Here is a 461,373-nt window from a genome sequence, read left to right as displayed (position 1 = left end):
TGAGATAGTACTCAACGCCGTCCTCACCTGTTGGGAAAGTAAAGCCGTCGAGAAGGATTGAACCTGTTTCGCATGGAGCGATATCGCCGATTATTGCGCCTGTGTCAAAAACTTCGCCGTCCTTGAGGATTTCCCATGTAACGTCGTAGTCTGAAAGTGACTTGCTGGAGTTTTCACTCTTAACAGTTACAGTTCCGTTTAAGAGACTGTCTCTGTCTGCCTCAAACCAGAAGTCCTGATACTCGTACTTAACCTGAGCGATTTCAGGCTGTGGATCTCTGTCAGGAGATATAAGACCGTTTGCGCAGAAGCTGCCCTGGTGACCTGTCTCTCCCCAGTCACCGCCGTAACCGAAGAAGTATCCGTCCATTTCCTCATTATAGAGGGTCTGATGAGCATAGTCCTCTGCATAGTAATCCCATGCATCTATTGGCTTTAACTCGCCTATGCTCTGGCTGTAATCCAACCAAAGAATAACGCTTTCGTTGTCTGCTGTGATAGCAGGAGATGTGCTGTTCTGAGCCTTAATCTCGTCGAGAGTAAGAGCCTTGTTATAAATTCTTGCAACGCCGATTTCACCGTCAAGTGTTCTGCCGTTGTCTGCGCTTATACCAACGCCCAAAGCTGTGTTGGTTGATGCAATGTTGTTTGCAATAGTTGCGGATTTCAAAAGAACTCCGTCACAGTAAATGCTAACTGCACCCTTATTATAGGTTACTGCAAGCTGATGCCAGTTGCCAACCCAATCGCTTGGATAGTTTGCTGATACGCTTCTCCAACCGCCTGAGTACACAAAGAACTCGATAGCGTTTGTTGTTGTCTTAAATGCAGCCTGAGTGTCGCCCTTGGCGATAAATATCTGGTTAGTAGCTGTTGAATTTGGCTTAACAGTAACTTCCATTGTGAACTGCTTGTCAGTACCTGAGAGATACTGATTATAGAAAGCTGAATCATCCATTGTTGTGTAACCGTCAACAGACTTTGAAGAAAGAGCCTCGTCAGCGTTTACATCGTTTATTGCGTTTGCATTAAGTGTACCTGTCTTTTTGTTTGAGCTGAGGTCAGATACATTGTAAACTGCACCGAACTCATCCTCAAAGCTGATTCTTCTTGACTGGTCAACCCAGTCCCAAATGAAGCCGCCCATCATATTGTCTGAGCTTCTTATAATATCCCAATAATCGTTAAGGCTTCCCACTGCGTTGCCCATTGCGTGGTCGTATTCGCAGATTACATAAGGAAGTCCTGTTGGGTCGTCGGCTCTTGCCTGAACCTGGTCAACTGTTGGATACATATGGCTTGCTACGTCAACGCCCATCCATGCTTTGCCCTGCTCTACAAATTTACCTGTGGCACCTTCGGAGTGTACCGGACGAGTTGTATCTCTGTCCTTAAAGTACCAGATTGCCTCTGCAAACATGTAGTCACTCCAGCTTGCGTCCTTATTGTAGAAAGTTTCGTTACAGATTGACCACATAACAATAGATGTATAGTTTTTAAGTCTGTTGAATGTTGTTGCCTGTCTGTCAAGGAACATCTTCTTAAATATAGAAGCGTCTTTTCTTGCGTCAAGGAACTGATGGCACTCTGCGTTTGTTTCTGCCATTATGTAAAGACCATATTTATCGCAGAGCCAGTAAAGATACTCATCGTTGCTGTAGTGAGAGGTACGAACAGCATTGATGTTGTTGAGCTTCATAAGCTCGATATCCTTTTCATAAACCTCTTCGGAAACATATTTTCCGTAAACAGGGTCTGTGTCGTGTCTGTTAACACCCTTGAATACCAAAGGCTCACCGTTGATTGTAACCTGCTGATATTCTGTTGTGTTAATTGTATAGTCGTTGTTTGCTCTGTCAGCAACCTCTGTTCTTGTAAATCCGATTTCTCTGAAACCAATCTCCTGAGAAGCAGCTTCAACCATATTGCCATCTGCATCATAGAGAGTGAGAATCATTGTATAGAGGTTCGGGTTTTCCGCTGACCAAAGTTCCGGAGCAAGATTTTCAACGCTGCCTGTTACTGACTTTGTTTCGCCGCCGTTTACTGTAACTGTGGCAAGTGTTGTTTCCTCAAGGAAGTTTGTGCCGTCCTCGTTTTTGAGCTGAACTTTAACAGTATATTCTCCGGCCTGTGAACCGTTGTTTGTAACTTTGATATCTGTGAAATCAAGGTCAGCCTTTGTATAGTCCTCGTTGAGGTCTGTAACAACCTGATAATCGCTTACATATGTTTCAGGAGTTGCAACGATAAATACGTCACGGAAGATACCGCCGTCCTTAATCATATCCTGAAGCTCCATCCATGTAGCGTCGCTGAACTTGTGAACCTCAACTGCCAGAACGTTTTCACCGTCATAGTTCAAAGCGTCTGTAATGTCGAAATAGTGAGGAGAATAGGAGTCCTCGCTGTAGCCGATTTCCTTGCCGTTGAGGTATACATAATATGCAGACTCAACGCCCTGGAAAGAAATCATAACTCTGCCTGTTGCAGACTTCAAAGACTCGTCAACTGTAAATGTCTTTCTGTAAAGGCCTACAGGATTGTAAATTGTAGGAGCCTGAGGAGCCATGTTGTTGCCCCACTGCTCGCTGCCCTGGAAAGGAACTACAGTATTTGTGTAGATTGAGTAGTCAAAGCCCTGCATTGTCCAGCTGCAAGGAAGCTGAAGTCCTGTTTTCCAGCCGTCTACTGAGTTGATATCGTAACTCGGCTCATAGAAATTTGCATAGCCTTCGCTTTTAGCAACTGTATCGTTTTGAACAACCACTAACTCCCAGTCCTGGTTATTCTCTCCTGTAAGTTTCTGATAATAAGGTGATTTATCCTTATCATAGTTAAGTGAACCCAAAAATGCATTGTCCACTGTGTCGTAAGGCAAAAATGCAGATGTTGAGGGAGAAAGCACGTTTATACCAAAAACATCTACGTTATCTCCTGTGCCCTTCCACTCGTCGTGAGTAAAAATGGAGTCACCGTTGTCGGCAAGCGGTGCTGCCTCTTCTTCATTGCCGCTTTCAAGAACAAGTCTGGCTGAAGCCTCTCCGGAAGTGATTTCGTCTTCCACTTCCTCAGGCAGATATGTTCCGTCCGGCTGTTCCTCAGCAACCGCCGTTGTGGTTTCCTGAGTTGTTTCCTGTGCTTCTTCGGCAAAAACCGATGAAGTTTGTACCATTACACTTGAAAGCATCAAAACTGTAAGTGCAAGAGATACAATTTTCTTTAAATTCTTCATCTTTTTCCTCCTTTTTTCTAAAATAGATCAGAATTTATATTTATACTCGAACCTTTTGGGCCGAATCTAAATCAATTTTACAAGCTGCAGTTTTTGAAATTTATTTTTATATTTTCCGTAAAAACACAAAAATATACTTCAAAATGCCTTTGCAAAGCAAAGCTTATATAAAATAAGCTCTGCTTTGCGTTTAGGTCAAAAAATGAATATGGAATTATCTGATAAAATGAACCTTGATTAACTTATAATCATCTCATAAGGTGCGAGATACTCTACAATACCTACGATATACTTCTGGATTTCTGTAATATCGTTTATATCGATTTCACCGCTTCCGTCTGTATCGGATGCTATAACTGCAATATCAGTCTCACCAAGATTTTCTTCATTGAGATAAAGCTGAAGCACTGTTGCGTCAATAATTGTAATCTTTCCGTTCATATCAATATCGCCGCTCATGTATCTTACATCTGTAGCCTTATCGAGCTCGTCAATCATATTCATTAACTGCTCGTTGGTTGCCTCTGCATTTTCAAGGAGAGCATAGGCTTCTGCCACTTTCTCTTCCAATGCTGTTACGTCCGGTACATACCAGAAAGTTTCAGGATTTTCAGCGATGATTCTAAGCTTGTTCTCTCCCTTAAGAATAGCTGTTTCAAGCTCTTCTCTGTAGTCAGGCTCTGTTTCGTCACCAGGTACATAATACAATGCTATTTCTGTAGCTGAAGCATATGTATTTCCTGCTTCTGATGAAAGTGAATTAACTGCTACAAGCTTTACATATCTAGCCTTAACAGATTCAAATTCAGCCTTCTTCCATGAGTTGTCTCCTGCCCATGTGCCTGTAGCAACAGATGTAAACTCACTTCCGTCTGTGCTTACAAGTATATCATATTCTGTGATTATACCGTTTGACTGTGTCTGTCTTGGCATGTAACGGAGACCTGTTACATCCTTAACATCTCCAAGGTCAAGAGTAATCCAAAGGTCATCTCTGTTATTGCCGGCTGCCCACTCTGAATGCCACATTGTGCTTGTGTTCTTGTCGATAGCCTTGTCTGCGCCTTCTCCTGCATGGAAGGAACCTGCTTCAGCATCTGCAACTGCAAGGTCAAAGGAACCGTCGTCAGCTGATATACCATAGCTTGCAACAGCTATTGTTTCGCCGTTTCTCAGTGAGCTTACACCTCTGAGTGTGCTGCTTTCAAGATTTGCAATAGGCTCGATAACTGCGCTGATGTCGCCGTTGAACTTTTCTTCTATTGTGTAATTGAAGTAAATTTCATTTGTACCTGAACCGCCTGCATAGTCAGCATAAACTGTCTTTGTTTCGTCTCCAACATTGTACTGGAGCTTAACCTGTGCGTTTCCTGTTACAAATACAGGAACTCCCAATGTAACCTTTACTTTGATTGTGTCGCCAACCTCTGTAACGCCTTCGCTTCCGTTTGCACCGTTGATAACCTCAGCAGAAATATCTGTGATTTCCGGATACTCAGGAACATTGTTTACATTGCCGCCGTTGCCCTCAAGGAGATAATCGATGCTGAACTTCTGGAACAGCATGTCGAGAGCGTGCCATGTTGTATCTGTTTCGTAGAGAATACCGATTGTATTTTCATCTATAGATGTAAGGCAGGAATACTGGTCGTGTCCTACGTTGATTGTTGTATATTTCCAGTCGGCTGAATCCTTTGAAATTGTGCCGTCTGTAATATCTGTTACACGGATTGTCATGTTATTTCTTCCGCTTGCGTTAGGGTTAGAAATAATGAGATAAGTTTTTCCGTTATACTCGTGCTTCAATGCTGACATCTGGCAGTATGTGTCATAAACAGCAGGGTTTCTTTCGCAGGAATCCCAAGTTTCGCCGCCGTTTGTGCTTATTGACATATATGCAGCACCTGAATAGTTACGGCTGAACATTACAACCTTACCTTCTCCAAGATCGATAACCTGGTTTTCTGTAAGCTGTGTAAGGGATGCAGCTGTTGAAGGATCTTCACCGTTAGCTTCTATTGCAGCTTCGCCTCTTGTCCAAATTTCGCCGCCGTCGTCACTGTAGATTGTTGCGGAAGCCTGTGTAGAAAGTCCGCCTGTCTTGTTTGTATGATAGATTGAGAATATAAGTCTCTCTGTACCGTCAGGCATAATTGTAGTTGTACCACGTCCTGGACCTGTTCCGCAGAATACCATCCAGTCTTCTTTTACCATGCCTGTAACGTCCTTAGGCTCGCTCCATGTGAGACCGTTGTCAGTACTCTTGAAGAGCCACAGATAGCTTGTCTTCAAAACGCTGAGCTCGCCTGCGTTTGCTCCTGTATAAAGGAAGATAGAACCTGCGTCAACCTCTTCGCCCTCAACTGTCTTTACAAGCTTACCTGTTGAGAAGTCTGTAACCTTATAATTTGTAACATTGCCCTCTGCATCGTAAACAATGTTGTCCTCTCTCATTGTGTAGATGTTCTTTTCTGCATCGTAGAGAGTGAGATATTTTGTTCCGTCAACATCTGTATAACCTGAACCTGCGTCCAATGCGCCCATAAGAGCATATGACTCCGGGAACATGTCAACCAAGCAATAGATTGTACCGTCGCCGGCAACCAAAAGCTCGGAATCGATTATAAACGAATGAGCAGAACCGCCGGATGGAAGGTCTGTAAGCATAATAGGCTCGCTCCATGTTTCGCCCTTATCCTCACTGCGTCTTACCATAAGGTCGATATCGCCGTAGTCAGCAGCTGTTGTCTTTCTCTGGTCGATAGATGCAACCAATGTGCCGTCAGCGGCTGTTACCATTGCAGGGATACGGTAGTTGGCAGAATTACCATAGCCTGAATAGAAGAGAGCTGTTCTGTCGGAAACATCTTCCTCGGAAACGCCTACAGAACCTGTTCCGTTCTGGATAGAAGCCATCTGAGAAGCTGAAAGAACATTTGAATATACCTTAACGTTATTTACGTTAAAGTCGCCGAACCACTGGTTGCCGGCTCCTGTTTTTCCTGTTCTTACCATACCGCCGAGAGATACTGTGTTGAGATTATTTATCCATGTCAATGCGCTGAACATACCTGTGAAAGCCTTTGCTCCCTTTGATACGCCGTCAACATAAAGTGTAACGTTTGTACCGTCAAAAACAAATCCTAAGTTATGCCAGTTTCCGTCATTGAGGTTTACGCCGTCCCAGAATGTATGTGGATTCTGAGCAGCTGTTTTAAATTCAAAACCTACTCTTGTTCCGGCAGAATTCAAATAGAAAGTAGCGTATTCATCCTGAGCGTCTCCGTTGGAGAAAGCAAGATAGCTCTGGAGGCTTGCGCCTGCAACGCTTGAGTCTCTCTTGTATGTAATGTTGATTGAACCCTGGTCCATAGCCTTGATTGCATCAAGGTCAAAATCGTCTGTAACTACCAAAGGCTCTGTTCCTGTTGTATCCTTAACATTTGTTTCGGATATAACTTCTGCCGGGAAAATACCGTGGAACTTGAGAAGCTCTGTTTCATCCAAAGCAAAGTTTGACATATAAACATCTTTGATTGTTCCGTTAAAAGACCAGTCCTTTGAAGCATTAGATCTCTTTGAACCGCCGATAGTTGCTGCAACCAAATCTGAAACGCCAAAATTGCTTGTGAATTTTGTGCTTGTTGCGCTCTTGTTTACAACACACTCACCGTCAAAATAGAATTTATAATATTCGTTCTCTTTTACGGTGAAGCTCAGTGTATGAAACTCTCCGTCGTTATAAGTTTTTGAAAAACTGAATGATGTGTTTTCTGTACCTCTTATCTCAATACCGATTGTATTTCCGCTGTTGAGGTAAATATTTACGTAGCCGTTTTCGTTACTTTCAGAAAACAAACCAACAAGACTTTGGAAGCTATTGGCTGTTGTTTTAAAAGTAACTGTCCATGTTGCACTTGTGTTATCCTTGAAAAAGTCAATATCCTCTGATATATCCAGCCTGCTCGCTGTAGTGCCGTCAAAGGTCTTTTCTTCGTTCACAAGATAACTCTTTGTGTTTTCGTCTGTGACTGAGTCCGATATTTCATTGGCGCTTACAGGCAATACAAGGGCGGATGCCAGCAAAAGAACCGAAAGAATACAGGAAACAATCTTTTTAGTTGTTCTTAGTTTCAATCACAATCTCTCCTTTTTAATTTTTATATATTGATATAACAACCCTTCTGCCACACAAGTTGCCATAAAAATATCCTATTTTCTCACAGCAAGTAAACCTTTTTATACATTTCATTCATTATATGAATTCATAAATCAATGATTTCCGTTAATTCATCAATTCATATAATAATTTATAATTCCTTTTAAGAAATTTGTTATAAAAGCCATGCCACCGGCGTACAAAGAGAGTACGCCAGTGGAGGTTTATTCACTTATTTACTGACTTTTATTATTACTTATTCAGCAGGTCAATCTGAATATATGTAGCATCGTTAACTGTAACCTTGCCGTCATGATTATAATCAGCCAAAGCCAAATTAAATACAAGTCCGTTTCCAAGGTCGCCGCCGTCTTCGATAGCTTTTGTAATGTAAAGCTGAATAGCAGTTGCGTCGTCTATTGTAATGGCACCGTCGCCGTTAACATCTCCGAGAATATCCTCGCCCTCTTCAGGCATATATTTCTCGATTTCTTCGTAAGCTGCCAAAATCTTGCCTATATTACCTGTAACTGTATCTTCATAAACAGCCTTTGCATCTGCAACAGCCTTAGTCATAGCGTCCTTATCGTTGCCCTCAGGCATTGTTGCAAGAGCTGCTTCTGCCCTAGCAATGTAAACTCCGAATGCTTCTCTTTCGTCAGAATTTACCTTAGGAACAATAGCGTTGTAAGCATTTGTAAGCTTTTCTGTCATAGCGTCGATTTCGCTCTGACCTACGCCGGACTGTTCTCTGAGCTGCTTAGCCTCTGCAAGAGCAGCTGTGAAAGCAACCATATCCTGACCGTCGTTGAAGTTTGCAGTCTTAATTGCTTCTGCCTTTTCGATTATAGCGTCAAGCTCTGCCCATTCTGCAACTGTTGTAAGTGCGTCCTTAGCAGCATACAAAGCGTTAATCATTTCGTCAATAGCATTAACTGTTACTTTCTCCTCTTCAACGAGAGCTTCTGCCTCAGCAATCTTGTTCTGGAATGCTGTCCAGTTTTCATCCTTCACATAATCGCTTTCAACTACATTCTTCATTTCGTCGATAGCTGTCTGGAGTCTTGCCTTGTCATCTGCTGTTGCATAGCCAACAAGTGCACCCTTAGCCTCCAGGAGGTTGCTGTAAGCTGTGAAGATTTCATCGTCTGTAGCTGCGTCGCCCTTGTCAATAACTGCCTTTGCAGCTGTCATTGCCTCTGTAAGAGCCGCAAAGCTTTCTGCTGTGTAGTCATCAGCGTTGAGAGCATCGCACTCCTCATAGAGAGCTGTAAGGGAATCCATAGTAGCTGACATTTCCTTAACAATGAAGTTGTCAAGGATGTAGTTGTTCTGGTTGCCCTTTGTGATATCGATGTATGCTTCGTTGTCGCCTGTTGTGAACTCCAGTGTTGCTGTTGTCTTTACCCAGCCTGCAGGATTTCCGCAGGATACAGAAGCAAGTGTCTCACCTGTGATATCGTCCTTAGCTGCAAATGTAAATGCATTGTTGCCTGTTGCGAAGTAGTCGATTGTTGCAACATACTTTGTATTAGGCTCAAGTCTTACTGTGTAAGGCATTGTTCTGAGGTAGTCGCCTGCACGAACCTTCATTGAGTAGTTTCCGTCGATAACGTCGTTTGTAACGCCTGGGTTCAACTCAGAAAGGTGAGAGTTATCACTTTCTGTTGTTGTGAATACTCCGTAGCCCTCATCGCCGGACTCAAAGTCTTCGTGGCAAATCTCTGTGCCTGTAAGCTCTGTACGTGTTGTTTCGAGAATTCTTACATCGTCAAGGTTTGCTGTGCCTGTGCCTGTTGTCTTGAGTGTAAGAGTTATTGTATCTGACTCAGCTACAAATGTTACCCACATACGCTGTGTATATGTCTGATACTTACTTGTATGGTGAATACCATATCTTACATTACTGCGCTCCATATAGTTGGAAAGTGTTTCATCTCCGTTCTTAACCTCAATGGTTGCAGTTGAATTGTTTACTGTTGCCCAAACAGAAGCTGTATACTGCTGTCCAGGTGTAAGTCCTGTAATTGTCTGATAGAGAGTACCGTCGCCGTTTATAACAGCCTCTGTGTTACCTCTTGAATTGTTTACAAAGCTGATGTTATCCTGATCGCCTGCGTTCCAAGCGTAGTTCGGGTCATGGCTGTCAAAGCCAGGATCCTTAACGTATCCGCCTTCGCCCCACTTAACATCTTCCTGCTCAGCCTGAGCTTCTTTATAAACAACATAGCCTGTGCTTGCTTTTGCATTGATTGTTACCTGACCGTTCTCGTCAACCTTGAGAACTGTAGGCTCGCCTCTTCCTGTATCGGAAAGCTCATAGAGATAAACCTCTGTAAGGCCGTCCCATGAATCCGGGAGATACCATGTGGAGCTGCCGCCGTTTGAATTCCAGTGGTAAATCTTGTTTTCTGTTTCTGCATCCCATGGGATGAATATCTTATTGCCGTTGGCAATTTCCTTGCCGTCCTTTGTGATAACATTTACGCCGTTAACAACCTTTGTAACAACATTCATGTCCTCGCCAAGTACAGCCTCGCTGTTGGAATTGTACTTGTAAATTGGGAACTGAGCCAAGTATCTGTTTGGAAGAACATTGATAAAGAACTGCTGGATTGTGTGGTCGAGTCTATAAGATGTCTGCCATCCGTCGATACCTACAGTAGCTCTGTCTGTCATTCCTCTGAAGAGTGTTGAGTTGTTGAAAATATCCTGAGTTTCATTGCTTACAAAACGAACAAGGTTTCCGGCTGTGTTAAATCTGCCGTCAATGTGATGTCCGAATGCACTTGCCTTGTCCATCATGTTTACATACTCTGTGCTTACTGACATGCCCTTGCTGTTGATTTCATCCTGGAGCTTGTACATTGCCCATCTTGTGTCGAAGTAAACGTCAACATAGATGTTCTTGAGCAAGCCCTGAGTATCATCGTAAAGCTGCTGGAGTCTTTCGCCCATATTCTGATAGTCTTCGCCGTTGTACTCGGTCATAAGAATATCGTTTTCACGTTTAATCTGAACTGCGCTGTCATACCAGCTCCAGCCGCCTACAGTAGAACCGATAATGGAGTACTGAGGAGCCTCTGGATAAACCTCTGTGTGGTTGATATGAACACCGATGTTTGCATTGTAAGCGTCTGCATTCTGGAGAAGTGTCAGGAAGTCTTCAAGACCGCCGGCACGTGTGTTGTAGTTTGCAAAGTCTGGGTGAGAAGCGTCATGACCTTCTGACTGATAACCCTTGATGATGATGTTCTGATTGAATCCGTCTGTTGCAAGATAAATCTTCTTTACGTTGTCAAGAATTCTGAGGAACGGATACTGAGCAGCTGAACCAACGTTCATAGCTATCATTGTCATGCTGTCCTGATAGTTCTCATAGCCTACAACATAACCGTACTGACCCTCGGAAGCGCCTGCATCGTCACGTCTTGCGATAGCTGCATCCTGGAAGTCAACAACGTCGTCCTGGTTTCTGTCGCCTGTAATTGCAATCTTTGCCCAAGGCTCTTCGATAACCTCGTTATCGATGCCCTTGTAAAGGAATTCGTTTGTCCAAAGCTTTGTTACAAAGCTTCCGTCCTCCGCTGCCACTGTGCGGTAAGCAACGCTCTTTCTTGCTTTGATTGAGCCGTTGTTGATTGTAGCACCGATATTGCCGTCGCTGAGAACTGCAATTGAAGTTTCTTTGTAAGCCTTGTCAGCCTCTACAACTGTTGAAAGGTCAACTGTTGTTTCGCTGTTGTAGTTATTAACTCTAAGCTCTGCATCTCCCTGTGTGCTGCTCATGGAAACCATTGCCTGCTCAGGGAAGTTGATTGTATAAATTGTGTACTGACTGTCGTCAATATCTGTGATTGTGTAATTGATTGTGTTGCCGTCCAAAGCATAGTTTACATTCATTGTTACAGCTTTTTCATCTGTAATATTGATTGTAAGAGGATATGTAATGGATGTGCCGTTGTTTACAGCTTCACCTACAACAGGTGTAAACTGCTTATTGTTGATTTCAATAATGTTATTTGGTGTTTCCTCACCAGGAGTTGTTGCTCCTGTTTCCAAAAGCTCATAGCCGATAACTCTTGGGAAGTTCTTATCCAAAGTAACCTTAATTTTCTCATTCTGGATTGTTGTTTCCTCTACAGTTTCAGGAGCTGCTGCAGGAACAACATTTGTAACGCCAAGGTAAGAAGCAGTAATGCTTGATCCGCTCTGCATGAAGATACCCTGCTTACCTGCGCCTGTTGTGATTATGTCAACATAGCCGTTGTAGATTTCAGCGTTGTCAAGGTAAACTGTAAGAACCTTTCCTACAACTCTTACTCTCAGTGTGTAAGGCTTAATACGGTCTGAGTAAATTCTCTGACCGTCATCGCAGTAACCGCCGGATGTAAGAGAATAGGTCTGACCCTTTGAGTTCTTAACCTGCCAGGAAAGACCGTTGCCGCCACCGCTTGCAGGATAAATAGCTGTCCAGTTATCATCGTTTACATAACGAACAACAATACCCATGTTGCCGTTGTCCTTAGATGTATTGAACTTGTACTCAACGTCAACATTTGAAAGATCCTTAGAATTCTGGTCGATAAACAGTGTGTTGCCTGTTGCGTTTACAACCTCAAATTCTCCGTTCTCATTGATACCGCTGGAGTTAACATTTCCGGAAACCTTTTCAAAGCCTTCAATGCCGTCCTTGGAGAAGTCACGAACGTAATCATACTGTTCTGTGTCAACTTCGCCCTCAACCTCAACTACAAAGGTTGTCATGTAACCGTCTGCAAAGTGGAAGGTGAGAACCTTTGTCTGACCTGCCAATGTTGCGATGTAGTCCTTGCTGATTGTTACAACATCTTTTGTTTCGTTGATGCTGTAGTACTGTGGATCGAGATCAGCGTCGTCAACTGTAATCTTTGAGAATGCATTGTTTGTCTGTGAAAGACTTACCTTTACATCATACTTGCCAATGTCTGTTGAAGGAATATATGATGAATCAGGCTCCAAAACAACGCCGTTGAAGCTGCCTGTTACATAGTTGTCAATCTTTACGTTGCCTGCAGGTGCGCCTGCTGCGCCTGTACCCCATGTTCTCACGCCGGACTTACCTGCTGCAAGGTCAAGCTGAGAAACTTTGCCGTTGTAAACAACTGTGTAATCATCCTCTGTCTTTTCCTTTATAAGGAAGCGGATGTTTGCGCCTATGTACTCAACTCTTACGTCGTATGTAACACCCTGCTTGATTTGGTAATCAGCGCCGGAAAGCATTCCCCAAGAAGAACCCATCTGCCAAGACCAGTTGCCGTCATAGCAAATAGCTCCGTACTTAGAGTTGTCTGTATATCTAAAGATAAGACCCCATCTGCCAACACCGTCAAGGTCGGTAAGCTCTGCCTCAATAAAGCCGTCGGGAATTGCGTCTGACATATTGTCAACAGCCAAAGTGTTGTTCATGCCCTTAAATACAGCATAGCCCTCTGAGCCTTCGCCATATGTATAATCTACAGTTCCCTGACCTTCCTTAATCCGGAAGTCGCCCTTTCTGTTTTCGTCTGTAAAAGTAACGATGTAATTGCCGTTCTCATCTGTTTCTCTTACAGGAGGCTGAGGAACATCTTCACCCTCGCCTATTTCAGCTCCGATTATGCCGATTTCTGCTGCTGAGGTTGTGAGTGTCGGAGAATCATGCATTGACTCATCGCATTTAATTTTAATATATCTCACTCTGTAAGGACCAAAAGATGCAGTTTTCACATCTCTGGTTGCTTCCCATGAACCGGAAGCCACCTGTGACATGCCGTCCTCTGTAAGACCTGCATAAATTGTGTATTTTGTTATTGTACCGTTTGTACCTGAATCCTGTCTTGGAGTATATCTTATTCCGGACACCCTATACTCCTTGCCAAGGTCAATAACAATATAGTGGTTGTCGTAGCTTGATGTGTCTGAACCACCTGATGACCAGTTGGTCTCCCACATTGTGCTTGTATTGTCGTCAAAAGCATTGGTTGCCGGTGTGCCATATGCAGCCTCTTCGCTTCCGGCAGTAACCTTAATACCGGCTGTATCAAGCTCGTCCGCTTCTCTTGCAGAAGCAGTGCTGACAGCACCGGTTGCAAGGCAGGACAACGCCATAACAGCTGACAATACCAAAGCCACAAGCTTTTTAGGTGTTGATTTTGCCATAAAATCCATACTTTCTTTAAATTCACTTACAACATGCCTTCTCAATATTCCTAAAATTTTCAAGATGAACGGCAACTGTTCCTGAAAATCAGAAATTTGACTTACTATATTCTTTTTAATAACACAGATAATCACTCAAAAAACATATTATACGCATAATTATCATAACACAAGTGGGTTCCGAGTTCAAGAGCTGTAAAAAAATATTCTAATTTTTGTTATCTTTGACGAGAATCTATCTGTTATATTACACAAAATACCCTCATTATTTTTTATAGTCTATACAAAAATATACTATTAACTTTAAATTTACAGTGCATTTTTTGTCGTATTGTGTAACTTACACAAATTATAGCTTAAATCTGTTTATTTATACAAAAATATGCTATAATTTTATCAGCAATTATTATATTAAAGGAGCTGCAAAAAAATGGCAGAAAATAAAAAACCGGGAAACACTCTCAGCACAACCGAAAAAAAACTAACCTTTTGTATAAAAAGCAAGTCCTGCGGTGCATGTCATCTGGCAAATCTATCCTATGACCAACAGCTTTCTCTGAAAACCGGCACAACAATAAAACTAATATCTAAATTCTGCCATATTGAACCTATAATAGGCGCAAAAAATCCTACAGGTTATCGAAATAAGGCGCAGGCAGTCTTTATGAGGGACAAAAGAAATAATCTTGTATCCGGTATTTACCGTTCCTCCGACGGAAACGCCGTACCTGTTGACAACTGCAGGCTTCAAACAGCAAAAACAAACGAGATTTTCAAAACTCTGTGCCTGCTTTTTAAAAGCTTTAAGATAAAACCCTTTGACCCGAGAACAAAAAGCGGCTATCTGAGAAGCGTCACCATAAGGGAAGCTTTTGCAACCGGCGAAATAATGGTTATAATTTCCGCTGTAACTCCGGATTTTCCCGCAAAAAAGACATTCTGCACAGCTCTTGTGGGAAAGCATCCGGAAATAAAATCCGTAATATTTGCCCAAAACAAAAACACCGAAAGACTTTTTCAGGGAACAAACAGCAAGGTCCTTTACGGAAAGCCATATATCACGGATTATCTCTGCGGTTTGGAATTTCACATTTCGCCCCTTTCTTTCTATCAGATAAACCACGACCAGACAGAAATTCTTTACAACAAAGCCATCGAACTTGCACAGCTTTCCAATGAAGATACCGTCCTTGACGCATACTGCGGAATAGGAACAATAGGTCTTGTGGCGTCAAAACAGGCAAAATCTGTTATAGGCTTTGAAATAAACGGCGATGCGGTGAAAAGCGCAATAGAAAATGCAAAGCTGAATAAAATAAAAAATGTCCGTTTTTATAAGGCGTCAGACAGCGAATTTTTTGATTTTGCCGGCGATGAAAAGCTGAATTTCTCAACAGTTTTTCTCGACCCTCCAAGAGCCGGATGCAGTCAGTCATTTTTAAGTGCGCTTTGCAGTAAAATAAAGCCGAAAAAAATCATTTACATTTCCTGCAATCCTGAAACCCAAGCCCGTGACCTGAGATTTCTCACTAAGAACGGCTATAAATGCAAAACCTCCCAGCCTGTAGACATGTTCCCCTACACCAACCACATAGAAAACATCGTGCTGATTGAAAAAGTTTTTATATCCGACGTGCAATAACTTAGCAATTAAAATTAACATCATCACACGCCGGGCGAGACGTTAGCTTTAGAAATAACAATGGCTATGTTACAGTTAACTTTGTAGCATAGCCATTTTTTATTATGCCGTTTAATAAAAAAATCAAACCTTAGGGGCGGATTGTATATCCGCCCGGTTGCAGTAAGGTTTTTGTTAAAAATAAGTTAGTTTATAAAAGATAATTTTTATTGACAGATGAACCAAATCCGTATTTTAAAAATATTTTTTGGGACGGTTTGTTATTTAACATCTTCTCCGTAAACGTCATTATTTTTATTATACGGTGCTTGTTGCCGGACACACATGATGGTGCGCCCTACGATATATAGTTCTATATAAGAATAATAAAGAAATGACAAAGCCAACTGAGAGCGAACCATTCCAAACCGCTTAACAAAACGCTTCGTCCGCCTTGAAACTAAGTTTATTTTTATATAAAACCTTTGCAAGGCGGAAACAAAAAACTCGCCCGACGGAAAATGGAAGTTTATTTTTACATGAAAGCTTTGCCGTCGGAATCAAAAGACTCGCCCGCCTTGAAACGAACTCTACTTTAAAATTAAGCCTTTGCAAGACGGAAACAAAGGTCTCGCCCGACCTGAAACGGAAGCTAATTTTTTATATCCGCCCTTTGCAAGACGGAAACAAAGGTCTCGCCCGACCTGAAACGGAAGCTAATTTTTTATATCCGCCCTTTGCAAGACGGAAACAAAGGTCTCGCCCGACCTGAAACGAAAGCTAATTTTTTATATCCGCCCTTTGCAGGTCGGATATAAAAATAACCCCTCCGAAGTCTCGTCCGGAGGGGTTTGTCAAGAGTTAGACTCTTGTGATATTAAGTTTTATTGAGCGATAGGATTACTCCATGTCAAGCTCTGCAAGCTTTGTGAGATGCTCGTACTTCTTCTCTGCATACTCCTCTGCCTTCTCGAAGAGCTTCTCAGCTCTCTCTGGGAATGCACGGCTGAGTGCGTTGTAACGAACTTCGCCCATAATGAAGTCACGATAAGAAGCTGTTGGAGCCTTGCTGTCGAGCATGAATGGGTTCTTGCCTTCGTCTGCAAGTCTTGGGTCATATCTGAAGCAGTTCCAGTAACCTGCGTCTACTGCCTTCTTCTCTTCCTGCTGAGCAATGCTCATGCCGCCCTTAATACCGTGGTTGATACATGGAGCGTAGCAGATGAGGATTGAAGGACCGTCGTAGCTTTCAGCCTCTGTGAATGCCTTGATGCACTGGTTGTAGTCAGCGCCCATTGCTACCTGAGCAACGTATACATAGCCGTAGCTCATTGCGATTGCAGCCAGGTCTTTCTTCTTTGTAGCCTTACCGGCTGCTGCGAACTGTGCAACAGAACCGATTGGTGTAGCCTTAGAAGCCTGTCCGCCTGTATTTGAGTAAACCTCTGTATCGAATACGAGGATGTTTACGTTCTCACCGGATGCGATAACGTGGTCAAGTCCGCCGAAGCCGATATCGTATGCCCAGCCGTCGCCGCCGAGGATCCACATGGACTTCTTAGCAAGGCTGTCTTTGTCGATAAGTGTCTTCTTAGCAAGCTGGCCTGCTTCGCAGTCGCAGTCTTTGATTTCCTCGAGCTTCTCAATAAGAGCATCAGCAGCTACTCTGCTTGCGCCTGAGTTGCCGAGAGTTGAGAGGTAGTTGCTGCATGCTTCCTTAACGCTTGCATCCTCTACCAATTCTTCAATCTTAGAAACATACTCGCAGAGTCTGTTTCTGATAGCCTTCTGGCCGAGAGCCATACCGAGACCGAACTCAGCGTTATCCTCGAAGAGGCTGTTATGCCATGCAGGACCGTGACCCTTCTTGTTTACTGTGTAAGGAGTTGCAGGTGCAGAACCGCCCCAAATTGAAGAACATCCTGTTGCGTTAGCAATGAACATTCTGTCACCGAAGAGCTGTGTAGCAAGCTTTGCATATGGTGTTTCACCGCAGCCTGCGCAAGCGCCGGAGAACTCGAGGAGAGGCTGTTTGAACTGGCTGCCCTTAACTGTGGACTCAGCAAACTTGTCGAGAACCTCTGGTTTTGGATCGAGCTTAAAGCCATAGTCGAAGAGCTTCTGGCCTGCTCTCTGAGTATCAATTGGCTTCATTGTGAGAGCCTTGTTACCCTTCTTGCCTGGGCAAACCTGTGCGCAAGCGCCGCAGCCTGTGCAGTCGAGGGTAGATACTGTCATAACGAAGTTGAGGCCCTTCATACCGATCATAGCAGCTGACTTTGTATTCTCCGGAGCAGCTGCGAGTTCTTCGTCTGTCATAGGAACAGGACGGATAACAGCGTGTGGACATACAAATGAGCAGCGGTTACACTGAACGCAGTTTTCCGGATTCCACTCCGGAACGTCAACTGCAATACCTCTCTTCTCGTATGCAGCGGAGCCCTGTGGGAATGTACCGTCTACATAATCCATGAATGCAGATACAGGAAGCTTGTTGCCCTTGTAAGCATTAACTGGATGGAGAATTGTGTTAACATACTTAACAACATCTGCTCTGTCGCCTTCTGCGCAGTATGCAGCAGCATCGTCAACGCAGTTAGCCCAATCTGCCGGTACTTCAACCTTCTTAAGGTCTGACATACCTCTTTCGATAGCGGCGTGGTTCATGTCAACGATAGCCTGACCCTTCTTAGAGTAAGACTTTGTAGCAGCGTCCTTCATGTACTGCTTTGCTTCCTCAGCAGGAATGATATCTGCAATCTTAAAGAATGCGGACTGAAGGATTGTGTTGATACGGCCGCCAAGTCCGATTTCCTTACCGATAGCGATACCGTCGATTGTGTAAAGATTTATCTTCTTGTCAGCGATGAGCTTCTTCATCTTGCCTGGGAGTCTCTTTGAAAGCTCTTCAACGTCCCAACCGCAGTTGAGAAGGAAGCTGCCGCCCTCTTTGAGGTCCTCTACCATCTCATACTTATCAACGTATGATGGGTTGTGGCAAGCAACGAAGTCAGCCTTGCTGATGTAATATGTTGATTTAATTGGCTGATGACCGAATCTCAAGTGAGAAACTGTAAGACCGCCGGACTTCTTTGAGTCATATGCGAAGTAGCCCTGAGCATACATGTCTGTGTGGTCACCGATAATCTTGATGGAGTTCTTGTTAGCACCAACAGTACCGTCAGCGCCGAGACCCCAGAACTTACAGGAACGTGTGCCTGCCGGAGTTGTATCTGGATTTTCAACAACAGGAAGTGAGAGATTTGTAACGTCGTCTACGATACCGATTGTAAATCTCTTCTTAGGTGTTGCGCTCTGTGCATTTCTGTAAACAGCAACGATGTCGCCAGGAGTTGTGTCCTTGGAAGCAAGGCCGTATCTGCCTGTGAATACCTTTACGTTTGCAAAGTCAGAACCGTTGATAGCAGCCAAAACGTCAAGATAGAGAGGCTCGCCGATTGAACCAGGCTCTTTTGTTCTGTCGAGAACAGAGATTGTCTTAACTGTCTTTGGAAGCTCGCTGAGGAGGTAATCAGCAACGAATGGTCTGTAAAGTCTAACCTTCAAAAGACCAACCTTCTCGCCTGCTGCGTTGAGGTAATCAACAACTTCTTCTGTAGCGTCGCAAACAGAACCCATAGCAACGATAACGTGCTCTGCGTCCTCTGCACCGTAGTAGTTGAATGGCTTGTAATCTGTGCCAAGCTTTGCGTTGATCTTGTTCATGTACTCAACAACAACCTCTGGGATTGTATCGTAGTACTTGTTGCAAGCTTCACGAGCCTGGAAGAAGATATCGTCGTTCTGAGCTGTACCTCTGATTACAGGATGCTCAGGATTGAGGCTGCGACGACGGAATGCTTCTACTGCGTCCCAGTCGAGGAGCTCGCCGAGGTCTTCATAATCCCATACACCGATCTTCTGGATTTCGTGTGAAGTTCTGAAACCATCGAAGAAGTGAAGGAAAGGAACTCTGCCCTTGATTGCAGAAAGGTGAGCAACTGCTGCAAGGTCCATAATCTCCTGTGGGTTGTTGGAGCAGAGCATTGCATAACCTGTCTGACGGCAAGCATAGATATCTGAATGGTCGCCGAAAATAGAAAGAGCGTGGCTTGTGAGAGCACGAGCTGAAACGTGGATAACGCTTGGGAGCAGCTCACCGGCCATCTTGTACATATTTGGGATCATAAGAAGCAAGCCCTGAGAAGCTGTATAAGTAGTTGTCAGAGCACCTGCTGTCAAAGAACCGTGAACAGCACCTGCAGCGCCGCCTTCGGACTGCATCTCTGTTACCTGAACCTCTCTGCCGAAAAGATTCTTCTTTCCTGTTGCAGAGAACTTGTCTGTCTCGTCAGCCATAACTGATGACGGGGTGATAGGATAGATAGCAGCAACGTCTGTGAAGGCATATGATACATATGCGGCAGCATTGTTACCATCCATGGTCTTCATTTTTCTGGATATTGCCATTGGAAACTTCCTCCTTAAAAAATACCTTTTCCAACTGGGTTAAAGGTACATATCATGTAAACTCTGATGCCCAGTGTTTCATTAAGATAATAACACTTTTTTCGTCACTTGTAAAGTAAAAATAAAAATTATGGTTTGACATTTTATCAATTTTTCTGTAAAATCTATTTGTAAGAAGGTAAATATGTTATGTTTGGGTTTTCTTTTTGGAAAAAACCCTGTTTTTACCCTCTTTTCCGGAGTTTTTTTAAGCTTTCCGGACACTTATATATACCGAAAGGATGAAAGAAAATGCCTGACGAATCGGGAGGCAACAATTCACAAAGCAAAAAAGGCACCGGCTTCTTCGACAAATTTTTCAAAAATAAAAACCACGAGGAAATGCAGCAGGAAGCCGAGGACGAAATACTCTCTCTTGTTGAAGAGGGAAACGAAAAAGGCGTTATTAAAAGCTCCACAAAGGACATTATCGAGAATATTTTTGACTTTGACGACCTGTCTGTAGGAGAAATTATGACCCACCGCACCGACATGGTGGCAATATCCGACGACGCATCACTTTCAGATGTGGTAAATACGGCAATTTCCACCGGATATTCACGTATCCCTGTTTATCACGAGGATATGGATAAAATAACCGGCGTGCTTTACGTAAAGGATTTGCTGCGCTATGTGCTGGGCGACGTACCTAAGGATTTTAAATTATCAAATGTAACACGTGAGGTTCTTTACGTTCCTAAAACAAAGAAATGCTCTCTGCTTTTCGCCGAAATGACAAAAAAGAAAATGCAGTTTGCAATAGTTGTGGACGAATACGGCGGCACAGACGGACTTATCACCCTTGAAGACCTTATCGAAGAGATTTTAGGCAATATTCAGGACGAGTTCGACCACGAAAAAGAGGAAATAAAGGAACTTTCCGCCAATAAGTTTACCGCCGACGGCTCTCTTCCTTTGGACGAGGTTGAAGACCTTACCGGAACTTCCCTTAAAAACATAGAAACAGACAGCGAAACAATAGCCGGACTTATTCTTGACAAAATCGGCAGAATACCAAAAGAGGGCGAGCACCCGTCAATAATAGTAAACGACCTTATGATAACGGTAGATAAAATTGAGGACAGAAGAATTTCCTCCGTTATCATAGAAAAAAGAGATTAAAATTTCATATTAAAAATTTCAGCGGCTTCAGTTTTGAAGCCGCTGTTTTTTAATTATGGAAATATACTGTTTTCTCATTTACCTCGGAGAATATGTTCTGTAAAAATATATTGAACATATATCCCTTGTCCACATCCTCCTGGGTGGAATAAACGTAAAATTCTGTGTCGCCGTTTTCAGTGGTTCTCTCTCCCCACCTGAAATAAAGCTGGGGATTTTCAGTAATGCAGTTTTCCTTTATGTCGAAAACATAAGATGAAACACATACCTTTTGACCTGTAAAAACGGTAACCTCTTTGTTTTCGTTTATAATGTAGATGCTCTCGCCCTCATTTTTTCCTGAAAGGGCGTCTTTTATGAAGTTTTCAATTTCCTTAATCTGTGCGTCGTTTGACTTTGAATTGATTACAATAAAACCGTCCTTCTCCGCATTTTCAATGTTGTAGTCCGTTGGAAGAGAATCAAGCTTTTCCGGAGTCATTTTTTCCGAACAGCCGGAAGCAAAAAATCCCAGCGCAAAAACCGCCAAAAGAATAATCAAAACATTTTTAGTCTTTTTCATAAAACACCACCTCTTTCATAAATAATAAAATGTTTTTATATATATTATTTTCTTTATTATACCATATCAGTTTTTAAAATAAAATATTTTTATAAAAAATAAGTTTGTTTTATAATAAATCGTTGGTGTGGTGTAAATTTATAGTTCCGCAAAAGAAAAAAACAGCCACGGTCAAAACAACCGTGGCTGTAACAATTCAAATATAAATAAAACGCAACCGAGAGCGAACCATTCCCAAAATTAAGGAAAACGTCTCGCCCGACCTGTGCAGGTGTTTATTTTTTATATTTTTACCTTGCAGGTCGGAAATAAAAGACTCGCCCGACCTGTAACGGAAGTCAATTTTTATATCCGCCCTTTGCACGCCAGAAATAAAAATAATCAACCCTAACCGAGAGCGAACCACTCCAAAGATTTTGTGGAACGTCTCGCCCGCCTTGAAACGATGTTTATTCTAAGGACAAGGTTTTGCAAGGCGGAAATAAAAGTTAATTCCAGCCCATTACGAGCATGAAGATTCTGAGAGCGAAGAGTGCACCGGCAACGTACATAACCGGGTGAATTTCCTTGTACTTGCCCTGGAAAAGTCTGATGATAACCCATGCAAGGATACCGAACATGATGCCGTTTGCAATTGAGCTTGTGAAAGGCATCATGATGATTGCCAAAAATCCGCCAGCCATGTCAGCAGCGTCGCTTGTCAAATCCATGTCCTTTACAGAGGACATCATGAGAAGTCCTACGAAAACAAGTGCAGGAGCTGTAGCAAAGCTTGGGATTGCAAGGAATATCGGTGAGAAGAAGAGAGCAAGGATAAATCCGATTGCGGAAACAACTGCTGTAAGACCTGTTCTTCCGCCCTCTGCAACACCGGCAGTGGACTCAACATAGCTTGTAACTGTTGATGTACCCAAAACTGCACCGGCAACTGTACCGATAGCGTCGCTCATGAGTGCTCTACCTGCCTTTGGAAGATTGCCGTCCTTATCAAGAAGATTTCCCTTTGAGGCAACGCCAACCAAAGTTCCTACTGTGTCGAAAAGGTCAACAAAGAGGAAAGCAAAAACAATAATTGCAAACTGAAGAACATTCTGAGTCATAAATTCAAAATTAAATTTAAAGAATGTAGGTGCAAGGCTTGGAGGGAGAATATTCTCCACGCTGAAATTAGGAATAAGTGAAGGATTTACAGTTACATCGTACCATCCTGTAAGCTGTGCGCCTATTCCCAAAAGCCATGTAACTATAATTCCGATAAGGATTGCACCTTTAACCTTGTAGTGTGTGAGAATTGCGATAATAAGGAAACCTACCAAAGCCAAAACAACCTGAGGAGTTGACATTTTACCCATGCCAACCAAGTTGCTTGCATCGTCTGCAACAATTCCTGCACCTTTAAGTCCTACAATAGCTATGAAAAGACCGATACCTGTTGTAATACCAAGCTTGAGGTTTTTTGGAATTGAGTTAACCAGTGATTCACGGAACTTGAAAATTGAAAGGATAATAAATATAATACCCTCTACGAGAATAGCGGTGAGAGCAACCTGCCAAGGTTCTGTTATGCCCTGCTCTGCAAGCATTGGACATACTGAATATGCAAAGTAAGCGTTAAGACCCATACCGGAAGCAAGTGCAACCGGATAGTTTGCCAAAAATGCCATCAAAAGTGTGGCAAATGCAGCGGAAACCGCTGTGGCTGTGAAAACCGCACCCTGATCCATTCCTGCTGCTGCCAGCATACCAGGGTTTACTGCAAGAATATAAGCCATAGCAAGAAATGTGGTAATACCTGCAATGACTTCTGTTCTTACGTCGGTTCCGTGTTCTTTCAGTCTGAAAATTTTTTCCATCTTGAACATTCCTCCGAGTAATATTTTTCTAAAGGATGACGTTTTAAAGTAAAATATCAGCCCTATTAGTCACAGAGCTGATTGTTTTCACTTTATTTTTTAAATTACGTCACCAATCGTACACTTTAATATTAACAGCACACAAAAGGAATGTCAATTATTTTTTGATGTTTTAATCCGTTAAACTTCAAATTATATCAAGATTTTTCAAGATACAAAGAAGATTTCAAATGAGATTTTTACAAAATTTATCGGTTGCTAAAAGGTTATTTTTTCTTTGAATTAAATACGCTTTTAAAAATTTTCTGAGCCTGTATTCCGTTTTGGAAAATCTCAGCTTTCAAACGGTCAAGGTTTTCAAATTTTTTCTCCGGTCTTATGAAGTCCAGCAAAAGGGTTTCCGCCTTTTCCCCGTAAATATCTCCGCTGAAATTTATTATCCAGGTTTCATACAGGGGGATTTTTGAACCAACCGTTGGTTTTACTCCCACATTGGTAACTCCGCAGTAGGTTTTTCCCTTTACCGTAACCGCCGAAGCGTAAACTCCGAATTTCGGCAGAACTCCTCCCGGCGGAACCTGCTGATTTATTGTAGGGGTTCCCATTGTTCTTCCGATTTTATTTCCGGCAACAATGGTCTGTGACACTCCGAAATATCTGCCCAGCATTTTTGAGGCGGTCAAAACATCGCCCTTTCTTATACATTCCCTTATGCGTGTGGAGCTTACCGGCTGTCCCTCAAAATTTTCCGCAGGAACTACAACCGGTTCTATTCCGTATTTGGGGCAGTTCTCAAAAAGGAAATCCTTGTTTCCCTCTGCGTTTTTGCCGAAGCGGTAATTTTCACCGAAGAAAATCTTTTTTGCATTGAGCTTTTCAAAAAGTATTTTTTCCACAAAATCAGAGGCTGACATATCCCTTACGGAATTAAAGTCAACGGCATACAAAACCTTTACGCCCAGCTTTTCCATAATAACAGCCTTATCGGAATTTGTGGTCAAAAGTCCCGGGCTTCTTTCCTTGATTTTTGCCGAGGGCATATCCAAAAAGGTAAAAACCGTTGGCACAAGTCCCTGCTTTTTACAGTTTACCGCCTGTGAAATTACCTTTTGGTGTCCCAAATGAACCCCATCAAAAAATCCCAGAGCTACAGCAGTGGGATTTTTTTCTTTATTTTCAAAAGTTTTGATTATTTTCATTATACCAACCTTTTTAATAATCCTTAAATCAAATCTTTCCTGATTTTAAAAGGAGAGCCGTTTTCAAAACTCCAATCTGAGTTTTTGCGTCCGGAATTTCGTTATTGAGAACCATCTCAACAGCCTTATCAAGAGGTATTCTTTCAAAGTTCAAGAACTCGTCCTCGTCCAGGTGCTGGTTTCCGAAAGACTCAACACGGCAGCAGTAAAGATGAATAATCTCGGTGCAGTATCCCGGTGTTGGGTAAATTTTTCCCAAAGACATATAGTTATAACCGGTAGCGCCTGTTTCCTCCATAAGCTCACGCTTGCCGTTTTCAAGGGGATTTTGTCCCTTTTCAAGCTTTCCGGCAGGAAGCTCCAGTGTTATCTCCTTATAGGGATAACGGAACTGTCTTACGAACAGCAGCTCGTTTTCATCTGTCAGCGCAGCAATGCTTACGCCGCCGGGATGAGCCACAATTTCTCTTTTTGCCGGTCCTCCGTTTGGCAGTTCAATGTCGTCAACAAAAACATGAATAATTTTTCCGTCATAAATTTCCGTTGTACCGACTCTCTTTTCTTCCAAATTCATCTTTTATTACCTCCTTTTATTTTTATATCCGACCTGCAAAGGGAGGATATAAAAATTGACTTCCGTTACAGGTCGGGCGAGTTTTTTATTTCCGACCTGCAAGGTAAAAATATAAAAAATAAACACCTGCACAGGTCGGGCGAGACGTTCGCTTTATTACTTGCAATAGCTCGCTCTCATTTAACTTTATTTTTGTTCTATTTAATCCGTCCATACGGCGGTGTTTTATTTTTTATAACTATTTATGATTATAAAAATTATTTCTCATCCTCGCCGAAATAAATCTTATACCATACAAGGAAAATATAAATTGTCCAAACCTTACGGCTGTTATCCTCTTTGCCGCTGTAGTGCTCGTCAAGCCATGCAATAAGCTGTTCCGGCTTAAAGAATTTCTTTGAAATGTCGCTGTTGAACATATCCTTAACCACGTTGTAGTACTTCTCATCACGAAGCCATACTCTTGTTGGAACAGGAAAACCTAACTTCTCTTTTTCCGCTGTTTCCTCAGGCATATGACGCTGGGCAGCTTTTCTCATGGCATATTTTGTATTGTGCTTATTAACTCTCAGTCTTGTTGGAAGCTTTGAAGCAACCTTGAAAACTTCCTTATCAAGGAAAGGAACTCTAAGCTCCAAGGAGTTTGCCATACTCATTCTATCGGCTTTAAGGAGAATATCTCCCACCATCCAAAGATTTATGTCAAGGTACTGCATCTTTGTAACGTCGTCGTAGTCCTTAACTCTATCGTAAAATTTCTTTGTGATATCCTGAGGACGTGTAGCGATTGACGGGTCTTTCAAAATCTCCTGCTTTTCCTTCATATTGTACATGAAAGCGTTTCCGATAAATCTTTCCTCCAGCGGGTGGGTGGCTCTCATAAGATAGTCACGTCCCTTTATATCCGGAAGCTTTGAAACAAGCTTATAAATTCCTCTTCTCACGCAGTAAGGAACTATTGTCTGATAAACCTTAAACACACGTGGGTCGTTATAAACTGTATATCCGCCGAACAGCTCGTCTGCGCCCTCTCCGGAAAGTACAACCTTTACATACTCGGAAGCAAGCTTCGATACAAAGTACAAAGCGATACATGACGGGTCAGCAAGTGGCTGATCCATATGATACTGAACCTTTGGAACTGCGTCCCAGAACTCCTCGCTTCCGATAATCTTTGTATGGTGTTCAACGCCTATTTTCTCGCTGAGTCTCTGTGCCCAGCTTATCTCGTTGTATTTAAGACCGAAGTCAAAACCAACTGTAAAGGTTTTCTGGTCTGCAAAATATGTGGAAACATAGCTTGAGTCAACGCCGCTGGAAAGGAAGCATCCAACCTCAACGTCTGCAATCTTATGAGCATTAACGGAATTTTCAAAAACCTTTTCAATCTCGTCAACAGCCTGTTCCTCTGTAAGGCTTTCGTCCGGGTTAAATCTTGCTTCAAAATATCTTGTGGTTTCCACCTTGCCGTCCCTATACCACATATAGTGACCGGGAAGCAGGCAGTAAACGCCCTCAAAGAATGTTTCCGGCGGAACTGCATACTGGAAAGAAAGATATGTATCCAGCGCTCTTGTATTGAATTTCTTAACAAATTTCGGGTGGCAGAGAATACTCTTTATTTCAGAGCCGTAAACCAACTCGCCGTCAATAAGTGTATAGTGCATTGGCTTTATTCCGAAGAAGTCCCTTGCAATAAACACACTTCCATCCTTTTTATTATAGATAGCGAAACCGAACATACCTCTAAGCTTATTCAAAAGGTCTGTTCCCCACTCTTCAAAACCGTGGATAAGTGTTTCACTGTCTGTTTCTGTATAGAACTTATGGCCTGCTTCTATAAGCTCTTTTCTCAAATCACGGTAATTATAAATTTCTCCGTTAAATGTAAGTACAAGACTTTTATCTTCATTATAAATAGGCTGGCTTCCTGCCTCAAGGTCTATAATGCTCAGACGGCGGAAACCCATTGAAATTCTATCGTCCAGAAAAAATCCGTCAGAATCCGGACCTCTATGTGTGATAACTTCCGTCATCTTATGTATTGTTTCGTTACGGTCAATAACTTCTCCTGTAAATCCGCAAATTCCGCACATACACTATTCTTCTCCTTTTTTATTTTATAACCGCCTTGCAAAGGTTTAGCTTAGAAATGAACGTCAGCACAAGGCGGGCGAGTCTTTTAGTTCCGCCTTGCAAGACTTTAGCTTGGAAATGAACATCATTTCAAGGCGGGCGAGACCTTTTCCGCAGTCTTTGGAATGGCTCGCTCTCAATCAAGTTTTGTTTTTTATCTCAGACAAGGAAAGGTTAAGCTTAAAATTAGCTCACGTTTTCCGTCGGGCGAGTCTTTTAGTTCCGCCTTGCAAGACTTTAGCTTGGAAATGAACATCATTTCAAGGCGGGCGAGACCTTTTCCGCAGTCTTTGGAATGGCTCGCTCTCAATCAAGTTTTGTTTTTTATCTCAGACAAGGAAAGGTTAAGCTTAAAATTAGCTCACGTTTTCCGTCGGGCGAGTCTTTTAGTTCCGCCTTGCAAGACTTTAGCTTGGAAATAAACATCATCACAAGGCGGGCGAAGCCTTTTCCACAATTTTGGGAATGGTTTGCTCTCATTTAGCTTTATATTTTATATATTTATTTTAACTATATATACTTATTAGAAGTATATCACACCCCCACACCCTTTGCAATATTATTTTTTATTTTTCTTTTATGGAATAATTATTTATTAAATCAATTCATTCCGCCCCTGCGGTTTTGTTTTATTTTTATTAAACGTCATAATAAAAATGGCTATGCCGCAAACTTAAATACGACATAGCCATTGTAATTTCAAAAACCAAGGTCTCACCCGACCTGTGCAGACGTTAATTTAAAAGCTAAACCTTTGCAGGTCGGAACTAAAGAATGTTATTTTTATATTCCTCTACGGCTTCTATTTTCTCTCCGCCGTTTTCCAGATAGAGGTTATAAATCCCGTCAAAAAGCTTTCCCTCCGGGTCTTTCCAAAAGGTTCTGTTAGAAGGCAAATTACCAAACGTACTAACACGCACGTTTCCATCAACGGAAATAACAATATCATAGACAACATCATTTTCATATTCCGCATCTCCATACACCTTAAATATAAAGCACAAATCAGGCATGAATTGGGATTCCGGCGCCTTTTTCAGTTCAACATCTGATAAAAGCAAGCTTCTCAACTCCTCTTGAGGCAATTCAATTTCATGTCTACCGGACTCTGCTCCCGATGTAAGTTGGAAAAAATACATCTCCCCCATATCACCGTTTTCCAAAGCGGGACATTCCTTTTTAAGGGTGGAATTAGAGGTGACACTCCATACAACAAAAATCACTGCGGCAATCATAACAACGGCAACGCCGAAAATTACATATTTTTTCTTTGGTTTTTTCTCCATAAAGCTCAACCCCTTTTTTAATTTTTTATTACACCTAAATTATACCACATTTAATCATTATATACAATTTATTTTTATTTTTTTTGTTATAACTTTATCGTGTTATTTTGTGCATAATAACAAACACTCTGTAACAATATATAAAAATAACATAAATTATTATACAAAATAACAAAACAGAATAACTACACAACAAACAATCCGAAAGCGAGCCATTTCAAAGACGGAAAAACAAAAGTTCATTGAGAGCGAACCATTCCAAAAACTAAGAAAAACGTCTCGCCCGACCTGCGCAGGTGTCAATTTAAAAGCTAAACCCTGGCAGGTCGGATATAAAAAAATTGCATATCGGAAATAAAAAATAAGGGTTGTAAAATAAGGAGGGTTATAGTATAATGAGTTTTTGTCGGGTTAAATTGTTAAAATTTAAACCATTGAAGTGCTAAAGCGTGGGATTTCTTTAACATTGCAATATTTTTGTAAGAAAAAATCCCAAAAAAATCTAATGGGGGTGCTTTTGTGTCATCAAAAAATAACAAGGGTGCAGGTAACACTCTTGTGCACAAAAACGGCAGTTTCTCAAGCTCTATAGGATTTGTAATAGCCTGCGTTGGCTCGGCTGTAGGTTTGGGAAACATTTGGATGTTCCCGTACCGTCTGGGACAATACGGAGGAGCGGCGTTCTTAATTCCGTACATTCTTTTCGTAGCTCTTTTCGGCTATGTGGGACTTTCCGCAGAATTCGGAATCGGCAGACTTTCCGGAACAGGAACCTTAGGTTCTTACGAAAGATGCTGGTCTGAAAGAAAAGTAAACAAACACAATTTAGGCAAAGTGGGCAAGGTTCTGGGCTGGATACCGCTTTTTGGTTCCCTGGGAATCGCCATAGGTTATTCGGTAATTATCGGCTGGGTACTTCGCTTTTTGGCAGGTTCTGTAACAGGCAAGCTTTTTGAAAGCGGTCAAACCTCAGAGTATTTCTCACAGGCAACCGGTGAGTTCGGCAGTGTGCCGTGGCACGCAGCTGTAATTATCATAACAATGATAATCCTTATTTTCGGCGCAGTTAAGTACATAGAGCGTGTAAACAAAATAATGATGCCTGTATTCTTTGTTTTGTTTGCAATAATTGCTGTAAGAGTTGCTTTTCTTCCGGGCGCTGTAGACGGATATAAATTCCTGTTTATCCCTGACTGGTCAAAGCTTTTAGAGGTTGACACCTGGGTTATGGCTATGGGACAGGCATTCTTCTCACTTTCAATCACCGGTTCAGGTATGATAGTTTACGGTTCATACCTCAGCAAAAAAGAGGACATCACAAAGGCTTCAGTCCGCACTGCATTTTTCGACACTGTAGCGGCTATGCTTTCCGCTCTGGCAATTATGCCGGCAGTGTTCGCATTCGGAATTGAGCCAAAGTCAGGCCCGCCTCTCATGTTCATCACAATTCCGGGAATTTTCAACCAGATGCCTATGGGCAGACTGTTTGCGGTTTTGTTCTTCCTTTCAGTTGCATTCGCAGGAATCACTTCCCTTGTAAATATGTTTGAAGCAGTTGTTGAAAGCTGGCAGCACAAATTAAAGCTCAACAGAAAAGTAGCTGTTGCTCTCTGTGCAGCTATAGCATTTGCAGTTGGCATATTTATCGAGGAGGAAGGCAAGCTTGGCTCATGGATGGACTTCATCACAATCATTGTTGTTCCATTCGGCGCAGTTTTGGGAGCATTCTCAATTTACTACATTCTCGGACTTGACAAAATTCTCAAAGAGCTTAACATAGGCAGAAGCAAGCCGCTCAAAAAGATTTTCGGATGGCTGGGAAAATACTTCTATGTGCCTATAACAATTCTTGTTTTTGTTCTGGGAATTGTTTACGGCGGCATAGGCTGATAAATGCTTTCTTGGAAAACATATCCCAACGAATAAGTCAGATGTATCTGATAAAATTATCCCCACCCCTAATTCGCTATTTCAAGTATTGTAATTCGACATGATAGAAAAAATAAAAGAGGTGGGGATTTTTTAGTAATTTTTTTATTAAAAGATATTGCAAAGCGTACTTTAATGTGTTAGAATAGAATAAATTGTATTTGATTTTATATATTGTATGCTCTGCGTGATTTTGTTCCTGTTTTTTGGGGTAAACAGGAACAATTCTGCATAACACACGCATAAAATATATAATAGTTTTAATATTTTGCGGAGTATATAATACTGCAAAAAACATATTTACGTTTCTATCTTAGGTGTATGTGGTATTATATATTTTGAAAGCTGGGTGATAATTTTGTTTGGTCAGCTCATAATAATAGTAGTATGCCTTATTTTTGGGGGAGTCGGCGTACGTTATTACTTCCGTCATAAACGAGAAGAAGGAAAATATACAAAGTGCTTGTTCGCGGTTTCTGTTTCGTGTATTTGTTTCGGCATAGCGGTTATGTTCGCTTTGAATTTGATGTACTTCTTGAATTTATTCAGCTTTTCTTCGGACCTTGACGATAATGGTGGATTTTCAATAGTAGTCGCCTTTTTGACCTTTATGGCGGCTTTTTTAATTGCTGTAATCCAGATGCTTAAACAAACCAAAGAAAGTTTTGAAGCAAAGAAGCAGGCGTTTAATGAAAAAATCGGCGATGTGGTTCAAAAAACAAAGGATAAAATCAGTATATACAACTACTTAAACAATGACCTCGATTGCTTTACGAAAGACGTACACGATATTTTTAATCGCTGCGACAATGAAAAATATTTCGTAATAAGTATGGGTACGGAATACTTTCTTTCCTATCATAATTTGTCAATAACCAAGGTTCAGATAACAAATTCGGAAGAGAGCAATGATAAAAGACCATGTATTATTGGCAATGACTGCGTTAAAGTAAAGAACGGGAATATATATATACTGGTTAATACAGAAGAAGCGAAAAAATGTATATTTGAAGCAATAATGCAGTTTCTGAACTATTTTACCAGAAACAATGTGTGTTTTGGAATAGAGGTATTTTTTAGCGAAATTGCTGACCCGCCTGACACCTCCCAAAGCAATTTCATTCAGAAATATCACTTAAGCAAAAATAAAAACAGAGTTTTTTCTGCGTCGGTTCGGTTCGATGTACAGATGATTTCCCTCAGGGGAAAACCTGAAGACAGTTTGATTGTTATGGACGGTCTTTGCGAAGGCAAGATAATAAACAAGACCATACATAAAATCACATTTTCCGAGCTGCCGCAAACAAACGAAAATCAACAAAAATTTACGGGACAGGTGTTATAGATGCTCATAGATGCAGTAAAGGGGAACAGTGAGAGCAGCAAAAAAATCTTTTTGAGAAATTGTTACATTTCATATTTAAAATATCAAGATAAAAAGAGAGTTGCCGAAAACTTTGAAGCTCTGTATAATTTCTACAGGGCTGTTTACGTTTCAAAAAATTATCAGAGTAAAATCATGATCACAAGGCGTTCTTATGTGCTTTTTAAGATCATGGAAAAAGCACTGGAAGATGAAAATTATAAAAAAAGCGGAAATTTTTACACCAGCAATTTCATAAGCCAGATTTCAAACACAAATGGTACAGGTAGCAAAACGATTCTTATTATGGATGACATAGTGATAAACGGACGCACTATGCAAAAATACTATGATAAGCTTAAGAAGCTATTAGAGGTAAAGTACAATTGGAATTGCAAAAATATAAACATAAAACTTCACGCTTTTTTGATTAACGAGGACGCTAAATGCCTGAATAATATCAAAGATCACTTTATAAATTATGAAGATGAGGTAAAAGTAAGCGAAGCCTGCTGGAGATCTGTTTCAGATGAGCTGAATCTGTTTATTGCGGTCACAAATATCGGATATACATCTTATGTTGATACCGTAAATATTCAGTTTAAGGACATTGATAAAATATGTGAGCTTATTAACAGAGACTCAGACTATACCCGGCAGACAAATACCCTGTTTAATAGAATAGATTTAAAAAGTTATATAAAAGAGCTTACAGCCTCTGATTTTCAGGTATTTCCTGAATTTTACAAATTATTAAAAAGGCTGGGCATTGTTCCATTTCTCAGATTGTATTTCAGAACAGAAATGATCCCGGGCTCAAACGATAACGAAGATGCCTCTTTAAATAATAACGCGGCGGTAATACCTTTTGCCTATTTGCCGTCCATAAAAAAATCAGAGTTTGTTTCCTATTCTGATGTTATACTGTCTTTTTTGGAAAAATATACACAAATAAGTAAGAGTATACGTTTAAATATAAAGGATATTGTTGACAATATCAATGATAAGCCGGATGAAGAGTATATCTATTTGTACGAGTGGTTTACCTTTATAATCAGCAAGCTGATCGAAACGGTTTTGAAGCGCAGCTGCATTCTTTTTGATAAAGATGAAACAGATGAACCTGTTCCCGGTATTGAATGTATCGAAACTTTCAACGAAACATACGTTGAAAGTATTGATTTTAATGACGAAAGCTCAGCATTTGAACATGAGTATTACTATAAGGCGCTGAAGAAATCAGAATTAGAACAATCAAGTGAGAAGGAATGCGTTTCTAAACTCAAGGAAACAAGAGAGAATTGTAAGAATGACAAAGATAATATTTCGATTGAACAATGTCTGAGGAAAGCTCTGCCAGAATATTTAAGCGAGATAAGAAAAATCGACGAGTTGAGAGCGCAGAATATGGAAGAAAGGTTAAAAGGACTCAGAGCGGACGATGTTTATTATATTTATAATACTGAACTGCCGATGGAAACCATAATAAAGGTGTTTATAAACAGCTGGGACTGCGGAGACGGTTCGGGCGCTCCTAAAATTTTTGAATATAATAATAATGAGAAAATTATTTCCACATCCATTATTAACGGAGAACAGATATACAGATATATATTTGACAAATATCCACTGGAAAGCTATGACTTCCGGCTGTTTTACTTTAACAGCATAAGGCGCGGCTATACAGATTTGAAAAAGTTTGCTGAACATATGGATAAAGAATCGAAGGGAAGTCACCATACAAAATTTCTTAATTATTTTCAAGATTCTTTCAGCGAAGTTGCGCCTCAAGACTTGGTAGCAGGAATCAGTTCCGCATATGCGGTTAACAAAAACGATCCTCATCTGAAAAAAAATTTTGAAGAAATTATGAAATATATCGGTATCTATTGATAGCACAAGGAGGATTAAAGGGCATAGAGGAACAATAAAGGGGTATGTTAAAATGAACGATTCAGATAAAAGTAATGAAAATATTTATATTGATAATGAAATTGCTTATTCGCTTGTAATGATGTATACTTTTGTGAAATGTAATTTTTTAGGTTATCCCGAATGTGAAATATGCAGATTTTTAGGTCACGAATGTTATTTCGCTTCCCAAATTAAAAAAATCTGTGACTGCATGAATATCAAGGAATTGCATTTTTTGTTTTTGACATATGCCGGAGGAAAAAAATATGTGATTAAAATAACAAATGCTTTGATATTTAAGCTTTGCAAAAAAAACGGATTTTACGGTCAACCTCAGGCATTTATTTTTAAGCAATATTCAGAAATAAATGATAATAATATTGTTAACGTACAATACGGAGAAAATAAAGGCAGGTGTAACAAAACATACCAAAAGACTTTCAGATACTTAAGCGATAAATTGGAAGCCGTTTTCGGAAATATAAGTGCTTTTATGATTTGTATAATCTGCATTTTTTTGAATTTGCAAAAGCATGAAAAAGAAGGCATAGAAACAATACATGATGTTTTAGAAAGCAGTCGGATTTCCGATAATAATTTATTAATTGATATCGGAGAGTTGTTAACTAAGTATAAGAAAGAGTTATATAGATCAGCTAAAATCTTTTTCGATAATAAAAACAACGGATTGACAGATTCTTTGGAAACTGATACCTACTATATCATAAGCTTTATCGATGATATGATAAGTCTTATAAATGCAAAAAACGACTATCAAAATATTCATTTGCATTATACTCCAAATCACAATATTTGATAGGAGCATTCTTACATAAAACCGGATATTTAAATTTTACTGTATAATTTACTGTATAATAAAACTGACAGTAAATGGGGTGTAACCCGGTATGATTGGACATGGTTTGCTTTTCAAAGGGAAGCTTTGCGCTTTCCTTTAAAAAACGGCAGACTGTGTCTATTTTATTTCTAATAAATCATAAAAAGTACAGTCCGGTGTAACAAAGTTAAAAAACATAAAAAATATGGCGCAAAAGTCAGAAAATTGTTGACATTCTGCCAAAACTATTTTACTATATGAATATCTGTTATATGGAACGTGATAGATAAATGAAAAAAGTTAGGAGTTGGACAAATTGTTTATCGGAACATGGTGGTCTATAGTACCGCCTATCCTTGCGATTACCCTTGCCCTTATCACAAAAGAGGTTTATGTATCCCTTTTTGCGGGCGTTCTTTTGGGTGCGCTTTTTGTAGCAGGTTTCCATCCTTGGGAAACCTTTGACACACTTTTCACCACAATGGCTGACAGCATCGACCTTAACATTGTTATTTTCTTAGTTCTTCTGGGAATGGTTGTTGCTCTTATGACAAAGTCCGGAGGCTCTAAGGCTTACGGCGACTGGGCAAGCCAAAGAATAAAGACCAAAAAAGGCGCATTGCTTGCCACAACAGGTCTTGGCTGTCTTATTTTCGTTGACGACTATTTTAACTGTCTTACAGTTGGCTCAGTTATGCGCCCTGTTACAGACAAAAACAAAATTTCCCGTGCAAAGCTTGCATACATAATCGACTCAACAGCTGCTCCTGTATGTATTATCGCCCCTATTTCAAGCTGGGCTGCTGCGGTAAACTCATACGTACCTGAGGACAGCTCAATGTCAGGTTTTCAGCTTTTCATAAACACAATTCCATTTAATCTCTATGCTTTGCTTACAATTTTTGCAGTTGTATTCTTAGCTGTAACAGGAATTGACTTCGGCAAAATGAAGATACACGAGAGAAACGCCGCAAAAGGCGACCTTTTCACCAGCGGCAAGGACGACATTGAAAGCTCTGAATCTCAGCCTCAGAACCTCAGCGCAAAGGGCAAAGTTATCGACCTTGTTCTTCCTGTTATCGTTCTCATTATTTCAGCAGTTGGCGCAATGATTTACACAGGTTTCCTTTCCGGAGCTACAAACGTAGTTGACGCTTTTGCAAACTGCAATTCCAGCAAGAGCCTTATTTTCGGCGGAATTATAACAGTTATTTTCATGGGATTTTTGTATCTCCCAAGAAGAGTTCTCCGTTTCGGAAACTTTATGTCAAGCCTTGTAGAGGGCTTCAAGCTCATGGTTCCTGCAATCACAATCCTTGTTTTTGCATGGACTCTTAAAGGCATGGGCGACCAGCTTGCAATCAGTGATTTCGTTAAAACCACAGTTGGCAACAACGCAAGCGCAAGCATTTTCATCCCTGTAATCATGTTTGCAATAGCTATTTTCCTTGGTTTCTCAACAGGTACATCATGGGGAACATTTGCTATTCTTGTTCCTATAGTTATCGGCATGTTCGCTTCCACAGACCAAAACATGATGGTTATTTCCGTATCCGCAGTTTTGGCAGGAGCTGTATGCGGCGACCACATTTCACCTATTTCCGACACAACAATCATGTCGTCGGCAGGCGCACAGTGCAACCACATCAACCACGTTTCAACTCAGATGCAGTACGCACTGGTTGTTGCCGCAGTTTCCGCTATCGGTTATATTATCGCCGGTATCACAAAGAGCTGGATTATTTCACTTTTGATTTCCGCTGTTCTTTTGGTAGCAATATTCCTTGTTATAAATCATCTTTCCAAAAAGAACGACATAAAATGATTTTTGGTTCCGACCTGCAAAGGTTTAACATAGAAATTAACACCTGCACAGGTCGGGCGAAACCTTCGGTTTAATATTTGGAATGGTTCGCTCCCGGTTGAGTTTTATTTTAAATATTACAGTTACAGCCACGGTTGTTTTACCGTGGCTGTTTTCTTTTATAGAATAATAATTTTACTGTGTTTATTCTTTTCTATTTCCATATACAACAAAAAAACCACCGACATAATCGGTGGTTGAAATTCTGGAGCTGATAGGCAGGCTCGAACTGCCGACCTCATCCTTACCAAGGATGCGCTCTGCCGCCTGAGCTATACCAGCGAAAAAAAATGGCGACCCGGAACGGGTTCGAACCGTCGACCTCTAGCGTGACAGGCTAGCGTTCTAACCAACTGAACTACCGGGCCATTTTAACGGCAATAACTTCAGGTCATTGACCGTTTTTTATTATATCATATGTTAAATGAAATTGCAAACATTTTTTTCAAAAAATCCAAAATTTTTTTGAGATTTTAAATCAGTAATAATAAAGCTCTATTTCACAGTAAAGCTCTTCCCAATATACGGTGTCATTTTCCTCGTCCTGAACCGGGCGCATATATCCCACTTCCATAACATCTCCGTCGTTTCTATCGTAAAGTATTCTTTTGATATCCTCCACGCTGTCCACGGTTTCCCCGTCTATGGACACCACCACGTCGCCGGCTTGAAGCTCGCTGTTATAGGCAGGGCTTTCCTCTATCACTTCGGCTATCAAAACTCCGGCAGGCATTCCGCTTTCTTCGCTGTCCTCCTCGGTAATTCTATAACCGTAAATTCCCAGACTGAGCCTTTCCCTCGCTTCTCCGTATTTTATAATGTCGTTGGCAACCTCACGAACTGTATCGGAGGGTATGGCAAGACCTATGCCCTCAAAATTTTCCTTAGCAAGCTTTGAGGTGTTTATACCTATAATCTGCCCGTCCATATTGCACAGAGGGCCTCCGCTGTTTCCGGGATTTATGGCGGCGTCAACCTGTATATAGGTTATTTCCTTGTCAAGCTTTCTGTTTATGGCTGATACAATCCCCTTTGTAAGGCTGTTCCTGAAATATATGCCCTCGGGATTTCCCAGAGCCACAACCTCCTGACCCACTTTCAGATTCTCGGTTTCCGCAAACTCCGCAGGCTCAAGGTCTATACCGTCAACCTTTATAACCGCAATATCCGTTTCCGGGTCACAGCCCACAACTACCGCCTGTGAAATATTTCCCATATTATCTATAACCATAACCTGGCTGTCCCTTGAATTGTCTACAACGTGGCTGTTTGTAACTATATATCCGTCGCTGTGAATTACAACTCCTGTTCCCTGGTAAACCTCGGAAACATTTTCGCTCCACTCCTCTTTATTTGTCACAATAAGCACGGTGGAGGGCAGAATTTTTTCATATGCCTTTTCCGCCGAGGACTCGCCGTCCACTGTCTGGGGCACAAGCTCTATTGATACATCGTCACGGAGATAATCTATGTACTGGGTTGAACTTTCCGTGGGTTCTTCCTCATATGTCTGTTCCTCTGTGGTGGTTGTTTCAACGGAATTTCCCTCATAATCATTATTTCCGTCGGAATACATAAGAACAACAAAGCCCACAGCGACTGCGCAGAAAATAACTCCCACTGTCGCAAGAAAAATTATAAGTCCCGTGTTTTTCCTGCTTTTTTTATTTTGTTCAGTGCCTTCCGTTAAGTTCTGACTTGCAACAGGCGGCTGAACTGTGGGAATCTGAAAATCCGGAACATCCGGGCTAAAGCTCTGCCATTTAGCTTCTCCGTAAGGGTTTGGCAAGCTCTCACCCTGAGGGAAAAGCGGCTTTTCCGCCGGTTGTATGTTTTCAGCTTCCGAGAATTTTTCCTCTTCCTCAAAAGAAATATCCTGGGGAAAATTCTCATCCGGGTGTTTTTTAGGAGGTACAAAGGAAAATTCCTTCTGCCCCATCTTGGCTTTTTTATCGATAAAGCTCTGATAAGGTTTATCCATCATTTGAAATTTTTGAAACTGTGTTTCATCTTCCGTTTGATTTTGACTGCTCTGAAATTCTTCCTCCATTTTTCACCCTCCTTTTCTCAAAAAATTTACCATGTTGTTTTATTATATCACGGTCAAACCAAAAATAACAGTGATTTTTAGCCTTTTGGTTATTGAATATACAAAAAAGAACAGCGGCGTTTTTTACCTCGCCGCTGTAAAATTACATTTTATAAGCCCAACGTAGGAGCCGGGTCATATCTTACTCCGTTGTACCAACATTCAAAATGGAGGTGAGCTCCGAAAGAATTTCCCGTATTTCCGATATATCCGATAAGCTGGCCACGTTCAACGTAATCGCCTACATCTACAAGAACCTGGCTGCAATGGGCATACTGGGTGGCATATCCGCTGCCGTGGTCTATCATAATGTGATAACCCCAGCCTGAACCCCATTCGTCGGTTTTGTTTGCTCTGATAACCGTTCCTGATTCCGCTGCCACAATAGGTTTGCCGTATGCGCTTCCGTAACATGCAATATCAAGACCCTGGTGTGCTCTGCCATCGCCCCAATATGAGGTTATAACAGTACATCCCGGTGCCGGCCAAAGATAACTTCCGCCTGTTGGTTCTCCTGATGAAGAGCCGCCGTCAGATGAACCACCTGAGGATGAGCCGCCCTCTGAAGAGCCACCGGATGATGAACCTCCTGATGAAGAATCTCCGTCAGATGAACCGCCGGAGGATGAGTTTTCCTCTTCCTTCTTCTGTTCTTCCTGTTCCTTTACATATTCCTCATGCCACTTGGCTATTTCATCCATAAGCTGGTCTTTTTCTGCGGCAATGGCAGCTTCTCTTTCCTCATAGCCGTCAACCTGAGTTCTAAGCTCTTCTATAACAGCCTTTCCCTCTGTTTCAAGCTGTGCCAGCTCATCGAGTTTTGCTTCCTGTTCCTGCTTTGTCTTGGTAACCTCATCCTTTGCTTTCTGAGTTTCCTCTATAAGTGTATTTTTTTCATTTATAGAATTATTCAAGCCGTCGATAAGGTTTTTATCAAATCTTCCTACAGCCTCAACAATAACGCTCTTGTCAACAAAGTCGTTAAAATCCTTAGCTCCCAGAATTATTTCCAGGGATGAAGCGTTGCCGGACTTGTAAATAGCATTGAGTCGGCTTCTGAGAACCTCGTAATCGTCTTCAATTTCCTGTTCGTTTGAAGCAATTTCAGCGTTGAGGGTTTCTATCTCCTCTTCATAGAGCTGGATTTTCTCTCGCATTGTATCGATTTCCTGCTCTACGGAATCCATTTTAGCACGGATTGTTTCCAGATATGCTTCCTTATCCTCTATTTGTTTTTTTGCCTCTTCCATGGCTTTGTCAAGCTCTTCCTGCTCCTCTTCAAGCTCGGACTGTTTGTCTTCCAAAGCGTCAAGCTCGTCTTGGCTTACCGCCGCCGCATTAAACGCAATAAAGGACGTTATGCAGGCAGCAGCCAGTAAAAGGCAAAGTAGTTTTTTGAACTTCTTCATTTTTTCCTCCGTCAACCGCCGAATTTCGACGTAAAAACTTTTAAATCCTCTTAAAGTCGAAAATACTGACTAAATTGTAATTCATTATACAATAAAATTACAAATTTGTAAATATTTTTTCGCTGTTAAAAATTTGCTGACGGAGTATAGACTTTATATTAAGCTGTTTAGGTCAAATATCGCCTGATGATTTTTTTGACATGGATAATTTCAAATATTTATTTTTAGTGGCAAGACCGCCACGTATATGCCTTTGGGATTTGTTTATATCCAAAATTTTCTTTACTTCGCTGTACAAAGCCGGATTGAGCTTTTTAAGCCTTTGACTTACGTCCTTGTGGACTGTGCTTTTGCTTATGCCGAACTTTCTCGCCGCCGCTCTGACGGTCTCCTTGTTTTCCAGTATGTATTCCCCAAGCTCTACAGCACGTTCTTCAACAACGCCTTTCACAATGACTACCCTCCAATCCTTGAGTAATATGCGTTGTTAAATCATATGCCGGTTATATATTTTTTATTTCTTTTTTATTTTTTCCATAGTTAAAGATAATTCAATAAAAGAATAATAAAAACAGCCACGGTAAAATAACCGCAGCTGTAAAATTATAATATTCAAAATCAAACAAACCGAGAGCGAGGCATTCCAAAGAATAAGCAAAACGTCTCGCCCGCCTTGAAATGATGTTTATTTTTAAAGTAAAGTTTTGCAAGGCGGAAATAAAAAACTCGCCCGACCTGTAACAGAAGTTTATTTTTATATTTTCCCCTTGCAGGTCGGAAACAAAAAATAATCAAACCCAACCAGGAGCGAACCATTCCAAAGAATAAGCAAAACGTCTCGCCCGCCTTGAAATGATGTTTATTTTTAAAGTAAAGTTTTGCAAGGCGGAAATAAAAAACTCGGAAATAAAAATATTAGTTTACTTTGTTGGTTGGGGTTCCGTTTATGAAGGATTTTAGGTTGTGCTCTACTATTTCCATAAGCCTTATTCTTGTTTCGTAGTGTGCCCAGGCAATGTGCGGTGTTATGATGCAGTTTTTTACACCAAGCAGACAGCAGTCGTGCTTCATCGGCTCTGTTTCCAAAACGTCTATACCGGCTCCGGAAAGCTGACCGCTCTCCAAGGCTTCCTTTAAATCCTCTTCGCAGAGAACGCCGCCTCTTGAGGTGTTCACGAAAAATGCGCCCTTTTTCATTTTGTTAAAGGTTTCCTTTGTAAACATCTTTTCAGAGTCCTTGTTTAACGGACAGTGAACTGTTACGATGTCACTGTTTTGAAGAAGCTGGTCAAGGGAACAGAATTTTCCGTTTTCAACCTCTTTAAAATTTCTTGAATGGGCAAGAATATTCATTCCGAAAGCGTGGGCAATTCTTCCCACTGCCTTTCCTATGCTTCCGTAGCCAACTATGCCTATGGTTTTACCCCAAAGCTCGTTTATGTCAAATACAAAGGGTGAAAATGTGGGACTGTTTTTCCAGCCGCCCTGCTGTACAAAATCGTTGTACTTTCCAACCTGTGTGAAATGTTCAAGAATAAGGGCGAAGGTGTGCTGGGCAACAGCGTTGGTGGAATAGCTTCCGGCGTTGCAGACGGTTATTCCCTTTTCGTTGCAGTAGTCAATATCTATATTATTGTAGCCTGTGGCAAAAAGTCCTATGTATTTGAGCTTTTCCGCCCCTGCCAGAGTTTCTCTGTTCAGGGGTGTTTTGTTGCATATTACTGCGTCTGCGTCCTTGAGTCTTTCGGAGATTTCTTCTTTTGATGTCAGTGGATATATCACCACTTCCCCGTATTTTTTCAAAAAGTCCAGGGAGATATCCCCTTTTGTAATTGTCTGTGCGTCGGTTATAACTATTTTCATTTTTTAATTCCTTCTTTCATTGGGAAAGCAGTCCCAGTATATTTTTTAAATAGGTTTCACCCATGTGGGATTTTACGCATACAAGGTTGTTTACATCCTGAGGCTTTATGTTTCCCGGGTTTTCGCCGTACTCGCCGAGAACAAGCCTTGACAAAGGCTCAAGCTGTGTGTTCATTGAAAGCATAAACCTTGAAACCTCTCCAAGGGGATATTTTTTCGACATAAGTCCGGCAAGCACACGGAAATATTCATAAAGGGTAAAGGATTTCCCCTTTTCGGATGTTATTCTTAGTCTGTAATATTCGTTTCTGTCCTTTGCGATTTCCCATGCGCAGCGGGAAAAATCACGGCGCAGGTCGGTTTTCGGCTTTTCTCCCAAAGAAATTATTCTGCCGTATTTGCCAAAACCCCACTGACCGGGAGGACATACTGTTATTATATCGTTTTGGTTTTCAAAATTCACTATATTTTCGTAATCTTTTTTATTTTCTACGCAAAAAGCCACGTTTGGCGCACCGAAGGTTATACAGCAGACATTTTTCTTGCCGTATTTCTCGGAAAGATACACACCTAAAAGATTAGCCGCCGCTCCCCCACGGCTGTGGCCCGTTACGAAATACCTGACATTTTGTTCCGATATTTTTTCTTTTTCCAGATATTTCAAAAGGTTTTTCTTGACTTCAAAACAGCAGCTGTAAAAGCCACGGTGAAACTTCTTTTCACCAAGGTCGAAATTACTGTACCACTGCTTTTTCACCGTTCCGCTTACGGCAATCATCACAAGGGTAAAATTTGAAAGCTTTCTTTTTCCCAAAGCAAAGGCGCAGGGTTTTACTCCGTTTTTGTCACGGTAGTTGTAAAGCCTTATATCCGTAAAGCCGCAGGAGGAAAGGCAGTTTTTTATTTTCTCCCCGTTATAGGCACAAAGGGACACGGCGGAAAATGCAAAAGCCCTTTTAAAATCCACGGAATAAAGGTCTGTATCCTTTTCCAGCTCCTCTTTTGAAAAAGCCTGAAAAAATCTTTTTGAGGGAGAAATTTTTCTTTTAAAAACAAATCTCTTTTGTCCGAAAGCACATCGTTTTAATTTCATTAAAATCACCATGTGTATTTTGTCCCGAACAAAAGAGATAATTCTTTAATATTAAATTTTAAACCTGTATTCCCAGAAGATGTGTTGCAATCTGGAAATAAACAAAAAGTGAAATTGCGTCAACCAGGGTTGTGATGAACGGGCTTGCCATAACTGCCGGGTCGAAACCGATTTTCTTGGCAAGCAAAGGAAGTGTACATCCGATAATCTTGGCAACAAAAACGGTGACAACAAGTGTAAGACAAACAACCATTGCAACCGGAACAGTTACTGCCGGATTTGACATAAGCATGTTGTCGATGAGCATCATCTTTGCAAAGTTTGCAACAGCCAGCACAGCTCCGCAGAGGAGGGCAACTCTCGATTCTTTGAAGATGATTTTCGGAACGTCCTTAAATCCGATTTCGCCCAGTGAAAGGCTTCGGATAACAGTAACGGAAGCCTGGCTTCCCGAGTTACCGCCGGTGTCCATGAGCATTGGAATAAATGCGGAAAGCACAACGGAGGTTGCCAATGCGTCCTCGTAGAATGTGATTATCATTCCTGTAAAGGTTGCGGAAATCATCAAAACCAAAAGCCACGGAATACGGCTTTTCCAGGTTTCAATAACACCAACCTTTAAGTAAGGCTTGTCGGTAGGTGTGATAGCAGCCATCTTCTGCATATCTTCCGTGGTTTCCTCTTCCATAACGTCGATAGCGTCGTCAACTGTAACGATACCAACAAGACGGTTTTCAGTATCAACTACAGGCAAAGCCAGGAAGTTATATTTGTTAAACAGATGGGCAACGTCCTCCTGGTCGTCCAGGGTGTTTACGGAAATCACGTTTGTTTCCATAAGGTCTTCAACCACTTCGTCATCCTCGGCGATAAGCAAAGTTCTTATGGAGATAATTCCCGCAAGCTTGCCGGTTTTATCGTCGGCAACATAGCAGGTGTAAATTGTTTCCTTGTCGATACCTGTTCTTCTGATTCTTTTGATAGCCTCTTCGGCGGTCATCTTCGGGCGCAGTGTGACAAACTCAGTTGTCATAATTGAGCCTGCGCTGTCCTCCGGGTACTTCAAAAGCTCGTTAATTTCTTTTCTTGTCTGAGGGTCTGCCTGACGGATAATTCTCTTTACAACGTTTGCAGGCATTTCCTCGATAATATCAACGGCGTCGTCCACATAAAGCTCGTCAACGATTTCTTTAAGCTCGCTGTCGCTGAAGCTGTGGATGAGCATTTCCTGTGTGTCCTCGTCCATTTCGACGAAGGTTTCCGCCGCAAGCTCTTTTGGAAGCATTCTGAAAAGAAATGTAATCTTTTCGTCCTGAAGCTCTTCAAAAAGTGCCGCCAAGTCGGCGGAATTCATTGTTGTAAGTATGTCTCTCAAGGTTCGAAATTTCTTTTCTTCCAAGAGAACCTTGATTGTTTCAGTGATTGTAACCGATACTTTCTCCATTCTTTTTCCTCCCATTCTTTTTGATTAAGAAATAACTTGGGAAGTAAAGACACGTTCGGGTTATATTAGGCAAGAGAAAAAAACAGACGCAAAAAACACTTATCCGTCTGCTTTTTCCCGATGCTACTTCGCCCGGGAACAGCGCCTGCACTACTTCCAGCGTCCATTTTTTATCCCCCTTCAAAACTTTATTTATTTGCGCTTATAACTCTATAATGTTCCTAAAGCACCAAAATAATTTTATACTATCACGGCTTTATTGTCAATGTGTTTTCTTCTAAGAAACAATCCATTTTTGCCGGGTTTTTGGTCGATTTTTATATTTATACATCACATTAAGAATTTTGTAAAAACTCTGTTTTTCATTCGTTATTTTTAGGTAAATTTTATGTGTTTAAAGCTTTTACACATAAAAAAATATTGCTGAAAAAACTTACAAAAATTACTGAAAAAATCAGTGTATCAGTAATTTTTCAGTTAAATATTATCGGCAGTCACCGTCATCGTGGAATTTGTGAAAAAAAACTCATATGCAACAAAATAATAATGTTATCATGCAGTAAAAACAAACCGTAAGGGTCACAAATTTATGGGAAATGCTGAAAATTCACAAGAGATTTGACAACACAAAAAAATAAATATATAATTCATATTAACAGGTTAGGGATGGCCTGTATTTTCAAGGAAGAATTGTGGATTCAAAAGTAGAAAGTTTTTAATGAAAGAGGGTAAAACCAATGGCAACTACAAAGAAGACAGCTCCTGAGGCTGCAAAGACAGAAACAGCAAAGGTTGAAGCTGTAAAGGCAGAAGAGGCTGTTGAGACAGTTACCGCTGCTGATACAAAGGTAGAAGAGGTTGCTGCTCCTGCAAAGGCAACTGCTAAGAAAACAACAAAAAAGGCTGCAACAAAGAAAACTACAACTAAGAAAGCTGCTAAGAAAGAAGAGGCAGCTGAAGTTGCTGCTCCTGCTGCAACAACAGAAATTTTTGTTGAGTACAACGGAGTTCAGGTTTCCGGCGAAGAAATCGTAAGACTCGTTAAGGGCAGCTACGGCAAAGACGTAACAGACCTTAAGATTTATGTTAAGCCTGAGGACAACCGTGCATACTATGTTGCAGACGGCGAAGCCGGTTCTGTAAGAGTATTGTTCATTTAATCTTACATCTCGGAACTATAGGTTCTGAGGAAATCTTAACCTTTAATACTGCGGTTTTTTAATCACTGCGAATCAGGGACAGACCGAAAAGTCTGTCCCTTTTTTCATATTCTATAAATAAAAGGAGAGGAGAAACAAATGACCAAAAAAGAAAAGAAGCCAAAGTCCGAAAGGTTTTTTTACGGACTTTTAGAGCAAATCAAAACAAACAAAAGCACCTTTGCAGTTTTTATAACACTGAGATTTTTTGTAATACTTGCAATGGTGGTTTCCGTAATCAGAGGAAACTATGAAAACCTTTTTGTGTGCACCTTGGCTCTCGCCCTTTTTATGATTCCCGCCTTTGTGGAAAAAAACTTCGGCATACAGCTTCCGTCCACTTTGGAAATCATAATCCTGCTGTTTATATTCTCGGCAGAAATACTGGGAGAAATACAGAGCTACTACACAAAAATCCCCTTCTGGGACACAATGCTTCACACAATGAACGGTTTTCTCTGCGCCGCTGTGGGCTTTGCGCTGGTGGATATTTTCAACCGAAACGAAAGATTCACCTTTAAGCTTTCACCCTTTTTCCTTGCATTTACCGCTTTCTGTTTTTCAATGACCGTGGGAGTTGTGTGGGAATTTTTCGAGTGCGGCTGCGACCTTTTCTTCCACACTGATATGCAGAAGGATACAATCGTAACACAGTTTTCATCTGTGCTTTTAAACCCCGAGGGCATAAACGTGCCTATTGCCGTAAACAATATACACGATACGGCCATAAACGGAAACTCTCTGGGAATCAACGGCTATCTGGACATAGGACTTCTTGACACAATGAAAGACCTTTTTGTTAATTTCATAGGCGCAGTTGTGTTCAGTATTATCGGATTTTTCTATGTTAAAAAGAGAGGTCAGGGCAAGTTCGCCAGAAGATTTATTCCGGTGGTAAAACATCATTTTGAAAACTCCGACAGCAAAACAACACAGGCAAATCCCGAAACGGAAAACTCATCGGATTTATAATCCGGAAAGGCAAAACCATGAACAATTCTTCCCCCGATAAAATCTTTTATAACGGAAACATAATCACAATGGCAGAAAATGAAAATCCCGAAGCTGTGGCAGTGACCGACGGAAAAATTTCCTTTGTGGGAAAGCTTTCTGAGATATTAAATGATGAAAGCTTTAAAAACCACAAAAGGGTTGATTTAAAGGGCAGAACACTTATGACATCCTTTATAGACCCTCACAGCCATTTTACCTCGGTGGCAACCTCATTTTTAGAAATATCACTTGAGGATGCGCAGTGCTTTGAGGACATATGCGAAAAAATCAAAAACTACATCCAAACCCAAAAGCCGGAAAAAGGCAAATGGATAGTGGCAAAGGGCTACGACCAGAATTTTCTCAAGGAAAAAGACCACCCCAGAGCCGCTGTGCTGGATAAGGTTTCACAGGATTACCCTGTTATAATCCATCACCGCTCGGGACATATGGGCGTCTTTAACTCAAAGGCTATGGAGATTTTAAAAATCGACAAAAATACTCAATCTCCCAATGGCGGAAACATAGAGAAAAAAGAGGGCGTTCCCACCGGCTACATGGAGGAAAACGCCTTTATCGAGCTTAGCAAAAAGGTTCCCATGCCCTCCCTTGAGGACATGAAAAACGCCTATATCAAAGCTCAGGAAAAATACGCCTCCTACGGTATCACAACCATTCAGGAGGGCATGACTGTCACAGAGCTTCTGCCAATGTATGAAATGCTGAAAAGAGAAAAGGTATTGTTTTTAGACACAGTATGCTACTGCGGAATAGACTCGGGCAAAGGCTTTACGGAAAGGTTTTCAGAGCACAAAGGAAAATACAAAGACCGCATAAAAATCGGCGGATATAAAATCTTCCTTGACGGCTCGCCCCAAGGCAGAACCGCATGGATGAGAAAGCCATACGAAAACTCAAAGGATTACCGGGGATACAATACAATGAGCGACGAGGCTGTTTACTCATCCTTGAAAAAAGCCCTTGATGACAACATGCAGCTTTTGGCACACTGCAACGGCGACAGAGCGGTACAGCAGTATCTTGAAGCCGCAGAAAAGCTTAAATCACAGGGATGTGAGGTTTCAAAAATAAGACCGGTCATAGTCCACGGTCAGCTTATGGGAACAGACCAGCTTAAAGAAGCCGCAGACTTAGGATTTATCGCCTCTTTCTTTGTGGCTCACGTTTACCACTGGGGAGAAATCCACCTGGAAAACTTCGGAAAAGAACGTGGCTCTCACATAAGCCCTGCGGGAAGCGCATTGAAAAACAAAATGATTTTTACATTCCATCAGGATTCGCCGGTTATCGAACCTGATATGGCGGAAACAATCTGGAGCAGTGTGGTGAGGGAAACACAGCACGGCATTTGCATAGGTGAGGAAGAAAAAATACCAGTGTACGAGGCTTTAAAAGCCGTCACCGTAAACGCCGCCTATCAGTATTTCGAGGAAAAGGACAAGGGAACCATTGAAAAGGGCAAAAAAGCCGACCTTATTATCCTTGACAAAAACCCCTTAACCTGCAAAAAAGAGGAGCTGAAAAACCTGAAAGTCCTCTGCACCATAAAAGAGGGCAAGACCGTTTACTGCCGTGATATTGAAGATTTAAAAATATGATGTTATAATTAGGGAGATAAAGGAAGGAGAATGTGTGTGATAAAGCTTGTTGCCACAGATATGGACGGAACTCTTCTCAACGATAAAAAGGAGCTTCCGAAAGATTTTTGCAGTTTCGCCGCTTCCCACAAGGACATAAAAATGGTAATCGCCAGCGGCAGACAATATTTTAATCTGATAAAGACTTTCCCAAACAACGTGGAGGATTTTATATTCATCGCCGACAACGGAGCCGTGGTTTTTGAAAAGGGAAAACCTCTTTTTATAGACTCAATCGACATGGACGTTGTTGAAGAGCTGTTAAAGGAAATCCATAAAATAGAGGGCGTTGCCTGTGTATTGTGCGGAGCAAAATCCGCCTACATATCCACAGTTGATGATATAGCCCTGAAAAATATTCAGATGTATTACGCCAAGGTTAAATTTGAAATGAAAAGCCTTGACCGGATAGGCGACGATAACATTTTAAAGATTGCGGTATTTTTGAATAAAGAGGCGGAAACAAAGCTTTACCCCGCCATTGCCCACCTGAACAATCCGGGCGGCAAGCTTTCCGCAGTGCTTTCCGGCGACAGCTGGGTTGATATTATGAACCGAGAAACAAACAAGGGAACGGCACTTAAAAAGATTATGGATATATACGGCATAAAGCCGGAAGAGTCCATGGCTTTCGGAGATTATCACAACGACCTTGAGATGATTAAGGTCTGCAAGGAAAGCTACGCCATGGAAAACGCCCACGACGACATAAAAGCCGCCGCCAAATACATAGCTCCCTCCAACAACGACGAGGGCGTTATGAAAGTCCTTTTAGAACGCATTAAATAAAATTAACGCCTGAAGCATTTCCGCTTCAGGCGTATTTTTTTATCTTTGAGAGCCTAAGAAGAACAGAGCGACTGTTCCCGGGCCGGAGTGAGTTCCTATTGAAGTTCCTATAAAGTTAATGTAAAACTTTTTGCTTCCCAGCTTTTCCTTTATCTGCTTTTCCACGTACTTTGCGTCCTCAAGGCAGTCGCCGTGGGATATAAACACATAGCCGTTTTTGGCGTCTGTTACGGTTTCAGCCATCATTTTTACAAGTCCGTCCAAGGACTGCTTTCTTCCTCTCACCTTTGAAACAGGTATCAGGTGTCCCTCGTTGTCAACATGCAAAACAGGCTTTATTCCCAAGGCGCTTCCCAAAATTGCGGAGGTTGCGGAAACTCTTCCCCCTCTCTTTAAATGGAAAAGGTCGTTTACTGTAAACCAGTGGCAGAGGTGCAGTTTATTTTCCTCAACCCACTTTGCGTTTTCCTCAATGGAAAGTCCCTCGTCTCTTTTGTCGCAGGCAAGAACGGTCAAAAGTCCAAGACCCATGGAAGCGCAAAGAGAGTCAACAACCAAGAATTTTCTCTCGGGATATTTTTCCATAAGCTCTGCCGCCGCCATGTTGGCGTTTATGCAGGTACTGCTGAGTCCCGATGAAAAAGCTATGTACAAAATGTCCTTTCCCTCTTTGAAAAATGGCTCTGCCATTTCCACGAAATCCGCAGGGTTAGGAGCGGCGGTTTTTGACTCCTTTCCCTCTCTTAAAAGTCGGTAAAATTCCTCTATCTTCATTTCCCTGCCGTCAGGATATCCCAAATAGGGTTTTCCGTCCACTGTATAGGGCATGGGAAGCACTTCTATATTCCACTTTTTTATCATCTCCGGCGACAGGTCACAGTTTGACTCGGTAAGAATTATATAGCTCATAATTTTTCTCCTTTTTCTACAGTTTATGTTGTTTGCAACATTTTTCACTAAAAAATTCGTTTTTTATTTTGAACCTTTATGTAATTTTAACCGATAGCCGGGATTTTATTTTTCTTTATTAGAAATAAAGTTATTTTTTACAGGTCTATTTCATATATTTAAAAAGCTAAAGAAATATCGGGGGCAGTATTATGAAAAAAGAGATATTTGTAAAAAATGCTTTACTGCTCACAGCCATAACGCTTATTACAAGGTCGCTGGGAGTATTTTTCAGAATTTACATATCGGGAAAAATCGGCGCAGAGGGCATCGGTCTTATGGGACTTGCAATGACCGTTTATTCTTTCAGCGCAACCTTTGCCGCCTCGGGAATAACCCTTACGGTCACAAGACTTGTAACAGACACTTTGGCTAAGGATAACAAAGCCGGCGCACTTTTTGCCGTAAAAAGGTGTGTGGCTTTTTCCGTAATCATGTCCGCCGCCGTTGGCGTCTGCCTTTTTGTTTTTTCAAATGAAATAGGCACATATTTTTTAAAGGACAGCAGAAGCGTTCTGTCTTTAAAGGTTTTGTCCGCAAGTCTACCCTTTATGGCAGCTTCCTCCTGTTTAAGGGGATATTTTTTCGCAAGGCGGCAGGCTGTAAAAACCGCACTTGAACAGCTTTTGGAACAGGTCTGCGAAATCGGCGTTTTTATGACCGTAAGCCTTAGGTTTATTCCAATGGGTCTTGAATACGCCTGCTGCGGCGTTGTTTTGGGAACAGCCTTGGCTGAGTTCTTCTCTTTCTTTTTCTCCCTGGCTTTGTATCTCCACGATGTAAAAAGGCTGGGAAGAAAAAGCGAAAAAGTCCCAGGCTTTGCAAAAAAGGCTTTGGCAATAGGAACGCCTGTGACCCTTTCTTCCTGTCTGCGCTCGGGACTTTCAATGGCTGAAAATGTGCTGATACCCTATGGTCTTAAAAAATACGGTGCGAACAGCAGTACGGCTTTAAAGGAGTACGGAAAAATCACGGGAATGGCTATGCCGGTTTTGATTTTTCCCAACGTGTTTCTATACAGCTTCGCCATGCTTATGATTCCCGAAATGAGCGAAGCGAAAATCGCCGGCAACAACCGCACAATAAGCCGCATGGCTCAGCGTGTTATGCGGTTCTCCCTTGTTTTTTCCATATGCGTAGCCACAATGTTTTTATTTTTCGGGGACGATATAGCTATGCTTATTTACGGCGATAAAAGCCTTGGTTTTTTTATAAAAGTCCTGTCCCCCATAATTCCCCTTTTGTATCTTGACAATGTGGTGGACGGAATGTTAAAGGGATTAAACGAACAGCTCCACTACCTGATTTATAATATTATTGATTCGGTTACAAGGGTAATACTCACCTTTACCCTGCTTCCGCTTATGGGAACAAAAGGCGTTATTATCGTCTGCTATGTCAGTGCAATTTTAAATTCCGGACTCAGCACTTTAAGGCTTATAAAGGTCGCCCATATAGATATGAAAATTTTTTCGTGGATTATTTTTCCGATTATAACGGGGATTTCCTCAGGTTTAATAATAAATGCAATTCTCCCCCGGTACACCGAAAACAGCCTTTTTCTGGTAATAACAAAATGCGTTATTTTTATTTTTATCTTCACCGCCGCTGTGTACCTTTCAAATAGGGTTTCTGAAAATGGTTTTAATAATAAAATCACCCATGGGTAGGGATTCGTTTTCTATTTAAATTCATAATAAACAATAATATAATTTAAAATAAAATCAAACCCAACCGAGAGCGAGCCATTCCAAAGACTAAACAAAAGGTTTCGCCCGACCTGAAACGAAAGCTAATTTTTAAATCCGCCCTTTGCAGGTCGGATTTAAAATTAAGAGTGGATTAGTTTTATGGCTATGGCGGAGATGTCGTCGTCGTGGCCGTCGTTGCGGCGGCTTTCCGCTCCGCTTATTACCTCCTTTGCAAGCTTTGAGGCGTGTCCCTCGTTCCAGCCCGCAAGTAAATCCTCAATCCAGCTGTCATTTCCGAAAAGCGCACCGTCGGATACCATAAGCACCCAGTCACCCTCGGAAAGCTTGATTCTCTCCTTTGAAAATTTCACGTTGTTTAAAATTCCCACAGGCAGAGAGGGCATGTCAAGCCTTGTAACTCTGCCCTTTCTTTTGATGTATGTCAAAGGGGCGCCGGCTTTCATAATGTCCACCTCGCCGCTGAAAAGATTTACCGAGGTTACGTCAAGGGTCGCCAATGACTCCTCCTCGGACTTTATCATAACTGAAGAATTTACAATCTGCAATGCGCTTTCACAGGAAAGTCCCGAGCGGCAAAGCTTTGTCATAATGCTTACAGCCATGTTGGAATCCACGGCGGCTCTTCCCCCTGTGCCCATTCCGTCGCTTAAAACCGCTGTCATTTTTCCTGTTCCGTCGGTAAAGTAGTTCACACAGTCGCCACAGAGGGTTGAATTTCCGCATATGTGCTGGCTTGTTCCTATCTGCACGTCAAACTCCGGAAGCTCGTTGAAAACCGCCCTTATTCTGTCCTCGGCAACGCTGATACATGGGGAATCAAACCTGCGCATACAGCTTCTTGAAACCTCTCGCAAAAGTCTTGCCCTGCTCAGATCCTTTGGATTTATTCCGGTCATCTCGATTTCAACGGTCATTTTTGAATTCATGTCTATTCGGCAGCTGCACTGCATGGGAACAATACCCATACCCTCCACGGCGGCGCAGACACGTGATGCACTTTCGCAGTCGTAGTCGCAGATGTTGTCAAACTCTATGGACAGGTCGTTTAAAATATTTCCCAGTCCCGAGAACTGTCCCGCCACTACAGAGCGTATCTGGGTAATCCTCTTGTCGGCGGCAACGCTTGCAAGGTAGTCTTTGTAGTTTCTGTTTATACTTTCCGCAAGCTCCTTGTTTTTACAGCATTTTTTAACAAATAGTTTTTCTATGTCCTGGGCGGTCACTTCTCCTTTTTCCTTTAACAGGGGTGTCAGCCTGTTGAAATCGTCTTTTGTAACGTCACCCTCTTTCTCGGTACAGAATACCCTAAGCCCACAGCCCTGACAAGCTTCATTTGCGGCTTTTTGGTATACCCCTTCGATTGACGGCGTATATATTCTTTGTAAACGCTCGGACACACCGGTAACACAGCTGCTGACTCCCTCCAAGGCTTTTGAAGCAAAGGAAAGCCTTGACACAACATTTTCTCTCAATGCGTCAGCCATGTGGCTGTCCATGTCGTTGGAAAAGACAGAGGAAATAAAGCTTCCCGTGCTGTTGGGTATAACCATAAACAAAGCCGCCGAGCAGATAAATTCAAAAATCATCATAAGCTCAGGGAATCCCTCTCCTGCGCAGAGAGATATAACAGCCGCCGAAAGAGCAAAAGCAAGGGCTGAACAGATTTTTCCCACCGGCGCAAAAAGTCCGGCCATAAGACCACCGAAAGCATATGCTCCGCTTATGTAAAAATCTCCGGTCTGAGCAAGGCTGAACACCATTCCGAAAGCCGTTCCGCAGATACATCCCCCGGAAACCGAGCCGTAACGGGCAAACACAAGGATAATCAAAATTGACAGCACCCTTGCCGGATAAAATCCGTTAAGTGATATTGAGCTTACAGACAAAAGCAATATACATCCCGATATAACCAGCATGGCAAGCTCCGTACTGGACCAGGCAGTGACGGCTTTTTTTGACCTTACGCTGTTTAAGGTCTGTTTAAAAAAGTATGCGGCAGCAGATGCTATAATTGCTTCCGTCATACAGGCGGTAAAGCCCTCCAGTGTTTCCGAGCCTGCGGTGAGAAGCACCACTCCCGTGGCGGCAATTGGAATAAAGGAGGCAAGAGCCGGAAAAATTCTTGTGTTTGCGATTTTTAAATCGTTTAAAACCCACCTGATACCCACTATTCCCATAACCACCGCCATATATCGGAAGCTTTCCGCCGGAGAGGAAAAGGTATATCCCACCAGCGAGCCTATAAGAGAGGGCGGCAATGCGTTGTAAGGCACTGCGGCGCAGAAAGAGGCTCCGAAAGGAGAAAGTCCTCCCAGTATTGTTCCCCCTGACACAACGGCAGAGGTCACCAGATACGCCGCCTTGACCATAAGCCATTTTACCACCTTTGTGGTCTCTGCGTTAAATTTTGTTTTTCTGTTCAAAACAGCCTGCTTTGACATCTTCTTCACGTCCTTGATTTCATTTTATTCTGTCCCTTTACCTATAAGGGAATGTAAATATATTATATAAATCCGGACATAATTCTTTTGTCGCTGTCTGTATGGATTTTTTTCAAATCTTTTGTTTGATTTTGCGCAGTTTATTTTTTACAGGTCGCTGATGGTAATAATTTAAAATTTATCCCATATGCGACAGCTAAACCGATTTTTAATTCTTTTACAGATTTTTATTTTGTCTATTCCCCATATAAGACTTAAAACGCAGTGAAAAATCGGGAATAAAATAAAAAAATTTTAAAAAAGTGTTGACAATAGGCGGACATGATGATATAATAATAAAGCTGTAACGACAGCGAACAAAAAGTAAATAAGTTGGTGTTGATGACGCTGAGGGTCCACCCGTTCCCATACCGAACACGGAAGTTAAGCTCAGTGGTGCCGAAGATACTTGGCTGGAGACGGCCCGGGAAAATAGGGAGATGCCAACACAACAAAAACCGAATGCAAAAGCGTTCGGTTTTTCTTTTATCTCCGACCTGCATGGGTTTAGCATGGAAATCGGCATCTGCACAGGTCGGGCGAGTTTTTTATTTCCGACCTGCAAAGGTTATCAAAGAAAGTTAACGTCATTACAGGTCGGGCTAAACCTTTTTCTAAGTCCTTGGAATGGCTCGCTATCGGTTGGGTTTGATTTTTTAATCTATTGCAATTACATCCACGGTTCATTTTAAATTGACCATGGATGTTTTATTATTCTTTAAAAGAAAATCACCGTAGGGGCGCACTATCATGTGCGGACGGTAGCAGTAAGGTTTATGATAAAACCAAGCCTGTTTACAAAGATAAATCTAATTGACGGCTCAACCCTATCCTAATTATTTATCGGCTAAATTTATTACTGTTTTTCCTTTCTTTTCAGCAAGCTTTTTAAACTTATACGCACCGCCAAATGTTGTTTTAACATATGTAACCACATAATCTGATTTATTTAACATCCACCTGTTCCGTTTGTCTATTGCATATTTTGGTGGAGTAAATTCAAGCCCGTCAGGATAAATTGTATCTGAAAAATTATATGTATTTAATATATTATTTTCTTTAGGCATATAAGCAAGTACAACATAATAGTTAATATGTGGAAATGTCGATTTTAAAAGATTTAATTCTTTTCGCACCAATGCGTCAAAATCTCCATTGTTTCCTACATAAAATAAATTAACGTCTTTATTCTTAATCAGATCTATTAAAACTATCTGCAATTCATTTTCAATATTTTTCGGTATTGCTCTATGTCCAAAAAAAGTACAAATCACGATAAACAACCTTTCATATATGGGATATATCGTAATTATAACATATTTTCTTGAAATATGCGATATATCCCACACGATTTATCGCATATTTGTATACCATTTATTTCAGAATAAAAAACAAGAAAAGGTGAAATAAATGGACATAAAAGAAGCCGTTGAAAAAAGAATTTTAGAACTTTGCCGTCAAAACAATATTGCCGTAAATGCCCTCGCTAACATTTCCGGAGTTTCCCCCTCCACAATATACAGTATGCTCAACGATAAAAGCAAAAACCCCGGCGTTGTTTCCATAAAGAAAATCTGTGACGGTTTAGGAATAACCATAAGGGAATTTTTTAACAGCGACATATTCGACAACCTCGAACAAGAAATCAAATAGTTTTGGCTCCGACCTGCATGGGTTTAGCATGGAAATTGACATCTGCACAGGTCGGGCGAGTTTTTTATTTCCGACCTGCTGAGGTTAGCAAAGGAAATTAACATCATCACAGGTCGGGCGAAACCTTTTCCGCTATCTTTGGAATGGTTCGCTCTCAATTACCTTTTATTTTTAACTTATTGCAATTACATCCACGGTTTATTTCAAATTGACCGTGGATGTTTTATTATTCTTTTATGCAATTATAATTACTCTTCTTTATCCATATCTTTTCCGCAGTACGGACAATAATTATACCACGTAAATTTAAGGTCTAACCCTCTGCCGCAGTGAGGACAGCGTACAAATATTATCCCCACAATAAGTCCCAAAAATATAAACCCAAAGCCTACATAAATACAAATATAATTAAAATCCTGAATATGACCAGATGGATTTATAACAGCCATAATAAACAGCGGTAAAAAGGCTATTAAAAATCCAACCGCCATTAGTATCCACATAATTATTTTGCCCTTTTTATAATTTATCTTTTTCATTTTAATATCTCCCCCATTAAAATTATAATAATGCGCAATTAAAATATCAATTACAGAAAGATATTATAAATGTAAAAAAATCGTTAATATTTTGTTTTTATTTTATATAACTATATATTGTACATGGTCTTATTTTTATTTAATCTCATAATCAAAAAGCTCTGCTACAGACTTAACTGTAACAGAGCTATTTTTATTTCTTAAAATAACGTCTCGTCCGACGGTAAACGGGAGTTTATTTCCCAATTTACTTTTCCCCGTCGGTTATAAAAGAGCTTCCAAAGCGGCTTTCAGCTGGGCTATTTTTTCTCTTTCACGGGCTGCCTGCTGTTTAACGGTTTCTACAACCTTTTCAGGTGCCTTTGAGATAAAGCCCTGATTGTTAAGCTTACCCTCGGACTGAGCCAAAAGCTTTTCTGTGGCGGCAAGTTCCTTTTTAAGTCTTGCGGTCTCTGCTGCCTTGTCTACAAGCTCGTCCATAGGAATATAAATCTTTGCGTCGGTGGTAACAACTGTTACTGCGCCCTCGATTTCAAAGCTTTCGCCTATTTCAACTTCGCTTGCGGAAGCCAGCTTGCAGATAAACTTAGAGCCGTTTGCAAATACATCCTCAAGCTTTGTGGCAATGTATACCTTTGCTTTTCTTGACGGAGGAACGTTCATTTCCTGACGGCGGTTACGGATTGCCTTTATTGCGTCCATAACGCTTTCCATTTCCTTGGCTGCCTGTGGGAAGTCAAGGCTTTCGTCGTACTCCGGGTACTTTGAAAGCATTATTGTTTCGCCCTCGTGAGGCAATGTCTGCCAGATTTCCTCTGTGATGTAAGGCATAAACGGATGGAGAAGTCTCAGGGTCTTTTCAAGAACCCATACGAGAACCTGTCTTGCGTTCTGAGCTGTCTGCTCGTCGGACTGGAGTCTTGACTTTGCAAGCTCGATATACCAGTCGCAGTAGCAGTCCCAGATAAAGTCATAAAGCTTCTGAACTGCAACGCCCAATTCAAACTTTTCAAGGTTTTCGTTGATTTCCTTTGTAACCTTGTTGAACTCGTTTAAAATCCACTTGTCCTCTGTCTCAAGCTTTTCAGGGAGCTTGTTCTCAACATTGAAATCATCTATATTCATGTGAACAAAGCGGCTTGCGTTCCAAAGCTTGTTTGCAAAGTTACGGCTTGCCTCAACACGCTTTTCACTGAATCTCATGTCATTTCCCGGTGAGTTTCCTGTTGCAAGGAAGAATCTCAGAGCGTCTGCGCCGTACTGGTCGATAACCTTAAGCGGGTCGATACCGTTTCCGAGAGATTTTGACATCTTTATACCCTTTTCATCTCTTACGATACCGTGAATAAATACTGTATCATACGGAGGGCATCCCATCTGCTCGCAGGCTGAGAAAATCATTCTTGCAACCCAGAAGAAGATAATGTCGTATCCTGTAACAAGTGTATTTGTCGGGTAGAAATACTCAAGCTCAGGTGTCTTATCAGGCCAGCCCAATGTGCTGAAGGGCCACAATGCAGAGCTGAACCATGTATCCAATGTATCCTCGTCCTGTGAAAGCTTTGTACTTCCGCACTTAGGGCAGGTGTGAGGCTCTTCTCTTGAAACGATTACCTCGCCGCAGTCTGCGCAGTACCATGCAGGAATTCTATGACCCCACCAAAGCTGACGGGAGATACACCAGTCTTTAATATTTTCCATCCAGTGGAAATAAATCTTTTCAAATCTTTCAGGAATGAACTTTGTTCTTCCGTCCTTAACGCACTCTATTGCAGGCTCTGCCAAAGGCTTCATCTTTACAAACCACTGCTTTGAAACCTTAGGTTCAACAGTTGTCTTACAGCGGTAGCAGGTACCTACATTGTGAACGTGTGGCTCAATCTTTACAAGGAAGCCGCCCTCTTCAAGGTCGTGAACGATTGCTTTTCTGCACTCGTATCTGTCCATTCCCTGATATTTGCCTGCATTTTCGTTCATATGGGCAGTATCGTCCATAACATTTATAACAGGCAGATTATGTCTTAAACCAACCTCGAAGTCGTTAGGGTCGTGAGCAGGTGTAATCTTAACACAGCCTGTTCCGAAATCCATCTCAACATAATCGTCGGCAACAACAGGAATTTCTCTGCCAACAATTGGGAGGATAAGCATTTTTCCAACGATATTCTTATATCTTTCATCATTTGGGTTTACTGCAACTGCTGTATCGCCCAGAAGTGTTTCAGGTCTTGTGGTGGCTATCTCAACATATTCGTCGCTGTCCTTGATAGGATATCTGATATGCCAGAAATTGCCTTCCTGCTCGGAAAATTCAACCTCTGCGTCGGAAATTGAAGTACAGCAGTGCGGACACCAGTTGATTATTCTTTCGCCACGGTAAATAAGTCCCTTTTCATAGAGCTTTACAAAAACCTCTTTAACAGCCTTTGAACAGCCCTCGTCAAGGGTAAATCTTTCTCTTTCCCAGTCGCAGCTTGAGCCTAATTTTTTAAGCTGGTCGCAGATTCTGCCGCCATACTCTTTTTTCCAGTCCCAAGCTCTTTCAAGGAATTTTTCTCTGCCCAAGTCCTCTTTTGTGAGACCCTCTTTAGCCATAGCCTCAACGATTTTTGCCTCGGTAGCGATAGAAGCGTGGTCGGTACCCGGAAGCCACAAAGCGGAATACCCCTGCATTCTCTTATATCTAATCAAAATATCCTGCAAGGTTTCATCCAATGCGTGACCCATGTGAAGCTGACCTGTGATATTTGGAGGCGGCATCACAATAGTATATGGTTTTTTATCCTTATCAACTTCAGCGTGAAAGTAGTTGCCTTTCAGCCAGAAGTCGTATATTCTATCCTCAAATTCCTGAGGATTATAAGCCTTAGCAAGCTCCTTAGCCATTATACAATTTCTCCCCTTTTTTTCTTTTATATCCGACGGGGAAAGGAACATCTTTTCGTTAGCTCCCGTTTTCCGTCGGGCGAGACCTTTTCCGCAATCTTTGGAGTGGTTCGCTCTCATTTAACTTTTTTTATTTCCGACCTGCAAAAGTCTATCTTAAAAATAAACATCTGCACAGGTCGGGCGAGTTTTTTATCTCCGCCTTGCAAATGTTAGACTAAGAAATAGACATCGTTTCAAGGCGGGCGAAACCTTTTCCTTATTTTTTGGAATGGCTCACTCTTATTTAACTTTTCTTTTTATCTTTTCGCAATCGGGATTTTATATTCAATAAAAGTCCTTTTCACGAAACTGAAACACTTTTTATTATCTCATTTCAGCTATATTTTGTCAATGGGGTTGGTTTGCAAAATTCACACCATTTCCCACAAAAACTGCCCTTATCTACACTAAATACAGAAAATTATCAAAACACGTGCATTAGTCCTATTGTTATGATAAAATAAAATTACAATCTTTATAGGAGGTAAAAACATGAACAATCAAAAACTTAAATTACCGTTTGCGGCAATAACCGTATTGTGCTGGCTTTTGTTTTCGGTTTACTTAATCGGCAGCATGATTATCAAGATTAACGATATGGGAATACCTATGGATTTTCTTTTTGAAAACTATGGTATCAACTGGATACCCTCTATTGTATCCCTCTTACTGCTGACCCTTGTGCTTTTCTCACGCACAAGAAGCTTTATGCTTCCTTTGGCAATACTTATACAGCTTTCAACACTCTCAAGCTATGTTTACACCTTTTTTATAAAATCAAACTTTACAGAGCTTTTAAGGTATACCTCCGAGGATTTCGTTTACGGAAACACCTTATACGCTGTTGCCTTTGGAGTTATCACTATCTATGCTTTTCTTTTTTCAATCATTTGTTTAAGCGGCAAAAACAAGCCCTTATCTATTGTTTTCTTTATAATCTATTTAATTCTGTTTTTGCTTTATGTGGGCAGTAACATCATATGCTCCATAGCTTTGCAGTACACAGTTGAGAGCAACATAGAAATGTGTCTTAATCTTGTAAGCTACTTCTTCCTGGGCATTTGGATAGCTTTCCCTTACAAGTACAATAAAGCGGCTCAGGCAAGTTTCCCCCAATATACATACGGCGCAAATCAGCAGTTTAATCAGTCACAATATCAAAATTCACAGTATAACGACTCCTTTAACAATCAGCAGCAGAGCAGTCAGCCGTACAGTCAGTACCCACAGCAGTTTAATCAGACCGCACAATACAATTATCCTGCCGGTCAAAGCTCATTCACTCAGACAGAAAATTATAACAAACCAAAAACCTGTCGCTCCTGCGGCGCTCCCTTAAATGACGACGATATCTACTGCGGAATCTGCGGAACAAAATGCAATTAAATTTTCTATATAAATACCGAACCCCGTGATTTTTCACGGGGTTTTGTTTTTAAATATCAGCTGAACTGACTGTTATAAAGTGTTGAATAAAATCCGCCCTGTTTCAGCAGGTCGTCGTGTCTGCCCTGTTCTATTATATTTCCGTCTTTCATAACAAGAATAACGTCGGCTTCCTTGATTGTGGAAAGTCTATGAGCTACCACAAAGCTTGTTTTGCCCTCCATCATTTTGGCGAAAGCCTTTTGAACTCTCTGTTCCGTAAGTGTATCAATGGAGCTTGTGGCTTCGTCCAAAATAAGCAAAGGCGAATCGGTGAGCATCGCTCTGGCTATACACAAAAGCTGTTTTTCTCCCTGGGAAAGGTTGGAGCCTTCCTCGGTTATCACCGTGTCATAGCCCTTTGGAAGTCTTGAGATAAAGCCGTGTGCGTAAGCTGATTTTGCCGCCTTTATCATTTCTTCTTCCGTGGCGTCAGGATTTCCGTAACAGAGGTTTTCCCTCACTGTTCCGTTAAACAGCCAGCTGTCCTGCAAAACCATTGCAAAGTTTTGGCGCAGGCTGTTTCTTTTTATGTCCTTTATGGGAACGGAATCAAGACGAATTTCTCCGCTGTTCACGTCGTAAAATCTCATAATAAGGTTTATCATTGTGGTTTTGCCGCAGCCTGTAGGGCCTACAATGGCTATGCGCTGACCTTTTTTTACTTTAAGGTTAAAGTTTTCTATGAGCTTCTGATTTTCACGGTAAGAAAAGTTTACATTTTCAAAAACCATATTTCCGTCGGCTCTTTCTATTGTCACTGCGTTTTCCTTGTCGGCGGTTTCGTTTGGCTCGTCCAGCACCTCAAAAACACGTTTTGCAGAAGCTATTGCGGTTTGAAGCTGGGTCAAAACGCCTGTTATTTCGTTAAAGGGCTTTGTGTACTGGTTTGCATATGTTAAGAACACGGAAATCTGACCTACTGTAAGTCCACCGTTTACCGCAGACAGTGCTCCTAAAATTCCTGCGGCGGCGTATACAAGTCCGTTTACAAAGCGTGTTGAGGGGTTTGCAAGGCTTCCTGCAAACTGGGCTTTTTGTCCCACCTTGTACAGCTCCTGATTTTTTCTTTCAAATTCCTGTTCTGCCCTTTTTTCATAGGCAAAGGACTTTACAATCTGCTGGTTTCCCACCATTTCTTCTATATATGCGCTGACTTCGCCCTGTAAAAGCTGCTGCTTTCTGAACTTGCTTCCGGAAAATTTTCCGATAAAAGCCGCAACAAACAATGACACAGGAGTCAAAAGCATTACCGCCAAAGCTATGGTAACATTTATTGCGAACATAAACACAAGGGTGGCGACAATGGTTACAACTCCTGTGAAAAGCTTTGTAACCGACTGCAAAAGGCCGTCGCCCACTGCATCAACGTCGTTTATAACACGGTTTATAAGGTCGCCGTGGCTCGAGCCGTCGATATAGCTTAAAGGAACCGAATTAAACTTTGAATAGACCTGCTGTCTTAAATCCCTTGCGGCGCAGTAGCTCAGCTTATTTGTGCAAAGTCCCATAATCCACTGAAACAGCGCAGAACCCGCCGTTGTGAGCATAAAGCCCATTAAAATTTTTGAAATGCTTTCAAAGTCCACCTGTCCATTGTCGATAATGCAGTCGATAGCGTTACCGGTGAGCACCGGGCCCAAAAGTGTAAGTCCCACGCTTATAAATGCGCAGATAATGCCTATCACCGCATATTTTTTGTATTTGGCGGCGGCTAAAACTATTCTTTTAACTGTTGAATAGGATTTTTTCTTTTTCATCAAACCGCCTCCTCTGCGCTGAGCTGTGACAGACATATCTCCCTGTACTCTGAACAATTCTTGTAAAGCTCCTGATGAGTGCCGATACCGACGCACTCGCCCTCATCAAGAACCACTATTTTATCTGCATTTCTGATTGTGGAAGCTCTCTGGGAAACTATAACCACCGTCATGCCCTTTGTCTGCTCTTTAAGCTCTTTTCTAAGGTTTGCGTCGGTGGCAAAGTCCAGCGCTGAAAAGCTGTCGTCAAGTATAAGTATATCCGGCTGTTTAACCAATGCTCTCGCAATTGTAAGTCTTTGGCGTTGACCACCGGAGAAATTCTTTCCTCCCTGAGCCACGTCAAAGTCAAGCTTTCCGGGAAGCTTCTCCACAAAATCCCATGACTGGGCGATTTTTAAGGCTTTTATAATTTCCTGGTCAATTGCCTTTTCCTTGCCCCACTGCATATTTTTTCTCAGGCTTCCCTTAAACAAAACGGTTTTCTGAGCCACAACTCCGATTTTCTCTCTCAGTGTTTCTATTTCGTACTTTTTAACGTCAACACCGTTTACAAGCACCTGCCCCTTTGTTGCGTCGTAAAAACGTGGGATAAGATTTACAAATGTGGATTTACCGGAACCGGTTCCGCCGATAATTCCCAAAGTTTCGCCCTTTTTAATAGAAAAGGTCACATTTTTCAATGCTTCCCCCTCGCCGTAGGAAAAGCTTACGTTTCTAAACTCTATTGCGTTATCGTTTTCAGCAGCTGGATTTTTCTCTGCTTTCTCCTCTGTCACAGAGGTCTTTGTTTCAAAAATTTCGTTAATTCTCTGAGCAGATGCGGAGGCTCTTGTAAATATTACCACCAGGTCCGCAACCACAACCATTGCAAGCATTATCTGGGTCATATAGTTAACAAGGGCGATTATATCTCCCTGTGAAAGCTCGCCGATATTTACATTCATACCGCCGAACCAGATAATAAGGGCTATGGCGATATTTGTTATTATACAGGTCAAAGGGCTTAAAAGAACCGAAATTCTGCCCGCCGAAATACTGGCGTCTGTAAGCTCCTGAGCCGCCTTTGAAAACTTTTCTTCCTCTTCATCCTGTCTTGCAAATGCTCTTATAACCCTGTTGCCACGGAGATTTTCTCTTGAGATAAGGGAAATTCTGTCCAGTCTTTTCTGTATGGTTTTAAAAAACGGAACGCTTTTGCTCATTATAATATAGAGGGTAAGTCCGATAAGCACCGCCGCACCGAAGAATATTACAGACAGCTTCAAGCTCACAGTTGACGCCATTATCATTGCGCCAACAACCAAAAAGGGCGCACGTATAACAAGTCTTATAAGCATTGCAACGGCAAGCTGTATTTGATTTATGTCGCTGGTCATTCTTGTGATAAGTGAGGGCGTGCCGATTATATCTATTTCCTTATGGGAAAGGGTATTTATATGGTGAAACAAATCACGGCGCAGTATTGTTCCCACTCCCTGAGATGCAAAGGATGCGCTGTACTGGCAGATAAGTGCGCTTAAAAGTCCCGTAACTCCCAGTATTACCAGCAAAACGCCCTGTTTTGCAATATAGTTTGTATCGCCGTTTTTTACGCCTATATCTATTATATTAGCCATTATCAGCGGTACAATAAGCTCGAATATAGCTTCAAGGAGCTTAAACACGGGACCTATTGTCACCTGTAATTTATAATATTTTAAATATCGTGCAAGCTTCAGCAATATCTTTTCCCCCTTTATTTAACAAAACAGACGGCGAAAACGCCGTCTGCCTTTTTATTATTTACATAATTCTTTCAAATTATCTATGGCTTTACGGCTGTCCTCAGCCTTGAAAACCGCTGTTCCCGCAACGCAGACATCCGCTCCGCCATGATATGCGTGGGCAATAGTCTTATCGTTTATTCCTCCGTCAACCTGGCAGAGAATATCTTTTCCAAGCCTTTTTGCTTCTGCCTTGATTTTGGCGATTTTTTCAATATTTTCCGCCATATATGACTGGCCGCCGAATCCCGGTTCAACAGTCATAACCAAAGCAAGCTCTATCTTATGAAGATAAGGGAAAATTGCCTCGGCAGGTGTCTTTGGTTTTACCGCAAGTCCTGCCTTAATATTCTTTGAATGAATTTTATCTATGGTTTTTTCGATATCTGACTCACACTCAACGTGGAAAACTATATAATCGGCTCCTGCGTCCGCAAAGTCGTCCACATATTTAAGCGGGTCGCTTATCATAAGATGAACGTCAAAGGGAAGCTTTGTAAATGGTCTTATCCACTTAATAACCGGTGCGCCGAAGGTTATATTGGGAACAAAATGTCCGTCCATAACGTCAAGATGTATCCAATCGGCTCCCGCCTTATCCATTTTTTCTGTTTCAGCTCCCATTTTTGAAAAATCACATGAAAGCATTGAAGGTGCTATAAGCATTATTATTCTCCTTTTTTTAGTTCCGCCATGCCTAACTTCCATATGACGGTTAGGTTCTTCACATGGCGGGCGAATTTTTTGTTTCCGCCTTGCAAAGCTTTCCTTTGAAAATTAGCGTCGTTTCAAGGCGGGCGAGTCTTTTATTTCCGCCTTGCAAAGCTTCCATTTGGAAATTAACATTGTTTCAAGGCGGGCGAGTCTTTTATTTCCGCCTTGCAAAACTTTCCTTTGAAAATTAGCGTCGTTTCAAGGCGGGCGAGTCTTTTATTTCCGCCTTGCAAAACTTTCCTTTGAAAATTAGCGTCGTTTCAAGGCGGGCGAGACCTTCCGCTGTTTCCTTTGGAATGGTTCGCTCTCATTTAACTTTTTATTTCTTTATTTTCCTTAAACTACGGTTTTTGTATAAATGAGGGGACAACTACCGCTACAAGCCAGAACACAACGAAAAGTGACATTTCCAGTGTTTTTACGGAGTTTACTCCCGAATACAAAGCCAATGTAGAAACCAGAAGTATTCCCACGATAACGGCTATTGTCTGCAAAAGAACCGCCAATGAAATGTTTGATTTAAGTCTTACACATCCGGAAATAGCTCTCATAAGGGAAGTAATCTTTCCGTTTGTGGCAAGGTAAGCACGGGATTTGTCCTCTTTGCTCTCTGTAACCTCACGGCATACATTTGAAAGTCCTGTAGGCAGAACCTTTACTGAGCGGTAGAAAATACCGAAATCCTTGGCGATTTTATCCTCGGTAATATTGTAGTCTGTTGTGCTTACAATAATGCTCAAGCCGTTTTCCTCGGCTCTCTGAAGTTCTTCACACATTGTTGTATTTGTTGAGTATTTCAGTGAGAAAACTGCGCAGAGCTGTCCTGCGTGGGCGAAATAAACAACCGGGTCGCCGTCAGAGAATTTCTCCTCTTCTTCCTCTTCCAAAACGTCTATGCCGTATTTCTCAAGGAGAAGTCTTGTGCCGATTAAAATTCTTTCGCTGTTTACCCAGCCTACAAGGCCTGCGCCCTCTTCGTACAAAACACTTTCAACTGCCGGAAGTTTCTCCTCCTGCTTTTCCAAAAGCTTCTTAAACACAAACTGTATTGGGCTTTTTGCCTCTTTAAGCACTGAATATGCGGCGATTATTGCTTCTTCTATTCTGTGCTGTTCAAAATCTCTTGCTCTTACGATTTCCACACAGCCCTCTGGATACAGCTCGCAGGCGTCAACCATAATTGCTGATGTATCGCAGAACTGCTTGATTGACGGATATCCGGTAATCATTGCGCCCCTCTGACGAAGCTGCTTACAGAAGCTTGTAATCGGGAAGTTTGCAAGTATAAGATTTCCCACCGGAACGCTTACGGCTGTTGTTACTGCAAAGGTTGTTACGGCTCCCATAAATGAACCGTAGAATATGGCGTAAAGCAGAGATATTACAAAGGAACAAACCAATGTAAACGGTGCCAGTGCGCCTGAGCTGTCCTCTCCCGGGTCGGGAGCGTAGGAAAGCTTTAAATAGTTACTCAAAAATGAGGTTTTATGCTGGTAAGCTATAATCGGTCTGCCAACCGCTGTGCCGCTGAGCATCTTTGAGGCGATTTCCTCGTTGTCGTAAATCTTTGCGGCATAGCACTGCTGCTCCGATGACATAAATCTCAGGTTTTCCTTTGTGCGTTTCAGCATAAGGAGTTTTCCCAGGTAATTTCCTATTACACAGATTATAACTATAAGGGTGTAGAAGGAATATTTTCCGCTGAAGAAAATATCCGAGGCAAAGAGAGCTACAAGGCCCTGCAAGGCTGTTGCCATTATCGCCACAGACAATGCGGTGTCGGAATTTCCCTTAAATCTCGTCAGCGCCGCAAATCCGTTTAGGATTGTGGTCTTTGAAACCACCACAACGGCGATAACTATTATTGCGTTTATTATACAAACAGTAAGCGGAGCTGATGAATGGGTTATATCCGCAATTTCCGGAACCATAAGCTGCCAGATGCTTACGCCCAAGTCAAAGAGTCCCAAAACTCCCAAAATAACACAGCGGAAAAACAAGCTTTTAATATTTACGTTTATCTCGCTTTTTACATTTCTTACGTCTTCCAGTCTTTCGATGTCCTCAATAAGGTCTTCTGACTGAATTTGCTGGGTTTCGGTCTGACTTTTATATCTCTTTCCTGTGAAAATGCTCTTGAGAACCTGTCCGCCGTGGCGTTTGATAAAGTCAAAATTTATCTTCTCTTCTCCGTCCTCGTCAAGGGCAATTTGTCCCTTAACCTTTTTGCCTGCGCTTTTCGGAACTGCGTAACAGCTGTAGGCGTCCCTTACTATTGAAGAGAATTTTCCGGCTTTAACGTAAATCTTCTCAGAATTCTTGTCCTTTTCATATGAAGGAGGTCTTACTCTTGTAAAGTCCGGAGTTATCACATTTGATTTCTCTTCGGCTTTTTCCTCCATAGGCTGAGTATTTACAGTGGTTTCATTTTTAATTTTCTTCTGCTGGTCTTTCTGAGCCTGGTTTTTCTTTTTCTTCTTTTGATTTTTTCCGGTTACCGGCTTGTTCTCAGGCTCTTTTTCCTTTTGTGGAGTCTTCTTTTTCTCTTCCTGAGCCTTTGTGTTCTTCTGGGGAGTTTCTTTTTTCTCCTCCTGCTTAGGCTGTTCTGCTTTTTCCTGATTTTTATTCTTGGAATTTTTTCTGTTCTTTCTTCCTGAGGAGTATTTTTCTTTTTTCAGCTCTCTTTTTCTCTTTACGCTGTCCTGAGAAACAAGGTTTTCCATTTTCTTTTCCTGTTCCTCTTTTTTCTCCTGCTCCTCTTCAAAATCGCTTAAATCAACGTCGATAGTATCTATATCCTGTATTACCGGCTTGTTGTGGTTCTGAAGATATTCGTTTCCGTCGGCGTACATGTCGTCGTTTGTATCATCGGAAACATAGTCTGTAAAATGCTTTGGCAGATAGCTTTTTTCATCATCTCTGCCCACGGCTTTTTCCGCCGCACTGTCGAAAATTTCAAAATCTTTGAACTTTACGGACTCCTGGTCGTCCTCTCTCTTAAACTCCCTTATCTGGAAAATAACGGCGTTTGTGCCGTCGTCGCTGTGACTTTCTTTCTTTTCTTCTTCAGCTTTGCCCTTTTCACTGTTGAAAATTTCTTTTACAACTCGGCTTTTTTTCTTTCTCTTTTTCTGCTCAGGCTTTTTTTCCTCTTCGCTGAGCTCTCTGGTTTCTTTGAGAATAGATTCAATAAGTTTATCCTCTTCGGAATTATCTCTATTTGCAAAGTCCAGGATTTCTTTTGTCTGCTTATCCACAATCAACACTCCTGTTTTTCCCTTTACATTTGTCTTAATTATCTTCCCTTTGCCATTTCATACATCAATATACCTGCCGCAACCGAGGCGTTTAAGGAATTTATCTTTCCTTTCATAGGAAGAGAAACTATAACGTCGCATTTCTGCCTTACAAGCTTTCCTATTCCCTTTCCCTCGTTGCCTATAACCAGCGCAGCTGCGCCGTCAAAATTGCACTTGGAACACTCTGTTCCGTCCATGTCTGCGCCGTAAACCCACAGACCTCTTTCCTTTAGCTCATCTATTGCCGCAGGAATATTTGTAACCCTTGCTACAGGCACATACTCCACAGCTCCCGCCGAGGCTTTTCCCACGGCATAGCTCAAACCTGCGCTTCTTCTCTTTGGAATTATTATTCCGTGAACGCCTGCACACTCTGCGGTTCGGATAATAGCTCCCAGATTGTGAGGGTCTTCTATTTCATCCAGCACAACCACAAAGGGCTTTTCCCCACGCTCCTCAGCCAATGCAAAAATATCGTCTATTGTGGAGTATTCCTTTATGGCGGCAAGAGCGGCTATTCCCTGATGGTTTTCACCTGCGCAGAGAAAATCAAGCTTTTTGGCGTCAACCTCTTTTACGGTTATTCCCTTATCTCTCGCCTTAGCCAAAATTCCCACAACTGCTCCGGAGGCGGCATTTTTAGCCACAAGTATTGTATCAATGGCTCTTCCGCTTCTTATGGCTTCCGTAACAGGGTTTCTTCCGGCGATAACGTCTTCACGTTTTTCGGGAACTTCCCTATATGTATCCTCTTTTTTAAATTTTTCTCGTCTTTCTTTCATATTTCAACTTCCTGTATCTGTTCTTTTTTATATCTATTATGACCTATATTTATCATATTTTATAAAATCTGCATACACAATTAGTATAACATATATTACACCGAGATTGAATAGAAAAGAATGAAAAAAAGTCGAAAATTTTCTTTAAATCAAAATGATTTTTCCGTATAAATTGTCAAGAACATCGGTGAAAAACTTGAATATTTTAGGTCACTATCCCGTATGTATTAAAAAAATTATCCACAAACAGGAAATTGTGCGGTGGATAAAGTGAAAAACAGAACACAGCCCCCACCATTAAAGCCAATATAACTACACATACACCAAAGCCCCTTGTTTTTTCAATGTTCTTAACAGCTATATTTGAAATGAAATAAAAAATATAGGACAAAGCAACGCAGAAAGCCGTGGGAAGCCACCAGAAAAAATCCTCTGCACAGTAAAGCAGAATTGTATTTGATACACAGCAGAAAAAGCAAAGGAAAAACAGAGAAATCACCTTTGCTTTTACATATATCTTAAACTTTTTCACTCCCCACAAAAGCTCCAGCGACCACCAGAAAAGGCACGCCCAGAACACAGGCTTCATAAGCTCCCAGGGACTTTCATTGACGCATGAAAAAATAATCCCCAGCACGCCTTTATCAAAAAAATCATAGTACAAGCTTAAAAAAGGTATCACCACTATCGGAAAGAAAAACAAGCATATCTTTCTGAACCATTCTTTCAAAATCGCCTTCCCCCCTTTTTGTTATTTCTAATATAAATAACATATGATTTAAAAATATAATATATTACAAAAACCCCGTGATTTCCAAAAGAAACCACGGGTTAATGTGTTAATAATATAAAATCAAAATAAACCTAACCAAGAGCGAGCCATTCTAAAGATTAAGGAAAAGGTCTCGCCCGCCTTGAAACGACGTTTATTTCTTAAAATAAGTTTTGCAAGGCGGAAATAAAAGACTCGCCCGACCTGTGATGGTGTTAAATTCCAACATAAACCTTTGCAGGTCGGTAATAAAAAACTCGCCCGCCTTGAAACGATGTTTATTTCTTAAAAGAAGTTTTGCAAGGCGGAAATAAAAGACTCGCCCGACCTGCGATGAACTTAATTTTTATATCCTCCCTTTGCAGGTCGGATATAAAAAAATTATTTGAGCCAAACCAGGTCGGTGTCGGTGGCTAAGTTGTCGATGCCGTAGGCTATTAAAACCCGGTCGGCTTCCTCTGTCTTAATAAGCTCTGATACGGAGCCTTTGTAGTATCTCATGTCAACCATAACGATTTCGCTGTAGTTGTCCGCAAGGAAAGGCACAAGACAATGGGCGAAACTGTCCTTGATTACAATGAGCTTGCCCTCAGGGGCGTTTGTGTTTGTAATTCTGACAAAAGGCTGGTTTCCGTCCAGATATACAGGGTACTTGTCATCCTCGGAAAGATGCTCTTTGTAGAAAAGACTGTGGCTTTCCTTGGTTTCCTGACCTTCTGTTATTTGAACTGTGATGTTCTCTTCTGTGTTCTGTGGATTTACCCAAAGCTCTATGTTGTCCGGTTCGTTAAACCAATATGCGCTTCCGGAATAGGTTGTTCCGTAGAAATCCGAATATACTTCAATTTCGTACCGGTCCTCAGAAACAGGTGTAATTCCCAAAGACTGACAGATAAGCATATAGGCTCTGTATGCCCCGAGGCTTGTCCAGTGGTGGTCGGTTTTGTAGTAAAGCTGATCACCTGAGGCGGCGTACTGCCGGAAAGGTTCTAAAAGATTTACAAAGTTTACATTGCTGTCTTTAAGGGCTGATTCCATCTGTGCAAAATATTCGCCATCCTTATAGGTAAGGTGATTTGCAGGGAGCTTGTCGCTCATGATGTAACCGGTTGAGGGAACAAGTGTCATTGTTACAGGAACGTCAACGGAATCGGCAAAGCTTTTGATGATTTCCGTGTTCTCATCAAGACGGTTGTCAAAAGCATTTAAAGGCTGGTTGATTATATAGCCGTCACTGCAAAGATATTTTCCGGATACGCCGTTTAAGCCCTGGAAAAGATTTGCATAAGCGTTAAGTCCAACAAAGAAATTTCTTCCGGTCATGTGGTCGGAAAGATATTTTTCAAATTCGGTTCCAAACTGTCCGCTTAAAAAGCTTTCCGATGTAAGCTTCGGAAAGCTTGCAAGATATCTTTTTTCGGAGGTGCTGTAGGCCTTTTTGGGAAGAGCAAGAAAGGCAATTCCCATTGAAAAAATAAACAGCACAAAAACTATTGCAGGCACATATTTTTTTATTTTTTTCACAGCTTGTACCTCCTTTTAAAATCTGAAATACAAAAACGGATTGTAGCTCTGATTTACAAGTGACGCTGTGCATACAAACAAAACTACAGCACAGAGAACAGTTTCAACGAGCCACATAAGGCGTTTTTCCTTGAGCTTATTGTAAATATTTGTCATAAGCGGTGTGCTTGCAACGGCCGCCGCAATAAGCAATGGCAGATATGCCAGTGTGTAATAGAGAGCGGAGCTTCCTATAAGTCCATTGGAAAGGCTGAACATGTTTCCCAGATATGCAAAAAGTGCGCCCATATCCTCGAAATAGAAAAGAACCCAACCGAGAACAATTATGAAAAGGGAATAAACATGTGATACCCATGAGGGGAGCTTTGCAAGTATTTTTCCCAAGAATAATTTTTCAATAATGAGGATTGCGCCGAAATAAAGACCCCAGAGAATAAAGTTCATGGCGGCGCCGTGCCAAAGTCCGGTTAAGAACCATACTATAATAAGATTTACAATCTGACGGGGAACGCCTTTTCTGTTTCCGCCAAGGGGAATGTAAACGTACTCTCTGAACCATGTTCCCAGAGAGATATGCCATCTTCTCCAGAACTCGGTTATTGTCTTTGAAATGTATGGGTAATCGAAGTTCTTGAGAAATTCAAAGCCCAGCATATTTCCCAGACCGCACGCCATGTCGCTGTAGCCGGAAAAGTCAAAATAAATCTGGAATGAATAGGCGATAATTCCAACCCAGCTTCCCAAAATTCCGTTGGCTTCGCCGGAGTTTCTTATGCTGTCCCAAAGGAGGCCCATCTGGTTTGCAATCAAAACCTTTTTGGCAAGTCCCACAAGGAAAACCTTTACGCCGTGGGTAAACTGGTCGAGAGTTTCTCTTCTGTGGTCAAGCTGATAGGCTACGTCCTTGTATCGAACGATAGGGCCGGCAATAAGCTGCGGAAACAGTGCAACGTAGGTTCCGAAAGAAATAATATTTTTCTGAACAGGAGCGTCACCTCTGTAAACGTCGATGGAATAGGACATTGTCTGGAAAGTATAGAAGCTTATTCCTATAGGCAGAGGGATTGTAAGCTTTGGAATATTTAAAAACGGCAGAATATTCAATGTGTCTGCGATAAATCCTGCATATTTGAAAAATCCCAAAAGTGAAAGATTTATAACCGCTGAAGAAATCACAAGGCTTTTGGCAAGCTTTTTGTTAGAGCGGTATTTGTCAATAAAATAGCCGTGCACATAGTCCACAACCGTGGAAAACATCATCAGCAAAACAAAAACAGGTTCACCCCAACCATAGAAAATAAGGTTTACAACAAATAAAAACAGGTTTCTGAACTTCCTTGGGGTTACATAATATATAAGTAAAACAAAAGGAAGATACAAAAATAAAAATAACAGGCTTGAAAATACCAAAAAATAACCTCCTCACACAAAATTGTCATATGCTTATATAATCGGTTCATAGTACCGTTTGCACATAGAAAAAAATTAAGGTGCAGTTATAATTATATATATTTCTAATTTTTAGTCAATGAAAAAAGCCCTTTTCAATTGTAAAATTTTTTATATAAAGATTTGATTTTTTTGTCATAAAAAATTCAAGACCACGCAAAAACATGGTCTTGAAAGATTAAAAATTATTTATACCTTTTAATATGAGCTGCCCAGTATACACTGTATTTCCGTTGCGTCCTTGATTGTAATACTGCCGTCACCGTCAACATCAGCAAGAGCTTGGTCGAAAATTCCCTGGGACATATTTCCTAAAAACATTTGGATTGCCGTGACATCGTTTACATCCACTGTATTATCATGGTTTACATCCATTATTCCGTATTCCGTGCCGCAGTTTCCGGATGTAGTAAATGTAAATTCATAAACATCCTGATAGTTTTGATTGTTGTCTTTTTCCCTTGTGACAAGTATAGCTCTGTAGAAAGTATCTGGCTCAAGTCCGGTAACTGTAACCTGTGAGCTTCCGCTGTTTATATCAAAACGTGTTCCATTTCCTGCACCGTCGTAAACCACAACATATGCGCCCTCTATTCTGTTTTCAAAACTGCTTTCATCCCAGGTGATGAATACAGAATTTTCCTCGGGATTGACACAAATTTTAATTTTACAGGATTTCTCCACTGATTTTTTTGAATAATTACAGCAATATATTTATTATTTTTTAATATGATATATTTTAATTTCGAGCATCAAAAAATTCACTTTGAATTATTTTATCGCCACTGTAAATCTTACTGCTGAACACAAAAAACACCATGGTTTCTTTAAATTTTGAACCATGGTGTTTTGATAAATAATTTTTAAATTCAATTCACATGTAATCTTACATGTGAGCGAGCCATTCCAAAGGAAACAGCGGAAGGTTTCGCCCGACCTGTGATGATGCCAATTTTTTCGGTAAACCCATGCAGGTCGGATATAAAAAACTCGCCCGCCTTGTAACGATGTTTATTTTTAAATTAAACCTTTGCAAGGCGGATATAAAATCAATCTGTATCAAGCTTGAGGACTGCCATAAATGCGTCTTGCGGAACTTCAACTGTTCCAAGCTGGCGCATACGCTTTTTACCCTCTTTCTGCTTTTCAAGAAGCTTCTTCTTTCGGGTAATATCGCCGCCGTAGCACTTGGCAAGAACGTCTTTTCTAAGTGCCTTTACTGTTTCACGGGCAATAATCTTTCCGCCGATACATGCCTGAATCGGAATTTCAAAAAGCTGACGTGGGATTTTCTCCTTGAGCTTTTCCGCCATCTTTCTTGCTCTTGAATATGCTTTATCCGCATGGATAATAAAGGAAAGTGCGTCAACCACTTCTCCGTTGAGCATTATATCGAGCTTTACCAGCTTGCTTTCCATATAATCCTTCAATTCATAGTCGAAAGAAGCGTAACCCCTTGTGCGGGATTTAAGCGTATCAAAAAAGTCGTAAATAATCTCAGCCAAAGGAAGCTCGTAATGAATATCAACACGGTCTGAGTCGATATATGTCATATCCTTGAAAATTCCTCGTCTGTCCTGACAAAGCTCCATAATATTTCCAACATATTCCGTAGGTGAATAGATATGGGCGTTGGTCATAGGCTCTTCGGCTTTCATAACCAATGAGGGGTCGGGATAGTTTGTGGGGTTGTCTATCATTTCAACAGTTCCGTCGGTTTTTGTTATTCTGTAAATAACGCTCGGAGCTGTTGTGATAAGGTCAAGATTGTATTCTCTTTCCAGTCTTTCCTGGATTATCTCCATGTGGAGAAGTCCCAAAAATCCGCATCTGAAACCAAATCCCAAAGCAACGGAAGTTTCCGGCTCAAAGGTCAGGGATGCGTCGTTTAATTTCAATTTATCAAGAGCGTCTCTCAAATCCCCGTACTTTGCGCCGTCGGCAGGATAAATACCGCAGAACACCATTGACTGGGCTTCACGGTAACCGGGCAAAGGCTCCGGTGCAGGGTTTGAGGTCAATGTAACTGTATCGCCAACCTTTGCATCCTGCAAGGATTTAATTGAAGCGGCAATATAGCCTACCTCGCCGGCATAAAGTCCGTCTGTAGGGTCAAGGGTTGTGGCACGCATAAAGCCGCACTCCACCACATTGAACACTGAGCCTGTAGCCATAAGCTTAAACTCATCGCCCGGGTGAATCTGTCCCTCTTTAATTCTAACATATATAATAACGCCCTTATAGCTGTCGTAGTAGCTGTCGAAAATCAAAGCACGCAAAGGAGCGTTTATATCTCCTGTAGGAGCCGGAACGTCTGAAACGATTTTTTCCATAACGTCGTGAATGTTTATTCCTGCTTTTGCGGAAATTCTCGGTGCATCCTCAGCCGGAATACCGATAACATCCTCGATTTCCTTTATAACCTTATCCGGGTCGGCGCTTGGCAGGTCTATTTTATTTACAACGGGAACAATCTCAAGTCCGCTGTCAACTGCAAGATAAGTGTTAGCCAAAGTCTGCGCCTCAATTCCCTGAGAAGCGTCAACAACCAACACTGCGCCCTCGCAGGCTGCCAATGAACGGGAAACCTCGTAGTTAAAGTCAACGTGTCCCGGAGTGTCTATAAGGTTAAAAAGATAGTCGTTTCCGTCGTCTGCATTATAGACAAGTGTAACCGCATGGGCTTTTATGGTAATTCCTCTTTCCCTTTCCAGTTCCATATCATCAAGAATCTGGTCCTCCATTTCACGGAGAGAAACAGACTTTGTCTGCTCCAAAATTCTATCCGCAAGGGTTGATTTACCGTGGTCTATATGCGCTATAATACTGAAATTTCTAATTCTATCCTGCTGAAATCCCATACCATTCCTCCTATTTTTTATATCCGACGGGGAAAGGTTAAGCTTGAAATTAGCTCACGTTTTCCGTCGGGCGAATCTTTTATATCCGACCTGCATGGGTTTACCGAAAAAATTGGCATCATCACAGGTCGGGCGAAACCTTCCGCTGTTTCCTTTGGAATGGCTCGCTCTCATTATACTTTTAATTATTCATTCTTAATTATTCATTTTAATAATTTTAATTATACCTTTGTCTCGACGCATAGATAAATTTAATCATCAAAACAAAACTCTTCCACGTCGGACAGAAAAATGACGGGTCTATTATACCATAAACCCGTTCATTTTAAAATATTTTTTTATTTTATATTCAATTATACTTTTGATTTTTCCTTTGGCTTTGCCTTTAAAACAGGGCCCGGGGCTTTTTTGCCTGTGGATTTTTCAAGCTCTTCCTTTGCAACAGCCAGCATAAGCTTAATTCTGTTTTCCTGGTTTACTCTCGGTGCGCCCGGGTCATAGTCGATTGCAACGATGTTTGCCTTTTCGTTTATGCTCTTTATCTTTCTTATCATGCCCTTGCCGTTTATATGGTTAGGCAGACATCCGAAAGGCTGGGTACATACGATATTTTCATATCCGGTTTCAGCAAGCTCCAGCATTTCCGCTGTCAAAAGCCAGCCTTCGCCCATCTTGCTTCCGTAACCGATAACGTCCTTAACAAGCTCCTTTGTGTGCTTGTATCTTGACGGCGGTAAAAATCCGTATTTAGCGGTACTTTCAACCATGTAGCCTTCCATTTCCTCAAGGTAATCCATAAGCATTTTTACAACGCTGTATTTGATTTTGCTTCCGCCGTAAAGCTTTATATCCTCAAGACGGTTATCAACCTTAAAGAGCGCAAAGCCCATAATTCCCGGCAGACAAACCTCGCAGCCCATATCATAGAGGAATTTCTCAAGGTCGTTGTTTCCAAGTCTTGCGTACTTAACGTAAATTTCCCCTACAACGCCTACCTTGATTTTCGGAACCTTATTGATTTTTACCTTTGAAAAATCAGATGCAATCTCATCAAGGTTTTTAGAAATCTCTTTTCTTCTGTAGCCGTCGCCCTTAGCAAACTGCTTTGTCAAAATATCCGTCCATTTCTGAACCAAAGCTGCGCTGTCGCCCTTGTTTACCTCGTAGGGTTTTACCTGATTGTCAAGGAGCATAAGCACGTCGCCGTAAACAAGTCCCGCTACAATTCTTCTTATCATCGGAAGAGTTATTGAAAATCCCTCGTTTTTCTCAAGACCTGAAAGGTTAAGAGAAATTACAGGAACCTGCTCAAGACCTGCTTTTTTAAGAGCTTTTCTAAGAAGATGTATGTAGTTTGAAGCTCTGCATCCGCCGCCTGTCTGAGTAATCATAAGGGCGGTTTTATTAACATCGTATTTTCCGCTCTGCAAAGCGTGGATAAACTGTCCGATTACCAGCAAAGCCGGATAACATGTGTCGTTGTGAACATATTTAAGTCCTGTCTGAGCTATTTCAGGGCCGTCTGTGTCCAGAAGCACACATTTATATCCGTAATGGATAAACACGTTTTTGATTATATTAAAATGAATCGGCGCCATCATGGGAATGAGGATGGTGTATTCCGACTTCATTTCCTTTGTAAAAATAAGACGGCCGGTTTTATCATATTTAAGTTCTGCCATATATCCTTTCTCCTCCCACAACTTATTATTACTCTCTGCCTATAGCGGCAAGCAGACTTCTAAGTCTTATCTTAACTGCGCCAAGGTTTGTAATCTCGTCTATTTTAATCTGGGTATAAATCTTGCCTGCCTCCTCGAGGATTTCTCTTACCTCGTCGGTTGTGATAGCGTCAACACCGCATCCGAAGGATACAAGCTGTACCAAGTCCATATCCTTTCTTGTTCCCACATATTTTGCGGCGGCATACATTCTTGAATGATATGTCCACTGGTTCAAAACTGTGGTCGGGAATTTCTCAACACGGCAGGAAACCACGTCCTCACTTATAATTGCACAGCCAAAGCCTGCAATAAGCTTATCTATACCGTGGTTTATCTCAGGGTCAACGTGATAAGGTCTGCCTGCAAGGACAATAATATGTCTGTTTTCCTTTTCGGCAATCTCGATTATCTCTTCGCCCTTTGCTCTTACCTTTTTAAGGTAATTGTCGTACTCCTCGTAGGCGGCTTCAGCGGCTTTCTTTACTTCTTTCAAAGAAATTCCGTTGAAGTGCTTGCAGAGTGCCTCATAAGCCTTTTTATAGAAATCTTTCTTTCTGTGTATTCCCAGATAATCGTTGATAAAGGTTATCTTTTTAACATCCTTCATGTTGTTTTTGATAACCTCAGGGTAATAGGCAACAACAGGGCAGTTGTAATGGTTATCTCCCAGTCCCTCGTCCACATTGTAGGAAAGACATGGGTAGAAAATAGTGTCACAGCCGTTGTTGATAAGCCACTGAACATGACCGTGCATAAGCTTTGCCGGGAAACATACCGTATCTGATGGGATGGTCTGCTGTCCTAAGGCGTAAATCTCACGGGATGAATAAGGTGAATGAACAACCTCAAATCCCAAAGTTGTGAAGAATTTATGCCAGAATGGAAGAAGTTCGTATATGTTAAGTCCCATTGGCAAGCCTATTTTTCCTCTATAACCGCTTACAGGCTGATACTCACCTAAAAGCTTCAGTTTGTATTCATAAATATTCAGGCTCTGACTTGGTTTTTTCTTTGTAATAGGTCTTTCGCAGCGGTTGCCGCCGATAAACTTTCTGCCGTCTGCAAATTTATTGACAGTAAGGCGGCAGTTGTTCTGACAAAGACCGCAGTTTATAACTGAAATCTCATGGACGAAGTTTTTAAGTCCCTCCTGAGAAATTATAGAGCTTTTTTCAACGCCTTTCTTTTTGCTCTTCTCCATTGCGTAAAGAGCTGCGCCGTATGCACCCATAAGTCCTGAGATAGAGGGGCGCACAACGTCAACCTTCATTTCCTGCTCAAAAGCACGAAGCACTGCGTCGTTGAGGAAGGTTCCTCCCTGAACAACAACACGTCTGCCCAGCTCGTCAGGGCCTGAAGCTCTTATTACCTTATAAAGTGCGTTTTTAACAACGCTCAAAGAAAGTCCGGCTGAGATATCCTCAATAGTTGCGCCGTCCTTCTGCGCCTGCTTAACTGAGGAGTTCATAAACACGGTGCAGCGTGAACCCAGGTCAACAGGGTGTTTTGCAAAAAGTCCCAGCTTTGAAAATTCCTCAATGGAATATCCCAAAGCGTTGGCAAAGGTCTGCAAGAAGCTTCCGCAGCCTGAGGAACATGCCTCGTTAAGGAAAATATTGTCTATTGCGCCGTTGTGTACCTTAAAGCATTTGATATCCTGTCCGCCGATATCAATAACGAACTGAACGTCAGGCATAAAGGAGCGTGCGGCGGTAAAGTGGGCAACGGTTTCAACAATGCCGTAATCCACGTTAAATGCATTCTTTATAATCTCTTCGCCGTATCCTGTAACAGCTGCGCCTGCTATATTTATATCAGGGTTAATCTCGTAAAGGCTCTCCAAAAAGCTCTTTATAATAGGAACAGGGTTACCGCTGTTTCCAAGGTAACAGGAGTGGAGAAGCTCCATATCCTCGCCCAAAACAACAGCCTTAACTGTTGTTGAACCTGCGTCCATACCTATATATGTCTTTTTCTTATAGCCTTTAAGCTCGCCACGCTTTACATCAGCCTTGTTGTGACGGGCAATAAAGTCGTCATATTCCTTTTGGTTTGCAAACAAAGGAGGGTTAAAAGCAAAGTTTCCGCTTCCTCTGTAGACCTTAATCTGATTTATAAGTCCGTCAAAATCAATAGCCTTATCAGCACAGAGAGCCGCACCGCAGGCTACATAATAAAGTGAATTTTCAGGACATGTGCCCTTTGTATTCAAAACCATGTCAAATCTGGCTCTAAGTCTTGACATAAAGGTCAGCGGGCCGCCGAGATATACCACATTGCCGGTGATTTCACGTCCCTGAGCCAAGCCTGCAACAGTCTGGTTTACAACTGCGCAGAAAATACTCTCTGCAATATCGCTTTTTCTTGCGCCCTGATTGAGAAGTGGCTGTATATCTGTCTTTGCAAAAACGCCGCAGCGTGAGGCTATTGTATATGTTTTCTCATGCTGTGCTGCAAGTCCGTTTAATTCCTCCAGGGGCACGTTCAAAAGTGTTGCCATCTGGTCAATAAATGCGCCTGTACCGCCGGCACAGGTACCGTTCATGCGGACTTCCATTCCGCCCTCAAGGAACAAAATTTTTGCGTCCTCGCCGCCCAGCTCAATTATAACGTCTGTACCGGGCAAAAATGTATTTGCGGCAACTCGTGTTGCGTAAACTTCCTGGATAAAATCCACGTCACAGCTCTGGGCAATTCCCATACCTGCGCTTCCTGAAATAGCAAAAAGAGCGTTTTCAACTCCAGGTACTGCCGCTTTGACATTTTCCAAAATTTCAGAAATCTTTTGTGTTATTTTAGAAAGATGCCTCTCGTAAACACTGTAAATGATTTTATTATCGTCATCAAGCACTACACACTTAACGGTGGTGGAACCTACATCCAATCCTAATCTCACATTATCACTCCAAACATAACACAACAAAATAAAAACAATTACTTAATTCTCTCATTTGTACCATTTTAACACGAATTTTAAAATACTGCAATGCACAAAAACCTCAAAATGTGCCAAATTCCACACCTTAAAACATTTTCATAGACTTATACAAAACTGTAAAATACTATGTGGAAAAATACAATAATAATAGCAATAGGAATAATGAAAAAAGGGAATAATATGTAATCTATATGAAAACTTTTTTTAAATTAACAAAACATAAAGAAAAAACAATCCTCATGCCCAATTTATAGTTACATAAAAGAAAAATAAAAAGATAAAAATCAGCACAAATTAAAGATTTAATCTTTGTCGCAGGGCTTATATATAATTGTATACTATATAAAATAAAAACAACTGTAGTTAAGACAATAACCACAGCTGTAAAATTATAATTTAAAATCAAAGCCTATATCATTTCAAATCTAATTGTTTAAAATATAAAAATAAAAAACAAACCCAACCGAGAGCGAGCCATTCCAAAGACTAAACAGAAGGTCTCGCCCGCCTTGAAACGATGACTATTTCTAAGTCGAAGTCTTGCAAGGCGGATATAAAAAAAGCGGATATAAAATAAAGGTCTCGCCCGACGGAAAACGGGAGCTAATTTCAAAATAAGCCTTACCCCGTCGGACAAAAAAATAACACCATCTAAGAAGATGGTGTATGTAAAAGGGTTTAACACCCTGAAAACTGAATAAAGAGTACACAGACAAATCCAAAGGACTTATGGTCAAGCCCTCGACCTATTAGTACTGCCAAGCTGAATGCCTCACGGCACTTACACACGCAGCCTATCAACCTCGTAGTCTACAAGGGGTCTTACCCGATTTCTCGGTGGGATATCTAATCTTGGAGCCGGCTTCACGCTTAGATGCTTTCAGCGTTTATCCGTTCCGTACATAGCTGCCCAGCTGTGCCACTGGCGTGACAACTGGTGCACCAGAGGTACGTCCATCCCGGTCCTCTCGTACTAAGGACAGAGCTCCTCAAATATCCTGCGCCCACGACAGATAGGGACCGAACTGTCTCGCGACGTTCTGAACCCAGCTCGCGTACCACTTTAATCGGCGAACAGCCGAACCCTTGGGACCGAATTCAGCCCCAGGATGTGATGAGCCGACATCGAGGTGCCAAACCTCCCCGTCGATGTGGACTCTTGGGGGAGATCAGCCTGTTATCCCCAGGGTAGCTTTTATCCGTTGAGCGACGGCATTTCCATTCACATACCGCCGGATCACTAACTCCAACTTTCGTTACTGCTCGGACCGTCATCCTCGCAGTTAGGCTAGCTTACGCGTTTACACTCTAGGGCACGGTTTCCGTCCGTGCTGAGCTAACCTTTGAGCGCCTCCGTTACCTTTTCGGAGGCGACCGCCCCAGTCAAACTGCCCGCCTGACAATGTCCCCCGACCGGTTTCACGGCCGCAGGTTAGAATTCCAGCAATCTAAGAGTGGTATCCCAACGGCGACTCCGCAAAGGCTGGCGCCTCTGTTTCCTAGTCTCCCACCTATCCTGTACATAGATTACCGAAACCCAATATCAAGCTGCAGTAAAGCTCCATGGGGTCTTTCCGTCTTGTCGCAGGTAACCGGCATCTTCACCGGTACTACAATTTCGCCGGGCGGGTAGTTGAGACAGTGCCCAGATCGTTACACCATTCGTGCGGGTCGGAACTTACCCGACAAGGAATTTCGCTACCTTAGGACCGTTATAGTTACGGCCGCCGTTTACCGGGGCTTCAATTCAGAGCTTGCACTCCTCCTCTTAACCTTCCGGCACCGGGCAGGTGTCAGCCCCTATACTTCATCTTTCGATTTGGCAGAGACCTGTGTTTTTGCTAAACAGTCGCCTGGGCCTATTCACTGCGGCTCAGCTTTCACTGAGCACTCCTTTTCCCTAAGTTACGGAGTCAATTTGCCGAGTTCCTTAACTACCCTTCTCCCGTTGGCCTTAGAATTCTCTTCCTGTCTACCTGTGTCGGTTTGCGGTACGGGCACCGGCTCTATACACAAAGCTTTTCTCGCCCTCGTCCACATATACTTCGGACTATTGTCCTCCCTTACGCCTCGGAATACCAACTCCGGGGTTATACGCTTTCAAGGTGTCCCTTTGCTTAAATTGCAGGTGGTTACGGAATATCAACCGTATGTGCATCGACTACGCCTTTCGGCCTCGCCTTAGCTCCCGACTTACTTGGAGCGGACGAACCTTCCTCCAAAAACCTCAGACTTTCGGCCAATATGATTCTCACATATTTCTCGCTACTCATTCCGGCATTCTCACTTCTGTAAAGTCCACCGCCGCTTTCGCTGCGACTTCACCCCTTACAGAACGCTCTCCTACCAAGTCTTAACGACTTCCCAAGCTTCGGTGTGTAGTTTAGCCCCGTTAAATTTTCGGCGCAGAGTCACTCGACCAGTGAGCTATTACGCACTCTTTTAATGAGTGGCTGCTTCTAAGCCAACATCCTGGTTGTCTATGCAACTCCACATCCTTTTCCACTTAACTACTCTTTGGGACCTTAGCTGTGGGTCTGGGCTGTTTCCCTTTTGACAATGAAACTTATCTCCCACTGTCTGACTCCTGAAAAACGATTATTCGGCATTCTTAGTTTGTTAAGGTTCAGTAACCTCTCGGCCCCTAGCCAATACAGTGCTTTACCTCCGATAATCTATTTCAAGGCTAGCCCTAAAGCTATTTCGGAGAGAACCAGCTATCTCCGGGTTCGATTGGAATTTCTCCGCTACCCACACCTCATCCGCTACCATTTCAACGGGAGTCGGTTCGGTCCTCCATGGAGTTTTACCTCCACTTCAACCTGGACATGGGTAGGTCACCCGGTTTCGGGTCGTGTACAACTGACTTCATGCGCCCTTTTCAGACTCGCTCTCGCTACGGCTCCTCACCTTAAGTGATTAACCTCGCCAGTTACACACACTCGCCGGACCATTCTACAAAAGGTACCCGATCGCACGTTGATGTGCTTTCGGTGCTTGTAAACACAAGGTTTCAGGTTCTTTTTCACTCCCCTCCCGGGGTTCTTTTCACCTTTCCTTCACAGTACTATTCGCTATCGGTCACCAAGTAGTATTTAGGCTTGGAGGATGGTCCCCCCGTCTTCCCACCGGGTTTCACGTGTCCGGCGGTACTCTGGATTCAGCTAGCCTCCTCAACTTTTCGCATACAGGATTCTCACCTTCTCTGATTGGCCTTCCCATGCCATTCTGCTAAGTCTTAGAGTACACGTTGCTGTCCGAACCCCGATTGTATTTCTACATTCGGTTTGGCCTCTTCCGCGTTCGCTCGCCACTACTTACGGAATCTCTGTTGATTTCTCTTCCTCGCCCTACTTAGATGTTTCAGTTCAGGCGGTTCCCTTCGTATGCCTATTTTATTCAACATACGATGACCGAACTACTTCGGCCGGATTGCTCCATTCGGAAATCCACGGGTATAGCGCCTACTTACGGCTCACCGTGGCTTATCGCAGTTTGTCACGTCCTTCATCGGCTCTTGGTGCCAAGGCATTCCCCTTGTGCTCTTTGTAGCTTGACCATATGTGTTCTCTTTGGTTTGTTTTTTCTCGCTTGCAGTAAATAAGCTCTTTTGCTTACTTACCCTCTCGCTTCCAGCTTTATTGTAGTTTATATACCTTACGCTTAACTCTTGTTAAACCTGTTTGATATTTAAACTTTTCTCGCTTTATCTGCTTATCTTTATTCAGTTTTCAAGGTGCTTTTGGTGGGCTTAAGTGGACTCGAACCACCGACCTCACGCTTATCAGGCGTGCGCTCTAACCGGCTGAGCTATAAGCCCATGTCACGGCTTGTTCTTTTTCACTCAAGCCTTTGGTGGAGATAAGCGGGATCGAACCGCTGACCCCCTGCTTGCAAAGCAGGTGCTCTCCCAGCTGAGCTATACCCCCATATCTCTTTCAGGGTTATTCCTTTTTGAGACCCTGAAAATTAAACAACGAATAAGTCGAACTTTCGTAATGCCTGACCTTGGATGTTAGAACTTTATCTTTCAAAAGCTCATGTCTCCATAGAAAGGAGGTGATCCAGCCGCACCTTCCGATACGGCTACCTTGTTACGACTTCACCCCAGTCGCCAATCCTACCTTCGGCAGCGTCCTCCTTGCGGTTAGACTACTGACTTCGGGTATTACCGGCTCCCATGGTGTGACGGGCGGTGTGTACAAGGCCCGGGAACGTATTCACCGCGGCATGCTGATCCGCGATTACTAGCAATTCCGACTTCATACAGGCGAGTTGCAGCCTGCAATCTGAACTGGGACCATTTTTAGGGGTTTGCTCTGCATCGCTGCTTTGCTTCCCTCTGTTGATGGCCATTGTAGTACGTGTGTAGCCCAGGTCATAAGGGGCATGATGATTTGACGTCGTCCCCACCTTCCTCCGTTTTGTCAACGGCAGTCCTATTAGAGTGCTCTTGCGTAGCAACTAATAGCAAGGGTTGCGCTCGTTGCGGGACTTAACCCAACATCTCACGACACGAGCTGACGACAACCATGCACCACCTGTCTCAACTTTCCCCGAAGGGCACCTAATGTATCTCTACCTCGTTAGTTGGATGTCAAGACCTGGTAAGGTTCTTCGCGTTGCTTCGAATTAAACCACATACTCCACTGCTTGTGCGGGCCCCCGTCAATTCCTTTGAGTTTCAACCTTGCGGCCGTACTCCCCAGGTGGATTACTTATTGTGTTAACTGCGGCACGGAGGGGGTCAGACCCCCCACACCTAGTAATCATCGTTTACGGCGTGGACTACCAGGGTATCTAATCCTGTTTGCTACCCACGCTTTCGTGCCTCAGCGTCAGTTAAAGCCCAGCAGGCCGCCTTCGCCACTGGTGTTCCTCCCTATCTCTACGCATTTCACCGCTACACAGGGAATTCCGCCTGCCTCTACTTCACTCAAGCAAAACAGTTTCAAATGCAGTTCGTGGGTTAAGCCCACGGATTTCACATCTGACTTGCTCTGCCGCCTACGCACCCTTTACACCCAGTAAATCCGGACAACGCTTGCTCCCTACGTATTACCGCGGCTGCTGGCACGTAGTTAGCCGGAGCTTATTCATTAAGTACCGTCACTTCTTCGTCCTTAATAAAAGAACTTTACAATCCGAAGACCTTCATCGTTCACGCGGCGTTGCTGCGTCAGGGTTGCCCCCATTGCGCAATATCCCCCACTGCTGCCTCCCGTAGGAGTCTGGGCCGTGTCTCAGTCCCAATGTGGCCGTTCAACCTCTCAGTCCGGCTACCGATCGTCGCTTTGGTGGGCCGTTACCCCGCCAACTGGCTAATCGGACGCGAGTCCATCTTCAAGCGATAAAATCTTTGATACGGTTGCCATGCGACATCCGTATGTTATGCGGTATTAGCGTTCTTTTCAGAACGTTATTCCCCTCTTGAAGGCAGGTTACTCACGCGTTACTCACCCGTCCGCCACTAAACTTACCAAAATCCACCCGAAGGCTTCATTTAATAAGTTCCGTTCGACTTGCATGTGTTAGGCACGCCGCCAGCGTTCGTCCTGAGCCAGGATCAAACTCTCTAAAATTTGTATCTCAACATCTTTCGATGTTCAAATCAATTTCAGAGCTTGATGCTCATTTTCGATACACTAACGTATCCGTGATTTTTAGTGTTTTCTCACTTTGTAATTGTTTGAGTATTTACTCAAAGTCATTACGGGTTCTTACTATATTTCGTTGTTTAATTTTCAAGGTCCTGTTCGCTCGTTTTTCCCATTCCTATCAGCTTTTTTGCCTCTCAGCGTTTCGCTGTTTTCGTGTCGTCCCGAGCGGAACAGTTGCTATTATATAGCATTACACCCCTTTTGTCAACACTTTTTTTGAATTTTTTTTGATTTTTTTTCGGTTTGACACATTTAATATTAGATTTCAGCTTATCTCTATGTTTTTATACACTTTTCACCCAATTTTCACCTATTTTCACCTGTTTTTCCCTTTATTCTATGTTTTCAGCTTCTAAATAAATTTGAGATTTCAAAAAAATATTTTTTCTTTTCAAAAATTTTTTTAATTTTTTTTAAAAAACTCTTTTACATTTATCCGCTGTTTGCCATACATATAGTATAGAAGTATTTTATTTGTATTATACATCTAATATAGATATTATTTTAATACATCCTCTTTTTAATGTTTTTATAGGCTGAATTCACCTGTTTATTCTATTTTTCAACTATTATTTTCAAAATCTATTGAATTCCTGGAAATTTTCTTGTACAATATACTTAAATTACGTGCTTTATGGTAATTGAATTTTATTTATGGAGGTAAGTTTATGTACCAAAACATGTACAACAACCCGGCTCCTATGGGTAATTACAATCCTTACGAGCAAAATTCCGGTTTGCTGAAAACTTTTTTCTCTAAACCGGTTGTTATTATTTTAGCCGCTGTGGGCGGTGTATCTGCTTTAATAAGTATAATTTCTTTCTTTATGCAGATAGGAACATTGGATACAACTATCCGCTACTATAACTACATGATGGGCGGACAGTTTGCAAGCTTTTATTCCAATATAAAGCCTTTATTTATTATTTTCTCAATATGCAGTATTGCAATGACTATAATAAACGCTTTGGGTTACTTCCTGCTTTACTCAAAATCAAAGAACCCTGACCCACAGTCAAATCCAAAAGCAGGTTCAACTCTTCTTTGGGTTATAAGCATTATATCCTTTGTAGCAACCTGTATTCTCGCCGTATTTCTTATTATAGTAGCTTTTATTCTCTTTATCGCATCCGGCGAGGTTTCAAGATATGAAGCAAGCATTATGACTACTGTGGGAGTTGCTATGATCATCGTTGCTCTCGTATTTTTCTTTTACTTCTTATTTCAGTTCCGCTTCTTCTCTTCAATTCACACAAGCTTCAGCAGTGTGCAGATTGTAAGCAAGAGCTCAGTAGCTTTCGCAGTATTTTCTATTATCTTCTGCGTGTTCGCATTTATATCTTTATTCACAAGCCTGGACACAGCTACAGCTATGACTGTTATTTCAAGTCTTATCAGCATAGTAAACACTGTTCTCGTTATTGTATTAGCTTTGTCTTACAATTCTTTTGTAAAGTCAATTACCACAGGCGCAAATCCTATCGGCGGATTTATGCCTAACAACGGTCAGTTCAATCCTTACAATCAGAATACAAACGGTCAGGCTCCTAACATGAACATGGGATACTCCTATCGTCCTCAGCAGCCTCCTGTAAACGACAATAATCAGTTTAACGGTCAGCAGTACCAGAATCCTTATGGAAGCTCTCAGCAGTCTTCTGACGCTGATAAAGCCTATGCAAATCCTTATTTCAGCCAGGATTTTGAAGAGCAAACTGTAAATCCTCAGAACGACACATTTAATCAGACCCCTGTACAGCCTGAGGAACAAGCTGCACAGAACAAGTGTCCAATGTGCGGCGCTGTTCATTCCGGCGACGATTTATTCTGCGGCAACTGCGGCGCAAGACTTAAGTAAACGACATCCTCATATACATCTTAAGCAAAAAGAGGTAAGCCCCTGTGGCTTACCTCTTTTACTTTAAAAGGATTATTTTCCGAATGACTTGAAAGCTTCCATAACGTCGTTATATCTTATTGTATTCTGACTGTCAGGCTTTGATGCGTCATAGGCTGTATCTCTGTATACCATGAGATATTTTCCGTTGTCGGAAAGAACTGCTTCTGTTTCAGGAAGATTTCCTATTTTGAACTTTCCGTTTACCTTAACGTCTGCGATTGTCTTTTCTCCTGTTTCGTCAAGATTTTCAGTGTCGAAAACATAGAATTCAGCTGTCACAGTGCCGCCGCCGTAATTAAAGGAATATTTCTTTCCTTCCTTTGCTCCGATAAGCTCTGCGGTCATTTCTGTTGGTTCTCCGCTTACATATGTCATATCTGTCATATATCTGCAAAGGTCCTCAAAAGTGTCGCTGTAGTCGTTGATATCTACCTGTGGTTCTGTAACCTCTTCTGTTGTTGCTTCTGCTGTTGTAGGAGCTTCTGTTGTATTGAGAGGGTCGCTTACACCGCAAGCTGTTGCTACAGATGCAAACATCATTATTGCGGCGAGAACTGCAATTATTTTTTTCATCAGGATTCCTCCGAAATATTATTTTTCTTTGGTTTTATTATAGCCTATTTTATTTTTTAAATCAATAGCATAAGATAAATAACATTTACTCTGACTATTTATTTTATTTTCTTTCTATGATAAAATATCTTAAAAAAACTCAAGGAGATTTTATGAAACAAATATTAAGTCTTATGCGTGCCGCTGTGGACAAATACAATATGATAGATGAAAACGACGTTATTGCCGTGGGCGTTTCCGGCGGAAAGGACAGCCTTGTGCTTTTACAGGGTCTTGCTTTACTGTCGAATTTTTACCCCAAGAAATTCGTTGTAAAGGCCATAACTGCCGACCCTATGTTTTACAACCAGCCGGGCAAATACGACGAAATACAGGCTCTCTGTGACAAATTAGGGGTAGAATACCGCATAGAACCCACCGAGCTTTATCACATTATATTTGAAACAAGAAAAGAGAAAAATCCCTGTTCCCTCTGCGCCAAAATGCGCCGTGGTGTTCTCCACCGTGTAGCCAAGGAAATGGGATGCAGCAAGCTGGCTCTGGGACATCACCAGGACGACGCCGCCGAAACCTTTATGATGAACCTTTTAAACGGGGGAACTATCGAATGTTTCAGCCCTAAAAGCTATCTTTCCCGACGTGACCTTTATCTTATCCGTCCCATGATTTTCTGCACAGAAAGAATTGTGAGAAACACCGCCGCAAGGCTTTCACTTCCCGTATGCAAAAGCCTATGCCCCGCCGACGGTGTAACAAACCGTGAGGAAACAAAAAAGTTTTTAGAGGAGCTGGATGCAAAATACCCCTCACTCACCCAAAAAATAACCGGCGCCCTCCAAAAATCCCACATCTCCAACTGGTAGTTTTTAGCTCCGCCTTGGACAGGTTCATCTGGCATAAAACTTCTACTATGCGGCGGGGTGAGGTTTGTTTTCCTGACTGAGAATAGCAAGTTTTTTATTTCCGCCTTACATGGAAATTAACACCGTTTCAAGGCGAGCGAAACGTTTTGTTAAGAGACTTAGAATTGCTCGCTCACATTTAAGTTTGATTTTTAAATATTAAAACAACAACCGTGGTTCTTTAAATTTTTGAACCACGGTTGTTTTATAATATAGTCTTATAGAATAATCAAATCGTAAGAACATATAGTTCTTAAAAAGAATAATAATAAGTTAAATGAGATCGAATCATTCCAAAGACTAAACAGAAGGTTTCGCCCGACCTGTAATGATGTTTATTTTTTTAAATAACCTTTGCAGGTCGGTAATAAAATAAAAGTCTCGCCCGCCATGTGCTGAACCTTACCGTCATTTGGAAGTTAGGCATGGCGGATATAAAAAAAGCGGAAATAAATTATAAGTCAAATTCGGCGGCTCGGTAGAAGCTGTCTATGCGCTTTAAAAATCTGTAGTGGCCGGAGGGTAAATCCTCGTAATACATGTTTAAATCCACCTGTTCTTCTGAAGTGGTGTTGCTGATTATGACAATTCCTATTGATTCCCATGCGGCGTCATCTTTAATATTCATTTCGTACCACTGACCGTCAATCTGAATTTCCAGCCGTGGTTCTTTGCCGTACACCACATCTCTGTCTGTGTTGTTTTGATAAACAAGATTTAGATTTAGGCTGTCGCCGTCTTTTTCCAGGCTGTCAACCTTTACGGAAACGCCCACATTTGATATTCTTGCATCATCTATTCCGGGTTCAAGCTTTGACACATCTACACCGGCTCCGCATGCCGATAAAACAAAAGCAAATATTATCCCAAAAAAACATAGACTTAATCTCTTTATACCCATTTTGTACACCTCAGTTTTGTTTTTTAACAATCTCATATTCATTGTCAGACCTGTAATAAGGGCAGTTTGAAAAATTTCCTGTTATAAATTTCTCCATTTCATCCTCATCCAAGTTTACATCACAGACAAAATATCCGTAATCCTCTATATAGGTATAGTTATTACAGGTTTCACAGTTTGTAGGAGTCTTCTTTTTCATACAAATCTCACCCTTAAAATCTGTTTTTCGGCTTATTTCCTATTATTTTTATTATTATATCACCAAACAAAAAAGTTATCAACATAGATCCATCTCAATGTTGATAACTTTTTCGTTTATATGTGGCAGGCTCAATGTGACAGGCGGCGGCTATGTCTTTCTGCAAAGCTCCGTCGTTGTCCTTGAGATAATCAAGGATTTTAGGCTGACCTATTGTTAAACCTGTTTCTTTAAGACGTGAATACAGCTTTTTCTGTATCTTAGTATGACACGCCATCATCAGGTAATGAAACGTCATTTCTTCACCCCTTATTTTATTTAGATATCTAATTGTTAGAACACTAACTATTTTACACACATATAAAAAATATGTCAATGGTCAATGATAACCAAAATAGATTTCCCTTTTAAAGACTTTTCTTATTTATATGTTGATAAAAAACTTTGTTCTGAAACATACAAAATAATATCATAACAAAAATAAAAAACCGTGGCTTCAAATGAAATAAAGGTTGTGTTTTTATAATGTAAAAGACTTGCTGACACAAATCCCATTGAGAGCGAACCATTCCAAAGATTAAACGGAAGGTTTCGCCAACCGTGTACAGAACGTAATGCATAAACAGAAGCCTTGCACGGTGGAAATAAAAAACCCGTGGTCGAAAATAACCACGGGTGAAATTTATAGTTTGAAAGATTTGCTGACACAAATCCCATTGAGAGCGAACCATTCCAAAGATTAAACGGAAGGTTTCGCCCACCGTGTGCAGAACGTAATGTATAAACAGAAGCCTTGCACGGTGGAAATAAAAATCATCTCTTTGAGAACTGTGGAGCTCTACGAGCTGCTTTGAGGCCGTATTTCTTACGCTCTTTCATTCTTGGGTCACGAGTGAGGAAACCGGCCTTCTTGAGAGCTGATCTGAGGTTCTCACTGTCGTACTGGAGAAGAGCTCTTGAAATACCGTGACGGATAGCACCAGCCTGACCTGTAACGCCGCCGCCTGCAACTCTGCAAACTACGTCAAACTTCTCAGCTGTATCTGTGAGAGCCAAAGGCTGTCTAACGATGAGCTTCAAAGTCTCAAGACCGAAATAATCGTCGATATCTCTGTCGTTGATTGTGATTTTACCTGTTCCCTGATACAGTCTTACTCTTGCAACAGAGCTTTTTCTTCTGCCTGTACCGTAAAAATATGCTGCCTTATCGTACATTTAAGCGTCCTCCTTCCTTACATTTCCCAGTTTTCCGGCTTCTGAGCCTGATGATTGTGCTCAGAACCTGCAAAAAGTCTGAGACGAAGCATAGCTTCTCTGCCGATTGTATTTGAAGGAATCATGCCCTTAACAGCAAGCTCCATAGCCTTCTCAGGCTTTGTAGCCATAAGTGTATCATAACGTGTTTCCTTTAAGTGTCCGATGTAACCTGTGTGACGCTGCCACTTCTTCTGAACGAGCTTGTGACCTGTCAAAACTGCATCCTTGCAGTTGATGATGATTACGTGGTCGCCGCAGTCTACGTGTGGTGTATAAGTTGGCTTGTGCTTACCTCTGAGAAGCACTGCTGCCTGAGCTGCTACTCTACCGAGTGGCTTGCCGGCTGCATCAATAACATACCACTTGCGCTCAACCTCGCCTTTTTTAGCCATATATGTTGACATAGCGAATATCCTCCTGTTTTTATTTCTTTAATCTCGCAATGATGATTATATTACATTAAAATCTCCCTGTCAACACTTTTTTTGATTATTTTAATTTAACTTTACACAAACTCTCGTTTTCTCTCGTTTTCTCTTAAATACTCACTTATACTCACGTGCCATTTTTATTTTTTAACAAAAAAATTTTTTATCAACATAAAAAATTAAAATGCATAATATATCATCAGGAACCTTTTTCAATAATTATGTTAATATTTTTAATAATGTCAAAATAAATCTAAAAATTGTCTTTTTTGTTGCAATTTATTCATAGAAAAAACACAAATTACCCCTTTATTTTATCATAATTATATGGTATGATTGATACATATTAAGGAGGTGATATTTAGATGGATTCTCACAATAGGTCGTCGGTACTTGTTTGTGTTACAGGTCAGCATGACTGCGACCGCCTTATAAAGGTGGGAGAAAAAATAGCTTCATCAAAAGATATGCAGCTTCATGTGCTGTGTGTACATCCACCAGTTGAAGACCTCAGTCTTATGAGCAGCGAGATTGAGTATCTTTACAAAACATCCAAGGATTTGGGAGGTGATATGACTATAATCTTTAACGACGATGCTCCGCAGACCGCAGTTGACTTCGCAGAAAAAATTAACGCCAAACAGCTTGTAACAGGAATGCCCGACGGCAGACTTAACAGCTTTATTCTTGTATTCCACGAAACTGCGCCACATATTCCGATAGCTATGGTATCCAAAGAAAACATAACTTACAATATGCAGCCAAGCACAATTTACGCATAATGAAAACAACTAAAACAGGTTAAATCCTGAAATATATAGGAAAATACACTCCCGGTAAAGATTAACTCTTTGCCGGGTTTTTTGATTAAACAAAATTACTTATCCACATTCCTTTAATTCTATGTTAATAACTTTTTAAAATTAAAAGGTAAACACTATCGAGAGCTAATCTCTCTAATAAATAATATGCCACTTTATCAATACAGATATAAAAACAATGTCTAATAAGAGCAAGCCACTCCAAAAAATAAGTAAAACGTCTCACCCGCCTTGAAACGATGTTTATTTTTAATCTAAACCCTTGCAAGGCGGAAATAAATCGGCTATAAAAAACAAAAAAACCGAAGGTATTAACCTTCGGTTGAGTTATCATATATGTAAAGACTTCTGGTGCTGGTGACCGGACTTGAACCGGTACGGATTATTAGTCCGAGGGATTTTAAGTCCCTTGTGTCTGCCTATTCCACCACACCAGCAGATCTTGAAATCAAAATGGTGACCCGGACGAGAATCGAACTCGTGTTACCGCCGTGAAAGGGCGGTGTCTTGACCGCTTGACCACCGGGCCATTTGGTAGCGGAAATAGGACTTGAACCTACGACACTTCGGGTATGAACCGAATGCTCTAGCCAACTGAGCTATTCCGCCATTTAGTTTTCGGCTGCGCTATGGCAACGTCAACAGTTGAGATTATACACTATCCTCCCCCTTTTGTCAATACTTTTTTTAAAAATTTTTTTATATCCGCTTTTTTTATATCCGACCTACAAGACTTTGTTTTAAAAATTAACATCATTACAGGTCGGGCGAGACCTTTTACTGTTATCTTTGGAGTGGTTCGCCCTCATTTAACTTTATTTTTTATTATTCCAAAAACAACTTATTTTATACATTGACCCTCTCTCAATTCTTACTATATTTTCAAAAGAAAAAGATGGTGCAAACCATAATTGGTCTGCACCATCTTTTATTAAGATGAAATCATGTCCTGATTGTTGTATCATCAATACATATTCTCGAGGCATGCAGCTCCGATAATACCTGCGTCATTTCCGAGAGTTGCAACGCAAATCTTTGTCTGCAAGCAGCTGCTCTCGCCCTTGTAAATTTCGCCGGCAACTTTTTCTCTCAAAGGAAGAATAATGTTGTCGCCCTCTTTACTTACGCCGCCGCCGATGCAGAGAACGTCAGGCTGGAAAATGTGAATAATGCTTGCAACGCCGCATGCAAGGTAGTCGATATACTCGTTAACAACCTTCTTGCCGCCCTCGTCGCCCAAACGCATAGCGTCAAAAGCTGTTCTTCCGCTTACATTACCTTCTTTTTCAGCAAGCTTCTTCATAACTGAAGTTTCAGGGTCTTCCTTCTCGATTTCCTCTTTTGTGAGGTTTATAAGACCTGTAGCTGAAGCATATGCTTCCCAGCAGCCTTTTCTGCCGCAGCCGCATGGCTTTCCGTCTTTAACAATAACCATATGGCCAATCTCTGCGCCTGCAAAGTTTGAACCGCTGTAGATTTTACCGTTGATTATAATTCCGCCGCCAACGCCTGTGCCGAGAGTTACAGCAATAGCGTTTGTAGCACCCTTTGCAGAACCTGCAAGGAACTCACCGTATGCAGCTGCGTTTGCGTCGTTTTCTATGTAAACTTTCTTTCCAAGTCTTTCTTCCATCATCTTAACGATTTCCCAATCCTTGAAAAGAAGGTTTGCAGAATATGCGATAATTCCTGTTACAGGATTAACAGCACCAGGAACACCGATACCTACAGAAGAAATATCGTCCCAGTTTACTCCTGCTTTTTCTGCTGCCTGTTTAGCAACCTCTGCCATGCTGTCGCAGACTGACTCTGCCGGACGTGGAATATTTGTTTTGCACTCTGCTTTTGCAAGAATCTTATATTCATCATCCACAACACCGGCAACGATATTTGTGCCGCCCAGGTCAATACCTAACTTATACATTATAAACAACTCCTTGCCAATGAATTATTTGAAATAAATCCCCATAATCATTATATCACACCTCAAATTGCTTATAAAGTCAAAATATTTCAAAATTGAATTTTTGTGAACTTTTTACAATTCACGTGGTCTGAATATAGGCACTTTTCCGAACAGCTTATTTCTTAGGAATAATAACCTCTGCGCCGCCCATGTATGGTCTCAAAGCCTCCGGGATTCTTACAGAACCGTCCTCGTTGAGATTGTTCTCAAGGAAAGCGATGAGCATTCTTGGAGGAGCAACAACTGTGTTATTGAGTGTATGAGCAAAGTATTTGCCGTCCTTGCCGTTTACTCTTATCTTGAGTCTTCTTGCCTGAGCGTCGCCCAAGTTGGAGCAGCTTCCTACCTCGAAATACTTCTTCTGTCTTGGTGACCATGCTTCAACGTCAACGGACTTAACCTTAAGGTCTGCCAAGTCTCCTGAGCAGCACTCCAAGGTTCTTACAGGAATATCCATTGAACGGAACAAATCAACTGTGTTCTGCCAGAGCTTATCGAACCACATCATGCTGTCCTCAGGCTTGCAGACAACTATCATTTCCTGCTTTTCAAACTGATGTATTCTATAAACGCCTCTCTCCTCGATACCGTGTGCGCCCTTTTCCTTTCTGAAGCAAGGTGAGTAGCTTGTAAGTGTATAAGGGAGATCAGCCTCGTTATTTATTGTATCAATGAATTTACCTATCATTGAGTGTTCGCTTGTACCGATAAGATAAAGGTCCTCGCCCTCAATCTTATACATCATAGCGTCCATTTCTGCAAAGCTCATAACGCCTGTTACAACCTCGCTTCTAATCATGAAAGGAGGAACACAGTAGGTAAATCCACGGTTAATCATAAAATCTCTTGCATAGGAAATAACTGCTGAATGAAGTCTTGCAATATCTCCCATAAGATAGTAAAATCCGTTGCCTGCAACCTTTCTTGCGCTGTCAAGGTCAATACCGTTAAATCTCTCCATAATATCAGCGTGATAAGGAACCTCGAAATCAGGAACAAAAGGCTCGCCGTATCTCTGAACCTCTACGTTCTCGCTGTCGTCCTTACCTATCGGAACGCTTGGGTCTATGATATTAGGAATAGTCATCATATTCTTTTTAATCTTTTCAGCATACTCAGCCTCAAGCTTTTCAAGCTCTGCCAAACGCTGTGACTGGGAAGTAACCAGTTTCTTTGTTTCCTCTGCCTCTTCCTTTTTGCCCTGACCCATCAAAGCGCCGATCTGCTTTGAAAGTCTATTTCTATCAGCTCTCAAAGAGTCTGCTTCCTGCTTTACCTTTCTGCTTTCAACGTCCCACTGCAAAACCTCGTCAACCAATGGAAGCTTATTATCCTGAAATTTATTTCTAATATTCTGTTTAACAATCTCCGGATTTTCTCTGACAAATTTAATATCCAACATACCTAACTATCTCCTTTTTATTTTATAACCGACGGGGAAAGGTTAAGCTTGAAATTAGCTCTCGTTTTCCGTCGGGCGAGACCTTTTCTTGTTTACCTTAGAATGGCTCGCTTTCATTTAGGTTTATCTTTTTATTTTTTATGACCTGAAAAGATTTAATCTGAAAATTAACATCATTTCAGGTCTGGCGAAACCTTTTCCCTATTCTTTGGAATGGCTCGCTCTCGGTTAACTTAATTTATTATATTTAATATTGTATACTTGTGTATATATTTGTTTCACGTGAAACAATCATATAATCAAAGCTTAAATAGGAAAAAGCTATTTCAGTCAGGAAAACTAAGTTAAAACCGCCGAAACAGCGATTGTTTTCTGACAGATGAATCTTTCCAAGGCGGATACAAAAATTAGTGAAGTTTATTTGCAAGCTCTTTCAGTTCATCCTGAGAATAGAACTCTATCTGCAAAACTCCGCCTTCGTTATTTTTTGAACCGGTAACAGTTACCTTTTTGCCCAGATACTCTGTAAGTGCAAGCTCAACCTCGCTGAAATAGGATGGCTTTAAGGATATTCTTTCCTGCTTATCCTCTTTTTGAGCCTTGTCCTTTTCTGCGTTTATCGCTTTCACCAGCTTTTCTGTCTGCCTTACGGAAAGCTCTTTTTCATAAATCTGCTTTGCGGCATTTATCATCTCTTCCTCGCTTCCAAGGGCAAGCAAAGTTCTTCCGTGACCGGCGGAGATTTCTCCCCTTTCCACCATGTCGGAAACTTCCTTAGGAAGATTTAAAAGTCTTAAAGAGTTTGCCACTGCGGAACGTGAGCGTCCCACAACCTGGGAAACCTCTTCCTGTGACATTCCGTACTCGTCCACCAAAACGCCGAAGCCTTTCGCCTCTTCAATAGGCGTCAGGTTTTCTCTTTGCAGATTTTCAATAAGAGCAAGCTCCATTGTTTCGCTGTCGCTTAATTCCCTTATAACTACAGGAACCTCTGTAACCCCTGCCATTCTGCATGCACGGTATCTTCTCTCGCCTGCTACTATCTGGTATCCTCCGCCGATAAGGGGACGAACCAAAAGTGGCTGTAAAACTCCGTGCTGAGAAATGCTGTGGGCAAGCTCTGCCAATGCGCTCTCGTCAAAATCTTTCCGTGGCTGGTCTCTGTTGGGTTCTATCTCTGATATTTTAAGTGTGACCGTACTGTTTTTACTTTCACTTTCGTTTTCCATAAAAATAGCGTCCAGTCCTTTTCCAAGACCCCCCAGCTTCTTAGCCATAGTTGCGTTCCTTTCTTATTATTTCTTCTGCAAGTGACATATATGAAAGTGCGCCCTTGCTTGATTTATCATAATACATTACCGGCAAACCAAATCCCGGAGCTTCTGAAAGTCTTACGCCTCTGGGTATTACCGAGGAGAAAACCTTTCCCGGGAAAAACTTCTTTACCTCTGCCACAACCTGCTGAGTAAGGTTAAGTCTGCCGTCAAACATTGTAAGCAGAACTCCCTCTATCTCAAGGCTTGTGTTGTACTGTCTTTTAACTCTTCTAACCGAACTCATAAGCTGTGAAAGTCCCTCCAGCGCATAATATTCGCACTGAATAGGAACAAGAATTGTATCAGCCGCTGTAAGGGCGTTTGTGGTTATAAGTCCCAAAGAGGGAGGACAGTCTATAATTATGTAGTCGTAGTTTTCCTTTATGGGAGCAAAGGAAGTTTTAAGTCTTTGCTCTCTGTGAGGAATATCCGCCATTTCAAGCTCTGCCGCCGCCAAATCAATGCTCGCCGGCATTAAATGCAGATTCTGAAATTTTGTGTTCATAATAATGTCGTTGGCTTTTGCGCCGTCTACAAAAATATTGTAGGTTGACATCTTAACAGACCTTTTGTCTATTCCCACTCCGCTTGTTGAGTTTCCCTGAGGGTCGGTATCCACCAGCAAAACTCTTCTTGACAAACAACCCAGTCCGGCTGCCAAATTTACGGCAGTTGTAGTCTTTCCAACTCCGCCTTTTTGGTTAGCCACTGCAATAACCTTTGCCAAAATCTCACCTCAAATTTCATTCTTCCAATATTCTATCCGTAATTATACCACACATTATGCGGTATTTCCATACAACACACTAAATTTTTATTATTTAGTTATTCATATCGAAGAAAAAATGTTTCACGTGAAACTTTTCCTGACTAAAAACAGATTTTTATATATTTGTTTCACGTGAAACAAGTACATACACAAGTGTCTGATAAACCAACGCCCTATGAGTTTAATTAAATAAAATAAACTAAGTTAACCGAGAGCAAACCATTCCGAAGATTAAGAGGAAGGTCTCTCCCGGCCTGAAATTGAGTTTATTTATAAAAACAACCTTTGCAGGTCGGAAATAAAATAAAAAAGGTCTCGCCCGCCTTGAAAAAAAAGTTAATTTATAGTTTAACCTTTGCAAGGCGGATAAAAAAATAAAGGTTTCGCCCGCCATGTGCAGAACTTAACTGTTATCTTGAAGTCAGGCATGGCGGAAATAAAAAAATCACACATACGGTGTTAATTAGATAAAACTAAAATAAAGCCAAATGAGAGCGAGCCATTCTCAAAAATAAACAGAAGGTCTCGCCCGACGGAAAACGTGAGTTAATTTCAAGCTTAACCTTTCCCCGTCGGTTATAAAAAAGATTAAAGACCTGTGCTTTTGGGGAACACAGGCCTTTAACAAGGGGTTAGATAAGGAAATGGGTATGAGTGGCTATGACAGGGCAGATGCCCAATCAGATATATAAATTAGGTGTACGCATATTAGTTGAGGAATTTAAGCTTGTACAAAAATTCAGGCTGTTTTGTGGTCTGAAGTATCGTCCTTTTTGGAAGATATATTCTTTGGTATTCTCACCGTGTATTCAATGTAATCGTCGTTTTCCGCACGCTTGCTTACGGCGTTGATACCTGCCAGCCGCATTGTGTCAACGGCTTTGTTTATGGTGTTTATGAAAATTCTCACATCTTTTATGACAACACGTTTCTTTCTGTGCTTGTCATCAACGGCGATAAAACTGCTGCTGATGATGTTGTCCACAAGCTCTTCGGTTTGGTTTATGTTCAGACTTTCGCTTATAACCTTGCTTAGAGCTTCCTTTCTCAGATTTTCATCTGCTATTCTCAGAAGCGCCCTTGCGTGGCGTTCTGAAAGACCGGCTTGATTTATCCAGTCCTGCTCGTCCATGGTAAGCTTTAAAAGCCTGAGCTTGTTGGCAACGGTGCTTTGCTTTTTTCCAAGCTTTGCCGCCGCTTCCTCTTGTGTAAGGTTGTACTTCCTTATAAGCCGTGAAATTCCTCTTGCTTCTTCGAACATTCCCAAGTCAGACCTTTGCAGATTTTCAAGAAGTGCAAATATCGCCGATTCCCTGTCTGTGCATTTTATCACAATACATGGAACTCTTTTAAGACCTGCAATCACTGCCGCTCTGAGCCTGCGCTCTCCTGCAACCAGCTCGTATTCCTGAAGATTAAGTCTTCTCACTGTCAATGGCTGGAGTATGCCGTTTTCCTCTATGGAAGCGGCAAGGGAGTTCAGCTCTTCGTCCTTAAAGGTTTTTCGCGGCTGACTTTGATTTGGTCGGATCTGCCTTATAGGTATGTCCACTACCTTATTGCCGTCTTTTGAAATAAAGTTCAACCGCTTTCACCTCCGCAGGAATGTTACAGGTATATAATAAACCATCGGAAGCAAATTTTCTGTCGTTCTCTGTGCAAATAAAAAATTGTTTTTTGTTCTTTTATAATGAATAAACTCAAAAAACCTTATGCCGCTGAATATCAATGACATAAGGTTTTTCATTATCTTTTTTTCTTCTTTTTGTTTGAGCCTTTTTTGGCAACGGGTACGCTTCTTATTTTCTGAACCTCAACTATGGTTCTTTCCCCTGCGTCTTTAAGCTCGTATTCATGAACGGCAGAAACCTTTCCCCCGTGCTTTTCAATTTCTGCTTTTCCCTTTTCAAGCTCCTCGGATAATGCAGGGCCTTTTAAAGCAACCAGCCTTCCGCCTTTCTTTACAAAGGGCAGACAATAGCCGGAAAGCTTCTCCATTGCCGCAACCGCTCGGGAAACAGCCATATCAAACTTTTCGTGATAGGTTTCTGTTGCTCCCCCGTCCTCGGCTCTTGAATGTACTATCTCGCAGGTAATACCCAGCCTTTCGCAAAGCTCCGCTAAAAATTTAAGTCTTTTATTAAGACTATCAAGCAATGTAAGCTCTATATCCGGCCGCATGATTTTAAGTGGAACAGAGGGAAATCCAGCTCCTGTTCCAACATCAACCATTTTGCAGTTCTGAGGAACCTGAGCATATTTCAGCATTATAACGCTGTCTACAAAATGCTTTAAAGCCACTCCGTCCATATCGGTTATGGCGGTAAGGTTCATAAACTCGTTCCATTCCACCAAGGTTTTAAAATATATTTCAAACTGCTGAAGCTGGGTTTCGGAAAACTCAATTCCGTTTTCCTCTCCCCTTGCTTTTAAAATATCTGTAAATTCACTCATAGATTCACCTTTAGTTATCCGCTTTTCTGTTTTTTCTCTGGGCAAGCCAAATAAGCAGAACGCTTATATCAGCCGGAGAAACTCCGGAAATTCTGGAAGCCTGTCCTATATTCAATGGCTTTACCTTATTGAGCTTTTCCTGAGCCTCAAGTCTCAAGCCTATAATTGTTTTATAGTCCACGTCTGTAGGAAGCTTTTTGCTTTCAAGCTTTCTCATCTGCTCAACCTGGGCAATCTGCTTTTTAATATATCCCTCGTACTTAATCTCGGTTTCAACCTGACTGAATATGCTTTCGCTTATATTCGGTCTTCCTGTATCAAGAGATTCAAGGCATTTATAATCAATCTGCGGTCTTTTCAAAAGGTCTATCATTCTCACGCCTGATGTTACTGGAGATGTTTCACGTGAAACAAGTATATTGTTTAACTCCTCAGATGGTGAGAAAACAACCTTTTCTATTCTCTTCATTTCCTCAGCCTTGATTTTTTGTCTTTCCAAAAAGCTTTCCCAGCGGCTGTCGGTTACAAGTCCTATCTTTCTGCCGATTGGTGTAAGTCTTTCGTCGGCGTTGTCCTGACGGAGAATAAGTCTGTATTCGCTTCGGGATGTCATCATTCTGTATGGATCGTTTGCTCCCTTTGTTACAAGATCGTCGATTAGTGTTCCTATATATGAGGAAGCACGGTCAAGCACAAGGCTTTCTTTTCCCAAAACCTTCATTGCGGCGTTGATACCTGCAACAAGTCCCTGAGCCGCCGCTTCTTCATATCCGCTTGAACCGTTGAACTGTCCTGCTCCGTACAGTCCCGGGAAATCCTTAAATTCCAGTGTTGCGTTCATTGCCAGCGGGTCAACGCAGTCGTATTCAATAGCGTAAGCCGGACGCATTATAACTGCGTTTTCAAGTCCCTTTATAGAATGATAGAATTTAAGCTGAACCTCCTCCGGCAATGACGAGGACATTCCCTGCAAGTACATTTCCTCTGTATCAATTCCGCATGGTTCTATGAAAAGCTGGTGTCTTTCCTTTTCTGAAAATCTTACAATCTTATCTTCAAGGCTCGGGCAGTAACGTGGGCCTACACCCTCAATCTTTCCTCCGTAAAGTGGTGAACGGTGGATATTATCAAGAATAATCTTTTTTGTTTCAAGGTTTGTCCAGCTTACATGGCAGACAACCTTATTTTCAAGGCTTCCCTCTTCTGTTTCATAGGAAAAAGGAATAACAGGCTCGTCGCCCTCCTGAACCTCCAAATCGGAAAAATCTATGCTTCTTTTCAAAACACGGGCAGGAGTTCCTGTTTTAAATCTTCTAAGGGGAAGTCCCAAGTCTTTGAGGCTCTGACCCAAAAATGTTGCCGGGAAAATTCCGTCCGGTCCGCTCTCATAGGAAACCTCACCGATAAATATTTTGCCGCCCAAAAATGTTCCTGTTGCTATAATAACGGTTTTGGCATAAATTTCTGCGTTCATTCTTGTTTCAAGAACCCACATACCGTCATTTTCAAAATCATCGGATTTCTTAATTGAAACTATTTCCGCCTGCTTCAATTCAAGGTTCGGCTGAAGCTCCAGCTTGTGTTTCATTATCTGAGCATATTGGCGGCGGTCAATCTGTGCTCTCAAAGAGTGAACGGCAGGGCCTTTGCCTCTATTGAGCATACGCATCTGCAAAAGGCTTTCATCTGCGGTCTTTCCCATCTCACCGCCCAAAGCATCAACCTCACGTACAAGGTGACCCTTAGCTGTACCTCCGATAGAGGGATTGCAGGGGCAGTTGCCCACGGCGTCAAGATTTATTGTAAACACAACTGTATTACAGCCAAGCCTTGCAGCAGCAAGCGCCGCTTCAATTCCGGCGTGACCTGCACCAATTACAGCCAAATCATAACTTCCACCAAAATAATTCATCCTCTACTCTCCTTTTATTTTATATCCGACGGGGAAAGGTAAAGCTATAAATTAGCTTCCGTTTTCCGTCGGGCGAGACCTTTATTTTTTATATCCGCCTTGCAAAGGGTTAATTTAAAAATAAACGTCGTTTCAAGGCGGGCGAAACCTTTATTTTTTATTTCCGCCTTGCAGAGGTTTAATTTAGAAATAAGCATCGTTTTAAGGCGGACGAGACCTTTTCCGCAATCTTTGGAATGGTTCACTCTCAGTTAACTTTTTTACTTACACAATCATACAACAAAAATGTTTTTTAATCAATAATTTTATATCCGTATTTTTTATATCCGCCTTGCAGAGGTTAAAGTATAAATCAACTTTCGTTCCAAGGCAGGCGAAACTTTTTTATATCCGACCTGCAAAGGTTTATCTTAGAATTTAACATCTGCGCAGGTCGGGCGAGACCTTTTCTGCAATCTTTGGAATGGTTCGCTCTCGGTTAGGTTTCTTTTTTTGTTATTTAAAATTTTTTCCACATTGCTTCAATACAATGTGGAAACTTTTATTTACTATAATTCTTTTATAGAATAATATTTGTAGGGGCGGATTATATATCCGCCCGGTAATACAACGGTAAATGATAAAACTATGTCCATTTACAAAGATGATGTCATATAACAAAACCAAACCCACAAAATATTTTTTAATAAATGTGGATTTGGTTCATTTTTAAATTAAAATTATCTTAATAACCTGACTTATTTTTATCATAAACCCTACTGCGACCGGGCGGATATTTCAATCCGCCCCTACGGCTGAGGTTTATTTTTTACAAAGTAACATCGCTGATTTTAAATCGATTTTTTATCAACATTTCTTTAATACAATGTTAATAAAAAACTTAATTACGAGAATAGCCACTCCCAATAATAAAACAAACTCTTAACCGCCGCATAAACGAACGGTGACTGCCATAGAGAAGCCCTACAAGACAGCTTATAAAAATATAAAAAACTTAACTGTGAGAATAACCACTCTAAATAATGATACAAACCTCACCCCGCCGCATGGCGTAAGTTTTCTGACAGATGAACCTGTCCAAGGCGGATATAAATCATTTGCCGACGCAGAAGTTGTGGAATACTCGGTCTACTACGGTTTCGCTTACTCGCTCGCCTGTCAGCTCCAGTATGCAGGAAATTGCGTCCTCGAGGGAAACTGTAACTGCATCGTATGTCATTCCCATTTCTAAGGCTTCTTTCGCTTCTTTTAAGGATTTTAAAGAATTTAATACGGCGTCTCTCTGTCTTTCGTTGGAAAGTATTCCCTGGGATGGGTCAAAGTTTTCAGCTCCGCAGATTTCCGTTACTGCTTCTGTAAGACTTTCAAGTCCTGTGTTGTTGGCGGCTGAAATGTAGACTATCTTCTTTACATAGTCCTTTATAATGTTGTCGTCCAGCTCTTTTTCAAGGTCGGTCTTGTTTACAACGGCAATGCAGGGAGTTCCTTTCAGTTCTTCCAAAAGCTCCATGTCGTCATCGTTGAGCTTTGATGAGTTGTCAAAGACAGCTAAAACAAGTCCGCAGTTTTTTATTCTCTCCTTTGCCCTTGAAACACCTATCTGTTCAACCTTGTTGTCGGTATCTCTTATTCCGGCGGTGTCGCTGAGTCTTAAAATAACATCGCCCAAAACCACAGTTTCTTCTATGATATCTCTGGTTGTTCCCGGAATTTCTGTGACAATGCTCTTTTCACAGCCGGCAAGGAGATTCATTATTGTTGACTTTCCTACATTCGGTCTTCCAACAATTACTGTGTCAATACCCTCTTTTATCGCCTGTCCTACATCATAGGTTTTCAAAAGGTCGTTAAGTTCCTTTTCAGACTCCTTTATGCTGTTTTCCAAGGCTTCAAAGGAAACCTCGGGAATATCCTCCTCGGGATAATCTGCCCAAGCCTGCAAATGTGCTGTTCTGGTTAAGATATCCTCTTTTACCTTGTCTATTCTCTTTCTCAAAGCTCCTTCACGGACGGAAAGCGCAGCTCTTGCGGCAGCTCGGCTTTTTGCGCCGATTATATCCATTACTGATTCAGCTTCTGTCAAATCTGTTTTTCCGTTCAGGAAAGCTCTTTTTGTAAATTCTCCGGCTTCGGCAAGTCTTGCGCCGTTTTTCAAAACAGTTCTCAAAACCTCACGGGTTACAAAAATTCCGCCGTGGCAGGAAATCTCCACAACGTCCTCTCCGGTATAGCTATGAGGGGCTTTAAAAACGAGAGAAACAACCTCGTCGATACACTGTTCCCCGTCGTACACCTTTCCGTAAAGTGCGGTATAACCTTTAAGTTCTGAAAGCTTCTTTCCGCCTGCTGATTTAAAAACTTTATCTGCAATTTCAACGGCACTGTCGCCGGAAATTCTTATAACGCCTATACCGCCGGCACCCTGCGCCGTACTTATAGCCGCAACAGTATCAAACTCATTCATAATATTTTCCTTTCTCTTTTATTTGTTTCACGTGAAACATGGTTCATGTAAATATTTTCAAAATGTGAAATTAGTTCATCTATTGATTGAGTTTATCTATATAAATAAACTTATTTTTATCATAAAGCTTACTGCGACCGGGCGGATATTTAATCCGCCCCTACTGTGGGGTTTACTTTTTTTCGTTGAACGTCACAATAAAATACGAGTTCATCCCTTTGAAAAGATGATTTTTATTTCTTTTTATATTCCTTTATGTAATATCCTGCGTAGGGGTGGATTGCATATCCACCCGGTAACACAACACCGAATAATAAAATCATGCCTGTTTACGGAGATTATATTAAATAATAAACAAAACGCACAACAATATTTTAAATATAAAAATGTTTCACGTGAAACACTATTCAAATGGTATTCCCCATTCCTGTTCCCACTTTTTCGGATTATTTACTATATACCGATACTTTTCTAAATAATCGTATTCATTTCTTATTATGTGTTCATAATAGTTTCTTTGCCAAAAATACTTTTTAAATGGCAAGTATAATCCTTTTTTTACACCTCTAATATAATCATTAGTTGTAACAATTTTAAACCACTTTATTATATCACACAACTGATAATTACAGCTATTGATAATAATTAAAAATGAATGTGGTCTGGCATAATTACATACTTTGATATAAAGGCTCCGGAAAATTTAACGCTTACTTTATGCAAGTGATTTTCTACCATTTTATGAGGACTGTTTTCTTTTGGAAAAAGCTCACCTTTTATTATTTCTCCAAACAGATGAACTCTATTATGGATACACATGGTTATAAAATATGCTCCGCTCTTTGAATAATCAAAATTTTTTAATCGTATATTTTTTCTGCTTATATTTTCCATTTTAATATATTTATACAAAATATAATAGTATAATACTCCAACTCAGAGATAACCACTCCAAAGCCTATAACCAACCTTTTGACCGCCGTGCGCACAATCCAACCTTTAAAACAAACTCTTCCCACGGCGGAACTAAAAAAGACGGAAATAAAAAATGGACGGAAATGTTTTGTCATCTCCGTCCTTAATAATTATTTGTCTATTCTGCCGTAAAGTCCGGTTGCTCCGCCTTCGTTTAAAGGCTTGCGCTCTACTGCCGGCTTGTCTGTGTCGGTGCGCTTTTTGTCAAAGCTGCCCCTTTTAGAACCGGAGAACTTATTATAACGACCTTTCTGACCGTACTTTCCGCCTCTCTGATTTCTGCGCTGTGGCTTCGGCGCTTTTGGATCCGGACCGATTACCACGTGACGAGCGGCGTTTTCTCCCTCGCTCCAGGATATTGCGCCGTTTACTTTCTGAACCGCTGTATGAATTATTCTTCTCTCATAAGGGTTCATCGGCTCCAAAGAGGTTTTTGAACCGGTTTTAACAGCTTTAAAGGCAAGTTTTCTGCCCAAAATAGCGAGAGTTTCCTCTCTCTTTTCTCTGTAGTTTCCTGTATTCAGAGTAATTCTGTAATAGTTGTTGTCAACATGATTTGCAACAAGTCCGGTAAGATACTGCAATGCATCCAAAGTTTCCCCTCTTCTGCCGATAACGTACCCAACGTCTTCTCCCTCGATGGAGATTTCTACACCGTCTTCCTTGTCATGTTTTTCTACTGTAAGATTTTTAGCCCCCATAGCGTCGAGCACATTTTTGAGATACTCAACTGCTGTATCAACAGGGCTTATCTCTATGTAAACTCTAACCTTGGCAGGGCTGCCGCCAAATAATCCTAATTTCTTCTTTTCGGGCATTTTGAGGATTTCAAACTCGGTTTCAAAGGTTTCTACGCCGAGTTCTCTGCAAGCGTTTTCTCTTGCTTCATCCACAGTTGCTCCTACTCCGATAGCTTCCTTAATCAAAATTTCACCTTCTCGGAACAAATCATGAATTTATGAATTTCAGATTTAAATTTTCTTTCTGTATATAATCCGAATAATCGGATAAATTTCCTATTTAAAAAATATTTGTTTTGTTCGCTGTTTTACTGCAACTTTTGAGCATTTTTCTCCTGTAAACGGAGCAGTGCAACATGCTGAGCTTCCATCTTTCCGCCCATTTTTGTAGCGTTATAGAATTTTTGAAGCACAAGTGTCTGAACAAAACTGAGTACGGTTGATACAATCCAGTAAAAACCAACGGCTGAAGGCACATTGAGAGCAATCCATGCTGAGAAAAGAGGCAATACAAAAAGCATAACCTTCATGCATCCCTGCATCTGATTTCCCTGTATCTTTGTAAGTAAGAACTGTGAACCGATTGAAGTCAAAAGACACAAAACAGGAATTGCATAATAAATTCCGCCGGCAACGCTTGGAGTTGACAAAAGGTCAAAGCCCAGCAAATTAAAGCTCTGGTTAAACATGGAAATGTTTGCAATCTCTGAAGCAGAGAAAATTTCCTGAACAAAGCTTGAATTCTGGATTGCAGGGAAAATATTTACAAATTCAATCTGTCTGTAAAATGTGTTTGACGATTGCTGAAGTCCCGGAATGGAATTCATAAAGTCAATAGCCTGGTTTACTGAATCCGATGAAAGATGCAGTGTATTTGTAAGAGGATAGGCAACACTGTAGAAAACGCCCAAAAGTACAAGCATAGGCAAAATGGAAGTAATACATCCGCTCATAGGAGAGGTGTTCTCTTTCTCGTAAAGCTTCTGCATTTCCTGATTAAGCTTGTTTCTGTCGTTTCCGTACTTTTCTCTCAAAAGCTTCTGTTTTTCCTGAAGCTTCTGGTTAGCCGCCATAGATTTTTGCTGTTTAATAGAAAACGGGAATGTGATTATCTTAATAATCAATGTAAAGATAATAATCGCTATACCGAAGTTCTTAACGATAAGCAAAGGCCACCACAGCAAGTAGCCCAGTATAAAACCAATGTAGTTAAAAATTTGCATCATGGTTAAACTACCTCACATTTAGCTTTTCCTTTTTTCATTTTTCTTTTCCGGAACGGGGTCATACCCGCCCTTTGAAAAAGGATTACATCTTAAAATTCTCCAAACGGTGAGAAGGCTTCCTTTAAAAGCGCCGAAACGCTCTATAGCTTCCAGTCCGTACTGGGAACAAGTGGGATAATATTTGCACTTAGGAGAAGTCCTTGGAGAAATATTTTTCCTATAAAATTTTATAAGCTGTAATAGAATCTGTTTCATAACCAAAGTCTTAATAACCAAACAATCCGAAATTTTATAATCTTAAATAAGCGACCTTTAGTCTTCAATAATCAATCCCGCAGTTTTCAAATGACTTTGCATACAACTTAAAACTTCCGTGCTTTTTACATAGGGAGTTTTGCCTCTGGCAACAAAGACAATGTCGTACCCCTGTTTGAGATTTCCCTCAAGCATATAAAAAGCCGCCCTTATCACTCTTCTGGCTCTGTTTCTTTGGACAGCTTTTCCGATTTTTTTACCGGTAGTGATTCCGTAACGCAGGTTATTTGAATTATTTTTAATTACATATGTCACAAGCAAAGGGCTTACAAAAGATCTGCCTCTCTTATAAGCTCTGGAAAATTCTCTTTTTTCTTTTAAAGTGAGGGCATCACTCATTAAAATCACCTTAAACCGGAAACTTTTTTTAAGCACGTTTAAGCAGCAGAGAACTCTGCCGCTTATCTTCGCCTAAATAATAATTTTTAAAAATACAGACCACATTCAACGGTGGCCTGTATTTTAAGCTTTATTTTTTATTAGTAGGTCAGTCTCTTTCTGCCTTTTGCTCTTCTGCGAGCCAATACTTTACGTCCGTTTCTGTCAGACATTCTCTTTCTGAAGCCATGCTCTTTTTTTCTGTGAAGCTTTTTTGGCTGGTAAGTTCTCAGCATTTAAAAATCCTCCCTTCGGATACATAACCTTGCACCTTAGCATTATATATTACTTTTAAAAATACGTCAAGGGTTTTACCTCGATTTTTCCACTGTTTAAGGCAAAAAAAAGAATATTTTTTTGTGTATAAATGAGATTTTTTCCCTTTTTTTCAGGTTATTTGAAAAAATCAGCCTCTAAAGCCGGTGATTTTTTAAGCTTTCAATAAAAATTTCAAAATTTAACCCCGTTTTTCCTATATCTTAAAGCTTATACCCCCTTGAAAAAAATTGAAAAATAAGTTTACAAGGTAAATTTTTTTTGCTACAATATATTATGAGAAATAGTGGAGGGGTATCGCCTTTTTTCCGCTTTTTATATGCACAGAAAAAACCGAAAGAAAAAATACGCTTTTTTTCGGCTTAATAAGTGCGACTAAAAATAATATTGGAGGTATTATATGGAATCCTTTAACGAGGCATGGGAAATCATATGCGATTACTGTAAAACTAAGATTACAGATGTTGCCTACAAAACATGGATTAGCAGAATTGTTCCCAAAAATCTCGATTTCGAAAAAGGCGAAGCAATTTTGCTGGTTCCAAATGATTTTCATCGCCAAACCCTCATAAGATGTTATACGGTATTGCTCAATGAAGCATTCAACGCCGTTTTTGGAATCGGCTTTACCGTCAAATTCGTAATTCCAAGTGAAGTTGGAGAAGAAAACAACACAAAAAAAGAAGAACCGGAGGATACTTTCCTTGATACAAACTATGAGTATACCTTTGACACCTTTATTGTAGGTTCTTCAAACAAGTTCGCCCATGCGGCGTCTTTGGCAGTTGCCGCAAATCCGGCAGGGGCTTACAACCCTTTATTCCTTTACGGAAATTCAGGTCTTGGAAAAACCCACCTTTTGCTGGCTATCGGCAACGATATTAAAAAGACTCACCCTGAAAGCCATATACTTTATATAAAGGGCGACGACTTTACCAACGAACTCATCGAATCCATTCAGATGAACAGAACCGCTGAGTTCCGTCAGAAATACAGACAGACAGATGTTCTTTTAATCGACGACGTTCAGTTTATCGGCGGCAAGGAAAGAACCCAGGAAGAGTTCTTCCATACCTTCGATACTCTTTTCAACGACAAAAAACAGATAGTTTTGACATCTGACCGTCCGCCGAAAGAGATAAAAACTCTTTCCGAGCGTCTGCGTTCACGTTTTGAGTCAGGACTTTTGGCAGATATCCAGCCGCCGGACATCGAAACACGTATCGCTATTATAGAAAGAAAAGCACAGCTCCTCGATCTTAAAATTCCGGACGAGGTTTGCGAGTTTATCGCTTCAAAAATCAAGACAAATATCCGTCAGCTTGAAGGCACAGTTAAAAAGCTGAAAGCCAAGAGCCTTTTAAACGGAGAAAGACCAACAATCGCCACAGTTCAGGAGATTATTTCCGACATTCTCAACAACGATGTTCCGCCGGAGCTTACAGTTGAGAAGATAGTGGACGAGGTTGCAAGAACTTTCGGAGTTGCTCCCGAGGATATCCGTTCCAAAAAGAGCAGAAAGGCAAACATCAACCACGCACGTCAGATTGCAATCTATGTTGTAAGAGAGCTCACTCCTCTTTCAATGGTGGCAATCGGCGAAGAGTTCGGCAACAGACATTATTCTACAATTGTCTACACCGTTCAGCAGGTTGAGGACGAAATGAAAAACGATTCAAAAGTAAGAGAAACAGTAGAGGACATTATCAAGAATATTCGAGACAGATAATGACCGTTTTTGACTGAATTTGTGAAAAAACAAGGGGTTATTTTATCCACAAAAGTTTCAACATTCAACACACATAATTAAACGCTTTGTTTATATGTGGAAAACAAGTTGAAATGTTGATAAGTATTCAACATTCCTCAAAGTTCGAGGAAGTAAAATTTTTACTTGAATTTTTTCGATGAATACTTAATTTTTTTTAGTCTTAAACATTTCAACACCCCCTACTACTACTACTCTAATTTAATCATAATCATAACATATCATATGATATGAAAGAGGCCTGCAGCCTCTTAGGAATGTTGAAACAGAAGGAGAGATAAAAACAATGAAGTTTAACTGTTCAAGAACAGATCTTGCCAACGCTGTAACCAATGTTTCAAGAGCGGTTTCAAGCAAAACAACAATTCCTGCCCTTGAAGGAATACTTATAAGAGCAAAAGAAGGACATATTATCCTTTCAGCTTATGATTTGGAAATAGGAATAACCACTAAAATAGAAGCTTCCGTGCTTACACCGGGAGAAATAGTTGTTTCGGCAAGACTTTTTTCTGAAATTGTGAGAAAGCTTCCAGAAGAAGTTGTCACAATGGAAACAGACGAAAGACTTATAACATATATAACCAGCGGACAGGCTGATTACCAGATTGTAGGTATTAGCTCCGTTGAATTTCCTGACCTTCCTACCTTTGAAACAACAGATGAGATTGTAATAAAAGAAGGTCTTATCAAAAATATGATAAAGCAAACCATTTACGCTGTGTCTGAAAACAACGCTAAGGCCATTTATACAGGTTCTCTTTTTGAGATTTCAAACAAAAACCTGAGAATTGTAGCTGTTGACGGTTTCAGAATGGCTATCAGAACAGAAGCTATCGACTATGACCGTGACACAAGGTTTGTTATTCCGGGAAAAACCCAGTCAGAGTTTTTAAAGCTTTTGGGCAATGACGAAGAGGAAATGGTTTCAATAATTGTTGGCGAAAGACATGTAATGTTCAAGGTTAAGGAATATTCCATAATTTCAAGACTTATCGAGGGAACATTCCTTGATTACGAAACCACAATTCCTAAGGGCGAAGAAACTGTTGTAAATATAAACACAAGAGTTTTGATAAGCGCTGTTGAAAGAATGGCTCTTATCACCAGCGAAAAAATTCAAAGCCCTGTTAAATGCACCTTTACAGGTGATGAAATCAGACTTTCCTGCTCAACCGCAGTGGGAAAAGCAACTGATGTTTTGAGAACAACCATTGCCGGAAACGATGTAACCATTGGTTTTAATCATAAATATCTGCTTGACGCACTTAAAAATGCCGACACAGACGAGGTTAGACTTGTGATAAACGGCGGCCTTTCCCCTATGATTGTAAAACCTGTATCCGGAGATTCATTCCTGTTCTTGGTAGTTCCAATGAGATTGGCGTAATTTTTATATATTATCAAATCAAAATTTTGGGATTCAAAGGGGATATCGGTTCCTTTTGCAGGTGGTTTGGAGGACAGCGTCCTCCAAGGCCTTGTGCGGGTATAAAAGAAAGATGGTGTGTTAATTATTTATGAGATATGAAAGAATTGAGCTGAAGGACGGGGAGGAGTTTATCCGTCTGGATAATTTGCTGAAGTTTGCAGGAGCTGCGGAAACAGGCGGCCACGCCAAGGTTATGATTCAGGGCGGTCAGGTTACAGTAAACGGAGAGGTCTGCACAATGAGAGGCAAAAAAATGCGTGAGGGCGATACCGCCGTATGCAATGGAGTTACTGTTGAGGTGTGTAAAAGTTGAAGCTTTTAAAACTGAACTTTAAAGGATTTAGAAATCTTGAGGACGGATTTATCGAGCCGGGAGAAAAAGTAAATGTAATCTACGGCGAAAACGCTCAGGGTAAAACCAATCTTTTAGAGGCGGTTTGGGTTTTGTGCGGCGCCCACTCTTTCAGAGGCGCAAAGGACAGCGAGCTTGTGGGCTTTAACAGTGAAAAAGCCCGGCTTTATGCGGAATTTTACTCACAAAACCGTGTTCAGAATGTGCAGATAAACTTTTATCCAACACAGAATAAAAAAGACAAAAAAGAAATACTTATAAACGCAATACCTAAATCTGCCGCCGAGCTGGTGGAAAAAACCGGCGCTGTGGTGTTTTCTCCCGAGGATTTGACCCTTGTGAAAAGCGGCCCTGCCTTTAGGAGAAAATTTATAGACAGCGCAATTTGCAGACAAAAGGTAAAATATGCGTCCGTTTTGGGAAAATACAACAAAACATTAAACCAGCGAAACGCTTTGCTTAAAGATATACCAAAGCACCGTGAGCTTATGGAAACTCTGGAAATTTGGGATACCGCACTTTGCAGTCTCGGAGGACTGCTGATTAAAGAGAGAATTGACTATATTAAGAAATTGAATTTGTGTGCGGAAGAATATCACGATGGAATATCCTCAGGAAGAGAAGTCTTAAAGATAACCTATGACACGAATTTTGAAACAGAAAACCTGACTTCTCAACAGTTGGCGGAAGAAATGTTGAAAAAATTAAGAGCCGGAGTAAAAGAGGATTTGATGAGAGGATATACGGGAACCGGCCCCCACAGAGATGACGTAAATATGGAGATAAACGGAGTTTCCGCAAGGAATTTCGGCTCGCAGGGTCAGCAAAGAAGCACGGTTTTGTCTTTAAAGCTGGCGGAAGCAAGGCTTCACCGTGAAATAACCGGTGAAAATCCTATAGTTTTGCTTGACGATGTTTTGTCTGAGCTTGACAACAGCCGTCAGGATTATTTACTAAACAAAACGGAAAATTATCAGGTGTTTATAACCTGCTGTGAAGAGTCAAACAAAGAACAGCTTAAAAACGGCAGGATATTTAAAATAGACAGAGGTAAGGTGCGCCTTATGTCCTCGCTGTGACTAAATACGTGAAAGGCGGAGACTGAATGTATTTGCATCTCGGTGAAAATACGGTGGTCACAACAAAAAGCATTTTAGGAATTTTTGACCTTGATACCACCACCATATCGAAAAACACAAGGGATTATCTGACAAAAGCCGAAAAGGCGGGAAATGTTATAAATGTTTCCACGGAGCTCCCCAAGTCATTTATTGTTTGTTCAGAAAATAATAAAACCACTGTGTATATCAGTCAGATTTCAAGCCGAACCTTACTGAAAAGGAACAACGGGCTGAGAAAGGATATGTTAAAATGAAGCTGGCAACTTGTCCCTACTGCGGGAAAAAAGTACCCTATTTCAGAGCTTTTGTGATAAAATCAAAGTGCGACTATGTTTGCAGCAGCTGTAAAAGAGAGTCTAAAATAAGTGTAAGCCAAAAGCTTAAAAAGGTTTTTCTTGCGGCTCTGCTTATTTCAATTTTGATTATAATTATCAATATGATTTTTCAAAGCACAGACAATATAACACTGGTGGCTTTAAGCTTTCTGCCAATGGTGATATTCTATCTGTTGATTCCTTTTTATATAAAATTAAAGCCTTATATAAAATACAGGGACGTTGTCCGCGAAAGACTTAAAACCTTAGAGCAGACAAAAAAACAAGAAAGAGCTCAAAGAAGAGCCGCAAACAAAAGAAAATCAAGGTGATATAAAATGTTCAAATTGCCTGTTTGTCCCTATTGTCATACCATATACAGATACAATAAAGTAAGAAAATTAAACAAAAAAGAAAAAGTTCAAGTTTGCTATCACTGCAAAAAGGAATTTAAAGTAAAAAGATTAAGGGGAATGGTCGTTTTGGGGGCGATTGTTCTCATACTGGCTGTTGTGACAAATTTGATTATTCTCAACAACCTGAATTCTTTAAACCTTACCCCACTACTTATTTCCACGGTGGCGTATGTAATCTTAGGATTTATATTCGTTCCGTTTTTTATAGATTTTAAGAAAATAAAAAAGACAGAACAAAAGTTATCGAATGAGTCAAAGAAGAAAAAATGAAAGAAAAACAGCGTTTGTCGAATAATAGCAAGTCCTGTCAAAGGAGGGCAAAATTTTGGAATTAAACGAAACAAACAACATTAACAGCAACGAAATAACCAAAGTAGAAAACGAATACGGCGCTGACGAAATACAGGTTTTGGAAGGTCTTGAGGCGGTTAGAAAACGTCCCGGTATGTATATCGGTTCAACCGGCCCTAAGGGTCTTCACCACCTTGTATATGAGATTGTGGACAACGCAATCGACGAGGCTTTAGCCGGATACTGCACAAAAATAGATGTGTCAATTCTGCCGGGAAACGTAATAGAGGTTAAGGATAACGGACGTGGTATACCTGTAGGCATAAACAGAAAAACAGGTCTTTCAGCCGTTACGGTTGTTTTCACCGTGCTTCATGCCGGCGGTAAGTTCGGCGGAGGCGGCTATAAGGTTTCCGGAGGTCTCCATGGAGTTGGTGCGTCTGTTGTAAACGCCCTTTCAACTTGGCTTGAAGTAAAGGTCTGCGACGGAGAGGACTTGTATTTCCAGAGATTTGAAAGAGGAAAACAGACCGACGATATTAAGATAATCGGAAAATCCACCGACAGAGGTACAACTGTTACCTTTAAGGCGGACAATGAAATTTTCCAGGAAACCGACGTTTACGATTACGAAATTCTTGAAAAAAGACTGAGAGAACAGGCTTTCCTCAATGCCGGAGTTCATATCGAGCTTTCCGACAAGAGAGACCCTGAAAACATAATAACAAACAACTTTGTTTACGAGGGCGGTATCAAGAGCTTTGTTGAGTATATTCACAGAAAAAAATCTCTTGATGTTATTCATCCGTCTGTTATGTACTTTGCCGCAACTAACGAGGACGACACTGCTTCCGTTGAGGTTGCAATGCAGTACAATGACAGCTACAACGAGTTTATTTTGTCTTTCGCAAACAACATTCATACCACCGACGGAGGTACTCACGAGGAGGGCTTTAAGCGTGCCCTCACAAGGGTTATGAACGACTACGCAAGAAAGTTTAACAAGCTTAAAGACACCGACAAAAACCTTACCGGTGAGGACGTTCGTGAGGGACTTACAGCTATAATCAGCGTAAAGCTTAAGGAAGCTGAGTTTGAGGGACAGACAAAGGCAAAGCTTGGCAACACGGAAATCAGAACAATGGTGGATAAGCTTATAAGCGACAAGCTTTCAGCTTACCTTGAAGAAAATCCGGGCGTGGCCAAGGTTATTTTTGAAAAGGCTCTCGCCTCTTCAAGAGCAAGAGAAGCCGCAAGAAAAGCAAGGGAAAGTGTCAGAAGAAAAACTGCCCTTGAAAATACAAAGCTTCCCGGCAAGCTTGCAGACTGTCAGTCAAACGACAATCAAATTACAGAAATTTACATCGTCGAGGGAGATTCCGCAGGCGGTTCCGCAAAGGGCGGACGTGACAGACGTTTTCAGGCAATTCTCCCCCTTTGGGGAAAGATGCTCAACGTTGAAAAGGCACGTCTTGACAAGGTTTACGGAAACGACAAGCTGACTCCTGTTATCACAGCTCTCGGATGCGGTATCGGCGACGAATTTGACATAGAAAAACTGAGATACGGAAAAGTCATTATCATGGCTGATGCCGACGTTGACGGCTCACACATCAGAACCTTGCTTTTGACATTTTTCTTCAGATTTATGCGTCCACTTATCGAACAGGGACATATATACATTGCTCAGCCTCCCCTTTTCAGAATTACAAAGGGCACAGGCAAAAAGCAGGAGCATTTTTACGCCTACGACGACGTGGAGCGTGACAGACTTTTGGCATCAATCGAGGGTAAAACCGAGGTTCAGAGATACAAGGGTCTTGGTGAAATGGACGCCGAACAGCTTTGGGAAACAACAATGAACCCGGAAACACGTCTTATGCTGAAGGTAGAGCTTTCCGATGCAGAAGCCGCCGACGAAACCTTTACAATCCTTATGGGCGACAAGGTAGAACCACGCCGTGAATTCATAGAGAAAAACGCAAAATACGTTCAAAATCTCGACGTTTAAATTTTTTATATCCGACCTGCAAAGGGCGGATATAAGAATTAACTTCCATTACAGGTCGGGCGAGTTTTTTATTTCCGCCTTGCAAGACTTTAGTTTGAAGATTAACACCGTTTCAAGGCGGGCGAGGCGTTTTATTAAGCGACTTAAAATGGCTCGCCATCGATAAGGTTTGATATGGGATTATATCTAAACAGTCGGATAGTTTATAAGAGTAAAAAATTTACATTGATAAAAAACAGAGGCGAAAATAATGAAAATATCTAAAACTGAATTGACAGTGAGATATGCTGAAACAGACCAGATGGGAATAGTTCATCACAGCGTTTACCCAATATGGTACGAGGCAGGAAGAACCGATTATATAAAAATGTTCGGAATAAGCTATACGGAAATGGAAGAAGCCGGCGTTATGATGCCTCTTATCAATCTCACCTGCCATTACGGTATTCCGGCAAAGTATGAGGACGTTGTGGTGGTTGAAACCAGAGCTACAAAGCTTTCTGCGGCAAAAATGGTGCTGTATTACGAGGTAAAAAGAAAGAGCGACGGTGTTTTGCTTGGAAGCGGAACAACGGAGCACGGTTTTGTTGACTCAAAAACATTTAAGCCAATAAACGTAAAAAAGAAATTGCCGGAACTTTTCGCAATGATTTCCAATGATATTAAGGAAAATTAAGAATTAAGAATGAATAATTAAAAATTAAAATTATTTGTTCCATGAGATGAACCAATATCAAATTTAAAAACGAGAATTTGGTTCATCAATCAATAAAATACATCTTTATAAAATAAATAGTTTTTATTAAAAAACATACTGCGACCGGGCGGATATATAATCCGCCCCTACGATGATAATTCTATAAAGAAATAATAAAAAACAAAGTGAATTGAAAGCGAGCCACTCCAAAGACTGCGGAAAAGGTTTCGCCCGACCTGAAAGTGAAGTTTATTTTTTTAAAAGTACCTTTTACAGGTCGGATATAAAATAAAAGGTCTCGCCCGACGGAAAATGTGAGCTAATTTCAATCTTAGCCTTTCCCCGTCGGAAATAAAAATCTTCGTCAGGAAAAGGAAGTTAAAACCGCCGCATGGCGGAGGTTTTCCGACAGATGAACCTGTCCAAGGCGGAGATAAAAGAAAAAGAGGTGTTGGAAGTTGGATAATTTTCAAGAGATGATGGAAAAGTCAAGGGTTATTGACGTTGACATACAGAGAGAAATGAGAAAATCCTTTCTTGATTATTCAATGAGCGTTATTGTTTCAAGAGCGCTGCCCGATGTCAGGGACGGTCTGAAACCTGTGCATAGAAGAATTTTGTATACAATGTTTGAGAAAGGCCTTACTTACGATAAGCCTTATCATAAGTGCGCTGATACTGTCGGTGCGGTTTTGGGTAGCTATCACCCACACGGCGACTCTTCAGTTTACGACGCTTTGGTAAGACTTGCACAGGATTTCTCCATGAGATATATGCTGGTGGACGGTCACGGAAACTTCGGTTCTGTGGACGGCGACCCGCCTGCTGCTTACCGTTATACAGAAGCAAGAATGAGTAAAATCTCAATGGAGATGCTCACTGATATAGATAAAAAGACAGTTGACTTTATGCCAAACTACGACGACCGACTTCAGGAGCCGGTGGTTCTCCCCTGCCGTTTTCCTAACCTTTTGGTAAACGGAAGCAGCGGTATCGCAGTTGGTATGGCTACAAATATTCCGCCTCATAATTTGGGCGAGGTTGTAGACGCTATGGATTATCTTATTGATAACCCGGACGCATCTGTTGCCGATCTTATGGAGTATATCCCGGGCCCTGACTTCCCTACAGGTGCAACAATTATGGGAAGAAGCGGTATAAGAGCCGCATATGCTACCGGTAGAGGTAAGATTGTTGTCAGAGCTAAGGCGGAAATCGTTGAAGAGAAAAACGGAAGATTTAAAATTATTGTTACAGAGCTTCCGTATCAGGTAAATAAGGCAAGACTTATTGAAAGTATCGCCGATATGGTTAAGGATAAGAGAATTGAGGGAATTTCAAATATCGAGGACCATTCCGATAGAAACGGTATGCATATTGAAATCGACGTAAAGCGTGACGCTTCACCTCAGATTGTTTTAAATCAGCTTTTCTCATATTCACAGCTTCAGGTTACTTTCGGCGTTATAATGATTGCCATTGTAAACGGCGAACCTAAGCTTTTGACTTTAAAGGATATTTTAAATCATTATATAGATTTCCAGGTTGACGTTGTTACAAGAAGAACACAGTTTGATTTGAATAAAGCTAAAGAGAGAATGCATATTCTAGAGGGCTTGAAAATCGCTATAGATTTTATCGATGAGGTTATCGCTATAATCAGATCAAGTAAAGACCAGGGCGAAGCTAAGCTTAGACTTATGGAGAGATTCGGACTTGATGAAATTCAGGCGCAGTCAATAGTTCAGATGCGTTTGGGACAGCTTACGGGCTTGGAAAGACAGAAAATCGAGGATGAAATCGCTGCACTTCATGTTAAAATTGATGACTACGAGGATATTCTCTCCAATCATTCAAGAGTTTTGCAGATAATTAAGGAAGAAGTAAACGCTGTAAGAAATAAATATGCCGACCAGAGAAGAACAGAAATTCTTTCCGTAAGCGGCGAGGTTGATATTGAGGACCTTATTCCTCAGGAGGACTGCGTTCTCACACTCACCCAGTTCGGATATGTAAAGCGTCTTTCAATCGACACATATAAGACCCAGAAGCGTGGAGGCAGAGGCGTTGCAGGTATGACACGCCGTGAAGAGGACGTGGCAACCGAAATGTTTATTATAAACAGCCACGACTATGTTCTGTTCTTTACAGATAAGGGCAGGGTTTATAGACTTAAATGCTATGAAATTCCAGAGGGAAGCCGCCAGTCAAAGGGCATGAATATAGCAAACCTCTTGCCTATTGACGCTGACGAGCATGTTACATCCATGATTAAGGTTCATGAGTTTGACGAAAACAAGTACCTGATTATGGTAACAAGAAAGGGTATCGTCAAGAGAATAGAGCTTAACGCCTATAATACAGCAAGAAAGGGCGGACTTATTGCACTTGAGCTTAACGAGGGCGACGAGCTTGCTTGGGTAAGAATGACAGACGGCGAAAGCGAAGTTATTGTTGCCACTAAAAAGGGCATGGCTATACGCTTTAAGGAAACCGACGTGCGCCCGATGGGCAGACAGGCACGAGGTGTTAAGGCTATTACACTCCGTGAGGACGACGAGGTTATCGGCATGAGTACAGTCCGTGAGGACGCTTATGTTCTCACTGTTTCAGAAACAGGATACGGCAGACTTTCAAAGCTCAGCGACTATAGAATACAGTCCAGAGGCGGTAAGGGTCTTACCAACTATCATGTGGAGAAATACGGCGACGTTGCGGCGATTAAGGTCGTTGACATGGACGATGATATTATTATTATCTCATCAGACGGTGTAATTATAAGGATTCAGGCGTCATCAATCCGTGTATGCTCACGTCCAAGTAAGGGCGTTACCGTTATGAAGGTTTCCGAGGGCAGTAAGGTTGTGACCTTGGCAAGAGCACCTCACGACAGCGATGAAGAGGTTGTAAGCCTTGAAACCGACCCCGATGAAATTGCGGAAAACGAAGCGGAAGAAGCAATTTCAGAGGAAGAAAACACAGAATCAGCAGAATAATAATTTATTATAAAAATCGGTTTCCCGAAAAGGAAGCCGATTTTTTTATGAATTTTAATAAAAAGCCACGGTTATTTTTTTAAACCGTGGCTGTAGATTTATAATGGAAAAAAATAAACCCTATCGAGAGCGAACCATTCCAAATAATAAGAAAAAGGTTTCGCCCGACCTGTAAATTAAGTTTATTTATAAAAACAACCTTTGCAGGTCGGATATAAAAAACAAAGGTTTCGCCCGCCTTGAAATGACGTTTATTTATTAAAAAGAAGTCTTGCAAGGCGGAGATAAAATAACGTGGCTGTAGATTTATAATGGAAAAAATTAAACCCTATCGAGAGCGAACCATTCCAAATAATAAGAAAAAGGTTTCGCCCGACCTGTAAATTAAGTTTATTTATAAAAACAACCTTTGCAGGTCGGATATAAAAAAGTCGGAAATAAAAGTAACGAAAAATTATGGGGTTTTTTAGTTATTTATACAAAGTTATAAATTGTATTATAATTTAATTGATTTTTGTTTTAGGTATGATATAATGAGGGTAATAAAATATATATTTTGTTATGTAATTGTTTGAAATTTTGATGTTTGGATTTATAGATAAGGAGGCGGAAAATAATATGTATAACTGGGAATATAATTTTTTGGAAAAGCACTTGGGAAAAACCAAGTTTTGGAAGCTTTATGAAGGAAACAGAGTTTTTCGTTATATATTCAAGGTGCTGGCGGTAATTATATTATTTTTAATCTTTTATATAGATATGTATTCAAGGAAAATACTTGGAATATTGCAAATACCGATTTCTATTATTGTTTTTTTTATTTATATTTTTCTGCTGGCTATGGTGGTAAATATAAGAAGTGATACAACTCTTATGGTAGCATTGAGAATTTTTTTAGATGCGGTTCTTGTACTTGCGATTATAGGAATTATCTATTTGCTGGTGGTTAATAATATTTTGCCCTACCCGATGTAACAAATATTTACATAAAAGAAAAATAAAAAACAGCCACGGTTTACAAAATAACCGTGGCTGTAAGATTATAATTGAAAAATGAAACCCAATCGAGAGCGAACCATTTCAAAGACTTAGGAAAAGGTCTCGCCCGACCTGAAATGACGTTTATTTATAAAAGAAGCTTTTGCAGGTCGGATATAAAAAATAAGGCGGAGTTAGATTAAAATAAATGATGAAGAAAGGGGCGGGATGTAGAGCTTGCCGTTTTCCATGCGGGTGCCCATTAAAGGCGTGCCTGAGGCGTAACCCGGCGGGCAGTCTATCTCGATTTCAGTATCGCCTGTGTTGAAGCCGCAGAAAAGTCCTGTGTTTTCGTCGTGGCGAATGTAGGAAAGGAATTTTCCTTTGGAAAAGGCGTTGTGTATCTCCCCTTCCCAAAGGGCGGTACAGACTTTTCTCATTTTGCCCAAGGCCTTGTACCAGTCGATAAGCTCCTGGTTTTCATAGTCCCATGGGAAGCACTGGCGGTTAAATGGGTCTTTGTAACCCTGCATTCCCGTTTCGTCGCCGTAATAGACGCATGGGAAGCCGGGCAGTGTGTACTGAATACCGGAGGCTATCTTCATAAGCTTGATACCTCTGACATATTCCTCGTGGCTTAAAAGCTTGTGAGCCTGCCAGTTTCTGTCACGTCCGTTTAACGGCTCGCCGGCAAGAACTGTTATTGCTCGCTCTGTGTCGTGGGTTGAAAGGAGATTCATAAGCACGTTTAATACGGGCTTTGGATAGTTTTCTACAACTGTCATTATGGAATTCATAACCACAAGGGCGTCTGCTCCCTTGATGTAGTCTATAATTGCGTTGCGGAAAACATAGTTCATTACCGAGTCAAGCTCTTCGCCTAAAAGAAATCTGCGCCTTGCGCCGTAGCTTTCCTTGTTTGAGGCGTCTTCCCAAACCTCGCCTATCAAAAAGGCGTCCGGGTCGTAATCTTTTATATTGTCCCTGATGTTCTTTATGAACTCGTCGGGAAGCTCGTCGGCAACGTCAATTCTCCAGCCGCTGCTTCCCTTTTTCATCCATTTTCTGATTATACCGTCTTTTCCGTTTATATATTCGCTGAAATTGGGGTCGGTTTCGTTTACCTCCGGCAGGGTGTAAAATCCCCACCATGAGCTGTAATTGTGGGGCCAGTTTGAGAATTTGTACCAGCTGTAATAGGGTGAATTTTGGTCACGGAATGCTCCCCCGTCTCCGTATTTTCCGCTGCGGTTAAAATAAATGCTGTCGGAACCGGTGTGGGAGAATACTCCGTCGTTTATTATGTGTATTCCAAGCTTTTTGGCTTCGCTGCAAAGCTCTTCAAAGTCCTCTTCTGTGCCAAGCATGGGGTCGATTTTGCTGTAGTCGCCTGTGTCGTAACGGTGGTTTGAATAGGCTTCAAATATCGGGTTCAAATAAATGCAGGTGACGCCTAAATCTGCAAGGTAAGGAAGCTTCATTGTTATTCCCTTTAAGTCGCCCATGAAAAAGTCGTTGTTTGTTATTTCGCCCTGCTCGTTAGGCCACCATTTTGGCAGTGAATACCAGTTTTCATTTATGGTAAGGTCGGTTCGTGTTATGTTTTTTCTTTCTCCGCTGAAATAAAATCTGTCGGGGAAAATCTGGTACATAACTCCGCCTACAGGCCATTTCGGTGTTTTAAAGTTCTTTTTATAGCAGGTGAGCTGCCATGACCTCCATGGGGAACGGCTTAACTGGCTCTTTTCGTTGGGGTCGTCGGATGGTACTATAAATCTTTGACCCTCGGCTGTGTTTATTTTGAAGCTGTACCAGTACAGTCCCTCTTTTTCGGGGGTAAAGTCGCAGACCCACAGACCTGTTGTGTTGTCAAAGCCTATTTGCCAAAGCATATTTATAAAATTCCAGTCGGCGTCCTCATCGTATTTTATGGCAAGCTGCGCCCTGCTGCATCTCAGCTCAGACGGTACGAGAATCTGAAAATGCACCTTTGTTCCCTCTTCTACAGCTCCAAATGGACTTCTGTAGAAATAGCACTTAGAGTCAAATAACGGATACATAAAATCACCCCAGGTTTAATACTTTTAAGAGAAATATCCCGTCTGATGACGGGATATTTCATTTATTTTGAAAGATTAACTTTTATCAGTCTTCATCAACAGGCTTGAGGTTCCAAATGTTGTTTGCGTAATCTCTTATTGAACGGTCTGCAGCGAAGATGCCTGCGCCTGCAATGTTCATAAGTGACATCTGGTTCCACTTTCTCTGGTCGCCGTAAATCTGTGAAGCCTTCTGCTGTGCGAATGAATAATCGCCGAAGTCTGCAAGTACCATATATGGGTCAACGTTGAGAAGTGATGTTGCGATATCGGAGAACTTGGAAGCATTGATTTCGTCAACTGCTGCTCTGATAATCTGGTTGTTTCTGTAGTAGTTGGATGGAATATAGCTCTGCTTCTTAATTCTGTCAACCTCAGGTGTTGTCATACCGAAGAGAATAATGTTGTCATCGCCTACTGCCTGGTGAATTTCAACGTTTGCGCCGTCAAGTGTACCGATTGTAACAGCACCGTTTATCATGAACTTCATGTTACTTGTACCGGAAGCCTCTGTTCCTGCAAGTGAAATCTGTTCGCTGATTTCTGCGGCAGGGATAAGCTTTTCAGCAACTGTAACTCTGTAGTCCTCGAGATATACAACCTTGAGCTTCTGATTTACTCTTGGGTCGTTGTTGATTGTATTTGCAAGATGAATGATGAACTGGATAATCTTCTTTGCGAAGTAGTAGCCCGGTGCAGCCTTTGCTCCGAAAATGTAGGTCTTTGGCTTAAAGTCTGCATTTGGGTTGTTTCTCAGCCACTGATAGGTTGAGAGGATATGCAAAGCGTTCATAAGCTGTCTCTTGTACTCGTGAAGTCTCTTAACCTGTACGTCAAAGATTGAGTTAGGGTCAACGATGATACCGTTGTGCTTCTTGATGTAGTCAGCCATGTAAACTTTATTTTCGTATTTAATCTTAGCAAGCTTATCAAGAACAGCTGAATCATCCTTGTACTTCTTCAGCTCTTCAAGCTTGGAAGCGTCTGTGATGTAGCCATCGCCGATAAGGTCTGTAAGAAGTGAAGCAAGCTTCGGGTTAGACTGGTTGAGCCAGCGTCTGTGAGCGATACCGTTTGTAACGTTTGTAAATTTAGCAGGTGTTACTGTGTAATAATCGTGGAATACGGTATCCTTGAGGATTTCGCTGTGGAGAGCGGAAACGCCGTTTACCTTGTAGCTTGCCATAACAGCGAGGTTTGCCATCTTAACAACGCCCTCGTTGATGATTGCCATTCTGCCAACCTGATAGCCGTCGATGCCTCTTGCGTGAAGCTCTGCGCAGTAACGTCTGTTGAGCTCCTCTATAATCTGATAAATTCTTGGGAGAAGCTTCTGGAACATATCAATGCCCCAGCACTCTAAGGCTTCTTTCATAACTGTGTGGTTTGTATATGCAACAGAGTTTGTAACAATCTCCCATGCCTTATCCCAGCTGTAGCCGCACTCGTCAAGGAGTATTCTCATAAGCTCAGGAATTGCAAGAACCGGGTGTGTGTCGTTCAAGTGGAGTGTTACCTTCTCTGCGAAGTTTTCCATTGTCTTGTAAACTCTCAGGTGTCTGTTTACGATATCCTGAACAGTTGCGCTTACAAGGAAATACTGCTGAGTAAGACGGAGGCTCTTTCCTTCCGGATGATTGTCACCGGGATAGAGAACCTTTGTGATTGCCTCGGACATAGCTTTCTGCTCCATGGCTCTTACATAATCGCCGCCGTTGAAAGCGTCCATATCGAAAATTTTGGATTCTGCTGCCCAAAGTCTCAGGCGGCTGATACCCTTGCCGTTGTATCCGGAAACCAGCATATCATAAGGAATAGCGTTGATTTTTGTTGCTCCCTCAATTTCAACACTGTGGTTTCCGCCAATCCAGAATTCCTTTACTCTTCCGTTAAAGGAAACCTCTACAGCCTTTTCAGGATGAGCGTGAAGCCATACGCTGCCGCCGGGAAGCCAGAAATCAGGAAGCTCTGTCTGCCAGCCGTCGATAAGCTTCTGACTGAAAATACCGTATTCATATCTCAGGGAATAACCCATTGATGGATAAGCCTGTGATGCAAGACCGTCAAGGAAGCATGCTGCAAGACGTCCGAGACCGCCGTTTCCGAGACCTGCGTCAGGCTCCTGCTCGTAAACCTTGTCAAGGGAAATGCCGTATCCCTTCAAAGCCTCTTTGAGTGTGTCCTCAAGACCGAGGTTGAAGATGTTGTTTTTAAGTGATCTTCCCATGAGGAATTCCATGCAGAGGTAATAAACCTGCTTTTTGCCCTGCTCGTTTGCTTTGTTTGTGAACTCCTTGTAGCCCTCGCTCATAAGGTCACGGCAAACAAGAACAGCAGCCTTGTAAAAATGCTCGTAGGTTGCCTCTTCAGGTGCTACACCGAAATTGTGGGAAAGCTTAGCACCTATTTTATCTGAGATTTCTTTAACAGTAAGATTGTATTTCATACTCTTCCTCCTAAAAATGCGGCGTTTTTTATGTTATAAATTTCACGAACCCTACGCCGTTTTAATTGATTTGAAAAAACAAAATTTTAATAATAAAAAGAAATATATGTCAACGCTTAACACGGGAAAACAGTGTAAAGCGACATATTGTATTATACTATAGGTTTAATCCAAATTCAATACCCAAAACCGATTTTGTACGTAAAAAATACATTTTAACCTAAGAAATATTTGTAAAAAAACTGTGTAGTTTGCACAAATATAATCATTTTAGGACGATTGTAAGGTGAGTAAAAAAGGAAAATAAAGGTTATATTATAGGGTGAAATCACCGGTTTTCATGGAGATTTTTTTCTGTGAAAACTGTTTAATCAAAAACTTTGTAAAGGCTGTGATTTATATATTTTGGATGTTTAGAAAGATTTTTAAACATTTTTAAGAAACTCTTTTTTCCTTTCATCTGTTTGACGTAACAGAAAGAATGTATTATAATTGTTTTATTTCATAAAGGGTAAAATCTTTGATTTTTTGGCAGAAATTACAGTTACTTAACGCTTAAAAAATCTTTGTATAATCTATAATAAAAGGGGAAAAATCAAAGACTAAGGAAAGGATGTCAGCTATGGATAAAAAAATCACAGTCACCCTTGCGGGTCAGATATTTACAATAATCAATCAGGAGGATTTGAACTACGTTGAGGAAATCGCCCGCCAGACAGACAATAAAATAAAACTGGTTCAGAGAGAAAACGAGCATTTCTCAATAACTGCCGCCGCAGTCCTCTCCTGCATGGATTTCTGCGACGATATTAACAGAGCACAGAAAGAAATTATCGCAAGAAATAAAGAGCTTTTCGACGAAAAAGAGAAAAACTCTGTGCTTACAGAGCAGATTAAGGGTCTTATGAGCGAAATTCAGACACTTAAAATGCAGATTTCACTGCTTGAGTCCGGAAAAACCGAGGAAGTTTCAACATCAGAAAGCGACCATGTGGAAAACTCTTCAGAAAAATCAGAATCCGACGAGGAGTCACATGGGTCTGAGGTAAAGGAAAACAAGCGTCCCGGCAAAAAAGAGTACGTGCCCAGAAACAACAGAAAGAGAAATAAAAAGAAAGCGGAAGAAACAAATGAGCAGGCTTGAGGTACTTGCCCCCTGCGGGGGGATGGAAAGCGTTGAAGCGGCGGTAAAAAGCGGAGCGGACGCAGTTTATCTTGGTGCAAAGGAATTTTCCGCCAGAGCCTCCGCCCACAATTTTGACTTTGAGGAAATGGAAAAGGCGGTTAAATACTGCCACATGTGCGGTGTTAAAGCGTATCTTACCGCAAATACGGTTATTTTTGATAAGGAGTGCGAAAGGGCTTTGAACACTGTTATCAAAGCCTATAACGCAGGAATTGACGGAGTTATTGTACAGGACTTCGGTCTTGTTTCCCTTATTAAAAGGTATGTGCCGGAGCTTCCTCTCCACGGCTCAACCCAGATGAGCGTTCACTCTCCATCAGGCGCAAAGTTTTTGGAGGAACTGGGCTTTAAAAGGGTTGTGCTTTCCCGTGAGCTTTCCATGGAGGAAATAAAGGAGATAAGAAAAGCCACATCAATAGAGCTTGAGGTGTTTGTTCACGGCGCACTGTGCATGTGTGTTTCCGGTCAGTGCTATTTCAGCGCAATGCTGGGTTCACGAAGCGGAAACCGTGGAGCCTGCGCCCAGCCCTGCCGTCTGCCCTTCGGTGTAAACGGAAAAGGCGGCTATGCTTTAAGCCTTAAGGACAACAGTATTATAGATTATCTTTCGGAGCTTGAAAAAATCGGCGTAAACTCAGCAAAAATCGAGGGCAGAATGAAACGACCGGAGTATGTGGCAAGTGCTGTCCGTGCCTGCCGTGAAAGCCTTGATTTGGGCTTTGTAACAGAGCAGACAAGGGAATATTTAACGGGAGTTTTTTCACGTTCGGGATTTACCGACGGGTATTATAAGGACCGCCGTGGGAAAGATATGTTTGGAATAAGACGTCACGAGGACGTAACAGCCGTTTCTGAGAAAATGTTCTCACAGATTAGAAATCTCTTTAAAGACCAGCCTAAGAGGGTTGGACTTTCCGGGGATTTTTCGCTTTTTTCCGGAGAATATCCGGTTTTAAAGGTGACAGACGGGAAAAACACAGTTTCGGTAAAGGGTGAAGCCTTGGGAGAAATCCCTATAAAAGCCGCCGTCACAGAGGAAAAAGTGAAGCAGCAGCTTGAAAAAACAGGCGGAACACCTTACTTTTTTAAGGAAATAAATTTTCAGATAGCTGAAAACGTGACTATCCCCCTTTCCGTTATAAATAATATGAGAAGAAGCGCCCTTGATGAACTGTCAAAAATCCGCAGTGAAAATAAAAATGCTTTTGTTGAGGAGGTCACTCTTTCGGAGTTTGCCCCACACAGAAGAAAGGGCAAGGACAAAAATTATGCAGTCTGGAAATCAAACAAAAAGCCGCCGGAGTTTTTCTCGGAATTTGATATGGTTTTCATACCGCTTTTTTCTTCTGAAGAAAATTTCCTTAACCTTATTAAAAAGGGAGTAAATGTTGGCGCAGAAATCCCCAGAGGAATGTTCTCACTTGACCAGAGAATTGAGAAAACCTTGGAAAAGCTTAAAGGTATCGGGGTTAAAGATGTTTTGGCTTCAAATATCGGCGCAGTTTATCTTGGAAGAAAGCAGGGATTTACCCTTCACGGCGGTTTTGGTTTGAACATAACAAACACTTACGCTTTGAATTTCTTTAAGGAACAGGGTCTTGCTGACGCAGAACTGAGCATTGAAATGGCAAAGGAACAGATAAACGGCTTGGGCGGCGATATTGAAAGAGGCGTTATGGTTTACGGAAAAATCCCCCTTATGCTTACAAGGAACTGTCCCGGCAAAAGTGCAGGACTTGACTGCAAAACTTGCAAAAAGACGCTGAAAATCCGTGACAGAAAAAGCGAGGATTTTGCTGTTTTTTGCGACGGAACCACCTGTGAAATCCTAAATTGTAAAATATTAACGCTAATTGACAAGTTATCCACAATGTTTTCCACAGATGTTAAATACTATCTCTTCTATGTTGATAACTCTGTTGAAACAGTGGAAAACCTTGAGAAATTCAAGGATTTCGCCATGTTGACAGTGAGGAAAACCAATGGATTATATTCCCGAGGGGTAAAATAAGGAAAAGTTTTAACGGTTTCCACAATGGGTATGTGGAAAACTTTTCAACCTTTTCCTTGTTAAACAAAAAACAACAGATAATTTTTCTTTAGAGAATTAAAAAATTGCTAAAAACTGGTATTGAAAGTTTTTTAAAAAGAAATTTCAAAAAATGAATTTACACCCACAAGGAAAATTCATAAAAGGAAAAATAAAATAGGAGACAACTATGAAAATAAAGGTCAAAAAAATAAATGAAAAGGCGGTAGTTCCTCAGAGGGCTACTGAGGGGTCAGCCGGTGCTGACCTGTTTGCCTGCATTGATGAACCGGTTAAGATAAATCCGGGAGAAATAAAGGTAATAAAGACGGGAATTGCTATTGAAATTCCCGATAAGAATTATGCCGCTTTTGTTTATGCCAGAAGCGGACTGGGAATTAAACACGGAATTTGCCTAAGTAATGGTGTTGGGGTTATCGACAGCGACTACAGAGGTGAAATCTGCGTGGGACTTTGCAATATTTCTCAAACTTCCTATACTGTAGAGCCGGGAGAAAGAGTGGCTCAGATGGTTATAATGCCTGTAGACTGTGCAGTGTATGAAGAGGTTATTGATATAAATTCCACAGAAAGAGGAACAGGCGGTTTCGGTTCAACGGGGAAATTTTGAGCAAATATTGTTGAATGAGCAACAAAATTCTTTTTTATTTATTGAAATTTAACAAAATTTTTAATATATATTTTATTAAATAAACCGTGAAGCTCGTTGCAAATTTTGTATGAATGTGATAAAATGAATAAGAGGTATGATTATATGAGCCAAATAATTGTTATGGCATCGGGAAAAGGCGGAACAGGAAAGTCCACCGTTTCTGCCGGAATAGCCGTTTCCCTTACAAAACAGGGAAAAAATGTTTTGCTTATAGACTGCGACTGCGGCATGAGAGGTCTTGACCTTATGCTGGGAATCGAAAAAAATGTGGTTTTCGATGTTTCGGACGTGGTCTGCGGAAACTGCGACTACAGCAAGGCTATATATTCGGCGGAGGATATTCCGGGACTGTACCTTTTGCCTGCCCCAATAGATGCTGCGGATGAAGTAAGTCCGGCGGTTATGAAACAGATAACCGACGAACTTAAGGATAATTACGATTATATTTTAATTGATGCTCCTGCGGGTGTGGGAAGTTCTTTTGACACCGCTATTGAACCGGCGCAAAAGGCGCTTATTGTGGTGAACGCAGAACCCACCAGCGTTAGAGGCTGTCTTAATGTGCGCAAAAAGCTTACAGAGAAGGGTATTACTGATATAAGACTCATTATAAACAGATTTAATGAGAAGAATTTCAGAACAATGGGGATTTATAAAGATTTGGATGAGGTTATAGACATATGTAAGACACAGCTTATCGGGCTTGTTCCCGACGATATAAGAATTGCCGCTTTGATGCAGAGCGGATGCGGAAAAAATTGCTGGTCTTCAGCAGGCGTAGTTTTTGACAGCATTGTTTCAAGACTTATGGGAGTAAACGTGCCCTTGTCCTTTGGAATGTAAACATAATTCATACCGATTACATATTAGAGATTTATTTTGTCTTTCATAGATAAACAGAAACATTTTTCAAGATTTATGAAACTGGAGGTTATAGTTATGAATATCGCAATTATTGCGCATGATGAGAAAAAAGAGCTTATGGTACAGTTTTGCATTGCTTACTGCGGAGTTTTGAGCAGACATCATATATGCGCAACGGACACAACCGGTAAGATTGTATCCGAGGCAACAGGTTTGGAAATACAGAAATTCCTGTCCGGCAAGCAGGGCGGCGACCAGCAGATTGCTGCAAGAATTGCCTGCAACGAAATTGATATGCTTATTTTCCTTAGAGACCCATTGAATCCTAAGCCTCACGAACCTAACGACATGAATCTTTTAAGACTTTGCGATATGTACAATATACCGGTTGCCACAAATATAGCCACTGCGGAGCTTTTAATCCACGGACTTGAAAGAGGCGACCTGGACTGGAGAAATATTTTGAAATAAACTTATTATATAAAGGTAAAAAATATTAACAGGGGTTCTGCTGAGGTTTCAGCAGTCCCTTTGCTGTTTATATAGGTTAATAATATTCAATTTTAAATTATGCTTATTATTTGATTTTTTAATATTTGGAGGAAAAGTATGGCGCTTATAACGAAAAAAGTTAAGGGAACCGAGGATGTTCTCCCAAAAGACAGCTACAAATGGCAGTTTGTAGAGGAAATTATGAGAAAGGAAGCTCAAGCCTTCGGATTTAAGGAAATCCGCACACCTGTTTTTGAGCATACCGAGCTTTTTTCAAGAGGCGTCGGCGAAACCACTGACGTGGTTCAAAAAGAGATGTACACTTTCAGCACAAAAGGCGACGCTTCCATAACCTTGCGCCCGGAGGGAACTGCCGGCGCTGCAAGAGCCTTGCTGGAGCATGCAATATATAACGACGGACTTCCGGTAAAAGCAAGCTATTTTGTTTCCTGTTACCGCTATGAAAAACCACAGGCAGGCAGACTCAGAGAGTTCCACCAGTTCGGTCTGGAATGCTACGGAACCTCTTCCCCTGCGGCTGACGCCGAGATGATAAGTGCGGCGGCTTCCGTTTTCAAAAGACTGAATATAGAAAATTTAAGACTTGAGATAAACTCAATAGGATGTCCTGAGTGCCGCAAAAATTATCACAAGGCATTAAAGGAATATTTTGAGCAGTACAAAGACCAGCTCTGCGAAACCTGTCTTTCAAGACTTGAAAGAAATCCTATGAGAATTCTGGACTGCAAAAGCCCGGTATGCTCTGAGATTGCAAAGGACGCACCTAAGGTTCTTGACTACATCTGCGACGAATGCCGTGAGCATTTCGAGGGTGTTAAAAAATATCTTGACGCTGCAAATATTGAATACACAGTAAATCCGACAATCGTAAGAGGTCTTGACTACTATACAAAGACAGTTTTCGAGTTCGTAACCGATTGCATCGGCGCACAGGGAACAGTCTGCGGCGGCGGAAGATACGACGGACTTGTTGAGGAGCTTGGCGGTCAGCATCTCCCATCTTTGGGATTTGCAATGGGTATCGAAAGACTTTTGATACTTATGGATAAGCTGGGAATTGAAATTCCAAAGCCTGAAACCTGCGATATCTACATTGCAGGCCTTGGTGAAAAAGGCTCATTTAAGGCATTTGAGCTGGCAAGCAAGGTGAGAACCTCCGGACTTATCGCCGAAACAGACGTTGTAGGCAGAGGTCTTAGAGCTCAGATGAAGTACGCCGATAAGATTGGGGCAAAATTCTCCATGGTTTTGGGCGACGACGAAATAGAAAACAATGTGGGCAAGCTTAAAAACATGAAAACCGGCGAAATCACCGAGGTTTCTTTGGACGATAATTTCCTTATACAGTTCCAGAAAGCCCACGTTGATTATGCGTTTACAATTAACAACTGATTGTTTTTAATTTTATACAAGTCAAACAATAAAATTGTTGTTTGAATAAAGTGTTATGAGAGCGAGCCATTCCAAAGGAAACAGCGGAAGGTCTCGCCCGACCTGAAATTACGTTTATTTTTTAAACTGACCTTTGCAGGTCGGAAATAAAATAAAGGTCTCGCCCGACGGAAAACGGAAGCTAATTTCAAGCTTTACCTTTCCCCGTCGGTTATAAAAAAATAAAAATACTTCGTCAGGAAAGGGAAGTTTAAACCGCCGCATGGCGGAAGTGTTCCGACAGATGAACCTGTCCAAGGCGGAGCTAAAATAAAGGAGAATGGATAAAAATGGCAGAGTTTATGACGGGGTTGAAAAGAACTGACTATTGCGGCGACTTGAGAACATCCGACATCGGCAGAGAGGTTACCGTGTGCGGATGGGTTCAAAGACAGAGAGATTTGGGTCAGCTTATCTTCATAGACCTTAGAGATAGAACAGGTATTGTTCAGCTTGCTTTCGACAACGAAACAGACAGAACAATTTTTGAAAAGGCTTTTGCTGCAAGAAGCGAATATGTTTTGGCAGCTAAGGGCGTTGTAAGAGAGAGAAGCTCTAAAAATATGGAAATTCCAACAGGAGAAATCGAGGTTGAGGTAAAAGACCTTAGAGTTCTTTCCAAGGCTGAAACACCTCCTTTTGAAATTTTGGACGAAACAAATACAAACGAGGAATTAAGACTTAAATATAGATACCTTGACTTGAGAAGAGGCCCGCTTCAGAGAAATATAATGATGAGAAGCAAAATCGCCAAGGTTGCAAGGGATTATTTCTATGAGAACGGATTCATAGAGATTGAAACACCTATGATGATGAAATCAACTCCGGAGGGAGCAAGAGATTACCTGGTTCCCTCAAGAGTTCATAAGGGCAAGTTCTATGCTCTCCCCCAGTCACCTCAGATTTATAAGCAGCTTTTGATGGTTGCAGGATATGACAGATATATCCAGCTTGCAAGATGCTTCCGTGATGAGGACTTGAGAGCCGATAGACAGCCTGAGTTTACTCAGATTGATATGGAGCTTTCATTTGTCGATATGGATGAAATCATGGAGATAAACGAGGGTCTTTTCAAGAGATTGTTTAAGGATGTTTTGGGTCAGGAGCTCCCTACTCCGTTCCCAAGAATGACATATAAGGACGCAATGGAGAGATACGGCTCCGATAAGCCTGATATCCGCTTCGGCATGGAAATCTGCGATATTTCAGAGCTTGTTAAGGACTGCGACTTCGGAGTGTTCAAGGGCGCAATCGAAAACGGCGGTTCCGTAAGAGGTATTGTTGCAAAGAATGCAGCTTCTAAGCTTACCAGAAAAGAAATTGATAAGCTCACCGAATATGTAAAGGGTATCGGCGCTAAAGGTCTTGCTTTTGTAAGATGGGTTGAGGATAAGCCAACCTGCTCTTTTGCTAAGTTTATGGCAGAGGGTCAGCTTGAAAATATCCTTGCTGCAATGGGCGCAGAAAAGGGCGACGTTGTGCTTTTGGTTGCAGATAAAAATTCAGTTACATTGCCGGTTTTGGGCGCATTAAGACTTACTGTAGCCAAGAAGCTTGACATCATTCCAAAGGGATTTTCTTTCCTGTGGATTGTGGACTTCCCGTTCTTCGAGTACGATTCAGAAAGCGGCGAGTGGGTTGCAATGCATCACCCGTTTACAATGCCTCGTGAGGAGTGCTTGCAGTATCTTGATACCGACCCGGGCAAGGTTATTGCAAAGGCTTACGACCTTACATTGAACGGAACAGAGCTTTCCAGCGGTTCTATAAGAATTACAGACTATGAGCTTCAGCAGAAGATGTTCAGAGCTTTGAAGCTTACAGACGAAGAAATAGAAGCAAAATTCGGCTTCCTTGTAGAAGCTTATAAATACGGTGCTCCGCCACACGGCGGAATGGGAATAGGCCTCGACAGAATTGCAATGATTTTGTGCGAAGCCGACAGCCTCAGAGATGTTACAGCATTCCCGAAGGTTCAGAACGCCAGCGAAATTATGTCAGCCTGCCCATCTGTGGTTGATAAGGCTAACCTTGATATTTTGGGAATTAAGGTTGTTGAAGCCGAGGACGAGGAGTAATTAAAAAGACTCTGTGTCAATAGTTGGTCATAAGTGGTTCCTTTGGAATCCCTAAATTTCTTCCAGCATTTGGCATACAATTTAAAAAAATCAGAGGTGAGATTTATGCCTTGGTATGGGTGGCTTGTAATTTTGGCTGTAATAGCTTTGGCGGTGGTTTATGTTGTGGTTAAGGCTAAAAAAGCGGTCAGGAATTTTTCCGGACAGGCTTTCGGCACAAACACTATCGCCCAGGGTTTAAGACAGCAAAAGGAAATGCTTGCGGAAACCCCTAAGTCTTTAAAAGCCATGACCAGCATATTTCTCCCCCGGATTGAAAGAGATTTTCCCGAGTTCCACTATGAGCATTACAAAGAAAAATCCGAAAATATGCTGAGAAGCTATATTTCGGCGGTGGCTTTAAAGGACGCTTCAAAGCTTTTGCCCTGTGCCCGTGAGCTTGAAAATAAGACTAAGGCGGTTATCGAGGATTTAAAAAATTCTAAAAAGACCGTCCATAGTAAAAATATCGTAATTCACGACACACAGATAAGCAACTACATAAAGAAAAACGGCAACTGTTATGTGGAATTTCAGAGCGCCGTGGGCTATATACATTATGTGGAGGACGAAAAGGGCGAAATCCTTGAGGGCGATAAAAATTATAAAACCCAAACCGCTTTTACAGTGACTTTGGCGCATATTCAAAACGAGGATGAGCTATTAGAGCATACAAGCGGAACGGTGGGACTTACCTGTCCCAGCTGCGGCGCACCTATAAAGTCAATAGGCCAGAAGTTCTGCGACTACTGCGGAACAGGCGTCAGAGAAATAAATATCCATACGTGGAAGTTTATTGATATAGAAGAATGAAGTTAATTCATAATGAATAAATAAAAAGTTTACAGAGAGCGAGCCATTCTAAAAATTTCGGAAAAGGTCTCGCCCGACCTGTGATGACGTTTATTTTATAAAATAACCTTTGCAGGTCGGAAATAAAAAGGAGTGAGAACTATGGGTATTATAAAGGCTTTGGTTGATACTGTTTCCGGAGGTTTTGCCGACCAGTGGCTGGAGGTTATCGAACCTGCACCAATGAGCGATTCCACCTGTTTTGTTCCGGGCCAGCTTATGAGCAAAAGAAACGGCAGAGGTTCAAACACCAAGGGAACAGACAACACGGTTTCTAACGGTTCTATTATCCACGTTTACGATAAGCAGTTTATGATGCTTGTTGACGGAGGAAAGGTTGTTGACTATACAGCCGAGCCGGGATATTATAAGGTTGACAATAGCTCTATGCCGTCTATGTTTAACGGCCAGTTTAAAGATACGCTGAAAGAGGCTTTCTCAAGAATTAAGTACGGCGGTGTTACACCGCAGGCTCAAAAGGTTTTCTATATAAATCTTCAGGAGCTTAAAGGTATCAACTTCGGCACGCCTAATCCTTTAAACTATTTTGATAATTTCTATAACAGCGAACTGTTTATGCGTGCTCATGGTCAGTATTCCATAGAAATCACAAATCCTTTGCAGTTCTATGCTGAGGCAATCGGCAAGGACGCTGTTACGGAAAATCTTTCCGTTGATTTCAACGAGCTTAATAGAAAACAGTATTTAGGCGAGTTTTTGACTGCCCTTTCATCTGCATTTAACCAGATGTCTGCGGACGGTATAAGAATTTCTCACGTGACCTCAAAAACCAGAGAGCTTGCCAAATATATGGCGGATACTCTGGACGAGGACTGGGGCAATGCCCGTGGTATGGAGATAAGATCTGTAAGTATTCAGGTTTCCTACGACGAGGAATCACAGAAGCTTATCAACATGAGAAACAAGGGCGCAATGCTTTCCGACCAGGCAGTTCAGCAGGGTTACGTTGCCGCAAATATTTCCGAGGGTCTTAAGGATGCCGGAAGCAACGCAGGCGGCGCAATGGCAGGCTTTATGGGCATGGGTGTTGGAATGAACGCAGGTGCCGGAATTTTGGGCGGCTATCACCAGAATAATATGGCTCAGCAGCAAATGCAGCAACAGCAGCTGCAGCAACCACAACAGCCACAACAGTCCCAGCCGGTTCAGCAGCAGTCACAGCCACAGGCAGAGGGCGGCTGGCTTTGTTCCTGCGGAACCCAGTGTACAGGAAAATTCTGTCCAAACTGCGGAAGCAAAAAGCCGGAAAACACAAAGCGTTTCTGCACAGAATGCGGAACCGAAGTTCCCCCAACAGCAAAATTCTGCCCCAACTGCGGAAACAAACTTTAATTTCTTTTATATCCGACCTGCAAGGGTTGTGTTGGGAAATAAAGTTCATTTCAGGTCGGGCGAAACCTTTTGTCAAGCGTCTTAGAATGGTTTGCTTGCATTTAGGTTAGTTAATATTTTAAATAAGTCCGTGAATAACCGTGGTTATTGACTTTTTAACCACGGTTGTTGTTTATAATCACATGTTGTGTGTTATGAGGTTAAATAAAAAGTAACCCATACCACAATAATTGTTCTATAAAAGAATAATGTAAACCCAATAGAAAGCGAGCCATTCCAAAGAATAAGGAAAAGGTTTCGCCCGACCTGAAACGACGTTAATTTTTTAGAATAACCTTTGCAGGTCGGAATTAAAAAAAAGGGAGGGAACATAGAATGGCGGTTGTTAGTTATAAGTGCCCCAACTGCGGTGGACCTTTGACTTTTGATGCTGATAAACAGAAATTTGACTGCGACTATTGTTATTCCGAGTTTACCGAACAGGAGCTTATTGAAAAATATAAGGATATGGATGAGGCTCTTGGAGATAACGAAAACGATAGAGCAGAAAAAGCTCAGCAGGAAAATGCCCAGACAAAAAATCAAGAACAAAAAGAAGAAACAAAACAGGACGATTCCTTTGAAAAAGAGGCGGTTTACTATACCTGTCCGTCCTGCGGCGCAGAGATTGTCACAACGGACACAACAGCGGCGACAGAGTGCTTTTACTGTCATAATCCAGTTGTGCTTGCGGGAAGACTTTCCGGAGATTTTAAGCCGGACTGCGTTATCCCCTTTGAGATTTCAAAGGAAAAAGCTATTGAGGAATTTTCAAAGGTCTGCAAAAAGAAAAAGTTTCTTCCAACCGGATTTTGGAACAAAAAACAGATTGAGAAAATCACAGGCGTGTATTTCCCCTACTGGTACGCAGATGACGAAACCTATGTAAACGCAACTGCAAGGGGCGAAAAGGTCAGAAGCTGGACTGTGGGAGATTCAAGATATACGGAAACACAGATTTATCAGGTTTTCCGTGAGGGCGACGCTGATATTGACAATATGATAAGAGGAGCTTTAAGCAAGGAGGACGCATTCCTTTTAAAGCACGTACATCCCTATGATTTGTCAAAAATTAGAGATTTTTCCATGGCATATCTTTCAGGATATCAGGCAGAAAAGCGTGATATTGAAAAAGATAAAATTTCTGCCGACATAGACGCAGAGTCAAGAAGACGCTGTGAAAATCTGGTGCGCAGCACAATGAACGGCTATACTACCGTATATATGCAGAATTTTGTAGCTGACCTGAGAAAAAGAAAGTGGAAATATACTTTGCTTCCTGTTTGGATGGTGACATATAAATATTTAGGAAAAATCTATGTATACGGAATGAACGGTCAGACAGGTAAGGTTTACGGCGAACTGCCTTTGTCAAAAAGAAAAGTGGCGATAACCGCCCTTATAATCGGACTTATAATTCTTACATTGGGCGCAGTGGGAGGTATGATAATATGAAAATACTTTCAAAAATTTCAGCTTTGGCTATCTCCCTCACACTTATGTGTTCATGTATGATTTTTACCTCCGCTGAGTCACGCTGGGCGGAGCTTGGAATCGACGCTTCAAACACAGACAATCGTGTTTTTGACTTGGCGGATATTTACACCGACAGCCAAGAAAAAGAGTTAAATCAGCAGATTGAGAAAGTAAAATCCCTTACCGGATGGGATATCGGTATTGTCACCAACACCTTAGGAGTTGAACAATGGGATATGCAGGCTATAACCGATGATATTTACGATTACTGCGGTTTCGGCAAAGCGGAAGACAATTACAGCGGCGCTTTGCTTGTAGTGGATATGAATTCACGTCAGTTCTGCATTTCCACCTGCGGCAACGCCATACAGGGTGTAAACGACGATTACATGGATAAAATTTACGACAACATTGAGGACTGCCTCAGAGACAGCGACAACATAGGCGGCGCATACGAATATGTAAACGGTCTTGCGGACAGCTTCATCAACAGCAGTCTGCCGAAAAACACAGACGAAAAAGGCTTTGCAATCGACGGCGAGGGCAACCGCTGGATAGTGGATGGCCACGGCTTTGACAAAAACGGAAATGTAAAATACGAGAGCTTCTGGCACAAGTGGCTTGCCGGTCTTAAAGTCACATGGCTTCCCACCCTTATAGTTCTTGTAGTTGTTATCGCCATATTCTTGATTACAGTAAGACAGAAGTATAAAAAATTCGGTCAGGGCAACTCAACAGCACCGGAAGCGGTTGAAAGAATATCACTTAAAAACCGCAACGATGTATTTGTTGACAAGCGTGTTGTTGTTACAAAAATCCCCAGAAACACCGGCGGAAGTTCCGGCAGAAGCTCAGGCGGCGGTTCATCCACCCACACCAGCTCCAGCGGCAGAACCCACGGCGGTGGCGGCGGCAGAGGATTTTAGTTTTTTTATATCCGACCTGCAAATGTATCATCTAATCTTTAGGTTCTGCACAGGTCTGGCGAGATTTTTTAGTTCCGCCTTGCAAGGCTTTAGCTTGGAAATAAGGTTCGTTTCAAGGCGGACGAGACGTTTTTCTTAGTCTTTGGAATGGCTCGCCCTCGATAGGGTTTGATTTTGAATATTATAAATTTACAGCCATGGTTTTATTTTTGAACCATGGCTGTTTTTATTTTCTTTTATAGAATTATGTTTTTATTCAAATTCATAAGTGTTAACGGTTGTCTGTTCCCTTTTCTGTTTTCTAATCAAATGCATGATATAAATAAATGTATAAACCGCCATTATTCCGGAAACTGTCGGGGCTACTGTTCCGATAATTCCCAGTGTTCCGGGGAAATATTTGCACACAAGGTAAATTAAAGGCATTCTCAAAGCCAATGCTCCGAAACAGCAGCTCACCATTGTAAACAGGGTCTTTGTTCTGCCGTTTAAATAGCCGTTGAAACAGAATACAAACAGCACCGCTATATAATCATAACTGCATGTTCTGAAAAAGTCCACGCCTACACTTATGGTTTCTGCGTCCTTTGTGAAAAGTCCTATCATTGTTTCCGGTGATATCTGCGCCCACAGGAAAAAGCACATAGAAATAGGAAGCGCAAAGCACACGCCAACCAAAAGTGATTTATTCATTCTGTCGTATTTTCCTGCGCCGTAATTCTGTGCCACCACGGAAGCCAATGCGCTTGCCGCCGAGGTTGCCGGAAGCATGGCGAAAACGTCGTACTTTGAAGCAATTCCCACCGCTGAGGATGCGGCAACTCCCAGACTGTTTGTCACCGAGGTTAGATACAAAAAAGAAAGTCTAACCATACATTCCTGTAATGTTATTGGGATTCCCACCTTGGCAAGCTCTATGGCTCTCGACTTTACGATTTTAAAATTGGAAAGCTTAAAGGTGAAGATAAACTTCTTTTTATTGAGATATATAATTGAACAGAACATGCTGACGCCCTGGGAAATAATAGTCGCCAAAGCCGCACCGCTTACGTCCATATGAAAATATTTTACAAATATGTAGTCACCTATAATATTTAAAACCCCTGCAAAAGCCACGAATATAAGGGGAGTTTTAGAGTCACCGTAGCCTCTTAAAATTGCGCTTATGGCGTTGTATCCGCAGATAAAAACTATGCCGAAACCGCAGACCCACACGTATTCCTTTGCCTTTGCAAAAGCCGCCGCCGGTGTCTGCAAGGCGTAGAGTATCGGCTCTGCAAAGGTTAAAAGCAGAACCGTAAGAATAATTCCTACAAAGAAAAATAATGTCAGATTAGTTCCTATTGTTTCCTTGACCTCTTTTTCCCTTTTCATTCCCACATATTTACCCACCAGCACAGTTCCGCCCAGAGTAAGACCTGAAATAATGCTTGTGATTATCTGTGTCACCTGTGTTGCCGTGGAAACCGCCGCAACGCTTTCCGCCGGACAGTACTGACCTATAAAAAACAGGTCAGCCGCCCCGTAAAGAGCCTGTATAATATTGGCAAGCAAAAAGGGAATCGAGAAAAACACCACCCTTTTAACCAAACTGCCCTGAGTTAAATCGTTTTTCGCCGTGTTCAAAGGTTTCACATCCCGTTGTTTATTTTGACAGATAAATAATAAACCCTCCATTAACTGGAGGGTCAATAGGAATCAGTTTATTTTTTTGCAGGGAATTTGAATTTCCGTTACAAACTTTGATGTGTTGTTGGTAAGTCCGTAATCAATAAGGGTTATTTCTATGGAGTCCCCGGTAACTTCCATATTATTTTCCTTTAAATAGTCAAGGAGAACACAGTAAAACTCAGGCGCTTCCCTATGGGAGCCGTTAAACCTTATAACGCCGTACATTCCGCCCTGGATTTTTTGCGGAAGAGGCGGCAGGTTGTCCTCTTTATCTAAAATTACAAAAACAGATGAGTAATCACCGAAGCTTCTTTTATTTAGATTTTCAAGGCTGACTGTAAGTCCCACCTTACCCAAAAAAATAGAATCGTGTATATCATAGCTTTTGCTCAGTGTTCTTATGGGGTGTTCCAAATCGTCCTCAACACTTATATTATCCCTTAAATAAACAGCGGTTCTCTCCGGCAGTGTTACGATTTCCGGGGTATTTAGATTTGTAGACAGTGCCTTTTCAAGCTGTTCAATTCTATTGGAAATTTTACGGTCAATCATTTCCAGATTTCTTATTTTTTCCTCAACCTCTTTGCGCTGTTCCTTTAGAATATCCAGCATTGTGTCAACCTCTCTGTGGTCGAAAAAGTCCTTAATCTGTTTCAGAGGAACATCCAGCGCACGGAGATATTTTATTGTGTTCAGTCTTTCAAACTGTTTGGTGGAGTAGTACCTATACCCTGTTTCCGGGTCGATATATTCCGGCGGCAGAATCCCTGCCTCCTGGTAAAACCTAAGCGTCTTAACATTGACCCCAAACAGCTTTGCAACCTCTCCGATTTTTCTGTCCACAATTTTCCCATCTTTTCTATTTCAGATTTTTTATATCCGGCCTGCAAAGGTTATTCTGAGAAATAAAGTCCTGCAAGGCGGTAATAAAAATTAACCTACGAGGAAGCCTTCTATTATTTTTTCTTCGGCTTCTTCTTCTGTGAGGCCTAAGGTTCTCAGCTTCAAAATCTGCTCGCCGGCGATTTTACCGATTGCGGCTTCGTGGATAAGTGCTGCGTCGATATTTCCTGCGAAAAGCTCGGGAGCTGCGCTTACTGTACCGTTTCCAACAAGGATTGCGTCACATTCTGAGTGACCTGTGCAGCGTGTGTTGCCCTTGATTACTGAACGGAACTCCTGGTGGGAGTTGTCCTTGGCAACTGAACGGGAAATAAGGTCGCAGGCGGAATCCTCGCCGTCCATTGTTACGGAAAAGTCTGTGTAAGCTGTCTCGTTTCCGTCGGTCATAATTCTTTCGGTGATGAGAAGCTTTGCACGTGCGCCAACTGTTCCGGAGGTCTTTCTCACGGTGCTGTCAACGCCGCTTATCTGGGTTGTATCCATTTCAAGAACGGAATCCTCATCAAGAGCCACGTATGTTACAGGGTCAATTCTTCTCTGACCGTCGCCCTCGCCGACGCCTATGTGCTTTTCCTTGTAAACAACATGGGCGTTTTTGCCTACGAAAAATCTGTGAATACCGTTGTGGCTTGACTCGCTGTGGCCGTCGCTGTGAATACCGCAGCCGGCAACTATTACAACATCGGAATTTTCACCTACATAAAAATCGTTGTACACAAGGTCCTCAACGCCGCTGTGGGTTACACATGCCGGAATGTACACTGTTTCGCCGATTGTGTTTGGCTTTATGTGGATTTCAATTCCGGGATTGTCTGTTTTAGGTACTATTGAAATATTCTTTGAGGACTGTCTTCCGGCACAGCCTCCGTCCTCTCTTATATTATAGGCTGAATTTTCAAAATCTATTTCCCCGTCGGAGATAAGATTTAAAAGCTCCTTTGTAATGCTGTTCATGTTTGCAATTTCACTCATGCTGTGTACACCTTCTTTCCTTTAGGGCACTGCATTGCCTTTTCGTCTGCCAAAAGCTCGGGCAATACTTCTTCCTTAGTTCCTCTTGTTCTAACCTTGCCGTTTGCGATTACAACAATCTCGTCGGCAATTTCCAAAATTCTCTCCTGATGGGAAATAATCAAAAGGGAATTGTTTGTTTTCTCTTTAAGCTCCTTGAAAGCGTCGATAAGACCGGAGAAGCTCCAAAGGTCGATACCTGCTTCAGGCTCGTCAAAAACAGAAAGCTTTGTGTTTGTTCTTGCCAAAACAGTGGCGATTTCAATTCTCTTTATCTCGCCGCCGGAAAGGCTTGCGTTTACTTCTCTGTCAATGTAATCCTTTGTGCAAAGTCCAACTCTTCCAAGGATTGTGCAGTACTTATCTTCAGAAAGCTTTCCGCCGTGGGCAAGCTCCAAAAGATTTCTGACTGTAAGACCTTTAAAGCGGACAGGCTGCTGGAAAGCGTAACCGATACCCTTTAAGGCTCTTTCTGTTATATTTAATTCTGTAATATCCTCGCCGTCAAGATAAATTTTACCTGCTGAGGGAGTTTCAAGACCTGCGATAATTTTTGCAAGGGAGGTTTTACCGCCGCCGTTTGGGCCTGTAATAACAGTAAGCTTTCCCTCCGGTATTTCAAGATTTATTCCGTTTAAAATCTGCTCTCCGCCGGGGACAGACCATGTGATATTTTCAAGCTTTAACATTTGTATTTCCTTTCCGTATTCCCGGTTTAACTCCGGTGTACTTTATTTTATCTGCCAAATCCTTTTTACAAGCCGAATACAAATACAATCAAAGGAAGCTGACAAATTTCCGGCAAAAATGCCATATATATACAGTTTATATTTTATTGCAAAACGCAGATAATGTCAATTTAGTATTTACATTATCCATAAAAAATAATCGTAAAAACTCTATTTACTTTTTTCTGGAAATATATTATCATAACAGAAGAAATAAATCTGTTGCAAATGCAACAAAAGGAGATAAAAATGAATTTTTCCGACAATTTTCTTTTTGAAAATATCAAGGACGGCGACTTTCAAAAAATGATGTGCTGTTTTACTCCGAAAATAGAGAATTTTAAGAAAAATCAGATTGTCTGCGATTTCGGAAAAAATCCGGGAATTGTGGGCATTATCCGTGAGGGAACAGCCATAACCGTGCGAAACGGAATAAACGGAAACCGCACAATTTTGGAAAGCCTTGAGGAAGGGGACATTTTCGGCGAAGCATTCACAGTCTGTGATAAGCTCAGCGACGGAATTTTTGTAATCTGCGAAGAGGACTGTCAGGTTATGTTTATGGATTACAGAAATATTCTGCACCGCTGTTCCTCTGGATGTCAGGCACATAACAGGCTTTTGGAAAACTTTTTCTATATGCTTGCAAGACGTTCCGTAATGCTGAGCCGCCGTGTGGAGCTTTTAAGCCGCCGCACTATAAGGGATAAAATACTGTGCTATCTCAGCATGGAAAGCTGTTCCCAAAAGACAAGAAAAATCCGCCTGCCCATGAGTCTTTCAAATCTCTCTGATTATCTCTGCGTTGACCGAAGCGCAATGATGAGGGAGATTAAAAAACTCAACGATAAGGGCATAATAAAAAGCGAAAAGAAATTTATAACCATTTTAGACAACAGTATAGATGAGGATATATAAGGAGGACGAATATGTCAAATAACAATCTTGAAATAGAAAGAAAATATCTTATAAAAATGCCCGATATGGAGGAGCTTAGAAAAGCCGAAAATTACGACTGGTCGGAGATAGAACAGGTTTATGTAAACGACACAATGGACGGTATGTTTGGAAGAATAAGGAAAAAGGGAAAAAACGGTGTTTATAAATACTATAAAACCTTTAAAAAGGACGTTACCGCTGTAACCCGTGTGGAAATAGAAAGCGAAATTTCCGAAAAAGAATATACAGACCTGAAAAAGCACTGCCGTGAGGGCTTTGGAGTTATAGAGAAAACCCGCCATGTGTTTGATTATAAAGGCTTGACCTTTGAGCTGGATATTTTCCCATTTTGGAATGATAAAGCCTTCCTTGAAGCCGAGGTCTCCTCAGAAGATACAGAAATCCCGATACCTGACTTTATAGAGGTTATAAAAGAGGTAACTGAGGATATAAGCTATAGAAATTCCGCTTTGGCTGTATGGGTTTTTGAAAACACAGACCATTAAAAAATTCCCCTGCAATAACTGCGGGGGATTTTCTGTTAAAATGATATTAAACATTTATAATATCTTTCCAGTTATTAGGAAAGCCCATAGCATATAAAACATCGTCTATACTTATTGTTTTAAGCTCTTTTCTGAGATTTTCTATTTCATCAATGATTGTATAATAGAATTTCTTAAAAGATTTCTCTGTAAGCATTTTCTTAAAAATAATCACTACTGCAAATAAGTCGTTTTTACCGCAGACGTAATTATTTGAAGTATTTTTACGAATGTTTAGTTTTTTATGAATATCCGTATCTTTAATATTATTAGGCGTTGCGTTTTGCTTAATTGATTTCAAATTAAACAATCTTTCATCATGGGCGCAGGCATTTCTGAATATTGTCAGTACAAAAAGAATTTTACTCAATTCATCAGGTTTTATTTTAAAAAATTTACCTATATCGTTTTGGTCTTTTTGCTTTAAATAAGAATAAAAGGTGCTGACTGTTCCCAAAGAAAGTGTATTGATCAAAACCCAGAGGGGAACATACCCATATTGCAGCATGTAATGAGATATCATGGGACTGTTTTTCTTTAGCTGATGAGAAATTTCCTTTTGTAAATTAGCGATTAAATCCGCTATTTTTCCTATTTTTTGAGCCTTGGTTTCATTTGAATTGGGGTGAACTCTTGTTTCAAAATTTTTTATTTTCAAATAGTTATCATGTCCGTATTTTCCGGAAAAATCATGGGAAAGAATACTTTTGATATTATTCTCTATTTCAAGAATATACTTTATAAAAATATTTCTCAAGGCTCTGTCATAAAGATACAAAGCATAAATTTCGTTAAAATTTGTATTCGGCAAATATTTTTCATCACTGCCGGTATATGTATTGTCTAAAAACAATTCCTTATATCCGTTTATTAAATTATAATAGTTTTCTCTTTCAATAACTGACTTAGACACATTTATATCATCTATTATCATACCTCTGCTTTGAAGTTTTTTTATTTGATCCTCAGTAGATGAAAAAACCTTGCTCATATTCAATACTCCTATTGCTTATAAAAAAACCCCGGGCCCGTAGGTCACCGGAGTAAGATCGCTAATTATTATTATTTTTATTGCTAATATTATACCTAATTTTAATGTATTTGTCAATATTATTAACTTAATTTATTTTTTAACCGATTATGTTTTTACAATACTTGAAAGAGATTTCTTATTCTGATAAGATAAAAACAAAAACAAGCTAAATGATAGTGAGCCATTCTAAAGAATAAAGAAAAGGTCTCGCCCGCCTTGAAATGAACTTAATTTTTAAACCAAACCTTTGCAAGGCGGAAACAAAAAAAGCGGAAATAAAAAATAAGGAGTATAAATCATGATTAAGGGCGTTGTGTTTGATATGGACGGGCTGATGTTTGATACGGAGAAAATTGTTTTCCGCAACTGGTCCATTGTTATGAAAGAAAATAATTACGACTACAATATGGATATTTATAAGAAAACCGTTGGGCTTCGCCATGCTGAAACTGAAAAGCTTTACAGGTCAATTTACGGCGAGGATTTTGACTATCAGACACTGAGGATAAGGGTTTCCCGGATGTATGTTGAGTACACCGCCCAGTACGGAGTGCCGAAAAAAGAGGGACTTATGGAGCTTTTGGAGTTTTTAAAGGAAAATAAAATTCTGACAGCGGTTGCCACCTCCACAAGAGAGGAAAGTGCCTCAAGGACCTTGAAAATTGCAGGGGTAACGGAGTATTTCTCAGCTTTTATGTTTGGAGATACGGTGAAAAAAGGAAAGCCTGACCCGGAAATTTTTGAAAGGGCGAGGCTTTTGATTGGCACGGAAAAGGAAAATACACTTGCTTTGGAGGACAGCATAAACGGCGTTAAATCGGCGTATAACGCAGGTTTGAAAACAGTTATGGTTCCGGATATGCTGGAGCCTGACGAGGAAACTCAGAAGCTTCTGTACGGAAAATGCAGAAATCTTAAAGATGTTATCACCATTGTTAAAAATGAAAATAACATGTAAAATTCATAAATTCATCACCTGATAAGAGAGGGCTGTCCTTGAATTTTATTGAATATTTGATATAATTATTATGTGCAGTATATTAAAGTAATTCTGTTTGCAACGGAGTGATATTTTGAAAACTATTGATATTGTTGTACCATGCTACAACGAAGAAGAAGGACTTGAATATTTTATTCAGGAAACCAATAAGGTCATTGATACCATAGAAAATTACAAATTCAGATACATACTTGTAAACGACGGAAGCCGTGACAAAACATATCTTGTTATGAAAAAGCTGGCTGAAAAATATTTCTTTGTAAAATATCTTTCATTTTCCAGAAATTTCGGCAAAGAGGCGGCAATGTATGCAGGCCTTAAACATTCAACCGCCGACTATGTTATTGTTATGGACGCAGACTTGCAGCATCCTCCTGCAATGTTCCCTAAAATGCTTGAAGCCATTGAAGAGGGTTACGACTGCTGCGCCGCAATGCGCTCTACAAGAAAAGGCGAGTCGAAAATAAGAAGCTTTTTCTCAAGAACCTTTTACAGAATTTCAAATAAAATTACAGATGTCAAAATGCCATATGGAGCGGTTGACTTCAGAATTATGTCAAGACAAATGGTAAATTCCATTTTGGAGCTTTCCGAGGTTCAGAGATTCAGCAAGGGAATTTTCTGCTGGGTTGGATTTAACACAAAGTGGATTCCATACGAGAACGTGGAAAGGGTAATGGGAACAACAAAATGGAGCTTCTGGGGACTTTTCCGCTATGCTATCGACGGAATTACAGCATTTTCCGTTGCTCCTTTGAGATTTATCTCAGTTCTGGGATTTTTAATAAGCTTAGTTTCTTTTATTTATATAATAGCCACTCTCATTCAGACCTTGGCTTTCGGTATTGATGTGCCGGGTTATGTTACAAACCTCTGCGCTACTCTGTTTTTGGGCGGAATTACCGTGCTTTCAGTTGGCGTTTTGGGTGAGTATATCGGCAGAATTTATATGGAAACAAAGGACAGACCTATCTACATTTTGAAATATTCAAATTTTGAAAGCGATAAGGACATCTGTACGCCTTTCCCTGAAAAAGACGTGGTTGACCACGATACCGTTGAAGTTGAAGAGCTTCCCGAAAATGAAGAAGCTGAAAACCAAGAGTTTGCGGAGGATTCCGAAGAAGAATGAAAGAATTTTTAAAGAAGTTTTTTGACGAAAAGTTTTTTAAGTTTATAATTGTGGGCGTAATCAATACCCTTGTGGGTATGGGAATTATGTTCGGTCTTTATAATCTTGCTAACCTGAAAGCTCTGGACAGCGGCTATCTTTTCGATGATATGGGCTACTGGATTTCAAGTGCTGCCAACTACATAATCGCAAGTATTTTAAGCTACTTTTTGAATAAGCATTTTACTTTCAAAAACAAAGAAAAAGGGGGCAAACCTGTTTTGAGGTTCGCCCTGAATATAGCTGTTTGTTATCTGCTTGCCTATGGAATTGCAAAGCCACTTACAGTTTTGGTTTTGGGAGGAACTTCCCTTTCTGAGTCATTGCAGACAAATATAGCAATGCTTGCCGGCTCAGTTTTCTTTGTGGGATTTAATTATATAGGTCAAAGATTTTTCGCCTTTAAAGAAAAAGAGGATAGTTCTATAAAAGAAAAATAATCCCAAGCCGTAGAGGAAGATTGAATTGATTTAATGAAAAATTAAGAATAAATAATTACAGTCCGCCCCTACAAAATATAATTCTATAAAAGAAAAATGAACAACAAAGTCAAATGAGAGCGAGCCATTCCAAAGATTAAAGAAAAGGTCTCGCCCGACCTGTGCAGGTGTTTATTTCTTAGAGTGACCCTTGCAGGTCGGAATTAAAAAATACCGCCGTTGACTTTTAGGGTTACGCCGGTGATGAATGAGGAGCTGTCGTCGGCTAAAAATTCTACGGCTTTCGCAACGTCACGAGGAGTGCCGAGACGCTGAACGGGAGTTTCTTCACGGAGACTTTCCAGTGTTTCCTCGTCGAAACCGCTCATCATGTTGGTCATGATAACGCCTGGTGAAACACAGTTTACTGTAATTCCTGAGGGGGCAACTTCCTTTGCCAAAGCCTTTGTAAGTCCGATAAGTCCGGCTTTTGCGGCGCTGTAGTGGACTTCGCAGGAGCCGCCAACTTCGCCCCACATGGAAGCGATGTTTATTATTCTTCCGCTTTTTTCGTGTATCATATAAGGGAGAACGGCACGGCACATGTAAAAAGCTCCGGTAAGATGAGTGTTTATCATGTTGTACCAGTCCTCGTCGGTTATGTCGGTGAAAAGCTTCTGCTGGGCAATTCCGGCGTTGTTTACAAGAACCTGTATTTTTTCAAAGGATGTGGCGGCGGTTTTTACCACGTTGTTTACATCCTCGGGGGACTTGACGTCGCATTTCATAACAAGCACCTGTACGCCGTAATTTTCCCAGATAACCTGGGCGAGATTTTCACATTCCTCACGGTGGGTGTTGTAGGTGAGAACAAGGTGGTATTTCATTTTTGCCAAAGCTACGGCAATGGCTCTGCCTATTCCGCCGGAAGCTCCGGTTACAATGGCTGCGCTCATAATATCAATCCTTTCGCATATATTTTTTAAGGCAATTATAACCTATCGGTTTTATAAATTCAAGTTTTTAAGAGAAAAAATAAGAAATTCAGTATTTATTACTGTTTTATAAATTTAATTAACAAGTCAGACAGGAGAATTTTTAATGAATATTTGTATTTTTGGTTCAGCCAGCAATAGGATTGACCCATCATATATTGAAGCTGTTGAAAGCTTAGGCGAAAAACTTGCAAAGCAGGGTCATGCGCTGATATACGGAGCAGGCTCCGGCGGACTTATGGGAGCTTCCGCAAGGGGATTTTACAGAGGAAAAGGAAAAATAACCGGAATTGCCCCGGAATTTTTCACAGAAACAAAGGTTGACGGAGAGCTTTTCGAGCAGTGCGACGAGATGATTTACACAGACACCATGAGAATCCGCAAGCAGAAAATGGAACACGCCGCAGATATTTTCGTGGTTGTTCCGGGCGGTTTGGGAACCTTCGACGAGGTTTTTGAAATCCTCACATTAAGACAGCTTAGACAGCTCAATAAGGAAATTTATTTTTACAATATAAACGGATATTACGACGAGATGTTTGCTTTTCTGGAAACCTCAAAAGCTAAAGGTTTTATATCCCAGAATTTCGAGGACCTGTTTACGGTTTTCAACGATGAAAAAGCTCTTCTCGACGCTATTTCAGCTATAGATAAAGCTTAATTATTAAAAATTACACGGCTCTGTTGCAATGATTTTGCGGCAGAGCCGTTTTTGAATTGTATAATTTTTTATGTAACTCTCTCACATATTATGGGAAAAGCACTTTACAAAATAACTTTGCTGTGGTATTATCTCTATAGACCCCACGGGGGTGGTGTATTTTTAATAAATAATCAAGGGGTGATATAAATGAAAGAAAAATACGATATAACGGGAATGACCTGCAGTGCTTGCAGCGCTCATGTGGAAAAGGCTGTCAAAAAGCTTGAGGGCATGAAAAATGTCAGCGTCAATCTTTTGCAGAATTCCATGACCGTTGAATACGATGAGAGTATTTTAACTTCACAAAATATTATAGATTCGATTGTTGATGCAGGATACGGCGCTTCCCTTAAAGACAGCGGCAAAAACACCGGTTCACCGGTACAGACAAAAAAGGAAAACACAGCAGAAAAGAGCGCCAAGGACATGAAAAAACGCCTTATCAGCTCTTTGTGCTTTTTAGTTCCACTTATGTATGTTTCAATGGGGCATATGCTGGGCGCACCATTGCCGCAGATTTTAAGTCCGGAGTTTAATCCCTTAATCTTTGCGCTTGTTCAGCTTTTCCTGACACTTCCTGTAATGTATATAAACCGAAAATATTTTAGAAACGGCTTTAAGACACTTTTTAAAGGCTCGCCAAATATGGATTCACTTATCGCCATAGGCTCGGGAGCTTCGGCGGTTTACAGCATTTACGTTATCTTTAAAATGGCGTATTCAATGGGTTTTGGTGACATGATGACAGCTCATCACCTTGCAATGGATTTGTATTTTGAGTCCGCCGCAATGATTTTGACACTTATCACCTTGGGCAAATATTTTGAGGCACGTTCAAAAAAGAGAACCTCAGACGCACTTACAAAGCTTATGAACCTTGCCCCGAAAACCGCTGTGGTTGAACGAAACGGTGAAGAAACAGAAATCCCCTCGGAACAGGTTACAGCCGGCGACATAGTAATTATAAAGCCGGGACAGAGTATTCCTGTTGACGGAATTATTGTTGAGGGACGTGGCTCTGTTGACCAGTCCGCCATAACCGGCGAAAGCATACCAGAGGAAAAAACCGTGGGCAGTGCCGTTATCGGTGCAACGGTAAACAAAACCGGTTACTTTAAATTCAAAGCCACAAAGGTTGGCGAGGACACAACACTTGCCCAGATTATAAAGCTTGTTGAAGAAGCAGGCGGCTCCAAAGCTCCTATAGCAAAGCTTGCGGACAAAGTAAGCGGTGTTTTTGTGCCCATAGTAATAACCATTGCGGTAATCACTGCCGCTGTGTGGATGATTTTGGGATATCCTTTTAATTTCGCTTTGACAATGGGAATTTCCGTGCTGGTTATCTCCTGCCCCTGCGCTTTGGGGCTTGCCACACCAACAGCCATTATGGTGGGAACAGGAAAAGGAGCGGAAAGCGGAATACTTATTAAATCCGCCGAAGCCTTGGAAACCGCACACCTCATAAATACAGTTGTTCTTGACAAAACAGGAACAATAACCATGGGAACTCCCATAGTCACAGACGTTATTCCTGTAAATGGCGAAAGTCCGGAAAATCTTGTTTCCCTTGCTCTTTCCCTTGAAAAGCTGTCTGAACACCCATTGTCGGACGCAATAGTGAAATACGGAAAAGAAACAGGGGCAAAAATTCTCGAAGCCAAAAACTTCTTTACAAAAGAGGGCGAGGGCATAGGCGCAGAGATTGAAAGCAGAAAAATACTTGCAGGAAATCTCAAAATGATGCATAATAACGGTATAGCCACCGACAAAGCTGAAGAAGCCGCCTCAAATTTGGCGCAGGAGGGAAAAACTCCTTTGTATTTCGCCGCAGAGGGAAAGCTTCTTGGCATTATAGCCGTTGCGGACACAATAAAACCGTCAAGCCCACAGGCTGTTGCCGAATTTGAAAAAATGGGAATTGACGTTGTAATGCTCACCGGCGACAACGCAAAAACCGCAGAGGCAATAAGAAAGAAAGCCGGCGTAAAAAGAGTTGTGGCTCAGGTTATGCCACAGGACAAGGCGGCAGAGGTGCAAAGGCTTCAAAAAGAGGGCAAAAAGGTCGCCATGATAGGCGACGGCATAAACGACGCTCCGGCTTTGGCATCGGCTGACGTGGGAATAGCCATAGGCGCAGGCACTGACATAGCCATAGAATCGGCAGACGTTGTGCTTATGAAAAGCGATTTACTGGACGGTGTAAACGCAGTCAAGCTCAGCAAGGCTGTTATCAAAAATATTAAGGAAAACCTATTCTGGGCGTTTTTTTACAACGTAATAGGCATACCCATAGCCGCAGGTGTTTTTTACTGGGCAGGACTTACATTAAACCCAATGATAGGTGCGGCGGCAATGAGTTTCAGCTCCGTATTTGTGGTTTCCAACGCTTTAAGACTTAAATTTTTCAAGCCTTTTAAATCTTCGGAATACTGCTCAGGTGCTTGCCCCATAAACGAAAAAACAGACAGTTCGATAAATGTTTCATATATTGAAGCTTCAACAGAAAAACAAACCAAAAAAGAAAAGGAGAACAAACAAATGAAAAAGACAATTATCATTGAAGGCATGATGTGCATGCACTGCACCGCAAGAGTTCAGAAAGCTTTAGAGGACATAGACGGAGTAACAGCCCACATGGATTTAGACAAGAAAGCCGCATATCTCACACTTGAGAAGGAAGTTTCCGACGAGGTTTTGACAAAGGCAGTTACAGACGCAGGATATCAGGTAGTTACAATTCTTTAAAAGAATAATTTTACAGAGAAAGGCGGTAAGAAAGATGAAAGCGGACAAGAAAAAGGTTGAAATCCTTATAAAAACCGCAAAGGGACAGCTTGAGGGCGTTTTGAAGATGATAGAAGATAACAGATACTGCATCGACATTTCAAACCAGATAATGGCGGCAAACGCCGTTTTAAACAAAGCCAACCGTGAAATCCTCGCCGCCCACATGAAAAGCTGTGTTTTAGAAGCCGCAAAAAGCGACGACGGCGAAGAAAAAATCGACGAACTAATCAAAGTCATAAACAAACTTTTTTAGTTCCGACCTGCAAGGGCTGTTTTAGGAAATAAACGTCTGCACATGGCGGGCGAGTCTTTTATTTCCGCCTTGCAAGACTTCCTTTTGGAAATAAAGTTCATTTCAAGGCGGGCGAGACCTTTTCCGCAATCTTTGGAATGGCTCGCTCTCGGTAAGGTTTAGTTTTACTTTATAATTTTACAGCTATGGTTTAATGAATAACCATAGCTGTTTTTCTTTTATGGAAATATATTGTTTATTGTGTTATAAAGTTTAATAAAAAATAAAGCCCAAACCGTAGGGGCGGATATACAATCCGCCCCTACGGTGTATAATTCTATTAAAAAAACAGTCATGGCTATAAGTATAACCATGACTGTAAAATTTTAATATTAAAAATCAAACCCAATCATGAGCAAGCCATTCTAAAGACTTAGGAAAAGGTCTCGCCCGACCTGTGCAGAACCTAAAGATTAGATTAACCCATGCAGGTCGGAAGCAAAAGTCTCGCCCGCCGAGTGATGTCGTTATTCAAATCTAAACCCAGTCGTGAGCGAGCCATTCCAAAGATTAAATGGAACGTCTCGCCCGACCTGTAATGTCGTTATTTAAAATAAACCCCGTCGTGAGCAAGCCATTCCAAAGATTAAACGGAAGATCTCGCCCGCCGAGCGATGAGGTTAACTCGGCGTATAAACTTTGGCTCGGCGGAATCAGAAGAAATACTTGACGCCGGACTCGAAGATTTTCTGGTCTTTTTCGAATGGTACGTTTGCGTAAAGGTTTTCGCCCTTTCTTTCGCTGTGTCCCATCTTGCCTAAAACTCTTCCGTCAGGGCTTGTGATACCCTCTACTGCGCATACTGAACCGTTGAGGTTGTACTTGATGTCGGCAACAGGCTTTCCGTCAAGGTTGCAGTACTGGGTTGCAATCTGTCCGTTCTCTATAAGGCGCTTCATTGTTGCGTCGTCAGCCATGAAACGTCCCTCGCCGTGGGATACAGGAATTGCAAATACTTCGCCAGGATTTACCATGCTGAACCATGGTGACTTAACTGATGTAACCCTTGTGTATGCCATATGGGAAATATGTCTGCCTATGGTGTTGAAGGTAAGGGTTGGGTCTGTGTCCTTGATGTCAACGATTTCGCCGTATGGAACAAGTCCCAGCTTGATAAGAGCCTGGAAGCCGTTGCAGATACCAAGCATAAGTCCGTCACGGTTTTTGAGAAGCTCGTTTACGGCGTTTGCTATGCGTGGGTTTCTGAATGTTGTTGCGATAAACTTTCCGCTTCCGTCAGGCTCGTCACCGCCGGAGAATCCGCCCGGGAGCATGATAATCTGGGATTCGTTTATCATCTTTTCCATCTGAACGATTGTTTCTTCAATGTGTGCAGGTGTCAGGTTCTTAACAATGAGAAGCTGTGGTTCTGCGCCTGCTTTTTCAAAGGCACGGGCTGTGTCAACCTCGCAGTTTGTGCCCGGGAATACAGGGATAAATACCTTTGGCTTTGCTGTCTTGATAACAGGTGAGGAAGTGTTTCTCTCTTTGTAAAGAGGAATGTCAAACTTCATTTCAGGGCAGGCTGCCTGTGTTGCAAATACCTTTTCAAGAGGAGCTGTCCATGCGTCGATAAGTGTATCAACCGGGATGTCCTTGCCCTTTACACTGATTATGCCGTCGTCTGTTGTGATACCAAGATAGTAGTTGAGTACATCTGCCGGGAGGTTTGCGTCCTTTTCAAGCTCGAGAATAAGTGAACCGCTGAGAGGTGCGAAAAGCTCTTCAAAGCTCAAATCCTTTGCAAACTTAAAGCCAAGCTTGTTACCGAATGCGGCTTTGCATACGGAAGCAGCTGCGCCGCCCTCTTTAACTACAGATGCGGAAAGAACCTTTCCTTTTTCCATAAGGTGGAGAACCGCTCTGTACATTTCCTTGAGCTGTTCCCAAAGAGGCATAAATGTTTCTTTATTTTCAGGAACAGGAACATAGATAACTCTTGAACCTGCTTTCTTAAATTCTGCTGAAATTGTCTTGGAAGCCTTTGTCATGGAAACTGCAAAGCTTACAAGTGTCGGAGGAACGTCCAAATGCTCGAAGCTTCCGGACATACTGTCCTTACCGCCTATGGATGGGATTCCCATTTTGAGCTGTGCTTCAAATGCGCCAAGCAAAGCTGCTGCCGGCTTGCCCCATCTTTCAGGCTTGTCGTAAAGTCTTTCAAAATATTCCTGGAATGTCAGTCTTGCCTTGAGCGGGTCTGCACCGATTGCAAGAAGCTTTGAAAGTGACTCAACAACTGCATATGCTGAACCGTGGAATGGGCTCCAGCGTGATGTTCCCGGAATGTAACCGAAGCTCATTGCTGTAGCGTCGTCTGTTTCTCCGTGGATAAGAGGAATTTTAGCTGCCATTGCTTCCTGAGGTGTAAGCTGTTCCTTGCCGCCGAATGGCATAAGAACTGTAGCCGCACCGATGGAAGCGTCAAATCTCTCGGAAAGTCCAATCTGTGAGCATACCTCAAGTCTTGAAAGGTTCTTAACCATTGCTTCCTCGATTGAAAGTCCCTCAAGGCACTTAGGTGTGTGTGTTCTGTAGCAGTCCTCAGCCTTAGGAGCTGTGATGTAAGCCTGAGAAATCTGTGTAACACCGTTTGTGTTCAAAAATTCTCTGGACAAATCAACAATTCTGTCGCCTCTCCAGTCCATTGTAAGACGAGGGGATTCTGTAACAACTGCAACTGCTGTAGCTTCAAGGTTCTCCTTTTCAGCCTCTTCAATAAATCTTTCAACGTCGTTCTTATCGAGAACAACAGCCATTCTCTCCTGGCTTTCGGAAATTGCAAGCTCTGTACCGTCGAGACCCTCGTATTTCTTTGTAACCTTGTCAAGGTCAACGGAAAGTCCGTCGGCAAGCTCGCCGATAGCAACGCATACGCCGCCGGCGCCGAAGTCGTTGCATCTCTTTATCATTGTGGAAACTTCCGGATTGCGGAAAAGTCTCTGAATTTTTCTTTCTGTAGGAGGATTACCCTTCTGAACCTCTGCTCCGCAGGTTTCAATGGAGCTTTCTGTGTGAGCCTTTGAAGAACCTGTTGCGCCGCCGCAGCCGTCACGTCCTGTTCTTCCGCCCAAAAGCACGATAATATCGCCCGGTGCAGGAACTTCACGGATTACGTTTGATTTTGGTGAAGCACCGATAACTGCGCCTATCTCCATTCTCTTTGCTGTGTAACCGCTGTCGTAAAGCTCTGTTACCTGACCTGTTGCAAGTCCTATCTGGTTGCCGTATGAGCTGTAGCCTGCTGCCGCACCTGTGGTTATCTTTCTTGCAGGAAGCTTTCCGTGCATTGTGTCCTTAACTGCAACTGTTGGGTCGCCTGAGCCTGTAACTCTCATTGCCTGATAAACATAGGCTCTGCCTGAAAGCGGGTCTCTGATTGCGCCGCCAAGACAGGTTGCAGCGCCGCCGAAAGGCTCGATTTCTGTTGGGTGGTTGTGGGTTTCGTTCTTAAACTGAACAAGCCACTTTTCCTCTTTTCCGTCTATTGTAACGGGAACTTCTATTGAACAGGCGTTTATCTCGTCGCTTACGTCAAGGTCCGGGATAAGGCCCTGCTTTCTCAAAAGCTTCATGCCTGCCAAAGCCATATCCATAAGGGAAACATCCCTTGTGGTGTCCTTGCCGTAAAGCTCTTCTCTTGCCTTGTAGTATTCTGAAAGTGCGTTTTCTATAACTGAACCTAAAGCCGCTTTCTCTACCTCGATTTTCTCAAGTCTTGTTAAAAATGTTGTGTGGCGGCAGTGGTCTGACCAGTATGTGTCGATTACACGAAGCTCTGTAACGGACGGGTCACGGTTTTCTGTATCTCTGAAATAGTCACGGCAGAACTCAAGGTCGGAAAGAGTCATTGCAAAGCCCATTGAGCCGTAATACTCCTTCATTTTCTCTTTGTTCCATTTTATAAAGCCCTCTACTCTCTTTACGTTTTCAGGAGCTTCTACCGGAACATCCAGTGTCAAAGGCTTTTCAAGAGAAGCCAGGCGGCTTTCAACAGGGTTTACAAGGTAGTCCTCTACCTTTTTCATATCCTCGTCGGAGATGCTGCCCTTTAAAACAACAACTCTTGCAGTGAGAACCTGAGGACGCTCGCCCTGTGTCAGAAGCTGAACGCACTGAGCGGCAGAGTCTGCACGCTGGTCGTACTGTCCCGGAAGATATTCCATTGCAAAAATCTTCCAGCCATCTTCAACGGGAAGATTTTCTTCATAAATAACGTCTGCGTTTGGCTCGGAAAGAATAATTCCCTCTGCTTTTTTGAATTCTTCATCTGTAAGACCCGAAATATCGTATCTGTTTACATATCTGAGGTCCTCGATATTTTTCATGCCAAGATTGTGGCGCAAGTCCCACAGCATCTGTTTGGCTTCAACATTAAAGCCCTCTCTCTTTTCAACAAAAATTCTTTTAACGTCTGACATAGGCTTCTCCTCGCTTTTTCTGTCTTTTTGCTTCACCGAATTGGTTTCCTTTTACAGAACTACCCGATTACCAAAATTTTAACACAATACGACAGAGTTTTATTTCTTTATAAGAATTATATTAACCGATAATACATAAAGAAAATAAAGAATAAAAAAACAGACCTGTCAAAACCGAAAACTGTATACAATCATCCTTTACACTAAATGGAATTTAAAATCAAAAAGCACACAAAAGCTCCCAAAGCTGCCGCAGCTGCAAACTTTAACCACTGTCTGGTTTTTATACTTTTTCGCTGGAAAGATGACGGCGCCTGTATCGCCTTTATAAGCTGGGCGGCTTCCCTTTCAAGCAGTTCCTTTTGTGCCGAATCAAACTCCGGACGCACCACAAGCCAGGCTTTTTCATAGTATGTGTTACCTGTGTCGTTTATTTCTATAATCTGTCGGTTGATGCCTTTTATCATTTTTTATGTCCTCCTTTGAATTTCTCTTTTTTGATGATTGGTATTTTTCAGGGCTTGTATACATATTATTGAACATAAAAATTTTTTTGCAGGCAGAAAATCGGGAAAAAAGTCACTTGTTTCCACATAGTAATTAACATATGTTGAATATTTTTTCAAAAAAGAATATATACAAAATGTATTATGTTATATTATCAACATTTATGTGGATAACTCTGTGGAAACCGTTGAAAACTCCTGTTAAAACAGGTGGTAAAACTTGAATAACACTGACTTTTTCGTTAATTCAACATAGTTATCAACATAACAAGTTATCCACATCCACATTTTCATCAGAGTATTCCACGTCAAATATTTACATTGTGTAATATTTTAGTTGTCAATAGGTTAAATAATTTTATTTTCCCGTAATTTTTTTCAAGGATTTCTTATTATTTTTCTTATTTTTGGAATAAAAAACGAATTATTATCTTAAAAAGAATTTTACCGTGAGATTTTAGAAAAAATCCAAAAAAACGGTTTTTTGCATAAAAGAAAAAAATCCGGAAAAACTAATTTTTCACCATAAAAAAATCGCCTTTGTTAAAATAATGTAAAATCCTTAAAAACTTAAATTCCTCATTTTTTAACATTGAAAATTCAACTATTTCCACACCTAAAAAAGGAAAACTCACCTATTTTTCCACCCCTTAAACATCCCAATGTTAATAACTGTGAATTATGTTGATTTTTTTATTTCCGCCTTGCAAAGGTTAGACTAAGAGATTAAGTTCGTTTCAAGGCGGGCGAGACCTTCCTTTGTTTCCTTTGGAATGGCTCGCTCTCATTTAACTTTTTTACATCCGACCTGCAAGGGGAAGATATAAAAATTTACTTCTATTACAGGTCGGGCGAGTTTTTTAGTTCCGACGTGCAAAGGTTTTTCTATGAAAGCAACTTCTGCACACGTCGGGCGAAGCGTTAGTTTTAGAAATTACAGTGGCTATGTCACATTTAAGTTTGTGGCATAGCCATTTTTTATTTTGTTTTATGTCGTTTAATAAAAAATAAAACCCAAACCGTAGGGGCGGATATACAATCCGCCCCTACAATTGATAATTACTTAAAAGAAAAATAAAAACAGCCACGGTTAAAAAATAACCATGGCTGTGAAATTATAATTCAAAACTAAACCTTACCGAGAGCGAGCCATTCCAAAGATTGCGGAAAAGGTTTCGCCCGCCTTGAAATGAACTTTATTTCCAAAAGGAAGTCTTGCAAGGCGGAAATAAAAGACTCGCCCGCCATGTGCAGAACCTAACCGTCATATGAAAGTTAAGCATGGCGGAACTAAAAAAGACGGAGCTAAAAATCAATAAATGCCTTGGACGGTTACTTCGCCGGAATTTATTAGGAAAGACTGACGGGATTCTGTTTCCACAATAAGTTCCCCGTCGCCGGTTATGGCAACCGCTACGCCTGACATTTGATTTCCGTCACGGTAAAACTGCACCTGCCTGCCTATGGTGGCGCAAAGGGATGTGTATTCCTCTATTAAAGGGCGGTCAAAGGCGAAACCGGTGGTTAAAAGAATTTTTTCAGTTTCGTTTAATATCTCGGCGACAATAAGATTTTTGTCGGGATGCTCCCCTGTTTCAAGATAGATGGATGTTGCTTTGTGGGCGATTTCCTCTGGGAAGCTTTCCTGGTCACAGTTTATTCCTATTCCCGGGATTATGTAGTTCACCCTGTCCAGCTCTGCGGACATTTCGCAGAGTATACCGCATAGCTTTTTGTTTTTGCAGATAATGTCGTTGGGCCATTTTATTTCACAGCCAATGTTGTAAAGACGGTTCAGAGTTCTGCACACCGCAAGTCCTACAACCTGGGTTACGGCGGCTATATCCTTTGGTGAGATTTCCGGCATTAAGATATAGGACATAATGGCGGAGGAGTCTTTTTCTGTTTTCCACACTCTGCCCAGCCTGCCCTTTCCGGCGGTTTGCAGATGAGTTACCGCCAGTGCGCCGTCGGGACAGCCCTCCAGTGATGCCTGCTTTAAATATGTGTTTGTGGATGGTGTTTCCTCGGTTTCGTAAATGGTTCTGCCCAGGGTTTTTGTTTTCAGATTTCTTTCTATCAGAACGGCGTTTATGTTTTTGGTTTTCTGGGTTATTTTGTAGCCTTTGTTTGTGACTGACTCAACCTCAAAACCTGCTTTTCTGATTTCCTTTATGTTGTTGCATATGGTGGTGCGTGTGACGCCAAGCTTGTCGGAAAGCTCCTGACCGGACACGAAGTCATTAGCATCCAAAAGTGTATTTAAAATATCCTTGTTCATAAATTTTCACCGTTTATTTTTTGTCTTTTTCGGAGACTTCTTCCTTTACCTTGTTTCGGTTTTTGAATTTTAAAATCAAAGTGCTGATACCTGTTGTCAAAACCACAGAAGCCAAAAGCTCATAAAGCAAATTCATTCCGCCCAAAGCAAAATAAAAGCCTATTCCGGAAGCGTTCATTTGTGTCTGCATGTTTAAAAGATAAGGGGTCTGACCGAACAGCAGTGAAAGTCCCAGCATAAAAAGAATAAAATTAAAAATAGGACATACAACAGCGGCGGCAATCTGAGGAACAAAACCTGTCTTGTCGATTTTGCTTAAAAGGTCATAGAAAACGCCAGCCATCCATGCGCAGATAACTCTGGGGATTACGCAGAGCAAAAAAGTGTTTACTGCGCTTACTCCGAAAAGAGCCGAACCCATGTCGCTTGCTCCGAAGCACTGGGCAAAGGAAACAACACCCATAACAAGTCCCAGCACTGCACCATAAGTTGGTCCCAGTAAAATTGCGCCGATTGCCACAGGAACAACCAGGAAAGAGGCCTCAAGGTTTCCGGTTTTCAAAAATCCCACAGGCGTGAAAGCCATAACAACAATTATCAGGGCAAACACAGCCAAACCGATAACCGACTTTAAAGGTATTTGCTTTTCTTTTTTTGACATGTTAATCACCAATCCTTAATTTAATTTTTTGTTCTTCTCATATATAATTCTAAGACCCTGCATTATAAGGTCGTCCTTTACAATGATTTTTCGCTTGCAGTGGCTTACAATAACCGGAGAAAGGTCGCCGGACGCCACAATGGTGCAGTCGCTTTTGCTTTCCTCTTCGATTTTTTCAATCATTCCGTCAAGCATACACACGGCTCCCCACACAACACCGGATTTTATACAGTCGTTTGTGTTTTTGCCGATAACGCTTTTTGTAGCGTCAAGGGAAACGCTGGGCAAAAGTGCACTGGTTGTAGTTAAAGCGTTTAAAGAAAGTGACACGCCCGGCATTATAGCTCCGCCGCACATGGCTTTATTTTTGTCCATATAGCATATGGTGGTGGCTGTTCCCATGCAGATAACAATGCATGGGCAGGGATACAATTCCGCCGCCGCAACACAGCCCACAACTAAATCAGCGCCCAAGGTTTCCGGCGAATCTATCTTAATATTAAGTCCTGTTTTAATGCCTGCGCCCACAATCAAAGGAGTGCATCCGAAAAGATTTTTCAAAGCTTCTTTAAGCTGTGAAGTGACCTGAGGCACAACACTGCCTATAATACAGCCGTCAACATCGGAAAGCTCGATGCTGTACACCCTAAACATAGTGAAAATCTCGATGGCGTATTCGTCCGCCGTCTTTCCCTTATCGGTTGAAATCTTTGTTTTAAGCACAAGCTTTTTATCTTTAAATATTCCCATAGTTATATTGGTATTTCCCACATCAACACAAAGTATCATTTATTTTATCCCACCTTTATTTTTTATATCCGCCTTGCAGAACTTACTCTTGGAAATAAGGTTCGTTTCAAGGCGGGCGAGACCTTTATTTTTATCACCGCCTTGCAAGACTTTGTTTAGGAAATTAACATCATTACAAGGCGGGCGAGACCTTTTTCTCAATCTTTGGAATGGCTCGCTCTCGGTTAACTTTTATTTATTATTCTTTTATAGAACTATCATGCTTTTAATCCGGCACGCAATAAATATTTGTGTCCCAAAAGGGTACATATTTATGGTGGCGCATGTAGAATTTATAATGGGGATTTACGGAATGTATCAAAAGGGGAAGTCTGAAAAAATCCTCGGTTCTATGGTAAACGGCAATGTTCCACTTTGCTTTTCCTTTTTTCAAGGTTTCAAGGCTTCCCATAAGCATTTCTTTTTCTGCGCCCTCCACGTCGGCTTTTATATATGTGAAATCAAATTCCCTGTCCAAAGCGTCAACGGTGGTAACGTCAACCGGCAGAGCTTTTTTGCCCTGTACTTCTCCGGAAAGTGAAGAACCTCTGGCACAGCGGTTTTCAAAATAAAGAACCTCTTCCCTGTTCCATATGCCTTTGTTTAAAAGGCAGGCGTTTTCAAGGTTTTCGCCGTAGCCTAAAAGCTTTGTAAATGTCTTTTTGTCCGGCTCCAATGCGGTTATGTGACTGTAATTTCCATTGGAATATTTTAAAAATTCCTCTATTGTGTCGCCACGGTATGCACCTAAATCAAGATAGCTTTCATTATTTTTAAGCTTTAAAATATTTTCAAAAACCTCATCCTTTTCGCTTTCGCAGTCAAAAAGATAAAAAAGCTTTCCGAAAATATAGAAATTTAAACAGCAGTCAAAGGCTTTTAAAGAGGGCTCGTCTTTAAAAAGATTTCTGGCTTTTATAATATCATCAATATTCTCTAAAAGAAAAATTTCTGTCATTATGTTTTCGCCGAAAACAGGAACATACGCCACATAGGTTTTGTGCTTTCGGGCGATTGATTTGATGTTTTCTATTACCGAGTCGATTTGAGTTCCGAAGCATATAAGGACTATAAAATCACCAAGCTCCTCTTCCACCTGACTTAATTTTTTCACCTTATAACCGTGAAAAAGCTGACCACGGACAAAATCGTCGCTGGCGATTATTTCCGAGGGCTTTCTTCCGATTTTCTCAAGCTGTGAAATTACAATATCCGCCCCGTTGCCCATGCCGTAAAGCACAAGTGGTGTGGCGTCGTTTTTTAAAAAATCCCATATTGTTGTTTTTTCCCTTATGAAGTCAGGCAAAGCCAAAATATTGTCCCCCAATACTCAAATATAATGTAATTTTACCACATTCCATTAAGCTTTACAATCGGATTGACACTCCTGTTTCTATTGTATTTTTAAAATTGCTATGTTACAATAGTAAAAAACGAGAGGATGATTTTCTTGAAATATATTAAAATCGGCAATAATATTGAGAATGCTTCCGCTATAGCATTGGGATGCATGAGAATACATGCCCTTGATAATGCACAGGTTGAAGAACTTATTATGACCGCTCTTGACAACGGCATAAACTTTTTTGACCATGCTGATATCTACGGAAAAGGCAAGTCAGAAGAGCTTTTCGGTGAATTTATGAAAAACCACAAGGACTTGAGAGATAAAATGATAATCCAGACAAAGTGCGCTATCCGCCCCGGATATTACGATTTCTCAAAGGAACACATAATCGAGTCAGTGGAAACCAGCCTTAAAAGAATGAACCTTGATTATCTTGACGTGCTTTTGCTTCACCGTCCAGATACACTTATGGAGCCTGAAGAGGTTGGAGAAGCCTTTGAAGAGCTTTACAAAAGCGGAAAGGTTAAAAATTTCGGCGTAAGCAACCACAACATGATGCAGGTTGAACTGCTGAAAACCGGCGTAAATGTTCCACTTGTTATAAACCAGCTTCAGCTCAGCATTGTAAACGCCGGAATGATTACCTCCGGAATCAATGTAAATATGGAGAACAAGGAGTCCGTTATGCACGACGGATTTTTGCTGGAGTACAGCAGACTTAAAAATATGACAATTCAGGCATGGTCACCTTTCAGATACGGAAAAGCCGGAGTTTTCCTTGATAACCCGGATTATCCTGAGCTTAACGCAGAGATTGACCGCCTTGCAGAGAAATACGGCGTAAAAAATACAGCTATAGCCGCCGCATGGATACTCCGTCATCCGGCAAAAATTCAGGTTATAGCCGGAACAACAAACAAAGAAAGACTTTCCGACATCTGCAAAGCCGCCGATGTTGACCTTACCAGACAGGAATGGTACAGCATTTACAGAAGCGCCGGCCATCATCTGCCATGATAAAATGATTTTGCGAAAGGAGCGGTAAAATGAAAAAGAAAGACGAAAATAAAAAACGAACCAAAAAGGATTATATAAAATACATAGGAACAGCGGTTATTTTTATCCTGACATTTTATCTGCTCTTTTCCTATAAGGGTGTGAATCTTTTTATCTGGTCGTGATACCATTCTGTCAAAGAAAATAATGGGAGAGATTGGATTTGGAAAATGGGAAAAAGAGAATAAATCTGATTGACGCCATACGAGGGCTGGCGGTTGTGGATATGGTGCTTTTTCATTTTGTGTATGATATCTTCGTCATATTTTTAGAACAGCCCCGCTGGCCCTATACCTTTCCTGTGCCCTTATGGCAGAGGACTATATGTATAACCTTTATTTTTATTTCGGGATTTTCCTTTTGCCTGGCTAAAAGTCATATGAAACAGGCGGTAAAGCTTATAGGAACGGGAGTGCTGATTACACTTTTCACCTATTTTTTTATGCCCTCTCTGGTGATTTATTACGGAATAATTTTCTTTTTGGGAGTGGCGGCGCTGATAACCGCAGGACTTCATAAAATATTAAAGGGCAGATTTGCGGTTTGGGGACTGCTGATTTCTCTTGTTTTGTTTGTGGTGTTTTACAGCGTGTCATCGGGAACTTTAAACCTGTTTTTCACCCAATTTCAGCTTCCGGAAAGTCTGTACAGCACAAGCTGGCTGGTGTTTCTGGGATTTCCCAACGAGGGTTTTTATTCCTCGGATTATTTCGGGGTCTTGCCGTGGATATTTATGTATTTTGTAGGGTACTTTGCCTATAATATTTTGAAAGACAAAATAAGCAAAATAAGCATTTTTTATCTCAGAATACCTTTTTTGGAATTTTGCGGAAGACACAGCTATATTATTTACCTTGTCCATCAACCAACATGCTTTATTGTAGCAGGATTGGCTATGGGTAAATTATTTTAAGATTTTTGTCTGTGATTTCCTAAAAATATTCTTTTAAATGATAAATTAAATCAATTTTTGTATAAAAACATCAAATCCGGCTTGAATTTGATGTTTTTTCTTTTTTTTGTCATTTACAAAAAATATTTGCTGTTGTATAATCTCACAAAAACAAAGAACACAATAATTTTTATATATAATGTCTTTAAAACTTAAATTTTAACGCAATATTTATGTTAAATAGGTCGTAACAATGGACAGAGCAAAAAAATCCCCGATAGACATGACAACTGGAAATCCGGTTAAGAAAATACTTTTATTTATGGTTCCTCTTCTTGTGGGAAGTCTTTTCCGGCAGCTTTACAGCATGGTGGATATGATGATTGTGGGAAATACCTTGGGTTCCGACGCATTCGGAGCGGTGGGACTTACCGTGCCGGTAATGTATCTTGTTATAGGAATGGCGCAGGGATTTACCACGGGATTTTCGGTGATAACCGCCCAGTATGTGGGAGGCGGTAAAAAGGAATATCTCAAAAAATCAATAGCGGTTTCCATACTCCTTACGGCGGTTTTGTCCCTGTTATTTACGGTGATAAGTACGGTTTTTACCGAGCCTGTTTTAAGACTTATGAATACGCCTGACACAATGATGAAAGACGCATTTAATTATCTTTTTGCGATTTATCTGGGAATTGGCACGACGTTTTTCTTTAACTGCTTTTCTTCCCTGCTGAGAGCTTTCGGCGACAGCAGAACTCCTTTGTATTTTTTGGTGGTTTACTGTTTAATAAATATTATTTTGGATTATGTGCTGATGAGCTGGTACAGGGTTCAGCCTTGAGAATACATGTTGACGGCGGAAATCTTTCATGGGGCAAATATGTAATCGGCGAAATCGAAGTTGGTTACGAGTTTATGGACGTTGACCCGGACTCAGTTACAATCACCCTTAATGCGGAGGATATCACCATTGAAGAGGGCGAGAACTTCCAGCTTGAGGCAACAATTCTTCCGGTTTATGTTACAAACAAAAATGTTGTTTGGGTATCAGACAACGAGAATATCACAGTTGACAAGACAGGACTTGTACAAGCCGGATACCTTGCAGACGGCAAGACACAGACAGGCACAATAACAGCCACCACAGAATTCGGACAGAAAACAGCGGTGTGCAACGTGACTGTAAATCCTAAGGTTGTTGAAGAAGAGGACAAGGAAGAGGTTAACAGAAGAATTGAAATCCTTGAAAAGCTGTACACAGCCGCAAATCCTGAGGACTATTCCCAGGGAACTATAGACGAGGCAAAGGCTATTACAGAAAAAGCAAAAGAGGATATTGCAAAAGCAGATACACTTGGCGAAATTTCAGCGATAAATGAAAGCATGAAATCTGCACAGAAAAATTTTGAAAATGCAGATATAACAGCTTTAAGAACAGTAAAAGAGCTTATCGACAGAATTACAGGAGAAAATTCCTCCGAAAACTTCATCCTTGAGATGATACCTGCCGACCCTGAAACAGGAATGGATGTATATGAGGTTGACTGGAACGCAGAAGAAAATAAACCTGTTTTGAGAGGCAACAATGCAGTTGCAATGGCTACAGCCTATAACTACTATCTCAAATATTTTGCATATCTCGATTTCCCATACACCTTACCCAACAGAGCCTGTAGGAAATTCCGTTGAGGTAAGCCACGAACTTATTATTAAGTATGCCGACATATTCAAAGAGGTTTATGACTATGACGTTGACCCGTCATTGCTTGACAAAGAGATTGATAAGTCTGAGCTTTCCGCAAGATACGAAGAGCTTAAGGACACAGAGAATGTTTACAGTGTAAATTCCTACAAAGCATTTGTTGCTGCACTGGACAATGCAAAGAGTGTAATAGATAATACAGAGGCAACACAGGATGATGTAAACAACGCTTTGACACAGCTTAACTCCGCTTTTGAAAATCTTACCTACATCAAGGGCGATGTAACCCACGACGGAAAGCTTATAATCACAGATGCTACACTTGTTCAGATTTATCTGAAAGGTAACGGCGAAAACTTTGACACCGAAACCGCCGATGCAGACGGAAACGGAGAAATCAATGTTGAAGACGTTTCACTTATTCAAAAGGCTATTGTTGACCTTTGTCATGTAGATGACGACGGAAACATAATATAAATATGCCAAAAGTTTTTTAGTTTCATTTTCTTATAATCCTTTTCTATCAAAAGTGCGGATTTCTCTCCGCACTTTTGTTTTTTAGGAAAAATGATTTAACCTTAAAATCACTTTATTAGAATTGTTGTAAAAACCATTGATAATATGGCTGAATTTGACAGATGATTTCGGGTGGTATTATGTTATAAAGATATATTTTTTTAAAAATGTTTATTGAAATTATATTATTTTATGATATAATATGAACATAATCGGATGATTGATAAAAAATTCCTTCATTGAAACAGATTGTTTTTAAAAATAAATTATCACAAAATTGCTATAAAGTCATGGTTTTGAAAAATAATCCATGGACTTAACGCTATAAATTTAAAATTACGGAGGTGATAGTTTAATCAAAGAAGAAGGACTAAATCTTATAAGCTTTTAAACAAAAACAGGAGGTAAAGAAAAATGAAAGCTAAAAGGTTTTTATCCGCAGTACTTAGTTTGCTGATGGTGGCATCAATGTTTGCCGTTTCCTTTACAGCCGCATCTGCAGAGGAAAGCGCAAACCTTGCACTGAACAAAACCGCCACAGCCTCTTCATCCTATCCGGGAAAGGAATGGACTCCGGACAAGGCAGTTGACGGAATTATCGACAACACAAGCACAAAAAATTCAAGATGGTCATCAAAACGTGCCACAGACGGAACAGCCGCAGACGAGGGCACAAAGGAACAGTGGCTTATGGTTGACTTGGGCGCAGAATATACAGTTGCTCAGGTCAATGTGTTCTGGGAGGCGGCTTCTGCCACAGGTTACACAATTCAGGGTTCATTGGACGGCGCAGAGTTTTTCGACATTGAAACAGGAAGCGCCGACGCAGAGGGTATGAAAAAACACAGCTCTTTTGAACCGGTTACAGCTAAATATATCAGAGTGCTTTGCCAGGAGCCTAAAACCGCAAGGTACGGATATTCAATTTACGAGCTTGAAGTTTACAGCGAAAAACAGCTTGAATCCACAGACGATATTATCGCTTTGGTGGAGAACACCGCTCCTACTCTCAGCGAGGATGGAACTCACGTTGTTCTTCCTGAAATTCCAAATTCCGACAGATATTCAATCGAGATTTTCGGAACAGATAATCAGCAGGTTGTAAAGACAGACGGAACTGTTATAAAGCCTCTTGTTGATATGGAAGTAAGATTTACATATAAAATTACAGATAAAACCGATGACAGCGTTTACTCTGTATCTTCCGTTGACACACCGGTGCTGGTTGTTCCCGGAGAGTACACACAGGAGGAAACCGACAACCAAAAGCCAAATGTAGTGCCGGGTCTTAGAGAGTGGAAAGGACATGAAGGCAGCTATCAGCTTACAGAAAACTCAAGAATAGTTTACGCATCAGAGGCGGAAGCCGCAGCCGCAGAGATGATAAAGTCATATTTCAGAGATATGCTTGAAATGGAAATCCCATGTGTAATGGGCGAGCCTGCTGCCGGCGATGTTTATGTTAAGACAAATTACGACACTGACTATGTGGGCGAAGAGGGATACATTCTCACAATTGACGATTATGCTGCCATTGAAGCTCCCACCTACACCGGACTTATTTACGGCGGCGCATCAATAACACAAATTCTCTATCAGGACGAGGAACTGAAAGCTCCTAAGGGTATTGCAAGGGACTATCCTCAGTACGAGGTTCGTGCCGGAATGATAGACGTGGGCAGAATGTACATTCCTTTGGAATACCTTGAGGAAATGACAATCTATATGTCATGGTACAAGCTCAACGAGGTTCATGTTCATATCAACGACTACTGGGGTCAGTCCGGCTACAGCGCATTCAGACTTGAAAGCGAGGTTTATCCTGAGATAGTTGCCGAGGACGGTTACTACACAAAGGACGAGTACAGACAGTATCAGAAGGATATGAAGTCTTACAGTATCGATGTAATAACTGAAATCGACACACCTTATCATGCAGAGTGCTTTAGAGATGTTCCGGGTGTTGTTATGCTTGGCGCAGGTCAGCTTGATATAACCACAGAGGAAAATTTCAACGCCAACAGAGAGATTATTGAAAACCTTATCGACGAGTATCTTGACGGAGAAGACCCTGTTATCCAGAGTGATAAATTTCACATGGGTACAGACGAGTACGACAAGAGATACAGCGAGCAGATGAGAGCCTGGACAGACCACTTTATAAAGTATATAAATGCAAAGGGTTACAACACAAGACTTTGGGCTTCATTGGGTAAAAACGGATTTAACGGAACAACTCCTGTTACCAACGAGGCAACAGTAAACCTCTGGGCTCCTTACTGGGCAGACGTTCACGAAACCTATGACGCAGGCTATGACGTTATCAACACATACGGCGGATGGCTCTACATTGTTCCTGCCGCCAATGCTGGATATCCTGACAGATTTAATATGCCTCGCCTTTACAATGAATTTGAGGTCAACAACTTCAAGTCCGGAAGAAATCCATCCGGCGAAGCTATAATGCCTGTTGCTCATCCTCAGACAAAGGGCGCAGAATTCTGTATCTGGAACGACATGACATCCTTTAGAACAGGCTTCTCAATGTTTGATATTTACGACAGAATGAAAGACGCTGTTTCACTTGTTTCCGAGAAAACATGGTTCGGCGAGGACGAAGAGGGTCAGACCTACGAGCAGTTCCGTGAGAGAATCGACGCTGTACAGAACAAAGCTCCAAACACAAACCCGGGAAGATTTGTAGAGTCCGAAACAGATGTTATAGCCGACTACAGCTTCAACAACGGTTCAGCCACTTTGACAGACAAGAGCGGCAACAGTTATGACGGAGAAATTATCAACGGAACAGTTGAAAATCAGGAAATCAAATTCGACGGAACAGGATATATCTCACTGCCATTTGACAGCGTTGGTTATCCTTACACAGTTATGATGGACGTTAACTTTGATGAGATAAACGATCAGATGACTCTGTTCAGCGGCAAGGACGGAAAATTCTTCCTTACCCTTGACGGCAAGGTTGGCTACAGCCGTGAGGCATACAGCTATACATTCGATTATACACTTGAGCCAAACAAGGATTACAATATAGCCCTTGTCTGCGACAATAAAAACCTTACACTTTATGTAAACGGCGGCAAGGTTGGAAGCGGAAAGCTTACAAATGAAACAATCGCCGGAAAAGCTCAGCAGAGCTCAACCTTTGTTCTCCCTACGGAAAAAATTATGGAGAATGTAAAGGGAACAGTTTCCAGCCTTAAAATCTACAACAGAACCTTAAGCGACCAGGAAATTAACGACGCAGTACCGTTTAAGGGACGTGAAAACATAGCTTTGGGCAAAGACGTAACGGCTTCCTCTTTGGAGGTTTCCGACGGAAGATTTACAGCGGATATGGCTGTTGACGGAATTGTAAGCAAGGATTCCAGAGTTTCTTTCGGAAAGGCACAGGACGAGCAGTGGCTCTTGGTTGACTTGGGTGACCTTTACACAATAGAGGACGTTGTTATAAACTTCGAGTCAACTGTCGGAAAATACGAGGTTCAGATTTCCGCCGACGGCGAAAGCTACACAACAGTTTACACAAAGAACGAAGATACAGTAAACGTAGCAACACCTGCAATAGACGAAATCCACTTTGAGCCTCAGGAAGCCAGATATGTGAAGTATGTTCAGAAAGAAAGATGGAAGCATCCTTCCAACGGTCAGTGGTACAGCGGAAGTATTTACGAGTTTGAGGTTTACAAGTCAATGAGCGATGAGCTTCTTGACTATATCGACGAGATAAACCAGACTCTCGGTCAGTACGAGCCGGGCATGGGCGACGGTCAGATCAATTCCGATTACTATGAGTCATTCCAGAAGCTTATAGAGGACACAACAGAGCTTGCAAATTCCGGAAATCTCACTAGCGACACAACGGAAGAAGCTTTGACCGCCCTTTACAGAAAGTTCCTTGAGCTGGAAAACAATATAATTTCAGTTGACAGAACCAAGCTTTCCGCAAAGATTGAAGAGGTAAAGGATATTGACCTTACAGTTTATACTGCAAATTCCGCAAAGGCTACAAAGGATGCTTTGGATGAAGCAACAGCTTTGAACATTTCCGAGCATCCCACACAGGCAGAAATCGACGGCGCACTTGCAAAGCTCAATGAAGCCTTTGCTTCCCTAAAATATAACAAGGGCGACGTAAACCACGACGGAAAGCTCACAATCAGCGACGCTACAATGATTCAGATTTACATTATAAAAGGTATAGATGAAATTGACATTGACACAGCCGACGTTGACAACAGCGGAAAAGTGGACATCGACGACGCAACAAGCGTACAGAAAGTTGTAGTTGGAATTTACGAACTTGACGGCGACGGAAACCACGTAGCCGCTGCTATATTAAAGCGAGGAGGTTTAAACAGTTATGAATAAATCTGTAAGTATACCAAAAAGAAAAATAACGGCATTATTTATGTCGATTTGTATTGCTTTAACATGTTTTGCATCTTTTAAGGCTTCGGCGGTAACTCCTCAGATTTTTCCTGACCAGTTTGGTATAGACTTAAACGAACTCATTGACAACGGAACATTGCAGTATATGAGCTACAGCGATGAAACCACCGGTATAAATATGAATTACTGGATTCATGCTCCGGAAGATTACATGGAAAAATCATATCCAATGCTTGTTTATTTCCACGGCCACGGAGGCGGCGGAACTAAAATGGGAAACATTGAAAATAACACCGGAATTATATATCAGCTTTTAACAGAATATAATCTTGAAAATAATCCATGTATAATCGTTGCGCCACAGACTCCTCAGGCAGGCGGAGTAGGCGATGAAAGCAAGTGGGTAAATCTTGGAGATTCCTGGTATCACGATTACAGAGATATGGATACAAACCCGAGAACAAAAAATTTGACCACCGCTTACAATATTATAGAGTATGTAGAGGACAATTATAATGTTGACTCCGACAGACTTTATGTTACAGGCCTTTCTATGGGCGGAATGGCAACATGGGATTTGGGCACAAGAAACCCTGATAAATTTGCAGCCATTGTCCCTGTATGCGGTGTAGGCGATTACAAAAAAGCGGCGATTTTAAGCGATATGCCTATAAGAACCTTCCACGGAACCTTGGACGATATTGTTCCCGTAAACGCCACAAGAAGCATGTACAATTCTTTGGCAGAGTACGGAAATATCACCTATACAGAATATCCCGATGAATTGCATGAAAGCTGGAACGTGGCTTACGGAAAGGATAATGTTCAGGATTTAATAGACTGGATGTTTAATCAAAGCAAAAACGGAACTCTTGACGGAAAAACCGATACCGCCCCTCTTGAACAGATAATATCATCGGCAGAGGGCTTAAAGGAAGATGACTACACAGCCGAAACCTGGGAAAAGATAACAGCTTTGAAAAACGAAGCTGAAAACACCATAAACAGCGGCAGTCTTACAGACGAATTAAATTCCTATTACTGCAAAAATCTTACAGATCTCATGAAGCAGGAAAAAGTAAATGTCGCTTTGTCTGCACAGGTTACAGCCAACAAATACCCCACTTTTAATACCTCATTAAAGGGACTTAATGATGGAATTATAGTTGACAACGTAAATAACTTTACAACCTTTGCGGCTAACGACTTGGCGGAAATCACTTTCAGCTGGGATACTCCTCAGACTGTTTCAGCTATAGATTTTCATATATTCATGGGAACCGTATACGGCCCGAGAAAGTACGAGCTTAGATATAAAACCTTTGACAGCCGGGAGTATATATCCTTGGGCGAAAGAACAATGAACTGGAAAGGCTCCGCAAATTATGAGTTTGAAAATGACCTTTGGGTTTTGGATAATAAGCCGGAAAACGTTTCCGATATTCAGGTGGTTATTAAAGAAGGAGCAGGCAGCGACATCTATTACACAATTCAGGAAATAAAGATATTGGGCGAAGGCGAAACAGCCTATCCGGAAGTTACATCCTATGAGGAAATGGCGGAAATCAAGGCGAAAAGCGTTAAGGAAGCTGTTGAAATGCTTCCAAAGTACACAACAGTTTATCTCTCCAATTCAGATAAGGTCACATCACTTATTGATTGGAATACCGATGAGCTGGAGGATAATTTCACAGGAGAGATTGTTCTCAAGGGAGTTTTTGATTTGCCAAACGGATACGAAAACAGTAATGGCGTACAGCCGGAAATAAAAATAACTGTTAAACCGGATATCGTTATGGGAGATGTCAACGGAGATAATCAGATAAATATTGAAGATGTTACAATCCTTATGAAATACATAGTACGTGCTGAGGGAATTGATATAAATGAAGCTTCAGCGGATATGAATAATGACGGAATAATAAACATCCTCGATGCAACAGAGATACAGATATTATTGGCAAAATAAAATATACAGCTACCACATAAATATTTAAACAAAAGGCGCAGGCATTTTTGTCTGTGTCTTTTGTTTTATATAGTGCTTTTTTGATAAAAATTCCGTCTTTAATTTTACCTATTGCATATTGAATTAAGGAAAGATATTTTGATATAATTGAATTACAGGAAAATGTATTTTTTAGAAAGGACGATTATAATGAAAAAGACTATTTCTTTGGTTTTGGCTGTGCTCATGCTGGCTTCTGCTTTTTTTGCTTTGCCTGCTGTTTCGGCGGAGATGAAAAATCCCAACGTTAAAGGAAGCAATCAGGAGCTTTTGGACATGCTCAACAATCTTGAACCTCAGCAGTTTGTAAGCGATTATGAAAAGCTTGGAATGACAAAGGAGCAGTTTGCAGAGATTGAAGCGGAAACCCTGAAAACTATTGAGAGCAGCGGAGCTTTTACAGACTACGACAAGCTTAAAGCTATTTGCCATTGGGTATGCGACAATATCAAGTATGATTACGACCTGGTAAGCGGTTCTCAGGACGCTTACAACGTATTCTCAAAAAGACTTGGAATTTGTCAGGGATATTCCAACGTGACAAAAGCCATGTGCGCTGCGGTGGGAATTCCCTGCGTAATGGTAAACGGCGATTCCTCTGCCGGCGGTCATGCATGGAGTATGGCTTATGCCGACAACAGATGGATATTTATTGATAACACATGGGCAATGGATTGGTTTGATAAAGATGTTGAAAAGTTCTCCAACGACCACAGACCATATTACTGCGACGATATTAAGGTTCAGGAGGGCGACTTTATCTTTACATATTTTAACGGCGTTGCCCCATGCAAGTATGTAGGCCAGAGCGGAGACTGGGTTATCCCTTCAAGCGCTGTAAATATGCCTGTTACCGGAGTTTCCTTCTACCTGTTCGACGCCTATTCAACAGTTGAAACACTGTATATTCCTGAAACAGTGAAAAATCTTGAAACCACAGGTCTTAACTACTGCTCAAAGCTTAAAAAGATTGAGGTTGCAGAAAACAATACATCTTTTGCATCTGTAGACGGCGTTCTTTTTGACAAGTCTGTTTCCAATCTTTTGATATATCCAACAGGAAAAGAGGAAACAAGCTTTGCAATTCCTAATACAATTAAGCAGCTGGGAGAAAGCGTGTTTGAAAGAAATACAAATCTCACAGATGTGCTTATTCCTGCTTCTGTAACATCTATAGGCAAAGCACCTTTTAATGATAATTCAAAAATTACAATTTACGCTGACGAGGGAACATACGGTTATGAGTTTGCAAAGCAAAACGGAATTGCCTGCAAGCCCACATCTGAATTTGAAGGCGGAGAAACACAGGAGCCTGTGAATAAAGATCAGCTTACCGCTCTTGTTGATGAAATGAATCAGGTTAAGAATGTTTACACAGTAAATTCCTACCGTGAATTTGCCGCAGCTCTGGGAAATGCCGCAGACGTTTTAAAGGATGACAAAGCAGACCAGAAAACAGTGGATGAGGCTTTTGCGGCTTTGGAGTCAGCCTATGAAAACCTTAAATACAATATGGGAGATATTGACCACAGCGGAGCAATTTCTATAGATGACGTAACCGCTATACAGCAGCATGTTTCCGGTCAGAATATTGAAAATTTTGACAGCCTTTTAGCTGATGTAGACGGAAGCAGCGAGATAACAATAACAGACGCAACTATTTGCCAGATGGTTGTTGCAAATATGATGTCTGTTGATGAGGACGGAAATATAACATTATAATTGAATTATAAATAAGCTGGGAAATATTGTTTTTAAAAAGATTTCAAGTACTTTTTTCAAAACAATCACACAAAGCTGTTTGCTCTGTGTTATAATAACAACTGTAAGAAGGATGAGCCGCAAGCATCCTGATTACATGTTCTACCCCTCCTCATTGTAGATAATGCAATCTACTTTGTACCCCTCATTTTTGTAACAAGGTAAGACCGCCATGCGAAAGCGTGGCGGTCTTACTGTGTTTTTAGGATAAATTTTTTATAAAAAGTCTTAGTCGTTTTAAGTTTAAAACTATGATATTTTATTTTCCAAATACACCTGTTTAAGCAGTACATATTGAAGATAGGATTTTTTAACCTTACTCCCTCCCCTTTTTCTTATCTGAACCCTTTCCCCGTTGTCCATAAGAAAGTCGTCCCCGTGGATTTTTGAAACTCTGTCCATGTTCACCACACAGCCCTTGTAGCAGCCTATAAAACGCAGGTCACAAAGACTTTCACAAAACTTTTCAAAGGTTATGTAGGTTTTAAAAACCCCTGCGTCCGTGTGTATGTAAACGGCATTTTTAAAGGTTTCGGCGTAAAGAATTGTGCTTAGATAAACACGCAGAGGACACCGCTGGTGCATAATGGAGATGTAAGGTGCGTTATTTTCCTCAATAGATTTCATTTTTAATCACCTTTTTGTAATGTTATAAGGGAGATAATACCATAATCTATTTAAAAAAATTAAAAGAACCTGTCGCTGTTTCAATATTTAAAAATAGTGCAGTTAATGAGCGGTTTGGAGGACGGAATTAAAAAATAAAAAATCAGGCACACTATAGAGGAAAAGTCCAAAATAATGTGCCTGAATGTTTAATTAAATTGAAAAGCTAAAAACGAATTTTTGGCTTATTTATTAAGTCCCTCGTAAACAGCAACTGCGCATGCAACTGTTGCGCCAACCATTGGGTTGTTGCCCATACCGATAAGACCCATCATCTCAACGTGAGCAGGAACAGAAGAAGAACCTGCAAACTGAGCGTCACCGTGCATACGGCCCATAGAGTCTGTAAGACCATAGGAAGCAGGACCTGCGCCCATGTTATCCGGGTGGAGTGTACGTCCTGTGCCGCCGCCGCTGGCAACTGAGAAGTATGCTTTACCGTTTTCGATAGCCCACTTCTTGTATGTGCCTGCAACAAGGTGCTGGAATCTTGTTGGGTTAGTTGAGTTACCTGTGATGGAAACGCCAACGTTCTCGTGCTGCATGATAGCAACGCCTTCACGAACGTCGTCTGCGCCGTAGCAGCGAACAGCAGCTCTTTCACCGTTGGAGAAAGCTGTCTCGCTTACGATTTTGAGTTCGCTGGTGAAGTAGTCAAATTCTGTCTTTACATATGTAAAGCCGTTAATTCTGGCGATGATGTAAGCGGCATCCTTACCAAGACCGTTAAGAATAACTCTGAGAGGTTCTTTTCTTGCCTTGTTAGCATTTCTTGCGATACCGATAGCACCCTCAGCAGCTGCGAAGCTCTCGTGACCTGCGAGGAATGCGAAGCACTTTGTCTCATCTTTGAGGAGCATTGCGCCCAAGTTACCGTGGCCAAGACCAACAGCTCTCTGCTCTGCAACAGAACCAGGGATACAGAAAGCCTCAAGACCGATACCGATAGCCTCAGCAGCCTCAGCAGCAGTCTTAACACCCTTCTTGATTGCAACAGCGCAGCCAAGTGTGTAAGCCCAGGATGCGTTTTCAAATGCGATAGGCTGAACGCCCTTTACGATTGTGTCTGGATCAAAGCCGCAGTTCAAGCAAAGCTCTCTTGCCTCTTCAAGACTTGCAATACCATATTCGGCAAGGCACTTCTCAATTTTAGGCATTCTTCTTTCCTTACTTTCAAAAGTAACATTGTTAGCCATAATTAAGTCCTCCCTTACCAATTATTCTTCACGTGGGTCGATGTATTTAGCCGCACCGTCGAAGCGACCATACTGACCGATATTCTTTTCATATGCTTCTTTTGGATCTACACCGTGACGGATATCCTCCATCATCTTGCCGAGCTTAACGAACTGATAACCGATAACCTCGTTGTTCTCGTCGAGAGCTGTCTTAAGAACATAGCCCTCAGCCATTTCCATGTAACGAACGCCTTTTTCCTTAGTGCTGAACATGGTACCAACCTGTGAACGAAGTCCCTTACCCAAGTCCTCAAGGCCTGCGCCGATAGGAAGTCCGCCCTCGGAGAAAGCTGTCTGGCTTCTGCCGTATGCGAGCTGCTCGAAGATGTTCTTCATAGCAGTGTTGATAGCGTCGCAAACGAGGTCTGTGTTAAGGCACTCGAGCAATGTCTTGCCAGGGAGAATTTCAGCAGCCATAGCTGCGGAGTGTGTCATACCTGAGCAACCGAGTGTTTCAACAAGAGCTTCCTCAACAATACCGTCTTTTACGTTAAGGGTAAGCTTACATGCGCCCTGCTGAGGTGCGCACCAGCCCACACCGTGAGAAAGACCGGAGATATCTTTGATTTCATAGGACTTAACCCATTTGCCCTCTTCAGGAATTGGGGCGGGACCATGATGAGGTCCTTTTGTTACAGTACACATTTTTTCCACTTCATGGGAATAATTCATAGGTACTACTCCTTTCAATTTAATTGTTTGAGCTGAAATTACCCACTCATACAATCTAATTATAAAGCTTTTTTTCCTTTTTATCAATAGTTTTTTAATGTATTTTTACAAAATATCACTTTTATAAATGCCATTTTTGAATATGATGTCTTTATTTTCCAAAACGATGATTATTTTAGTAAATATCACCGGATATTTGACCGTTTTATGCAAAACATAGTAAAGACATAATCAAGGAAAGGTGATTTCATGAATATACTTAATCTTTTAAACGCCTTTTGGGTTGGCGGTCTTATCTGTGTTGTGGGTCAGATTTTGATAGATAAAACAAATCTCACCCCAGCCCGCATACTGGTGGGATTTTTGATAGCCGGAATGATTCTGTCCGCCGTGGGCATTTACCCTTACATTGTGGACTTTGCAGGGGCGGGAGCCACCGTTCCACTTTCGGGCTTTGGAAATGTAATAGCCCAAGGGGTAAAAAAAGCCGTGGAGGAACAGGGATTTTTCGGGATTTTCACAGGAGCCTTGACCGCAGGTTCAGCGGGAATTACCGCCGCAGTTTTCTTTTCTCTTTTGGCGTCAATATTTTTCCGTTCCCGTCCCAAATAAATTTTTTTAAATAAAAACTTGACAAAATAAAAATTCTGAGTATAATCGTGTGTGTAAAGCAAAGGCGCTTTGGAAATGTTTCCGAAGCGTCTTTTTTATTTTTACTTCCTTACATCCGAGCAGCGTGGCTCGGCTTATTTCCCTTTTTTCGCAAAGGTGCGGTTTTTGTCCATGGGCAATCCGCACCTTTTTTATTTTAGAAATAAAGAGTATTAAAGATACTTTTTGTTATAAAAAGTCCGCGTAGTTTCGGCGGATAAAGAGGAGGAATTATTATGGGTGAATTTTCAGCATTGAACACCATATGGGTGCTTGTGGGAGCGGCTTTGGTGTTCTTCATGCAGGCGGGTTTTGCTATGGTTGAAACCGGTTTTACCCGAGCCAAGAATGCGGGAAACATAATCATGAAAAACCTTATGGATTTCTGTATAGGTACTCCCGCTTTTTGGATTGTTGGTTTTGGGCTTATGTTCGGAGGAACAGGAGCTTTTATCGGAAGTATCGGAGGAATTGCCGAAGAGGCTAACTACGGAACCTCAATGCTTCCCGACGGCGTTCCCTTTTACGCTTTTCTCATATTCCAGACGGTTTTCTGCGCAACTGCCGCAACTATCGTTTCCGGAGCAATGGCAGAGAGAACAAAGTTTTCCGCATACTGCGTTTACAGCTTTGTTATTAGCCTTTTAATCTATCCTATTTCCGGCCACTGGATATGGGGCGGCGGCTGGCTTTCACAGCTGGGATTTCATGATTTCGCCGGCTCAACAGCTGTACATATGGTTGGCGGCGTTGCAGCATTTGTGGGCGCACTTATTCTCGGCCCACGTATCGGAAAGTACGACAAAAACGGAAAGGCAAAGGCTATTCCGGGACACAGCCTTACATTGGGTGCATTGGGCGTGTTTATTCTTTGGTTCTGCTGGTTCGGCTTTAACGGAGCTTCCACCGTTTCAATGGAGGGCGAAGCCGTTGTTACAGCCGGAAAAATCTTTGTAAACACAAACCTTGCGGCGGCTGTTTCTTCCTGCGCCGTGCTTCTCATCACATGGATACGCTACAAAAAGCCTGATATTTCCATGACACTCAACGGAACCTTGGCTGGTCTTGTGGCTATCACAGCAAGCTGTGACACAGTTTCACCTGTTTCCGCCGCAATAATCGGAATTATCGCAGGCTTTGTGGTTGTTTTTGGTATTGAATTTATCGACAAGGTTTTGAAAATAGATGACCCTGTAGGCGCTGTAGGTGTTCACGGACTTAACGGCGCATTGGGTACAATTTGCGTAGGTCTTTTCTCAGACGGAACAGGAACAGAGGGTCTCGGACTTTTCACAGGGGGCGGCTTCCATCTTTTAGGAGTTCAGCTTCTTGGAATGGCTGCGGTTATCGCTTGGGTTGCCGTTACAATGACAGTTGTTTTCCAGGTTATCAAGCACACAATGGGACTTAGAGTTTCCGAGGATGAGGAGATTGCCGGACTTGATATAAGAGAACACGGCATTGAAAGCAGTTACGCAGACTTTATCACCTTTGACAACACAGGCGATGTTCCTCAGACTCTTCCAAAGGTTACTGTTTCCTCTATGGGCGCAGAACAGGCTCCCGCTGAATTGGTGGATTCCGCCGACCCGGGAGCGGATTACAAGCTTACAAAGATAAGCATAATCACACGTCAGAACAAGCTAAACGAGCTTATGCATGCTTTAAACTCCATAGGAATTACCGGTATAACGGTGACAAACGTGCTGGGATGCGGAACGCAGAAGGGCGCATCACACTTCTACCGAGGTGTTGAAATGGATATGAGTTTGCTTCCGAAAATCAAGGTGGAGATTGTTGTAAGCAAGGTTCCGGTACAGCTTGTGCTGGATACAGCCAGAAAGGCTCTCTACACAGGAAAAATCGGCGACGGCAAAATGTTCGTTTACGATATTGAAAATGTAGTAAAGGTGAGAACCGGCGAGGAGGGCTTCGACGCCTTGCAGGATACACCGTTATAATATAGCTATCGGTTATTGATATACAAAACCGCAGATTAAGGGAAATCTCTTGTCTGCGGTTTTCTTTTGCTGTAATTTATCCCAAGCTTGACAACTTAAAATCACCATACTATAATATGAGAGTAATTCTCATATTCGTTGACCTTTGTTGACGCTGTAAAGGAGATGTGCTATTTGACTGATAAAAAAGTCTGTAGAAAGGAATACAATACGGAGCAAAGGAAAATGCTGCTTAATTATCTTAAAGAAAACAGCGAACGTGAATTTTCCATAGACGCCCTCTCCCTTGAGCTGGGAGAAATAAGCGGCGGAAAAATAGGAAAAAGCACAATCTACCGTCAGGTAAAGGAGCTTTGCCGTTCTGGGCTTTTAAGGCGTTTCCGAAAAGAGGGAAAAACCGTTGTGTACCAGTATATGGAGCACGGCGGCGACTGCTGCAACCATTTTCATCTTAAATGCACCGCCTGCGGACGGCTTGTCCACCTTGAGTGTGCGGACGCTGAAAACCTTGCCAAGCATATAAAGGAAAAGCACGACTTTGTTTTGGACCTTTCTAAAACAGTTCTTTACGGACTTTGTAAGGAATGCAGAGAAAAATCATAAGGAGAAAAAAATGAAGAAATCAGGATTTTTAAAATTTATTTCGGCGGTTCTGGTGATTGCCCTTGCCGCTTCGGTTTTTGCAGGTTGTTCAAATTCTCAGAAACAGGAAATAGAGGACAACGGAAAATTAAATGTTATAACCTCAAACTTTCCCCCATATGACTTTTTGAGGGAAATAGGCGGCGACAAAATCAACCTTAAAATGCTTATATCTCCCGGCGCTGAGAGCCATTCCTACGAGCCTACACCTCAGGACATTGCAAATGTAAACAGCTGTGACGTGTTTGTATACGTTGGCGGAAACTCCGACCAGTGGGTTGGAAGCCTTATAAGCTCAGGCGACAACCAGGACATGGAAGTTGTAAAGATGATGGACTGCGTTGAGCTTTTGGACGAGCCGGAGGAAGAGAGTCACGACCACGAACATGAGGGCGAAGAGCCAAAGGACGAGCATGTGTGGACAGACCCGGGCAACGCTGTTTTGATTGTTGAGAAGCTTGCTGAAACTCTCAGCGACGCTGACCCGGAAAACGCAGATTATTATAACAAAAACGCCGACGCATATATTGAAAAGCTTGAAGCTCTTGATAAAGAATATTCACAAACTATTGAAAATTCAAAGAGAAAGACACTTGTTTTCGGCGACAGATTTCCGTTCGGATATCTTGTTCATGCCTATGGACTTGACTATATTTCCGCATTTCCCGGATGCTCAACAGATACCGAGGCTTCCGCCGCAGATATCGCAGAGATTATAGACTATGTAAATGAAAACGATATTCCGGTTGTATTCTATATAGAGCTGAGCAGCGGCAAAACCGCCGACACAATCTGCGAAGCCACTGGAGCTAAAAAGCTTTTGCTTCACTCCTGCCACAATGTTTCCAAAGAGGACTTTGAAAACGGCGTAACATATCTCCGGCTTATGGAAAACAACCTTGCAAATATTAAGGAGGCTTTAAACTGATGGCACTTATTTCCTGTGAAAATATCTGCCTTGCCTATGACGACAAAGAGGTTATTTCAGACCTTTCCTTTCAGGTAAACCGTGGGGATATGCTGTGCATAGTGGGCGAAAACGGTTCCGGAAAAACCACCCTTATAAAGGGACTTTTGGGACTTATCTCCCCTGTTAAGGGAAAAATTGTTATGGGCGACGGATTAAGACAAAAAGAAATAGGCTATATGCCCCAGCAGACAATGGCGCAGAAGGATTTCCCCGCTTCGGTTTTTGAAATCGTACTTTCCGGCTGTCTTGCCTCAAGGGGATTAAAGCCCTTTTACGGCAAAAAGGAAAAGACCGCCGCACTGGAAAATATAAAAAAGCTTGGCATTGAAAATCTTAAAAACCGCTGTTATCACGAGCTTTCCGGAGGACAGCAGCAGAGAGTTTTGCTTGCCCGTGCATTGTGCGCCACAAAGACCATTTTGTTTTTGGACGAGCCTGTTGCCGCTCTTGACCCTGTGGCAACCGATGAGCTTTACCATGTTATAGAGGACTTGAACAAAAAGGAAAAGATAACAGTTATTATGGTTTCCCACGATATAAAGTGTTCCATAGGACATTCCACCCATGTACTGCACCTTCAGGACGAGGGAACATTCTTCGGAACTGTTGCCGAGTATAAGAAAAGCAGTCAGGCAAAAAGATTTTTAGGAGGTTGCTGTGACCATGATTGAGATGATTGGAGAGATGATGTCCTACCCCTTTATGGTGAGAGCCGTAGTGGTTGGAGTTCTTGTGTCCCTTTGTGCCGCATTGCTGGGCGTAAGCCTTGTGCTTAAAAGATATTCAATGATTGGTGATGGTCTTTCACATGTGGGCTTCGGCGCAATGGCAGTTGCCACCGCCTTTAACTTTGCGCCCCTTGTTTTTTCCATTCCTGTAGTAATAGCCGCCGCCTTTCTCCTCCTGAGAATAAGCGAAAGCAGTAAAATAAAGGGCGACTCAGCTATTGCCATAATCTCCACGGGAGCTTTGGCGGTTGGCGTAATAACAGTGTCCCTTACCACCGGCATGAACACGGATGTTTCCAGCTACATGTTCGGAAGCATACTTTCAATGACCGACGACGATGTGGTTTTAAGCGTGATACTCTGCGTCTGCGTTTTGTTTATGTTTGTATTTTTCTATACAAAAATATTTGCCGTAACCTTTGACGAGTCCTTTGCCAAGGCAACAGGAACAAGAACCGGGCTTTATAATTCCCTTATTGCACTTCTGACAGCGGTGACAGTTGTGCTGGGCATGAGAATGATGGGCGCATTGCTTATTTCAGCCCTTATAATTTTCCCTGCCCTCACCTCAATGAGCCTTTGCAAGTCATTCAGAAGCGTGACAATTTGTTCCGTAATCTTGTCTCTTGTGTGCTTTTTAGTAGGAATAACCGCCTCATACGGCTTAAACACCCCAACGGGTGCAACAGTTGTTGTGGTAAATATTATAGCTCTTATAATATTCAAAATTATCGCAGTTTTCCGCTGTCGTTTTTTAAAGGATAAGACGTAAAAATAAATAAATTTTTAAAGATAACAGCCACGGTAAAAAAATTGTGGCTGTTGTTATTTGATTGATAATTGCATAAAAGAAAAATAAAAACAACCGTGGTTATTTTTTAACCACGGTTGTCAAATTATAATATTAAAAATCAAACTTAACCAAGAGCGAGCCACTCTAAAGACTAAGAAAAACGTCTCGCCCGACCTGTAATGATGTTGATTTTTATATCCTCCCCTTACAGGTCGGATATAAAAAAATTAAAGAATAAATCCTATCTTCTTCATTGCTTTGGAAAGGGTTCTCCGGCTGAAGCGGAGTGCGGTTTCGTCGGCTTTTCTGTAGCACTCTTCAAGGTATGCCTTGTCCTTGATAAGCTGTTCGTAACGTGTTTTGATAGGTCTTAAAGCCTCAACAACAGCTTCGCCTACTGTTGTCTTAAAGTCGCCGTAGCCCTTGCCCTCAAATTCCTTTTCGATTTCCTCAAGGGTTTTGCCGGTAACAGCTGAGTAAATGGACATAAGGTTGTTAATTCCCTCTTTGCCCTCGCCGTATCTTACAACAGCTTCGCTGTCGGTAACGGCACGCTTGAATTTCTTCATTATAACCTCAGGTGTATCGAGAAGATGTACACAGCCGTTTACGTTCTCATCTGACTTGCTCATCTTTCTTGTTGGGTCCTGAAGGCTCATAACTCTTGCGCCGTTCTTTGGAATAAATCCCTCCGGAACTTTAAACACGTTGCCGTAAAGTCCGTTAAATCTTACGGCGATGTCACGGGAAAGCTCAAGATGCTGCTTCTGGTCAGCGCCAACCGGAACCATATCCGCCTGATAAAGGAGAATATCAGCAGCCATAAGGCATGGATAGGTGAAAAGTCCTGCGTTGATGTTGTCTGCGTGCTTTGCGGACTTGTCCTTAAACTGTGTCATTCTTGAAAGCTCGCCGAACTGTGTGTAGCAGTTTAAAATCCATGCAAGCTCTGCGTGTGTGTGAACATGGCTCTGAATAAAGAAAAGACTTTTTTCAGGGTCAATACCGCATGCCATTATGGAAGCGTAAGCGTCAAGAATATTCTTTCTCATAACCGCAGGCTCCTGTCTTACGGTTATTGTGTGCAGGTCAGCAAGAGCATAAATGCAGTTGAACTCATCCTGCATGTTTACCCAGTTTCTTACAGCGCCCAGATAGTTTCCCAGAGTGATTGTACCGCTGGGCTGAATGGCGCTGAAAACTATCTTTTTCTTTTCTGTTTCCATTATAATTTTCCTCCGAATTTGTATGTTGATAAAAACTCATATGTAAGCGAACCATTTTCCGATGACTGCGGAAATGGCGTTAATTTTAAAATTGAAGTCCCGCAATGCATAAATGAAAAATAAATTTTCTGAAAATATATTTCTGCAAAGTCACAAAAGGGCGAACCATTCCAATAACTGCGGAAAAGGTCTCGCCCGACCTGTGCAGGTGTATATTTCCAAAAATAACCCTTGCAGGTCGGAAATAAAAAAAGCGGAATTAAAAAAGCATGTTGGCAACTTCACCGAGAATTTTAATTCCCTTTTCAAGCTGTTCGTCTGTAGGTGTTGAGAAGTTTATTCTGAAAGCGTTTGTCTTTTCGTTTTCGTCGGTGAGGAACGCATTTCCCGGAACTACGCATACCTTGTTGAGAACCGCTGTTTTGCAGAACTCAGGCATGTCAACGTTTTCAGGAAGCTTGCACCAGATGAAAAGTCCGCCGTCGATTTTATCGTATGTAATCTTAGGAGCAAGGTATTTGTCCAGAAGGTCCATAGCAAACTGAGCTTTCTTTCTGTAGATGTTTCTCAGATTTTCAAGGTGAGCTTCATAGTCGTAATTAGCCATAAACTCACTGCAAACCATCTGTGACCAGATATTTGTGTGAACGTCCTCGCCCTGTTTGCACACAACGATTTTTGAAATAATCTCCTTTGGAGCGATGCACCAGCCAACTCTCATGCCCGGTGAAATAACCTTGCTGAATGTGCCGGCATAGATTACTCTGCCCTCTGTGTCGAGGCTCTTAATAGTTGGGATATGATCGCCGCTGTATCTCAAGTCGCCGTATGGGTTGTCCTCAAGGATAATTACATTGTACTTGCAGGCAAGCTCATACATTTTCTTTCTCTTTTCATAGCTCATTGTAACCCCTGATGGATTCTGGAAGTTTGGAATTGTGTAGATAAACTTTACGTTTTCGTTGTTTTTGAGAGCTTCCTCGAGAGCTTCCATATTCATACCGTCGGATTCAACGGTAACTCCCACAAGCTGTCCTAAATAGCTTCTGAAGCTGTTGAGAGAACCGATAAAGCTTGGAGCTTCACAGATAACCTTATCGCCCTCGTTTACAAGCACCTTTGTGGTCAAGTCCATAACCTGCTGTGCGCCGGAGGTGATGATGAGGTCGTCAAAATCCTTAAAGGAGTTGTGTTTTTCAGCCATATATTTTTTAAGCTGTTCTCTTAAAACAGGATAACCCTCTGTAAAGCTGTACTGGAAAGCGGCAACAGGGTTTTCTCTTAAAAGCTTTTCAGAAATTTCTGCAAGCTCCTTACATGGAAAAGCTTCCGGAGCAGGATTTCCGGCAGAAAGGGAAACCACTGTTGGGTCTGCGGCATATTTAAAAATTTCTCTTATTGCGCTTGGTTTGAGAGCCTGAACTCTCTGTGAAAATTCATAATTCATACTATATCTATCCTTCCTTTATTTTTTAGTTCCGCCTTGCAAAGGTTTAGCTTAGAAATAAACGTCATTTCAAGGCGGGCGAGACCTTATTTTTATTTCCGACCTGCAAGGGTTATTTTTGGAAATGTACGCCTGCACAGGTCGGGCGAGACCTTATTTTTATTTCCGACCTGCAAGGGTTATTTTTGGAAATACACGCCTGCACAGGCCGGGCGAGACCTTTGCCTTAATTTTTGGAATGGCTCGCTCGTGATAAGGTCTGTTTTTTATCTCCGTCTTGCAAAGGTTTCATTTAGAAATGAATATAGTTACAAGGCCGGGCGAGACCTTATTTTTATTTCCGACCTGTAAGGGTTATTTTTGGAAATGTACGCCTGCACAGGTCGGGCGAGACTTTTTCCTTATTCTTTAGAATGGTTCGTCTGTATTAAGGCTTTGCTCTCATAGTAATATTTACATATTTCTTTTGTACATTGTATCACAAAGAACACCGTCATGCAATACAGGTTTTTATAGATAAGTCACTTTAAATTTATGATAACAAGAAAAAATAACACAAACAGGGGATATAATTTTATGAATATATATTGTAAAGATGTTAGTTTTGTAATATAATTAAACATAAATATCGACAAGTTTTTAATCTATTGGTAACGGGGGTGAATGGGCGATGTTGGCAAGAAAGGTAACTGCAAATATATACGGAAAACTTGCAAATAATCTTTATTCGGGGTACGCTAATATTGAGGATAAAAGCAGGCGGGCGATTATATTTACCAAAAAACCGGTAAACGATGTTTTCTACGGAATTGTTATTGCCATTGTTACTCCGAAAAACGGCGATGCAAAGATAATTGTCAGTTCGGAAAACGAAGTGTATTACCAGCCAGACATCATGAAAGCTCTTTCCGCATTAAAGAGTTTTGTCCCTGCAAAAATTATCTGTTTGTATGAAAAATCCTGCGGAGCTGTAATTTTCAGAAAGAACAAAAATGACGTGAAGCTTCTCCTTGTGAAAAACCACAACGGCAGACACTGGAGTTTCCCAAAGGGTCATATTGAGGAAAACGAAACCGAAGAGGAAACCGCAATCAGAGAAATCAAAGAGGAAACAAATCTCGACGTAAAAATAATGGATAATTTCCGTGAGGTCAGCAGCTACTGTCCTTTCGGAAAAATAAGAAAGGAAGTTGTTTTCTTTCTTGCGAGAACCGTAAGCGACAATATCAAGCTTCAGGAAAGCGAAATCGACAGCTTTTTATGGGTTGATATTGATGGCGCAAAAAAGCTTTGCAGTTATGAAAATGATTTTAACCTTATTGACAAGGCTGACGGCTATATAAAACGCTTTGTAAAATAACAGAAAACTGCTTCCTGAGAAAGGATGAATGAATTTTGATTATTGTAATGAAAAAGAACGCCACTGAGCAGGAGATAAATAATGTTCAGCAAGTGCTTAAAGACCACGGTCTTGGAGTACATCTTTCAAAGGGAACAGACACCACAATTATCGGTATAATCGGCGACAAGTCAAAGCTCTGTGACACCTGCATAGAGTCAATGGACGGAGTTCAAAGCTGTGTTCCCATTATGCACAGCTACAAGCTTGCCAGCCGTGACATGTGTCCCGAGGGAAGAAAAGTAAACGTAAAGGGCTTTGAAATAGGCGGCGACGAGTTCACCATGATGGGCGGCCCCTGTGCTGTTGAAAGTGAAGACCAGATTATGGAGGCGGCTTATGCTGTAAAGGAAGCCGGCGCACAGTTTTTGAGGGGCGGCGCATACAAGCCAAGAACCTCACCTTATTCTTTCCAGGGACTTGAGGACGAGGGCTTCAAGCTTTTGAGAAAAGCCGCCGACGCCACCGGACTGCGTGTTGTAAGCGAGGTTATAAGCGAAAACCAACTTGACATTGCGGCAAAATACTGTGACATGTTCCAGATAGGCGCAAGAAACATGCAGAATTTCCGTCTTTTAAAGGCTGTTGGCAAAAGCGGTGTTCCTGTGCTTTTAAAGAGAGGAATAGCCTCATCAATCGAGGAATGGCTGGACGCCGCCGAGTACGTAATGAGCGAGGGCAACTATAACATAGTTCTTTGTGAAAGAGGAATAAGAACCTTTGAAACAGCCACAAGAAACACCTTGGATATTTCTGCGGTTGCTGTTGTAAAGGAGAGAAGCTCTCTGCCCATAATTGTTGACCCATCCCATGCGGCAGGCAAAAGAGCTTACATCGAGTCACTGAGTCTTGCCTCAGTTGCGGCAGGAGCGGACGGACTTATAATCGAGGTTCACCCGAACCCAAAGGTTGCCGTTTCCGACTCAGCCCAGCAGCTCACACCAAGCTCATACATCGACCTCGCCAAAAAAGTCCGTGCCATCCACTCCACCATGATGTCTTTTAATTCCGACCTGCAAAAGTAATTTTAGTAAATAAACGCTTACACAGGTCGGGCGAAACCTTTTTCTAAGTCTTTAAAATGGCTCGCTCTCGGTTAGGTTTATTTTGTTTCCGACCTGCGAGGGGAGGATATAAAAATTAACACCTGCACAGGTCGGTCGAGACCTTAACTTTAGAAATAACAATGGCTCTGTCACAATCAACTTTGTGGCAGAGTTTTTTGTTTCCGCCTTGCAAAGGTTTAGTTTGGAAATAAACATCGTTTCAAGGCGGGCTAGACTTTTGTTTCCGACCTGCAAAAGTAATTTTAGTAAATAAACGCTTACACAGGTCGGGCGAAACCTTTTTCTAAGTCTTTAAAATGGTTCGCTCTCGGTAAAGTTTGACTTTTAAAATTATAAATTTACAGCCATGGTTTTATTTTTGAACCATGGCTGTTTCTTTATTTTTCTTTTATGGAAAATACATCGTAGGGGGCGGATTGTGTTTTATTTTTATTGAACTATAAATCATTGCAAAAAATAACGGGCGGTCAATTCCGCCCGTATAACGTAAATTATTCTTTTGTAAAAGATTTTTCTTCTTTGTTTTCTTCCCTATCTGTTTCATCATCATCGGAATCCAAATTATCAAAGGAATCCTCTCCTGCGATAAGGTCGTCAAGAAGCTTGTTGCGTGTGGTAGTTTTTGTCATGTAGGCAAAAGGTGCGCCCACAAGTATTGAAAGATAGTATGTGATAATTCTCCAAATAAGTGTTGCGCTTTTGATTGTTGCAGGTGTAAAGAACAGTGCGAAAAGCGCAGTGAAGCTAAACTCGGCAGCGCCGGAAGCTCCCGGAAGTGGAATCATACCGGAAATCAGTGTTACAAAAGCCTGACTGCATACCATATCGAAAGGTGAAGCCTGATTTAAACCGAAGCTTCTGTAGATGCAGTAAGGAACCAAAAACATAGCTATAAGCTGAATCACTGTGAGTACAACAGCCATGATAACCAGTTTCGGCTTGGAAAAAATTATTCTGTTGCCGGAATGGAACTTGGCAAGCTGAGTTTCCAGGGATTTTTCCAATCTGTCCTTGTCTTTAATAAGCCTTATTTTACAAAGCAAAGAGGCAATTCCCCTTGTGGCTTTTGCGGTAAGGTTTTTTGAAAAGGCAAGAAAGACAAATACAAGGGTGATAAAGGTTTGAGATATAAAACCGATAGTCACAAGTGTGCTTAAAATCGGCGTGTCCATGTGTTCCTGAAAATAGCTGAACTTTAAAATTACCGCAATGACCGTCATAACAGTCATGGTTATCTGATAGACCAGAAATCTGTTCAGCAGTCGGGAGGAGGAATATCCCACGTCAACCTTGTGCTTAGACATATAGTAAACCTGCATTGGCTGGCCGCCTGTTGAGGAAGGTGTTATACCCGACCAAAACAGACCAAGCAAAACAGAGCGGGCGGAATGGCGGATTTTAAACTGCTTGTACTCGTCGTGAATATAGAGATAAATTACAAGCACGTCCGCAAAAACGCTGGTACAGTAGCTTAAAAGTGCGGCGGCTATCCACCAGAGATTTATCTGCTGTGAGGAGGTTATAAGGTCGTAAAGACCCTGCTCGCTGTACAGAAAATAAAATATCATCCACACGCACAAAGCCGCAACCAAGAGGTTTAGAATAAGTCTGCCAGAAATTTTAAATTTTTTATTTTTCATCTGTGTTTACCGGTGCCTCCGTGTTCTTATTTTTGGCTATAAGGTCAAGCATAAGACCGTAGATGTGCTCTGCGGAGCGGTCCTTGAAATGCTTTTTGCAGTTTGCTTTCATCTGCTCAAGCTTTTCCGGATGGGCAAGCAGGTCGTGTATCTGCCGGGCGCCGTTTTTCCTGTCAAGGTTAATTGCAAGGTTGTGGCGCACAAGAAATTCTGCATTGTCCTTTTCCTGTCCCGGGTATGCGCTGAAGATTGCCAAAGGAAGTCCGGAAGCGAGGCTTTCTGAAACCGTAAGTCCGCCGGGCTTTGTTATAATAAGGTCGGCAACAGACATGTAGTCCGCTACGTTGCTTATAAAGAAGAAAAGAGCGGTGGGCTTGGTTTTGTTTGTACTTCTTTTAAATTTGATTTTACTCAAAGACAAATCATCCTTGAGCTGGTTTGTAAATTCCTTCATTTTCCTGAGTTTGCTTTCAGGAGAATATTTATCTTCGTCCTCAATTTCAAAGCTGTCCTCATTTCTGTTGACAAGCTTGTCAAAGGCGTCGTAAAGCTTTCTGTTTCTTCCGGTGATTACAATAATCTGGAGCTCATCGTCTAACTGGATGAGGTTTTCGTAGATTTTAAGAATATCGGTAACTCCGAAGCTTCCCGCCATAATCAAAACTATGGGGACTCCGTCCTTAAATCCGAGGCTTTCAAGAATTTCGTGTCTGTCTTTCTTTTTATAGAAAACAGAGTTTATCGGAATACCAAGAGAATGAATTTTTTCTCTTTCAACCCCGTAAACATTCATAAGCTCGTCTATCATATCGTCGTTTGCCACAACGTAGGCGGAAATGCCCTTGTTTATGTAGGTTTTGTGAGCTGCAAAGTCGGTGATAATACTGATTACCGGAACCGTAACGCTGCCTTCAACAACCAGAGCGGAAACCATCTCGCTTATAAATGCATGACAGCAGACAATTATATCAGGCTTGAAATCTATAAACAAAGGCAAAAGCTTTTTGCTGAGCTGTTTGTTAAACTTGGTTACAAAAGCGTTTACCCAAGTGTCCTCGCCAGAGGATACGTACATTTTGCCATAGATAGTAGGCGCTTTGGTGGCCAGATATTGATATCCGTCGGATATTGTCTTGTTGTAAATATGGCCGCAGTACTCAATGGCGTCTACAATTTCCACTGTTGCATCCGGCTGTTTTTCCAGAATGATATTTTTAAGTGCTGCCGAAGCGGTTTTGTGTCCGCCGCCGGTGGAAGCACTGAGAATTAAAACTCTCATAATTCCCTCCGTAAAATTTCGCAGGCTAAAAAATAGCCGAAAGTGTTCACCTCATTACTCCAATTTCTGCAAACCCATAAAATCTTTTTAACACTATTTCCCCTATAGATTAAAAAGAAACTATACGCTGATTTATTTTTCTCTTAAGTTACCTATATTATAATAAATAAAGATAAGTTTTGCAATAGATATTATTTTTCCTTTTTATGCTTTCTAATACATTAAAGGGTAAAAAATACATTTTAACACAAAAAAATATGTTATTATTGTGCGGTAATGTAAAAGATATTTTTTACTTAATGGGAAAGATTTCCGAAATAAAAGTTAATAACAAAATATTTGTAAACAACATAGGTAAGTTTGTTAGTTATTACATCTGAATTTTTTGTGTTTCCACTTTATTTTTCCTTTTAAATATTGTATGATAGTAGCAATCGGTAAAAATCCTACCGAATAAGGTTTCATAAAACATCCAAGGGGGTAATGAGTTGAAGAAAAATAATCCAAACGAAAACGAACAAAACAAACCGGTGAATGAGAATGCTCCTGCTGATGAAATGATAGATATAAATTCATGTTTGACAGAAGAGCTTGTTTCTGAAACCACACAGAATGGCGGCGACGAGCCTCTTCCAAACGACTATGACGACTTTATCACAACAGACGAGCAGGCAGAGGACGAAGCTCAGTTTGCCTATGCAGACGAGGGAATACAGTTTGCAAACGAAGTTGAAATGCCTAAGAAAAGCACAAAGAAGAATGTAATTATTGCGGGAGTATCCGCAGTCTGCGTTGTACTTGTAGCTGTTTTCTGTTTCCTTATTTTCAGCGGCACAATGGATTCTTTATTTGTAACCGGCGGTAACGAGGAAATGATAAACGCAATTCCTGCCGAGGTAGAGAATTTGACCCTTGAGGGCGTAAGCGACAACTATGTTTTGGCTTCCGGTATTTTTGTAAACGGACAGAGCATCGGTAAAATGAAGGTTTCCGACGCAAGAAAGCTTTTGGAAAAATACGCAAAGGACAATCAGCCTGAGTTTACATATACAATTAAGCTTGGCGAAAATACTTACGATATCCAGTCCGAGGGTCTGGAGCTTAACGCAAATATCGACAGCGTTTTGGCAACTGCTGCAAAGTACACAAAGGAAAAGGGCGACGCTCTTCCAACAGATAAGAACGGCGAAATCCAGCAGATTGAATACACACTTCCTTTTGAGATTACAGAAAACGAAGTTTTGACAGAACAGCTTGACAAAGCATCTGAGGTTTTGAACACAGAGCCTGTAAATGCAGAGGTTGTAGGATTTAATCCGGGCGCAGATACAGAAGAAAAGTTCACAATCGAGGGCGGCACAGACGGCCAGAACCTCAACTATGACTCAGCTGTTGAGGAAATGAACAAGCTTCTCTGGACACAGGAAGAAACAGGCGAGGTAGAGCCAAAGACCGACGCTGTTGAACCTGAAATCACAGCTGAAATGGCTACAGAGAACATGGTTCCGATTGCTACATTTTCAACTAATTCTACAAATACATACAACGCAAACCACAACATGGCTACAGCTCTTGCAGCCTGCAACGGTTCAATAATCAAGCCGGGTGAAACATGGTCATTCAACGACTCAACAGGAAACAGTAACCTTGAGTCAAACGGATATGTTCCGGCAACAGTTATTGCAAACGGCGAGTACACCAGCGGCGTAGGCGGCGGACTTTGCCAGGCAAGCAGTACAATTTACAATGCAGCACTTTTTGCAAACCTTGAAATTGTTGAGAGATACAACCACTATTGGGCATCACCTTACGTTTACTCAGGCTTTGACGCTACAATCGACTGGGGCAACCTTGACCTTAAGCTCAAGAACAACACAGATTATTCAGTTTACCTTGAAGCATACATGGAGGGCACAACCCTTACAGTTACATTCTACGGCTGGAAAGACCCGTCATACGACGGAATAGCTACATATTCCTACAACTATGAGGGTCCAAGCGGTTACTACAACACAGCAGCTTTCAGAATTTATATTAAAGACGGCGAGGAAATCAGAAGAGAAGAGCTCCCAAGCTCAACATACAGACTTGACGGTTCACACAGCGTATGGGATGCAGACAGCGGTACACTGGGCGGAATTCCGGGAGAGCCTGTACGTCCTTACGAGGTAGAAAAGGACCCTAACGATACAGGTTACTGGGCATCAGGTACGGACTCGGTCTCGAGTGACACAACCGAAGCCACAGAGGCTCCTACATCTCCTCCAACTACAGAGAAGCCAACAGAGCCTCCTACAACTGAAAAGCCAACTGAGCCTCCGACAACAGAAGCTCCGACAGAGCCTCCTACAACTGAAGCACCAACCACAGAGGCTCCAACCACGGAAGCTCCAACAACACAGCCGCCGGCAAGCAGCGAAACGCCGTCAGAGGCTGCTGCCTAAGATTTCAGGCGTTACAAGTATATTAAATAGTTTTAAACAGCAGGCAAGCCTTTTGGTTTGCCTGTTTTTTTGTGTTTTTTCGGTAAAAAATATATTTGATATAATACATTCGAATATTTAACAAAAATCATTGATTTTTGTAAAACTTATGTTATAATCATCAATATAACACAAAAGGAGGTCAACCCATGAGGAAAAACAGAATTTTAGCCTTAATTTTAACATTGGTAATGGTTATATCCCTTACCGCATGTGGTTCATCAAAAACTTCCCGGATAGATCCGATTATGTGGATTGTAAAAGACGGAGAGGGCGGCTGTCTTTATCTTATGGGAACCATACACGTGGGCGACGAGAGGATGGAAAATCTTCCTTTAAAGGTAACAAAAACAATGGACGCCTGCGACTATTTGGCGGTTGAGTTTGATATTCTGGAAACAGAAAACAATACCGCCGGACTTCTTGAAACTATGAAGTCCTTAATGTACACAGACGGAACCACCATAAAAGACCATATAGACGGCGAGATTTACGAAGACGCTAAAAAGATTATGGAGGACAGCGGAATTTATAACTCCGCTTTGGATTACTATGTTCCCATAATGTGGCAGCAGTTTGTTTCGGAAGCCTTTATGCAGAAAACCGACCTTAAAACAGAATACGGCGCAGACCGTGCCCTTATCGAATACGCCAACGAGAAAAATATTGAGGTTTTGGATATTGAGAGCATGGAGCTTCAAATGGATATGTTAAAGTCACTTTCTCCGGAAACTCAGGAGTATCTGCTGGGTGCTTCGGTGCTTACAACCGAGGATATGTACAATAAAAGCTTAAACGCAATGTATGAAAGCTGGGTTGACGGAGACCGTGAAAAGCTGGAAACACTTGTTGCGGCGGATTCCGGACTTACAGAATCAGTGATGAATGACGAAGCCAAAGCCGCAATGGACGAGTACAACGAAAAAATGCTGACCATAAGAAATCAAAACATGGCGCTGGCGGCTGAAAGATATATAGACGGCGGAGCCACTGTACTGCTTGCAGTAGGAACCGCCCACATGTTCGGAGACGACGGAATTATAAGTCTTTTGGAAAGCAAAGGCTACACCGTGGAGGAATGGCAGTAAATTAAAAGTATAAAATAACCCCTTTTGCAGACAATATCTGTAAAAGGGGTGTTTTTTTGAAAAAGATAGGTAAATCAACATACAAGACAGAAAAAAATCCGGCAATCAGCTTTTTTGCCTCCACCGTGGGAGAAAAGGAAGGTCAAGGCCCTCTTGGTGAATTGTTCGACAGGGTTTTTACGGACATGTATGCAGGAGAAACCACCTGGGAAAAGGCGGAAAGCCGTCTGCAAAAGACAGTGGCACAGATGGTTTTAAACAAGAGCAAAAAGAAAAGCGAGGAAATAGATTTGATTTTTGCAGGGGATTTGCTTAACCAGTGTACCGCCTCGGCTTTCGGAATGAGAGATTTTGAAATTCCCTATCTGGGACAGTACGGAGCCTGTTCCACAATGGTTCAGTCCATAATCGGAGCTGTCACAGCCGTCGAATCCGGTGGAGCTTCCGCCTGCCTTTGCGTCACCTCCTCCCATTTCTGTTCTGCTGAAAGACAGTACCGCTATCCTCTGGAGTACGGAGGTTTCAGAACGCCAACCGCACAGTGGACAGTGACAGGAGCAGGCGGATGCCTTATTGAGCCTATGGCGTCAGGTACAGTGATAGCCCATGTGGTGCCGGGCAAAATAGTGGATTTAGGAATAAAGGACGCAAACAATATGGGAGCCGCCATGGCGCCTGCCGCCGCCGATACAATAGGGAATTTTTTAAGAGATACAAACACCACGCCCCAAGACTACGACATGATATTTACGGGGGATTTGGGCGTTGTGGGAAGCGAGATTTTAGCGGAGCTTCTGAGAAATGACGGCTTTGAAATGGAGGGTAAGCACAAGGACTGCGGAGCAATGATTTTTGACTGTCATGAACAGCAGGTCTGCGCAGGCGGTTCAGGCTGTGGCTGCTGCGCTTCCGTCCTTTGTTCCTATATCTTAAAATCCATGGAGAAAGGCGAGCTTAACAATGTTTTAGTTACCGCAACTGGAGCATTGCTGAGCCCCACCACCAGCGGTCAAAAACAAAGTATTCCGGGAATTGCTCACCTTATCAACATTAAAAATAAAAAAGAAATTTTTTAAATTGGAAAATTCGCCCTGTTGCGCTGTACATCACGAGGGTTTTGGTTTATAATCTGTTTGTTAAACAAAATTTGAGAATAATTGGTTGTGATAAAATGATTGTAAATCTCAAAAGCAGGGAAGAAAAAATAAGAGCCGCCGCAATCCTTTTAATGATAATCACAGTTGCGGTTATATGGTTTAATTCCTCCCTGCCGATACCTGTTTCCAGCGCACAGAGCGAAATAACAGAAAAGATTGTTGAAAAGGTTGTTCCGGCGGAAGTGCCCTTTTTTCAGTATCTTATAAACCACCTGAGAAAATCCGCCCATGTGATAGAGTACGGAGTTTTGGGAATAGAGGTTTTCATGATATTTGTGGTCGGTGGAAAAAAGCCTTTTCCCAAGGGCATTTTTAATAATTTTCAAAGAATATGGAACATGATTACTCTCCCTCTTTTCATAGCTGTCACCGATGAGAGTATACAGATATTATCAGGAAGAGGCCCGGCGATAAGAGACGTTCTTTTCGATATGTCCGGCGCATTAGGCGGCATTTTCATATGTACAATAGTTTATTTTTTCTTTAGAAGAATAAGAAGATAATATGTCAGAAAATATATAATTCAATAAAAGAAACAGCCATGGTTATTTTGAAGTGAACCATGGCTGTGAATTTATAATTTTAAAAGTAAAACCTTACCGAGAGCGAACCATTCCAAAGAATAAGGAAAAGGTTTTGCCCGACCTGAAACGGGAGCTAATTTTTATATCCTCCCTTTGCAGGTCGGATATAAAAAAGTCGGATATAAAAATTAGGCGAAGAATTTTGAGTAGTAGCCCATAACAAAGATTATGATTACAATGATTGGGAGTACATATTTGAGGTAACCCTTTGCCCATTTCGGGAACTTGATTCCCTTTCCTGCGTCAACCTCTTTGATAAAGTTTTCCCAGCCCCAGCCGTGCTTTGAAACACAGAAAAGGAGATAGGCAAGGCTTCCCAGAGGAAGCAGGTTGCTGGAAACGATAAAGTCTTCCAAATCCTGAATTGTGCTTGTGCCGCCGAATGGTGCAAAACCGCTCCATACATTGAAGCCGAGAACACATGGAATTGAAAGCACAGCAATCAAAATACCGTTGAAGATAACGGATTTCTTTCTTGACCAGCCTTTAAGGTCAATCATAAAGCTTACTGTGTTTTCAAATACGGCGATAATTGTTGAAAGTGCGGCGAAAGTCATAAATACAAAGAACAAGGTTCCCCAGATTTTTCCGCCTGACATCTGATTGAAGATGTTTGGAAGTGTTACAAAAACAAGTCCCGGGCCCTCGCCTGGGTTTACTCCGAAGCTGAAGCATGCAGGGAAAATTATAAGTCCTGCCATGAAAGCAACACAGGTGTCCAAAATGCAGATGTTGATTGATTCGCCCATAAGTGAACGGTCACGGCTTATGTAGCTTCCGAAAATAGCCATAGCGCCGATACCAAGGCTCAAGGTAAAGAATGCCTGGCTCATTGCGGCGTAAACTACGTTCCAGATTCCGTAATCGAGCATCTTGCCGAAATCGGGAACAAGGTAGAATTTAAGTCCCTCGGAGGAATTGTCAAGAAGAATACTGTTAATGCAAAGTACAATCATAATTCCCAAAAGGGCAAGCATCATTGCTTTTGTGATTTTCTCAACGCCCTTTTGCAGACCGATTGCGCATACTGCAAAGCCTATAATAACGATGATAAGCATCCATGTCATCATCTCGCCGGCGTTGCCAAGCATACTGTTGAACACGTTGCCCACGCCCTCGGCGTCAAGTCCTTCAAATTCTCCGGTTATTGTCTTATAGATGTACGCAAGCATCCAGCCGCCTACGGTTGTGTAGAACATCATAAGAATGTAGTTGCCTGCCATTGCCGACCATCCGGCTATGTGCCACTTAGTGCCCTTAGGCTCTAAAACGTGAAAGCTTCTTGCGGCAGATTTCTGGCTTGCTCTGCCCACGGCAAATTCCATAGCCATAATAGGCATACCGAGAATTACCAGAAACAGAATATATATAAGAACAAAAGCGGCGCCGCCGTATTGTCCTACAATATAGGGAAATCTCCACACATTTCCGAGGCCTATGGCACAACCCGCAGAGATAAGAATAAATCCCAGACGGGAAGAGAAATGTTCTCTCTTTTCCATAATCTACTTCCTCTCTATTTATTTTTCGATTTAAAGCGAAATGAAACTAAAAATAATGATAACAGAGCTTTAATTTATTGTCAATAACAATATGAAAATTATGTGAAAAGGAAGTGTTCTCTTTATGCTTTAAGTTTTTGTCCCTGAGCGCCTCTTTCCAAAATGCCGTTTATTTTAAGTTTAAACATGGTTGTTGTAACCGTTGCGGCGATAACGTCGCTTAGAGCCTCCGCAAGGAAAAATCCCCAAACGCCCAAACCCAAAGGCGGCAGAATAAGCGCCAAAGGAATAAGGAGAATGACTTTTCTGAGCAGTGCCAAAAATGTGCTGATTTTCGCCTGACCCAATGCAAGGAAGGTTTGCTGACAGGCTGACTGTGCGCCCATAAGCGCCATACCCGCAAGGAAAAGCCTTAAAGCGTTTTTACCGATTGAAATAACGTTTTCGTCCGGTGTAAAGCATCCCAGAAATACCTGAGGGAAAAGCTCCACCAAAAGTATAACGCCCACGGAGAAAGCCACGTTTGTTATAAACAATATTTTAAAGGTGGATTTTACTCTTTCCTTGTTTCCCGCTCCGAAGTTGTAGCCTATAATAGGCTGTGCGCCCTGGGATATGCCCTGGAGAGGCATCCATATCATCTGTGTAAGAGAAAACAGAATTGACATAAGAGCTATGTAGTTGTTGTCGCCGTAGGTTCTCATTCCTCGGTTAAACACAAGCTGAACAAGACATTCCGTTGCCTGCATAATAAAGGGAGAAATACCCAGAGATATAACGCCGCTTACCACCGCCCAAGGCAGTTTTAAATATTTAATTTTAATTTTTAAAATTGTGCGTTTTGAGGTGAGGAAAACTACAACCCAAACAGCGGAAACGCACTGACTGATTATTGTTGCCAGAGCCGCTCCTCTAACGCCCATGTTAAAGCCGAAAATAAAAATAGGGTCCAAAATTATATTTAAAACCGCACCAATGCAGACTGTAGCCATGCTGGTTTTGGTAAAGCCCTGATTTGTTATAAACATGTTAAGACCCAGAGCCGACAGCACAAATATTGTTCCGTAAAGGTAAATTTGTGTGTATTCCATTGCAAAGGGCAGATTTTCCGGAGTTGCACCGAAAATCAGAAGTATAGGTTCTCTGAACACAAGGAAAAACACGGTAAGCACTGCGGAAGCGATTATTGTCATAAGGGTACAGCTTCCCAGTATTCTTTCCGCCGTGTCGTTTTCTTTTCTTCCCATAAATATAGCGGCTCTTGAAGCTCCGCCTGCTCCTATCAAATAGGAAAAAGCCGAGATAAGTATAAGTATGGGGAAAGACACGCCCAAGCCGCCCAGAGCCAGAGTTCCTATGCCCTCAATTCTTCCCACATACATTCTGTCAACTATATTGTACAAAAGGTTTACAATCTGAGCCAAAACCGTGGGGACAGCCATTTTTAAAAGCAGTTTTCCCACCGGCTCGGTTTCCATCCTATTTTTTTCACCCATTTCATCATCCTCCTTTTTTTATATCCGACCTGCAAAGGGCGGATATAAAAATTAACTCCCGTTTCAGGTCGGGCGAGACCTCCTGTTTAGTCTTTGGAATGGTTCGCTCACAATTCACTTTATTTTCTTTTATATAAATATCCTCGTAGGGTTTATTTTTTTATTTAACGGTATAACAATCAAGGGTTTTATTTTTAATATAAAAAATCTGAATAAAAACAGGGAAACCGGCTTGCGATTTCCCTGTTTTATAATTATTTTAAAGGTAAAAAATTATCTGACTGAGTTGATAAATCTCATGAATGCTTCTCTGCCCTCTTCTGTATCCTTGTATACGCCTGCGTCTTTCAAAACCTCAAGGAATACCTTGCCAACCTCTTCGCAGAGCATTTCAGAAACAGCGGCTTTTGTCATTGGCATATCCTTGTGGTTTTTAAGGATTTCCTCTGTCCAGTCTGCGTGCTTCTCGATATCGGCGTCGGAACGGATGTCCTTACCCTCTACAATGAAGTCGCCCAGCTTATCAAGCTCGCCCTTAAGTCTTGATGGAAGAACAGCAAGACCCATAACCTCGATAAGTCCGATGTTTTCTTTCTTGATGTGGTGAAGCTCGTTTCTTGGGTGATAAAGACCCATTGGACGCTCCTCTGTTGTGATGTTGTTTCTCAAAACAAGGTCAAGCTCGTAGTTGTCGCCGTTCTTTCTTGCAATAGGTGTTATTGTGTTGTGGCGTTCGCCGTCTGTGTAAGCATAGATATATGCTGCCTCGTCGGTGTATTCACGCCAGTTAGCCAAAATCTTTGCGGCAAGCTCGATGATTGGAGCTTCGTCTGCGCAGGAAAGACGGATAACGGACATAGGCCACTTAACAATACCGGCGGTAACATTTTCAAAGCCCGGGAATGTAACAGGAATTTCGATAGGAGCTTTAGCCATTGCAAAGGTGTATCTTCCGCCCTGGAAATGCTCGTGGGAAAGGATAGAACCGCCCACGATTGGCAAATCAGCGTTTGAACCTACGAAATAGTGAGGGAACTGTCTTACAAAGTCAAAAAGCTTTCTGAAAACTGAGCTGTCGATTTTCATAGGAGTGTGTTCCTGGTTGAAAACGATGCAGTGCTCGTTATAGTAAACATATGGGGAATACTGGAAGCCCCAAGGTGAGTCATTGATAACAATGGGGATAATTCTGTGGTTCTGTCTTGCAGGCTTTGACATGTTTCCTGCATAACCCTCTGTCTGAGGACAGAGCAGGCACTTTGGATAAGAGCTCTGAACAGCGTTTTTAGCTGCTGCAATAGCCTTAGGGTCTTTTTCCGGCTTGGAAAGGTTGATTGTGATGTCGATATCGCCGTATTCTGTAGGAGTTTTCCACTTCATATCCTTAACGATACGATATCTTCTTATGTAGTCGGAATCCTGACTGAGCTTGTAGTAATAGTCTGTAGCCTTTTCAGGTGTTTTTGCGTACTCTTCAAAGAAACGGTCGATAACCGCTGATGGACGTGGAGTCAAAACACCCATAAGCTTTGTGTCGAAAAGGTCTTTGGAAACAGTGCCGTCCTCGATAATGCCATTTTCAACGGCATAGTCAAGAATTTCGCCCAAAGTCTTTTCAAGACAAACCGGCTCTGCAGGGATTTCTGCCTCAGAGTCGAAATCTTCAACCTTGAGAATACCCAAAAGGATATTTGTGATGTAAATTTCGTCCGCCTTTTTGATAAGCTCGTTATCAAGGGCGTATTTTACAAGCTTCTTTACTGATGTTGAAATCATTGTTACCACCTCTTAGTATATTTTTCCGTTGCTGAGGATGACTTAAGAAAATCAACCGTTATTATTTAATGGTATATCATTAAATACCGATTGTCAATACAAAGGCTCAATTTTTTTGTATTATTTGTAGAAAAAAAGTCCGTGACGGATAAAGCTTTCCGCCACGGATATAAAGATAATTAAAATGGCATTTCCATGTTGTGGAGGGTGTTTTTGCAGATAAGTGCAAGCACCAGAGAAACTATAAAATTCCACAAAGCGCAGACGCAGGCTGCAAGCCACAGGGGAGCGCCGGAAACTGCGCCGATTACAAAGGCGAGAATTACTCCCGGAGCAACGGCTATAAGGGAAATCATAATAAACAGGAACATTGAAAGAGCCTGATTGCTTAAAAATCCCAAAACCCTGTCGGTGAGAATGTTAACCATGCAGTAAATACAGCTAAAGCTTGTATAAACTATTATGGAGGAGATAACCACCAACGGAGACGCCGAGCAGATTATTCCTGCCACCACAAACAGCAGAACTCCGTCAAGAAACGGCTTTATTATGCTTGTAAGGGAAGCAAAAATAAGCTTTTTAAATGGCGAATCCGGTATCATATAGATATATGGCTTTGAAAGCTCTCTCGCCCAGTCGCCGGTTACGCTGAAGAAAAGCTGCATGTAGGAAGCCATGGCAAGCAAAATAAGCATTGTAGCTTCCGAAGTCAGTACCTCGCTGTCGTCACCTGAGTAAACAATGAAAAAGGAAACAAATCCGCAGACCGCAATCATTATTATGCTGTACATATCCCAGAAAAGAACATAGCCGCTTCTGCGTCTTTCCAAAAGGTGTTTGAAAAGGAAGGTTGAAGCTCCCTTTCCCCCGTTAAGACCCTTGGAGCCTATTCTGATTTTTCTGTTTTTCAGATATGCGTCTGTGTTGTTCATACCTCTTTTCTTTACCGCCTGGCGCATTTCGTGAGAGGTTTCCGTATTTTGGAGAACATCCTCGTAGTAGTCGCAGTCGGCTTTCATAAAGAATACAAGTGACAGTCCCACAACCAAAAGCATTAAAACGCCGTAAACCACAGAGGTGATAACATTGCCGCTTAAAATTCCGAATGTAAAGCCTTTCATCCAGCCGAACAGGGGGACAAACTCCGCCGCCGGTGACTTTAAAGCCCCATACAAAGAGGAAAGTGTAAATCCGTTTTGAATTACCGGTATCAAAATTAAAACCACCGGAAGAAGTATAAGGGCGTAGAGAATATATTTAGCGGTTGAAATTGCCTTTGGTTTTCCGTTTGTGGTGCTGTAAAGAAACAGAGCCACAATTTGGGATATAATCAGAAACAAAAAGAAGCTGATTATAAGTATTACCGCCTGAGCTGTTGTTAAATCGAAAATGCTTTTTGCCATTCCTCCGTACACAAGGAAGATAATAGCCATAAGCAGCATTGTGAGCATCTGTCTTACAAGTCCGAAAACCAGCAGTGATTTTGGACTTATGGGCGAACAGAACATCATGTTAACGTCGCCCATTGTAAAGAACGTGGTTCCAGATTTAAGGCCCTTTAAAATAACAGTTCCGCCTAAAAAGAACAAGAGCAGGAAATATATGCCGTGAAGTATTCCTATATCCACGCCGCTCTCGGTGAGAGTTCCCATACTTTCCGAGTAATCAGAGGAAAACAGCACATTTAAAACGGAAAAGCCTATAATAACCACAAGTAGAACAACGCCTATAAGCTTGGTGGGGTGTCTTAACAAATCCAGAAACCAGTTTTTTATGGATTTTCTGGTCATGTAAAGTATAGCTTTCATTTTCAGACCTCCCCGTTTGCTCACAAACGTGAACCCTGAGGCTCTGTGATTTTAAAGAACAAGTCCTCCAAGTCCTCGCCGTTTCTCTCAATGTCAGCCCTTGTTCTCTCTGCCACAACCCTTCCGTTCATAAGGATAAGGCATCTGTCCCAAAATTCCTCCACGCTGTCCAGCATGTGGGTGCTGACAAGTACGGAACAGCCCGCTTGTTTAAGCTCTATAAATATGTTTTTAAGCTCTTTAATGGCGTGAGGGTCAAGGCCAACAAAAGGCTCGTCGAAAAGCAGAACCTTTGGCTGAGGCAGAAGGGCGCAGCACACGGAAAGCTTTTGTTGCATACCTTTTGAAAGCTCTTTTCCCAGCTTGTCTTTTTTATCCCAAAGCTCCATTCTTTTTAAAAGTGCTTCTATTCTCTCTTTATAATTGGAAAGGCTGTAGGCTCGTGCCACAAATTCCATGTGCTCCTCAACGGTGAGAACATCGAAAGGTGCAGGTATTTCGGGAATGTAGCCGAATACTCTTTTTGCTTCAACGGTTTTGTTTGGGTGACCGTCTATAAAAATCTGTCCCTTAAAGCGCAGAAGACCTGATATACATTTTATAACAGTGGATTTTCCTGCGCCGTTTGGGCCGGCCAAAACAGCTATCTCTCCGTCGTTTACAGTAAATGAAATATTGTCATTTGCCAATACTTTTCCGTATTCTTTTGTAAGGTAGTTGATTTGTAACATATGTATGCCTCCTTTGTGGACAGTATACACCGAGTTGTTCATAAACACAAGTTAAATTTTGAACACAAACAGGAAAAAATTACGATAATATCAAGTTGAAATGACAAAAATAATTTATCAGATTGTAAACACCGTATAAAGTTGCTATAATGAATAAGAAAAAATAAAGAGAACCTCACAGCCTTTGTGGGGATAAACCATTATATGGGGGAATAGGTATGCTTGATTATTTTGTAATTGTTTCTCAACAGGTATTGATTTTGTTCATTCTTATAGCTGTGGGCTTTATCTGCGGAAAAATAAAGCTTATTGACGACTATGTAGCCAAAAAGCTCACTGATATTATTCTTATGATTGCAATGCCCTGCGTTATTGTAAACGCATTCCAGCGTGAATACAATCCTGAAATGCTTGTAAATCTGCTTATTACAGCTGTATGCGCAGTTGCAATTCATATAGTGACAATAGTTATCGCCTCTCTTGTGTTCAGAGATAAGGACGAGGGCAGAAAAAAGGTTCTGCGCTTCGGAACTATTTTCTCTAACTGCGCATTTATGTCAATTCCTTTGCAGGAAGCAGTTTTAGGCTCTGAGGGTGTTTTCTACTGTGCAATCTTTATCGGTGTGTTTAACCTCTTTAGCTGGACATACGGCCTTGTGCTTATGAGCGGTGACAAAAAACAGATGTCCGTTAAAAAGCTTGTTACAAACCCGGGAATTTTGGGCGTTGTTATAGGTGTTATCCTCTTTATCTGCTCAATAACTCTGCCTGCAATTATCGGCGAGCCTATCAGATATCTGGGAACACTCAACACTCCTGTGCCAATGCTTATTATAGGTTTCTACCTTTCACAGGTAAACTTTGTAGATGTTTTTGCAGAGAAGAAAAACTATGTGGCTTCAATTATAAGACTTTTGCTTATACCGATTATCGCTTTAGGCGTTATGTATCTCTGCGGAATCAGAGGAACTATGCTTGTTTCCATAGTTATTTCCGCTTCTGCCCCGGTTGCAGCTTCCTGCACAATGTTTGCCACAAAGTACGGCGGCGACACAATGCTTTCCGTAAGACTTGTGGCTTTGAGCACGGTTATTTCCGTAGTCACAATGCCTTTGGTTGTGGCTTTGGCAAATTCCCTTTCCGTATAATTAAGGGGTGATTTCATGGCAGGCGCAGGTACCCAAAAAAGACTGCTCTGTGTTTACCAAATATTAAGAGAATACACCGACGAGGAATACGGCATAACAATAAAGGATATCGCCCTTATTTTGGAGGCTGAATACCGGATTGTTTCGGCAAGAAGAAGCCTTTATGGTGATATAGCCGCATTAAGGGATTTCGGTGTGGATATATGTATGGTTAAAAGCCATGACACAAGGTACTATCTGGGAAGCAGAGAATTTGAGCTTGCAGAGCTTAAAATTTTAATTGACCTTGTGCAGAACTCAAAATTTATAACAAAAAAGAAAAGCGAAGAGCTTATCACAAAAATAAAGGGGCTTACAAGCCTGAGACAGGGAAGAATTCTGGAAAAGCAGGCGAACCTTAATTGCAGTCTTAAAACAACCAACGAACAGATTTATTACAATGTGGACAAGCTCCAGCACGCCATAGCCGCTAAAAAGCAGGTGGAATTTCTCTACAGCCAGTGGGTTTTGAATTTCGGTCATCTGGATATGGTGGCAAAAAGCTACAGGAAAAACGGCAAAAAATACGTGGTTTCACCATACGGACTTATCTGGAACGACGACAACTATTATCTTGTTGCCTACGATGGAAACAGCGAAAAGATAAAGCATTACCGTGTGGACAAAATGGAGCGAATAGAAATTCTTTACGGCGAGCGCACGGGGATTAAGGAATTTTTAAAGATGGATTTCCCCGACTACAAAAAGACCGTTTTCGGAATGTTCGGCGGCGAACCCCAAAAGGTAAAGATAAGGTTTGAAAACAGCCTTGTGGGAGCCGTTGCGGACAGGTTCGGAAAAGATGTTAAGATTGAAAAATATGACGCCTGCCATTTTGTAGCTGAGGTGGATGTGGTAATAAGCGGAAAGTTTTTCGGCTGGCTTTTTGCATTCGGCGACAAGGCTAAGATTATGGAGCCGGAAAAAACCGTAAAAGAGTTCAGAAAATTTGCAAAATCCGTATTAAAGCTTTATAATTAAAGTTAAATATATAATATAAGGGTGTAAAAAATGAGCTTATTCAGATTAAAAGACGGAGAAAATATTATACTTGCCTCCGCCTCTCCCAGAAGACGAGAGCTTTTAAAGCTTATCTGCGAAGATTTTAAATCCGTAAGCCCAGACGTGGATGAAACCGTTCCGGCTCAGGTGGAAATTTTGGAAAGACCCCAGTTTTTAGCTGTGAAAAAGGCGATGCATATATGCGGCTGTCTTTCCGAAAAAGCCGTTGTTATAGGCTGTGATACCGGAGTTTTTATAGATGATGAAATGCTGGGAAAACCAAAGGATGAAGAGGAAGCCTTTTCAATGCTTAAAAAGCTTCAGGGAAAAGACCATCTTGTGGTGACAGGCTGCTGTATCACCGACGGCACACATAAAAGGGAATTTTCTGTGACCTCCCGTGTGTTTTTCTATCCTTTATCAGATGAGGATATCAAGGACTACATAGCAACCGGCGAGCCTATGGACAAAGCCGGAGCCTATGGAATACAGGGAAAAGGAAGTCTGCTGATTGAAAAAATCCAAGGGGATTATTTTAACATTGTGGGACTTCCCCTTTCCGCTATTACAAGGGAGCTTAAAGCTTTCCTGAGAGAAATCAAAAATTCCTGAAACAGCGGAGGTGACTATGGAAACAATACATCTTTTTATAGTAAACCCCGTTGCCGGAAAAAAGGACATGAGCGGCGATATTTCCCGAAAAGCCCAAAATCTCGGTATTGAAAACTGCTTTATAGAGATTACAAAGGGAAAAAGCGACGCTTCAAGCCTTGCGGAAAAATGGGTCAAAGAAAATCCCGATAAATTTATAAGAATTTACGCCTGCGGAGGAGACGGAACCATAAACGAGGTTATCAACGGAGTATACAAATATAAAAACTGCGCCGTTGGCGGTATTCCAATAGGAACAGGCAACGACTTTTTGAGAACATTTGAGGAATTTCCTCTCAATGATTTTTTAAACCTTGAGAAAATGACAAAGGGAATTGAAAAATCAATCGACCTTATCTCCTGCGAAGGACATATAGGTATGAACGAGGTTTCCGTGGGCTATGACTGTGCCGTGGCTAAAAACGTGGTGAAGTTTAAGGACATACCCTTTGTGGGAGGCTCTCTCGCCTATAAAATTTCCCTTGTGTACTGTCTTTTTTCAAAGATGAAGCACAGGTTTAACCTTTTTGCCGACGGGAAACCAATGGGCAACAACGGAAACGACTACCTGCTGGCGGTTTTCGGAAACGGAAAATACTACGGCGGCGGAATAAAGGGTGCGCCCAGCGCAGACCCCTATGACGGCTTACTTGATTTGGTTTACATACAAAAGGTTTCCGTGCCGAGATTTTTAAGCCTTGTTTCACAGTTTATCAAGGGAAACCACCTTTCCGACAAACGCTGCGAGCCATATGTAAAAAACTGCCGCTGCAAAAGAATTGAAATAGAAACAAACGGTTTTGCGGATATCAGCGTTGACGGTGAAATCTACAGCATGTTAAACCCAACAGTTGAAATAATTGAAAATGCCATAAAGATAATTTTGCCTTGCGAAAAGGAAATGACAAACACTAACTTATTTTCGGAGTTGAAAGCATGATTTATATAGTTGAAGACGATAAAGACATAAGAGAAATGGAACGATACGCCCTGAAAAACAGCGGCTTTGATGTTAAAACATTTGAAAACGGAAAAGAGTTTTTTGCAGGACTTGCCTCGGAAGAGCCTGACATCGTACTCCTTGATATTATGCTTCCCGGGGAGGACGGACTGAAAATCCTCAAAAAAATCCGTGACAACGCCGACACAGCCGGTATTGCCGTCATAATGGTAACCGCCAAGGACAGCGAGCTGGACAAGGTAAAAGGCCTTGACATGGGCGCCGACGACTACATAACAAAGCCTTTCGGCATTATGGAGCTGGTTTCCCGAGTAAAGGCAATCCTCAGAAGAACATCTCAGGAAGCCGACGAGTTCTACACCTGCGGCGACATAGTTTTAAACAACAGAAAACGCACCGTCACCGTACACGGTGAAAAGTGCGTCCTCACCTTTAAGGAATTTGAGCTTTTAAAGTACCTTATCAAAAACAAAGGCATAGCCCTTACAAGAGAAAAGCTTCTTGAAAAGGTTTGGGGTTATGATTACGAGGGCGAAACAAGAACTGTTGATATGCACATAAAAACCATAAGAAAGAAGCTTGGCGACAGCGCCGACCTTATTAAAACCATAAGAAATATCGGTTACAAAATGGAAGAATAAGTTTTTCGGAGGAAAAATGAAGCTGAAATCAAAAATTCTCAAGGACTTTATTGTGGTGGCTGTTGCGTCCGTTTTGGTGACTATGATTTCCCTGAGCCTGTTTTTCAGTCTTGCCACCTACTCTGTCATGAAAGACGATGTAAAGGATTACGGCGAAGCGGTTGCGGCATTTCTCGAAAGCTCGGAAGAAAAGGGAATTGAGCACTTTTTCGAGGATTCCGACAATTACGGCATAATAGTTGCCGATGAAAACGGGGAAATTATTTACGACAACGGCATATATGATGTTTACGAACAGAGCATAAACGCCGTTAAAAACGGTCAGTTGGAGCTGAAGGTGGGCGACAAATACTGCTACTGCCAAAAGCTTGAAAGCGGAGAAATTCTGATAATATCTCAGGAAATGGATTCTTTCTTAGATCTTTTCAACGAGTTTATCCCGGTAACTGTTTCCGTAACCCTTATTATAATCGCCGTCTGTGTGATTATCTCATCAAAGCTCACCCGTGGCATAGTAAAGCCCATAGAGGAAATGGCAAAAGATGTGGAAAAAGCTCCATACGACGAGCTTGTACCCTTTACCGGAATGATAAAAGAACAAAGGCAGAAGCTGGACGACCAGATGCAGAGGGTTTTGGAAGCGGGAAAAATAAGGCGTGATTTTACCGCCAACGTGTCCCACGAGCTGAAAACTCCCCTTACCTCAATTTCCGGTTACGCCGAAATGATAGAAAACGGAATGGCAAAGCCCGAGGACATGCAGGTTTTCGGAAAAAGAATACACAGAGAGTCCATGCGACTTTTAAGACTTATAGAGGATATTTTAAAAATATCACAGCTTGAAAGCAACCAGGTTCCAAAGGATTTGGAGGACGTGGACATATACGAGCTTTGCAAGGAATGCAGGGAAAGCCTTGACATTCTCTGCGAAAAGTACGGCGTTTCCATAGAATTGAAAGGTCAGACCGCAGTAATAAAGGGCAACCGTGACATGCTTCACGAGCTTATATACAATCTCTGCGACAACGGCATACGCTACAATCATCCCGGCGGAAAGGTCTTTGTCACAATAAAAAGCCCCGTTGAACAGAACGGGGTAAACGGAGTTAATTTGATTGTAGAGGACAACGGAATAGGTATAGACGAGAAACACCTTTCAAGAATTTTTGAAAGATTTTACCGTGTTGACAAAAGCCGAAGCAAGCAGACCGGCGGCACAGGCTTAGGTCTTGCCATTGTTAAGCACATATGCGAACAGTACAAAGGCGCCGTATCCATACAAAGCACCTTAGGCAAAGGCACAACAATAACCGTCTTCCTTCCCTACGTCCAATGATATTTTTATATCCGACTTTTTTGTTTCCGCCTTGCAAGACTTTAGTTTGGAGATTAGCACCGTTTCAAGGCGGGCGAAACGTTAGTTTTGAAAATAACAATGGCTCTGTCACATTTAACTTTGTGGCAGAGCCATTTCTTATTATGGTGTTTTATGGTGTTTAATAAAAAATAAATATAATTGTAAAGAATAATAAAACAACCATGGTCAAAAAATATTAACCATGGTTGTAACTATAATATTCAAAATCAAACCTTACCGAGAGCGAGCCATTCCAAAGACTAAACAGAAGGTCTCGCCCGCCTTGAAATGATGTTTATTTCCAAGCTAAACCTTTGCAAGGCGGAAATAAAAATCATCTTTCGCTGAGGGGGATGTATTCTTTTTCGTCGCAAACGCTCTTGTATGCAGGACGGATGATTTTGCCGGCGTTGATAAGCTCTTCCAGTCTGTGTGCGCTCCAGCCGGAGATTCTGGCTATAGCGAAAATCGGAGTGAAAAGCTCCTTTGGAAGTCCCAGCATACTGTAAATAAATCCGCTGTAGAAGTCCACGTTTGCGGAAACGCCCTTGTAAATCTTCTTTTCTCTTCCGATAACAATAGGAGCAAGTCTTTCAACATTGCTGTAAAGGGTAAATTCTTTTTCAAGACCCTTTTCAACGGCAAGTTCTTTTACGAAGCTCTTCAGGGCAATAGCTCTCGGGTCGGAGATAGAATAAACAGCGTGACCCATACCATAGATAAGTCCGGAACGGTCGAAAGCCTCTTTGTGGAGAAGCTTCTGGAGATATACGTCGATTTCCTCTTCGTCTGTCCAGTCTTTAATCTCTCTCTTCATCTCTTCAAACATGCCCACAACCTTAAGGTTTGCACCGCCGTGCTTAGGTCCTTTAAGTGAGCTGAGTGCGGCAGCTATTGCGGAATATGTGTCTGTACCGGAGCTTGTAACAACGTGAGTTGTAAAGGTTGAGTTGTTACCGCCGCCGTGCTCTGCATGGAGAACAAGGGCAAGGTCGAGAACCTTTGCTTCAAGCTCTGTATATTTTTTATCTTCTCTCAAAAGCATGAGTATGTTCTCTGCTGTGGAAAGCTTTGGATCAGGCACATGAATTACAAGGCTCTGATTGCAGCAGTAGTGGTTGTATGCCTGATAACCGTAAACGGAAAGGAGAGGGAATACGGAAATAAGCTGCAAGCACTGTCTTAAAACATTTGATATGGATATATCGTTTGCGTTTTTGTCGTAGCAGTAAAGTGTGAGAACGCTTCTTGCAAGTGTGTTCATCATGTCGCTGGTAGGAGCTTTCATAACTACATCACGTACAAAGTTTGTAGGAAGTGTTCTGTAGGTAGCCAAAAGGTTTGTAAACTCCTCAAGCTCCTGAGCGTTTGGAAGCTTGCCGAATATGAGCAGGTAAGTAACCTCTTCAAAGCCAAATCTCTTATCTTTGAGAAAGCCACGGATTATGTCGTTTACATTTATTCCTCTGTAGAAGAGCTTGCCGTCGGTAGGAACTGTTTTGCCGTCTACAATTTTATTTTGTCTTATTTCGGAAATGTCGGTAAGACCTGCCAAAACGCCCTTGCCGTCCAAATCACGCAGACCTCTTTTTACATCGTACTTTGTATAAAGGCTCTGGTCAATGTTGTTGTTTGCAAGGCATATATCGGCTAAAGACATAATCTTAGGATTATTATCACTGTAATCAAAAATCATTTCATTGTTGTTTGGCATTGTTATCACTCCTATTGTAAAATCAGCGGTTAAATGCTGTTTGTCTTTGATAAATTGATTCTTTCTATTTCTTCGCACATAATGCGGTTAAATGACAGGGAAAGCCTTACAAGTTCACGTATTTCATCTTTGCCCATTTTTTCTTCCACTGCTTTGTAAAGCAAGGAGGCGGTTTCTCTGTCCCGCAAATAAATCTCCCGTCCGGTATCAGTAAGGGAGATATAGGTTTCTCGTCTGTTTTTGCTGTTGGTAATTCTTCTGATAAAGCCTTTTTCTTCAAGACTGCGCAGTATTCTCGATACGGCAGGTGTTGAAACACCCAGAACCTCCGAAAGACTTGTCACATTTACACCGTTGTTGCAATGACCGTCATATTCGCCGTGTTTTCTCACAAAATATATAACCAGGTATTCGGTTTGGGAAAGCTTTCCCAGCACGGTTCCGATGTTTATCTTAGAAAATATGTGCATTGCGTTTATCAGCTTTGCCGCCTGAACCTCTTCCGGCTCAAGGGGCGTTATGTCATTTATCTGTCTTTGGACAGGTTCCAAAAGTATCACCTCGCAGTAAGTCACTGTTAACTATGTTATTATTTAATTTCATTATATATCTACAATATCACCTTGTCAAGCATATAATGATGAACAATTAGTGATAATACCGTGAAATAATATTAAATATCCGCCGTTTTTCTGTAGAATTTATATATATTTACAAATAAACTACAATAAACATTGAAACTATTGCTGTTAAAGTTTATCTTTCTTATGGGAAAACAACCTCTCTTTTTTAAGTTAATTATGAAAGATTTTCAAAAAAGACTTCATAATTGCCCTTAATTTACCGCCTAAACAGGAAAAAATAGCGAAAAAATTCAAAATATACAAAATAAATTGCAAATATCCTATTTAATTCCTTTTGGATTTGTGATAAAATATTTTCGCTGAGTGTTTTTATCACCGTGAAAATCGGTAAATAAATCTGATAAACGAGGTGCATACGTATGGAAAAAATAAAAATCGGCATTGTAGGCTACGGCAACCTTGGCAGAGGTGTTGAGCTTGCAGTAAGACAAAACCCAGATACAGAGCTTTGCGCTGTTTTCACAAGACGTGACCCAAGCACTGTAAAAATCCTCACAGAGGGCTGTCCTGTATACAAAATGGACGATATTTTGAACTTTAAGGGCAAATTGGATGTTCTCATCCTCTGCGGCGGAAGCGCTACAGACCTCCCTGTTCAGACTCCAATGCTTGCAAAGCATTTCAATGTAGTTGACAGCTTCGACACACACGCAAATATTCCTGTTCACTTTGAAGATGTAGACAAGGCGGCAAAAGAGGGTAACACCGTTGGCGTTATCTCTGTTGGCTGGGATCCGGGAATGTTCTCAATTAACAGAATTTACTCTGAGGCAGTTCTCCCTCAGGGAAGCACATATACTTTCTGGGGCAAGGGCGTAAGCCAGGGCCACTCCGACGCAATCCGCCGTGTTGAGGGCGTTTTGGATGCAAAACAGTACACAATCCCTGTTGAAGCGGCTATGGACGCAGTTAGAAGCGGTTCAAATCCTGAGCTTTCCACAAGAGAAAAGCACACAAGAGAATGCTTCGTTGTTGCTAAAGAGGGCGCAGACAAGGCAAAGATTGAAAACGATATCAAGACTATGCCTAACTACTTCGCTGACTACGACACAACTGTTCACTTTATTTCAGAGGAAGAGCTTAAAAGAGATCACAGCGGTATTCCTCACGGCGGTTTCGTAATCAGAAGCGGCAAGACCGGTGAAAACGGCGAAACAAACCACATCATCGAGTATTCTTTGAAGCTTGGTTCAAACCCAGAGTTTACCTCAAGCATTTTGGTAGCTTATGCAAGAGCCGCTGTTAAGCTTGCAAAAGAAGGAAGCTTCGGCTGCAAAACAGCATTCGACATTGCTCCTGCATACCTCTCACCAAAATCACCAGCCGACCTTAGAAAAGAACTCCTTTGATTTTTTTATATCCGACCTGCAAAGAGAGGATATAAAAATAAACTTCCGTTTCAGGTCGGGCGAGTCTTTTGTTTCCGCCTTGTATAGGTTTAGTTTGGAAATAAACGTCATTTCAAGGCGGGCGAAACCTTTTTCTAAGTCTTTGGAATGGCTCGCTCTCGGTTGAGTTTGAATTTTAATATTTTATAATCTACAGCCATGGTTTTATTTTTGAATCATGGCTGTTTATTTATGTCGCCTTAATCTGCCTATACAACACATAGTTCTATAAAAGAAAAATAAAGAAATAAAAAACATAGTTGACAAAAGGGAAAATATTTGATACATTACATTATATAAAAGGGAGTAGCTGCACGATGTGTTTGCGGTGCGACATGCCCGATGTTTTCCTTTAAAAAGGTTAATGTCCGTATCGTAATTGAAAGCAAGACTTTTATTGTATAATTTCAGTTATGCAATAAAAGCCTTGCTTTTTATTGTGTGCAAAAAAGAAAGGTGAAGCAGAAATGATGTTAGTATGGAACATTTTGCTTTTGGTTGCAGGATTTGTTCTGCTTATCAAAGGCGCAGATTTCTTTGTTGTGGGCGCATCACGAATTGCCCAAAGATTCGGAATACCGGAAATTGTAATAGGACTTACAATCGTGGCATTCGGAACAAGTGCACCGGAGGCGGCAATAAGTATCAGCGCCGCAGTTCAGGGCAACACGGGAATAGCAATAGGAAATATTTTAGGCAGTAACATTTTAAATATATGGATTATTTTAGGAATTACCGCCTGTATAGCAAATTTGCCGGTAGCAAAAACCACGGCAAAATATGAAATGCCCTTTGTAATTTTTGTTTCCGTTGTGCTTTTGCTTTTGGCTGCAACCGCAGGAGAACTGAGCACATTTGCAGGAATTATTCTTTGGGTTTTATTTATAGCCTTCTTTGTTTACCTTATAGTTATTTCCAAAAAGGGAGGAAATAAGGAAATTTCCGACGCCGACGAAAGGGAGATAAAAGAGGTAAGAAAAAAAGGCGGAGCAAAGGATGTTTTAATTGCGATAGTTATGACTGTGGGAGGACTTGCCGCCGTTGTAATAGGAAGCAACCTGGCAATAGACGGGGCAACCTACATTGCAAAATTCTTCGGAATGAGCGACCGACTTATCGGACTTACAATAGTTGCCTTGGGTACATCACTGCCGGAGCTTGTAACCTCTATAACCGCCGCGAGAAAGGGCAACACCGATATTGCAATAGGAAATATTGTTGGAAGTAATATTTTCAATATTCTTTTTGTGCTGGGAACCACCGCACTTATCGCCCCTGTTCCATTTGAAAGTAAATTTATAGTGGACGGTGTTGTGTGCATAGCTTCCGCTGTTATGCTTTTCCTCTTTGTTCTCAACAAGGACAGAAAGCTGAAAAGAAGCGGAGGCATAGTGATGCTGTTGTCCTACGCCGCATATTTTGTATATCTCCTTGTTTCATAAAAAATTACGCCATGCGTTTTTGCATGGCGTTTTCTTTTAGTTTTATTCTGTCAAAAGGTCGGGATGCATACGGCTGTAGTGGAAAATGTACTGCTGGGCAATTCCGGCATATTCTCCGAAATCCTCAGGTGTCAATTCCGGGAACAAAACCTTCATTGCACGTTTCATCCACACATCAAGTGGAAAGCTTTCCACCCTGTGCATACCGAAAAGCAATGTGCAGTCTGCAACCTTTACCCCAACTCCCACGATTTTCATAAGCTCTTTTCTGGCTTCCTCATAGGGCAAGGTTCTGCATTTTTCCAAGTCAACCTCACCGGAAGCTACTTTTCTTGCTCCGTCTATAAGGTATCTGTTTCTAAAGCCTGCACGCAGCGGAGCTAAGTCCTCTTCGCAAAGACTTGAAAGCTTTTCAACAGTTGGAAAGGCGTAATCTGTGTCGTTTATCTTTTCGCCGAAGTTTTCGCAGAGCCTTTGAACTATTCCCTTTATTCTTTTTATGTTGTTGTTTTGTGAGATTATAAATGTGCAGAGTGCCTCAAAGGGTTCCTGTCTTAAAATTCTTATTCCCGGAGCATAGGAGGCTGCCTCTTTTAATATTGGGTGTATTTGGCTTATGTCATCTCTGATTTTTCCGTAGTCAAGTGTTAAATCAAAGTAGTTTTCCCAGATGTTTTTAAAATCTTCCTGTGTGCAGTTGTCGATTTTTAAAATATCGCCCTTTAAGCTTACGTCAACCGCCTTGTTAAAAGCCACGCCGTGAAAGCTTCCGTCCTCACGCTCAACCCAGCGAAAGCTCTGCCCGCAGTCCAGCGTTTCACGCAGGTCTAAATCCCTTACGCCGTTTATAAGAACACTGTTTCCCTGCTGTGCTATTTCCATTTTTTTCACCCTTTTTCGACTTTCTGTTTCTAATATTATATATAAGATTTATTGAATGATTGTTCTGTAAAAGAAAAATAAAGAAATGGAAATTATCCAATCCAGCGCCGTAGCGATGTTGTGTTACCTGATGCACATGATGGTGCGCCTCTACGGTGCATAGTTCTTTAAAAGAAAAACAAAAACAGCTATGGTCATTTCTGAACCATAGCTGTAAAAGTAATATTCAATTAAAATCAAACAAGCCGAGAGTGAGCCATTCCAAAGATTAAAGAAAACGTTTCGCCCGCATTGAAATGATGTTCATTTTCAAAGCAAAGTCCTGCAAGGCGGAAACAAAAGACTCGCCCGACCTGTGCAGGCGTTAAAGAACAATATAAACCCTTGCAGGTCGGAAATAAAAAAGACTCTGCCACAAAGTTAATTGTGACAGAGCCATTGTTATTTCTAAAACTAAGGTCTCGCCCGACCTGCGCAGTAGTTAATTTTTAAATCCTCCCCTTGCAGGTCGGATTTAAAAAAATCACATTTTGAGGTATTTTTGACGGTAGCTTTCGTATTTCTGACGGTAGTTGTCGCCGTTCTTTCTTACATCGTGAGAATAGATGTGAGTTTCAAGACGGTCGTCGGCAACTTCAATCATGTATGCAGCTACGTTTGCACAAAGGTCGCTTACACGCTCAATGCTTGAAAGCAGGTCTGAGAAGATGAAGCCAAGCTCTATTGTGCATTCGCCGTTTTGCAGACGCTTGATGTGATGCTTTTTCATCTTTGCCTTGATGTCGTCGATTGTCTGCTCCAAAGGCTCGATGTCCTGAGCAAGGATAAGGTCACGCTTGTTGAGAGCGATAACTGTTGTGGAAAGGATTTCCTTTGTTGCTGCGATGAGATGTTCAAGCTCTTCCTGTGCTTCAGGTGAGAAAGAAACCTTTTTGTCGTGAAGCTCCTTGGCAACCTTGAGAACGGAAACAGCGTGGTCGCTGATTCTTTCCAAGTCTCCGATACTGTGAAGCATACCGGCAACAATGTTGCTGTCATCGCCGGAAAGGCTCTTTGCGCTGAGCTTTACAAGATAAGTTCCCAGAATATCCTCGTACTGGTCAACCTTCTTTTCGCCGTTTAAAATATCGGTTTCTTTCTGGGGGTCAAAATTCTTTATGCAGGAAAAAGCCTTGAACATAATGTTCTTGGAGATTTCTGCCATTTCAGCTGTAAGTCTCATGCTGCGCTCTGTAGCGATAGCAGGTGTGTTGAGAAATCTTTCGTCGAGGAAAGGAGCGTCGCCTGTATGCTTGTCCTCTTTGATTGTAAGTGTTGCCAGCTTAACAAGAAACTTGTTAAACGGCAGGAGAATTGCGGTTGCAATAACGTTGAATGAGGTGTGAACAATAGCTATGCCGGTTCTTGTGATAGTGCCGTTTACGAAATCAAAACTAAACAGAGCGTTTAATCCATAGAACAGCAGGGAAATTGCCACAACGCCAACTATGTTGAAATAAAGATGGATAAATGCCGCACGCTTTGCATTTTTCTTTGCTCCGATACAGGAGATAAGAGCGGTGGCACAGGTACCTATGTTCTGTCCGAGGATAATCGGGAAAGCACCGCCGAAGGAGATAGCTCCTGTTGCGGACAAAGCCTGCAAAATACCCACAGATGCGGAAGAGCTCTGGATAATAGCTGTCAAAACAGCGCCGGCAAGGATACCGAGGATTGGGTTTCCTGCAAACATAAGGAACATCTGGCTGAACCAAGGAGCGTTTGCCAAAGGCTTAACAGCTGCGCTCATTGTTTCCATACCTGCCATAAGGATTGCAAATCCGATTACGATGCTGCAAATGTCCTTTGTCTTTTGTTTCTTTGAAAACATTGTGATTGCAATAGCGATAAATGCAAACAAAGGAGCAAAAGTACTTGGTTTAAGCATTTGCATCAAAAGACCGTCGCCTTCAATGCCGGTAAGGCTCAGAAGCCAAGCGGTTACGGTTGTACCGATGTTGGCGCCCATAATAACGCCCACAGCCTGACCGAGCTTCATAATACCTGAGTTAACGAAGCCAACGACCATTACCGTGGTGGCTGAGGAACTCTGAATAACAGCTGTAACTGCTGCACCAAGCAGAACTCCTCTGAAAACGCCGGCGGTAAGCTTTTCAAGTGTTTTTTCAAGCTTTCCGCCGCCGACCCTTTCAAGACCTTCGCCCATTATGTTCATTCCGAAAAGGAAGAAAGCAAGGCCTCCCAAAAGGGCAATGATTGATAAGATATCCATTTCTACCATCCTTTTATACTTTTTTGGTGTTGAAATCATTTTCTATTATGAGGTTAGCAAGTAAAAAGAATGTTATCTGTTTGTAAAAAATGTGTAAAGTTTGTGAAATAAAATACACATAAGGGTATTTTTGTTTGTTATTTTTCCGACATAGAATTTTGATAAATACAATATATATATAGCGTTTTTTGCCGAAAGCTGTAAAATACCGAATAATTCATAAAGGTTTGTTGACATTCTTTCATTTTGGTAATATCATATAAGGTGCAGAAGTGACTGAAAAATAAGTTTATTTCCGTATGTAAATAGTGCATTTAAAAGAAGAGATTTTTAAATTAAAAAAGCTTTGGCAGGAAAGGGTGATTTTTTGGATCTGCAAATAGTTATGGACGCTTCGGTGGTAGCGCTGAGAATTCTTTTGCCCATCTATGCTATGGTTATAGTGTACCAGTGTTACAAATCTATGCGTCACCACAGAAGAGCGGAAAAACCTCTGCTCACCTTGGAGGATGTATTTACAGGACAAAAATATCCGGTGGTATTCTGGGAAAACTCCATCGGCAGAAGCAAAAGAAGCGATATATGTATTCAAAACGAAACCGTTTCCCGAGATCACAGCGTTCTGCTTAGAAGAGAGGACGGCTGGTTTATTACCGATACCAAGTCAAAAGCCGGAACCTATGTAAACGGTAAAAAGACACGTGGCAGAGTAAAGGTTATGATTGACGATGAAATATCGGTGGGAAGCACTACTCTTGCAGTGAGAAGAGGCAGCGAATATTCCGAAGAGATAAAACCTTCATGGTATTTTTCAAAAGCTAAGACAAAACCGTCAATAAAACAGTATAAGCTTATGATACTTATAACGGTATTCCATCTGCTTATGGCTTTGGCGGCTTGCTTTTCTAATGAAATACAGGATTTCAGACCGCTTGTTGTGTGGGGATTTCTTACAGCTCTCGGCTGGACATTTTTCTTTGTTTCAACGGTAATCCTTAAAAGGGTTAACTTTGAGCTGGAGGCTCTGGGATTTTTCCTTACGGGTCTTGGTATAATGCTGCTTGTCCGGCAGGTTGAACGGCAGGCATACACGCAGATGATAACTGCGGCAATGGGTATGGTGCTGTTCATGTTCCTTATAAAGTTTATAGAGAATCCGGACAGAGTTAAAAAGTACAGAACTATCATTATGATAGGCGCAGTTGCATTTTTGGCAATAAACCTTGTGTTCGGTAAAATCCAGCACGGCGCAGCAAACTGGATTTCAATCGGCTCATTTACCATTCAGCCTTCTGAATTTGTAAAAATTGCATTTATATTTGTGGGCGCTGCAACACTTGACCAGCTGCAGACCAGTAAAAACCTTTTGGAGTACATCATATTTTCTGCGGTGTGCGTAGGTGCGCTGGCTATTATGGGCGACTTTGGTACGGGACTTATATTCTTCGTTACCTTCCTTTTCATAGCCTTCATGCGTTCCGGCGACTTTAAAACAATTATCCTTGCAGTTACTGCGGCGGTATTTGCCGGCGCTATGGTTTTGAAATTCAAGCCCTACATTGCGGACAGATTTGTTTCATGGGGTCATGTTTGGGAATATGCCCAGACAAACGCATATCAGCAGGCAAGAGTTCTTACATATACTGCCTCCGGCGGACTTTTCGGTGTTGGCGTGGGCAATGGATGTTTGAAATATGTATTTGCTTCTGAAAACGACCTTGTGTTCGGACTTGTGGCAGAGGAAATGGGAATAATTGTGGCGGTTATCTGCGCCATTGCAATAGGCGGTCTTGTTCTCTATTCAAGAGCAATAACCACCAGAAGCAGAAGTACATTCTATTCTATATCCGCATGCTGTGCGGCAGGACTTCTGCTTTTCCAGATGGCTTTGAATATTTTCGGAGCTACAGATATTCTTCCTCTTACCGGCGTTACATTGCCGTTTATAAGCTTGGGAGGTTCAAGTATGATTTCTTGTTGGGGTCTTTTGGCGTTTATAAAAGCGGCGGACGAACGAACTTACGCCATGCGCCGCAAATAAAGGAGGTATTCCATGAAAAGAACTTGGACAAGAAGTATTTTGGTGTATATAGTTGCCCTTGCGTTTTTTGCAGGACTTGCAACCTTCTGTGCAAGACTTGTTCTTAACAACGAAGCATGGGTTCAGCAGCCATATAACGGCCATACCGCAGGAAGCGGCGGACTTGCTATGGCCGGTAAAATTTACGACAGAAACGGAACTGTCCTTGCCTATACCGAGGACGGCGAGAGAAAATATCACGACGACTATTTGACAAGATGTTCTTTGCTTCATGTGGTGGGCGACAACAGCCTTAACATTTCAACGGCTATTCAGAGCCTTTACAGAACCCAGCTTACAGGCTTTAACTATATCTGGGGTCTTGGAATGCCTGAATCCTTGAAACAGGGAAACGACATAAACCTTACCATTGACGCAGACATCAACAGAGCGGCTCAGGAAGCTATGGGCGACCAGGAGGGCGCAGTGGTTGTTTACAACTACAAAACCGGCGAGCTTCTCTGCTCCGTAAGCAATAAAACCTATGACCCGGCTGACCCTCCTGAGATTACCGAGGAAAACGAGGAAGAATACGACGGCGTATATCTTGACCACGCAATCTCATCTCAGTATACTCCGGGTTCTGTATTTAAGCTTGTTACAACGGCTGCCGCTTTGGAGTATATAGACGATATCCAGGAGCAGACCTTCCATTGCTCAGGAAGCGTGGAAATTTTGGGCAACGATGTAAACTGTCACTCTGTTCACGGGGATATATCCTTTGAAGAGGCTCTTTCCCAGTCCTGTAACGTGGCATTTGCGGAAATCGCCCTTCAGGTTGGCGCAGAGCATATGCAGGAGGTTGCCGAGAAAATGGGATTTAACTCCAATTTCTTAATAAGCGACGTTCCTACAGCGGTTTCACACTATGACGTAACAGAAGCCGACGACAACCAGCTTGCATGGTCAGGTATCGGACAGTATACAGACCTTGCAAACCCAATGCAGATGGCTATTATCTGCGGAGCTATTGCAAACGGCGGACAGCCTGTAATCCCTTATCTTGTTGAGGAGTCCTCCTCAATATTCGACCAGCTGGGACTTTCCTCCGGCGGAGGCGAACTGGGCGACAGAATGATGCCCGAGGAAGTTGCAGAAGAGCTTGGCTCTATGATGAGATATACTGTAGAAACCCACTACGGCGACGATACCTTTGCGGGACTTCCAGCCTGTGCAAAGTCAGGTACTGCGGAAGTTGGCGAGGGCGAACCAAACGCATGGATTGTGGGATATATCGACAGCGAGGAGTATCCGCTGGCTTTTGCGGTTGTTGTTGAACACGGCGGCTGGGGACTCGGTACCACAAGCCCGATAATCGACGCAACACTTGAAGCGGCAATCCTTTCCCTTGACGCAGACGCTCAGTAATTTGATTTTTATAAACCTCACCGTAACAGCGGTGGGGTTTTTCTTTTATAGAACTATTTTATAAAAAATAAAATGCCGTAATGAATACGGCATTTTAAATGAAAATATTTATTCTTCGGTAATACGGTATTTCGGCGGTTCGGATTCGTAGAGGTTGTTGCCTTTTGAATCTATTACAACTATGCATGGGAAATCCTCTATAACATAGCGTCTAATGGCTTCCGTTCCCAAATCCTCATAGCAGAGAAGCTCCTCGCTTTTTATGCTTTTGGCAATAAGGGCGGCGGCGCCTCCTATGGCGGCAAAATAAACGCAGTGATTTCTCACAATGGCGTCGATTACCTCTTTGTTTCTTGCCCCCTTGCCTATCATGCCTTTCATTCCTCTGTCCAAAAGGGCAGGTGTGTACTTGTCCATTCTGTAGCTGGAGGTTGGGCCGGCAGGGCCTACCGCATATGGTGGTTTTGCAGGAGCAGGGCCTACATAGTAGATTATCTCGCCTTTTATGTCAACGGGAAGTTCTTTGCCCTGCTGTAAAAGCTCGAAAAGTCTTTTGTGAGCGGCGTCACGGCCTGTTATTATTGAACCGCTTAAAAGCACGCTGTCGCCGGCGTTAAGGTTTTCTATGTCATCTTCCGTAATTGGAAGTGTAATTTTTTTTGTCATCTAAGACCCTCCTTAAATTTCCGCTTCTTTATGTCGGGCGGCGTGACAGCAGATGTTAACTGCAACAGGCATACCGGCAATGTGTGTGGGGTAGGTTTCTATGTTTACTCCCAAAGCGGTGGTGTTTCCTCCGAGACCTGCTGGACCAAAGCCCATGCGGTTGATTTTTTCAAGAAGCTCATCTTCCATTTGGGCATAGCGTGGGTCCGGGTTCTTTGTGTCGATTGGTCTGAAAGTGGCTTTTTTTGCAAGCTGGGCGGCTTTTTCAAAGGTTCCGCCTATGCCAACGCCCACAACTATAGGAGGACATGGGTTGGGTCCTGCTTTTTTAACTGTTTCAAGTATAAAGTCCTTTACTCCCTCTGCCCCGTATGAGGGTGTAAGCATTTTGATTGCGGACATGTTCTCGCTTCCGAAGCCCTTTCCGCCCACCAAAAATTTGATTTTATCTCCGGGAACAATCTCTGTGTGGATAACCGCAGGTGTGTTGTCCTTTGTGTTTATTCTGTCGAATACCGGGTCTGTTACCACGCTTTTTCTAAGATAGCCCTCGTCGTAAGCCTCACGGACGCCCTGTTCTACAGCTTCCTTAAAGCTTCTGTCCTCGATTACCACCTTGTCCCCGTATTCAACAAAAAGCACAGCCATTCCTGTGTCCTGACAGATTGGAATTTGCTCCTTTGCGGCTATTTCGTTGTTCTCCAAAAGCTGGCTCAAAACATTTTTGCCAACGGGGGATTTTTCCTTTTCTCTGAAATCCTTCAAAGCCTTTGTTATGCTGTCGTCGATAAAATAGTTGCAGTCCATGAAAAGCTGCTTAACTGTTTTTGTGACAGTATCCGCCTTGATTTTTCTAATTTCCATATTCTCACCTGATTGCTTAGAAATTTTAAATCTTAATATATTATAAAATATTGTGAAATGTATTTCAATATGAAAAAAATTATGTTATCATATTTTTAAGTAACAATACAAAACAGACATATATTTTTCACATTGGTAAATTAAGATAATCTTATCATAGGAGGGATATTTATGAGTAAAATATTGGTAGTAGATGATGAATTTAGAATAAGAGAACTTATAAAGAAATATGCAGTTTTTGAGGGTCACACAGTTGAAGAGGCTGTAGACGGAATACAGGCTATTTCTATATGCAATCAACAGGATTTTGACCTGATTATAATGGACGTTATGATGCCTGAGCTGGACGGTTTTTCCGCCTGCCGTGAAATAAGAAAGAAAAAATCAACCCCGATTATTATGCTTTCTGCAAGGGGCGAGGAATACGATAAAATCCACGGCTTCGAGCTTGGCATTGACGACTATGTTGTAAAGCCTTTCTCACCGAGAGAGCTTATGCTCCGTGTAAACGCAGTTTTAAAGCGCACAGGCGGCGGTGAAAACGGCGAAAAGAGAGACGTTTTTGAATACAAGACACTGCATGTTGATTTCAGCGGCAGAATTGTAACCGTTGACGGAAAACGTGCCGAAATGACCCCGAAAGAGTACGAGCTGTTTTTCTATATGGTTAAAAACAAGGGACTTGCCCTTACCAGAGAAAAGCTTATCAGTGAAGTATGGGGATATGATTTCTTCGGTGACGACAGAACCCTTGACACACACATTAAACTCCTCAGAAAGAGCCTTGGCCCTTACGCAAGCTGTATTGTAACACTTCGAGGGGTGGGATATAGATTTGAAACAAATTAAACATAAATTTTCAAACATGCCCCTGCGCTACAGGGTTGTAATGTACTTTCTTCTGTTTTCCTTAATAATGCTTATTCTTCTTTGGCTTTTTCAAACTGTGTTTTTTAAAGGCTTTTACAGGTCTGTAAAAATCTCACAGGTTGAATCCTGCGCAAAGAATATAATTACCATGATGCAGGGAACTGAGGACGACGAGGGCGTTAACGTGGACAAGGTAAGCGCTATGGTGGAATATATCTACGAGCAGAACGATATGATGGTTGCTCTTTATGATTTGAACACCAACTTTGCAATGAGCATATGCTCCTCTGACGTTCCGGAAAACCTCGAGAAGATAAGCGGTTCTGATGTTATAAGATATAGAAATATGGCAATGCAGAACGGCGGAACATATCTTGAATACCAGCATAAAGCATTAAATGAGGACAGCGGAAGCCTTGAAAAGTATGCGGCTGAATCTGTTACATATTCCGAAGTGTTTATGGATTCGGGAAACGGCCGTTACATGATAACAATCCGCTCTATCATTACCCCTTTCAACAGCGTTGTGGACACACTGAGAAATCAGCTTATAATAATCTCTGCAATACTGATTGTTCTAAGCGTTGTGCTTTCAATAATAGTGTCAAATCTTATTACAAGACCTATTATTAAAACAAACAAAGCCGCAAAGGAGCTTGCAAAACAGCACTATGACGTTAAGTTTGAAAGCGACGGATATTTGGAAATCCGTGAGCTGAACGACACCTTAAACTTTGCCGCCCGAGAGCTTACAAAGGTTGAAAAGCTGCGGAAAGACCTTATCGCCAACATTTCCCACGACCTGAGAACCCCTCTTACAATGATTACAGGCTACGGCGAGGTAATAAGGGATTTGCCCGGCGAAAACACACCTGAAAATATTCAGATTATTATAGACGAAGCCACACGCCTTAACGAGCTGGTAACCGACCTGCTGGATATTTCAAAGCTCCAGTCCGGTGCCATGCAGCTTGTGCGCACCGACTTCTCACTTACAAAATGTATCGAGGAGATTTTCAACCGTTACACAAAGCTTATTGAGCAGAACCACTACAACATTGTTTTTAACTACAAAGAGGACGTTATAATCAACGCCGACGATGTAAAGATAAAACAGGTTATCTATAACCTTATAAACAACGCCATAAACTATGTGGGCGACGACAAGACCGTTATTGTAACTCAGATTGCCGACAAGAACTTTGTCCGTGTAGAGGTTACAGACCACGGTGTGGGCATTGACCCTGACAAGCTTGAATACATCTGGGACAGATATTACAAGGTTGACAAGGCTCACAAGTCAGCCGTTATCGGCACAGGCTTGGGACTTTCCATAGTTAAAAATATTTTGGAGCTTCACAATGCAAGGTTCGGAGTTAAGAGCAAGCTGGGCGCCGGAAGCACATTCTGGTTTGAACTGCCTGTTCAGTCCATAAAGAACAAGCACTACATGACCCAGAAAATAGACGCCCTTGAGATTTCCGAGGAAAGCACCATAAATGCAGAGGTGGTTGACCTTTCAAAGAAGCCGTCAAAGAAAAAGGATAATTCCAAGAAGCGCAAAAAGTCCGAGGAACAGCCGGAACAAAACACAGAAATAGACGATGCGGAAATCTATGAATATGAGGTTTCCGGGCATAAGAAAAGTTCCGAGCCATTGGAAAATCCTTATAAGGATTAAAATACTAAAGATAATTCCCCGAGGCAAAACTTCGGGGAATTTTTATATTGCCGGAAGAGGACAATTCTTAGTAAAATTTTAATTTTGTGTATATTTTACAATTTGAGATATATAATTTGTACGTAAAAATGCTCAGTGGTTTTGGATAACATATTGTATTTTTTTATTATTTTGTTATAATTAACTTAGGATGATTAGTTAAATAAGGAGGCGTTATTATGAGAATTACTTGTATAGGTTTTTTGATTTGCCTTGTGTGCATTTTCTGCGTGGCAAGCTATCCAAACACGGCTCTTTATGTTATAGCCAACATCGGTTTTTATCTTGGTGTTCTTGTAACCGCCTACGGCATAACAAAAATCCGTGAACCGGGAGATAAAAACGATTGACAAATAAATAATTATTGAATTTTTACTGAAATGAAAACCTGCGGTAATGCTGAAAGCCGCAGGTTTTCTCCTTTTTAAAAACAAAAGTAACAACAAAGTGTAAAAGGACATAGGATAAAAGGAAAAAACTTTCAGGTGTTGAACAATGGATTTCCTTTCAGGTTTTATCTTATGTCTGGGACTTTCTGCCGACTCCTTTTCAATGGGGTTAAACTACGGTTTAAGAGGAATAAAAGTCTCTTTTCTCTCAAGAATAATCGTAAGCCTTGTTTCTGTTCTAAATATGTTCCTGGCTCTTTTCTTGGGCAGGCTGATACTTTGTTTTGTGGATGAAAATTTTGCCAAAGTTGTGGGATGCATAATGCTTTTTGCTCTTGGGATTTTTGTCATCTGTCAGGGCTTTTTAAAGAAAAACATATCCGGCGATTTTGACAACAACAGAAAAATTACCTGGGCGGAGGCTCTCTATGTTGGCGTCGCCCTGTCCGTGGATTCTTTGGGGGCAGGTATATGCTTTGCCGTAAGCGGAAGCGGATTTTTCTTCCTTCCCCTATGCAGCGGCGTCTGCCAGTTTTTCCTAATGCAGCTTGGCAATTTCTTCGGAAAGAAAATAAAAGACCGTTCCCGTTTTTCAAAAAAGCTTTTGGTCACTGTTTCCGGCAGTCTTATCTGCTTTATGGCTGTTTTAAGATTTTTTTAATTTTCTCTTATTGGGTATTTTTTGCCGTCTTTGGTCAATACTTAAACAGAAAGCTTTCCTTGAACTATCTATATGCTGTAAAATCTTATGTTTTTTACTTATTTTTTTCGTCAAAAAAAATTGTGAAAAATTCCGTAAACTACTTGCTTTTTTCTTGAAAAAATGATATGATAACAGCACATGACGATATTTAAGGAGGTGGGACAATGCCAAACATTAAATCAGCAAAGAAGCGTGTAAAGGTTATCGCAACTAAGACAGCTCAGAATAAGGCTATCAAATCTGCTTTGAAAACAGCAGTTAAGAAGGCGTACATTGCTATTGATACAAACGCTGACAACAAGGCTGAGGCAGTTAGTCTTGCTGTTAAGAAGATTGATCAGGCTGCAGCAAAGGGTATCATGCACAAGAACACAGCTGCAAGAAGCAAGTCTGCTCTCGCTAAGAGACTCAATGCTTCCGCATAATAGCAAATACGAAATTAACGCTAAAAGCAGAGCCACACGCCCTGCTTTTTTTGTTTTTTTATTGACTTTTTATAAAAAAAGTTTTATTATTATAACAGAGAATTTTGTGTTCTTTTTTATTTAAAATTTAGAAAACGGAGGGTTTCAAATGAGCAAGAACGGAAAATTGGGATTGATTATCGGAGTTATCTCTGCAGTTGCCGCTGTTACAGCCGCAATTACAGCATTTCTGATTGTCAGAGAAAAGAAAAAGAGAGATGAGGAAGAGCTTGACCGTTATCTGGACTGCTCTATCCAATAATTTTGGTTCCGCCGAGCCAAGGTTTGTGCTGGGAGTTTATGACAGCACTCGGCGGGCGAGACGTTTTCTTTAAATATGTTAGAATGGCTCACTCTATCAAGGGTGAGCTTTTTTATTTTCGCTATGCCTAAGTTTTAATTGACGGTTAGGTTCAGCACATGGCGGGCGAGTTTTTTAGTTCCGACGTGCAAAGCTTTTTCTATGAAATCAGCTGCTGCACACGTCGGGCGAGACGTTTTCTTTAATATGTTAGAATGGCTCACTCTTAAATAAAGTGGGCTTTTTAATTTTAAAAATGAACCCATGCAATGATAGTTCTATAAAAGAATAATAGAATAGTAAACCGATGCTGTGTTATAACCTTCAATAAAAAATATATCCCCCTTAACCCAATTTGCATATCATGTATTGAGCCATAGTTTGTAAAGGAGGGTGTCTATGACGGTTGAACAGATAGACAGCTCAAAGGTGCTGATTTCTCTATGCAACGAGGATTTAACGGAATATTCTCTGCGGTTTGACACCATGAGTTTTAATGACCCACATTCAAGAAGAATACTCAACAAGCTTTTAACTATAGCCTGCGGAAAAACAGGCATAAAACAGGAAAAGGACAAATCTATGCTGGTGGAGGCTATGCCACACAGCAACGGCTGTCTTATCCTTTTGACCATGAACCACAAAAAGAAAAAAAGAACCGTATACCGCATAAAAAAGAACTCTTCCGGCTGGTGCTGCCGCTTTAAAAACGCCGAGGACTTTTTATGCTCATTGGAAAAGCTTTCCGAGAAAAAGGAAACATTATACCGTGTGTCGGCTTATCTTTTCGGTGAAAGCTATTATATGTTTATTGAACAGTCAAAACTTCCGGAAAAAGCCACGGAAATTTTAAGCGAGTTCGGAAGACTTAGAAAAAGAGAACTGCTTTTTTCCAAAAGACTTTCCGAGGGCGGCAAGCTCTTGTTTTTTAAACCGAAATTTACAGGAAGACTTTGGTAAAAATGATAATTGTTATTGTTTTATTCAACTATCCTGTTGACAACAGCAATCCAAGGTAGTATAATTTAATAAACGCAGAAGCTCAATGGTGTTTCGGAGAGCTTGTGCCTGAAAAATATTAAATCTGCTGACAATAAGGGTTAGCCCGAGTTAAAAGCCGAGGATTTGCACAGGGATAGTGTACCTGTATATATGCGTTTTGGCTCCCGTATACCCTTTTGGTGTACGGGACTTTTTATTTTATAATTGTTTTGCGGATAGGAAAAGCGGTGATTAAAATAGACAGATTGGCTCAGATAGGGATAATAATTCAGGATATCACAGCGGCGGACAGGGTAAACGATATACTCCACGACTATTCCTCATATATTGTGGGAAGAATGGGACTGCCCTACAAAAAATACGGCGTTATGGTGATAAGCATAATTATTGACGCTCCGGTGGAGATAATAAGTGCATTAACAGGCAAGCTGGGAATGATTAAAAACGTAACCGCAAAGTCTGTTATGTCTAAACTTGATATACCAACACTGTCGGAGGAAAAATGAAAGACATCAGATTGATTGAAAATTTAAAAAATACCATAATTTCACTAGATAAGGGTGAAATGCCGGAAGCGTCCGCCCTGGTGCTTCTCCTTGAAAATTACAGAGAGCCGGAAATATTCGGTTTTGCCAGAGATTTGGGCAGAGAAAAAGCCTTGGAAAATTACGGCAACAATGTGTTTATCAGAGGACTTATAGAGGTTTCAAACTACTGTACCAAAAACTGTTTTTACTGCGGAATACGCTGCGGCAATAAGGAAGCTCAAAGATACAGACTGGATTTTGAGGATATTATGAACTGCTGTGAAAGCGGCTACAATGCAGGCTTTCGTACCTTTGTAATGCAGGGCGGCGAGGACCCGGTTTTTAACGACGATTTTGTATGCCGAACCGTTGCCGCAATTAAAAATAAATATCCCGACTGCGCAGTGACCCTTTCCTTGGGAGAGAGAAGCTACAGCTCCTATAAGCTGCTGAAAGAAGCGGGCGCAGACAGATATCTTTTAAGGCACGAAACAGCCACAAAAGAGCATTACGAAAAGCTTCATCCCAAAAGCTCATCCTTTGAAAACAGAATGGAATGTCTTTATTATTTGAAAGAGCTGGGATATCAGACAGGCGCAGGATTTATGGTGGGTTCGCCTTGGCAGACTATGGAAAATCTTGCAAACGACCTGATATTTTTAAAGGGATTTCAGCCCCACATGGTTGGCATAGGGCCTTTTCTTCCCCACAGTCAGACACCTTTCAGAGATTTTCCAAAGGGAAGCGCAGAACTTACCCTGTTTATTTTAAGCCTTGTGAGAATTATGCTGCCTAAGGTTTTGCTTCCTGCCACTACAGCCCTGGGAACAAGAGAAGAGGGCGGCAGAGAAAGAGGAATTCTCCACGGTGCAAATGTTATTATGCCTAACCTTTCACCGGTTGAGGTGAGAAAAAAATATATGCTGTACGACAACAAGCTGTCAAGCGGAGCGGAAGCCTCTGAGGGCTTGGAAATTTTGAGAAAATCCCTTGAGAAAATAGGATATGAAATCCCTGTATCAAGGGGAGATTGTTTAAAATAAAGATAAAGGAGATAAAGTTATGTACGACGTAAAATCACCAAAGGCTGAAGAATTTATCAGCCACGAGGAAATACTTGATACACTTAAATATGCAGAGGAAAACAAGCACAACGCCCAGCTTATAGATGAGATTTTGGCAAAGGCTGCACTTAGAAAAGGCCTTTCCCACAGAGAAGCCGCAGTTTTGCTTGAGTGCGATATACCAGAGAAAAACGAGCTTATTTTTGCTTTGGCAAAGGAGATAAAGCAGGAATTTTACGGCAACAGAATCGTTATGTTCGCTCCCCTTTATCTTTCCAACTACTGTGTAAACGGCTGTCTTTACTGTCCTTACCACTACAAGAACAAGCACATTGCAAGAAAGAAGCTCACCCAGGAGGAAATCGTAAAAGAGGTTGTGGCTTTGCAGGATATGGGTCACAAAAGACTTGCCCTTGAAGCAGGCGAAGACCCTGTAAACAATCCTATCGAATACATTCTTGACTGTATCAAGACTATCTACAGCATCAAGCACAAAAACGGCGCAATCAGACGTGTTAACGTAAACATTGCCGCAACAACTGTTGAAAACTACAGAAAGCTTAAAGAAGCCGGCATCGGCACATATATTCTTTTCCAGGAAACATACCACAAGGAAAATTACGAAATGCTCCACCCAACAGGCCCTAAGCACAACTATGCATACCACACAGAGGCTATGGACAGAGCTATGGACGGCGGTATCGACGACGTAGGTCTCGGCGTTCTTTTCGGACTTAACCTTTACAGATACGACTTTGTAGGACTTTTGATGCACGCAGAACACTTGGAAGCTGCAAAAGGCGTAGGCCCTCACACAATCAGCGTTCCACGTGTATGTAAGGCTGACGACATCGACCCAGAAGCATTTGACAACGGTATCGACGATGATACATTTGCAAAGATTGTTGCATGTATCAGAATTTCCGTTCCTTACACAGGAATGATTATCTCCACAAGAGAAAGCCCGAAATGCAGAGAGAGAGTATTGGAGCTTGGTATTTCTCAGATCAGCGGTGGTTCAAGAACCAGCGTTGGCGGTTACGCAGAGGAAGAGCCTGAGGAGGAAAACTCCGCTCAGTTCGACGTTTCCGACAGAAGAACTCTCGACCAGGTTGTAAACTGGCTTATGAAGCTGGGTCATATTCCGAGCTTCTGCACAGCCTGCTACAGAGAGGGCAGAACCGGCGACAGATTTATGAGCCTTGTTAAGAGCGGTCAGATTGCAAACTGCTGTCAGCCAAATGCTTTGATGACATTGAAAGAATACCTTGAGGACTATGCTTCTGAGGAGACAAAGAAAAACGGCGAAGCTCTTATTGCCAAAGAGATAAACAACATTCCAAAGGAAAAGGTAAAAGACATAGTAAAACAGCACCTTATCGAAATCGAACAAGGTCAAAGAGATTTCCGCCTGTAATTTTTTGTCCGACCTGTCTGTGTTTAGCAAAGGAAATTGACACCTGCACAGGTCGGGCGAAACCTTTCTTTTATATATCCGCCTTGCAGGGCTTGGGTTTAGGAATAAACGTCATTACAAGGCGGACGAAACCTTATGTTGAGCGACTGGGAGTGGTTCGCTCTCATTTGGGTTGATATTTTTATTTATTCCCGACAAAACACTTGATAATTCTATAAAAGAAAATACTAACCGTAGGGGCGGATATGTTAATTCGCCTCTACGACGAATAATTCTATAAAAGAAAATTAAAAACAAAGTTAAATGAGAGCGAACCATTCCGAAGACTGCGGAAAAGGTCTCGCCCGACGGAAAACGTAAGTCTATCTTTATATGGGAGTTTTGCCGTCGGACAAAAAAGAAAAAGAGGTGAATAGAGATGGGATTGAATAATACACCTAATGCCGATAGAGTTCATATTGGTATATTCGGCAGAAGAAATGCGGGAAAATCAAGCGTTATAAATGCTGTTACTGGACAGAACCTAGCCATTGTTTCCGAAGTTTTGGGAACAACAACCGACCCGGTCTATAAGGCTATGGAAATTCTGCCTTTAGGCCCTGTTGTGCTTATAGATACCCCGGGACTTGACGACGTGGGAGAACTGGGCGAGCTGAGAGTTCAAAAGGCTTTTCAGGTGCTCAATAAAACAGATATCGCATTGCTTGTTTTAGATGTAAACAGCGGCTTTTCAAAGGAAGAAGAAAAGCTTTTAGAGCTTGTAAAGGCAAAAAATATCCCCTTTGTGGCAGTGCTCAATAAAACAGATATAGCCAAAGAGGATAAAATAAAGGAATTTGAAAAGCTTTTAAAGGATAAATATAATATTGAAAATGTGGTTTCAGTGAGCGCAGAGAAAAAAGACGGTATTTTTGAACTGAAAGAAAAAATAGCTTCACTGAATACAGAAAAGGAAAAGTCACCTATAATTTCAGATTTAGTCTGTCCGGGAGAGCTGGCGGTGCTGGTTGTGCCTATAGACGAGTCTGCACCTAAAGGCAGACTTATTCTGCCGCAGCAGCAGACTATAAGGGATTTGCTTGACCACAACGCAATGGCGGCGGTTACTCAGGTTACAACATTGGCAAAAACCCTTGAAAGCTTTAAAGAGCCTCCGAAGATTGTTGTAACAGACAGTCAGGCTTTTAAAGAGGTTGCAAAAATAGTTCCGGAGAGCGTTCCTCTCACATCATTTTCAATTCTTTTTGCACGCCATAAGGGAGAGCTTTCAACCCTTGTAAAGGGCGTAAAGGCTATGGATAATCTAAAGGACGGGGATACCGTGCTTATTTCCGAGGGATGCACACATCATAGACAGTGCAACGATATCGGAAGCGTTAAAATCCCCAATGCGGTGAGAAAATACACTGGAAAAAATCTCAATTTTGAGTTTACCTCAGGGGGAGAATTTCCACTTGATTTAAGCAAATACAGCCTTATTATCCACTGCGGCGGATGTATGCTCAACGAAAGAGAAATGAAATATAGAATAGCCTGCGCAAACGATGCAGGTATTCCTATGGTGAATTACGGAGTGCTTTTGGCTCATGTAAACGGAATTTTAAACAGAAGTCTTGAGCCGGTGGAAAAGGATATTTGATTAACAGAAAATTACCATACACGTTATCCTAAAAAATAAACCGTTACCGGAAGTTTAACTGCCGATAACGGTTTGTTTATTTTATTTGGAAATCCATGGGGCCGTTTAAAAAGACTGCGCTTCGTTCTATAGAGTCTTTGGAATTTTTAAAATCTCCTCCGGCGTTTCGGTAATCAAACATACTGCAAAAATGGGTGACGTCACCTTTCAGCTCTTTGAGATAGTTCAGGGTTATACCCTTTGTGACTTCAGCAAATTCCAGAAAATCTTTTTTGCCAAGAATATCTCCGGCGGTTGTTATCATGGCTGAATAGTGCTCAAGACAGAAAAAAGGCTGGGCGGAATAAAGCTTTTTAAAGCTTTCATCCTTTACGAAAAGCTTTGCGGTGGTTTCCATAGCTCTTTGTAAATCCTCGGAAATATTTTGGCAGATAAAACAGGAATGGAAAAGCTTTTCACACCGGGCGGCTTCCCCTTTGATTTTTTTCACGTTTTCCTCTTCTTTAAAGCAGTTGTCAATAATGTACTGCAAGTGACTCTCCAAAATAAGTGCGTTTGAAAGCCTTCCCCCTGTTTCAAACATAAGCTGCAAATGATGCTTGCAAAAGCCTGTTTTATTTGTTTCAATTCTCACAGTAGGCTCCATTTTGGCGTCGCCGGTTATGTAGCGGGCGTAGCTTTCCTCCAGCTTTTTCTCAAGACGGCAGAAAGGACAGCCATCCTTTTCAATAAATACGTCGGTTACAGGAATTGTGCATATTGTCTGTTTCATTTTTTCACCCTTTCCCCTATATTTTTCCTTGATTATATAAAAAAGGCACATGAGAAATCATGTGCCGCTTTTATAAAAAGTAATATTACTTGATTATTTCTTTTTTCATGAAATTGCCTGGGTTTGTCTGGATATCTCCCTTAGCACGGAATCTCTTTCTGTACTGTTCAGGCTGAAGTCCTGTGTTCTTCTTGAAGCACTGAGAGAAATAAGAAGGTGAAGAGAAGCCTGTGAAACCGGCAATCTGTGCGATTGAGTAGTTGCTGGAAACCAAAAGGTTCTTACATTCGTCAATTCTTTTGCTGATGAGGTAGTTTATAGGCGAAATCTTATAGTCTTCTGAGAATGCGTGTGAAAGATAATATTTGTTAACCTTAGCAACTTCTGCAAGCTCGTCCAAAGTGATGGACTCACGGAAGTTTTCGTCAATATATCTTTTTGCTGTGCGGCATGCACGGTTAACGCTCTTGGAATTATCAAGAGTAAGGCTGTAGTTTGCCTTTCTGATTATGTTGATAATAAGAAGTTCGAGTAAATCCTGGCATACAGTTGTCTTATATGGTGTATCTTTATCCATTTCGGACTGCAAAAGCTTGAGATATGTTTCAACAACCTCTCTGTCCTTTTTATAATGGATATGAGTATAGTCGTCGTTTGAGTTAGGATTGTCGAAGCAGAAAGCAATTCCGTCAACACCTACAAAAACATATTCAAAATCTTCACCGGAAAGAGTTTTTTCTGTATGTGAAACACCTGGATTTATAATAACGAGATCGCTTTCCTCAACTGTAAATTCTGTGTCCTCAACTTTAACAACACCTTTGCCGCTTGTCACATAGAAAAACTCGGCGAAATAATGTGAATGAAGTGTGCTGTGCCAGTCGTTGCCGTATTTGGATTTTCCTACATAAAGTAATCTTGCGTCCAAATGTTCAGTAGTAGTGTGGTCAATTGTGTAAAGTTCGTTGCTCAATAAGATAACCTCCTCTTAAATATAACTTAAATTAAGACAAAAAAGAAACATGCCTACTCATCATCACGATAATTTTAACATATTATATATCTCTTTGCAAGTAGGAAATATGTGTAAAAAAACAGAACTTTATGTGAACAAATTAACAACTGGATTGTGCCATGTATACAATAAAATTTCTTGATTTTGCATAAAAAACAAACTTTTGGACTTGTGGGTATAAAAAAAGGCGTTTAAATCAAAAATTATTATAAAAATTAACGAAAAAAGCAATAAAAAAATAGTAAACTGCAAGAAACTTATTGAAATTATTTCTGTATGAGGTATACTATGGAATGTAAAGGATAGGCGGCATACGTGCCTGTCTTTTGTCATTGCAGACTGCCCGGTTGGGCAAAATTTTTATTCATTTTCAGAAAGGATGAAATCAGTCATGAAAAAGGTATTGGCAATGATTCTGTCAGTTCTCATGGTTGCTTCTCTCGCAGCTGGCTGCGGCGGCAACACAGATACTACAGAAGGAACAACAGATCCAGCTGCTACAAGTGAAGGCGGCAACGCAGAAGTAAGCGGTACAATCGTTGTAAAGGCTATCGAAACAGCATACGGCGCAGATATGTGGAACGAAATCAAAGATGCTTTCGAAGCAGCATATCCTGGCACAACAGTTGAGCTCGAGGTTAGCAAGACTCTTGAGACAACTCTTGCAAACGAAATCCAGGCAGGTAACTATCCTGACGTTGTTCACCTTGCAACAAACCGTGACGCTAAGATTACAGAGAATATGATCAACAACATGCAGCTCCGTGACCTTACACCAGTTCTTGGCCTCACAAATCCAGGCGAAGAGAAAACAGTAGGCGACAAGATCATCGGCGGATTTACAGAGACAAACGCAACAAATCCATATGGCGATGGCAAGACATACCTCATGCCAATGTTCTACAGCCCATGCGGTCTCTTCTACAGCGCAAACCTCATGGAGGAAAAGGGCTGGACAGTTCCAACAACATGGGACGAGATGTGGGCACTTGGCGACAAGGCTAAGGAAGCAGGAATCTCCCTCTTCACATACCCAACAACAGGTTACTTCGATGCATTCATGTTTGCACTTCTCGCATCAACAGATAAGGGCATCGACCTCTACAACGACGTAACTTCCTTCAAAGAGGGCGTTTGGGATACAGAGGAAGCTAAGCAGGTTCTCGACGTAATCGCAAAGCTTGCTACATACACAGAACCATCAACAACAGAGAACGCTAACGACATCGACTTCTCTAAGAACCAGCAGCTCATCATCGATGGCAAAGCTATTTTCTGCCCTAACGGCACATGGCTCCCAGGTGAGATGGCTGACTCTACTCCAGAAGGTTTCGTATGGGGCATGACAGCTGTTCCAGCAGTTTCTGCTGACAAGAACCCAACATCCTTCACATTCCTCGAGCAGATCTGGAGCCCACAGGGTGCTAAGAACACAGCTGGCGCAGATGCTTTCATCGCATTCATGTATTCAGATGCAGCTATCGATATCTTTGCTAAGTACGGCGCAGTTCAGCCGGTAGCAGGTATCGCTGACAAGCTCGAAGGCGACAACAAGACATTCTACAGCATCTATGATAACGGTGCAACAGCAGTTATGGGTGGCTTCGTAGCTACAACAGACGCTGGTGTAACACCTGCAGATGCATACTTCACACCGGTTAACCAGCTCGTTGCAGGCAACATCACAGTTGACGAGTGGCTCGCAGGTATTAAGGATGCTAACACAGCTCTCGGCGCAGCAGTAATTTCTGCTAGCGAAGAGCCTACTGATGCAGCAGCTTAATCTTTTAATCTTAATTAGAATGAGAACAAAAGTCGCTCAAAGCGATTTATCCCCAATCTAACTGAATAGATTTAAAGTGGTATAAATAAACTTACCATGCGACTTTTAAAAAATCTATCAAGCGGTGGGCAGTTTGTCTGCCCGCCGCATTTTCATTAAATAACCGATAGGAGAAATGCAGCATGAAAAAAAGTGGCGGTAGAGGTCTGTTTGTCGGACTGTGCATTATCCCGACAACAGTGTTGTTTACATTATTCATGGTTGTACCTACATTGGAAGTTTTTTATTACTCCTTCTTCGGCGGATTCAGTAAATACAATATTACAAGCAAAAGTTTTGTAGGTTTCAAAAACTACATAGATTTGTTTACAAATTCAACAATTGCCCCGAAGTTTATAGGCACATTCCAGAACACAATTCTTCTTATAGTACTTGTTACTATTGTTACATTTGCATTTGCACTTGTATATGCAGGAATTCTCAGCAGAGAAAAAATTAAAGGTCAAAATTTCTTCAGAATTATATTCTACATCCCAAATATACTTTCTGTAGTTGTTATTTCATCAATCTTCTTTAACGTTGTATACGATTCAGATATCGGTATTCTCAACAGTATCACAAGCCTCTTTGGCGTTACAGTTCAGTGGAAATCAGGTAATGAGGTTGTTATCTTCAGCCTTGCAATTGCTATGATTTGGCAGGCAATCGGTTACTACATGGTTATGTACATGTCAAGTATGGCAGCCATTCCAGAGAGTATTTATGAAAGTGCAAACCTTGAAGGTGCAAGCCGTGTAAGAGTATTCTTCCAGATTACAATTCCACTTGTATGGACAAATATCCGTACAACACTTACATTCTTCATCATTTCTACAATCAACTTGAGCTATCTGTTTGTTCGTGCTATGTATGGCTCAAGAGCTCCTGAAAGTACATATGTTCTTCTCTACTACATGTATGAAAAGACACAAGACTATGGTCGTGCAATGGCAATAGGCGTTATCACGTTCTTGTTCTCATTCCTCCTTGCAGGTATTGTTAATGCGGTAACAAAGCGTGAGATTCTTGAATTCTAAGAAAGGAGCGGATTAAATTATGAAAAATACCATTCTCAAAGAGCGTATAGTAAAAGTTATAATTTATCTCGCTCTTATCATTTTCGCACTTATTATCATTGTTCCTGTGCTCTGGGTTTTCCTGGCAGCGTTCAGACCTAACAGTGATTTCCGTGGCGAAACAGCAATGACAAGCCCTTGGTCACTTCCAAGTGAATTTAGATTTGACAACTTTGTAGAAGCTTGGACAACAGCTAAAATGGGAGATTACTTCCTCAACTCTGTAATTGTTACAGCAGTTGCTCTTGCATTGCTTCTCGTTCTTGCAATCCCGGCATCTTATGTTCTTGCAAGATTTAAGTTCCCGGGTAAGAAAATACTTAACACAGCTCTCATGGGCGGATTGTTTGTTAACGTATCTTACATCGTTGTTCCGATTATGCTCCTTCTTTTGAGCTTCGACAGAGCAATCGGCATGACATTCTTTATGAACAACAAGTTCATACTTGCAGTAGTACTTGCATCAACAGCTTTGCCGTTTACAATTTATCTTCTCGAAAGCTATTTTGTTACTATCCCTACAGCTTTCGAAGAAGCAGCATATGTTGACGGTGCAGGTTACTTTAAGACAATGTTCAGCATTATGATTCCAATGGCAAAGCCAAGTGTTATCACAGTTATTCTGTTTAACTTCCTTGCTTTTTGGAACGAGTACATCGTATCAATTACATTGCTCTCCGGAGACAACGTAACATTGCCGGTTGGTATTATGAACCTTTCACAGGCTTCACAGTCAAAGGCAGAATACGGACGTATGTACGCTGGACTTGTATTGGTAATGCTTCCGGTTCTCATCCTCTACATGTTTGTTCAGAAGAAACTTACACAGGGTATGACCGCCGGCGGTGTTAAGGGTTAATAATAAACTGCAAAGGAGGTTTTGGTTATATCTCTCTTTGAGCAGATATAACATTGATTATGGAATCTAAGAAAATTATAAGCACAATAATCGGTATTGTAGCATTTATTGTTGGTATGGTTTTAATTTTCGTAGGACGTAACGTAGCAGATATCGGACACCTTATAATGCAGTTTGTAGGTTTGTTTATTCTGCTTGGTCTTCTCTTTGTGTACAACAAAAGATGGACAAAATACGATGTTAAACCTGTTAAAAAAAATAAAAAATAATATTGGGCAAAATATGCCGGTATAACTGTGCATATTTGCGATGATGTATGTCCGCCACTGCGTAGCAGCGACGGGCATACAGTTGTACCTAAAGGGTTGATTGCAGATTTTTTCTGTAAACATATATTTGTTTGAAAGGAAATTAAACTTATGAAAGAGCCAACAAGAGAATTTGGTCGTGTTACCATTCCTACTGACATTGACGTTGTTCCCGAAACACTGGAACTTCTGAAAAAATGGGGAGCTGATGCTATCCGTGACTGTGACGGCACAGACTATCCAGAGGAATTGAAGTCAGTAGATGCAAAAGTTTATTCAACTTATTACACAACAAGAAAAGACAACGAATGGGCAAAAGCAAACCCGGATGAAATACAGCAGATGTACATTATGACTGCTCCGAAAACAGCTATCGACGGTTCTCTGTCAATAGAGCTTATGAAAAATCTCTATCCTGACATGCTTTCCGTTAATACACGTGATGATATCACACGCTGGTGGGAAGTTATCGACCGTACAACAGGTGAAGTTGTTCCTGTTGACCAGTGGAAGTATGATGAAGCTACAGGCTGCGTAGTAATCGACAAGGCAGTTCCTTTCCATGATTACACAGTAAGCTTCTTGGCATACATCATGTGGGATCCGGTACACATGTACAACGCAGTTGTTAATGACTGGAAGGGCGTTGAGCATCAGATTACTTTCGACGTTCGTCAGCCAAAGACTCACGAGTTTACAATGAAGCGTTTGCGCAAGTTTATCGAAGAGCATCCATATGTTGATGTTATCAGATATACAACATTCTTCCATCAGTTCACACTTATTTTTGACGAGCTTGCCCGTGAAAAGTATGTTGACTGGTACGGATATTCTGCAAGCGTAAGCCCATATATCCTCGAGCAGTTTGAAAAAGAAGTTGGCTACAAGTTCAGACCTGAATACATCATTGATCAGGGCTACATGAACAACCCATACAGAATTCCAACTAAGGAATTCAGAGATTTCCAGGCATTCCAGCGCAGAGAAGTTGCAAAGCTTGCTAAGGAAATGGTAGACATCACACACGAGTACGGCAAAGAAGCTATGATGTTCTTGGGCGACCACTGGATCGGCACAGAGCCATTCATGGACGAGTTCAAGACAATCGGCCTTGACGCAGTTGTTGGTAGTGTTGGTAACGGTGCAACTCTCCGTCTTATCAGCGATATTCCTGGCGTTAAGTACACAGAAGGCAGATTTCTTCCATACTTCTTCCCGGATACATTCCACGAGGGCGGCGACCCTGTTAAGGAAGCAAAATACAACTGGGTAACAGCAAGACGTGCAATCCTCAGAAAGCCAATCGATCGTATCGGATACGGCGGATATCTGAAGCTTGCAGTTGAGTTCCCTGAGTTTATAGAATATGTTCAGAGCGTTTGCAACGAGTTCAGAGAGCTTTATGAAAACGCAAAGGGCACAACTCCATACTGCGTAAAGACAGTAGCAGTTCTCAACTGCTGGGGTAAGATGAGAGCATGGGGTAACCACATGGTTCACCATGGTCTTTATCAGAAGCAGAACTACTCATATTTCGGCGTTATTGAGGCACTCAGCGGCGCTCCATATGATGTTAAGTTCATCAGCTTTGACGATATTAAGGAAAATCCTGACATGCTCAAGGACATCGACGTTATCATCAACGACGGTGACGCTTACACAGCACACAGCGGCGGCGCATTCTGGGCAGACGAAGAAATCGTTACAGCTATCAAGAAGTTCGTATACAACGGCGGCGGCTTCATCGGTGTTGGTGAGCCTTCTGCATATCAGTACCAGGGCAAGTACTTCCAGCTTTCCGGCGTTCTCGGCGTAGAGGAAGAGGTTGGATTTACACTTAACGTGGACAAGTACAACTGGGACGAGCACGAGCACTTCATCACAGAGGATGTTAAGGGCGAAATCGACTTCGGTGAGGGCAAAAAGAACATCTATGCTCTTCCAGGCACAACAATTATCTGCCAGAGAGATAAGGAAGTTCAGCTTGCAGTTAACGAGTTCGGTAACGGACGTGCTGTTTATATCAGCGGTCTCCCATACACCTTCGAGAATGCAAGACTTCTCCACCGTGCAGTTATGTGGTCAACACACAGCGAGGCTGACCTCAACAAGTGGTACAGCACAAACTACAACGTTGACGTACACGCATATGTTGCAAACAACAAGTACTGCGTTGTTAACAACACATACGAGCCACAGAGCACAACTGTTTACAGAGGCGACGGTTCAAGCTTTGATTTGGATATGGACGCTAACGAGATTATCTGGTACGAAATCAACTGATTTTAAGACAGGTATATAAAGACGGAACAAAGGTGCAGCTGCTTTTGCGGCTGCACCATAAATAGACTGAAAATAAATCTAATTTTTAAGGAGGAATTCTCGTTGAAAAAGGCATTAGTTATTATGGCAGCCGGCATGGGAAGCAGATACGGCGGCTTGAAGCAGATTGATTCAGTTGGTCCTAACGGCGAAATCATCATTGATTATTCTATTTATGATGCTAAACTTGCAGGATTCAGTAAGGTTTATTTTATTATCAAGAGAGAGAACTACGATATATTCCGTGAAGTAATAGGTGACAGAATTGCTTCCCAGATCGAGACTGAGTATGTTTTCCAGGAGCTTACAAATATTCCTGAGGGATATAAGGTTCCTGAAGAGCGTGTAAAGCCTTGGGGTACAGCACATGCTATCATGAGCTGCCTCGGAAAGGTTAAAGAGCCTTTCCTTGTTATCAATGCTGACGACTTCTATGGCAGAGATGCTTTTGTTAAGGTTTCCGAGTGGATTGACAAGGCTGACCTTAACGCAGATCCAATGCAGTACTGCATGGCAGGTTATATTCTTAAGAACACTCTTACAGAGTATGGCCATGTTGCAAGAGGCGTTTGCACAATGGACGAGAACAACTATCTCACAAGCATTGTTGAAAGAACAAAGATTATGCGCAGAGACGGCCAGGTTCAGTATACAGAGGATGAAGAAACCTGGGTAGACTTGGACGAAAATTCAATCGTTTCTATGAACTGCTGGTGCCTCACACCAAAATTCATCGATGAAACAGCAAAGCGTTTCACAGAATTTTTGGATGAGAACCTTGAGAAGAATCCTCTCAAGTCCGAATATCTCCTTCCTACAGTTATCAGAGAGCTGATTGACGAGGGCAAGGCAACTGTTGAGGTTCTCAAGACAGACGCTACATGGTTCGGCGTAACATATAAGGACGACAAGCCATATGTTGTTAAGTCAATAAAGGATAAAGTAGACAGCGGAGAATATCCGTCAAAATTGTGGGAGTGATATTTAGTGGCAGAGAAGAATTATAACTTTGACCTTATCGTAAGCCAGTTTTTAAACGAAGGCGACAAAATGGTAAGCGTTGGCCCATTCGGTGAAGGTCATATTAACGATACATACGCTGCTGTTATCGAGAATAACGGCGAAAAGAGAAGAATTATTGTTCAGAGAATTAACCACAGCATCTTTACAGAGCCTGCAGCTCTCATGGACAATATTTACGGAGTTACAACTTTCCTTAAAAAGATTATCGAGGCTAACGGCGGAGACGTTCTCAGAGAGACTCTCACAGTTATCCCTGCAAAGGACGGAAAGCTCTATTTTGTAGATGAGGGCGGCAACTACTGGAGATCTTACATCTTCATTGAGGGTGCAACAACCTATCAGAGCATCCAGACTAAGGAAGATTTCTACAACTGCGGAGCAGCTTTCGGTAACTTCCAGAGACTTTTGGCAGATTATCCTGCTGACCAGCTTTCAGAGTCCATTCCTAATTTCCACAACACAGAGAAGCGTTTCGAAGCTTTTGTTGAGGCTGTAAATAAGGACATCTGCGGACGTGCAAAAGACGTTCAGGCAGAAATCGAATTTGCAATGGCTCGTAAAGAGGCTGCATGCGAAATCGTTAACATGCTCAAGGAGGGCAAAATTCCTCTCAGAGTTACACATAACGATACAAAGCTCAACAACATCATGATCGACGACGCTACAGGTAAGGCTATCTGCATTATCGACCTTGATACAATTATGCCGGGTGCCGCTGCTTATGACTTCGGCGACAGTATTCGTTTCGGCGCAAGCACAGGCGCAGAGGACGAAGTTGATTTGAGCAAGATTGAAATGAGCCTTGAACTCTTCGAGGTATTTGCAAGCGGTTACCTCAGCGTTGCTAAGGAATTCCTTACAGATGAAGAGCTTTACAGCCTTTCAATCGGTGCAAAGATTATGACATTCGAGTGCGGAATCAGATTCCTCACAGACTATCTCAGCGGAGATACATATTTCAAGATTCACAGACCAAACCACAATCTCGACCGTTGCCGCACACAGTTCAAGCTGGTTGCTGATATGGAAAAGAAGATGGATCAGATGCATGCAATTGTAAACAAGTACGCAAAATAATTCATTTTGCAGCTTGCAAATATTCTTAGTTTGTGTATAATTGTATTGTCAGAACGACAAAAATCGATAGTATTAAATACTTATCGATGATAAGTCTGCACGGGGCTGCGGTGCTTGTTATGATTTAATATGAGTCTTTTGATTTGCAAAAAAATCATCAAAAAGTTATTCTAAGCACCTGCGTTTCAAATCTTTCTATTATTTTAAACGAGCACTGCGGCTCTTTCGCAGAAGGGGAAGGTATCTTCGGATACTTTCCCTTTTTTTGTTTTGTGATTTTAATCATCTTGACATTAGTAAAAAAACCATATGAAACATAAGAAAACACTTTATAATATTGATATATTTATTGCGGTATGTTATAATAAGCTGAAAACAGGCTAAATGATAAGGTGTTCTATACAGAAAATGCCGATTGCAGCAAGGACGGAAAGATTACTGTCTATGACGCAACTCTTATTCAGCTTATGCTGGCATCATAATTGATTATTATCCGTTATTAAATAACCCAAAAAAGTGGCCGCTTCTTCGGAAGCGGTCATTTTGTATTTATATGGAATTATCTGCCTAAGTTTATAAGCTGCAAACCCTTTTCAACGGCATATTTTGCGGTGTAGGCTGTTCCCCCTGTGTTTTTGGTGAGATAGGCTATGCAAACACTGCTTTTGTCCACAAGAGCTCGGTTTCTTTTGAACATACAGCCCTTGGTATAGTTTAATGATGTGTATATAACCTCGTCGGATTTATTTTTTATATCTTCATAAACGGAAATATCATATTCCGACCAGCCCTTTGTCTGTTCTAAACATGGCAGTATTAAAATCAGTTTTATGTGGGGATATTTGGATTTTAAATTCAGCACGCACTGTGCCGCCATTGTATCAAATCCCAGTGCGCCCCCTGCGGCAAAAACACTGTAGCCTTTTGCAATCAGTTCTTCTACAGTGCGGTTTAAGAGGTTTGCTACATAGTTCAGCTGTCCCATGGGAATAGTTCTGTGTCCGGTAAAACAACATGTTATTTCTTTCACTTTTTTCAACTCCTTTTATTATATCATTATAAAACCTGCATTTTTACAATTATAACACTTAAAAACAAATAACACAATATAAATACAGCTTGTCAACCAATAATATTTATGCGTGTGTGGGGTAAAATCCTTATATGGATGGTGAGTATAAATGACTGAAAAGGATTTTTCTTTGCGTTTGGCAAGACTGAGAGAGGAAAAGGGAGTATCTGCAAGAGATATGAGCTTATCAATGGGTCAGAACCCCGGGTATATAAATAATATAGAAAGCGGAAAGTCCATGCCTTCACTTACGGGTATATTTTATATCTGTGAATATTTGGGAATTACGCCAAAGGACTTTTTCGATATAGATAATAACGACCCTGCAAAAATTCAGGAGCTTGTTTCTGCTGCCAAGGGATTGAACAGCTCGCAGCTTGACCATCTCATTGCAATTATAAAGGATATAAAAAGATAATTAGTGGTGATAATCGTGGAAAAGGAAGAGTTTATAAAGAGATTGACCGAGCTTAGAATGAATAAAGGCGTTTCAGCAAGAGATATGAGCCTGTCGCTGGGACAGAGTCCGGGATATATCAATAATATTGAAAACGGGGTTAATCTTCCGTCTATGTCTTTGTTCTTCTATATCTGCGATTATTTTGGTATAACACCCCTTGAATTTTTTGATATGGATAACAGCGACCCTGCAAAAATTCAGGAGCTTGTTTCTGCTGCCAAGGGATTGAACAGCTCACAGCTTGAACATGTTATTGCCATTATAAACGACATAAAAAAATAATTTGGTATCTATATTATATTGTGTTTAAAAGTTTCCGGGCAATATTTTGTTGTGCCGGAAATTTTTTTGTCTGTTTTAGTTACTATAAATATATAATTATCTTTAGTAATAATTATAGTATATCATCTCATGTATATAATATCAATAGTATATAGTAAAAATAAATAAATATTTATAGACTATATGCAGAGGTGATAGTTATGAGCGAAATCGCAAAAAGAATAGGCAGGCGTATCAGGAGTTACAGGGTGGAATTGGGTTTAAGTCAGGAAAAGCTTGCGGAAATGTCCGGCTGTCATCCAACTTATATAGGGCAGATTGAGAGAGGGGAGAAAAACGCCACACTTGAGAGTGTCGAAAAAATTTCATCAGCGTTAAAAGTCCCGTTGTCTAAGCTTTTTGATAAAATTGAAAATTTTGAAAGCGGAACAGAGTCTGAAAACATTCCTTTGGAATGTTACGATTTTCTTTTGTCAAAAAGCAAAGAGGAGCAGGAACAGCTGTTTAAAATCCTTTTGGAAGTGGATAGATATAAGAATTTGAATTGAATTTTTAAATTAAAGCTTTGTATGTCGGATGTAAAAGAAAAAGGTCTCGTCCGACATGTGATGAAGTGAATTTTTAAATGAAACCTCAGCATGTCGGATATAAAAGAAACGGAAATAAAAGAAAAATAATTGACAAAGGTAGAGTTGGGAGTATAATTGAGGAAGAAAAGTTATCAACATAGGATAGCTTCAATGTTGATAAGTTTTTAATTTTAAATAGGGGGTATTTTTAATGGCTGTTCCGCAGGATCCGGTTATTTTGCTTTCATTTATAAATACAAAACTCAGGGATTTTTATCCCTCACTTGAGGAGCTGGGCAAGGATTTGGATGTAGATACAAATGAGATTGTCGAAAAGCTCAAGATGATAAATTACGAATACGATGAAAAACAAAATCGTTTTGTGTGATAATTTTTGATTTTATTTATTATAAAAGGTCAAACTTTCAGAGAAGAGAGTTTGACCTTTTGTTTTTATAAGAAAAACTTAAATTAGTGAGAACCATTCTCAAAATTACGGAAAAGGTCTCGCCCGCCTTGGAATGAAGTTAATTTCTAAGATATACCTTTGCAAGGCGGAAATAAAAAATAAAAAATTTTTAAAAAAATTTGAATTCGTGAGGAAAACGGAGGAAATTGGAGATAACGGGAGATTAGGGGTAGCTAATTTGATTTGTTTGACTTTATTTGACTTTGACTTTCTTTGACCTTCACGCTATAATATTAACAAAGGTCAGGGAAAGTCAAACAAAGGACAGTGAAATGTCCGTATGATAGGTGGCATTAGTATGAGAATGAGCGATTTAGTCGCCAATTATATATTGGATATGCTGGACGAGCAAAACGGCAACGCCGAAATAAGAAGAAACGAGCTTGCCGGCACTTTGGGCTGCGTTCCCAGTCAGATAAACTATGTTATCACCTCAAGGTTTACGCCGGAACAGGGATACATTGTTGAAAGCCGACGGGGAGGCGGGGGCTATATCAGAATAACGAGAATAAAACTGGACAGAAGTTCCGCCATAATGCATATAATAAATTCAATTGGCAAAACTCTGGACAGAGCCACCGCAGAGGCTATGCTTACAAATATGGTTTCACAGGAAATAATAGATAAGCAGACAGCAAGACTGATGGCCTGCGGAATTTCCGAAAGGTCATATCAGGAAGTCCCGCAGAAATACCGTGACGGATTGAGGTCGGGCATATTTAAAAATATGCTTCTGACCTTGATTTAGCGGTCTTAAAAAGTAAAACAAGTTAATAAACATATATAATGTATGATTTAAGCAAGGGGGATTGCTTTATGAAATGTCAAAAATGCGGTGTTAACGAAGCTACTACACATATAAAAACAATGATAAACGGTCAGTACACAGAGTATTACCTCTGTCCGGACTGCGCAGAGAAGATGGGCTATACAAATATGTTCGGAGACTTTTCCTCTGAGTTTTCCAATTTGCTTGGAAGCTTTTTCGGAAACGCTCTTCCGGAGAGAACACAGGCCACAAGATGTCCTTTCTGCGGAAGCACATACAACGACATTGTTAAAAACGGAATTGTGGGATGCGCCCAGTGTTACGACACATTCAGAGATGAGCTTGTTCCCACAATCAGAAGAATACATGGAAATACAACACACTGCGGCAAGAAATCAACACAGTGGAGAAATAATTTGCAGAACAGAAAGATTGCAAAGGCTCAGAAAAATGAACTCACCACAACAAACAGCAAGCTGGACAATTTGAAAAAACAGCTTCAGGAGGCTATACAGGCTCAGGAATTTGAGCAGGCAGCAAAGCTTCGTGATGAGATTAAGGGAATGGAGGGATAATTATGGATAACTCAATAGTTGTTTCCACAAGAATCAGGCTGGCAAGAAATTTGAAAGGATATCCTTTCCCATCAAGACTTGACAGCAAGAGGAAAAACGAGATAGTTCAAAAGGTTTACAATGCTCTTAAAGAGGGCAACAGCGCAATATCCTCCGATTTCCAGCTTATCAAGGTGGGAGAGCTTACAAGAGCTCAGGGTTTGTCCTTTGTTGAAAAACACCTTATCAGTCCGGAATTTATAAACGGCGATAAAGAGGGCAGAGCCTTGGTTTTAAAGGATGACAAAAAGGTCAGCATTATGATAAACGAGGAAGACCATGTGAGAATACAGATTATCACAGACGGTCTTAACCTTGAGGGCGCATATGATTTGGCGGATAAGATTGATACGCTTCTTGACGAAAATCTTGATTTTGCCTTTGATGAAAAGCTTGGATATCTTACCCAGTGTCCTACAAACTTGGGTACAGGCATGAGGGCTTCTGTTATGCTTCATCTTCCTGCTTTGCAGAAAACAGGAGCTTTGAGCAGAATCGGCGGAAACCTTTCAAAGCTTGGCTTGACCATAAGGGGAATTTACGGCGAGGGTACAGAGCCTAAGGGCGCAATGTATCAGCTTTCCAACCAGGTAACCTTGGGAATTTCCGAAAGCGCCGCCATCGAAAACCTTAAAAATATTACCGACCAGCTTGCTTCTCAGGAAGTAAAGGCAAGAGAAACTATTATGAAATCTGTTTCCATGAGGGATACAGTTCACAGAAGCTTGGGTATTTTGAAATACGCCTTGGCAGTAAGCCACGACGAGGCTATGGAATTGCTTTCAAATGTGAGAATGGGCGTTGTTTCCGGAGAAATTACCGGAATTACCTGCGAAACAATCGACAAGCTCATACCGGAAATTCAGCCGGCAACAATGATTGTAACAGCAGGTGAAAATCTCGACCCTGAAAAGAGAGATATTTTGAGGGCAAAGACCATAAGAGAAAGACTTGGAGCTTAAACTTAAAATTAACATATTTGCGATAAATGAAAAAAATGAAAAAAAGAAAAGGGAGGCAGGTATATGTTTAATTTTAACGGATTTACACAGAAAGCAAATAACGCTTTGAATATGGCAGTTGATGCGGCTCAGGATATGGGTCACACCTATGTTGGCACTGAGCATATACTTTTGGGCCTTGTGTCAGAGGAGTCCGGCGTTGCAGCCTCAGTTTTGCAGCAAAACGGACTTTCCGCCGAGGATTTGAAAGACCTTATCGAAAGGACAATCGGCACAGGAAGCAGAACTGTTATAACTCCCGACGATTTTACACCGAGAACTAAGAGAGTTATGCAGACAGCTATGGTGCTTTCCGCAAGACTTGGCCACGGCTATGTCGGCACAGAGCATCTGCTCATGGCTCTTATTTCCGAAAGGGACGGCTATGCAATCAGATTCCTTGAGGAATTAAATGTAAATATAAATTCTGTTCTTTCCTCTCTTAAAGCCAGCATGGGAGCTGACTCCGAGGAAGAAAACCAGCAGTCAGGAATTGACGGAATGCTTAACAAAAACGGACAGTCAAAGGGCGGCAACAATGCCCTGGGCAAGTTCGGCAGAGATTTGACCGCCGCCGCAAAGAACGGCGAAATCGACCCGGTAATCGGCAGAGAAGAGGAAATCCAGAGGGTTATCCAGATTCTTTCAAGAAGAACAAAGAACAACCCTGTGCTTATCGGTGAACCCGGTGTTGGTAAAACAGCGGTTGCCGAGGGTCTTGCCCTTAGAATTGTAAAGGGAGAAATTCCGGAAATTCTGAAAAACAAGAAGATTGTAAGCCTTGACCTTACAGGCATGATTGCAGGTACTAAGTACCGTGGCGACTTTGAGGAGAGAATTAAGGCGGCAATCGACGAGGTTAAAAAGTCAAAGGATATTATACTTTTCATAGATGAGCTTCACACAATCGTCGGTGCAGGCTCAGCAGAGGGTTCAGCAGACGCCGCAAATATTTTGAAACCGTCACTTGCAAGGGGCGATTTCCAGGTAATCGGCGCAACAACAATGGAGGAGTACAGAAAGTACATCGAAAAGGACGCAGCTCTTGAAAGACGTTTCCAGCCTGTAACAGTGGGCGAACCTTCACAGGAAGAGGCTGTTGAAATTCTTAAAGGCCTCCGTGACAGATACGAAGCCCACCACAAGGTAAAAATCACAGATGAAGCCATTGAATCAGCGGTAACACTTTCATCAAGATATATTGCAGACAGATATCTGCCTGATAAAGCCATCGACCTTATCGATGAGGCGGCTTCCCGTGTAAGACTTTCAAGCCTTACCTATCCGCAGGAGATAAAAGAGCTTGAGGATAAGATAAAGAAGCTTGAAAACGAAAAGGCAAGCGCCGTAAACGAGCAGGATTTTGAGAATGCGGCAAAAATCAGAGATAAGCAGAAAGAAGCCAATGCAAAGCTTGAGGAAATGAAGAAGAGCTGGAAGGACAAAAACGCCAATGTCAGCGGCGAAGTAAAGGGCGAGGACATTGCGGAGATTGTTTCCCAGTGGACAGGTGTTCCTGTATTCCAGCTTACAGAAGAGGAAAGCCAGAGACTTTTGAAGATGGAGGATATTCTCCACAAGAGAGTTGTAGGCCAGAACGAAGCTGTAACAGCCGTTGCAAAGGCAATAAGACGTGGCAGAGTTGGTCTTAAAGACCCGAAACGTCCGGTAGGTTCATTTATCTTCTTAGGTCCGACAGGTGTAGGTAAAACAGAGCTGTGCAAGGCTTTGGCGGAAGCTATGTTCGGCGACGAAAACGCAATGCTCAGACTTGATATGTCCGAATACATGGAGAAACACACAGTGTCCAGACTTGTCGGTTCACCTCCGGGATATGTTGGCTATGACGAGGGCGGTCAGCTCACAGAAAAGGTAAGAAGAAAACCATACTCTGTAGTTCTTTTCGATGAAATTGAAAAGGCTCATCCGGATGTATTCAACATTCTTCTCCAGATTCTTGAGGACGGCAGACTTACAGACTCTCAGGGCAGAACAGTTGACTTTAAGAACACTGTAATTATCATGACCTCCAACGTTGGCGCAAGACTTATCACAGACCAGCAGAACGGTTTGGGATTTGCTTTCGACAATCCTGAAAACAAGAAGGAAAAGACCAACGAGGAAATCAGAGAGGCTGTTATAGGCGAGCTTAAAAAGCTCTTCCGTCCGGAATTCCTCAACAGAGTTGACGATATTATCGTGTTCAACAAGCTTACTCAGGAGGAAATCAAGGAAATCGCCGGAAAGCTTTTGGAAAACCTCAAGGCAAGACTTAAGGCTGTTGATATCGACGCAGAGTTTACAGACCAGGCGGTAACAGAGATATCAAACGAGGGCTACGACGATACCTACGGCGCAAGACCTTTGAGAAGAGCTATTACCTCAAAGATTGAGGACGCACTCTCCGAGAAGATGCTGGAAAACGAGATAAAGAAAGGCGACCGTATTGTCTGCGACTTCAAGGACGGAAAGTTCACCTTTACACCAAAAGAATGATCCACAAACAGCGGATTGAAACCTTAATATAAAGAAAAGGCTTGCTTCAAATAGGGAGCGAGCCTTTTTGCTGTTAATCATTTCGAGTGTAGAATGTTGCTTTGCCTGTACCGTGTCGTATAATAGTGCCTTCCTCTACAAGCTTTTTCAGTGAATTTTCTACCGAAGTTTTTCCTATAGACGGGACAAGCTCCATAATATCACTCTTAGTGAACTTTCCTAATTTTTCTAAAACAGCCCTTCGCACTAATTCCACAGCTGGAAGTTTTTCATCGAACAGGTCAATACGGCTTTCAAACTCACGATATGCTGAAAGAATAATCCTAAGTATATATTTTATAAAGGGAGAAGGGTCGTTTTCAGCTTCGTGCCATCCTATGCCGCTTTGTTCAAGAGCATCGTAATATTTATCCTTTGTTTTTTCGATTTTACTTTCTATGCTTATATATCGTCCCACAACGTAACCGCAGCGATACAAAAGCAACGTGGTAAGCAACCTTGACATACGTCCGTTGCCGTCATTGAATGGATGTATACAAAGAAAATCATTGATAAAACAGGGTATTAAAATCAGCGAATCAATTTCACATGAATCTATCGACTGATTAAAGCTTTCACAGATAGTATCTATAGCTTCGGGTGTTTCATATGGAGCAAGAGGCATAAATCTTATTGCCTGTGTTCCGTCACAACGTGTTTCTGAAATATAGTTTTGCGTGTTTTTAAATCTGCCGCCGATTGTTTTTTCTGAATACTTATATAAATCCCTGTGAAGCTGTAGAATATAGGAAGCTCTTAGAGGGATGTATTCAAAATTTTCGTGAATCGTATTAAGTACATCACGGTAACCCATAATTTCCTGTTCGTCCCTGTTTTTTGGAGTGGTTTTTTCCTGATAGAGCTGTTTTATGCGTGTACTTGTTGTAACTATGCCTTCTATTTTATTGGAAGCCTCCGTGCTTTGAATTTTCGCAGCTTCCACAAGCTTATCTAATACGGCAGGTTTTTGTTTCAGATATAATTCCTGCCTGCCTTTGTATTCGTGAATTTGCGCCACTAAGCCAAGCATTTCACTGTCCCATTTTTTATCTTTTAAAAATGAATAAATAAACCTTCTCATTCCCTCACCTCTATACATTTACGCCTAATTTTACCGTATAATTGGGCGATAGTCAATGGGCTGGGCGTATTTTACGGACTCTTAATTAGTATGTGGAAAAACATGTTTATTATTTATGTGATGAGCTTGCTTAATTAAAAATAAAGCAAGCCTTTTCTTTTGTGTTTCTGTTTTACGGTGGTGTTACAGCAAAGATTATAAAATAATCCGTTTATACTTTATTTATATTTGTGAACCTTACAATTTTGTAAGGTTCGTGATTTTTGTGTTTTTGTATGGTATAATATAACTAAAGATATATTGGACTGACCGTCAAATATATTAAAATTTACAATAAGGAGGTCAATACATGAAAAAGAAAATTTTATCAATGGCTATCGTTGTGTGTATGCTGATTTCAATGATGCCAACGATGGTTTTCGCAGCAGAGGAAATACCATACCTTGACGAAAACGGCACAGAGCAGACCTGCGCTTCTGCCACGGAGGTCACAGCAGAAGATACCGTGTGGACAGCGGGCTGGTACATAGCGCAGGGAGAGGTGACTCTTGCAAACCGTGTGGAGGTTCAGGGAGATGTACACCTGATACTTGCAGACGGAGCAAAGCTTACTGCGCCTTCGGGCATTAAGGTTCAGGACAACGATAAAGATATTTTAAACGGAAGTCCCAACAAGTTTACAATCTATGCTCAAAGCACAGGTGAAGCCACAATGGGAAGACTTGAGGCTGTGTCGTATGAAAAAAATGCGGCAATCGGCAGTAGTAGTATTTCTGATTGGCATGATGATGTATATCCCGGAGGAGAAATTACCATAACCGGAGGTATTGTCACAGCCAAAGGCGGCATAGGAGCCGGAATCGGCGGCGGCGGTGTATCAATACTAAGCAAAAAAGGGGGAGACGGCGGAACAATCACCATAACCGGAGGTATTGTCACAGCCACAAGTGAAAAGGGACAAGGAATCGGCGCCGGATTCTGCGACTACCCGCTGGCTGAAGGATTAGGCGAACCCGGAATATTTACCACCGGAGAAAAGGGAAATGCGGTAATTTTCGCTTCTTCAATAGGCGACCAGAGCCGCAAGGACAGCTGGGAAGGTGTTATCTTTGAGGGAACCGAAGGAAAGCTTTACGGCGATAATATAATTGTTGAAAGTGATTTTGAAATTCCCCAGGGGTATACTCTTACAGTAGAAGCAGATAAAAAACTGACAATAGGTAAAGATGCAACCCTTACAAATAACGGAACAATAGTAAACAACGGAACAATTAAGACTTACAATACTTTCGCAGGCGGCGGAACAGTACAGGGAAATTCCGTTATAAATTTGACAGACAGAAATGTAAAGTACCTTGACGAAAACGGAGAAGAGCAGATCTGTGTTTCTGCCACGAAACTCATGGAAGACGATACCATATGGAACGAGGGCTGGTACATAGCGCAGGGAGATGTGACCATTACAGACAGAGTACAGCTTAATGGTGACGTACACCTTATACTTGCAGACGGAGCAAAGCTTAATGTACCTAAGGGTATTTCGCTTTACAGAGATTCCGACAGATTTACAGTCTATGCTCAAAGTACAGATGAAGAAAAAATGGGCAAGCTTGAAGTAAGCGGTGATGAATACAATAATGCCATAGGTGATAGACCTGATGCTGGAGAAGTCACTTTCAACGGAGGAACAGTTACAGCTTCAGGAAGCTATTACGGTATTTCGGGAAATGTTACTATCAACGGAGGAAATGTTACAGCCTCAGGCGAAATAGGTATTTACGGAAGCAATATTGCCATCAGCGGAGGAAATGTTACAGCCACAGGCAAAGATGGCGGCGTAGGCAGCGGCATTGAAGCAAGGGAAGTTATAACCATCAGCGGAGGAACGGTTATAGCCTCAGGAGATGCAGGTATTGTCGGAAATAATGATATTACCATCGACGGAGGAACAGTTACAGCTACAAGTAAAGATTTTGTGGGTATTTATGGAAAGAATATCACCATTGGCGGAGGAAATGTTACAGTCTCAGGTGGTCGTGTAGGAATCGAAGGACCTCTTTCAACAGGAGAAAGCGGAAATGCGGTAATTTTTGCTTCCTCAATATCAGATCAGAGCCAAAAAGACAGCTGGAACGGTGTTATATTTGAGGGAACTCAGGGTAAGGTTTACGGAAACGTAACTCCGGAAGGAAGCTTTGAAATTCCTGCAAACTATACTCTCAATATCCCCGATGGAAATACTCTGACAATAGAGAAAGATATAACTTTGACAAACAGCGGAGTAATTGAGTTAGGCGGAAAAATAATAAACAACGGCACAATAATAAACAACGGACAAATTATTAAAATCAGTGATAACGGAGCTGTTGAGGGCAGCGGAAATATTTCCGGAGAAGATATAACAGACACTGTCAGAAATGAAAAATACATCGACGAAAACGGCGAAGAGCAAATCTGCGCTTTAGCATTCAGTGTAAAAGCTGACGATACAGTATGGAGTAACGGCTGGTACATAGTACAGGGAGAGGTAACCCTTGCAAACCGTGTTGAGGTTAAGGGAGAAGTACACCTGATACTTGCAGACGGAGCAAAGCTTATTGCGCCTACCGGTATCAAGGTTCAGGACGATGATAACAATGGTGAAACCGAAAGTCTTAACAAGTTTACAATCTATGCTCAAAGCACAGACGCAGCCACAATGGGAAGACTTGAGGCTGAGTCAAATGAAGGCAATGCAGCAATCGGTGGCGATTTTAAGAGGATGGGTAAGCCGTATCCCGCAGGAGAAATTACCATAGCCGGAGGTATTGTCACAGCCAAAAGCGGCAGCGCAGCCGGAATCGGCGGCGGTGGTAGCGGGGCATCAATAATACCGGTAAAGGGAGCCGGCGGAAAAATCACTATAACCGGAGGTATTGTCACAGCCACAAGTGGAACAGGATACGGAATAGGCGCCGGATACAAAAACTCATTTATTGACGGATCAAATGGCGAATACGGAACATTCACTACCGGAGAAAACGGAAATGCTGTAATTTTCGCTTCCTCAATAGGCGACCAGAGCCACAAGGACAGCTGGAAAGGCGTTATCTTCGAGGGAAGCGAAGGAAAGCTTTACGGAGATACTGTAACACCTGCATCTGACTTTGAAGTTCCTCAGGGACATACTCTTACAATAGAAGCAGGACAAAAACTGACAATAGACAAGAATATAACCCTGACAAATAACGGAACAATAAATGTAAACGGAGCAATAATTAACAACGGAACAATCATCAACAACGGAATTATCAATAATAACGGAACAATTGATGACTTGGGAAAAATAGAGGGAACCGGAGAAATCACCGGAAGCCCGGTAAATTCGGCTTATAAGGACGTAAAGTACATAGACGAAAACGGTGAAGAACAAACAGCCAATGCTCTGGGAATCAGCGCAAGCAATGTTCTGTGGAGTAATAACTGGTATATAGTAAAGGGAGAGGTAACCCTTACACACCGTGTGGAGATTCAGGACGATGTACATCTGATACTTGAAGACGGCGCAAAGCTTATTGCACCTTTGGGTATTAAGGTTCAGGACGACGATGATAATGCGGAAAACGGAAGCCTCAACAGCCTTACAATTTACGCTCAGTCCACAGACGAAAGCACAATGGGAAGTATTGAGGCGACAGTAAGCGACGATAATGCTTCTGACTCACCGATAGGCTCTGATGGTATTGTAGACGATAGCGGATCACTCATCGAATATATAGTTCCATGCGGAAATATAACTATAAACGGCGGAAATATAAATGCCGCAAGTGACATGAGTGCTGCAATCGGCGGCGGCAGTGCTATGCATTGCGTAGCCGGCGGAAATGTAACCATTAACGGAGGAACTGTAAAAGCCCAAAGCCGTTTGGGAGCCGGAATCGGCGCTGGCTATTGTCTAATCGGCGGAGGCGGCGGAAATATAACCATTAACGGAGGAACTGTAAAAGCCCAAAGTAGTTCGGGAGCCGGAATCGGCGGAGGCGGCGGTCATTCTTTAAATTACGGAACCGCAGGTAAAATTACAATTACCGGAGGAAGTGTTACAGCTATAAGTACTTATGGACACGGAATCGGAGGAGGAGCTGACTCTGAAAATGTCATAGGAGAAGCCTCAGTCTTTACAACAGGCGAAAACGGAAATGCCGTTATTATAGCTTCCTCAATAACAGACCAGAGCCAGAAAGAAAACTGGCAGGGAATTATTTTTGAAGGAACTCAGGGTAAGGTTTACGGAAATGTAACACCTGATGAGGACTTTGAAGTTTTGGAAAATTATACCCTTGATATTCCTGAAAACATAACTCTCACAATAGCCGAAGGTATAACAATGACCAACAACGGAATAGTGAATGTGTTGGGAACAGTAGAAAAAATCGGAACAATAATCTGTAACAGCCACTCAGGCGGAACAGCTACCTGTACAGAGTTGGCAGCCTGCAGTCTGTGCGGAGTACCACACGGAACATTGAAGCCTCACTCCATAGTAGAAACTGACGGCAAGGAGCCGACCTGTGAAGAAAGCGGATATGAGGCATGCTGGATTTGCGAAAACTGCGGAAAGCTCTTTATAGAGCTTGGAAAGCCGGTTGAAATTCCTGCCCGTGGACATAAGCTTACAAAGGTAGAGGGCAAGGAAGCCACCTGCGGAGAAAGCGGATTTGAAGAATATTGGACATGCGACGCCTGCCAAAAGATGTACTCCGATGCAGACGGAATAAACGAGATAGAAGCTCCTGTAGAAATCCCTGCACTTGAGCATACTCTCACAAAGGTAGAGGGCAAGGAAGCAACCTGCGGCGAAAGCGGCTTTGAAGAATACTGGAAATGCGAAGTATGCGGAAAGATGTACTCTGACGAAAACGGAGAAAACGAGATAGCCGAGCCTGTAGAAATACCTGCACTTGAGCATAATCTCACAAAGACAGAGGGCAAGGAAGCAACCTGCGAGGAAAAGGGCTTTGAAGCATACTGGACATGTGAAGTTTGCAAAAAGCTTTTCTCCGATGAAAAGGGAGAAAATGAAATAACCGCTCCTGTAGAAATCTCTGCACTTGGACATACATATGAAGACGGCGTATGCATAAACTGCGGAAAGCCGGAAGTAAAATATGAGCTTGGCGATGTAAATCAGGACGAAAAGCTTGATATTTACGACGCAACAGCTATCCAGTGCTATGTGGTATTGATACCGATAGAGGGAATATTCAATAAAGAGCTGGCTGATGTAAATCAGGACGGAAAAATCACAATAAACGATGTTACAGCTCTTCAGATAATACTTACAAAAAAATAATTTACAGAAAACAATAGATAATGGTTTCTAATAGGAAAACCGCAAGCCTTGAAAAAGGTTTGCGGTTTTATCTTTGTGGGATAAAATATTTCAGCGGGTCTTGAAAAATTCAAGGCCCGCTGTATACAGTGATTATTCAGCATTACAATAATTAGTTTTTATTAAGTTTTATGTCATTATGTCGTCCCTTTGCAGAGGCTTTAAGCATCCTGTAAAAACTGCTTATCATTAAATAAGAGCTGAATAATTTCTGCACATGTTTTATGTGGCTGTCAGAAAACTTATACGTTTGAAAGCATTGCCTGAATAGCAGTTGCGTCGAGAATTGTAATATCTCCGTCGCCGGTTACATCTGCAAGCAATTCATCAAATACATTTGTTTCTGTCAAAGTATTAGCCAGATAAAGCTGAACCAAAGTAACGTCGTTGATATCAAGGATAGAGCTGTTATTTACATCGCCTAAAATAGCGTTGCAGTTTGTGCATATTCCGTCCTCAATATTGTGACCTGTTGCAGGAATAACCTTCCAGCTGTCTATATCGGAAATTTCCTTTGTGACTGCTTCGTCTTCAAAATATTTACCGCATACAGGGCAATAGTAATAAGCCTTTGTTCCGTCCTTTGTGCATGTAGCAGGTGTGGACTCGTACTTTGCAAGCTTGTGGTCCATAGTTATTAAAGTTTCTGTGCGGAGATATTTTGACAAATTATCTGTGATATTTATTTTGTCGGAAGTAACAGGTGAACCTGCAACTTCTGATGCGCTTTCCTGATTGCTTCCTGAGTATACCTTTACAGCAGGTCTTGCGCATGGGTCTGAGAGGTCAGGAATTGAAACAAAGATATTGTTTGCTTCAATAGAATGGTCTGCGCCTTCAAGTGTCAAATTGGCGCCCTTGATAGTAACATCTCCGTCTGAATAGACAGCTCTTCTTTGGAATGCTCCTGAAGTATTGTTATAGCAATTAAGTGTACCGCTTCCGCATATTGTAATATTTCTTTCTGATGATATAGGTGCAAGATAATATTTGTTGTCACTTGTGATTGTGTTATTTCCTATTACTTCTATTGTAAAATCATTTTTACAGAAGATAGATGATTGTACGGGATAAAAGAATATTGTTGTTGTAAAATCAACTTGTGAAGAAGCTGTAATGTATGCATCCTTCAGTGTAAGAGTTTCTCCGTCCCATTTGATGTTCCAGCTGTCATCTTCTGTCAAACCTGAGTCAACAGTTACGTTGCCGTCATCAGGATTTGTAACAGCGTACACCGGATTGCTTTTAGAGCCTGAAATAGTCTGTGAACCTACTACGATTGAAGTTGTTTCTTCTGCCATAGCAATAGTTGGGAAAAGTCCGATAACCATGCACAGGCAGATGGCTGCTGCTAATAAACGCTTTTTCATTTTCGTTCCTCCAATTAAAAAATAATTTTGAAAAGTTACAGAATATACAAGATTTTATATGCTGTATTTCCTGTTTTTTCCTGTGAAATAATTATAGCATAAAAAAACACCAAAACCCTGAACCTTACAAAAATGTAAGGTTCGATTAAATCTTGCTGTGTTATTTATTTTTGTGACTGCATTTTTTATAACTACACTTTGAAATTGGCTTGTTTTATAGGTGAAATATGAAAAGAGAAAATAAAAAGCGTTTGAATGTACATCGTAGATATACAAACAAACGCCTGTTAAAATATTTTATCTTTTCTCTCGGGTCAATACAGCTCCGACTATTCCTCCGATTAAGGCAAGCGGTGCTAATCTTACGAACAGCCACTCAAATGATTGAAAGCCTACTCCCATAACTGCGGTTTCCGGTTTACTGTAATCCCAGCCCAAGTACGGACTGTTCAGCAGAAATAAAACCGCAAAAACAATTACTATTAAAGTACACAGTGAGATAAAAACCCAGTGAAATATTTTTCGTGTCATTGTTTTTCTTTTGGCAAACTGTAGGTTTATAACCTCCAGCTTTTCGGAAATCGCTTTTAATTCATCCGGTTTTGGCTCATCAATCGTTTCTCCAAGCAAAGTGCTTACAGGAGTTTCCAAGGCTTCTGAAATGGAAATCAGCATATCGGAATCCGGCACAGACAAACCCTTTTCCCATTTGGAAATTGTCTGTCGTACAACATTGAGCTTTACGGCAAGTTCCTCCTGTGAAAGCCCTTTTGATTTTCTGAGAGATTTAATATTTTCATTTAACACTATGGATAACCACCTTTCTTTCAGTTGTTACCATTATTCTATAGAAAACACCCCGTTGCCGCAAGCAACGCATATTAACATTGGATATGTTTTAGTCGCAAGCTTGTTCCTATATGTTTTTTCGTAAGTAAATCATATCTGTCAGCCTAACATCGCCGTCATAAATCGGGTGGTCATAATTATCAGCAAAGAAATTCTTAATAACATGGGAACGGGTAAAGCCGCACTTTTCATAAAAAGGTATTGTTGACGGGCTGTCACCCGTTCCGACCTGCAATATGGAATAATCGCCCTGATATTTTTTAGTGATAAACTCAATCAATGCTTTGCCGTAGCCCTTGCCCTGAAACTGTGGGTCTGTGGCAATGTTTTTTATTTCAAGAACTCCGTCACCTACATCTAACACAACACATTCTGCCTTGACTCCATTATCCTCTAAAACATACATTGTTCCATTTGTAAGATATCGGTCTATCATATTTTCCTGTTCGTCTGCCAATAACAGCAGATTTAGATATTGTTTTTTATCTTCTTTTACTTCTTTAATATCCATGGTTCTCACTTCATATAATATTTTTTATTTGAAAATGGGCAATCCCCAATAAAGGACTGCCCATTTATTTTTTATTATTAGTTTGAATACATCTTAATAAAGCTTTGCGCCGGCTGGGATGTGGTCGTCTACCATCAAAAGGTGAAGCTTTTCTTCTCCCTCTTCACTGTGTACAGCGGAGATAAGCATTCCGCAGGACTCAATGCCCATCATTGGTCTTGGTGGAAGATTTGTAATAGCTATGCATGTCTTTCCAACAAGCTCTTCCGGCTCATAGTAAGCGTGGATGCCGCTTAAAATTGTTCTGTTTTCGCCTGTGCCGTCATCAAGTGTAAACTTCAAAAGTTTCTTGCTCTTTGGAACTGCTTCACAAGCCAAAACCTTTACTGCACGGAAATCTGACTTTGAGAATGTTTCAAAGTCAACATAATCCTTGAACAAAGGCTCAATCTCAACCTTTGAAAAATCAATCTTCTCAGGCTCTGCCTTAGGTGCTTCCGAAGCCTTTGGAGCTGTGTCTCTTTTTGAGTCGCCGAGAGGCTTCATGGTGGGGACGAAAGCAACCATCTTTTCAATCTCTCCTAAACCTCCTCATATCTCATAATAGGTCTAAACAGCGTTTCTTCCGGAATCGCTATATCCCTATAAATTCGTGTAGTTTTTTGGTGGATTGGAGTACAAATTGGTGTAAATGGTGTAGAAGCTTTTATCCTCGCTCAAGAAATGCCGCTTATTCGTTAGACACTTTATTATACTCGCTTTTGAAATATGAGTCAAGACCTTCAAACTCGGACTGCCTAAGCTCCTTCGTCACATCGGTATAGATGTTAAGCGTTGTTGAAATATCCTTATGACCAAGCGTATCTTGAATGACCTTGACATTCACTCCTGCTTCGCACATTCTCGTTGTAAATGTATGTCTTAGTGAATGGCAGCTAAAATGCGGAAGTAGCACTTCGGGATTTTCATTCTTCAAAAACTGCTCATCGTTACAGTCACGGATTATGCGGCGGATTGCTTTATTCAGTGTTCCCTGATGTTGCGGATTTCCGAAGCGATTGATAAAGATAAAATCTGTATATCCATCAATGGTAGCGATACAATGAAGATCAAGCAACTCCTGCCTTTCCTTTTCCATTATAATTGCCTCTTTCACAAAGCTGAGCATTAGCACTTTTCTCTTTCCAGCCGGAGTTTTCGGCGTATTGACATTAAAATAGCAGCCTTTTTTGCTTCCATCGGTGCGGTGGTCATAGTAAACCAAAGTATGATTTACATCAATAACATCATTCTCCAGATCGACATCACACCATCTTAATCCGGTAAGTTCTCCAACTCGAAGTCCTGTTCCTAACAAAACCGCAAAGATTGGATACCAATATTGTGCGGCGGGAGTATTTTTCAAGTAGCTTAAAAATAATTCCTGTTCGGGACGGGTTAAGGCTCTGCGCTTTTCTGTTTTGAAGCAATGTGCTTGCTTCAGCTCTCTAAGTACATTATCTGACGGATTATTTCTTATATAATCATCATCAACCGCCATATCCAAAATTTGATGTAATACCGTATGGATACTGTCAATGGTCGAGGGTTTTAGCTGGCGTTCGTCTGTAAGGTAATTATAAAACCTCTTTATATCTGTTTTTTTCAGCGATGAAACTGTTTTTAAGCCTATTTGATGACGGACAAAGGTTTCATACATATATTTATAATTCTCAAAGGTGTTGTTCTTCAGCCCTCGCTTCAGTTCCTTCCAAAGCTCATAGACCTCATTGACCGTCGTATATCGGGCTTCGGTTTTAATGCCATCGCTCTTATCTTTTTTAATTTGTTCTTCCTTGTAGCGCAATTCATCAAGCGTCTTGGCATATACGCAAAACCTCTTATGATTGCTGTCAGTCCATCGGAATTGATAAGTTCCGTCAGCCCTTTGCGATTCGCCTGTCCGAAGCACGGCTCTCGACTTGTCTTTTCTTTTTGTTCTCGGCATAATTCTCTCTCCTCCTATATGCGAAACTGCTTATCAAGATAATCAATGAACGCTTCTCGGATCACACAGATTTGTGTGCCGTTATTTACCGTGAAAGGACAATTCCCTTGTGAAATGATTTGGCGGATTTTTGCCCTTCCGATTCCGGTGTATGCGGCAGCTTCTTCAACGGTTAAAATCGTTCTCGTCCAAAACGGTGTGTTTTCCGACCTCTTTTGGAGTTCACTTCTGTAAGCTAAAATTTTTTCGTCCATACGACCTCCATCATATTGAATACATCTGCTCAATGTATTCATCAAAAATCCTGCGCTTAATCATTCTCCGATTGCCTACCCACAGCACAAACGGACAATCGGCAAGGCTCGTCATTTCATAAAGCTTATCCCTACCTATTCCCGTATACTCTGCCGCTTCTTCTATCGTCAAATAAGGTTTTACCCAAATTGGAACAGCAGCCACACGCCTGTTGGAACTGCCTGTTTCAGTCAGTTTGTTATCCATTCGCTCGTCCTCCTCTCAAACGGAATACTGTGTTTCGAGATAATCCTCGAATTGTTTTCTTTTAATCAGCCGCTTTGTTCCATTCCATAGGACAAAGGGACAGTTTTTTTGATTTGAAATTTCTTTGATTTTAGATACGCCTATTCCTGAGTATTCGGCGGCTTCTTCCACTGTCAGATTCATTTTCTTCCACAACGGAACTCTCGGCATATCCGGATCGTGCTTTTTGTTGAGCATATTGCTGTACCTCCTTGCTTTTGGTAGTTACAGCATAGTCAATATCCTGCGATAAGCCAATTATGCGAATCGGCTCATCGCAGGCTTGACTTTTTCATTAAATTGAGTATTGCCGTTCTATATACTCATCAAAAGCTTTTCGTTTAATCATTCTCCGGCTGCCTATCCATAAGACAAATGGGCAATCCTCACTTTCTGTCATCTCATAAAGCTTTGTCATTCCGATACCGGAATAGGCTGCGGCTTCTTCAATCGACAGATTTGCCTTACACCATATAGGAATGTCAAACTTCCGTTTCCTTTCCCTGTTTTGCGACATCCCTATACCCCTTTCCCTTTGAAAGAGGTGCGTTTATCATAAACGACATAATCCCAGCCTCTATCATTGCACTTATCACAAGTACCTTTACTTTTCTGAAAAGGATCAAGGCGTCTGACAACATAGTTCGGATTGCGGAAATAGTCATTTAAGCATTTCGGACACAGGCAGCGAATGTCGCCGATCCTGTCAGTGTTGTAAAGCCATAGACCGAATGTTTTTTTCAAAGCTGCGTTAATCTGCCTCCAAAGGCGTTCATCATCGACAAAGCCGATATACTCTGTCAAATCATCTTTATTCACAGTCTGTATTTGCTCAAGCAACACCATTGAAGGCTTCGTCAGACCGAAATCCTCGCCTAAAATAATGTGGGACGGCAAATACCTCTTTTTTATTACACTCGTAATGGACGCAACAATAACAGTAGGCGCATTCGCATTGAAATTGTCTGCCTGAATTACCAGCACAGGTCTTACACCTGATTGGATAGAGCCGATTCGTGTGCCAAAATCGTAGGAAAATATATCCCCACGCCTGATTTCTGTTTCCTTCATTTTATGTATAACCTCTCTGTTCATTGAGTTTAGAAAGCGCATTTCATATCCGGAATAGAAATACCCCTTCACTCATTTGGACAAAGGAGTGCGAAATGCACACCCAAAATCAGAGGTTTTCATAAAATTTTTTGAAATTTTTTATTGCGGCAGCGATTGACTTGTCTACGGAGCTATAATTTATGCCCTCCTCTTTTGCAATTTTTCTTGAACTAATCCCAAGCAAAACAGATTTAAGAAGGCGCTCCCTTTGAACAGGTTGCAGCATACTTAACGCTTGTCTTACCTTAGAAAGTTCTAACTGCCGCAGCTTTTCTTTTTCTTCCTCGATCTGTTCCTCCTCCGCTTTATCAAACGGATCAATAAACGGTGCGATAGATTTCGGATGGAACTGCTCAAAAATATCATCTTCGTAACCGTATACATCTATCGTCCTTTTGCTGCGCTTTTCATATTTATCATTATTTCTATGTGATTCGCTAATCACTTCTCCCTGTGCCATTGACAGAAGTATAAAAGGCGTATACCTGCTGATGACATCAGGGTACTTATCCCACAATGCTTCTTCGGACAGCTCCGTTATAATTGCCCATTTTTCCGTTCCAGTGAAACCACTATACTCATACCGAAGGTTGATGAGTTTACAATCCTGTGCAAATAATTCTACCTGCTTTTTTACTGTAAGTTTTTTCATTTCCGTAATCTCCTTAAATTTGGAATTTTTGATATATAAGGTCACAATCAAAAACTCCGGAGATCACGGATACCTACATACAAACGCCTGCCATACTGTGATAGACATAAAGCTCCCTTTCCGCTTGACAAAAGCGAAAAGGGCTGCACAAAAAAAGCAGCTATAACATTCAAGCCCGAAGGCTGAAAGCTATAACTGCTTCTTCAAAACACATATTCAATTCGTTTTGCCTAAGCTGCTGTATTGCCGCCTAAAAGATATTCAACCAGCATTTGAAAATCAAGAAAAATTCTCAAAGCTTTAGGCATACTAATTGTAACAGATTTGCTTTTTCGTATCATCGGCAAAACTGCGCCAATTTTCTGCCATTTTGTTTTCAGCCTCGTTCCGTAAACGAAAGCCGTTCCTTCGGGCAGCATACACAGTGTAGCATACGCAAGGTCGGACATTCAGTAGGGATTTCGTCGGACTTTAGTCGGACAAGCCTTTATTTGAAAAAATCGGGAATATCGTCGCTTTCATCAGCTCCCTTCATATTGAAGATTCCTTTGAAGCACGGAATCGCATATCCCCACAGGGATACGCCGAGAAGCAAAATCGCTTCCCGCTTCCGGTCGTAAAAGGTACTGCGCTCCATATTCAAGAGATCGAGCAGTTCGCTCTCCGTATATCGAAACGCTGTCAGGTAACTTTTCGATATGATCTCGTGGTACAGCCTGCCGTTGTTATGGTAGTCATATATTTTCGCCATAGCGGTATCAATCAGATCAACCATCCACTTGTTCTCAAACAAGGCGCTGATACGGCTCTCAAACTCCTGTTTCTCGGTATCCGGCGCAAACAGCTCCAAATAGAGAAAAGCGCTATCCAGTTCTTCCCCATAATATACCAGTTCCTCATTCACACGGGCAGACTCGCTCAGTGTGATCCAAACCACATCACGGTATACGCTGAGAAGCAATTTTGTTTTCGAGAATATATCCGATTGATTCAAATTAAGCTGCTCGTACATTTTCCGAATACTTTTCGCAGTGATTGTATCTTTCCGTCCCATCTGTTCGCCTCAATCCTTAAAACGGGTATCATTTGTTTGGTATATAAAAGTTCAAGCTAATTTGCTGAACTCCCTTGACAAAACACGCAAGTTCAGGTATTATATATACGCAACTTACTTGCGTATTGACATTATACGAAATTAACTTGCGTTTGTCAATATGGGTGCGCAAGATATTTTCAAATCAGGTGGGATAATTTGGAGGTCAGATGAAATGAAATTCTGTGAGAAAGTAAAAGAAGCCCGCACGAAGGCAGGCTTAAAGCAAGATGAGCTTGCAAAAGCAATCGGCGTTTCTCTGCGGACAATATCGAATTATGAGGCTGGCACCCGCTACCCAAAAAAAAGGGAAACCTATTATAAGATGGCGGAAGTCCTGAAGGTCGATGTCAACTATCTGCTTACCGATGACGAGGAATTTCTGCTGAACGCTGAATCCAAATACGGAAGCAAAGGCGCAAGACAGGCAAAGGAGCTTATGGCAGAGGTTACGGGGCTTTTTGCAGGCGGCGAGCTTGCCGATGAGGATTTGGACGAGATGATGAAAGGCATTCAGGAAGCGTACTGGATCGCCAAAGAGAAGAATAAAAAGTACACTCCCAAAAAATACCGGAAATAACGCTTGATGTCCTCTTTTTCGGACAGTGTATTTGATAAGATATACTTACTGGCAGTAGAATGGGGGTGTTTGCTCTTGGATATTCAGACTTTAGAGATTGTCAGAAAGGCGAATCGTCTGGCAAATGACCTTTGCACAAGAGATCCGCATAGAATCGCACAAGAACTGGGCATAGAAGTTATCCCATTAGCCTTCAAGAAACAGCGAGGGGCATACAAGGTTTTAATGCGTAACCGTTTTATCTTCATAAAAGACGATCTGCACCTTGTAATGGAGCGTATTGTAATGCTGCACGAGATTGGACACGACGCATTACATAGAGAAGAAGCGGTCAAAGCCGGCGGCTTCAAGGAATTTAATATTTTCGATATGCGGCAAAGCCGAATGGAGTACGAGGCAAACATCTTTGCTTCCCAAATCTCCCTGCCTGATGATGAAATACTGGAATATATCGAAAACGGGTATGATATTCAACAGATCGCACGGGCAATGCACTCGGACATAAACTTGGTCGCATTGAAAACGGATACGCTGATCGCACAAGGCTATCGTTTCCGTCATCAGGAATACCGCAATCAATTTTTGAAATAAAGCAACAGATTGGAGCTGTCTATATATGAAATACTCGATTGAAGAATTATGCACGAAAAAGGAAGATCAGGTCTTTGACCGCAAAAGCGCAAGGAAAGACGCTAAGGGATTATCCAATCATATCGTAGCTTTCGCCAATGCAGATGGCGGCACACTTGTCATTGGTATTGAGGACAATGGAGATATAACAGGTATAGACGCATATACCAACAATATCAACGACATTCTCCGTGTCCCCTTCGATTACTGCACTCCTTCGGTAATGGTAACGACCGAAACGGTTGATTGCAGGGACAAGGACGGGAATCCAAATCATCTTTTGATTATGACGATTCCCCAAAGCTCCGAGCTTCACGCCAACCAGCAGGACGAGGTATATTACCGGATGGGCGACAAGTCAAAGAAGCTGAACTTTGACGAACGCTTACAGCTTATGTACGCCAAAGGCTCACGCTACTATGAAGATGAGCCTGTGTTCCGGTCTGCTTTAGATGATATTGATATGGATTTTGTCGCTGAATACTGCAAGAAAATCGGCTATTCCAAATCCGCCGAGGAATACATCAGGCAAAACAAAGATTACATTGTCCGGCACGATGGTAGAGAAGAAATGAGCGGAGCGGCGCTTCTTCTTTTCGGGAAAGAGCCACAGCGTTTCTTTCCGAGAGCAAGGGTGCGTTTTATCCGCTATGACGGGACAGAGGCAAAGGTCGGTACAGAAATGAATGTCATCAAGGATAAGATGTTCGAGGGAAAAATCCTTGATGTGGTACGGCAATCTCTTGAATTTGTAGGCGATCAGATCAAGGAGCGCACACGGCTTGGAAATGATGGCAGATTTCACACTACGCCGGAATACCCTGAGTTCGTTTGGAAAGAAATCATCATCAACGCCATCGCTCATCGAGATTACAGCATTAAAGGAACGGACATTCAGATAAAAATGTTTGACGATCACATTACCGTAGAAAGTCCCGGCAAGCTCCCCGGCATTGTGCGTTTGAGCAACATCCGCACCGTTCATTTTTCAAGAAATCCTAAAATCGCCCGTTTCCTGCAAGAATATGATTATGTGAAGGAGTTTGGCGAAGGCGTTGACCGTATGTTTAAGGAAATGTCTGACGCCGGACTTCCCGCACCGGAATACACGGATAACGCCTTTATGCTCAATGCGACGATACGAAATGGCGAATTAAATGGCGAGTTAAATGACGACGATGGCAAGTTAAATGGCGAATTAAATCCGGCTCTGCTTTATCTGAACAAAAGCGAGTTAGCGGTTTATCATCTCATTGAAAAAGCTCCGCAAAATTCCCGTCAGGAAATTGCCAATCAGCTTAACATATCTACGAGAACAGTAGATAGAGCTATTAAAATTCTTATCCAAAAAGATTTGATTGTGCGTGAAGGCTCCAAGAAAACTGGATATTGGCGTGTTATAAAGTAAGCAAAAGACCACCAATTTCGATTGGTGGTCTTACTTATTACTTTATGTTAGAGCTTGATATTTCCACAGCTTGAAAGTTGAATTTTCATATTTACTTTACCAAACGAAAAGCGAGTTAATGATAAAATAAGCAAATAATATAAGTACAATGCCTGCTGCAATTCCGGCAATTATCAAATACCATTTCACAAAGGTTTTTGCCGTATTCACATCATTATAGATTGAATTTATTTTTTCATTGCTGATATTTTTATCCCTGACTTCCTGCACATCAATATCTTTTACTAATTCATCGAGTGTCAGACCAAAGTAGTCACTCAAAAGGACAAGGCGCTGAAAGTCCGGATATGATTGACCGGATTCCCATTTTGAAATAGTTTGTCTGGATACTTTTAGCTCAGCACCTAATTCTTCTTGTGACATTCCTTTTGTCTTTCTTAAATCAATTAGTTTTTCGTTAAAGTTCATAGTGATTCTCCTTTGGTTGGTTTTTAAGTACAAAACAAGTATTGCAGATAGATGTTTTTTAATCAACCAACCATTATTGGCAATTTGTCAACCGCATATAACAACAGCAAAATTCAGTAATATATACAGATAATTAACTCTTTCAAAAAAGACGGAGGGTGACCCCTCCGCCTTTTTGCTTATTTATGAATATGCTTTTTAATGGTCTTTACAATTTCCACTTGCAAGATCGACATCAAGGACAACCCAAGGACAACCAGCCACTGTGTGCCATCCAACAAGGTCAACTGGAACGCACTTTGCAGTGCAGGGACAAACAGGATGCACGCCATCAGAAGGGCGGACACCACGAAGGAAATAACCAGCCAGGGGTTGATCCCCTCTGCCCGCACCCAGATAGGCTCCGTATTGGAGCGCTGATTAAAAGCGCGAAGCATCTGCGAGAAGGCCAGTACACAGAACGCCATTGTCTGACCGGTCACATGGCCGCCCATGCTTGCGCCGATCCAGTAAGCGCAGGTGGTCATGGCCGCCACAAAGATGCCTTGTATAATAACACGGCGTACCAGATCTTTTTCAAACAGAGTGCCCGATTTTACTGGCTTATGCTTCATAATGTTCTTGCTGGCCGGATCAACACCCAGTGCCAGGGCAGGCAAGGTAGCCGTGGCAAGGTTTACCCACAAAATGTGAACGGCCAGAAGGGGTGCATCCCAGTTAAACAGGGTTGCAACAAACAAGGTTAGAATTTCTGCGATATTACCAACCAAAAGGAACTGGATTACCTTCTGGATATTGCGGTAGACACGACGGCCTTCCTTGATGGCATAAGCAATCGTGGTAAAGCTGTCATCCAGCAAGATCATGTCGGCGGCATCCTTGGCCACATCCGTACCGGTGATACCCATCGCAACACCGATGTCCGCTGCTTTCAGGGCGGGGGAGTCATTGACACCGTCACCCGTCATAGCCGCTACTTCACCGGTGCGTTTCAAACTCTGGATGATACGCAGTTTATCCGCAGGGGATACACGGGCGAAGACGGTTGTTGTTTTTACCGCATCGTCCAATTCGTCATCCGTCATCGTATCCAGTTCCTCACCGGATACGACGGTGTTGCCTTCTCGGTAAATATCCAGCTCTTTCGCAATGGCAAGGGCTGTCACCTTATGGTCGCCGGTGATCATAATCGTTCGGATGCCCGCCTGACGGCAGGTACGCACGGAATCGGCCACTTCCTTTCGGGGCGGGTCGATCATTCCGGTTACACCCACAAAAGTCATGTCAAATTCTACATTCTCATCATCATCTGTAGGTAGCTCCATGAGGGTGCGCATGGCAAAGCCAAGCACACGCAAGGCACCCTCCGACATGGAAAGGCAAAGTTTTGTAATGTTTTCTTTGTCAGCCTCCGTAATAGGCCGCACACCTTCCGAAGTCAGAATGTGAGTACACAGGGGCAGCATTTCATCCACCGCACCCTTGGTATAAGAAATCCACTTTTCATTGATGCGGTGAACAGTGGTCATCCTCTTACGCTCAGAATCAAAAGGCTGCTCAAAAAGGCGGGGATAATCATCCTCCAGGGCTTCATGGTCGATTCCAAACGCCTGTGCCAGATAGATCAGCGCACCCTCTGTGGGGTCACCGATGATTTCTCCCTTTCTATCCGGGTCAAGGCTGGCGTCATTGCAGAGAGCCGCTGCATAAACCAATTCCTTATAGACCGCGGGATGCTGGTTGGCAGCATTTTCAACCGGGGTAGTTGTGCCGTTTTCAAAATCTCCGTTGACCGCAATGTGTGTTACCGTCATCTTGTTGAGTGTGAGCGTACCTGTTTTATCGGAGCAAATGACGGTGGCGCTACCCAGGGTTTCCACTGCGGGCAATTTACGAATCAGTGCGTTTTTCTTAGCCATACGCTGCACGCCCAGCGCCATTACAATAGTGGCTGTAGCAGGCAGGCCTTCCGGGATGATAGAGATTGCCAGCGAAATCGCAACCAGGAACTGCGGAATCAGCGGGCGCTGATAGAAAGCACCGATGGCAAAGATCAGGGCACAGACGATTAGTCCAACAATGGTCAATGTCTTACCAACTGCGTTCAGCTTTCGCTTTAAGGGCGTATCCGTATCGTCCTGATTGTCCAGCATACCGGCGATGTTGCCTACCTCGGTATCCATGCCGGTGGCTACCACAACGCCGGTCGCCCGTCCGTATGTGACAATAGCGGAGGTGTATGCCATATTACTGCGGTCACCCAACGGGCAGTCTTCCGGCAGAATATCTTCCGCTTCCTTTTCAGAAGGGACGGATTCGCCTGTCAAGGAAGCCTCCTGCACTTTCAAATTGGCGGAATCTATCAGGCGTAAGTCCGCCGGAACCATATCTCCATCGCCAAGCATCACGATATCGCCCACTACCAGCTCGCTGGCAGGAATCACGCTCTCCTCCCCCTGACGCAGAACCTTAGCCGTTGGGGCGCTCATGTTGCGGAGAGCCTCCAGAGAGGATTGCGCTTTCTTTTCCTGCACAATACCGATAACAGCGTTGACGATTACAATAACAAAGATTACCGCCGCTTCCGTCCATTCCTGCAAAATTGCGGAAAAAGCGGATGCGCCGATGAGGATAAGTACCATCGGGTCAATGATCTGCGCTTTCAGCATTTGAAGAATGGTTTTGGGCGGTTTCGAGCGCAATGCATTGCGCCCATATTTTTCCAGTCTTTCGGCAGCCTCGGCATCACTTAATCCTTCCTCGGAGGTATGTAAAGTCTCATAAACCTCCGTAAGTTTCAGTGCGTGCCAAGGCGTCTGTCTGTGTCGATCCATGATGGATCAATCACTCCTTTCTTTGATAAAATTTATATTCTGACCGCCTTTCAGCGGTGATCAGCAAAAAAGAACACAAATAGACATAGCCTGCTGTCTAACAATTAGACGCAGGTTATGCCTATTATATATAAAACCTATTCAATTTATAGTTATTGTTACTTCGATCAGCGTCGCTACTGTCGGCGTTGTCCATAGTAAGTCTTTCAATTCCCTTCTTTGAATAATTTGCTTTTTATTATATAGGGAAACCCGCAAGAAGTCAAGGCTGAATTGGGAAGTTCATACTAATTTTAATTTTGAGCGTTTCAAGTTCTCTTTTATAACATGGAAATTTAGATTCACTGACGTTTGCCTATCTTTTATTAAGAAATTAAAGAAAATAAATTCATAGATTACCGCAAAGGTTTTTGTAAAAAACACCCTTGACAAATCTCTTTCCAACTATACTTGCCATAAGGAAAGGAATATTGACCGCTTAGTTATTTTTTTCCTGTTGACCTTTATCCGATTACTCAGCTTTCCGGATTGGGTGGCGCACGACCGTTTTCAATCGGCTCACATCACATTTTCTCGGATCGCTCAGATAGATTTCGTGATGGTATCTCGTGTCCGTAATATCCAGTTCGTATCCATTCGCTTTCATATAGTCGTGCATTAAGTCAACGGTAGCAGGCTCATCATCGTAAGAGCCGATGTGCATACACTGGACGCACATTCCCTCATCATAGGGGAAGAACTCAACCTTAGAAAAATCCTGCTTTTTCTTTTTCGTTGCCTCCTGAACTGCCCACTCAAAATCTTCCTTCGTTACGAAATCCGGCAGCCGGATCATAGAAATAAAGTGCATATCTTCTTTTCTTGCATAATCAAGCCCCTGTGTATTTTCCTGCCACCAAAGACCTTCAAGGGGCGGCGCTACATACTCGAAAAATCCCTCGATTTTATGCGTCCCCTTATAGCTCATTTTTATGGTAAAGGCAATGCCGTACAGCAAGCCGATTGAGTTTTTGTATTCTCCGTTTTCCTCATTGGGATTGCCTTTTCCCTGGACTGCTATATAATTCATTTTCGGAATCTCTATAATTCCGGGCTTGTTCTTCGGCATATAAAATTCCTTGTATTCTTTCTTGTAATCAAAAGCCATTTTGATTGCTCCTTTATCTTCCTGTTCAACAACTTAGGATTTATCTGCTTTACAAACTGGTGTTTATCGCTTAATACATTCAATTATTGGTTCAATGTATTTTTTGTCAGTCCAGTCGCAGTTGTTGTCCCCGGCTGCCATTAATGCCTTTTCCCATATTTCGTAATCAGATGGATCTTTCTTTGCAACAGCCTTTCTAAGTAAATTGCACAAAGTTCTATCTTTGAAAGACATTGCGTCCATATCCCATGCGCCACGACAGTAAAAGACGGGAATATCAGATAAATTATCTTTCATGTTATGCTCTTTGATTTGTAGAAATGCATTTTCTTCATATGGAGATGCACCGCAACAAAATACAATAATTTTTTTGTCCGTCAATTTATTGATATTCTTTTTTAGGAAAGACAAGCCGGCAATACCGGAAGCATATATTCCTCCGCCTAAAATAATAGGGTTATATGCAATAATTTCATTAATATCAGCTTTTTTTGTTTCTATACACTTAAACCCGGTTTCCTCAGACAGCCATTCAGCATATCTTTTTGTAGCACCGTATTTTGATTGATATAGGATTACTCCGTTCATAAATTAATCTCCTCAAATGTGAATTTGTTACTCTATGTATTTACCCTTTCAAATTTTCCAAAGCAGCCGGATTATTTTCGAGGATTGCCCCAACAGTCGGGCAGGTTTCTAATTCCGAACAGTCGCCACAGGTGGAAACTCCTTTATTTAACGCACACTTGCGAATCCCGCACAGGCTATCGCAAAATACCGTTTTTGCCCCATTCATACGGCAGCCCTCGCAGTTAATATGCTCTGGAAGAATAGGAGTGTTGTTTAACTCTGCCCACAGCTTTGCCGTTTTCTCCCGCAATGCTTGATCATCATTGACGGTCGCTATGTATGCGTCGCATTTTTCGCAGTCCAATCCGCAGTATCCGGTCATCTTTTTCACAATTACATTCCTCCCAATGCTTTTCTTATATCTGCAACAAACTGTGCCTGTTGCTTTTTCAAATATAATTTCACAAAGGGCTTCAGCAACCATTTCTTCGCTTCCACTCGCTCTGTAAAATCAATTTCTGTTTCGTCGCCTTTGGCAGTGAAAACACCAGTCCAATGACCTGTCATATTGCTGTTTTCCATATCAAACTCCCATCGTCTGTATGGCTCAGCAAGCGTCACGGTAAAGGTCGTCGGGTAGCCATCTTTGGTGTATTCAATAAATTGCTTATCGCTGATAACTTCTGTCTTGCTCAAATCGCTTCTCCAAGCTCCGTAATTTTCAATATCCAACACCAGCTCCCACACTTTTTGAAGTTCGCCGGGGATCAGCGCTTTTATATTTGAAACCGCCATTTTTGCTCTCTCCTTAAATCAGTCGTATTTCTCAATATGCACGGTGGCAATCGCCGTCTGATTCGGCTCTCCGGTAACAAGGTCTTGCGGCGCAGGCACGAGCAGCATAAATCCGTCCTTGCCATATCTTAATTCATACCCTTGTGCATACGCTTCTTCCACAGAGATGTGCTGTACCTGTCCGATGACCATAGCCGTAATACCTGCACCGCTTAAATCCTGTATTTCTTTCAGGGTACATTCCATCGTGAGAAACGCTTCGCTGATCGCAGGTGCGTGAATGGTTTTGGCGTTGGAAACAGTAAAGCCTCCTGCTGCAAATTCGTCATCGTTCCATTCATTCTGATGAATGGTATTTACCAACCTGTCATAACAGCTTATCGGGAGAAAGTTAATGCAAAAGCATTTTTCTCTTTGGATATTGGCATAGGTGTGGGTATGCTGATACAGGTTGCCCATCACGGCAAAGAAAGCGGTCTTATCTCCGTGAAAGCAGCTCCACGAATGAAAGCACACATTCGGTTTCCCGTTCTCTTTCCAAGTCGTGACAGCAAAGAGAACGGTCGGTATTCCTGCTGTTACTTCAAAGTGAGAGAACAGCTCAAATTCTTCCGGATAGGCTGGCTTAAAATACTGGGGAAAATCCTTTTCAATCTCGATCTTCATCATTATGCCTTTCTCTAACCTGAGTAGATTACGACTCATTTGGGATAAAGTATAAGGAATAGCCACCTATATTGATTGGCAGCGTCGGAATTTCAGTTCCGTCATAGTATTCCGTAGGAGCTACGGTAGCATAGCCGGTCACTCCATCAATGATAATCTCATAGTCCGTTCCCTTCGGCGTTTTCTGCATTACCTCATAAGTGCCGTTATATGTCTTGCCGTTTGTGGTATCCGTTATCGTGATTTCTCCATCTTTAGCAGTCAAAGTCATATCCACGATTTCAGCGTCAGGATACAGCTCGTCAGCTTCTCCTACGGCAACCACGAGTTCATCCTGATATTGGGCAGCTTCCGTATCATTGCTCATAACCGTTCTCATTTTCCACTCATAATCTTCCATCTTCACGACATCAGCATTGCAAGCAGAGAGAGCGAATACGATGAATGACATCAAAAACACAGATAAAATCTTTTTCATTTCATACCGCCTCCATTTACCGTCACAGCTTCTCTACATCTTCCACATAGATGGAGACTTCGCCGCACTTGGGACAGATTGCTACCTTCGGCTTGCCGATCCTGCCGCCGAACAGCTTATTTTCGTCCGATGACATTACAATTCCGTATCCTGCGCCTTCTACCTTGATGGCGCAGTTTTCTTTCATTTCCGTTCCACATCTGAGACACTTTCTCATAAATAAATCCTCCGTTTCTTTTTATGGATTTCCGGCAGTAAAGCCGCCCCGTTATGTTCTAAGTCTAAAGGTTTTCGGCGCAAGGCGGTATACCAAAATGCTGGCGACAATGCTGTAAAGCACACAGAATACGATAGTCATTATTCCAAATATCATAATCGGCATACGCAGCCGCATAAGGGCAAAGCAGATGACATAGGTTACTGACAAAACGATCCGGTATGTGCCGCTTTTCAGCTCCGTCCCTGCGTTATAAGGCTGGAGCAGATAGTAAATCGTCAGGTAATGAATCGAGAAAAACAGGCTCATGCACAGGATGGAAACAACCAGCACTACATAGTTCAGCGGATTGTCCGTCCCTCCGGTGGCAAACAGGATCAGCGCCAGTCCGATACCGATCACGAGCGCCGGAACAGCGTTGATTTTCATAATCTCACGCAGGCGAATCTGAAACAGCCGCAGGATAAAGCTCGGCTGCTTATAAAACGAATAGGTCAGCAGGCTGTGATCGCAGTTCATAAAAAGCGCCTGTGTAAAGTTCGTGCCACGGTTGATAGCGTACATTATAAATACAAAGTACGGAAGCCAAGTCATCACGATTTCGTTAATGACGGTTTTTTCTTCGGGCAGCAGATAGACGCCTGCCAGCACGGCGGCGACAAGGAAAGCGCACACATAGGAAATCTTCTTTGTCGAGTTCCAGAGTATCTTTTTATGCCTTTTGATAAACAGCTCATTCAGATACTCGAAGCCCTTGCGGTTGCTGCTAATGGAAGTATCTGCGGATATTTTCTTTTCATTTGCCTGTTTGATAAGCTTTGTCTGTGCCGTGCTGTCCATCTGATTGGTCAATCCGGCTAATAATTCCTTGTTGATTGCGTAATAATCACGGAAGGTAGTGAGCCTTGTGATACTTGCCATACCAAGGGGAATACACGCTAAAAATATAACCATTGGTACGACCGCAGGCAAAGCAAAACCAAAGGCGGGCGGAGCATAGGCTGCGGCTAAAAGCAGGGCGATACAGCACCACACATATTTGGACAGCTTATTTTCGTTGTAGCCAAATCCCCTTTTCTCATAATCCCACAGGGTAACAGCCGCCGCAAACAGCTTCATACCCGCTATGCAAAGGGGCAGGAGCAGACAAAACCACAAAGGTACGCCTCTGTCCATACCGAACAGAATCGTAAAGGGCAAAAAGCCCACAACGACCTTCAGGATGGAGTAGAAATAGTTTACAAGCGTATATTCTCGTGCGTCCATTTTCATCAGGATCATCGCATAATATTTATCCTTTGTCGGATTGAAAAGGTGTGTGTTTACAAAGCTGCCGATTACCGTGAGAATCAGCAGGATATGCAGGAACACCTCATTATCCGGCAGTCCGTTATAAAGGATACCGATACCGCATACCATCGTGATAAAGTAAAGGAACTTGCCGAGGAATACAGAAACGATTTCCCACAGCACGGACAAAATGTTTGCAAAGATTTTCAGTCCCTTTACCTGATACAGCGTTACCGGAAGCAACCGTTTTAAGAGCGGTATCTGCTTTAAGGAAAACAGAACGCCGTTGACACGGTATGTATTTTTCAGGGAAAAAGATATTTTAAGCGTCTTATTCATTTCCTTCCTCCCTGAGTGCCGCAATGATTTTATCCTTAAATTCCCTGCTGTCCAAATCGGTTTTCTCCACGACCTCCAGTTCGCCGTGATTAAGCAGCACGATCTCATCGCAGAGGTCAAGCGCCAAATCCATAATATGAGTGGAGAAAATGGTAATGCGGTCTTGTTTCAGTGAACGGAGCAGTTGTTTCATTTCTTCCGCCACAACCACATCAAGGGATGTCAAAGGCTCGTCGAGCAGCAGGATATTCGGCTGAGCGATGATATTGATGAGCATTTGCATTTTGTTTTTCATACCGTGGGAGTAGTCCTTGAGCAGTTTATCCCTGTCCTCCGGCTCAATACTCATATAATCGAAATACTCGTCAATGCTTTTCGGATTTTTGATAGACTTCTCGTTGATGTCCATAAAGAATTTCAAAAACTCCCTGCCTGTAAGAAACTCCGGCACGGTCGGGGTAGAGAGTACATATCCGATGTCCTCTGCGGACACCTCACGGCGGACGCCGTTTTCATCTTCTATATAGAAATTGCCGCTATCCGCCTTCAAATCCCTGTTCAGGCAGTTAAACAGCGTTGTTTTTCCAGCGCCGTTTCTGCCGAGCAGCCCATAAATTTTCCCTTCATCAAAAGTAAAATCAATATCTCTGAGAACTTCCTTTTTCTCAAAGCTTTTTGACAAATGCTCAATTACAAATTTCATAATATCCTCCGTCACATCTTATGCTGGTAATATGCCATCAAAATAAAATCAAGGATTGTTTTAAGCAGGAAAGCGCCTACAAGAGTAAGAACAATCCATAGTGGTGCGTCGAAAAAAATACATACCCAAGCGCCTGCCATCAGCAGCCAGTGCAGTATCTCGCCGGATATTGCCTGTGCTTTGCTGCGAATGAGCTGATTGCGCTCGTCTTTTTCTTCAATTTCATTGATTTTCATCAAATCGGGATTTTTTGCGCCCCACAGACCGACACACCATTTCGCAATCCCATAGCCGAACAATCCGGCACCTATCCCGATCATCGCTCCGCTTTGCGAATCGCTCAAACAGTCCTGTAAAAGAAATCTTGCGCTCAGAGCCAAAGCAATGCCGACTATGCCAATTACAAGATATATTCCGGTTTTCTTCTTCATTGCTTTTCCTCCTCGTAAATGAAAATATCTTCAATGCTCATATCAAAATACCGTGCAAGCTTAAACGCCAATGTAATTGAAGGATTGTATCGTCCGTTTTCCAACGAGCCGATAGTCTGCCGAGATACTTCCAGTGCGGCAGCCAGTTCTTCCTGCTTGATTCCCCGTTCTTTCCGGATTTCCTCTAAACGGTTTTTCACGGTGCGCCTCCTTTCTATGGAAAGCCAGCTTTCCATATCTCTATTATAGCAAAGAGGGCGCAAATGTCAAGTATACTTTCCATTCGGAGATGAACTTTTTTCAATCTTCCCATTCTTCACATCTATTGAGCAGCTAAGTTTATCACTTGCACATTGTTTTGCCGAGCATAATTTACCGTATATGCAGTCCCGCCTTTCTCCTGTGTTAAATAGGCTATGCAGACACTGCTGCCATTTACCAAATGGCGGTTTCTTTTGAACATACAGCCCCGGAAATAGTCGTGAGAAGTATATACTACCTTATCCGCCTGACTTTTGATCTCCTCATAAACCGCTATATCATCTTTGCTCCAGCCTTTTGTCTGTGTGGTACACGGAAGGACTAAAATCAGCTTGATATGTGAATATCGCTTTCTCAAGGATAAAACGCATTGAGCAGCCAGCGTATCAAAGCCCAATGCTCCACCTGCGCCAAAGTACATATATCCTTCTTCTATCAGTCGAAGCAAGGTGTTTTTTAACCGCTGAGAGAGTTCCGGTATGCTCTCCGGCGGTATTTTTCTATGTCCGGTAAAGCAAGCCGTTTTTCCCCTCATTAAAGTTCACCAGCCAGTTCAAAGCCTAAAAGCACAAAAAATCTAATTATAATACTCATAGTATATCAAAGTCAACAATAAATATCAATAGTCTGTGGAACTACGGAAACAATATTTATAGACTATAAATGGAGGCTGGAACTATGAGTGAAATTGCAAAAACAATCGGACAGCGTGTCCGCAATTATAGAATTGATAAGGGATTGAGCCAAGAGAAGCTTGCTGAGTTATCCAGTTGCCACCCTACTTATATCGGGCAAGTGGAACGAGGGGAAAAGAACGCTACTCTTGAAAGTATTGAAAAGATTGCTTCAGCTATGAATATCTCGCTTGCTCAGCTTTTTGAGAAGATAGGCGAAAGCAGCACCGACAGCTATCCTATGAAATGTTACGAGCTGGTCGCAGCAAAAAGTAAATCCGAGCAAGAACATTTATATAAGATGTTAGTTGAAATGGATAAATATAAAAATCAATAAAAGCGGGAAAAAATACGGTGTTACCCCAAATGGGTAGCACCGTATTTTTGTTTCATCATAAACTATTTCCATAATCAAAATATTCTAAAAACTACAATTTTTTATGTATTGGAATTTATACCGTTTTTTACGGAAACCCCATAACGGAGCGTTTTGTAAATCGTCACACCAATCTCAAACAGAGTAATAACAACAATAAACGCAAGCAGTCCATTGGATACCATATCAGCGTTCCAGTAAGTGAAAAAGTTTGCGCTTGAATCTGCATTAGCACCCAACGCCTGTTCAATCTCAAGTACAAAATTCGGATTCCAGATAGGTAAAACTTTCAGCACAATGGCGCTTAACACAATCTGAATTACCCCACACAAAATATTGCTGATCATTACCAGCTTACAATAAACGCCGATGATCAGACGCAAAATCTCATCTATAAGACCAATCAGCAGACTGATTACAAAGACAGGCAGAACAATTCCCCATTGTTCCAAATTGAAAACGGGTACGGTTGTTATGGCTTCGCCTTCCGTAAAAATCGCAGCAAAGAAATGAGGGGCAAAAATTAGCAATACACTGAAAATAACGATAAACACAATGCCCACAATACTATCTCCGCGACTTATAATTGCTTTTTTATCCGGTACAGGCTCCAAAATCTTTGGCGTCCATCTGGAGGATGGCGTTTTTCGTTCTTCAGATAGGCTTTCTACTGACCATTTCTCTGCCTTCTTCATTTCGATCTGAATCTTTTTCCGCTCCATAATGGCGAAAGTCAAGGTTACTGCACCGAAAGCGGATATGCAGGACAGCATAGCGTCGGTAATTCCAACGATCAATCCGTCCACAATAGCTCGAATAATAACAGAGGCGGCGTTCTGCGAAGTGATTGCGGGCATTTCTCCTATCGCATTTATCAGCGAAATAATCAAAATTGGTACGGCAGCGCATATTAAGACAACTTTTACAAACCACAAATAAGTGTCAAAATATTCAGGTCCAATCAAATACTTCTGCTCGTTTTGATATTGCTTTGCAAATTCAGCAGGATCGCCAAGTTCAGTCAGCACTTCTTCCATAGAGCCTCTATCCGCATACATATCACTGATCAGTTCTTCCAACTCCATACGAACTTCCTCTCGTTGTGCTTTGGGAAGCCGATGAATCACTTGATAAATATATCGATCCATATAATCTTTCTCATTCGGTGTCATTCTTCTTCCTCCTCTAATAACCTTTCGATTCCGGCAGACAGATTATTCCAATATATTTTCATCTGTTCATAGACCTGTGTTCCATACTCTGTTCGTTGATAATACTTTCTTGGCTTTGTGCCACTGGTTTCCCACTTGCTTTCTAAAAGTTGCTGACTCTCCAGACGCCGAAGTAGAGGATAAAGGGTATTGGGATCAATGGCAACGCCTTTTTCTTCCAAGCTCTGCACCAAAGCATAACCGTATTTCGGCTCATTCATCTGACTGAGTACACTAATTGTCAATGTCCCTCTGCGAAGTTCCAGAAGCAAAGTAGATAATAAATCTTTTTCTTCTCCCATCAGCGTTACCTCCTGATGTCATTATACTGTATGTCATACTGTATTGTCAATATAAAAATGAAGCGTAATCGAAAATATATGTTCATTTCAGATTCAGTTCATTTGTATGTAATCAAGCCGCCTGCATTTAAGCAAGCGGCTCGTTTTTACCTTCCGATCAATAGGCAAGCGCACCATAACCGAGTATTTCGTAATACCCAACCGGATAACTATTCTGACGAACAGAATCCCCGGAGTTGCCCTCGACCGTGTAAACTCTGCCGTTTTCTACCTTTTGGACGATACCCGTATGGTCGGATAATCCGTCCTGACCGCTTTCGTCCGCCCAATCGAAGAAGATAATCATACCCGGCGTAGGCTCGGCGCTGTTATCCAGCCATTGCCCTCTGTCCTTAAACCATTGTACGCCGTTGACGCAGCCTGCGTATTTCGGAATTACACCAGCGTCGATATACCCGCACTCGTTAGCACACCAGCTCACAAAGCAAGCGCACCACTCGACACGGGAATTAAAACCGTACCAAGACCAGTACGGATCGCCGCCCATTGTTCCGATTTGGGAAAGCGCAACGGTTACGATCTGATCGTCTGTCCCCGTAATCCCGTAAAGCACCTGCGACCACAATGAATTGTTTTCATCAGCAAGCAGCTCTGCGAGATATTCTTTCTGTTCCTCGTTAAATCCATACTGCGCCGCCATCTCATCGGCGGTTTTATGGCTGACCGTGATATACAGATAGGTTTGCGTGACCGTGCTTTCCGTCTCCACGATATTTCCGTGACCGTCATCGGTTTCAGTAATGACCGTCTCCGTTTTGGTGTCGGTGCTGGAGCTTATTTCGTTCATCTCCCAAAAGATGTCCGTGAGAAGCTGCTTTTTCGATTCGTCCATCGTCGCAACCTCTTGGGGATTATCCGGATCGGTGTTGACTTTGACGGAATACACCGCAAGCACCTCTTTCCAAACGGCACGGCTGCCGTTCATTTCAAGGACATCATAAGATACCGAGTTTTTTTCGTCCTGCAATTTGGTATCGTATTCGGTATTGATTTCCTGCACAACGGTCTGCATACTCATACCCGTGCCGGAATCCTCGCCTGAGAAAAAGATACCGAACACCGAGCCGAGAAGCATACCAATCAGGCAAATCACGATAATGACCAAAACCGCTATCCAGCCGCCTGCGGCGATTGCAGCAATCAATGCCTTTGTTCCGGCGATAATCGCCTTGACCGCAAGCGCTATCGCTCTTGCGATTGCTTTCGCCGTGACAACGGCGGCACGAGCCGCTGCCCGTGCCGCCTGAACTGCCCTTTGAGAAGCCTTGACCGTAGCCTGCGCCGTTTTCTGCGCCGCCTTTGCGGTACGCTGCGCTGTCTTGACGGTCGTTTTAGCGGTGCGCTCTGCGGTTTTTACCGTTTTCTGCGCTGTTTTCGCCGAGCCTTTCCCAACCGTCTTAATCGTCTTTTTCCCTGCGGAACGGGCAGACTCTTTTACTGCTTTCTTCGGCTGTTCCACCGCTTTGATACTCTGACTGACGCCTTTTCGTGGAGCTGCCGCCTGCGCCTGTTTTTGAAGCGACTGCGCCGCCCGCTTTTCCTTGAATTTCTGAATACCGTCCTTTGCCTTGACGATATTCTGCTTTGTCGCCTGAACGCCCTTGCGCCCCTGCTTATCAAATTGGTGTACGGCTTCGTGGGAAACTCGGTCGATACCGCTTTCTAAACGGTTGGAAGCGTATTCCTCCGCACTGCTTTCAGGGACATCAACGGAGTGTTCCGCTTTTTCTTTGGTCTGGATAAAGGCGGATTTCATACGCTCGGCGGCAACCGCCGATTTATCAATCGTTTTGATCGTGCCTTTCGCTATATCCCTTGTCTTAATATCCGGCATAGAAAACCTCCTTTCCAAGCGCCCGTGGACGCTTTGAAGTAAAAAAAGAGGGGGAAAGGTATCAACACCTTGCCCCTCAAAGTGCGAGGGCTGAAAAGCCGCTTAAATCAAGGACTTTTTACCCTCTATTTTTCGATTCTGTGCGCCTTTTTCTTGCGTACTCTGACTGCTGCCTTTTGTATGCGATACCGGCGCATTTCTCACAATACTTTTTCCTGTTGCCACGCTTGATAATGGGAGCGCCGCAGGAAACGCACCTGTCAGGGTGCGTACCGAGTATCTCCGCTTCCAACGCCGGATCTGCCGGAAGCACGGCATTGCGGAAATACCTGCATAAAAGCGAGTAGGATATACTCTGTACGCAGACGCAGCCTTCCCCTTCATCAAGAAGCAGACAGTTCCCGTCATCATAATTTGCGCACAGCTTCTTTATCAGGGCGTTAGCTCGGTATCTCTGCCGCCCCGTCATTTGCGGGAGCATTTGCACCACTGCTTTCTGTCACTTTTTTCGCCACAACGACAAGCCTTCCGTTCGTGCGGGAGTATTCACAGGTGGAAAGCGTGATCAGCTTGTCGCCGTACTCCGCCGAAACGCCCGTGTCATAAAGGGAAAGCTCCTTACATTTTTCAATATAAGCGTCAAACTCCTCCGGCGACTGAGCGTCCGTAAAGCGGTAATATTTGAATGCTTCCGGGCTGTCGGTGTAGACAACGGTTTTGAAAACCGCAAGGATTTCGTACTCATTTTTCTCTGTCAGGGTGTTAAAAGCAATCGTTTTATGTTCCCGCCAGAAATCCTCGTCCTTGAATTTTTCAAGGTCGGCGAACATCGAGCCGTTGTTCATATGATGACCGTAGATCACTACATTGTCCGAGGGCTTTAAGACATCGCAGTCCTCCTGCACATACGGGCAACCGTAAGAACTGTATTCTTTATCAAATCCACGCTTCAGATAGTAGTTCGGGTTATCCACCGTCTGCATAACGGGATAATTGATGTTCGTATCCTCCACGCAAATCCAGCCGACCAAATCATTGTTTTGACGGTACAGCTCGGTAAGCTCCGGCAGTATCGTCTTATCTTCCGAATAGGGAATCAGCTCGACAGGCTCGGTTTCGCTGTCCTCTACGAGCTGTACGAGAGAATCGTACATCTGCTCCTGATGTTCCGCCTCCCTGTAATGGTCGATAATGAAATAGCTGCTGACGCCGAGCAGGACGGTAAACGCCGCCATCAGCGCAATACAAATCTTTTTTCTCATTGCCATTTCCTTTCTGAAACAAGGGGCGGGAGCTTATGCGCTCTCGCCCGGTTTGGTTGTCATCAGCTTATACAGCTTCGTATTTTTCGGGAATTTATTGGCGAACGGCACAAGGGAGCTGCCCACCTTGATAAGCCCGTGTCCGGCTTCCACATTCGTAATATACGACATCTGAAGATCGGAGATATTCAGCAATTTGGCAAGCTCGAACTTATCGGTAGACGCTTGATTTAACATAATGATAAATTCGGAATTGGCGAGCATTGTCCTTGCCGTATGGCTCTGCAAAAGGTCGTCCACATTCTGCGTAATACCCGTAGCATAAGCGCCGTATTTACGCACACGCTTCCAAAGGGTAAAAAGGAAGTTAGCGGAATACTCGTGCTGGAACAGCAGATAAATCTCATCAATAAAGATGAAGGTATTTCTGCCTTTCGCCCTGTTCTGCGTAATGCGGTTTAAGATGGAGTCGAGAACGACCAGCATACCGATAGGCATAAGCTGTTTTCCGAGGTCTAAGATGTCATAGCAAATCAGGCGGTTATTGGTATCCACATTCGTATGCTTCGCAAAGGTGTTCAGGCTGCCGTTTGTAAACAGCTCGATGGCAAGGGCGATTTCCTGCGCCTCCGGCTCGTCCTGCTTGAGAAGCTCCGCCCTGAAATCCTGCAAGGTAGGCACTTCGCCCTGATAGTTATTCTGCTGATAGGTGCGGTACACGCTGGCGGTGCAGCGGTCGATAATGGATTTCTGCTTTGCGCCGAGATTGCTGCCGCCGATGAGCTGCTCGCACAGGGACATAATAAACTCCGACTTCAAAATAACAGGATTCGCCCCGTCGCCGTATTCCTTCGTCATATCCATAGCGTTGATATGATTTTGAGAAGTAGCGGAGATATGGATAACCTCGCCGCCGAGCGCCTTCACAAGCTGTGAATATTCCCGCTCCGGATCAATGATGATCACATCGGAATCCGAGGAAAGAATCACATTCTCGATCTCGCCCTTTGCGGCAAAGGACTTGCCGCCGCCGGATACGCCGAGGATAAAGGAATTACCGTTGAGAAGCTGCTTGCGGTCGGCGATAATCATATTCTTGCTGATCACATTCTGCCCGTAGTAGATACCGTTCTCGTGAAAAATATCCTGCACTCGGAAGGGGATAAACACGGCAAGGCTTTCGGTCGTGAGGGTACGGAAGGTATCAATCTTCCGTACACCAAACGGCATAACCGTATTCAGCCCGTCTACCTGCTGAAATTTTAACACGCCGAACTGACAAAGGTGCTTTCTTGCCGTGGTAAGCAGCGCTTCCGTGTCGTTATCAAGCTGTTCTTTGGAATCCGCCGTATGCACGAAGGTAATCACGGCGAACATCATTCTCTGATCTCTCGTCGTTAAATCATCGAGAAATTCCTTCATTTCTTTTTTCTGCTGTTCCATATCGTATGGAACGGTCGCCGAAAAGTTATTGTTGGAGTTCTGCCGCCTCTGCCAGTTGGTAATATTCGTCTCAACGCCAAGCAGACGGTTTTCCGCTTCCCGTACCGCTTCGTCTGTCGGCACGGGGACAACATCAATCGACATCATCAGGTTGCGGTTGAGATCGGTCAGCTCCGCCACCATACTGTCCTTGATATAGGATGCGTACTCACGCAAAAAAAGGACTCTCCCGTAACGGTCGCCCATTTTGAAGTAGTCCTTTTCAAATTCCATAGAGTCGGGACAGATATAGTCCTTGAAGCTGTGTCCCTTTTTGCGGGTTTCCTTTATATCAAAGTGGAAAGAGGATTCCTCGCCCACACGGTAAAAGTCGTGGAAGATACGCAGCCTTTCATCAGTTTCCAGCTCCACGCATTTGCTGCCGAGCCTGCCGAAGTGGGCGATCAGGTCAGCGCCCACACGGGCAAAATAATTCCTTGCGTCCTCAACATTCTTCTTGTTGACGGAAATCGTTATATACTTATCCTGCACGATAGCGTTTGCGCCCGTCGCTTTCTCCAAAAGGATTTTGTTGTATTCCTCACGGTATTCATCGAGGCTGTCGCCTTTCATCGGGATAAGGATGTTGTTCTCAAAGTCCAGCCGGTTTAAGCGGCGGTTGTTGATTGTGATTTTTGTCGTTGCGCCGGAGTCGAGGGAATTGAGCAGTTCCGAGTATTCAAGGAACATTGCTTCCTTGTCCTCACGGCTGGCAACCGCATAGTTAATATCTGAAAATTTATAGGTCTTGGAAAATTTGTCCTTTCCAATCTGAAAGATACCGTCATCATAAATGGCGGTAATGGGGATCACATCCTGAACTCCCTTCGGAACGACAAACTTTTCCTTTTCCTGTTTGCGAAGATTGGTAAGTGTTTTAATCATTCGATTTCATAGCCTCCTTTGCTTTTGCTTCGATACTCGGCTTTAACATTTCGTAGTAAGTATTTGTAGAACGGAAAGTGAGCTTTTTCGGCATTAAAAACTCTGACTTGATCCACGCATAAATAAATTTCTCTGCGGTCATTCCGTTATATTTGATAAAACCAAGAGCCGCAAAGGGTGCGGCTCCTAAAATACACATCCACGATACGGTTTCCGTGCCGACATAGGGCTTGAGCAAGAAATAGATACCTACCGCCACTACGCAGGCACAGGCAGAAAAAATGAACTGCCGCAGTGACAGTCCAAAAAACATCGCTTCTGTGTAATTCCTGATTTCTCTATTGATTTTGACTTCCATTTAGGAACTCCTTTCTTTCATTTTTTTCGCCTGCTGGATTTCATCGGCGCAGACGCACCCGTCTACAAGACAGATGATCTTGCTTTTTCGCCGCCCTCCGTAATACAGGCAATATCTGCAATCGCAGTCCGCAAGGGTGTAGCCCTTGAATTTGTTGTATATTCGTTTCATTCTGTTCTCCTTACAGCCCCATCATCTCACGGATAATCCGGTCAGACATTCGCACTGAGCCGACCAAAACGAGCATATTAAAGAGCAGCTCGCCGATATAAGCCCATACCTGCGTAACTGCTGCCGCATTTGGATCGACCACAGGCGGGGAAGAAGCAAACAGGGAGAAGATAATGCAGGCTAAAACAATCACTGCACCTTCAAGGCACACGGCGCAGTAGCTTTTGATAAACGATTTCCCCACATTTTGGCTCGGCTCTCCCGCAAAAGTAGAAAGCGGAATCGGGGCGAGCGCCGTATACATATATAACTTAAAAAATCTCCCGTACACCGTCATAATGAGCAGGAATGACATAACCGTAATGAACAAGCCGCCAATGAGCGTAACCGCCCAAAGCGGAATTGACTCGAAAAAGCCGCAGCTTTCAATCGTGTCGATCATTTCCTGCGGCAGAGTGGTCTGCTGCGCTGAAGTAAAGCCGGCGGCGGTCATAATCGTGCCGATTGTCCCCTGCACGATATTGAACAGGGCAAGCATTAGCTCCATACCGTAAGTGATACCCGCCTTTGCGAGCGCAAATCGGATAAAGAGCTTGACAGCGTGTTCCGGTTTCTTAACATCGCTGAAGCTGCCGCAGGTGCGTACCATACCGACCACAAAAAACAGCACCAAAAGCGCAAGACCAATCGCCTGCACAGCGCCGTTGATATTGACAATGACCGCCCATATCCCGCCGCCTTTGAAGCTCTGCGGCGTAGTTGTGATAAGCTGCCATATCTCAGCGAGTTTTTCATTCCATGTTTCGAGGGCATTCTGGAGATTCTGAACTACCCAGTTATCACTCAATTTCGTAGCACCTCCTTATAAAGAAAAATGGGGCGTCCCTGAATTGTTTTTCAGGAACGCCCCTGAGCGTCGTTTGCGTAAAGGTTAGCCCGTAATCAGAGTGAGGATTTCTTTAGCGAAAGTAATGATGACGCCGCCCGCCAGCGTCAGAAATCCGTTTGCCCGCTGCGAAGGATCGTGGGATTTCAGGGAAAGACCGACCTGAACGATACCAAAACCGAGCAGGATCAGACCAATCGCACGGATAAAGCCGAAAATGAAATCGGACAGGTTATTCACAACGGTAAGCGGATCGTTTGCGGCAAAAGCCGTTGTAGACATCGCAAAAATGGCAGTCAGGCTCAAAACCGCAGCACAGTAATAACGAAAGCCTTTCTTTACCTTTCCGGTCATCGGCAGTCTGCGGGTTTCTTTCTTCTGAGTCTTATGAAAAATGTTCATTCTGTTTCCCTCCAATCAATTTGTTAAGTTTTCAAAGTCCTCATCGGACAACAGCTCGTAAGTCGTTTCCGAAAGCTCCATTTCGGGAACGCTGTCGAGATCAACATACAGGGTTTCAATGGTCGCCACATTTTTTGTGACTTCGCCGTGCTGATACACGCCACCTTTCCCGTCTGCGGAATATGCCACATTCGGGTGTTTCAAAATGTCGTACTTCAAATCCATTACCGGAAGCTCGCCACGGATAAACAAAATAGCGTAGCGGTTGTCAAGCATTCTCACTTCGTCAGGGGTAAGCAGCTCACGACCGGAAATCTGATAGTTGGTCGAGTAGTTTCCGCTCCGCCCCTCGCTTTTCCCGTAGGTGTTGGTATCAATCGTTTCCTTGCCTAAAAGCTCGGACACATACTTGCGCGTACTCTGCTCATTGCCGCCGAGATAGAGAAATTCATCGCAGTTGCCTACGATACTTTCCCATTGCTTCTCAAACAAAGCCTTTAACTGCGCCAGATTTTGCAGGATAATAGATACCGATACGCCTCTTGAGCGCATAACGGAAAGTATCTTGTCAAAATCGTCGGGCAACGAAACATTCGCAAATTCGTCCATCAAAAAATGGACAGGTATCGGCAGGCTGCCGCCGTGGATATGGTCGGCGGAGTAAAAAAGCTGCTGGAACAGCTGCGTGTAAAGGATACTGACGAGGAAATTAAAGCTCGAATCATTATCCGGTATCAACGCAAACAGCGCCGTTTTCTTCTCGCCCATTGAAGCAAGGTCAAGCTCATCGGCGGAAGTCAGCGCCGCTAAGCTTTCAAGATTGAATTTCTCCAATCTTGCGGCAAGGGTAATCTGAATAGATTTCAAAGTCTTTGCCGAGCCGGAGTGGTAGGAACGATAGTATTTCAGGGCGATATGGTCGGGATTATCCATTTCCAAATCGGCAAACAGGTTGTCGAGGGGAGAAGGGCGGTTGTCCTCCTCGTCCTCAATCGCCGCCGCCCTGAGCATTTCCATTACCATAGCAAAATTCTGTTCCTCCTCCGGCGCTTCGTAGTGCAGATAAAAAACAAGGGCGAGTAAAAGCATACTCGCCGCAGTATCCCAAAAAGGATCGTTGGATTGAGAGCCTTTCGGGGTGGTACTCTTAAAAAGGTTGGTCACAAGGCGCTGAATATCGTTGTCGTTCCTGAGATAGACAAACGGGTTGTAACAATGGCTTTTCTCCATTGAAATCAAGTCCAGCACCTTGATCTCATAGCCTGCTTTTTCAAGCAGATTGCCGACATCACGCAGAATTTCCCCTTTTGGATCTAAAATTACCTGAGAGGAATTGCTTGTTTGCATTAAGTTCGGCTTGCAATAGAATCTCGTCTTGCCTGCGCCGGAGCCGCCGCACACCAGAGTATTGAGATTGCGGCGGTGCTTTTTCGCATTGAGTCCGATCCGGACATTCTGCGTCATCAGCTTATTTTCCGAGGGCGGGCTTTGACGGTACTTTTTGTCAATGGCTTTTGCGCTGCCCCACTTCGCAGAGCCGTGTTCCTCACGCCTGCGGTAGTTCCTCCGTGTAGACAGATAAATCCCAATCCCCATTCCATAGAGCAAAAGCAGAACGAGGACAGTTTTTAAGCTGTCCCCGCAAAGCTCGATATGGAACGGATCATTGAATGCCGTCAAAAGGCTCGGCAGTATCTCCGGCAGACCGCCCTTGACGGACGGCGCTATCAATAAGCCGAGCCACACAACGGGAAGAATCCCAATAACCGCAAGGATAATCGCAGACTGCTTGTTGCTATCTCGATTCACGGCAGGATTCCTTTTCTACCACTTTGAACTTGCGTCTTGGGGCGTGACCGATTTTAATAATCAGATCGTCTACGGCGTCGGTGGACTTGCCCTCTTTTTTGAGGTCGGTCTTTTTATCGTTCAGGGAACGGATTACAACACCGTGTTCATAATCGTCCAAAGCGATATGGTAGAGTTCTTCTTTCATCGCAGCTACCTCCGGTTATCTCTCCTGTTCCTTTGAGCGCTCCGCCCGCTGGCGGTACAGCTCGTCGGAAACACGGGCGGTAATTTCCTTAAATGCTTTCTGCGTCTTGCCGAGTTCGGCTTTGATGTCCTTCGGCTCTTTGTTTTTCAGTTCGTCGGGGATACGGTCGATAGCGAAATTCTGCGTATCGACTCCGTATTTTCTGCAAAGCATATACCCAATGCACATCGCCTGAAATCCCATATCCCTGCGGCTGTATACCTCGCTGTTCATAGAAAGCTCGGCGTGACCGAGTTCCTGAGCGACGCACTGGCAGAGGGCAACGCTGTCGCCGATGTCCCGCTTCACATAAAGCGTCTGATCTTCATTTTTATAAAAAGCGCCCATATCGGGATAGGGCAACTCATTGGTGCTTTCAATGTTGATCGGGGCGCTGTCGAGCATAACCGCCACCAGCTTTCTCGGATCACGGTTAGCGGTCGGGGCGGCGGGGCGCTTGCCGTTGGTCTGCGAAACATCCAGCACTCTTTTCAAGTTGAAATCAATGCCGATTGTCCCGTCTTTCTTGGTGTACTCATACGGATCAAGGATAATAAAGGTCTTGGAGCCTTTATTGACCTTAACACCCTCAGCCGCCCAATCGTCAAATTCCTTGATCTGGCTTGCCTGCGGGAACTGCTTATACATCAGCAGCGCATTGTTCGCCGTGTACCTGTCCATACGGCTCTGCACATCAAGGTAGGCTTTGAATTTTTCCGGCGACTGCACCACTTCCGAAGCAGTATTGTCGAGCAGTTGATAAATGGCTTCTTTCTCCGCCTTTTTCTTGGCGGCGTATTCCTCCGGCGAAAGTCTCGGCGGTCTTGCGCCGCTGCTTTGCTTACTCTTAAAATCGTTGGTCATATCTTTTTACCTCTCTTTTGATAGATTTGATTTTTGCGGTTGCGGGACGCTAATCTGTCCCAACGCCTGTGCTGTGCGGTTTTCTTCTTTGGAAGCGGTCGGCTCGCTGCGCTCTGTTCCTTTTTCTGCCTTTGCCGCCGCCCTGTATCTGCTGAGATTTTCCTTTACAGACGATTTCACACGGGAAACTCTGAGCTTATCCGCCGTATCCATCGCCTTTTGCTCCAAAGACGCAAATCCTTTCTGCGCTTTTTCAAATAAACGGGACAGCCTTGATAAAACGCCTTTATCACTCTTGGAATGTTCCGCTTCCTTTGCGGCTTTTCCCATAAACAGCAGCCCCATATTTTTCAAATGCCCTTTTGCGCCCTGAAGCTCCGTCTGCATAGCGGACAGCTTCTTTGTGTCCTGCGCCATCTCCTTCGACATTCTGCCAAACATAGCGGACAACTTATCCAGCGCTTCGGGGATTTTCATTGCCCTGACCGATTCGGCGAGGGCGTCCCTGCCTTTTTCCCGGAACGCCCGCACAGCGTTTCCGGCTGACTGGATCAGATTGTCCTTCATCTTTTTGACTGCGGAAAATCCCTGACGGATTTTGCCCTCCGTTTTTTCCACAAGGGTATGGCACTTGTTCCGCAGCGTGTTGTTGTGGATCAGATTGATTTCACGGCGCATATCCTGAAGCTCGCCGAGCATTTCTGTCAGCGTTTCTTCCATACCGCCGATATAGCTTACCAGCGACTGCACCTCGTTTTTCTCTTTCATCAAGCCGTTTTTATCGAGCGTGTCTAACAGCTCCACGATCTGCGGGTGTTCCTTCAGTTGATCCATTTCGCTCACCTCTCTTTCGGCTTCTTAGATTTCTTCGGCTGCCTGTGAACGGTCTGCCGATTCGCTTCAGGGGTTTTCGGCTTCTCTTTGGAAGCCTCCGGCACAGTACGCTCTGCTTCCTTTTCCGCTTTGGCAGCCGCCTTGTATCGGTCGAGCTTTTCCTTGACCGAAGGCTTCTTATCCGCCGCCTTTGCGACACCCTTATCAGTGTGCGTACCTGTCGTTTCTAAGTCTCGCTCGGACAGAGGGCTTTTGTCTGTCTTTGCGACCGAGGGGTTTTGGTGTGAATTTTCCTCCTTCTGTGTTGGCTTTCCCATCGCTTCTTCCACGATGATCTCGCCTCTTGATTTCGTAGGCACTTCATTGGCAGCCGCTTCACGGTCTGCCACAGCCTTTTCCGCTTCGGAAACAATGGAAGCCTTATCGACTTTACCAAGTTCAAAGCGGTCGGAAATTCGCTGGATTTTCGCAGCGTCCTCCGCACGGGCGATAATATCGACCATCGCCGTATCGCTCTTGGTGTTTTTATCACGCAGAACGCAGTAAAGGACGCCGTATCGTTTTGCCTGTTCGGTAAACTTCGGCAGGTCTTTCTGCTGGAACGAAAAGACCTTCAGCTCCTTGCCGGACTTAATCATATTGGTAAGCCGTGCTTTCCCTCGTGTCTTATTCGACTGGCTGATTTCCTGCTTCAGCACGGAAGCTAACAGAATAGCGATATTCTTCGCCGCCTAGCCTGTGAGCCGGACAGCCACTTCAAATCCTTCAAGCGATAGCCTAACGATTTGTTCTGCTGCGTCACCGCCGTTGTTCATAGTTTCGGGACTCCTTTCTTTGAGATTTTTCTTCCTCTGCCTTGACTTGCGAAAGGGTATCGGCAATTACGCCTGACCGCTTCGCAATCCCGTCGCAGAGCTTTACTTCTTTGCGAAGCTCTTTCAAGCGTTCGGAGATAGCTGAAATTTTCATCTTTGCCGCCGACAGCCGTTCATCTGATATATCTACCTTTCGTATTTCATTTCGGAGATGTGTTCTGTCGGCGGTAAGGGTTTTGATTTCGTCCTCAACCGACCGCTTATATGAAAAGAGCTGCTCGTCCGTACCGATCTGGTGCTTGCCGAGCAGCGTTACCTGTTTGGTGAGTTCGTCCATCTTCATCAGATCGTCTTTCAGAAGATAATGAAGCCTCGCCGTATTCTGTTGTTTCTGATTGTGCTTCGGAAGGTAGCCGAGCCGATAGCAGTAGTAGAGATACAAGCCATACAGCCCGCCGACCTTTTGGATTTTATGTTCTCTTGTGGGCAGGCTGTACTGCCGGACAATATAGGTCTTTGGCTGGAACGGCTTGAACACGATATTATCCCGATTGGCAATAAGCCGTTCAAGGATTTTCTCTTTGGTGTATTCCTCGCCGAGCCGGTAAGTCCGTATCGGCTTTTCGCTGCCCTTGGGTGTAACCGTCGCATACTTGCGGTTGGGACTGAAATTCGAGTGATAGCCCATCACGCCCAGTTCATATTGGAACTGCCGCAGGTTACGGCTCATCGCAATCGCTTCGTCAATCGCTTTTTTGGCGTTGTTGTATCGGGTGGGCATACCCGCCTCGTCCTTCATCGTAAGATAGGCGGGCGATCTGTGCAGCTCCGGCTTTTCTACAATGGACAGCTTGTGTTCCAAGCAAATCTCGTCGGCGATATGGCGGAAGTAATACCAAGACTTTTCTTTGTCCTTCAGCCGCTTCCCATCGACAAAGGAAACGGAGTTGATGACAAAATGGCAGTGGAGATGTTTCGTGTTCAGGTGGGTAGTAACGACCACCTGAAACCGCTTGCCCCACATCTTCCTTGCAAACTCCATTCCGATCTGCTGCGCCTGTTCGGGCGTGACCTCGTTTTCCTTAAAGCTCAGATATCCGTGATATGCCTGAATCCCGTCCGTCTTGCCGAACTGCTCCTTGACGGTAATGAACTGGTCACGAGCCATCGCCACATTGCAGTTGATACCGTCGCAGAAAAACTCGTGTTCCGTTTTCTCCTCGTCCTTTGCATAGGCAAGCACATCTTTGAGCGCCTGATAATCTTCGGCAGAGTATTCGGGGTTGGCGGTCTTTTCGGGGTTGGTCGTATAGTCGAGTACCTGACCGAGCCGGACGCTTACCTTCCAAAGCTTTGTTACTGCCATTTCAGACCGCTTTTTTCAGGGCGCAGAAATTCACGCTCAATCGCAGCCTGAAACTGGTGCCAGCGCAGAACTTCATTTTTCAGCATTTGCGAATCCACAAAGCCGAGAGCGTTCGCTTTAATGGCAAGCTGATTGATATTGTTACCGATAGCAGAGAGTTCCCGCATAGCGTCATAGAACTTCTCGTCCGGTTTTTCTCTCGGCTCATAGCCACGAAGCAGCAGTCGAATCAGCGCCGCTTCGGTCAGGCAGGCTTTCTTTGCTTTCTTCTGCAAGTCCTGTGCTTCCGCCTTTGAAAACCAAAACTGTTTTTTGACTGTTCGTTTCACAGTTCCTCGTCCTCCTTTCGGATATTTGGTGTGCGGCTGATTCGGTTGATCTGCATAAGACACATAATCATTACGCCGATAACGCCGCCGAGCAGGAAGCCTATCATAAAAAATAGAAATTCGTGCATAGTCAAAATCCTTTCTTGTATTGGGGTATTAGGGGCAGCCCCTAACGAGTTTTTACTGTTTTTGCCCGATAGGAGTAAAAACAGTCTGCTCGCTAAGCTAACGCAGACCTGTCGGGCTGCCCCTAATCTTCTTGAAATTTATCGTTCTTTGTCCGCCCTGTCGGGCTTAAACGGCTCGATCTCAATCCCGTGTGCGGTTTCGTGGAATCGCTCAGGATACCGAAAAAGCCGTTTGTATTTCAGTAGTTGTTCGCTCGATAAGCTGCTGTATTTCTCATCGGCGATATTGGAACGGGCAATAAAAAAATCGCCGTGAATGATGTCGGCGACCTCTCTTGAATCTTCCACTAAGAAGCATTTTTCAATTTTCCAACCGTCCTTACCGCCCATTTCGTCCGCCATCAAGCCCTCCATTCGCAGGCACGGATCAACACCGTCCAGAGAAGTACCGTAGATGGAATAGCCGCCCATACGGGACTGGAACGCCTTGTTGTCCGAGCTTACTTCATAAGTCCGTTCAAACTCGCTGTACGGCTTTTTGAAGGTATCGGCGGTAAAAACGATATGTGCGGTAAGGTGCTGTCTGTTGTTTTCCGCTTCCCGAAAAAGGGATTTCAGTTTGCTGTAGCTCATCTGTGTGCGCTTCGGCGGCTGGTAGACCGCCCGATTCATCGGCAGCTTTTCCTGTTTCCCGTCACGGTTACAGACGATAGCAGCGTCATCTTCAAAGGGCATATACTCGTCTAAACCGCCCCCGCCGACCAGCGCTTTCATCGCTTCATAGGTGTTCGGTATCTCTTTCACAATCGGAGATTTACCGACCGGAACGAGCAGGACAGAGATTTTCTCCTGCTCGGCAAGCGATAGGAAACGGTCGCTGACCTGCGTCTTTTCCGGCTCAAAATCGACCTTCTGAAAACCAAAGCTGTCGCAAAAGTGGAAGTAGCTTTTTCCGGTATTCCCGTCAATGATCTCCACCACATCGGATACGGACATTGACCGCCCTTTATAGCCTGCGGGGTGTTTAAGATTGAAAATCTCATAGAGTTTTTCCAGCGTGAAGCAGTTTACTTCTCCCTCGAACACCTTATCATAGAGGCTGCTGTCGATTTCTGAGCTGCCCTGAAATTTTGGAAGGCTCTCGTAATTCATAAAGGCGACATTGTTGGCGTCACGCTTCATATTGATCTGATAAATTCGTACATTCAACGCTCATAGCTCCTTTCTTTGGATTTGTAGATTCCAAGCTGTATGCAGAGATAATCGTTATAGTCCTTGCCTTTCTTCGGCGGCTCGTCAAAGACCTCATACTTGTTTCTGAGCAGTTCTTTTAAGGTGTTGGCACAGAGCCTTCCCGTTTTGTCATTGTCCAAGTGCAAATGAATCGTCTTGATAAGTGAATTTTTCTCAAGGAAAACGGAAAGCGCAATCGGAATTTTGCTGTCTTTGCCCTCTTTCTTCGGCTGATACACGCCCGAAAGAGAGAGCAGATTTTCTGCTTTGTAGTCCTTGCCCTGAGCTTTTAGCAAAGTGGCATAGGACAGCAAATCAATGGCGGCTTCAAACAAATGCACCGACTGGCAAGGCTCTTTTGCAAGCAGGCGAAAGGAATATTGCTTGTCGCTTCCGTATGCGTCTCCCTTAAAGGTACTGCTTCCTAAACCACGGTAAGCGGCATACTTTGGCGTCCCTGTTTCGTCCTTCCCGACAAAAACTACATTATGATAGCGCCCGTTGCTTTCAAAAATCACACCGTCCGCAATGCACTCCTGAATAATCTGATAGTCAATGCCACGATTAAAAAGGTACTGTATTATCCGTTTACTGTCTTGATATTTTTCCGGCAAGCGCAGTACCTTTGGCTCAGTTTTTTCTTCTTTTTTCGGTGGCGGCGTCCAATTTGCCAGTTCTTTTCCCGTAAGGATTTCCACTGCGTCCATAAAAGAATAGTTCCTGACTTTTATCAGATAGTCAAGCGCATTATAACCGCCGAAACCTTGCGACCACCAAAACCATTTACCATTGGATATTTTCAAGCTGTCGTGGTCAACGGTACGATATACATTTTTCGTACCTTTAACTTCCTCAACATTATCCGGCTCAAACTTTCTCAGATAAGTGAGCAGATCTATTTGCCGCACCTGTTCAATAATCTCCGGCTCAACATATGGCATATCAAATCTTCCTTTCCTTGAGAAGCTCAGCGACTTTCTCAATGGAATCTTCCATATCGTCTACCTCAATATTCATCATCCATTCGTCCCAAGACAGTTCCAAAACATTTTTAGTTGTCAATAGAACGCTTACCATTTCCGGCGGAAGCTCCGTATTCTCCACATAATCGTACAGCTCGCACATAAAGGCAAACTGCTTATCGTTTGTGATGATTGTAACCTGCGGCTGGCAAAGATACCGCTTTACATATCGGATCAATTCTCTTTCAAGTTGGCATTGCAGCACCAGCATATCCGCACGAATAGTTTTCAATTTATGCACCATTTCTTCACCTGCTTTCTCTGTTTTTATCCCGTTTGAGTACATCGTTTGCCCTTGTTTCAATGGAATCCCGAATGGTATCCATATGCTCAACTTCTCTGTCCTTAAACTCCTTATAGACATCATCAAGCGGGCAGGGGGATCGGAGCAATGCCTTTGCCTGTTTCGGAGAAAGCTCCAGTTCCTCCATACACATCACAATGTCCTCTCTCATCGTATACTCGTAGGTATGATTCAGAATTTCCTCCGGCGGCTGTGAAAGCAGCCAGTCCCTGTACTTATCCTGCTCGGCTTTCATCTTGTCGTAGAGCAGAGCGTTATAGTCTGTTTCGCCCATAGCGAACACCTCCTTAAGCAAAAATATAGCCGCTTGATTTTTCATAAAAACCAAGCGGCTATGTAAAAGTTATTTAAGTATAAAATTGATGATTATTTGATTTTCTCTTGAGTTTTCCAGTGATTTAATTTAGGCAGCATATCCGCCATATATCCCCGCACCTGTTCAGCAGACCAATTCTCATTTGACATATGCTCAACACAAAAAGCAATTAAATCATCAATATTGTCATATGTGAATTTTCCGTCTGTATAACACCATTTACAGTATTCTTCATTGAAAGTACCATCCGGTTCTTTACTGATCGTGGAATCATCAAGCGGCATACCACAGCATTGACAAATGAGTTGTCTCGGAGAGCCTAAAAGTGTATTGATGGAAACATCAAAAAAACCTGAAAGTAATTTTAGCGTTTCTGTATTGGGGATTGTTTCTCCATTTTCCCAACGAGACACTGCTTGTCTTGTGACATAAACTTTTTCTGCAAGTTCATCTTGCGACAGTCCTTTTTTTGTCCGGAGTTCAAGTATGACATCTTTTGTCTCCACTACAAATCACCTCCTTGTAACAAATTATAAGGCAGATAAATCTACCAAACAAGCAACTCGCTGTTGCTAAAGCCCTGTGCAATCTAAAATCTCTTTTTAATTATGTCATAACAAAGGTCAAACAAATCAGGAGTAATAGAGGAAATTCCTCTCAATTTTTCATAGGCAAATAACCTCCGTTTTCTTGACATTGACTCTCAAAGAGACACTTTATTATATCACTTTACTCTGTCTTTTTCCATCTTGCCGTGATAGATATAGCCGCCTGATTTTTTGTAAAACCGAGCGGCTATGTAAAAAAGATGTTCAGTTTTTAGAACGATTTGTTTTGCAAGCTGTAAGCCATTTATCTCGACAACTTAGGATTTGTAGTACTAGATAATATATTTATCCAGTCGTTCAATCCACTCATTTGAGTGCAGTAATGCGTCCTCACAATGTCCCTTTCCTTTTAAACAAATAGTTGTAGAATTTTTATAATTTTTCTTGATATATTTTGCTACATTTCTAAAAACAAATTCATTTATCTTTCCACCATAAAAATAAATAATCTGTGTATTAGGTGTGTCAATATTTGAGGGAAGTTTAAATTGTCCAACTGCATATAAATAATTTTTTATGGTTTCATCTGATATATTATCCAACAGTTCTAAAAACACATCAAGCATATCTTCTGTTACCATTGAATTTATTGCGTTTCGTACCACTTTTTGATTTCGTTCTCTTGCTTTTTGGGTTATGGACAAGTACTGCTTTGTAAGCATTTGAGTCATATATTTTCCAAATGGTAAAAGTGGTGAGCTTTCTAAAATGATTTTTTCAAAAGTAAGCCTCTTATTTTTCCATAAATACGATGTTAAAACTCCACCCATGCTCATTCCATAAATTGCGTATATATGGTTAATAGATTTTGATATACAATAATTTTCTATCTCTTTTGCAGTATCATCAAAGGAATTGAACTCGGACTTCTCCTGCACATCATGTCCAGGCAAAATTGGCACAAGAATATGATAGTTCTCTTTATAATGCTCTATATAATCAATCCATATTTGATATGGACTTTCAAAACCATGAACAAGCATTATTGTTGGATTATTTGTATTGCCATATTCCAAAATACGCATTTTAAGTCCCCCGCTTTGCTTACACAAATTGTAATTTATATAATAGCATTTTCCATTGATTTTTCTTTTGTAACTTTTTCACCTAAATAATTAGCAAGCTTTTCTGTAAAAAAGCTAAAGTAAGATACTCCGTTGTTTCTTTTATTTTGAAAATATGGCAAAAATCCCCATAGTGTTGATGGAATCCCCATTACTATTAAATATAATGGTCCAAAAATAAGGGATTGAATTGTATGACCATATTCGTGAACTAAAAGCCTTTTACTTAATTCTTCATCTGGTATTTTATTTTTTGTTCTTTTATCTTTCATCGGATTAGTTGTTGTAAAGACGAACATTCCCAAAGATACACTTGAAGGAACATTTCTTTCAGTAATAATTGCACCGTGATAAAAATAATGTTTATTTTTTATATTAATTAAAAGTACTATAAATCCTAACAATGTTTGTGGCAATCCCCAAGTGCATTGAATTAATATATATATTACATTTTTCATAACTAACTCCAATCTACAACTTCCAATTTGTATTTTGATTATTATATCACAGAATTGTGTCTTTTTCCACCTTGCCGTGATATGTAAAGGCGGTATGAGATGATTCCCATACCGCAAAAGGATTATCGCTCATAAGCTCTTTCCTTTGAAACGGGTACGCTGTCGCCCTCGTCCGGCGCACCGTCCACCAGCTCGTTTTCCCGCTTATCCACATTGAGTAAGCCGTTAAGGACATTGAGCCGATTTGTCTTTTCGGTCAGTTCTTCTTCCTTGTCAAACGGTTTCTCAACCTCTGCTTTCGCAGTAGCGAATTGCTGTTCGAGAGTTGAAAGCTCCCTGCTTTTCGCCTCCAGCCGTTCAGGGATTTTCTCAATGGCATTGTCGATTCGGGTAATGTTGCCGATAGCGTCCGTGCCTAAAGAGACAGAACGGGAAAGGTTGCCCTTGATTTTTACCTGATAGGCTTTTTCAAAGGTATCAAAGGAAAGCTCCAACTCAAAGCCTCTGTACTTGCCGAGAGGGGCGGGATCGGGCGAGGTCATTTCCTTGCAGGCGTCAATGATTTTCTGACCGCCTTCCGCTTTTTCGGAATAAGAAGCACCCTTAACCTCAATCCCTACAAAGGTATCCTCAAGAGGTTTCGGGTGTTCTTTTGCAAGTGATATGTCCTTTTCCAGTCCCGCAATCGTCTCTTTCGTCCGAGCGATTGTTGTCGGGTAGTATTTGATGATCTTGTCCTCCAGCTCGTACTTCTCAGAGAGATAATTTGACTTCAAAAGACGCAGCTTCTGCACCTGAATATCCAAATCCATTTTTTCCTTGATGTGCGGATTATCCGCCGCAAGCATTTTGATCTACGCATAAGAGAGAGCAGTAGCGTCCACATCTTCACAGGAACGCACAGGCGATTTGCTCGTCATAATCTGACTGGAAAACTTCTGCTTGCCCTCAACGAGCTGCCAGCAGTATGCGTCAAAAGTGCCTTCCGTAACATATCGGTACAGACCGACCTTCGGGTTTTCGTTGCCCTGACGCACCGTCCGTCCGGCACGCTGCTCCAGATCGGCAGGTCGCCACGGGCAGTCAAGGTCGTGCGAAGCAATGATCTTATTCTGCACATTCGTCCCCGCACCCATTTTCTGCGTACTGCCCATCAGGATTCGCACTTCGCCACGGCGCACTTTTTTGAACAGCTCCTGCTTCTTCGTTTCGGTATCCGCCTCGTGGATAAACTTGATTTCCGATTCGGGAATACCACGCTCGATCAGCTTCTGTCGTATATCCGTATAGACGGAAAATTCGCCTGCGCCTTTTGGAGTGGAGAGGTCGCAAAAGAGAAGCTGCGTCAGCTTTTTATCGCTGTTTTCCTCCCATATACGATAAACCTCATTCACGCAGGCGTTGACTTTACTGCCTTCTTCATCGGGCAGCATTGGATTCATCATTCGCTGGTCAAGGGCGAGCTTCCGCCCGTCGTTTGTAACTTTCAGCATATTGTCCACGCTGGAATCTATACCGCCGCCCCTTATCTTTTCAGCTCGTTCGCCGAGAGAGGCGACCATATCTTTTTGCACCTGCGACGGCTTCACGGCGATGTTGTGATACTCCACTTACGGTACGGGAAGATCGAGCATATCCGCCGTTTTGATGTCCGCCACCTGTTTGAACATCGCCATCAGTTCGGGCAGGTTATTGAATTTCGCAAAGCGTGTTTTCGCTCGGTATCCTGTTCCTTCGGGTGTAAGCTCAACTGCCGTGACCGTCTCGCCGAACATCGACGCCCAAGCGTCAAAGTGCTGTAAATCGTGGTCTTGCAGCGTCCGGTACTGCAAATACCGCTGTATGGTATAAAGTTCTACCATTGAGTTAGAGATCGGCGTACCCGTTGCAAATACAACGCCACGCCCTCCGGTAATCTCGTCCAAGTAGCGGCACTTCGTAAAAAGGTCGGAAGATTTCTGCGCTTCCGTCTGGGCGATACCACCTACATTCCGCATTTTTGTATAGAGATACAAATTCTTGTAATAATGACTTTCATCTATGAAAAGCCTGTCTATACCGAGTTCTTCAAAGGTTACGACATCATCCTTTCTTGATTGATCGTTTAATTTTTCCAGCTTCGTTTGCAGGGATTTTTTCGTCTTTTCAAGCTGCTTGACGGAAAACCTGTCGCCACGGTTTCTCTTTATATCCGCAATCCCTTCGATAATATCACTAAGTTGCTGTTCTAAAACAGTCCTCTGCCTTTCAATGCTTATCGGGATTTTTTCAAACTGCGAGTGACCGATAATCACAGCGTCATAATCGCCTGTGGCAATCCTGCCGCAGAAGCGTTTTCGGTTTTTCATCTCAAAGTCTTTCTTCGTAGCAACCAAAATATTTGCCGCCGGATAGAGCTGCAAGAACTCCGCCGCCCACTGCTCCGTCAAATGATTCGGCACGACAAAGAGGGATTTATTGCAAAGTCCAAGCCGCTTGGACTCCATAGCGGCGGCAGTCATTTCAAAGGTCTTGCCCGCACCCACAGCGTGTGCCAATAAGGTATTCCCGCCGTAAAGGATATGAGCGACCGCATTTTTCTGATGTTCCCGCAGCTCGATTTCCGGATTCATACCACTAAAAATGATATGGCTCCCATCATACTCACGGGGGCGGATACTGTTGAATTTGTCGTTATACAGCCGTACCAGCTTTTCCCGTCTTGCGGGATCACGCCATACCCAATCCTGAAAGCCCTGCTTGATAAGCTCCTGCTTAGACTGGGCGATAGCCGTTTCCTTTTTATTGAGGACAGCTTTCTTTTTACCCTCATCATCTTCGATATAGTCAAAAACACGCACATCTTTCATATTGAGCGTATCTTCGATAATCTTGTAGGCATTGACACGCTTTGTGCCATAGGTATTGTAGGCTTTCAGGTTCCCACGGTCATAGGATTTTCCCTCCACATTCCATTCGCCCGTCAGCTTTGAGTAATGGACTTTGATATTCCATCTCGCATAAACGGGCGTATCCAAAAACTCGTACATAAACTGCTGTGCGACTTCTTCCGGCAGCCAAGTCGTGCCGAGCTGCACGAAAATCTCGCTGGCAGTCAGGTCTTTCGGCTGTACCTTTTCCAGCGCTTCTACATTGATGTTGTAATCTTCGGGATAAACTTCTGCGGATTTTTTCGCCCAAACGAGCTTTTCCCGCACATTGCCGGAGAGGTATTCGTCCGCCATCAGGTACTTTCGCTCGGTGCTGTTTCCGTAGCCGTACATCGGGTTTAGGAAGATAACGCCCTTTAATTCCTCATAGATTTCCTGCTCGGTCTTGCCCGTAAGGGAACACATATATTCCATATCCACACAGGCTTTTTCGCCCATAGATACGGCAAGCGCTTCGCTGACGGTATCCACCGAGGTAACGGGTGTGTGTGGCTTGATCGTCCGCTTCGTGAACATATCCGCCTTGCGCTCCAGTTCTCCATTTTCGTCCAGCACCTCCAGTGCGGAAAGCAGGGCAAAGGAACTGTCCTGCGAAAAGGCGGACACATTCGCACGGGAATTGATCAGTCCGTACTTATTGGAAAAAGTATCGTAAAGCGCATTTAGCTTCTGCTGTTCCTTTTCGACTTCATAATCTGGATAGTCGGCAGTCTGCATTTCAATCAGGCTGCGAACACTGTCCCTTATGGCAATCATACCTTTAATCCGGTTTTCAGCCGTTGCCGAACATTCAACCGGAGTCATTCGGGAATTTTCACGGTAATAGATTTTATTGTCCACAACCGTATAGGAAAAGTTGCGTACTTCGGGATCGGCGGGAATGGAGTTATCTTCTTCGGTCAGTTCCTCGTCCACTTCGTAGTCCGTGATCTCTGCGTGGATATTGGAGATGGCTTCGTCCAAAAGCTCCGCAAGGTCAGCATTTTCATAGGATACAACGGTATCTTCCTCGCCGAATCTGCCGGACACGGTTTTCCATTCGCCTAATACCATTTCAGGGTGATCGACAAAGTAAGCGTTCATCTTCACACCGTTTTCGTCGGTATTCAGGTGTACCCACTCCGGCTCAAGGTCAATAAGTCTGTCACGCTTCTGTAATATCAAAATATCCGAAACGACCTCTGTTCCGGCGTTTCCCTTAAAGGTGTTATTGGGCAGGCGAATAGCGCCGAGCAGGTCGGCTCGCTGTGCGATATACTTCCGCACAGCGGGATTTTCCTTATCCATTGTGCCTTTGCTCGTGATAAGCGCCATCACGCCGCCCGGTCTGAGCTTGTCTAAGGACTTCGCAAAAAAGTAGTCGTGAATTAAAAAGTTATGCTTGTTATACCTCCTGTCATTCACTCGAATATCGCCGAAAGGCACATTGCCGATCACAGCGTCAAAGAAGCTGTCGGGGATATTTGCTTCCTCAAAGGCTAAAGCCGCTATCGAGGTTTTCTGATAAAGCTGCTGTGCGATACCCGCCGAAATCTTATCAATCTCAACGCCGTAGATTTTGCTGTCCTGCATAGACTGGGGCAGCATACCGATAAAGTTGCCGATACCGCAGGAAGGCTCCAAGATATTGCCCTCCCGAAAGCCCATCTGCTCCATTGCCTTGTAGATTGAGGAAATGACAACGGGCGGGGTATAGAAGGCGGTCAGGGTGCTTGCCCTTGCGCTTTCATACTCATCAGGAGAAAGGGCGGTGTAAAGTTCGATAAACTCGTCCGCCCAAGAGGGATTATTTTCATCGAAGGCTTCGGGGATACCGCCCCAACCGACATACTGCGAAAGGATTTCCTGTTCTTCGGGCGTTGCAAAGCGGTTGTCAAACTCACATTCCTTCAGCACATTGATTGCTGCCATATTTCTGCGGAAGCGTTCTTTTTTGCCTGCCTCCGGTACTTCGTGGGAAGCAAGGTCAAAGGTGTGCCGTTCGGACAATGGGATTTCAGGGTGCAGATCAAAGGTCTGTACCCGTGAGCGCTTCGGCTGGCTGAAAGCGGGCGTGAATGGCTCGGCTTTTTTCTGCTCAGGCTGTTCGGCGGATGTGTTCTGCTTTGCCCGTTCCACATAAAGCCATTCGGCAGCTTCCTTTTCTGAAACAGATTTCTTGACCTGTTCCAAGTAGTCGTTTGCCTGCCACTCGCTCTTAAATTCCTCGCTGACGCCTTCATCGTCGATATAGATCGCTTCCGTCAAATCGTCCCAAATGGCATAGCCTTCATCGGTTTCAATGACGAAAAATCTCTCGTCGGGCGGGAGCGTATTTTCTGCCGCAATATGCTCCGCCTGCCTGAGCATTTCATCTGCCCTGTCCTTTGCAAGATAGGGCGAATCAATGATTTCTATGCCCTGCGGCGGCGGATCAAGTTCACTGATAAATTCGTGCGGTATAGCATTTCCGTGCTCATCTTTATACAGGACAATGCCCATCGGAACGCCGTAGTAATTTTCTTCCTTTATATCCTTTTCAAACTGATAGGGGCTGGTGTATTCAACGCTTTCCCGCACCGTCCCGTCCGTATGCAGATAGTCGATTCTGCCGACCGGCTGCGACTGCACCGGATCTTCCTTATTGGTCGATACGATGTTTCGGGTGCTGCGCTCTCCGTTTTCAAGAGAAGAAACAACTACATCAAAGCCACGGTCGAGCAGCATATTGACATAGGTTTCCAAGCGGTTTGCCGGAAAGCCGCACATCTGTGTTCGCTGATTGCCGCCGATAGAACGGGAAGCAAGATTTAATTCCAGCGCTTCGCTTACGGTCTGTGCGTCCGCACCGTAGGCTTCAAAGAAATCGCCAATCTGATACAGCACAAGGCTGTCAGGGTTATTTTCCTTGATTTCACTGTACTCACGGTAAGCGTCCGTAAAGCTGCTGCGCTCGTTCTGCTGAACAAGGCGCATAAAGCTGTCCTTTTGCTCCAAACGAGGCTTTGGATTTTGCACAGAGCGATCCATCAGCTCCACATTCCAGTCATCTACCCGTGTGATTTCAAAAGGCTTTCCGTCTAAATACACTCTGTCGCCGACTTTATAAGCGGCAAAAAACAACGCTTTTTGCTGTTCCCGTGCCGCCGCCTGCTCAATCCTTGACACTACATCTTCGGGCAGTCCGTCCACATAGTAGCGGATTTCGCCCTCATCGCTGATATGGGCAATCGTTTGGTAATCGCCGCTTTCCTCAACAGCTCTGTTCCAGACGGTAAGACCGTTACCAAGATAGCCCATACCAATGTCAAAGGCAGGCGCTTCAGCCGGATCAGCTTTTCCCTCCGGCTGAAGGTAATCGCCGAATCCTTCGTTTCGGACAGCCTGAATATAATCGTCTTGCAGGATAGTATCGGGCGTGACAACTGCCAAAACCTTGTTTTCCATATCCTCCTCAAAAGAGTAGGAAGGACTTAGATCACGGGGTGTAACATAAAATTTTTTAATATCCCCGTCGTAGCTCTGAACAGCCTGCTGGAACTTTCTTAAATCCCCGGCAGTAAAAATCTCCTGCGTTACCCAATACATCTCATTGCCGTTTACCAAGTCGGTTTCCTTGAAACGCATATGGTGGGGAATGAGCTTTTCAAACTCGATAGAATTGAAACGAGGCTGCTGCTCTGCAACCGCCGTTTGATTCGTTACCTTCAAGTGGTCGTTCATCGGGTTTTCCCGCACCCTGCGGTCAAATTCCGCCCGTTCCAATTCCTTTTGGAATAGCGGATACTGCATATCGTGAAGAACAACACGCTTATCATCAAAGGCAAGGATTTCGTATTCGTCAGCGCCCATATATACCGTATCGCCGAGATGATAGGCATACTGCGCCTCCTGCTGCGGCTCTCTTTCAGCCGCCTGCACCGATTCCTGCTTGGGCGGAGCAGAGGAGAGGATTTCACGGTTTTTCTGTTCTTCGGCAAGTTCGGCTCGGCGTTCCTCCTGCTTTTCAAGCCACTGCGGGTAAATCTCTTTTTCCTTTGGATTGAGATAACGGTCGAGGCGTATCAGTTCGGCAATCCGCTTCTCTACCTGATTCCAATTCAGCCGGATATGCGGCTTATCGTCCCCAATGCCTTTTGAGATCAAAATGCCTTTCCCGTCGTGCTGCTCGTCAATGCCTGCGCCGACAATAACAGGATAAGCGCCGCCCCAACCGTATTCGTCTTTCAGAAAATCGGCGTTTTCCTTTGTGGACAAGCTTTTTTCAAACTGCTCATAGATACGGAACTTTCCCTCAGATATGCCGCTCCCACGGGTGAGAACAGCGTCAATGATCTCCTGAGAAAAAGAAAAAGCAGAGGTTTTTTCCTCTGCCTGCATATCCAAAAAGTTCAGTTGTCCATCTACGGAAGGTAACGGCTTCATCGTATCCTGCAATTCGCCGAGCAGCCGCATTGCTTCAAAATGCTGTGCGATTACGCCCCAATCATAGAAGCTCTGCTTTGTGCGGGACAGATAGCTACCCTCCCAAAGCTGAAGCACATTCTGCCAAGTTTTGTACCCGACTCGCCGCCCGTCGCTCAAAATCAGTTCAGTATAATCGTTATTGAAAATACCCTTGATATATTCGGTACGGGCGGCGTTATCGGGATTGCTTTCATAGAAAGCACGAATTTCCTCTTTCGAGGCTTTCAGGTGGGGCGTTGTACCGAGGATTTCACGAATGGTATCGTCCCCGCCGAAAAACGGCAGGCTCTTGTCCTCGTTGCTTCGGTCGTAATAATCTAAGCGAAGATGATCTCCGCTTTCACGATCTCCTGCACTCTGTTCCTCAGATTGTTCATTCCCTGTACCCACTTCATCATATCCGCCGCTTTCAGGCTCTCGGTCAAGCCCTCCTGCGCCGCCATCTGCTTCATCAGGGTTTCTTCCAGCTTCATCGCTGTCTGCTCTGTTTCCGCCAAATGCTGTGTCAGGGTGCAGCTCGTCAGAAGATTGTAGTATCGGATTTTGTGGTGTTCCCTGAGAAATTTCCGTCTCATCTGAGCGTACCTGCCCAAAGTCACTTCCGGCTGCTTGGGCATTGTCAAGTCGGGAAGATTGTAATCGCCCTGCATTGTGTATGTCAGCTCGTTCATTTTCAAAGCTCCTTTCGCTTTTATTTTCAGCCTTATTGTATTCCGGTTTCTCTCTGTCCGCAATGATGCGATTTTGCCTTTCAAGGGCAAGGACGGTACGGGAGATTTCCCCAAGCCCCATCTCCGCAATATCGCTTGACGCAATACCGAGGGCGTTTAAGGCTTCCGGCGTATTGAAATTTGTAATGACAGAGAAATCCTCCGCTTCAAAAAACGGCTCGGTATCTATCCCAAGCCTTGTCATCATCATATATGCCACGCTGTTTGTTACCGCCTTCTTATACATAGCGGTAATCATATCCTCCGAAAGACCGTAGAGGAAGCTGTCATCTGCGGCATACATCAGATCGCCCAGATAGTCGGGGATATTATCCTCCACGGCGTTTTTAGCGGCGCTCAGAACTGCGTCCGCAAGGCTTTCCCTGTTTTCCAGCTCGCCGAAGGTGTTTTCAAGGGATTCGATCACATCGTCCGTATATTCCGGCTTCATATCCCAAATCGGGACGGGGCGGGAATAGCGGCTTGCGTGGGTATCGGAAATATCGAAGTAATGGGTTAAGCGCTGCCTGCTCCGGTCGGCGTCCTCAAATACGGCGATACCCTTTGCGCCACGGTTTACCCAACGCCCGAATTTGTCGTTCCAGCGCTCAATTTCCAAAACCGCCGTTGCGTCCGGTCTTTGAGCGTAAATAAGAAGCTGCTCATCACAGCGCAATCTGTAATTTCGGCAGGCACATCGTAAAAAGGCTTGCCAGTTCTGAACATCGGACACAACAGCGTGTGCGGTACGGCGGTACAGCTCGGAAATCAGGTCGTACTTTCGTGCCATCGGTTATGCACCTCCTATCTTTCATAGTCTTTCTGTTTCGGTCTTACGGGGATACCTTTTTTATCATAGCTTTTCGGATCGGCGGCAGGGGTATCCCAACCAAACATTGAACCTGCCTTCATCGCCTCTGCCTGACCTTTTGACAAGCCGAGCTTTTTGTTCATCTCATTCACAAGGGCGTTTGTTTCACTGGGCTTGCCGCCCTGAATATCCGTGCGGTAAAATCCGCTTTCGCCCTTTTTGACAATGCCGACGCAGTTTTCCGTCTGCACGAACACATAGCACTGCTCCGGCAGAGAAGAACGGAGCGGAATCACGGTATTGCCGTTTTGCTCCATCCGCTCGGCAAACTCGCAGATGTGATAGAGGTTGCTGCCAACCTCCAAATGGTAGTTGTCAATATATCGGCAGGTACGGTCAAGCTGTTCGCCGTCGCTTAGAGTAATACGGATTTTATCCCCATCAGGGATGATAAATTTTTCTTTGTAATCCGGCGTGATAAAATGGATTCCACAGCTTGCTTTTTCGATATGCCGGTCAAGCCATTCCCGCACATAACAGTAACAGTAAAAGTTGTAGTCCCCACGGGCAGGATTACACCGTATCAGGAAAGCGTGCTTTTCGGTATCAGCACGGAAACCGTACTCTGTCGCATAGTTTCCCTGAAAAGCGCTGTCCGGATAATTTTTCGCATACTGTGACATATCGGTGCGGCTTTTTAACAGCCCGTATTCTTCAGAACGCAGAGCATTGATAATCTCGTTAAGCTCGTTTTTGAACTCGTCTGTTTTCAAATCCCGCCTGCGGTCAAACCACGAGGAGTAGAACTCATTGCCTGTGCCGAAGTCGCCACGCAGATACCCAATATTTCCGGTCTGTCCCTCTATCTGTGTGCTTTGTGCGTAAGTATATTTTTGTTCGTCCATATGAAGCGGTCGAATTTTCATTTTCTCACCTCGCTTGTTCTCTTGCTGTTCTCTGTTTCGGTATGTGAAAGCCATAGACTACGGCAATTTCATCTCCAAGCCGTTTGGTCACTCTCGTTATATCCGCCCGTGTCGCTTTCCCAAAATAGATTTTTTCCTGCAAGCGTTCAATCTGTTCCGGCGAAGCAGTATCCTTAAATACACGGTACAGGTAATGATTTGTCCCATCGTGATGGACAGCGTCGGCTCGAAGATCGCCGTACTTATCCACATACCACTCCGTCATATCCGTGTCGGAATACAGGCAATCCTTAATGTTACCGGAATCAATCATTTTGTATCCCATCACTCTGCCGTTCCATCTGCCGATGTCGCCGATGACGATGATCGGCTGAGATAGCTGGACATTAAGGTTTGCTCGTTCATCAAAAAGATACTCGCCATTGGTTTCAACCATATATTCGTACAGCTCGTGTTCGTCATTCGGATTCCCGTCAATTTCATTGATTTCAAGGAAATCCTTATAGCTGTCACGCCAATCATCAGGGTTGAGATTCATATCGCTCCAGATAATATGCTTATCCGTTGTTCTGTTCTGACTGCTGCTCATCATCAGCACCTCCCAAATAGGAAAAGAGCCTGTTCTTTGCGATCTGCTCCTGAAGCTCTGTGATAACCGTCATATCGGAAACGGATATATCGGGAATTTTCAAAATGCTTTGCAGGCTCAGCGCTTTCAAGTCTTTTTCGGTTTTACAGCCGGATTCGTAGAGTTTCGCAAGCACCTTTACTTTCTGCTGCAAAGCGGTATTTGTACCTTTTTTTGTTGCCATAATAATCCTCCTTACTGAATGTTAATAATAATGCAGACATCTCTTTTGCTTTCATCATTCTGATTGCGGGACAATTCCGGGAAAAGGGACTGAACTCGCTGTCGTGCTCTGCGAATTGACTCAAAGCACGGAAGTCCGTAGCTTTTGTAGTTGAAAACAATATCTGCAAGTGGGAGCTCGCCCGCCCGCAAATATCCGTAACGGTTGTAGTAGTGAAGGATAAGAAGCATATCGTCAAATCGTGAAGCTGGACAATCTCTTAAAATCTCACGAACACGGCTTTCCACCGTTTTTAATTTTGTCATTCTGTTTGACCTCCTTGAAAATAGAAAAGGGGACGGAGTTTTTATGCCCCGCCCCCAGCAAATATTCTTACTTTTTCTTTCTGTTACGGATCTGCAAAAAGATAAAGCCGCCTACGATAAAGACGACCAGAGCAATTCCAATGATTGCTTTCAGTTCCATCAGTTATCCTCCTTTTTCTTCTTTTTCTTAAAGCCGAGAATACCGCAAGCCGCTATGCCCGCTGCCGACACGCCCGCAAGGGTAAGCCAAAGACCGAGCTTGCTGTCATCTCCGGTTTTCGGCGTGTCTCTCAGCTCATTGTGCATTTCAACGACCGTAGTCGCTCCCATCTGTACCGCAGCCTCCTTATCGGCAGGCAGGATATACATCGCAGAAGCGGAATTATTTACTTCGGAAATTTTATACTCGCCGATACGCAGCCCTTCAATGAAAATCTCGCCGTTTTCGTCCGTTTCAAGGGTAACATCATAGCCGTTTGCACCGGTAATGCGGAAAGCAAAGCCTTCCACCTTTCCATCGGACGAAGTTTTTACGATCTTCAAGTTGCCACGCATAGGCTCGTTTGCAAAGCCTTTGCCCTCTGTGTTTTCGACCTGATAGGTCTTTCCGTCTGTATCGATGAATACCTCGTACACGCCCTCGTCACGGATATACGAATCCGGACTTGCTGATTCCAAAATGAAGTAGCATCCGTAGAGCAGATCGTTCATTTCATACTGCCCGATTTCTTTTTCGGTCAGTGTGCCGATCAGTTCGTCCTCACTGTCCAACTCGCCGTTGTTGTTGGAGTCCTTATAGACCTCAAACACAGCGCCCGTCAGCTTCGTATCGGTATATTCAGCGTCTACCTTCGTAAGAGCGATATTGCCACGCACCAGCTCATTGACGATTTCAATCTCAACGACTTGCTCATTCTCTGAGATGTTCACATCATAGACCGTTTCGTTAAGGACGAATCCAGTAAGCGGCTTGATCTCACGGATATACCAGTTTCCGTAAGGAACATTCTCAAAGGAGAAGCTGCCATCGTCGCCGGATACGGCGGTCATCAGGGCATTTTCCTCAGTAAATTCCACATCATCGCTCTTAAACAAACCAATGAGCGCACCGCCGAGTCCCTCGCCGTCCTCGTCCACCTTTTTACCGGAAACCGAGCCGTAGATCAGCTTGTTTTCCATCGGCTCTCCGTCATTTACGGCAATCACAACCGTTGCGGCTTCCTGTCCCGCATACTCAAATACAACGGGATATTTTTCGCCGCTAAGCTGATAATGCTCGTCTGTCGCAAGCTCCTTCACATAAAAGCTTCCCAAAGGCAGATCGGTCTTAATGGTTGCCTTGCCGTTTTCATCAAGGGTAATGATTTCAAGCAGACCGTCTTTCGGAATGGAAGTGCCGCTTGCGGATACAAGCTCCTCATCGGCAAACAAGCCAAAGCTGATATTTTTGATTTCTCCGTTATTGCCGATACCAAACAGCTCGTTTATCTCCAGCGCTTTTTCAAGGCTTACTTCAACCTTCTGTCTTTCATTGACAAAGGAAGTCGCCGTTTCAGTTACGGCTACATTCTGTCCGGCGTAAATCAGTTCTACGGTATGGACTTCATCGCTTAATACCATTCCGTAGCCTGCCTTGACTTCTTTGACTTCATATTTTCCGAGGTAGAGTTCCTTGCTCTCAGCAAAACCGGTTTCATCAGTTGTAACCGTATCTACCAGCTCGCCCTTGCTGTATCGGAGAGTTCCGTCGGGTGTTACCACATCTTCGGCGGCACGGATTTCATAAACCGTATCAGGCAGTCCCTGTGTTTCATAGATAGGCTGATAGATAACGGGAAGTTCCTGCCCGTTTTCATCTGTACCTCCGCTTACTGAAACGCCGAAGAATACCTCGCCCGTCTTTTCAATGCTGATTGTGCCTTTCTGCGGCATATTGGTCTTTTCGACTTTTATCACTGTTACCCCGCTTTCGTCAGAAGAATTTTCTTCCGCTACATCAAAATAGACGGGTGTGGAATCAAGAACATATCCATAAGGGCTCTGCACCTCAACGATAGAGTAGCCCTGACCGTATGGCAGCTTTTCCGGCGTTACGAGCGAGCCGTTAGCGTCGGTATAGAAAGTGTCAACGGTTGTCGGGGTGGGATAGGTAAATTCCATCGTGATGAGATTGCCGGACGGATCGTAAATCTGGAATCCTGCGCCCGCATAGGGAATGGTCTTGCCCGTTTCTGCGTCCACCTTTACCACTTGGATATAGCTTTCAAAATTTCTGTTGTTAATCAGATAGCGATAGGTCTGAGCGTCTTTAGCAATGAACACATCAAAATCGTCCATAAGCTCTCTGCCTTCCCAACCGGATACCTGATGCACGGTATAAATGCCGTAAGGCATATCCTTTGTCTGTGCAAATCCGTTCTCATCGCAGATCAGCGTATCACGCTCGGACTCCTTTGCGCTCTCAAAGCTGCCTGCGGATTTGAGATATACTTCAAAAACAGCGCCTTCTTCGGGTGTTTCAATCTGTGTGTCGCCATCGTCCGTATGTTTGATAATGGCGATATTGCCCTTGATGACCTGTTCATTTACATCATTTGCGGTTTGATTATGTTCAATGGTATAAAGCTCCGGCTCTGCGCCGACCTTATGGACAGTCGGATCAAGCAAATAGCCTTCGCTCGGCTCTAATTCCTTGATTGTCCAATCCGCATCGCAAACATATTCTTTTGTGGTAAACTGACCGTTTTCATCGGTATAGTATTCGTCAATGAGCTGGTCGCTCTTGAAAATACCGTATTTTGCTCCTGCAAGGGAGGCGTTGCCCTGAGCCGCTCCTGTTTCAGCGTCGCTCTTGGTAACGGTAACTGTAAACTTTTTCAGGACATTGGTAAAATTGCGGGTAGTGACCTCATTCCACTTAACGGGCGCTGTCTGATCTTCGGGAATGACATAACGAATTGCAGTATCCACTTCCTCGATGGTATAGGGCGTTGTGCCGCTTATCAACACATCATCAAAGGTCGCCACACCGTTTTTATCCGTAACGGCATACTCTTCTACGGCAATGCCGGAGAGCGATGTGCCGTAAAGATGGAAGGTCACGCCCTCATTAAAGTTATCCTCTGAAGATTTAATAACCTCAATGTCTCCACGCTTCAGCGTATTATTGAAAGTAACGGTTGCGACCTGCCCCGCAACAACGGTTACACGGCGTGTTTCCTGCGGCTCGTATCTGTCATATTCCTGCTCGGTTACGGTATATACTCCCGGCATTAGGTTATCCACCTGAATTTGACCTCCGTTTTCGGTCTTAACCGTTTTATCAATGCCGTTTCCCTGAATACGGAAAGTAATACCATCTACCTTTCCGTCCTCACTGGTTTTTACAATTTTTGCCGAGCCATAAGACACTTTCAGTTTGAGGAAGCCCTTGAGCGGATCGTTGACAGTCTGAGCGTAAGTTACGGTATCCTGCACACCGCCATTTGGTCCATAAATACCGTCCGTCCAAGTGATAACGCCTTTTCTTTGAGCCGTTTTTTCAGCAGTAATCGTCAGCCCATCGCTCGGCGCTTTCTCGGAGGTGATTGTCAGCTTATTTCCGCTTACAGAAAACTGAACACCTGAGTCATTGGACGAAAACTTATATCCGGAAAGGACATTGTTGCTGTCCGTCAGCGTAACGGTGTATTTAGAGCCGTCCCATTCAAGCTCGATTTCCTGTGCGCTCCCCGGCGTTTTGGTAAGGAAGCTCGGCAGCTTGGAGTGTTTCTGCACACTTGCCGCCATTGAGTTGTAGTAGCTCATAATCTTGTCATAAAGCGGGTGGCTGCGACTGATTTGATCCAAAACAGCGTCCCTGCCGCCTGTGCTGACCTTGTTGAAGTTTTCATCACGCTCGCCAATGACGGTTTCCCAAATGAGTAGCTGTGTAGCGACTGCGTGAGCCAGCTTATCGCCGCCCTCGTTCTGGGAACGCCACGAGGTTGAGATTGTTCCCGTATAGCCGTACTGGAAGATACGACCGATGAACAGCTTAATATCGTCAGGAGAAATGGTGCTGTTATAGGACGAAGGGTAGTTGTCCCAAAAATCCTCGCCCTTTTTGGTAAAGCTGTCTCCGGTCTGCTGCGGGACGCCGATTTCAATACAGTAGCAGATATTGCCCTCGTATGAGCCCATCGCACGGACAGTTGTATAACGGGAAGTGCCTGTTTTCCAGCCGTTCATAAAGGTAAGGCTGCCGTGTCCCCATTCGGCGTTGTAATTCGAGTCCCCGTCACGGGGGAACGAGATAAGGTACACATCGTCCGTTTCCTCTGCGGCATAGGTGGTCGTACCCATTCCCACAAGGGAAGTCACGCACATCAGCGCCGCAAGAAACAGCGACATAATGCGTTTTGGTTTCTTAATTTTCATCTGAAATCCTCCTTGAAATGAAAAAACGCACCGTTTTTTCGGTGCGTCCTCAAAATGGAATATTAAATTTAAGCGTAGCCGATATAGATGTCGTAGATTCCGTCAGAGACTTCCTCCGCCCAAATCCATACGGCTGTGATTTCTTCATCAGCCTTGTACCGATCCAAGCGGCTGTGAATATCTCTTTCAAGATATTTGCAGTGCGCTCCGGCACGGATCGGATTATCCCAACAGTAAACCGCCTCGCTGTCTAACAGAAGCCCCACGCTCTGAGCGTAACCTTTTGCAAAGGAAATCCAGTAGTCAATGTCAAAGTCAGTTTTAGTTTCGCTCGTCGTTTCTTCCATTTCAGGCGGCGCAGGCGTTTCACTTTCTTTTGCTATATCCGGCTGCGGTGTGGATACGGAATGTTCGGTCTTATCCGCTTTATCGGGTTGTTCGGCGGACTGTGCCGCCTGCCCGCTTTCAGAAACAGTCTGAGGCTGTTCGGAGCTGACCGTATCCGTTTCCGTTGTTTCTTCCTGCTTTTCCGGCTCTGATTCCTGTACGGCTTCAGGCGTTGTTTCAACCTCTTTGCTTTCCTTTCCCGCAGGCGCTTCGGATTCAGAGGTGCTTTGAACACTCTCCGAAAAAGAAAACGGCTGCGTCTCATCTTCATTTGACGGGGCATTGTTGCAGCCTGCAAACACGATCAGCAAAAGAGCCAATAAAAAAACAATCGTTTTTGTTTTCATTGCGTTTCACTCCTTTTCTGCCGCCATTGTAATGCGAAACAGCGTTTCAGGCAAAGGTGTGAAACGAAGGTTAATCTTACATCATAGGGCATACCTCCTGTGTTTTGGAATGGTGCGTTTTTCTGAGATAGATTGAGTTAGGTGAGATAGCTGTAATCAGGAGAGATAGTTTTATTCTTTCGGATAGTGAGATAGTTTAGGGGTTGGAGTGTGAGGAAGGGGGAAGAAGAAGAAAAACACACTCCGCCTTACCTGCTGTCACGCTCGGCACGGTTACGCAAAAACCTGTTGTAATGCTCCAGCGCCTTGCAGACATACTCCTCCGTTTGGTTGATGGGGATATTTTTCGGGATCAGGCTTCGCACCCTGTCCCCACGCAAAACAATCTTCTCACGCTGATTCGGCTTTTCCTCGCTCATAATCGCAGAAATCGCTTCTGTTGTCAGCTTGCCTTCCTCGAAAAACTTCCGCATACGGATTGCCTGATCGTGGGACGGGGTACAGTCGTTTAGGTCGATTTCGTCCACCAAATCTCTCTGGCAGTCCTCGTTCAGATAGGACAGTTCAACGGCGGGACGCATTTTAATCCTGCCCTCGTCTACAAATTCAAGCAGTTCGGGAACAAGGTTTGTAAGACGGATATATCGCTGAATTTGTGTTTGACTCTCGCCACTTTGAGCCGCAAGTTCTTCCCTTGAATAATTTTGTCCCACTGGGACTAAATTTTCTTTTCTCGGTCTGCCTGCCTGTCTTTTCATAGCGTCCAGCCGCATTTTATATGCGTGGGCTTTCTCCGAGGGGAGTATCTGCGACCGTTGGAAGTTGCTTTCGACCATTAAAATCGTCGCTTCATCACGGTCGAGGTCTACTACCTCACATCTGAGCGTTTCAAATCCGGCAAGCTCACAAGCCCTTTTTCGCCTGTGTCCTGAAATAAGCTCGTATCTGCCGTCCTCCTTCTGCCTTACGGTAGCGGGAGTAATCACGCCACGCTCTTTGATACTTTCCACGAGCTGAAACATATCCTCATCTTCCCGCACCTGAAACGGGTGGTCGGGAAAATCGTCGATTTCCTCAAGCGGAATATCCCTAATTTTTGACAGCTTCGCTTCGTCCCTTTCCTCCTGAGAGGAAAACAGCTCATCGAGCGTGTTCGTGGGCAGCGTGAAGTCGCTCTTTCTGCCTGCCATCGGCTAACACCTCCTTTGTGAAACTGGCGTAAGCCTTAGACACCGGACTGTTTGGCTCGTAGGCGTAGATACTCGTCCCTTTAGAAGATACCTCTGCGGCTTTTACGGCTGCCGGAATCATTGATCTATATATCCTGATATGGCTGCCGAAATTTTCCCTGAGTGCTTCCACTGTGCTTTTCGCAAGATTTGTCCTTCCGTCCACAAGCGTCAGAAGAATACCGTCGATTTTCAAATCGGCGTTTGTGTGTTTCCTTACTTTCGCAATCGTCCCCAAAAGCTGCGTCATTCCCTTAGCGGGAAGATACTGCGCCTGAACAGGGATAATCACACTATCAGCCGCCGTTAGAGCGTTAAAGGTAATCATACCCAAGCTCGGCATACAGTCAATAAGGACATAATCGTACTTGTCTTTTACAAGGCTCAGGTAATTCTTCAGGACGCTCTCTCGGCTCATCGCTGTTACAAGCGTCATTTCCAATGACGATAGACTGAGATTGGCCGGTACAAGGTCTACTTTCTCTTTATGTTGCAGGATACCGTCAAAGGGATTTTGCTCCTGCTCCGATATGATCGCCTGTAACTTCTCTGTCAGCGTTGCGGAAAGACTGTCGGTATCCCTCCAGCCGAGGCAGGTCGTTAAATCGCCCTGCGGATCAGCGTCAATCAGAAGCACTTTTTTTCCTTGCATAGCAAGTCCGACGCCTAAATTAACCGTAGTCGTGGTCTTGCCCACACCGCCTTTTTGATTGCATACCGCAATCGTCTTGCAGTTTGACATCTCCGGCTTTACCTCCTTTCATAGATTTCACAGCCTGCCTCAATAAGAGGCGGCTATGTAAAGACCGCAGTATTTGTTCTCAACACCCCCTGCGGAAAGCGATTCGCTTTGTACGGGAAGCGCTAAGGTTACGGTTTGCGAAACCGTATCATAGGAATCTCACCTCTGCCGGGTACTCCGCCAGCTCCGTAGAGAAGTATCATTATCATTCTGACTGTCATTGCCGTTTCAGTAGCAAGCTGAATTTCAGGTCGGGGATTCTCGCTCGTTCTCCGTATATCAATAGGAAAAGTCACGGCGTACCCACCTTCGGGCTATTCATCAGAACTAATGTCCTTAGCGCCTGTCTATTCAATTTTCAAGGTACTTTGAAGGGGGAAATCCCCTGCGGGAAAATAACCCCTTCACTCATTTGGACAAAGGGGGGCAAAATGCACACCCAAAATCACCCCTTTTCCGAAAAAAATTTGAAAAAAATTTTTTTGACCTTGAAAATTGCTCCTGAAACGACAAAAAGCCGCCCGCTTCTCCGTAGAGAAACAAGCGGCATAGCTGCGGTTTTATTTAGATGTACTGGACGGTAATCTTTTTCTTTCGTGCTTTTGTAAATTTGATAAGGACATCATCTACTGCGTCCGTATATCTGCCTTGCGCTATCAGATTATTTTTAAGGGCGATTAACGCCTGCAAAACCTGTCTGTACTCCTCGTCATCAAGGTAGATATGAAATTTCCTGTCTTTCATCAGACCGCCTCCTTTATTTTTTCTGCCCTTTTCTCCATTCAAAAAACCTCTGCCGGATAAACGCTGTATCCTCATCTTCGTTCGAGGTTATGAAAATATGTAAGCTGCGAAACGCTTTTTTGATTTTCATAGCGAAGTCGATTTCGCTGCTTTCTAATGTAAATGGGATTTTAATCAGTTTGATCTCCCGTTTCCTGCAAAGGTATGCTTTCAAGGTTTCTACATTCTCTGTCCGACTAACCGTTTCAATCGCTGCTTTTTCTTCAGGTAAATATATTTCAAGAGGTATGCCGATAATCTTATCCGTATCCATCTGTACCTTTATGTGCTTCTTCGCTGCATAATACATAACCGCCAGCTTTGGAAAAACCGTCAGATAGTCTTTTTCACACACCTTACAGCCTTTTCCCTCAATCGCTCTTTCTGAAATTTTTGCCTTCCACGAGTGTCCGAGCGAACACTTCCACCATACACTCTGCATTGAATTCCTTGATATTTTGTTTGGGAAAATATCTTTGTTCCTCTCGTAATCCCATTCCGAAAGAAGATGTGTATCCGTCGTTGCTAAATCATTATACCCTGTCATAACCGCCCGATCTGCACAGACAGGACATACCGTTCCTTTTACACGAGCATATACGACTGACTGCCATTCATACCCGCACTCTCTGCACTTCCACCAGACATTTCTGCGGGACTTTTCGTTTATCATATCAGGAGTAAGGGGCAGATTCCGGTCTGACCATTCCTGTGCAAGCTGAGGGTGTGTCGTAGCGAAATCATTAAATCCTTTCAGCAGAAGTTGATCGCTGCAATAAGGACACCCGCTTCCACCTGAACGAGTGGAAATAAGCGTGTTCCATTCGTGACCTTTGCTGCACCGCCACCATACCTTCCGATTTGCAAAGACCGTAACCATATCAGGCTTTAGTGGGTAATTTCTCTCAGACCACTCAGAAGCGATTTGGGGGCGCTGTGAGGCAAGGTCATTGAATCCTACTAAGATTTTATTATGGGAGCAATACGGACATCCTGTACCGTTTAACGCCCTGCTCTTAACCGTTGCTGTCCATTCGTGACCATATTTATCCTGCCAAATCACTTTCTTATGAGAGCCTGTCGTTACCATTGTCGGTTTCAGCGGATCATTCTTACTCGACCATTCATCAGCCAGCTCCGGCTTCAGCGTTGCTAAGTCATTGATACCCTCTATAACTCTTGCGCCTGAGCAGATCGGACAATTTTCCCCGCTTGAACGAGCCTTTATACTTGTTTCCCATTCGTGACCGCAAGCACCTTTCCACCATACTTTCTTATTCGAGCCGAAAGTCACGCTGTCCGGTGTCAGCGGTAAATTCCTATCCGACCATTCGGCAATCAATTCGGGATGTACTGCCGCTAAACTGTTACTCATATCAAAACCTCCACTTCCTCTGTGATTAGAGTATATGAAGTTTCGGCTTTTTCTTGTAGTTTGCGAATCTCAGTAAAAATAAAAAAGCCCTTTGAGAAAAGGATTTTTCCTCTCTCAAAGGGCAAGTTGAAAAACTTGAATTTATAAATATCATTTTACATTTTTATATGAAATCATAATATGACTTGGTGCAAATAATACTGACGCAATAATCAATAGCACTGACCTACTAATAATCCCACTAAATAAGAACAACATTGAAGGAATAATAGAAAGTGCTAATGCTCTGAAAACGCTGTTTTTCTTAAAACATATAATCCAAATAGCACAATAAAGCATTACCAATATGGTATCTACAATCAGATATAGTGCAAATGCTTCGTCAGACCACCACCCGAACCAAGTTCCCGGAATATTGATTATCATGAATCCGAAACAACCCAATCTCCCTACTTGTTCTGTGACCTCAACATATTTATTGTTCCACTTATTATCAAATCCATCTTTGCATTTAATCGCAAATACAACATTGGGTATCATAATGACTGCAATAAAAATCAGCCCAAAAACATTAAACCATTCCATATTATCTACCATCACAAACTTCCGATTTGTATTTCATTCAGAAAATGGGCAACTCCGATTGGAATTGCCCACTCATTGCACTAATTATGCGATTTTTAAGGCTCTGCACCGTTTCAAGCACCATTTGGTGTAAATTTGGTGTATTTGTGTATTTTTAGAGCTTTTTCACAAATGAAGTACATCCCGTTTTGTAGGGTAAAACGGTACTTTTTAGTAGAGCTTTGCGCCGGCTGGGATGTGGTCGTCTACCATCAAAAGGTGAAGCTTTTCTTCTCCCTCTTCACTGTGTACAGCGGAGATAAGCATTCCGCAGGACTCAATGCCCATCATTGGTCTTGGTGGAAGATTTGTAATAGCTATGCATGTCTTTCCAACAAGCTCTTCCGGCTCATAGTAAGCGTGGATGCCGCTTAAAATTGTTCTGTTTTCGCCTGTGCCGTCGTCAAGTGTGAACTTCAAAAGCTTCTTGCTCTTTGGAACTGCTTCACAAGCCAAAACCTTTACTGCACGGAAATCTGACTTTGAGAATGTTTCAAAGTCAACATAATCCTTGAACAAAGGCTCAATCTCAACCTTTGAAAAATCAATCTTCTCAGGCTCTGCCTTAGGTGCTTCCGAAGCCTTTGGAGATGTGTCTCTTTTTGAGTCGCCGAGAGGCTTCATGGTTGGGAAGATGATAACGTCTCTTATGCTTGCGCTGTCTGTGAGAAGCATTGTAAGTCTGTCGATACCCATTCCCATACCGCCTGTAGGAGCCATACCGTACTCCAAAGAGGTGAGGAAGTCTTCATCCAGCATGTTTGCCTCGTCGTCGCCTGCTTCTCTGAGCATGAGCTGGTGCTCGAAACGCTTGCGCTGGTCAATCGGGTCGTTAAGCTCTGTATAGGCGTTTGCAAGCTCTCTTCTTGTTATGAAAAGCTCGAAACGCTCAACAAGCTCCGGAACATCCTTTTTACGCTTTGTAAGAGGTGAAACCTCAACAGGGTAATCGCAGATAAATGTAGGCTGAACAAGCTGTTCCTCTACATAATCTTCAAATGCTGTGTTGAGAATATTTCCCCATGTATCTGTTGGCTTTACTTCGAGGTTAAGCTCTTTTGCAACTTCCTTTGCCTTTTCTGTATCGCCGATAAACTCGCCGAAGTCAACGCCTGCATACTGCTTAACAGCGTCAATCATTGTCATTCTCTTGAAAGGAACAGAAAGGTCGATATCCTCGCCCTGGTACTTGATTTGGTCTGTGCCGTTTACCTCAACACAGGCTCTGTTAATCATCTGCTCGGTTCTGTCCATCATGCCGTTGTAGTCTGTGTATGCTTCGTAAATTTCGATTGTTGTAAACTCAGGATTGTGCTTAACGTCCATTCCCTCGTTTCTGAAAAGTCTGCCGATTTCGTAAACCTTTTCCATGCCGCCTACGATAAGTCTTTTGAGGTAAAGCTCAGGAGCAATTCTCATGTAAAGGTCAATGTCCAATGTGTTGTGGTGGGTGATGAAAGGACGTGCGGCAGCTCCGCCCGGGATTGTGTTGAGAACAGGTGTTTCAACCTCGATGTATCCCATGTTGTCAAGATAGTTTCTGATTGTCTTTATAATCTTGCTTCTCTTGATAAATGTGTCCTTAACCTCTGGGTTCATAATAAGGTCAACGTAACGCTGACGGTATCTTAAATCTGTGTCCTTAAGACCGTGATACTTCTCAGGAAGAGGAAGCAAAGATTTTGAAAGGAGAGTAATCTTCTTTGCGTGTACGCTGATTTCTCCAACCTTTGTGCGGAAAACAAAGCCCTTTACCTCGATAATATCGCCGATGTCGTACTTGAGAATTGTTTTGTACTCATCTTCGCCCAAATCATCGTGCTTTGCGAAAATCTGCATTTTTCCGCTTCTGTCGTGGATATCAATGAAAGCAACCTTGCCCTTGCCTCTTTTGGACATGATACGTCCGGCAATGCATACATCCTTGTTTTCAAGCTCTTCAAATCTTTCGAGAATTTCAGAAGCGAGAATATCTCTGTCGCTGGTGTTTACCTGAAATGGGTCCTTGCCTGCGTCCTGCAAAGCCTTCAGCTTGTCACGGCGTACCTGAAGTATTTCGCTTAAGTTCTGTGTATTATTCTGAGTTGCGTTCTGCTCACCCATATTTTACTTTCCTTTCTTTGCCCCTTTAGGGTTATTCTGTATTTAAAATAATTTTTTAGCTTAAAATCCAAAATGGCGACCTGTGCGGCCGCCAAAACTGAAATTATTTTGAAATTTCCAATATCTTGAAAGATACTGTTCCAACCGGAATTTCAATTTCAACAACATCGCCCTGCTTAAATCCCAAAAGACCCTTGCCGATTGGTGATTCGTCGGAAATCTTGCCTTCCATTGGGTTTGCTTCGTTTGAACCTACAATTCTGTAGGAAGCAATTGTTCCGGATTTAAGGTTCTCAAGGCGCACACTTGAACCTACGTGTACGTGCTCGTTGTTTATTTCACTTTCGTCGATAATAACCGCATTTTTCAGGTCAGCCTCGATTGTTGCAATTCTTGCTTCGAGAATAGCCTGTTCGTTTTTAGCGTCGTCGTATTCGCTGTTTTCTGAAAGGTCACCGAATGAACGGGCAACCTTAATTTTTTCGGCAATTTCTTTTCGTTTTTCGCCTTTTAAAAATTCAAGCTCTTCTTCAAGTTTTCTGAGACCTTCTTCTGTCAGCATTACAGATTTCTGCATAACTTTTCCGTCCTTTCAGGTTTCCTTTTTTTATGATATAACAGCTTATTTAAATCACTGCATATATTCTCTATTATATTCATATTAACCCCCTGTGTCAAGAATTTTTATTTTATTATTACGGTCTTAGGATGATAGTTTTTGAATAAATAAAGCAGATATATCGTTTGTTGTGTTATGTTATTCAATAACTGTAGAGGTAGATATAATTCTATGAAAAAATAAAATCAAACCTAACCGATAGCGAACCACTACAAAGAATAAGCGAAAGGTCTCGCCCGCCTTGAAACGAAGTTTATTTTCAAGGGAAAGTATAGCAAGGCAGAAATAAAATAAAAAGGTTTCGCCCGCCATGTGCAGAACCTTACCGTCATATGGAGGTTAAGCATGGCGGAGTTAAAAAGTTAAAGGAACATTAGGTAGATGGCGTAGAGGGCGATTGCAAGGAAGCCTTGAGAACGGGAGAAGCGTCTGTTTCTGAAAACCGGGATAAATACGGCGAGGGTGATGAGAGCCGAAAATGGCAGGTCGATTAAGAGGGTGCTTTTTGAGATTTTTAAGGTTCCGCCGCAGATTATGGAACAGACAGGCATTATAAGGGTAAGGTCGATTATGTTTGCGCCCATTATGTTGCCGATTGACAGAGAGCTTTGCTTTTTGGCAATGGCTGTAACGGTGGTCACAAGCTCGGGAAGAGAAGTGCCGATTGCCACGGCGGTCAGACTTATAATTCTGCGGTCTACCATGAAAACTTTGTCGGCTATAAGGGTCCCGTTGTCCACTAAAAGATTTGAGCCTATGACAATTCCGGCAGTTCCCACAACAAAGTAGACGATGTGTCGAACTATGTCACGGCGTGAAACTGCAATGCGCATGTCCTGGGCGGAAATCTGACCTCTGGAAACGCTTTGTTTTGCGTCGTGAAGGTTCTGAATTATGAAAATAGCAAAAATTATGAACATTCCCACAGTGCCCACAATGTTGAGTTTTCCTGTAAGGGAGAATATGGCAAGGAAAAATATTGAGCCCATGAGGATTATGGCTTTGGGCGCAAACCTTTGGAGGTTTACGGCATGGGGGAGAAAAATAATGCTTAAAGCCATTATAAGTCCCGTGTTTGCGGTGACAGAACCCACGGCGTTGCCGACAGCCATTTGATTGTTGCCCTGGGTTGAGGCTATGGCGGATACCATAAGTTCCGGCAAAGTTGTAGCTAAACTCACTATTGTTGCGCCGATTACAAACTGGGGGATACCGGAGATTTTGGCAATCCAGGCGGAAGCCTCTACAAAAAGGTCGCCGCCCTTTATTATTGCAAGCAGACCGAAAATAAAAAGTCCGAAAACCATTATGGTTTCAAAAGTTGACATGTACATCCCTTCTTTCATTGAATGTATATGCGCAGGGCGGGAATTTATAACATTGAAATCCCGCAGTTTTCTTTTATGGAAAATTGAAAAGAATTATAATTCCGGCAGAAAAATTTAGAAATTATAAAGGAGAAAAAACAAAAAATAAAGGTTGATTTTTTTAAAAAAATTGTGTAAAATGTATATGTAACAAAAAAATGGAAAGCCGGGTCTTTTTGACGGTTTTCTGTTATTTTCCGTAGGTCGGGAAAGTGGCAAGATTATAGAGAAGCGGAGGATATTAAAATGTCAAACAGACTTTTTCAAGGTATAATTCATCAGATGGGAGATACAATCGACAGAACTATCGGCGTTGTTGACGAAACATCGGTTGTCATTGCATGTTCCGAGCTGGGAAGAATAGGCGAGGTTGTCAATAATTTTAATTCGGAGTCACTCAGCACAACTGCACCTTTTGTAATAAACGGTCATACCTTTAAGTCTTTCGGCAATAACGGAAGAAACGAGTATGCTGTTTTTGTTTCCGGAAACGACGAGCTGGCTCAGAAATATGCTCAGGTTCTCGCCATTTCACTTTCAAGTGTTAAGCAGTATTATGACGAGAAATACGACAGAGGCAATTTCATTAAAAACGTAATTTTGGACAACGTGCTCCCAGGCGACATCTATCTTAAAGCAAGAGAGCTGCGTTTCAACAGCGAGGTTTCAAGAGTTTGTATTCTTATTAAAATACTTACAAAGACAGATATTTCCGCTTTTGACGTTATTCAAAATCTTTTCCCGGACAAGAACAAGGACTTCGTTATCAATATCAACGAAACAGATATCGTTCTTGTAAAGGAAATCAAGCCTGACATCGACAGCAAGGATTTGGAAAAGCTTGCAAGCTCAATTGTAGATACACTCACAAGCGAATTCTACATAAGATGTGTTGTTGGTATCGGTACAACAGTTACAGGTATCAAGAACTTGGCTCATTCCTTTAAGGAAGCACAGGTTGCAATCGAGGTAGGAAAGGTATTTGATACAGAGCGCACAATCGTTACTTACGATAATCTGGGTATTGCAAGACTTGTTTATCAGCTTCCTACAACTCTCTGCGAGATGTTCCTCAAAGAGGTGTTTAAGAAAGGCTCTATCGAAAGCCTTGACCAGGAAACACTGTTTACAATTCAGAAGTTCTTTGAAAACAACCTGAATGTTTCAGAAACATCAAGAAAGCTGTTCGTACACAGAAATACACTTGTATACAGACTTGAGAAAATCAAAAAGCTTACAGGTCTTGACCTTCGTGAGTTCGAGGACGCTATTGTGTTCAAGGTAGCTCTTATGGTTAAAAAGTACCTGACAGCTAATCCTACAAAGTACTAATAACTGAATATTTTGCAGCCGGCACTCTTAATGAGTGCCGGTTATTTTGTCTTTGCAGAAAAATTAAAAAAATATCACTTTTTTAAACTAACATATTACCATAACCTAGCAATTATTCGCTTTTAGTTGACAATTATGACAGAATAGTATATATTAACCCTAAAGGTTACAGTTTTGAAACCGATGTTTCAATTTTTAACAAATAAAATGTTTTCTCTTTTGAGAAATGAGAAAAAGGAAGATGTGTAAATGATAGAATTCATTAACGTGTCCAAAACTTTCCCGGAGGGAAACCATGCCGTGGAAAATATAAATCTAAAAATAGAAGACGGAGAGTTTGTGTTTATTGTAGGCCCGTCGGGAGCAGGCAAAAGCACAATGCTCAAGCTTATCATGCGTGAGGAAACCCCGAGCGAAGGTAAAGTTATTGTAAACGGCAGAGACCTTACCAAAATGAGAAGAAGCCAGGTTCCTTATCTCAGAAGAACAATGGGAATTGTTTTTCAGGATTTCCGACTGATTGATAAAATGACCGTCTTTGAAAATGTGGCTTTCGCCATGAGAGTTACAGGAACAAAACAAAGCGTTATCAAAAAAAGAGTTCCCTATGTTTTAAAGCTTGTCGGTCTGGAGAGAATGGGCACACGTCACCCCAGCGAGCTTTCCGGCGGTGAACAGCAGAGAGTGAGCCTTGCCAGAGCCTTGGCAAACGAGCCTTCACTTATTATCGCCGACGAACCTACAGGAAATGTGGATCCGAAACGCTCTTACGAAATTATGAACCTTTTGAAAGAGGTAAATAAAATGGGAACAACAGTCCTTGTTGTAACCCATGAGCATAACCTTGTAACAAAGTTTAACGGACGTGTTATAAAGATGAAAAGAGGTAAGATTGTTAAGGACACAGCCGAAGAGTATTATCAGGAAAGGAATAAAAAGGAAAGAGAGTCTGAGGACAGATTTGCAGGCTTTGATGAAATTTCCGAAAACAAAACTGAAACAACATACTCTGATAATTACGACGAAATATACGAGAGAGTGAACAGCTTGATTAAGGATATAGAAAACGAAAACTGATTAAAAGCAGGTGAATATATGTACTTTTTAAAAGAGGGCTTTAAAAATATGGCCCATAACAGAATGATGACGCTGGCGTCAATAGGCGTTCTCATTGCGGGAATGCTTCTTACAGGTACAGCGGCTTTGTTCTCCATGAATGTAAAGCTTATGGTGGAAGAGGTTGGGGACTCAAACGTCACAACGGTTTACCTGGATGAAGCTATCACTGCCGAAGCTGACGCAATGGCAATAGGGGACGAGCTTAGTAAACTTGGGAATGTGCTTACGGTGGATTTTTATTCCCGTGACGACGCAATAGAGGAATACAGAGAAGAGCTGGGCGAAGAGATTTTTGCCAACATGCAGGGAGAGAATAACCCTCTGCCTCACGCATTTAAAGTCACTTTCAATGATATTTCAAAATACGACGAAACGGTACAGCAGATAATGGCAATCGAAGGCGTTGACTCTGTGGGAAACACAAGAGATGTGGCAAACAAGCTGACAAGCCTTAACGAAACAATAACAAACCTCAGTATTTGGATAGTTATTGCACTGGCTGTGATTTCACTGTTTATAATTTCAAATACAATAAGAATGTCAATGTTCTCAAGAAGATTTGAAATAAGCATAATGAAATCCGTGGGAGCTACAAACCACTTTGTCAGAGTTCCCTTTATAATCGAGGGTATGATGATTGGTTTGATTTCCGGAATAATAGCCTCCGGGGCAATGTACTTTATCTATGATATTTTGGTATCTGCCATAAACGGCATATTTGTTTTTAATACTATTCCGTTTATGAGCGTGTTTGTTTACGTTGCTGTTGGATTTATTGTTGCAGGTATGGTTATAGGAGTAATCGGCGGCGCTATTTCAATAAGAAAGCACCTTAAAAAAGAGGGCAAAGAGGTTTTAAACTGGTAATCTTTAATTAAACACATAACACGGGTCACTCCGGCATAATAATTTGTTATCAAACATTTTGTTGTGTCGGGGTGATTTTTTTGTTTACGTTTATAAGCTTTGAAGAAAAAGAAAAAAAGTCTTTTCCATTTGTTTTGGGAAAAGGCAGTGTTGCGGAAACCTATACGGAATCGGGAGGTATTACAGCCAAAAAGATAACCTGCATTATTAAAAACGGAAGAGTAAACCGTGAGAAGCTTTTGAAAAAGCTGGACGGGGAAAAGCTTGTGGTCTGCGACAGAGAAAGAAAAAGTTTGCTTCCAGCCGGTGTGAGATGCTTTTCAGACAGAAAGCTCAGGGAAAGGCTATGCGGAAATTTCGCCGTCGCTGCCGCCCAGAGAATGAGCAGGGAAAACACTAATGTTAAAATCGGACTTTTTGACCCGGACGGGGAAAACAGCGACCTGCCGGCTTTTCTTTTGGACTGCACAAGAAATCTCACAGTGGTTACATATGCTCCGGAAATTTATTCACCATGCGCTGATATGATGCTGGAGGAAAAAGGAGCGGTTTTTTCTTTGTCATCAAATATTACCGATTTGGAAAACTGTGACTTTGTAATAGCCCTTGAGCCTATACGTGAGAAAATATATCCAAAGGGTAACTGCGTAATTATAAGCAGTGATAAACCATCGGTTCCTTTGCAGTGTCAGTGCTATTGGGATTATTCAGTGGATGTTCCAGAGCAGTATAAAAAGCTCAGACCCAAAGATGTGCCGGAAATAACATTCTGCGGCGCACTGTTTGAACTGTGCGGTGTGTACGAGCTTGGCTCTCAGATTCCACTGGTTTGCAGAAATAGCACCACCGCCCATACCGCCGCTTCAATGGGAACCTATTGTGCAAATATAGAGTCCTGTCATTCGGTTTGAGTTTTATTTTTCTTTTATGTAATTATCAACGGAGAATGATAAAAATAATGACGTTTACGGAGAGGATGTTGAATAATAAACCCAACCTAAAACATATTTTGAAAATGTGGAATTGGTTCATCTGTCGGTGAATTTAATCGTTATAAAATAACTTATTTTTAACAGAACTCTCACTGCGACCGGGCGGATATGATAATCCGCCCCTACGAATTGATTGTTACATAAAAATACATATAATAACAACCGTGGTTTAAAAAATAAAGAACCACGGTTGTTATTTGTTTTTATTTATTTAAATTTAACCTCAATGTGGGCAAGCCATTCTAAGTCGCTAAAACCAAACGTCTCGCCCGACCTGCGAAGAAGTTAATTTTCATTGCTACACCTGTCATGTAGGTCAAATATAAAAAATAAACCTAACTGAGGGTGAACCATTCCAAGGCTTTTAACCAAAGGTTTCGCCCGACCTGTGCAGAACCTTACCTCCTGCTTAAACCTTGGCAGGTCGGTTATAAAAAAATCATTTGAGCATATATTGGGCGGTGTCCAGGAGATTTTCCATGGTTTGAACGGCTTTTGAAGCCTTTTTCTTGATTTGATTTCCGTTTTTGTCCATCATTTTTTTGCCGATATAGCCAACAGCCATCCCCGTCATAAGACCTGCGGAAACGCCTTTAACTACATTCATTGTACTTTTCTGCATTTTAAATTACCTCCGAGAAAAAATATATTTGTAATTTCTTTTTAAAATCAACTGTGCAAGAATTGTCTTGCAATTATATTCTATCCGTTTTACAATAAGATAGAGGTGATAATTTTTGGCAGAATTAAATATAGTGCTTGTTGAACCGGAAATTCCCCAGAATACGGGAAATATAGCAAGAACCTGCGCCGCAACAGGCGCAAGACTTCATCTTGTTGAACCAATGGGATTTAAGGTTGATGATAAAAAGCTTAAAAGAGCAGGACTTGATTACTGGCATTTGCTGGATATAACCTATTACAGCAGCCTTGATGATTTTCTGGAAAAAACAAAGGGAGGAAAATATTTCCTTTTTACAACAAAAGCGTTGAATAGACATTCGGATGTGGAATACCCGGACGGTGCGTATCTGATTTTCGGAAAGGAAACAGCGGGACTTCCGGAGGAATTTATTATGCAGTATCCGGAAAACGCCGTGAGAATTCCAATGATAGACGAGGCGAGAAGCCTTAATCTTTCAAACGCTGTGGCTATAGGAGTTTATGAAACTCTGAGACAGTGGGATTATCCAGAGCTTTTGTGTAAAGGCGAGCTTCACCGCCATAAATGGAGTGAGGCGGGATTGTAATTATTGCAGTTATTTGATAAAAAACAGACTTTTAGTAATGTGAATTTATGCAATAACTCTTGATAAAAATGCCCGAATGTTATATAATGTAGGTGTATGTAAGGTCCGTTAAAATATCCGGACAATTTTAAAATTGGAAAGGAAGTTTTTGAAATGAATTTAAACAAAGTTACTGTTGACGACATTAACGTAGCAGGTAAAAAAGTTCTTGTACGCTGCGATTTCAACGTACCTCTTAAGGACGGCGTTATCACAAACGATAACAGAATTACAGCCGCTCTCCCAACAATCAAGAAACTTATCAATGATGGCGGAAAGGTTATCCTTTGCTCCCACCTTGGCAAGCCAAAGAACGGACCTGAGGCTAAATTCTCCCTCGCTCCAGTAGCAGTTAGACTTTCTGAGCTCCTCGGCAAAGAGGTTGTATTTGCAGACGACGATACAGTTGTAGGCGAAAACGCAAAGAAGGCTGTTGCAGAGATGAAGGACGGCGACGTTGTTCTTCTCCAGAACACACGTTTTAGAAAAGAAGAGACAAAGAACCTTGAGCCATTCAGCTCTGAGCTTGCTTCTCTTGCAGATGTATTTGTAATGGACGCTTTCGGCAGCGCACACCGTGCTCACTGCTCAACAGCCGGTGTTACAGATCATATTAAGGATACAGCAGTTGGCTACCTCATGCAGAAGGAAATTAACTACCTCGGAAACGCTGTTGAAACTCCTGTTAGACCATTCGTTGCTATCCTCGGCGGCGCAAAGGTTGCTGACAAGCTCAACGTTATCTCCAACCTCCTGGAGAAGTGCGATACACTCATCATCGGCGGCGGTATGGCTTACACATTCCTCAAGGCTAAGGGCTATGAGGTTGGTACATCTTTGGTTGACGATACAAAGATTGACTACTGCAAAGAGATGATTCAGAAGGCTGCTGACCTCGGCAAGCAGCTCCTGCTCCCAATCGATACAACAATCACAAAGGATTTCCCAGATCCAATCGATGCTCCTATCGAGGTTACAGTTGTTGATTCCGACAAGATTCCAGCTGACATGATGGGTCTTGACATCGGCACAAAGACAGCAGAGCTCTATGCAGACGCTGTTAAGAGCGCAAAGACAGTTGTTTGGAACGGACCTATGGGCGTATTCGAGAACCCAATTCTTGCAAAGGGTACAATCGCAGTTGCTCAGTCTCTTGCTGACACAGACGCTACAACAATCATCGGCGGCGGCGACTCCGCAGCAGCAGTTATCCAGCTCGGATTTGCTGACAAGATGTCCCACATCTCAACAGGCGGCGGCGCATCTCTTGAGTACCTCGAGGGCAAGGTTCTCCCAGGTATCGCAGTTATCGCTGACAAGAAATAATTTGACAATTTAAAACCATTAAAACGGGGGCGGACATTGTTCGCCCCTATGTTGAATAATGTTATTAACCAAATAAAGATAAAATTTAAAACATGAAAGGATGTTTTTCAGATGAACAAGCAGAAAAGAAGAGCAATTATCGCAGGTAACTGGAAAATGAATAAAACTCCCGCAGAGGCTAAAGAGCTTTTGAACGCTGTTACACCTCTCGTTAAGGACGCTGACTGCGAAGTTATCGCTTGCGTTCCTTTTGTTGACCTCAGCGTAGCTTTGGAAGCAACAGCCGGCACAAACGTAAAAATCGGTGCAGAGAACTGCCACTGGGCAGAGTCCGGCGCATTCACAGGCGAGATTTCCGCTAAGATGCTCAAGGCTATGGGTATTGAGTATGTTATCATCGGTCACAGCGAGCGCAGACAGTACTTCGGTGAGACAGACGTAACAGTTAACAAGAGAGTTAGAGCTGCTCTTGACGCAGGTCTTACAGTTATCCTTTGCGTAGGCGAGCTCAAGGAAGAGCGTGAGCAGGGCATCACAGCTGAGTTGGTTGCTCTTCAGACAAAGGTTGCTCTCGGCGGCGTTTCAGCTGAGGAACTCAAGAGAATCGTTATCGCTTACGAGCCGGTATGGGCTATCGGCACAGGTCTTACAGCTACTGCTGACCAGGCTGACGAAGTTTGCGGCATCATCAGAAACGTACTTGCTGACCTTTACGGCGCAGAGGCTGCTGAGGCTACAACAATCCAGTACGGCGGTTCTATGAACGACGGCAACGCAGACGAGCTTTTGAGCAAAGAGCATGTTGACGGCGGTCTTATCGGCGGCGCTTCCCTGGTTGCAGAGAAGTTTGCAGCTATCGTTAAGGCAGCTTCAAAATAATTCTTGAATTATAGAAATAAATTTTCGATAAATTCTTGAAAGGACTACTATAAAATGAAAAAACCTTTAATTTTAATGATTCTTGACGGCTTCGGCATTGCCGGAGACAAGGGCAACGCTATCAAAGCCGCCAATAAGCCAAATATCGACAGACTTTTCTCATCTAACCCTGTTACACAGATAGGCGCTTCCGGTATGGACGTTGGTCTTCCTGACGGACAGATGGGAAACAGTGAGGTTGGTCACACAAATATCGGCGCAGGCCGTGTTGTTTATCAGGAGCTTACAAGAATTACAAAGTCTATCCAGGACGGCGATTTCTTCCAGAACGAAGCTCTCTGCAACGCTATCGACAACGCAGTTAAGAACGGAACAGCTCTCCACATCATGGGACTTCTTTCCGACGGCGGCGTTCACAGCCACAACACACACCTTTACGGTATTCTTGAGCTTGCAAAGAAGAAGGGCCTTGAAAAGGTTTATGTTCACGCATTCCTTGACGGACGTGACGTTCCTCCTTCAAGCGGCAAGGACTACGTAGCAGCCTGCGTTGAAGAAATGAAGAAAATCGGCGTTGGACAGATTGCTACAGTAATGGGCAGATACTACGCAATGGACAGAGATAACCGCTGGGAGAGAGTTGTAAAGGCTTACTCCGCAATGGTTTACGGCGAAGGCGTTAAGTGCGCAGACCCTGTAGAGGCAGTAGCTGTTTCCTATGCTGAGGGCGTAACCGACGAGTTTGTTGTTCCTACAGTTATCGACGGAGCAGCACCAATCGGTGCCGGCGACAGCATTATTTTCTACAACTTCAGACCTGACAGAGCAAGAGAAATCACACGTACATTTGTTGACCCTGATTTCAGCGGATTTGAGAGAAAGAAAGGCTTCTTCCCTCTTACATACGTTTGCATGACCCAGTACGACGCTACAATGCCTAACGTACAGGTTGCATTCAAGCCACAGAGCCTTGACAATACATTCGGCGAGTACATCTCCAACAAGGGTCTTACACAGCTGAGAATTGCCGAGACAGAGAAGTATGCTCATGTAACATTCTTCTTCAACGGCGGCGTTGAAAAGACCTATGAGAACGAGGACAGAATTCTTGTTGCTTCTCCAAAGGTTGCAACATATGACCTCCAGCCGGAGATGAGCGCATACGAAGTTGCTGACAAGTGCGCAGAAGCTATCAAGAGCGGCAAGTATGACGTTATTATTCTCAACTTTGCTAACTGCGACATGGTTGGACACACAGGCGTGTTTGACGCAGCTGTAAAGGCTGTTGAAGCAGTTGACGCATGTGTTGGCAAGGTAACAGACGCTATTGCAGAGATGGGCGGCGTTTCCCTTATCACAGCAGACCACGGAAATGCTGACAAGATGTTTGAGGATGACGGTTCACCGTTCACAGCTCACACAACAAATCCTGTACCTTTCTGCGTAATCGGCTACCCATGCCAGCTCCGTGAGGGCGGCAAGCTTGCTGACATCGCTCCAACAATGCTCCAGATCCTCGGTCTCGAGCAGCCGGAAGAAATGACCGGCACCTCCCTTATTTTATAACCGACCTGCAAAGGTTATTTTTGGAAATAAACATCATCACAGGTCGGGCGAGACGTTTTATTTAGTCTTAGGAATGGCTCGCTCACGGTTGGAATTGATTTTTAATATTAAAATTTTACATCCATGGTTATGTGTTTTAACCATGGATGTTTCTTTATTTTCTTTTATAGAATTATCATCGTAGGGGCGGATTATATATCCGCCCGGTAACACAACGGCAAATTATAAAATAAAACCTGTTTACGGAGATAATGTTAAAATAACAAGTTGTACCACAAAATATTTTATAAATGTGAATTAGGTTCATCTGTCAATGAATATCATCTATATAAACAAACTCATTTTTAACAAAAACCTTACTGCTACCGGGCGGATATGTTAATCCGCCCCTACGGTTTGAAGTTTTAATTTTTGTTGAACGTCATAACACAACAAAGGTTACATCTTTTTTAATTGATAATTTTTCTTTATTTTTCTTTTATGTAATTATCCATCGATGTTCATTTTTTAATATATCTTCCCCGATAGAAAAAATAAATAAATCTTCACCGAGAGTGAACCACTCCAAAGACAGCGGAAAACGTCTCGCCCGCCTTGAAATGAACTTGATTTTTAAACTAAACATTTGCAAGGCGGAAATAAAAAAGTCTCGCCCGACCTGAAACGAAAGGTTATTTTTATATCCTCCCTTTGTGGGTCGGAAATAAAATAAAAAAACTTAACTGTGAGCGAGCCATTCCAAAGACTGCGGGAAACGTCTCGCCCGCCGTGAAACGACGTTAATTTCTTAAAATAACCTTTGCACGGCGGACAAAAAAATAACCGGACAGTGGGAGCTGTCCGGTTGTAGTTTAAAGATACATACATCTTCTTGTAATCGTTATTTATTTTATCTGCAAGCTAAATTATACATTACCCTCATTTTTAGCGTTTTCGATAATTTTCTGTGCTATGTTTGCAGGTGCATCCTCATAGCGTACAAAGTCAAATGTGAAGCTGCCTCTGCCCTGAGTTACCTGACGGATATATGTGGAGAAGTCGTGCATTTCTGCCATTGGAACTTCAGCCTCAACAACCTGCATGCCGTCTTCACCTGGGTTCATACCAAGCACTCTACCCCTGCGCTTGGTTACTTCGCCCATGATGTCGCCCATGTTGTTGTCAGGAACCATAGCTTTAAGAGAACCGATAGGCTCCAAAAGTGTTGGGTTTGCCTGTGGCATACCGTTTTTGTAAGCTATTGCGGCAGCCATCTTAAAGGACATTTCAGAGGAGTCAACAGGATGATAAGAACCGTCGTAAAGTGTGGCTTTAAGTCCAACTACAGGATATCCTGCGAGAGGTCCTTTCTGGATAGCGTCTCTAAGTCCCTTTTCAACAGCAGGGAAGAAGCCCTTAGGAACTGCGCCGCCTACAACTCTCTCTGCGAATTCCAAATCATCGCAGTCACATGGCTCGAACTCAATCCAAACATCACCGAACTGACCGTGACCGCCGGACTGTTTCTTATGACGTCCCTGTACGGAAACTTTCTTGCGGATTGTTTCTCTGTAGGCAATCTTTGGTTCTTTGAGAACAACGTCAACATTGTATTTATTTTTAAGTTTTGAAACTATAACATCAAGATGCTGTTCACCCATACCGGAAATAATCATTTCGTGGGTTTCTGTGTTCATGCCGAACTTGATTGTTGGGTCTTCTTCTGCAAGCTTTGCAAGACCTGCGGCGACTTTCTCTTCCTCGCCCTTGGTCTTTGGATATATAGCCATTGTGTATGTTGGGTTTGGATATGTAATTCCGTCAAGCATAACCTTTCTTGTAGGTGCGCAAAGTGTATCGCCTGTAATTGTGTTCTGAAGCTTTGGAATTGCGCCGATGTCGCCTGCGCCTACATAGGAAGCATCCTCCTGCTTCTTTCCTCTTACTGTGAGAACCTTTGTAATTCTCTCCTGGTTTCCTGTGCGCATGTTGATAAGAGGAGTATCTGTGGAAATTTTTCCGGAAATAACCTTGAAATATGAAAGCTTACCAACGAATGGGTCAGCAACTGTCTTGAACACGATAGCAGCAGCTGCGCCGTTTTCGTTTACGGAAATCTCAACAGGGTCGCCGTTTGTGTCTACGCCGAACTCTGAACCCTTGTCGGCAGCGCTTGGAGCAAGCCATGTAAGGCTGTCAAGAAGCTGGTTGATACCGAATGTGTTCTGAGCGTCGCCGCAGAATACAGGAAGGATAGAACCGTCCTTAACACCCTGGCTAACGCCGAGAATGATTTCCTCAGGTGTAAACTCTTCGCCCATGATGAACTTGTCGAGAAGCTCCTCGGAAGTTTCTGCAACAGCTTCCTTGATAGCAACACGCAGACCCTCGAGTCTGTCGCCCATATCAGGCATATCTGTCTGGCTCATTTTTCCGTTCTCATATTTATAAGCCTTGTATTCAAAAAGGTTAACATAAACATTTGCTTTTCCGTCCTGAATGTAAGGAACTATAACAGGGCAAACTGCAGGGCCGAAAGTGCTCTTGAGAGTTTCAAAAACTCTGTAGAAACGTGCGCTTTCGTCGCAAAGACCGTTTACAAAGAACATCTTTGTAAGTCCCATTTTATCGGCAAGCTTAACGGCTTTTTCTGTTCCTACATCAACGCCGTTTTTACCGGAAACAACTATCAAAGCTGAGTCGGCTGCACGCATACCCTCTCTTACTCCGCCCTCAAAGTCAAAGAGACCGGGAGTGTCGATTATGTTTATCTTTGTGTTTTTCCATTCGATAGGCGCAACAGCCGTAATAACGGAAACCTTTCTCTTTATTTCTTCCGGGTCATAGTCAAGCACAGTGTTACCGTCTGCAATCTTGCCGATTCTGTCGGAAAGACCTGCAAGGTAAATCATGGACTCAGCCACTGATGTTTTTCCTGCACCGCTATGACCTGCAAGTGCAATATTGAGAATTTTTTTTGCGTCGTACTGTTTCAATTACATTATCTCCCTTCATAACTTAGTTTGGCTATATGTCAAATTTCGTTAATTTTTTACAATTAGTTTAATAACGATGGTTTGATTATAGCACATTTATATAAATAATTGCAAGTAGAATTTTGTATAATTTTACTATAAATAAAAAAATTCACCCCTTTACCAATTAGCAAAGAGGTGAATTGTGCAATTTCACTAATTTTTGTTCAATTTTTTTCTATATGCAACTTACACAAATATTACTTTTCAAAGACTGCGCCTTTTGCTCCTGATGTTACAAGGCTTGCATATCTCTTGATATATCCGGAAAGTTCTTTCTTCGGAGCTGTCCAAGTTTTCTTTCTTTCCTCAAGCTCTTCAGCTGAAACATTCAGCTCAAGTCTGCCATTGTTGATGTCAACGGTAATCCGGTCGCCGTCCTTAATAAGGGCGATTGTGCCGCCTGCGGCAGCCTCAGGGGAAACGTGACCGATTGCAGCGCCTCTTGTTGCGCCGCTGAAACGTCCGTCTGTGATAAGAGCTACGTCCTTGTCAAGTCCCATGCCGGCAAGTGCGGAGGTAGGTGCAAGCATCTCTCTCATGCCAGGGCCGCCCTTAGGGCCTTCGTATCTGATAACAACAACGTCGCCCTTGTTGATTTTGCCGCCCAGGATTGCCTCGGAAGCTGCCTCCTCGCTGTCAAAGCAGCGGGCAGGGCCTGTGTGGAACATCATTTCCGGAGCAACTGCGCCCTGTTTAACAACTGCGCCTTCTTCGGCGATGTTGCCCTTGAGAACTGCAATTCCGCCGTCAGGTCTTACAGGTTTGTCTATAGGCTTAATAATCTCGCCGTCTGCGCCATTGGAATCCTTAATTCTGTCGCCTACAGTTCCGCTTACTGTAAGGCAGTCGGTATGGATAAGATTTTTCTTTGAAAGCTCTTTCATTACCGCAGGAATACCGCCTACATTGTCAAGGTCTGTAATGAAAATCTTGCCTGCCGGATTGAGCTTTGCAATCTGAGGAGTTGTCTTGCTTATCTCATCTATAAGCTCAAGGTCAACAGGAACGCCCATTTCATAGGCAACAGCGGTCAAATGGAGAACGGAGTTTGTACTGCATCCCATAGCCATTTCACATCTCAAAGCATTTTCAAATGCGTCCTTTGTGAGAATGTCGGAAGGTCTGATATTGGCTTTTAAAAGCTCCATAACTCTTTCGCCTGCTTCCTTTGCAAGGCGGCGGCGTGCTGACATTACAGCCGGGATTGTTCCGTTTCCAGGAAGTCCCAGACCGATTGCCTCTGTAAGGCAGTTCATGGAGTTTGCTGTGTACATACCTGAGCAGGAACCGCAGGTTGGACATGCAGCGTTTTCAAGCTCTGTAAGCTCTTTTTCGTCAATCTTTCCGACTGCAAAGCTTCCTACAGCTTCGAACATCTCGGAAAGTCCGTATCTCTCGCCCTTGTGCTGTCCCGGCATCATAGGGCCGCCGCTTACGAATACGCAAGGCAAATTAAGACGGCAGGCAGCAAGGAGCATACCCGGTACAATCTTGTCACAGTTTGGTATAAATACAACCGCATCAAGTGGATGAGCGGTAAGCATAATTTCTATAGAATCGGCAATAAGCTCTCTTGAACACAAGGAATACTTCATGCCCTTATGGTTCATAGCAAGACCGTCGCAGACGCCGATAGTTCCAAACTCAAAAGGAACACCGCCGGCGTTTCTGATACCCGCCTTAACGCAGTCGGCAATCTCGTCCAAGTGCTTGTGTCCCGGAATGTAGTCGCTCTGAGCGTTTACAACGGCTACAAAGGGTCTTTTCATCTCGCTTTCAGTAATACCCATAGCCTTTAAAAGAGAACGGTGAGGCGCTCTTGTAGGGCCGGATTTCATCAAATCACTTCTCATCTTTCTAATCCTCCCTTAATTTCAATTTACGCCGCAGAAAACTCGGGTTTTCTGCGGCGAAGAAATTTAAAGTAAACAAGCCAAAGGCTTCTTTAAAAAAGAATTATATCACAACCTCACCCCATTATCAAGTTTTTTATTTCCGCCTTGCAAAGCTTTATTAAGAAATAAACATCGTTTCAAGGCGGGGTGAAAACTTTTGCTTAGTTTTCGGAATGGCTCACTTTCGGTGAGGTTGATTTATTGTTCATTTATAGAATTATTTGATTCTGTGGAATGTTCTGTTTTTCCCTTATCCAAATCCGGAAAATCTATTACTGAGATACATTCCCAGGGGATTGTTTTATAGCTTATGGCTTCCCAGTCGTGTCTTTCAATAAGTCTGAAGTCATCGGGCAAATCTATCTGCAAAAGAATCAAGTCCTCTTTATAATAAACATGGGTTATGTAGTTCATCCAATTATTCATGGCGTATACTACCTCGTCCAAGTCTTTAAAAAGATATACGGCGGACCTTTCTTCCATCATCATTTCGGAAAGAAATCCGTACTGGGGTTCAAGGCCGTATTCCTCTATTGATTTTAAATTTCTGCATGATGTAACGTGATAAAACCTGCCCATAATGACCGTCCTTCCTATGCTTTATTAAAGGGGATATTTTAAGTCCTCGGTTGTAAGGTCTTTTATTATTCCGTAGTACCACAGAAGCTTGTCCTTTGCGTCCTTAGGGTCGTGTTCAAGGTAGTTGCCGCATTCCACAGCGGTGCTTCCGGGGATTTCACCCTCGTGTTCCATGCACTCTTTTATTGTGTCCTTGATAAGCTGTAAGGCTGTTTTCTCGTCAGTATCTTTTATGAGAAAATAAAAACCTGTGCGGCATCCCATAGGGCCGAAATAAACAACCTTATCCTTGAGAGAGCTGTTTCTCACATAGGTTGCGAAAAGGTGCTCTATTGTGTGCATTGTAGGGTTTGGAAGATATGGGGGAGTGTTTGGCTTAATAAAGCGCAGGTCATAGGTGGTTATGTCACCGTCAATTCTTGAAACATATACTCCCGGAACCAATGTGTCGTGATTTATACAAAAGCTTGCAATTCTGTCCATAAAGATTTCTCCTTTGTTTTATTTGTTACATAGATATAATACCACAGAAATAATAAAGTGCAAATAATTTTAAAAAACTCCTTGAATATTGTCGGCTAAAAATGTATAATGAACTCAGACTTGTTTGTGGAGGGCGTGAGAAAATGGAGAAGAAACCCGTTAAGAAAAAGCGTTCAAAAAATGCCCTGCTGTCAAGAATTGACCATTGCAAGACAATCAGCGAACTGTTTGACGTGATAAAAGAAGAGGGGATAGTTGTTAGGATGCAGTGCCTTCCCGGAGCATCAAATATCCCGCCTAAAAAGAGCAACACAGGTTACGGAACACGTCAGACTGAATTCCTTGAAAGATTGAAAAGGTCGGTTATGATGCAGATAGAGGACTCTATGCCGGATAAAAAAGACGGAAAGCCGGAAATTGTCAACGGCAGAAGAAGAAGCGTAGGAATTGACTAAACGGTTTCTGTTTTGATTATGATAACCCGATTTTGTATCAGTCGGGTTTTTATTATTTTCTGAAACAATTAAACATTGCAAAAAATAAAACGTCGGTTTTTTCCGGCGTTTTGTTTTTATAAAGCGACCCTATTCGATAATATTTTCATCAGGTATGTCATATACTTTCAGAGTAATAAACTATAGAAAGAAGGAGCCTGATTGAAAGAGTTAAAAAAATATTCATGGATTGCAGCCGCAGTCACTTCGGTTATGGGAACCCTGTTCCACTTTGTCTATGAGTTTTCGGGAAATAATACCTTTGTGGGAATGTTTGCCGCAGTAAACGAAAGCACATGGGAGCATTTAAAACTGCTGTTAACCCCTGCGTTTTTGGTGGTGATTGCAGAGTGGTTTATTTACGGGAAAAATTATAAAAACTTTTTCCCGGCGCTTTTTATTTCCATCCTTGCGGGAATGTTCGCCATAACCGCCGCTTTTTACACCTATACGGGAATAATAGGTCAAAACTTTATGATAGCGGACATAGCCACATTTTTTATAGGTGTTTTTGTAACATATTATCTGCGCTATAAAATAATCAAAAGCGGAAAGCTCTCATCGGATAAATGGGTGTTTATTTCTCTGGCAGGATTTGCAATTTTGTTTGTGTTTACCGCCTATGCATCATTTAATCCGCCTCAGATAAACCTGTTCAAAGACCCCCTTACAGGGACATACGGAACAAGTTTTTAAGTTTCTTCGTCGGTGTCCTCGGACTTATTTGCTTCTTTGTCTGACTGCGCTTTTTTAACTCCCGTTTTGTAGCTGGTGAAGATTATCAAAACCACAGCGGCTGTGACCAATGCGCCGCACAAAGCCCAAAAGGCAGGATTGTCGGACTGAAAGCTGAAAAAGTCCTGTAAGCCCGATTGGTTTTCTGTAGTCTTTTCCACGGTGGGAGTTTTGCCCTCCTCGTCTTTTATAACCGACACTTTTCCCGATGAGGAAGAGGAGGTTTTGGAGGCGGTTTTTGATGTGGAGGTAACGCCCGTTGAGGTTACTGAAATCTCACAGTCGTTATTGTTTACAAATTCAATGGGTGAATTTCCGGTGGAGAGAATTTCAGAATAATAGGCGGTAATGTCGGAGTTTCCCTCCTGTAAAACCTTGAATTTAAGGGTCAAAACATGTTCATCAGAGGGAACCTCGTTCATATAGATAACGCCGATGTTTCCGTTTTCGTCGTTGCTGTAAACCTTGCCGCCGCTGTTTGAAGAAATGCTTTTAAGCTGTAGGTATGCTGGATTATAACCGTATTCAGCCTGAAATGCTCCAACAGATGAACTGGGTTTTATAACAACATCAACCCTAATTTCCGACTTTGTGCTGGTTGTGTCAAACTCAAGATAAGCCTGCACAGCTTCCTCGGCTTTTGCAGTAAAGCCAAAGGTTAAAAGAATAAGAAAAAGACAAACAAAAGATTTTGTGAATTTTATTTTCACAAGGATAACCTCCTTTACTTGTATTTTTTTCTGTACTCGCTGGGGGTGCAGTTGAAATATTTTTTGAAAGTTTTTGCAAAATGACAGGAGTTGTTAAAGCCGCAGGCAGAGGCAACCTCCGAAACTGTCATCATGGAGGTTCTCAAAAAATAGGAAGCCTGACCCATGCGGTATTTTAAAAGATACTGTGTGGGGGATATGGAAATAGTTCTGTTAAAACATCTCATACACTCACGTTCTCCCACGTTGGCGGCTGACGCTATGTGGGAGACATTTATTTGTTCACCGTAATGAACATGAATATAGCGAAGCATTTGCTTTATTCTCACGGAATCGTTGTTTGTGTTCTGCGAAATAATATTTTGGATTTGTGTATTGATAAACATCAAATACCAGAAGCGTGAAAGGTTTTCTCTAACCTCAAACTCATATCCCGGGTTGTCGTCACGTATGGCGCAGTAGGCGTTTTCAATGCAGGTCAGGGCGTTTTTCTGCCATGGGGTATCCGGGCGCAGGAGAATTGATTTTAAAACCTGGTGGGACTCGGATATTGGAAAAACATATTTTCTCGCAAAAACGCTGTACCTTGAACCGTATATAAGCGAGTTTGAAAAAACAAGGGAGTGCAGAACGGTTCCCTCACATAAAAGCTCTATACAGTGGAGGGTGTTTGTGTTTATAAAAACTCCGTCGCCTGCGGAAAGCTCATAGGTTCCGTTTGTGAGCTTTAGTTTGATTTTACCTGAATGAACCGCAATAAGCTCGGTTTCCTCGTGCCAGTGCCACTGAATATAGGTTTGGCTTTTGTAGCCGGCGCAGGGGAAATCGGGAGTTCCGTGGGGTTTAAGTTCTCGGTTATTTTGTCCTATGTACAGATTGGGGTCTTGAAGGGCCATAAAATCTCCTTAGTCGGTTTTGTTATGTTATAGGTCTGAATTGTTATTGTAAAATTTCCCATTAAGATGTATCTTATTATTGCAGGAACCAAACAGGTTCACAAAATCTGAAGCGGAGGTATTCATATGAAAAGCAATCAGATTGGAATGACATTTTGCAATATTGCAGACGTTAAAAGTTTTTTTGAGGTAATTGACAACTGCAAAGAGCCTGTTTATCTTAAGTCCGATGACGGTACAAAATACGACATCAGAAATGACAGAAAGCTCAGAGCTTTGATAGGCTGTCTCGCTTCTGCACCGTCAGGAAAGATATCTCGCCTTAATGTTGTATGCAACTGTATTGAAGACGCAAAGAATCTTATGAAATATATGATGGAAGCAAGAGAAGACTAATTGCTGCATATATTATATCAGATAAAGCTCTTTGAATAAATAAGCTATTTACCGATAATGTATAAATCAGGCGTCATCCTGTTTTATGAAAATGTCCTTTCTTAAATAAAAATAAAAAACCAATCGTCCCCGTCTAATCCTCGGGGACGATTGGTTTTTATGTAAAAATTATTATAATCAAAGATAGGAAACGCCGTCTGTGTATCTTTCGGAAATTAAAAAATTCACCGTTGGGAATTGATTGGAAAGGCGTTTTGCCAATGGTGCTATTACAATATCCTCTGTTTTATAATGACCTGCGTCAACAACGCTCATGTCGTTTTCTGCGGCAAAGAGGATTTCATGGTGTTTTATCTCTCCCGTAAGCAAAAGGTCGGCGCCCAGCTTTTTGGCAAGAAATACATAATCTCCGCCGGAACCTGAGCACATGGCGATTTTCTGAACAGTCTTTTCCTTATTTACAACTCTAAGTCCCTGACAGTTCAAAGCGTCCTTTAAACCGTAGGCAAATCTCTCTGCTGTTACAGGCTCTGAAAGCTCGCCTATAACAAGACATTCGCCCTCAACAAAATGTGGGTTTTGAACATTTGCCGCCTTTGCAAGGCACATGTTTACTCCGCCGTCAGCGGCTAAATCCAGATTTGTATGCAGGCAAAGGGCGGAAAGTCCGTTTCGTATAAGGGAGTAAAGGGCGGTATCCGCCATAATATTTTTAACAGGATTAAAAATAATGGGGTGGTGGCTTATTATAAGCTGTGCTCCTTTTTCTTTTGCTTCCTCAACAACATCCTTTGTTATATCCAAAGCCAAAATCGCTGTTTTGATTTCGCCGTCTATGTCGCCGGCAAGAAAGCCGCTGTTGTCAAAATCCATAGCGGTTTCCAATGGAGCAAAGGTCTGGGTAAATGCTATTATGTCCCTTGGTGTTGGATATGCTTTTTCGTTATACATTATTTTCACATCTTTTCCTAATAATCTCGGAAACATTTTTTAAACTCGGGTTGCTTCTCTGCTGTTTCTCAAGACGGCTGAGTATAAGCTCTGCGTACTCCCTATGGTTTTCATTTGTTTCCGGCGTTAAGATGCCGAGATATAAAAAATCTTCCTCATGGGGGATTTTTTCTCCTCTATAGCATACCTGCATAACGGTGTAAAGCTTTTTGCCCTCCTTACAGGTGTCCTGTCTTAAAATTTCAAACCCATTTTCACAGAGATATTTTATAAGCTCACTGCATTTAGTCATGGGCTGTAAAATAAATCTTTTTTCCGGATTTTTTGAAAAAGGGCAGTTGTCCATAATTTTGGCTATAAGCTCTCCGCCCATACCGGCAATTATTATATCGTCGGCTTCATCTTCTTTAATATTTTTAAGTCCGTCGCTGAGCCTTGTTTTTACAAGCTTCTCTGCGCCGTATTTTTTTATGGTCAGTTCTCCACGGCTTAAAGGCTCCGGGTTAATATCGGCGGCAACCGCAGAAACAGCTTTTCCCGTAAGGCAAAGCCATACGGGAAGATAAGCGTGGTCTGTTCCTATGTCTGCCACCTTTACTTTATCCCTGACAAAGCTTGCGCAGAGGGCAAGTCTGTTGTCCGGTGTAAAAAGTGTATGCATATTTTTATTCTCCGATTGCAGCGTTGAGCTTTGCAACAAGCTCGTCAGCGTCCTTGCCGTGTACCATGCAAGCCTCTTCTACTGATTCGCCTCTTGCAGAAGGACAGCCAAGGCAGTGCATACCGATTTCAAGGAAATATTTTGCTGTATCAGGATACATGTCCAGAACGTCGCCGATTATAGATTGTTTTGTGATTTTGCTCATTTATAAAACCTCCGTTATATTTAAATTCTTTTGATGCATATAATCATCATGAGTATATCACACACAACAACCCTTTGCAATATTATTTTTATTATTCCTTTACAGAACTATAACCGTGGTCGGATTGTGTTTTATATATTAAAAATAAATTCTATTTCTACATCATCAGAGGAATAGGAAACTACCTTTCCGCTTTCTTTATCCAGTGCGAAATCAAATTCCTTTGAATAGATTTTACCCTTGCACAGCAAAAGACCGTTTTCCTCAGCATAAGGGGTTATCTGTGGCGTTGAGGAAAGATATTCAATAAAATTGTAAAGCTGCTGGGATGGACTTGTGTCGGGGAGATAGTGGTTTTCGGTCTGACAAAATTTTTCACCTATACCGGACTTGAAAACATCGCCTTTAAATCCTGTTTTAAGACCGCAAAGACTTTCCGGCGAGGTGATTTCAATAATCAGCGGAGAATTTTCGCTGTAGCTTATGTCCGCCGTGTACTCAAGACCCTTGCAGTTTATATTTGCCGAGCAGTCAAAGGAAAGGTCAGCCTTTTGGGGAGAAATTTCCTTTTGAGAACATCCGGAAAAAATCGCCGCCCACATAATTATAAGAATTGCCGAAGATAAAAGAAAAATTTTTTTCATAATATAATACCTCTATTTTCATTAAATAGTTTTTATTTCTTTATTTTTCTTTTAACTAATCATTCTTGATATTTGCTGATTGATACTTTAACTAACCCATATGTGGGTGAGCCATTCCGAAGAATAAGGAAAACGTCTCGCCCGCCTTGAAATGAACTTTATTTCTAAACTAAATCCTTGCAAGGCGGAGATAAAAAAGTTTCGTCCGACCTGAAACGGAAGTTGATTTATATATCCTACATTTACTGGTCGGTTATAAAAAAGAAGGCTTTTGAAATATTTTTTAATGTGTCTGTTGGGAGCATGGAAATCATGCCCTGCTGTTTGGCGGTTATATCGCCGGCAAGACCGTGTACAAACACGCCAAGGCAGGCGGCATCAAAAGGTGAATATCCCTGAGCCAGCAGAGAGCCTACAATTCCTGCGAGAATGTCGCCGCTTCCGCCTGTGGACATTCCCGGATTTCCGGTGGTGTTTACCCTGTATTCGCCTGTGGGTGAGGCAACAACCGTTCCGGCGCCCTTTAAGACTGTTATTACATTGTACTTTTTTGCAAAATTGCAGGCGCACTCAATGCGGTTGCTTTGAACTTCCTCTATGGTTGTTTTTGTGAGCCTTGCCATTTCTCCCGGGTGAGGTGTGATTATTAAGGGAGCTTTTGCACTGTTTAATATATCTATATGTTCACTTACGCAGTTTAGACCATCCGCATCTATTACCATGGGAACGGCACAGCTTTCAACTATTCTTTCGGTTACTGATGAGGTGAAGAAATTCCAGCCCATGCCGCAGCCCAAAACCACAGCGGAGGCTGTTTCACAAAGCTTTAAAAGCTCTGTACAGTTGCTCTGTGAAAAGGTTTTGTCTGTGGTTTTTATTGGGTGGAAAACGCACTCGGGAAGCCTTACCGCCGCAACGGGATAAATGCTTTCGGGGATTGCAAGGCGCATAAGACCAACGCCGGAACGTAAAGCGCCCATTGCCGCCATCATTGCCGCACCTGCCATGCCGTAGCTTCCGCAGATTGCAAGAAGATTTCCGAAAGTTCCCTTGTTTGAATCTATGGGACGGGATTTAATTTTATCCTTTAAAAATTCCTTTGTAATAAGTGGTGTGTTGTTTGACATTTAAAATCACTCCGTTAAAAAGACAGGCGGCAAAATTACTGCCGCCTGAATTGTATTTATTTTTTGTAGTAAAGTTCTGTTATGATTTCTCTTCTCAAGTATGGGCGCATTGCCTTGAAGATTTCATCGTTAGGTGTAAAGGCTACAGCCTTTGTACCGAATTTCGGGTCACGGTAGGTTATAACGTATGTATCGTCATTGTTGTAATCCTCGCAGGCATATACGTTTTTGTTGATTTTAATGCTCTGAAGTTTTGGGTCGGTAAATTTGCAGAAATTTTCTATTGTGGAAATTTTTATGTCCACAAGATTTTTTCTTCTTTTCTTTGCAATTATTTTGTCAATAACAAGATATTCGTTGGTTACGGAATATTCAAACTCAAGATTTGTTCCCTGAGCTACAAAGATTGCAAGGTAAATAAAAGCAAACACAACGATGAATGACAAAATCAGCATAAACGGCGCAAACATAATAACCAGAAGCACTGAAAGTCCGGCAAGAATAAGACCGATCATAATAACCAGTGCCACAGTGGCATAGTCAACCGCTTTTCTTTTCTTTTTAACAAGCTGTTCCACGAAGATGTCCATATTTTTCCTTTCCGACGGTAGATTTCCGACCGGCAAAGCCTTTTATTTTTCCGAAACATGAGGAAAGGTTCTGCCGTTATCTTACCATTTTTAAAATAAATTATTTGTTGATATACGCCGTAAACTCTCAGTTTCTTTTGTAGATAAAACTCACAAACTATTAGAGGGTTTTCGGCTAATATTGTATATGATAACATATATCCGAAAAAAATTCAATAAAGCCCTTGCATATTTCACAAAAAAATGATAATATTACAAAGATAGCTGATGATAACACGATGACAAAGGAAGTAGCTTTCCCAAAAGCATTGCCCAGAGAATGTGCGCCGTGGCTGGAAGCGCACTGCTTTGCAGGGTTTGTGAAGTTCCCTTTTGAGTGGCGAGGCTGAAATTTCAGTAGGCTTCGACGGCAGGCACCGTTATATGCCGAAGGAGTGTTTGCTCTTTTTGAAGCAAAAAACAGGGTGGTACCACGGATAATTTCGTCCCTTTGGCATTTTTATGCCGATGGGGCTTTTTTATTTTTCCGCCGTATTTTAAATTGTGTTAATTTATCAGAAATATAAACTGCTTAAAGGAAAGGATTGACTTTGATGAAAGAACAGCTTGAAGCCATAAGACAAAAGGCTTTAAATGAACTTGAAAATGCCGCATCAATTCAGGATATTGAAGCGGTAAGAATTAAATTCCTGGGCAAAAAAGGCGAGCTTACAGGAATTTTGAAGCAGATGGGTAAGCTTTCCGCCGAGGAAAGACCTGTTGTAGGCCAGCTTGCAAATGTTATCAGAAGCGAGATTGAAGCAAAAATCGAAGATGACAGCAAATCAATCGCCCAGAAGCTCCAGGCAGAAAAGCTCAAAGCCGAGAAAATCGACGTTACTCTTCCGGGCAAGGCTAAGGTTTTGGGAAGCAGACACCCGCTCACCGTTGTGCTTGACGATATTAAGGATATTTTTATCGGTATGGGATTTGATATTGTTGACGGCCCAGAGGTTGAAAAGGATTACTACAACTTTGAGGCTCTCAATATTCCAAAGGACCACCCTGCAAGAGATACACAGGATACATTCTATATAAATGAAAATATAGTTTTGAGAACTCAGACTTCACCGGTTCAGGTTCGTGTTATGGAGAAGCAGCAGCCTCCTATCAGAATTATTTCTCCGGGAAGAGTTTTCAGAAGCGACGCTGTAGACGCAACACACTCACCTCTCTTCCACCAGATTGAGGGACTTGTTGTTGACAAGGGCGTTTCCTTTGCAGACCTTAAAGGAACTCTTGAAATCTTCATAAAGCAGCTTTACGGCGAGGACAGCGTTGTTCGTTTCAGACCTCACCACTTCCCATTTACAGAGCCTTCCGCAGAGGTTGACGTTCAGTGCTTTAACTGCCACGGCGCAGGCTGCCCTCTTTGTAAGGGCGAAGGCTGGATAGAAATTCTCGGCTGCGGCATGGTTCATCCAAAGGTTTTGGAAACCTGCAACATCGACCCGGAGGTTTACTCAGGCTTTGCTTTCGGTCTCGGACTTGAAAGAATTGCAATGAGAAGATACAACATAAACGATTTAAGACTGTTCTTTGAAAACGATGTTCGTTTCCTCAAGCAGTTTGACTGATAAAAGGAGGTAGAATTTTATGAATCTGTCAATGAGATGGCTTAAAGAATTTGTAGATATAGAAATGCCTCCGAGAGAATTTTCCGAGGCAATGACCATGAGCGGTTCTAAGGTTGAGGGCTATGAAATTGAGGCTGAAAACACAAAGAACGTGGTAGTGGGAAAGGTTTTGTCCATTGAAAAGCACCCGGACGCTGACAAGCTGGTTGTATGCCGGATAGACATCGGCGAGGGCGAGCCTGTTCAGATTGTTACAGGTGCTAAAAACCTTACAGTTGGGGACTATATCCCTGTTGCTAAGGATAATTCAGTTTTGCCAAACGGCGTAAAGATTAAAAAGGGCAAGCTCAGAGGCGTTCCATCAAACGGTATGCTCTGCTCACTTTCCGAGCTGGGACTTACAGCCCACGACTTCCCGTATGCAGTCGAGGACGGAATTTTTGTTCTCGGCGACGACTGCGACAAAACTCTTGGCAAGGACATCAGAGAGGCAATCGGTCTTAACGACACAAAGGTTGAGTTTGAAATAACCTCAAACCGTCCTGACTGCTTCAGCGTTATCGGTCTTGCAAGAGAAGCAGCCGCAACATTTAACAAAGAGCTTAAACTTCACAAACCTGTTGTAAAGGCCGGAAACGGCGACTGCACAGGTATGCTGGATGTTAAAATAGAAAACCCGGAGCTTTGCAAAATCTACTCCGCAAGAATAGTTAAAAACGTAAGAGTTAAGCCTTCACCACGCTGGCTCAGAGAGCGTCTGAGAGCAATGGGCGTTCGTCCTATCAACAACATCGTTGATATTACAAACTATGTAATGCTTGAATACGGCCAGCCTATGCACGCTTTTGACCTTAGATTTATCGACGAGGGCAAAATCAGAGTAAGACTTGCCAAAAACGGCGAAAAGATTACAACACTTGACGGCATTGAGAGAACACTCACCGACAAAAACCTTGTAATCGCCGACGCAAACAAGCCTGTTGCTATTGCCGGTGTTATGGGCGGCGAGTACTCAGGTATCATGGACGATACAACAACTATCGTATTTGAAAGCGCAACCTTTAAGGGTTCAAGCGTAAGAATTACCGCAAAGTCCCAGGGTATGAGAACAGACGCTTCCTCAAGATATGAAAAGGGTCTTGACCCTAACGCCTGCCTCCCTGCTCTTGAAAGAGCCTGCGAGCTTGTAGAGCTTCTTGACGCCGGTGACGTTATGGACGGTATCCTTATGGATAAGCAGTACGAAGAGGGCAACCACACAATCAAGTTCGAGCCAGAATGGACAAACAAGTTCCTTGCAACAAATCTTTCCCGTGAAGAGATGATAGACATTCTCCACAAGGTTGAATGTAAGGTTGAGGGCGACACAATCACCGTTCCCACATTCAGACCTGACCTTGAGTGTAAGGCAGATATCGCCGAGGAAATCGCACGTTTCTACGGATACAATGTAATCGATTCAACAGCAATTTCCGGCGGCGCACAGGGCAAGTTCACAGAGCGTCAGAAGTTCGACAAGACAATTTCCGCAGCAATGCTTGCTTTGGGCTTCAACGAGATTATGACATATTCTTTCATAAGCCCGAAATATTACAATAAAATCCTTATGCCGGAAAATCATCCTTTGAGAAATTCCGTTGTAATCTCCAACCCTCTGGGCGAGGATACCTCAATTATGAGAACAACCGCTCTCCCAAGCATGATGGAGATACTTTCCAAAAACTACAACAACAGAAATTCAAATGTAGCTCTCTTTGAAATTGCAAGAGAGTACATCCCAACAACTCCTGATGAGCTTCCTATAGAGAAAAACGTACTTGTTGCCGGCGTTTACGGCGACGACGCAGACTTCTTCACATTAAAGGGAGCAGTTGAGAGAGTTCTTGAAAAGACATGTGTTAAGAACTGGGATATTTATGCTTCTGAAAATGAGTTCGGATATCATCCGGGCAGATGCGCAGTTCTTGAGATAAACGGCAAACGCCTTGGCGTTATGGGCGAAATTCACCCGGACGCTGCAAAGAACTATGACATCGACACTAAGGTTTACTGCTTCACCCTTGACGTTGACCTTATGTTTGAAAATGCACAGCTTGAAAAGACATTTATTCCGCTTCCAAAATATCCGGCGGTTTCCCGTGACCTTGCTGTTATCTGTGATGAGGATATTCCTGTTCTCACCCTTGAAAAGGAAATAGCAAAGGCAGCCGGCAAGCTTCTTGAAGAGGTTAAGCTCTTCGACGTTTACCAGGGAAAGCAGATTGAAGCAGGCAAGAAGAGCGTAGCATTCAACATTGTTATGAGAAGCGCAGAAGCCACCCTCACCGAGGAGCAGATAAACTCTGTAATGAAGAAATCAATCGAAGCCTTAGCCTCCATAGGCGCAACCCTCCGATAATTTTATAACCGACCTGCAAAGGGTGGTTATAAAAATAAGGTTCTGCACAGGTCGGGCGAGACCTTCTGTTAAGTCTTTGGAATGGCTCGCTTGTATTTGGGTTGAATTTTAAATAATAGAAACAACAACCGTGGTTCTTTAAATTTTGAACCACGGTTATTTTTATATTTAATCATAATTATAAAAATATATTTCAGGTTGGTTTGTTAGTTAACATCATCTCTGTAACAGGCGTATTTTTACCATTTAGTGTTGTGTTACCGGTCGTATTGTGGTATTATATGAGGTAATAGATTTTAAAATTATGATACAGCAGGTGATGAATATGAATATAGCAGATAAATTTAATAAGGGAAAGACAGTGCTTTCCTTTGAGGTTTTCCCTCCGAAAAAAACATCTCCGGTGGAGACTATTTACGGAACACTGGAAAAGCTCGTGGAGCTTAGACCGGACTTTATAAGCGTTACTTACGGAGCAGGCGGAAGCAATGTGGGACATACCGTTGAAATCGCTTCAAAGCTTATAAACGACCATAAAATAGACGCTTTGGCTCACCTTACCTGTATCAACAGCGAAAAATCCCATATTGACAGAGTTTTGGAAGAATTTAAGGCTGGAGGAATTGAAAATATTCTGGCTTTGAGAGGCGATATTGTCCCCGATAAAGAGCCTTGCCACGACTTTAAACACGCTTCCGACCTTTGCAGCTACATAAAGGAAAAGGGTAATTTTTACCTCAGCGGAGCTTGTTATCCGGAAGTTCATGTGGACGCCGCAGACGAGGTTGAGGACATACTCAACTTAAAGAAAAAGGTTGACGCAGGTGCAGAGCATCTTATAACTCAGCTTTTCTTTGACAATAACGCCTATTACCGTTTCAGAGAAAGGGCAAGAATCGCCGGAATAAATGTGCCTGTTTCTGCGGGTATTATGCCGGTTGTAAATAAAAAGCAGATAGAGAAAATGGTTTCCCTGTGCGGAGCAAGTTTTCCGGCTAAGTTTTCAAAAATTATGGCGAAGTACGAGAGCAATCCCGAGGCGTTGAGAGACGCAGGAATTGCCTATGCGGTTGAACAGATTGTTGACCTTATTGCCAGCGGAGCAGAGGGTATTCATATCTATACAATGAACAACCCGTACATAGCGGAGAAAATCACCTCTGCAATAAAAAATCTCCTTTGATTGAGGGGAAACAGATGATAAAGCTTGAAAAACTCAGCAGACAGGAATGTCTGAGATATCTGGGAGGAAAAAACCTTTCAGTGACTCCTCAGATAGAAAATTTGCTGGATATCTGCGAAAAGAAAATATTTGAAACGGCTTCGGTCAAATATCTGTATAAGGAAATCCCTGTTGACAGTCCGGTGCTTCATCACGGAAATGATATTGAGGAGCATTTAAAGGGCTGTGAAAAGGCTGTTGTAATGTGCGCAACTCTTGGTGCAGGAATTGACAGGCTTATAAGGGTTTCCCAGATAACCGATATGTCGGAAGCGGTGGTTATTGACAGCCTTGCAAGCGTTGCAATAGAACAGGTGTGCAATCAGGTTGATATGATTGTAGCTTCACTTTATCCCGGCGAGTATCTCACATTCAGATTTTCCTGCGGATACGGGGATTACCCAATAGATTTGCAGGGGGAATTTCTGAGGATTTTAGACGCACCGAGAAAAATAGGCCTTTGCACCAATAAAAGCTCTTTGCTTACCCCTACAAAGTCGGTTACGGCGGTTATGGGAATTTCAAAAAATCCTATTGAAAAGAGAAAAAGAGGCTGCGCCGTTTGCAATATGAGGGAAAACTGTAAATTCAGAAAGGCGGGTTTGCGCTGTGACATTTAAAGAATTGCTTGAAACAAAAGAGTTTATAATTCTGGACGGAGCAATGGGAACAATGCTTCAAAAGTCCGGATTGAAAGTTGGAGAAATTCCGGAACTTCTGGGAATTTCCCATCCGGAAATTATAACCGGCATACACAAAAGCTATATAGACGCAGGCGCCCACATTATATACGCCAACACCTTCGGCGCAAACAGCTATAAGTTAGAGGGCTGTGGCTACAGCGCAGAAGAGGTTATAAAGACAGCGGTTGTGAACGCCAAAAAGGCGGCGGAAAATACAGACACTCTGGTAGCTCTTGATATAGGCCCTATCGGTCAGCTTTTAGAGCCGGCCGGAGGTCTTGCCTTTGAAGAAGCTTACGAGATTTTTAAGGAGCAGATTTTGGCAGGCAGTGATGCGGATTTGATTGTCTTTGAAACAATGACCGACCTTTACGAGCTTAAAGCCGCAGTTCTTGCCGCAAAGGAAAATTCAGATAAGCCTATAATCTGCACCATGACATTTGAAAAGGATCTGAGAACCTTTACAGGCTGTTCCGTTGAATGTATGGCTATGACATTAAAGGGTCTTGGCGTTGACGCAATGGGACTTAACTGCTCTTTGGGACCTGAGGAGATGTTCCCGATAGCAGAACAGCTTTCACAGTTTTCACCATTGCCTATAGTTATCAAGCCGAATGCAGGCTTGCCAGACCCAAACAGCAACACATACGATGTGTCGCCGGAGGAGTTCGCAGAGAGCATGGCAAAGCTTGTGCCTTTGGGTTTGAGAATCTGCGGAGGCTGCTGCGGAACAACTCCCGAATATATAGAAAAGCTTTGTGAAGCTTTAAAGGATAAAAAGCATGTGGAAAACACCGTGAGAAAATATCCGGCAGTTTGTAGTGCCACAAAGGCTGTGGACATTGAGGAGCCGAGAATAATCGGTGAGAGAATAAACCCTACCGGGAAGAAGTTGTTTAAACAAGCATTGATTGACGGTGATATGGACTACATCTTAAACCAGGCGGTGGCTCAGGTTAAGGGCGGAGCGGATATTCTTGACGTAAACGTGGGACTTCCGGAAATCGACGAAAAAGAAATGATGGTTCGTGCCGTTAAGGAGATACAGGCGGTTGTGGACGTGCCTTTGCAGATAGATACAACAAAGCCGGATGTTTTGGAAGCAGGACTTAGGGTTTATAACGGAAAAGCCATTGTAAACTCAGTAAACGGCGAGGACGAGAGCATAGCGACAGTTCTTCCGCTGGTTAAAAAATACGGAGCTTCCGTGGTTGGTCTTACCCTTGACAAAGGCGGAATACCAAAAACCGCAGAGGGCAGATTTGCCATTGCGGAAAAGATAGTAAAGGCGGCTCAAAGCTACGGTATTTCCCGTGAGGACGTTTATATTGACTGTCTTACCTTAACCGTTTCAGCGGAGCAGGAGGGAGCCGCAGAGACACTCAAAGCCTTGAAAATGGTTAAAGAAAAGCTTGGATGCAAGACGGTTTTAGGCGTTTCAAATATCTCATTCGGTCTTCCGGAAAGAGAGCTTATAAACAGAACATTTCTCACCATGGCTTTGGAAAACGGCCTTGACCTGCCTATTATCAACCCAAATGTGGACAGCATGACAGGAGCGGTGAGAGCCTACAAGGTTTTGAAAGCCATTGATAAAAACTCCGTAAAATTTATCGAAAGCTATAATCAGGCTAATGTGGGAGAGAAAAAGCCACAGTCCACAGCCCAAAAGGGAACAGGGGACTTGGCGGAAGCAATAGAAAACGGACTTAAATCCGAGTGCGCCGCTATAACAAAGGAGCTTTTAAACACAATGGAGCCTTTGGAAATAGTAAACCAAAAGCTTATTCCTGCTTTGGACAAGGCTGGCGATTCCTTTGAAAAGGGAAAAACCTTTTTGCCCCAGCTTATCCAGAGCGCAAATGCGGCTCAGGCTTGCTTTGAGATAATCAAGGAGAAAATAGCATCCTCAAGCAATGCCCCTGTAAGCAAGGGAAAAATAATCCTTGCAACGGTAAAGGGGGATATTCACGATATCGGAAAGAATATTGTAAAGGTACTTTTGGACAACTACGGATATACCGTTGTGGACTTGGGCAGAGATGTTGACCCTCAGAAGGTTGTTGACACAGCTATTGCTCAGAATATAAAGATGATAGGGCTTTCAGCTTTGATGACCACAACACTTAAAAGCATGGAGGACACAATAAAGCTTGTGAGAAACACTCCACAGCTTCAAAATCCCGACGGAACCAGCAAGTGCGTTATTTTTGTAGGCGGAGCGGTGCTCACCAAAGACTACGCCATGAAGATAGGCGCAGACTATTACTGCAAGGACGCAAAGGAAAGCGTTGATACAGCAAAATTGGTGCTTGGTTAATTTAATACATTTAATAAAAAGACTTGTTTTCTTGAGAGGAAAACAGGTCTTTTTTATTGTAGAGTGGTTATTTTGTGGTATAATTGAAAAAAAGGATGAACGGATATTATTTGAATTAGGAGGGAAAAGAAAATGAATAAATGTCCCGTGTGCGGAAAGGAAAATACAGGCTTTGTTTGCAGTGACTGCGGCTTTGATTTAAGCTGTGATTTTGAGAGACTTCCCACATTATCAATGATTAAAAGCGGAAGCCTCTCATGTTCCAAATTAAAAACAATCAAGGAAGCGAAATTTAAAAATGTAAAACGCTGTGAGGTCTGCGGCGGTCACAGCTTTTATTTTGATGAGAAAAAATATCTTTTTATCTGTACAGCCTGCGGAAAGGTTTCAAAGCTTCAAATACCTGAAAAATACAGGAATGAAATAACCAATGCGGATGTTATAAATAATAAACCGAAAAACAGAAAGAAAATAATTTCCCTTGCGGCGGGGGATTATCACACTGTTGTACTGAAAGAGGACGGAACAGTTGGGGCAATAGGCAACAACTACAGCGGACAGTGCAATGTGGGAACATGGAAAAATATTTCCGGGATTTCCGCCGGAGGCTATCACACGGTAGGACTTAGAAAAGACGGAACCGTTGTTGCTGTGGGCGACAATTCCAAAGGACAGTGTAAAACAGGGGACTGGAGGTCTATAGTTTCCGTTGCGGCAGGTTACGAACATACTGTAGGTCTTAGAAGCGACGGAACGGTTGTGAGTACAGGTGACAGAGAAGAAAGCCTTGTGCATGAATGGAAAAATATTACGGCAATCGCCGCAGGACATGACCACACTGTAGGACTTAGAAAAGACGGAACAGCTGTTGCTGTGGGCAATAATCTTAGAGGCTCCTGTAATGTTGAAAACTGGAAAGATATAACCGCCATTGCGGCAGGATATAGATGCACCGCAGGATTAAAAAAAGACGGAACAGTTGTGGCTGTGGGAAATAATTATCTTCTCAGGGAAGCCGTAAAGAGCTGGAAGAGCATAACCGCTGTTGCAGTGGAAAATAACGCAATATTCGGACTTAGAAAGGACGGAACAGTGTTGTCCGTAAGTGAAGACGACTGTTGTCTTATTGAAGGCTCGATTTGGGAAAATATAAGCAAAATTGCGTCGGGAAGATATCATATGGCGGCGGTTGATAAAAACGGCACGCTGATATGCAAAAAATTAAGAGAAGGTCTTCAGCATAAAACCGCAGGATGGAGAAATATCAGGAGGATTTCTGCAGGAGCTGCCGGCGTTGCATGTGTGACATATGACGGCAGTGCTTTATTTGCCGCAAGAAATAAAAACGCTTTCTGGGATGTGAGCGGCTGGAGAAATTTACTTGATATTTCGGTAAACTCTTGTCATATTGTGGGTCTTAAATTTGACGGAAGTGTTGTGGCAATGGGCGACAATGATAAAGGGCAATGTGACGTTTCAAAATGGAAAAACATTATTGCTGTTTCAGCAGGATGGGAACATACAGCAGGACTTAATGCGGACGGCAGAGTAGTGGCTGTGGGCGAAAATTATTTTGGAAACTGTGATGTTAGTAAATGGAAAAATATAAAAGGGATTTCGGCAGGAGATGACTTTACAATAGGAGTAAAAAACAATGGAACAGTCGTTTCGGTAGGAGCGACAGGAAGTGGTCAGAGAAATGTGTACGTTTGGGAAAATATAGAGTCTGCGGCGGCAGGATGTTATCACACGGTAGGTTTAAAAAGCGACGGAACGGTTGTGGCTGTAGGCGATAATTCCAACGGTCAGTGCGATGTGGGCGGATGGGATAATATAATGTCCGTTTCGGCAAGTATGGATAACACAGTGGGACTTAGAAAAGACGGTACGGTCGTTGCGGCAGGAGATAACCGACACGGTCAGTGCGATGTAAAGGACTGGAAAAATATTGTGGCTGTTGCCTCGGGATTCGGCTTTACGGCAGGACTTAAAAGTGACGGAACAGTAGTGATAACAAAGGATATAGATTACGGACAGTGCGACGCTGAGAAGCTTATGGCGGACTAAATATAAAAAATTTGATGGAGGGATTTTTATGAACAGGTGTCCCGTGTGCGGAAAGGAAAATACAGGTTTTGTTTGCAGTGACTGCGGCTTTGATTTAAGCTGTGATTTTGAAAGGCTTCCCACATTATCAATGGTTAAAAGCGGAAGCTTCTCATGTTCCAAATTAAAAACAATCAGGGAAGCGAAATTTAGAAATGTAAAACGCTGTGAGGTCTGCGGCGGCTATACATTTTACTTTGACGAGGAGAAATATATTTTGACCTGCCCTGTATGCGGAAAGGTTATAAAGCTTGAAAAGGCGAAAAAGCGTAATAAAATAACAGCCGTTGCGGTGGGGGATTATCACACTGTTGTACTTAAAGAGGACGGAACAGCTGCGGCAATAGGCAATAACTACAGCGGTCAATGCAGCGTGGGAAGCTGGAAAAATCTTGCGGCGGTTTATGCAGGATGCTATCATACAATAGGACTTAAAAAAGACGGACATGTTGTGGCTACAGGAGATAATTCGGCTGGACAGTGCAATGTTGAGGACTGGTATGGAATTATTTCTGCTGCGGCAGGATATGGCCATACTGTGGGACTTAGAAGAGACGGAACGGTGATTGCCGCAGGAAATAGGTCAAAAGGACAGTGCATTGTGCTTGAATGGAAAAATATTGTGGCTGTTGCGGCGGGATATAATCATACTGTGGGACTTAAAAAAGACGGCACAGTTGTGGCGACAGGCTGGAATTATTATGGAAGCTGTAATGTGCAAAGCTGGAGAAATATAGAGGCGATAGCCGCAGGAGGCAACCACACTGTGGGTTTAAAAAAAGACGGCACAGTTGTGGCAACAGGACAAAATTACTTCGGTCAGTGCGATTTACAAAAATGGAATGATATAGTTGCCGTTGCGGCAGGAAATAATGTGACATTCGGACTTAAAAAAGACGGTACTGTTTTATTTAAAGGCAGCGGTGACTATTGCCTTGATGAAATAACAAATTGGAAAAATATAATCAGCATTGGGGCAGGAGCCTATCATGCAGCTGCGGTTGACATAAACGGCAAGATTATGTGTACAAAATTAAAAGAGGGATTCAGCAATCAAATTGACGGCTGGAAAAATATTAAAGCAATTTCCGCAGGAAGCAGTTGTATTGCAGGTCTGAGAAATGACGGAACGGTTATAACAACAAAAGAAGAAAGCGTAATAAATACGAAAATAGACGGTGTGAAAAATGTGGTTTCTGCTGTGGCTGGAGATAACTATGTACTGTGTCTGAAAGATAACGGAACAGCGGAAGTAATAGGAAACGGAAAAGTAGTAAAATACTCGGTAAGAGATTGGGAAAATATAGCGTCTGTTGTCACAGGACGCCGCCATGCGGCAGGAATTACAAAAGACGGAAAGGTTGTTGCCGTAGGGGACAACGATAAAGGCAGCTGCAAAGTATCCGAATGGGAAAATATTACGTCTGTAGCTCTTGGAAACGAGCACACTGTGGGAGTAAAGAAAGACGGAACAGTCGTGGCAGTTGGAGATAATCTCTTTAAACAATGTAATGTAGAAGAATGGAGAGATATAAAATCCGTTGCCGCAGGAAGTGATTTTACGGCAGGACTAAAAAAAGACGGAACCGTTGTGATTACAGGCTATGGAAATTACCGTTTGAAAGATACGGGCAGATGGACAAATATTTCTGAGATTGTATCGGGAAACTATCATCTGGCGGGATTAAAAAGTGACAGCCGTGTTGCAGCTGCCGGAGAAAATAATGCCGGAGAATGTGATGTTTCCGGTTGGGTAAATATTGCCGCTATAGCCGCCGGAGATAATTTTACAGTGGGACTTAAAAAAGACGGAACTGTAGTTTATGCCGGAAGCAATAAAAACGGAGAAAAGGAAAGATTAAAAGGCTGGAAGAATATAGCCGCAATATCTGCAAAGAGAAATTTAGTTGTGGGATTTAAAAGAAACGGAGAGATTGTGGCAGAAGAGTGCGGTATAAGCCAAAAAACCGATGCTGCAAACTGGAAAAATATTGCCGGTATTTCCATAGGGTGGGAACACACAGTGGGACTTAAAAAAGGCGGCACGGTTGTGGCTGTAGGGGCTGATTACGATAAACGCTGTGATGTTGGCGATTGGAAAAATATAAAAGCTGTTGCCGCCGGGTATGATTGTACCGCAGGTCTTAAAGAAGACGGCACGGTTGTGGCAGCAGGCAATAATTATTATTATAAAAGTTATGTGAACTTCTGGAAAAATATTAAGGACATTTCGGCAGGATTTAGGTTTATAGTAGGCGTGAAAAACGACGGCAGTGTTGTGTCTACAGGAAATAACGTCAATGGTCAGTGTGATGTGAGTAAATGGAAAAATATCGTGTCTGCATCGGCAGGCTGGCACCACACAGCAGGATTAAAAAGCGACGGAACAGCTGTTGCTGTAGGAGGAAACACATACGGTCAATGTAATTTAAAGGGCTGGGAAAATATGGTTTCTGTTTCAGCAGGTATGAATCACACAGTTGGACTTAGAAAAGACGGTACTGTAGAAGCTGTGGGGGATAACCACCACGGCCAGTGCGATGTAGAGGACTGGAACGATATAGTGGCTGTTTCCGCAGGCAACAAATATACGTTAGGACTTAAAAGGGACGGAACGGTACTTATAACCAAAAATATAGATTACGGTCAGAGCGACGTTGAGAAGCTTATGGAGGATTTATAAGGCTTGCAGATAAACTGAGTTCACATTTATAAAAATATGTTTTTGGTCGGTGTATTATTTAACACAATCTCCGTAAAAAGACATATTTTTTATCATTTACCGTTGTGTTACCGGACGGATATACAATCCGCCCCTACGATGTATAGTTCTATAAAAGAAAATAAAGAAACAGCCATGGTTCAAAAATAAAACCATGGCTGTAAATTTATAATTTTAAAATCAAACCCTACCGAGGGCGAACCATTCCAAAGAATAAGAAAAAGGTTTCGCCCGCCTTGAAACGGTGCTGATTTCTTAAAGAAAGTTTTACAAGGCGGAAACAAAAGACTCGCCCGACCTGAAACGGAAGTCAATTTTTATATCCTCCCTTTGCAGGTCGGAAATAAAAAAAGGAAATAAAAGATACCCCATGACTTTTAGAAATTAAAGCCATGGGGTAAATTGTTTATTAAAGAAAACTTTAATGTGAGCGAGCCATTCCAAAGATTAAGGAAAAGGTTTCGCCCGACCTGTGCAGGTGCTTATTTTTATATCCTCCCTTTGCAGGTCGGATATAAATTACTCGAAGAATTTGGAGTGGATGGCTGCAACAGCTGTGTCGGCGTCGTTCTTGTCGATGAGAACGGAAACCTTGATTTCGCTGGTGCTGATCATCTGAATGTTGATGTGTGAGTCATAGAGAGCCTCGAACATCTTGGAAGCAACGCCTGCGTGGCTTTCCATACCTGCGCCTACGATGGAAACCTTTGCGATGTTGTCATCGTAGAGAACTTCCTTAGCGCCGATTACGTTGATGTAGTCCTTGAGGATTGCAACAGCCTCTTCACCCTTTGACTTAGCAACAGTAAAGGAGATGTCCTTTGTATCGTTGCGTCCGATTGACTGGAGGATAATGTCAACGTTTATGTCCTTTGCAGAAAGCTTTGCAAACATCTTGAATGCAAGGCCTGGTCTGTCAGGAATACCTGTTACAGAAATTCTTGCTACGTCTGTGTCTTTTGCTACGCCGCTGATTAACATTTTCTCCATTTTTGCATTCTCCTTTACCAATGTACCCGGGGCTTTTGTAAGACTGGAGAGAACCTCGAGTTCAATATTATATTTCTTAGCCATTTCAACTGAACGGTTGTTGAGAACCTGAGCACCAAGTGTAGCGAGCTCAAGCATTTCATCATAGGAAATTTCTTTAAGCTTAATAGCTTTTTTAACCTTTCTCGGGTCAGCTGTGTAAACGCCTTCAACGTCTGTGTAAATCTGACAAAGGTCAGCGTGAAGAGCTGTAGCGATTGCAACTGCGCTTGTGTCTGAACCGCCTCTTCCGAGAGTGGTTATATCGTCATATCTGTTAAGACCCTGGAAACCTGCAACGATTACGATGCGTCTCTGGTCAAGTTCTTTTTTAATTCTGTCAGGAACAACTCTCTTAATTCTTGCGCTGGTGTGAGCGGAAGTTGTCTGGAAGCCTGCCTGCCATCCCAAAAGGGAAACAACAGGATAACCCAGCTTTTCAATAGCCATTGCAAGCAAGGCAATTGAAATCTGCTCGCCGGCTGACAAGAGCATGTCTGTTTCTCTTTTTGAAGCGTGGGGATTTATCTCCTTTGCTTTTTCTATAAGGTCGTCTGTTGTGTCGCCCTGTGCCGAAACAACAACTATAACATCGTTTCCTTTGTTATATGTGTCTGTAACGATACCTGCAACATTCATCACACGCTCGGCGTTGGCAACAGAGCTTCCGCCGAATTTCTGGACAATAAGACTCATATTATAGTACTCCTTTTTTGCTTATTATAGATCACCGATTCTCAAAGCTGAGAGGACGCAAACGCCCTTTGCTTCAAGGTCGGAGATTTTATTTTTAATCATGCCGTAAGGCATGGGGTTGGTGATAACAGCGATTTCGCTTTCCTGAGCTTCCTCAAGAACAAGAGGCTCGACATTTCCGTCGAATACTTCTTTTGCAATATCATATGCACAATGTTCGTCTTTGGACTTGAGACGGAGATACATGGCTGTAACTGACTCATCGTAAGGAATAACAAGATCCTCGCCGCCGTCTGTCCAGAAAATTCTCTTTCTGGCTTTTAAGTGCTTGCAGCAGTCAACAATGTCGGCAACCACTGCGCTGGCGGTTGGAAGCTTTCCTGCTCCTCTTCCGTAGAAAACAACGTCGCCTGTGCAGTCGCCTCTTACCATAATTCCGTTGAATACGTCGTCAATATCGGAAAGCTGGCTCTTGTTTGGAACAAACATAGGAGCTACAAAGATATCAAGCTTCTTGTTTTCCAAAAGCTTAACCTGTCCGATAAGCTTGATAACGCCGCCCCATTTTTCTGCATATTTTACGTCCTCGAGGGTTATGGCTGTGATACCCTCTGTGTGAACGTACTGGGGATAAACATGTTTGCCGAAGGCGAGAGAAGCCAAAATACATATTTTGCGGCATGCGTCGTGTCCTTCAATGTCTGCGGCAGGGTTTCTCTCTGCATATCCCAGCTCCTGTGCAAGCTTTAAGGCGTCCTCAAACTGCATGCCGTCGTTAATCATCTTTGTGAGGATGTAGTTTGTTGTGCCGTTGAGAATACCTGCAACCTCGTCCACGTTGTTAGCCACAAGGCACTGGTCCATAGGTCTGATAATCGGGATACCGCCGCCTACGCTGGCTTCAAAAAGGAAGTTTGCGTTGTTTTCCTTGGCAATAGCCAAAAGCTCTGCGCCGTGTGCGGCAACAAGCTCTTTATTTGATGTGACAACGCTCTTTCCTGCCTCAAGACAACGCTTTACATATTCGTAAGAGGGGTGGAGTCCGCCCATAACCTCGGCAACAACCCTTATGTCAACGTCATTTACTATGGTTTCAAAATCCTTTATAAATCTGCTGGCAAGTGGGTGATCCGGAAAATCTCTGAGATCCAATATGTATTTTATGTCGATTTCTTCACCTAAAGCGGTGAAAAGTTTGTTTTTGTGTGATGTGATAATTTCTGAAACGCCGGAGCCTACGACTCCGTGTCCCATAATTGCGATAGAAATCATATTTGCGCCTCTCTTTCGGTTTTTCTGAAAAGACAAACAGTATTCCGGTGACGCCGGTATCCGGATTTAATCGAATATCGGCGTCACCATATTTTAGGTTAAACTGTCAATCAAGTGTGACCGGCATCAGACGAAGATGGTGAGGTCGGTGAAGTGTGATCTTCTGAAGATGAAGGCGGTTCCGTTGGTTCCGTGGTTGGCTCTGTGTTAGAGTTGTGACCCTCGGTTGTCCGTTCTTCAGTATTGTCGGTTTTGTTTTCATTCTCGGAAGAAGTCGGTTCGGTATTGTGAGCGGTTTCAGAACAATAGGACGGTAAATTATCCTCTGCATAATATCCTATGTCTGTATTGGAACATGAGGATGAAGCCAGAAGTCCGGTGTCTTTGCAATACCTTGCGGAGATAAGTGTATCCGGCAGCTCATAGTTTATGTTTTTCTTGTCTGAAAGGTACTCCGCCATAACCTTTTGGAATATGGTAAGGGAGTTTATAGAGCCGTTTCCTGTGATTGTCTGAGGCTCGTCATAACCTGTCCAAACAGCAAGTGAAGCATAAGGTGAGCATCCGCAGAACCAAGAGTCTTTTCCTGAGTCTGTTGTACCTGTCTTACCGATAATATCCCAGCCGCTTACTCTTGCTCTCCAAGCCTGAGTATGCTGAGCTGTTGTAACATTGTAGTGAAGAAGTCTGTTCATAATGCCGGCGGTTTCCTCGGAATAAACCTGTACGCCGTCGTTGCTTCTGTTGTCCAAAATAATATTGTCATTCTGGTCTGTAACGTAGTAATAGGTGTAAGGTTCGTAATACTTGCCGCCTGTAATAAGGTAATTGTAAGCGGAAGCCATTTCTCTTACGGTAACGCCTCTGGAAAGACCGCCAAGAGAAAGACCGCCCAGATTTACGCTGTCCTGCTCAGGGTCAAGGTTTTCAAATCCGAAGCCGTTTGTGGCTTTGTCATAGCAGTAAGAAACTCCTGCCAAATCAAGAACTCTTACGGCAACGGCGTTAGATGACCATTCAATGGCGTCGGCTACAGTCATGTAGTCGTTGTAATATCCGTATACGTTGTTTGGTCCTGAGTGCCACTGACCGTTATAATATGCCCATTTGTCATATGGCTGGTCTTCTACCAAGCTTGAATAATTCAGTTTTTCCTGCTCAATAGCCGATGGATAAGGCAAAACCGGCTTTATTGATGAACCGGGCTGCAAAGGTGTGTTTGATCTGTCGAAAAGAAGCTTTCCTTCACGCTCGTCTGAGCTTCCTACTGTTCCGACAATTCTTCCGTCGGATTCAATAAGTGTAAAAGCTGTCTGCAAATCCTCGTCTGAAGCAAAGCTGCTTACGGAAAGAGCAGTATCTTCCATAAACTCCTGCATCTCTATATCCATGGCACAGTATATCTTGAGACCCTCTGTGTAAATTTTCTCCTCGGCTGCATCCTCGGTGATGTTGTATTTCTCTGCAAGGTCTCTGCGCAGATCACGGAACATTACATCTATATACCAGTTCCATTCCTGTGTATCTGTATCATCGTCTTCATCTTCATCTGAATACTGGAAACCTACAAATTCCATATTTTCAGATTCTTCCAAAGCATCGTTATATTCAACTTCGGTAATCTTTCCTTGGTTATACATTTCGTACAAAACGTCCTCACGGCGTTCCTTGTTGTTTTCAGGATAAACAAGCGGGTTCCACAGAGAAGGGTTTTGGGTTATTCCCGCAATGGCGGCACACTCGGCTATTGAACAATCTGAAATATCCTTGTCAAAATAAAGCTTTGCCGCTGCCTGAACTCCCTGACAGTTGTTTCCGAAGTTTACAACATTTAAGTAAGCCTCAAGGATCTGGTCTTTGTTGTACTCATCCTCAAGCTTTAAAGCACGGAAAATTTCTCTTATCTTACGTGTAAGGCTAACGTCATTGTCAAGGGTAACATTCTTGATAAGCTGCTGGGTAATGGTGGAGCCGCCGTAGCTGTCCTGACCTGTGAAAAGGTTTAAAACAGCGCCTCCTGTTCTTATCCAGTCAACACCGTTGTGTTCTTCAAAGCGCTTGTCCTCAATTGCAATAATTGCATCTTTCATGGCTTTGGGTATTTCGTCGAAATCAACCCATACACGGTTTTCCGTGTCGTAAAGGGTCTGATATTCCTCAAATTTACCCGTTTCCGGATTTTCGCAGTAAATAAAGCTTGTAAGGTTCAAGGATTTTGCCTCAAGGTCAATTCCCAAAGGTTCGTTGGCTATTCCTATAATATAGGAAACAGCGGAAACAGTCAGGATAATACCTGCAAAGATACAAACCATAATCACCGTAACAAGCAGTTTTCTCAGCATTGTAAAAAATGTCTTTACTCCCGATGTTTTTTCAGCGGTCATATTTCCGGAATTGTTCCGGTTCTGTTGGTTCTTTTTCATTTCATGTCCTCCGTATTCCTTTAAGAACAATTCTTGTTATTGTTACGACAGTGTTGCAAGCGCTTGTTTGACATGAGAACGTGTAAAAATTTAATAATATGAAATTTTAAAGGTACGATTATTCAGGGTCGGCAAAAGGCTTTCCGCAGTCTGCATTTGTATACAGCTAATTAGTATTATACCATTTATTCAAAAGGAAATAAATGTTTTTTGAAATTTATATTTTAAATTTTATTTTGTGTTTTGTATCAAAAATTATGTATATTAACGATATTATCTGAAAAAATAACAACGGAGGTGTAAAATAATGAGAAAAATACTGCTTATATCCGCAGCCGCAGTTTTTGTGTGCGCAATTATTTCCATAACTGTGTCAAGCCTGGATAACGGCGCTGACACTGTATTGGCAGAAAAAAGCTACGCTGACGCAGCTGCACAGGAAATTTATATTTTGAAAGAATACAAGGGGCTGGTTGCGGTGTTTAAAGAGGGTGGGGAGGTACCTATAAAAATAACCCAGACAAGAGTTGATACTCTTCCGCCCTATGACGCTCAAAAGCTTAATGAGGGAATAGCCGTTGAGGGTGAGGAAAAGCTTAGGGAAATTCTTATGGATTTTTGCAGCTGAGAACCGGTTTTTTACAATGTACAAAAACAAAGAAAGTATATTTTTTGTTGACAGAAACATTGTCTGGGTGTAAAATTATTATGCCAGAATATACTATTGTGGGTATCTGTGCCCTGGCTTAATAACTGTTGTTTTCAAAGTTTATTAGGACGGGAAAATGTTTTGTGTATTTTTTCACAAGAAGAGGTTTTTATATATTATTTTAAAGATGTATTTTATTATGTCTTTAAACAAGCGAAAGTTTCTCGGGGAAGATAAAACACAAATGAAAAAGTCATAAATCTTTTATGGCTTTTCAGAAATATTCCCAAAAAATTCCAAATGAAAACGGAGGTAGAGATAATGAGCTTTTCGATTCTCGGAACCGGCAGAGGGGTTCCGGCTTATGCCATGACCAACGACGAACTGTCCACAATGGTTGACACAAGCGACGAGTGGATTGTTCAGAGAACAGGCATAAAAACGAGACACATCTGTAAAGAAGAAACCATGACGGATATGTGCGTAAAAGCTGCAAAGGAAGCGCTGGAGGACGCCGGTATCACAGCGGAAGACCTTGATCTTATAATCTGCGCAACCTTGAGAGGCGAATATATCACACCGTCACAGGCATGTGTTGTACAGAGAGAGATAGGCGCAAAATGTCCGGCATTTGACGTAAACGCAGCTTGTTCCGGCTTTGTTTACGCATTTGACGTTGCGGACGGATTTTTTGCAAGAAACCGTGTTGAAAAGGTTCTTGTAATCGGATACGACAACCTTTCAAACACAATGGACTGGACAGACCGTTCCACCTGCGTTCTTTTCGGCGACGGCGGCGGCGCAGTTGTTTTAGGAAAGGGCGACGACCTTCTTTCAATCCACATTACAGCAAAGGGTAACCCCGATGTTCTCTATGCTCCAAGGGGAGAGAACCTTTCTCCTTTTGCAAAGGAACAGCGCAAGCCTGCTATTTTTATGAATGGCCACGAGGTGTATAAATTTGCGGTTACATCTTTGGTAAAAGGCGTAAGAAAAGCGGTTAAGGATGCAGGTCTTACAATGGACGATATCGACTATGTAATTCCTCATCAGGCAAATATGAGAATAATCGAAGCTGCGGCGGACAAGCTGGGTATTCCGAGAGAAAAGTACATATGTACTATCGGGGAATACGGCAACACATCAGCCGGCTGTATGCCAATAGCTTTGGACGTAGCAAGAAGAGAAGGCAAGTTCAAAAAGGGCGACATCATTGTGTTCTGCGCTTTTGGAGGAGGACTTACTTCAGGAAGCTGCGTAGTAAGATGGGCTATGGACTGATTGTCTGATAATTAAGATTTTTACCGCATTTACGGAATTATCCGGCGGAAAAATATATTGTCCTAAAATATGCGAAAACAAAAATTAAGTTTTTGTAGGAATGGAGAGTAGTTTATTATGATATCTACAGTTATAAATGAACAGCTGGGAATTAAATATCCAATTTTCCAGGGCGGTATGGCATGGGTTGCCGACGCTTCTCTGGCTGCCGGTGTTTCAAACGCAGGCGGACTTGGAATAATTGCCGCTATGAATTCAAACGGAGAACAGCTGAGAGCTGAAATCAGAAAAGCAAGAGAGCTTACAGACAAGCCTTTCGGCGTAAACATCATGCTTATGAGCCCATTTGTACAGGAAGTAGCTCAGGTAGTAGTAGAAGAGAAAGTTCCGGTTGTTACAACAGGAGCAGGAAACCCGGGTAAATACATGAAAGCATGGAACGAAGCAGGCATTAAGGTTATCCCTGTTGTTCCTTCAACTGCCCTTGCAAAGATGGCAGAGAGAAACGGCGCATTTGCGGTTATCGCAGAGGGCGGCGAAAGCGGCGGTCACGTTGGCGACCTTACCACAATGGCTTTGGTTCCTCAGGTAGTTGACGCAGTTTCAATCCCTGTAATCGCAGCTGGCGGTATTGCAGACGGCAGACAGGTTGCAGCTGCATTTATGCTGGGTGCAGTAGGTATTCAGGTTGGAACAAGATTCTTGGTTGCAGAGGAATGTACAATTTCTCAGGAATACAAAAACAAAATCTTAAAGGCTAAGGACATAGACACAGTAGTTACAGGTAAAAGACTCGGTCACCCTGTACGTTCAATTAAGAACTCATTTACAAGAGAGTATACAAAGGCTGAGTACGACAGCAGCAACGTTTCTGACGAAGAGCTTGAAAAGATGGGCTTGGGCGTTTTGAGAATGGCTGCAAGAGAAGGCGAAGTTTCCAAGGGCTGCGTATTGGCAGGTCAGGTTGCTTCAATGGTTAAGAAAGAACAGCCTGCAAAGGAAATCATAGAGGAGCTCTTTGAGGGCGCAGAAAAAGTATTGGGCGGTGCAATGAAATGGGTAAAATAGCATTTGTTTTTTCAGGACAGGGAGCCCAGTACACAGGAATGGGCAAGGAGCTTTACGAGTGCTCACCGGCAGCAAAAGCCGTTTTTGATATGGCAGATTCCATAAGACCGGGAACATCAGAGCAGTGCTTCACAGCAGACGCTCAGACACTGGCGGTTACAGCAAACACACAGCCATGCGTTTTCGCCTGCGATTTGGCAGCAGCCTGCGCAGTTGAGGAAAAGGGCATAAAGCCTGACTACATATCAGGTTTCTCACTGGGAGAAATCGCCGCACTGGGATATTCAGGAATGCTTTCTTATGAAGAGGCTTTCAAGCTTGTATGCAAGAGAGCAGAGCTTATGGACAAGGCTGCAAAGGAAAACAAGGGTGCAATGGCTGCGGTTATGAAGCTTTCTCCTGAAAAGGTAGAGGAGATTTGCGCAAAGTTCGAAAAGGCTTGGCCGGTAAACTACAACAGCCCTGCACAGATAGTTGTTGCCGCATCCGAAGAGGGTATAGACCCTCTCTGCGACGAGGTAAAGGCTCAGAAGGGCAGAGCAAAGAAGCTTGCAGTAAGCGGAGCTTTCCACTCACCGTTTATGCACGACGCAGCGGTTGGCCTTGCAGAATATATGGAGAACATTGAATTTGCAGATCCTAAGGTTCCTGTTTACGCAAACGTAACAGCACAGCCTTACGAGGGCGAATACAAGAAGCTCACAGCGGCTCAGGTTGAAAGTCCTGTTAAGTGGATTTCAATAGTTGAAAACATGATTGCAAACGGAGTTGATACCTTTATTGAAGTGGGTGTAGGCAAAACACTTTCAGGCCTTATCGGAAAGATAAATCCGGATGTAAAGGTTTATAAGGTTGAAAACAAAGCAGATTTGGACAATCTTGCAATCTAATCCCATGACAGAAATTTCTGTCTGAGATTGTTTATATATAAAAAGTATTATTAAGGATTAAAAGAAAAAGGAGAATAGAGATATGCTTAATTTGAAAGGCAAAACAGCGGTTGTAACAGGCGGTTCAAGAGGAATCGGCGAGGCTATTGCGGTAAAGCTTGCAGGACTTGGCGCAGATATCGCTATAGTTTATGTAGGCAATGAGGAAGAAGCTCAGAACGCCAAGGCAAAGGTTTTAGAGCAGGGCGTTAAGGTAGAGCTTTACTACTGCGATGTTTCCGATTTTGCAGCAAGCGAGGAAACCGTAAAGAAAATCATTGAAGATTTCGGCGGCATCGACATTCTTGTAAACAATGCAGGTATTGTAAGAGACTGCCTTGTGCTTTCAATGAAAGAGTCAGATTTTGACAGCGTTATCAATGTAAACCTCAAGGGCGCTTTCAACATGATAAAGCACACATATTCTCACTTTATGAGAAAGAGAAAGGGAAGAATCATCAGCATTTCTTCCGTAGTAGGACTTAACGGCAACGCAGGACAGGCTAACTATTCCGCTTCAAAGGCTGGAATTGTAGGCATGACCAAGTCAGTTGCCAAGGAGCTTGCAGGCAGAGGCGTTACCTGCAACGCTATTGCTCCGGGATATATTGAAACAGACATGACAAATGCTTTGAGCGATAAGGTTAAAGAGCAGGTTGCAGCTTCAATTCCAATGAAGAAGCGTGGCAAGCCGGAGGATATCGCAAACGCAGTTGCATTTTTGGCTTCCGATGAGGCTTCATACATCACAGGTGAGGTTCTCAGAGTAGACGGCGGTATGGCAATGTAATTTTCAGCTTAGTAAAAAAAGTAAGGAGTGTGCATATGAGAAGAGTAGTAGTCACAGGTTTGGGTGCAGTAACACCGGTTGGAAACGACGTAGAAACCATGTGGAATTCCCTGATTAACGGTATCAGCGGAGTAGATGTAATCACAAATTTTGATACTTCCGACCTTAAAGTAAAGATTGCCGCTCAGGTTAAAGACTTTGATGCGACAAAGTACATAGAGAAAAAAGAAATCAGAAAAACAGACCTTTATACCCAGTATGCAGTTGCAGCAGCTCAGCAGGCTATTGACGACAGCGGCATTATGGGAACAATAGCAGAGGACAGATTCGGCGTTTATGTAGGCGCAGGAATCGGCGGTATGCACGCATTTACAGATAACGTGCTTGCAATGGACAAGGGCGGCGCAAGAAAGGTTTCCCCTTACTTCGTACCAATGATGATTGCAAATATCGCAGCAGGTACAGTTGCTATTAGATTTAAGGCAAAGGGCGTTTGCGTTCCGATAGTTACAGCCTGCGCAACAGGTTCTCACTCTATCGGCGAGGCTTTCCACGCAATCAAAAACGGCTATGCAGACGCAATTATCGCAGGCGGCGCAGAGGCTGCTGTTACTCCTCTTTCAATCGCAGGATTCAGCAACTGCAAGGCACTGACCACAAATCCTGACCCAAAAACAGCTTCTGTTCCTTTTGACAAGAGAAGAGACGGCTTTGTAATAGGCGAGGGCGCAGGCATTCTCATCCTTGAGGAGTACGAGCACGCAAAGGCAAGAGGCGCAAAGATTTATGCAGAAATCTGCGGCTACGGCAATACCTGCGACGCTCACCACATCACAGCTCCCGACCCGGAGGCAGAGGGCCCTTCAAGAGCTATAAAGCTTGCTTTCGAGGAAGCTCAGGTTACCGACAGCGATGTTATTTACATCAACGCTCATGGTACAAGCACACCGCTCAATGATAAGACAGAAACAAAGGCAATTAAGCTTGCATTGGGCGAGGAGAGAGCAAGAGAAATCAATATCAGTTCCACAAAATCCATGACAGGTCATATGCTTGGTGCTGCCGGCGGTGTTGAAGGCGTTGTTGCAGCATTGGCAATTAAAGAGGGAATTATTCCTCCAACAATCGGCTATGAAGTTCCGGACGAGGAATGTGACCTGAACTACACACCAAACAAGTCAGAAAAAAAAGATATCACAGTTGCGGCTTCCACAAGCCTCGGCTTCGGCGGTCACAACGCATGTATCGTATTCAGAAAGGTGGAGGAACAATGATGTATACAATCGACGAAATTAAGGAAATAATCACCGCTTTGGATAATTCTTCCGTAACAGAAGTTGAGCTTACCTGCGGAAACGGCGAAAAGATAAAGCTTAAAAAGAAAAGTGAAGTTAAGGTAGTTGCAGCAGAGCCTATCGAGGTTCCTGCCGCTCCTATGGTTATTCCGGCTGCTCCTGCGGCTCCTACAGCTCCTGCTGCACCTGCTGCTGAGGCTGCTCCGGTAGCTGAGGGTAAGGAAATCAAGTCCCCGATGGTAGGCGTATTCTATGCAGCAGCTTCCCCTGACAGCGACCCATATGTTCAGGTTGGTCAGGCAGTTAAGAAGGGCGACACACTCTGCATTATCGAAGCTATGAAGCTTATGAATGAGATTAACGCAGAGGAAAGCGGAGTTATCACAGAAATCTGTGTTAAAAACGGTGACCTGGTTCAGTTTGGTCAGCCTTTGTTCAAAATTAAATAATAAACCTCAAGTGTAGAGGATAAGTATAAAGAAGGGGGCAGAAAGCCATGAATCAGGAAGAAATTAAGAAGATTATACCCCACAGAGACAATATGCTTCTTGTAGAAGAGGCAGAAATTATAGACGAGAAAACCTCAAAGGGAAAAATCACCATTAAAGGCGACGAGTTTTTCCTTAGAGGTCACTTCCCCGGAAATCCGGTAGTGCCGGGAGTTATTCTCTGCGAAATGATGGCACAGGCAAGCTGTGTGCTCCTAGCCGGAAAAGCAGAAAACTGCACACCGTATTTCACAAAGATGAACAACGTAAAATTTAAAAATAAGGTTCTTCCGGGAGATACTCTGGAGAGCGTTTGCGAGCTTGTAAAAAGCAGAGGTCCTTTCTATTTTGTAAATACAAAGGGTTATGTTAACGGCAAGCTTTGTGTTGAAGCAGAGCTGTCATTTGCCCTTATTAAAAATGAAGAGTAATGGAAGTGAGTAAAGTTGTTTTCTAAGATACTTATTGCAAACCGTGGCGAAATAGCGGTAAGAATTATCAGAGCCTGCCGTGAAATGGGCATAAGTACAGTGGCAATCTATTCAGAAGCAGACAAGGACGCTCTTCATGTTGAACTTGCTGACGAAAGCTACTGCGTAGGAGGCCCTCTTGTTACAGACAGCTACCTTAACATGGCGGCTATTCTGACTGTTGCCATTGAAACAGGCGCTCAGGCTATTCACCCCGGCTACGGACTTTTATCAGAAAATGCAAAATTTGTTTCCCTGTGCGAACAGTGCAACATAGAATTTATAGGCCCTTCCTCCCGGATGATTTCCCTTTTGGGAGACAAGGACATGGCAAGAAAGACAATGCGAAACGCCGGAGTTCCTGTAACTCCCGGCTGTGACGTATGCGAAAGCCTTGAGCAGGCAAGAGAAGAAGCTGAAAGAATCGGTTTCCCTCTCCTTATAAAGGCAAGATCAGGCGGCGGCGGACGTGGTATCAGACGTGTTGACTCAATGGACGAGTTCGATAACGCCTACAATTCCGCCCAGAGCGAGGCTGCCAGCGCATTCGGCGACGGCGCAGTTTATATTGAAAAGTTTTTGCATCCTGTTAAGCATATCGAAATGCAGATTCTCTGCGACAAATACGGCAATGTTCTCTGCCTCGGCGAGAGAGAATGTTCCGTTCAGAGAAAGAATCAGAAGCTTATCGAGGAAAGCCCAAGCCCTGCAATTACAGACGAAATCCGCAAGGGTATGATGGAAGCTTCCGTAAAGGCTGCAAAGGCTGTTGACTATGTAAATGCCGGAACAGTTGAGTTCCTTTTGGATAAGGACAACAACTTCTACTTTATGGAGATGAATACAAGACTCCAGGTTGAACACGGCGTTACAGAGATGGTAACAGGCATGGATATCGTTCAGTGGCAGATAAGAATTGCCGCAGGCGCAGAGCTTAACAAAAAGCAGAGCGAGGTATTTATTCACGGCCACGCCATCGAGTGCAGAATAAATGCGGAAAATCCTGACGAGAACTACCGTCCAAGCTGCGGAACAATTCAGAGACTTCATGTTCCCGGCGGTTCCTTCGTAAGATTTGACACAGCTATATATCAGGACTACACAATTCCTCCTTTCTATGATTCAATGGTTGGAAAGCTCATTGTTCAGGCAAGAACAAGAGAGCACGCCATAAGAAAAATGAAGATGGCTCTTTCCGAATTGAATGTAATAGGAATTGACCACAACAGGGATTTGCAGATTGAAATTTTAAGCGACCCGAGATTTTTGGACGGAAGCTATACAACTGATTTTATGATAGATTTTGAAGAAAAGAAAAAAGCGAGGAAGAAATAAGGCATGGATTTGTTTACTTTTTTAAAGCCAAAAAACGAGCTTGAAGGCGCTTCTGCCGATACCGAGCTTAACCGCCCCTTTGTGCCTGACTCAATGTGGGTCAAGTGTCCCGGATGCGGAGCCATGCTTCTTATGTCGGACATCGAAGAAAACGATAAAATCTGCACAAAATGCGGTTATCATTTCCGTCTTACCGCCAGAGAGAGAATAGCTCTCATTGCGGATAAGGACAGCTTTAAGGAATTTGACGCAGACCTGAAAAGCAAAAATATAATTGATTTCCCAGACTACAACAGAAAGCTAAAAAGCGCAAAGCTTAAAAGCGGCGAAAACGAGTCTGTTGTAACAGGAAGATGCACAATGGGCGGATATGATACCGTTCTGTGCGTTATGGAGCCGGGTTTTATGATGGGCAGTATGGGAACCGTCACCGGCGAAAAAATTACAAGAGCTTTTGAGTATGCCACAGAAAATATGCTTCCGGTTGTTGTATGCACAGTTTCCGGCGGCGCAAGAATGCACGAGGGTATCATGTCCCTTATGCAGATGGCAAAGACCTCAGGAGCTGTAAAGCGTCACAGCGACGCAGGACTTTTGTACATAACAGTTCTTACAGACCCTACAACCGGCGGTGTTACAGCCTCTTTTGCAATGGAGGGAGATATTATCCTTTCCGAGCCTAACGCTCTTATCGGATTTGCAGGCCCGAGAGTTATCGAGCAGACTATAAGACAGAAGCTTCCAAAGGGCTTCCAGACCTCAGAGTTTGTTCTGGAAAAGGGCTTTATTGATGCGGTTGTAAACAGAAAAGACCTTAAGGTTACTTTGGTAAGACTTTTGGGACTTCATAGTACAAACAAAGCAGGGGAGGTGGAGAACTGATGTCAGCATTTGATAAGGTAAAGGCGGCAAGAGACGCCAAAAAGCCTACTACGGTTGATTTTATTGAGAATATGTTCGGCGACAGCTTCTTTGAACTCCACGGCGACAGAAGATTCGGCGACGACAAGGCGGTTATCGGCGGACTTGCAAGCCTTAACGGTATGCCTGTAACAGTAATCGGACTTGAAAAGGGCAGAAACACAAAGGAACGTATGGAGAGAAACTTCGGTTCAGCTCATCCGGAGGGCTATAGAAAAGCTCTCCGCCTTATGAAGCAGGCGGAAAAGTTCCACAGACCTGTTCTTTGCTTTGTTGATACCAGCGGCGCATTCTGCGGAATCGGCGCAGAGGAAAGAGGTCAGGGACAGGCTATTGCCGAAAATATCATGGAAATGATGACTTTGAAAACCCCTGTACTTTCAATTCTCATAGGCGAAGGCGGAAGCGGCGGTGCTTTGGCTTTGGCTGTAGCGGATGAGGTTTGGATGCTGGAAAATTCAGTTTATTCTGTAATTTCTCCTGAGGGCTGCGCAAGTATTCTCTGGAAAGACGAAAGCCGTGCAGCGGACGCCGCACAGTGCCTGAAGCTTACAGCACAGGATTTGTTCAAGCTTGGAGTTATCGAGAGAATTTTAAGAGAACCAAAGGTTGAGGACAAGAAGATTTTTGAAAGCCTTAAAATGCTCATTGCAAGAACCTTTGAAAAAAATCTTGCAATGCCTGTTGAAGAGCTTTTGGAGGCAAGATATAACCGATTCAGAAAAATCGGCGATTGCACTGACCTGTAATTTATAAAATATAAAAACATAAAAGGAGAGATGCGCTTGTATCTCTCCTTTCGCTTATATAGGTTAATATTGGAGGTTTAATGAAAAGGGTTATTGTTAAATCTGTTTATGACGCCTTTGAGTATGTTATGCAGCACTACTACCCGGCAGGGCTTAAAGAGTTTGCGGAAAAGTCCGACACCTATGCTGTTATTTCAATTCAGGACACACATACAAAGGGTTTCGGTTTCACTTTTTCGGAAAATCAGTTCTGCAAAGGTGTCCTTACTTTGTATTTTGACGATATTGTCAAAGAGGTTGAGGGCGCAGTTTTGTTTAATGAGGAAATGGCTGAAAAAATAATCGCTTTTATTGAAGAACATAAAAAGGCAGAAACTCTCCTTGTGCATTGTTACGGAGGCCAGTCCCGCTCAAGGGCAGTGGGAGCTTTTGCGGTGAAAATGCTGGGCGGAGATAATTCCCGTTATTTAAAAACAGGAGTGCCAAACATGCACGTTTACGACACGTTAATAAAAGCTTACAGCGAAAAAAGACAAAAAGAAACCGTGGTTTGAAGCCACGGTTTTGTTTTACATGTTTTTAAGCTTTTGGGCGGTGGTTGTGTCACGGGAAATTATTCTTGAATCCAGCTCATAAGAGGATATGGAAATAATCTCTTCATTTATAAGACCGATTATCATGCCAACAGCCTTGTCGCCCATTTCCTTTAAAGGCTGGGATAAGGTTGAAATGCTTGGATGACATTTCTTTGAAAGAATTGAATTATCAAATCCAATAACAGCTATGTCCTGAGGAACTTTATATCCGTGCTCACAAAGAGCCTTTATAAGGTCGCAGGCGGTGGAGTCATCGTGGGCAAAAAGCGCCTGACTTTTAATCTCGTTGCTGTTGAGATAATTTTTAATGTGATTAAAGGGAAGAAGGCTTTCGATTGACTCAACAACAGGCAGTTCGATTATATCGCTGAGCTCATAGCCCTCCTCTTTTAGGGCGTCTCTGAAGCCGTTGAACTTTGAAGCTGATGTGGACACGTTTGTGGGACCTACATAACCGATTTTTGTAAAGCCTAAAGAAAGCAGGTGAACTGCGATTTTTCGTCCTCCGTTATAGTGGGATATGCTTATGGAGTTAAAGCCTTTAAGCTCCTTTGTAATGGCTACAACAGGAATGTTTATTCCCGTGTAGGTTTTAACGCTTTTGGAGGAGGAAACAGGGACGGTTATTATTCCGTCAACGCCTATAGCTCTCATTTCGTTGATGAGATTTTTCTCTCTGTCCAGATTTTTGTTAGTGCACATTACAACTATACTGTAGCCCTCGTAGTTTGCGGTTGATTCTACAGCCGCAAGGATTTCAGTAAAAAACGGGTTTATAAGGTCGGGCAAAATAACGCCTATAAGGTTTGACTTGCTTTTTACCACAGCGCCTTTTCCTTCACCGGTCTGGTAATTGAGCTTTTTTACCCAGTAAAGCACATTTTGCTTTGTTTCCGGTTTTATTGACGGGTGATTGGACAGCACTCTTGAAACGGTAGCCTGGGAAACACCCGCCTTTTCTGCGATTTCTCTCATACTTGCCATATTTAATGTTTATGCCGGCAAAATAACTGCCGGCTTTTCCTTTCAGTTTAATATAATATTATTCTCATGTATGAATGAATGTATAATGTTATGAAATGCTCTGCAAAAAATACAAAAACGATACATGCATAAAAGAACGAAAAAATAGTTTGTATAAGAGTATCATAGCATAACATTTACTTTTAAGCAAGAATTATTTTAAAATTCTGTTGCATTTGCAACAGAATAAGGGCGGTTTTTATGCATAATGTATCATTGCGTTTCATTTGCTATGCATAACAGCAGGATTTTAATGGGTCTTAAAATGCCTTTATATGAATGTAAAGTGAATTAAAAACAGGCATTAAATGGTATAATTGTATATATTATTTAAATTATTAAAATTTTTTCAATAAGGTATTGACAAAAGACTAATTATGTATTACTATATTCATGTAACAAAGATGTATCAATGAAACGTGATACATCGAAGTAAATTATATACAAAGAAAGGGTGTTTAATGTGAAGCTGGATTATGGGAAGATGGCAAGAGAAATCATCGAAAAAGTAGGCGGAAAAGAGAATATCTCATCTGTTACTCACTGTGCCACAAGACTCAGACTCATCGTTAAAAACAGAGACATTATCGACGACGGAAAGGTTACTGAAATTGAGGGCGTTAAGGGCGTGTTTTATAACGCCGGTCAGTATCAGATAATTTTGGGAACAGGCGTAGTAAACCGTGTTTACGACGAATGCTGCGCAATGGATATTTCCGTTTCAACAAAAGAAGAAATCAAAGAACTTAAAGAAACCAATAAAAATAAGCTTCAGAAAGCTGTTCGTACACTGGGCGACGTTTTCGTTCCTATTATTCCTGTTATAGTTGCAACAGGTCTTATCCTTGGTTTAAAGGGCGCATTGCTCAATGATAACTTCCTGGGACTTTTCGGCGCAAGCTCTGCCGATATTCCTCAGAATGTTTTGGTTCTTTTGGACGTTTTGTCAGGTACAACCTTCTCATTTATGCCTGCTCTTGTTTGCTGGTCAGCATTTAAGACATTCGGCGGTAATCCGGTTTTGGGTATTGTTTTGGGACTTATGCTGGTTTCAACCTCATTGCCAAACGCATATTCCGTTGCAGACCCGTCAAGCGGAGTTACACCTCTTTACCTGTTCAACTTTATCCCGATTGTAGGCTATCAGGGCAGCGTGCTTCCTGCTTTTGCAGTTGGTCTTATCGGTGCAAAGTTTGAAAAATTCCTTCACAAAAAGGTTCCTGCAGCTTTTGACTTGCTCATAACTCCTTTTGTGGTTTTGGTTGTTATGATGTGCCTTGCTCTCATCGTTATCGGACCAATCCTCCACGTTGTAGAACAGTTCGTTTTGAATACACTTACAATGTTTATGGGCTTGCCTTTCGGTATCGGCGGATTCCTCATCGGTTTCTTCTGGTCAATTATAGTTTTGACAGGTATACATCACCTTTCAAATATTTTGGAAATCTCAATTCTCACACAGACAGGCTTCAACCCTGTTAACGCAATTTACACCTTTGGCGGATTTGCAAATGCAGCTTGCTGTCTTGCACTTACATTAAAGAGCAAGGATAAGCCTACAAAGCTTTTGGGAAAGAGCGCAACAGTTTCTTCACTTTTGGGTATCGGTGAGCCTGCTCTCTTCGGTGTAATTCTTAAAAACAGTATCAGACCGTTTATGATAATGTGTCTTTGCAGCGGATTTGCCGGAATGGCTTCCTCACTTTTGGGACTCCAGGGTACAGGTAACGGTATCAGCACAGTTCCGGGACTCTTGCTCTTCGTATATTCACCTTATCAGCTCCTTTGCTACATAGGCGTTGCAATCTTCACATTCGCATTGACATTTGCAGCTACATGGTTCTTTACAAAGGCAGAATAATTAAATTATAATAAAATACAGATAATTATATGGGAGTGAAAGTATGGAAAACAATATTATCAGTGGTGAAAAATACCGTATCACAATGCTTACCCAGCGTCTTGTAAGACTTGAGTACAGCGAAAACGGAGTTTTTGAGGACAGACCTACTCAGGCGGTAATCAACAGGGATTTCGGAAAAACAGAATTTACAGCGGAAGAGAAAAACGGTGAACTGATAATAGAAACTCCGTACCTGAAGCTTACATACAATAAAAAAGAATTTTCCAACAACGGTTTAAGCATAAAGGTTTTGGGAAATTGCAGCAATTACCGCAGTACATGGTACTACGGAGACGACTTTATGGATTTGGGAGGCACTGCCAGAACTTTGGACAAAGCCGACGGCAGCGTCCCCCTTTCCAAGGGACTTATCTCAAAAAACGGTTTTTCAGTATACGACGACAGCAAGTCCCTTGTAATGACCGACGACGGGTTTGTTAAACCCCGTGAAAATCAGGTTATCGATATTTACTTTTTCGGTTACGGACATGACTACAAGAGCTGTATAAAAGATTTTTATCACCTCTGCGGAAGTCAGCCTCTGCTTCCGAGATTTGCGCTGGGCAACTGGTGGAGCAGATACTATAAATACACACAGCAGTCCTATATGGAACTTATTGAAAAATTTGAAAATAAGGGTATTCCTTTTTCCGTGTCTGTCCTTGATATGGACTGGCATCTTGTGGATATTGACCCTAAGTACGGAAGCGGCTGGACTGGTTATACCTGGAACAGAGAGCTGTTCCCAGACCCAAAAGCCTTTATGACCTGGCTTCATGAAAAGGGACTTAAAATCACACTTAACGTTCATCCTGCCGCAGGCGCAAGAGCCTTTGAGGATAACTACAAGGAAATGGCTCAGGAGCTTGGCGTTGACTGGGAAAAGGAAGAAACAATAGAATTTGATATTTCAGATAAAAAATTTCTCGATGCGTATTTTAAATACCTGCATCATCCTAATGAGGAAATGGGCGTTGATTTTTGGTGGATTGACTGGCAGCAGCAGTCCCATACAAAAACCGAGGGCCTTGACCCATTGTGGATGCTTAACCACTTTCATTATTTAGACAGCGGAAGAGAAGGCAAAACTCCTCTTACTTTCTCCAGATATGCGGGCATCGGAAGCCACAGATACCCCATAGGATTTTCAGGAGATACATATATAACTTGGGACAGCCTTGATTTTCAGCCCTATTTTACATCAACTGCGAGCAATGTGGGCTACGGCTGGTGGAGTCACGATATCGGCGGGCACATGCATGGTTATCGTGACAGTGAGTTACAGCTCCGCTGGATACAGTACGGTGTGTTCTCGCCAATAAACAGACTGCACTGTTCGGACAACATATTCTGCGGAAAAGAGCCTTGGAACTACGATATAGGCACAGAAATCGTTATGACAAAGTTTTTAAGACTCCGTCATAAGCTGGTTCCTTATCTCTATACAATGAATGTTTGTCTGAGAGAGGAGGGCAGACCTCTTATTCTGCCAATGTATTATGAGTATCCGGAAGCAAAGGAAGCCTATAATTTTAAAAATCAGTATTATTTCGGAAAAGACATGATTGTTTGTCCTATAACCTCTCCTTCAAATAAAAAATCCTGTCTCGGCAAAGTCACAGGATGGCTTCCTTCCGGCTACTGGTACGATATTTTCACAGGCACAAGATATAAGGGCGGCATGACTAAGGACTTTTACAGAAACAATGAGAGTATTCCTGTTTTTGCAAAAGCCGGAACCGTGCTTCCGTTAAGCGCAGAGGTTGAAAACTCTGCAAAAAATCCTGAAAGCTTTGAGGTTCTTGTTTTCGCCGGGGACAGCGGAAGCTTTAAAATGATTGAGGACAAAGATGAGAAGGCTGAAACAAGGCTTGAAACAGAATTTGTCTACAGCTGGGACAAAGCTCCTAAGCTTACAATTTCTGCTTCCGGATGTTTTGAAAGCGTTCCGGAGAACCGCCGCTACAGCGTTAAGGTTTACGGACAGAGCTTTGAAAATGTTTCTGTTTTCGCAGATGGAAAACCTGTGGACTATGAGGTTTCACAAAAGGAAAAATCATCTTATACAATTACTTTGCCTTATATGAAATCCGATACAAAGCTTGAAATTGTCTTTGGCAACAACGAGCTTGCAGAAAATCCTGTTTTGGACATAACTGAAAAAATCCTCAATATGGCAAGTATCGAGTACGATAAAAAGCTTGAACTTTTCACAGCAGTTAAAAATAATATGGATGAAAAAAATGTCTGCGCAAGCCTTTTGACCATGAAAGACGAGGGCGACACAACAGTTGACTCGATAGTTGAACTTATATGTGCTCAGTGATGTAAAAATTTAGAATTAGTGAAAAAACGCCAACACTTTTCAACCTGAAAAAATATAAAAATAGACAGAAAATACCGTTAAGTATTTTCAAAAGAAAACCTTCTCGATTTGAGAACCTTTTTTCTTTTGTGGAAAAATAACTGGTAAAATTTAATAATAAATCATATACAAATGTTGGGTTTTGTGAGCTTGTGTGAAAGAAAAGAAAAAAATCTTCGAAAAATTTAATTCCAAATTGGAAAAATGTTTTAAAAAAAAGAGAATGTTATTGCGTTTTTTGTAGTGTTTTTTTGTCATACCGTTCTTTTTAGAAAATATACACGAAATTTTAATATTTTTTTCGTGAATTTACTTGAAATTGACTGTATAATTTGTTATTATATATGTGTATGAATAAGGTTTAATTTATTATTGTATAGAGGCATATTCTGCGAAAGGGAGTGTCAGAAATGAACTACTCATTAAATGATTCGAGATATCCGTTGGATCTTTTTCACGACGGTGACGCCGTAAGAGCTTATGAACTTTTGGGTTCCCATTTTGTAAAATGGAATGACCGTGACGGAGTTGTTTTCCGTGTTTGGGCACCTAATGCTCTTTCCGTGTCCGTTGTAGGCGATTTTAACGGATGGGACAAAACCGCAAACTTCATGTACAAAATAAGCGAGCCGGGAGTATGGGAGCTTTTTATAGAGGGCATACAGCAGGGTGAAATATACAAATATTGTGTTGAAACACCTACACATGAAAAAGTGCTTAAATCTGACCCTTACGGATTCTGCTTCCAGATGCGCCCCGACAATGCTACCGTAGTTTATGATATAGACGGTTATAATTGGAACGACAATGCTTGGGTGAAACACAAAAGCGAAACAAATCACAGGGATTGCCCTTTGAATATCTATGAAGTTCACGCAGGCTCATGGATGAGAAATGAGGACGGCTCACATTTAAGCTACATAGAGCTTGCCGACAAGCTTATTCCTTATGTCAAGGAAATGGGCTTTACTCATATTGAATTTATGCCTCTCACCGAGTACCCTTATGACGGTTCATGGGGTTATCAGGTTACAGGTTACTTCGCACCAACAGTTAGATACGGAAATCCTAAGGATTTTATGTATTTTATTGATAAATGTCACCAGGAAGGCATAGGCGTTATTTTGGACTGGGTTCCTGCCCACTTCCCCAGAGACGCCCACAGCTTGGGTAAATTTGACGGCACATGCTGCTATGAATATGCCGATACAAGAAAAGGCGAGCACAAAGAGTGGGGTACATATGTTTTTGACTATACCCGTTATGAGGTTATCAGCTTCCTGATTTCCAGTGCAATGTTCTGGCTCGATATGTACCACATAGACGGTATTCGTGTTGACGCTGTTGCTTCAATGCTTTACCTTGATTACAACAGAAGAGACGGCGAGTGGGTTGCAAATAAATACGGCGGCAAGGAAAACCTTGAAGCTATTGAATTTTTGCAGAGACTCAACACAGCTACTCACCTGTATCATCCTGACGTTATGATGATAGCAGAAGAAAGCACCTCATGGCCTTTGGTTTCACGTCCTGTTGCCGACGGCGGTTTGGGCTTTGACTATAAATGGAACATGGGCTGGATGAACGATATGCTTCATTACATGACCCTTGATCCACTTTGGAGACCTTTCAACCACGACAACCTTACATTCAGCTTCTTCTATGCATTTTCAGAAAACTTTATTCTTCCTATTTCTCACGACGAGGTTGTGTATGGAAAGGGTTCTTTGATAAACAAAATGCCGGGAGACGAAATTCTTAAGTTTGCAAACGTGAGAACATTTATGGGATATATGATGAGCCATCCTGGAAAGAAGCTTTCCTTTATGGGTTCTGAAATAGGCCAGTTCAACGAATGGAACTTCAATGCTCAGATTGAGTGGGAATTGCTTGACAAGAAACAGCACAAGCAGATTCAGGATTTCTTCAGAGACATAAACAAATTCTATCTTGAAAATAAGCCTATGCACGAGATTGATTTCTCTTGGGAAGGCTTTAACTGGATTCACCACGACGACTATACACAGAGCATCATAGCTTTCAGAAGAATGGATAAGAGCGGCGACGAGATTATCTCCGTATGCAACTTCCAGCCTTTGGAAAGACAGAACTACTGCATAGGCGTTCCGAAATACGGCGTATACGCAGAGGTATTCAATACCGACGCAAAGAAGTACGGCGGCATGGGAATTACAAACGGAAAGAACATAAAAACCGTTGACGAGGCAATGCACGGCTACGAGCAGTCCATAAGCCTTGATATTCCTCCTATGAGCGTTATGTACCTCAAGTGTGTAAAGGAAACAAAGAAGCCTGAAAAGAAAAAGGCTACGGTGAAAAAATCCACATCAAAAACCGCAGACAAAGAAAAGATTTCAAAATCTGCCAAAGCATCAAAAGCAGACAAAAAATAATTATTAAACAATAATATTGTAGCCTGCCGAAGATGTCTTTACGGCAAGTTGAATATAAAATTAAATCAGCATAAATATTGTTTGGAGGTAGCTATTATGATTCCTAAGCAAGAAGTTGTAGCAATGTTGCTTGCAGGCGGTCAAGGCTCACGTCTTGGTGTGCTTACAAAGAAATTGGCAAAGCCCGCTGTTCCATTCGGCGGTAAATACAGAATTATTGACTTTCCGCTGTCCAACTGCGTTAATTCCGGCATCGAAGCTGTCGGCGTTTTGACACAGTATCAGCCATTGGTACTCAACGAGTACATCGGCAGCGGCGCACCATGGGACCTTGACGGTATGCACTCAGGCGTTACATGCCTCAGCCCATATCAGGCAGTTGAGGGCGCAGACTGGTATTCAGGTACTGCAAACGCCATCTATCAGAACATTTCCTACATCGACAGATACAATCCTGAGTATGTTGTTATCCTTTCCGGTGACCACATCTACAAGATGGACTATTCTAAGATGATAGCTTATCATAAGGAAAAAGAAGCAGCTTGCACAATCGCAGTTATTGACGTACCTCTTTCAGAGGCATCTCGTTTCGGTATCCTCAACACAAATCCGGACGGCTCAATCTATGAGTTCGACGAGAAGCCTGCTGTTCCTAAGAGCACAAACGCTTCCATGGGTATCTATGTATTCAGCTGGGGCGCACTTAAAAAGTACCTCATCGAGGATGAAGCTGATCCTAATTCCAGCAACGACTTCGGTAAGAACGTTCTTCCTGCAATGCTTAACGCAGGCGAGAGGATGTTTGCTTATCCATTCGAGGGTTACTGGAAGGACGTTGGAACAATCGACAGCCTTTGGGAGTCCAACATGGATCTTCTCGACCCTAATACAACATTGGATCTTAAAAACATCTATTCCCGCAACCCAATGATGCCTCCTCACCATATCGGCGAAGAAGCAGAAATCCAGAATTCTCTTATAGCTGACGGATGTAACGTAGACGGAAAGCTCGAGTTCTCTGTATTGTTTGCAGGCGTAAAGGTTGGCAAGGGTGCAGTTGTTAATTCTTCAATCATCATGCCTGGTGCAGTTATTGAGGAAGGCGCAGTTGTTCAGTATGCAATAGTTTCCGAAAACTCTGTAATCGGAAAGAACGCTGTTGTAGGTGCAAATCCTGAGGATGTAGAAAACAGAGCTGACTGGGGAATTGCTGTTATCGGCGATAATCTTAAAATCGGCGAGGGTGTTGTTGTTCCTCCTAAAGCTATGATAGATCATGACATGGAGGTATAAGAATCATGAGAAGCAATAATATTTTAGGTCTTATTTTTTCCAACATAAATGACGATAAAATTCCTGAGCTTACCGCTAAAAGAACTATGGGCAGCGTGCCTGTAGGCGGCAAGTACAGAATGATAGATTTTCCTCTTTCAAACATGACAAATTCAGGTATCAACAACGTAGGTATCGTTGCAAGAAACAACTACCTCTCCCTTATGGATCACGTTGGTACAGGCGCTGCTTGGGACCTTTCCAAGCGTCATTCAGGTTTGACAGTTTTGCCTCCTGTTGGAACAAACAGTTCCCTCAACAAGGTTGAAACAATCTACAGCATCAGAGGCTACATAAATCACTGTCAGGAAGAGTATGTTTTGATGTGCTCCAGCGACTTCGTTGCAAATGTTGACTATCAGAAGGCATTCTATGAGCACATGAAGACAGGCGCTGACATTACAATTATGTATAAATACATGCAGATTCCTGCAAAGCGTACAAATCCTGTAGTTCTTTCCTTCGACGTTAACAAGAGAATCACAGAGCTTTTGATTAAGCCGGGCGCAGATGACAACTACTACAACATGGCAACCGGTACAATCATCATCAAGAAGGACCTTCTTCTTCAGCTTATCGAGGGCTGCGTAAGCTCCAACAGATTGAACTTCAACAGAGACGTTCTTCAGGTAAATGTTGATAAGCTCAAAATCTGCGGATATGAAATCGAAGGCTACTGCCGTTTCATCAACTCAACAGCAGATTACTTTGATGTAAACATGAGCCTTATGGACGCAAACGTAAGAGCACAGCTCTTCAACAGCGACCGTCCAATCTACACAAAGGTTAGAGACGATATGCCAAGCCGCTATGGTCTTGGAAGCCACGTTAAGAACTCCTTGGTAGCTCAGGGCTGCGTTATCGACGGTGAAGTTGAAAACTGCATTATTTCCAAGGGCGTTTACATTGCTAAGGGCGCAAAGATTAAGAACTGCGTAATCATGCAGGATTCTAAGATTGGTCCTAACACAAACCTCAACTATGTTATCATTGATAAGGACGTAGAGGTTAAGGAAGGCAGAAATCTTATGGGATTTGTAACCTGCCCAACATATATTCCAAAGCAGTCAATCGTTTAATTTAATAAATATGGGCAATGCGGTAAAACGCATTGCCCGATAAAATAAAAGTCGGATTGAAAAAGATGCCGGCTGATTTGTCATAAAGAATATATTGAGAACATCTCAAGGAGGAATTACAGTTGAGAATTTTATATTGTTCTTCAGAAGCACTCCCATATGCCGGCAGCGGCGGTCTTGCCGACGTAGCAGGAAGTCTTCCACATACATTGTGCAAAAAAGGTGAGGATTGCAGAATAGTAATGCCTCTTTACGGCACAATTTCTCAGGAACTCAGAAATACTTTGAACTTTATCACAAACTTTACAGTTCCTGTTGCATGGCGTCATCAGTACTGCGGACTTTTCTGGGCTCGCTGGAATGACTGCACATACTATTTCATAGACAACGAATACTATTTCAAGAGAAACGCTCTTTACGGCTTCTATGATGACGCCGAGAGATTTGCATTCTTCTCAAGAGCTATTCTTGAAATGCTCCCATATATCGATTTCCATCCGGATATCATCAATGCCAACGACTGGCAGACAGCTCTTGTTCCTACATACTACTATCTTTTCTATTCAAAGAATCCATGGTATGCAAACATCAAGAATATTATCACAATTCATAATATTCAGTACCAGGGCGAGTATGGCTGGGAAGTTAACACAGAGTGCGTTGGTATTCCAAAGAGCGACGAGTATCTTTTGGAGATGAACGGAAACCTGAATTTCCTCAAGGGCGCAATCGAAACAGCAGTAAGAGTTACAACAGTTTCTCCAAGCTATGTTTCAGAAATCAGAGACCCATGGTTCAGCCACGGTCTTGACCCTGAGCTCAATCTCCGTTACTATAAGCTTTGCGGTATTCTCAACGGTATCGACGTTGACAACTACAATCCTGAAACAGACCCGAATGTTTATGCAAACTATTCTTTGAACAACATGGCAGGCAAGGCAGAGTGTAAGCGTAAGCTCCAGGAAAGACTTTCTCTCGAGCAGAGAGCAGACGTTCCTATGGTTGCAATGGTAACACGTCTTGTTTCCCATAAGGGTCTTGACCTTGTAAGAATGGGTCTTGAGCATCTCATGAACACAGAGGATATGCAGTTTGTAATCCTCGGTTCAGGCGACGCAGAGTACGAAGATTACTTCAGATACATGCAGAATAAGTATCCGGGCAGAATTTGCGCTTGCATCGGCTTTATCCCAGAGCTTGCAAGAAAGATTTATTCCGGTGCAGATATATTCCTTATGCCTTCAAAGGCAGAGCCATGCGGACTTTCACAGATGATAGCTTTGCGCTATGGTACAATTCCTGTAGTTCGTGAGGTAGGCGGACTTAGAGACTCTGTTCACGACAGTATGGACGGTTTCGGTAATGGATTTACATTCAGAAACTACGATACAGCAGATATGCAGAACGCAGTAAGACGTTCTCTCCAGGGTTACAGAGATCACGACGGATGGCAGCAGCTTGTTGAAAGAGCTATGAAGAGCGACAACAGCTGGTCACGTTCCGCAGATGACTATATCAATGTTTACCGTGACACTCTTAATTGGGACTAATTTTAATATCTGAAATTTTTCAAAACAATATTCTCTTTGCAGAGGGAGAAACGGTAACCTTTATGGGTTGCCGTTTCTTTTTTTATTTGTGGGGTAATATGTATGAATGGGTTTACTATTTTATCATTCTTAGAATGTGCGATATTCCTTTTTTATCAAATCTTTTTGACAAGATTCTTGTCTGCGGGAATGAAAAAGAAAGCTTTGGTTTTAACTGTAGCTGTTGAACTGGCAGCAGCGTTTATTTTGTGCGGCTCTATTGTGTACGCCTATGTAAACAATATAAATTTTATAAATATGCTTCGCTTGATGTTGATATCTGTATTTTTAATGTTGTTTATTATATTTCAGTTTTTCCTTATAGAACGTATTCCCATAAAAAGGGGAAAAACAGCCATTTGTATTATTCTCAGTTTAGTAATATCAGTCTTAGCGGCAAAAGGTATTTTTATAATTGAAAGCAATATAAAAAGCTTTGATACTCCGGAACAGGCTATCGAATACTCAGTAGGACAGCATGTTTTTGAAGATTATACAGTTATCAATGAAGGAAACTATTTCTTTGTAGTAGATGCAAAAAGCGATGTATCCAGCGGAATATACCCGTTGTACTATTCCCAAAAAGATTTAAAGACCGGAAAATGGAGTATGCTTTTCATGGTGGAGAATTCCGTGGAGAAACAGCTGGACAGTGAATCTCTGTTGATGAACACTTTAATTTTCTGTAAGTATATGCCGGAAACAGATAAGTGTTTCGTTTTGGCTGAAAACAGAAATGATATACTTAAATTTATGAAAAGCGTCACCGATAAAAACGACGTGTCCTTTGAACCGATTTTCACAAAAGAGGACATAGAAAAGAGCGAAACAATTCCAACATTCTTTTATGATATTTTGGATTGTGAAAACGGAAAAATAGAAATAAAAATAAACGGCGCATCAAGAACCATAGATTTATCAGAAAAATAAAAGGATATTGTTTCTTTAAATATCAAAAAAATAAGGGTACGGAAACAAGCGTTTTCCGTACCCTTTTTCAGGTCTATTTATCAATAAGCCTTTTTAAAGAGGTTAATAATATCCTTAACTGTGCCCTTTCTTGGGTTGCTTCCGGCATTGCCGTCCTTAAGAGCGTTATTTGCCATAAGCTCGAAGTCCTCTTCCTTTACGCCCATTTCCTTAAGGCTTGATGGAATACCTACATCCTTTGCAAGGCGTGCCATTGCAGCAATAGCCTTATCTGCTGCTTCAAGAACAGAAAGACCTTCGATGTTTTCTCCCATAAACTGAGCGATATCAGCAAACCTCTGAGGATTTGACATGATGTTGTACTCTTCAACAACAGAAAGAAGCATTGCGTTTGCTACTCCGTGAGCCAGGTCATACTGACCGCCCAGCTGGTGAGCCATAGCATGTACATAACCAAGGTTGCCGTTGTTAAATGCCATTCCTGTCAAAAGTGAAGCATAAGCCATGTTCTCTCTTGCCTTTACATCGTGACCGTTAGCAACTGCCTGGCGCAGATTGTTTGCAATAAGCTTTATTGCTTGTATTGCACATGCGTCGGTAACAGGGTTAGCGTCTACAGAAACATAAGCTTCAACAGCGTGTGAGAGCGTCCATACCTGTAGCAGCTGTAAGTGCAGGAGGAATGTCCAGCATCATCATAGGATCGTTAAAGGAAACGAGAGGAACATTTCTCCAGCTTACGATAACGAATTTAAGCTTTGTTTCAAGGTTTGTGAGAACGCAGTGACGTGTAACTTCACTTGCTGTACCTGCTGTTGTGTTTACAGCGATAAGAGGAGGGAGAGCGTTTGTGAGAGTTTCAATGCCGGCGTATTCTGTGAGGTCGCCCTCGTGAGTAGCGGCAATACCTATTCCCTTGCCGCAGTCGTGTGAAGAGCCGCCGCCGATTGTGATGATAGAGTCACATCCGTTTTCCTTGTACATTTTAAGACCGTCATAGCAGTTCTGTACCTTTGGGTTTGGCTCTGCACCTGTGAAAATTACATATTCCAAACCGCTTTTTTCGAGAGAGTCAACAGACTGAGCTACAGGACCGTTCTCGAGTTTTGCCAGAAATCCGTCTGTTACGATGAGAGGCTTGTGCATGTTAAGGAGCTTGCAGCGTTCGCCCAATACAGCCACACAGCCAGGTCCCATAAAGTTAACTGATGGATTTAAAAAATCATAATAGCGCATATTTTTTATCTCCGGTAATAAATTTTTTATTATTTTACCACATTTTTTATTTTTGTAAATACACTATTGTTCAACATTATCTTATTTTATTGTATAATTTTCATGAAACGGTAGATATTTTAAGAAAATAATATTATAAATTTATGTATAAATATTAAATTATTGTTAAATGCAATTTTTTATTAGGTAAATTTTTTCCTATTTTTTACCTAATAAGATTTTATGATTTTCAGGCTAAAAAACAAAAACTTTCAGATAGTCTGGTGATCTATTAAGTAGCAAATCTATCGCTCATGGATAAAATATATCCTGTTTAGCTGGCACGGTGAATTTTGCGGATGTCAACCGATGCCCATTAGACAAGGGAGACAGAAAGGGCAGCGAACATATCATCTTCTATAAAATATAAACAAAAACAGATCCGGGCTGGCGGGAATTAACCTGCTGACATGGGTCTGTTTTTCTGTCTGCACTCATTAAAATCTGTAAAAAAATTGTGCAATGAATACTAAAAATGCATGTATTAAAAGGAGTAAAATGTGACTTGCTACGAATTTCAATTTAATACATATATATTTGATTTACTATAGAATAGCAATTAAATTAAATAAATTCCTTAAGAAATTTTGATATGATAGATAAATTAAAAATGATAGTATACTTATAAAAACAATAAAATCAATAAAATTCATAATATAATGTAAACGTTTTTTTGGATGCAAGAAGTATATTTTTACAATAAAAAAATAGGATTATGGGAATTTATATTTTATATCAAAGAGAATATAACTAATATATTGCTAATATTTGCATTAAACTTTATAAAAAATTTATATTGGTAGTTGACTTATAGATTTTGCGTCATTTTTATATTCTGTAATATGTATGTAAATAAATGATAAATATTAAACAAAAATTTGGATAATTGATTGATAAAAAATAATTCAATAACCCTTATAGCAAAATATCCGACTAATATATAAATATTATATAAAAGGTTATCACCGTAAAAGTTCATTATAGTAAATAAATATTACTATAATGTTATAAAACTGCATTTGACAAAAAAATTTATTTTTAATATAATATGTACAATATTATAATAATATGAATTTATAGAAAATGCTTTATCTTAGAGGAATGATTTGTTTTTGATTGACTATAAAAAAGGTTGTGATGAGAAATGAGAAAACCGCTGCGGAAATGGAATTTCAAAAAGCTGATTGCCGTGGGAATGTCGGCAGTTATCTTGCTGCAGGCAACTCCTATGTATGCTTTGGCTGACGAGGTTTCTGACAAAGATACAGGTATTGCAAGCTCTCCCGAAAGCTATGAGGAGAGCGTCCAGAGCTATACGGAAAGTTCTTTTGTGGGAGAGTCCACAGAGGCTTTGGAAAGTTCCTCTACAGCAGAAACGACTAATGCCGAAAGTGAACCAAGCACAGCAGCTTCTTCGGAAAATACGGAGGAAACTGCAGATGTTACGGCGGACGAGGTTACATCAGAAACTGCAGAGGAAACCGCCGGTGCTTCTTCGGAAACACAGGCTTCTGAAGATGCTTCTTCGGAAATTCAGAACACAACAGAGCCTTATACAGAAGAGGAAATTGTGTTGAAGGATTATTTTGAAGAGGGAAAAATAAAAATATACAACGCAGAGCAGTTAAAGGCAATAGGAACAAACGTGACTGTTAAATCCGGCGATACAGAGGAAAGCACCTTCGGTACAGGAGAGGATATAACGGCTGACGGAAAGGCTGTAACCTATTCCCTTGATGCGCAGTATATTTTGATGAACGGTATAAGCTTAAGTGCGCCGGACTTTTGGTGTTTGCCTGAGAATTTTACAGGCTCTTTTACGGCGAAAACAGATAAGTCGGAAAATCCGGTTCTCTATGACGAAACTACAGACACCATATACATTTACAGCAACTATCAGCTTATGGTGCTGGCTTCCGAGAATTCTGAAAAAGAGCCGGTAATGACAGGGGATACAAACGCCGATACCTTTGGAATGGGACAGTTTGTTTATGCTGACGGTGAAGAGAACGGACAGAATTACATAACATATTCAAAAACTCATAACTATGTTCTCTCGGAAAACTTTACTGCCGAAATGCCGGAACTAAAGGCCAATATTCTTTTGAATGAAGCCAATGACGGAAGACAGTTCGCAGGACAGGTAATTTATCATGACTCCGAGGAAAATAAAGACTATATACTTATCGGAAATGAAGCTCAGCTGAGAGCCATAGGCACAGATGAAAGAGTTTATACTGCTGTTTATCAGGCTAAGTTAAAAGGTGCAAAGTGGGAAGTTGATACCGATTCCGATGGAAAACCTATAATGCTGTACGGCGGAGACGCAGACTTGACAGCTGCGCAAAACGGTAAAAAGGATTATGGATTCCAGGAAATAGAAAAAGCTTCCGGAGCTCTTACCGGCCGCTGCGGAGTAAACCAAATTACCGGAGAAATTGATCCAAATATGGATATAGAAGATTCCGGAAAAAAATATCAAGCTTCCGAGAATTACATTATTTTCAGAGATATCACTCTTACAGGAAATTGGACTCCTCTTATGTTTTCAGGCGAAATGTATGGTCGTCTGAACATGGTAAAGGGAGAAAATGTAACGATTGCTAACGTAAATATAAATCAAACAGGAAAGCTTCCTATTGATGAGTATATCGGAATAGGCTTTTTCGGAACTATATCCAACGAAGTAAATGCAACAGAAACAGTATCAAAGGGTACAGCTATAGTTTCAGATATCAATATAAGCGGTGTGAATATTCAAAGCACATCGACAGAGGTAAAAAAAGATTTCAGTCTAATAGGAGTATTGCTATTGCCTCTGTTTAATAAAATTCTTACAGGTTTGCAGACTGACCCTTCAACTTTTGCCATGGGCGGTTTTGCCGGAAGAATTCAGGGAGATGCGAAAGTGGAGGACTGCCATGTTCTTGGGCTGGAAACACTTAATTCGCCTATGGCTATGTCCGGCGGATTTGTGGGAAGCGTCAGCGGAACAACAAGGTACGAGGCGCTTACCGGCGCTTTGGGAGCAACTCTTGATTTGCTGAGTCAGATATTAAATGTTATACCGATACTTGGCTTGGGAGATCTGGTGACGATTTTGCTTGCCGGAGGAGTTTTGGATGTAGGTAATCTTGTCCCAATAGGATATTATTCTCCTGTAGTTACAAATTGTTCAGTGTCATATTCAGAAACAATGACCTCTGTAGGAAATCCGTCAAAGAAATTTAACGGAGGATTTACAGGAAGACAGGAAGGAGCAATACTTAAAGGTTGTTCGGTCAACACAAACGGCTCTCTGGAAGTCAAAGGCGACAGCTTTGTAGGCGGCTTTGCAGGAGCAGTGGTAAATGCAGAGATAAAGGGTTTGTTGAGTTCACTGGGCGTTGATTTGGCAAATGCCGGGGTTCAGTCTGTGTGTGCAGATTGTACCGTAACCGGTTCAGACATAAAGGTGACAGGCTCAGGAAAATATGCCGGCGGTTTTTGCGGTACCCTTAATAACAGCTACCTTGTAGATGTTAAGGTAAATAATTTATCATCTGTATCTGCAAGCAGATATGCAGGAGGCGTTACAGGATATTCATCTCTTGGCTGGGGACTTACAATAAGCGATGATTACGGAGCATACGATAAAACATTGCTTGACGGAGTAAAGGAATTGCTGGGAACATTGCTTACAGGTGATAATGCAAGCGATTTGTTGAGCATTGTCGGTATTCAGCCATCAAAAATTTACGGAGCTTCAGTAACAGGAAATAATCTTGTAATAACTGCAAGCGACTCATATGCCGGAGGTGTTGCCGGATATAGTGATGGCTTAACACTGGCTAAGTCAGCTCCGGAAGATGTAAATCAGCTAAGACCATTTGCGAAAAATCATATTTCATATACAGGTCAAAATATTCAGCCGTCAATAACCGGCCTTAAAAGTGTTTCGGCAGGAAACAAATACTCCGGAGGTGTTGTGGGAGATGTAAGGATGGCAAGTGCCGCCGGAATACTCAACACAACTGTAGGATTGGTAGGCTATATTAAATTTGATATTCAAGAAGTCAATGTTTCCGGAACCGGTACAGAGTTTACAGTAATGGCAAAGGAATACGCAGGCGGCGCATTTGGTGAAGCAATAGGCGGAACAGTCAGCAATGTTGTATTGAACAATATATCGGAAGTTACCGCTGAAAATTATGCAGGCGGTTTTGTAGGATTAACCGGTACAGGCTCACTTGTAAACGGCGGCGGTCTTGACCTTTTGGGTCTGGGACTTGTAAAAATAGACAGTCTTTTAAGTGTTGCCGACGCTATAGAAACAAAAATTGAGTCATCTGCTGTAAACGGAAATAATTTAACTGTTTCAGCGACAGGAAGCGGAGGAGAGCTTATCACTTATTACGCCGGAGGCTTTGTGGCTTACAGCGCCTGCGCTTCAATAAGTGAAGGTACCGTTACGGGACTTAAAAATGTTTCAGCCGATATGACAAGCGGTGTGTCAGGCGGCTTTGCCGGAATGTCAACAACAGCAGGACTTGCGGATGTTCTTGGAGATGGAGAAGTTATCAAGGATATACTTGCAATAGAAGGACTTCTCAGTGCAGTTACTTATATGGTTCCGGATTACAATCTGTGTTCGGTTTCCTTTGTATCTAATCAAGAGGAAGACGGAACAATTCTTCCGCAGGTTGAGGCTGACATAGCCGGCGGATTTGCAGGAGATTTCCAAAGCGGACATATAAACAGTGAAGAAGAACTTCAAATACCAGCCGATTATGTTTCGGTAAAGGGAATTGAGCAGGTAAAGGGAGGACATTATGCCGGAGGCTTTGTGGGAAAAGCTTATGCCGGAGGTCTTGCAGAAGGCGGCGGTCTTTCACTGCTTGGCGGACTTATAGAAACCAATATTTCAAATCTCTTGTCAGTTCTTAATGTGTACATGCCGGTAATAAAAAATTCGGCTGTAGAATCTTCTGATAAAGGATTAAAAGTAGAAGCTGAAAGAATATCTGACAGCTATGCCGGAGGTTACATAGGTTTCGGCTCAGGCGTTCAGATTTCTGACAGCCCTGTAAGCGAGCTTAGACATACGGTTGTTAATCAGCCGAATAATTTAGAGGCTAAGAATATTCCTGCATATTATGATAATTCATCTGATTACTCAGTAATCGCCGGAAAATATGCCGGAGGTTATGCAGGACTCCTTGATATAGGAAATACCGCAAATCTGGTTGATTCAATAAGTGTTTTGGGAATACTCGACTTGGGTAATTTGACCCAGGCATTGGATGTCACAGCATCTAAGGTAGATAATTCAACTGTCAACGGCGGTGCAGGCGGTTACTCTGTACTTGCAAGCACAACAGACGGCAGCTCAGGTTACGCCGGAGGCTATGCCGGCGGAATTTACGGCTCAAAGGTAACGAACAGCGATGCCGACAACATTGCCTATATTATAGGCAGAGACAGTGCCGGAGGATATGTTGGAATTATGGAGCCTGGAGATGTGGCAAAGGTGGTTGAGGACGCCGGTGTTCTGAAAGGTTTAATTTCCACAAACGTCGGACTTGCCTCCGTGCTTCAGTCCTTTGTCCCCTTTGTTGAAAACTCAGACGCTTTATCTATTCCATGCGGAAGCGCAGTAAGAGCGGAAAAGGAAAGCGATGGAAGCAGTGCCTGCGGAACTGCCGGAGGCTTTGTTGGACACAGCATAGGCGGTCAGATAGATACCTGTCAGGCAATAAGAATCCGTTCTGTATTCGGTTCTGAATATGCCGGCGGATTTACAGGCTGGGCAGAGGGCGCAAATGTTGTGGATACAGGCTCCTTGTCATTGCTCTTTGGAGTTGTAAAGCTAAATAATCCTTTACAGGCTGCGCAGGCAGTTTATCCCACAGAGAAAAACACAAGAGTTTCCGGTCCTATGACTGATATGGACTTTAATATCTGGGACAGCTGGGCAGAAGCCGTTGGAGTTTCCGGAGCATACGGTTCGTATTTTGATGAATACAGCCAAAAGAGTGAAGCAGAGAGAGAAGCTATTTACGAACAGCGTAAAAATGACTTTGCCTATGGCTTCAATGTAGAGGCAGGCAGAGACGGTAATATTTCCTCCAATAGAAATATCGGAGGAGACGCCGGCGGCTATGTGGGAAGAATAGACGGCGCATACATAGAAAATGCCGTTGTAGACAGCGTTGCAAATGTAAGGGCATACAGAACTGCCGGAGGCTTTGTTGGAAATATGCGTGCAGGCAGTGTGGCAAATGCCGGAGAGATTAGTCTTGCAGGAATAAATATACTTGATAATCTTTCTATAATAGAAGCATTTGTACCGGTAGTTAAAGGTGCTCGTGTTAATGGCTTTGTTTCAGGATTGTCTGTTGAAGCTTATGGTATTACTGAAACAGACGGAAGCGGTCATATTACAGGTCAGACGGCAGGACGAGCCGGAGGTTTTGCAGGATATATTGTCGGCGGACAGATTTCCGGTATTGAAAATGAGGAAGGCATTGTTACAGATAAAACAACAGTAACTAACCTTAGAAAAGTAAGCGGAACCTATGATGTGGGCGGCTTTGCAGGAAGTATCGAGTCAGGAAGTGCTCTTGATTTAAATGCAGATGAAAGCGGTCTTCTCAATAAGATACTTAAATATATTATAGATACGGATACCCTTGTAAGCGTTCTTAATGCAACTGTTTCAACCATAAAGGATGTTGAAATAAGCGCATGGAACAGCTGGGGTACTACAATAAGCGGATATTACAAGGACAGTGCAAATAATGAGTGCTGCTCAAACAGTACAGGAGGCTTTGCAGGTTCTGTAAGCGGAGCAATAATCGGAACAGAGGAGAAAGATTCCAACGGAATAAAACATGGAGTCAGAGGAGTAACAATAAGCGGTCTCAGAGAAGTTTACGGAGGAGAACATGCCGGAGGATTTGTAGGTCTTGCAGATGTAGGTTCACTTGTAAACCTTTCTAAGGATGATACGACTTCCATACTTTCGTTAATTAAGCTTGGAAATACCAGCGTTGCCAATATGTTCAGAACATATATATACGATTCACATGTTACCGGTTCTGAAAATTACGGCTTGACAGTTACAGCAAAAAGCTCAAGTGAATACGGTACAATGGATTCAAAGGTATACACAGGAAACGCCGGCGGATTTGCAGGAAGCTTTATGAATTCTACTGTTGAAGACAGTGATGTTTCCGGATTGAGAACGGTTTCTGCCTTGAACAGTTCAGGAGGCTTTATCGGCTATTCAGGAAAGAGCGGTCTTGTTGATTTGGATCAGGCTGAGATAGGTGACAATAAAGTTCCTCTTCTAAACGGTGCTGTAGGTGTTCTGGATTTATTCGGTTCAACAGTTGACAGCTGTGATGTTACCGGTGTTGAAAGCGGATTTATGGTTTCAAGCTTCGGCGGCACAGAGGAAAAAGCAGGCGGATTTGTAGGCTTCGGCGACTTGGCAAGAATAAGCAATTCAAATGTGGACAAGCTTAAACAGGTTGCAAGTGCAGAAATTGCCGGTGGATTTGCCGGAGAAACGAGCTATGCATATCTTGCAAAAATTCAGGTTAGCTCAGTACTTACTAAGGTTCTTGTGCCGGTTCTTAATGTTATTTTGGATGCTTTGAGAGCTGACGAACTTGTAGAAGGAAATGTTATTAAGATAAAAATACCCGGATTGATAGAGCTTGACCTGCTTTATGAGGGGGATGTGGTTTACCTCAATCTTTTGGGACTTCAGGTTTCGGTAAAAATAGAGCCTAATGCAGATGATGAAAGCTCCGGCTTGCTCGTAGTTTCAATAGGAGATTCCACGGTAAAGGTAAATTACCATGATTGGAAAATCGACGGTGAACAGCCTGATTTGGAAGTTTCCCTGATTAAGGCAAACAGAACAAAGATAGAAAATTCCAGCGTTACAGGTATTTCCTACGGCTACGATGTATACGCCGGCGGCTCAGGAAACGACGCAGACGCAGCTTCCGGTCTTGAAAAGAACAAGGGAAGCTCCGGCGGATTTGTAGGATACAACCATGAAGGCTTGCTGGAAAACAACGATATGTATTTCTGCGATGTTGTAAAGGGCAAAGACGGCGAGGTAGGACCGTTTACAGGAGTCACTCAGCTTGATTCGGTATACAGCTTTAATACTATCGCCGGAATTGAAGGAAACGATAATATTTACAGAGTTTACCGTCATGCGTCCGGAAGCTATCCGATACTGAAAAATGACAGCAAGGAACTTCAGACAGATTACAACGGTGACGGAGGTTATCCATGGAATAATATTTACACAATAAATCACATTACCTCTGTTGAGAAATTTACAGATTTTGTAAATGCGGTTATCACAGACGGAAATGAAAAAGTCTATGCTGATGTTTATATAAGCGGCGCAAAAGCTGTATTGATGGGTAACGTGGATACAAATCCGGACGACCCGTCAGAAACACCTTTGCCGCCTGACATTCAGGACCCTTGTGAGGACGAATTTATTGTGTTGACTATCCACAATATCTGGGACGACTGGTCAGACTATGACGGCATAAGACCCGGAAATATAACTATAAAAGTCATAGGAACTGTTGCCGGACGAGATGATTTAAAAATTGAAAAAGAAATAGTTCTTAATGCCGATAATGCTGTGGACACAGAAAATATTTGGTCATATTCTTCAGATACTTTAACATTTAAGGGCTATGAATTAGATAAAGAAACAGGAGAGCGTTTGTATTATACCTATACGGTGGAATACGAAACTCCCGACGGATATGTGTCTGAAACAAAGGTAGAAGATTATTACAATTTCTACGTAACACATTATCACAGACCTGCTCCGGGATTCTTACCGGGCACAGGCGGAACAGGCATTGTTCTGCTTAATATGGTTGGTATTCTGTTCTTGGGAGGCTTTGCTTTTATGACATACTCAAAGTATGGCAAAAAAAGAAGAGACCTAAGAGACAGAAAGAATAAATATATATATTTATTAAAAAAGGAGAAGTAAACATGAAACAGTTAAGAAAAGTAATGGCTGTTATCTTTGCAGTAGTGCTTGCTTTGACAATGACAGTAACTGCATCAGCCGCAGAAACAGTAAGTATCACAATTCAGCATGGAGGAAACGATTTAAACGGCGTAACTTTTTCCGCATATAAATTGTTTGATATCACTGCAAACGAAAGCAATGATGCTCAGAAGATTTACCGTATCGATACTGACTTTACAGCTTTCTTCACCACAGATGCCGGAAAAACAACAGTAAAAGAAGCTTACGATTATGTAAAAACTACAAACGTAGATACATTGAGAACTGCTCTTGCAGCATATATAGAAGAAAACGGCACCGAGGCAGATAAAACTGCTGGAGGAACAGGCAAAGCAGATGTAACTCTTGAAGACCTTGCATATGGTTACTACATTATAATCCCAAGCAGCGATAACTATGCTGCAAACCTTATAATGCTTGACGCAGCTTCAAAAAATGCTGCTGTTAAGGTTGCAGAGCCTACAGTTGATAAAAAAGCAGACGGACAGGACAATACTTCTGCACAGATAGGCGATAAGGTTGACTTTACAGTTAATACAGTTGTACCGGATATGTCAGGAAAAGATGCATATTATTTCAAGCTTGAAGATAAAATGTCAGCAGGTCTTACTTTTGACAATACAACTGCTGTGACTGTTACAATAGACGGAACTCCTCTCACAAAGGATACTGACTTTACAGTAGCTACAGAAACAGTGGAAACAGACAAAACAAAGCTTACTGTAGAAATAAAGAATTTTATAAACTATAAAGATGATTCCGGTAAAGCTATTGTTATTACATACAGCGCAACATTGAATGATAAGGCAATAGTAACAGATGTTGAAACCAACTCTGCAAAGGTTGTTTACGGTACAGACCCTGATTTCTCAGGAGATGGAACAAACGAATCAACACCTGACGTTTCAAAGGTTGTTGACCATACATTGGTTATAACAGATAAAGACGGAAGCAACAATCCTCTCGGCGGCGGTGTGTTTGAGGTTAAAGATTCCGGCGGCAATAAGTTAAAGCTTACTTATGATGAAGAGAATGACTGCTATGTAATTGATGAAGTTGGCGGCTCAGAGACAATAACACTTCCTAATGAGGGTACAGTGACAATTAAGGGTCTTGACAAAGACACATACACAGTTACTCAGATTACACCTCCTGTTGGCTATGATATAGCAAATCCTGCTTCAATAAATGTAACTTTCGACAGCGATGAAGTGGAACAGATAAAGAAAGCTGATTTTATCAATAATTTGGGCACAGGACTTCCTGAGACAGGCGGTATGGGTACTGTAATCTTTACAGTTGTTGGTCTTGCTCTTATAGCAGCAGTTGCAGGCAGCTTCGTAATCAGCCGTAAAAAGAAGAATTCATAATCTAATTTGAGTTTTTAAAAATTTGTATTATTATATCTAGTTTGATTTAGTTATTCTCCGGCGGAGATTTTTAAGAATTTCTCCGCCGGAAGAATAAACAGCAGGGAGAGCGCAATGAAAAGTAAAAAAAAGAGAAGGATTTTTGACGCTATTAGGATTTTAGTTCTTTTGATTGCAGTCTCCGTGCTGTTGTACCCGTCGGTAAGCAACTATCTTTACGAATTAAAGAACACAGGGGTAACAAAAGATTACGACAGTCAGGTAGAACAGCTAAGCCAGGACGAAAAGAATGAAATGTTTTTAGCGGCTGTTGAATACAATAAAATGCTTGCAGGGGAAGAAATAACCGAAATAAAAGACCCCTTTTCTAAAGAAGAAAAAGAGCCTGATGAGCTTTATGAAAGCCTTTTAAAAATGAACGATTCCGGCATGATGGGGTATATAAAAATACCAAAAATCAATTTAGAGCTTCCCATATACCATGGTACTGAGGAATCTGTTTTACAGGTGGGAGTTGGTCATTTTGAGGGTACGTCACTTCCGGTAGGCGGTGAGAAAACCCATTGTGTTCTTACAGGACACAGAGGTCTGCCCTCCAGAGAACTTTTTACAAATATAGATAAGCTTGAAAACGGGGATGTTTTCTATATTAAGGTTTTCGGCGAAACGCTTGCTTATCAGGTTGACGATATAAAAACTGTTCTTCCAGAGGAAACGGGCAGTCTTGTTCCGTTTGAAGGTGAAGACTATGTTACATTGGTTACATGTACCCCCTATGCAGTCAATACTCACAGACTTCTGGTCAGAGGACACAGGATAGATTATTCAACTGCAGTTACTCATGTGCCCGATATAAATATAGAACCTCAGCTTCCTTTTGAAGTAAAAATGCTTATTTTGGCAATAGCTGTTATTATTGCCGCTTTTATAATTTATCAAATTATAAAAATAATACGCAGAAGAAAAAAATAGGAGAATAACCATGAAAACGAAAATGAGAAAAAACAAATATTTGGCTTTTATTATGGCGGTATGCCTGCTGGTCTGCTGTCAGTTTTCCGTAAATGCAGATTCTCAGAAAGGTTCAGTGGAGATATATTGTCATGGAGTCACCGCTGACGGTGAACGTGAGGAACTAAGCAATGCTGAGTTTGTACTGTATAGAGTAGGGGAATATGTTAACGGAGAATGGACTCTGATACAGGATTTTGTTCCGTCAGGAGCTCAGCTTGGTGATATGTCTGCATCATACCAAAGAGAGGCAGCAAAAACACTTTATGATTTTGCTCAAAAGAATGATTTTGAGTATGCGTCTGCTTTCACAGATATAAACGGAAGAACAGTTTTTACACAGCTTGAATTAGGACTGTATCTTGTTTCAATGAAAAATGATTACGAATATGGAAACGGTGTTTTCTGTTCAGCTCCATTTTTGCTGACTATGCCGATAATGGAAGATGATGAAATAACTTTTAATTTTTCGGTGGAGCCAAAGGTAGAATGGTCTGAAAATGAAGAGCCATCCAGCTCGACTGACTCTACTTCAAAGCCTGCACAGCCCACCTCATCTTCGACAAAACCCACAGATGAACAGGGAAGTCAGCAAACAGGACAAAGTAAATTGCCTATACAAGTCGGTATTTCACTGATGCTTTTATCCTTGTTTGTAATAATGCTCTTAAAAAAGAAAAAAGATAAATAAATGTATTGCAGTAAAAAATCCAACAGGCAGAAGCTTTTATATAGCCTCGCTTAGCTGGATTTTTTATGTTATTTTAGTATATAAAACAAAAAACCACCAGATTATCTGGTGGTTTATAATTGCGATGTTAGCACCAAACGGAGCGTAAATGCGGGGTGTTTGCACTAAAAGTAAATGTTAGCTTTTTCTCGCTTTCGATAAGATCGCCTTTTTCAGTGCCTCAACTTTTTCAGTGCTAATGTCTCCGATAATGAAGATGTCAAGTGTATTTGAGGTAAAGTCAACCATCTTGTTAATTAGCGATTTGTTATCAGAAGCAAGGAACGAGATTCGACCCTCTTTGTCGATAATACGAATTGCGCCACGTATATCATCAGGGAACTTGTCCAACGAGCAATCTTCTGCCCTAAGATGAGAGGGAATGGACTCCAGATTCACTTTAGCTTCAACAAATCCAATGTATGCAGGGTCTATCCCGGCTTCTGCGGCTAGCTCCTTATGCATGTTTTGAATTAACCATTTTGCTAACAAATAGACAGAGTCATTAACAGGGTTAGCCACAGGATTTGCTGCAGCCTTCGGGATAATGTCGGTCATGGTAAGCACATGTGTTGGCTTTTTTCTCTGACTCAAGCATTCCCACAATGCCACGATATATGGATCTTTGGAGTTTTCGCAGTAATCCCGTATGGTTTCCCACATATAATCATCGGTGTACTGATAGAAAGCATCCGTTCCAATCAAACCGGCAATATCATCATATGTCTGATATGGCGTCGTTGTTGCAGTCAAAACTTTATATTCCAGCGCTTTTGCTATTGCCTCAAATGCAGAAGACGTTTTGTGCTGTACAACCTGAGTATAATGAAAATATCTTGCCATCAAAAAATGTTCAATAGCATGCTGACCACGTATATCAAAAACCACGAGATCTATCGCTTCTTCTGTTCCATTATCTCTGCGCAGAGTACAATTTTCAATTCTCAACTGGCGGAGAATATACTCTAATTCAACATTGCCGAAAGATACACCAGCTTGTCTGGAATCTCTGAGCAAATAATCTAGTCTGTCTGCATCTAAGCTTGAATGTAGTAACTGTGCATATACGGGTTTGGCCTGCGTATCGCCAATGATTATCTGTCCAATTTCTTCCGGAGATACACCTACACTGTTTAAAATAGCCACGATCTCAGGATCCTTTTGGACAACCTCAGCACCCATATGTTCATGGTCTTTCGCTTTTCTTTTTTTGAAGTTGGCGATGTCACCTAAGAGCCCGGTGTTATCGTCAACAGGAGTATCAAGCCCTGCTACCATTGCGTCTGTTGTCTTTACGTTATCAATGTAACTATAAACACATTCGCTTAGGTGGGAAAAAGGGAAATGGCCTACATCGTGCAATAGCGCCGCAATGCGCACCTTGCGCGCGTCTTCTATAGTAAAACACGCGGTAGAACCATCTTTTTCGCCATATTGCCGATAAAGATGTTCGCACATTTTTCCCATAATGCAAAGAACACCTAACGAGTGTACGAATCTAGAATGTTCTCCACTCGGAAAAACATAAGAGGCGAATCCCATTTGCCGGATTCGCCTCAATCTCTGCATAGCCCTAGTATCCAGCAGCTGTACTTCCGTTTCAGAAAGATTAATACACCCGTATATTGGATCGTTTATGATTTTATAATTAAATTCAGCTGCGTACAAATCCGGCATTTTAGTTCCTCCTTATGCAGCGGTTTTAAAAGCAACATAGGTGGAATAACCCGCCTTGATTTGTTCTTCTGTAAATTGAGGCTTGGTTGCCCGAATCTTTTCTACTGCCTTTTCTTCGGTACTGTATCCGCGCTTGTACCAATATGCAATAGAAGCAATCAACTCGTACCATTGTACAACGCTAATTGTCAAATTCTGCTCATCGATAGCATTTTCTAAAGAATTAACCCTTGTAATCATTGAAGCATAAGGCTCTTTGAGCGAATGATTCTCAATGGCAGTATCCCCTTCGGGAATAATTTGATATGCTACCGCTGTAAGATCAGTAGAGTATGGGCCATGAATATACCAACTATATCCATAACCCAGAGGCAAACCAATATCCTGTGCCAAATATACTTTCTTCTGTAACAGGATTCTATCGTTAATTGATTCTAGAGTAAAGCAATGTAAATCTCTAATTGCGATAGCTGTTGCTATATGTGAATTGTTCATAGTCGCACCTCCGCATAATTATTATACACTCAATTTTCAAAAAATGCAATATTCCCTCTTGACATTTTTGAATTTTTGTGGTATGCAACCTCTATTTATACTTCTGCTCCAGTGCGCCACCGATCCGCAGATGGATTTCCGGCTGGTCCTCATACACCACAATTCTGTCGGTGAGCTGGCGGAGCACTACTGCGTCGGAGGTATCCATCTTTTCTCCGCTGTGGACGTGTTCCCTAAAGGCATCCATCCAGTATTTCACTTCCGCGAATCGTCCTGCCGTTGCTTTGATTTCTCGCTGTCGCTCCTGCAGCTCGTCCATCTGCTGGCTGTAGGAGGCGATTTTGATCTCGTAGTCTATCTCACTCACCGCACCCTGCTGCTGGGCTTTGTGGAGGGCAAGGACGGCCTCCTGTATGGTTATGATATCCTGCTGCACTCGATCCAGTTCTGCGTGGTTATCGACCTCCAGAACCTCTGCACAGCTTTCCTCAACCACATCCAGCACATCGTCCATTCCGTCGAATGCAGCTCGGATAGTGCGCTCCAGTACATCCTCATTGATATGGTGGCTGTCGCACACCGATCGGCCGTTGCTGATTCTGTTGGTACATCCCCAAGCTGCCACGCGCTTTCCGCTGCCGACAGTGCGTACGTGTCTGCGCAGGCGGTGACCGCAGGTGCCGCATACCAGCAAGCCACTGAGTGGATATTTACTGGTGTATCGACTGCTGCCAACCGATGTATCCTTTTCATCTCTACGGCGCTGCATCTCTGCCTGCGCCATGTCAAACATCTCTTGCGTGATGATCGCCGGATGAGTGTTCTCTGCGTAGTACATAGGCGACTGGCCGGTGTTCTTCATTCTACGCTTGGATAGCACGTCCGGCTTGAAAGTTTTGCCGAGGATAGCATTGCCGGTGTATTTCTCATTTTTGAGAATGCCCAGCACTGCGTTCGGCCGCCACTGTGAGCTGCCGCGCTTTGTGGTGATGCCGTCTGCCTCCAGCTCTCGGCAGATCTGCGGCACAGGGATCCCTGCAAGGTATTCGCGATAGATGCGAAGCACCGTTTCTGCTTCATCCTCTGCAATCACATATTCACCGGTGCTGCTTTTCTTGTAGCCCAGCACCATGCCGGTGTTCAGAATAACCTCACCATTCTGGAACTTCTTTTGATAGCTCCATTTGATGTTGGTGGACATGGTTCGTGATTCCTGCTCGGCCATGGCAGCGAGAATCGTTAGCAGCACTTCACCGCCGGGTGTCATGGTATCTATGTTCTCATTCTCAAAGTACACGCTGATACCGAGATCTTTGAGCTCCCGAATGTAGTTGAGTGCATCTACGGTGTTTCTGGCAAAGCGGCTGATGGATTTGACCAGCACCTTGTTGATCTTCCCATCGCGGCATGCCTGTATCATGCGCATGAAGTCTGAACGCTTCTCAGCACGAGTGCCGGTGATACCCGGATCCGCATAGATACCGCCGAACTGCCACTCCGGTTTTGACGTGATCAGGTTCGTGTAGTGCTGTACCTGTCGGTCGAAGCTATCTTCCTGTTCTTCCTTCTCGGTCGACACGCGGGCGTATGCTGCCACTACCATCTGTGGCCTACGATACTGACCTGTGGTGAATAGCGCTTCTGACGGGATCCGTCGCACCACACGCGGTGCTGTTTGTGCCATGATCACACCTCCTTCTTGTTCCAGCCGGGTTTGTTACCCGGCTGACCGTTTGTATATTCCTTCGTGATCTCCACGCCATTGAAGAAGCGGAAGGTCACGTGATTTGGCGTCATTATGATTTGCTCTACAAATAACTTGAGCTTTGCTTCGTCGAAGTCTGTAATTGTTGTATAATCGCTTTCTCGTATATTGTTTCTTTGTAACTGCCGGATGTGTTCCTGCTGCTCTCGGATTCTGGCCTTGATGGACTGCTGCTCAGCGCGGAATGCTTTATCCGAGATGAGCTTTCGCATCAGCAGCCCAGCCAGCTTTTCTTCCTCCTGCTGGAGCTCCTGTACGACCGTCTGTATGGCGTCTATGGTATTGCCCTGCGGTCGTCGGGTAACGAATTCATTGTATGCTTCTATGAACTTCTCTTGCAGTATCGTATCCTTGATGCGTGTGCTGTCGCACTGATCGCGGCCTTGCCGTTCCTGTCGGGCGCAGACCCATATATCGTTACGCCATTTCTTGCCGCTGTTATTGACCTTGTGACGGTAGGTGCTTCCGCAGCAGCCGCATACGATCCTTCCTGTAAACGGGTAGCTGGGATGCTCCTGCTTTACCAGCTTGGGGTTTGCCCGCTCCTGCCGTATTGTCTGTGCGCGATAGAAGGTTTCCTTGCTGACGATACCTTCATGGGCGTTCTCAATGTAGTATCGCTCGCCGTAGCGACCATCTAAGTTATCGCACTTGGCTCCGTCGATACGGACGCTTTTACCCATCATGACATCGCCCATGTATTTCTCATTGCTGATGAGCTGGAGGATATTGTTTGGCCGCCACGGGTTTCCTTTTCCATTTGGGATCCCTGCTTCGTTGAGGGTTTTTGCGATAGCGAGGCATCCGCACCCGGAGATGTACATGTCGTAGATCCATCGCACTACTTCTGCCTGCTCCGGCACGATGACCACGGTGTTGTTTGCCGCCATGCGGAAGCCATACATGCTACTGCCGATGGAATACCAGCCGTTTTCAAAGCGGTGCTGGATTGACCATTTCTGCCGCTTTGCATCCACTTCCAGATCGTTCTCTGCGATGGTGGCCGCGATCGTTAAGAACAGCTCGCTGGTGGGCTGCATGGTGCTGATCTGTTCCTTTTCGAAGATGACCTCCACACCCGTGTCACGCAGCTCTCGCACTGCTTCTAACAGCTCTACGGTGTTTCTGGCGAAGCGGGAGACCGATTTGGTGTGTATAACATCAAACTGTCCTGAGCGGGCATCCTGCAGCATTTTCATGAACTCCGGCCGCTTGTATGCGCTGCAACCGCTAATCCCGCGATCGGCGTATATGTGTACCAGCTCATTGTTTGGATCGCCATCAAACTTACCGCGCCAGTATTGCTCCTGAAACTCATAGCTGTGAATCTGTGCCTTGCTGGACGATGATACGCGCACATAAGCGACCACGCGTTTTCTTGCCATGGCATCGACCTCCTTCCGTATAGATTTTTGTTTTTGCTTACCATTCGAATCCTGCGAATCTGACGATTTCGCGGATTGCGTTCATTGCTCTTTTGGGGCTTGAGTAGTCCCGAATGAATTTGGGATCCTGCCGACCATTCCGCTTCACTACCACCAGCGGATATCCGCAGCTCAGCAGGATCCGCACGTCCAGTGTATCCTCCTGCTCACCCTGCCACGCGATCTGCACCGTACGTTTCCACACTCTGTGATAGATTGGATGGCCGGTGTCGCTGGTATAGCCTGCGAGGGTGAAGCTGTTCTTGGCGATCAGCTCATCGAAGTCTTTCTGTGCTTTCTCTATGGTCATTGCAGTGACCTCCTTGCTTTTTGGTAGGACAATTAAGCCAGAAAGAACGGGGAAAGTCCAGCGCAATCGCCATTGTTAGCAAAGAGTTAGCAATTGCGCTGGTTGCCCATTTTATTCGGTGATCTGCATCACATGAACTGCGTCGGGGCGAATGAGCTTAGCATCCAGATATTCGTAGCCGAGATAACCAACCTGACCTTTAGCGATGAACAGCTCGTTCAGGCGGCGCATCGTGAAGGGCATGCGATCAATGATCCAGTAGTAGCTAAAATCACCGAAGGCGATGGGCTTGGCTCCTGCTGCTTCACTGGGCATGTAGTTTGAGATGTACACCGGCTTGCCCATGATCGTATTATCCGTGTGGTTCCACAGATAGTTGCCGCTGGCATCTTTGAGGGTGCGGAGCTTGAGAGCAGACTCGTCGTTCATGATCCACACTGCATTACGGCGATATTCCTTGTCCAGCGAGAAGAACAGGCGGATCACATCATCGTAGGTAATGTCGCCGGTGCTGTGACCGATGGCTGCATCCTTCAAGAAACCGTTGGGGGCATCTACGCCATCACCGCTAACGAAGGCTGCTTCCTCTGCTCGACCAATGCTGCGACCGAAGTCCTTGAGGATGTGAGACTCCACGTCGAAGTTTGCATCGTTGCAGAAATCCTCCGGCATCAGAATGGAGGCGCCAAGGATGTTGCATTCCAGACGATGTTCTGGAAGAAGTTGCTGTTGTTGCGCTGGTTCAGCCAAGTAGTGGCAGGCTCATTGTCGTATGCCCACACAACATTTTCGCCCTTGAATGCATCCATCACCGTAGCGATCTGACGCAGGAGGTTTTCCTGCTTGCGAGCCGCGACAAACTTCTTTTCGGACTCAGAGGGGAGGCGATAGCTGCCGTTTGCAGTGTTTTTGCCCTCGCTGATGTGGCTGTAAGTTACGGTTCTACCTCTTGCGGCATTCCAAAATTCTCTGTGGTATTCAGTGCTATGATACATTTCTGTTCCTCCTTAGTAATTCAAACATCTTTTACACTCGTACAAACCGAGCGTGTTTAAGGTCTTGGGACCGCCAACACATTTCATTTCTCTGCCGCAGCCGGGACAGAGTACCACGTAGGGCAGGAAATCATCTGTGCGGTGTGCGTCCCTTGCATGAAGACGATAACGCTTTCCGGATTCGCTGAGCTCATCCGTCAAGTAAAATTCGTGATCTTTGCTGATGCATTCCTCTGTGTTCCATGAGTGCATAGGATGCTTCGTGTTTCCACCTTTGCCGACACTCATTATTGGATAAACTGCCATTGTAAAATCCTCCTAAAAATGTATTTCTCTTGAAAACTTGATTTATGGGTCTATACCCCCTCTTGAAAACCCGCCATCTAACGTGTGACCCCGCGCCCGTTTTGGGAATAAAAAGCTGGCAAGATTTGACCTCCCCCTGCCTGTCAGGGGATAGGGTTATAACCATAGCGGGCGCAGTAATGCTCGACATCATCCAGACTGTACATGTGGATGGTGCTGCTGCCATCTTTGACGGTGTAGCGAATGTCCTTAGTGACGGTGATCGTGGAGCCGTCGGCTTTCTTGTATTTGCGTTTGCCGACAGCGAAGAGCCTGCTGCCGAACAGCTTGTCTTTTAAGCTCATGCCACTCATCCTTCCTCGGTCACCTTGTAGCCGCGCTTGCGGCAGTGCTCGATAGCATCACGGTAGTAGCTAAAGAACACGGTGCTGGTTCCTCTGTGAATGCACCACGGCATGGGTGTCAGCGCGATGCTCCTGCGCAGGATCACCGGTTTGCCGTCCTCTGTGTGGTACATGGTGATCGCATCCTTCTGACTGTCACCGAAGTCTGCTGGGTCTGGCATGGTCATCGGCATCCTGCCATCCCTTGTGCCGTAGCACTTGTAATTACGCATATGATTTCTCCTTTTCATCATGGTTTGTAGCAGACGTAGCAGTATTTATAGGTAATTCGAAAAAATCACTTCTTTAGGGAAAAACTTATTTTCCTGCTACACCTGCTACGTGGTTATAGCGGATGTGCGAACGATGCTCCAGTTAGCCGATACCCAAGCAACATTGTGGTTTGTGCACCGCCACCCGCAGGACGCTTACGTTCGATCTGTGCAAAGCTTCGCAATCCTTGGTTAAACTTCATTCTGTTCTCAGCATAACAACCGTCCTCGGCACACCACTCACGGTACACTCGGTACACATCCGCTGTCCTTACCTCAGCGTTTTCCGCTTTTTCTAAACAGTCCTCCACAAATCGCATGATTTTGTCGCTGTCCTTGCGGTATTCTGCAATGGCCGATCTTACGGATTTGGGGATTCGCAATCCTTCTTTCTGGATGAGCTGATATCCCTCTACCAACCAATTCAGGATGGCGCTCTGGCTTGCCGGCTTTGCAAACAAGGCTTTCAGATTTTTGTCCTGCTCGGATTCTTCGAAGTGACGCTCAAAGGGAACAACTACCACGCGATCGCTATTGAACAAAGTCAGATCATTGATGGAAGGCCGGTAATTGGTGTTGATGTACAACTTGAATTGCGGCTTGAAATCAAAGCTGTTTTCATGCAGGAATCTGGCGTTGAGAGTATCATTGCCAGTCATGCTCTTAACCAGTGCTGCATCCAACAGCAGCCCGCGTCCCGGCTCAGCGATGTTTGCAAATCTCACACCTGCAAGACGAGCTACATCTTCACTGGGCATCTGGCTGTTGCTGTTTCGCTTTACACCGATAGTCTCGGCTCTGACGGTGCAGCCGTAGCTGCCCAGAACTTTGAGTACGCTTTCACACAGTGTACCTTTGCCGTTGCGAGTGGTAGCTTCATAGAAGATGTAGAGACATTCGTATCGGGTATCGCCGCTGATTCCATATCCCAACACCTTTTGCAGGAACTTCGCCTTCTCCTGATCATCACAAGTGATTTCTGCGATGAACTGTTCGAATCGTTCACATCGCGCTTTTGGGTCATAAATCACGTTGGACTTCTTTGTCAGCATGTCCTCAGCGCGATGTTCTGTGAATTCCATGGTACCCAGATGCAGGGTGCCGTTCGCACAGTTGAATGCATACGGGTCTCTGTCGAAATCCTCCATTTGAGTTTTATGAACTCCGCGTGCGTCCTTCAACACGGTTTCTCGCATTTTCCGCGTCTGCCAACGACTGCAGAACTTCATATACTCCTGCCGGATGCGCTCGTCTTGAATGGTGAGGCAGTACCGCATAAGGTCATTTGCCAGTGCCATGCAATACTCCATTGCACAGAGGCCACCTAAATCCACGCTCCACACGCCATCGGAGTAGCAATACCAATTTTTGCGCTGCTGCACGTATCGCGCAACGTCTCTGTAATAGTCAGCGAACAGCTTTCCTGCGCCCAGCTCCGTCCATGGATATCGCTTGTTATCTTCCGGGTGGAGCTGTTTCAGCTTTTCGAGCGGAGCCCTAAACAGTTCCGGCGGAATATAGTCCTCGCTGTCGGCAATTCGTTCACCGAACTTCTTGGCACTGCTCCAGATGCTTGCCAGCTCGTCGTCTGACAGAGGCGGCACACATCGTTCTGCTTCTATCTTGAACAATCGTTCCGCTTCGGCCGTATCACCATATCGCTTGATGAGTTTTCCTGCTTTCTGTGACAGTGTCGCGTTGCGGCTACCTGCTGTGATCGCTGTGGGTAACATCTGATCCACCGTTTTGTCACCTGCGAAGAACATGACTTCTGGCTGCTCGGTGCCGAAGCAGAAGCGAGCGATGTCCAGCGCATTGTCGTCGAAGAAAGGAAATTTTTTATAGACGCGCTGTTTCATAGCCGCATAGGTTTCTCCATCGCAGACTCTGTTGATTGGAAAGTAGCAATGGAATCGTGGTCTTGCGGTCTTGCCCTTCTTTTCCTTCATATGATTGCGGCTGTAACAAACCGCGAATGTTACGTTGGGAAATGCTGCCACCACATCCTCAGGATGTTTCCACTGCGCGGGATCCTCGCTGTGATCGTTGTCGCAATCCATGGGGATGCAGTCCGACCATTCAAAGCTTGCCGCGCTGCGTTTATGGTCACGGTACATAGCGCACACGTGATCGCGCTGCATTGCCCGCTCCAGCGAAGCAATATCCTTCACCGCCACCTCGGTGGGGTAGATGCAATTCTTTGCGTTGTCGGTGCAGTTTGCGGTATAGATGGTAAATTCTTTCATTTTGTTTCACCTCCTTTCGGTGTAATGTGGGGGCTTACTCATGGCTTCTGCGAAGTCGCTCTTGCTCTCTGGCCGCAGCATCGATCGCCCAGAAAACTTTCTTTTTGTCTTTCTCATCCAGCTCTTTGCGCATGAGTCGCGAAAAGCTTTCCGGTGTGATGCACAACCATGATGCGATTTGCCAGAAATACACGCCGCGCTCCATCGCCGCAATGCGGATATCTTTGTTTTTCCTCATTGGATCCTCCTTTCTGCAAACAACAGGTTATTACCATTTGAGACTAAAAAAATTATGGCCATTTCCTGTAGTCGGCGGGTTTTGCAAAAGACAAGAGGATGCTTTGTATTTCCTTTTGCTGTTCTGGCGACAGCACCGGCAAAATATCTCTCAAAGCCGTCTCCTGTGTGTTGGTAAGATAGCGACGACCGACATACCAGCCATCCATAGCTCGGATTCCACCTCCGTTACCGCGCACAGTGTAGATAGGTGCGGAACAGCCGAGTATTTCGATGTCACGACGAATCGTCGCTTTTGATACGCCAAATTCTGCTGCCAGATTTTCCAGCGTTTCAAAACGTCGATCGCTGATTGCTTCCAGAATTGATTGCCTGCGATCTAACGCACTCTGCATGTTCCGCACCTCCTTTCGTCTTTTGTTGGCTATATGGTAAAAAACAAACTGCTCACCTAATGAGCACTTTGAAAATGTTTTTCAAAAAAATTCCGTGCTTTAGCAACAAAAAAAGCCACCGACAAAGCAGTCCTATCCCGTTTGGAATAGAACTGCTCTGTCGGTGGCTATTACTAATCACCGCTGCTAGTGACCTGAGAAAGGTCTTATCTTCCGGTTAATCCGGTTGCCAATCTCGTCGTTTAGCTTTTACAAAGCGCTCCGATGTGTGACCTGAAGATGGAATTATGCTCAAGGCGACCATATCGTCGGCACATTCGGCTTCAATATTCTGTTGTTCGTAGAGCAGTAACAAAGTGTCCTGCTCTGATCATAATTATATTATCGAACGAATGTTCTGTCAAGAGGTTTCCCGAAAATTTAATTTGGTGTCGCAATTTTGTGACTCTTAAAACTCAAACACACCTTTTCCGGTGTGTTGAGCTAGTGTTTTAGTACATTTTGGGATCTGTGATGTCGCTGGTGCTGATCATGGCCTCCAGCGCCAGACGCATACCGAGCTTGAAGCCGATGGAGAAAGCTGTTAGCTCATTGGCATCATTGAGCTCCGATGCGCAGTCCTTAAACTTTTCAAACGTCTCCTGCTGCGCCTGAGTCAACGTTTGCATCAGGTCATCCTCGTTGCGCGTCACTAAGTGCAGTAGATGCGAATATGTGCCGCCTTTAACGATGTCCCGATCGCACGGAGTGATATTGCCGTAGTATAGTTCCTCTATGATATTTCGCATGTCGCCACCTCCTTTGGCAGGGACACACAATACCAGCTTTCTACGCCGATATCCAGCGGCAAGACGCATTGTTAGCAATTAAGTAACAAGTTGATCTTCGCAGGATTTGGGGAGCGTTTTCTCAGAAATACTTGAAAATTTGCGTTTCTTGGTATATAATATTTAATTAGTGTATTATATGCATGCTGCTATTGCAGCTGTCGTATTGTTTATAGAATACCACAGAAAACATTTCGCAAAGCTCTTGACTTATTTGCGAAAGTAAGTTAAACAAAACAGGCGTCGATGTTCATGCACAGGCACGACAGAACAGCATATATGTGTAAATTTCCTTTTGATTAAGGAGTATAGATATGGCTCAACAGAAAATGAAATTCGTCTGCTGTAAATGTGGCGCAGAAACCGATGCCGCAATCACAACGGAGCGCTATAAAAAACTGCTATGCAGAGAGTGCTTTGGAAAAAGAAAAGATACTCGCACCAATCAACTGAACGATCTGACCGGAACAGAATGGGCCAAGCATAGTAAAAGTATTGAAACCTATCCCGATACAAGAACTCCTAATCAGAAGGAGCATGGTGCCTGCTTCCCTAGATCTTTGGCCCGCCACCAAATTGAAATTTACACAAAGGCAGGAGATGTTGTTCTTGATCCCTTTATGGGTGTAGGTACTACGATGCTGGCTGCACACGAATTGGGAAGAACTAGTCTCGGTATTGAGCTTAATCCTAGATTTGCTCAAATGTGTCGTGATGAACTTTCAGAGAACGGTATCTGTGCAGAAATTTTTGAAGATGATGCAGATAACATGCTGTCGCACATCCCTGAAGGTTCCGTTGATTTTATTCTTACCAGTCCTCCGTACGCCAATCTTTTAAAAACAATTAAAGGTGACTTTGCGTACAAGTGGCGTGAGCATTCTGCAATTGATCCAATCAAAAATCCTGCTCCATATTCTTCAAATGATCATGATATCGGGAATATGGAATACAACGAAGGAATCCAAGCAATAGCCAGCATCATGGAAAAGTGTTTTGTAGTTCAGAAACCCAACACTTACGCTGTTTGGATTGTCAAAGATTTTCGAGATTTAAAACGGAAAGTACCTTACATCAATTTCCACGGAGACGTTATCCGATGTGCTGAGGATGCTGGATACACTTTATGGGATATTAGAATCTACGATCAAACAAACTTCCGTCCGCTTGTCTGCTTGGGTTATCCTTCAAGAAACTATTATTTGAATATTGGCCATTCATATATGCTGGTATTTAAAAAGATGAGGTAGTTATGGACGAAAAACGCTATTACATCGATTTGGATGCTATTACCACGCGCGAGAAGCAAGCGTTAACGCACAATATTCACCCGTATCCTGCTAAATACATTCCGCAGATTCCAGGTTCGTTGATCGATTACCTATGTATTCCTGCTAACAGCATTGTAATGGATCCTTTTTGTGGATCTGGAACCACGCTCCTGGAAGCAGCGATTCGTGGACATAATGCCATAGGAACAGACTCTAACCCCATCGCTACACTTATCTCAAGAACAAAATGTACCCTCCTATCTAAAGAACAGTGTTCTCTGATAGACGATGTTCTTTCTAAGCTGGATATGTTTGACAGCGCAGATGATAGTGTTATCATGATTCCTGATTTTCTCAACCGAGATCACTGGTTTCAGTTCAACATGCAAAAAGAACTTGGTTATATCCGCAATCTGATCGATTCCATTGAAGATATTTACACTGCTGATTTTTTGCGGACCGCTTTTTCGGCTATAATTGTTAAGGCCTCTAATCAAGAAAGTGATACAAGGTGGAGAGCTAAGGATAAAAACCTTCCGGATGGATTTGCTCTTGCGGAATTTAAGAAAAAAGTCTTGGATATGCTTCACCGAATGAAACAGCTAGAACAATATTCATTAGGCAATGTTACTGTAAAAACACAGGACTCTCGCTTTGTTGATTTTATTCAAGACAATTCCGTTGCATGTGCAATCACTTCTCCACCGTATATGAATTCTTTTGACTACTACCTTTACCATAAGTTACGCATGTTCTGGCTTGGTTACAACCATTATGAAGCACAAGAAAAAGAAATTGGTTCGCGTAACAAGCATTGTGATAACGGGCGTGGTGTAGATGCCTATATTGAAAGCATATCCCAAGTTGTTGAGCAGGTGTATTGCAAATTGAAGAAACAGGGGTATTTCTGCGTTGTTATCGGTGATTCTATTTATAAAAACGAGCTGATCCATATGGATGATGTGTACAATCAAATTGCGCACCATATCGGTTTCACAACAAAGGAAGTATTTTCTTTCGATCAAAGAAAGTACACTCGTGCATTTACTCCAAACCTAAAAACTGCAGAGAAAAAATCCCACATCATGATTTTTCAAAAATAACTATTGTATTGAAAACGGCGGCACTGCTATTGCAATGCCACCGTTTTTGATTTTATTCAACAATCCACGCAAAACGTTCAGGATAAGAGGTTGCTTCGGCACTATCGCGAGGGACCCTCTTTACAGTGTAAAGATATTGTTCATGGCCGCTTTGCGGTACTTGTGTGAAAATCAGCACATCCCCTTGTTCGAATGTTCCAAAGATTTCTCTGTTTCGCAAGGCAAAGCGCACCTCGCTATTTTTTCTGGGATGAAGAGGAGAAGGAACGTAGAAAACAACACGTGCATTCTCTACAGTCTCTCCACTGTTTTCATACTTCAGACTAAAATAACGCTCAGACTGCATCGCTCCTTTAGGGGTCCTTTGCGGCTCACTTAACGGTTCGAAGAAAGATTTGTACGCGATAGGGATAATAATTTGTCCGGGGGAAGATTTCAGATCCACATCGTTTTTGCTCAGGTGTTTATAGAAACTTTTGGCGGGTCCACTGTCAGTAACCGTAACCGGCGGTACGGTTGTACTATTGTCTGCTGCAAGAACCACGTTTCTATATTCTTCACGAATCTCTGTCTCAGGAGCAAGATGACTAAAATCGTGCTTTCTTGCTCTGCCAGTGATTGGCTCAGCACCAAACACAGAGGTTCCTTCTGAAGTGCCAGTAGTTGTTTTTGTAGAAGTCACTTTTTTATTTGTGACACGGATCTCGCTTTCGGTGCACACCAAATGAGAATCGTATAATTGTTTAATCAACTCTTCCGTTGCCTTTTTGCAGCACGGGCCCTCCTGACGGAATACTCCCAAGGAACGAACCATGTTCGCAAAGCTCTCAGCCTGCTCAGGTATGCTCAGATCAAAATCCTCACAACTTGCAATTTCATAGTTCGAATACAAACCACCGCCTGTCAAGTTGTTTGAACCCACATAAACCTTACCATGCTTCTCACCAGCTAAAACATAGACCTTGGGGTGAAAAGTAGATGATAAATTGCGATTATGGAAAATAAACAAGTCCTCGGTCAAGCCTAGTACTGCGCGTAATGCTTCAAAGGAAGTGTTTTTCTGATCAATTCCTATTGTGGCATAAACGGTGCCTCCAGCAGTACGAAACGCCGAGAGTGGGTCGTATAGTGCATCTACACCACTTATTTTTGCATAAGCCACCGAAAAGGCAAAATTGCTGTACTTTCCTGAATTCAAATCATCGATAAGCAGTTTCCCCAGTTTGTCGTTATACGGTTGAATTATCAACTTCATATGCAAACCTCCATACAATTATTAATGTTGCCTATAGAATAGCACAAACATTATTAATTGTAAAGGGGATGCAGAAAATTTTCACAAATCCTCTCCCCGCGCACCTTTTGTTGCTAACACATTGAGCGTGATTTCCGCTCCTGCAAAAGAAAAAACGGCTGATTTCTGGCGCTGATCCACCAGTCATCGACCGTTTTTTTACTGCTATATGCGTATTTTGATCCTAAAACAGGGCTATAAAAGAGAATTGACTCACAAGTCTTGGTAGACTTATGAGTCAATCATTATGGTTGCGGAGGCAGGATTTGAACCTACGACCTTCGGGTTATGAGCCCGACGAGCTACCGAGCTGCTCCACTCCGCGATATATATGAAGCACTTTCGTGCGCTTCATCGTTTCAGCGTATTCTATTATATCAATTAGCAAAGCATTTGTCAACACTTTTTTAAAAATTTTTTATTATTTTTATTCTTTATAAAAATATACTGAAAAATGTCTTTTGCATTGCTATTTTTCTATGGAAATAAATTGCATTTCAACCGGTTTATTGGTATAATAATATGAAAGCCGTTAAGCGCACTAAATTTACAAAGAAAGAGGAGTGTTCAACATGTGTCAGAAAACACCGTATTACATTACGACCGCTATCGCTTACACATCCCGCAAGCCCCACATCGGCAACAGCTACGAAATTGTATTGACAGACGCTATTGCGAGGTACAAGCGAATGCAGGGATACGACGTGTTTTTCCTTACCGGTACTGACGAACACGGTCAAAAAATAGAGGAGTACGCAGCCGCCGCAGGTGTTTCTCCAAAGGAGTATGTGGACAAGGTTGCAGGTCAGATTCGTGAAATCTGCGATATGCTCAACGTATCCTACGACAAGTTTATCAGAACTACAGACGATTATCACGAAAAAGTGGTACAGAAAATATTTAAAAAGCTTTACGAACAGGGCGACATTTACAAGAGCGAGTACGAGGGTCTTTACTGCACACCTTGCGAGAGCTTCTGGACAGAGGCTCAGCTTGTAGACGGAAAATGCCCTGACTGCGGCAGAGAGGTTAAAAAGGCAAAGGAAGAGGCTTACTTCCTGAGAATGTCAAAATATCAGAAGCAGCTTGAAGAGCTTATCGAAAACAACCCTGACTTTATTTTCCCTGAGAGCAGAAAGAAAGAGATGCTCAATAACTTTATAAAGCCGGGACTTCAGGACCTCTGCGTTTCAAGAACCAGTTTCAAATGGGGTGTTCCCGTTGACTTTGACGACAAGCATGTTATCTATGTTTGGATTGACGCCCTTTCAAACTACATCACCGCTTTGGGTTACGACCCGGACGGAAGCTCAGATCTTTATAAAAAATACTGGCCTGCCGACGTTCACATTATCGGTAAGGACATTTTGAGATTCCACACAATTTACTGGCCTATTATGCTTATGGCTTTGGGCGAGCCTTTGCCTAAGCAGGTATTTGGTCATCCATGGCTTTTGTTCGGAACAGACAAGATGAGCAAATCCCGTGGAAATGTTATCTATGCTGACGACCTTATCAATCTCCTTGGTGTTGACGCAGTTAGATACTATCTCCTGTCTGAAATGCCATATACAAGCGACGGTTCAATAACCTATGAAACAATTATCGAAAGATACAATTCAGACCTTGCCAACACTTTGGGCAACCTGGTAAACAGAACTATCGCCATGAGCAACAAGTATTTCGACGGCGAAATTCTCCCGGGCGATGTTAAAGAGCCTGTGGACGACGACCTGATAAATACAGCTCTCACAACAGTTGAAACAATAGACAACTATATCAAGCAATACAGAATGAGCGACGCTCTTGACGCTCTCTTCAATCTTGCACGCCGCTGCAACAAGTACATCGACGAAACAGCACCTTGGGTTCTTGCAAAAGACCCGGAGAAGAAAGGCCGTCTTGGAACTGTACTTTACAATCTTTTGGAGGGTATTCGCTTTACCGCAGTGCTTTTGGCTCCGTTTATGCCGGACACCTCAAAGAAGATTTTTGAACAGCTCAACTGCGACGTAACCGATTACGAAAGCCTTAAAACTTTCGGCGGCACAAAGGTTGGCGGCAAGGTTGGAACTCCTGTTCCTCTCTTCTCAAGAATTGACACTGAAAAGATGCTCAAGGAAATTGCCGAGAAGCAGGAAGAGGCTGCAAAGAAAGCCGACCCAAAATCCGACAGAGAAGAAAAGAAAGCAGAGCTTGAGGGTATCGCACAGATAGGCATAGAGGACTTCTGCAAGGTTGATTTGCGTGTTGCAGAAATCAAAGCCTGCGAGCCTGTAAAGAAAGCCAAAAAGCTTTTGAAGCTCACCCTTGACGACGGTGCAGGTGAAAGAACTGTAGCCAGCGGAATTGCAAAGTTCTACAAGCCGGAAGACCTTATCGGACACAGAGTAGTTCTCGTTTCAAACCTGAAGCCTGCAAAGCTCTGCGGAGTTGAAAGCTGCGGCATGATTCTTGCTGCAACCTGCGGCGAAGAAGTAAAAGTAATCTTCGTAGACGACATGACCCCCGGCTCCAAAATCAGTTGATTTTTTAGCTCCGCCTTGGAAGGGTTTAAACTGGAGGTTACCGTTGTGCATGCGGCGGGTAAAACTTCCTTTTGGCGGTAGAAATTCCTATTCTCGCAGATAGGATTTGTTTTGATTCCGTCTATTTTAATTCCGCCTTGGAAGGGTTTAAACTGGAGGTTGCCGTTGTGCATGCGGCGGGTAAAACTTCTTTTTAGTGGTGAGAGTTCCTATTCTCTGAGTGGAGTTATTTTATCACTTCACGTAGGGGCGGATTAACATATCCGCCCGGTAGCAGTAGGGTTTCTGTTAAAAATAGGTCAGTTTATAAAGCTGAATTTAATTAACAGATGAACCGATTCCACAATTATAAAAATGTTAACGCAGAAGCAGAATTTTTAATTAAACAATAAACAGATAGCGGGCGGATAAAATCCGCCCCTATTTTTAAACAATAAAAATAATCAACCCTAACCGAGAGCGAGCCATTCCAAATAAAAAAGGAAAGGTTTCGCCCGCCTTGAAACGATGTTTATTTCTTAGTCAAACCTTTGCAAGGCGGAAATAAAAAAAGAGAGGTTAAAAAGCTATGGAACCTAATTTTCACAATATATTTGACGTCCACGCTCATTATTATGATGAATGGTTTGACGAGGACAGGGAAAGTCTTTTTCAGACTTTGCCGCAAAAGGGCGTTTGCAATGTTATAAACGCCGCCGTTGATTTGGAAACCGCTGAAACAATAAAAAACTACAGTGAAAAGGTGGACTATTTTTATTTTGCAGCAGGCTTTCATCCGGAAAATCTTGAAAACCTGCCTGAGGATTATCTCGAAAGAATAAAGCCATATCTTTCCCACAAAAAGTGTGTGGCTCTTGGCGAAATAGGACTTGACTATTACTGGGATATTCCAAAGGATAAGCAGAAAAAGGTTTTTGAAGAACAGCTTATTCTGGCAAAAGAGCTGGACATTCCTGTTATTGTCCACGACAGAGAGGCTCACGGCGACACACTGGAAATGCTCAGAAAATACAAGCCTAAAGGAATTCTGCATTGCTTTTCCGGAAGCGTTGAAATGATGCGTGAGGTTGTAAAGCTGGGCATGAGTATCAGCCTGGGCGGAGTTGTAACTTTTAAAAACGCCAAACACAGTGTAAACGTAGCAAGCGAAATTCCCCTTGACCGCCTTATGCTGGAAACAGACGCTCCCTACATGGCTCCTGTGCCTTTCCGTGGCAAAAGATGCGACAGTTCAATGATTATCTACTGTGCAAAAAAAATCGCCGAGCTGAGAGGCCTGCCCACCCAGAAGCTTCTGGACATAACCAAAGAAAACGCAGAAAAAATGTTTTTAAATAAATAATTAAACAGAAAAACCGTGGTTTTCAATGAACCACGGTTTTTGTTATAAAGAATTATATTATTTTAAAAGCGGAGCAACGTCTGTGCTGTGTCCCATTATTATAAGTGTTTCGTCACGTCTGAAAACGTGGTCAGGACTTGGGAGAGGGCTTATAACGTCGCCCACCTTTGTTGCCAAAATGCTTATATTGTATTTTGAACGTATTGATTTTTCTATAATACTCTTTCCTACCCAAGGTGTTGGAACGGATATTTCGTATATTGCATACTCAGGTGTAAGCTCAATGTAGTCAAAAACATTCTTTGCGCCGAATTTCATGGCAAGACGCTCTGCTGTTTCCTTTTCGGCATAGATTACATAGTCTGCGCCGTTTCTCAAAAGGAGCTTTTTGTGAACCTCTGTATCGGCTCTGGCGATTACGAATTTTGCTCCGAAATCCTTCAAAAGAACTGTGATTTCCAAAGCACTTGGGAAGTTGTCGCCGATTGCCACAACGCAGATGTCAAAGTTTGCAACTCCAAGAGAACGAATAAACTCCTCGTTTGTGCAGTCGCCTATCTCCACGTTGCGAACGTATTTAAGAGAGCTTTCGGCACGCACTTCGTCTTTGTCAATGGCAAGAACCTCGTTGCCCTCTTCGATGAGCTTTTTTGACATGAATATTCCGAATCTGCCAAGACCAATAATAAGAACGCTTTTCATTTTTGTTTCCTCCGTAAAAGATCTGTTTTCTTTTATGTTTATCTAAGTGGTAAAATTTATTCTAAATCAGCCGATTTGAATTTTTTCCTGTGGAAGTCTTGAAAGCGGTGAAAGATGTTCCGCTGAGAATGCGAAAAGAATTGTGAGAGAACCAACTCTTCCGAATATCATAAGAAGAACAAGAATTATTTCCGAAACAACGGAAAGTCCCGGGGTTATTCCCAAGGTAAGTCCTACGGTAGCAATTGCCGAAACACATTCAAACATGGCGGCGTTAAGTGTAACACCTTCAATGGCTGAAACCGCCATTGTTGCTGCTACGGAAAGCACAAGGTACATTGCCACAACAGTGAAAGCTCTTTTTGCTACATCGTCGTCAATTCTTCTTCTGAAACATTCGATTGACTTCTTTCTTTTAAATGTGGAAATAATACTTAAAAGAAAAACCACAAATGTGGTTGTTTTAATACCGCCGGCGGTAGAACCCGGGGAACCGCCCACAATCATAAGACAGATTATCAAAAGCTGGCTGGCATGGGTGAGATTTGCAAGGTTTACCGTGTTAAATCCTGCGGTTCTGGCGGTTACAGACTGGAACAGGGAATTTAAAATCTTTTCACTTATTGACTTGCCCTGAAACTCAGTTCCCTTAATCTCGCAGAGGAAAATAATCAAAGCACCGGAGATTATGAGAAATGCGGTAAAGGTGAGAACAATTTTACTGTGAAGCCTTAAATATTTAAAGCGTCCCTTGTTTGTAATAATATCGTTCCAAACAAAAAATCCGAGACCGCCCACTATAATAAGAAGCATGATAATCAGATTAAAATACCAGTCTGCCTGTACGCTTGTAAGGGAAGAGAAAGCCTGTCTGTATCCCATAAGGTCAAAACCTGCGTTGCAGAATGCGGAAATGGAATGGAATATTGAGTAAAAAATACCCATACCGATTCCGAGCTGTGGTATAAAGTAAAAGGACAGCAGAAACGCTCCGATTGCTTCAATAAGCATAGAGCCCATAAAGATGAACTTTGTGATCTTGACTATTCCTCCAAGCTGAGGCATCGCAACGGATTCCTGCATGAGAACACGCTGGGATAAGCCGATTTTTCGCTTAGTAAGGGTAATAAGAGAAATTGCCAAGGTCATAAATCCTATACCGCCTATCTGTATCAGCGCCAAAATAACAATCTGTCCGAACATGGACCAGTATTGATATGTATCAAACCTTATAAGTCCGGTAACACAGGTGGCTGAGGTTGCGGTAAAAAGTGAATCTACAGGGGATGTGAATATCCTTTCCTTTGAAGATATGGGAAGCATCAAAAGCAAAGTTCCCAAAAGGATTATAACACAATAGCCCAAGAGTATCTTTTTCATAGTTGAAATATTTCTGATTTTTTTCATAACAGAAATCTTTCCTATATCGCTCAAAAAATCATCTCCCGAACAAAATTTTTTTATTTGAAAATAAGCCTTCAAAAATACACATGTGAAAGCTTAGGATATATTATAGCACATAAAAAATAAAATACAATTTCTTTTCAATTATTTTTTCAGTTCTTATCACAAAGTAAAAATAAGGCGGTTATTTATAGCGGAATTTGTGTTTTTTGAACGTAAAAAAGTAAATTAAGGTAATATTTGAGAGTTTTATTTTTCTTATTGTGTGAAAATCAATTTATAAATCTGCCGGCACTTTCAAAAAAGGGTTTATTTTTTCATAGTTACATGATATAATATTAAAGATTATTTATAATGTGTAGTATGCCTATTTTCAGACAGAGGTTTTTGCACGTTTAAAATGACAGTCACAGATTCATGTAACGAAAAAAATGCTGTTGTTTTTCCTATTAAAAATGAAAACAGCAGGTCTTAATAGAAAGAAATCCCTCGGGATAGATGAAAGGATGAACAGTTTATGAGTCTTCTTAAAACATTGTTCGGCAATTACAGTAAAAAGGAGCTTAAAAGAATTCAGCCCATCTGCGACAAGGTTCTTGCCTTGGAGGATAAGTATGCGGCGATGACCGATAAAGAATTAAAGGCCCAGACACCTTTGTTTAGAGAAAGATTTGAAAAGGGCGAGTCTTTGGACGATATTCTGCCTGAGGCTTTTGCCGTTTGCCGTGAGGCTTCCTGGCGTGTGCTTGGAATGAAGCACTTCCCTGTACAGATTATCGGTGGTATTGTTCTTCACCAGGGAAGAATTGCGGAAATGAAAACCGGTGAAGGTAAAACACTTGTGGCTACACTTCCTGCATACCTTAACGGTCTTACCGGAAGAGGCGTACATATAGTAACCGTCAACGATTACCTTGCACGCCGTGACTCCGAATGGATGGGCAAGCTTTACAGATTTTTGGGACTTACCGTTGGTCTTATAGTTCACGACCTGGATAACGATAAGAGAAAAGCCGCTTATGATGCGGACATCACCTACGGTACAAACAACGAATTGGGCTTTGACTACCTCCGTGACAACATGGTTGTTTACAAGGAGAAAAAGGTTCAGAGAGAGCATGTGTTCGCTATCGTGGACGAGGTTGACTCAATCCTCATCGATGAAGCCAGAACACCTCTCATTATTTCCGGTAAAGGCGACAAGTCCAGCGACCTTTACGAAAGAGCAGATAAATTCGCTCAGACCCTTACATGTCACAAGTTTACAGAGATAGACGCTAAAGAGGACATGGAGGATTATTATAAGGAAAACAAAATCGACTTTATAGTTGACGAAAAGGCAAAGACCGCAACACTTACCCAGCTTGGTGTTAAGAAAGCGGAGGAATATTTCCAGATTGAAAACCTTACAGACCCTGAAAACCTTACAATCCAGCACCACATAAACCAGGCTATAAAGGCCCGTGGAATTATGAAAAGGGATATCGACTACGTTGTTAAGGACGGCGAGGTTATAATCGTTGACGAATTTACCGGACGTCTTATGTACGGAAGAAGATACAACGAGGGACTTCATCAGGCTATTGAGGCAAAAGAGGGAGTTAAGATTGAAAGCGAAAGCAAAACCCTTGCCACAATCACATTCCAGAACTTCTTCCGTCTTTACAAAAAGCTTTCCGGTATGACCGGTACAGCGGCAACAGAGGAAGCCGAGTTCCGTGAAATCTACATGCTGGACGTTGTGGAGATACCAACAAACAAGCCTTTGGCAAGAAAGGATTTGCCTGACCTTGTTTTCCGTACCGAAACAGGAAAGTTCAACAATGTTATTGAAGATATAATCAAGTGCCACGAAAAGGGACAGCCTGTCCTGGTTGGTACAATTTCCATTGAGAAATCAGAAATCCTCAGCAAGATGCTCAAGCGCAGAGGAATTGAACATAACGTGCTCAACGCAAAACAGCACGACCGTGAAGCTGAGATTGTTGCTCAGGCAGGTAAGTTCGGTGCAGTTACAATCGCCACCAACATGGCAGGACGTGGTACCGATATTATGCTGGGCGGTAATGCTGAGTACATGGCTAAAGCCAAAATGAGAAAGCAGAACATTCCGGAAGAGCTTATTGCCGAGGCAACAGGCTTTGCTGATACAGATAACGAGGAAATCCTTGAGGCAAGAAGAATTTATAAGGAATATTACGACAGCTTTAAGGACGAGATAAAGGAAGAGGCTGAAAAGGTAAGAGCAGCCGGCGGACTTTATATCATGGGTACAGAACGTCACGAGTCAAGACGTATTGATAACCAGCTCCGTGGACGTTCAGGACGTCAGGGCGACCCCGGTACCAGCCGTTTCTATCTCAGCACCGAGGACGACCTTATGCGTTTGTTCGGCGGCGACAGAATGAAAGCCATGATGCAGCGTCTCAATGTTGACGAGAATACACCTATCGAAAACAAGATGCTTTCAGGAATTATCGAAAGCTCACAGGAAAAGGTTGAAAGCCGTAACTTTGCAATAAGAAAGAACGTATTGCAGTACGACGATGTTATGAATAAACAGCGTGAGATAATCTACGGACAGAGAAATCAGGTTCTCGACGGAGAGGATCTCCACGATACAATTATAAAGATGATAGAGGAAACTATTTCCGACGCTGTTTCCAGATATGTTCACAAGGACAGCCACTGGGAGGACTGGAACCTTGCAGGTCTTAAGGACTTCTTCAGAGGCTGGGTAATCACAGACGAGGAAAAGTACACCTTTACAGAGGAACAGCTTGAGGACTTGAAGCCTGAAAAGCTCACAGAAATGATAACCGAGGACGCAATGGCTATCTATAAGGAAAATGAAGCAATGCTTCCTGCTGAGGTTATCAGAGAGATGGAGAGAGTTTACCTCTTGAAGAGCGTTGACGTTCACTGGATGGACCACATCGACAACATGGAACAGCTCAAGCAGGGTATCAGACTTAGAGCTTACGGTCAGCGTGACCCGGTTGTTGAATACCGTCTCGAGGGCTTCGACATGTTCGATGAAATGATTGCCATGATAAGAGAGGATACCTCAAGAGCAATGCTGGTAGCTCCAAAGCGTTATGTAAAGATTATGGAGAAGCAGGCAGAGCTTGCAAGACTCAGAGAAGAGGCAGCAAAGAAAGCCGCAGCGGCTCATCAGGTGGTTATCAATCAGCAACAGCCTAAGCCTGTTACAGTTCCGGCGGCGGTTCAGGCATCTTTAAAGAGAGAGCAGGTGGCAAAGCCCACTGCAACCTCCGGCGACGGCACAGACACTTCAAGAAAGACAGTTGTTAAGGGCAAGAAGGTTGGCAGAAACGACCCATGCCCATGCGGAAGCGGCAAGAAGTACAAGAAGTGCTGCGGAAAAGACCTTTAATAATTAAAAGATTATGGGCGCACATATCTGTGCGCCCACAGTATCCAGAATAAAGAAAATAAAAGTTAAATAAGAGCGAGCCATTCCAAAGAATAGAGAAAAGGTTTAGCCCGACATGTGATGTTGTTAATTAAAAAATAAAACCTTTGCATGTCGGATATAAAAAATAAGTTGAATGAGAGCGAGCTATTCCAAAGAATAAGAAAAAGGTCTCGCCCGACCTGAAACGAAGTTTATTTCCCAGAATAACCTATGTAGGTCGGATATAAAAATAAAAGAAAGGTGCGACAATGATGAAGGTTAGGACAAGATATGCCCCAAGCCCAACAGGATTTATGCATGTTGGAAATCTCAGAACTGCATTGTATGAGTATCTTATCGCTAAATCTCAGGGCGGTTCTTTTGTATTGAGAATTGAGGATACAGATAGAGAAAGACTTGTTGAGGGCGCAGTTGACGTTATATATAATACATTGAAGATTGCAGGCTTAAAGCACGATGAGGGTCCGGATATCGGCGGCGATTACGGCCCTTATGTTCAGAGCGAAAGAAAGGATATGTATCTTCCTTACGCTATGAAGCTTATCGAGGAGGGCAAGGCTTATAGATGCTTCTGCTCCAAGGAAAGACTTGAGAAAATCCAGAACGAGAACGTGGGCGGCGGCTACGATAGACACTGCCGTGATTTGCCTCAGGAGGAAATCGACAGACTTCTTGCCGAGGGCGTTCCTTATGTTATAAGACAGAAAATGCCTACAGAGGGAAGTACAACCTTTGTTGACGCAGTTTTCGGCGAAATCACAGTTGACAACAGCGAGCTTCAGGACCAGATTCTTATTAAGACAGACGGATACCCGACATATAATTTCGCCAATGTTATCGACGACCATACAATGGGTATTACACACGTTGTAAGAGGCTGCGAGTATTTAAGCTCCGCTCCTAAATATAATCTCCTCTATGAAGCATTCGGCTGGGAGGTTCCGACTTACGTGCATCTTCCGCTGATTATGGGTAAAAATGAGGACGGCTCTGTTTCCAAGCTTTCAAAAAGACACGGCGCAACAGGCTTTGAGGATTTGCTGAAAGAGGGCTATCTCCCTGAGGCCATCATAAACTATATAGCACTTTTGGGTTGGTGTCCTGCTGATAATCAGGAGATTTTCTCCCTTAAAGAGCTTGAGCAGGTTTTCTCAGCAGACAGAATAAGCAAGTCACCGTCAGTATTCGACTATGACAAGCTTACATGGTTCAACGGCGAGTACATCAGAAGGATGTCCCTTGAGGAGTTCACAGAGCATTGTATGCCTTATTACAAGGAGTTTTTCGGTGATAAGGAAATGCCATGGGAGAAGCTCAGCGCAATTTTGCATCAGCGTGTTACAAAGTTTACACAGATTCCGGAAATGGTTGATTTCTTCAAGGAGATTCCTGAGTACGACGTTTCTATGTTTGTAAATAAGAAGAGCAAAACAAATATGGAAAATGCTCCTGTTATGCTCAAGGCAGTATACGATAAGCTTTCTTCCCTTGAAAGCTGGACTCAGGAAGCTATCCACGACGCTCTTATCTCCCTTGCAACAGAGCTTGGAGTTAAGAACGGAACAGTTATGTGGCCGGCAAGAATTTCAGTTGCCGGAAAAACAGTAACACCGGGCGGCGCAGTGGAAATTCTCGACATTTTGGGCAGAGAAGAGTCATTGAAGAGAATGGAAGCCGGACTTGCAAAGTTTGAATAATGAGGGACGGAGGAAAGATTATGCCGGAAAATAAAAAACCAGTTGCCGAAGAGCCGGTAATGGCGGGCAACTTTATTCACGATATTATTGAAGAGGAAATCGCCGAGGGCGGCAGATGTGAGGGAAAAAAGGTTCACACACGTTTCCCTCCTGAGCCTAACGGTTATCTCCATATAGGCCACGCAAAGGCTATCTGCATTGACTTTGGTACAGCGGAAAAGTACAAGGGTATCTGCAACCTGAGAATGGACGACACAAACCCTACAAAAGAGGATGTAGAGTATGTTGACGCCATAAAGGAAGATATTCACTGGCTGGGTTTCGACTGGGAAGACAGATTTTACTATGCTTCCGAGTATTTCGACGACATGTACAACTATGCCGTTGAGCTTATAAAGAAGGGCCTTGCATATGTGTGCGAGCTTACACCTGAGCAGATGAGAGAGAACCGTGGCGACCTTTCCACACCTGCAAAGTCACCATACCGTGACAGACCTATTGAGGAAAGCCTCGACCTCTTTGAAAGAATGAAGAACGGCGAGTTTGAGGACGGAAAAATGACACTCCGTGCTAAAATTGACTTGGCTTCCGGTAACTTCAACATGCGTGACCCGGTTATCTACAGAATTAACCGTTTGAAGCACCACAGAACAGGGGACAAGTGGTGCATATATCCTATGTACGACTTTGCTCACCCAATCGAGGACGCAATGGAGGGTATCACCCACAGCCTTTGCTCCCTTGAATTTGAGGACCACAGACCTCTCTATGACTGGGTTGTAAATAACACATCTGTTCCGTCAAAGCCACGTCAGATTGAGTTTGCAAGACTTGGTATCAACAACACAGTAATGAGCAAGAGAAAGCTCAGAACTCTTGTTGAGCAGAACTATGTAAGCGGCTGGGACGACCCGAGAATGCCAACACTCTGCGGACTTAGAAGAAGAGGTTATACACCTAAGTCAATCCGCAATTTCTGCGACAGAATAGGCGTTTCAAAGGTTAATTCCATTGTTGAATACAGCTTTTTGGAGCACTGCCTCCGTGAGGACTTAAACGAAAGCGCACGCCGTGTTATGGCTGTTATCAACCCTGTAAAGCTTGTTATCACAAACTATCCGGAGGGCATGACCGAGGAATTCCAGGTTGAAAACAACCCTAACCGCCCTGAGGACGGCGAGAGAACAATAACATTCTCCCGTGAATGCTATATCGAAGCCGAGGACTTTATGGAAGAGCCAATCAAAGGCTATCAGAGACTGTACCCGGGCAACGAAGTTCGTCTTAAATCAACCTACATTGTAAGATGCACAGGCTGCAAGAAGGACGAGAATAACAAGGTTGTTGAGGTTTACGCCGAGTACGACCCGGCAACAAGAGGCGGCAACACACCTGACGGCAGAAAAGTACGTGGTACAATCCACTGGGTAGACGCCAACAACTGCGCCGAGGCAGAAGTAAGACTTTACGACAGCCTTTTCACAGTTCCTGACCCGGACACAGGGGACAAGAACTTCCTTGACTACCTCAGCGAGAACTCACTGAAAGTAATCAACAACTGCAAAATCGAAAAGTCAGTTGAAAATGTAGAAGCTCCAATGAGCTTCCAGTTCATGCGTCTCGGTTACTTCTGTGTAGACAACAAAGACTCCAAGCCCGGACACCTTGTATTCAACCGCAGCGTATCCCTTAAAGACGGCTTCAAGAAAAAATGATTTTTTTTGGTTCCGCCGTGCCAAGGCTTTCGTAGGAAGTTAACGACAGCACACGTCGGGCGAGATTTTTGTTTCCGCCTTGCAAAGGTTTGGCTGAGAAATAAATGTCATTTCAAGGCGGGCGAGACGTTTTGTTAAGCGACTTAGAATGGCTCGCTCGCATTTGGGTTAATTTTTAAATAATAAAAAACAACAACCGTGGTTCTTTTAATTTTGAGCCACGGTTGTTTTTATATTTAATCTTATGTAACAATCAAACAGTATGGGCGGATTAAAATATCCGCCCATACTGTTTATTGTTATTTATATGTTTTTATCTGTATCGAATAATGATACACATTCATCAATTATATTTTCAATAATGCGAAGTTGAGATGGTGTAAGATTTCTCATTTTATCAGAAAGTATCAAAAGGTCTTTATCTACAATATCTCCTGTTAGAAGATAATCTGTACTTACTCCTAAAGCGGAGGATATTTTTAAAAGATTTTCAGGTCGCATGGCTCTTTTTCCGGCTTCTGCATAGGAAACAAACTGTGTTGTAACTTCTCCTTTTTCTGCAAGAGCTTCTTGTGTTAAACCTAATTTTTTTCTGCGTTCCATTATTCTTTTACCGACTTCTGTTAGAAATAGTTCGTTTTCTGACATCATCTCACCTCTTTCTTATATTGTTAAATTATATCCACAAATAACGATAAAATTAAGCGTGTGTTGTAGACTTTTATTAACAAAACGTGATAAAATATAATTAACAAAATAAAGGAGGTGTCATATGAAATCAACCACAGTATGCTTTACCGGTCACAGGACTATACCGAGCGGGGAGAAAGAGGTAATTTCTAAAAGGCTTGAGGATGTTTTAAATTTGCTTGTAAATAAGGGGTATAAAAACTTTGTAGCCGGCGGAGCTTTGGGTTTTGATACACTTGCGGCGGAAAAGGTTTTAAAACTGAGAAAAATTTATCCGGATGTAAAACTGATACTTGCATTGCCCTGTTTAAGTCAGACTAACGGCTGGAGATTTCTTGATAAAATGAAATATGAAGATATAAAAAATAAAGCCGATGAGGTGGTTTATACCTCAGAAAAATATGACCGTGGATGTATGTTCAAAAGAAACAGATATATGGTGGACAGGAGCAGTGTGTGTATTTGCTACCTGACAAAAGAAACAGGCGGAACGGCGTATACGGTAAAATACGCAAAGCAAAAAAATCTTGAGATAATTTCCCTTTGTGATGATTGAGATATTGAAAATCCCCATAGCCTTATGCTGTGGGGAAATTTTTTGCAACATAAAATAATTACATAAAAGAAAAAACCGCCATGGCTGAAAATAACCATGGCGGTAAATTTATAATTTAAAAATAAAACCTAAATGAGAGCGAACCACTCCAAAGATTAAGAAAAACGTCTCGTCCGACCTGTGCAGTACATAAAGATTAGATTAAACCTATGCAGGTCGGAAATAAAATAAAGGTCTCGCCCGACCTGTAACGACGTTAATTTCCTAAAATAACCTTTGCTGTAAAGTTGGTAAATATAAACCTAACCGAGAGCGAACCATTCCCAAGATTAAGGAAAAGGTCTCGCCCACCGTGTGCTGTCGTTAACCTCCTACGAAAGCCTTGGCACGGTGGAAATAAAAGAGTTAAAAGGAGAGGTCGTCGGCGGTTTCTTCGTCGTCGGGGGATAAGTCTCTTGTTATTGTTGGCTCAGGCTCGGCGGTTGCTGCCTCTTCTGCGTCCTCGAGAATTAAATCCTCAGCTTCTTTTTCGGCGGCTTCCTTTTCTGCTTCGTCCTTGAGAACAGCTTTAAGCTTTTCTGCACGGGCGACTGCCGCTTCGTCAAAAGGATTTACATCGTAGTCGTCCTCGTTGGAGCAGGCAAGAGTGATGTCCTCGATATCGTCGGAATCATCTTCGGCTTCTTCATAGGAAGCATTGTCGCCGCAGCATGGGCATACGCAGATGCTTTCTTCATAGGCGGTGAGCTTGTCGTAACGCTCTTTAGCCAGCTTGATTTTCTCTATGGATTCTTCTATTGTATGGCAAAGCTCTTCGTTTTTTTCATTTTCCGGGTCACGAAGATTCTTCATGTAATACTTGCCAAGCTCGATGAAAGCCTTGTCGATAACACGGTTTTCACACTGGATTACCGCCTTGATACGGTTTTTCTGTGCGTGAACTCGGTTCTTTTCAACCAAAGCCTGAGCTGTGTCGGACAAAGTTTCCACAGCGTTTGATACACCTGATTTTACATTGTCAATAATACTCATTGTATGTTCCTCCTGTATGTAAATTTGCTTTCGTGCATTGTTTTTAAAAAATAATAACGATTGGGCAATAACTTTCGTTCCCAATAATACTATTATGGCAGAAAATTCTGTTAAAATCAATAATAATTTAAAAAATTGCTTGATGAATTTCAAAGCTGTTGGTATAATGTTGTAAAGGGGAGTGTTTTTAATGCCAAAAACGGAAATCAAGAAAGTTGTATGTCTTAAATGCGGTAAAACCACAGAGGTAAAGCTTTCAACAAGTATAAACGCCGCTGAGGATTTAAACATGAGAAGAGAACTGCTCTCCGGCAGACTTTTTTCCTTTAAATGTTCTGCCTGCGGATATACCGGAAAGCTTTTTTATCCGGTGCTTTACAATGACCCGAGAAATAAGTTTATGGTTTACCTTATTCCCGATGTTGACAGATTTCAGATTGCCGATAAGGATATTGAAAAGGACTTTGACGGCGGCGTTGACAATGTGAGAAAGCGCATTGTTCCGGATTTCAACAGCTTTTTGGAGAAAATATATATCTTTGAATGTGGTCTTGACGATATGGCGGTTGAGATTACAAAGCTTGCCATAAGCAATGCTGTTGCCAAGAAATTTGACTTGGAAAAGGTTGAGGACGGATATCTTTCCATGTATGACAGAGAGTCAAACACAATGGGATTTACTTTCTTTGTGGGCGAGGACAGAGAGCCGTATATTCAGAGCGTGCGCCTTGAAATCTACGGAAAGTCCATGAAAATCACAGAGGAGTTTGCCGCAAAGGACAGAAAGCTTAAAGGCTTTTTAAAAATCGATAGAGAGTGGTCAGAAAACATTCTCTATCGCTATAAGCAGAGCAAAAATAATAATTGATTTAAAGCGTAAAAATGCAATTTATCTTAATGGGTTTATTGCATTTTTATTTGTTTTATTGAATATACTGAATTTTTTTGTAATTGAAAAAAACTATTGATATTCAATGATGGTTTTGGTAAAATAATATTTAAATATTTCAAAAGGGGGAAGAAATTTGATAAACGCAAGTTACGAAGAAAAGTTTATTAAAGAAGGATTAACATTTGACGATGTTCTGCTGATTCCCGGTGAATCCGACGTTGAACCTAAAATGGTCGATGTTTCCACTCATCTCACAAAGAAAATCAAGCTGAACACTCCGCTTATGACAGCGGCTATGGACACAGTTACCGAAACAAGAATGGCTATCGCCATTGCCCGTGAAGGCGGTATCGGTATTATCCATAAGAATATGAGCATTGAACAGCAGGCAGACCAGGTTGACAGAGTTAAGAGAAGTGAAAACGGCGTCATCGTAAATCCCTTCTATCTTGCTCCTTATAACACAGTTAACGAGGCCAATAACCTTATGGCAAAATATAAGATTTCCGGTGTGCCAATCTGCGAAAACGGCAAGCTCGTTGGTATTCTTACAAACAGAGACCTCCGCTTTATGACAGAGCAGGACTACAGCCAGACAATCGCAAGTGTTATGACTAAGGAACAGCTTGTTACTGCTCCTGTAGGCACAACTTTGCTTCAGGCTCAGGAAATCCTCAGAAAGCATAAGATTGAAAAGCTCCCTATCGTAAACGAAAGAGGAGAACTTAAGGGTCTTATCACAATCAAGGATATTGAAAAATCAGTTCAGTATCCAAACTCCGCAAGAGATGAAAACGGCAGACTTCTCTGCGGTGCAGCTATCGGTGCAACTCCAGACGTATTGGAGAGAGTTGACGCTCTTGTTAAAGCAGGTGTTGACGTTCTTGTTTTGGACTCTGCACATGGTCACAACAGCAACATTATAAAGTCAGTTGCAAAGGTTAAGGCTGCTTATCCAAACGTACAGCTCATCGCCGGTAACGTCGCAACAGCTGAGGCTACAGAAGCTCTTATCGCCGCAGGCGCAGACTGCGTAAAGGTTGGTATCGGCCCTGGTTCTATCTGTACAACACGTGTTGTTGCAGGTATCGGTGTTCCTCAGATTACAGCTATTTTCGACGCAGCAAATGCAGCTTCAAAGCACGGTATTCCGGTTATCGCTGACGGCGGTGTTAAGTACAGCGGCGATATCGTTAAGGCTTTGGCAGCAGGCGGCAGTGTTGTTATGGTCGGCTCACTTGTTGCAGGATGTGAGGAAAGCCCGGGAGATACAGAAATCTATCAGGGCAGACAGTTCAAGGTTTACCGTGGTATGGGAAGCCTTGGCGCTATGGGTAAGGGCAGCTCAGACAGATACTTCCAGAGCAACAACAAAAAGCTTGTTCCGGAAGGCGTTGAAGGACGTGTTCCTTACAAGGGCCCGCTTTCAGATACAATTTATCAGATGCTCGGCGGACTTAGAGCAGGTATGGGTTACACAGGCTGTGCTACAATCGAAGAGCTTCACCAGAAGGCAAAGTTCATCAGAATTACAGGCGCAGGTCTTAAAGAGAGCCATCCTCACGACATTCAGATCACTAAGGAAGCTCCAAACTATTCTTATTCAAGCTGATTGTAAAATATTTCTATACGATACAGACGTCCTTTCGGCGTCTGTATTTTTTATAAAATTATTATATTTTTTAAAGTTTTTAAAAACATGTTGACGGATATTGTTAATTATGATAATATATCCTTAATGTTGTAGACAATAAACAACGTAAAGGAGAAGTGAGTATGAACAATTTCGACCCTATGACAGGAGAGCCGATTAACAATAATAATCAGCAGAATACAAACGGTCAGAATTATAATCAAAATTATAATCCTAACCAAAATCCAAATTACAATCCAAATTACAACCAAAACTACAACGGTAATCCGGGAAACGGCTACACACCGCCTAATAACGGATATACACCGCCAAACGGAGGTTATCAGAATAACGGATATAATGGTTATCCAAACGGCGGCTATCCAAACCGCCCTAACGGACGTTTGCCTATTCAGAACAGAAGCATTATCATGTATATTTTGCTTTCTATAGTGACCTGCGGAATTTTCGGATTTTACTGGATGTACTGCGTAAACGAGGACGTAAATAATTCCCTGGGAGAAAACGATATGTCAGGCGGAATGGTTGTGCTTCTCACAATCGTTACCTGCGGTATTTACGGATTTGTATGGGCTTATTCTCTGGGAAATAAGATTTCAAGAATTAAGAGAATGATGGGCGACCCTTATGCAGAGTCAAGCCTCGGCGCACTCTATCTTATTTTGTCTATCTTTACAACCTACATAGTTCCACTTGCAATTGCTCAGAACGAGCTTAACAAGTATGCAGAGTTCAGAGAGTAATGAAAGAAAGAAGAAATAAAGTATTGAGGGCGTTTGCCGTTTTGGCTGCGGCAGGCGTCCTCTACGGACTTATCACCGGATGGCTGGGATTTGGAATCCCCTGTCCGGTTCATTATTTTACAGGCTTTAAGTGTCCCGGCTGCGGTGTTTCCAGAATGTTTATTTCACTTATGAAATTGGATTTCAAAAGCGCATTTGAAGCCAACAGACTTCTGCTTGTGACTTTGCCGGTTATAGCGTCCCTTCTTTTTGTGTATTTTTTTAGATATATAAAAACAGGTTCAAGGAAAATTTCCAAAGCAGAGAATATAATATATTTAATGCTTATTATATTATTTTTAATTTTTGGGATAGTAAGAAATTGTCCGGGGATAAACTGGTAAAAGAGTGTTTACCGGACAGTAAAAAATAATATTGAAAGAAGTGTATGTTAATGAAAAGGGTAATTAAAATCTGTGCGGCGGTTTTATTGTCTTTGACAATGCTGGGCTGGGCTGTAAGCGCTTCTGAAATATCGGACAGTGATTTTCAGGTTGACCAAAGTGAACTGAATTTCCTGTATGAATTTTGCAGTGAAGCCTTTGTCGATGATAATTATTATTCTCAGGAATTTTTGTCAGCTTATCAGCAGGCGCTTGATAACACCAAAGATGTTTTAGAAAATTACAGTCAGCAGCAGGGTGAGGAAGCATATTGGAATCTTTACAAAGCATTTAATCAAGCCTGCGTTTATACAGATGTTCCCGGCGATTTAAACGGCGACGGCATCTGCGATATTTCCGACTGTACCCAGCTGCAAAAGTGTATTGCCGGATTAGAGCCTATGACGCCTATGCTGGCTTTAAAGTTAGGCTTAAGCGGCGACAATCCCCTTGGCGTTGATAAAGTGACAAAGTTGCAGGGCTTTATGGCAGGTACTGACACACTGGAAAACTCGGAAGCTTTTGAAACTTTAAAAGACAATGTGGACACAAGAGATATAAGTCTGAACAGTATTTTTTATGAATCATATCTCAGCAAAGACGAGGTACAGCCCAACGGTATAAAAATTTATCTGTCGCCCTCAAATCAAGACGCAAATATTTATGCAATTGGAAATACTAATGAAATGATACAGTGCAATATAATTGCTGAAGCTGTGGAAGAATATCTTCTTGAACATGGATTTAATGTAAAAAGAGCCCCGATGAATCAGGATATGTATGTTACAATAGATGAATCAAACTATTGGGGAGCAGACCTTCATGTACCTATACATACAAATGCATTTGACGGAAGTTTAACCGGCGGAACATTGATTATGATTTACAATTTTGCAGATACAGAAAATGTAAAGGCGGCGAGAAATATTTTAGACAGTCTTGCACCCATAACTCCCGGTTCTGATTATCCGCTGAAACAAAGAAAGGATTTACATGAACTGAGCGATATTGAGGCTATGTCGGTATATGTGGAGTGTGAACATCACGACACCGTGGAAGGTGCGAATTTTATTATAAACAACACAGATAAAATTGCCGAAGCCATTGCAAAAGGTATTTGCAATTACTACGGTATTGAATGGTAAAAAAGCGAAACTGCCGTGAGGATTACCACGGCAGTTTTGTTTTACAGGATGACATAAATAGTTTATCACACATAATAAAATGCTTGTAAGCTAAATAAGATATATTACGAAAAAATGCCCACCCTATTGGGTGGACACTTTGATGTTGGCATCTCCCTATTTTCCCAGGCCGTCTCCAGCCAAGTATTTTCGGCACCACTGAGCTTAACTTCCGTGTTCGGTATGGGAACGGGTGGACCCTCAGCGTCATCAACACCAACTGTCTCTCGAGGACTTCATTATATTATCACATACACAAGAAAAAATCAAGTGTTTTTTGAAAATTTTTTTATAAAAATCAGATAAATGTAAAAAGTCGATTTATATTTGACGAAGATGTCAAAAGGTTGTAAAATAGATGAAATCAAAAAATAAATTTACGGTAGTGATTATTATGATGAACAACACAGAAAAGGTTTTGATGAGCCTTTCTTCCTTATCAATATACAAAGGAGTATTAGGCAGAAGCGTTCCAAAAGCTTTTTACAGACTTTTGAAAGCCTCAAAGGAAAACCCGGAAAGCTTTTTGCAGTCTTACGGCGAGTTTTTTGCTCTTCTCAGCGAAAGAGGCTACAGCGACACATTTGCAAAGTCCATGGGCGAAGCCATAATGTTTGACGAAAACTGCTTTACAAGAGCGGCAACCAGCGGTTCAGCGGAAAATCTTCCTGAAAACGTGCTTTTTGCCGCCAAGCGTGACTGCATAAGCCTTATGGAAAGCACAGCCCTTACACCTGAGGACATAATAAACAGCTGTGCTTTTAAATCTGAAATTGAGGACATTATTCCAACTCTGCCAAAATGGGAGCAGGGAAGCTTTCCGAAAGAGCTTGAACATATTAAAGAGTCTATGGACGAGCTTCTCAATTTCCACAGGGAAAACGGCTGTGGCATGTTTGCCCGATACAAAGCCTTTATCTGGAGAACAGGCGGCATAAGACCTGTTATGTATCCTGATGTTGTGACTTTGGAAAATCTCAAGGGATATGAAATCCAGAGAAACGCTGTTATTGAAAACACAAAGGCATTTTTACAGGGCAAGACCTGCAACAACTGTCTGCTTTACGGCGACAAGGGTACAGGCAAGTCCTCAACTGTCAAAGCTGTTGTTAATTCCATGAGAAAACAGGGCTTGCGCATTGTTGAAATTCCTAAGGAAAGACTTATGGATTTCCCGCTTTTGGTGGACTCTATCGCCGCAGTACCTCTCAAGTTTATCATATTTATCGACGACCTTTCCTTTAACAAGCAGGACGAAAGCTACGCTTCACTTAAAGCTGTTTTGGAGGGCGGTTTGGCGGCAACACCTAAAAACGCACTTATTTACGCAACCTCCAACCGTCGCCATATTGTCAAGGAAAGCGTTTCCGACCGTGACACAGACGACCTGAACCGCCGTGACAACATGGAGGAAAGCTTATCACTTTCCGACCGTTTCGGACTTTCCGTATGTTTCAGCTCACCGTCAAAGGATAACTTCCTTAAAATTGTCCGTGCCTTGGCTGCTCAAAATGGTGTTGACATGGATGTTACTGAGCTTGAAAAGGGTGCAGAAAGATTTGCCCTTGAGCGTGGAGGACGTTCCCCACGCTGTGCAAAGCAGTACATAGAATCCCTTTTTGTGTAAGGAGCATAAATTGTTTAGTTATATAAAAAAATACATATCTGAATATTTATCAATAGATACAGGAAATAAATGATAACTATTCGTGTTTTTGATAATTGTTACGATTTTTATGTAATTGCTTGACAAAGCACAAAATATAAACTATACTGATTTCAGAAATAAAAAGTTTCTTCGTTTCTGTGACTGACGGAACAGTGGATTGACCACAGTGGAGCAGAAACGGCAAAAGCCGACCGTCTGGGCAATCCTCAAACCGTGGATTGCTCTTTTTTATTTTTTTTATTTCCGCCTTGGAAAGGTTCAATTGGTAGAAAACTCACGCCATGCGGCGGGTTGGGGTTTCACTCGTTAGTTGGAATGGCTATTCCCGTCTTTGGCATTTATTTTATTTCCGCCTTAGAGAGGTTCAGCTGGCAGAAAACTCACGCCATACGGCGGTTTTATGTTTTATTTAACAGTGACAATGGCTATTTTCTCATAAAACTTTTATGTGAGCAGAAATGGGATTCCAAAGGGACCACCGTCCCTTTGGCGGAAAGTTTGAAAGGCAGAGCCTTTCAAGAAAAGGTTACCGAGTTACTGAAAAAATTCATCTGATACGGTAGAATAAGAAATAAAAAAGGGAAAACAGGTTTGAGAAAAAACATTATTGCGGTGAAAGGAATTGATTTTCTATGTTTACAAAAAATTTTGAACAGTGGAACGGTTTTAAAGGCGGAGATTGGCAGAAAGAAATCAACCTCAGAGATTTTATCCAGCAGAACGTAACTCCATACGAGGGCGGCTCAGAGTTTTTGCAGCCTGCAACAGAGAGAACCAAGCATCTCATGGATAAGCTCAACCAGCTTTTGACAATAGAACAGCACTTTAACGGTGTGCTTGATATAGACACAACAACAGTATCATCACTTACAGCCTACAAGCCGGGATATCTCGACAAAGAAAACGAGCTTATCGTTGGCTTGCAGACAAACAGACCTTTGAAAAGAGGCGTAAACCCATTCGGCGGAATTAAAATGGCAAGAAAAGCCTGCGAAGCTTACGGCTATAAGCTTTCCGACAAAATTGAGGATGAGTTCCAGTACAGAACCACCCACAACGACGGTGTATTCAGAGTTTACAGCGACGAGATGAGAAAGGTTCGTCACGCAGGTATTTTGACAGGACTTCCCGACGCTTACGGCAGAGGAAGAATTATCGGCGACTACCGCCGTGTTGCCCTTTACGGCATCGACCTTCTTATTGAAGAAAAGCAGAACGACAAGAGGGAAATCGCAATGGGCGACTTTGACACAGATTCAATCCGCCTCAGCGAAGAGCTTTTCCAGCAGATTAACTTCCTGGGTAAGCTTAAAGAAATGGCTTCAATGTACGGCTATGATATTTCAGAGCCTGCAAAGAACGCCCGTGAAGCTATCCAGTGGACATATTTTGCATATCTTGCAGCCAACAAGGAACAGAACGGCGCCGCAATGTCACTGGGCAGAGTAAGCAGCTTTATCGACATTTATATAGAAAGAGATATTAAAAACGGAGTTTTGGACGAGAGCTCAGCTCAGGAGCTTGTTGACGATTTCGTTATGAAACTGAGAATGGCAAGACATCTGAGAACTCCTGAATACAACGAGCTTTTCGGCGGCGACCCAATGTGGATTACAGAATCCCTCGGCGGCATGGGCGAGGACGGCAGAACCTTGGTAACAAAGAACACCTTCCGTTTCCTCAACACCCTTTACAACCTGGGATCAGCTCCTGAGCCAAACCTCACAGTTTTGTGGTCTGAAAAGCTTCCAAAGCCTTTCAAGGATTTCTGCGCACAGGTTTCAATTGACACAGATTCAATCCAGTATGAAAACGACGACCTTATGCGCCCAATTTACGGCGACGACTATGCAATCGCCTGCTGTGTTTCCGCTATGAAGGTTGGCAAGCAGATGCAGTTTTTCGGCGCACGCTGCAACCTTGCAAAGCTTCTCCTTTTGGCTCTCAACGGCGGTTACGACACATATTCAAAGACACAGGCAGCTCCGGAAATGAGCGTTTATGAGGACGATATTCTCGATTACGACAAGGTAATGGAGAGATTTAACCACTATGAAAAGTGGATTTGCAGACTTTACATCAACACATTGAATGTAATCCACTACATGCACGACAAGTACGCCTACGAGAAAACCCAGATGGCTTTGCACGATACAAACGTAACACGCTTTATGGCATGCGGCGTTGCAGGACTTTCAGTTATTGCCGACTCCCTGAGCGCAATCAAATACGCCAAGGTAAAGGCAATCCGTGACGAAAACGGCTATATTGTGGACTTTGAAACAACAGGAGATTTCCCGAAATACGGCAACGACGACGAGAGAGTTGACAGCATCGCAAAGGATATTCTCCATTCTGTATCAACAGAGCTTAAAAAGACAAAGACCTACAGAAACGCTATCACAACACTTTCAGTTCTCACAATCACTTCAAACGTAATGTACGGAAAGAAAACAGGCGCAACACCTGACGGAAGAAAAGCCGGCGAGCCTTTTGCACCTGGCGCAAACCCAATGCACAACAGAGAGCATAACGGTGCTTTGGCTTCCTTGAACTCAGTTGCAAAGCTTTCCTATGAGGACTGCCGTGACGGTATTTCAAATACATTCTCCATAACACCTACAGCTTTGGGCAACGACAAAGAGGCGAGAACTCAGAACCTTGTGACAATTCTCGACGGCTATTTTGCCCAGCTTGCACATCATATAAATGTAAATGTTATGAACCGTGATACCCTTATCGACGCTTACAACAATCCTGAGAAATATCCTAACCTTACAATCAGAGTTTCAGGCTATGCCGTAAACTTCCACAAGCTTTCAAGGGAACAGCAGAGAGAGGTTATCAGCAGAACTTTCCACGAAAGGGTTTAATATGTTAGGAAAAATACATTCCTTCCAATCTATGGGCACGGTGGACGGCCCGGGCGTGAGATTTGTCGTATTCATGCAGGGCTGTCCTCTGAGATGCGCCTATTGCCACAATCCCGACACCTGGGAGTTTGACACAAAGGAAACTATTTACGCCCAACCGGAAGAGGTGTTTGCAAAGATAAAAAGATGCAGACCATATTTCGGAAAAGAGGGCGGAGTGACCGTTTCCGGAGGAGAAGTGCTTTTGCAGGCAGAGTTTGTCACAGAACTTTTTAAGCTGTGCAAAGAGGAAAACATTTCCACCTGTCTTGACACCAGCGGATGTGTTCTCAATGAAAAGGTTTTGAAGCTTTTGGACGTTACCGATACTGTGCTTCTTGATATAAAGATGACCGACACAGAAAGCTACAAAAAATACGTGGGCACAACTCTTGAGCAGGTTATGTCATTTCTTCAGGTGCTGGAAAACAAAAAAATAAACACATGGATAAGACAGGTAATAGTTCCCGGCTTTAACGACACCGAGGAAAACATTTCAAAGCTTTATGAACTTATTAAAGACTTTAAATGCATAAAAAAAATCGAGCTTTTGCCTTTTAGAAAGCTTTGCAGTGACAAATATAAGGAAATGAAGATTGAATTTCCCTTCGGAAAATACAGCGAATGTTCCCCGGAAAGAATAGAGGAAATGCGCAGTCTTTTGGAAAATTATACAAATAAAAAGCCTAATTCAACTTTTAAATAACAAAAATTACCGCCTGCCGGATTTCAGCAGGCGGTTTTGGTTTAATTTAATTTTTATCAAGCGGTATAGTTATGCAACAACAAAAAGGGTTGCCAATGTAAAAAGCTGACATTGGCAACCCTTTTGTGATATTATAAACCTTTTTATTTATTTGTTATGTGATATAAATTTATAAATAAAATCAGCCTGCTTCAATATTGTTTTTTGAAGTTGATTCGGATAATTTTTTATTCTCTGTACGGTACAAATCATCCCTGATTTTTAAAAGGTCGATATATTTTTTTAGCTCATTAAGACTTTCTTTTTCCAAACCAGCGATGTCCTCAAAAATCATATAATATTCATTTTGTTTCTGTGTACTTAAAAATCTTTGTTTTACGTTGGTTATCCCCATAAGATAATCAAGGGAAACGCAGTAATAATCAGCAATGAGCATAAGAGTATTGAAGTCGGGTTCTCTGCTTCCCTGTTCATAATTGCTTAATAGACCTCTTGACACTCCAAGTTCCTCAGCTAATTTATACTGACTTAAATTGTTTTCTTTACGGAGTTCTTTTAATCTTTGTGGCAATATATGCTGGCTTTTTTTCATTGTTTCCACCTCTGTATAAAATCATTATACAAATAATTTATTGGTAAATGCCACAAATAAAACGATAAGTTTCTAAAATAACTATTGAAGAAACAGAACGTTTCTGATATAATGAAATTAAACTATTAAATAAAGAGGAGTGAGTTTTACGAAATATGACAAACATAATATTTGGGTAAAACCTAAGGAAATTAAGACAGGACTGTGTTCGGAATTTCGAATTTCTAAGGAATAAGGAAAGGAAAATTTATTATGAAGCATAAAGTTTGGTTTGTTTTGTCCGGAGTATTTATAGTTTTGACTTTAATATGTGGTATGTGTATTCCTATAGCAATAAGCAATAGACCATCAAGGGCTGTTTACGAAATCTTTCCGTCAAAATATGACGGATTTTTGCTCATGCTTCCGAATATTTTTATAGCATTAGTGTTTGTGTTTTTAATTTTGGCTGTTGTATTCCTTTGCATAGGCGTTTCTTTGAAAACAAAGGTAAATTAAAACACGGTGGTAAAAGTGGAATAGGGGTGAAATCTGTGAAAAGTTGTAAAAAGTGCGGATATACTTTAGATGAAAACGCTCTTTTCTGCGGAAACTGCGGAGAAAGAGTGGTTTTAGAGAAAGAAAAAGACGGTTATTTTAAGAAACTTTTTTCTTATAATTCATTAGAAGAAGAGGAAAAAAGAAAAGTAAAAAAGAAAAGCTTAATTATAATCATTGCCTTTATTGTTTTAATTGCATTGATTGTATTTCTCGTAAAGGGATGTAACGGCAGCGAAAATGGTATAAATAATGTTCATCAGCATGAAAGTGTGGCTGAACAGGTACAGTCAGAATATGCATATATATCATATTCTGATTTTGTAAGATTATGGAACACTGCGGTTAATGATGAAAATAATTTTACCGACGGATTTTTAATAGATGAGGATATTAATTATAATTTTCAAATTAACCTTTCAGGAAACAGAGTGCTGAAATGCGAAGCAAAGTACGGTGATTGGAGTCTGTATTTTTCTGCAGAGGATAATATAAATGAGTGTTTGGAGGATTTGCTGAAGATTACCATTTCTGATATCAGCGAAAATGCCATAGCCTACTGGACAGAACAGCTGAAGCTTACCTCTGAGGACGAGGGCTTTGTAATTGAGTTTAAAAGTACAGAATATTCGGTAAAGCCATTGGAAAGATACTATACAGAAAAAAGGGTAATTACAGACAGCTATACAGGCTACTCAACCACGGATTTAACACTGTTTGAATTTCAGGGAAATCTGAAACAGCAGTATATAAAATATGTGGAAAAATACACAGGTACAAATCTGGACGCAGAAAGCAAGGCAAAGCTTGGAGTTACGGTTGAAGATATGTTCAGAAACCCGGTGCGTATAGTTTCTGATTTATGGTATTCTCAAATTGAGGAATATACTATAGATTTCAGCAGCGGCGGACTTTATGAAACCGTGGGCATAAACATCGATGTCACTGAGGAAACAGGACATATTGTCAAAGCTTGGGTTTACTGTGCCGACAACAGTCTGCTTACCGATTTCAATGATTTTTGCGATATGGTTTCCGCATCAATGCTTGATATTTCGGGTATGGCTGAAATATCCGAGGATTTGGTTTATTCTCAGGACAGCGGTACTTATTATTGCGTACTTGATGGTTTAAAGGTTGAGCTTACGGTGCAGGGAAGCTATAATCTTCTTGAGATATATCCGTATGAAGCTGCAGATTACCCTATATTCGAGATAATAAGCGACAGTGAAAATGAAGGAAACACAGAGACTGACGAAATTGTCATATCTCTTGCAGAAGCAGTTACTCCTAACGGAATTGATAAGGTAATTTCAAAAATGGAAAAGTCATTGGTTATGGACTGGTATTCTCTGGTGGACAAAGAGCTTAACGAGTTTATAGGAGTATCGGGAAATACAATGGTTTATACTCTGTTTGACCCGGCTTACGATGTGTGCCTTTACTGCTATAACTTTGAAACGGAAGAAAACAAGCTTATTGCCAAGTACTTTAAAACCGATATGGAATATCGTCTTGCAGATGACTATGTACTGTTTTATGCTTCAACAGACGAACACGGGGCAGCTGTTGATTTAATGGCTTATAATATACCGCAGGACAAACTTACAGTTTCTCCGATGAAAAGAATCGGCGATTATGAATATGAACAAATAAGCCTTGATATATTGCTTGATAATAAGCTGTATTATTTGAATTATAATGAAGTTATGTGTTTTGACACACAAAACAATGAATATGAAATGCTTGCGGATATTTCACATGAGTTTACAGACACAGACCGTAGAGTTATGAATAATGTTGTTACCTATGATATTTTCAACAAGGACTGCATTTATTACTCAGATAACGAAGCAGTTTTTAACAATAATAATGGAGAGACAACCAACACCGTAAGATTATATGAATACAATATAAAAACGGCAGAAACGAGAACGGTTGTTAATATGACCTATACAGCGCCTTACAATGATGACTTAAAGGAGATAGCGGTAGTCAACGGCAATGTATTTTTACAGTACAGTTCAAATGATATATATCAGGTAGTAGATAATCAGGAAATAAAGAAATACACATCTGCACCTGTCGAGATTTCTTTAAAAAACCGATTGGACGAGGACACATACATGGGCGGAGGCGTAGCTTATTATAATGATATATACAATGTAATCATAGTAATAGATGGTGCAGGTGAAATTGCTGTCCCGAATATAAATAATTTTTCAACAGTAGAATTAACCGATATTTTTAACGGTGATATGTTGATGAACGGCTCTCTTGAATTAAACAATTTCCCTGACCTTGTTTCCGGATACTGGTTTTGTGATTATTATAATGATAACGGAAGCGGTGTTGTTTTGTGGTATATTCCCTGCAAAGGAACATATATTGACTCAAAGGCGGAAACACTCTCTGACGGAACTATTGTGACAAAGTTTTACTTTTTTATGAACAGTAATGATATTGAAAAAATGATATTCCAAAATGAGAAAACAAAACAGCTTAAACCGGGAATATATGAAATAACAGGCAATGACCTAATAATTGTTTATTCCTTAACAAATAATTGAAGAGATGAAAGAAATTTTAAAAAGTTTAGTAAGCCCTTGATAAACCTCAAAACCGTCTGTCTTTCGGCAGGCGGTTTTATTTTGGAAAAGTGATTTACTTTTTAGTGTAAGTCGTTCAAAATTTTATAAATAATTTAAAGTTTTGAAAATATTTTTATCTGAAAATTTTTCATTTAAAAATCGTGAAAAGCCCTAAAAATAAATACAAATTCCACTTTTTTTGTGCTAATTGTCAAATTTATGGCAAAAAATGCCGTGTAAAAACAATAAATAGCACAATTTGAATTATGTTCTAAAGGTGAAAATTAGATGAAAGGTATTGAAATGAAAAGGTGGACATGCTATAATAATTACAACATTGTTACAAGTTGTAATCTGATGTAACCCTTAGGTTAATACAGCTTGGAACAGTAAAAATCTACTATAAGTAAGGAGGTTGAGTCCGATGGCGCATCTTAAGAAAGCCGTGTCTGTAATCCTCGTTATGGCGGTACTTGCTTCTACTCTTGTAATCACTTCCATCACAGCGGGAGCCAGCGGCACAGGTGTAGGCCTTGCAGAGTGGGCTCTAAATGCTTATTACAGCGGATGGTCTTATGTTTGGGGTGGAGCTTCTCCGGGTGCAGTTGACTGCTCCGGTTTGATTTATTCATATGCGGGCGGATACAGAGTTGACATTATTGAAAACTCTGACAAAATCGGTTATGTAAGTGACGGAATTCCTAATATTCACGGCCTTGCAGTTTGGAAACCGGGTCATATCGGCGTTTATGTTGGTAATGACATGTCCGTTGACGCAAGAGGTTCCGCATACGGCGTATGTTATTCAAACGCTTACAGCATGAATTGGACAAAGTGGTGTACAGTTCCGGGCGTTACTTATCCTACAACAGGATGGGAAGAGTTCAACGGTGGTTATTACTACTATGAAAATGGTGAGTACATAACAAACACCCAGAGAACAATTGACGGCGTTACCTACACATTCGGAAGCGACGGCGCATCTGATAAGGTTCCTGATAATATGTCAGGCGTTGCCGACGGCGGTTCATCATCAGGCGGCAATTCAGGAAGCACACAGGAGTACTACTCAAAGGGTTCAAGCGGTCAGAAGGTTATTGAAATCCAGGAAAGACTTAAAGAGCTTGGATACTTCCATGAGGATATCACAGGTTACTTCGGAAGCGTAACAGAAGCAGCTTACAAAGCATTCCAGGCAGCTGCAGGCGTTACTGTAGACGGTATCGCAGGTACAGATATGGAGATTCTCTTCTCCGACAGCGCTCCGTATGCTCCCACAGAGGAGACTACAGAAGAGCCGACAACCGAGGAACCAACAACAGAAGCTCCTACCGAAGAGGTAACAGAAGCTCCTACAACAGAAGCTCCAACAGAGCCTGAGGTTGTAGACGACGGCATATACAGATACGGTGATTTCAGCACAGAGGTTACTGCTATTCAGCAGAGACTTAAAGATTTGGGATACTTCGAAGGAGAGGTTACAACTTTCTACGGAGAAGTAACTGAGGAAGCTGTTTCAACATTCCAGTATGTTGCATCTCTCCCTGTAACAGGCGAGGTTGATCAGGCTACATACGACTTGCTCTTCAGCGAGACCGCAGAAAACTTCAAGATTAACATTGAAGCTACTGAAGAGACTTACATGGAAGGAAACGAAGCTGAGCAGGCTGAGGTTATAGAGGAAACAGAAGCTCCAACAGAGCCGGAAACAACTGAGGAACCAACAACAGAGGCTCCGACAACCGAAGCAACAACAGAAGCACCTACAACAGAGGCTACAGAAGTAACAACAGAAGCTCCAACAGAGGCACCTACAACAGTACAGGCTGCCACAGAGGTTATCACAGAGGCTTCCAAGACTTCTAACGAAGCTATGCAGAGCGTTACAAACGCAGGCGTTGCAAGCATCGGCGCAGATGTTAAGAACAACGGTGATTTTGTAAAATGGTTTATAATTATCGCAGCTGTTATGGCAGCATCCTTTGCTTTCGTTGTGTTTGCAGAGAAAAAGAGATTTTCAAAGGCAAGACACTCAAGAAACGAAAACAAGAGATACAAATAATTCAGATAATACATAATCAGTAGGCAGGCAGAGCAAAGACTCTGCCTGTTTTTTATATCGCAAAAATAAACGCCCTGCCGGTTAAAGCAGGGCGTTTGTTGTTATTCGTTTAAAATCTGTTTTTTATGTTTTATATTTGTCCTGATAAGCAAAATCAGGGAAACTGCGAAAATGAAAACGCTTATAAACTGAGAGGTGGAGAGAAAACCCACAAATCCTCTGTACTCGTCGCCTCGGAAAAACTCTAAAATAAATCTGCCTATGGAGTAGATAAACAGATACCAAAGGAAAAGTCTGTGCTTTTGTATGCCCTTTATAAACATAAAAAGAATAAGGGTGAAAAGCAAAAATTCAAATCCCGATTCCACAAGCTGGACGGGAAATCTTCTTACGCCGTTTGCGCTTTCCACAAGGGCGTTTTCATATACAAAGCCAAAGTCGCACTCTATACCGTAACAACAGCCGCCCAGAAAACATCCTATTCTGCCAAAGGCGTGAAACATTGGAGCAACCAAAGCCGCAAGGTCTGAAAAATCACCCAGACTTTGTTTTGTGACTTTAAGGTACAAAACTCCTGCGCCGATTCCTCCCAAAAGGCCGCCGTAAAATACAGAACCGCCGAAAATCTGTATAAGAAACGGAATTAACATTCCGTCGTTTATAATTGCGGAAAAGTTTCTGAAAAGGGCTGAAATATACTGCCATTGGGTTATTGCATAAAGAATAATTCCCCCGAAGTAGACGCCGATAAAGGAAAAAAGCATAAATATTATTGTGTCCACATAGAGGATGTTCCGCCTTTTTGAAAGCCTGCAGGCTATAAAACCGGAAAGCAGAAGCCCTGCCAATGCGGAAACGGAATACATGGAAATTTGATTTCCGAAAATAGTAAAGTAAGGGAACATAAAAACTCCTGAAAAATCAAGGTACTATACATTTCTGCATAGTACCTCTTAATTCTTTAAAAATTAAAATTACAAATAGCTTGAAAGGCTGTAAAGTCCGCTCATTGCTGAGTTAACTCTGCATGCGCAGATGCCGATGCAAACTGTTCCGATAAAGGAAACAGCTATGCCGATGATGCTTACAACCATTGCGGCAGCAGCCAAGTTTGAGGTGTTGCCTGTAACAGCTGCTGTTTTCTGCTCTGTCAAAGAGATAAATACGCCTACAACGCCTGCTGCAATACCCACAAGCTGCATAATAATACCGAAAGCACCGCTGGCGCAAGTATTGGCAGCTGTAAACATTGTGCACATTGAGGCAGAAAATCCGCCCATAAGTCCGATAACAATGGACAGAACGCCACATCCCAAAGCCAGCACTGACATATTCAGTTTGTTATTGTTCATTATAAAACCCCCTGCTCGTAAATATGTAAAATACACTATGAAACATATGGATGTTCATATACTTTTGTGTATTTCATAATAAATATATCACTAAACAGCTGAGGTGTCAATAAAAATTATGGAAACTTAAAGTAAAAAGGCAGTTTAATGTTTTAGAAAACTTATGGATTTATCTTTCCGCAGGGCTTAAAAAGTTTTAATAGCAGAAACGCTTGATTATTTCGTTTTTTTGTTCTATACTTAAACTATGAAAGGGTGCGGAAGATGAATGTTACTTTAGGACTGCTGGCTCATGTTGACGCCGGAAAAACTACATTTGCCGAAAGGCTTTTATATCACAGCGGAAGCATAAGAAAAGCCGGCAGAGTTGACCACAGGGACACTTTTCTTGACAGCCATGAAATAGAAAGGGCGAGAGGCATAACGGTTTTTTCCCAGGAAGCCTGTTTTGAACTTGGGGAAAAGACCTTTTTCCTTTTGGATACCCCGGGACATACGGACTTTGTTGCGGAAACAGAACGAGGGGTAAAGGTGATGGATTATGCCGTCCTCATTATAAGCTGTGTGGAGGGTATTCAAAGTCACACGGAAACTCTGTGGAAACTTCTCGATAAACATAAAATACCGGTGTTTATTTTTCTCAATAAAAGCGACAGAAACGGAGCAGAGCCGGAAAGGGTTTTAAATCATATAAAAAGAAAGTTTTCAGAAAATGCGGTTTTGTTTGACAGCTGTGAAAACATTGCGGAAAACAAAAGCCTTTTGGAAGAGCTTGCCCAAAGGGACGAGGTTCTTCTGGAAAATTATTTTTCCGACTCATGTACAGAGGAGCTTGTTTTAAAGCGAACCGCACAGATGATAAAGGAAAGAAAGGTTTTCCCATGCTTTGTGGGTTCGGCTTTGCAGGATATAGGAATTGACTGTTTTATAAAAGCATTGGAAACATTCGCCTTGGGAAATAATAAAGAAAATGAGGACTTTTCCGCTTCCGTCTATAAGGTAAGATATGACGGAAAAGGCACAAGAATGACATATCTCAAAATACGCTCCGGAAGTATTAAGGTAAAAGAGGAGATTATTCCGGGCGTTAAAATAAACGAGATGTACATTTGTCACGGTGAAAAGCTTATTCCCGCTTCAAAAGCTGTTTGCGGAGGTCTTTATGCCGTCACAGGACCGTCTGAGCTTGTCTGCGGAGACGAGATAGAAAAGGGCAGGGTCACAAAAAGTCCTTACGAGTTTTATCCCATGCTAAGCGCAGGGCTTGAGTTTGACAGGTCGAAATGCAGCGATAAAACCATGATGGGTTATCTGAATATTTTGCAGGCGGAAGAGCCTATGCTTATGGCTCTCCGTGAGGAAAGCACCCGGCAGATAACCGTAAGGGTAATGGGAGAAATTCAGCTTGAGGTTTTAAAGTTTGTTTTAAAACAGAGATTTAATATAGATGTGTATTTCGGGGAATGTGAAATTCTATACCTTGAAACCATTAAAAATCCGGTGGTGGGAAGAGGTCGTTTCGAGCCTTTGCGCCACTATGCGGAGGTTCATTTAAGGCTTGTGCCTACAGAGAGGGGAAGCGGAATTTCCTTTTCCTCCCAGTGTTCTCTGGAGGTTTTGGAAAAAAGCTTTCAGAATTTGGTTAGAACCCATGTTTTTGAAAAAGTCCATAAGGGCGTGCTTACAGGCTCGCCCATAACAGATATAGAATTTGTCCTGCTTACGGGAAGAACTCATCTCAAGCATACAGAGGGCGGAGATTTCAGGGAAGCCGTGTACAGGGCGATACGTCAGGGATTGAGAAAGGCGGAAAGCGTTCTGTTAGAACCCTGGTATAGCTTTGAGATAGAGGCGGACAGCGGATTTACAGGCAGAATAATGTCAGATATTCAAAGAATGTACGGAAGCTTTCTGCCACCTGAAACAGAGGGAAACAATGTTATAATAAAGGGTGAAGCGCCTGTGGAGTCTTTCAGAAGCTATCCCAAGGAGCTTATGTCCTTTACCTCCGGCAGGGCGGTGATTTCCCTGAGATTTTGCGGTTACAAAGAATGTCACAACACTGAGGAAGTAGTGGGAAAAATAGGATATAATGCGGACAGAGATACGGAAAATACGGCGGATTCGGTTTTCTGTTCTCACGGCGCAGGCTATGCGGTGAAATGGAATGAAGCCGACAGCCATATGCACTGTGTTTCAAGTGATTAGAAGCAAAGGGAGAGTGAGATTATGTTCCATATTGATTATTGGATGAAGGAGCTTACGGACAGGCTCATAGGAATTTTTGGAAACAGACTGGAATTTGTTGGTTTGCAGGGAAGCTACGGCAGACACGAGGAAACTGCGGAAAGCAATATTGACGTGGTGGTTATTTTAGACCAGCTTTCCGCCAACGACATAAAAACCTACGATATGATAGTATCAGACATGCCACAAAGACAAAAGGTCTGCGGTTTTATGTCGGGAAAAGAGGAGCTTATTAAGTGGGAAAAATCAGAGCTTTTCCAGTTTTATAACGACACTGTCCCTTACTATGGAAACATTGATTACCTTTTAAAGCTTATTTCCGAGGAGGACGTAAAGAGAAGTATTCTCATAGGCGCATGCAATGTTTACCACATGTGCGTCCACAATATGCTTCACGAAAAGGACAGCAGACTGCTTGTTTCAATCTGCAAAACAGCCATGTTTGTGATACAGGCAAAATATTTTGCGGAAACAGGACAGTACATAAAGAGAAAGTCAGAGCTTTACAAGCTGGTAAAGCCGGAGGATGCGGATATAATCGGAGAATTTATCCTGCTCCGAGAGAATTGTCATATCGACGAAAAGGAATTTAAAGAGATATCGGAAAAATTATTTGAGTGGTCAAAGAAAATAATAAACGAATGTTTTGAAGCTTAAAAAATAACGCTCATAAGGATTTGGTTTCCTTATGAGCGTTTTATATTTGTTAAAATTATTCTTCCTCAGGCTCGTCGTCCTTGCAGTATTCGCATTTTCCGTCGTGCTGGTAATTTTTCATGGATTCGGAAATTTCTGCTACAATTTCTCTTTCGTCCATGTGGTATTTAACGCCTTTGATTTCCTGGTAGTCCTCGTGACCCTTGCCGGCAAGAACTATAATATCTCCCGGAAGAGCGTTTTCCATGCAGTATCTTATAGCGTCAACTCTGTTGGGGATTACAACGTATTTTCCGTCGGTCTTGTCGATACCGACCTTTATGTCCTCGATTATGTCCATTACATTTTCAAAACGTGAATTGTCCTCGGTGATAACCGAAAGGTCGGAAAGACGTCCGGAAACCTCACCCATTTCGTAACGGCGAACCTTTGGACGGTTTCCGCCTGCTCCGAACATGGTGACAATTCTGTTTGGCTTGTATTCTCTCAAAGTTTCAAGAACATTTTCCATGGAAACAGCGTTGTGCGCATAGTCGATAAGCAGTGTGTAATCTCCAGGAACCGGAACAGCCTCTACACGTCCTTTAACCTTAACGCTGTTAAGTCCGTCGATAATCGCCTTGTCCTCTATGTCAAAGTGACTGCAAACAGCTATTGCGGAGATTGCGTTGTAAACGCTGAATTTTCCCGGGATTGCCACGTCAAGGGAAAGATTTTTCTTGCCCGATGCTTCAAAGTGTACGCCGATATATCCGGGTCTTGCAATAAGGCTTTCGTCGGAAGCTACAAAGTCCGCTTCCTTGTCAAAGCCGAAGGTTTCAACTGTGCAGGTGCAGTGCTCGGTCATCTTTTTCCACATTGGGTCGTCCATGTTGAATATGCCGTGCTTGCACTGTCTGAAAAGCAGAGCCTTGCAGGAGAAGTATTCCTCCAAGTCCTTATGCTCGCTGGCTCCTATATGGTCGTGGGAGAAGTTTGTGAAAACGCCTATGTCAAAGAGTATACCGTCAACTCTGTGCCATTTAAGACCAAGAGATGAAGCCTCAATAACAAGTGCGCCGCAGCCGGCTTCAACCATTTTTCTCATTGCCTGATAAACCTCGTAGGACTCAGGTGTTGTGTTGTTTGTCTTGTAGATTTTGTCGCCTATGATAATTCCCAAAGTTCCGATTGTACCGGTTTTAATGCCTCCGCACTCGAGAATAGAGCGTATCATGGCGGCTGTGGTGGTTTTGCCCTTTGTGCCGGTTACGGCAACTGTTTTAAGCTCTTCATCCGGATGACCGAAATACTCACGGCTCATAAGGGCAAGGGTTTTTCTTGTGTCCTTAACCATAATCAAGGTCACGTTTTCGGGAACCTCAACTGTGTCGCAGGCTATAATTGCAACAGCTCCCATTTTTATGGCTGACTCAACATAGGTGTGGCCGTCGGTGTTGTAGCCTTTAAGGCATACAAAAGCGCAGCCCTCTGTGGCTTTTCTGGAATCGTATATAACATCGCTGATTTCTATATCCAATCTGCCCTGTATAACCTTATAATTTTCTGCGCAAAGCAGCTCTGACAGTATCATGCTGAATACCTCCTGAAAAATCTTTACGAAATATTGTATTTTTAAAACTATCTATAAAAACAGAATTGTTTGCCGCAAAGTAAGATATCCTCCTGTGAGTTTTAAACCCAACCTGTATTATAGCATATATTCATTGCCTTTTAAAGTACCGAATTTATTAAATTATCATAAATTGTTTTATAATAGTCAGAAAAAATACTATTCTTTCGCCAAATAAAAGTAAATTCGTGCTTATCTATAAGGTCTTTTACATATATTTTTTTAAGAGTTCCCTTTCTGAGTTCCTCCTGAACCGCCGCCTCATAGATAAAGGTTATGCCGCAGTCCTTTTCAACAAGTGTCTTTACGGCGTTTATGTTGCTAAGCTCGATAATGTTTTTAAAATCGTAAATACCTAAATTTTTTTCCTCTAAGCTTCTTGTTAAAATTTCCCTTGTGCCCGAGCCCTTTTCACGGAGTATCAGAGTCTGGGAGAAAAGCTCCTCAAGGGATTTTTCAGTTTCGGCGAAAGGGTGGTCTTTACAGCACACAGCGGTATAATTTTCCAAAGAACAGACAATGTGTTCATACTGATTTTTTCCGAAATACCCTTCTACAACCGCAAAGTCGATTTCACCCTTGTCAAGCATTGAAAGAAGCTTTTCAGTGTTTGCAATGGTTAGGTTTACCTTTGTTTCCGGATATTTTTTCAAATAGGCGGCAAGCTTGCCGGGAATAACATATTCCCCTATGGTAAGGGTTGCCCCAAAGGAAAGTGTAGAATTGTGATTTCTTATATTGTGTATGGAATCACGAAGAAAGCTGTCGTTGTGCTTCATGGTGCTTATGGCTTCATAGAGCATTTCGCCGGCTTCCGTTAAATACATTTTTTTGCCGTTAAAGCCGAAAACCTTTGCGCCGTAGTATTCCTCTATGTATTTTATATGCTGGGAAACTGCCGGCTGGGTTATGTTTAATTCTTCGGCGGCTTTTGTGTAATTCATGTGCTTGCATACGGAAAGAAATGTATCTGTTCTGAAATCAAGCATATTTTCATCTGCCTTATCAATAAAATATTTATGCAAAGTGCTGCGGCTATATTATAACATGAATTTATACAAAAATAAACATATATTATTTGATTTTAATGCCTTTTCATGGTATCATAAAATAAACAAAGAAGATGTAGAATAACATCGAGCCGAATCAAAAAATACAGAAGATTTCGGATTTTAAATTGGATTTGGGTGTGGATTTTATTGTATTGTGTAAGCATCAGCCATAAGACAGCTCCGGCGGAAATAAGAGAAAAATTTAATTACAGCAAAGAAGAAAAGATAGAGTTGCTCCGACAAATGCGGAGTATTTTTTCTGTTAAGGAAGCTTTGGTGCTCTGCACCTGCAACAGAACGGAATTTTATTTTTGCGGAGATAAAAATTCTGTTTTGGAAATGGAAAAGCTGGTTTCCCGTGTTTCCAATGTGTCCTTGGATGATATAAAGGAATTTTTCAGAATATACGGCGATAAAAAAAGTATAGACCATATTTTCAGAGTTACCTGCGGAATAGAGTCCATGATTATAGGCGAGGATGAAATTTTAGGCCAGGTTAAAAACGCTTACAGCCTTGCCCACGAAGCGGGGACAACGGGATTTATTCTCAACTCGGTTTTTCAAAAGGCAATCGCCTGTTCTAAAAAGATAAAGACAGACACGCCACTTTCAAAGACGCCGGTTTCCACTGCTACCCTTACCGCAAGAACCGTTTTTTATGAGGATTTTTCAAAGACAGATAAAAATGTACTTTTGATAGGCGCAACCGGAGAAATGGGAAAAGCCATACTCAATAATCTTTTGTCAAAGCCAAACATATACATAATATGTCCTTTAAGAAAAAAATTAGGCTTTGTGCCAAAGGATGAAAGCCGTGTAAAATGTGTGCCTTATGAGGAAAGATACCAGTATATGGACTGGGCGGACGCAGTGGTAAGCGCCACATCAAGCCCCCATTACACGGTAATGCGCAGGGAGATTGAAAAGAGAAGTATAAGGGATAAAAAAAGACTTTTTATAGACATAGCCGTCCCCAGAGATATAGATGAAAATGTGGCGGAGATGAAAAACACAAGGCTTGTGACAATAGATGATTTTGAAATAATCGCAGAGGAAAACAACAGGCTGAAGCTTCAGGCGGTGGACTGGGCTGTGGAAATCTGCAAAAAGTATCAGGACGAGCTGAACCGTGACATGATTTTTCACGATGAATTTGGAACAGGGGAAAACATCGACAGGGAAAAGACTGTAAGCCTTGCAAAGCTTTTGTTTAAGGCCAAAAAGGAAATGGACAGCCATGGATTTTCCCAGCTTATAAAAATAATGAAAGAACTTGACGAGGTGGATATATGAGCTATTTTCCGTTTTTTATGGACGTTACCGACAAGCAGTGTCTTGTTGTGGGAGGCGGAGAGGTTGCTTTGAGGAAGGTAGAAAAACTGTTGCTTTTTGACTGCAAAATAAAGGTGTGTTCAAAAAAGTTTTGCGACGGTTTTTACGAGGATAAAATTAAAAGTAAAATAGAGATGGTTTATCATCTTTTTATGGACTCTGATATTGACGGGTGCAGCTTTGTAATTGCCGCCACAGATAACGACCATCTCAACAGCCATATTTACGATTTGTGCGTTGAAAGAAATCTTCCTGTAAATGTGGTGGACGATATCAAAAAATGCACATTTATTTTCCCGTCGGTTTCAAAGGGCAGAAACTATACTGCGGCGTTTACCACAGAGGGAAAAAGCCCACTGTGCGCCGCATATCTTAGAAGAAAGTTTCAGGAGCTTGACGGTGAAAGACTTGATAACATAATAGACATCATGTATAACCAGAGAAAAAATGCCAAAAGATTTATTTACAGCAGTGATATAAGAGCGGAATTTTTAAAAGAGGTTTTCAACGCCCTTGTTTACGAGGAGGGTGACCAGAAAGAATCCGTTATGCTTGCAAATAAAATAATGAAGAAATACATAGGCGGGGGAAGATGAAAAGGGTAATTAAAGTCGGCACAAGAAAAAGCCTTTTGGCGTTAAAGCAGACTGAAATGGCGGTAGACGCACTGAAAAGCAGATTTCCGGAACTGGAATTTGAAACAGTGGGAATAAGCACAAGGGGCGACAGAAACCTTGAAAAGCCTTTGGGCGAAATAGGCGACAAGGGACTTTTTGTAAGCGAGATTGAAAGGCTTATTAGAATAGGTGAAATAGACTTTGCAGTACACAGCGGAAAGGATTTGCCCTTGGAGCTTTACGAGGGCTTGGAGATTTCCGGAGTTTTAAGCCGTGACGACCGCCGTGACGTTTTGGTGACTAAAAAGGGCAGAGGTTTTGAAAACCTGAAAACAATAGGAACAGGAAGCAAAAGAAGAGCCTTGCAGTGTTCAAAGCTTGTTGAAAACTGCGACTTTAAGCTTATCAGGGGAAACATAAACACAAGGCTTGAAAAACTCTACAGGGGCGAGTACGACGGAATAATTCTTGCCGCCGCAGGACTTGACCGTCTAAAGCTTTATAAGGACAGCCGTTTTGATTTCAGACTCTTTACCGAGGAAGAAATGATACCAGCCGCCTGTCAGGGAATAATTGTAGTTGAAGCTTTGAAAAACTCGGATGTATCAGAGCTTATAAAGGCGGTTCAGTGCGAAAAAACCAGAAAAGAGTTTGACTGTGAAAGATATATTTTGAAGCTGTTGGGCGGAGATTGCAGTGCATCTATCGGTGCGTCTGCAAAATTTAACGAGGGAATAATTTCCTGCTCCGTTATGTACGGCGATAAAAGAAGTTATTTTGAAACCGATGAAAAAAGCTTTAAGGCAACAGCGGAAAAATATATAAGGGATATGATTTAAGTTTAGCAGAGGAAAATTCTATGAGAGAAATAAAACCACAGGGAAAGGTTTATCTTGTGGGCGCAGGCTGCGGAGGCGAAGAGCTTCTGACACTGAAAGCCCTTGACTGCATAAAAAATGCCCAGGTGATAATTTACGACAGCCTGGTTGATGAAGATATACTTTTAAACGCCCGTAAGGACTGTGAGAAAATATACGTGGGAAAAAGGTTCGGAAAACCTTCCCCTTTGCAGAGTGAAATAAACGAAATAATTTTAAATAAAGCCTTAGAGGGTAAAACAGTGGTTAGGCTCAAGGGCGGCGACCCCTTTGTTTTCGGAAGAGGGGGCGAAGAATCTCAGGCTCTGGAAAAGGAGAATATTTCCTATGAGGTTGTGCCGGGAATAAGCTCCTGCATTGCGGTTCCTCAAAGGGCAGGAATACCTGTGACCCACAGGGACACAAGCAGAAGCTTTATGGTTATCACAGCCAGAAAATCCGACGGAACTCCCGTGGACAGACAGGTTCTTGAGGGTTACGCTCGTACAAAGGGAACCTTGGTGGTTTTAATGGGATTAAATCTTATAGGATATATCGCAGATACCCTTGTTTCCTGCGGACTTTCAGAAGATACCCCGGCGGCGGTTATATCCGACGGATGCAGAAAAAATCAAAGGGTTATAAGAACCACCTTAAAAAATGCCGAAAAAGATGTAAAGGAAAACAACATGAAATCTCCGGCGGTTATTGTTATAGGAGATACAGCAGCCTGTGATTTTTCCGGAGAAAAACAACAGCAGGAAACAAAAAACATACTGATAACCGGAACAGCCACACACACAGAAAAACTGTCAAAAGAACTAAAAAAATTGGGCTTGCATGGGGAAAAATTGATTTTGTCAAAAATAAATATATCCACATGCGAACAAGAGCTTGCAAAGGGAATTGAAAAAGTAGAAAATGGATGTTATACTATTTTTACATCACCTAATGGTGTTGATGTATTTTTCAATTTGCTGAAAAGATATGAAATTGATGTGCGCAAAATATACGGAACAAGAATTGCGGCTGTGGGAAGCGGAACCTGCGAGAAGCTTAGAAATTACGGGTTAATTCCCGATGTGATTCCAAAAAAATATACAGTAGAAGAACTTGCAAAAGCTATAGCTGAGGACTGCCGCAAAAATGGCGGAGTTAAATCGGCGGTGGCTTTCAGAAGCGCCCGGGGTTCAAAGTCTCTTGAGGAAATTCTCACTAAGGAAGGCTTTGATTTTACAGATGTGAGCACATACAGCGTCGGCGCTGACAAAGACGCCATAGAAAATTTTGAAAAAAACGGCGCAGAGAAAAAATACAGCCGAATAACATTTTCCAGCGGTTCCGGAGTTAAAATATTTTTTGAGGAAATGAAAAATCCTCAGAGCTTTTTCTCACAGGGCACAGTGGTTATCTGCATAGGTGAGGAAACAAAGAAACAGATTGAAAAATACAGGGGTTTGATAGGAAATATGAAAATAATTACAGCGGATAATTTTAGCTGTAAAGGCTTAGCTAAAGCTGTAAAGGAGAGTTGCTATGAACAGAAACAGAAGATTAAGACAGAACAGCACAATGAGAAGTCTTGTTAGAGAAACAACAGTGCTCCCCTCTGAACTTATTTATCCTATTTTTGTTACAGAGGGCAGAGGCATAAAAGAGGAAATCCCCTCAATGCCGGGAGTGTACAACTATTCCGTTGACAGACTTGACGAAATAATGGAGCAGGTTGTAAATTCAGGAATAAGCGGAGTTATGGTTTTCGGTGTTCCTGTGCATAAGGATTCCAAGGGAAGCGAAGCATACCGCTGGGACGGAATTGCCCAGAAGGGAATTAAATATATAAAGAACCATTATCCGGACATTGTGGTAGTGGCTGATATTTGCCTTTGCGCTTATACAAAC

The 461,373-nt window shown here is 42.4% G+C and carries 370 protein-coding genes, 8 tRNA genes, 4 rRNA genes, 4 pseudogenes, 1 riboswitch and 1 other annotated feature (2 of these 388 running past the window's edge); of the genes and pseudogenes, 177 read left to right on the top strand and 209 right to left on the bottom strand.

The genetic code is table 11. The features are described from left to right. The 3 genes from CGICJO_RS03720 to CGICJO_RS03710 all read right to left on the bottom strand — a co-directional run. A protein-coding gene (locus CGICJO_RS03720) for a glycoside hydrolase family 2 TIM barrel-domain containing protein (protein WP_486499690.1) crosses the window boundary here: on the bottom strand, positions 1–3,235 show its 5' portion. The gene continues 2,441 nt to the left of window position 1, outside the view; 3,235 of the gene's 5,676 nt are visible here — the first part of the coding sequence; the start codon lies at positions 3,233–3,235; its stop codon lies beyond the left edge, outside the window. 237 nt (positions 3,236–3,472) lie between these two features. Beyond that, on the bottom strand, positions 3,473–7,372 hold the full coding sequence (locus tag CGICJO_RS03715; protein ID WP_486499689.1) for a sialidase domain-containing protein: 3,900 nt from the start codon (positions 7,370–7,372) through the stop codon (positions 3,473–3,475). 274 nt (positions 7,373–7,646) lie between these two features. Further along, the gene (locus CGICJO_RS03710) at positions 7,647–13,574 is read right to left on the bottom strand and encodes an endo-alpha-N-acetylgalactosaminidase family protein (protein ID WP_486499688.1); all 5,928 of its coding nucleotides are present in this window, start codon (positions 13,572–13,574) and stop codon (positions 7,647–7,649) included. 430 nt (positions 13,575–14,004) lie between these two features. On the opposite strand from CGICJO_RS03710, the gene rlmD reads away from it, so the two are divergent. Continuing rightward, positions 14,005–15,216, top strand: coding sequence for a 23S rRNA (uracil(1939)-C(5))-methyltransferase RlmD (gene rlmD, locus CGICJO_RS03705; RefSeq protein WP_486499687.1), 1,212 nt, complete (start codon positions 14,005–14,007; stop codon positions 15,214–15,216). 879 nt (positions 15,217–16,095) lie between these two features. On the opposite strand, the gene nifJ is transcribed toward rlmD, so the two are convergent. Beyond that, positions 16,096–19,659, bottom strand: coding sequence for a pyruvate:ferredoxin (flavodoxin) oxidoreductase (gene nifJ, locus CGICJO_RS03700; protein WP_486499990.1), 3,564 nt, complete (start codon positions 19,657–19,659; stop codon positions 16,096–16,098). Positions 19,660–19,956: 297 nt separating this feature from the next. Between nifJ and CGICJO_RS03695 the strand changes: the two genes are divergently transcribed. After that, positions 19,957–20,826 (top strand): hemolysin family protein, encoded by an 870-nt coding sequence (locus tag CGICJO_RS03695; RefSeq protein ID WP_087379858.1) that lies wholly within the window; start codon positions 19,957–19,959, stop codon positions 20,824–20,826. A 49-nt stretch (positions 20,827–20,875) separates the two neighbouring features. On the opposite strand, the gene CGICJO_RS03690 is transcribed toward CGICJO_RS03695, so the two are convergent. From CGICJO_RS03690 to CGICJO_RS03665, 6 genes are all read right to left on the bottom strand, one after another. Further along, positions 20,876–21,388: a hypothetical protein gene (locus tag CGICJO_RS03690; RefSeq protein ID WP_486499686.1), complete on the bottom strand. Its 513-nt coding sequence runs from the start codon at positions 21,386–21,388 to the stop codon at positions 20,876–20,878. 488 nt (positions 21,389–21,876) lie between these two features. Next, the gene (locus tag CGICJO_RS03685) at positions 21,877–23,241 is read right to left on the bottom strand and encodes an NCS2 family permease (RefSeq protein ID WP_486499685.1); all 1,365 of its coding nucleotides are present in this window, start codon (positions 23,239–23,241) and stop codon (positions 21,877–21,879) included. A 266-nt stretch (positions 23,242–23,507) separates the two neighbouring features. Continuing rightward, positions 23,508–24,440, bottom strand: a complete 933-nt coding sequence (locus tag CGICJO_RS03680) for a bifunctional riboflavin kinase/FAD synthetase (protein WP_486499684.1) — start codon at positions 24,438–24,440, stop codon at positions 23,508–23,510. A 28-nt stretch (positions 24,441–24,468) separates the two neighbouring features. Beyond that, positions 24,469–25,014, bottom strand: coding sequence for an NUDIX domain-containing protein (locus tag CGICJO_RS03675; protein ID WP_486499683.1), 546 nt, complete (start codon positions 25,012–25,014; stop codon positions 24,469–24,471). A gap of 257 nt (positions 25,015–25,271) precedes the next feature. Beyond that, positions 25,272–27,110 (bottom strand): asparagine synthase (glutamine-hydrolyzing), encoded by a 1,839-nt coding sequence (gene asnB / locus CGICJO_RS03670; protein ID WP_486499682.1) that lies wholly within the window; start codon positions 27,108–27,110, stop codon positions 25,272–25,274. Between the two features lie 807 nt (positions 27,111–27,917). Further along, positions 27,918–28,436, bottom strand: coding sequence for a hypothetical protein (locus CGICJO_RS03665; RefSeq protein WP_486499681.1), 519 nt, complete (start codon positions 28,434–28,436; stop codon positions 27,918–27,920). Positions 28,437–28,955: 519 nt separating this feature from the next. Here CGICJO_RS03665 and CGICJO_RS03660 point away from each other — a divergent pair. From CGICJO_RS03660 to CGICJO_RS03640, 5 genes are all read left to right on the top strand, one after another. Continuing rightward, positions 28,956–30,326 (top strand): sodium-dependent transporter, encoded by a 1,371-nt coding sequence (locus tag CGICJO_RS03660; RefSeq protein WP_486499680.1) that lies wholly within the window; start codon positions 28,956–28,958, stop codon positions 30,324–30,326. Positions 30,327–30,873: 547 nt separating this feature from the next. Continuing rightward, positions 30,874–31,710, top strand: a complete 837-nt coding sequence (locus CGICJO_RS03655; RefSeq protein WP_486499679.1) for a hypothetical protein — start codon at positions 30,874–30,876, stop codon at positions 31,708–31,710. After that, complete coding sequence (locus CGICJO_RS03650) at positions 31,711–33,621, top strand: hypothetical protein (RefSeq protein ID WP_486499678.1); 1,911 nt, start codon at positions 31,711–31,713, stop codon at positions 33,619–33,621. 52 nt (positions 33,622–33,673) lie between these two features. Continuing rightward, complete coding sequence (locus CGICJO_RS03645; protein ID WP_486499677.1) at positions 33,674–34,459, top strand: hypothetical protein; 786 nt, start codon at positions 33,674–33,676, stop codon at positions 34,457–34,459. Positions 34,460–34,796: 337 nt separating this feature from the next. Next, the gene (locus tag CGICJO_RS03640; protein ID WP_486499676.1) at positions 34,797–36,305 is read left to right on the top strand and encodes a Na+/H+ antiporter NhaC family protein; all 1,509 of its coding nucleotides are present in this window, start codon (positions 34,797–34,799) and stop codon (positions 36,303–36,305) included. A 245-nt stretch (positions 36,306–36,550) separates the two neighbouring features. Here the strand turns inward: CGICJO_RS03640 and CGICJO_RS03635 are convergent. The 8 genes from CGICJO_RS03635 to mgtE form a co-directional block, all read right to left on the bottom strand. After that, positions 36,551–36,626, bottom strand: a tRNA-Thr gene (locus CGICJO_RS03635). Between the two features lie 9 nt (positions 36,627–36,635). Next, a tRNA-Asp gene (locus CGICJO_RS03630) sits at positions 36,636–36,712 on the bottom strand. A gap of 110 nt (positions 36,713–36,822) precedes the next feature. Then, a complete protein-coding gene (locus tag CGICJO_RS03625) occupies positions 36,823–38,394 on the bottom strand; it encodes a S1C family serine protease (protein WP_486499675.1) in 1,572 nt (523 codons plus the stop codon). Positions 38,395–38,543: 149 nt separating this feature from the next. Continuing rightward, positions 38,544–39,842, bottom strand: coding sequence for a murein hydrolase activator EnvC family protein (locus CGICJO_RS03620; protein ID WP_486499674.1), 1,299 nt, complete (start codon positions 39,840–39,842; stop codon positions 38,544–38,546). A gap of 172 nt (positions 39,843–40,014) precedes the next feature. After that, positions 40,015–40,293 (bottom strand): sporulation transcriptional regulator SpoIIID, encoded by a 279-nt coding sequence (gene spoIIID, locus CGICJO_RS03615; RefSeq protein WP_087378592.1) that lies wholly within the window; start codon positions 40,291–40,293, stop codon positions 40,015–40,017. A 464-nt stretch (positions 40,294–40,757) separates the two neighbouring features. Then, positions 40,758–41,705 (bottom strand): D-2-hydroxyacid dehydrogenase, encoded by a 948-nt coding sequence (locus CGICJO_RS03610; RefSeq protein WP_486499673.1) that lies wholly within the window; start codon positions 41,703–41,705, stop codon positions 40,758–40,760. 16 nt (positions 41,706–41,721) lie between these two features. Next, positions 41,722–42,798 (bottom strand): lipase family protein, encoded by a 1,077-nt coding sequence (locus CGICJO_RS03605; protein WP_486499672.1) that lies wholly within the window; start codon positions 42,796–42,798, stop codon positions 41,722–41,724. A 58-nt stretch (positions 42,799–42,856) separates the two neighbouring features. Further along, on the bottom strand, positions 42,857–44,242 hold the full coding sequence (gene mgtE, locus CGICJO_RS03600) for a magnesium transporter (protein ID WP_486499671.1): 1,386 nt from the start codon (positions 44,240–44,242) through the stop codon (positions 42,857–42,859). A gap of 737 nt (positions 44,243–44,979) precedes the next feature. Here mgtE and CGICJO_RS03595 point away from each other — a divergent pair. The 4 genes from CGICJO_RS03595 to CGICJO_RS03580 all read left to right on the top strand — a co-directional run bounded on the left by CGICJO_RS03595 (position 44,980) and on the right by CGICJO_RS03580 (position 48,881). Then, positions 44,980–45,402: a DUF6465 family protein gene (locus tag CGICJO_RS03595; protein WP_087378583.1), complete on the top strand. Its 423-nt coding sequence runs from the start codon at positions 44,980–44,982 to the stop codon at positions 45,400–45,402. A 138-nt stretch (positions 45,403–45,540) separates the two neighbouring features. Beyond that, entirely contained in the window at positions 45,541–46,413 is an 873-nt protein-coding gene (locus CGICJO_RS03590; RefSeq protein WP_486499670.1) for a DUF2238 domain-containing protein, read from the top strand. A gap of 17 nt (positions 46,414–46,430) precedes the next feature. Continuing rightward, complete coding sequence (locus CGICJO_RS03585; RefSeq protein WP_486499669.1) at positions 46,431–48,053, top strand: amidohydrolase; 1,623 nt, start codon at positions 46,431–46,433, stop codon at positions 48,051–48,053. A 36-nt stretch (positions 48,054–48,089) separates the two neighbouring features. Next, a complete protein-coding gene (locus CGICJO_RS03580; protein WP_486499668.1) occupies positions 48,090–48,881 on the top strand; it encodes an HAD family hydrolase in 792 nt (263 codons plus the stop codon). Between the two features lie 39 nt (positions 48,882–48,920). Here CGICJO_RS03580 and CGICJO_RS03575 read toward each other — a convergent pair whose 3' ends face one another. Beyond that, positions 48,921–49,790, bottom strand: coding sequence for a DegV family protein (locus CGICJO_RS03575; protein WP_486499667.1), 870 nt, complete (start codon positions 49,788–49,790; stop codon positions 48,921–48,923). A gap of 191 nt (positions 49,791–49,981) precedes the next feature. Here CGICJO_RS03575 and CGICJO_RS03570 point away from each other — a divergent pair, with 191 nt between their 5' ends. Beyond that, positions 49,982–51,499 carry an oligosaccharide flippase family protein gene (locus tag CGICJO_RS03570; RefSeq protein WP_486499666.1) on the top strand — a complete coding sequence of 506 codons (1,518 nt, stop codon included), beginning with the start codon at positions 49,982–49,984 and terminating at the stop codon, positions 51,497–51,499. A 161-nt stretch (positions 51,500–51,660) separates the two neighbouring features. Here CGICJO_RS03570 and CGICJO_RS03565 read toward each other — a convergent pair whose 3' ends face one another. Then, on the bottom strand, positions 51,661–53,982 hold the full coding sequence (locus tag CGICJO_RS03565) for a SpoIIE family protein phosphatase (RefSeq protein WP_486499665.1): 2,322 nt from the start codon (positions 53,980–53,982) through the stop codon (positions 51,661–51,663). A 371-nt stretch (positions 53,983–54,353) separates the two neighbouring features. On the opposite strand from CGICJO_RS03565, the gene rrf (CGICJO_RS03560) reads away from it, so the two are divergent. After that, a 5S ribosomal RNA gene (rrf, locus tag CGICJO_RS03560) occupies positions 54,354–54,470 on the top strand. A gap of 387 nt (positions 54,471–54,857) precedes the next feature. On the opposite strand, the gene CGICJO_RS03555 is transcribed toward rrf (CGICJO_RS03560), so the two are convergent. Next, the gene (locus tag CGICJO_RS03555; RefSeq protein WP_486499664.1) at positions 54,858–55,295 is read right to left on the bottom strand and encodes a hypothetical protein; all 438 of its coding nucleotides are present in this window, start codon (positions 55,293–55,295) and stop codon (positions 54,858–54,860) included. Between the two features lie 136 nt (positions 55,296–55,431). Here CGICJO_RS03555 and CGICJO_RS03550 point away from each other — a divergent pair, with 136 nt between their 5' ends. Further along, entirely contained in the window at positions 55,432–55,674 is a 243-nt protein-coding gene (locus CGICJO_RS03550) for a helix-turn-helix domain-containing protein (protein ID WP_087378571.1), read from the top strand. A gap of 248 nt (positions 55,675–55,922) precedes the next feature. On the opposite strand, the gene CGICJO_RS03545 is transcribed toward CGICJO_RS03550, so the two are convergent. Continuing rightward, positions 55,923–56,213: a hypothetical protein gene (locus CGICJO_RS03545; RefSeq protein ID WP_486499663.1), complete on the bottom strand. Its 291-nt coding sequence runs from the start codon at positions 56,211–56,213 to the stop codon at positions 55,923–55,925. Positions 56,214–56,477: 264 nt separating this feature from the next. After that, positions 56,478–59,099: a valine--tRNA ligase gene (locus CGICJO_RS03540; RefSeq protein ID WP_486499662.1), complete on the bottom strand. Its 2,622-nt coding sequence runs from the start codon at positions 59,097–59,099 to the stop codon at positions 56,478–56,480. A 534-nt stretch (positions 59,100–59,633) separates the two neighbouring features. Between CGICJO_RS03540 and CGICJO_RS03535 the strand changes: the two genes are divergently transcribed. Further along, positions 59,634–60,527 carry a hypothetical protein gene (locus CGICJO_RS03535; RefSeq protein ID WP_486499661.1) on the top strand — a complete coding sequence of 298 codons (894 nt, stop codon included), beginning with the start codon at positions 59,634–59,636 and terminating at the stop codon, positions 60,525–60,527. Positions 60,528–60,583: 56 nt separating this feature from the next. On the opposite strand, the gene CGICJO_RS03530 is transcribed toward CGICJO_RS03535, so the two are convergent. From CGICJO_RS03530 to CGICJO_RS03455, 16 genes are all read right to left on the bottom strand, one after another. Continuing rightward, entirely contained in the window at positions 60,584–62,326 is a 1,743-nt protein-coding gene (locus CGICJO_RS03530) for an ABC transporter ATP-binding protein (RefSeq protein ID WP_486499660.1), read from the bottom strand. Further along, on the bottom strand, positions 62,326–64,050 hold the full coding sequence (locus CGICJO_RS03525; protein WP_486499659.1) for an ABC transporter ATP-binding protein: 1,725 nt from the start codon (positions 64,048–64,050) through the stop codon (positions 62,326–62,328). Before CGICJO_RS03525 ends, CGICJO_RS03530 begins: the two co-directional genes overlap by 1 nt. A 57-nt stretch (positions 64,051–64,107) precedes the next feature. Further along, complete coding sequence (gene rpe, locus CGICJO_RS03520; RefSeq protein ID WP_486499658.1) at positions 64,108–64,758, bottom strand: ribulose-phosphate 3-epimerase; 651 nt, start codon at positions 64,756–64,758, stop codon at positions 64,108–64,110. Between the two features lie 389 nt (positions 64,759–65,147). After that, positions 65,148–68,063 (bottom strand): HAD family hydrolase, encoded by a 2,916-nt coding sequence (locus tag CGICJO_RS03515; protein WP_486499657.1) that lies wholly within the window; start codon positions 68,061–68,063, stop codon positions 65,148–65,150. A gap of 38 nt (positions 68,064–68,101) precedes the next feature. After that, on the bottom strand, positions 68,102–68,887 hold the full coding sequence (gene rlmB, locus CGICJO_RS03510; RefSeq protein ID WP_087378559.1) for a 23S rRNA (guanosine(2251)-2'-O)-methyltransferase RlmB: 786 nt from the start codon (positions 68,885–68,887) through the stop codon (positions 68,102–68,104). Between the two features lie 205 nt (positions 68,888–69,092). Next, entirely contained in the window at positions 69,093–69,617 is a 525-nt protein-coding gene (locus CGICJO_RS03505) for a hypothetical protein (RefSeq protein WP_486499656.1), read from the bottom strand. 423 nt (positions 69,618–70,040) lie between these two features. Then, positions 70,041–71,183 carry a DHHW family protein gene (locus tag CGICJO_RS03500; RefSeq protein ID WP_486499655.1) on the bottom strand — a complete coding sequence of 381 codons (1,143 nt, stop codon included), beginning with the start codon at positions 71,181–71,183 and terminating at the stop codon, positions 70,041–70,043. 15 nt (positions 71,184–71,198) lie between these two features. After that, the gene (locus tag CGICJO_RS03495; RefSeq protein ID WP_486499654.1) at positions 71,199–72,593 is read right to left on the bottom strand and encodes an MBOAT family O-acyltransferase; all 1,395 of its coding nucleotides are present in this window, start codon (positions 72,591–72,593) and stop codon (positions 71,199–71,201) included. 237 nt (positions 72,594–72,830) lie between these two features. Then, positions 72,831–73,316 carry a dockerin type I domain-containing protein gene (locus CGICJO_RS03490; protein WP_486499653.1) on the bottom strand — a complete coding sequence of 162 codons (486 nt, stop codon included), beginning with the start codon at positions 73,314–73,316 and terminating at the stop codon, positions 72,831–72,833. 365 nt (positions 73,317–73,681) lie between these two features. Beyond that, a complete protein-coding gene (gene lepA / locus CGICJO_RS03485; protein ID WP_087378549.1) occupies positions 73,682–75,493 on the bottom strand; it encodes a translation elongation factor 4 in 1,812 nt (603 codons plus the stop codon). A 353-nt stretch (positions 75,494–75,846) separates the two neighbouring features. Further along, complete coding sequence (locus CGICJO_RS03480; RefSeq protein ID WP_486499652.1) at positions 75,847–77,175, bottom strand: 2-hydroxyglutaryl-CoA dehydratase; 1,329 nt, start codon at positions 77,173–77,175, stop codon at positions 75,847–75,849. Positions 77,176–77,203: 28 nt separating this feature from the next. Further along, positions 77,204–80,113 carry an acyl-CoA dehydratase activase-related protein gene (locus CGICJO_RS03475; protein ID WP_486499651.1) on the bottom strand — a complete coding sequence of 970 codons (2,910 nt, stop codon included), beginning with the start codon at positions 80,111–80,113 and terminating at the stop codon, positions 77,204–77,206. Between the two features lie 771 nt (positions 80,114–80,884). Then, positions 80,885–83,714 (bottom strand): 23S ribosomal RNA (locus CGICJO_RS03470). Between the two features lie 184 nt (positions 83,715–83,898). Next, a tRNA-Ile gene (locus CGICJO_RS03465) sits at positions 83,899–83,975 on the bottom strand. Between the two features lie 33 nt (positions 83,976–84,008). Beyond that, positions 84,009–84,084 (bottom strand) — tRNA-Ala (locus tag CGICJO_RS03460). A 123-nt stretch (positions 84,085–84,207) separates the two neighbouring features. After that, positions 84,208–85,737, bottom strand: a 16S ribosomal RNA gene (locus CGICJO_RS03455). Between the two features lie 746 nt (positions 85,738–86,483). On the opposite strand from CGICJO_RS03455, the gene CGICJO_RS03450 reads away from it, so the two are divergent. Next, on the top strand, positions 86,484–87,674 hold the full coding sequence (locus tag CGICJO_RS03450; RefSeq protein ID WP_486499650.1) for a zinc ribbon domain-containing protein: 1,191 nt from the start codon (positions 86,484–86,486) through the stop codon (positions 87,672–87,674). 72 nt (positions 87,675–87,746) lie between these two features. On the opposite strand, the gene CGICJO_RS03445 is transcribed toward CGICJO_RS03450, so the two are convergent. Continuing rightward, positions 87,747–88,289: a hypothetical protein gene (locus tag CGICJO_RS03445; RefSeq protein ID WP_486499649.1), complete on the bottom strand. Its 543-nt coding sequence runs from the start codon at positions 88,287–88,289 to the stop codon at positions 87,747–87,749. 152 nt (positions 88,290–88,441) lie between these two features. Between CGICJO_RS03445 and CGICJO_RS03440 the strand changes: the two genes are divergently transcribed. Further along, on the top strand, positions 88,442–89,152 hold the full coding sequence (locus tag CGICJO_RS03440; RefSeq protein ID WP_486499648.1) for a tRNA 2-thiocytidine biosynthesis TtcA family protein: 711 nt from the start codon (positions 88,442–88,444) through the stop codon (positions 89,150–89,152). Between the two features lie 493 nt (positions 89,153–89,645). On the opposite strand, the gene CGICJO_RS03435 is transcribed toward CGICJO_RS03440, so the two are convergent. From CGICJO_RS03435 to rplM, 5 genes are all read right to left on the bottom strand, one after another. Continuing rightward, positions 89,646–90,011, bottom strand: coding sequence for an immunoglobulin-like domain-containing protein (locus CGICJO_RS03435; RefSeq protein ID WP_143256371.1), 366 nt, complete (start codon positions 90,009–90,011; stop codon positions 89,646–89,648). 91 nt (positions 90,012–90,102) lie between these two features. Then, positions 90,103–90,291 (bottom strand): DUF6472 family protein, encoded by a 189-nt coding sequence (locus CGICJO_RS03430; protein ID WP_087378100.1) that lies wholly within the window; start codon positions 90,289–90,291, stop codon positions 90,103–90,105. Positions 90,292–90,385: 94 nt separating this feature from the next. Then, complete coding sequence (locus CGICJO_RS03425) at positions 90,386–90,589, bottom strand: winged helix DNA-binding protein (protein ID WP_087378098.1); 204 nt, start codon at positions 90,587–90,589, stop codon at positions 90,386–90,388. 515 nt (positions 90,590–91,104) lie between these two features. Beyond that, a complete protein-coding gene (gene rpsI, locus CGICJO_RS03420; RefSeq protein WP_087378096.1) occupies positions 91,105–91,506 on the bottom strand; it encodes a 30S ribosomal protein S9 in 402 nt (133 codons plus the stop codon). A 17-nt stretch (positions 91,507–91,523) separates the two neighbouring features. Then, on the bottom strand, positions 91,524–91,952 hold the full coding sequence (gene rplM, locus CGICJO_RS03415; RefSeq protein WP_087378094.1) for a 50S ribosomal protein L13: 429 nt from the start codon (positions 91,950–91,952) through the stop codon (positions 91,524–91,526). A 389-nt stretch (positions 91,953–92,341) separates the two neighbouring features. Between rplM and CGICJO_RS03410 the strand changes: the two genes are divergently transcribed. Further along, positions 92,342–92,758, top strand: coding sequence for an adenine nucleotide alpha hydrolase family protein (locus CGICJO_RS03410; RefSeq protein ID WP_087378092.1), 417 nt, complete (start codon positions 92,342–92,344; stop codon positions 92,756–92,758). A gap of 388 nt (positions 92,759–93,146) precedes the next feature. Here CGICJO_RS03410 and CGICJO_RS03405 read toward each other — a convergent pair. The 16 genes from CGICJO_RS03405 to rpmH all read right to left on the bottom strand — a co-directional run bounded on the left by CGICJO_RS03405 (position 93,147) and on the right by rpmH (position 108,950). Continuing rightward, a tRNA-Leu gene (locus CGICJO_RS03405) sits at positions 93,147–93,234 on the bottom strand. A 17-nt stretch (positions 93,235–93,251) separates the two neighbouring features. Next, positions 93,252–93,326 (bottom strand) — tRNA-Glu (locus tag CGICJO_RS03400). A gap of 3 nt (positions 93,327–93,329) precedes the next feature. Beyond that, positions 93,330–93,406 (bottom strand) — tRNA-Met (locus CGICJO_RS03395). Between the two features lie 355 nt (positions 93,407–93,761). Beyond that, on the bottom strand, positions 93,762–94,721 hold the full coding sequence (locus CGICJO_RS03390; protein WP_486499647.1) for an ROK family protein: 960 nt from the start codon (positions 94,719–94,721) through the stop codon (positions 93,762–93,764). A 157-nt stretch (positions 94,722–94,878) separates the two neighbouring features. After that, positions 94,879–96,165, bottom strand: a complete 1,287-nt coding sequence (gene serS, locus CGICJO_RS03385) for a serine--tRNA ligase (protein WP_087378090.1) — start codon at positions 96,163–96,165, stop codon at positions 94,879–94,881. Between the two features lie 407 nt (positions 96,166–96,572). After that, positions 96,573–97,442, bottom strand: coding sequence for a ParB/RepB/Spo0J family partition protein (locus CGICJO_RS03380; protein ID WP_486499646.1), 870 nt, complete (start codon positions 97,440–97,442; stop codon positions 96,573–96,575). Further along, a complete protein-coding gene (locus CGICJO_RS03375) occupies positions 97,435–98,208 on the bottom strand; it encodes a ParA family protein (RefSeq protein WP_087378087.1) in 774 nt (257 codons plus the stop codon). The genes CGICJO_RS03380 and CGICJO_RS03375 overlap by 8 nt, the downstream gene beginning before the upstream one ends. A 781-nt stretch (positions 98,209–98,989) precedes the next feature. Then, positions 98,990–99,835, bottom strand: coding sequence for a ParB/RepB/Spo0J family partition protein (locus CGICJO_RS03370; protein ID WP_486499645.1), 846 nt, complete (start codon positions 99,833–99,835; stop codon positions 98,990–98,992). A 161-nt stretch (positions 99,836–99,996) separates the two neighbouring features. Continuing rightward, complete coding sequence (rsmG, locus tag CGICJO_RS03365) at positions 99,997–100,704, bottom strand: 16S rRNA (guanine(527)-N(7))-methyltransferase RsmG (RefSeq protein WP_486499644.1); 708 nt, start codon at positions 100,702–100,704, stop codon at positions 99,997–99,999. Positions 100,705–100,714: 10 nt separating this feature from the next. Beyond that, positions 100,715–102,616 (bottom strand): tRNA uridine-5-carboxymethylaminomethyl(34) synthesis enzyme MnmG, encoded by a 1,902-nt coding sequence (gene mnmG / locus CGICJO_RS03360; RefSeq protein WP_486499643.1) that lies wholly within the window; start codon positions 102,614–102,616, stop codon positions 100,715–100,717. Between the two features lie 1,093 nt (positions 102,617–103,709). Next, a complete protein-coding gene (mnmE, locus tag CGICJO_RS03355) occupies positions 103,710–105,080 on the bottom strand; it encodes a tRNA uridine-5-carboxymethylaminomethyl(34) synthesis GTPase MnmE (protein ID WP_486499642.1) in 1,371 nt (456 codons plus the stop codon). Between the two features lie 1,085 nt (positions 105,081–106,165). Further along, positions 106,166–106,981, bottom strand: a complete 816-nt coding sequence (jag, locus tag CGICJO_RS03350; protein ID WP_087378079.1) for an RNA-binding cell elongation regulator Jag/EloR — start codon at positions 106,979–106,981, stop codon at positions 106,166–106,168. Positions 106,982–107,103: 122 nt separating this feature from the next. Further along, positions 107,104–108,021 carry a YidC/Oxa1 family membrane protein insertase gene (locus CGICJO_RS03345; protein ID WP_486499641.1) on the bottom strand — a complete coding sequence of 306 codons (918 nt, stop codon included), beginning with the start codon at positions 108,019–108,021 and terminating at the stop codon, positions 107,104–107,106. A gap of 18 nt (positions 108,022–108,039) precedes the next feature. Further along, positions 108,040–108,276: a membrane protein insertion efficiency factor YidD gene (gene yidD / locus CGICJO_RS03340; RefSeq protein ID WP_087378075.1), complete on the bottom strand. Its 237-nt coding sequence runs from the start codon at positions 108,274–108,276 to the stop codon at positions 108,040–108,042. Positions 108,277–108,333: 57 nt separating this feature from the next. Continuing rightward, on the bottom strand, positions 108,334–108,675 hold the full coding sequence (gene rnpA, locus CGICJO_RS03335) for a ribonuclease P protein component (RefSeq protein ID WP_087378073.1): 342 nt from the start codon (positions 108,673–108,675) through the stop codon (positions 108,334–108,336). A gap of 140 nt (positions 108,676–108,815) precedes the next feature. Then, the gene (gene rpmH / locus CGICJO_RS03330) at positions 108,816–108,950 is read right to left on the bottom strand and encodes a 50S ribosomal protein L34 (RefSeq protein WP_087378071.1); all 135 of its coding nucleotides are present in this window, start codon (positions 108,948–108,950) and stop codon (positions 108,816–108,818) included. A 440-nt stretch (positions 108,951–109,390) separates the two neighbouring features. Between rpmH and dnaA the strand changes: the two genes are divergently transcribed. The 11 genes from dnaA to CGICJO_RS03275 all read left to right on the top strand — a co-directional run bounded on the left by dnaA (position 109,391) and on the right by CGICJO_RS03275 (position 121,360). Beyond that, on the top strand, positions 109,391–110,719 hold the full coding sequence (gene dnaA, locus CGICJO_RS03325) for a chromosomal replication initiator protein DnaA (RefSeq protein WP_087378069.1): 1,329 nt from the start codon (positions 109,391–109,393) through the stop codon (positions 110,717–110,719). Between the two features lie 325 nt (positions 110,720–111,044). After that, complete coding sequence (gene dnaN, locus CGICJO_RS03320; protein ID WP_486499640.1) at positions 111,045–112,145, top strand: DNA polymerase III subunit beta; 1,101 nt, start codon at positions 111,045–111,047, stop codon at positions 112,143–112,145. A 130-nt stretch (positions 112,146–112,275) separates the two neighbouring features. Further along, positions 112,276–112,500 carry an RNA-binding S4 domain-containing protein gene (locus tag CGICJO_RS03315; RefSeq protein ID WP_486499639.1) on the top strand — a complete coding sequence of 75 codons (225 nt, stop codon included), beginning with the start codon at positions 112,276–112,278 and terminating at the stop codon, positions 112,498–112,500. Then, positions 112,497–113,618, top strand: a complete 1,122-nt coding sequence (gene recF, locus CGICJO_RS03310) for a DNA replication/repair protein RecF (RefSeq protein ID WP_486499638.1) — start codon at positions 112,497–112,499, stop codon at positions 113,616–113,618. The genes CGICJO_RS03315 and recF overlap by 4 nt, the downstream gene beginning before the upstream one ends. A gap of 26 nt (positions 113,619–113,644) precedes the next feature. Further along, on the top strand, positions 113,645–113,914 hold the full coding sequence (remB, locus tag CGICJO_RS03305) for an extracellular matrix regulator RemB (RefSeq protein ID WP_087378061.1): 270 nt from the start codon (positions 113,645–113,647) through the stop codon (positions 113,912–113,914). Beyond that, the gene (locus CGICJO_RS03300) at positions 113,911–114,306 is read left to right on the top strand and encodes a hypothetical protein (RefSeq protein WP_486499637.1); all 396 of its coding nucleotides are present in this window, start codon (positions 113,911–113,913) and stop codon (positions 114,304–114,306) included. Before remB ends, CGICJO_RS03300 begins: the two co-directional genes overlap by 4 nt. Before the next feature lie 6 nt (positions 114,307–114,312). Continuing rightward, entirely contained in the window at positions 114,313–114,660 is a 348-nt protein-coding gene (locus tag CGICJO_RS03295; protein ID WP_087378056.1) for a hypothetical protein, read from the top strand. A gap of 79 nt (positions 114,661–114,739) precedes the next feature. Further along, a complete protein-coding gene (gyrB, locus tag CGICJO_RS03290; protein ID WP_486499989.1) occupies positions 114,740–116,692 on the top strand; it encodes a DNA topoisomerase (ATP-hydrolyzing) subunit B in 1,953 nt (650 codons plus the stop codon). Between the two features lie 250 nt (positions 116,693–116,942). Beyond that, positions 116,943–117,368, top strand: coding sequence for an acyl-CoA thioesterase (locus CGICJO_RS03285; RefSeq protein ID WP_486499636.1), 426 nt, complete (start codon positions 116,943–116,945; stop codon positions 117,366–117,368). Positions 117,369–117,868: 500 nt separating this feature from the next. Continuing rightward, complete coding sequence (gene gyrA, locus CGICJO_RS03280) at positions 117,869–120,385, top strand: DNA gyrase subunit A (protein ID WP_486499988.1); 2,517 nt, start codon at positions 117,869–117,871, stop codon at positions 120,383–120,385. 618 nt (positions 120,386–121,003) lie between these two features. Continuing rightward, the gene (locus CGICJO_RS03275; RefSeq protein WP_486499635.1) at positions 121,004–121,360 is read left to right on the top strand and encodes a hypothetical protein; all 357 of its coding nucleotides are present in this window, start codon (positions 121,004–121,006) and stop codon (positions 121,358–121,360) included. Between the two features lie 197 nt (positions 121,361–121,557). On the opposite strand, the gene CGICJO_RS03270 is transcribed toward CGICJO_RS03275, so the two are convergent. Together CGICJO_RS03270 and CGICJO_RS03265 are read right to left on the bottom strand one after the other, a co-directional pair. Next, entirely contained in the window at positions 121,558–123,423 is a 1,866-nt protein-coding gene (locus CGICJO_RS03270; protein ID WP_486499634.1) for a glycoside hydrolase family 13 protein, read from the bottom strand. Positions 123,424–123,508: 85 nt separating this feature from the next. Continuing rightward, complete coding sequence (locus tag CGICJO_RS03265; protein ID WP_087378044.1) at positions 123,509–125,908, bottom strand: glycogen/starch/alpha-glucan phosphorylase; 2,400 nt, start codon at positions 125,906–125,908, stop codon at positions 123,509–123,511. Between the two features lie 622 nt (positions 125,909–126,530). Between CGICJO_RS03265 and CGICJO_RS03260 the strand changes: the two genes are divergently transcribed. The 11 genes from CGICJO_RS03260 (at position 126,531) to CGICJO_RS03210 (ending at position 139,367) form a co-directional block, all read left to right on the top strand. Then, positions 126,531–127,052 carry a cell division protein ZapA gene (locus CGICJO_RS03260; protein WP_486499633.1) on the top strand — a complete coding sequence of 174 codons (522 nt, stop codon included), beginning with the start codon at positions 126,531–126,533 and terminating at the stop codon, positions 127,050–127,052. Next, complete coding sequence (locus tag CGICJO_RS03255) at positions 127,039–129,105, top strand: U32 family peptidase (protein ID WP_486499632.1); 2,067 nt, start codon at positions 127,039–127,041, stop codon at positions 129,103–129,105. The genes CGICJO_RS03260 and CGICJO_RS03255 overlap by 14 nt, the downstream gene beginning before the upstream one ends. A 208-nt stretch (positions 129,106–129,313) precedes the next feature. Then, positions 129,314–129,754: a dUTP diphosphatase gene (gene dut / locus CGICJO_RS03250; protein ID WP_486499631.1), complete on the top strand. Its 441-nt coding sequence runs from the start codon at positions 129,314–129,316 to the stop codon at positions 129,752–129,754. 144 nt (positions 129,755–129,898) lie between these two features. Continuing rightward, complete coding sequence (locus CGICJO_RS03245; protein WP_486499630.1) at positions 129,899–130,639, top strand: AAA family ATPase; 741 nt, start codon at positions 129,899–129,901, stop codon at positions 130,637–130,639. A gap of 96 nt (positions 130,640–130,735) precedes the next feature. After that, on the top strand, positions 130,736–131,131 hold the full coding sequence (locus CGICJO_RS03240; RefSeq protein ID WP_087378035.1) for a methylglyoxal synthase: 396 nt from the start codon (positions 130,736–130,738) through the stop codon (positions 131,129–131,131). A gap of 138 nt (positions 131,132–131,269) precedes the next feature. Next, on the top strand, positions 131,270–132,565 hold the full coding sequence (gene hisS, locus CGICJO_RS03235) for a histidine--tRNA ligase (protein ID WP_087378033.1): 1,296 nt from the start codon (positions 131,270–131,272) through the stop codon (positions 132,563–132,565). A gap of 329 nt (positions 132,566–132,894) precedes the next feature. Then, positions 132,895–134,682 carry an aspartate--tRNA ligase gene (aspS, locus tag CGICJO_RS03230; RefSeq protein ID WP_486499629.1) on the top strand — a complete coding sequence of 596 codons (1,788 nt, stop codon included), beginning with the start codon at positions 132,895–132,897 and terminating at the stop codon, positions 134,680–134,682. A 105-nt stretch (positions 134,683–134,787) separates the two neighbouring features. Further along, positions 134,788–135,534: a zinc ribbon domain-containing protein gene (locus tag CGICJO_RS03225; RefSeq protein WP_486499628.1), complete on the top strand. Its 747-nt coding sequence runs from the start codon at positions 134,788–134,790 to the stop codon at positions 135,532–135,534. Positions 135,535–135,675: 141 nt separating this feature from the next. Beyond that, positions 135,676–136,926 (top strand): SPFH domain-containing protein, encoded by a 1,251-nt coding sequence (locus tag CGICJO_RS03220; RefSeq protein ID WP_486499627.1) that lies wholly within the window; start codon positions 135,676–135,678, stop codon positions 136,924–136,926. A gap of 375 nt (positions 136,927–137,301) precedes the next feature. Then, the gene (locus CGICJO_RS03215) at positions 137,302–138,420 is read left to right on the top strand and encodes a TFIIB-type zinc ribbon-containing protein (protein ID WP_486499626.1); all 1,119 of its coding nucleotides are present in this window, start codon (positions 137,302–137,304) and stop codon (positions 138,418–138,420) included. Then, the gene (locus tag CGICJO_RS03210) at positions 138,417–139,367 is read left to right on the top strand and encodes a TPM domain-containing protein (RefSeq protein ID WP_486499625.1); all 951 of its coding nucleotides are present in this window, start codon (positions 138,417–138,419) and stop codon (positions 139,365–139,367) included. The genes CGICJO_RS03215 and CGICJO_RS03210 overlap by 4 nt, the downstream gene beginning before the upstream one ends. A 252-nt stretch (positions 139,368–139,619) precedes the next feature. On the opposite strand, the gene CGICJO_RS03205 is transcribed toward CGICJO_RS03210, so the two are convergent. The 4 genes from CGICJO_RS03205 to CGICJO_RS03190 form a co-directional block, all read right to left on the bottom strand. After that, on the bottom strand, positions 139,620–140,993 hold the full coding sequence (locus tag CGICJO_RS03205) for an MATE family efflux transporter (RefSeq protein ID WP_486499624.1): 1,374 nt from the start codon (positions 140,991–140,993) through the stop codon (positions 139,620–139,622). Positions 140,994–141,065: 72 nt separating this feature from the next. Next, positions 141,066–141,881 (bottom strand): MerR family transcriptional regulator, encoded by an 816-nt coding sequence (locus tag CGICJO_RS03200; RefSeq protein WP_486499623.1) that lies wholly within the window; start codon positions 141,879–141,881, stop codon positions 141,066–141,068. Between the two features lie 90 nt (positions 141,882–141,971). Further along, positions 141,972–142,913 carry a SufB/SufD family protein gene (locus tag CGICJO_RS03195; RefSeq protein WP_486499622.1) on the bottom strand — a complete coding sequence of 314 codons (942 nt, stop codon included), beginning with the start codon at positions 142,911–142,913 and terminating at the stop codon, positions 141,972–141,974. Beyond that, the gene (locus CGICJO_RS03190) at positions 142,910–143,641 is read right to left on the bottom strand and encodes an ABC transporter ATP-binding protein (RefSeq protein WP_087377999.1); all 732 of its coding nucleotides are present in this window, start codon (positions 143,639–143,641) and stop codon (positions 142,910–142,912) included. The genes CGICJO_RS03195 and CGICJO_RS03190 overlap by 4 nt, the downstream gene beginning before the upstream one ends. A 288-nt stretch (positions 143,642–143,929) precedes the next feature. On the opposite strand from CGICJO_RS03190, the gene CGICJO_RS03185 reads away from it, so the two are divergent. Continuing rightward, positions 143,930–144,598: a Crp/Fnr family transcriptional regulator gene (locus tag CGICJO_RS03185; protein WP_486499621.1), complete on the top strand. Its 669-nt coding sequence runs from the start codon at positions 143,930–143,932 to the stop codon at positions 144,596–144,598. An 11-nt stretch (positions 144,599–144,609) separates the two neighbouring features. After that, positions 144,610–145,125 carry a CYTH domain-containing protein gene (locus CGICJO_RS03180; protein ID WP_486499620.1) on the top strand — a complete coding sequence of 172 codons (516 nt, stop codon included), beginning with the start codon at positions 144,610–144,612 and terminating at the stop codon, positions 145,123–145,125. Positions 145,126–145,171: 46 nt separating this feature from the next. Here CGICJO_RS03180 and CGICJO_RS03175 read toward each other — a convergent pair whose 3' ends face one another. Further along, positions 145,172–146,155 (bottom strand): Abi family protein, encoded by a 984-nt coding sequence (locus tag CGICJO_RS03175; RefSeq protein WP_486499619.1) that lies wholly within the window; start codon positions 146,153–146,155, stop codon positions 145,172–145,174. Positions 146,156–146,495: 340 nt separating this feature from the next. Between CGICJO_RS03175 and CGICJO_RS03170 the strand changes: the two genes are divergently transcribed. The 3 genes from CGICJO_RS03170 to CGICJO_RS03160 all read left to right on the top strand — a co-directional run bounded on the left by CGICJO_RS03170 (position 146,496) and on the right by CGICJO_RS03160 (position 148,808). Next, on the top strand, positions 146,496–147,155 hold the full coding sequence (locus CGICJO_RS03170; protein WP_486499618.1) for an HAD family hydrolase: 660 nt from the start codon (positions 146,496–146,498) through the stop codon (positions 147,153–147,155). A gap of 115 nt (positions 147,156–147,270) precedes the next feature. Next, positions 147,271–148,329: a glycosyltransferase family 2 protein gene (locus CGICJO_RS03165; RefSeq protein ID WP_486499617.1), complete on the top strand. Its 1,059-nt coding sequence runs from the start codon at positions 147,271–147,273 to the stop codon at positions 148,327–148,329. Further along, a complete protein-coding gene (locus CGICJO_RS03160) occupies positions 148,326–148,808 on the top strand; it encodes a GtrA family protein (RefSeq protein ID WP_486499616.1) in 483 nt (160 codons plus the stop codon). Before CGICJO_RS03165 ends, CGICJO_RS03160 begins: the two co-directional genes overlap by 4 nt. A 203-nt stretch (positions 148,809–149,011) precedes the next feature. On the opposite strand, the gene ymfI is transcribed toward CGICJO_RS03160, so the two are convergent. Next, positions 149,012–149,743: an elongation factor P 5-aminopentanone reductase gene (gene ymfI, locus CGICJO_RS03155; protein ID WP_486499615.1), complete on the bottom strand. Its 732-nt coding sequence runs from the start codon at positions 149,741–149,743 to the stop codon at positions 149,012–149,014. Positions 149,744–149,888: 145 nt separating this feature from the next. On the opposite strand from ymfI, the gene CGICJO_RS03150 reads away from it, so the two are divergent. The 3 genes from CGICJO_RS03150 (at position 149,889) to CGICJO_RS03140 (ending at position 153,525) form a co-directional block, all read left to right on the top strand. Continuing rightward, the gene (locus tag CGICJO_RS03150; protein WP_486499614.1) at positions 149,889–150,443 is read left to right on the top strand and encodes an LOG family protein; all 555 of its coding nucleotides are present in this window, start codon (positions 149,889–149,891) and stop codon (positions 150,441–150,443) included. Positions 150,444–150,632: 189 nt separating this feature from the next. Beyond that, entirely contained in the window at positions 150,633–153,230 is a 2,598-nt protein-coding gene (locus CGICJO_RS03145; RefSeq protein ID WP_486499613.1) for a heavy metal translocating P-type ATPase, read from the top strand. Between the two features lie 34 nt (positions 153,231–153,264). Then, positions 153,265–153,525 carry a metal-sensing transcriptional repressor gene (locus tag CGICJO_RS03140; RefSeq protein WP_486499612.1) on the top strand — a complete coding sequence of 87 codons (261 nt, stop codon included), beginning with the start codon at positions 153,265–153,267 and terminating at the stop codon, positions 153,523–153,525. 692 nt (positions 153,526–154,217) lie between these two features. Here the strand turns inward: CGICJO_RS03140 and CGICJO_RS03135 are convergent. From CGICJO_RS03135 to CGICJO_RS03110, 6 genes are all read right to left on the bottom strand, one after another. Then, positions 154,218–157,985, bottom strand: coding sequence for a phosphoribosylformylglycinamidine synthase (locus CGICJO_RS03135; protein WP_486499611.1), 3,768 nt, complete (start codon positions 157,983–157,985; stop codon positions 154,218–154,220). A 203-nt stretch (positions 157,986–158,188) separates the two neighbouring features. Continuing rightward, positions 158,189–158,452, bottom strand: a complete 264-nt coding sequence (locus CGICJO_RS03130) for a hypothetical protein (RefSeq protein WP_486499610.1) — start codon at positions 158,450–158,452, stop codon at positions 158,189–158,191. A gap of 1,351 nt (positions 158,453–159,803) precedes the next feature. After that, complete coding sequence (locus CGICJO_RS03125; protein ID WP_486499609.1) at positions 159,804–160,772, bottom strand: biotin--[acetyl-CoA-carboxylase] ligase; 969 nt, start codon at positions 160,770–160,772, stop codon at positions 159,804–159,806. A gap of 13 nt (positions 160,773–160,785) precedes the next feature. Beyond that, complete coding sequence (locus CGICJO_RS03120) at positions 160,786–161,433, bottom strand: ECF transporter S component (RefSeq protein WP_486499608.1); 648 nt, start codon at positions 161,431–161,433, stop codon at positions 160,786–160,788. A 15-nt stretch (positions 161,434–161,448) separates the two neighbouring features. After that, the gene (locus CGICJO_RS03115) at positions 161,449–162,222 is read right to left on the bottom strand and encodes a type III pantothenate kinase (RefSeq protein WP_087378349.1); all 774 of its coding nucleotides are present in this window, start codon (positions 162,220–162,222) and stop codon (positions 161,449–161,451) included. A gap of 226 nt (positions 162,223–162,448) precedes the next feature. Further along, on the bottom strand, positions 162,449–163,534 hold the full coding sequence (locus CGICJO_RS03110) for an FkbM family methyltransferase (protein ID WP_486499607.1): 1,086 nt from the start codon (positions 163,532–163,534) through the stop codon (positions 162,449–162,451). Positions 163,535–163,672: 138 nt separating this feature from the next. On the opposite strand from CGICJO_RS03110, the gene CGICJO_RS03105 reads away from it, so the two are divergent. The 9 genes from CGICJO_RS03105 to CGICJO_RS03065 all read left to right on the top strand — a co-directional run bounded on the left by CGICJO_RS03105 (position 163,673) and on the right by CGICJO_RS03065 (position 175,879). Then, positions 163,673–164,587: an aldo/keto reductase gene (locus CGICJO_RS03105; protein WP_486499606.1), complete on the top strand. Its 915-nt coding sequence runs from the start codon at positions 163,673–163,675 to the stop codon at positions 164,585–164,587. Positions 164,588–164,616: 29 nt separating this feature from the next. Further along, positions 164,617–164,751: a hypothetical protein gene (locus tag CGICJO_RS03100; protein WP_486499605.1), complete on the top strand. Its 135-nt coding sequence runs from the start codon at positions 164,617–164,619 to the stop codon at positions 164,749–164,751. A gap of 38 nt (positions 164,752–164,789) precedes the next feature. After that, a complete protein-coding gene (locus tag CGICJO_RS03095) occupies positions 164,790–165,539 on the top strand; it encodes a heparan-alpha-glucosaminide N-acetyltransferase (RefSeq protein ID WP_486499604.1) in 750 nt (249 codons plus the stop codon). Positions 165,540–165,771: 232 nt separating this feature from the next. Beyond that, positions 165,772–166,362 (top strand): MATE family efflux transporter, encoded by a 591-nt coding sequence (locus CGICJO_RS03090; RefSeq protein ID WP_486499603.1) that lies wholly within the window; start codon positions 165,772–165,774, stop codon positions 166,360–166,362. After that, the gene (locus CGICJO_RS03085) at positions 166,359–167,210 is read left to right on the top strand and encodes an alpha-N-acetylglucosaminidase N-terminal domain-containing protein (protein ID WP_486499602.1); all 852 of its coding nucleotides are present in this window, start codon (positions 166,359–166,361) and stop codon (positions 167,208–167,210) included. The genes CGICJO_RS03090 and CGICJO_RS03085 overlap by 4 nt, the downstream gene beginning before the upstream one ends. Beyond that, complete coding sequence (locus tag CGICJO_RS03080; protein WP_486499601.1) at positions 167,107–167,700, top strand: dockerin type I domain-containing protein; 594 nt, start codon at positions 167,107–167,109, stop codon at positions 167,698–167,700. Before CGICJO_RS03085 ends, CGICJO_RS03080 begins: the two co-directional genes overlap by 104 nt. Before the next feature lie 453 nt (positions 167,701–168,153). After that, positions 168,154–172,128, top strand: coding sequence for a discoidin domain-containing protein (locus CGICJO_RS03075; RefSeq protein WP_486499600.1), 3,975 nt, complete (start codon positions 168,154–168,156; stop codon positions 172,126–172,128). Then, complete coding sequence (locus CGICJO_RS03070) at positions 172,121–174,118, top strand: prolyl oligopeptidase family serine peptidase (RefSeq protein WP_486499599.1); 1,998 nt, start codon at positions 172,121–172,123, stop codon at positions 174,116–174,118. Before CGICJO_RS03075 ends, CGICJO_RS03070 begins: the two co-directional genes overlap by 8 nt. A gap of 189 nt (positions 174,119–174,307) precedes the next feature. After that, on the top strand, positions 174,308–175,879 hold the full coding sequence (locus CGICJO_RS03065) for a transglutaminase domain-containing protein (RefSeq protein WP_486499598.1): 1,572 nt from the start codon (positions 174,308–174,310) through the stop codon (positions 175,877–175,879). A 288-nt stretch (positions 175,880–176,167) separates the two neighbouring features. On the opposite strand, the gene CGICJO_RS03060 is transcribed toward CGICJO_RS03065, so the two are convergent. The 3 genes from CGICJO_RS03060 to CGICJO_RS03050 all read right to left on the bottom strand — a co-directional run bounded on the left by CGICJO_RS03060 (position 176,168) and on the right by CGICJO_RS03050 (position 178,494). Then, positions 176,168–176,545 carry a LytTR family transcriptional regulator DNA-binding domain-containing protein gene (locus tag CGICJO_RS03060; protein ID WP_486499597.1) on the bottom strand — a complete coding sequence of 126 codons (378 nt, stop codon included), beginning with the start codon at positions 176,543–176,545 and terminating at the stop codon, positions 176,168–176,170. 224 nt (positions 176,546–176,769) lie between these two features. Then, positions 176,770–177,780 carry a GGGtGRT protein gene (locus CGICJO_RS03055; RefSeq protein ID WP_486499596.1) on the bottom strand — a complete coding sequence of 337 codons (1,011 nt, stop codon included), beginning with the start codon at positions 177,778–177,780 and terminating at the stop codon, positions 176,770–176,772. Positions 177,781–177,801: 21 nt separating this feature from the next. Beyond that, positions 177,802–178,494: an iron-sulfur cluster assembly scaffold protein gene (locus CGICJO_RS03050; RefSeq protein WP_087378252.1), complete on the bottom strand. Its 693-nt coding sequence runs from the start codon at positions 178,492–178,494 to the stop codon at positions 177,802–177,804. Between the two features lie 249 nt (positions 178,495–178,743). Between CGICJO_RS03050 and spoVAE the strand changes: the two genes are divergently transcribed. The 6 genes from spoVAE to CGICJO_RS03020 all read left to right on the top strand — a co-directional run bounded on the left by spoVAE (position 178,744) and on the right by CGICJO_RS03020 (position 184,218). Beyond that, a complete protein-coding gene (gene spoVAE, locus CGICJO_RS03045; RefSeq protein WP_087378250.1) occupies positions 178,744–179,106 on the top strand; it encodes a stage V sporulation protein AE in 363 nt (120 codons plus the stop codon). A 275-nt stretch (positions 179,107–179,381) separates the two neighbouring features. Then, positions 179,382–181,106, top strand: a complete 1,725-nt coding sequence (locus CGICJO_RS03040; RefSeq protein WP_486499595.1) for an ammonium transporter — start codon at positions 179,382–179,384, stop codon at positions 181,104–181,106. A 174-nt stretch (positions 181,107–181,280) separates the two neighbouring features. Then, complete coding sequence (locus CGICJO_RS03035; protein WP_486499594.1) at positions 181,281–181,709, top strand: Fur family transcriptional regulator; 429 nt, start codon at positions 181,281–181,283, stop codon at positions 181,707–181,709. A 10-nt stretch (positions 181,710–181,719) separates the two neighbouring features. Further along, on the top strand, positions 181,720–182,676 hold the full coding sequence (locus CGICJO_RS03030; RefSeq protein ID WP_486499593.1) for a metal ABC transporter substrate-binding protein: 957 nt from the start codon (positions 181,720–181,722) through the stop codon (positions 182,674–182,676). Continuing rightward, complete coding sequence (locus CGICJO_RS03025) at positions 182,676–183,389, top strand: metal ABC transporter ATP-binding protein (RefSeq protein WP_486499592.1); 714 nt, start codon at positions 182,676–182,678, stop codon at positions 183,387–183,389. The genes CGICJO_RS03030 and CGICJO_RS03025 overlap by 1 nt, the downstream gene beginning before the upstream one ends. After that, complete coding sequence (locus CGICJO_RS03020) at positions 183,382–184,218, top strand: metal ABC transporter permease (RefSeq protein WP_486499591.1); 837 nt, start codon at positions 183,382–183,384, stop codon at positions 184,216–184,218. Before CGICJO_RS03025 ends, CGICJO_RS03020 begins: the two co-directional genes overlap by 8 nt. 248 nt (positions 184,219–184,466) lie before the next feature. Here the strand turns inward: CGICJO_RS03020 and trpS are convergent, their stop codons facing one another. Then, a complete protein-coding gene (trpS, locus tag CGICJO_RS03015) occupies positions 184,467–185,465 on the bottom strand; it encodes a tryptophan--tRNA ligase (protein ID WP_486499590.1) in 999 nt (332 codons plus the stop codon). 259 nt (positions 185,466–185,724) lie between these two features. Beyond that, positions 185,725–186,912, bottom strand: coding sequence for an aminotransferase-like domain-containing protein (locus CGICJO_RS03010; protein ID WP_486499589.1), 1,188 nt, complete (start codon positions 186,910–186,912; stop codon positions 185,725–185,727). A 670-nt stretch (positions 186,913–187,582) separates the two neighbouring features. Between CGICJO_RS03010 and CGICJO_RS03005 the strand changes: the two genes are divergently transcribed. Both CGICJO_RS03005 and aroF read left to right on the top strand, forming a co-directional pair. After that, on the top strand, positions 187,583–188,272 hold the full coding sequence (locus CGICJO_RS03005) for a bis(5'-nucleosyl)-tetraphosphatase (protein ID WP_486499588.1): 690 nt from the start codon (positions 187,583–187,585) through the stop codon (positions 188,270–188,272). A gap of 35 nt (positions 188,273–188,307) precedes the next feature. Then, positions 188,308–189,336, top strand: coding sequence for a 3-deoxy-7-phosphoheptulonate synthase (aroF, locus tag CGICJO_RS03000; protein ID WP_486499587.1), 1,029 nt, complete (start codon positions 188,308–188,310; stop codon positions 189,334–189,336). A 533-nt stretch (positions 189,337–189,869) separates the two neighbouring features. Here the strand turns inward: aroF and CGICJO_RS02995 are convergent. Both CGICJO_RS02995 and CGICJO_RS02990 read right to left on the bottom strand, forming a co-directional pair. Beyond that, positions 189,870–191,018 (bottom strand): lysylphosphatidylglycerol synthase transmembrane domain-containing protein, encoded by a 1,149-nt coding sequence (locus CGICJO_RS02995; protein WP_486499586.1) that lies wholly within the window; start codon positions 191,016–191,018, stop codon positions 189,870–189,872. Then, positions 191,008–192,297 carry an MGDG synthase family glycosyltransferase gene (locus CGICJO_RS02990; protein WP_486499585.1) on the bottom strand — a complete coding sequence of 430 codons (1,290 nt, stop codon included), beginning with the start codon at positions 192,295–192,297 and terminating at the stop codon, positions 191,008–191,010. The genes CGICJO_RS02995 and CGICJO_RS02990 overlap by 11 nt, the downstream gene beginning before the upstream one ends. Before the next feature lie 488 nt (positions 192,298–192,785). Here CGICJO_RS02990 and CGICJO_RS02985 point away from each other — a divergent pair, with 488 nt between their 5' ends. The 4 genes from CGICJO_RS02985 to CGICJO_RS02970 all read left to right on the top strand — a co-directional run bounded on the left by CGICJO_RS02985 (position 192,786) and on the right by CGICJO_RS02970 (position 197,528). Further along, complete coding sequence (locus CGICJO_RS02985) at positions 192,786–194,741, top strand: VanW family protein (RefSeq protein ID WP_486499584.1); 1,956 nt, start codon at positions 192,786–192,788, stop codon at positions 194,739–194,741. A 188-nt stretch (positions 194,742–194,929) separates the two neighbouring features. Then, positions 194,930–195,868 carry a TraB/GumN family protein gene (locus CGICJO_RS02980; protein ID WP_486499583.1) on the top strand — a complete coding sequence of 313 codons (939 nt, stop codon included), beginning with the start codon at positions 194,930–194,932 and terminating at the stop codon, positions 195,866–195,868. A gap of 56 nt (positions 195,869–195,924) precedes the next feature. Continuing rightward, a complete protein-coding gene (spoVAD, locus tag CGICJO_RS02975; protein ID WP_486499582.1) occupies positions 195,925–196,944 on the top strand; it encodes a stage V sporulation protein AD in 1,020 nt (339 codons plus the stop codon). A gap of 95 nt (positions 196,945–197,039) precedes the next feature. Further along, positions 197,040–197,528 (top strand): VanZ family protein, encoded by a 489-nt coding sequence (locus CGICJO_RS02970; protein ID WP_486499581.1) that lies wholly within the window; start codon positions 197,040–197,042, stop codon positions 197,526–197,528. A 209-nt stretch (positions 197,529–197,737) separates the two neighbouring features. Here CGICJO_RS02970 and CGICJO_RS02965 read toward each other — a convergent pair whose 3' ends face one another. From CGICJO_RS02965 to CGICJO_RS02945, 5 genes are all read right to left on the bottom strand, one after another. Beyond that, positions 197,738–199,111 (bottom strand): sodium-dependent transporter, encoded by a 1,374-nt coding sequence (locus CGICJO_RS02965; protein ID WP_486499580.1) that lies wholly within the window; start codon positions 199,109–199,111, stop codon positions 197,738–197,740. A 122-nt stretch (positions 199,112–199,233) separates the two neighbouring features. Continuing rightward, positions 199,234–200,607, bottom strand: a complete 1,374-nt coding sequence (locus CGICJO_RS02960; RefSeq protein ID WP_486499579.1) for an MATE family efflux transporter — start codon at positions 200,605–200,607, stop codon at positions 199,234–199,236. A 273-nt stretch (positions 200,608–200,880) separates the two neighbouring features. Beyond that, positions 200,881–202,383 carry a UDP-glucose--hexose-1-phosphate uridylyltransferase gene (galT, locus tag CGICJO_RS02955; RefSeq protein ID WP_486499578.1) on the bottom strand — a complete coding sequence of 501 codons (1,503 nt, stop codon included), beginning with the start codon at positions 202,381–202,383 and terminating at the stop codon, positions 200,881–200,883. Between the two features lie 179 nt (positions 202,384–202,562). Further along, a complete protein-coding gene (locus CGICJO_RS02950) occupies positions 202,563–204,191 on the bottom strand; it encodes a putative ABC exporter domain-containing protein (protein ID WP_486499577.1) in 1,629 nt (542 codons plus the stop codon). 20 nt (positions 204,192–204,211) lie between these two features. Beyond that, positions 204,212–204,922, bottom strand: coding sequence for an ABC transporter ATP-binding protein (locus CGICJO_RS02945; protein WP_087377090.1), 711 nt, complete (start codon positions 204,920–204,922; stop codon positions 204,212–204,214). A 218-nt stretch (positions 204,923–205,140) separates the two neighbouring features. Between CGICJO_RS02945 and CGICJO_RS02940 the strand changes: the two genes are divergently transcribed. From CGICJO_RS02940 to CGICJO_RS02915, 6 genes are read left to right on the top strand one after another with little or no spacing between them, the layout of a single operon-like run. Beyond that, complete coding sequence (locus tag CGICJO_RS02940; protein ID WP_087377092.1) at positions 205,141–206,070, top strand: AEC family transporter; 930 nt, start codon at positions 205,141–205,143, stop codon at positions 206,068–206,070. A gap of 15 nt (positions 206,071–206,085) precedes the next feature. Next, positions 206,086–207,090: a helix-turn-helix transcriptional regulator gene (locus tag CGICJO_RS02935; protein WP_486499576.1), complete on the top strand. Its 1,005-nt coding sequence runs from the start codon at positions 206,086–206,088 to the stop codon at positions 207,088–207,090. Between the two features lie 30 nt (positions 207,091–207,120). Further along, the gene (locus tag CGICJO_RS02930) at positions 207,121–207,723 is read left to right on the top strand and encodes a Maf family protein (RefSeq protein WP_486499575.1); all 603 of its coding nucleotides are present in this window, start codon (positions 207,121–207,123) and stop codon (positions 207,721–207,723) included. Between the two features lie 16 nt (positions 207,724–207,739). After that, a complete protein-coding gene (locus CGICJO_RS02925) occupies positions 207,740–208,702 on the top strand; it encodes a diacylglycerol/lipid kinase family protein (protein WP_486499574.1) in 963 nt (320 codons plus the stop codon). Beyond that, a complete protein-coding gene (locus tag CGICJO_RS02920; RefSeq protein WP_087377100.1) occupies positions 208,699–209,364 on the top strand; it encodes a response regulator transcription factor in 666 nt (221 codons plus the stop codon). Before CGICJO_RS02925 ends, CGICJO_RS02920 begins: the two co-directional genes overlap by 4 nt. A 16-nt stretch (positions 209,365–209,380) precedes the next feature. Then, the gene (locus CGICJO_RS02915) at positions 209,381–210,700 is read left to right on the top strand and encodes a sensor histidine kinase (protein WP_486499573.1); all 1,320 of its coding nucleotides are present in this window, start codon (positions 209,381–209,383) and stop codon (positions 210,698–210,700) included. Positions 210,701–211,055: 355 nt separating this feature from the next. On the opposite strand, the gene CGICJO_RS02910 is transcribed toward CGICJO_RS02915, so the two are convergent. Continuing rightward, positions 211,056–212,435 carry a citrate/2-methylcitrate synthase gene (locus CGICJO_RS02910; RefSeq protein WP_486499572.1) on the bottom strand — a complete coding sequence of 460 codons (1,380 nt, stop codon included), beginning with the start codon at positions 212,433–212,435 and terminating at the stop codon, positions 211,056–211,058. A 29-nt stretch (positions 212,436–212,464) separates the two neighbouring features. Continuing rightward, the gene (locus tag CGICJO_RS02905) at positions 212,465–212,986 is read right to left on the bottom strand and encodes a MarR family winged helix-turn-helix transcriptional regulator (protein ID WP_087377103.1); all 522 of its coding nucleotides are present in this window, start codon (positions 212,984–212,986) and stop codon (positions 212,465–212,467) included. Between the two features lie 452 nt (positions 212,987–213,438). Here CGICJO_RS02905 and CGICJO_RS02900 point away from each other — a divergent pair, with 452 nt between their 5' ends. Together CGICJO_RS02900 and CGICJO_RS02895 are read left to right on the top strand one after the other, a co-directional pair. Beyond that, entirely contained in the window at positions 213,439–214,428 is a 990-nt protein-coding gene (locus tag CGICJO_RS02900) for a diaminopimelate dehydrogenase (protein WP_486499571.1), read from the top strand. 506 nt (positions 214,429–214,934) lie between these two features. Next, positions 214,935–215,909 (top strand): calcium/sodium antiporter, encoded by a 975-nt coding sequence (locus tag CGICJO_RS02895; protein WP_486499570.1) that lies wholly within the window; start codon positions 214,935–214,937, stop codon positions 215,907–215,909. Between the two features lie 42 nt (positions 215,910–215,951). Here CGICJO_RS02895 and CGICJO_RS02890 read toward each other — a convergent pair whose 3' ends face one another. After that, positions 215,952–216,791 carry a DNA-3-methyladenine glycosylase family protein gene (locus CGICJO_RS02890; protein WP_486499569.1) on the bottom strand — a complete coding sequence of 280 codons (840 nt, stop codon included), beginning with the start codon at positions 216,789–216,791 and terminating at the stop codon, positions 215,952–215,954. A 523-nt stretch (positions 216,792–217,314) separates the two neighbouring features. Continuing rightward, entirely contained in the window at positions 217,315–219,063 is a 1,749-nt protein-coding gene (locus tag CGICJO_RS02885) for a Na/Pi cotransporter family protein (protein WP_486499568.1), read from the bottom strand. A gap of 367 nt (positions 219,064–219,430) precedes the next feature. Here CGICJO_RS02885 and CGICJO_RS02880 point away from each other — a divergent pair, with 367 nt between their 5' ends. Continuing rightward, entirely contained in the window at positions 219,431–221,104 is a 1,674-nt protein-coding gene (locus CGICJO_RS02880; protein ID WP_242968296.1) for an FtsW/RodA/SpoVE family cell cycle protein, read from the top strand. A 12-nt stretch (positions 221,105–221,116) separates the two neighbouring features. Further along, complete coding sequence (locus CGICJO_RS02875) at positions 221,117–222,511, top strand: penicillin-binding transpeptidase domain-containing protein (protein ID WP_486499567.1); 1,395 nt, start codon at positions 221,117–221,119, stop codon at positions 222,509–222,511. 108 nt (positions 222,512–222,619) lie between these two features. Here the strand turns inward: CGICJO_RS02875 and CGICJO_RS02870 are convergent, their stop codons facing one another. Both CGICJO_RS02870 and CGICJO_RS02865 read right to left on the bottom strand, forming a co-directional pair. After that, a complete protein-coding gene (locus CGICJO_RS02870) occupies positions 222,620–223,177 on the bottom strand; it encodes a Fe-S-containing hydro-lyase (RefSeq protein ID WP_486499566.1) in 558 nt (185 codons plus the stop codon). A gap of 12 nt (positions 223,178–223,189) precedes the next feature. Then, positions 223,190–224,035 carry a fumarate hydratase gene (locus tag CGICJO_RS02865; RefSeq protein ID WP_505300426.1) on the bottom strand — a complete coding sequence of 282 codons (846 nt, stop codon included), beginning with the start codon at positions 224,033–224,035 and terminating at the stop codon, positions 223,190–223,192. Between the two features lie 177 nt (positions 224,036–224,212). Here CGICJO_RS02865 and CGICJO_RS02860 point away from each other — a divergent pair, with 177 nt between their 5' ends. The 11 genes from CGICJO_RS02860 (at position 224,213) to hydF (ending at position 234,137) form a co-directional block, all read left to right on the top strand. Next, complete coding sequence (locus CGICJO_RS02860) at positions 224,213–224,890, top strand: response regulator transcription factor (protein WP_087377117.1); 678 nt, start codon at positions 224,213–224,215, stop codon at positions 224,888–224,890. Next, a complete protein-coding gene (locus CGICJO_RS02855) occupies positions 224,877–226,592 on the top strand; it encodes a sensor histidine kinase (RefSeq protein ID WP_486499564.1) in 1,716 nt (571 codons plus the stop codon). Before CGICJO_RS02860 ends, CGICJO_RS02855 begins: the two co-directional genes overlap by 14 nt. 218 nt (positions 226,593–226,810) lie before the next feature. After that, entirely contained in the window at positions 226,811–226,981 is a 171-nt protein-coding gene (locus CGICJO_RS02850; RefSeq protein WP_158096226.1) for a hypothetical protein, read from the top strand. Positions 226,982–227,126: 145 nt separating this feature from the next. Next, positions 227,127–227,681, top strand: a complete 555-nt coding sequence (locus CGICJO_RS02845) for a manganese efflux pump (RefSeq protein ID WP_486499563.1) — start codon at positions 227,127–227,129, stop codon at positions 227,679–227,681. 206 nt (positions 227,682–227,887) lie between these two features. After that, positions 227,888–228,148, top strand: coding sequence for a 30S ribosomal protein S20 (gene rpsT, locus CGICJO_RS02840; RefSeq protein WP_087377121.1), 261 nt, complete (start codon positions 227,888–227,890; stop codon positions 228,146–228,148). Positions 228,149–228,296: 148 nt separating this feature from the next. Beyond that, complete coding sequence (locus tag CGICJO_RS02835) at positions 228,297–228,449, top strand: hypothetical protein (RefSeq protein WP_204245157.1); 153 nt, start codon at positions 228,297–228,299, stop codon at positions 228,447–228,449. A gap of 438 nt (positions 228,450–228,887) precedes the next feature. Continuing rightward, the gene (locus CGICJO_RS02830; protein WP_486499562.1) at positions 228,888–229,448 is read left to right on the top strand and encodes an adaptor protein MecA; all 561 of its coding nucleotides are present in this window, start codon (positions 228,888–228,890) and stop codon (positions 229,446–229,448) included. A gap of 269 nt (positions 229,449–229,717) precedes the next feature. Continuing rightward, positions 229,718–229,996 carry a TM1266 family iron-only hydrogenase system putative regulator gene (locus CGICJO_RS02825; protein ID WP_442856058.1) on the top strand — a complete coding sequence of 93 codons (279 nt, stop codon included), beginning with the start codon at positions 229,718–229,720 and terminating at the stop codon, positions 229,994–229,996. Then, a complete protein-coding gene (gene hydE, locus CGICJO_RS02820) occupies positions 229,993–231,060 on the top strand; it encodes a [FeFe] hydrogenase H-cluster radical SAM maturase HydE (RefSeq protein ID WP_486499561.1) in 1,068 nt (355 codons plus the stop codon). Before CGICJO_RS02825 ends, hydE begins: the two co-directional genes overlap by 4 nt. A 19-nt stretch (positions 231,061–231,079) precedes the next feature. Next, positions 231,080–232,498 (top strand): [FeFe] hydrogenase H-cluster radical SAM maturase HydG, encoded by a 1,419-nt coding sequence (gene hydG, locus CGICJO_RS02815; protein WP_087377127.1) that lies wholly within the window; start codon positions 231,080–231,082, stop codon positions 232,496–232,498. 418 nt (positions 232,499–232,916) lie between these two features. Continuing rightward, positions 232,917–234,137, top strand: a complete 1,221-nt coding sequence (gene hydF / locus CGICJO_RS02810; RefSeq protein WP_486499560.1) for a [FeFe] hydrogenase H-cluster maturation GTPase HydF — start codon at positions 232,917–232,919, stop codon at positions 234,135–234,137. A gap of 76 nt (positions 234,138–234,213) precedes the next feature. On the opposite strand, the gene CGICJO_RS02805 is transcribed toward hydF, so the two are convergent. Together CGICJO_RS02805 and CGICJO_RS02800 are read right to left on the bottom strand one after the other, a co-directional pair. Beyond that, positions 234,214–234,909 carry a DUF6062 family protein gene (locus CGICJO_RS02805; RefSeq protein ID WP_486499559.1) on the bottom strand — a complete coding sequence of 232 codons (696 nt, stop codon included), beginning with the start codon at positions 234,907–234,909 and terminating at the stop codon, positions 234,214–234,216. A gap of 85 nt (positions 234,910–234,994) precedes the next feature. Beyond that, a complete protein-coding gene (locus tag CGICJO_RS02800; RefSeq protein ID WP_087377133.1) occupies positions 234,995–235,882 on the bottom strand; it encodes a helix-turn-helix domain-containing protein in 888 nt (295 codons plus the stop codon). Between the two features lie 433 nt (positions 235,883–236,315). Here CGICJO_RS02800 and CGICJO_RS02795 point away from each other — a divergent pair, with 433 nt between their 5' ends. From CGICJO_RS02795 to CGICJO_RS02765, 7 genes are all read left to right on the top strand, one after another. Further along, a complete protein-coding gene (locus tag CGICJO_RS02795; protein ID WP_486499558.1) occupies positions 236,316–237,707 on the top strand; it encodes a carbohydrate ABC transporter substrate-binding protein in 1,392 nt (463 codons plus the stop codon). A gap of 182 nt (positions 237,708–237,889) precedes the next feature. After that, positions 237,890–238,783, top strand: coding sequence for a carbohydrate ABC transporter permease (locus CGICJO_RS02790; RefSeq protein ID WP_486499557.1), 894 nt, complete (start codon positions 237,890–237,892; stop codon positions 238,781–238,783). A 19-nt stretch (positions 238,784–238,802) separates the two neighbouring features. Beyond that, the gene (locus tag CGICJO_RS02785) at positions 238,803–239,681 is read left to right on the top strand and encodes a carbohydrate ABC transporter permease (protein WP_087377139.1); all 879 of its coding nucleotides are present in this window, start codon (positions 238,803–238,805) and stop codon (positions 239,679–239,681) included. A gap of 59 nt (positions 239,682–239,740) precedes the next feature. Continuing rightward, entirely contained in the window at positions 239,741–239,950 is a 210-nt protein-coding gene (locus CGICJO_RS02780) for a DUF6903 family protein (protein ID WP_442856059.1), read from the top strand. Between the two features lie 150 nt (positions 239,951–240,100). Further along, positions 240,101–242,272: a 1,3-beta-galactosyl-N-acetylhexosamine phosphorylase gene (gene gnpA / locus CGICJO_RS02775; protein WP_486499556.1), complete on the top strand. Its 2,172-nt coding sequence runs from the start codon at positions 240,101–240,103 to the stop codon at positions 242,270–242,272. Positions 242,273–242,395: 123 nt separating this feature from the next. Further along, a complete protein-coding gene (locus tag CGICJO_RS02770; protein ID WP_486499987.1) occupies positions 242,396–243,292 on the top strand; it encodes a nucleotidyltransferase family protein in 897 nt (298 codons plus the stop codon). A gap of 69 nt (positions 243,293–243,361) precedes the next feature. Beyond that, positions 243,362–244,411, top strand: coding sequence for a phosphotransferase enzyme family protein (locus CGICJO_RS02765; protein ID WP_087377256.1), 1,050 nt, complete (start codon positions 243,362–243,364; stop codon positions 244,409–244,411). A gap of 559 nt (positions 244,412–244,970) precedes the next feature. Here CGICJO_RS02765 and CGICJO_RS02760 read toward each other — a convergent pair. After that, the gene (locus CGICJO_RS02760) at positions 244,971–245,441 is read right to left on the bottom strand and encodes an SLOG family protein (RefSeq protein ID WP_486499555.1); all 471 of its coding nucleotides are present in this window, start codon (positions 245,439–245,441) and stop codon (positions 244,971–244,973) included. Between the two features lie 151 nt (positions 245,442–245,592). On the opposite strand from CGICJO_RS02760, the gene CGICJO_RS02755 reads away from it, so the two are divergent. From CGICJO_RS02755 to CGICJO_RS02720, 8 genes are all read left to right on the top strand, one after another. After that, a complete protein-coding gene (locus tag CGICJO_RS02755; RefSeq protein ID WP_486499554.1) occupies positions 245,593–245,901 on the top strand; it encodes a helix-turn-helix domain-containing protein in 309 nt (102 codons plus the stop codon). A 15-nt stretch (positions 245,902–245,916) separates the two neighbouring features. Next, positions 245,917–246,225 carry a helix-turn-helix domain-containing protein gene (locus CGICJO_RS02750; protein WP_486499553.1) on the top strand — a complete coding sequence of 103 codons (309 nt, stop codon included), beginning with the start codon at positions 245,917–245,919 and terminating at the stop codon, positions 246,223–246,225. Between the two features lie 200 nt (positions 246,226–246,425). Then, positions 246,426–246,773: a helix-turn-helix domain-containing protein gene (locus CGICJO_RS02745; protein ID WP_087377157.1), complete on the top strand. Its 348-nt coding sequence runs from the start codon at positions 246,426–246,428 to the stop codon at positions 246,771–246,773. Between the two features lie 232 nt (positions 246,774–247,005). Then, entirely contained in the window at positions 247,006–247,182 is a 177-nt protein-coding gene (locus tag CGICJO_RS02740; protein ID WP_087377159.1) for a DUF4250 domain-containing protein, read from the top strand. A gap of 379 nt (positions 247,183–247,561) precedes the next feature. Further along, entirely contained in the window at positions 247,562–248,011 is a 450-nt protein-coding gene (locus tag CGICJO_RS02735; RefSeq protein WP_486499552.1) for a CtsR family transcriptional regulator, read from the top strand. Positions 248,012–248,079: 68 nt separating this feature from the next. Continuing rightward, the gene (locus CGICJO_RS02730; protein ID WP_486499551.1) at positions 248,080–248,607 is read left to right on the top strand and encodes a UvrB/UvrC motif-containing protein; all 528 of its coding nucleotides are present in this window, start codon (positions 248,080–248,082) and stop codon (positions 248,605–248,607) included. 2 nt (positions 248,608–248,609) lie between these two features. Then, positions 248,610–249,608, top strand: a complete 999-nt coding sequence (locus tag CGICJO_RS02725) for a protein arginine kinase (RefSeq protein ID WP_087377165.1) — start codon at positions 248,610–248,612, stop codon at positions 249,606–249,608. 63 nt (positions 249,609–249,671) lie between these two features. Continuing rightward, entirely contained in the window at positions 249,672–252,143 is a 2,472-nt protein-coding gene (locus tag CGICJO_RS02720) for an ATP-dependent Clp protease ATP-binding subunit (protein WP_486499550.1), read from the top strand. A 73-nt stretch (positions 252,144–252,216) separates the two neighbouring features. Here CGICJO_RS02720 and CGICJO_RS02715 read toward each other — a convergent pair whose 3' ends face one another. After that, positions 252,217–253,263 carry a Fic family protein gene (locus CGICJO_RS02715; RefSeq protein ID WP_486499549.1) on the bottom strand — a complete coding sequence of 349 codons (1,047 nt, stop codon included), beginning with the start codon at positions 253,261–253,263 and terminating at the stop codon, positions 252,217–252,219. A gap of 349 nt (positions 253,264–253,612) precedes the next feature. Here CGICJO_RS02715 and CGICJO_RS02710 point away from each other — a divergent pair, with 349 nt between their 5' ends. Next, complete coding sequence (locus tag CGICJO_RS02710) at positions 253,613–258,595, top strand: dockerin type I domain-containing protein (protein WP_486499548.1); 4,983 nt, start codon at positions 253,613–253,615, stop codon at positions 258,593–258,595. A 281-nt stretch (positions 258,596–258,876) separates the two neighbouring features. Here CGICJO_RS02710 and CGICJO_RS02705 read toward each other — a convergent pair whose 3' ends face one another. The 13 genes and pseudogenes from CGICJO_RS02705 to CGICJO_RS02645 all read right to left on the bottom strand — a co-directional run bounded on the left by CGICJO_RS02705 (position 258,877) and on the right by CGICJO_RS02645 (position 266,710). After that, positions 258,877–260,004 (bottom strand): dockerin type I repeat-containing protein, encoded by a 1,128-nt coding sequence (locus CGICJO_RS02705; RefSeq protein ID WP_486499547.1) that lies wholly within the window; start codon positions 260,002–260,004, stop codon positions 258,877–258,879. A 297-nt stretch (positions 260,005–260,301) separates the two neighbouring features. Next, positions 260,302–260,811, bottom strand: coding sequence for a helix-turn-helix domain-containing protein (locus tag CGICJO_RS02700; RefSeq protein WP_087377175.1), 510 nt, complete (start codon positions 260,809–260,811; stop codon positions 260,302–260,304). 109 nt (positions 260,812–260,920) lie between these two features. Further along, positions 260,921–261,364, bottom strand: coding sequence for a GNAT family N-acetyltransferase (locus tag CGICJO_RS02695; protein WP_486499546.1), 444 nt, complete (start codon positions 261,362–261,364; stop codon positions 260,921–260,923). A gap of 93 nt (positions 261,365–261,457) precedes the next feature. Further along, a pseudogene (locus CGICJO_RS02690) lies at positions 261,458–261,928 on the bottom strand (lysine--tRNA ligase); the annotation flags it as partial. Positions 261,929–262,094: 166 nt separating this feature from the next. Next, the gene (locus tag CGICJO_RS02685; protein WP_486499545.1) at positions 262,095–263,351 is read right to left on the bottom strand and encodes a site-specific integrase; all 1,257 of its coding nucleotides are present in this window, start codon (positions 263,349–263,351) and stop codon (positions 262,095–262,097) included. A 14-nt stretch (positions 263,352–263,365) separates the two neighbouring features. Further along, positions 263,366–263,605 (bottom strand): excisionase, encoded by a 240-nt coding sequence (locus CGICJO_RS02680; protein WP_055056860.1) that lies wholly within the window; start codon positions 263,603–263,605, stop codon positions 263,366–263,368. A gap of 10 nt (positions 263,606–263,615) precedes the next feature. Beyond that, positions 263,616–263,852, bottom strand: coding sequence for an excisionase (locus tag CGICJO_RS02675; protein ID WP_015518030.1), 237 nt, complete (start codon positions 263,850–263,852; stop codon positions 263,616–263,618). 15 nt (positions 263,853–263,867) lie between these two features. Continuing rightward, positions 263,868–264,089 (bottom strand): excisionase, encoded by a 222-nt coding sequence (locus CGICJO_RS02670; RefSeq protein ID WP_412287171.1) that lies wholly within the window; start codon positions 264,087–264,089, stop codon positions 263,868–263,870. Positions 264,090–264,186: 97 nt separating this feature from the next. Beyond that, on the bottom strand, positions 264,187–264,408 hold the full coding sequence (locus CGICJO_RS02665; RefSeq protein WP_486499544.1) for an excisionase: 222 nt from the start codon (positions 264,406–264,408) through the stop codon (positions 264,187–264,189). A 2-nt stretch (positions 264,409–264,410) separates the two neighbouring features. Continuing rightward, complete coding sequence (locus CGICJO_RS02660) at positions 264,411–265,004, bottom strand: type II toxin-antitoxin system PemK/MazF family toxin (protein ID WP_486499543.1); 594 nt, start codon at positions 265,002–265,004, stop codon at positions 264,411–264,413. 67 nt (positions 265,005–265,071) lie between these two features. Next, positions 265,072–265,656 carry a sigma factor-like helix-turn-helix DNA-binding protein gene (locus tag CGICJO_RS02655; RefSeq protein ID WP_055161997.1) on the bottom strand — a complete coding sequence of 195 codons (585 nt, stop codon included), beginning with the start codon at positions 265,654–265,656 and terminating at the stop codon, positions 265,072–265,074. A gap of 230 nt (positions 265,657–265,886) precedes the next feature. Continuing rightward, entirely contained in the window at positions 265,887–266,105 is a 219-nt protein-coding gene (locus CGICJO_RS02650) for a hypothetical protein (protein ID WP_486499542.1), read from the bottom strand. 38 nt (positions 266,106–266,143) lie between these two features. Beyond that, on the bottom strand, positions 266,144–266,710 hold the full coding sequence (locus tag CGICJO_RS02645; RefSeq protein ID WP_486499541.1) for a hypothetical protein: 567 nt from the start codon (positions 266,708–266,710) through the stop codon (positions 266,144–266,146). A gap of 214 nt (positions 266,711–266,924) precedes the next feature. Between CGICJO_RS02645 and CGICJO_RS02640 the strand changes: the two genes are divergently transcribed. The 3 genes from CGICJO_RS02640 (at position 266,925) to CGICJO_RS02630 (ending at position 269,367) form a co-directional block, all read left to right on the top strand. Beyond that, complete coding sequence (locus CGICJO_RS02640; protein WP_055161994.1) at positions 266,925–267,329, top strand: helix-turn-helix domain-containing protein; 405 nt, start codon at positions 266,925–266,927, stop codon at positions 267,327–267,329. Between the two features lie 75 nt (positions 267,330–267,404). Beyond that, the gene (locus tag CGICJO_RS02635) at positions 267,405–267,920 is read left to right on the top strand and encodes an ImmA/IrrE family metallo-endopeptidase (RefSeq protein WP_486499540.1); all 516 of its coding nucleotides are present in this window, start codon (positions 267,405–267,407) and stop codon (positions 267,918–267,920) included. A 25-nt stretch (positions 267,921–267,945) separates the two neighbouring features. After that, the gene (locus CGICJO_RS02630) at positions 267,946–269,367 is read left to right on the top strand and encodes an RNA-binding domain-containing protein (RefSeq protein ID WP_486499539.1); all 1,422 of its coding nucleotides are present in this window, start codon (positions 267,946–267,948) and stop codon (positions 269,365–269,367) included. Between the two features lie 96 nt (positions 269,368–269,463). Here CGICJO_RS02630 and CGICJO_RS02625 read toward each other — a convergent pair whose 3' ends face one another. From CGICJO_RS02625 to CGICJO_RS02560, 14 genes are all read right to left on the bottom strand, one after another. Beyond that, complete coding sequence (locus CGICJO_RS02625) at positions 269,464–269,835, bottom strand: helix-turn-helix domain-containing protein (RefSeq protein WP_486499538.1); 372 nt, start codon at positions 269,833–269,835, stop codon at positions 269,464–269,466. Positions 269,836–270,014: 179 nt separating this feature from the next. After that, complete coding sequence (locus CGICJO_RS02620; RefSeq protein ID WP_486499537.1) at positions 270,015–272,669, bottom strand: cation-translocating P-type ATPase; 2,655 nt, start codon at positions 272,667–272,669, stop codon at positions 270,015–270,017. A 511-nt stretch (positions 272,670–273,180) separates the two neighbouring features. Further along, on the bottom strand, positions 273,181–273,816 hold the full coding sequence (locus CGICJO_RS02615) for a GyrI-like domain-containing protein (protein WP_486499536.1): 636 nt from the start codon (positions 273,814–273,816) through the stop codon (positions 273,181–273,183). 63 nt (positions 273,817–273,879) lie between these two features. Next, on the bottom strand, positions 273,880–274,404 hold the full coding sequence (locus tag CGICJO_RS02610; protein WP_486499535.1) for a flavodoxin domain-containing protein: 525 nt from the start codon (positions 274,402–274,404) through the stop codon (positions 273,880–273,882). Positions 274,405–274,444: 40 nt separating this feature from the next. Then, complete coding sequence (locus tag CGICJO_RS02605; protein WP_486499986.1) at positions 274,445–274,768, bottom strand: DUF3795 domain-containing protein; 324 nt, start codon at positions 274,766–274,768, stop codon at positions 274,445–274,447. Positions 274,769–274,779: 11 nt separating this feature from the next. After that, positions 274,780–275,181 carry an SRPBCC family protein gene (locus tag CGICJO_RS02600; RefSeq protein WP_486499534.1) on the bottom strand — a complete coding sequence of 134 codons (402 nt, stop codon included), beginning with the start codon at positions 275,179–275,181 and terminating at the stop codon, positions 274,780–274,782. Between the two features lie 18 nt (positions 275,182–275,199). Then, positions 275,200–275,850 carry a flavin reductase family protein gene (locus CGICJO_RS02595; protein ID WP_486499533.1) on the bottom strand — a complete coding sequence of 217 codons (651 nt, stop codon included), beginning with the start codon at positions 275,848–275,850 and terminating at the stop codon, positions 275,200–275,202. Positions 275,851–275,875: 25 nt separating this feature from the next. Further along, positions 275,876–276,247, bottom strand: a complete 372-nt coding sequence (locus CGICJO_RS02590; RefSeq protein ID WP_486499532.1) for a hypothetical protein — start codon at positions 276,245–276,247, stop codon at positions 275,876–275,878. Between the two features lie 100 nt (positions 276,248–276,347). Beyond that, entirely contained in the window at positions 276,348–276,542 is a 195-nt protein-coding gene (locus CGICJO_RS02585) for a nucleic acid-binding protein (protein WP_173729005.1), read from the bottom strand. Between the two features lie 51 nt (positions 276,543–276,593). After that, positions 276,594–278,171, bottom strand: a complete 1,578-nt coding sequence (locus CGICJO_RS02580; RefSeq protein WP_486499531.1) for a hypothetical protein — start codon at positions 278,169–278,171, stop codon at positions 276,594–276,596. Further along, a complete protein-coding gene (locus tag CGICJO_RS02575; RefSeq protein WP_055056837.1) occupies positions 278,164–278,874 on the bottom strand; it encodes an ABC transporter ATP-binding protein in 711 nt (236 codons plus the stop codon). Before CGICJO_RS02575 ends, CGICJO_RS02580 begins: the two co-directional genes overlap by 8 nt. A gap of 11 nt (positions 278,875–278,885) precedes the next feature. Beyond that, positions 278,886–279,305, bottom strand: a complete 420-nt coding sequence (locus tag CGICJO_RS02570) for a hypothetical protein (protein ID WP_395506584.1) — start codon at positions 279,303–279,305, stop codon at positions 278,886–278,888. Continuing rightward, entirely contained in the window at positions 279,302–279,505 is a 204-nt protein-coding gene (locus tag CGICJO_RS02565; RefSeq protein WP_178200657.1) for a helix-turn-helix domain-containing protein, read from the bottom strand. Before CGICJO_RS02565 ends, CGICJO_RS02570 begins: the two co-directional genes overlap by 4 nt. A 122-nt stretch (positions 279,506–279,627) precedes the next feature. Continuing rightward, entirely contained in the window at positions 279,628–280,101 is a 474-nt protein-coding gene (locus CGICJO_RS02560) for an SLOG family protein (protein WP_015518001.1), read from the bottom strand. Positions 280,102–280,244: 143 nt separating this feature from the next. On the opposite strand from CGICJO_RS02560, the gene CGICJO_RS02555 reads away from it, so the two are divergent. Further along, entirely contained in the window at positions 280,245–280,577 is a 333-nt protein-coding gene (locus CGICJO_RS02555; RefSeq protein WP_486499530.1) for a helix-turn-helix domain-containing protein, read from the top strand. A gap of 101 nt (positions 280,578–280,678) precedes the next feature. Here the strand turns inward: CGICJO_RS02555 and CGICJO_RS02550 are convergent, their stop codons facing one another. The 41 genes and pseudogenes from CGICJO_RS02550 to CGICJO_RS02350 all read right to left on the bottom strand — a co-directional run bounded on the left by CGICJO_RS02550 (position 280,679) and on the right by CGICJO_RS02350 (position 325,741). Beyond that, complete coding sequence (locus tag CGICJO_RS02550) at positions 280,679–281,788, bottom strand: HAAS signaling domain-containing protein (RefSeq protein ID WP_395506585.1); 1,110 nt, start codon at positions 281,786–281,788, stop codon at positions 280,679–280,681. Further along, positions 281,785–282,129, bottom strand: coding sequence for a PadR family transcriptional regulator (locus CGICJO_RS02545; RefSeq protein WP_395506586.1), 345 nt, complete (start codon positions 282,127–282,129; stop codon positions 281,785–281,787). Before CGICJO_RS02545 ends, CGICJO_RS02550 begins: the two co-directional genes overlap by 4 nt. Positions 282,130–282,286: 157 nt before the next feature. After that, complete coding sequence (locus CGICJO_RS02540) at positions 282,287–284,023, bottom strand: CHAP domain-containing protein (protein ID WP_486499529.1); 1,737 nt, start codon at positions 284,021–284,023, stop codon at positions 282,287–282,289. A gap of 118 nt (positions 284,024–284,141) precedes the next feature. Further along, complete coding sequence (locus tag CGICJO_RS02535; RefSeq protein ID WP_082425123.1) at positions 284,142–284,504, bottom strand: cysteine-rich VLP domain-containing protein; 363 nt, start codon at positions 284,502–284,504, stop codon at positions 284,142–284,144. Beyond that, a complete protein-coding gene (gene srtB, locus CGICJO_RS02530; RefSeq protein ID WP_486499528.1) occupies positions 284,464–285,285 on the bottom strand; it encodes a class B sortase in 822 nt (273 codons plus the stop codon). Before srtB ends, CGICJO_RS02535 begins: the two co-directional genes overlap by 41 nt. A gap of 33 nt (positions 285,286–285,318) precedes the next feature. Then, complete coding sequence (locus tag CGICJO_RS02525) at positions 285,319–287,652, bottom strand: VirB4-like conjugal transfer ATPase, CD1110 family (protein ID WP_486499527.1); 2,334 nt, start codon at positions 287,650–287,652, stop codon at positions 285,319–285,321. Next, positions 287,645–288,010, bottom strand: a complete 366-nt coding sequence (locus CGICJO_RS02520) for a PrgI family protein (RefSeq protein WP_486499526.1) — start codon at positions 288,008–288,010, stop codon at positions 287,645–287,647. Before CGICJO_RS02520 ends, CGICJO_RS02525 begins: the two co-directional genes overlap by 8 nt. Then, positions 288,011–288,181, bottom strand: coding sequence for a hypothetical protein (locus tag CGICJO_RS02515; RefSeq protein WP_486499525.1), 171 nt, complete (start codon positions 288,179–288,181; stop codon positions 288,011–288,013). It abuts the gene before it with no gap. A gap of 10 nt (positions 288,182–288,191) precedes the next feature. Next, positions 288,192–289,028 (bottom strand): VirB6/TrbL-like conjugal transfer protein, CD1112 family, encoded by an 837-nt coding sequence (locus CGICJO_RS02510; RefSeq protein ID WP_395506591.1) that lies wholly within the window; start codon positions 289,026–289,028, stop codon positions 288,192–288,194. Between the two features lie 84 nt (positions 289,029–289,112). After that, complete coding sequence (locus tag CGICJO_RS02505) at positions 289,113–289,469, bottom strand: glutamyl-tRNA amidotransferase (RefSeq protein ID WP_486499524.1); 357 nt, start codon at positions 289,467–289,469, stop codon at positions 289,113–289,115. A 15-nt stretch (positions 289,470–289,484) separates the two neighbouring features. Beyond that, positions 289,485–291,278: a VirD4-like conjugal transfer protein, CD1115 family gene (locus CGICJO_RS02500; RefSeq protein ID WP_486499523.1), complete on the bottom strand. Its 1,794-nt coding sequence runs from the start codon at positions 291,276–291,278 to the stop codon at positions 289,485–289,487. Next, positions 291,265–291,465: a hypothetical protein gene (locus tag CGICJO_RS02495; RefSeq protein ID WP_022278669.1), complete on the bottom strand. Its 201-nt coding sequence runs from the start codon at positions 291,463–291,465 to the stop codon at positions 291,265–291,267. The genes CGICJO_RS02500 and CGICJO_RS02495 overlap by 14 nt, the downstream gene beginning before the upstream one ends. Before the next feature lie 15 nt (positions 291,466–291,480). After that, a complete protein-coding gene (locus tag CGICJO_RS02490) occupies positions 291,481–292,368 on the bottom strand; it encodes an LtrC-like protein (protein ID WP_486499522.1) in 888 nt (295 codons plus the stop codon). A gap of 6 nt (positions 292,369–292,374) precedes the next feature. Beyond that, positions 292,375–293,202 (bottom strand): DUF6674 family protein, encoded by an 828-nt coding sequence (locus CGICJO_RS02485; RefSeq protein WP_486499521.1) that lies wholly within the window; start codon positions 293,200–293,202, stop codon positions 292,375–292,377. A 5-nt stretch (positions 293,203–293,207) separates the two neighbouring features. After that, the gene (locus CGICJO_RS02480) at positions 293,208–293,921 is read right to left on the bottom strand and encodes a PcfB family protein (protein ID WP_486499985.1); all 714 of its coding nucleotides are present in this window, start codon (positions 293,919–293,921) and stop codon (positions 293,208–293,210) included. A 79-nt stretch (positions 293,922–294,000) separates the two neighbouring features. After that, positions 294,001–295,383, bottom strand: coding sequence for a relaxase/mobilization nuclease domain-containing protein (locus tag CGICJO_RS02475; RefSeq protein WP_486499520.1), 1,383 nt, complete (start codon positions 295,381–295,383; stop codon positions 294,001–294,003). Beyond that, entirely contained in the window at positions 295,374–295,712 is a 339-nt protein-coding gene (locus CGICJO_RS02470) for a plasmid mobilization protein (RefSeq protein ID WP_486499519.1), read from the bottom strand. Before CGICJO_RS02470 ends, CGICJO_RS02475 begins: the two co-directional genes overlap by 10 nt. Then, positions 295,709–295,840, bottom strand: coding sequence for a DUF3789 domain-containing protein (locus tag CGICJO_RS02465; protein WP_082425124.1), 132 nt, complete (start codon positions 295,838–295,840; stop codon positions 295,709–295,711). Before CGICJO_RS02465 ends, CGICJO_RS02470 begins: the two co-directional genes overlap by 4 nt. A 138-nt stretch (positions 295,841–295,978) precedes the next feature. After that, positions 295,979–297,049, bottom strand: a complete 1,071-nt coding sequence (locus CGICJO_RS02460; RefSeq protein ID WP_486499518.1) for a YodL domain-containing protein — start codon at positions 297,047–297,049, stop codon at positions 295,979–295,981. Continuing rightward, positions 297,046–298,014: a DUF3991 domain-containing protein gene (locus CGICJO_RS02455; protein WP_486499517.1), complete on the bottom strand. Its 969-nt coding sequence runs from the start codon at positions 298,012–298,014 to the stop codon at positions 297,046–297,048. Before CGICJO_RS02455 ends, CGICJO_RS02460 begins: the two co-directional genes overlap by 4 nt. 1 nt (position 298,015) lies before the next feature. Next, on the bottom strand, positions 298,016–298,339 hold the full coding sequence (locus tag CGICJO_RS02450; protein WP_486499516.1) for a hypothetical protein: 324 nt from the start codon (positions 298,337–298,339) through the stop codon (positions 298,016–298,018). A 31-nt stretch (positions 298,340–298,370) separates the two neighbouring features. Continuing rightward, a pseudogene (locus tag CGICJO_RS02445) lies at positions 298,371–298,711 on the bottom strand (DUF3848 domain-containing protein); the annotation flags it as partial. 54 nt (positions 298,712–298,765) lie between these two features. Next, complete coding sequence (locus CGICJO_RS02440) at positions 298,766–299,221, bottom strand: zinc ribbon domain-containing protein (RefSeq protein ID WP_118670922.1); 456 nt, start codon at positions 299,219–299,221, stop codon at positions 298,766–298,768. A gap of 374 nt (positions 299,222–299,595) precedes the next feature. Beyond that, positions 299,596–300,348, bottom strand: a complete 753-nt coding sequence (locus tag CGICJO_RS02435; RefSeq protein WP_486499515.1) for a hypothetical protein — start codon at positions 300,346–300,348, stop codon at positions 299,596–299,598. A gap of 35 nt (positions 300,349–300,383) precedes the next feature. After that, a complete protein-coding gene (locus CGICJO_RS02430) occupies positions 300,384–300,845 on the bottom strand; it encodes a hypothetical protein (protein ID WP_087157927.1) in 462 nt (153 codons plus the stop codon). 122 nt (positions 300,846–300,967) lie between these two features. After that, a pseudogene (locus CGICJO_RS02425) lies at positions 300,968–307,108 on the bottom strand (helicase-like domain-containing protein); the annotation flags it as partial. A 1,430-nt stretch (positions 307,109–308,538) separates the two neighbouring features. After that, positions 308,539–308,838, bottom strand: coding sequence for a TnpV protein (locus tag CGICJO_RS02420; protein WP_264472555.1), 300 nt, complete (start codon positions 308,836–308,838; stop codon positions 308,539–308,541). An 897-nt stretch (positions 308,839–309,735) separates the two neighbouring features. After that, the gene (locus CGICJO_RS02415; RefSeq protein WP_486499514.1) at positions 309,736–310,668 is read right to left on the bottom strand and encodes a hypothetical protein; all 933 of its coding nucleotides are present in this window, start codon (positions 310,666–310,668) and stop codon (positions 309,736–309,738) included. Between the two features lie 4 nt (positions 310,669–310,672). Next, positions 310,673–311,257, bottom strand: a complete 585-nt coding sequence (locus CGICJO_RS02410; protein ID WP_486499513.1) for a hypothetical protein — start codon at positions 311,255–311,257, stop codon at positions 310,673–310,675. Further along, a complete protein-coding gene (locus CGICJO_RS02405) occupies positions 311,226–311,480 on the bottom strand; it encodes a hypothetical protein (protein WP_486499512.1) in 255 nt (84 codons plus the stop codon). Before CGICJO_RS02405 ends, CGICJO_RS02410 begins: the two co-directional genes overlap by 32 nt. 11 nt (positions 311,481–311,491) lie before the next feature. Continuing rightward, positions 311,492–311,785 carry a hypothetical protein gene (locus CGICJO_RS02400; protein ID WP_486499511.1) on the bottom strand — a complete coding sequence of 98 codons (294 nt, stop codon included), beginning with the start codon at positions 311,783–311,785 and terminating at the stop codon, positions 311,492–311,494. Positions 311,786–311,944: 159 nt separating this feature from the next. Then, positions 311,945–316,204 carry a SpaA isopeptide-forming pilin-related protein gene (locus CGICJO_RS02395; RefSeq protein WP_486499510.1) on the bottom strand — a complete coding sequence of 1,420 codons (4,260 nt, stop codon included), beginning with the start codon at positions 316,202–316,204 and terminating at the stop codon, positions 311,945–311,947. Between the two features lie 68 nt (positions 316,205–316,272). Continuing rightward, positions 316,273–316,938: a hypothetical protein gene (locus tag CGICJO_RS02390; RefSeq protein ID WP_486499509.1), complete on the bottom strand. Its 666-nt coding sequence runs from the start codon at positions 316,936–316,938 to the stop codon at positions 316,273–316,275. A gap of 248 nt (positions 316,939–317,186) precedes the next feature. Next, positions 317,187–318,128 (bottom strand): ParB/RepB/Spo0J family partition protein, encoded by a 942-nt coding sequence (locus tag CGICJO_RS02385; protein WP_486499508.1) that lies wholly within the window; start codon positions 318,126–318,128, stop codon positions 317,187–317,189. Continuing rightward, the gene (locus CGICJO_RS02380) at positions 318,079–318,909 is read right to left on the bottom strand and encodes a ParA family protein (protein WP_486499507.1); all 831 of its coding nucleotides are present in this window, start codon (positions 318,907–318,909) and stop codon (positions 318,079–318,081) included. The genes CGICJO_RS02385 and CGICJO_RS02380 overlap by 50 nt, the downstream gene beginning before the upstream one ends. Before the next feature lie 564 nt (positions 318,910–319,473). Next, positions 319,474–319,653, bottom strand: a complete 180-nt coding sequence (locus CGICJO_RS02375) for a hypothetical protein (RefSeq protein WP_395506608.1) — start codon at positions 319,651–319,653, stop codon at positions 319,474–319,476. A gap of 13 nt (positions 319,654–319,666) precedes the next feature. After that, complete coding sequence (locus CGICJO_RS02370; protein ID WP_486499506.1) at positions 319,667–321,067, bottom strand: zinc-ribbon domain-containing protein; 1,401 nt, start codon at positions 321,065–321,067, stop codon at positions 319,667–319,669. A 150-nt stretch (positions 321,068–321,217) separates the two neighbouring features. Beyond that, the gene (locus tag CGICJO_RS02365; RefSeq protein ID WP_486499505.1) at positions 321,218–321,664 is read right to left on the bottom strand and encodes a hypothetical protein; all 447 of its coding nucleotides are present in this window, start codon (positions 321,662–321,664) and stop codon (positions 321,218–321,220) included. A 198-nt stretch (positions 321,665–321,862) separates the two neighbouring features. Further along, positions 321,863–323,794, bottom strand: a complete 1,932-nt coding sequence (lysS, locus tag CGICJO_RS02360) for a lysine--tRNA ligase (protein WP_486499504.1) — start codon at positions 323,792–323,794, stop codon at positions 321,863–321,865. Between the two features lie 103 nt (positions 323,795–323,897). After that, positions 323,898–324,371 (bottom strand): transcription elongation factor GreA, encoded by a 474-nt coding sequence (gene greA / locus CGICJO_RS02355; protein ID WP_087377181.1) that lies wholly within the window; start codon positions 324,369–324,371, stop codon positions 323,898–323,900. 404 nt (positions 324,372–324,775) lie between these two features. Next, positions 324,776–325,741, bottom strand: a complete 966-nt coding sequence (locus CGICJO_RS02350; protein ID WP_486499503.1) for a calcium/sodium antiporter — start codon at positions 325,739–325,741, stop codon at positions 324,776–324,778. Positions 325,742–326,026: 285 nt separating this feature from the next. Here CGICJO_RS02350 and CGICJO_RS02345 point away from each other — a divergent pair, with 285 nt between their 5' ends. The 4 genes from CGICJO_RS02345 (at position 326,027) to CGICJO_RS02330 (ending at position 330,009) form a co-directional block, all read left to right on the top strand. Further along, positions 326,027–327,112 carry a PucR family transcriptional regulator gene (locus CGICJO_RS02345; protein WP_486499502.1) on the top strand — a complete coding sequence of 362 codons (1,086 nt, stop codon included), beginning with the start codon at positions 326,027–326,029 and terminating at the stop codon, positions 327,110–327,112. A 249-nt stretch (positions 327,113–327,361) separates the two neighbouring features. Next, positions 327,362–328,189, top strand: coding sequence for a cell division ATP-binding protein FtsE (ftsE, locus tag CGICJO_RS02340; RefSeq protein ID WP_486499501.1), 828 nt, complete (start codon positions 327,362–327,364; stop codon positions 328,187–328,189). 18 nt (positions 328,190–328,207) lie between these two features. Beyond that, positions 328,208–329,098 carry a permease-like cell division protein FtsX gene (gene ftsX, locus CGICJO_RS02335; protein ID WP_486499500.1) on the top strand — a complete coding sequence of 297 codons (891 nt, stop codon included), beginning with the start codon at positions 328,208–328,210 and terminating at the stop codon, positions 329,096–329,098. An 80-nt stretch (positions 329,099–329,178) separates the two neighbouring features. Continuing rightward, a complete protein-coding gene (locus tag CGICJO_RS02330) occupies positions 329,179–330,009 on the top strand; it encodes a hypothetical protein (RefSeq protein ID WP_486499499.1) in 831 nt (276 codons plus the stop codon). A gap of 520 nt (positions 330,010–330,529) precedes the next feature. Here the strand turns inward: CGICJO_RS02330 and CGICJO_RS02325 are convergent. Continuing rightward, the gene (locus CGICJO_RS02325; RefSeq protein WP_087377193.1) at positions 330,530–330,712 is read right to left on the bottom strand and encodes a hypothetical protein; all 183 of its coding nucleotides are present in this window, start codon (positions 330,710–330,712) and stop codon (positions 330,530–330,532) included. A 115-nt stretch (positions 330,713–330,827) separates the two neighbouring features. On the opposite strand from CGICJO_RS02325, the gene trmL reads away from it, so the two are divergent. From trmL to gpmI, 4 genes are all read left to right on the top strand, one after another. Continuing rightward, entirely contained in the window at positions 330,828–331,340 is a 513-nt protein-coding gene (gene trmL / locus CGICJO_RS02320; RefSeq protein ID WP_087377195.1) for a tRNA (uridine(34)/cytosine(34)/5-carboxymethylaminomethyluridine(34)-2'-O)-methyltransferase TrmL, read from the top strand. Positions 331,341–331,493: 153 nt separating this feature from the next. Then, positions 331,494–332,705 (top strand): phosphoglycerate kinase, encoded by a 1,212-nt coding sequence (locus CGICJO_RS02315; RefSeq protein WP_087377197.1) that lies wholly within the window; start codon positions 331,494–331,496, stop codon positions 332,703–332,705. 111 nt (positions 332,706–332,816) lie between these two features. Next, a complete protein-coding gene (gene tpiA / locus CGICJO_RS02310) occupies positions 332,817–333,584 on the top strand; it encodes a triose-phosphate isomerase (RefSeq protein ID WP_087377199.1) in 768 nt (255 codons plus the stop codon). A 54-nt stretch (positions 333,585–333,638) separates the two neighbouring features. Beyond that, entirely contained in the window at positions 333,639–335,150 is a 1,512-nt protein-coding gene (gene gpmI / locus CGICJO_RS02305) for a 2,3-bisphosphoglycerate-independent phosphoglycerate mutase (protein WP_486499498.1), read from the top strand. A gap of 905 nt (positions 335,151–336,055) precedes the next feature. Here the strand turns inward: gpmI and CGICJO_RS02300 are convergent. The 4 genes from CGICJO_RS02300 to CGICJO_RS02285 form a co-directional block, all read right to left on the bottom strand. Then, complete coding sequence (locus CGICJO_RS02300) at positions 336,056–338,125, bottom strand: elongation factor G (protein ID WP_486499497.1); 2,070 nt, start codon at positions 338,123–338,125, stop codon at positions 336,056–336,058. Between the two features lie 239 nt (positions 338,126–338,364). Continuing rightward, complete coding sequence (gene ilvD / locus CGICJO_RS02295) at positions 338,365–340,020, bottom strand: dihydroxy-acid dehydratase (RefSeq protein ID WP_486499496.1); 1,656 nt, start codon at positions 340,018–340,020, stop codon at positions 338,365–338,367. A gap of 240 nt (positions 340,021–340,260) precedes the next feature. Further along, on the bottom strand, positions 340,261–340,641 hold the full coding sequence (locus CGICJO_RS02290) for a hypothetical protein (protein ID WP_486499495.1): 381 nt from the start codon (positions 340,639–340,641) through the stop codon (positions 340,261–340,263). Between the two features lie 24 nt (positions 340,642–340,665). Beyond that, positions 340,666–341,124 carry an S-ribosylhomocysteine lyase gene (locus CGICJO_RS02285; protein WP_486499494.1) on the bottom strand — a complete coding sequence of 153 codons (459 nt, stop codon included), beginning with the start codon at positions 341,122–341,124 and terminating at the stop codon, positions 340,666–340,668. A gap of 143 nt (positions 341,125–341,267) precedes the next feature. Between CGICJO_RS02285 and CGICJO_RS02280 the strand changes: the two genes are divergently transcribed. Both CGICJO_RS02280 and CGICJO_RS02275 read left to right on the top strand, forming a co-directional pair. Continuing rightward, positions 341,268–341,579, top strand: a complete 312-nt coding sequence (locus CGICJO_RS02280; protein WP_087377211.1) for a hypothetical protein — start codon at positions 341,268–341,270, stop codon at positions 341,577–341,579. 201 nt (positions 341,580–341,780) lie between these two features. Further along, a complete protein-coding gene (locus CGICJO_RS02275; RefSeq protein WP_486499493.1) occupies positions 341,781–342,314 on the top strand; it encodes a DUF6512 family protein in 534 nt (177 codons plus the stop codon). Here CGICJO_RS02275 and CGICJO_RS02270 read toward each other — a convergent pair. Then, positions 342,311–343,063 carry a cohesin domain-containing protein gene (locus tag CGICJO_RS02270; protein WP_486499492.1) on the bottom strand — a complete coding sequence of 251 codons (753 nt, stop codon included), beginning with the start codon at positions 343,061–343,063 and terminating at the stop codon, positions 342,311–342,313. The genes CGICJO_RS02275 and CGICJO_RS02270 overlap by 4 nt on opposite strands. Before the next feature lie 14 nt (positions 343,064–343,077). Beyond that, positions 343,078–343,959, bottom strand: coding sequence for a helix-turn-helix domain-containing protein (locus tag CGICJO_RS02265; RefSeq protein WP_486499491.1), 882 nt, complete (start codon positions 343,957–343,959; stop codon positions 343,078–343,080). A gap of 126 nt (positions 343,960–344,085) precedes the next feature. Here CGICJO_RS02265 and CGICJO_RS02260 point away from each other — a divergent pair, with 126 nt between their 5' ends. Beyond that, complete coding sequence (locus CGICJO_RS02260) at positions 344,086–344,355, top strand: hypothetical protein (protein WP_087377219.1); 270 nt, start codon at positions 344,086–344,088, stop codon at positions 344,353–344,355. 177 nt (positions 344,356–344,532) lie between these two features. On the opposite strand, the gene CGICJO_RS02255 is transcribed toward CGICJO_RS02260, so the two are convergent. From CGICJO_RS02255 to CGICJO_RS02230, 6 genes are all read right to left on the bottom strand, one after another. Next, positions 344,533–345,306 (bottom strand): Nif3-like dinuclear metal center hexameric protein, encoded by a 774-nt coding sequence (locus tag CGICJO_RS02255; protein ID WP_486499490.1) that lies wholly within the window; start codon positions 345,304–345,306, stop codon positions 344,533–344,535. Next, positions 345,299–345,967 carry a class I SAM-dependent methyltransferase gene (locus tag CGICJO_RS02250; RefSeq protein WP_486499489.1) on the bottom strand — a complete coding sequence of 223 codons (669 nt, stop codon included), beginning with the start codon at positions 345,965–345,967 and terminating at the stop codon, positions 345,299–345,301. Before CGICJO_RS02250 ends, CGICJO_RS02255 begins: the two co-directional genes overlap by 8 nt. Before the next feature lie 4 nt (positions 345,968–345,971). After that, a complete protein-coding gene (locus CGICJO_RS02245; RefSeq protein ID WP_087377225.1) occupies positions 345,972–346,172 on the bottom strand; it encodes a DUF1858 domain-containing protein in 201 nt (66 codons plus the stop codon). Positions 346,173–346,303: 131 nt separating this feature from the next. After that, positions 346,304–346,816, bottom strand: a complete 513-nt coding sequence (locus tag CGICJO_RS02240; protein WP_486499488.1) for a hypothetical protein — start codon at positions 346,814–346,816, stop codon at positions 346,304–346,306. Between the two features lie 242 nt (positions 346,817–347,058). Next, entirely contained in the window at positions 347,059–347,943 is an 885-nt protein-coding gene (locus CGICJO_RS02235; protein WP_486499487.1) for an NAD(P)H-hydrate dehydratase, read from the bottom strand. 56 nt (positions 347,944–347,999) lie between these two features. Continuing rightward, complete coding sequence (locus tag CGICJO_RS02230; RefSeq protein WP_486499486.1) at positions 348,000–348,533, bottom strand: DUF6106 family protein; 534 nt, start codon at positions 348,531–348,533, stop codon at positions 348,000–348,002. 269 nt (positions 348,534–348,802) lie between these two features. Continuing rightward, positions 348,803–349,026 (top strand) — a binding site (T-box leader). Positions 349,027–349,126: 100 nt separating this feature from the next. On the opposite strand from CGICJO_RS02230, the gene pheS reads away from it, so the two are divergent. The 7 genes from pheS (at position 349,127) to CGICJO_RS02195 (ending at position 361,561) form a co-directional block, all read left to right on the top strand. Next, positions 349,127–350,149 (top strand): phenylalanine--tRNA ligase subunit alpha, encoded by a 1,023-nt coding sequence (gene pheS, locus CGICJO_RS02225; protein ID WP_486499485.1) that lies wholly within the window; start codon positions 349,127–349,129, stop codon positions 350,147–350,149. 19 nt (positions 350,150–350,168) lie between these two features. Next, on the top strand, positions 350,169–352,547 hold the full coding sequence (gene pheT / locus CGICJO_RS02220) for a phenylalanine--tRNA ligase subunit beta (RefSeq protein WP_486499484.1): 2,379 nt from the start codon (positions 350,169–350,171) through the stop codon (positions 352,545–352,547). Positions 352,548–352,872: 325 nt separating this feature from the next. Then, positions 352,873–353,730, top strand: a complete 858-nt coding sequence (metF, locus tag CGICJO_RS02215; protein WP_486499483.1) for a methylenetetrahydrofolate reductase [NAD(P)H] — start codon at positions 352,873–352,875, stop codon at positions 353,728–353,730. A gap of 14 nt (positions 353,731–353,744) precedes the next feature. After that, positions 353,745–354,389, top strand: a complete 645-nt coding sequence (locus tag CGICJO_RS02210; protein WP_486499482.1) for a vitamin B12 dependent-methionine synthase activation domain-containing protein — start codon at positions 353,745–353,747, stop codon at positions 354,387–354,389. Next, a complete protein-coding gene (locus tag CGICJO_RS02205; RefSeq protein WP_486499481.1) occupies positions 354,379–356,772 on the top strand; it encodes a homocysteine S-methyltransferase family protein in 2,394 nt (797 codons plus the stop codon). Before CGICJO_RS02210 ends, CGICJO_RS02205 begins: the two co-directional genes overlap by 11 nt. Before the next feature lie 132 nt (positions 356,773–356,904). Then, positions 356,905–358,839, top strand: coding sequence for an RCC1 domain-containing protein (locus CGICJO_RS02200; protein ID WP_486499480.1), 1,935 nt, complete (start codon positions 356,905–356,907; stop codon positions 358,837–358,839). 28 nt (positions 358,840–358,867) lie between these two features. Next, positions 358,868–361,561 (top strand): hypothetical protein, encoded by a 2,694-nt coding sequence (locus tag CGICJO_RS02195; protein ID WP_486499479.1) that lies wholly within the window; start codon positions 358,868–358,870, stop codon positions 361,559–361,561. A 558-nt stretch (positions 361,562–362,119) separates the two neighbouring features. Here CGICJO_RS02195 and CGICJO_RS02190 read toward each other — a convergent pair. The 3 genes from CGICJO_RS02190 to CGICJO_RS02180 all read right to left on the bottom strand — a co-directional run bounded on the left by CGICJO_RS02190 (position 362,120) and on the right by CGICJO_RS02180 (position 367,020). After that, positions 362,120–363,325, bottom strand: a complete 1,206-nt coding sequence (locus tag CGICJO_RS02190) for an aspartate kinase (RefSeq protein ID WP_486499478.1) — start codon at positions 363,323–363,325, stop codon at positions 362,120–362,122. 24 nt (positions 363,326–363,349) lie between these two features. After that, positions 363,350–364,597 carry a homoserine dehydrogenase gene (locus CGICJO_RS02185; RefSeq protein WP_486499477.1) on the bottom strand — a complete coding sequence of 416 codons (1,248 nt, stop codon included), beginning with the start codon at positions 364,595–364,597 and terminating at the stop codon, positions 363,350–363,352. A gap of 110 nt (positions 364,598–364,707) precedes the next feature. After that, positions 364,708–367,020: a transglycosylase domain-containing protein gene (locus CGICJO_RS02180; RefSeq protein WP_486499476.1), complete on the bottom strand. Its 2,313-nt coding sequence runs from the start codon at positions 367,018–367,020 to the stop codon at positions 364,708–364,710. Between the two features lie 307 nt (positions 367,021–367,327). Between CGICJO_RS02180 and CGICJO_RS02175 the strand changes: the two genes are divergently transcribed. From CGICJO_RS02175 to CGICJO_RS02120, 12 genes are all read left to right on the top strand, one after another. Then, positions 367,328–367,648 (top strand): hypothetical protein, encoded by a 321-nt coding sequence (locus tag CGICJO_RS02175; RefSeq protein WP_486499475.1) that lies wholly within the window; start codon positions 367,328–367,330, stop codon positions 367,646–367,648. 342 nt (positions 367,649–367,990) lie between these two features. Then, complete coding sequence (locus CGICJO_RS02170) at positions 367,991–368,950, top strand: beta-ketoacyl-ACP synthase III (protein WP_087378367.1); 960 nt, start codon at positions 367,991–367,993, stop codon at positions 368,948–368,950. A gap of 117 nt (positions 368,951–369,067) precedes the next feature. Further along, positions 369,068–370,018 (top strand): enoyl-[acyl-carrier-protein] reductase FabK, encoded by a 951-nt coding sequence (gene fabK, locus CGICJO_RS02165; RefSeq protein WP_087378369.1) that lies wholly within the window; start codon positions 369,068–369,070, stop codon positions 370,016–370,018. Continuing rightward, positions 370,006–370,908, top strand: a complete 903-nt coding sequence (fabD, locus tag CGICJO_RS02160; protein WP_486499474.1) for an ACP S-malonyltransferase — start codon at positions 370,006–370,008, stop codon at positions 370,906–370,908. Before fabK ends, fabD begins: the two co-directional genes overlap by 13 nt. Before the next feature lie 82 nt (positions 370,909–370,990). Further along, on the top strand, positions 370,991–371,737 hold the full coding sequence (gene fabG, locus CGICJO_RS02155; RefSeq protein ID WP_486499473.1) for a 3-oxoacyl-[acyl-carrier-protein] reductase: 747 nt from the start codon (positions 370,991–370,993) through the stop codon (positions 371,735–371,737). Positions 371,738–371,772: 35 nt separating this feature from the next. Continuing rightward, positions 371,773–373,011, top strand: coding sequence for a beta-ketoacyl-ACP synthase II (fabF, locus tag CGICJO_RS02150; RefSeq protein ID WP_486499472.1), 1,239 nt, complete (start codon positions 371,773–371,775; stop codon positions 373,009–373,011). Then, positions 373,008–373,481 (top strand): acetyl-CoA carboxylase biotin carboxyl carrier protein, encoded by a 474-nt coding sequence (gene accB, locus CGICJO_RS02145; RefSeq protein ID WP_486499471.1) that lies wholly within the window; start codon positions 373,008–373,010, stop codon positions 373,479–373,481. The genes fabF and accB overlap by 4 nt, the downstream gene beginning before the upstream one ends. 47 nt (positions 373,482–373,528) lie before the next feature. Beyond that, on the top strand, positions 373,529–373,951 hold the full coding sequence (locus CGICJO_RS02140) for a 3-hydroxyacyl-ACP dehydratase FabZ family protein (RefSeq protein WP_486499470.1): 423 nt from the start codon (positions 373,529–373,531) through the stop codon (positions 373,949–373,951). Positions 373,952–373,966: 15 nt separating this feature from the next. Continuing rightward, positions 373,967–375,325, top strand: coding sequence for an acetyl-CoA carboxylase biotin carboxylase subunit (gene accC / locus CGICJO_RS02135; RefSeq protein WP_087378378.1), 1,359 nt, complete (start codon positions 373,967–373,969; stop codon positions 375,323–375,325). Between the two features lie 3 nt (positions 375,326–375,328). Beyond that, the gene (gene accD, locus CGICJO_RS02130) at positions 375,329–376,207 is read left to right on the top strand and encodes an acetyl-CoA carboxylase, carboxyltransferase subunit beta (protein WP_486499469.1); all 879 of its coding nucleotides are present in this window, start codon (positions 375,329–375,331) and stop codon (positions 376,205–376,207) included. Then, positions 376,207–376,995 carry an acetyl-CoA carboxylase carboxyltransferase subunit alpha gene (locus tag CGICJO_RS02125; RefSeq protein WP_486499468.1) on the top strand — a complete coding sequence of 263 codons (789 nt, stop codon included), beginning with the start codon at positions 376,207–376,209 and terminating at the stop codon, positions 376,993–376,995. Before accD ends, CGICJO_RS02125 begins: the two co-directional genes overlap by 1 nt. An 80-nt stretch (positions 376,996–377,075) precedes the next feature. Next, positions 377,076–377,549 carry a hypothetical protein gene (locus tag CGICJO_RS02120; protein WP_486499467.1) on the top strand — a complete coding sequence of 158 codons (474 nt, stop codon included), beginning with the start codon at positions 377,076–377,078 and terminating at the stop codon, positions 377,547–377,549. A gap of 15 nt (positions 377,550–377,564) precedes the next feature. Here the strand turns inward: CGICJO_RS02120 and CGICJO_RS02115 are convergent, their stop codons facing one another. Beyond that, positions 377,565–378,575, bottom strand: coding sequence for a LacI family DNA-binding transcriptional regulator (locus CGICJO_RS02115; protein ID WP_486499466.1), 1,011 nt, complete (start codon positions 378,573–378,575; stop codon positions 377,565–377,567). Between the two features lie 502 nt (positions 378,576–379,077). Between CGICJO_RS02115 and CGICJO_RS02110 the strand changes: the two genes are divergently transcribed. From CGICJO_RS02110 to CGICJO_RS02080, 7 genes are all read left to right on the top strand, one after another. Beyond that, positions 379,078–380,475 (top strand): PTS transporter subunit EIIC, encoded by a 1,398-nt coding sequence (locus CGICJO_RS02110; RefSeq protein ID WP_486499465.1) that lies wholly within the window; start codon positions 379,078–379,080, stop codon positions 380,473–380,475. A 43-nt stretch (positions 380,476–380,518) separates the two neighbouring features. Further along, on the top strand, positions 380,519–382,843 hold the full coding sequence (locus tag CGICJO_RS02105) for a glycoside hydrolase family 31 protein (RefSeq protein ID WP_486499464.1): 2,325 nt from the start codon (positions 380,519–380,521) through the stop codon (positions 382,841–382,843). Between the two features lie 449 nt (positions 382,844–383,292). Further along, positions 383,293–385,296: a 1,4-alpha-glucan branching protein GlgB gene (gene glgB, locus CGICJO_RS02100; protein WP_486499463.1), complete on the top strand. Its 2,004-nt coding sequence runs from the start codon at positions 383,293–383,295 to the stop codon at positions 385,294–385,296. Between the two features lie 96 nt (positions 385,297–385,392). Further along, a complete protein-coding gene (locus tag CGICJO_RS02095; RefSeq protein WP_087378394.1) occupies positions 385,393–386,589 on the top strand; it encodes a glucose-1-phosphate adenylyltransferase in 1,197 nt (398 codons plus the stop codon). Between the two features lie 5 nt (positions 386,590–386,594). After that, positions 386,595–387,707 carry a glucose-1-phosphate adenylyltransferase subunit GlgD gene (gene glgD, locus CGICJO_RS02090; protein WP_087378396.1) on the top strand — a complete coding sequence of 371 codons (1,113 nt, stop codon included), beginning with the start codon at positions 386,595–386,597 and terminating at the stop codon, positions 387,705–387,707. Positions 387,708–387,829: 122 nt separating this feature from the next. Beyond that, a complete protein-coding gene (gene glgA, locus CGICJO_RS02085) occupies positions 387,830–389,257 on the top strand; it encodes a glycogen synthase GlgA (RefSeq protein WP_087378398.1) in 1,428 nt (475 codons plus the stop codon). Between the two features lie 189 nt (positions 389,258–389,446). Next, positions 389,447–390,226 (top strand): hypothetical protein, encoded by a 780-nt coding sequence (locus tag CGICJO_RS02080; protein WP_486499462.1) that lies wholly within the window; start codon positions 389,447–389,449, stop codon positions 390,224–390,226. Positions 390,227–390,306: 80 nt separating this feature from the next. Here the strand turns inward: CGICJO_RS02080 and CGICJO_RS02075 are convergent. Then, positions 390,307–391,462 (bottom strand): annotated as a pseudogene (locus tag CGICJO_RS02075) (iron-containing alcohol dehydrogenase). A gap of 1,183 nt (positions 391,463–392,645) precedes the next feature. Between CGICJO_RS02075 and CGICJO_RS02070 the strand changes: the two are divergent. The 4 genes from CGICJO_RS02070 to CGICJO_RS02055 all read left to right on the top strand — a co-directional run bounded on the left by CGICJO_RS02070 (position 392,646) and on the right by CGICJO_RS02055 (position 403,637). Further along, positions 392,646–400,523, top strand: coding sequence for a hypothetical protein (locus CGICJO_RS02070; protein WP_486499461.1), 7,878 nt, complete (start codon positions 392,646–392,648; stop codon positions 400,521–400,523). A 2-nt stretch (positions 400,524–400,525) separates the two neighbouring features. Next, a complete protein-coding gene (locus tag CGICJO_RS02065; RefSeq protein ID WP_486499460.1) occupies positions 400,526–401,935 on the top strand; it encodes an isopeptide-forming domain-containing fimbrial protein in 1,410 nt (469 codons plus the stop codon). Positions 401,936–402,049: 114 nt separating this feature from the next. Beyond that, positions 402,050–402,907 (top strand): class C sortase, encoded by an 858-nt coding sequence (locus CGICJO_RS02060; RefSeq protein ID WP_486499459.1) that lies wholly within the window; start codon positions 402,050–402,052, stop codon positions 402,905–402,907. Between the two features lie 10 nt (positions 402,908–402,917). After that, on the top strand, positions 402,918–403,637 hold the full coding sequence (locus CGICJO_RS02055) for an isopeptide-forming domain-containing protein (protein ID WP_486499458.1): 720 nt from the start codon (positions 402,918–402,920) through the stop codon (positions 403,635–403,637). A gap of 177 nt (positions 403,638–403,814) precedes the next feature. Here the strand turns inward: CGICJO_RS02055 and CGICJO_RS02050 are convergent, their stop codons facing one another. The 14 genes from CGICJO_RS02050 to CGICJO_RS01985 all read right to left on the bottom strand — a co-directional run bounded on the left by CGICJO_RS02050 (position 403,815) and on the right by CGICJO_RS01985 (position 414,969). Beyond that, complete coding sequence (locus CGICJO_RS02050) at positions 403,815–405,353, bottom strand: HD domain-containing protein (RefSeq protein ID WP_486499457.1); 1,539 nt, start codon at positions 405,351–405,353, stop codon at positions 403,815–403,817. 12 nt (positions 405,354–405,365) lie between these two features. Next, positions 405,366–405,848 carry a hypothetical protein gene (locus CGICJO_RS02045; protein WP_486499456.1) on the bottom strand — a complete coding sequence of 161 codons (483 nt, stop codon included), beginning with the start codon at positions 405,846–405,848 and terminating at the stop codon, positions 405,366–405,368. A gap of 91 nt (positions 405,849–405,939) precedes the next feature. After that, positions 405,940–407,532 carry a recombinase family protein gene (locus CGICJO_RS02040; protein WP_486499455.1) on the bottom strand — a complete coding sequence of 531 codons (1,593 nt, stop codon included), beginning with the start codon at positions 407,530–407,532 and terminating at the stop codon, positions 405,940–405,942. A 2-nt stretch (positions 407,533–407,534) separates the two neighbouring features. Next, a complete protein-coding gene (locus CGICJO_RS02035; protein WP_486499454.1) occupies positions 407,535–408,998 on the bottom strand; it encodes a recombinase family protein in 1,464 nt (487 codons plus the stop codon). A 37-nt stretch (positions 408,999–409,035) separates the two neighbouring features. Beyond that, positions 409,036–409,347, bottom strand: coding sequence for a hypothetical protein (locus CGICJO_RS02030; protein ID WP_486499453.1), 312 nt, complete (start codon positions 409,345–409,347; stop codon positions 409,036–409,038). 111 nt (positions 409,348–409,458) lie between these two features. Further along, positions 409,459–410,097 (bottom strand): phage major capsid protein, encoded by a 639-nt coding sequence (locus tag CGICJO_RS02025; protein ID WP_486499452.1) that lies wholly within the window; start codon positions 410,095–410,097, stop codon positions 409,459–409,461. Next, positions 410,019–410,342, bottom strand: a complete 324-nt coding sequence (locus CGICJO_RS02020) for a hypothetical protein (RefSeq protein WP_486499451.1) — start codon at positions 410,340–410,342, stop codon at positions 410,019–410,021. The genes CGICJO_RS02025 and CGICJO_RS02020 overlap by 79 nt, the downstream gene beginning before the upstream one ends. Positions 410,343–410,354: 12 nt before the next feature. Beyond that, the gene (locus CGICJO_RS02015) at positions 410,355–410,648 is read right to left on the bottom strand and encodes a hypothetical protein (RefSeq protein WP_486499450.1); all 294 of its coding nucleotides are present in this window, start codon (positions 410,646–410,648) and stop codon (positions 410,355–410,357) included. 143 nt (positions 410,649–410,791) lie between these two features. Next, positions 410,792–410,992 (bottom strand): hypothetical protein, encoded by a 201-nt coding sequence (locus CGICJO_RS02010; protein WP_486499449.1) that lies wholly within the window; start codon positions 410,990–410,992, stop codon positions 410,792–410,794. 5 nt (positions 410,993–410,997) lie between these two features. Beyond that, a complete protein-coding gene (locus tag CGICJO_RS02005) occupies positions 410,998–411,264 on the bottom strand; it encodes a hypothetical protein (RefSeq protein WP_486499448.1) in 267 nt (88 codons plus the stop codon). Positions 411,265–411,377: 113 nt separating this feature from the next. Continuing rightward, on the bottom strand, positions 411,378–413,549 hold the full coding sequence (locus CGICJO_RS02000) for a phage/plasmid primase, P4 family (RefSeq protein WP_486499447.1): 2,172 nt from the start codon (positions 413,547–413,549) through the stop codon (positions 411,378–411,380). Positions 413,550–413,583: 34 nt separating this feature from the next. Beyond that, positions 413,584–413,787, bottom strand: coding sequence for a hypothetical protein (locus tag CGICJO_RS01995; RefSeq protein ID WP_486499446.1), 204 nt, complete (start codon positions 413,785–413,787; stop codon positions 413,584–413,586). A gap of 52 nt (positions 413,788–413,839) precedes the next feature. Beyond that, on the bottom strand, positions 413,840–414,181 hold the full coding sequence (locus CGICJO_RS01990) for a helix-turn-helix transcriptional regulator (protein ID WP_486499445.1): 342 nt from the start codon (positions 414,179–414,181) through the stop codon (positions 413,840–413,842). 491 nt (positions 414,182–414,672) lie between these two features. Continuing rightward, entirely contained in the window at positions 414,673–414,969 is a 297-nt protein-coding gene (locus CGICJO_RS01985; protein WP_486499444.1) for a DUF6809 family protein, read from the bottom strand. Positions 414,970–415,322: 353 nt separating this feature from the next. On the opposite strand from CGICJO_RS01985, the gene CGICJO_RS01980 reads away from it, so the two are divergent. Both CGICJO_RS01980 and CGICJO_RS01975 read left to right on the top strand, forming a co-directional pair. Beyond that, on the top strand, positions 415,323–416,258 hold the full coding sequence (locus tag CGICJO_RS01980) for a DNA methyltransferase (RefSeq protein WP_486499443.1): 936 nt from the start codon (positions 415,323–415,325) through the stop codon (positions 416,256–416,258). 2 nt (positions 416,259–416,260) lie between these two features. Beyond that, on the top strand, positions 416,261–417,382 hold the full coding sequence (locus tag CGICJO_RS01975; RefSeq protein ID WP_486499442.1) for a DNA methyltransferase: 1,122 nt from the start codon (positions 416,261–416,263) through the stop codon (positions 417,380–417,382). 52 nt (positions 417,383–417,434) lie between these two features. On the opposite strand, the gene CGICJO_RS01970 is transcribed toward CGICJO_RS01975, so the two are convergent. Continuing rightward, on the bottom strand, positions 417,435–418,637 hold the full coding sequence (locus CGICJO_RS01970) for a hypothetical protein (RefSeq protein ID WP_486499441.1): 1,203 nt from the start codon (positions 418,635–418,637) through the stop codon (positions 417,435–417,437). 287 nt (positions 418,638–418,924) lie between these two features. Next, a tRNA-Met gene (locus CGICJO_RS01965) sits at positions 418,925–419,001 on the bottom strand. Positions 419,002–419,248: 247 nt separating this feature from the next. On the opposite strand from CGICJO_RS01965, the gene metG reads away from it, so the two are divergent. Together metG and CGICJO_RS01955 are read left to right on the top strand one after the other, a co-directional pair. Next, the gene (gene metG / locus CGICJO_RS01960; RefSeq protein ID WP_486499440.1) at positions 419,249–421,204 is read left to right on the top strand and encodes a methionine--tRNA ligase; all 1,956 of its coding nucleotides are present in this window, start codon (positions 419,249–419,251) and stop codon (positions 421,202–421,204) included. Positions 421,205–421,772: 568 nt separating this feature from the next. Further along, positions 421,773–422,546, top strand: coding sequence for a TatD family hydrolase (locus tag CGICJO_RS01955; RefSeq protein WP_486499439.1), 774 nt, complete (start codon positions 421,773–421,775; stop codon positions 422,544–422,546). Positions 422,547–422,603: 57 nt separating this feature from the next. Here CGICJO_RS01955 and CGICJO_RS01950 read toward each other — a convergent pair whose 3' ends face one another. Then, positions 422,604–423,248, bottom strand: coding sequence for a potassium channel family protein (locus tag CGICJO_RS01950; RefSeq protein WP_486499438.1), 645 nt, complete (start codon positions 423,246–423,248; stop codon positions 422,604–422,606). Between the two features lie 66 nt (positions 423,249–423,314). Further along, positions 423,315–424,682, bottom strand: coding sequence for a TrkH family potassium uptake protein (locus CGICJO_RS01945; RefSeq protein ID WP_486499437.1), 1,368 nt, complete (start codon positions 424,680–424,682; stop codon positions 423,315–423,317). A 487-nt stretch (positions 424,683–425,169) separates the two neighbouring features. On the opposite strand from CGICJO_RS01945, the gene secA reads away from it, so the two are divergent. The 3 genes from secA (at position 425,170) to CGICJO_RS01930 (ending at position 431,503) form a co-directional block, all read left to right on the top strand. Further along, entirely contained in the window at positions 425,170–428,049 is a 2,880-nt protein-coding gene (gene secA, locus CGICJO_RS01940; protein ID WP_486499436.1) for a preprotein translocase subunit SecA, read from the top strand. Positions 428,050–428,339: 290 nt separating this feature from the next. Next, positions 428,340–429,788, top strand: coding sequence for a glutamate--tRNA ligase (gltX, locus tag CGICJO_RS01935; RefSeq protein ID WP_486499435.1), 1,449 nt, complete (start codon positions 428,340–428,342; stop codon positions 429,786–429,788). Positions 429,789–429,808: 20 nt separating this feature from the next. Beyond that, a complete protein-coding gene (locus tag CGICJO_RS01930; protein ID WP_486499434.1) occupies positions 429,809–431,503 on the top strand; it encodes a glutamine--tRNA ligase/YqeY domain fusion protein in 1,695 nt (564 codons plus the stop codon). A gap of 303 nt (positions 431,504–431,806) precedes the next feature. On the opposite strand, the gene CGICJO_RS01925 is transcribed toward CGICJO_RS01930, so the two are convergent. Beyond that, entirely contained in the window at positions 431,807–432,151 is a 345-nt protein-coding gene (locus tag CGICJO_RS01925; RefSeq protein WP_486499433.1) for a helix-turn-helix domain-containing protein, read from the bottom strand. 124 nt (positions 432,152–432,275) lie between these two features. Here CGICJO_RS01925 and CGICJO_RS01920 point away from each other — a divergent pair, with 124 nt between their 5' ends. Further along, positions 432,276–432,749, top strand: coding sequence for an SLOG family protein (locus CGICJO_RS01920; protein ID WP_486499432.1), 474 nt, complete (start codon positions 432,276–432,278; stop codon positions 432,747–432,749). Positions 432,750–433,154: 405 nt separating this feature from the next. On the opposite strand, the gene CGICJO_RS01915 is transcribed toward CGICJO_RS01920, so the two are convergent. Further along, the gene (locus tag CGICJO_RS01915) at positions 433,155–433,781 is read right to left on the bottom strand and encodes a hypothetical protein (protein ID WP_486499431.1); all 627 of its coding nucleotides are present in this window, start codon (positions 433,779–433,781) and stop codon (positions 433,155–433,157) included. A 190-nt stretch (positions 433,782–433,971) separates the two neighbouring features. Between CGICJO_RS01915 and CGICJO_RS01910 the strand changes: the two genes are divergently transcribed. The 5 genes from CGICJO_RS01910 (at position 433,972) to CGICJO_RS01890 (ending at position 438,637) form a co-directional block, all read left to right on the top strand. Beyond that, a complete protein-coding gene (locus CGICJO_RS01910) occupies positions 433,972–434,649 on the top strand; it encodes a CpXC domain-containing protein (RefSeq protein WP_486499430.1) in 678 nt (225 codons plus the stop codon). Positions 434,650–434,806: 157 nt separating this feature from the next. Then, positions 434,807–436,285, top strand: coding sequence for an IMP dehydrogenase (gene guaB / locus CGICJO_RS01905; RefSeq protein WP_486499429.1), 1,479 nt, complete (start codon positions 434,807–434,809; stop codon positions 436,283–436,285). 164 nt (positions 436,286–436,449) lie between these two features. Then, positions 436,450–437,070 (top strand): DUF4234 domain-containing protein, encoded by a 621-nt coding sequence (locus tag CGICJO_RS01900; RefSeq protein WP_242968382.1) that lies wholly within the window; start codon positions 436,450–436,452, stop codon positions 437,068–437,070. After that, positions 437,070–437,453: a DUF2752 domain-containing protein gene (locus tag CGICJO_RS01895; RefSeq protein ID WP_486499428.1), complete on the top strand. Its 384-nt coding sequence runs from the start codon at positions 437,070–437,072 to the stop codon at positions 437,451–437,453. Before CGICJO_RS01900 ends, CGICJO_RS01895 begins: the two co-directional genes overlap by 1 nt. Positions 437,454–437,503: 50 nt before the next feature. Further along, positions 437,504–438,637, top strand: coding sequence for an N-acetylmuramoyl-L-alanine amidase (locus CGICJO_RS01890; RefSeq protein WP_486499427.1), 1,134 nt, complete (start codon positions 437,504–437,506; stop codon positions 438,635–438,637). A 143-nt stretch (positions 438,638–438,780) separates the two neighbouring features. On the opposite strand, the gene rrf (CGICJO_RS01885) is transcribed toward CGICJO_RS01890, so the two are convergent. Next, positions 438,781–438,897 (bottom strand): 5S ribosomal RNA (gene rrf, locus CGICJO_RS01885). 137 nt (positions 438,898–439,034) lie between these two features. Between rrf (CGICJO_RS01885) and CGICJO_RS01880 the strand changes: the two genes are divergently transcribed. The 3 genes from CGICJO_RS01880 (at position 439,035) to pflA (ending at position 443,963) form a co-directional block, all read left to right on the top strand. After that, positions 439,035–440,303, top strand: coding sequence for an ATP-binding protein (locus CGICJO_RS01880; RefSeq protein ID WP_486499426.1), 1,269 nt, complete (start codon positions 439,035–439,037; stop codon positions 440,301–440,303). 169 nt (positions 440,304–440,472) lie between these two features. After that, positions 440,473–440,553, top strand: a riboswitch (ZMP/ZTP riboswitch). A gap of 424 nt (positions 440,554–440,977) precedes the next feature. Further along, positions 440,978–443,218 carry a formate C-acetyltransferase gene (gene pflB, locus CGICJO_RS01875; RefSeq protein WP_486499425.1) on the top strand — a complete coding sequence of 747 codons (2,241 nt, stop codon included), beginning with the start codon at positions 440,978–440,980 and terminating at the stop codon, positions 443,216–443,218. A 1-nt stretch (position 443,219) separates the two neighbouring features. Next, a complete protein-coding gene (gene pflA, locus CGICJO_RS01870; protein WP_486499424.1) occupies positions 443,220–443,963 on the top strand; it encodes a pyruvate formate-lyase-activating protein in 744 nt (247 codons plus the stop codon). A gap of 181 nt (positions 443,964–444,144) precedes the next feature. Here pflA and CGICJO_RS01865 read toward each other — a convergent pair whose 3' ends face one another. Beyond that, positions 444,145–444,555, bottom strand: a complete 411-nt coding sequence (locus CGICJO_RS01865) for a helix-turn-helix domain-containing protein (RefSeq protein WP_486499423.1) — start codon at positions 444,553–444,555, stop codon at positions 444,145–444,147. Between the two features lie 252 nt (positions 444,556–444,807). On the opposite strand from CGICJO_RS01865, the gene CGICJO_RS01860 reads away from it, so the two are divergent. From CGICJO_RS01860 to CGICJO_RS01850, 3 genes are all read left to right on the top strand, one after another. Continuing rightward, complete coding sequence (locus CGICJO_RS01860; protein ID WP_087378427.1) at positions 444,808–445,053, top strand: hypothetical protein; 246 nt, start codon at positions 444,808–444,810, stop codon at positions 445,051–445,053. A 35-nt stretch (positions 445,054–445,088) separates the two neighbouring features. After that, positions 445,089–447,662 carry a zinc ribbon domain-containing protein gene (locus CGICJO_RS01855; RefSeq protein ID WP_087378429.1) on the top strand — a complete coding sequence of 858 codons (2,574 nt, stop codon included), beginning with the start codon at positions 445,089–445,091 and terminating at the stop codon, positions 447,660–447,662. Positions 447,663–448,107: 445 nt separating this feature from the next. Continuing rightward, entirely contained in the window at positions 448,108–449,745 is a 1,638-nt protein-coding gene (locus tag CGICJO_RS01850) for a C40 family peptidase (RefSeq protein WP_486499422.1), read from the top strand. A gap of 101 nt (positions 449,746–449,846) precedes the next feature. Here the strand turns inward: CGICJO_RS01850 and CGICJO_RS01845 are convergent, their stop codons facing one another. Both CGICJO_RS01845 and CGICJO_RS01840 read right to left on the bottom strand, forming a co-directional pair. Further along, positions 449,847–450,650: a prolipoprotein diacylglyceryl transferase gene (locus tag CGICJO_RS01845; protein WP_486499421.1), complete on the bottom strand. Its 804-nt coding sequence runs from the start codon at positions 450,648–450,650 to the stop codon at positions 449,847–449,849. Between the two features lie 69 nt (positions 450,651–450,719). Further along, positions 450,720–451,097, bottom strand: coding sequence for a hypothetical protein (locus CGICJO_RS01840; RefSeq protein WP_087378539.1), 378 nt, complete (start codon positions 451,095–451,097; stop codon positions 450,720–450,722). 264 nt (positions 451,098–451,361) lie between these two features. On the opposite strand from CGICJO_RS01840, the gene CGICJO_RS01835 reads away from it, so the two are divergent. Together CGICJO_RS01835 and CGICJO_RS01830 are read left to right on the top strand one after the other, a co-directional pair. Further along, a complete protein-coding gene (locus CGICJO_RS01835; protein WP_486499420.1) occupies positions 451,362–453,305 on the top strand; it encodes a GTP-binding protein in 1,944 nt (647 codons plus the stop codon). Positions 453,306–453,326: 21 nt separating this feature from the next. Next, complete coding sequence (locus CGICJO_RS01830) at positions 453,327–454,001, top strand: nucleotidyltransferase domain-containing protein (protein WP_486499419.1); 675 nt, start codon at positions 453,327–453,329, stop codon at positions 453,999–454,001. A gap of 55 nt (positions 454,002–454,056) precedes the next feature. Here CGICJO_RS01830 and CGICJO_RS01825 read toward each other — a convergent pair whose 3' ends face one another. Further along, positions 454,057–455,574, bottom strand: coding sequence for a UDP-N-acetylmuramoyl-L-alanyl-D-glutamate--2,6-diaminopimelate ligase (locus tag CGICJO_RS01825; protein WP_486499418.1), 1,518 nt, complete (start codon positions 455,572–455,574; stop codon positions 454,057–454,059). A gap of 140 nt (positions 455,575–455,714) precedes the next feature. Further along, complete coding sequence (locus tag CGICJO_RS01820; protein ID WP_087378531.1) at positions 455,715–456,602, bottom strand: LysR family transcriptional regulator; 888 nt, start codon at positions 456,600–456,602, stop codon at positions 455,715–455,717. Between the two features lie 210 nt (positions 456,603–456,812). Here CGICJO_RS01820 and hemA point away from each other — a divergent pair, with 210 nt between their 5' ends. The 5 genes in view from hemA to hemB are tightly spaced (at most 20 nt apart) and all read left to right on the top strand, a layout consistent with a single transcriptional unit that may run on beyond the window. After that, positions 456,813–457,958 (top strand): glutamyl-tRNA reductase, encoded by a 1,146-nt coding sequence (gene hemA, locus CGICJO_RS01815; RefSeq protein WP_486499417.1) that lies wholly within the window; start codon positions 456,813–456,815, stop codon positions 457,956–457,958. Then, the gene (locus tag CGICJO_RS01810; RefSeq protein ID WP_486499416.1) at positions 457,955–458,593 is read left to right on the top strand and encodes a precorrin-2 dehydrogenase/sirohydrochlorin ferrochelatase family protein; all 639 of its coding nucleotides are present in this window, start codon (positions 457,955–457,957) and stop codon (positions 458,591–458,593) included. Before hemA ends, CGICJO_RS01810 begins: the two co-directional genes overlap by 4 nt. Further along, positions 458,590–459,453: a hydroxymethylbilane synthase gene (hemC, locus tag CGICJO_RS01805; protein WP_486499415.1), complete on the top strand. Its 864-nt coding sequence runs from the start codon at positions 458,590–458,592 to the stop codon at positions 459,451–459,453. Before CGICJO_RS01810 ends, hemC begins: the two co-directional genes overlap by 4 nt. Positions 459,454–459,473: 20 nt before the next feature. Then, positions 459,474–461,060, top strand: coding sequence for a uroporphyrinogen-III C-methyltransferase (cobA, locus tag CGICJO_RS01800; RefSeq protein ID WP_486499414.1), 1,587 nt, complete (start codon positions 459,474–459,476; stop codon positions 461,058–461,060). Beyond that, positions 461,008–461,373, top strand: partial view of a porphobilinogen synthase gene (gene hemB, locus CGICJO_RS01795; RefSeq protein WP_486499413.1) — the beginning only. It continues 600 nt past the right edge of the window; the window shows 366 of its 966 coding nt (coding positions 1–366); its start codon is at positions 461,008–461,010; the stop codon falls past the right edge of the window. The genes cobA and hemB overlap by 53 nt, the downstream gene beginning before the upstream one ends.

It is taken from the genome of Candidatus Limousia pullorum (assembly GCF_057405065.1).
This window is presented reverse-complemented; position numbering and strand designations above follow the sequence as displayed.

Bases quoted from the DNA above. Each gene is read 5' to 3' on its own strand.
- CGICJO_RS03710 (WP_486499688.1), bottom strand. From the start codon at position 13,574: ATGGCAAAATCAACACCTAAAAAGCTTGTGGCTTTGGTATTGTCAGCT.
- rlmD (WP_486499687.1), top strand. From the start codon at position 14,005: ATGGCAGAAAATAAAAAACCGGGAAACACTCTCAGCACAACCGAAAAA.
- CGICJO_RS03695 (WP_087379858.1), top strand. From the start codon at position 19,957: ATGCCTGACGAATCGGGAGGCAACAATTCACAAAGCAAAAAAGGCACC.
- CGICJO_RS03690 (WP_486499686.1), bottom strand. From the start codon at position 21,388: ATGAAAAAGACTAAAAATGTTTTGATTATTCTTTTGGCGGTTTTTGCG.
- CGICJO_RS03685 (WP_486499685.1), bottom strand. From the start codon at position 23,241: ATGGAAAAAATTTTCAGACTGAAAGAACACGGAACCGACGTAAGAACA.
- CGICJO_RS03680 (WP_486499684.1), bottom strand. From the start codon at position 24,440: ATGAAAATAATCAAAACTTTTGAAAATAAAGAAAAAAATCCCACTGCT.
- CGICJO_RS03675 (WP_486499683.1), bottom strand. From the start codon at position 25,014: ATGAATTTGGAAGAAAAGAGAGTCGGTACAACGGAAATTTATGACGGA.
- asnB (WP_486499682.1), bottom strand. From the start codon at position 27,110: ATGTGCGGAATTTGCGGATTTACAGGAGAAGTTATTGACCGTAACGAA.
- CGICJO_RS03665 (WP_486499681.1), bottom strand. From the start codon at position 28,436: ATGGAGAAAAAACCAAAGAAAAAATATGTAATTTTCGGCGTTGCCGTT.
- CGICJO_RS03655 (WP_486499679.1), top strand. From the start codon at position 30,874: ATGTTCGCTTTGAATTTGATGTACTTCTTGAATTTATTCAGCTTTTCT.
- CGICJO_RS03650 (WP_486499678.1), top strand. From the start codon at position 31,711: ATGCTCATAGATGCAGTAAAGGGGAACAGTGAGAGCAGCAAAAAAATC.
- CGICJO_RS03645 (WP_486499677.1), top strand. From the start codon at position 33,674: ATGAACGATTCAGATAAAAGTAATGAAAATATTTATATTGATAATGAA.
- CGICJO_RS03625 (WP_486499675.1), bottom strand. From the start codon at position 38,394: ATGGAGGAAGAATTTCAGAGCAGTCAAAATCAAACGGAAGATGAAACA.
- CGICJO_RS03620 (WP_486499674.1), bottom strand. From the start codon at position 39,842: ATGAAGAAGTTCAAAAAACTACTTTGCCTTTTACTGGCTGCTGCCTGC.
- CGICJO_RS03610 (WP_486499673.1), bottom strand. From the start codon at position 41,705: ATGAAAATAGTTATAACCGACGCACAGACAATTACAAAAGGGGATATC.
- CGICJO_RS03605 (WP_486499672.1), bottom strand. From the start codon at position 42,798: ATGAAATTAAAACGATGTGCTTTCGGACAAAAGAGATTTGTTTTTAAA.
- mgtE (WP_486499671.1), bottom strand. From the start codon at position 44,242: ATGGAGAAAGTATCGGTTACAATCACTGAAACAATCAAGGTTCTCTTG.
- CGICJO_RS03595 (WP_087378583.1), top strand. From the start codon at position 44,980: ATGGCAACTACAAAGAAGACAGCTCCTGAGGCTGCAAAGACAGAAACA.
- CGICJO_RS03590 (WP_486499670.1), top strand. From the start codon at position 45,541: ATGACCAAAAAAGAAAAGAAGCCAAAGTCCGAAAGGTTTTTTTACGGA.
- CGICJO_RS03585 (WP_486499669.1), top strand. From the start codon at position 46,431: ATGAACAATTCTTCCCCCGATAAAATCTTTTATAACGGAAACATAATC.
- CGICJO_RS03575 (WP_486499667.1), bottom strand. From the start codon at position 49,790: ATGAGCTATATAATTCTTACCGAGTCAAACTGTGACCTGTCGCCGGAG.
- CGICJO_RS03570 (WP_486499666.1), top strand. From the start codon at position 49,982: ATGAAAAAAGAGATATTTGTAAAAAATGCTTTACTGCTCACAGCCATA.
- CGICJO_RS03565 (WP_486499665.1), bottom strand. From the start codon at position 53,982: ATGTCAAAGCAGGCTGTTTTGAACAGAAAAACAAAATTTAACGCAGAG.
- CGICJO_RS03550 (WP_087378571.1), top strand. From the start codon at position 55,432: ATGGACATAAAAGAAGCCGTTGAAAAAAGAATTTTAGAACTTTGCCGT.
- CGICJO_RS03545 (WP_486499663.1), bottom strand. From the start codon at position 56,213: ATGAAAAAGATAAATTATAAAAAGGGCAAAATAATTATGTGGATACTA.
- CGICJO_RS03540 (WP_486499662.1), bottom strand. From the start codon at position 59,099: ATGGCTAAGGAGCTTGCTAAGGCTTATAATCCTCAGGAATTTGAGGAT.
- CGICJO_RS03535 (WP_486499661.1), top strand. From the start codon at position 59,634: ATGAACAATCAAAAACTTAAATTACCGTTTGCGGCAATAACCGTATTG.
- CGICJO_RS03530 (WP_486499660.1), bottom strand. From the start codon at position 62,326: ATGAAAAAGAAAAAATCCTATTCAACAGTTAAAAGAATAGTTTTAGCC.
- rpe (WP_486499658.1), bottom strand. From the start codon at position 64,758: ATGCTTATAGCACCTTCAATGCTTTCATGTGATTTTTCAAAAATGGGA.
- rlmB (WP_087378559.1), bottom strand. From the start codon at position 68,887: ATGAAAGAAAGACGAGAAAAATTTAAAAAAGAGGATACATATAGGGAA.
- lepA (WP_087378549.1), bottom strand. From the start codon at position 75,493: ATGGGATTTCAGCAGGATAGAATTAGAAATTTCAGTATTATAGCGCAT.
- CGICJO_RS03480 (WP_486499652.1), bottom strand. From the start codon at position 77,175: ATGGCAGAACTTAAATATGATAAAACCGGCCGTCTTATTTTTACAAAG.
- CGICJO_RS03450 (WP_486499650.1), top strand. From the start codon at position 86,484: ATGTACCAAAACATGTACAACAACCCGGCTCCTATGGGTAATTACAAT.
- CGICJO_RS03445 (WP_486499649.1), bottom strand. From the start codon at position 88,289: ATGAAAAAAATAATTGCAGTTCTCGCCGCAATAATGATGTTTGCATCT.
- CGICJO_RS03440 (WP_486499648.1), top strand. From the start codon at position 88,442: ATGAAACAAATATTAAGTCTTATGCGTGCCGCTGTGGACAAATACAAT.
- CGICJO_RS03430 (WP_087378100.1), bottom strand. From the start codon at position 90,291: ATGAAAAAGAAGACTCCTACAAACTGTGAAACCTGTAATAACTATACC.
- CGICJO_RS03425 (WP_087378098.1), bottom strand. From the start codon at position 90,589: ATGACGTTTCATTACCTGATGATGGCGTGTCATACTAAGATACAGAAA.
- rpsI (WP_087378096.1), bottom strand. From the start codon at position 91,506: ATGTACGATAAGGCAGCATATTTTTACGGTACAGGCAGAAGAAAAAGC.
- rplM (WP_087378094.1), bottom strand. From the start codon at position 91,952: ATGTCAACATATATGGCTAAAAAAGGCGAGGTTGAGCGCAAGTGGTAT.
- CGICJO_RS03410 (WP_087378092.1), top strand. From the start codon at position 92,342: ATGGATTCTCACAATAGGTCGTCGGTACTTGTTTGTGTTACAGGTCAG.
- CGICJO_RS03390 (WP_486499647.1), bottom strand. From the start codon at position 94,721: ATGTATAAGTTAGGTATTGACCTGGGCGGCACAAATATCGTTGCCGGT.
- serS (WP_087378090.1), bottom strand. From the start codon at position 96,165: ATGTTGGATATTAAATTTGTCAGAGAAAATCCGGAGATTGTTAAACAG.
- CGICJO_RS03380 (WP_486499646.1), bottom strand. From the start codon at position 97,442: ATGGCTAAGAAGCTGGGGGGTCTTGGAAAAGGACTGGACGCTATTTTT.
- rsmG (WP_486499644.1), bottom strand. From the start codon at position 100,704: ATGAGTGAATTTACAGATATTTTAAAAGCAAGGGGAGAGGAAAACGGA.
- mnmG (WP_486499643.1), bottom strand. From the start codon at position 102,616: ATGAATTATTTTGGTGGAAGTTATGATTTGGCTGTAATTGGTGCAGGT.
- mnmE (WP_486499642.1), bottom strand. From the start codon at position 105,080: ATGAATGAGTTTGATACTGTTGCGGCTATAAGTACGGCGCAGGGTGCC.
- CGICJO_RS03345 (WP_486499641.1), bottom strand. From the start codon at position 108,021: ATGATGCAAATTTTTAACTACATTGGTTTTATACTGGGCTACTTGCTG.
- yidD (WP_087378075.1), bottom strand. From the start codon at position 108,276: ATGAAACAGATTCTATTACAGCTTATAAAATTTTATAGGAAAAATATT.
- rnpA (WP_087378073.1), bottom strand. From the start codon at position 108,675: ATGAGTGATGCCCTCACTTTAAAAGAAAAAAGAGAATTTTCCAGAGCT.
- rpmH (WP_087378071.1), bottom strand. From the start codon at position 108,950: ATGCTGAGAACTTACCAGCCAAAAAAGCTTCACAGAAAAAAAGAGCAT.
- dnaA (WP_087378069.1), top strand. From the start codon at position 109,391: ATGGAATCCTTTAACGAGGCATGGGAAATCATATGCGATTACTGTAAA.
- dnaN (WP_486499640.1), top strand. From the start codon at position 111,045: ATGAAGTTTAACTGTTCAAGAACAGATCTTGCCAACGCTGTAACCAAT.
- CGICJO_RS03315 (WP_486499639.1), top strand. From the start codon at position 112,276: ATGAGATATGAAAGAATTGAGCTGAAGGACGGGGAGGAGTTTATCCGT.
- remB (WP_087378061.1), top strand. From the start codon at position 113,645: ATGTATTTGCATCTCGGTGAAAATACGGTGGTCACAACAAAAAGCATT.
- CGICJO_RS03300 (WP_486499637.1), top strand. From the start codon at position 113,911: ATGAAGCTGGCAACTTGTCCCTACTGCGGGAAAAAAGTACCCTATTTC.
- CGICJO_RS03295 (WP_087378056.1), top strand. From the start codon at position 114,313: ATGTTCAAATTGCCTGTTTGTCCCTATTGTCATACCATATACAGATAC.
- CGICJO_RS03285 (WP_486499636.1), top strand. From the start codon at position 116,943: ATGAAAATATCTAAAACTGAATTGACAGTGAGATATGCTGAAACAGAC.
- gyrA (WP_486499988.1), top strand. From the start codon at position 117,869: ATGGAAAAGTCAAGGGTTATTGACGTTGACATACAGAGAGAAATGAGA.
- CGICJO_RS03275 (WP_486499635.1), top strand. From the start codon at position 121,004: ATGTATAACTGGGAATATAATTTTTTGGAAAAGCACTTGGGAAAAACC.
- CGICJO_RS03270 (WP_486499634.1), bottom strand. From the start codon at position 123,423: ATGTATCCGTTATTTGACTCTAAGTGCTATTTCTACAGAAGTCCATTT.
- CGICJO_RS03265 (WP_087378044.1), bottom strand. From the start codon at position 125,908: ATGAAATACAATCTTACTGTTAAAGAAATCTCAGATAAAATAGGTGCT.
- CGICJO_RS03260 (WP_486499633.1), top strand. From the start codon at position 126,531: ATGGATAAAAAAATCACAGTCACCCTTGCGGGTCAGATATTTACAATA.
- CGICJO_RS03255 (WP_486499632.1), top strand. From the start codon at position 127,039: ATGAGCAGGCTTGAGGTACTTGCCCCCTGCGGGGGGATGGAAAGCGTT.
- dut (WP_486499631.1), top strand. From the start codon at position 129,314: ATGAAAATAAAGGTCAAAAAAATAAATGAAAAGGCGGTAGTTCCTCAG.
- CGICJO_RS03245 (WP_486499630.1), top strand. From the start codon at position 129,899: ATGAGCCAAATAATTGTTATGGCATCGGGAAAAGGCGGAACAGGAAAG.
- CGICJO_RS03240 (WP_087378035.1), top strand. From the start codon at position 130,736: ATGAATATCGCAATTATTGCGCATGATGAGAAAAAAGAGCTTATGGTA.
- hisS (WP_087378033.1), top strand. From the start codon at position 131,270: ATGGCGCTTATAACGAAAAAAGTTAAGGGAACCGAGGATGTTCTCCCA.
- aspS (WP_486499629.1), top strand. From the start codon at position 132,895: ATGGCAGAGTTTATGACGGGGTTGAAAAGAACTGACTATTGCGGCGAC.
- CGICJO_RS03225 (WP_486499628.1), top strand. From the start codon at position 134,788: ATGCCTTGGTATGGGTGGCTTGTAATTTTGGCTGTAATAGCTTTGGCG.
- CGICJO_RS03220 (WP_486499627.1), top strand. From the start codon at position 135,676: ATGGGTATTATAAAGGCTTTGGTTGATACTGTTTCCGGAGGTTTTGCC.
- CGICJO_RS03215 (WP_486499626.1), top strand. From the start codon at position 137,302: ATGGCGGTTGTTAGTTATAAGTGCCCCAACTGCGGTGGACCTTTGACT.
- CGICJO_RS03210 (WP_486499625.1), top strand. From the start codon at position 138,417: ATGAAAATACTTTCAAAAATTTCAGCTTTGGCTATCTCCCTCACACTT.
- CGICJO_RS03195 (WP_486499622.1), bottom strand. From the start codon at position 142,913: ATGAGTGAAATTGCAAACATGAACAGCATTACAAAGGAGCTTTTAAAT.
- CGICJO_RS03190 (WP_087377999.1), bottom strand. From the start codon at position 143,641: ATGTTAAAGCTTGAAAATATCACATGGTCTGTCCCCGGCGGAGAGCAG.
- CGICJO_RS03185 (WP_486499621.1), top strand. From the start codon at position 143,930: ATGAATTTTTCCGACAATTTTCTTTTTGAAAATATCAAGGACGGCGAC.
- CGICJO_RS03180 (WP_486499620.1), top strand. From the start codon at position 144,610: ATGTCAAATAACAATCTTGAAATAGAAAGAAAATATCTTATAAAAATG.
- CGICJO_RS03175 (WP_486499619.1), bottom strand. From the start codon at position 146,155: ATGAGCAAGGTTTTTTCATCTACTGAGGATCAAATAAAAAAACTTCAA.
- CGICJO_RS03170 (WP_486499618.1), top strand. From the start codon at position 146,496: ATGATTAAGGGCGTTGTGTTTGATATGGACGGGCTGATGTTTGATACG.
- CGICJO_RS03160 (WP_486499616.1), top strand. From the start codon at position 148,326: ATGAAAGAATTTTTAAAGAAGTTTTTTGACGAAAAGTTTTTTAAGTTT.
- ymfI (WP_486499615.1), bottom strand. From the start codon at position 149,743: ATGAGCGCAGCCATTGTAACCGGAGCTTCCGGCGGAATAGGCAGAGCC.
- CGICJO_RS03150 (WP_486499614.1), top strand. From the start codon at position 149,889: ATGAATATTTGTATTTTTGGTTCAGCCAGCAATAGGATTGACCCATCA.
- CGICJO_RS03145 (WP_486499613.1), top strand. From the start codon at position 150,633: ATGAAAGAAAAATACGATATAACGGGAATGACCTGCAGTGCTTGCAGC.
- CGICJO_RS03140 (WP_486499612.1), top strand. From the start codon at position 153,265: ATGAAAGCGGACAAGAAAAAGGTTGAAATCCTTATAAAAACCGCAAAG.
- CGICJO_RS03135 (WP_486499611.1), bottom strand. From the start codon at position 157,985: ATGTCAGACGTTAAAAGAATTTTTGTTGAAAAGAGAGAGGGCTTTAAT.
- CGICJO_RS03130 (WP_486499610.1), bottom strand. From the start codon at position 158,452: ATGATAAAAGGCATCAACCGACAGATTATAGAAATAAACGACACAGGT.
- CGICJO_RS03125 (WP_486499609.1), bottom strand. From the start codon at position 160,772: ATGAACAAGGATATTTTAAATACACTTTTGGATGCTAATGACTTCGTG.
- CGICJO_RS03120 (WP_486499608.1), bottom strand. From the start codon at position 161,433: ATGTCAAAAAAAGAAAAGCAAATACCTTTAAAGTCGGTTATCGGTTTG.
- CGICJO_RS03115 (WP_087378349.1), bottom strand. From the start codon at position 162,222: ATGATACTTTGTGTTGATGTGGGAAATACCAATATAACTATGGGAATA.
- CGICJO_RS03100 (WP_486499605.1), top strand. From the start codon at position 164,617: ATGAAAAAGAAAGACGAAAATAAAAAACGAACCAAAAAGGATTATATA.
- CGICJO_RS03090 (WP_486499603.1), top strand. From the start codon at position 165,772: ATGGACAGAGCAAAAAAATCCCCGATAGACATGACAACTGGAAATCCG.
- CGICJO_RS03080 (WP_486499601.1), top strand. From the start codon at position 167,107: ATGCAGTTGCAATGGCTACAGCCTATAACTACTATCTCAAATATTTTG.
- CGICJO_RS03075 (WP_486499600.1), top strand. From the start codon at position 168,154: ATGAAAGCTAAAAGGTTTTTATCCGCAGTACTTAGTTTGCTGATGGTG.
- CGICJO_RS03070 (WP_486499599.1), top strand. From the start codon at position 172,121: ATGAATAAATCTGTAAGTATACCAAAAAGAAAAATAACGGCATTATTT.
- CGICJO_RS03065 (WP_486499598.1), top strand. From the start codon at position 174,308: ATGAAAAAGACTATTTCTTTGGTTTTGGCTGTGCTCATGCTGGCTTCT.
- CGICJO_RS03060 (WP_486499597.1), bottom strand. From the start codon at position 176,545: ATGAAATCTATTGAGGAAAATAACGCACCTTACATCTCCATTATGCAC.
- CGICJO_RS03055 (WP_486499596.1), bottom strand. From the start codon at position 177,780: ATGGCTAACAATGTTACTTTTGAAAGTAAGGAAAGAAGAATGCCTAAA.
- CGICJO_RS03050 (WP_087378252.1), bottom strand. From the start codon at position 178,494: ATGAATTATTCCCATGAAGTGGAAAAAATGTGTACTGTAACAAAAGGA.
- spoVAE (WP_087378250.1), top strand. From the start codon at position 178,744: ATGAATATACTTAATCTTTTAAACGCCTTTTGGGTTGGCGGTCTTATC.
- CGICJO_RS03040 (WP_486499595.1), top strand. From the start codon at position 179,382: ATGGGTGAATTTTCAGCATTGAACACCATATGGGTGCTTGTGGGAGCG.
- CGICJO_RS03030 (WP_486499593.1), top strand. From the start codon at position 181,720: ATGAAGAAATCAGGATTTTTAAAATTTATTTCGGCGGTTCTGGTGATT.
- CGICJO_RS03025 (WP_486499592.1), top strand. From the start codon at position 182,676: ATGGCACTTATTTCCTGTGAAAATATCTGCCTTGCCTATGACGACAAA.
- CGICJO_RS03020 (WP_486499591.1), top strand. From the start codon at position 183,382: ATGATTGAGATGATTGGAGAGATGATGTCCTACCCCTTTATGGTGAGA.
- trpS (WP_486499590.1), bottom strand. From the start codon at position 185,465: ATGGAAACAGAAAAGAAAAAGATAGTTTTCAGCGCCATTCAGCCCAGC.
- CGICJO_RS03010 (WP_486499589.1), bottom strand. From the start codon at position 186,912: ATGAATTATGAATTTTCACAGAGAGTTCAGGCTCTCAAACCAAGCGCA.
- CGICJO_RS03005 (WP_486499588.1), top strand. From the start codon at position 187,583: ATGTTGGCAAGAAAGGTAACTGCAAATATATACGGAAAACTTGCAAAT.
- CGICJO_RS02995 (WP_486499586.1), bottom strand. From the start codon at position 191,018: ATGAAAAATAAAAAATTTAAAATTTCTGGCAGACTTATTCTAAACCTC.
- CGICJO_RS02990 (WP_486499585.1), bottom strand. From the start codon at position 192,297: ATGAGAGTTTTAATTCTCAGTGCTTCCACCGGCGGCGGACACAAAACC.
- CGICJO_RS02980 (WP_486499583.1), top strand. From the start codon at position 194,930: ATGAGGAAAAACAGAATTTTAGCCTTAATTTTAACATTGGTAATGGTT.
- CGICJO_RS02970 (WP_486499581.1), top strand. From the start codon at position 197,040: ATGATTGTAAATCTCAAAAGCAGGGAAGAAAAAATAAGAGCCGCCGCA.
- CGICJO_RS02965 (WP_486499580.1), bottom strand. From the start codon at position 199,111: ATGGAAAAGAGAGAACATTTCTCTTCCCGTCTGGGATTTATTCTTATC.
- CGICJO_RS02960 (WP_486499579.1), bottom strand. From the start codon at position 200,607: ATGGGTGAAAAAAATAGGATGGAAACCGAGCCGGTGGGAAAACTGCTT.
- galT (WP_486499578.1), bottom strand. From the start codon at position 202,383: ATGATTTCAACATCAGTAAAGAAGCTTGTAAAATACGCCCTTGATAAC.
- CGICJO_RS02950 (WP_486499577.1), bottom strand. From the start codon at position 204,191: ATGAAAGCTATACTTTACATGACCAGAAAATCCATAAAAAACTGGTTT.
- CGICJO_RS02945 (WP_087377090.1), bottom strand. From the start codon at position 204,922: ATGTTACAAATCAACTACCTTACAAAAGAATACGGAAAAGTATTGGCA.
- CGICJO_RS02940 (WP_087377092.1), top strand. From the start codon at position 205,141: ATGCTTGATTATTTTGTAATTGTTTCTCAACAGGTATTGATTTTGTTC.
- CGICJO_RS02935 (WP_486499576.1), top strand. From the start codon at position 206,086: ATGGCAGGCGCAGGTACCCAAAAAAGACTGCTCTGTGTTTACCAAATA.
- CGICJO_RS02930 (WP_486499575.1), top strand. From the start codon at position 207,121: ATGAGCTTATTCAGATTAAAAGACGGAGAAAATATTATACTTGCCTCC.
- CGICJO_RS02925 (WP_486499574.1), top strand. From the start codon at position 207,740: ATGGAAACAATACATCTTTTTATAGTAAACCCCGTTGCCGGAAAAAAG.
- CGICJO_RS02920 (WP_087377100.1), top strand. From the start codon at position 208,699: ATGATTTATATAGTTGAAGACGATAAAGACATAAGAGAAATGGAACGA.
- CGICJO_RS02915 (WP_486499573.1), top strand. From the start codon at position 209,381: ATGAAGCTGAAATCAAAAATTCTCAAGGACTTTATTGTGGTGGCTGTT.
- CGICJO_RS02910 (WP_486499572.1), bottom strand. From the start codon at position 212,435: ATGCCAAACAACAATGAAATGATTTTTGATTACAGTGATAATAATCCT.
- CGICJO_RS02900 (WP_486499571.1), top strand. From the start codon at position 213,439: ATGGAAAAAATAAAAATCGGCATTGTAGGCTACGGCAACCTTGGCAGA.
- CGICJO_RS02895 (WP_486499570.1), top strand. From the start codon at position 214,935: ATGATGTTAGTATGGAACATTTTGCTTTTGGTTGCAGGATTTGTTCTG.
- CGICJO_RS02890 (WP_486499569.1), bottom strand. From the start codon at position 216,791: ATGGAAATAGCACAGCAGGGAAACAGTGTTCTTATAAACGGCGTAAGG.
- CGICJO_RS02885 (WP_486499568.1), bottom strand. From the start codon at position 219,063: ATGGATATCTTATCAATCATTGCCCTTTTGGGAGGCCTTGCTTTCTTC.
- CGICJO_RS02875 (WP_486499567.1), top strand. From the start codon at position 221,117: ATGAAAAGAACTTGGACAAGAAGTATTTTGGTGTATATAGTTGCCCTT.
- CGICJO_RS02870 (WP_486499566.1), bottom strand. From the start codon at position 223,177: ATGACAAAAAAAATTACACTTCCAATTACGGAAGATGACATAGAAAAC.
- CGICJO_RS02860 (WP_087377117.1), top strand. From the start codon at position 224,213: ATGAGTAAAATATTGGTAGTAGATGATGAATTTAGAATAAGAGAACTT.
- CGICJO_RS02850 (WP_158096226.1), top strand. From the start codon at position 226,811: ATGAGAATTACTTGTATAGGTTTTTTGATTTGCCTTGTGTGCATTTTC.
- CGICJO_RS02845 (WP_486499563.1), top strand. From the start codon at position 227,127: ATGGATTTCCTTTCAGGTTTTATCTTATGTCTGGGACTTTCTGCCGAC.
- rpsT (WP_087377121.1), top strand. From the start codon at position 227,888: ATGCCAAACATTAAATCAGCAAAGAAGCGTGTAAAGGTTATCGCAACT.
- CGICJO_RS02835 (WP_204245157.1), top strand. From the start codon at position 228,297: ATGAGCAAGAACGGAAAATTGGGATTGATTATCGGAGTTATCTCTGCA.
- CGICJO_RS02830 (WP_486499562.1), top strand. From the start codon at position 228,888: ATGACGGTTGAACAGATAGACAGCTCAAAGGTGCTGATTTCTCTATGC.
- hydE (WP_486499561.1), top strand. From the start codon at position 229,993: ATGAAAGACATCAGATTGATTGAAAATTTAAAAAATACCATAATTTCA.
- hydG (WP_087377127.1), top strand. From the start codon at position 231,080: ATGTACGACGTAAAATCACCAAAGGCTGAAGAATTTATCAGCCACGAG.
- hydF (WP_486499560.1), top strand. From the start codon at position 232,917: ATGGGATTGAATAATACACCTAATGCCGATAGAGTTCATATTGGTATA.
- CGICJO_RS02805 (WP_486499559.1), bottom strand. From the start codon at position 234,909: ATGAAACAGACAATATGCACAATTCCTGTAACCGACGTATTTATTGAA.
- CGICJO_RS02795 (WP_486499558.1), top strand. From the start codon at position 236,316: ATGAAAAAGGTATTGGCAATGATTCTGTCAGTTCTCATGGTTGCTTCT.
- CGICJO_RS02790 (WP_486499557.1), top strand. From the start codon at position 237,890: ATGAAAAAAAGTGGCGGTAGAGGTCTGTTTGTCGGACTGTGCATTATC.
- CGICJO_RS02785 (WP_087377139.1), top strand. From the start codon at position 238,803: ATGAAAAATACCATTCTCAAAGAGCGTATAGTAAAAGTTATAATTTAT.
- CGICJO_RS02780 (WP_442856059.1), top strand. From the start codon at position 239,741: ATGGAATCTAAGAAAATTATAAGCACAATAATCGGTATTGTAGCATTT.
- gnpA (WP_486499556.1), top strand. From the start codon at position 240,101: ATGAAAGAGCCAACAAGAGAATTTGGTCGTGTTACCATTCCTACTGAC.
- CGICJO_RS02770 (WP_486499987.1), top strand. From the start codon at position 242,396: ATGGCAGCCGGCATGGGAAGCAGATACGGCGGCTTGAAGCAGATTGAT.
- CGICJO_RS02765 (WP_087377256.1), top strand. From the start codon at position 243,362: ATGGTAAGCGTTGGCCCATTCGGTGAAGGTCATATTAACGATACATAC.
- CGICJO_RS02755 (WP_486499554.1), top strand. From the start codon at position 245,593: ATGACTGAAAAGGATTTTTCTTTGCGTTTGGCAAGACTGAGAGAGGAA.
- CGICJO_RS02745 (WP_087377157.1), top strand. From the start codon at position 246,426: ATGAGCGAAATCGCAAAAAGAATAGGCAGGCGTATCAGGAGTTACAGG.
- CGICJO_RS02740 (WP_087377159.1), top strand. From the start codon at position 247,006: ATGGCTGTTCCGCAGGATCCGGTTATTTTGCTTTCATTTATAAATACA.
- CGICJO_RS02735 (WP_486499552.1), top strand. From the start codon at position 247,562: ATGAGAATGAGCGATTTAGTCGCCAATTATATATTGGATATGCTGGAC.
- CGICJO_RS02730 (WP_486499551.1), top strand. From the start codon at position 248,080: ATGAAATGTCAAAAATGCGGTGTTAACGAAGCTACTACACATATAAAA.
- CGICJO_RS02725 (WP_087377165.1), top strand. From the start codon at position 248,610: ATGGATAACTCAATAGTTGTTTCCACAAGAATCAGGCTGGCAAGAAAT.
- CGICJO_RS02720 (WP_486499550.1), top strand. From the start codon at position 249,672: ATGTTTAATTTTAACGGATTTACACAGAAAGCAAATAACGCTTTGAAT.
- CGICJO_RS02715 (WP_486499549.1), bottom strand. From the start codon at position 253,263: ATGAGAAGGTTTATTTATTCATTTTTAAAAGATAAAAAATGGGACAGT.
- CGICJO_RS02710 (WP_486499548.1), top strand. From the start codon at position 253,613: ATGAAAAAGAAAATTTTATCAATGGCTATCGTTGTGTGTATGCTGATT.
- CGICJO_RS02705 (WP_486499547.1), bottom strand. From the start codon at position 260,004: ATGAAAAAGCGTTTATTAGCAGCAGCCATCTGCCTGTGCATGGTTATC.
- CGICJO_RS02695 (WP_486499546.1), bottom strand. From the start codon at position 261,364: ATGGATATTAAAGAAGTAAAAGAAGATAAAAAACAATATCTAAATCTG.
- CGICJO_RS02685 (WP_486499545.1), bottom strand. From the start codon at position 263,351: ATGCCGAGAACAAAAAGAAAAGACAAGTCGAGAGCCGTGCTTCGGACA.
- CGICJO_RS02680 (WP_055056860.1), bottom strand. From the start codon at position 263,605: ATGGACGAAAAAATTTTAGCTTACAGAAGTGAACTCCAAAAGAGGTCG.
- CGICJO_RS02675 (WP_015518030.1), bottom strand. From the start codon at position 263,852: ATGGATAACAAACTGACTGAAACAGGCAGTTCCAACAGGCGTGTGGCT.
- CGICJO_RS02670 (WP_412287171.1), bottom strand. From the start codon at position 264,089: ATGCTCAACAAAAAGCACGATCCGGATATGCCGAGAGTTCCGTTGTGG.
- CGICJO_RS02665 (WP_486499544.1), bottom strand. From the start codon at position 264,408: ATGTCGCAAAACAGGGAAAGGAAACGGAAGTTTGACATTCCTATATGG.
- CGICJO_RS02660 (WP_486499543.1), bottom strand. From the start codon at position 265,004: ATGCGCTTTCTAAACTCAATGAACAGAGAGGTTATACATAAAATGAAG.
- CGICJO_RS02655 (WP_055161997.1), bottom strand. From the start codon at position 265,656: ATGAAAAAACTTACAGTAAAAAAGCAGGTAGAATTATTTGCACAGGAT.
- CGICJO_RS02650 (WP_486499542.1), bottom strand. From the start codon at position 266,105: ATGTCCGACCTTGCGTATGCTACACTGTGTATGCTGCCCGAAGGAACG.
- CGICJO_RS02645 (WP_486499541.1), bottom strand. From the start codon at position 266,710: ATGGGACGGAAAGATACAATCACTGCGAAAAGTATTCGGAAAATGTAC.
- CGICJO_RS02640 (WP_055161994.1), top strand. From the start codon at position 266,925: ATGAAATTCTGTGAGAAAGTAAAAGAAGCCCGCACGAAGGCAGGCTTA.
- CGICJO_RS02630 (WP_486499539.1), top strand. From the start codon at position 267,946: ATGAAATACTCGATTGAAGAATTATGCACGAAAAAGGAAGATCAGGTC.
- CGICJO_RS02625 (WP_486499538.1), bottom strand. From the start codon at position 269,835: ATGAACTTTAACGAAAAACTAATTGATTTAAGAAAGACAAAAGGAATG.
- CGICJO_RS02620 (WP_486499537.1), bottom strand. From the start codon at position 272,669: ATGGATCGACACAGACAGACGCCTTGGCACGCACTGAAACTTACGGAG.
- CGICJO_RS02615 (WP_486499536.1), bottom strand. From the start codon at position 273,816: ATGGCTTTTGATTACAAGAAAGAATACAAGGAATTTTATATGCCGAAG.
- CGICJO_RS02610 (WP_486499535.1), bottom strand. From the start codon at position 274,404: ATGAACGGAGTAATCCTATATCAATCAAAATACGGTGCTACAAAAAGA.
- CGICJO_RS02605 (WP_486499986.1), bottom strand. From the start codon at position 274,768: ATGACCGGATACTGCGGATTGGACTGCGAAAAATGCGACGCATACATA.
- CGICJO_RS02600 (WP_486499534.1), bottom strand. From the start codon at position 275,181: ATGGCGGTTTCAAATATAAAAGCGCTGATCCCCGGCGAACTTCAAAAA.
- CGICJO_RS02595 (WP_486499533.1), bottom strand. From the start codon at position 275,850: ATGATGAAGATCGAGATTGAAAAGGATTTTCCCCAGTATTTTAAGCCA.
- CGICJO_RS02590 (WP_486499532.1), bottom strand. From the start codon at position 276,247: ATGGAAGATTATGAGTGGAAAATGAGAACGGTTATGAGCAATGATACG.
- CGICJO_RS02585 (WP_173729005.1), bottom strand. From the start codon at position 276,542: ATGAGAAAGTGTCTCAGATGTGGAACGGAAATGAAAGAAAACTGCGCC.
- CGICJO_RS02580 (WP_486499531.1), bottom strand. From the start codon at position 278,171: ATGAATAAGACGCTTAAAATATCTTTTTCCCTGAAAAATACATACCGT.
- CGICJO_RS02575 (WP_055056837.1), bottom strand. From the start codon at position 278,874: ATGAAATTTGTAATTGAGCATTTGTCAAAAAGCTTTGAGAAAAAGGAA.
- CGICJO_RS02570 (WP_395506584.1), bottom strand. From the start codon at position 279,305: ATGAAGAAGAAAACCGGAATATATCTTGTAATTGGCATAGTCGGCATT.
- CGICJO_RS02560 (WP_015518001.1), bottom strand. From the start codon at position 280,101: ATGAGGGGAAAAACGGCTTGCTTTACCGGACATAGAAAAATACCGCCG.
- CGICJO_RS02555 (WP_486499530.1), top strand. From the start codon at position 280,245: ATGAGTGAAATTGCAAAAACAATCGGACAGCGTGTCCGCAATTATAGA.
- CGICJO_RS02550 (WP_395506585.1), bottom strand. From the start codon at position 281,788: ATGACACCGAATGAGAAAGATTATATGGATCGATATATTTATCAAGTG.
- CGICJO_RS02545 (WP_395506586.1), bottom strand. From the start codon at position 282,129: ATGGGAGAAGAAAAAGATTTATTATCTACTTTGCTTCTGGAACTTCGC.
- CGICJO_RS02540 (WP_486499529.1), bottom strand. From the start codon at position 284,023: ATGCCGGATATTAAGACAAGGGATATAGCGAAAGGCACGATCAAAACG.
- CGICJO_RS02535 (WP_082425123.1), bottom strand. From the start codon at position 284,504: ATGCTCCCGCAAATGACGGGGCGGCAGAGATACCGAGCTAACGCCCTG.
- srtB (WP_486499528.1), bottom strand. From the start codon at position 285,285: ATGAGAAAAAAGATTTGTATTGCGCTGATGGCGGCGTTTACCGTCCTG.
- CGICJO_RS02525 (WP_486499527.1), bottom strand. From the start codon at position 287,652: ATGATTAAAACACTTACCAATCTTCGCAAACAGGAAAAGGAAAAGTTT.
- CGICJO_RS02520 (WP_486499526.1), bottom strand. From the start codon at position 288,010: ATGGAAGTCAAAATCAATAGAGAAATCAGGAATTACACAGAAGCGATG.
- CGICJO_RS02515 (WP_486499525.1), bottom strand. From the start codon at position 288,181: ATGAAACGAATATACAACAAATTCAAGGGCTACACCCTTGCGGACTGC.
- CGICJO_RS02505 (WP_486499524.1), bottom strand. From the start codon at position 289,469: ATGAACATTTTTCATAAGACTCAGAAGAAAGAAACCCGCAGACTGCCG.
- CGICJO_RS02495 (WP_022278669.1), bottom strand. From the start codon at position 291,465: ATGAAAGAAGAACTCTACCATATCGCTTTGGACGATTATGAACACGGT.
- CGICJO_RS02490 (WP_486499522.1), bottom strand. From the start codon at position 292,368: ATGACCAACGATTTTAAGAGTAAGCAAAGCAGCGGCGCAAGACCGCCG.
- CGICJO_RS02485 (WP_486499521.1), bottom strand. From the start codon at position 293,202: ATGGATCAACTGAAGGAACACCCGCAGATCGTGGAGCTGTTAGACACG.
- CGICJO_RS02475 (WP_486499520.1), bottom strand. From the start codon at position 295,383: ATGGCAGTAACAAAGCTTTGGAAGGTAAGCGTCCGGCTCGGTCAGGTA.
- CGICJO_RS02465 (WP_082425124.1), bottom strand. From the start codon at position 295,840: ATGCACGAATTTCTATTTTTTATGATAGGCTTCCTGCTCGGCGGCGTT.
- CGICJO_RS02455 (WP_486499517.1), bottom strand. From the start codon at position 298,014: ATGCCATATGTTGAGCCGGAGATTATTGAACAGGTGCGGCAAATAGAT.
- CGICJO_RS02450 (WP_486499516.1), bottom strand. From the start codon at position 298,339: ATGGTGCATAAATTGAAAACTATTCGTGCGGATATGCTGGTGCTGCAA.
- CGICJO_RS02435 (WP_486499515.1), bottom strand. From the start codon at position 300,348: ATGCGTATTTTGGAATATGGCAATACAAATAATCCAACAATAATGCTT.
- CGICJO_RS02430 (WP_087157927.1), bottom strand. From the start codon at position 300,845: ATGAAAAATGTAATATATATATTAATTCAATGCACTTGGGGATTGCCA.
- CGICJO_RS02420 (WP_264472555.1), bottom strand. From the start codon at position 308,838: ATGCCCAAGCAGCCGGAAGTGACTTTGGGCAGGTACGCTCAGATGAGA.
- CGICJO_RS02415 (WP_486499514.1), bottom strand. From the start codon at position 310,668: ATGAAAATTCGACCGCTTCATATGGACGAACAAAAATATACTTACGCA.
- CGICJO_RS02410 (WP_486499513.1), bottom strand. From the start codon at position 311,257: ATGAGCAGCAGTCAGAACAGAACAACGGATAAGCATATTATCTGGAGC.
- CGICJO_RS02405 (WP_486499512.1), bottom strand. From the start codon at position 311,480: ATGGCAACAAAAAAAGGTACAAATACCGCTTTGCAGCAGAAAGTAAAG.
- CGICJO_RS02400 (WP_486499511.1), bottom strand. From the start codon at position 311,785: ATGACAAAATTAAAAACGGTGGAAAGCCGTGTTCGTGAGATTTTAAGA.
- CGICJO_RS02395 (WP_486499510.1), bottom strand. From the start codon at position 316,204: ATGAAAATTAAGAAACCAAAACGCATTATGTCGCTGTTTCTTGCGGCG.
- CGICJO_RS02390 (WP_486499509.1), bottom strand. From the start codon at position 316,938: ATGAAAACAAAAACGATTGTTTTTTTATTGGCTCTTTTGCTGATCGTG.
- CGICJO_RS02385 (WP_486499508.1), bottom strand. From the start codon at position 318,128: ATGGCAGGCAGAAAGAGCGACTTCACGCTGCCCACGAACACGCTCGAT.
- CGICJO_RS02380 (WP_486499507.1), bottom strand. From the start codon at position 318,909: ATGTCAAACTGCAAGACGATTGCGGTATGCAATCAAAAAGGCGGTGTG.
- CGICJO_RS02375 (WP_395506608.1), bottom strand. From the start codon at position 319,653: ATGAAAGACAGGAAATTTCATATCTACCTTGATGACGAGGAGTACAGA.
- CGICJO_RS02370 (WP_486499506.1), bottom strand. From the start codon at position 321,067: ATGAGTAACAGTTTAGCGGCAGTACATCCCGAATTGATTGCCGAATGG.
- CGICJO_RS02365 (WP_486499505.1), bottom strand. From the start codon at position 321,664: ATGGTAGATAATATGGAATGGTTTAATGTTTTTGGGCTGATTTTTATT.
- lysS (WP_486499504.1), bottom strand. From the start codon at position 323,794: ATGGGTGAGCAGAACGCAACTCAGAATAATACACAGAACTTAAGCGAA.
- greA (WP_087377181.1), bottom strand. From the start codon at position 324,371: ATGCAGAAATCTGTAATGCTGACAGAAGAAGGTCTCAGAAAACTTGAA.
- CGICJO_RS02350 (WP_486499503.1), bottom strand. From the start codon at position 325,741: ATGTCAACTTTTGAAACCATAATGGTTTTCGGACTTTTTATTTTCGGT.
- CGICJO_RS02345 (WP_486499502.1), top strand. From the start codon at position 326,027: ATGTCAAACAGACTTTTTCAAGGTATAATTCATCAGATGGGAGATACA.
- ftsE (WP_486499501.1), top strand. From the start codon at position 327,362: ATGATAGAATTCATTAACGTGTCCAAAACTTTCCCGGAGGGAAACCAT.
- ftsX (WP_486499500.1), top strand. From the start codon at position 328,208: ATGTACTTTTTAAAAGAGGGCTTTAAAAATATGGCCCATAACAGAATG.
- CGICJO_RS02325 (WP_087377193.1), bottom strand. From the start codon at position 330,712: ATGCAGAAAAGTACAATGAATGTAGTTAAAGGCGTTTCCGCAGGTCTT.
- CGICJO_RS02315 (WP_087377197.1), top strand. From the start codon at position 331,494: ATGAATTTAAACAAAGTTACTGTTGACGACATTAACGTAGCAGGTAAA.
- tpiA (WP_087377199.1), top strand. From the start codon at position 332,817: ATGAACAAGCAGAAAAGAAGAGCAATTATCGCAGGTAACTGGAAAATG.
- gpmI (WP_486499498.1), top strand. From the start codon at position 333,639: ATGAAAAAACCTTTAATTTTAATGATTCTTGACGGCTTCGGCATTGCC.
- ilvD (WP_486499496.1), bottom strand. From the start codon at position 340,020: ATGAGAAGTGATTTGATGAAATCCGGCCCTACAAGAGCGCCTCACCGT.
- CGICJO_RS02290 (WP_486499495.1), bottom strand. From the start codon at position 340,641: ATGGGCAGGTTTTATCACGTTACATCATGCAGAAATTTAAAATCAATA.
- CGICJO_RS02285 (WP_486499494.1), bottom strand. From the start codon at position 341,124: ATGGACAGAATTGCAAGCTTTTGTATAAATCACGACACATTGGTTCCG.
- CGICJO_RS02280 (WP_087377211.1), top strand. From the start codon at position 341,268: ATGGAGAAGAAACCCGTTAAGAAAAAGCGTTCAAAAAATGCCCTGCTG.
- CGICJO_RS02265 (WP_486499491.1), bottom strand. From the start codon at position 343,959: ATGGCCCTTCAAGACCCCAATCTGTACATAGGACAAAATAACCGAGAA.
- CGICJO_RS02260 (WP_087377219.1), top strand. From the start codon at position 344,086: ATGAAAAGCAATCAGATTGGAATGACATTTTGCAATATTGCAGACGTT.
- CGICJO_RS02255 (WP_486499490.1), bottom strand. From the start codon at position 345,306: ATGTATAACGAAAAAGCATATCCAACACCAAGGGACATAATAGCATTT.
- CGICJO_RS02250 (WP_486499489.1), bottom strand. From the start codon at position 345,967: ATGCATACACTTTTTACACCGGACAACAGACTTGCCCTCTGCGCAAGC.
- CGICJO_RS02245 (WP_087377225.1), bottom strand. From the start codon at position 346,172: ATGAGCAAAATCACAAAACAATCTATAATCGGCGACGTTCTGGACATG.
- CGICJO_RS02240 (WP_486499488.1), bottom strand. From the start codon at position 346,816: ATGAAAAAAATTTTTCTTTTATCTTCGGCAATTCTTATAATTATGTGG.
- CGICJO_RS02235 (WP_486499487.1), bottom strand. From the start codon at position 347,943: ATGTCAAACAACACACCACTTATTACAAAGGAATTTTTAAAGGATAAA.
- CGICJO_RS02230 (WP_486499486.1), bottom strand. From the start codon at position 348,533: ATGGACATCTTCGTGGAACAGCTTGTTAAAAAGAAAAGAAAAGCGGTT.
- pheS (WP_486499485.1), top strand. From the start codon at position 349,127: ATGAAAGAACAGCTTGAAGCCATAAGACAAAAGGCTTTAAATGAACTT.
- pheT (WP_486499484.1), top strand. From the start codon at position 350,169: ATGAATCTGTCAATGAGATGGCTTAAAGAATTTGTAGATATAGAAATG.
- metF (WP_486499483.1), top strand. From the start codon at position 352,873: ATGAATATAGCAGATAAATTTAATAAGGGAAAGACAGTGCTTTCCTTT.
- CGICJO_RS02210 (WP_486499482.1), top strand. From the start codon at position 353,745: ATGATAAAGCTTGAAAAACTCAGCAGACAGGAATGTCTGAGATATCTG.
- CGICJO_RS02200 (WP_486499480.1), top strand. From the start codon at position 356,905: ATGAATAAATGTCCCGTGTGCGGAAAGGAAAATACAGGCTTTGTTTGC.
- CGICJO_RS02195 (WP_486499479.1), top strand. From the start codon at position 358,868: ATGAACAGGTGTCCCGTGTGCGGAAAGGAAAATACAGGTTTTGTTTGC.
- CGICJO_RS02190 (WP_486499478.1), bottom strand. From the start codon at position 363,325: ATGAGTCTTATTGTCCAGAAATTCGGCGGAAGCTCTGTTGCCAACGCC.
- CGICJO_RS02185 (WP_486499477.1), bottom strand. From the start codon at position 364,597: ATGATTTCTATCGCAATTATGGGACACGGAGTCGTAGGCTCCGGCGTT.
- CGICJO_RS02180 (WP_486499476.1), bottom strand. From the start codon at position 367,020: ATGAAAAAGAACCAACAGAACCGGAACAATTCCGGAAATATGACCGCT.
- CGICJO_RS02175 (WP_486499475.1), top strand. From the start codon at position 367,328: ATGAGAAAAATACTGCTTATATCCGCAGCCGCAGTTTTTGTGTGCGCA.
- CGICJO_RS02170 (WP_087378367.1), top strand. From the start codon at position 367,991: ATGAGCTTTTCGATTCTCGGAACCGGCAGAGGGGTTCCGGCTTATGCC.
- fabK (WP_087378369.1), top strand. From the start codon at position 369,068: ATGATATCTACAGTTATAAATGAACAGCTGGGAATTAAATATCCAATT.
- fabD (WP_486499474.1), top strand. From the start codon at position 370,006: ATGGGTAAAATAGCATTTGTTTTTTCAGGACAGGGAGCCCAGTACACA.
- fabG (WP_486499473.1), top strand. From the start codon at position 370,991: ATGCTTAATTTGAAAGGCAAAACAGCGGTTGTAACAGGCGGTTCAAGA.
- fabF (WP_486499472.1), top strand. From the start codon at position 371,773: ATGAGAAGAGTAGTAGTCACAGGTTTGGGTGCAGTAACACCGGTTGGA.
- accB (WP_486499471.1), top strand. From the start codon at position 373,008: ATGATGTATACAATCGACGAAATTAAGGAAATAATCACCGCTTTGGAT.
- CGICJO_RS02140 (WP_486499470.1), top strand. From the start codon at position 373,529: ATGAATCAGGAAGAAATTAAGAAGATTATACCCCACAGAGACAATATG.
- accD (WP_486499469.1), top strand. From the start codon at position 375,329: ATGGATTTGTTTACTTTTTTAAAGCCAAAAAACGAGCTTGAAGGCGCT.
- CGICJO_RS02125 (WP_486499468.1), top strand. From the start codon at position 376,207: ATGTCAGCATTTGATAAGGTAAAGGCGGCAAGAGACGCCAAAAAGCCT.
- CGICJO_RS02120 (WP_486499467.1), top strand. From the start codon at position 377,076: ATGAAAAGGGTTATTGTTAAATCTGTTTATGACGCCTTTGAGTATGTT.
- CGICJO_RS02115 (WP_486499466.1), bottom strand. From the start codon at position 378,575: ATGGCAAGTATGAGAGAAATCGCAGAAAAGGCGGGTGTTTCCCAGGCT.
- CGICJO_RS02105 (WP_486499464.1), top strand. From the start codon at position 380,519: ATGGAAAACAATATTATCAGTGGTGAAAAATACCGTATCACAATGCTT.
- glgB (WP_486499463.1), top strand. From the start codon at position 383,293: ATGAACTACTCATTAAATGATTCGAGATATCCGTTGGATCTTTTTCAC.
- CGICJO_RS02095 (WP_087378394.1), top strand. From the start codon at position 385,393: ATGATTCCTAAGCAAGAAGTTGTAGCAATGTTGCTTGCAGGCGGTCAA.
- glgD (WP_087378396.1), top strand. From the start codon at position 386,595: ATGAGAAGCAATAATATTTTAGGTCTTATTTTTTCCAACATAAATGAC.
- CGICJO_RS02080 (WP_486499462.1), top strand. From the start codon at position 389,447: ATGAAAAAGAAAGCTTTGGTTTTAACTGTAGCTGTTGAACTGGCAGCA.
- CGICJO_RS02070 (WP_486499461.1), top strand. From the start codon at position 392,646: ATGAGAAAACCGCTGCGGAAATGGAATTTCAAAAAGCTGATTGCCGTG.
- CGICJO_RS02065 (WP_486499460.1), top strand. From the start codon at position 400,526: ATGAAACAGTTAAGAAAAGTAATGGCTGTTATCTTTGCAGTAGTGCTT.
- CGICJO_RS02060 (WP_486499459.1), top strand. From the start codon at position 402,050: ATGAAAAGTAAAAAAAAGAGAAGGATTTTTGACGCTATTAGGATTTTA.
- CGICJO_RS02055 (WP_486499458.1), top strand. From the start codon at position 402,918: ATGAAAACGAAAATGAGAAAAAACAAATATTTGGCTTTTATTATGGCG.
- CGICJO_RS02050 (WP_486499457.1), bottom strand. From the start codon at position 405,353: ATGCCGGATTTGTACGCAGCTGAATTTAATTATAAAATCATAAACGAT.
- CGICJO_RS02045 (WP_486499456.1), bottom strand. From the start codon at position 405,848: ATGAACAATTCACATATAGCAACAGCTATCGCAATTAGAGATTTACAT.
- CGICJO_RS02040 (WP_486499455.1), bottom strand. From the start codon at position 407,532: ATGGCACAAACAGCACCGCGTGTGGTGCGACGGATCCCGTCAGAAGCG.
- CGICJO_RS02035 (WP_486499454.1), bottom strand. From the start codon at position 408,998: ATGGCAAGAAAACGCGTGGTCGCTTATGTGCGCGTATCATCGTCCAGC.
- CGICJO_RS02030 (WP_486499453.1), bottom strand. From the start codon at position 409,347: ATGACCATAGAGAAAGCACAGAAAGACTTCGATGAGCTGATCGCCAAG.
- CGICJO_RS02020 (WP_486499451.1), bottom strand. From the start codon at position 410,342: ATGTATCATAGCACTGAATACCACAGAGAATTTTGGAATGCCGCAAGA.
- CGICJO_RS02015 (WP_486499450.1), bottom strand. From the start codon at position 410,648: ATGGCAGTTTATCCAATAATGAGTGTCGGCAAAGGTGGAAACACGAAG.
- CGICJO_RS02010 (WP_486499449.1), bottom strand. From the start codon at position 410,992: ATGAGCTTAAAAGACAAGCTGTTCGGCAGCAGGCTCTTCGCTGTCGGC.
- CGICJO_RS02005 (WP_486499448.1), bottom strand. From the start codon at position 411,264: ATGCGTAATTACAAGTGCTACGGCACAAGGGATGGCAGGATGCCGATG.
- CGICJO_RS02000 (WP_486499447.1), bottom strand. From the start codon at position 413,549: ATGAAAGAATTTACCATCTATACCGCAAACTGCACCGACAACGCAAAG.
- CGICJO_RS01995 (WP_486499446.1), bottom strand. From the start codon at position 413,787: ATGAGGAAAAACAAAGATATCCGCATTGCGGCGATGGAGCGCGGCGTG.
- CGICJO_RS01990 (WP_486499445.1), bottom strand. From the start codon at position 414,181: ATGCAGAGTGCGTTAGATCGCAGGCAATCAATTCTGGAAGCAATCAGC.
- CGICJO_RS01985 (WP_486499444.1), bottom strand. From the start codon at position 414,969: ATGCGAAATATCATAGAGGAACTATACTACGGCAATATCACTCCGTGC.
- CGICJO_RS01980 (WP_486499443.1), top strand. From the start codon at position 415,323: ATGGCTCAACAGAAAATGAAATTCGTCTGCTGTAAATGTGGCGCAGAA.
- CGICJO_RS01975 (WP_486499442.1), top strand. From the start codon at position 416,261: ATGGACGAAAAACGCTATTACATCGATTTGGATGCTATTACCACGCGC.
- CGICJO_RS01970 (WP_486499441.1), bottom strand. From the start codon at position 418,637: ATGAAGTTGATAATTCAACCGTATAACGACAAACTGGGGAAACTGCTT.
- metG (WP_486499440.1), top strand. From the start codon at position 419,249: ATGTGTCAGAAAACACCGTATTACATTACGACCGCTATCGCTTACACA.
- CGICJO_RS01955 (WP_486499439.1), top strand. From the start codon at position 421,773: ATGGAACCTAATTTTCACAATATATTTGACGTCCACGCTCATTATTAT.
- CGICJO_RS01950 (WP_486499438.1), bottom strand. From the start codon at position 423,248: ATGAAAAGCGTTCTTATTATTGGTCTTGGCAGATTCGGAATATTCATG.
- secA (WP_486499436.1), top strand. From the start codon at position 425,170: ATGAGTCTTCTTAAAACATTGTTCGGCAATTACAGTAAAAAGGAGCTT.
- gltX (WP_486499435.1), top strand. From the start codon at position 428,340: ATGATGAAGGTTAGGACAAGATATGCCCCAAGCCCAACAGGATTTATG.
- CGICJO_RS01930 (WP_486499434.1), top strand. From the start codon at position 429,809: ATGCCGGAAAATAAAAAACCAGTTGCCGAAGAGCCGGTAATGGCGGGC.
- CGICJO_RS01925 (WP_486499433.1), bottom strand. From the start codon at position 432,151: ATGTCAGAAAACGAACTATTTCTAACAGAAGTCGGTAAAAGAATAATG.
- CGICJO_RS01920 (WP_486499432.1), top strand. From the start codon at position 432,276: ATGAAATCAACCACAGTATGCTTTACCGGTCACAGGACTATACCGAGC.
- CGICJO_RS01915 (WP_486499431.1), bottom strand. From the start codon at position 433,781: ATGAGTATTATTGACAATGTAAAATCAGGTGTATCAAACGCTGTGGAA.
- CGICJO_RS01910 (WP_486499430.1), top strand. From the start codon at position 433,972: ATGCCAAAAACGGAAATCAAGAAAGTTGTATGTCTTAAATGCGGTAAA.
- CGICJO_RS01900 (WP_242968382.1), top strand. From the start codon at position 436,450: ATGAACAATTTCGACCCTATGACAGGAGAGCCGATTAACAATAATAAT.
- CGICJO_RS01895 (WP_486499428.1), top strand. From the start codon at position 437,070: ATGAAAGAAAGAAGAAATAAAGTATTGAGGGCGTTTGCCGTTTTGGCT.
- CGICJO_RS01890 (WP_486499427.1), top strand. From the start codon at position 437,504: ATGAAAAGGGTAATTAAAATCTGTGCGGCGGTTTTATTGTCTTTGACA.
- CGICJO_RS01880 (WP_486499426.1), top strand. From the start codon at position 439,035: ATGAAATCAAAAAATAAATTTACGGTAGTGATTATTATGATGAACAAC.
- pflB (WP_486499425.1), top strand. From the start codon at position 440,978: ATGTTTACAAAAAATTTTGAACAGTGGAACGGTTTTAAAGGCGGAGAT.
- pflA (WP_486499424.1), top strand. From the start codon at position 443,220: ATGTTAGGAAAAATACATTCCTTCCAATCTATGGGCACGGTGGACGGC.
- CGICJO_RS01865 (WP_486499423.1), bottom strand. From the start codon at position 444,555: ATGAAAAAAAGCCAGCATATATTGCCACAAAGATTAAAAGAACTCCGT.
- CGICJO_RS01860 (WP_087378427.1), top strand. From the start codon at position 444,808: ATGAAGCATAAAGTTTGGTTTGTTTTGTCCGGAGTATTTATAGTTTTG.
- CGICJO_RS01850 (WP_486499422.1), top strand. From the start codon at position 448,108: ATGGCGCATCTTAAGAAAGCCGTGTCTGTAATCCTCGTTATGGCGGTA.
- CGICJO_RS01845 (WP_486499421.1), bottom strand. From the start codon at position 450,650: ATGTTCCCTTACTTTACTATTTTCGGAAATCAAATTTCCATGTATTCC.
- CGICJO_RS01840 (WP_087378539.1), bottom strand. From the start codon at position 451,097: ATGAACAATAACAAACTGAATATGTCAGTGCTGGCTTTGGGATGTGGC.
- CGICJO_RS01835 (WP_486499420.1), top strand. From the start codon at position 451,362: ATGAATGTTACTTTAGGACTGCTGGCTCATGTTGACGCCGGAAAAACT.
- CGICJO_RS01830 (WP_486499419.1), top strand. From the start codon at position 453,327: ATGTTCCATATTGATTATTGGATGAAGGAGCTTACGGACAGGCTCATA.
- CGICJO_RS01825 (WP_486499418.1), bottom strand. From the start codon at position 455,574: ATGATACTGTCAGAGCTGCTTTGCGCAGAAAATTATAAGGTTATACAG.
- CGICJO_RS01820 (WP_087378531.1), bottom strand. From the start codon at position 456,602: ATGCTTGATTTCAGAACAGATACATTTCTTTCCGTATGCAAGCACATG.
- CGICJO_RS01810 (WP_486499416.1), top strand. From the start codon at position 457,955: ATGAGCTATTTTCCGTTTTTTATGGACGTTACCGACAAGCAGTGTCTT.
- hemC (WP_486499415.1), top strand. From the start codon at position 458,590: ATGAAAAGGGTAATTAAAGTCGGCACAAGAAAAAGCCTTTTGGCGTTA.
- cobA (WP_486499414.1), top strand. From the start codon at position 459,474: ATGAGAGAAATAAAACCACAGGGAAAGGTTTATCTTGTGGGCGCAGGC.